This is a genomic window from Streptomyces tardus, from assembly GCF_018101125.2.
GTDB lineage: Bacteria > Actinomycetota > Actinomycetes > Streptomycetales > Streptomycetaceae > Streptomyces > Streptomyces tardus.
Window position 1 is genome coordinate 1 of the sequence record NZ_JAELVF020000004.1, and the last position, 461373, is coordinate 461373.

344 protein-coding genes, 2 tRNA genes and 27 pseudogenes (1 of these 373 only partly in view) are annotated in these 461373 nt (G+C 72.1%); 228 read left to right on the forward strand and 145 right to left on the reverse strand.

Translation table 11 applies throughout. From position 1 onward, the window contains the following. A pseudogene (locus JGS22_RS22700) lies at positions 1 to 1095 on the reverse strand (type I polyketide synthase); the annotation flags it as partial. A gap of 295 nt (positions 1096 to 1390) precedes the next feature. Between JGS22_RS22700 and JGS22_RS22705 the strand changes: the two are divergent. Beyond that, positions 1391 to 3532, forward strand: a pseudogene (locus JGS22_RS22705) (KR domain-containing protein); the annotation flags it as partial. A 13-nt stretch (positions 3533 to 3545) separates the two neighbouring features. After that, a pseudogene (locus tag JGS22_RS22715) lies at positions 3546 to 9150 on the forward strand (SDR family NAD(P)-dependent oxidoreductase); the annotation flags it as partial. A gap of 102 nt (positions 9151 to 9252) precedes the next feature. Here the strand turns inward: JGS22_RS22715 and JGS22_RS27470 are convergent. Both JGS22_RS27470 and JGS22_RS26555 read right to left on the reverse strand, forming a co-directional pair. Beyond that, a pseudogene (locus JGS22_RS27470) lies at positions 9253 to 9324 on the reverse strand (hypothetical protein); the annotation flags it as partial. Further along, on the reverse strand, positions 9291 to 10019 hold the full coding sequence (locus tag JGS22_RS26555) for a polyketide synthase dehydratase domain-containing protein (RefSeq protein ID WP_308405891.1): 729 nt from the start codon (positions 10017 to 10019) through the stop codon (positions 9291 to 9293). The pseudogene JGS22_RS27470 and the gene JGS22_RS26555, both read right to left, overlap by 34 nt. Positions 10020 to 10167: 148 nt before the next feature. Here JGS22_RS26555 and JGS22_RS27570 point away from each other — a divergent pair. Together JGS22_RS27570 and JGS22_RS22725 are read left to right on the forward strand one after the other, a co-directional pair. Further along, positions 10168 to 10479: pseudogene (locus JGS22_RS27570) on the forward strand (hypothetical protein); the annotation flags it as partial. A gap of 32 nt (positions 10480 to 10511) precedes the next feature. Then, positions 10512 to 17255, forward strand: a complete 6744-nt coding sequence (locus JGS22_RS22725; protein ID WP_372454343.1) for an SDR family NAD(P)-dependent oxidoreductase — start codon at positions 10512 to 10514, stop codon at positions 17253 to 17255. A gap of 479 nt (positions 17256 to 17734) precedes the next feature. Here JGS22_RS22725 and JGS22_RS22730 read toward each other — a convergent pair whose 3' ends face one another. The 9 genes from JGS22_RS22730 to JGS22_RS22770 all read right to left on the reverse strand — a co-directional run bounded on the left by JGS22_RS22730 (position 17735) and on the right by JGS22_RS22770 (position 32591). Continuing rightward, positions 17735 to 18574, reverse strand: a complete 840-nt coding sequence (locus tag JGS22_RS22730; protein ID WP_308405856.1) for an ABC transporter permease — start codon at positions 18572 to 18574, stop codon at positions 17735 to 17737. After that, positions 18571 to 19581, reverse strand: a complete 1011-nt coding sequence (locus JGS22_RS22735) for an ABC transporter ATP-binding protein (RefSeq protein WP_211041576.1) — start codon at positions 19579 to 19581, stop codon at positions 18571 to 18573. The genes JGS22_RS22730 and JGS22_RS22735 overlap by 4 nt, the downstream gene beginning before the upstream one ends. Positions 19582 to 19880: 299 nt before the next feature. Beyond that, on the reverse strand, positions 19881 to 25193 hold the full coding sequence (locus tag JGS22_RS22740; protein ID WP_211041575.1) for a type I polyketide synthase: 5313 nt from the start codon (positions 25191 to 25193) through the stop codon (positions 19881 to 19883). A gap of 175 nt (positions 25194 to 25368) precedes the next feature. Further along, entirely contained in the window at positions 25369 to 27495 is a 2127-nt protein-coding gene (gene pabB / locus JGS22_RS22745) for an aminodeoxychorismate synthase component I (protein ID WP_211041574.1), read from the reverse strand. A 205-nt stretch (positions 27496 to 27700) separates the two neighbouring features. After that, on the reverse strand, positions 27701 to 28459 hold the full coding sequence (locus JGS22_RS22750; RefSeq protein ID WP_211041573.1) for a thioesterase II family protein: 759 nt from the start codon (positions 28457 to 28459) through the stop codon (positions 27701 to 27703). 66 nt (positions 28460 to 28525) lie between these two features. Continuing rightward, positions 28526 to 28720, reverse strand: coding sequence for a ferredoxin (locus JGS22_RS22755; RefSeq protein WP_216815120.1), 195 nt, complete (start codon positions 28718 to 28720; stop codon positions 28526 to 28528). 78 nt (positions 28721 to 28798) lie between these two features. Next, complete coding sequence (locus tag JGS22_RS22760) at positions 28799 to 29980, reverse strand: cytochrome P450 (protein WP_216815121.1); 1182 nt, start codon at positions 29978 to 29980, stop codon at positions 28799 to 28801. Positions 29981 to 30096: 116 nt separating this feature from the next. Continuing rightward, positions 30097 to 31155 carry a DegT/DnrJ/EryC1/StrS family aminotransferase gene (locus JGS22_RS22765; RefSeq protein ID WP_211042579.1) on the reverse strand — a complete coding sequence of 353 codons (1059 nt, stop codon included), beginning with the start codon at positions 31153 to 31155 and terminating at the stop codon, positions 30097 to 30099. A gap of 59 nt (positions 31156 to 31214) precedes the next feature. Further along, complete coding sequence (locus JGS22_RS22770; protein ID WP_211042577.1) at positions 31215 to 32591, reverse strand: glycosyltransferase; 1377 nt, start codon at positions 32589 to 32591, stop codon at positions 31215 to 31217. A 328-nt stretch (positions 32592 to 32919) separates the two neighbouring features. On the opposite strand from JGS22_RS22770, the gene JGS22_RS22775 reads away from it, so the two are divergent. The 4 genes from JGS22_RS22775 (at position 32920) to JGS22_RS22790 (ending at position 43027) form a co-directional block, all read left to right on the forward strand. Further along, positions 32920 to 35901, forward strand: coding sequence for an ATP-binding protein (locus JGS22_RS22775; protein WP_211042576.1), 2982 nt, complete (start codon positions 32920 to 32922; stop codon positions 35899 to 35901). A gap of 9 nt (positions 35902 to 35910) precedes the next feature. Further along, positions 35911 to 39045, forward strand: a complete 3135-nt coding sequence (locus JGS22_RS22780; RefSeq protein WP_236074310.1) for an AAA family ATPase — start codon at positions 35911 to 35913, stop codon at positions 39043 to 39045. Then, positions 38930 to 41725, forward strand: coding sequence for an ATP-binding protein (locus JGS22_RS22785; RefSeq protein WP_236074352.1), 2796 nt, complete (start codon positions 38930 to 38932; stop codon positions 41723 to 41725). Before JGS22_RS22780 ends, JGS22_RS22785 begins: the two co-directional genes overlap by 116 nt. 612 nt (positions 41726 to 42337) lie before the next feature. Continuing rightward, on the forward strand, positions 42338 to 43027 hold the full coding sequence (locus JGS22_RS22790) for a PAS domain-containing protein (RefSeq protein ID WP_211042925.1): 690 nt from the start codon (positions 42338 to 42340) through the stop codon (positions 43025 to 43027). 804 nt (positions 43028 to 43831) lie between these two features. On the opposite strand, the gene JGS22_RS22795 is transcribed toward JGS22_RS22790, so the two are convergent. Beyond that, a complete protein-coding gene (locus JGS22_RS22795) occupies positions 43832 to 44590 on the reverse strand; it encodes an SDR family NAD(P)-dependent oxidoreductase (protein WP_211042923.1) in 759 nt (252 codons plus the stop codon). Positions 44591 to 44739: 149 nt separating this feature from the next. Here JGS22_RS22795 and JGS22_RS22800 point away from each other — a divergent pair, with 149 nt between their 5' ends. The 3 genes from JGS22_RS22800 (at position 44740) to JGS22_RS22810 (ending at position 46378) form a co-directional block, all read left to right on the forward strand. Beyond that, a complete protein-coding gene (locus JGS22_RS22800) occupies positions 44740 to 45381 on the forward strand; it encodes a TetR/AcrR family transcriptional regulator (RefSeq protein ID WP_211042921.1) in 642 nt (213 codons plus the stop codon). Positions 45382 to 45494: 113 nt separating this feature from the next. After that, positions 45495 to 45779: a KUP/HAK/KT family potassium transporter gene (locus JGS22_RS26880; protein WP_211042919.1), complete on the forward strand. Its 285-nt coding sequence runs from the start codon at positions 45495 to 45497 to the stop codon at positions 45777 to 45779. Continuing rightward, complete coding sequence (locus JGS22_RS22810; protein ID WP_211042917.1) at positions 45746 to 46378, forward strand: KUP/HAK/KT family potassium transporter; 633 nt, start codon at positions 45746 to 45748, stop codon at positions 46376 to 46378. The genes JGS22_RS26880 and JGS22_RS22810 overlap by 34 nt, the downstream gene beginning before the upstream one ends. Before the next feature lie 64 nt (positions 46379 to 46442). Here the strand turns inward: JGS22_RS22810 and JGS22_RS22815 are convergent, their stop codons facing one another. Beyond that, a complete protein-coding gene (locus JGS22_RS22815; protein ID WP_216815122.1) occupies positions 46443 to 46589 on the reverse strand; it encodes a hypothetical protein in 147 nt (48 codons plus the stop codon). Positions 46590 to 46924: 335 nt separating this feature from the next. Here JGS22_RS22815 and JGS22_RS22820 point away from each other — a divergent pair, with 335 nt between their 5' ends. From JGS22_RS22820 to JGS22_RS22835, 4 genes are all read left to right on the forward strand, one after another. Then, positions 46925 to 47128 carry a cold-shock protein gene (locus JGS22_RS22820; protein WP_211042906.1) on the forward strand — a complete coding sequence of 68 codons (204 nt, stop codon included), beginning with the start codon at positions 46925 to 46927 and terminating at the stop codon, positions 47126 to 47128. Between the two features lie 235 nt (positions 47129 to 47363). Continuing rightward, positions 47364 to 48920, forward strand: coding sequence for a DEAD/DEAH box helicase (locus JGS22_RS22825; RefSeq protein WP_211042904.1), 1557 nt, complete (start codon positions 47364 to 47366; stop codon positions 48918 to 48920). Between the two features lie 194 nt (positions 48921 to 49114). Further along, complete coding sequence (locus tag JGS22_RS22830) at positions 49115 to 49465, forward strand: SCO5918 family protein (RefSeq protein WP_216815123.1); 351 nt, start codon at positions 49115 to 49117, stop codon at positions 49463 to 49465. Between the two features lie 307 nt (positions 49466 to 49772). After that, the gene (locus JGS22_RS22835) at positions 49773 to 50498 is read left to right on the forward strand and encodes a class I SAM-dependent methyltransferase (protein WP_211043504.1); all 726 of its coding nucleotides are present in this window, start codon (positions 49773 to 49775) and stop codon (positions 50496 to 50498) included. Between the two features lie 206 nt (positions 50499 to 50704). Here JGS22_RS22835 and JGS22_RS22840 read toward each other — a convergent pair whose 3' ends face one another. Further along, complete coding sequence (locus tag JGS22_RS22840) at positions 50705 to 51436, reverse strand: GOLPH3/VPS74 family protein (protein ID WP_211043502.1); 732 nt, start codon at positions 51434 to 51436, stop codon at positions 50705 to 50707. A gap of 131 nt (positions 51437 to 51567) precedes the next feature. On the opposite strand from JGS22_RS22840, the gene JGS22_RS22845 reads away from it, so the two are divergent. The 12 genes and pseudogenes from JGS22_RS22845 (at position 51568) to JGS22_RS22900 (ending at position 65144) form a co-directional block, all read left to right on the forward strand. Then, positions 51568 to 51828 (forward strand): ribbon-helix-helix domain-containing protein, encoded by a 261-nt coding sequence (locus tag JGS22_RS22845; RefSeq protein WP_211043500.1) that lies wholly within the window; start codon positions 51568 to 51570, stop codon positions 51826 to 51828. Continuing rightward, positions 51825 to 52268 (forward strand): PIN domain-containing protein, encoded by a 444-nt coding sequence (locus JGS22_RS22850; RefSeq protein ID WP_211043498.1) that lies wholly within the window; start codon positions 51825 to 51827, stop codon positions 52266 to 52268. The genes JGS22_RS22845 and JGS22_RS22850 overlap by 4 nt, the downstream gene beginning before the upstream one ends. A gap of 437 nt (positions 52269 to 52705) precedes the next feature. Continuing rightward, positions 52706 to 53974: an alpha/beta fold hydrolase gene (locus tag JGS22_RS22855; protein ID WP_216815124.1), complete on the forward strand. Its 1269-nt coding sequence runs from the start codon at positions 52706 to 52708 to the stop codon at positions 53972 to 53974. Positions 53975 to 54306: 332 nt separating this feature from the next. Continuing rightward, on the forward strand, positions 54307 to 55341 hold the full coding sequence (locus JGS22_RS22860) for a polyprenyl synthetase family protein (RefSeq protein WP_308405858.1): 1035 nt from the start codon (positions 54307 to 54309) through the stop codon (positions 55339 to 55341). A 392-nt stretch (positions 55342 to 55733) separates the two neighbouring features. Then, positions 55734 to 56966: a P-loop NTPase family protein gene (locus JGS22_RS22865; protein ID WP_211039526.1), complete on the forward strand. Its 1233-nt coding sequence runs from the start codon at positions 55734 to 55736 to the stop codon at positions 56964 to 56966. Next, positions 56963 to 57331, forward strand: a complete 369-nt coding sequence (locus JGS22_RS22870; protein ID WP_211039527.1) for a nucleotide pyrophosphohydrolase — start codon at positions 56963 to 56965, stop codon at positions 57329 to 57331. The genes JGS22_RS22865 and JGS22_RS22870 overlap by 4 nt, the downstream gene beginning before the upstream one ends. A 162-nt stretch (positions 57332 to 57493) precedes the next feature. Further along, positions 57494 to 58432 (forward strand): LLM class F420-dependent oxidoreductase, encoded by a 939-nt coding sequence (locus JGS22_RS22875; RefSeq protein WP_211039528.1) that lies wholly within the window; start codon positions 57494 to 57496, stop codon positions 58430 to 58432. After that, on the forward strand, positions 58429 to 59367 hold the full coding sequence (gene mmuM / locus JGS22_RS22880) for a homocysteine S-methyltransferase (protein ID WP_211039529.1): 939 nt from the start codon (positions 58429 to 58431) through the stop codon (positions 59365 to 59367). Before JGS22_RS22875 ends, mmuM begins: the two co-directional genes overlap by 4 nt. 96 nt (positions 59368 to 59463) lie before the next feature. Continuing rightward, positions 59464 to 60690, forward strand: coding sequence for an arginine deiminase (locus JGS22_RS22885; RefSeq protein WP_211039530.1), 1227 nt, complete (start codon positions 59464 to 59466; stop codon positions 60688 to 60690). Between the two features lie 250 nt (positions 60691 to 60940). After that, positions 60941 to 61939, forward strand: a complete 999-nt coding sequence (argF, locus tag JGS22_RS22890; RefSeq protein ID WP_211039531.1) for an ornithine carbamoyltransferase — start codon at positions 60941 to 60943, stop codon at positions 61937 to 61939. A gap of 106 nt (positions 61940 to 62045) precedes the next feature. Further along, positions 62046 to 62873, forward strand: coding sequence for an enoyl-CoA hydratase family protein (locus tag JGS22_RS22895; protein ID WP_211039532.1), 828 nt, complete (start codon positions 62046 to 62048; stop codon positions 62871 to 62873). A gap of 4 nt (positions 62874 to 62877) precedes the next feature. Further along, positions 62878 to 65144, forward strand: a pseudogene (locus JGS22_RS22900) (bifunctional salicylyl-CoA 5-hydroxylase/oxidoreductase). A 263-nt stretch (positions 65145 to 65407) separates the two neighbouring features. Here the strand turns inward: JGS22_RS22900 and JGS22_RS22905 are convergent. The 10 genes and pseudogenes from JGS22_RS22905 to JGS22_RS22950 all read right to left on the reverse strand — a co-directional run bounded on the left by JGS22_RS22905 (position 65408) and on the right by JGS22_RS22950 (position 75873). After that, positions 65408 to 66070 carry a hypothetical protein gene (locus JGS22_RS22905; protein WP_236074356.1) on the reverse strand — a complete coding sequence of 221 codons (663 nt, stop codon included), beginning with the start codon at positions 66068 to 66070 and terminating at the stop codon, positions 65408 to 65410. Between the two features lie 137 nt (positions 66071 to 66207). Then, positions 66208 to 67035 carry a PaaX family transcriptional regulator gene (locus JGS22_RS22910; protein WP_211039534.1) on the reverse strand — a complete coding sequence of 276 codons (828 nt, stop codon included), beginning with the start codon at positions 67033 to 67035 and terminating at the stop codon, positions 66208 to 66210. Between the two features lie 4 nt (positions 67036 to 67039). Then, positions 67040 to 68276, reverse strand: a pseudogene (locus JGS22_RS22915) (AMP-binding protein); the annotation flags it as partial. A gap of 331 nt (positions 68277 to 68607) precedes the next feature. Then, on the reverse strand, positions 68608 to 70680 hold the full coding sequence (locus tag JGS22_RS22920) for a hypothetical protein (RefSeq protein WP_211039535.1): 2073 nt from the start codon (positions 70678 to 70680) through the stop codon (positions 68608 to 68610). Then, positions 70677 to 71483 carry a nucleic acid/nucleotide deaminase domain-containing protein gene (locus tag JGS22_RS22925; protein WP_211039536.1) on the reverse strand — a complete coding sequence of 269 codons (807 nt, stop codon included), beginning with the start codon at positions 71481 to 71483 and terminating at the stop codon, positions 70677 to 70679. Before JGS22_RS22925 ends, JGS22_RS22920 begins: the two co-directional genes overlap by 4 nt. A gap of 291 nt (positions 71484 to 71774) precedes the next feature. Beyond that, a complete protein-coding gene (locus JGS22_RS22930; protein ID WP_236074311.1) occupies positions 71775 to 72164 on the reverse strand; it encodes an SUKH-4 family immunity protein in 390 nt (129 codons plus the stop codon). Continuing rightward, positions 72148 to 72519: pseudogene (locus tag JGS22_RS27475) on the reverse strand (SUKH-4 family immunity protein); the annotation flags it as partial. The gene JGS22_RS22930 and the pseudogene JGS22_RS27475, both read right to left, overlap by 17 nt. Positions 72520 to 72541: 22 nt before the next feature. After that, positions 72542 to 73177 (reverse strand): SUKH-4 family immunity protein, encoded by a 636-nt coding sequence (locus JGS22_RS22940; protein ID WP_211039538.1) that lies wholly within the window; start codon positions 73175 to 73177, stop codon positions 72542 to 72544. A 1-nt stretch (position 73178) separates the two neighbouring features. Continuing rightward, entirely contained in the window at positions 73179 to 74837 is a 1659-nt protein-coding gene (locus JGS22_RS22945; protein WP_211039539.1) for a nucleic acid/nucleotide deaminase domain-containing protein, read from the reverse strand. A 637-nt stretch (positions 74838 to 75474) separates the two neighbouring features. Continuing rightward, positions 75475 to 75873, reverse strand: a complete 399-nt coding sequence (locus JGS22_RS22950) for a VOC family protein (RefSeq protein ID WP_211039540.1) — start codon at positions 75871 to 75873, stop codon at positions 75475 to 75477. 575 nt (positions 75874 to 76448) lie between these two features. Here JGS22_RS22950 and JGS22_RS22955 point away from each other — a divergent pair. Both JGS22_RS22955 and JGS22_RS22960 read left to right on the forward strand, forming a co-directional pair. Continuing rightward, positions 76449 to 77057, forward strand: coding sequence for a bifunctional 4-hydroxy-2-oxoglutarate aldolase/2-dehydro-3-deoxy-phosphogluconate aldolase (locus JGS22_RS22955; protein WP_308405859.1), 609 nt, complete (start codon positions 76449 to 76451; stop codon positions 77055 to 77057). Then, positions 77054 to 78085 carry a sugar kinase gene (locus JGS22_RS22960; protein WP_211039542.1) on the forward strand — a complete coding sequence of 344 codons (1032 nt, stop codon included), beginning with the start codon at positions 77054 to 77056 and terminating at the stop codon, positions 78083 to 78085. Before JGS22_RS22955 ends, JGS22_RS22960 begins: the two co-directional genes overlap by 4 nt. A 425-nt stretch (positions 78086 to 78510) precedes the next feature. Here the strand turns inward: JGS22_RS22960 and JGS22_RS22965 are convergent, their stop codons facing one another. Next, the gene (locus tag JGS22_RS22965; RefSeq protein WP_211039543.1) at positions 78511 to 79191 is read right to left on the reverse strand and encodes a TetR/AcrR family transcriptional regulator; all 681 of its coding nucleotides are present in this window, start codon (positions 79189 to 79191) and stop codon (positions 78511 to 78513) included. Between the two features lie 412 nt (positions 79192 to 79603). Here JGS22_RS22965 and JGS22_RS22970 point away from each other — a divergent pair, with 412 nt between their 5' ends. The 5 genes from JGS22_RS22970 to JGS22_RS22990 all read left to right on the forward strand — a co-directional run bounded on the left by JGS22_RS22970 (position 79604) and on the right by JGS22_RS22990 (position 85125). Further along, positions 79604 to 79966, forward strand: a complete 363-nt coding sequence (locus tag JGS22_RS22970; RefSeq protein WP_211039544.1) for a WXG100 family type VII secretion target — start codon at positions 79604 to 79606, stop codon at positions 79964 to 79966. A gap of 60 nt (positions 79967 to 80026) precedes the next feature. Beyond that, positions 80027 to 80341 (forward strand): WXG100 family type VII secretion target, encoded by a 315-nt coding sequence (locus JGS22_RS22975; RefSeq protein WP_211039545.1) that lies wholly within the window; start codon positions 80027 to 80029, stop codon positions 80339 to 80341. Positions 80342 to 80380: 39 nt separating this feature from the next. Beyond that, positions 80381 to 81727, forward strand: a complete 1347-nt coding sequence (eccD, locus tag JGS22_RS22980) for a type VII secretion integral membrane protein EccD (RefSeq protein WP_211039546.1) — start codon at positions 80381 to 80383, stop codon at positions 81725 to 81727. Positions 81728 to 81875: 148 nt separating this feature from the next. After that, on the forward strand, positions 81876 to 84662 hold the full coding sequence (locus JGS22_RS22985) for a right-handed parallel beta-helix repeat-containing protein (RefSeq protein ID WP_211039547.1): 2787 nt from the start codon (positions 81876 to 81878) through the stop codon (positions 84660 to 84662). A gap of 136 nt (positions 84663 to 84798) precedes the next feature. Beyond that, positions 84799 to 85125 carry a WXG100 family type VII secretion target gene (locus JGS22_RS22990; RefSeq protein WP_211039548.1) on the forward strand — a complete coding sequence of 109 codons (327 nt, stop codon included), beginning with the start codon at positions 84799 to 84801 and terminating at the stop codon, positions 85123 to 85125. Between the two features lie 355 nt (positions 85126 to 85480). On the opposite strand, the gene JGS22_RS22995 is transcribed toward JGS22_RS22990, so the two are convergent. Beyond that, positions 85481 to 86110 carry a hypothetical protein gene (locus JGS22_RS22995; RefSeq protein WP_211039549.1) on the reverse strand — a complete coding sequence of 210 codons (630 nt, stop codon included), beginning with the start codon at positions 86108 to 86110 and terminating at the stop codon, positions 85481 to 85483. 251 nt (positions 86111 to 86361) lie between these two features. Here JGS22_RS22995 and JGS22_RS23000 point away from each other — a divergent pair, with 251 nt between their 5' ends. The 3 genes from JGS22_RS23000 (at position 86362) to JGS22_RS23010 (ending at position 92023) form a co-directional block, all read left to right on the forward strand. Then, on the forward strand, positions 86362 to 86826 hold the full coding sequence (locus JGS22_RS23000; protein WP_211039550.1) for a WXG100 family type VII secretion target: 465 nt from the start codon (positions 86362 to 86364) through the stop codon (positions 86824 to 86826). Positions 86827 to 86948: 122 nt separating this feature from the next. Further along, positions 86949 to 91097: a type VII secretion protein EccCa gene (eccCa, locus tag JGS22_RS23005; protein WP_211039551.1), complete on the forward strand. Its 4149-nt coding sequence runs from the start codon at positions 86949 to 86951 to the stop codon at positions 91095 to 91097. Positions 91098 to 91306: 209 nt separating this feature from the next. Then, the gene (locus tag JGS22_RS23010) at positions 91307 to 92023 is read left to right on the forward strand and encodes a hypothetical protein (RefSeq protein WP_216815125.1); all 717 of its coding nucleotides are present in this window, start codon (positions 91307 to 91309) and stop codon (positions 92021 to 92023) included. On the opposite strand, the gene JGS22_RS23015 is transcribed toward JGS22_RS23010, so the two are convergent. Further along, positions 91942 to 92226, reverse strand: coding sequence for a hypothetical protein (locus JGS22_RS23015; RefSeq protein WP_216815126.1), 285 nt, complete (start codon positions 92224 to 92226; stop codon positions 91942 to 91944). The two genes, JGS22_RS23010 and JGS22_RS23015, sit on opposite strands and share 82 nt — an antisense overlap. A gap of 2352 nt (positions 92227 to 94578) precedes the next feature. Here JGS22_RS23015 and JGS22_RS23020 point away from each other — a divergent pair. Then, a complete protein-coding gene (locus JGS22_RS23020) occupies positions 94579 to 106281 on the forward strand; it encodes a hypothetical protein (RefSeq protein ID WP_211040783.1) in 11703 nt (3900 codons plus the stop codon). Between the two features lie 197 nt (positions 106282 to 106478). Here the strand turns inward: JGS22_RS23020 and JGS22_RS23025 are convergent, their stop codons facing one another. Continuing rightward, positions 106479 to 107387, reverse strand: coding sequence for an RICIN domain-containing protein (locus tag JGS22_RS23025; RefSeq protein ID WP_211040784.1), 909 nt, complete (start codon positions 107385 to 107387; stop codon positions 106479 to 106481). Between the two features lie 167 nt (positions 107388 to 107554). Continuing rightward, positions 107555 to 109624: an AAA family ATPase gene (locus tag JGS22_RS23030; RefSeq protein WP_211040785.1), complete on the reverse strand. Its 2070-nt coding sequence runs from the start codon at positions 109622 to 109624 to the stop codon at positions 107555 to 107557. Positions 109625 to 111626: 2002 nt separating this feature from the next. Between JGS22_RS23030 and JGS22_RS23035 the strand changes: the two genes are divergently transcribed. The 10 genes from JGS22_RS23035 to JGS22_RS26565 all read left to right on the forward strand — a co-directional run bounded on the left by JGS22_RS23035 (position 111627) and on the right by JGS22_RS26565 (position 126162). Further along, entirely contained in the window at positions 111627 to 112376 is a 750-nt protein-coding gene (locus JGS22_RS23035; RefSeq protein WP_211040786.1) for an AfsR/SARP family transcriptional regulator, read from the forward strand. Between the two features lie 75 nt (positions 112377 to 112451). After that, positions 112452 to 112715 (forward strand): lasso peptide biosynthesis PqqD family chaperone, encoded by a 264-nt coding sequence (locus tag JGS22_RS23040; RefSeq protein ID WP_211040787.1) that lies wholly within the window; start codon positions 112452 to 112454, stop codon positions 112713 to 112715. Between the two features lies 1 nt (position 112716). Beyond that, entirely contained in the window at positions 112717 to 114471 is a 1755-nt protein-coding gene (locus JGS22_RS23045) for an ABC transporter ATP-binding protein (RefSeq protein ID WP_211040788.1), read from the forward strand. Between the two features lie 242 nt (positions 114472 to 114713). After that, complete coding sequence (locus JGS22_RS23050; RefSeq protein WP_211040789.1) at positions 114714 to 114833, forward strand: keywimysin-related RiPP; 120 nt, start codon at positions 114714 to 114716, stop codon at positions 114831 to 114833. Positions 114834 to 114995: 162 nt separating this feature from the next. Beyond that, on the forward strand, positions 114996 to 116843 hold the full coding sequence (locus JGS22_RS23055; protein ID WP_211040790.1) for an asparagine synthase-related protein: 1848 nt from the start codon (positions 114996 to 114998) through the stop codon (positions 116841 to 116843). A gap of 54 nt (positions 116844 to 116897) precedes the next feature. After that, the gene (locus JGS22_RS23060; RefSeq protein WP_211040791.1) at positions 116898 to 117323 is read left to right on the forward strand and encodes a lasso peptide biosynthesis B2 protein; all 426 of its coding nucleotides are present in this window, start codon (positions 116898 to 116900) and stop codon (positions 117321 to 117323) included. Between the two features lie 707 nt (positions 117324 to 118030). Continuing rightward, positions 118031 to 118891: a DUF4132 domain-containing protein gene (locus JGS22_RS23065; protein ID WP_211040792.1), complete on the forward strand. Its 861-nt coding sequence runs from the start codon at positions 118031 to 118033 to the stop codon at positions 118889 to 118891. Next, entirely contained in the window at positions 118888 to 124107 is a 5220-nt protein-coding gene (locus JGS22_RS23070; RefSeq protein ID WP_216815127.1) for a hypothetical protein, read from the forward strand. The genes JGS22_RS23065 and JGS22_RS23070 overlap by 4 nt, the downstream gene beginning before the upstream one ends. After that, a complete protein-coding gene (locus JGS22_RS23075; protein ID WP_216815128.1) occupies positions 124104 to 125324 on the forward strand; it encodes an ATP-binding protein in 1221 nt (406 codons plus the stop codon). The genes JGS22_RS23070 and JGS22_RS23075 overlap by 4 nt, the downstream gene beginning before the upstream one ends. Positions 125325 to 125328: 4 nt before the next feature. Further along, positions 125329 to 126162, forward strand: a complete 834-nt coding sequence (locus tag JGS22_RS26565) for a DUF5682 family protein (RefSeq protein WP_236074312.1) — start codon at positions 125329 to 125331, stop codon at positions 126160 to 126162. Between the two features lie 164 nt (positions 126163 to 126326). Here JGS22_RS26565 and JGS22_RS23085 read toward each other — a convergent pair. Then, positions 126327 to 126692: pseudogene (locus JGS22_RS23085) on the reverse strand (ATP-binding cassette domain-containing protein); the annotation flags it as partial. Here JGS22_RS23085 and JGS22_RS23090 point away from each other — a divergent pair. Further along, positions 126690 to 128948: pseudogene (locus JGS22_RS23090) on the forward strand (DUF5682 family protein); the annotation flags it as partial. The pseudogenes JGS22_RS23085 and JGS22_RS23090 overlap by 3 nt on opposite strands. Before the next feature lie 3 nt (positions 128949 to 128951). On the opposite strand, the pseudogene JGS22_RS27480 reads toward JGS22_RS23090, so the two are convergent. Beyond that, positions 128952 to 129068, reverse strand: a pseudogene (locus JGS22_RS27480) (DUF5682 family protein); the annotation flags it as partial. Positions 129069 to 129339: 271 nt separating this feature from the next. Here JGS22_RS27480 and JGS22_RS23095 point away from each other — a divergent pair. The 4 genes and pseudogenes from JGS22_RS23095 to JGS22_RS26890 form a co-directional block, all read left to right on the forward strand. Continuing rightward, a pseudogene (locus JGS22_RS23095) lies at positions 129340 to 130455 on the forward strand (vWA domain-containing protein); the annotation flags it as partial. Then, positions 130452 to 132192 (forward strand): annotated as a pseudogene (locus JGS22_RS23100) (hypothetical protein). The pseudogenes JGS22_RS23095 and JGS22_RS23100, both read left to right, overlap by 4 nt. Positions 132193 to 132620: 428 nt before the next feature. Next, a complete protein-coding gene (locus tag JGS22_RS26885; RefSeq protein WP_268980986.1) occupies positions 132621 to 132752 on the forward strand; it encodes a hypothetical protein in 132 nt (43 codons plus the stop codon). 118 nt (positions 132753 to 132870) lie between these two features. Continuing rightward, positions 132871 to 132999, forward strand: a complete 129-nt coding sequence (locus JGS22_RS26890; protein ID WP_308405860.1) for an LPFR motif small protein — start codon at positions 132871 to 132873, stop codon at positions 132997 to 132999. Between the two features lie 219 nt (positions 133000 to 133218). On the opposite strand, the gene JGS22_RS23105 is transcribed toward JGS22_RS26890, so the two are convergent. Continuing rightward, entirely contained in the window at positions 133219 to 134748 is a 1530-nt protein-coding gene (locus JGS22_RS23105) for a UDP-N-acetylglucosamine 1-carboxyvinyltransferase (protein ID WP_211043389.1), read from the reverse strand. Positions 134749 to 134886: 138 nt separating this feature from the next. Between JGS22_RS23105 and JGS22_RS23110 the strand changes: the two genes are divergently transcribed. From JGS22_RS23110 to JGS22_RS23165, 12 genes are all read left to right on the forward strand, one after another. Next, a complete protein-coding gene (locus tag JGS22_RS23110; RefSeq protein ID WP_211043387.1) occupies positions 134887 to 135846 on the forward strand; it encodes an SdpI family protein in 960 nt (319 codons plus the stop codon). Between the two features lie 32 nt (positions 135847 to 135878). Beyond that, entirely contained in the window at positions 135879 to 136238 is a 360-nt protein-coding gene (locus JGS22_RS23115; RefSeq protein WP_211043386.1) for a GntR family transcriptional regulator, read from the forward strand. Between the two features lie 439 nt (positions 136239 to 136677). After that, complete coding sequence (gene acnA / locus JGS22_RS23120) at positions 136678 to 139392, forward strand: aconitate hydratase AcnA (protein WP_211040897.1); 2715 nt, start codon at positions 136678 to 136680, stop codon at positions 139390 to 139392. A gap of 329 nt (positions 139393 to 139721) precedes the next feature. After that, on the forward strand, positions 139722 to 141137 hold the full coding sequence (gene ngcE / locus JGS22_RS23125; protein ID WP_211040909.1) for an N-acetylglucosamine/diacetylchitobiose ABC transporter substrate-binding protein: 1416 nt from the start codon (positions 139722 to 139724) through the stop codon (positions 141135 to 141137). Positions 141138 to 141213: 76 nt separating this feature from the next. Beyond that, positions 141214 to 142314, forward strand: a complete 1101-nt coding sequence (locus JGS22_RS23130) for a carbohydrate ABC transporter permease (protein WP_211040898.1) — start codon at positions 141214 to 141216, stop codon at positions 142312 to 142314. A gap of 20 nt (positions 142315 to 142334) precedes the next feature. Beyond that, entirely contained in the window at positions 142335 to 143273 is a 939-nt protein-coding gene (locus JGS22_RS23135; RefSeq protein ID WP_211040910.1) for a carbohydrate ABC transporter permease, read from the forward strand. A gap of 278 nt (positions 143274 to 143551) precedes the next feature. Next, entirely contained in the window at positions 143552 to 144748 is a 1197-nt protein-coding gene (locus tag JGS22_RS23140) for an ROK family transcriptional regulator (RefSeq protein WP_211040899.1), read from the forward strand. A gap of 301 nt (positions 144749 to 145049) precedes the next feature. Further along, entirely contained in the window at positions 145050 to 146153 is a 1104-nt protein-coding gene (locus JGS22_RS23145; RefSeq protein WP_211040900.1) for an ABC transporter substrate-binding protein, read from the forward strand. Positions 146154 to 146390: 237 nt separating this feature from the next. Beyond that, entirely contained in the window at positions 146391 to 147170 is a 780-nt protein-coding gene (locus tag JGS22_RS23150) for an ATP-binding cassette domain-containing protein (RefSeq protein ID WP_211040901.1), read from the forward strand. Further along, positions 147167 to 148471 (forward strand): sugar ABC transporter permease, encoded by a 1305-nt coding sequence (locus tag JGS22_RS23155; RefSeq protein WP_211040902.1) that lies wholly within the window; start codon positions 147167 to 147169, stop codon positions 148469 to 148471. The genes JGS22_RS23150 and JGS22_RS23155 overlap by 4 nt, the downstream gene beginning before the upstream one ends. Before the next feature lie 258 nt (positions 148472 to 148729). Then, a complete protein-coding gene (gene dxs, locus JGS22_RS23160; RefSeq protein ID WP_211040911.1) occupies positions 148730 to 150646 on the forward strand; it encodes a 1-deoxy-D-xylulose-5-phosphate synthase in 1917 nt (638 codons plus the stop codon). Positions 150647 to 150874: 228 nt separating this feature from the next. Further along, positions 150875 to 152596 carry an ArnT family glycosyltransferase gene (locus tag JGS22_RS23165; RefSeq protein ID WP_211040903.1) on the forward strand — a complete coding sequence of 574 codons (1722 nt, stop codon included), beginning with the start codon at positions 150875 to 150877 and terminating at the stop codon, positions 152594 to 152596. Positions 152597 to 152626: 30 nt separating this feature from the next. Here the strand turns inward: JGS22_RS23165 and JGS22_RS23170 are convergent, their stop codons facing one another. From JGS22_RS23170 to JGS22_RS23200, 7 genes are all read right to left on the reverse strand, one after another. Continuing rightward, positions 152627 to 153019 carry a PIN domain-containing protein gene (locus JGS22_RS23170; RefSeq protein WP_211040904.1) on the reverse strand — a complete coding sequence of 131 codons (393 nt, stop codon included), beginning with the start codon at positions 153017 to 153019 and terminating at the stop codon, positions 152627 to 152629. 23 nt (positions 153020 to 153042) lie between these two features. Then, positions 153043 to 154041: a UDP-glucose 4-epimerase GalE gene (gene galE / locus JGS22_RS23175; RefSeq protein ID WP_211040905.1), complete on the reverse strand. Its 999-nt coding sequence runs from the start codon at positions 154039 to 154041 to the stop codon at positions 153043 to 153045. A gap of 188 nt (positions 154042 to 154229) precedes the next feature. Then, a complete protein-coding gene (locus JGS22_RS23180) occupies positions 154230 to 156359 on the reverse strand; it encodes a 3-hydroxyacyl-CoA dehydrogenase NAD-binding domain-containing protein (protein WP_211040906.1) in 2130 nt (709 codons plus the stop codon). Further along, entirely contained in the window at positions 156356 to 157576 is a 1221-nt protein-coding gene (locus JGS22_RS23185; protein WP_211040907.1) for a thiolase family protein, read from the reverse strand. The genes JGS22_RS23180 and JGS22_RS23185 overlap by 4 nt, the downstream gene beginning before the upstream one ends. 172 nt (positions 157577 to 157748) lie before the next feature. After that, positions 157749 to 159023: a ribonuclease D gene (locus tag JGS22_RS23190; protein ID WP_211040908.1), complete on the reverse strand. Its 1275-nt coding sequence runs from the start codon at positions 159021 to 159023 to the stop codon at positions 157749 to 157751. Positions 159024 to 159222: 199 nt separating this feature from the next. After that, a complete protein-coding gene (locus JGS22_RS23195; protein ID WP_216815129.1) occupies positions 159223 to 159885 on the reverse strand; it encodes a helix-turn-helix transcriptional regulator in 663 nt (220 codons plus the stop codon). Positions 159886 to 160383: 498 nt separating this feature from the next. Further along, positions 160384 to 160704 carry a DUF3418 domain-containing protein gene (locus JGS22_RS23200; protein ID WP_216815130.1) on the reverse strand — a complete coding sequence of 107 codons (321 nt, stop codon included), beginning with the start codon at positions 160702 to 160704 and terminating at the stop codon, positions 160384 to 160386. 39 nt (positions 160705 to 160743) lie between these two features. Between JGS22_RS23200 and JGS22_RS23205 the strand changes: the two genes are divergently transcribed. Continuing rightward, positions 160744 to 160818: transfer RNA gene (locus JGS22_RS23205), tRNA-Asp, on the forward strand. A gap of 154 nt (positions 160819 to 160972) precedes the next feature. Continuing rightward, positions 160973 to 161130: pseudogene (locus JGS22_RS27485) on the forward strand (DUF3418 domain-containing protein); the annotation flags it as partial. 65 nt (positions 161131 to 161195) lie between these two features. Here the strand turns inward: JGS22_RS27485 and JGS22_RS23215 are convergent. After that, the gene (locus tag JGS22_RS23215) at positions 161196 to 161843 is read right to left on the reverse strand and encodes a DUF3000 domain-containing protein (protein WP_216815132.1); all 648 of its coding nucleotides are present in this window, start codon (positions 161841 to 161843) and stop codon (positions 161196 to 161198) included. A 91-nt stretch (positions 161844 to 161934) separates the two neighbouring features. Between JGS22_RS23215 and hemE the strand changes: the two genes are divergently transcribed. The 4 genes and pseudogenes from hemE to JGS22_RS23235 form a co-directional block, all read left to right on the forward strand. Then, complete coding sequence (gene hemE, locus JGS22_RS23220; RefSeq protein WP_211043406.1) at positions 161935 to 162999, forward strand: uroporphyrinogen decarboxylase; 1065 nt, start codon at positions 161935 to 161937, stop codon at positions 162997 to 162999. Further along, positions 162980 to 164425, forward strand: a complete 1446-nt coding sequence (hemG, locus tag JGS22_RS23225) for a protoporphyrinogen oxidase (RefSeq protein ID WP_236074314.1) — start codon at positions 162980 to 162982, stop codon at positions 164423 to 164425. The genes hemE and hemG overlap by 20 nt, the downstream gene beginning before the upstream one ends. A gap of 76 nt (positions 164426 to 164501) precedes the next feature. Then, positions 164502 to 165218, forward strand: a complete 717-nt coding sequence (gene hemQ / locus JGS22_RS23230; RefSeq protein WP_211043410.1) for a hydrogen peroxide-dependent heme synthase — start codon at positions 164502 to 164504, stop codon at positions 165216 to 165218. A 106-nt stretch (positions 165219 to 165324) separates the two neighbouring features. Then, positions 165325 to 166236 (forward strand): annotated as a pseudogene (locus JGS22_RS23235) (IS30 family transposase); the annotation flags it as partial. Between the two features lie 116 nt (positions 166237 to 166352). On the opposite strand, the gene zapE reads toward JGS22_RS23235, so the two are convergent. After that, the gene (gene zapE / locus JGS22_RS23240; RefSeq protein WP_308405893.1) at positions 166353 to 167447 is read right to left on the reverse strand and encodes a cell division protein ZapE; all 1095 of its coding nucleotides are present in this window, start codon (positions 167445 to 167447) and stop codon (positions 166353 to 166355) included. 95 nt (positions 167448 to 167542) lie between these two features. On the opposite strand from zapE, the gene JGS22_RS23245 reads away from it, so the two are divergent. From JGS22_RS23245 to msrB, 4 genes are all read left to right on the forward strand, one after another. Continuing rightward, the gene (locus tag JGS22_RS23245; protein ID WP_211042114.1) at positions 167543 to 168427 is read left to right on the forward strand and encodes a pyrimidine reductase family protein; all 885 of its coding nucleotides are present in this window, start codon (positions 167543 to 167545) and stop codon (positions 168425 to 168427) included. Between the two features lie 146 nt (positions 168428 to 168573). Next, entirely contained in the window at positions 168574 to 169041 is a 468-nt protein-coding gene (locus tag JGS22_RS23250) for a putative universal stress family protein (protein WP_211042113.1), read from the forward strand. Positions 169042 to 169178: 137 nt separating this feature from the next. Beyond that, entirely contained in the window at positions 169179 to 170660 is a 1482-nt protein-coding gene (gene murC, locus JGS22_RS23255) for a UDP-N-acetylmuramate--L-alanine ligase (protein WP_211042112.1), read from the forward strand. Then, positions 170660 to 171070 carry a peptide-methionine (R)-S-oxide reductase MsrB gene (gene msrB / locus JGS22_RS23260; RefSeq protein WP_211042111.1) on the forward strand — a complete coding sequence of 137 codons (411 nt, stop codon included), beginning with the start codon at positions 170660 to 170662 and terminating at the stop codon, positions 171068 to 171070. Before murC ends, msrB begins: the two co-directional genes overlap by 1 nt. A 135-nt stretch (positions 171071 to 171205) precedes the next feature. Here msrB and JGS22_RS23265 read toward each other — a convergent pair whose 3' ends face one another. After that, positions 171206 to 171757, reverse strand: coding sequence for an FHA domain-containing protein (locus JGS22_RS23265; RefSeq protein WP_211042110.1), 552 nt, complete (start codon positions 171755 to 171757; stop codon positions 171206 to 171208). A gap of 335 nt (positions 171758 to 172092) precedes the next feature. Here JGS22_RS23265 and JGS22_RS23270 point away from each other — a divergent pair, with 335 nt between their 5' ends. The 3 genes from JGS22_RS23270 to JGS22_RS23280 all read left to right on the forward strand — a co-directional run bounded on the left by JGS22_RS23270 (position 172093) and on the right by JGS22_RS23280 (position 176276). Next, positions 172093 to 172998, forward strand: a complete 906-nt coding sequence (locus JGS22_RS23270; protein WP_211042109.1) for a GNAT family N-acetyltransferase — start codon at positions 172093 to 172095, stop codon at positions 172996 to 172998. A gap of 222 nt (positions 172999 to 173220) precedes the next feature. After that, positions 173221 to 174513: a DUF5919 domain-containing protein gene (locus JGS22_RS23275; protein WP_211042108.1), complete on the forward strand. Its 1293-nt coding sequence runs from the start codon at positions 173221 to 173223 to the stop codon at positions 174511 to 174513. A gap of 539 nt (positions 174514 to 175052) precedes the next feature. Beyond that, a complete protein-coding gene (locus JGS22_RS23280; RefSeq protein WP_211042107.1) occupies positions 175053 to 176276 on the forward strand; it encodes a S8 family peptidase in 1224 nt (407 codons plus the stop codon). 261 nt (positions 176277 to 176537) lie between these two features. Here JGS22_RS23280 and JGS22_RS23285 read toward each other — a convergent pair whose 3' ends face one another. The 3 genes from JGS22_RS23285 to JGS22_RS23295 all read right to left on the reverse strand — a co-directional run bounded on the left by JGS22_RS23285 (position 176538) and on the right by JGS22_RS23295 (position 178694). Further along, the gene (locus JGS22_RS23285; RefSeq protein ID WP_216815133.1) at positions 176538 to 177527 is read right to left on the reverse strand and encodes an NAD-dependent epimerase/dehydratase family protein; all 990 of its coding nucleotides are present in this window, start codon (positions 177525 to 177527) and stop codon (positions 176538 to 176540) included. Positions 177528 to 177711: 184 nt separating this feature from the next. Further along, positions 177712 to 178182 (reverse strand): rhodanese-like domain-containing protein, encoded by a 471-nt coding sequence (locus JGS22_RS23290; protein WP_216815134.1) that lies wholly within the window; start codon positions 178180 to 178182, stop codon positions 177712 to 177714. After that, entirely contained in the window at positions 178179 to 178694 is a 516-nt protein-coding gene (locus tag JGS22_RS23295) for a cysteine dioxygenase (RefSeq protein ID WP_211038358.1), read from the reverse strand. The genes JGS22_RS23290 and JGS22_RS23295 overlap by 4 nt, the downstream gene beginning before the upstream one ends. A gap of 1238 nt (positions 178695 to 179932) precedes the next feature. Between JGS22_RS23295 and JGS22_RS23300 the strand changes: the two genes are divergently transcribed. The 7 genes from JGS22_RS23300 (at position 179933) to JGS22_RS23330 (ending at position 186566) form a co-directional block, all read left to right on the forward strand. Further along, complete coding sequence (locus JGS22_RS23300) at positions 179933 to 180976, forward strand: ABC transporter substrate-binding protein (RefSeq protein WP_236074315.1); 1044 nt, start codon at positions 179933 to 179935, stop codon at positions 180974 to 180976. Between the two features lie 6 nt (positions 180977 to 180982). Next, a complete protein-coding gene (locus tag JGS22_RS23305; RefSeq protein WP_211038361.1) occupies positions 180983 to 181795 on the forward strand; it encodes an ABC transporter ATP-binding protein in 813 nt (270 codons plus the stop codon). Continuing rightward, on the forward strand, positions 181792 to 182661 hold the full coding sequence (locus tag JGS22_RS23310) for an ABC transporter permease (RefSeq protein ID WP_211038363.1): 870 nt from the start codon (positions 181792 to 181794) through the stop codon (positions 182659 to 182661). Before JGS22_RS23305 ends, JGS22_RS23310 begins: the two co-directional genes overlap by 4 nt. A gap of 90 nt (positions 182662 to 182751) precedes the next feature. Further along, a complete protein-coding gene (locus tag JGS22_RS23315) occupies positions 182752 to 183657 on the forward strand; it encodes a TauD/TfdA dioxygenase family protein (RefSeq protein WP_211038365.1) in 906 nt (301 codons plus the stop codon). Positions 183658 to 183810: 153 nt separating this feature from the next. Then, positions 183811 to 184509, forward strand: a complete 699-nt coding sequence (locus tag JGS22_RS23320) for a winged helix-turn-helix domain-containing protein (RefSeq protein ID WP_308405861.1) — start codon at positions 183811 to 183813, stop codon at positions 184507 to 184509. Positions 184510 to 184718: 209 nt separating this feature from the next. Continuing rightward, on the forward strand, positions 184719 to 185348 hold the full coding sequence (ssuE, locus tag JGS22_RS23325; protein ID WP_211038367.1) for an NADPH-dependent FMN reductase: 630 nt from the start codon (positions 184719 to 184721) through the stop codon (positions 185346 to 185348). A 48-nt stretch (positions 185349 to 185396) separates the two neighbouring features. Beyond that, positions 185397 to 186566, forward strand: coding sequence for an LLM class flavin-dependent oxidoreductase (locus tag JGS22_RS23330; protein WP_211038369.1), 1170 nt, complete (start codon positions 185397 to 185399; stop codon positions 186564 to 186566). A gap of 151 nt (positions 186567 to 186717) precedes the next feature. Here JGS22_RS23330 and JGS22_RS23335 read toward each other — a convergent pair whose 3' ends face one another. The 12 genes from JGS22_RS23335 to JGS22_RS23385 all read right to left on the reverse strand — a co-directional run bounded on the left by JGS22_RS23335 (position 186718) and on the right by JGS22_RS23385 (position 197356). Further along, positions 186718 to 187587 (reverse strand): sirohydrochlorin chelatase, encoded by an 870-nt coding sequence (locus JGS22_RS23335; protein WP_211038371.1) that lies wholly within the window; start codon positions 187585 to 187587, stop codon positions 186718 to 186720. 55 nt (positions 187588 to 187642) lie between these two features. Next, complete coding sequence (locus JGS22_RS23340) at positions 187643 to 188641, reverse strand: ABC transporter permease (protein WP_211038373.1); 999 nt, start codon at positions 188639 to 188641, stop codon at positions 187643 to 187645. Next, complete coding sequence (locus JGS22_RS23345; protein WP_211038375.1) at positions 188628 to 189422, reverse strand: ABC transporter ATP-binding protein; 795 nt, start codon at positions 189420 to 189422, stop codon at positions 188628 to 188630. Before JGS22_RS23345 ends, JGS22_RS23340 begins: the two co-directional genes overlap by 14 nt. A 42-nt stretch (positions 189423 to 189464) precedes the next feature. Continuing rightward, positions 189465 to 190586 carry an ABC transporter substrate-binding protein gene (locus JGS22_RS23350; protein WP_211038377.1) on the reverse strand — a complete coding sequence of 374 codons (1122 nt, stop codon included), beginning with the start codon at positions 190584 to 190586 and terminating at the stop codon, positions 189465 to 189467. A 158-nt stretch (positions 190587 to 190744) separates the two neighbouring features. Further along, the gene (locus JGS22_RS23355; RefSeq protein ID WP_211038380.1) at positions 190745 to 192103 is read right to left on the reverse strand and encodes a sulfate adenylyltransferase subunit 1; all 1359 of its coding nucleotides are present in this window, start codon (positions 192101 to 192103) and stop codon (positions 190745 to 190747) included. Further along, positions 192103 to 193038, reverse strand: coding sequence for a sulfate adenylyltransferase subunit CysD (gene cysD, locus JGS22_RS23360; RefSeq protein WP_211038382.1), 936 nt, complete (start codon positions 193036 to 193038; stop codon positions 192103 to 192105). The genes JGS22_RS23355 and cysD overlap by 1 nt, the downstream gene beginning before the upstream one ends. After that, positions 193035 to 193685 carry an adenylyl-sulfate kinase gene (cysC, locus tag JGS22_RS23365; protein ID WP_211038383.1) on the reverse strand — a complete coding sequence of 217 codons (651 nt, stop codon included), beginning with the start codon at positions 193683 to 193685 and terminating at the stop codon, positions 193035 to 193037. The genes cysD and cysC overlap by 4 nt, the downstream gene beginning before the upstream one ends. A 29-nt stretch (positions 193686 to 193714) precedes the next feature. Then, a complete protein-coding gene (locus tag JGS22_RS23370) occupies positions 193715 to 194407 on the reverse strand; it encodes a phosphoadenylyl-sulfate reductase (protein ID WP_211038385.1) in 693 nt (230 codons plus the stop codon). Next, on the reverse strand, positions 194404 to 194619 hold the full coding sequence (locus tag JGS22_RS23375; protein WP_211038387.1) for an eL43 family ribosomal protein: 216 nt from the start codon (positions 194617 to 194619) through the stop codon (positions 194404 to 194406). The genes JGS22_RS23370 and JGS22_RS23375 overlap by 4 nt, the downstream gene beginning before the upstream one ends. After that, on the reverse strand, positions 194616 to 196313 hold the full coding sequence (locus tag JGS22_RS23380; protein ID WP_211038389.1) for a nitrite/sulfite reductase: 1698 nt from the start codon (positions 196311 to 196313) through the stop codon (positions 194616 to 194618). Before JGS22_RS23380 ends, JGS22_RS23375 begins: the two co-directional genes overlap by 4 nt. Before the next feature lie 174 nt (positions 196314 to 196487). Beyond that, complete coding sequence (locus tag JGS22_RS27490; RefSeq protein WP_372454344.1) at positions 196488 to 196643, reverse strand: putative leader peptide; 156 nt, start codon at positions 196641 to 196643, stop codon at positions 196488 to 196490. Between the two features lie 143 nt (positions 196644 to 196786). Further along, positions 196787 to 197356 (reverse strand): GNAT family N-acetyltransferase, encoded by a 570-nt coding sequence (locus JGS22_RS23385; protein ID WP_211038391.1) that lies wholly within the window; start codon positions 197354 to 197356, stop codon positions 196787 to 196789. A 193-nt stretch (positions 197357 to 197549) separates the two neighbouring features. Here JGS22_RS23385 and JGS22_RS23390 point away from each other — a divergent pair, with 193 nt between their 5' ends. From JGS22_RS23390 to JGS22_RS23400, 3 genes are all read left to right on the forward strand, one after another. Further along, on the forward strand, positions 197550 to 198845 hold the full coding sequence (locus JGS22_RS23390) for a YihY/virulence factor BrkB family protein (RefSeq protein WP_236074374.1): 1296 nt from the start codon (positions 197550 to 197552) through the stop codon (positions 198843 to 198845). Between the two features lie 158 nt (positions 198846 to 199003). Next, positions 199004 to 200176 (forward strand): YihY/virulence factor BrkB family protein, encoded by a 1173-nt coding sequence (locus JGS22_RS23395; RefSeq protein ID WP_372454347.1) that lies wholly within the window; start codon positions 199004 to 199006, stop codon positions 200174 to 200176. A gap of 31 nt (positions 200177 to 200207) precedes the next feature. After that, positions 200208 to 202268, forward strand: a complete 2061-nt coding sequence (locus tag JGS22_RS23400; protein ID WP_211038395.1) for a SpoIIE family protein phosphatase — start codon at positions 200208 to 200210, stop codon at positions 202266 to 202268. 34 nt (positions 202269 to 202302) lie between these two features. On the opposite strand, the gene JGS22_RS23405 is transcribed toward JGS22_RS23400, so the two are convergent. Beyond that, on the reverse strand, positions 202303 to 203232 hold the full coding sequence (locus JGS22_RS23405) for a LysR family transcriptional regulator (RefSeq protein ID WP_211038397.1): 930 nt from the start codon (positions 203230 to 203232) through the stop codon (positions 202303 to 202305). 115 nt (positions 203233 to 203347) lie between these two features. Here JGS22_RS23405 and JGS22_RS23410 point away from each other — a divergent pair, with 115 nt between their 5' ends. Next, positions 203348 to 203875, forward strand: a complete 528-nt coding sequence (locus JGS22_RS23410) for a DapH/DapD/GlmU-related protein (protein WP_211038453.1) — start codon at positions 203348 to 203350, stop codon at positions 203873 to 203875. Between the two features lie 269 nt (positions 203876 to 204144). Here JGS22_RS23410 and JGS22_RS23415 read toward each other — a convergent pair whose 3' ends face one another. Then, a complete protein-coding gene (locus JGS22_RS23415; RefSeq protein WP_211038399.1) occupies positions 204145 to 204663 on the reverse strand; it encodes an SRPBCC family protein in 519 nt (172 codons plus the stop codon). 186 nt (positions 204664 to 204849) lie between these two features. Here JGS22_RS23415 and JGS22_RS23420 point away from each other — a divergent pair, with 186 nt between their 5' ends. The 4 genes from JGS22_RS23420 (at position 204850) to JGS22_RS23435 (ending at position 209930) form a co-directional block, all read left to right on the forward strand. After that, positions 204850 to 205779 (forward strand): metallophosphoesterase family protein, encoded by a 930-nt coding sequence (locus JGS22_RS23420; protein ID WP_211038401.1) that lies wholly within the window; start codon positions 204850 to 204852, stop codon positions 205777 to 205779. A gap of 629 nt (positions 205780 to 206408) precedes the next feature. Continuing rightward, positions 206409 to 207542 (forward strand): ribosome small subunit-dependent GTPase A, encoded by a 1134-nt coding sequence (rsgA, locus tag JGS22_RS23425; protein WP_211038454.1) that lies wholly within the window; start codon positions 206409 to 206411, stop codon positions 207540 to 207542. 158 nt (positions 207543 to 207700) lie between these two features. Continuing rightward, positions 207701 to 208222, forward strand: a complete 522-nt coding sequence (locus tag JGS22_RS23430) for a hypothetical protein (RefSeq protein WP_236074376.1) — start codon at positions 207701 to 207703, stop codon at positions 208220 to 208222. A gap of 253 nt (positions 208223 to 208475) precedes the next feature. Then, the gene (locus JGS22_RS23435) at positions 208476 to 209930 is read left to right on the forward strand and encodes an AlkA N-terminal domain-containing protein (protein WP_236074317.1); all 1455 of its coding nucleotides are present in this window, start codon (positions 208476 to 208478) and stop codon (positions 209928 to 209930) included. A 71-nt stretch (positions 209931 to 210001) separates the two neighbouring features. Here JGS22_RS23435 and JGS22_RS23440 read toward each other — a convergent pair whose 3' ends face one another. Continuing rightward, positions 210002 to 210841, reverse strand: coding sequence for a hypothetical protein (locus JGS22_RS23440; RefSeq protein ID WP_211038404.1), 840 nt, complete (start codon positions 210839 to 210841; stop codon positions 210002 to 210004). 312 nt (positions 210842 to 211153) lie between these two features. Here JGS22_RS23440 and JGS22_RS26580 point away from each other — a divergent pair, with 312 nt between their 5' ends. Beyond that, positions 211154 to 212734 carry a protein phosphatase 2C domain-containing protein gene (locus tag JGS22_RS26580; protein WP_236074318.1) on the forward strand — a complete coding sequence of 527 codons (1581 nt, stop codon included), beginning with the start codon at positions 211154 to 211156 and terminating at the stop codon, positions 212732 to 212734. A 92-nt stretch (positions 212735 to 212826) separates the two neighbouring features. Here JGS22_RS26580 and JGS22_RS23450 read toward each other — a convergent pair whose 3' ends face one another. Together JGS22_RS23450 and JGS22_RS23455 are read right to left on the reverse strand one after the other, a co-directional pair. After that, the gene (locus JGS22_RS23450) at positions 212827 to 213972 is read right to left on the reverse strand and encodes a DUF2637 domain-containing protein (RefSeq protein WP_211038405.1); all 1146 of its coding nucleotides are present in this window, start codon (positions 213970 to 213972) and stop codon (positions 212827 to 212829) included. 166 nt (positions 213973 to 214138) lie between these two features. Continuing rightward, positions 214139 to 214999: a (2Fe-2S)-binding protein gene (locus tag JGS22_RS23455; protein WP_211038406.1), complete on the reverse strand. Its 861-nt coding sequence runs from the start codon at positions 214997 to 214999 to the stop codon at positions 214139 to 214141. Positions 215000 to 215110: 111 nt separating this feature from the next. Here JGS22_RS23455 and JGS22_RS23460 point away from each other — a divergent pair, with 111 nt between their 5' ends. Next, positions 215111 to 216043, forward strand: a complete 933-nt coding sequence (locus JGS22_RS23460; RefSeq protein ID WP_308405862.1) for a GntR family transcriptional regulator — start codon at positions 215111 to 215113, stop codon at positions 216041 to 216043. A 237-nt stretch (positions 216044 to 216280) separates the two neighbouring features. On the opposite strand, the gene JGS22_RS23465 is transcribed toward JGS22_RS23460, so the two are convergent. After that, positions 216281 to 217060, reverse strand: coding sequence for a hypothetical protein (locus tag JGS22_RS23465; protein WP_211038407.1), 780 nt, complete (start codon positions 217058 to 217060; stop codon positions 216281 to 216283). 712 nt (positions 217061 to 217772) lie between these two features. Here JGS22_RS23465 and JGS22_RS26585 point away from each other — a divergent pair. Beyond that, positions 217773 to 219049, forward strand: a pseudogene (locus JGS22_RS26585) (glycoside hydrolase family 5 protein); the annotation flags it as partial. A gap of 252 nt (positions 219050 to 219301) precedes the next feature. Here the strand turns inward: JGS22_RS26585 and JGS22_RS23475 are convergent. Then, positions 219302 to 221065, reverse strand: a complete 1764-nt coding sequence (locus tag JGS22_RS23475) for a PucR family transcriptional regulator (protein ID WP_211038462.1) — start codon at positions 221063 to 221065, stop codon at positions 219302 to 219304. A gap of 460 nt (positions 221066 to 221525) precedes the next feature. On the opposite strand from JGS22_RS23475, the gene JGS22_RS23480 reads away from it, so the two are divergent. After that, positions 221526 to 222974: an NCS2 family permease gene (locus tag JGS22_RS23480; protein WP_211038408.1), complete on the forward strand. Its 1449-nt coding sequence runs from the start codon at positions 221526 to 221528 to the stop codon at positions 222972 to 222974. A gap of 239 nt (positions 222975 to 223213) precedes the next feature. Here the strand turns inward: JGS22_RS23480 and JGS22_RS23485 are convergent, their stop codons facing one another. After that, the gene (locus JGS22_RS23485; RefSeq protein WP_211038409.1) at positions 223214 to 224125 is read right to left on the reverse strand and encodes an alpha/beta hydrolase family protein; all 912 of its coding nucleotides are present in this window, start codon (positions 224123 to 224125) and stop codon (positions 223214 to 223216) included. 103 nt (positions 224126 to 224228) lie between these two features. Here JGS22_RS23485 and JGS22_RS23490 point away from each other — a divergent pair, with 103 nt between their 5' ends. Then, complete coding sequence (locus tag JGS22_RS23490; RefSeq protein ID WP_211038411.1) at positions 224229 to 224792, forward strand: TetR/AcrR family transcriptional regulator; 564 nt, start codon at positions 224229 to 224231, stop codon at positions 224790 to 224792. A gap of 444 nt (positions 224793 to 225236) precedes the next feature. On the opposite strand, the gene JGS22_RS23495 is transcribed toward JGS22_RS23490, so the two are convergent. Beyond that, complete coding sequence (locus JGS22_RS23495; RefSeq protein ID WP_211038413.1) at positions 225237 to 226436, reverse strand: MarP family serine protease; 1200 nt, start codon at positions 226434 to 226436, stop codon at positions 225237 to 225239. 685 nt (positions 226437 to 227121) lie between these two features. Between JGS22_RS23495 and JGS22_RS23500 the strand changes: the two genes are divergently transcribed. From JGS22_RS23500 to JGS22_RS23515, 4 genes are all read left to right on the forward strand, one after another. Then, the gene (locus tag JGS22_RS23500) at positions 227122 to 228189 is read left to right on the forward strand and encodes an iron-siderophore ABC transporter substrate-binding protein (RefSeq protein WP_211038415.1); all 1068 of its coding nucleotides are present in this window, start codon (positions 227122 to 227124) and stop codon (positions 228187 to 228189) included. Positions 228190 to 228381: 192 nt separating this feature from the next. After that, entirely contained in the window at positions 228382 to 229428 is a 1047-nt protein-coding gene (locus JGS22_RS23505; RefSeq protein ID WP_211038416.1) for a FecCD family ABC transporter permease, read from the forward strand. A gap of 89 nt (positions 229429 to 229517) precedes the next feature. Continuing rightward, positions 229518 to 230537 (forward strand): FecCD family ABC transporter permease, encoded by a 1020-nt coding sequence (locus JGS22_RS23510; protein WP_308405895.1) that lies wholly within the window; start codon positions 229518 to 229520, stop codon positions 230535 to 230537. Further along, on the forward strand, positions 230534 to 231493 hold the full coding sequence (locus tag JGS22_RS23515; RefSeq protein ID WP_372454350.1) for an ABC transporter ATP-binding protein: 960 nt from the start codon (positions 230534 to 230536) through the stop codon (positions 231491 to 231493). Before JGS22_RS23510 ends, JGS22_RS23515 begins: the two co-directional genes overlap by 4 nt. A 148-nt stretch (positions 231494 to 231641) precedes the next feature. On the opposite strand, the gene JGS22_RS26590 is transcribed toward JGS22_RS23515, so the two are convergent. From JGS22_RS26590 to JGS22_RS23550, 7 genes are all read right to left on the reverse strand, one after another. Beyond that, entirely contained in the window at positions 231642 to 232673 is a 1032-nt protein-coding gene (locus JGS22_RS26590) for an endonuclease/exonuclease/phosphatase family protein (RefSeq protein WP_211038421.1), read from the reverse strand. Positions 232674 to 232813: 140 nt separating this feature from the next. Further along, positions 232814 to 233272: a nuclear transport factor 2 family protein gene (locus JGS22_RS23525; RefSeq protein ID WP_211038422.1), complete on the reverse strand. Its 459-nt coding sequence runs from the start codon at positions 233270 to 233272 to the stop codon at positions 232814 to 232816. A gap of 267 nt (positions 233273 to 233539) precedes the next feature. Next, a complete protein-coding gene (gene gcl / locus JGS22_RS23530) occupies positions 233540 to 235327 on the reverse strand; it encodes a glyoxylate carboligase (RefSeq protein ID WP_211038424.1) in 1788 nt (595 codons plus the stop codon). A 586-nt stretch (positions 235328 to 235913) separates the two neighbouring features. After that, on the reverse strand, positions 235914 to 236774 hold the full coding sequence (locus tag JGS22_RS23535) for a hypothetical protein (protein ID WP_211038426.1): 861 nt from the start codon (positions 236772 to 236774) through the stop codon (positions 235914 to 235916). A 378-nt stretch (positions 236775 to 237152) separates the two neighbouring features. Next, complete coding sequence (locus JGS22_RS23540) at positions 237153 to 238610, reverse strand: catalase (protein WP_211038428.1); 1458 nt, start codon at positions 238608 to 238610, stop codon at positions 237153 to 237155. Between the two features lie 550 nt (positions 238611 to 239160). Further along, entirely contained in the window at positions 239161 to 240060 is a 900-nt protein-coding gene (locus JGS22_RS23545; protein ID WP_211038430.1) for a 2-hydroxy-3-oxopropionate reductase, read from the reverse strand. Positions 240061 to 240296: 236 nt separating this feature from the next. Continuing rightward, complete coding sequence (locus JGS22_RS23550) at positions 240297 to 241136, reverse strand: TIM barrel protein (protein WP_211038432.1); 840 nt, start codon at positions 241134 to 241136, stop codon at positions 240297 to 240299. Positions 241137 to 241281: 145 nt separating this feature from the next. On the opposite strand from JGS22_RS23550, the gene JGS22_RS23555 reads away from it, so the two are divergent. Beyond that, entirely contained in the window at positions 241282 to 241545 is a 264-nt protein-coding gene (locus JGS22_RS23555) for a thiamine-binding protein (protein WP_211038433.1), read from the forward strand. Continuing rightward, positions 241542 to 241913: a helix-turn-helix domain-containing protein gene (locus tag JGS22_RS23560; protein ID WP_211038435.1), complete on the forward strand. Its 372-nt coding sequence runs from the start codon at positions 241542 to 241544 to the stop codon at positions 241911 to 241913. Before JGS22_RS23555 ends, JGS22_RS23560 begins: the two co-directional genes overlap by 4 nt. A 180-nt stretch (positions 241914 to 242093) precedes the next feature. On the opposite strand, the gene JGS22_RS23565 is transcribed toward JGS22_RS23560, so the two are convergent. Both JGS22_RS23565 and JGS22_RS23570 read right to left on the reverse strand, forming a co-directional pair. Continuing rightward, the gene (locus JGS22_RS23565) at positions 242094 to 242690 is read right to left on the reverse strand and encodes a hypothetical protein (protein WP_308405866.1); all 597 of its coding nucleotides are present in this window, start codon (positions 242688 to 242690) and stop codon (positions 242094 to 242096) included. 205 nt (positions 242691 to 242895) lie between these two features. Beyond that, the gene (locus JGS22_RS23570; RefSeq protein WP_211038437.1) at positions 242896 to 244074 is read right to left on the reverse strand and encodes a helix-turn-helix domain-containing protein; all 1179 of its coding nucleotides are present in this window, start codon (positions 244072 to 244074) and stop codon (positions 242896 to 242898) included. A 197-nt stretch (positions 244075 to 244271) separates the two neighbouring features. Here JGS22_RS23570 and JGS22_RS23575 point away from each other — a divergent pair, with 197 nt between their 5' ends. From JGS22_RS23575 to JGS22_RS23600, 6 genes are all read left to right on the forward strand, one after another. After that, positions 244272 to 244502: a hypothetical protein gene (locus JGS22_RS23575; protein ID WP_211038439.1), complete on the forward strand. Its 231-nt coding sequence runs from the start codon at positions 244272 to 244274 to the stop codon at positions 244500 to 244502. Between the two features lie 46 nt (positions 244503 to 244548). Then, positions 244549 to 244788, forward strand: coding sequence for a hypothetical protein (locus JGS22_RS23580; RefSeq protein ID WP_211038441.1), 240 nt, complete (start codon positions 244549 to 244551; stop codon positions 244786 to 244788). Positions 244789 to 245056: 268 nt separating this feature from the next. Then, positions 245057 to 245572: a 2-oxo-4-hydroxy-4-carboxy-5-ureidoimidazoline decarboxylase gene (gene uraD, locus JGS22_RS23585; RefSeq protein WP_211038443.1), complete on the forward strand. Its 516-nt coding sequence runs from the start codon at positions 245057 to 245059 to the stop codon at positions 245570 to 245572. Continuing rightward, positions 245569 to 246039 (forward strand): hydroxyisourate hydrolase, encoded by a 471-nt coding sequence (locus JGS22_RS23590; protein ID WP_211038444.1) that lies wholly within the window; start codon positions 245569 to 245571, stop codon positions 246037 to 246039. The genes uraD and JGS22_RS23590 overlap by 4 nt, the downstream gene beginning before the upstream one ends. Before the next feature lie 8 nt (positions 246040 to 246047). After that, the gene (gene pucL / locus JGS22_RS23595; protein ID WP_211038445.1) at positions 246048 to 247019 is read left to right on the forward strand and encodes a factor-independent urate hydroxylase; all 972 of its coding nucleotides are present in this window, start codon (positions 246048 to 246050) and stop codon (positions 247017 to 247019) included. A gap of 706 nt (positions 247020 to 247725) precedes the next feature. Next, on the forward strand, positions 247726 to 249159 hold the full coding sequence (locus JGS22_RS23600; protein WP_372454351.1) for a nucleobase:cation symporter-2 family protein: 1434 nt from the start codon (positions 247726 to 247728) through the stop codon (positions 249157 to 249159). 411 nt (positions 249160 to 249570) lie between these two features. Here the strand turns inward: JGS22_RS23600 and aceB are convergent, their stop codons facing one another. After that, positions 249571 to 251211, reverse strand: coding sequence for a malate synthase A (gene aceB, locus JGS22_RS23605; RefSeq protein WP_211038446.1), 1641 nt, complete (start codon positions 251209 to 251211; stop codon positions 249571 to 249573). A gap of 265 nt (positions 251212 to 251476) precedes the next feature. Next, positions 251477 to 252088, reverse strand: a complete 612-nt coding sequence (locus tag JGS22_RS23610; RefSeq protein ID WP_211038447.1) for a nucleotidyltransferase family protein — start codon at positions 252086 to 252088, stop codon at positions 251477 to 251479. A 1031-nt stretch (positions 252089 to 253119) separates the two neighbouring features. Here JGS22_RS23610 and JGS22_RS23615 point away from each other — a divergent pair. The 3 genes and pseudogenes from JGS22_RS23615 to JGS22_RS23625 all read left to right on the forward strand — a co-directional run. Then, positions 253120 to 253209: pseudogene (locus JGS22_RS23615) on the forward strand (Tellurite resistance TerB); the annotation flags it as partial. A 470-nt stretch (positions 253210 to 253679) separates the two neighbouring features. Further along, positions 253680 to 254024, forward strand: coding sequence for a DUF5955 family protein (locus JGS22_RS23620; RefSeq protein ID WP_308405867.1), 345 nt, complete (start codon positions 253680 to 253682; stop codon positions 254022 to 254024). A 444-nt stretch (positions 254025 to 254468) separates the two neighbouring features. Then, complete coding sequence (locus JGS22_RS23625; protein WP_211040351.1) at positions 254469 to 255350, forward strand: NAD(P)-dependent oxidoreductase; 882 nt, start codon at positions 254469 to 254471, stop codon at positions 255348 to 255350. 83 nt (positions 255351 to 255433) lie between these two features. On the opposite strand, the gene JGS22_RS23630 is transcribed toward JGS22_RS23625, so the two are convergent. After that, a complete protein-coding gene (locus JGS22_RS23630) occupies positions 255434 to 256231 on the reverse strand; it encodes an IclR family transcriptional regulator (RefSeq protein ID WP_211040352.1) in 798 nt (265 codons plus the stop codon). A gap of 654 nt (positions 256232 to 256885) precedes the next feature. Here JGS22_RS23630 and allB point away from each other — a divergent pair. The 10 genes from allB to JGS22_RS23680 all read left to right on the forward strand — a co-directional run bounded on the left by allB (position 256886) and on the right by JGS22_RS23680 (position 268101). Further along, on the forward strand, positions 256886 to 258211 hold the full coding sequence (allB, locus tag JGS22_RS23635; RefSeq protein WP_236074384.1) for an allantoinase AllB: 1326 nt from the start codon (positions 256886 to 256888) through the stop codon (positions 258209 to 258211). Next, positions 258208 to 259335 carry an allantoicase gene (gene alc / locus JGS22_RS23640; protein ID WP_211040354.1) on the forward strand — a complete coding sequence of 376 codons (1128 nt, stop codon included), beginning with the start codon at positions 258208 to 258210 and terminating at the stop codon, positions 259333 to 259335. Before allB ends, alc begins: the two co-directional genes overlap by 4 nt. Before the next feature lie 584 nt (positions 259336 to 259919). Then, positions 259920 to 260888 (forward strand): sugar ABC transporter substrate-binding protein, encoded by a 969-nt coding sequence (locus JGS22_RS23645; RefSeq protein ID WP_308405896.1) that lies wholly within the window; start codon positions 259920 to 259922, stop codon positions 260886 to 260888. Then, positions 260885 to 261979, forward strand: a complete 1095-nt coding sequence (locus JGS22_RS23650; RefSeq protein WP_211040356.1) for an ABC transporter permease — start codon at positions 260885 to 260887, stop codon at positions 261977 to 261979. Before JGS22_RS23645 ends, JGS22_RS23650 begins: the two co-directional genes overlap by 4 nt. Then, the gene (locus JGS22_RS23655; protein ID WP_211040357.1) at positions 261976 to 262947 is read left to right on the forward strand and encodes an ATP-binding cassette domain-containing protein; all 972 of its coding nucleotides are present in this window, start codon (positions 261976 to 261978) and stop codon (positions 262945 to 262947) included. The genes JGS22_RS23650 and JGS22_RS23655 overlap by 4 nt, the downstream gene beginning before the upstream one ends. Before the next feature lie 15 nt (positions 262948 to 262962). Further along, a complete protein-coding gene (locus JGS22_RS23660) occupies positions 262963 to 264120 on the forward strand; it encodes an ROK family glucokinase (RefSeq protein ID WP_211040358.1) in 1158 nt (385 codons plus the stop codon). Continuing rightward, positions 264117 to 264707 (forward strand): hypothetical protein, encoded by a 591-nt coding sequence (locus JGS22_RS23665; RefSeq protein WP_211040359.1) that lies wholly within the window; start codon positions 264117 to 264119, stop codon positions 264705 to 264707. Before JGS22_RS23660 ends, JGS22_RS23665 begins: the two co-directional genes overlap by 4 nt. A 202-nt stretch (positions 264708 to 264909) precedes the next feature. Further along, a complete protein-coding gene (gene pcaDC / locus JGS22_RS23670) occupies positions 264910 to 266259 on the forward strand; it encodes a bifunctional 3-oxoadipate enol-lactonase/4-carboxymuconolactone decarboxylase PcaDC (protein ID WP_308405897.1) in 1350 nt (449 codons plus the stop codon). 100 nt (positions 266260 to 266359) lie between these two features. Continuing rightward, positions 266360 to 267004, forward strand: a complete 645-nt coding sequence (locus JGS22_RS23675; protein ID WP_211040376.1) for an MBL fold metallo-hydrolase — start codon at positions 266360 to 266362, stop codon at positions 267002 to 267004. A gap of 317 nt (positions 267005 to 267321) precedes the next feature. Continuing rightward, entirely contained in the window at positions 267322 to 268101 is a 780-nt protein-coding gene (locus JGS22_RS23680; RefSeq protein ID WP_211040361.1) for an exodeoxyribonuclease III, read from the forward strand. Positions 268102 to 268130: 29 nt separating this feature from the next. On the opposite strand, the pseudogene JGS22_RS23685 reads toward JGS22_RS23680, so the two are convergent. Next, positions 268131 to 268412 (reverse strand): annotated as a pseudogene (locus JGS22_RS23685) (type II toxin-antitoxin system VapC family toxin); the annotation flags it as partial. A 325-nt stretch (positions 268413 to 268737) separates the two neighbouring features. Between JGS22_RS23685 and eccB the strand changes: the two are divergent. From eccB to JGS22_RS23730, 9 genes are all read left to right on the forward strand, one after another. Then, positions 268738 to 270246 carry a type VII secretion protein EccB gene (eccB, locus tag JGS22_RS23690; RefSeq protein WP_211040362.1) on the forward strand — a complete coding sequence of 503 codons (1509 nt, stop codon included), beginning with the start codon at positions 268738 to 268740 and terminating at the stop codon, positions 270244 to 270246. After that, a complete protein-coding gene (mycP, locus tag JGS22_RS23695; RefSeq protein WP_211040363.1) occupies positions 270246 to 271631 on the forward strand; it encodes a type VII secretion-associated serine protease mycosin in 1386 nt (461 codons plus the stop codon). Before eccB ends, mycP begins: the two co-directional genes overlap by 1 nt. Positions 271632 to 271907: 276 nt before the next feature. After that, positions 271908 to 272378, forward strand: coding sequence for a DUF2563 family protein (locus tag JGS22_RS23700; RefSeq protein ID WP_211040364.1), 471 nt, complete (start codon positions 271908 to 271910; stop codon positions 272376 to 272378). A gap of 1351 nt (positions 272379 to 273729) precedes the next feature. Further along, positions 273730 to 274941, forward strand: a complete 1212-nt coding sequence (locus JGS22_RS23705) for a S8 family serine peptidase (protein WP_211040365.1) — start codon at positions 273730 to 273732, stop codon at positions 274939 to 274941. A 56-nt stretch (positions 274942 to 274997) separates the two neighbouring features. Further along, complete coding sequence (locus JGS22_RS23710; RefSeq protein ID WP_211040366.1) at positions 274998 to 275429, forward strand: hypothetical protein; 432 nt, start codon at positions 274998 to 275000, stop codon at positions 275427 to 275429. A gap of 20 nt (positions 275430 to 275449) precedes the next feature. Beyond that, positions 275450 to 277669, forward strand: coding sequence for a hypothetical protein (locus JGS22_RS23715; RefSeq protein ID WP_211040367.1), 2220 nt, complete (start codon positions 275450 to 275452; stop codon positions 277667 to 277669). A gap of 3 nt (positions 277670 to 277672) precedes the next feature. Then, positions 277673 to 278353, forward strand: a complete 681-nt coding sequence (locus JGS22_RS23720; RefSeq protein WP_211040368.1) for a hypothetical protein — start codon at positions 277673 to 277675, stop codon at positions 278351 to 278353. Positions 278354 to 278555: 202 nt separating this feature from the next. Continuing rightward, positions 278556 to 278957, forward strand: coding sequence for a WXG100 family type VII secretion target (locus JGS22_RS23725; RefSeq protein ID WP_211040369.1), 402 nt, complete (start codon positions 278556 to 278558; stop codon positions 278955 to 278957). A gap of 60 nt (positions 278958 to 279017) precedes the next feature. Then, positions 279018 to 279320 carry a WXG100 family type VII secretion target gene (locus tag JGS22_RS23730; RefSeq protein WP_211040370.1) on the forward strand — a complete coding sequence of 101 codons (303 nt, stop codon included), beginning with the start codon at positions 279018 to 279020 and terminating at the stop codon, positions 279318 to 279320. Between the two features lie 77 nt (positions 279321 to 279397). Here the strand turns inward: JGS22_RS23730 and eccCa (JGS22_RS23735) are convergent, their stop codons facing one another. After that, positions 279398 to 283372, reverse strand: a complete 3975-nt coding sequence (eccCa, locus tag JGS22_RS23735) for a type VII secretion protein EccCa (protein WP_216815135.1) — start codon at positions 283370 to 283372, stop codon at positions 279398 to 279400. Positions 283373 to 283590: 218 nt separating this feature from the next. Here eccCa (JGS22_RS23735) and JGS22_RS23740 point away from each other — a divergent pair, with 218 nt between their 5' ends. Further along, positions 283591 to 283743, forward strand: a complete 153-nt coding sequence (locus tag JGS22_RS23740) for a hypothetical protein (protein WP_216815136.1) — start codon at positions 283591 to 283593, stop codon at positions 283741 to 283743. Next, positions 283740 to 285230 carry a type VII secretion integral membrane protein EccD gene (eccD, locus tag JGS22_RS23745; RefSeq protein ID WP_211040372.1) on the forward strand — a complete coding sequence of 497 codons (1491 nt, stop codon included), beginning with the start codon at positions 283740 to 283742 and terminating at the stop codon, positions 285228 to 285230. Before JGS22_RS23740 ends, eccD (JGS22_RS23745) begins: the two co-directional genes overlap by 4 nt. 317 nt (positions 285231 to 285547) lie before the next feature. On the opposite strand, the gene JGS22_RS27185 is transcribed toward eccD (JGS22_RS23745), so the two are convergent. Further along, entirely contained in the window at positions 285548 to 286690 is a 1143-nt protein-coding gene (locus JGS22_RS27185; RefSeq protein WP_211040373.1) for a PP2C family protein-serine/threonine phosphatase, read from the reverse strand. Between the two features lie 210 nt (positions 286691 to 286900). On the opposite strand from JGS22_RS27185, the gene JGS22_RS23755 reads away from it, so the two are divergent. Further along, positions 286901 to 288028, forward strand: a complete 1128-nt coding sequence (locus JGS22_RS23755; RefSeq protein ID WP_211040378.1) for a P1 family peptidase — start codon at positions 286901 to 286903, stop codon at positions 288026 to 288028. Positions 288029 to 288269: 241 nt separating this feature from the next. On the opposite strand, the gene JGS22_RS23760 is transcribed toward JGS22_RS23755, so the two are convergent. After that, positions 288270 to 290177: a GDSL-type esterase/lipase family protein gene (locus tag JGS22_RS23760; protein WP_211040374.1), complete on the reverse strand. Its 1908-nt coding sequence runs from the start codon at positions 290175 to 290177 to the stop codon at positions 288270 to 288272. Positions 290178 to 290650: 473 nt separating this feature from the next. Here JGS22_RS23760 and JGS22_RS23765 point away from each other — a divergent pair, with 473 nt between their 5' ends. Continuing rightward, a complete protein-coding gene (locus tag JGS22_RS23765) occupies positions 290651 to 291091 on the forward strand; it encodes a DUF6278 family protein (protein ID WP_211040375.1) in 441 nt (146 codons plus the stop codon). A gap of 412 nt (positions 291092 to 291503) precedes the next feature. Here JGS22_RS23765 and JGS22_RS23770 read toward each other — a convergent pair. Together JGS22_RS23770 and JGS22_RS23775 are read right to left on the reverse strand one after the other, a co-directional pair. Beyond that, positions 291504 to 292040, reverse strand: a pseudogene (locus JGS22_RS23770) (amino acid--tRNA ligase-related protein); the annotation flags it as partial. A gap of 278 nt (positions 292041 to 292318) precedes the next feature. Then, entirely contained in the window at positions 292319 to 293089 is a 771-nt protein-coding gene (locus tag JGS22_RS23775) for a hypothetical protein (RefSeq protein WP_216815137.1), read from the reverse strand. A gap of 361 nt (positions 293090 to 293450) precedes the next feature. Here JGS22_RS23775 and JGS22_RS23780 point away from each other — a divergent pair, with 361 nt between their 5' ends. The 6 genes from JGS22_RS23780 (at position 293451) to JGS22_RS23805 (ending at position 301037) form a co-directional block, all read left to right on the forward strand. After that, positions 293451 to 294368, forward strand: coding sequence for a nitrilase-related carbon-nitrogen hydrolase (locus JGS22_RS23780; RefSeq protein WP_216815138.1), 918 nt, complete (start codon positions 293451 to 293453; stop codon positions 294366 to 294368). 104 nt (positions 294369 to 294472) lie between these two features. Then, positions 294473 to 295753 carry an aspartate aminotransferase family protein gene (locus tag JGS22_RS23785; protein WP_236074390.1) on the forward strand — a complete coding sequence of 427 codons (1281 nt, stop codon included), beginning with the start codon at positions 294473 to 294475 and terminating at the stop codon, positions 295751 to 295753. Position 295754: 1 nt separating this feature from the next. Then, the gene (hydA, locus tag JGS22_RS23790) at positions 295755 to 297161 is read left to right on the forward strand and encodes a dihydropyrimidinase (RefSeq protein WP_216815140.1); all 1407 of its coding nucleotides are present in this window, start codon (positions 295755 to 295757) and stop codon (positions 297159 to 297161) included. A 26-nt stretch (positions 297162 to 297187) separates the two neighbouring features. Then, positions 297188 to 298216, forward strand: a complete 1029-nt coding sequence (locus tag JGS22_RS23795) for a TIGR03842 family LLM class F420-dependent oxidoreductase (RefSeq protein WP_211043046.1) — start codon at positions 297188 to 297190, stop codon at positions 298214 to 298216. A 472-nt stretch (positions 298217 to 298688) separates the two neighbouring features. Further along, on the forward strand, positions 298689 to 299513 hold the full coding sequence (locus JGS22_RS23800) for an inositol monophosphatase family protein (RefSeq protein WP_236074321.1): 825 nt from the start codon (positions 298689 to 298691) through the stop codon (positions 299511 to 299513). Between the two features lie 27 nt (positions 299514 to 299540). Continuing rightward, the gene (locus tag JGS22_RS23805; RefSeq protein ID WP_211043050.1) at positions 299541 to 301037 is read left to right on the forward strand and encodes a phytoene desaturase family protein; all 1497 of its coding nucleotides are present in this window, start codon (positions 299541 to 299543) and stop codon (positions 301035 to 301037) included. Here JGS22_RS23805 and JGS22_RS23810 read toward each other — a convergent pair. Beyond that, positions 301034 to 301627 (reverse strand): Clp protease N-terminal domain-containing protein, encoded by a 594-nt coding sequence (locus JGS22_RS23810; RefSeq protein WP_236074322.1) that lies wholly within the window; start codon positions 301625 to 301627, stop codon positions 301034 to 301036. The two genes, JGS22_RS23805 and JGS22_RS23810, sit on opposite strands and share 4 nt — an antisense overlap. A gap of 3 nt (positions 301628 to 301630) precedes the next feature. Then, positions 301631 to 301855 (reverse strand): hypothetical protein, encoded by a 225-nt coding sequence (locus JGS22_RS23815; RefSeq protein WP_211043052.1) that lies wholly within the window; start codon positions 301853 to 301855, stop codon positions 301631 to 301633. 145 nt (positions 301856 to 302000) lie between these two features. On the opposite strand from JGS22_RS23815, the gene JGS22_RS23820 reads away from it, so the two are divergent. Next, on the forward strand, positions 302001 to 303140 hold the full coding sequence (locus JGS22_RS23820) for a glycerate kinase (RefSeq protein WP_211043054.1): 1140 nt from the start codon (positions 302001 to 302003) through the stop codon (positions 303138 to 303140). Positions 303141 to 303303: 163 nt separating this feature from the next. On the opposite strand, the gene pssA is transcribed toward JGS22_RS23820, so the two are convergent. From pssA to JGS22_RS23835, 3 genes are all read right to left on the reverse strand, one after another. Continuing rightward, positions 303304 to 304152, reverse strand: a complete 849-nt coding sequence (gene pssA, locus JGS22_RS23825; RefSeq protein WP_236074323.1) for a CDP-diacylglycerol--serine O-phosphatidyltransferase — start codon at positions 304150 to 304152, stop codon at positions 303304 to 303306. Next, positions 304139 to 304780, reverse strand: a complete 642-nt coding sequence (locus JGS22_RS23830; protein ID WP_211043056.1) for a phosphatidylserine decarboxylase — start codon at positions 304778 to 304780, stop codon at positions 304139 to 304141. Before JGS22_RS23830 ends, pssA begins: the two co-directional genes overlap by 14 nt. Before the next feature lie 347 nt (positions 304781 to 305127). Continuing rightward, positions 305128 to 306108: an HpcH/HpaI aldolase/citrate lyase family protein gene (locus tag JGS22_RS23835; RefSeq protein ID WP_216815141.1), complete on the reverse strand. Its 981-nt coding sequence runs from the start codon at positions 306106 to 306108 to the stop codon at positions 305128 to 305130. A 291-nt stretch (positions 306109 to 306399) separates the two neighbouring features. On the opposite strand from JGS22_RS23835, the gene JGS22_RS23840 reads away from it, so the two are divergent. Beyond that, entirely contained in the window at positions 306400 to 306993 is a 594-nt protein-coding gene (locus JGS22_RS23840) for a GNAT family N-acetyltransferase (protein WP_216815142.1), read from the forward strand. Between the two features lie 186 nt (positions 306994 to 307179). Here the strand turns inward: JGS22_RS23840 and JGS22_RS23845 are convergent. Further along, positions 307180 to 307935, reverse strand: a pseudogene (locus JGS22_RS23845) (TetR family transcriptional regulator); the annotation flags it as partial. A 159-nt stretch (positions 307936 to 308094) separates the two neighbouring features. Between JGS22_RS23845 and JGS22_RS23850 the strand changes: the two are divergent. After that, entirely contained in the window at positions 308095 to 308739 is a 645-nt protein-coding gene (locus JGS22_RS23850) for a HEAT repeat domain-containing protein (RefSeq protein WP_211040588.1), read from the forward strand. Between the two features lie 147 nt (positions 308740 to 308886). On the opposite strand, the gene JGS22_RS23855 is transcribed toward JGS22_RS23850, so the two are convergent. Together JGS22_RS23855 and JGS22_RS23860 are read right to left on the reverse strand one after the other, a co-directional pair. After that, the gene (locus tag JGS22_RS23855; protein WP_211040583.1) at positions 308887 to 309375 is read right to left on the reverse strand and encodes a GNAT family N-acetyltransferase; all 489 of its coding nucleotides are present in this window, start codon (positions 309373 to 309375) and stop codon (positions 308887 to 308889) included. Between the two features lie 21 nt (positions 309376 to 309396). Beyond that, on the reverse strand, positions 309397 to 310461 hold the full coding sequence (locus JGS22_RS23860) for an Rv2578c family radical SAM protein (RefSeq protein ID WP_211040582.1): 1065 nt from the start codon (positions 310459 to 310461) through the stop codon (positions 309397 to 309399). Between the two features lie 171 nt (positions 310462 to 310632). Here JGS22_RS23860 and JGS22_RS23865 point away from each other — a divergent pair, with 171 nt between their 5' ends. The 4 genes from JGS22_RS23865 to JGS22_RS23880 all read left to right on the forward strand — a co-directional run bounded on the left by JGS22_RS23865 (position 310633) and on the right by JGS22_RS23880 (position 315639). Beyond that, positions 310633 to 311085, forward strand: coding sequence for an SRPBCC family protein (locus JGS22_RS23865; protein WP_211040581.1), 453 nt, complete (start codon positions 310633 to 310635; stop codon positions 311083 to 311085). 91 nt (positions 311086 to 311176) lie between these two features. Continuing rightward, the gene (locus JGS22_RS23870; protein WP_211040580.1) at positions 311177 to 312007 is read left to right on the forward strand and encodes a M55 family metallopeptidase; all 831 of its coding nucleotides are present in this window, start codon (positions 311177 to 311179) and stop codon (positions 312005 to 312007) included. Beyond that, complete coding sequence (locus tag JGS22_RS23875; RefSeq protein WP_211040579.1) at positions 312000 to 313340, forward strand: M20/M25/M40 family metallo-hydrolase; 1341 nt, start codon at positions 312000 to 312002, stop codon at positions 313338 to 313340. Before JGS22_RS23870 ends, JGS22_RS23875 begins: the two co-directional genes overlap by 8 nt. Positions 313341 to 313542: 202 nt before the next feature. Next, the gene (locus JGS22_RS23880) at positions 313543 to 315639 is read left to right on the forward strand and encodes a prolyl oligopeptidase family serine peptidase (protein WP_211040578.1); all 2097 of its coding nucleotides are present in this window, start codon (positions 313543 to 313545) and stop codon (positions 315637 to 315639) included. A 237-nt stretch (positions 315640 to 315876) separates the two neighbouring features. On the opposite strand, the gene JGS22_RS23885 is transcribed toward JGS22_RS23880, so the two are convergent. The 4 genes from JGS22_RS23885 to JGS22_RS23900 form a co-directional block, all read right to left on the reverse strand. Further along, complete coding sequence (locus tag JGS22_RS23885; protein ID WP_211040577.1) at positions 315877 to 316293, reverse strand: CBS domain-containing protein; 417 nt, start codon at positions 316291 to 316293, stop codon at positions 315877 to 315879. Between the two features lie 177 nt (positions 316294 to 316470). Beyond that, positions 316471 to 317463, reverse strand: a complete 993-nt coding sequence (locus tag JGS22_RS23890) for an aminoglycoside phosphotransferase family protein (RefSeq protein ID WP_211040576.1) — start codon at positions 317461 to 317463, stop codon at positions 316471 to 316473. Between the two features lie 8 nt (positions 317464 to 317471). After that, positions 317472 to 317822, reverse strand: coding sequence for a VOC family protein (locus JGS22_RS23895; RefSeq protein ID WP_211040575.1), 351 nt, complete (start codon positions 317820 to 317822; stop codon positions 317472 to 317474). A gap of 97 nt (positions 317823 to 317919) precedes the next feature. Beyond that, positions 317920 to 319410 (reverse strand): bifunctional phosphatase PAP2/diacylglycerol kinase family protein, encoded by a 1491-nt coding sequence (locus JGS22_RS23900; RefSeq protein ID WP_211040574.1) that lies wholly within the window; start codon positions 319408 to 319410, stop codon positions 317920 to 317922. Between the two features lie 141 nt (positions 319411 to 319551). Between JGS22_RS23900 and JGS22_RS23905 the strand changes: the two genes are divergently transcribed. Continuing rightward, a complete protein-coding gene (locus JGS22_RS23905) occupies positions 319552 to 320718 on the forward strand; it encodes an aminotransferase class I/II-fold pyridoxal phosphate-dependent enzyme (RefSeq protein WP_211040573.1) in 1167 nt (388 codons plus the stop codon). Next, a complete protein-coding gene (locus JGS22_RS23910) occupies positions 320711 to 321775 on the forward strand; it encodes an MBL fold metallo-hydrolase (RefSeq protein ID WP_211040572.1) in 1065 nt (354 codons plus the stop codon). The genes JGS22_RS23905 and JGS22_RS23910 overlap by 8 nt, the downstream gene beginning before the upstream one ends. A gap of 164 nt (positions 321776 to 321939) precedes the next feature. Here the strand turns inward: JGS22_RS23910 and JGS22_RS23915 are convergent, their stop codons facing one another. The 4 genes from JGS22_RS23915 to JGS22_RS23930 form a co-directional block, all read right to left on the reverse strand. Further along, a complete protein-coding gene (locus JGS22_RS23915) occupies positions 321940 to 323106 on the reverse strand; it encodes a S1 family peptidase (protein ID WP_211040571.1) in 1167 nt (388 codons plus the stop codon). A gap of 115 nt (positions 323107 to 323221) precedes the next feature. Continuing rightward, the gene (locus tag JGS22_RS23920) at positions 323222 to 324181 is read right to left on the reverse strand and encodes a LysR family transcriptional regulator (protein WP_211040570.1); all 960 of its coding nucleotides are present in this window, start codon (positions 324179 to 324181) and stop codon (positions 323222 to 323224) included. Between the two features lie 231 nt (positions 324182 to 324412). After that, a complete protein-coding gene (locus tag JGS22_RS23925) occupies positions 324413 to 325084 on the reverse strand; it encodes a fasciclin domain-containing protein (protein ID WP_211040569.1) in 672 nt (223 codons plus the stop codon). Positions 325085 to 325244: 160 nt separating this feature from the next. Next, complete coding sequence (locus JGS22_RS23930) at positions 325245 to 326909, reverse strand: molybdopterin-dependent oxidoreductase (protein ID WP_211040568.1); 1665 nt, start codon at positions 326907 to 326909, stop codon at positions 325245 to 325247. Between the two features lie 183 nt (positions 326910 to 327092). Here JGS22_RS23930 and JGS22_RS23935 point away from each other — a divergent pair, with 183 nt between their 5' ends. The 5 genes from JGS22_RS23935 to JGS22_RS23955 are packed head-to-tail and all read left to right on the forward strand — an operon-like array spanning position 327093 to position 332692. Next, entirely contained in the window at positions 327093 to 328421 is a 1329-nt protein-coding gene (locus JGS22_RS23935) for an NAD(P)/FAD-dependent oxidoreductase (protein WP_211040567.1), read from the forward strand. A gap of 53 nt (positions 328422 to 328474) precedes the next feature. After that, positions 328475 to 329215 carry a DUF1365 domain-containing protein gene (locus JGS22_RS23940; protein ID WP_236074393.1) on the forward strand — a complete coding sequence of 247 codons (741 nt, stop codon included), beginning with the start codon at positions 328475 to 328477 and terminating at the stop codon, positions 329213 to 329215. Next, the gene (locus JGS22_RS23945) at positions 329212 to 330555 is read left to right on the forward strand and encodes a class I SAM-dependent methyltransferase (protein WP_308405871.1); all 1344 of its coding nucleotides are present in this window, start codon (positions 329212 to 329214) and stop codon (positions 330553 to 330555) included. The genes JGS22_RS23940 and JGS22_RS23945 overlap by 4 nt, the downstream gene beginning before the upstream one ends. Beyond that, entirely contained in the window at positions 330552 to 331892 is a 1341-nt protein-coding gene (locus JGS22_RS23950) for an SAM-dependent methyltransferase (protein ID WP_211040566.1), read from the forward strand. Before JGS22_RS23945 ends, JGS22_RS23950 begins: the two co-directional genes overlap by 4 nt. Continuing rightward, positions 331889 to 332692, forward strand: a complete 804-nt coding sequence (locus tag JGS22_RS23955; protein WP_308405872.1) for a DUF1295 domain-containing protein — start codon at positions 331889 to 331891, stop codon at positions 332690 to 332692. Before JGS22_RS23950 ends, JGS22_RS23955 begins: the two co-directional genes overlap by 4 nt. 161 nt (positions 332693 to 332853) lie before the next feature. On the opposite strand, the gene JGS22_RS23960 is transcribed toward JGS22_RS23955, so the two are convergent. Continuing rightward, positions 332854 to 333591, reverse strand: coding sequence for a MerR family transcriptional regulator (locus JGS22_RS23960; RefSeq protein ID WP_211040565.1), 738 nt, complete (start codon positions 333589 to 333591; stop codon positions 332854 to 332856). A gap of 97 nt (positions 333592 to 333688) precedes the next feature. Here JGS22_RS23960 and JGS22_RS23965 point away from each other — a divergent pair, with 97 nt between their 5' ends. The 3 genes from JGS22_RS23965 to JGS22_RS23975 all read left to right on the forward strand — a co-directional run bounded on the left by JGS22_RS23965 (position 333689) and on the right by JGS22_RS23975 (position 335632). Continuing rightward, positions 333689 to 334381: a putative immunity protein gene (locus JGS22_RS23965; RefSeq protein WP_211040564.1), complete on the forward strand. Its 693-nt coding sequence runs from the start codon at positions 333689 to 333691 to the stop codon at positions 334379 to 334381. Next, positions 334378 to 334887 carry a putative immunity protein gene (locus tag JGS22_RS23970; protein WP_211040563.1) on the forward strand — a complete coding sequence of 170 codons (510 nt, stop codon included), beginning with the start codon at positions 334378 to 334380 and terminating at the stop codon, positions 334885 to 334887. Before JGS22_RS23965 ends, JGS22_RS23970 begins: the two co-directional genes overlap by 4 nt. A 130-nt stretch (positions 334888 to 335017) precedes the next feature. Then, a complete protein-coding gene (locus tag JGS22_RS23975; RefSeq protein ID WP_211040562.1) occupies positions 335018 to 335632 on the forward strand; it encodes a hypothetical protein in 615 nt (204 codons plus the stop codon). Between the two features lie 151 nt (positions 335633 to 335783). Here the strand turns inward: JGS22_RS23975 and JGS22_RS23980 are convergent, their stop codons facing one another. The 4 genes from JGS22_RS23980 to JGS22_RS23995 form a co-directional block, all read right to left on the reverse strand. Next, positions 335784 to 337187, reverse strand: coding sequence for a cryptochrome/photolyase family protein (locus JGS22_RS23980; protein WP_211040561.1), 1404 nt, complete (start codon positions 337185 to 337187; stop codon positions 335784 to 335786). Beyond that, complete coding sequence (locus tag JGS22_RS23985; RefSeq protein ID WP_211040560.1) at positions 337184 to 337942, reverse strand: anti-sigma factor; 759 nt, start codon at positions 337940 to 337942, stop codon at positions 337184 to 337186. The genes JGS22_RS23980 and JGS22_RS23985 overlap by 4 nt, the downstream gene beginning before the upstream one ends. Beyond that, entirely contained in the window at positions 337939 to 338523 is a 585-nt protein-coding gene (locus JGS22_RS23990; protein ID WP_211040559.1) for a sigma-70 family RNA polymerase sigma factor, read from the reverse strand. The genes JGS22_RS23985 and JGS22_RS23990 overlap by 4 nt, the downstream gene beginning before the upstream one ends. Positions 338524 to 338859: 336 nt before the next feature. Beyond that, positions 338860 to 340689: an AMP-dependent synthetase/ligase gene (locus JGS22_RS23995; RefSeq protein ID WP_211040558.1), complete on the reverse strand. Its 1830-nt coding sequence runs from the start codon at positions 340687 to 340689 to the stop codon at positions 338860 to 338862. A 286-nt stretch (positions 340690 to 340975) separates the two neighbouring features. Here JGS22_RS23995 and JGS22_RS24000 point away from each other — a divergent pair, with 286 nt between their 5' ends. Continuing rightward, the gene (locus tag JGS22_RS24000) at positions 340976 to 342127 is read left to right on the forward strand and encodes a bile acid:sodium symporter family protein (protein ID WP_211040557.1); all 1152 of its coding nucleotides are present in this window, start codon (positions 340976 to 340978) and stop codon (positions 342125 to 342127) included. Here JGS22_RS24000 and JGS22_RS24005 read toward each other — a convergent pair. Both JGS22_RS24005 and fdhD read right to left on the reverse strand, forming a co-directional pair. Next, complete coding sequence (locus tag JGS22_RS24005; RefSeq protein ID WP_308405873.1) at positions 342085 to 342684, reverse strand: DsbA family protein; 600 nt, start codon at positions 342682 to 342684, stop codon at positions 342085 to 342087. The two genes, JGS22_RS24000 and JGS22_RS24005, sit on opposite strands and share 43 nt — an antisense overlap. A 14-nt stretch (positions 342685 to 342698) precedes the next feature. Further along, a complete protein-coding gene (gene fdhD / locus JGS22_RS24010; protein WP_211040555.1) occupies positions 342699 to 343613 on the reverse strand; it encodes a formate dehydrogenase accessory sulfurtransferase FdhD in 915 nt (304 codons plus the stop codon). 304 nt (positions 343614 to 343917) lie between these two features. Between fdhD and JGS22_RS24015 the strand changes: the two genes are divergently transcribed. Next, positions 343918 to 344415 (forward strand): phosphatase domain-containing protein, encoded by a 498-nt coding sequence (locus JGS22_RS24015; RefSeq protein ID WP_211040554.1) that lies wholly within the window; start codon positions 343918 to 343920, stop codon positions 344413 to 344415. A 90-nt stretch (positions 344416 to 344505) separates the two neighbouring features. Here the strand turns inward: JGS22_RS24015 and JGS22_RS24020 are convergent, their stop codons facing one another. Further along, complete coding sequence (locus tag JGS22_RS24020) at positions 344506 to 344664, reverse strand: hypothetical protein (protein ID WP_216815144.1); 159 nt, start codon at positions 344662 to 344664, stop codon at positions 344506 to 344508. Between the two features lie 239 nt (positions 344665 to 344903). On the opposite strand from JGS22_RS24020, the pseudogene JGS22_RS27495 reads away from it, so the two are divergent. From JGS22_RS27495 to JGS22_RS24105, 16 genes and pseudogenes are all read left to right on the forward strand, one after another. After that, positions 344904 to 345131 (forward strand): annotated as a pseudogene (locus tag JGS22_RS27495) (hypothetical protein); the annotation flags it as partial. A 215-nt stretch (positions 345132 to 345346) separates the two neighbouring features. After that, positions 345347 to 346528, forward strand: coding sequence for an ROK family transcriptional regulator (locus JGS22_RS24035; protein WP_211041753.1), 1182 nt, complete (start codon positions 345347 to 345349; stop codon positions 346526 to 346528). 366 nt (positions 346529 to 346894) lie between these two features. Beyond that, positions 346895 to 348397 (forward strand): sugar ABC transporter ATP-binding protein, encoded by a 1503-nt coding sequence (locus JGS22_RS24040; RefSeq protein WP_211041759.1) that lies wholly within the window; start codon positions 346895 to 346897, stop codon positions 348395 to 348397. After that, entirely contained in the window at positions 348398 to 349417 is a 1020-nt protein-coding gene (locus tag JGS22_RS24045; protein ID WP_211041754.1) for an ABC transporter permease, read from the forward strand. A 182-nt stretch (positions 349418 to 349599) separates the two neighbouring features. Next, complete coding sequence (locus tag JGS22_RS24050) at positions 349600 to 350664, forward strand: substrate-binding domain-containing protein (RefSeq protein ID WP_211041755.1); 1065 nt, start codon at positions 349600 to 349602, stop codon at positions 350662 to 350664. A 130-nt stretch (positions 350665 to 350794) separates the two neighbouring features. Then, positions 350795 to 351964, forward strand: coding sequence for a Gfo/Idh/MocA family protein (locus JGS22_RS24055; RefSeq protein WP_211041760.1), 1170 nt, complete (start codon positions 350795 to 350797; stop codon positions 351962 to 351964). 13 nt (positions 351965 to 351977) lie between these two features. Beyond that, positions 351978 to 352979 (forward strand): sugar phosphate isomerase/epimerase family protein, encoded by a 1002-nt coding sequence (locus tag JGS22_RS24060; protein WP_211041756.1) that lies wholly within the window; start codon positions 351978 to 351980, stop codon positions 352977 to 352979. A 402-nt stretch (positions 352980 to 353381) separates the two neighbouring features. Next, the gene (locus tag JGS22_RS24065) at positions 353382 to 355856 is read left to right on the forward strand and encodes a PQQ-dependent sugar dehydrogenase (RefSeq protein ID WP_211041757.1); all 2475 of its coding nucleotides are present in this window, start codon (positions 353382 to 353384) and stop codon (positions 355854 to 355856) included. A 22-nt stretch (positions 355857 to 355878) separates the two neighbouring features. Next, entirely contained in the window at positions 355879 to 357288 is a 1410-nt protein-coding gene (locus tag JGS22_RS24070; RefSeq protein WP_211041758.1) for a ThuA domain-containing protein, read from the forward strand. Positions 357289 to 357468: 180 nt separating this feature from the next. Further along, positions 357469 to 358656, forward strand: a complete 1188-nt coding sequence (locus tag JGS22_RS24075) for an inositol-3-phosphate synthase (RefSeq protein ID WP_372454352.1) — start codon at positions 357469 to 357471, stop codon at positions 358654 to 358656. Beyond that, positions 358653 to 359519 (forward strand): SCO3242 family prenyltransferase, encoded by an 867-nt coding sequence (locus JGS22_RS24080; protein WP_216815145.1) that lies wholly within the window; start codon positions 358653 to 358655, stop codon positions 359517 to 359519. The genes JGS22_RS24075 and JGS22_RS24080 overlap by 4 nt, the downstream gene beginning before the upstream one ends. Continuing rightward, positions 359516 to 360358, forward strand: coding sequence for a sugar phosphate isomerase/epimerase family protein (locus JGS22_RS24085; protein WP_216815146.1), 843 nt, complete (start codon positions 359516 to 359518; stop codon positions 360356 to 360358). The genes JGS22_RS24080 and JGS22_RS24085 overlap by 4 nt, the downstream gene beginning before the upstream one ends. Continuing rightward, entirely contained in the window at positions 360355 to 361119 is a 765-nt protein-coding gene (locus JGS22_RS24090; protein WP_216815147.1) for an EboA domain-containing protein, read from the forward strand. The genes JGS22_RS24085 and JGS22_RS24090 overlap by 4 nt, the downstream gene beginning before the upstream one ends. Further along, positions 361119 to 361970, forward strand: coding sequence for a TatD family hydrolase (locus JGS22_RS24095; protein ID WP_211043552.1), 852 nt, complete (start codon positions 361119 to 361121; stop codon positions 361968 to 361970). The genes JGS22_RS24090 and JGS22_RS24095 overlap by 1 nt, the downstream gene beginning before the upstream one ends. Positions 361971 to 361974: 4 nt before the next feature. Continuing rightward, entirely contained in the window at positions 361975 to 363156 is a 1182-nt protein-coding gene (gene eboE / locus JGS22_RS24100; protein ID WP_211043554.1) for a metabolite traffic protein EboE, read from the forward strand. After that, positions 363153 to 364553: pseudogene (locus JGS22_RS24105) on the forward strand (alkaline phosphatase family protein); the annotation flags it as partial. The gene eboE and the pseudogene JGS22_RS24105, both read left to right, overlap by 4 nt. Here JGS22_RS24105 and JGS22_RS26605 read toward each other — a convergent pair. Continuing rightward, a pseudogene (locus tag JGS22_RS26605) lies at positions 364541 to 364681 on the reverse strand (DUF2587 domain-containing protein); the annotation flags it as partial. The pseudogenes JGS22_RS24105 and JGS22_RS26605 sit on opposite strands and share 13 nt — an antisense overlap. Positions 364682 to 365483: 802 nt before the next feature. Here JGS22_RS26605 and JGS22_RS24110 point away from each other — a divergent pair. Beyond that, positions 365484 to 365804, forward strand: a pseudogene (locus tag JGS22_RS24110) (proteasome activator); the annotation flags it as partial. A gap of 258 nt (positions 365805 to 366062) precedes the next feature. Here the strand turns inward: JGS22_RS24110 and JGS22_RS27500 are convergent. After that, positions 366063 to 366278, reverse strand: a pseudogene (locus JGS22_RS27500) (proteasome activator); the annotation flags it as partial. Here JGS22_RS27500 and JGS22_RS24125 point away from each other — a divergent pair. The 3 genes from JGS22_RS24125 to JGS22_RS24135 all read left to right on the forward strand — a co-directional run bounded on the left by JGS22_RS24125 (position 366210) and on the right by JGS22_RS24135 (position 368923). Next, positions 366210 to 367376, forward strand: coding sequence for a sugar phosphate isomerase/epimerase family protein (locus JGS22_RS24125; protein WP_372454358.1), 1167 nt, complete (start codon positions 366210 to 366212; stop codon positions 367374 to 367376). The pseudogene JGS22_RS27500 and the gene JGS22_RS24125 overlap by 69 nt on opposite strands. 308 nt (positions 367377 to 367684) lie before the next feature. Further along, positions 367685 to 367769 (forward strand) — tRNA-Leu (locus tag JGS22_RS24130). 137 nt (positions 367770 to 367906) lie between these two features. Beyond that, on the forward strand, positions 367907 to 368923 hold the full coding sequence (locus tag JGS22_RS24135; protein WP_211043557.1) for a pseudouridine synthase: 1017 nt from the start codon (positions 367907 to 367909) through the stop codon (positions 368921 to 368923). A 184-nt stretch (positions 368924 to 369107) separates the two neighbouring features. On the opposite strand, the gene JGS22_RS24140 is transcribed toward JGS22_RS24135, so the two are convergent. Next, entirely contained in the window at positions 369108 to 369512 is a 405-nt protein-coding gene (locus JGS22_RS24140; protein WP_216815148.1) for an SH3 domain-containing protein, read from the reverse strand. 448 nt (positions 369513 to 369960) lie between these two features. On the opposite strand from JGS22_RS24140, the gene JGS22_RS24145 reads away from it, so the two are divergent. Both JGS22_RS24145 and JGS22_RS24150 read left to right on the forward strand, forming a co-directional pair. Next, a complete protein-coding gene (locus tag JGS22_RS24145) occupies positions 369961 to 370863 on the forward strand; it encodes an SAM-dependent methyltransferase (protein ID WP_211043617.1) in 903 nt (300 codons plus the stop codon). A gap of 2 nt (positions 370864 to 370865) precedes the next feature. Then, on the forward strand, positions 370866 to 371969 hold the full coding sequence (locus JGS22_RS24150; RefSeq protein WP_211043615.1) for a terpene synthase family protein: 1104 nt from the start codon (positions 370866 to 370868) through the stop codon (positions 371967 to 371969). An 85-nt stretch (positions 371970 to 372054) separates the two neighbouring features. Here JGS22_RS24150 and JGS22_RS24155 read toward each other — a convergent pair whose 3' ends face one another. Genes JGS22_RS24155 through JGS22_RS24175 form a run of 5 tightly spaced genes read right to left on the reverse strand, consistent with a single transcriptional unit; the run spans position 372055 to position 376423 of the window. Beyond that, positions 372055 to 373530 (reverse strand): cytochrome P450, encoded by a 1476-nt coding sequence (locus JGS22_RS24155; RefSeq protein WP_308405874.1) that lies wholly within the window; start codon positions 373528 to 373530, stop codon positions 372055 to 372057. Continuing rightward, the gene (locus tag JGS22_RS24160; protein WP_211042688.1) at positions 373527 to 374147 is read right to left on the reverse strand and encodes a GTP-binding protein; all 621 of its coding nucleotides are present in this window, start codon (positions 374145 to 374147) and stop codon (positions 373527 to 373529) included. The genes JGS22_RS24155 and JGS22_RS24160 overlap by 4 nt, the downstream gene beginning before the upstream one ends. Continuing rightward, a complete protein-coding gene (locus tag JGS22_RS24165) occupies positions 374128 to 374487 on the reverse strand; it encodes a DUF742 domain-containing protein (RefSeq protein WP_211042697.1) in 360 nt (119 codons plus the stop codon). Before JGS22_RS24165 ends, JGS22_RS24160 begins: the two co-directional genes overlap by 20 nt. Beyond that, positions 374484 to 374891, reverse strand: coding sequence for a roadblock/LC7 domain-containing protein (locus JGS22_RS24170; RefSeq protein ID WP_211042699.1), 408 nt, complete (start codon positions 374889 to 374891; stop codon positions 374484 to 374486). The genes JGS22_RS24165 and JGS22_RS24170 overlap by 4 nt, the downstream gene beginning before the upstream one ends. Next, positions 374888 to 376423 carry a sensor histidine kinase gene (locus tag JGS22_RS24175; protein ID WP_211042701.1) on the reverse strand — a complete coding sequence of 512 codons (1536 nt, stop codon included), beginning with the start codon at positions 376421 to 376423 and terminating at the stop codon, positions 374888 to 374890. Before JGS22_RS24175 ends, JGS22_RS24170 begins: the two co-directional genes overlap by 4 nt. 515 nt (positions 376424 to 376938) lie before the next feature. On the opposite strand from JGS22_RS24175, the gene JGS22_RS24180 reads away from it, so the two are divergent. Both JGS22_RS24180 and JGS22_RS24185 read left to right on the forward strand, forming a co-directional pair. Then, on the forward strand, positions 376939 to 377838 hold the full coding sequence (locus tag JGS22_RS24180) for a universal stress protein (protein WP_211042703.1): 900 nt from the start codon (positions 376939 to 376941) through the stop codon (positions 377836 to 377838). 218 nt (positions 377839 to 378056) lie between these two features. Beyond that, entirely contained in the window at positions 378057 to 378731 is a 675-nt protein-coding gene (locus tag JGS22_RS24185; RefSeq protein ID WP_211042705.1) for a hypothetical protein, read from the forward strand. Between the two features lie 91 nt (positions 378732 to 378822). On the opposite strand, the gene JGS22_RS24190 is transcribed toward JGS22_RS24185, so the two are convergent. After that, positions 378823 to 379686, reverse strand: coding sequence for an Fpg/Nei family DNA glycosylase (locus JGS22_RS24190; protein WP_211042707.1), 864 nt, complete (start codon positions 379684 to 379686; stop codon positions 378823 to 378825). Between the two features lie 104 nt (positions 379687 to 379790). Further along, a complete protein-coding gene (locus JGS22_RS24195; RefSeq protein ID WP_211042710.1) occupies positions 379791 to 380558 on the reverse strand; it encodes a hypothetical protein in 768 nt (255 codons plus the stop codon). 355 nt (positions 380559 to 380913) lie between these two features. Between JGS22_RS24195 and JGS22_RS24200 the strand changes: the two genes are divergently transcribed. From JGS22_RS24200 to JGS22_RS24215, 4 genes are all read left to right on the forward strand, one after another. Then, positions 380914 to 381717, forward strand: a complete 804-nt coding sequence (locus tag JGS22_RS24200; protein ID WP_211042712.1) for a GNAT family N-acetyltransferase — start codon at positions 380914 to 380916, stop codon at positions 381715 to 381717. Beyond that, positions 381714 to 382676: a lysophospholipid acyltransferase family protein gene (locus tag JGS22_RS24205; protein WP_211042721.1), complete on the forward strand. Its 963-nt coding sequence runs from the start codon at positions 381714 to 381716 to the stop codon at positions 382674 to 382676. Before JGS22_RS24200 ends, JGS22_RS24205 begins: the two co-directional genes overlap by 4 nt. Continuing rightward, positions 382654 to 382974, forward strand: coding sequence for a hypothetical protein (locus JGS22_RS24210; protein WP_211042723.1), 321 nt, complete (start codon positions 382654 to 382656; stop codon positions 382972 to 382974). Before JGS22_RS24205 ends, JGS22_RS24210 begins: the two co-directional genes overlap by 23 nt. 135 nt (positions 382975 to 383109) lie before the next feature. Continuing rightward, a complete protein-coding gene (locus JGS22_RS24215; protein WP_236074324.1) occupies positions 383110 to 383769 on the forward strand; it encodes a DUF1707 SHOCT-like domain-containing protein in 660 nt (219 codons plus the stop codon). Between the two features lie 134 nt (positions 383770 to 383903). On the opposite strand, the gene JGS22_RS24220 is transcribed toward JGS22_RS24215, so the two are convergent. Then, on the reverse strand, positions 383904 to 385358 hold the full coding sequence (locus tag JGS22_RS24220; protein WP_211042725.1) for a CoA transferase: 1455 nt from the start codon (positions 385356 to 385358) through the stop codon (positions 383904 to 383906). A gap of 244 nt (positions 385359 to 385602) precedes the next feature. Between JGS22_RS24220 and JGS22_RS24225 the strand changes: the two genes are divergently transcribed. Then, positions 385603 to 386298, forward strand: coding sequence for an endonuclease V (locus tag JGS22_RS24225; protein WP_216815149.1), 696 nt, complete (start codon positions 385603 to 385605; stop codon positions 386296 to 386298). 73 nt (positions 386299 to 386371) lie between these two features. On the opposite strand, the gene JGS22_RS24230 is transcribed toward JGS22_RS24225, so the two are convergent. Continuing rightward, on the reverse strand, positions 386372 to 387535 hold the full coding sequence (locus tag JGS22_RS24230) for a saccharopine dehydrogenase family protein (protein ID WP_308405875.1): 1164 nt from the start codon (positions 387533 to 387535) through the stop codon (positions 386372 to 386374). 209 nt (positions 387536 to 387744) lie between these two features. Between JGS22_RS24230 and JGS22_RS24235 the strand changes: the two genes are divergently transcribed. Then, the gene (locus tag JGS22_RS24235; protein ID WP_211043476.1) at positions 387745 to 388956 is read left to right on the forward strand and encodes a CaiB/BaiF CoA transferase family protein; all 1212 of its coding nucleotides are present in this window, start codon (positions 387745 to 387747) and stop codon (positions 388954 to 388956) included. Positions 388957 to 388986: 30 nt separating this feature from the next. On the opposite strand, the pseudogene JGS22_RS26615 reads toward JGS22_RS24235, so the two are convergent. Continuing rightward, positions 388987 to 389283, reverse strand: a pseudogene (locus tag JGS22_RS26615) (cytochrome P450); the annotation flags it as partial. 698 nt (positions 389284 to 389981) lie between these two features. On the opposite strand from JGS22_RS26615, the gene JGS22_RS24240 reads away from it, so the two are divergent. The 3 genes from JGS22_RS24240 (at position 389982) to JGS22_RS24250 (ending at position 394719) form a co-directional block, all read left to right on the forward strand. Continuing rightward, positions 389982 to 391124, forward strand: coding sequence for an acyl-CoA dehydrogenase family protein (locus tag JGS22_RS24240; RefSeq protein WP_211043072.1), 1143 nt, complete (start codon positions 389982 to 389984; stop codon positions 391122 to 391124). Between the two features lie 135 nt (positions 391125 to 391259). Further along, the gene (locus JGS22_RS24245; protein ID WP_211043068.1) at positions 391260 to 392474 is read left to right on the forward strand and encodes an acetyl-CoA C-acetyltransferase; all 1215 of its coding nucleotides are present in this window, start codon (positions 391260 to 391262) and stop codon (positions 392472 to 392474) included. 46 nt (positions 392475 to 392520) lie between these two features. After that, the gene (locus JGS22_RS24250; protein ID WP_211043070.1) at positions 392521 to 394719 is read left to right on the forward strand and encodes a 3-hydroxyacyl-CoA dehydrogenase NAD-binding domain-containing protein; all 2199 of its coding nucleotides are present in this window, start codon (positions 392521 to 392523) and stop codon (positions 394717 to 394719) included. A 120-nt stretch (positions 394720 to 394839) separates the two neighbouring features. Here the strand turns inward: JGS22_RS24250 and JGS22_RS24255 are convergent, their stop codons facing one another. Continuing rightward, positions 394840 to 395601, reverse strand: a complete 762-nt coding sequence (locus JGS22_RS24255; protein WP_211041048.1) for a MerR family transcriptional regulator — start codon at positions 395599 to 395601, stop codon at positions 394840 to 394842. 204 nt (positions 395602 to 395805) lie between these two features. Between JGS22_RS24255 and JGS22_RS24260 the strand changes: the two genes are divergently transcribed. From JGS22_RS24260 to JGS22_RS24270, 3 genes are all read left to right on the forward strand, one after another. Next, positions 395806 to 396714: an aminoglycoside phosphotransferase family protein gene (locus JGS22_RS24260; RefSeq protein ID WP_211041047.1), complete on the forward strand. Its 909-nt coding sequence runs from the start codon at positions 395806 to 395808 to the stop codon at positions 396712 to 396714. A gap of 225 nt (positions 396715 to 396939) precedes the next feature. Then, entirely contained in the window at positions 396940 to 397665 is a 726-nt protein-coding gene (locus JGS22_RS24265) for a TetR/AcrR family transcriptional regulator (protein ID WP_211041046.1), read from the forward strand. Between the two features lie 166 nt (positions 397666 to 397831). Further along, positions 397832 to 400048 (forward strand): MMPL family transporter, encoded by a 2217-nt coding sequence (locus JGS22_RS24270; RefSeq protein WP_211041045.1) that lies wholly within the window; start codon positions 397832 to 397834, stop codon positions 400046 to 400048. 85 nt (positions 400049 to 400133) lie between these two features. Here JGS22_RS24270 and sph read toward each other — a convergent pair whose 3' ends face one another. The 4 genes from sph to JGS22_RS24290 form a co-directional block, all read right to left on the reverse strand. Further along, positions 400134 to 401183, reverse strand: a complete 1050-nt coding sequence (gene sph, locus JGS22_RS24275; RefSeq protein WP_211041044.1) for a sphingomyelin phosphodiesterase — start codon at positions 401181 to 401183, stop codon at positions 400134 to 400136. A gap of 233 nt (positions 401184 to 401416) precedes the next feature. Further along, positions 401417 to 403078, reverse strand: a complete 1662-nt coding sequence (locus tag JGS22_RS24280) for an ABC-F family ATP-binding cassette domain-containing protein (protein WP_211041043.1) — start codon at positions 403076 to 403078, stop codon at positions 401417 to 401419. 379 nt (positions 403079 to 403457) lie between these two features. Then, complete coding sequence (locus JGS22_RS24285; RefSeq protein WP_308405876.1) at positions 403458 to 405911, reverse strand: Tex family protein; 2454 nt, start codon at positions 405909 to 405911, stop codon at positions 403458 to 403460. Between the two features lie 59 nt (positions 405912 to 405970). Beyond that, complete coding sequence (locus tag JGS22_RS24290) at positions 405971 to 406831, reverse strand: SCO6745 family protein (protein WP_211041042.1); 861 nt, start codon at positions 406829 to 406831, stop codon at positions 405971 to 405973. 115 nt (positions 406832 to 406946) lie between these two features. Here JGS22_RS24290 and JGS22_RS24295 point away from each other — a divergent pair, with 115 nt between their 5' ends. Both JGS22_RS24295 and JGS22_RS24300 read left to right on the forward strand, forming a co-directional pair. Next, on the forward strand, positions 406947 to 407921 hold the full coding sequence (locus JGS22_RS24295; RefSeq protein WP_211041041.1) for a GlxA family transcriptional regulator: 975 nt from the start codon (positions 406947 to 406949) through the stop codon (positions 407919 to 407921). A 155-nt stretch (positions 407922 to 408076) separates the two neighbouring features. Further along, complete coding sequence (locus JGS22_RS24300) at positions 408077 to 408733, forward strand: DJ-1/PfpI family protein (RefSeq protein ID WP_211041040.1); 657 nt, start codon at positions 408077 to 408079, stop codon at positions 408731 to 408733. A gap of 527 nt (positions 408734 to 409260) precedes the next feature. On the opposite strand, the gene JGS22_RS24305 is transcribed toward JGS22_RS24300, so the two are convergent. Beyond that, positions 409261 to 410007, reverse strand: a complete 747-nt coding sequence (locus JGS22_RS24305) for an enoyl-CoA hydratase/isomerase family protein (protein WP_211041039.1) — start codon at positions 410005 to 410007, stop codon at positions 409261 to 409263. 402 nt (positions 410008 to 410409) lie between these two features. Between JGS22_RS24305 and JGS22_RS24310 the strand changes: the two genes are divergently transcribed. Further along, a complete protein-coding gene (locus JGS22_RS24310) occupies positions 410410 to 410883 on the forward strand; it encodes an ATP-binding protein (protein ID WP_211041038.1) in 474 nt (157 codons plus the stop codon). Between the two features lie 137 nt (positions 410884 to 411020). Here the strand turns inward: JGS22_RS24310 and idi are convergent, their stop codons facing one another. Then, positions 411021 to 411581: an isopentenyl-diphosphate Delta-isomerase gene (gene idi / locus JGS22_RS24315; RefSeq protein ID WP_236074325.1), complete on the reverse strand. Its 561-nt coding sequence runs from the start codon at positions 411579 to 411581 to the stop codon at positions 411021 to 411023. A gap of 52 nt (positions 411582 to 411633) precedes the next feature. Further along, positions 411634 to 412572: a cation diffusion facilitator family transporter gene (locus JGS22_RS24320; RefSeq protein ID WP_211041036.1), complete on the reverse strand. Its 939-nt coding sequence runs from the start codon at positions 412570 to 412572 to the stop codon at positions 411634 to 411636. Positions 412573 to 413011: 439 nt separating this feature from the next. Between JGS22_RS24320 and JGS22_RS24325 the strand changes: the two genes are divergently transcribed. From JGS22_RS24325 to JGS22_RS24360, 8 genes are all read left to right on the forward strand, one after another. Next, the gene (locus JGS22_RS24325) at positions 413012 to 414820 is read left to right on the forward strand and encodes a DUF5941 domain-containing protein (protein WP_211041051.1); all 1809 of its coding nucleotides are present in this window, start codon (positions 413012 to 413014) and stop codon (positions 414818 to 414820) included. Further along, positions 414817 to 415569: a phosphocholine cytidylyltransferase family protein gene (locus JGS22_RS24330; RefSeq protein ID WP_211041035.1), complete on the forward strand. Its 753-nt coding sequence runs from the start codon at positions 414817 to 414819 to the stop codon at positions 415567 to 415569. The genes JGS22_RS24325 and JGS22_RS24330 overlap by 4 nt, the downstream gene beginning before the upstream one ends. Further along, entirely contained in the window at positions 415557 to 416618 is a 1062-nt protein-coding gene (locus tag JGS22_RS24335; protein ID WP_211041034.1) for an iron-containing alcohol dehydrogenase family protein, read from the forward strand. Before JGS22_RS24330 ends, JGS22_RS24335 begins: the two co-directional genes overlap by 13 nt. Beyond that, a complete protein-coding gene (locus JGS22_RS24340) occupies positions 416596 to 417381 on the forward strand; it encodes a CDP-alcohol phosphatidyltransferase family protein (protein WP_211041033.1) in 786 nt (261 codons plus the stop codon). The genes JGS22_RS24335 and JGS22_RS24340 overlap by 23 nt, the downstream gene beginning before the upstream one ends. A 71-nt stretch (positions 417382 to 417452) precedes the next feature. After that, positions 417453 to 418307 (forward strand): glycosyltransferase family 2 protein, encoded by an 855-nt coding sequence (locus JGS22_RS24345; RefSeq protein WP_211041050.1) that lies wholly within the window; start codon positions 417453 to 417455, stop codon positions 418305 to 418307. A 93-nt stretch (positions 418308 to 418400) separates the two neighbouring features. Next, complete coding sequence (locus JGS22_RS24350; protein WP_211041032.1) at positions 418401 to 419336, forward strand: ABC transporter permease; 936 nt, start codon at positions 418401 to 418403, stop codon at positions 419334 to 419336. Next, positions 419323 to 420156 (forward strand): ABC transporter ATP-binding protein, encoded by an 834-nt coding sequence (locus JGS22_RS24355; RefSeq protein WP_211041031.1) that lies wholly within the window; start codon positions 419323 to 419325, stop codon positions 420154 to 420156. Before JGS22_RS24350 ends, JGS22_RS24355 begins: the two co-directional genes overlap by 14 nt. A 368-nt stretch (positions 420157 to 420524) precedes the next feature. Then, complete coding sequence (locus JGS22_RS24360) at positions 420525 to 421595, forward strand: polyprenyl synthetase family protein (RefSeq protein ID WP_211041049.1); 1071 nt, start codon at positions 420525 to 420527, stop codon at positions 421593 to 421595. A 161-nt stretch (positions 421596 to 421756) separates the two neighbouring features. On the opposite strand, the gene JGS22_RS24365 is transcribed toward JGS22_RS24360, so the two are convergent. Next, positions 421757 to 422548 carry a tyrosine-protein phosphatase gene (locus JGS22_RS24365; protein ID WP_211041030.1) on the reverse strand — a complete coding sequence of 264 codons (792 nt, stop codon included), beginning with the start codon at positions 422546 to 422548 and terminating at the stop codon, positions 421757 to 421759. A gap of 128 nt (positions 422549 to 422676) precedes the next feature. Between JGS22_RS24365 and JGS22_RS24370 the strand changes: the two genes are divergently transcribed. The 7 genes and pseudogenes from JGS22_RS24370 to JGS22_RS24400 all read left to right on the forward strand — a co-directional run. After that, positions 422677 to 423345, forward strand: a complete 669-nt coding sequence (locus JGS22_RS24370) for an alpha-ketoglutarate-dependent dioxygenase AlkB family protein (RefSeq protein WP_211041029.1) — start codon at positions 422677 to 422679, stop codon at positions 423343 to 423345. Positions 423346 to 424091: 746 nt separating this feature from the next. Next, positions 424092 to 426083, forward strand: coding sequence for a sensor histidine kinase (locus JGS22_RS26620; protein ID WP_236074327.1), 1992 nt, complete (start codon positions 424092 to 424094; stop codon positions 426081 to 426083). Positions 426084 to 426187: 104 nt separating this feature from the next. Continuing rightward, the gene (locus tag JGS22_RS24380; RefSeq protein WP_216815150.1) at positions 426188 to 426604 is read left to right on the forward strand and encodes a roadblock/LC7 domain-containing protein; all 417 of its coding nucleotides are present in this window, start codon (positions 426188 to 426190) and stop codon (positions 426602 to 426604) included. Positions 426605 to 426609: 5 nt separating this feature from the next. Then, on the forward strand, positions 426610 to 426984 hold the full coding sequence (locus tag JGS22_RS24385) for a DUF742 domain-containing protein (RefSeq protein ID WP_216815151.1): 375 nt from the start codon (positions 426610 to 426612) through the stop codon (positions 426982 to 426984). After that, on the forward strand, positions 426962 to 427582 hold the full coding sequence (locus JGS22_RS24390) for a GTP-binding protein (protein WP_216815152.1): 621 nt from the start codon (positions 426962 to 426964) through the stop codon (positions 427580 to 427582). The genes JGS22_RS24385 and JGS22_RS24390 overlap by 23 nt, the downstream gene beginning before the upstream one ends. Further along, positions 427533 to 428105, forward strand: a complete 573-nt coding sequence (locus JGS22_RS24395; protein ID WP_211043757.1) for a GAF domain-containing protein — start codon at positions 427533 to 427535, stop codon at positions 428103 to 428105. Before JGS22_RS24390 ends, JGS22_RS24395 begins: the two co-directional genes overlap by 50 nt. 479 nt (positions 428106 to 428584) lie before the next feature. Further along, positions 428585 to 429538 (forward strand): annotated as a pseudogene (locus JGS22_RS24400) (alpha/beta fold hydrolase); the annotation flags it as partial. A gap of 388 nt (positions 429539 to 429926) precedes the next feature. On the opposite strand, the gene JGS22_RS24410 reads toward JGS22_RS24400, so the two are convergent. From JGS22_RS24410 to JGS22_RS24425, 4 genes are all read right to left on the reverse strand, one after another. Further along, positions 429927 to 430970, reverse strand: a complete 1044-nt coding sequence (locus JGS22_RS24410; protein ID WP_216815153.1) for a transketolase family protein — start codon at positions 430968 to 430970, stop codon at positions 429927 to 429929. Positions 430971 to 431091: 121 nt separating this feature from the next. Beyond that, on the reverse strand, positions 431092 to 431742 hold the full coding sequence (locus tag JGS22_RS24415) for a thiamine pyrophosphate-binding protein (protein ID WP_236074409.1): 651 nt from the start codon (positions 431740 to 431742) through the stop codon (positions 431092 to 431094). Between the two features lie 218 nt (positions 431743 to 431960). Further along, a complete protein-coding gene (locus tag JGS22_RS24420; protein WP_308405879.1) occupies positions 431961 to 434150 on the reverse strand; it encodes a putative bifunctional diguanylate cyclase/phosphodiesterase in 2190 nt (729 codons plus the stop codon). Then, on the reverse strand, positions 434147 to 434959 hold the full coding sequence (locus JGS22_RS24425) for an SAM-dependent methyltransferase (protein ID WP_211042239.1): 813 nt from the start codon (positions 434957 to 434959) through the stop codon (positions 434147 to 434149). Before JGS22_RS24425 ends, JGS22_RS24420 begins: the two co-directional genes overlap by 4 nt. Positions 434960 to 435358: 399 nt before the next feature. Here JGS22_RS24425 and JGS22_RS24430 point away from each other — a divergent pair, with 399 nt between their 5' ends. Further along, positions 435359 to 435709 carry a DUF6343 family protein gene (locus tag JGS22_RS24430; RefSeq protein ID WP_236074328.1) on the forward strand — a complete coding sequence of 117 codons (351 nt, stop codon included), beginning with the start codon at positions 435359 to 435361 and terminating at the stop codon, positions 435707 to 435709. Positions 435710 to 435761: 52 nt separating this feature from the next. After that, on the forward strand, positions 435762 to 437021 hold the full coding sequence (locus JGS22_RS24435) for an anhydro-N-acetylmuramic acid kinase (protein ID WP_211042238.1): 1260 nt from the start codon (positions 435762 to 435764) through the stop codon (positions 437019 to 437021). Here the strand turns inward: JGS22_RS24435 and JGS22_RS24440 are convergent. From JGS22_RS24440 to JGS22_RS24460, 5 genes are all read right to left on the reverse strand, one after another. Beyond that, the gene (locus tag JGS22_RS24440; protein WP_211042237.1) at positions 437011 to 438462 is read right to left on the reverse strand and encodes a transglycosylase family protein; all 1452 of its coding nucleotides are present in this window, start codon (positions 438460 to 438462) and stop codon (positions 437011 to 437013) included. The two genes, JGS22_RS24435 and JGS22_RS24440, sit on opposite strands and share 11 nt — an antisense overlap. 280 nt (positions 438463 to 438742) lie before the next feature. Further along, the gene (locus JGS22_RS24445) at positions 438743 to 439546 is read right to left on the reverse strand and encodes a DUF6227 family protein (RefSeq protein WP_211042236.1); all 804 of its coding nucleotides are present in this window, start codon (positions 439544 to 439546) and stop codon (positions 438743 to 438745) included. Positions 439547 to 439712: 166 nt separating this feature from the next. After that, on the reverse strand, positions 439713 to 439967 hold the full coding sequence (locus JGS22_RS24450) for a DUF2277 domain-containing protein (RefSeq protein WP_211042235.1): 255 nt from the start codon (positions 439965 to 439967) through the stop codon (positions 439713 to 439715). 52 nt (positions 439968 to 440019) lie between these two features. Continuing rightward, positions 440020 to 440916, reverse strand: coding sequence for a (2Fe-2S)-binding protein (locus JGS22_RS24455; protein ID WP_216815154.1), 897 nt, complete (start codon positions 440914 to 440916; stop codon positions 440020 to 440022). Positions 440917 to 440982: 66 nt separating this feature from the next. Continuing rightward, a complete protein-coding gene (locus tag JGS22_RS24460) occupies positions 440983 to 441201 on the reverse strand; it encodes a hypothetical protein (protein WP_211041971.1) in 219 nt (72 codons plus the stop codon). 167 nt (positions 441202 to 441368) lie between these two features. Between JGS22_RS24460 and JGS22_RS24465 the strand changes: the two genes are divergently transcribed. Continuing rightward, positions 441369 to 441800, forward strand: coding sequence for an HIT family protein (locus JGS22_RS24465; protein ID WP_211041970.1), 432 nt, complete (start codon positions 441369 to 441371; stop codon positions 441798 to 441800). 111 nt (positions 441801 to 441911) lie between these two features. Here JGS22_RS24465 and JGS22_RS24470 read toward each other — a convergent pair whose 3' ends face one another. After that, positions 441912 to 443465: an ATP-dependent DNA ligase gene (locus JGS22_RS24470; protein WP_211041969.1), complete on the reverse strand. Its 1554-nt coding sequence runs from the start codon at positions 443463 to 443465 to the stop codon at positions 441912 to 441914. A 103-nt stretch (positions 443466 to 443568) separates the two neighbouring features. Between JGS22_RS24470 and JGS22_RS24475 the strand changes: the two genes are divergently transcribed. The 6 genes from JGS22_RS24475 (at position 443569) to JGS22_RS24500 (ending at position 450266) form a co-directional block, all read left to right on the forward strand. Next, positions 443569 to 444339, forward strand: a complete 771-nt coding sequence (locus tag JGS22_RS24475) for a TetR/AcrR family transcriptional regulator (protein WP_211041968.1) — start codon at positions 443569 to 443571, stop codon at positions 444337 to 444339. Between the two features lie 34 nt (positions 444340 to 444373). Beyond that, positions 444374 to 444877, forward strand: a complete 504-nt coding sequence (locus tag JGS22_RS24480; protein WP_211041973.1) for a DUF309 domain-containing protein — start codon at positions 444374 to 444376, stop codon at positions 444875 to 444877. A 513-nt stretch (positions 444878 to 445390) separates the two neighbouring features. Further along, complete coding sequence (locus JGS22_RS24485; RefSeq protein ID WP_211041967.1) at positions 445391 to 445888, forward strand: hypothetical protein; 498 nt, start codon at positions 445391 to 445393, stop codon at positions 445886 to 445888. A 48-nt stretch (positions 445889 to 445936) separates the two neighbouring features. Beyond that, positions 445937 to 447508 (forward strand): hydantoinase/oxoprolinase family protein, encoded by a 1572-nt coding sequence (locus tag JGS22_RS24490; protein ID WP_211041966.1) that lies wholly within the window; start codon positions 445937 to 445939, stop codon positions 447506 to 447508. Further along, entirely contained in the window at positions 447505 to 448626 is a 1122-nt protein-coding gene (locus JGS22_RS24495; RefSeq protein WP_211041965.1) for a DUF917 domain-containing protein, read from the forward strand. The genes JGS22_RS24490 and JGS22_RS24495 overlap by 4 nt, the downstream gene beginning before the upstream one ends. Further along, positions 448623 to 450266, forward strand: coding sequence for a PucR family transcriptional regulator (locus JGS22_RS24500; protein WP_211041964.1), 1644 nt, complete (start codon positions 448623 to 448625; stop codon positions 450264 to 450266). Before JGS22_RS24495 ends, JGS22_RS24500 begins: the two co-directional genes overlap by 4 nt. 219 nt (positions 450267 to 450485) lie before the next feature. Here the strand turns inward: JGS22_RS24500 and JGS22_RS24505 are convergent, their stop codons facing one another. The 4 genes from JGS22_RS24505 to JGS22_RS24520 all read right to left on the reverse strand — a co-directional run bounded on the left by JGS22_RS24505 (position 450486) and on the right by JGS22_RS24520 (position 456043). Continuing rightward, entirely contained in the window at positions 450486 to 452246 is a 1761-nt protein-coding gene (locus tag JGS22_RS24505; protein ID WP_308405880.1) for a hydantoinase B/oxoprolinase family protein, read from the reverse strand. After that, positions 452243 to 454297: a hydantoinase/oxoprolinase family protein gene (locus tag JGS22_RS24510; RefSeq protein WP_236074329.1), complete on the reverse strand. Its 2055-nt coding sequence runs from the start codon at positions 454295 to 454297 to the stop codon at positions 452243 to 452245. The genes JGS22_RS24505 and JGS22_RS24510 overlap by 4 nt, the downstream gene beginning before the upstream one ends. A 224-nt stretch (positions 454298 to 454521) precedes the next feature. Then, positions 454522 to 454800 carry a hypothetical protein gene (locus tag JGS22_RS24515; protein ID WP_211041689.1) on the reverse strand — a complete coding sequence of 93 codons (279 nt, stop codon included), beginning with the start codon at positions 454798 to 454800 and terminating at the stop codon, positions 454522 to 454524. A 226-nt stretch (positions 454801 to 455026) separates the two neighbouring features. Continuing rightward, on the reverse strand, positions 455027 to 456043 hold the full coding sequence (locus JGS22_RS24520; RefSeq protein WP_211041688.1) for an ABC transporter substrate-binding protein: 1017 nt from the start codon (positions 456041 to 456043) through the stop codon (positions 455027 to 455029). Between the two features lie 116 nt (positions 456044 to 456159). Between JGS22_RS24520 and JGS22_RS24525 the strand changes: the two genes are divergently transcribed. The 4 genes from JGS22_RS24525 to JGS22_RS24540 form a co-directional block, all read left to right on the forward strand. Next, complete coding sequence (locus JGS22_RS24525; protein ID WP_308405881.1) at positions 456160 to 457179, forward strand: FecCD family ABC transporter permease; 1020 nt, start codon at positions 456160 to 456162, stop codon at positions 457177 to 457179. Beyond that, entirely contained in the window at positions 457176 to 458528 is a 1353-nt protein-coding gene (locus tag JGS22_RS24530; RefSeq protein WP_308405882.1) for a FecCD family ABC transporter permease, read from the forward strand. Before JGS22_RS24525 ends, JGS22_RS24530 begins: the two co-directional genes overlap by 4 nt. A gap of 134 nt (positions 458529 to 458662) precedes the next feature. After that, positions 458663 to 459457 carry an ABC transporter ATP-binding protein gene (locus tag JGS22_RS24535; RefSeq protein ID WP_211041691.1) on the forward strand — a complete coding sequence of 265 codons (795 nt, stop codon included), beginning with the start codon at positions 458663 to 458665 and terminating at the stop codon, positions 459455 to 459457. A gap of 375 nt (positions 459458 to 459832) precedes the next feature. Further along, positions 459833 to 461373, forward strand: the 5' portion of a protein-coding gene (locus tag JGS22_RS24540; RefSeq protein ID WP_372454354.1) for a pyridoxal phosphate-dependent decarboxylase family protein. It continues 118 nt past the right edge of the window; the window shows 1541 of its 1659 coding nt (coding positions 1-1541); it begins with the start codon at positions 459833 to 459835; its stop codon lies beyond the right edge, outside the window.

Sequence of the window (461373 nt, forward strand, 5' to 3'; positions counted from 1 at the left end):
AACCCCACCCGGATAACGGCACGCCATACCGACAATGACGATCGGGTCGTCCGCCACCGAGGGCAGCGCCGACACCGGGATCGCGGTCGCGGCCTCGATGCCGAGGACGCTGTCCAGGAGGTGGCCGGAGAGGAGTTCGGCGGTGGGGTAGTCGAAGACGACGGTCGCGGGCAGCCGCAGGCCCGTCGCCGTACCGAGCCGGTTCCGCAGCTCGACCGCCGTCAGCGAATCGAACCCGAGATCCCGGAACGCGCGGTTCGGGTCGACGATCTGGGCACCCGAGTGACCGAGCACCACGGCGATCTGACCGCGCACGAGGTCGAGCATGGTCTCGCGGCGTTCCGTCTCACCGAGGCCGGCGAGGCGGGCGGCGAGTCCGGTGGCAGTGGCCGCTCCCGCTCCCGCCGCGGCCCGACGGACCGGCGTCCTGATCAGGCCGCTCAGCAGCGGCGGTATCTCGCCCTGTGCCCGGAGGGCGGCGAGGTCGAGGTGGACGGGGAGGACGACCGGCTCGCCCGAAACGAGGGCCGCGTCGAACAGCGCGACACCCTCCTCCGCAGTCACCGCAGGCAGACCCGAACGCGCAATCCGCCGCCGATCCGTCTCCGACAACGCCTCCGTCATCCCCGCATCCTGCGACCACGGACCCCACACCAACGACACACCCGACAAACCAAGACCACGCCGATACGCAACCAACCCATCAAGGAACGCATTCCCCGCCGCATACGCACCCTGACCCGCACTACCAAACGTCCCCGCCACCGACGAGAAGACGACGAAGGCGTCGAGGTCCAGGCCCTCGGTCGCGCGGTGCAGGTTCCAGGCCGCGTCCACCTTCGGGCGCAGGACCTTCGCCAGCCGCTCGGGGGTCAGCGACTCGACCATGCCGTCGTCGAGAACGCCCGCGGTGTGCACGACCGCACGCACCTCGTACCGCGACACCAACTCCGCCGTCAACCCGGCCACACCCTCGGCCGACCGCCCACTGCGGCTCACCAACAACAGATCCCGCACACCGTGTTCAACGACCAGATGCCGAGCCACCACCCGACCCAGACCACCCGTACCACCCGTCACGAGGACGGTCCCGTCAACAGGGAAATCGAGGGACTGAACATCAGCCGGAACACCAGGACGTACGTGCTGGACGGCACGCTGGCCCCGGCTCCCGTGGGCAGCAGCGGCGAGCTCTACCTCGGCCGGCCCGCCCTCACCGCCGAGCGCTTCGTCGCCGACCCCTACGGCCCCGCGGGCTCCCGCCTCTACCGCACCGGCGACCTCGCCGCCCTCCGGCGACACTCAGCTCGCCGCTGCTGCCCACGGGAGCCGGGGCCAGCGTGCCGTCCAGCACGTACGTCCTGGTGTTCCAGACCGGTCGGCCGAGGGTGTGGCCGGGTTGACGGCGGAGTTGGTGTCGCGGTACGAGGTGCGTGCGGTCGTGCACACCGCGGGCGTTCTCGACGACGGCATGGTCGAGTCGCTGACCCCCGAGCGGCTGGCGAAGGTCCTGCGCCCGAAGGTGGACGCGGCCTGGAACCTGCACCGCGCGACCGAGGGCCTGGACCTCGACGCCTTCGTCGTCTTCTCGTCGGTGGCGGGGACGTTTGGTAGTGCGGGTCAGGGTGCGTATGCGGCGGGGAATGCGTTCCTTGATGGGTTGGTTGCGTATCGGCGTGGTCTTGGTTTGTCGGGTGTGTCGTTGGTGTGGGGTCCGTGGTCGCAGGATGCGGGGATGACGGAGGCGTTGTCGGAGACGGATCGGCGGCGGATTGCGCGTTCGGGTCTGCCTGCGGTGACTGCGGAGGAGGGTGTCGCGCTGTTCGACGCGGCCGGGCACCCGTTGCTCGGCGCGGCTGTCGAACTCGCCGACGACGACGGCCTGGTGATGACCGGACGACTGTCGGCGCAGGCCCAGCCGTGGCTCGCCGACCACGTCGTCCGGGGCGCCGTCCTGGTGCCCGGCACGGCGCTGCTGGAGATGGCCGTGCGCGCCGCAGACGAGGTGGGCTGCGCTTCCGTCGAGGAACTCACCCTCTCCGCGCCCCTGGTCCTGTCCGAGCGCGGCGGGGTCCAGATACAGGTACGGGTCGGCACCCCGGACGAGGACGGCCGCCGCACCCTCGGCGTGCACGCCCGGGCCGAGGACGACGACACACACACCTCGTGGACCGTCCACGCCACCGGAATTCTGGCCCCCGAAGCCGTGTCCCCCACGGACTTCGACGCCACCCTGTGGCCGCCGCGCGACGCCACCCCGGTCGACGTCACCGAGTGCTACGACCGCCTCGCCGAGGCCGGGTTCGCCTACGGTCCCGCCTTCCAGGGGCTGCGCGCCGCCTGGCGGCGCGGCGACGCCCTCTTCGCCGAGATCACACTCGACGACGAGTCGGACGCCGCCTCCTTCGGCCTGCACCCGGCCCTGTTCGACGCCGCGCTGCACGCCTTCGCGATCGACGACGACGGCCGGGGCGGAGTCCCGTTCTCGTGGGCGGGCGTCGGCCTCCACGCGTCCGGAGCCACCGCCCTGCGGGTCAGGCTCACCCGGGACGCCGACGGCACCATGGGTCTGGAACTCACCGATCCCGCCGGTGAGCCCGTCGCCTCCGTGCAGGCCCTGACGGTGCGCCCGCTGGCCACGACAGAGCTCAACTCCCCGACTCGCGACGCGCTGTACCGCGTGGACTGGATCCCGGCCACCGCTCCCGCCGACGCGCCTGCGGTGGGGCTCCTGGGTGCGGACCTCCCGGAGCTGCCGGGTGTCCTTTTCGCGGATCTGGATGCGCTTTCCGTCGCTGAGGAGGTGCCGGGGACGGTGCTCGTCGGGGTCGGTGCCGGCGACGGTGCTGGTGCTTCGGGTGGGGTGGTTGGTGAGGTGCATGGGGCTGCTGGGCGTGCTCTTGGTTTGGTGCGTGGGTGGTTGGGCGAGGAGCGGTTTGCCGGTTCTCGGTTGGTGTTGGTGACGTCGGGTGTGGTGGACGGGGCTGATCTGGCTGGTGCGTCGGTGTGGGGTCTGGTGCGTTCGGCGGTGTCCGAACACCCGGGTCGTTTCGCTCTGTTGGATGTGGCGGAGGGCTCGGACCCCGCTCTTGTGCTGTCTGCCGCCGCGAGCGGTGAGCCGGAGACGGCTGTGCGCGACGGCCGCGTGATGGTGCCCCGCCTGGCCCGGGTGGCCGCGGGTGAGACGGAGGGTCCGGACTGGAGTCGTGGGGACGGGGCTGTCCTTGTGACGGGTGGTACGGGTGGTCTGGGTCGGGTGGTGAGCAACAGGCCGCCGCTGTCGGAGAGTTCGACGGCGGCGCTGAGCAACGGGTGCCCCGCGGCCCTGACCGTAGGTGGCCAGCAGCGCCTGCGCCTCGATCGGGTCACCCAGTACGCGGGGACGGTCAGTTCGCCGGCCTCGGTGAGACGGAACGCCGCGAGACCATGCTCGACCTCGTGCGCGGTCAGATCGCCGTGGTGCTCGGTCACTCGGGTGCCCAGATCGTCGACCCGAACCGCGCGTTCCGGGATCTCGGGTTCGATTCGCTGACGGCGAGCCTCACTCCGCGGCCGTCGTCGGTGCCGCCCGTACCGGCGGTACGGCGTTCCTCTTCTCGGGTCAGGGTTCGCAACGTCTGGGTATGGGCCGTGAGTTGTATGTGCGTTTCCCGGTGTTCGCGGAGTCGTTCGATGCGGTGTGTGCGGGTCTTGACGCGCATCTGGAGCGCTCGCTGCGTGAGGTGGTGTGGGGTGAGGACGCCGAGGTCCTGAACTGGACGGAGTTTGCGCAGGCGGGTCTGTTCGCCGTTGAGGTGGCTCTGTTCCGTCTGGTGGAGTCGTGGGGTGTGCGGCCGGAGTTCGTGGCCGGTCACTCGATCGGTGAGGTGGCTGCGGCGCTGCTGCGCGGCGGGCTCCTCCGAACCGCACGGCACCTCCTCGGACCAGCCGGCCACCGAGTGGTGAGCGGCCATCCGGTCGGCCAACTGCCGCACGGCGGCAGACTGTTGCGTGTCGGCGCGCAGCAGTCGCACGGCGAGCGCGTGGCAGTCGGCGCCCGGCACCGGGCCGTTCCCGCCGGGCTGTCCGGCGGTGCGTACGGAGGCGGCCGGTACGCGGGCGGATGCGGCGGCGGGTGCGGTGGTGACGCTGCCGGATTCCGGTGGTGTGGTGCTGACCGGTCGTCTGTCGGTGGAGGCGCAGCCCTGGCTCGCCGATCACGTGGTGCTCGGCCGGGTGCTGCTGCCCGGCGCGGGCCTGGTGGAACTGGCCCTCGCCGCCGCCGACGCGGCGGGCTGCGCAACCCTTGAGGAACTGACCCTCGCCGCCCCTGTGGTGCTGCCCGAGGACGGCGGCCTCCAGGTCCGTGTCGTCGCGGGCCCGCAGCTCGACGAGCGTCGGACGTTCGCGATCTACTCCCGCGCCGAGGGCGAGGCGGACGCGCCGTGGACGACTCATGCGTCCGGTTTCCTGGCGGAGGGTGTGGTTGCTGCGGGGTTCGAGTTGGCGCAGTGGCCTCCGGCGGGTGCGGAGGTGCTGCCGGTGGAGGATGCGTATGAGGTGTTCGGTGACCGTGGTTACGGTTATGGGCCGGTCTTCCAGGGGCTGAAGGCAGCGTGGCTGAGGGGCGGGGAGCTCTTCGCCGAGGTGTCGTTGCCGGAGTCGGAGTCGCAGGAGGCGGGCCGGTTCGGTCTGCACCCCGCGCTCCTGGACGCCGCCATGCACGCCGGCATTCTGAACGATGTCGACGGTGACACCGTCGTCCCGTTCGCCTGGAACAACGTCTCCCTGCACGCCGTCGGCGCCACCGCCGTCCGCGTCCGCGTCGGGAAGCTCGACGGCAACGCGGTCTCTCTCTCCGTCGCCGACGTCACCGGAGCTCCGGTCCTGACCGTCGGCTCCCTCGCGAGTCGACCGGTCTCGGCCGAACAGCTCGGCGCCGCGTCCGGTACCGCGGGTGCGTTGTACGGGATTGAGTGGGTGTCGGTGGCTGCTGGTGTTGCGGGTGTGCCGGTGTGGGCTGAGTGGTCGGAGGTGGTGGAGTCCGGTGGTGTGGTGCCGGGTGTGGTGGTGTTGCGTGTGGTGCCGGGTGTCGGGGTGGATGTGCCGGTGGGTGTGCGTGCGGTGTTGGACGGTGTGCTTGGTGTGGTGCGTTCGTGGCTGGCTGATGAGCGGTTCGCCGCGTCGCGTTTGGTGGTGGTGACGCGTGGTGTGGCGCTTGTTGCGCCTGTTGGTGGTGCGGGTGATGTGGTGCAGGCTCCGGTGTGGGGTGCGCTGCGTGCCGCGTGTGCCGAGAACCCGGGCCGTTTCGCCGTCGTGGATCTGGAAGCTGCTGCGGACGGTTCCGTGGATGGTTTGGATCTGGCTTTGGCGGCTGTGGTGTCGGGTGAGTCGGAGGTTGTGGTGCGTGGGGGAGAGGTGTTGGTGCCGAGGTTGGCGCGTTTGCCCGAGGCCGAGGGTGTTGTTCCTGCGCTGGATGGTGACGGGGCGGTGCTGATCACGGGTGGTACGGGTGGTTTGGGTGCGGTAGTGGCTCGGTATCTGGTTGCCGAGCGAGGCGTACGTGATCTCGTTCTGACCTCCCGCCGGGGCCTGGACGCCCCGGGGGCCCACCAACTGGTCTCTGAGCTGGTCGAGTTGGGTGCCGCGGTGGAGGTGCGGGCCTGTGACGTCTCCGATCGGGACGCTGTGCAGGGTCTGGTGGGCTCACTGGTGGCGGGTCGTGGTCTGCTTGCGGTGGTGCATGCGGCGGGTGTGGGGGACAACGGCCTGATCGGTGACCTGTCGTCTGAGCGTTTTGATGGGGTGTTGGGGCCGAAGGCGGATGCGGCGTGGTGGTTGCACGAGGCGACGGCTGGGCTGGATTTGGCGGCGTTTGTGTTGTTCTCGTCGGCTGGTGGTTTGGTGTTGACGGCGGGGCAGGGCAGTTACGCGGCGGCGAACGTGTTCTTGGATGCGTTGGCTGCGCGTCGTCGTGCTGAGGGTTTGGTGGCGACGTCGATGGCGTTCGGTTTCTGGGATGTGGGTGCGGGGTTGGGTCAGTATTTGTCGGAGGTGGATCGGCGTCGGATGGCTTCGCAGGGTTTGCCGGTGCTGTCCCACGATGCGGGTCTGGCGCTGTTCGCCGCCGGTCTGGACCGGCCAGAGGCCACGGTCGTTCCGTTGCGGGTCGACACCGCTGCCCTGCGCACCCGGGCCGACGAGACCCCGGCCCTGTTGCGGGGTCTGGTTCCGGCACGGCGTGTGTCTGCCGCTCTCGCGTCGGCTTCGGCTGATGGTTCGTCCTCGCCGGGTGCCCGTCTTGCGGGGCTTTCCGGCGCGGAGCGGCATCGTGCGGTGCTGCATCTGGTGCGGTCGCAGGTCGCCGCCGTACTCGGGCACGGTTCCGCGGAGGCGATCGGTGCGGAGCGGGCTTTCCAGGAGCTCGGGTTCGACTCCCTGGCCGCGACCGAGCTGCGCAACCACCTCAACTCCCAGACAGGGCTGCGACTCCCCGCCACCCTCGTCTTCGACCACCCCAACGCCCTCGCCGTCACCGAGCACATCACCTCCCGCCTCGCCGGCGAGACCGTGCGGACGGCTGAACCGGTACGGGTCGGTGCGGGTGACCGCATCGACGACGAGCCCATCGCGATCGTCGGCATGGCGTGCCGCTACCCGGGCGGGGTGACCACCCCCGAGGAGCTGTGGCGGCTGCTCGAGGACGGTGTCGACACCGTCTCCGACCTGCCGGGCGACCGGGGCTGGGACATCGAGAACCTCTACGACCCGGAGCCGGGCAAGGAGGGCAAGAGCTACACGCGGCGCGGAAGCTTCCTGCACGACGCGGCCCAGTTCGACCCCGGGTTCTTCGGCATCTCGCCGCGCGAGGCCCTCTACATGGACCCGCAGCAGCGCATGCTGCTGGAGACCTCGTGGGAGGCGCTGGAGCGGGCCGGCATCGACCCGGCGACCCTCCGGGGCAGCCGGACCGGTGTCTTCGCGGGCGTCATGTACCACGACTACGCGCTGAACGTGTCGCCCTCCGGCACCGCCGGCGGCAGCGTGGTCTCCGGGCGGCTCTCCTACACCTACGGCTGGGAGGGCCCGGCCGTCACCGTGGACACGGCCTGCTCCTCCTCCCTGGTCGCCCTGCACCTCGCGGTGCAGGCCCTGCGTTCGGGGGAGTGCTCTCTCGCGGTAGCCGGTGGCGCCACCGTCATGTCGACGCCCGGCATGTTCGTCGAGTTCAGCCGCCAGCGCGGACTGTCGGTCGACGGCCGCTGCAAGGCGTTCGCGGGCGCGGCGGACGGCGTCGGCTGGTCCGAGGGCGTCGGCGTGCTCCTCGTCGAGCGGCTGTCGGACGCCGTGCGCAACGGGCACCGGGTGCTCGCCGTCGTCAAGGGCACGGCCGTCAACCAGGACGGAGCCTCCAACGGCTTCACCGCACCCAACGGCCCCTCTCAGCAGCGCGTGATCCGCCAGGCCCTCCAGGGCGCCGGGCTCGCCGCCTCCGAGGTGGACGTCGTCGAGGCGCACGGTACGGGTACGACGCTGGGTGATCCGATCGAGGCGCAGGCGCTGCTGGCCACCTACGGCCAGGACCGCCCCGAGGACCGTCCGCTGCTGCTGGGCTCCATCAAGTCCAACATCGGCCACGCGCAGGCCGCCGCCGGTGTCGCGGGCGTCATCAAGATGGTCATGGCGATGGAGCACGGCACCGTGCCGCGCACTCTGCACGTCGACCGCCCGTCGCCGCACGTCGACTGGACCGAGGGCCGCGCCGAACTGGTCACCGAGGAACGGCCGTGGCCGATCACCGGGCAGCCGCGCCGGGCGAGCGTCTCGGCGTTCGGCCTCAGCGGAACCAACGCGCACGTCGTCCTGGAGCAGGGGCCCGCCCCGGCCGCCGAGGAGACGGACGCCCCGACCGGTGACCGCGCTCCCGCCGTACTGCCGTGGACCGTTGCCGGCGCCACCCCCGAGGCCCTCCGCGCCCAGGCCGCCCGCCTGGCCGAGGACCTGGAGCGGCGCCCCGACGCGGACCCGCTGGACATCGCGTACGCGCTGGCCACCTCCCGTACCGCGCTCGAATCCCGGGCGACGGTGCTGGGGGCCGACCGGGCGGAATTGCTCACCGGGCTCCGCGCCCTCGCCAGCGGCGAGGACGCCCCCGGCGTCGTGTCGGGCACCGCGCGGTCCGTCGGCACGACCGCCTTCCTCTTCACCGGGCAGGGCGCGCAGCGTCTCGGCATGGGCCGCGAACTGCACGCCGGACACCCGGTGTTCGCCGAGGCGTTCGACGCGGTGTGCGCGGCGCTCGACGAGCACCTCGACCGTCCGCTGCGCGAGGTCGTCTGGGGCGAGGACGCCGAGACACTGGACCGGACCGTCTACGCGCAGGCCGCCCTGTTCGCCTTCGAGGTGGCCCTCCACCGGCTGCTCGGGGCCTGGGGCGTGACCCCCGACCTCGTTGCCGGGCACTCCATCGGCGAGATCGCCGCGGCGCATGTCGCCGGGGTGTTCTCGCTGGCGGACGCCTGCGCTCTGGTCGCGGCTCGCGGCCGTCTGATGCAGGCGCTCCCGACAGGGGGTTCGATGACGGCGATCGAGGCTACGGAGTCCGAGGTGCTGCCGCACCTGGACTCGGTCGAGGACGTGTCGGTGGCTGCGGTCAACGGGCCTTCGTCCGTGGTGATTTCGGGTGTGGCGGCGTCCGTCGAGGCGGTCGTCGGGCACTTCCGTGAGCAGGGCCGGCGGGTCAGTGCGCTGCGCGTCTCGCACGCCTTCCACTCGTCGTTGATGGACCCGATGCTGGACGAGTTCCGCGAGATCGCGGCACGGCTCTCCTACCGCGAGCCGCGACTGCCCGTCGTCTCCAACGTGACCGGCAGGATCGCCCGCGACGGTGAACTCAGCACCGCCGACTACTGGGTCGACCACGTCCGCGCGGCCGTCCGCTTCGCCGACGGCGTCGGCGCCCTGCGCGACGCGGGCGTGGACCGCTGCGTCGAGATCGGCCCCGAGGCGGTACTGACCGGTATGGCCCGCACCTGCCTCGACGGCGACCGGGACGGCGACGGCGGCACCGAGATGCTGCTGGTAGCGGCCGCCCGCAAGGGCCGCGCCGAGACCGACGCCCTCGACAACCGCGTGGAGTTCGGCGTGTGGGGAGGTATGACCGAGCGGGAACGACGCGCCCTGCTGCGCCGACGTCCGACGGTCACCTCCTGGCGGCGACTCCTGGAGACGGCCCGCGCCGGGCAGCAGCACCCGGCCGAGCACCACGTGATCGGCGAGCCAGGGCTGCGCCTCCACCGACAGACGACCGGTCAGCACCACCACACCCGGCACCACACCAAGCACACCGTCCAACCCCGCACCCAGGCTGCCTTCAGCCCCTGGAAGACCGGCCCATAACCGTAACCACGCTCGCCGAACACCTCATACGCATCCTCCACCGGCAGCACTTCCGCACCCACCGGAGGCCACTGCGCCAACTCGAACCCCGCAGCAACCACACCCTCCGCCAGGAAACCGGACGCATGGATCGTCCAGTCCTGCTCGGTGCCTTCGGGCCGGGAGTAGACGGCGACCGTACGGCGGTCCGCGTCGCGGGGGCCGACGACGACCCGGACCTGGACGCCGCCATGCACGCGGCCATCCTCAACGACAGCAACGCCTCCGACGACGGCGAAACGGCCCGGGTTCTCGGCCGAAGCGGCACGCAGCGCACCCCACACCGGAGCCTGCACCACATCACCCGCACCACCAACAGGCGCAACAAGCGCCACAACACCCGGCACCACACCACCAGGCTCAGCCACCTCCGACCACTCAGCCCACACCGGCACCCCCGCAACACCAGCAGCCACCGACACCCACTCAGTCCCGTACAACGCACCCGATTCCGCTGAGGCGGTGCCGAGTTGGCCGGCGTCGACCGGGCGGCTCACCATCGAACCGACGGTCAGGACCGGGGCTCCGGTGACGTCGGCGACGCGGATGTCCATGCCTCCGTCGTCGGAGGCGTTGCTGTCGTTGAGGATGGCCGCGTGCATGGCGGCGTCCAGGAGCGCGGGGTGCAGACCGAACCGGCCCGCCTCCTGCGACTCCGACTCCGGCAACGACACCTCGGCAAAGAGTTCCCCGCCCCGCACCGGCGGGCCGGCGGGCAAGGACGGGCCGACGCGTACGGATCCGGCGGTGGTGGAGGCGGACGCGGCGGGGCTGTTGCGGCTGCACGCCGAGCGGATGCGGGTGATCGCACGGGAGCGGCGCGCCAGGGACCGCTTCACCGCGCTGCATCCGCAGGTGCCGGTGGCAGAGGTGCCTGCACTGCCCGGCGATGTGCACGACCTGACGGGCCTGCGGAAGGTTTGGATCTGGCGCTTGCGGCTGTGGTGTCGGGTGAGTCGGAGGTTGTGGTGCGTGGGGGAGAGGTGTTGGTGCCGAGGTTGGCACGCCTGCCCGAGGTCGACGGTGTTGTTCCTGCGCTGGATGGTGACGGGGCGGTGCTGATCACGGGTGGTACGGGTGGTTTGGGTGCGGTAGTGGCTCGGTATCTGGTTGCCGAGCGAGGCGTACGTGATCTCGTTCTGACCTCCCGCCGGGGCCTGGACGCCCCGGGCGCCCACCAACTCGTCGCCGAACTGGTTGAGTTGGGGGCAGCCGCCGAGGTGCGGGCCTGCGACGTCTCCGATCGGGACGCCGTGCAGAGCTTGGTCGGCACACTGGTCGCGGATCGTGGCCTGCTCGCGGTGGTGCATGCCGCCGGCGTGGGGGACAACGGCCTGATCGGTGCTCTCACTTCTGAGCGTTTTGATGGGGTGTTGGGGCCGAAGGCGGATGCGGCGTGGTGGTTGCACGAGGCGACGGCTGGGCTGGATTTGGCGGCGTTTGTGTTGTTCTCGTCGGCTGGTGGTTTGGTGTTGACGGCGGGGCAGGGCAGTTACGCGGCGGCGAACGTGTTCTTGGATGCGTTGGCTGCGCGTCGTCGTGCTGAGGGTTTGGTGGCGACGTCGATGGCGTTCGGTTTCTGGGATGTGGGTGCGGGGTTGGGTCAGTATTTGTCGGAGGTGGATCGGCGTCGGATGGCTTCGCAGGGTTTGCCGGTGCTGTCCCACGATGCGGGTCTGGCGCTGTTCGCCGCCGGTCTGGACCGGCCAGAGGCCACGGTCGTTCCGTTGCGGGTCGACACCGCTGCCCTGCGCACCCGGGCCGACGAGACCCCGGCCCTCCTGCGGGGTCTGGTTCCGGCACGGCGTGTGTCTGCCGCTCTCGCGTCGGCTGCGGCGGAGGGCACGTCGCCGGGTGCGCGTCTCGCGGCGCTTCCCGGGGCGGAGCGGCATCGTGCGGTGCTGCATCTGGTGCGGTCGCAGGTCGCCGCCGTACTCGGGCACGGTTCCGCGGAGGCGATCGGTGCGGAGCGGGCTTTCCAGGAGCTCGGGTTCGACTCCCTGGCCGCCACCGAGCTGCGCAACCACCTCAACTCCCAGACAGGGCTGCGACTCCCCGCCACCCTCGTCTTCGACCACCCCAACGCCCTCGCCGTCACCCGGGTCGTCGTGGAGGAACTCGCCGCCGCCCACCCGGTGGCAGGCGAAGGAGCCACGGCGGCAGGGGAGGACGACGGCGTCCGCCGCGCCCTGTCCGCCATCCCCGCCCGGCGCCTGCGGGACGCCGGACTGATGGACACCCTGCTGGAACTCGCCGATGAGGCGGGCGACCTCCGGGACACCGACCGGGACGCACTCCTCGCCACCCTCGACGACGAGGAAGGACCCGACAGCGAGACGGACGACGACACGGCACCCGGCACCGACGCCCTGCGCGCCGAGACCGCCCGGCTGCGTCGCGACAACCGCAGGCTCACCGCGGCCCGGCACGAGCCCATCGCCATCGTCGGCATGGCCTGCCGCTACCCGGGCGGCGTCTCCTCGCCCGAGGACCTGTGGCGCCTGGTGACCACCGGCGACGACGCGATCGTGCCGTTCCCCGAGGACCGCGGCTGGGACCTGTCGATCCTGCGCGACCCCGAGGCCAGGCACCCCGACGGCCTCTACGCGAGGGAGGGCGGCTTCCTCGACGGGGCGGCCGACTTCGACGCCGGGTTCTTCGGGATCTCGCCCCGCGAGGCCCTCGGCATGGACCCGCAGCAGCGTCTCGCCCTGGAGATGTCCTGGGAGGCGCTGGAGCGCGCCGGGATCGACCCGCACACCCTCCGGGGCAGCAGGACCGGCGTCTTCGCCGGCGTGATGTACCACGACTACCCGGGCAGCGACGGCAACGGCAGCGTCGTCACCGGACGCGTCTCCTACAAGCTCGGACTCGAAGGCCCCGCGGTCTCCGTGGACACCGCCTGCTCCTCCTCGCTGGTCGCGCTGCACCTCGCCGTGCAGGCGCTGCGCCAGGGCGAGTGCTCCCTCGCCGTCACCGGCGGAGTCACCGTGCTGTCGACGCCCGCCGTCTTCGCCGAGTTCGGACGCCAGGGCGGCCTCGCCCCCGACGGCCGCTGCAAGTCCTTCGCCGCGGCGGCCGACGGCACGGGCTTCTCCGAGGGCGCGGGCTTCCTCGTCGTCGAACGGCTCTCCGACGCCGTGCGCAACGGCCACGAAGTGCTTGCCGTGGTGCGCGGTTCCGCCGTCAACCAGGACGGTGCCAGCAACGGACTCACCGCGCCCAACGGGCCCTCGCAGCGCCGCGTCATCCGGCAGGCCCTCGCCAACGCCCGGCTCGCCGCCGACCAGGTCGACGCCGTCGAGGCGCACGGCACCGGGACGACCCTCGGCGACCCCATCGAGGCCCAGGCCCTGCTGGCCACCTACGGGCAGGACCGCCCCGAGGACCGGCCCCTGCTGCTCGGCTCGGTGAAGTCCAACATCGGGCACACGCAGGCCGCCGCCGGTGTCGCCGGCGTCATCAAGATGGTGATGGCGCTCCGCAACGACCTGCTGCCCGCCACTCTCAACGTGGACGCGCCGAGCGACCAGGTCGACTGGAGCACCGGCGCGGTGGAACTGCTCACCGAGGCACGCCCGTGGACCGGTGCGGAACGTCCGCGCCGTGCGGGCATCTCCTCGTTCGGCATCAGCGGGACCAACGCCCACATCATCGTCGAGCAGGCGCCCGCCGCGCCCCGCCCGGCCGAGACACCCGACGCCCCCGCGCCCGACGCCCCCGTCGTGCCGTGGCTGCTCTCCGCCCGCGACCAGGACGCCCTGCGCGCCCAAGCCGAGCGGCTGCACACCCGGCTGACGGCCGACGCCGCCGCGCGACCGCTGGACGTCGCCCACGCGCTCGCCACCGGCCGGGCCGCGTTCGAGCACCGGGTCGTCGTCACCGGTTCCGGCCGCGACGAACTGCTCGCCGCGCTCGGCGCCGTCGCCCGGGGCGAGGAACCCGTCACCACGGTGGGCGAGGGGCTCCTCGCGTTCCTCTTCCCCGGACAGGGCTCCCAGCGGCTCGGCATGGGCCGCGATCTGCACGACCGGTTCCCGGTCTTCGCGGAGGCGTTCGACACGGTCTGCGCCGGACTCGACGAGCATCTGGACCGGCCGCTGCGCGAGGTCGTGTGGGGCGACGACCGGGCCGCCCTCGACAACACCGCGTACGCCCAGGCCGCGCTCTTCGCGCTCGGCGTCGCCCTGCACCGGCTCGCCGAGTGCTGGGGCGTCGCCCCCAACCTGGTGGCCGGGCACTCCATCGGCGAGATCACCGCGGCCCACGTCGCCGGGGTGTTCTCCCTCGCCGACGCCTGCGCCCTGGTCGCCGCGCGCGGCCGGCTGATGGCGGCCCTGCCCGAGGGCGGCGCCATGGCCGCGCTCCAGGCCACCGAGGACGAGGTGCTGCCACACCTCACCGACGGGGTCTCCGTCGCCGCCGTCAACGGGCCCGCCTCCGTGGTGGTTTCCGGCGCCGCCGAGGACGTCGAGAAGATCACCGCGATCCTGCGGGAGCAGGGCCGACGCACGACCGCTCTGCGCGTCTCGCACGCCTTCCACTCCCCGCTGATGGAACCGATGTTGGCGGAGTTCCGCGCGGTCGTCGCCGGGCTCTCCCCGCAGCCGCCGGTCCTGCCGGTCGTCTCCAACCTGACCGGTGCCACCGCGAGCGAGGAGGAGCTGCGCTCCGCCGACTACTGGGTGCGGCACGTCCGTGAGGCGGTCCGCTTTGCCGACGGTGTCGCCACCCTCCGCGCGGCGGGCGCCACTCGGTTCCTCGAACTCGGCCCGGACGGCGTCGCCTGCGCGATGGCCCGCGAGACGCTCCCCGAGGAGGCCGTCACGGTCGCCGCGCAGCGCCGCACCGGGCCCGGCGACGAGGCGCTCGTCGACGCGCTGGCCCGGCTGCACGGCCACGGCGTCCGCGTCGACTGGGCGGCGTTCTTCGACGGACTCGGCGCCCGCCGCGCCGAACTGCCCACCTACGCCTTCCAGCGCCGCCGCTACTGGCCGGAGGACCTGATGGCGCGCGGCGCGGGCGCCGAGGCCGCGGGTCTCGGTTCCGCCGACCACCCGCTGCTCGGCGCGGCGGTGGAACTGGCGGGCACCGAGGGGTATCTGTTCACCGGACGGCTCTCCCGGGGCAGCCACTCCTGGATCGCCGACCACCAGGTCATGGGTGCCGTCCTGGTCCCCGGCACCGCCCTGCTGGAAATCGCCGTGCACGCCGGGAACGTCCTCGGCTGCGACCGCGTGGAGGAACTCACCCTCGCCGCGCCGCTGGTCCTCCCGGAGCGCGGCACCGTCCAGATCCAGGTCGGCGTCGGAGCCCCCGACGAGTCGGGCCGCCGCACCCTCGGCGTCCACTCCCGGCCGGCCGACGACCCGTCCGCGCCCTGGACCTCGCACGCCGACGGCACCCTGACAACCGCACCTGCCGACGCGCCGGACACCGGCTTCGACGCGACCGTGTGGCCGCCCGAGGGAGCCGAACCGCTCGACGTCGACGGGCTCTACGAGCGGTTCGAGGACGCCGGGTTCCGCTACGGACCGGTCTTCCAGGGGCTGCGGGCCGCCTGGCGCCGGGACGGCGAGGTGTTCGCCGAGGCCGCCCTGCCCGACGGCACCGACGGCGGCCGGTTCACCCTGCACCCCGCGCTGTTCGACGCCGGACTGCACGCCACCGCCCTCGCCGGGGCAGGCGAAGGTGAGGGCGAGGGGTCGGGCGGCAGCGTCCCGTTCTCCTGGAACGGAGTGGCGGTGCGCGCCGTCGGCGCCTCCACGGTCCGGCTGCGGCTCTCCCGCGCCGACGACGGCACTCTCGCCATCGCCGTCGCGGACCTCGCGGGCGCCCCGGTCGCCGAGGTCGCCTCGCTGGTGACCCGGCCGATCTCCGCCGCCCAGCTCGGCGGAGACGGAGCCCACCGCGACTCCCTGTTCACCGTCGAGTGGGTCACCGCGGAGGAGACGGCGGCGCCGGCCGACGGCCCGTTCACCGTCGTCGGACCCGACGCCGACCTGCTCGGCGCCGACCTCGACGCGCCGACCGTCGCCCGCGCCGCGGACCTCGACGAGCTGTCTCCCGTGGTGCTGCTGCCGGTCACCACCGGCCCGGACGCCACCGGCCCGGACGCCGCGACGGCCGCCCGCACCACGGCCGCCCGGGTCCTGGCGGCGGTTCAGGAGTGGCTGGGCGACGAACGGTTCGCTGCCGCCCGCCTGACCGTCGTCACCCGGGGCGCCGTCGACGGCACCGATCCGGCGGCGGCCGCCGTCTGGGGGCTGGTGCGCGCCGCGCAGGCCGAGCACCCCGACCGGTTCACCCTCCTCGACCTGGAGCCCGGCGCCGACGTCCGGTCGGCCCTGGCCGCCGCGGCGGCCTCCGCCGAACCGCAGCTCGCGGTGCGCGAAGGACGACTCCTCGCGCCACGCCTGGTCCGGGCCACCGTCTCCGGGGCCGGCGAGAAGACCGAAGGGACCGCGGAGACCGTCCCGGTCTGGGACCCGACCGGTACCGTCCTGATCACCGGCGGGACCGGCGGCCTGGGCGCCGCAGTCGCCCGCCATCTGGTCGACGAACACGGCGTCCGCGGGCTGCTGCTGGTCAGCAGGAGCGGTCCGGCCGCCACCGGCGCGGACGAACTCGCCGCCGGCCTGCGGGAGTCGGGCGCCGAGGTCACCGTCGCGGCCTGCGACGTCGGCGAGCGGGACGCCGTCGATGCGCTCCTCGCGACCGTCCCCGCCGACCGTCCGCTGCGCGCCGTGATCCACGCGGCCGGTGTCCTGGACGACGGAGTCGTCGACTCCCTCACTCCGCAGCGCCTTGCGGACGTGCTGCGGCCCAAGGCGGACGCGGCCTGGCACCTGCACGAGGCGACCGAGGGGCTGGGGCTCGACGCGTTCGTCCTCTTCTCCTCCGTGGCAGGAGTCCTCGGCAATGCAGGACAGGCCAACTACGCGGCGGGCAACGCCTTCCTGGACGCGTTGGCCCGCCACCGCCGCGAGCGCGGGCTGCCCGCGGTGTCCCTCGCCTGGGGACCCTGGACCCGGGGCAGCGGCATGACCGGCGATCTCGGCGAGGCGGACATCGCCCGGATGACCCGGGCGGGCATGCCCCCGATGACCCCCGAACAGGGCCTCGCCCTCTTCGACACGGTCACCGGCGGTACGTACGCTCCGGACCTGCTGCCGGTCCGGCTGGACCTGGGCGCCCTGCGCGCCCGGGGCGAGGTGCCGCCGCTGTTCCGGTCGCTGATCCGGGTCAACGGCCGGCGCTCCGCCCCCGCCGGGGGCGCCGCCGCTGCAGCCGACATCGCCGCGCGCCTCGCCGGGCTCACCCCCGCCGAGGGCCGGGAAGTCCTGCTGGACCTGGTGCGCGGCCAGATCGCCACCGTGCTGGGCCACGCCGGACTCGCCGACGTCGAACCGACCCGCGCCTTCCAGGACCTCGGCTTCGACTCGCTGACCTCCGTCGAACTCCGCAACCGGCTCGGCGGCCTGCTCGGGGTCCGGCTCCCGGCCACCCTGCTGTTCGACTACCCGACGCCCAGCGAGCTGGTCGACCACCTGTACGCCAGGGTCGCCCCGGCTCCGGCCGAGGGACTCGGCGCGGTCCTGGGCGAACTGGACCGGCTGGAGAAGGCGTTCGCGGGCGTCGCGGCCGGCCCGGAACTCTTCGAGCAGGTCGCGGGACGGCTGGAGGTGCTGCGCGGCAAGTGGCAGTCCCTGCGCGCCGAGGCACATGCGGCGAGTGGCGGCGGCGCGGCACCGCAGGAGGAGGAGTCCTTCGACTTCGACTCGGCCTCCGACGAGGACATGTTCGACATGCTCGACAACGAGCTGGGTCGCGACTGACCAAACCCCGCCCCCACACGGGCATTGACCAGGAGAGCCCTCGGGGCCCGGTGCCGGAACACGGGCACCGGGCCCCGAGGGCTCCCGGCTGCTTCCCGCCGGCCCTCCGCCCCTCGCAACTGCGCCTGGCCGGAGGCTTCGCCGCTGCGTCGGTCCGGCCGTCGCCGTGGCCACCGGTCCCTGCCCGAACGGATGCCGCCCCGGCCGCCTCGGCGCCTCTTCGGGCGCCCGTTCCCGTGCCTCGCAGCGCCCGCTTTCAAACGTACGGAATCGGACAGCTCTGCCTGCCTGACCGGCCCCTGGCTTGATGTATGCGCCCGCCTTGTCTGTTTGAGCCACTACGGCTGACCGGAAACGGGCACCGCGGAGGAACCGGTTCCGAACATGAGAAGAGGCCCGTGGACGCTGAGGACCAGCGTCCACGGGCCTCTTCCTCCGTGCGCGTGAGGGAGTTCGCGCGGGGGTCGGAGGGGCAGGGGTCAGAGGGGCCTGCGGAAGCCGCGCAGGGCGGCCACCACGCCGACCACGGTGATCACCACGCAGATCGCCACGGCGGGGAAGGCGTGGTCGAGGCCTGGCATGTCGAGGGCGAGCGCGCGGGTCGCGTCGATGGCGTACGTCAGCGGGTTGACGTTCGCGACCACCTGCAGCCACGAGGGCAGGTCCTCGACCGGAACGTAGGCGCTGGACGCGAACATCAGCGGGAAGATGACGATCAGCGCGAGGTTCTGGAGCGGCTCGGCCCGTCGCAGCCAGGCACCGGCCGCGATGAAGGCCCAGCTGAGCGAGAAGCTGATGAACAGCGTCAGACCGGCGGAGAGCGCCAGTTCGGCCATGCCTCCGTGCGGCGAGTAACCGAGCACCGTCATCGCCAGCACCATGATCACCAGCACCTGGACGGCGCTGCGCACCAGGCCCACCAGGCTCCGTGCCGCGAGCAGCGCTCCCGGGTGCACCGGCAGCGAGCGCAGCCGGGCGACCATGCCGTTCTTCTGGTCCTCGACCAGGCCCACCCCGGACTGCATCGCCGACTGCGCCGCGTTGTCCACGAGCACGGCGGGCAGCACGTAGTCGAGGTAACTGACCCCTTCGGGGAAGTGCGGCGGCATCCCCATCTTGCTGAACACCTGCGTCAGCACGAAGAGGATCACGATGGGCTGGATCAGGCCGAACAGCACGATGCCCGGGTCGGTCACCATGGCGCGAAGCGACCGCCCGGTCAGCACACGGATCTGGGCGAAGAGCGAACTCCCGCCGGACACGGGCCGGTCGGCGGCCGCGACCCGGGGCGCCGGCAGCCCCGGACCCGGGGCGCTCACGCCGGGGCCCGGACCGCGGAGCGGTCGGCGAGCGCCAGGTACACGTCGTCGAGGCTGGGCTCGCCGAAGGTCAGCTCGCTCGCCTCGACGCCCGCCCGGTCCAGAGTCCTGATGACGCCCGTGATCTCCCGCGTGGTCTCGGTCGGGACGACGAGGGTGCGCGCCTCGTCCTCCCCGTTGACCGCGGCGAAGCCCGCGGCGCGCAGGGCCGCGCGCGACCTGACCAGGTCCTCGCCGGTGTCCAGGGTGAGGGTGACCGTGCGGCGCCCGACGGTCGCCTTCAGCTCGGCCGCCGTTCCGGCGGCCACCACCCGCCCCTCGGACAGCACCGTGATGGTGTCCGCGAGCCGGTCGGCCTCCTCCAGGTACTGCGTCGTCAGGAGCACGGTGGTGCCCTGCCGGACCAGACCCTCGACGATCTCCCACAGGTTGAGCCTGCTGGTCGGGTCGAGTCCGGTGGTCGGCTCGTCGAGGAACAGCACGTCCGGGGCGCCGACCAGCGACACCGCGAGGTCGAGCCGCCGCCGCAGTCCGCCCGAGTAGCTGCTCGCCCGCCGGTCGGCGACATCGGTCAGGCCGAACAGTTCGAGCAGCTCGTCGGCGCGCGCTGCGGCTGCTCGGCGTCCCGCGCCGAGCAACCGGGCGATGAGCACGATGTTCTTGCGGCCGCTGAGCTGGCCGTCCACCGAGGCGAACTGCCCGGTCAGACCGATTCTGCGGCGGATCTCGACGGGTTTGTCGGCGAGGTCGAAGCCCGCCACGCTGGCCCGCCCCGAGGTGAGCGGCAGAGCCGTGGTGAGGATGTTGACCAGAGTGGTCTTGCCTGCGCCGTTGTGGCCGAGGAGCCCGAGGACCGTGCCGCGCGGGGCGGTGACGCTCACCGAGTCCAGTGCGTGGACCGAGCCGAACGACTTGGTGACGTTCTCCACCTCGATCATCAGGTCTCCGGAACCGGAGCCCGGCGCCGGTCCCGGCCGGGTGACAGGGGGCGTGAGGAGCCCGCTCATGAGATGTACTCCCGCTGGTGGGTGGTGCGGACGGTGGATCACCGGCCGGTTGGGCGACGGGGGCCCGTACGCCGGGCCCCCGCGTGCGAGGGGCCCCGCCCGCGGAGGGCGGGGGGCTGACGATCGTGGCCGGTCACGGCCGGCTCAGGCGCCGGGACCGCGGGCCGCCGCGCCCCGGGCTCCCGGGCGGTGGGGACAGGGGCCCCTGCCCCGCCGGAACGCTGCCGCCGGGTGCGGCCCTCCGCGGGACGGGCCGCACCCGGCCCTGCGGCCGTACGGGGCCGGTCGGCGCGGGGCGGTCACGCCGGGTCGCCGTCCATGAGGCGGAACAGCTCCTCGTCGGACGCGTCGGCCACGTCGACGGTGGCCGTGCCCTGGCCCGTGCCATGGCCCTGGGCGCCGCCCCGGGACGGCCCCCAGCGGCTCGCCAGGGCCCGCAGCCGGGCCGCGGTGTCCGAGTCGACGGTCGCGCCGGATACGAGCAGCGCCTCCAACTCGTCCACCAGGGCGGTCGGGTCACGACGGGGGTGCGGGCCGGTGTCCCGCAGCGCGTCGCACACCAGACGGGCCACCGCGCCGGGGGAGGGGTGGTCGAAGACCAGGGTGGGCGGCAGCCGGACACCGGTGGCGGCGGTCAGCCGGTTGCGCAGCTCCACGGCGGTGACCGAGGTGACCCCCAGCTCGGTGAAGGCCAGATCGGCTCCCGTGTCGGACGGCAGTGCACCGCCGGTCACCGCCGCGAGTTCACCCCGGACCAGCTCCGTGACCAGGCCCTCGGCCTCGGCGTCGGTGAGCCCGGCCAGCCGCTCGGCCAGCTCGGGGCGCGCGCCGGCCGCTCCTGCCCCGGCCGCTCCCGCGCCGGCCGGGAGCGGCCCGGTGGCGACGGCGCCCAGCGGCACCGACGCCAGCCAGTACGCCTCGTGCTGGAAGGCGTACGTGGGCAGCGTCACCGTCCCCGCGCCCGCCGGCGCCGCCCGCCAGTCCACGGGCAGCCCGAGCGCGTGCAGACGGACCGCGCAGGCGAGCGCGGACCCGGCCTCGTCGGTGCCGCCGCGCAGCACCGGCAGGACGGTGGGCGCGGTGTCGGGATCGCGGTCGCCGAGGCACTCGCCGACCATCGGGGTGAGGGCCGCCTCCGGGCCCAACTCGACGTACACGGAGGTGTGTTCGGCGTCGAGGCTCGCCACCGCGTCGGCGAACCTGACGGTGTCCCTGGCGTGCCGCACCCAGTGCTCCGGGTCGACCGCCTCCTGCGCGGTGAGCGGCCTGCCGGTCACACCGGAGACGACCGGCAGCGCGGGCGCCGCGAAGGTGAGCCCGGCGACCGTCGCCCGGAACTCGGCGAGCATCGGATCCATCAGCGGCGAGTGGAAGGCATGGCTGACCACCAGCCGCCGGGTCTTGTGACCGTGCGCTGCGGCCTCGGCGACCAGCGCGGCCACCGCGTCCTCGGCGCCGGACAGCACCACGGAGGACGGACCGTTGACGGCGGCCACCACGACCTCCGGGGCGCACTCCGCGAGGAGCGCGCCCGCCTCCGCCTCGGAGCAGCGCACCGCCACCATCGCGCCGCCCGGCGGCAGCGCCTCCATCAGTCGTCCGCGTGCCGCGACCAGGGCACAGGCGTCGGCGAGCGACAGCACCCCGGCGACCTGCGCGGCAGCGATCTCGCCGACCGAGTGCCCGACCAGCCGGTCGGGGACCACGCCCCAGGACTCCAGGAGCCGGTACAGGGCGACCTCGAAGGCGAACAGGGCAGGCTGTGCGTACGCGGTGCGGTCCAGCAGCGCGGCGTCCGTGCTCTCCGGGGCGGCTCGCAGCACCTCGGTCAACGGCCGCTCCAGGAGCGGGTCGAGGAGCGCGCACACCTCGCGCAGTGCGCTGTCGAAGACCGGGAACGCCGCGGCCAGCCCCTGGCCCATGCCCGGGCGCTGACTGCCCTGCCCGGTGAAGACGAACGCCGTCTCCCGGCTGCCGCCCAGCGGACCGCGTCCGGCGCTCCCCGGCGTCTCGCCGCGCGCGAACGCTTCGGCGGACGCGAGGAGTCCGGCCCGGTCCGAGCCGGTCAGCACGGCCGTGTGGGAGTGGACGGCGCGGGTGGTGAGGAGTGAGTGGGCGATGTCCGCGGCGGAGACCTCCGGATGCGCGGCGGCGTACCCGGCGAGCCGCCTGGCCTGTCCGCGCAGCGCGTCCGGGCCCTTCGCCGACACCAGCCACGGCGCCACGGGACGTCCGCCCGCGTCGCCCGCGGGGGCGCCCTGGGCGGGGTCGGCGGCGGGCGCCTCCTCCAGGACCAGGTGCGCGTTGGTGCCGCTGATGCCGAAGGACGAGACCCCGGCCCGGCGCGGCCGGCCGTCCGTGCGGGGCCAGTCCCGCGCCTCGGACAGCAGCCTTACGGAGCCGGGGCTCCAGTCGACCCGGGTGGTCGGGGTGTCCGCGTGCAGGGTGCGCGGGAGGTGCTCGTGTTCCAGGGCCAGCACCATCTTCATCACGGCGGCGGCGCCCGCGGCGGCCTGCGTGTGGCCCAGATTGGACTTGACGGAGCCGAGGAACAGCGGCCGTCCGTCCGGCCGCTCGCGTCCGTAGGTGGCCAGCAGTGCCTCGGCCTCGATCGGGTCGCCGAGGGTGGTGCCGGTGCCGTGCGCCTCGACGGCGTCGACCTCGGCGGCGCCGACGCCCGCGTCGGCGAGGGCCTGCCGGACAACCCGCTGCTGGGCGGGCCCGTTGGGGGCGGTGAGCCCGTTGGAGGCGCCGTCCTGGTTGACGGCGGAGCCGCGGATCACGGCGAGGACGGGGTGGCCGTTGCGGCGGGCGTCGGAGAGCCGTTCCAGGACGAGCAGCCCGGCCCCTTCCGACCAGGCCGCGCCGTCGGCGCCGTCGCCGAAGGACTTGCAGCGGCCGTCGGGGGACAGGCCCCGCAGCCGGGAGAAGCCGACGAAGGCGGCGGGCGTGGACATCACCGCGACCCCGCCCGCCAGCGCCAGGTCCGACTCACCGGAACGCAGCGAGCGGCACGCCAGGTGCAGGGCGACCAGGGACGAGGAGCAGGCGGTGTCGACGGTGAGGGCGGGGCCGTTCAGCCCGAGGGTGTAGGCGATCCGGCCGGAGAGCGCGCCGCCCGCGGTGCCCACCGGCAGCAGGCTCTCCAGCTCGCCCGACGGGTCGGCGGCGCCCGCCGCGTAGTCGTGGTACATCGCGCCGGTGAACACGCCGGTCCGGCTGTCCCGCAGGGCCGCCGGGTCGAGCCTGGCGCGTTCGACGGCCTCCCAGGCGATCTCCAGGAGCAGCCGCTGCTGCGGGTCGGTGGCGAGCGCCTCGCGCGCCGACATCCCGAAGAACCCGGCGTCGAAGTGGGCGGCGTCGCGCAGGAACCCGCCCTCGCGGGCCACCGAGGTGCCGGGGGCGTCGTCGCCCTCGGGGGTGTCGGCGAAGAGGGCGTCGAGGTCCCAGCCGCGGTCCTCGGGGAAGCCGGTGACGGCGTCGGTGCCGTCCCGCAGCAGCTCCCAGAGCGCCTCGGGCGAGCTGGCGCCGCCGGGCAGCCGGCAGGCCATGGAGACGATCGCGACGGGCTCGTCGGGGGCCGTGGGCCGTGCGGTCTCCGCGGCCTGCGGCCCGTTGAGGCCGGCCAGTTCGCGGGCCAGCGCCTGCGGAGTGGGGAAGTCGAAGGCGAGTCCGGCGGGCAGGGGCAGCCCGGTCGCCTCGGCGAGGGCGTTGCGCAGCCGTACGGAGGCGACCGAGTCCAGGCCGTGGGCGCGGAAGGTGACGTCGGGTCCGATCGGGGCGCCCGGGGCGTCCTCGCCCGGTACGGCGGCCAGCACCTCGGTGACGGCCTCGACGACCAGTCCCAGCGCGTCCCGCAGGGTCGGGCGCGGCGTGTGCTCCCCGCCGACGGCGGGCTGTTCGGCGGTCTGGGCGAGGTGCTGTTCGAGCGACCGACGGTGGACCTTCCCGGCTGGAGTGAGGGGCAGCGCGGGGAGCGCCACGACCTCCAGCGGAATCTTGTACTCGGCGGTCCCGGACGCGCGCAGGAACGCCGTGACGTCCCGGAGCGACACGGTGCCGCGCCCCGAGGTGCCGGACGCTGCCGAAGTGCCGGTCGCCGAAGTGCCGGTCGCCGAAGTGCCGGACGCCGACGTGCCGGACGCCGAGGGCGCGTCGATCGGCGCGGCCCGCTCGGTGACCACCAGGACCGGGTACTCGCCCAGCCGCGGATCGGGTCGGGCGACGACGGCGAGCGGGCCGATGTCCGGCATCTCCGCGAGCAGGGTCTGGATCTCCACCGCGTTGAACTTGCGGCCGCCCACGTTGATCAGCTCCGCCGACCGGCCGTGGAAGGAGACGAGCCCGGTGGCGCCGATCGAGGCGAGGTCGCCGGTGCGCAGCCAGCCGTCCTCGGTCAGCACCGAGCGGGTCAACTCCGGTTCCCCGTAGTAGCCGTGGAACAGGGTGTGCCCGCGGTACTGCAGCTCGCCCGGTTCGCCGGGCGGGCACGGCAGCCCGTCCTCGCCGATGACCCGCATCTCGGAGTCGCGTACGGGCCGGCCCACGCTGCCGGAGGCCACCTCCGGCGGGTCGGCGGCCAGGCTGCTGGTGCCGTTGCCCGCCTCCGACATGCCCCACACCACCAACAGCGTGGTGTCCAGTGTCTGCCGCACCTCGCGCACCAGCGCGGGCGGCAGTGCGGCGCCGGCCGTGAGAATTCGAGCGGGCCGCAGCCCGCCGCTGTCCGGCAGTTGCCTTGCCCGCGTCACGATGTCGTGCAGCTGTGCGGGCACCGCGACGACCATGGTCGGGTTGTGCCGACCGGCCAGCTCCATGAACCGCTCGCCGTCCCAGGTGCGCAGCAGCACGTGCCGCCCGGAGCGGAAGAGCGCCGAGTACACCGACTGGAGTCCGAAGCAGTGGGTCAGCGGGCACGCGGTCAGTACGGTCCCCGCGAACGCCTCCGCCGAATCCTCGGTGGCCGCCCGCGAGTTGGTGAGCAGCGTGTCGTGCGAGTGCAGACAGATCTTGGGTCGCGCCGAGGTGGTGCCGGAGGACGGCAGCAGCACGAACGGCGACTCGGGCCGCACGTCGACGGGTTCGGGTCGCTGTCCGGCCCACCGGGCGAGGAGACCGGTGACGGTCTCCTCGCCCGGCGCGGCCTCGTCCCCGGCGACCAGCACGGCCCGCAGCGAGGGCAGCGCCTCGCGCAGCGCGGTCGCGGAGAGCGGGCCCGCCTCCTCCCGGGGGCGCGGCGGCAGCGCGACGGCGGCGGGCTGGACCCGCTCCAGGAGCGCCCGCACGTCGACGGCGGCGTTGCCCTGGTGGACCGGCATGGTGACGGCGCCGATGGAGGCCGCCGCCAGATGCAGCGTCAGGTACTCCCAGCAGTTGGGCAGATGCAGGGCGAGTACGTCGCCGGGGGCCACTCCGGCGGCCTGGAGGCCGCGTGCGAGCGCGTCCACCTCGGTGCGCCAGGTGTTCCAGGTCAGTGTGCGGTCGTCGGCGAGCAGGGCGACGGAGTCGCCGCTCCGGCGCACGGCTGCGTCGAACACCTCGGGCAGGGTCAGCCCGTCCAGGGCGCGACCGCGGGGATCGATCAGATAGTCGTGGGTGTGGACGGGCACCATCACTCCCGGGGGTCGAGCGTCGCCGTCATGGAGAGAGAACCGCTCCAGACTCTTGCCGCGCGGGCCGTGTTTTCCCTAGAGATGCCCGGGGAAGCGGCGCGGAGCGGCCCGGGCGGGGAACGGGTGCGGGCCGGCGACCGCCTCCGGCCGCCGGCCCGCACCGCGGCAACGGGCCCTAGGGAAGCGCCGGTTCCTGCGCGCGTCCCGGGGGCCGGGCGGTGTCGTCGGGGGCGTCGCGGCCGGGGAACCCGGCGCCCAGCAGCCGCAGCAGCGGGGTCGCCTTGACGGCCGTCTCCTCGAACTCGGCGGCCGGGTCGGAGAGCGCGATGACGGCGCCGCCGACGCCGTAGCGCAGCCGGTTGCCGCTGAGGACCATCGTGCGGATGACGATGGACAGGTCGACCGAGCCGGTCAGCGAGAAGTAGCCGATGGCGCCCGAGTAGACGCCGCGGGGGCCGCCCTCCAGACGGTCGATGATCTGCATGGTGCGGATCTTCGGGGCGCCGGTCATCGACCCGCCGGGGAACGCCGCCCGCACCGCGGCCACCGGGCTGCTGTCGGCGTGCAGCCTGGCCCGCACGGTGCTGACGAGCTGGTGGACGCTCGCGTACGACTCCACCTGGAACACCGGGTCGGCGACGACCGAGCCGACCGCCGCGCACCGGCCCAGGTCGTGCCGGACCAGGTCGACGATCATCAGATTTTCGGCGCGGTCCTTCTCGCACGTGGCGAGGTCGTCGGCGAGCAGCGCGTCGGCCTCCGGGGTGGCGCCGCGCGGCCGGGTGCCCTTGATGGGCTTGGACTCCATGGCGCCGTGCCGGTCGATGCGCAGGAAGCGCTCGGGGGAGCTGCTGAGCACCGCGACCGACTCGAAGTGCAGGAACGCGGCGAACGGTGCCGCGCTCACGCGGCGCAGCGCTCGGTAGGCCTGCCACGGGTCGAGGTCGGTGTCGGTCTCCGCCATGTTGGTGAGGCAGACCTCGTAGGTCTCGCCCGCGGCGATCTCCTGCTGGCAGACGTCGATCAGCTTGAGGTAGGCGTCCCGGTCGTGGCGCAGCTCCACCGGCCCCGTGGTGCACTCCAGGGCCTCGGCGCAGGGGCCGGGCCGCTGTCCCGCGATGCCGTGCAGGGCGTCGGCGGCTTCGGTGAGCCAGGCGCGTGCCGCGTCCTCGTGGCCGTCCTCGGAGAGCGCCAGCAGGTAGCCGGTGTCGCTGTGGTGGTCGACGACCAGGGCTCGGTCGGCGAAGACGAGAGTGGCGTCGGGGTCGGGCGAGCGGTGCGCGGCCTCGCCGTCGCACTCGGCCTTGAGCTCGTAGCCGAGGTAGCCGACCCAGCCGAGGGCGAACTCGAAGGGCAGTGGGGCCACTTCGGTGCGCATTCCGGCGAGGTCCTGCTCCAGCCAGGTCAGGAACGGGCTGTCGACGGTACGGGTGGCGCCGCCTTCGGTGACGGTGACGGTGCCCGCGGTGACGTCGGCCTTGGCGATCCTGGCGAGCGGGCCCGAGGCGTCGCCCAGCACGGAGAGCCGGCCGAGACGGTCGTCGGGGCGGCTGCTGTCGAGCCAGAACGGGTGCTCGCCGCCCCGGAAGAGGGTGTCGAAGGCGACTTCGGGGTCGAAGCGGGCAGGGAGTTGCTCGACGAGGACCCGCAACTCCCGCACCGGTGAGGCCGGTTCGGAGGCGATCGGTCGAGCGGTGGGCGCGGCGGCGCGGCTGCGGGGGCGGCCGTGGCGTTCGGTGAGGCCGCGGAAGTTCTCCAACAGCCGGTGGCCCTCGCGGGTGCCGATCGACTCGGGGTGGAACTGCACGCCCCACAACGGCAGGGTGCGGTGGCGCAGCGCCATCAGCACGCCGTCGGGGGAGAACGCGGTGCCTTCGAGGTCCGGCGGCAGGTCGGTGACGGCCAGGGAGTGGTAGCGGACCACCTCCAGGGGCTGCGGCAGCCCTTCGAAGAGTCCGGTGCCGTCGTGCCGCACCGCGGAGGTCCTGCCGTGCCGGGGTTCCGGTGCGCGGTCCACGCGCGCCCCGTGGGCGAGTGCTATGCCCTGGTGGCCCAGGCAGACGCCGAGCACCGGGAGGCGGCCCTCGCCGGCTATCTCGGCGCAGAGGCCGAAGTCGGCGGGGCGGTGCGGGGTGCCGGGGCCGGGGGAGAGGACGACGTTGTCGAACGAGTCGAGCAGTCCGGGCCGCCAGGCGGGGTCGTCGTTGGCGATGACCTCCGGCTCCCGCCCGTTGACCCGGGACAGGTAGTGGAAGAGGTTGTAGGTGAAGGAGTCGTAGTTGTCCACGAGAAGTGTGCGCATGGTGTCCTTGTCCAGGAGGCGCGTGAGCGGAAAGTGACGTGGGAGGCGACGGACGGGGGTGCCGTCCGGCCGCGGGCGGTTCTCCTGCCGCGCGGCGGCCACGGCCGAGGCGGACGTGCTCGGGCACGGCGCCGGTCGGTGTGCTTCGGTCACGGCTCCAGCGCCTGCCCGGGAGGCGGCCCCGCACCACCCCCGGGCCGGACGCTCAGGAGGCGGGGGCGAGTGCGCGGGCGATCTCGGCCTGGACCGCGGCGAGGTGCTGGACGAGGAAGAAGTGGCCGCCCGCGTAGGTCCGCAGTTGGTACCCGCCCGTGGTGTGGTCCTGCCAGCGCTCGGCCTCCGCGACCGTGGTGAGCGGGTCGGCGTCGCCGGTCAGCACGGTGAGGTCGCACGCCACGCGGCGGTCGGCGGGGCAGGAGTACGTCTCGATGGCGCGGTAGTCGCCGCGCAGCGCGGGCAGCGCCATCCGCAGGATCTCCTCGTCGCCGAGGACACCGGCGGCGGTGCCGTTGAGGCGCTTCATCTCGGCCACGATGCCGTCGTCGTCGCGGAGGTGGACCTCCTCGGCGCGGGTGGTGGACGGGGCACGGCGCCCGGAGGCGAGGACCTCGCGGGGGCCCGCACCCTTCTGCTCCAGCCGCCACGCCGTCTCGAACGCGAGGGCGGCGCCCATGCTGTGCCCGAAGAACACGGTGGGCCGAGTGTCCAGCGCGAGCAGCTGTTCGGTGATCAGGTCGGCGAGCGTGCCGAGGTCCGCCACGCAGGGTTCCTTGCGCCGGTCCTGGCGGCCGGGGTACTGGAGCGAGATCACTTCGGCGGTCGGCGCGAACCGCGCCGAGACCGGGTGGTAGAAGCTGGCGGAACCGCCGGCGTGCGGGAAGCAGACCAGCCGGACCGCGTCGGCGTCGGCCGGGTGGTAGCGCCGCAGCCAGCGGGCCGCGATCTCGTCAACTGCGGTGGTCACGGTGTGTGTCCCTTCAGTGGTACGCGCCGGCGGGGGCCCGCCGGCCGGGGGTCGTGGCGGCGGGTGTCAGTCCTCGTGGACGGTGACCGAGCGGGACGGACACAGGTCTCCCGCGGCGCGGACCGCGTCCCGGTCCTGGACGCCGGGCTCATCCGTCACCAGGACGACGACGCCGTCGTCGTCCTGGTCGAAGACGTCGGGCGCGTTCAGTACGCACTGGCCCGCTCCGACGCACTGGTCCCTGTCGACGGTGACACGCATGATCGTTGGCTCCTCGGGGTCGGGTGGGGGACGTCCGGGTGGGACCGGGACCGTCCGGCCCCACCCGGGTGCCGGTGGTCACCAGCGCACCGGCAGCTCGTGGAGGCCGAACAGAATCCCGTCGTACTTGAACGCCAACTCGTCCATCGGGACGGCCAGTTCCAGGGTCGGAATCCGCTCGAACAGCCTGCGGTAGGCGATCTCCATCTCGACCCGGACCAAGTTCTGCCCCAGGCACTGGTGGACGCCGTAGCCGAACGCGATGTGCCGGCGCTCGGTGCGCTCCGGGTTGAAGGCGTGCGGACAGCCGAAGGCCTCGGTGTCGTGGTTGGCGGCGGCGATCAGCGGCACGATTCCCTCGCCCCTGCGGATCCGCTGCCCGGCGATCTCCACGTCGTCGACGGCGACCCGCAGCGCGACCATGTCGGCCACCGAGTGCAGCCGCAGCAGCTCCTCCACGACCCGGTCGCTGCCGATCCACTCGGGGTTGGACAACAGCGTCACCACCCCGAGGCCGATGTTGTTCGCGGTGGTCTCGTGCCCGGCGATCAGCAGGAGCAGCAGGACGCCGGAGAGTTCCTCGTGGCTGAGCTGGCCGGTCGAGAGCAGCCGGCTGATCAGGTCGTCGCCGCGCCACTTGTCCTTGATGGCGATGAGCCGGTTGATGTAGCGAAGCAACTCGCGGGTGGCGGTGGCGCGCTGCTCGTCGGTGGAGGTGCGGATGGCGACCAGGGTGCGGGTGCGCGACTCGAAGAAGTCGCGGTCGGCGGAGGGCACTCCGAGCAGCGAGGAGATGACCAGGGACGGCACCGGCAGCGCGAAGTCCTCCACCAGGTCCGCGGTGTTGCCGCCGGCCAGCAGGGCGTCGATGCGCTCGTCGACGGTCCGCTCCACGGCGGGCCGCAGGTCGCGGACCCGGCGCACGGTGAACTCGGGGATGAGGACCTTGCGGAACCGGTCGTGCTCGGGGGAGTCGAGTCCCACGAACCAGCCGGGGATCTGGTCCTGCTTGGGAACGCCCATCGTCGCGCCGACGTTGGGGAACCCCTCGTTGTCGGGGTTGGCACTGATCTTGGGGTGGGTGAGCACCGCGCGCACGTCCTCGTGCCGGGTGACCAGCCAGATCGGCATGCCGTTCGGCAGATAGGACCTGACCAGGCCGCTCTGTTCCCGGTGGGAGGCGTACTGGGAAAGCGGCAGCGGTTCCTCGGGCGTGCGCAACGGGAAGTCGACCACCGTGGGGCCGGGGCTGGTCGTCATGTCCGCTCCTTGTTTCTCGTCCCGCGGTCGGCGGGTCTCGTACTGGGGTCGGCGGACCGGGCCCGGTCGGGCCCGGTGGCGGGCGGGTGCGGGGCCCGCCGCGGCGGGCCCAGGGATCAGCTCCCGGTGCAGAACTCCCGGACGGCGCCGGTGATGTACTCCTGGTCGGCTGCGGTCAGTCCGGTGTGCGTGGGCAGGTAGAGGCCGTCCTCGCTGAACCGGTGGGCGTTGAGGGTCGGCCACACCGGGTCGAGGTAGCCGGGCTGGCGGCTCATCGGTTTGAAGAACAGCCGGGTCTCCACACCGCGCGCGTCGAGATGGGCGCGGAGCTCCTCCCGGCGCTCGGCGCGCAGGTCGTACATCCACAGCACGTCGCGGGCCGGCATCAGCGTGATGCCGGGAAGGTCCTTGAGGCCCGCGTCGTAGCGGGCCTCGATCTCCCGGCGGGTGGCGAGGATCTCGTCGAGCCGTTCCACCTGGGCCAGGGCGACGGCGCCCTGCATGGCCGTCATCCGGAAGTTGTAGGCCAGCTTCTTGTGCAGGAAGCTGTGGTCGCGGGTGAAGGCCATCGCCCGCAGATGCGCCATCTGCTGCGCCAGGCGCGGGTCCTCGGTGAGACAGACACCGCCCTCGCCGGCCGTGATGATCTTGTTGGCGAAGAGCGAGAAGCACGCGATGTCGCCCACCGGACGCACCCCGTGCGCCTCCGCCGAATCCTCCACCACCCGCAGGTTGTACTGGTGCGCGAGGTCCATCACCGCGTCCATGTCGCAGCGCCGGCCGTAGACGTGCACCGGCATGATCGCCCGGGTGCGCGGGGTGATCTTCTCCTCGATGCGGGTGACGTCGATGTTCAAATCGTCACCGCAGTCCACGAAGACCGGGGTGGCGCCGGTGTAGGTGACGGCCCACGCGGACGCCACCATCGTGAACTCCGGCACGATCACCTCGTCGCCCGGTCCGATGCCCAGCGCGCGCAGCGCGAGGGTGAGGGCGGAGGTGCCCGAGGAGCAGGCGACGCCGTGGGCGACCCCGTTCCACCGGGCGAAGGCCTCCTCGAACCGCTGGACGTACGGGCCCTGGGAAGAGATCCAGCCGCTGGAGACGGCGTCGGTGACGTACTCCAGTTCGCGGCCGTCCAGACTCGGCCGGGAGACGGGGTGGGTGAAGTCCATGAAGTCCTCGCTGCTGTCGCTGGGCTCACGCGGGATGGGGTCGGGCGGGCGCTGGGTGCTCACGCCGAGGGGAGCAGGCCGAGCACGAGGTCGGCGGCGGTCTTGCGGCCACCGGCCGCCTGCTGGAGGGCGCCGAGCCGCTCGGCCCGCTCGCGGAACGACGGCTCGGCGGTGACGCGGGTCAGCTTGTCGACCACGTCGTCGGGGTCGACGGTGTGCGGCTTGTCCAGGGTCAGACTGATGCCGAAGTCACGGCCTCGGACCGCCTGGTCGAAGCAGTCCACCCACAGCGGACGCACCACCTGGGGCTTACCGAAGTAGACGCCCTCGTGGTAGGCGTTTCCGCCGCCGTGGGAGAAGAACGCGGAGACCTTCGGGTGGGCGAGCACGTCCAGTTGCGAGGGCACCCAGTTCTCCACCCGCAGGTTCGCGGGCAGTGACTCGGCGGCCGGCAGCAGATGCTGCTGCTCGGCGGGGAGCTTCCACAGGAACTGATGGGTGTCCGCCATCCGCCGGGCCACCTCCACCAGGGCCCCGACCTCCTCGCGGGTGAGCCGGGTGATGGTGCCGAACCCCATGTAGACCACCGAGGACTGCCGGTCGAGCCAGCCGGACACCTCGTTGTCGTCCGGTGCCTCCGGCAGCGGCGGCAGCAGGGCCCCCACCAGGTTCACCTTCTCCGGGATCTCGAAGGCGTAGTCCAGCTCCGCGACGGACGAACAGACCACGGCCGCCGCCCTGTCGACACGGGTCATCGCGTTGGGCGGGGCGATGCCGAGCTCCTTGCGGATCGCCGCGTCCTCCCGCAGCACCTTGCCCATGTCCGGGTGGAGGAACATGCCCAGCGTGCGCCACTTGAACAGGGCGTTGTCCAGCTTCTGCCGTGCCGACATCCGCTGCGGCAGCCCGGAGTTCGGGACCGGGAAACTCTTCGGGGTGTACGAGGTGCCGAACGGGTTGTGCGACGTCAGGACGTTGCTGGGGACGAACGGAACGTTCAGCACGTACGGGATGTTTCGGGCCAGTGCCAGGTCGACGGCGAAACCGGCCACGCAGTCGACGACCAGCAGCGCCGGGTCCACCTCGTCCACGACCTTCTCCAACTCCCGGTACTTGCGGGCCTGGAGCGCGGGCTTGTACGACTGCCGGACCACCGCGCGGTGCGCCTTGAACCGGGAGGACTGGGTCACCTCGCGGTACACCTCGTCGTCCCAGGTCACCGCGGACAGCTCGGACACCACTTCGCCCAGCGAGGCGAACGAAACCGGCGACGCGTCGCCGAGCGCCTCCACGTCGCCGCGCCGGTGCTCGTCGGTGGCGAACCACAGGTCGGGGACGCCCCGTCGGGCCAGCTCCCCGGCAAGCACCAGCAACGGGTTGAGCAGCCCGCTCTCGGGAAGGCTGACGAAGAGGATCGGCCGGGCGGCGGAGGTCATTGGAGGGAACGCCCTTTCACGAAGTGACTGCCGTGGGTCGCCGCGGTCCGCCGGTCACCTGGGAACGGGCGCGGAAGTCGTGCGGTGCGCCGGCCGGAGTCGGACACGGGCATTGCCGACCGCACCCTCACTTGATCTCATGTCGGCCACCGGGGAAATCCTTAGACTTCGGCTCCGGCGCCTCCTGCGGGCCCCGGAGTGTGCGTAGATGAGGTTCCGGCAGGGCAAGTGCGTCTGATGGCCGGTGATCACCGCCGGCGGCGGGGCTGCCCGCGCCCCCGGTCACCGGCCGCCGTACCGGGCCGTGTCGAGGCGTGAGGGAGAGCAAGTGAGCGATCGGGCCAGTGCCGTCACCTCCGCACCACCACTGGTCGGACGGGCCCGTCAGATGGAGGCCCTGGCCCGGCACGCCGCCGCCGCGCGCGTGGGTCGGCCCCGGCTGGTGCTCGTGGACGGCCCGGCCGGCGTGGGCAGGACCGCCCTGCTGCGGGCCGCCGCCGACGGCCCCTTCGCCGGAATGACCGTCCTGCACGGCAGCTGCCGCGCCGCCGACGTCGCCACCGGCTACAGCGGGGTCCGCGCACTGTGCGGCCGGCTCGGACTGACCAGCCGCAAGGGCCGCACCTCACCGCTCCTGGACGGCGGCGCCCGGCGCGCGCTGTCCGCCCTCGTCACCGACCCCGGGGACCCCGACCACCCCGGCGCCGCGCCCGACACCTTCTCGCTCCTCCAGGGCCTGTACCGACTCGCCGTCAACCTCATGGCCCAGGGCCCCCTGGTCCTGGTCCTGGACGACGCCCACTGGTGCGACGAACGCTCCCTGCACTGGCTGGACTTCCTGCTGCGCCGGGCCGACGGACTGCCGCTGCTGGTGGTGGCCGCCCACCGTACGGAGGCCGGAGTCGCGGCCCCCGACGCCCTCGCCGACCTGGCTGCCCACCATCTGCCGGAATCGCTGCGCCTGGGCCCGCTGGACGCCTCGGAGGTGGCCGAGCTGACCGCCGGGCACTTTCCCGGGGACCGGCCCGAGCCGGCGTTCGTCGGTCGGCTCGTCTCCGTCACCGGCGGCAGCCCGCTGGCGGTCGTACGGCTGCTGAGCGAACTGCGCTCCGCGGGGCTCGGCCCCGACGAGGAGGGCGCCCGGCGCATCACCGAGGCCGGTGGGAAGGTCGTCGCCGCCTCCGTGCACGGGGTGCTCGCCAACCAGCCCGGCTGGGTTCGCGAGGTGCTGCTCGCACTTGCCGTCCTCGGCGCCGAGGACACCGACCACCTCGCCGCCCTCGCCGGACTCTCCGCCCTGCACGTCGAGGAGGGCGTGGAGATCCTCGGACGGGCGGGGCTGGTCCGGACGGGCCGCCGCGACCCCGTCCACGAGCTGGTGCGCGCCGCTGTGCTCGACTCGCTCGGCGCCGCCGGCGTGGCCCGGCTGCGGCTGCGCGCCGCCCGGCTGCTCAGCGACATCGGGCGTTGCCCCGAGGAAACCGCCGTCCAGCTCCTCGCGGTGCCGGGGCCCGGCGACGCCTGGGCCACCTCCGTACTGAGAGCCGCCGCGACCCGGGCCGAGCAGCGCGGCGCCGCCGAGGCCGCCGCCCGCTACCTGGAACGGGTGCGGGAGGCGGACCCGGACGACCCGGAGGTGCCGGCCCGGCTCGGCAAGGCCCTCGCCGAGACCGATCCGAAGCGCGCAGTCGGTCTGCTGCAGGAGGCGCACGCCCGCACCACCGACGTCCGCGCCCGTGCTGCGACGGCGGTCCGGCTCGCCCTCACCTGTCTCAGCGTCCAGCGGTCCCCGGACGGGGCCCGGGTCCTGACCCGGGCGCTCAACGACCTCGACCGGGAACTGGGAAGCGCCCCCGAGCCGGCCGACCGCGAACTGCGCACCCTCGCGGAGTCCGCCCTGTTGATCGTCGGCGCCGACGAGAAGTCGACCCTCCCCGACGTCCTGCGCCGCACCGCCGGCCTCACCCCGCCGCCCGGCGACACCCCCGCCCAGCGCCAGCAGCTCGCCATGCTCGGTGTGCTCGCGGCAGTGGACGGCCGTCATCCCGCCGCCGAGAGCGTACGCAGGGCGCGCCGTGCGCTGCGCGCGCCCGGCGTCCCGCTGGGCCCGTCGTCGCTGCTGCCCGCCTCGCTCGCCCTCTCGCTCGCGGACGAGAACCGCGCCGCCGACGCCGCGCTGGAGACGGTGCTGCGCGGCAGCCGGGACACCGCCGCGGTGCGGACGTACGGGCTCGCCCTCGCCACCCGCTCGCTGTACCGCCTGGAGAACGGCGCGGTCGCGGACGCGCTGGCGGACGCCCAGAGCTCACTGGAGATACTCGGGGAGGAACGCGGGGACGACAGCGCGGTCAGGCCGTACACCGCGTACGCGGCAGCCCTCGCCGAACGCGGGGAGGCGGCACGGGCCGAGGATTCCCTCACCGCCGTCAGACGGCCCCGGCTGGAGCGCTTCGTCTGGGAGTACCACTGGTACCTGATGGCGCGTGGCCGGGTCCGGGCGGTCGCCGGTGATCCCGAAGGGGCGCTGGCGGCGTACCGCAGCTGCGGCGACTCGCTGGAGGCGGCGGGGCTGCGCAACCCGGTCTTCGCCCCCTGGTGGCTGGAGGCGGCCTGCCTGCTGGCCGGGCTCGGACGGGTCGAGGAGGCCGGCGAAGTCGCCGCCCACGGCGCACCGTTGGCCGAGCAGTGGGGCACTGCGCGCGCACTCGGGTACGCGGCCCTGGCCCGCGGAGCCGCCACGCCGGGCCCGGCCGGAATGGCGCTGCTGCGCGAGGCGGTCGCCCTGCTGGAGGGTTCACCGGCGCGGGCCCAGCACGCGCGGGCGCTGCTGCTGCTCGGGCGGGCGACGCTGGCGGGCGGATCGATGCGGGAGGCGCGCGGTCATCTGCGGGAGGCGGTCGCACTGGCCCGGCGCGGCGGCTGCGTGGCTCTCGCCAGGGAGGCCAGGGAGGACCTGGTCGAGGCGGGCGGCCGGATGCGGGAGATCACCGCGTCACCGCTGGACATGCTGACGGGCACCGAGCGCACGGTGGCCGGTCTGGTCGCCTCCGGAGCCGGCAACCGCGAGGTCGCCGAATCCCTGTTCGTGACCGTTCGTACGGTGGAGCTCCATCTGACCAGTGTCTACCGCAAGTTGGGCGTCGGCCGGCGCCGCGATCTGACGGAGACACTGCGCGCGGGCGGGCCGCCGCCCGTTCTCCCCCGGGTGGGCGTCCGATCCGGAGAACTCCGGAGAACTCCGGAGAACAAGGCGCGTCGGCGAGAAGAAGATCGCGTAGCACGGGGCAACCCCGTTCCCATGCGTAGCTAAGATAATCGAATGTTGCCCCTCGAGTTCCTGCTCCTGGAGCGTGACCGGGAACAGGCTGTGCTCTCGGCCGTGATCGGCGAGCTCCGGTCCGCGCGCCCCGCCGTGGTCACGGTGACCGGAGAGCCAGGGCTCGGCCAGAACGGCTTGCTCCGCTGGGCCGCCGAACAGGCCGGCAACACCGAGCTGAGAGTGCTGACCGCCCGCGCCACCCCCGCCGAGCACCAGCTCCGGTACGGCGTCGTCGCCCAGCTGCTCGCCGGCGAGGACCGCGACATCGCCCCGCGCCTGTTCACCACCCGGGACGGCTCCGGCGGACTGCCCGGCCTCGGCGGGCTCCTCACTGCCGCCCGCGACCGGCCCACCCTGCTCGTGGTGGAGGACGTCCAATGGCTCGACACGGCCTCCCTGCGCTGGCTGGAGGCGCTGGCCCGGCGTCTGCCCCGAGTGCCGATGGCCCTGCTCACCAGCAGCACCGGCGCCGCCATCACCAGGCCGGAGTGGAGCGTGGGCACCTCTCTCACCAGCACCGTCAGCACCGTCGAACTCGCGCTGCCACCCCTGACCACGAGCGGTACCGCCGCCGCCGTCCACGCGGTCTGCGGCACCCCGGGCGACCCCGAGTTCACCGCCGCGGTCGCCGAGGCCACCCGCGGCATCCCTGCCGTCCTCCACGACGTCCTCTCGCGCTTCACCCGGGCCGGGCACCGCCCCGGCGCCGACCACCTGGACCACCTCCGCGCACTCGCCGCCGAAGTGGTCGGCGACCACGCCGCCAAGGCCCTGAGCGAACTGCACGATCCGGCGGCCGTGGACGCCCTGCGCGCCCTCGCCGTCTGCGGCGACCTGCTCGACTTCCCGCTGGTCTGCGGGCTCGCCGGACCGCACGCGGTGCCCGAGGCCAGGCTGCGCGCCACACTCCAGGCCAGCGGCCTGACCACCCTCCGCGACGGCTCCCCGTACGTGCGCAACAGCGTGGTGCGGGCCCGCATACTGGAGGAGATGACGGCCGCCGATCGCGGTGACCTCTACGTCCGCGCCGCCCGGCTCGCCCAGCGGGTCGCCGCCGACGACCAGGGCATCGCCGATCTGCTGCTTCTGGCAGGACCGGTCGGCGACTCCTGGGCCGTCGACACCCTGCGCCGCGGCTTCACCGACGCCCTGCGCGACGGACGCCGGGACCGCGCCGTCGGCTATCTCGCCCGCGCACTGGACGAACCCCTCGACGCCCAAACCCGCCCCCGTATCGAATTCCAGCTCGCCTCGGCCGAGATGGCCACCGTCCCCGCCGCCGCGGAACGACGCCTGCACGGACTGATCCGCGCCCCCGGCACCGGACTGCGCTCCCGCGCCATCGACCTGTGCCTGCTCGGTGGCGACACCCGCTCCCCGCGGCTCGCCCTGGCCGAATCCGGTGAACTCCCCAGGCCGACGGCGGCGCCGGGAGCGCGGCCCGGGCGGGGGAGCGGAACCGCCCTCCCGTATGCCGCCGTCCCGCCGATTCCCCCCAAGTCGCCGGGGACCCATGCCGCGGTCCACTGCCCGAGCCCGGACGACAGCCCGGCACCCGGACCGGGGGCCGAACCCGCGGTGTCCGCCGACCCGCACCCCGGACCCACCGGGCCCGCCGATCCCGAGCCGGCCGAACACCACGAACTCACCGCTCTGCTGCGCATCGCCGACGCGCTGCGCCACGACGCGAACGAACTCGACATCCTTCCGGCGCCCGCCCTGCCCGAGCACTCCCACAGCCCGGCCGTCGCCGGACTGCGCTCCTGGCAGCACGCCTTGGCCGGCGCCCACATCGAAGAGGCCCGCAGGCTCGCCCGCGCCGCCCTCGCCCCGGACCCCGCCGGACGCCCCCCGCTCGTGGTCCCCCGCCTCTTCGCCTGCCGCACCATGCTGCTCACCGACGACGGCGACGAGGCGGAGCCCCACCTCGCCACGATGCTCGCCGAGGCCCACCAGGAACGCTCCGCGATCGCCGTCGCCCACATCCTCGCCGTCCGCGCCGACCTGCACATCCGGCACGGCCGCCCCGACGCCGCCGCTCGGGACCTGGCCGCGGCGGAGGCGGAACTGCCGCCCGCCCGGCGGCACCCGCTCTTCCTCTCGTACTGGACCGCCCTCGGCATCGTCGCGGACATACAGAACGGCCGGCTGGACCGGGCCCGCGAGGCCGCCGCCCGGCCGATGCCCCACCTCGCCCGGGAGTGCGCCACCACCGCCTACATGCTCTTCGCCCAGGGCGTCACAGCGCGCGTGGACGACGACCCCTTCCAAGCTCGGGAGTACTTCCGCGCCGCCGGTCGCTGGCTGCTGCGCTTCGGCTGCGCCAACCCCGCCGAAGTGCCCTGGCGTTCGCTCGCCGCCGAGGCCGCGCACGACCTCGGCTCGGGGGAGGAGGCCCAGCGACTGGCGGACGAGGAGCTGGGTCTCGCCCGGCGCTGGGGCGCCGCCAGCTCCCTGGGCCGGGCCGAACTCGGTCTCGCCATGGTGGCCGACGGAAACCGCGTCGAACACCTGCGCGCCGCCGTCGCCACCCTCAGCGACGCGCCCGCCCGTACCGCCTACACCCGCGCCGTGCTCGAACTGGCCTCCGTGGAACGGGAAGAGGCCGAACGCAGGTCGGTCGTCGCCGTCAGCCCCGGCAGCAGGCCCCGCACCGACGACCTCGCCGCAATGCTGCTCGCGGACGCTGCGAGCCCTGACATGCCGTCCCACCTCGCCAGGGCTCAACGACCCGCGGATCCCGCGCCCTCCGACGTCCGTCGGCGCTCCGGCGCCCGAACTCCCGCCGCGTGGCGGTGCCTCAGCGACGCCGAACACGAGGCCGCGGCGCTCGCCGCCCGTGGCCTCGGCAACCGGGAGATCGCCGCGCTCCTCTCCGTGACCACGCGCACCGTCGAGCTGCGTCTCAGCGGTGTCTACCGCAAGCTCCGCATCCGCGGACGCGAGGAACTGCGGGCACCGTCCCAAGGATCGGAGGGCAGCTTACCCAATGCTGCTGGAGCGCAACATAGAGACAGCACTGGTCGACGCAGCGCTCGGCGCCGCGACCGACGGGCGGTCCTCCCTGATCCTGCTGACCGGACCACTGGGCAGCGGCCGTACGGCCCTGCTTCAGCGGCTGTCCGGACTCGCTGAGGGCCACGACGACATACGGGTGCTGCGCGCCAACGCGGCCCCGATGGAACAGGACTTCGCCTTCGGCGTCGTACGGCAGCTCTTCGAGACGCTGCTGAGCGATACCGACGAGGAGTACCGCGACCGCTGGATGGACGCCCACGCCTCCTTCGCCGGTCACATCCTCGCCGACGACACGGCCCCGCCCGGCGCCGACCAGGCCATCGCCGCCACCGAGGCGGTGCTGCACGGGCTGTTCTCCCTGATCGTCAACGTGAACACCGAGCACCGACTCATGATCCTCGTCGACGACCTCCAGTGGTCCGACGTGCCCTCCCTGCGCTGGCTGACCTATCTGGCCAAGCGGTTGCACGGACTGCGGGCCGTCATCGTCTGCGCCCTGCGCGACGGTGAGCCGCGCACCCACCACACCCTCATCCGCGAGGTGCGCGAGGCCGCCACCCAGACCCTGCGGCCCGCATCCCTCAGCCTGGAGGCCGCCCACACTCTCGTTCACGAACGCTTCGGCGAGTCCGGCGACGAGGAGTTCGTCCGCGCCTGCCACGAAGTCTCCGCGGGCAACCCCCTGTTCCTGAAGGCGGCCCTCATCGGCACCGAGGTCCTCGGACGCCGCCCCCTGGCCGAACACGCCGACGTGGTACGCGGGTTGGCCACGTCCCAGCTGCGCGAACGCATCGCCAGCATCCTGCGCACCCAGCCCGCACCCGTACGCGACCTCGCCGCCGCCATCGCCGTCCTCGGCGAACAGGCCGACCCCCTGGCGCTGGCCCGGCTCGCAGGACTCGACTCCCTCGGCTACACCGGCGCCCTGCGCGCCCTCGGCGCCCTCGGGATGCTCGCCGCCGACGAACCCCGCTTCGTCCACCGCGCCGTGCGCGACGCCGCCGAGTCCACCCTCACCATGACCCAGCGGGAACAGATGCGCGACGAGGCCGCGAACCTCCTGTACACCGCGGGTGCCCCCGCCGAACAGGTCGCCGCCCAGCTCATGGCCGTCGTCACCCGCCACCAGCCGTGGGCCGTCGACGTGCTGCGGGCCGCGGCCGACACCGCCCTGCGCCGCGGCGCCCCCGACGCCGCCGCCCGTTACCTCCAGCGTGCCCTCCTCGACAGCCCGGCCGACGGCGTCGACCGGGCCCGCCTCCTCGTCGAACTCGCCACTGCGGAGAGGGGCTTCGACTCCCTCGCCTGCGAACGGCACATAGCCCAGGCGATGACGCTGCTGCCCGAAGCACGGGACCGCGCCGTCGCCGCGCTGCGCATCTCGCCGACCCCGCTCGGCCCCGCCCTGCCGACCGTCGTCGAGCTGCTGCGCCAGGCGGACGAAGGGCTGGGCCCCGCCCACCTGCTCACCGGCGCCGACCGCGATCTCGCCCTGCGGCTGGAGGCCAGGCTGCGCCACTGCGGCCACGAGGACCCCGCCATGCTGACCGCCGCGGCCGAGCGACTGAAGGAGCTCGGCCCCGAACCGTCCCTGGACACGGCCGCGGAGCGGGAGCTGACCATCGCGCTGCTCGGCGCCGTCACCCTCGGCTGCCGGATGCGCGCGGACAAGGTGGTACGGCTCGCCGGGCGCATCCTCGACCGCGAACCCGCCACCTCCGCCCGCGTCCACTCCACCCTGCCCCTGGTGATCATCACGATGATCGCCGCCGACTCGGTGGAGGCCGTCGACTCCTGGCTCGCCGTCGAACACCGGGCCCAGGCGCGGGGCACCACCCCCGCCAACGCACTGGTCCACATCGAACAGGCCCTGGTCCACCTGGGTCGCGGACGACTCGCTCAGGCCAGGGAACAGTCCGAAACGGCCCTCGGCATGACCGAGACCACCCACGACACCCTCGGCACCGTCGCGACGATGACGCACGCCATCGTTGCCCTGGAGTCCCGCGACCCGGACCTCGCGGAGCGCGTCCTGCGCCGCGCGAGCCGCATCAGCCCCCAGGGACTCACGCTCACCGGCATACTCCGCCTGCTGGAGGCCACCGGCGAGATAGCCGCCGGCGACCACACCGGTGCGCTGGACTCACTGCGCTCCTGCGGGCGCCAACTGGAGGCCGCCGGCTGGCACAATCCGGTTCTCTTCCCCTGGCGCTCCTGGGCCGTCGGCGTCCACCACCGTCTGGGGGACACCCGTAGCGCCCGAGCCCTCGCCGAGGAGGAACTCGCGCGCGCCGAGCAGTGGGGCGCGCCCCTCGGTGTCGGCCGGGCCATGCGGCTGCTCGGCCGGCTGGAGGACGGCGGCAGGGGAGTCGCCCTGCTCCGCGAGGCGGTGACGGTGCTGCGCGGCTCCGCCAACCAACTGGAGCTTGCCCGCGCGCTGTTGTCGCTCTCCGAACGTCTGGGCAGCGGTCCGGAGTCGGAGGCGCTGGCCCGGGAGGCCGCCACCCTGGCGAGCGCCTGCGGTGCGCCCGTCCTCGCGGAGCGCGCCGTGAACGGTACGGGGGACCGGTCCGCACCCGCCGCCTTCCCGCACCATCTGCTCACCCCGACCGAGCGCCGGGTGACCGGTCTGGCCTGCCGGGGGCTGACCAACCAGGAGATCGCCGCGGAACTGCAGGTCAGCTCCCGGGCGGTCGAGAAACACCTCACCCATGTCTACCGGAAAGTGGGTATCCCGGGCCGCCGGGAACTTATCGGGCTGGTGGCCGGCTCGGAAACCGGCGACGTCCTCAAGTAATACAGGACGACGGCATCCAGATTTTATCCCGAGTAATTGAGGGGTGCCGCGGCGACGTGTTTCCGCCTGTGTTTCCGCCCGCGTTTCCGTATGCGTTCGAAGTGTGACCGGGAATCTCCGCAACGGGAATGGCTGAGCCGTCCCCCGCGTACGGGCCCGTGTGTCCCACCATGGTGAGTGCAGGTATTTCCCGCTCGTTGCGATGGGGTGACGCCTTCTCGGGCGGGTGTTGTTCGTGGTGGGGTCACCGTGGCTGTGTCCGTGGCCGTGTCCGTGGCTGTGGTCGCGGCTGCGGGAAGCGGTTCCGGTCGGTGCACCGAACCCCCTGCCGACCCCCTTCGGTAGGGGCTTCGGCGGGAAAGGGGCCGTACACCGAACCCCTCGCCGCCGTACCCCTTCGGTACGGGACCGTACCTACCGAAGGGGAAACCACAGGATTGGCCAAACGGGTGATGGTGACGTTGACCGGCGCTTAGTCACGTTCGTAATATCCGCAACATCTGCACCACTGCAAACGTTTTTTCAGCAAGGCCCCTGCAGGTTCCTGTCCCGCAGTCGGGACTCCTGCCCCAGTCACCGGTATGTGCTAATTGGAGAAGGGTTCCGAGTTCCTTGACCCCCACCCCCCACGCCACACTCATTGATCGTGCGCAAACCGACGGAGCGAGTTCCTCGTCCGTCACAGCTGCCACCGACGGATTCGACAGGCACGACGCCTACGTGGCCTGTCTCGATCCTTCCCTCACCATCCAGCAGGTCAACCAGGAATTCGACCGGCGTTTCGGTCGGCCCACCGCCGACCTCTGCGGGACGCGCTTCTGCGACCTGGTCCACCCCAGCGTCCAGCAGCCCCTGCTGCAGCAGTTCGCCCGCATGCTGGAAGGCAAGCGCCACCGGTTCGCCACCGAGGTCATCGCGGTGGGCAGCGAGGCCAACGCCTCCATGCTGCCGTTGAACGCCATGGCGGTCCGCGGCAGCCACACCCCCGACGTCGCAGCCATCCTCGTGGTGATGTCCGCCGCCGGAGAGAAGACCGAAGAGGTCGCCGCGGTCGCGCCCCGCAAGCGGATCCTCAGCGAGATCGACGCCCGAATACTGGAGGGCATAGCCGCCGGGGTCTCCACCATCCCTCTCGCCTCCCGCCTCTACCTCAGCCGGCAGGGCGTCGAGTACCACGTCACCGGACTGCTCCGTGCGCTGAAGGTCCCCAATCGCGCGGCACTCGTCTCCCGCGCCTACTCGATGGGCGTCCTCAAGGTGGGCACCTGGCCGCCGAAGGTCGTGGAGGACTTCATCAAGTGACCGGCTGCGCGTACCCCGCAGCCCCGGACACTCCGACGGCCGTCCGGCGTTGCCCCGACCACCGGCGGCCCGCACTGGACCGGTCGACTGCCCTCGTCCCCTGACGGGGCTCTTCCTTCCGACGGGGCTCGTCCCTCCGACGGCCTGATCGAGATCGACCCCGCCGTTCCCGGTGACCTGATCGCCCCGGCCCCGCCCAACTGCGGCCGTGCCACCACTCTTTCGACCGAGGACGGCGGGGTGCGCGGTCTCGCCCTCCGTTCGGAGCGGCTGATCCGCGACCCCCGCCTCCTCCACGACCGCGTCTGGGCGAGTGGAACGAGCGGAACGAACGGAACGGAGTACGTGCCGAAGCTCGGAGGGCCAGGCGCCGGTCGCATCCCGGTCGTGTCCCGGTCGCATCCCGGTCGTGTCGAAGTCGCGGCAACTGCCCGCTCCCTTCGGCTGTCTCGGCCGGGCCGTCCCGACGCTCCCGACGAGAACGGCGTTCCTGCGGGAGCGGCCGAGGCCGGGCGGGTGCCACGGTGAGTGGTGATCGGGCCGTTGAACTGCCCTGGAGCGGACCTGGGTTGACGGCCCGGACAGTTTGCCTCGGGGCCCTCTCGTGCCCATGTCGGCCGAGCGGGACGGGAGTTCGTCGGGCGTCGGGGCGAAGCATGGTGCGCCGGGGGGAGTAAGTCGCCGGTGGGCCGCGCGAGTTCGGCCCCAGTGCGGGCGCGCGCCGAGCCCTGCCCGGTCCCCGCTGCCCCCGCCGCCCGGTCCTGCCGGGCGAGGGTCGGGACGCCTCGATGACGGCGGGCGTCGTTACAGGAGGGCGCCGCCGGAGACTTCGATGCGTTGGCCGGTGACCCATCGCAGGTCCTCGGAGGCGAGTGCGGCGATGGCGTCACCGATCTCGTGCGGTTCGCCGACGCGGCCGAGCGCGGTCTGCGCGCCCAGGCCCTCGCGCATCTGCGCGTCGTCCCGCATGGCGCCGCCGTTGAAGTCGGTGGCGGTCGGGCCCGGCGCGACGGCGTTGACGCGGATCCCGCGTGCGCCCAGCTCCACCGCCCACGTCCGGCTGAGCGCCTCGACCGCCGCCTTGGAGGCGGAGTAGACGGAGGTGCCGGCGCTGGTGTGGCGGCTGAGCGAGGAGGAGATGTTGATGATCCGACCGCCGTCGGCCAGCACGGGCGCCAGCGCCTGGACGAGGAAGAAAGCCCCGCGCACGTTGGTGTCCATCATCACGTCGTAGTCGTCGACCGTGACCGCTTCCAAGGGGCCGAACAGACCGATTCCGGCGTTGTTGACGAGAACGTCCAGCCGGCTCGCCTCCCAGCGCTCCAGCTGCGCGGTCAGTTGGGAGACGAAGGCGGGGAAGGAGGCCACATCGCGGATGTCCAGCCGCAGTGCGGCAGCTGAGGCGCCCGTTCTCCGTATGTCTTCGACCGTCTCCTCGGCCCCCTGCGAGTCGCCGCGGTGGGTGGCGATGACGCGCAGTCCGTGCCGGGCCAGCGCTTGAGCCGTGGCCCGACCGAGCCCGCGATTGCCGCCGGTCACCAGTGCGATCCTGCCTGATTCCATGGTGCTTCTCCCTCGAGGAACGGAACGACGGCGGCCGGAGTGCTCCCCGGAAACCGGTGGCGAGACGAGCGACTCGCCTCACTTCACAGAAACATCTCCCCGAAGGCGAGTCAAGTGACTCGTCTCGCACTGGGGCTTACTGTGGGCCGATGAACGCAGGACTCTCCGCCCACCACCAACGGCTCGCCCAGCGCAAGCGCGAGGCGATCACCGCAGCGGCCACGAAGCTGTTCCTGGAGCGGGGCTACGACGGCACGTCGTTGGCGAAGATCGCGCAGGAAGCCGTCGTCTCGAAGTCCACGCTGTTCAAGCAGTTCCCCACCAAGGCGGCGCTCTTCGAGGCCATCGTCATCGAGTACTGGAAGGGCGGGCCGGGCCCGGTTGCGCCCGTACCGCAGTCCGGTGACGAGCTGGGCGCCGGCCTGAGCGCGATCGGCCGCCAGTACGCCGAGCTGATCGGCCGGCCCGCGATGGCGGCCCTCTTCCGCATCGTCATCGCCGAACTGCCGCGGTTCCCGGAGCTGGGACGGGCACAGTTCGAGCTGGGCAAGCTGCCCTACTTCATCTCCGTTCAGCACTATCTGGAGGCCCAGCACGCCGCGGGCACCGCAGTGGTTCCCGACGCGACGAGCGCCACCAACCAGTTCCTCGGCCTGATCGCCAACTACGTCCTGTGGCCGCGGATGCTGCTCCCCGACTGGGATCCCACGCCCGCCGACGTCGACCGCGCCGTCGACGAGGCCGTGACGACGATGCTCGCCCGTTACGCCCGCAGCGCCGACACGCCGTAGCGCTCTCCCGCCGCGGCCACGGTGATCGCTTCCCAGGCGGTGATCACGGGCACCTTCACCGTGGTCCACCACAGGCCGGCCGCCTCCGACTGCTGCCGCCGGCCCACGCCACGGTGCGCGGTCCGCGGACCTACCTCCCGGTCGTCAACTGGCTTCTGCTGCCCGGGGTGGTCGTCCTGGTGGTCGGCTTCGGCAGCTCCGCCGCGCTGGCCTCCGCGTACGGGCTGGCGGTGACCATCACGATCACCGTCACCTCGCTGCTGCTCACCGCGCGGTTGGCGCTGTCGCGCCGCTGGGGTGCGCTGGCCGTCGCCGTGGCGGTGCTGGCCGTCGTCCTCGCGGTGCTCGCCGCCAATGTGCCGAGGTGCGCACCGGCGGCTGGTTGCCGATGGTCGTGACCCTGGCACTGGCGTCGGTGATGTACGCCTGGTGGACCGGGCAGGCCCGCGTCCGCCGGGCGACCCGGCGGCTCGAACCGCCCCTCGCAGAGATCGTCGAACAGGTGCGGGCCCGCGGCGCGGGGCTCGCCCGTCCCCGGGGCACCGCCGTCTTCGTCGGCCAGGACCACGAACGCGCGCCGCTCGCCGTACGGGTGCACCTGGGGAACGAGCACAGCCTGCACGAGCGGGTCGTGGTCCTGTGCTGCCGGACGCTGGACCGTCCTGCGGCCGGCACCGACAGCACGCCCGCGGTCGACGCGGCCGGCGCCGATGTCGGTGTGTGGGTCGTACGGGTCGACATCGGCTACGACGACGTCTTCCGTCCCCGTGCGGTGCTCACGGCGGCGTCGGCTGTCGAGCCGAGCCTGCCCGGCCACGCGGACGCGAGTTGCGTACTGTCGGAGTCACGGGTGGCCCCCCGGCCGCGTGGCCGGGCAGGCTCGCGGGTCCGGTGGCGGATCTACCGGCTGCTCGACCGGTTCACCTCCCACCCGGCGGACCTGCTGGACGTGCCCGACGCGACGACGACGATCGTGGGCCGACGCATCCACGTCTGAGAGGCGGGAACGACGAGCGGGCGGGGCGGGTCGACCCGCCCCGCCCGCTCGTCGTTCCCGCCTCTCAGACGTGGATGCGTCGGCCCACGATCGTCGTCGTCGCGTCGGGCACGTCCAGCAGGTCCGCCGGGTGGGAGGTGAACCGGTCGAGCAGCCGGTAGATCCGCCACCGGACCCGCGAGCCTGCCCGGCCACGCGGCCGGGGGGCCACCCGTGACTCCGACAGTACGCAACTCGCGTCCGCGTGGCCGGGCAGGCTCGGCTCGACAGCCGACGCCGCCGGATCGGTTTCGGGCGCTGCCCGGTATGCTCGCAGTCGGCGAGGCGGTGCCCGGGCTGCGATATGGCTCGGCGACGCATGGTGTAGCCCGTCGTGCTACTGTTCGCCCGGTTGCAGTTGTGGTTCCCAGAACTTCGAGCTCCTGGCGGATTTTCCGCCGGTGAGTCTCTCTGAATTAGCCGGTCGTTTCCGGTTGGGGTAATCATCGCGGCGACACGGAATTCGTACAGTGCGGTTCCGATGTACTGCCCCAGAGGAGATTTGACATGGCCACCGGTACCGTGAAGTGGTTCAACGCGGAAAAGGGTTTCGGATTCATCGAGCAGGATGGTGGCGGCCCCGACGTGTTCGCCCACTACTCGAACATCGCCGCCCAGGGTTTCCGTGAGCTGCACGAGGGCCAGAAGGTGTCCTTCGACATCGGCCAGGGCCAGAAGGGCCCGACCGCCGAGAACATCGTCGTTTCCTGACGCTGACTCAACTTGCAGCTGGGGCCCGGCATCCCTGGGATGCCGGGTTCCGGCTGCTTGCGTTTTCCCGCAGACTTCTGAAAGGCCCGCGGCGCGGCGAATTGACGCGGAGGAATCCGTGGAATCGCCGGACGGTCGCTGGCGTGTTGCATCTTCGGCCCATGCTTGTGATTTTCAGCGCCTCTTCGCGCTGTGGAAATTCCTCGGTGTGTGCCGCTTCGAGGAAGGTTCCTTCATGAACCGCAGACGTACCAACGACGGACGAGCCCACACCCGTGGCCGCGGTGACGGCAGCGAGGCAGGCCGGAACGGCGGAAGCCGTGGCGGCCCGCCGGCACAGCGCCGCTCCGGCGGCGGGGCACGATCCGGCGCCGGAGCCCGCTCCGGCGGTGGTGCTCGCTCCGGCGGCGCCGGCCGTCGACCGGCCCCGGTCAGCGGCGAGTTCGCGCTCCCCAGAACGACCGTCCCCGGGCTCCCCGCAGTCGAGGGCTTCGACGAACTCGACCTGCCCGAGCCGCTGTTCGCCGAGCTCGCCAAGCAGGGCGTGACCGTACCGTTCCCGATCCAGGGCGCCACGCTGCCCAACTCGCTGGCGGGCCGGGACGTTCTGGGCCGCGGGCGCACCGGCTCCGGCAAGACCCTGGCGTTCGGCCTCGCACTGCTGGCCCGTACCGCCGGAAAGCGGGCGGAGCCCCGTCGACCGCTGGCACTGGTCCTCGTGCCCACGCGCGAGCTGGCCCAGCAGGTGACGGACGCGCTCACCCCGTACGCCCGTACCGTCCGGCTCCGGCTGGCGACGGTCGTCGGCGGAATGTCGATCGGCAGGCAGGCCGGTGTGCTGCGCGGTGGCGCGGAGGTGGTCGTCGCCACCCCCGGGCGACTCAAGGACCTCATCGAGCGCGGCGACTGCCGTCTCGACGCAGTGGACATCACGGTGCTGGACGAGGCCGACCAGATGGCGGACATGGGCTTCATGCCGCAGGTCACCGCGCTGCTCGACCAGGTGCGCCCGGAGGGTCAGCGGATGCTGTTCTCCGCCACCCTGGACCGCAACGTCGACCGGCTGGTGCGCCGTTATCTAGCCGACCCGGTCGTGCACTCCGTCGACCCCTCGGCCGGTGCGGTGACGACGATGGAGCACCACATCCTCCACGTCCGCGTTGCCGACAAGCACGCAGCCACCGTCGAGATCGCGGCCCGTGACGGCCGCGTGATCATGTTCCTGGACACCAAGCACGCCGTCGACCGGCTGGCGCGGGACCTGCTCAAGAGCGGGGTCCGGGCCGCCGCGCTGCACGGCGGCAAGTCACAGCCGCAGCGCAACCGGACCCTCGAGCAGTTCAAGACGGGCCATGTCAGCGTGCTGGTGGCGACCAACGTCGCTGCGCGCGGCATCCACGTCGACAACCTCGACCTCGTCGTCAACGTCGATCCGCCGACCGACCACAAGGACTACCTCCACCGAGGCGGCCGGACCGCGCGGGCGGGGGAGTCCGGCCGGGTCGTCACCCTCGTCGTGCCGAACCAGCGCCGAGCCATGGACCGCCTCATGTCGGACGCCGGCATCCGGCCGCGCACCACGCAGGTCCAGTCGGGCGACGAGGCGCTCAGCCAGATCACGGGGGCGCAGGCGCCCTCCGGCGTCCCGGTCGTGGTGACCGCGCCGGTCGTCGAACGGCCCAAGCGCAGCGCCGCTCCCCGCAACCGTCGCCGCGGTGCGGCACCGGCTGCGGCCCGCCGCTCCGGCACGAGGGCCCCCGCTCGGCGCGGGGGTTCGTCGGGACGTTCGTGAACAGGGGCCGCCCCGCCCGCGCGGCAACCGGCGCACAGCACGTACCGCTGCGCCGACGAACGCCGTGCGCAGGGCGGCGCCTCTCGGAACCCGTTGATCCTCGGGCCGGCCGGGCCCACGGGCCCGGCCGCGACTGCACCACATCGAACCTGTTGACCCGCCCATCCGTTCGTTCCTGCTCCCTGTGAGGCCACATGCGTTGCGTCATCGCCCGTTTCCCCTTCGAGCTCACCAAGATCGGCGTGCTGGAGGCGATGAAGGGCATCAAGCCCGAGCCCGGCACCGGTGAGTTCGTCACCATCGGCCGCCGGAACTACCCCGTCATGCAGGTCGGTCAGGTCATCACCAGGCAGGACCGACGCGACTTCAGCGCCGGCGAAGTCACCCGGGCCATGGCCAAGCTCGGCTTCACCTGCCGCACCCTCCCCGAGGCCGCGCCCGTGCAGGTCCAGGAGGACGCGGTGCAGCGCGCCTCCGCCATGCTCGGCGAGCCCGCGGCCCCCGCGGCTCCCGCCCCCTTCACGCCCACACCCCCCACCGCCTGACCCGGATCGGAACGCGACCGGCGGACGCGGCGCAAGCGCGACCGGCGGGCGCGGCGGGAGCCGCCGCGCTGCGCTCATCCGCGCCTTTCGACCGCGCCCGCTCCGCCGGTCGCCGGGACAGCGCCGGCTCCCCCCGAGCCGACAGCCGCACCGCACGCGGCCCGAACGCGATGGTGCCCGGGTCGGGTTTTCACGGTGGCGGAGGGCGCGGACGCCTGGCCGCGGTCGTACGTCCGTCGCAGCGTCACGATCCCCGGAGCCCGGAGCCCGGAGCCCGGAGCCCGTCGACGGGCCTACGCTGTCCGTCATGAGTCGTTGGGAGAAGTTGACCGGCGGGGCGTCCGGGGAGGAGTACGCCGCGCGGTTCGCGGCGCTCGCCGACAGCGGTCGGGACATGGACGGCGAGGCGCGGTTCTGCGCGGCGCTGGTGCCGCCCGGTTCGCGGGTGCTGGACGCCGGGTGCGGTACGGGCCGCGTCATGATCCGGCTGGCCGAGCTGGGGTACGACTGCGTCGGAGTCGATCTCGACGCCTCCATGCTGGCGGTGGCGCGCAGACGGGCGCCCGAACTTCCCTGGGTCCGAGCCGACTTGGCCACCCTGGACCCCGCCGCGCTGAACCCCGCAGCGCTCGACTCGGCCGCGACCGGCCCGGACGACCCCGCCGGGGCCCCTTCCGCTGCCTCCGCTGCGCCCTCCGACCCTTCCGCACCCGCGGCGACGTACGCCCGTGACGGTGCGGGCTTCGACCTGGTGGTCGCAGCCGGCAACATCTTCCCGCTCCTCGCCCCCGGCACCGAGTCCGCGTCGGTGGCCCGCCTCGCCGCGACGCTGCGTCCCGGCTGCCTCCTGGTGGCCGGATTCGGGCTGGACGCGGCACATCTGCCGGTGCCGCCCTCGATCACCCTGCCCGAGTACGACGGCCACTGCGCCGCCGCCGGGCTCACCCTGTCCGACCGGTTCGCGACCTGGGAGGGGCAGCCGTACGAGGGCGGCGGCTATGCCGTGAGCGTGCACCGCCGGCCCGAGGGCTGAACTGCCTCGACTCCTCTCCCTCGCGGGCCGGTTCGCCCCGACGTCGGAGCAGGGTTCACGAGGGCGCGGACCGTCTCGGACGCGGGGAGCACCGGACCGGTGGCGGCGCGGTACGTACCGGGGGTGCCGGACGTACGACGGCGGCAGACGTACGGGGGCGGGCCCACGGCGGCGCCGGACGCGGGCCCGCGGGATGCGGCGGGGCGTCAGACTCCGCGCCACAGGTTGGCGAAGGCCGAGCTCTCGATGGCCCTCCGCTGCCGTACGGATTCCAGCTCCATCACCGCGTCGTGCACGGCGGCCACCACTGCGGTGACGGCCTCGCTCTCGAACCCCGGCTCGGTGGCGACCGGTTCCGCTCCGGAAGCCTCCACGGCGGTCCGTTCCCCGTCGGACAGCTCCCGCTCCGCAGGCCCGACGTCCGCCGGTTCCTCGCCCGTGGGCCCGTCGACAGTCGGCTCCTCGTCGGACTGCTCGCCGATGCCCAACGCCGAGGCGAGGGCGACCAGTACGGGTTCCTCCTCCTGCCAGCGGTCGGCGGCACGGCGGTGCGCGGGCGTGCTGTCGACGGTCTCCATCCGGTCCGGGCCGAAGGGCAGCCGGCCGTCGCGCCGGTGCGTCAGCTCGCCGTCCTCCTCCAGCGCGGACTGGTAAGCGGCCGAGAGCTCGCTGCCCCGGCGCCAGAGCCAGTCCTCGATCCGTTCGTGCGGTGTCTGCCGGGCGATCTCCGCCGCCGCGTCCCGGAGCAGCCGATCGTCCGGCTCCGGCCGCGACGCGGGCACGACGCGGTCGTCCCGCACCTCGACCGTGCCCGCGTCGAGGAGGTCGATCAGCTCCGCGCCCGCCAGGGCGAGCGAGAGATCGCCCTGCCCGACGGCGTGCGCCGGGTCCATCGCGATGATGAACAGGTCCTTCGCCGTGGTGGTGGCGGTGGTCATAACGGCTCCCCTCCGAGGCGTCCGGATCGCGACTCCCGGGTGCCGTCCGGCCCCGGCCCGCGTGTCCCTCCAGCCTGCCAGGTCGCAGCGCGCGACGTACACCGGCCTGGTACATGGGTTAGCTTTGGTACATGTCCATGAAGCGAACCAACGTCTACGCCGATCCCGCGGACCTCGCCATCATCAAGGAGGCCGCCAAGCGGCGCGGTGTCAGCGAGGCCGAGATCATCCGCCAGGGCATCCACCTCGCGGCCATGGCCAACCGCGTGTGGGACGAGCCACTCTTCTCCCGCACCTTCGAGGGCGCGGGCCGTACGCCGGGCAAGCGCCGGGTGCGCGAGACCGTCGCCGACGCCGTACGTCGTGAGAGCGGGACCGGAAACGCCGCGTGATCATCGTCATCGCGGACACGTCCGGGCTGCTGGCCGCGCTCGACTCCCGGCATCCCGAGCACCGGGCGTCCGGCGAGGCGCTCATGGCGGCCGGACTGCTGGTCATGTCACCGCTGCTGCTCGCGGAGATCGACCACGTGGCCACCCGTGAACTCGGCAGGGAGGCGGCGCTGAGCGCCGTCGACGACATCCGGCAGTGGGCACGGCGGGGCCGGATCGTCCTGCCGGAGATCACCGAGGACCACCTGGGCATCGCTCAGTCCGTACGCGCGCGCTACCGCGATCTCGACCTCGATCTCGCCGACGCCGTGAACGTCGCGCTCGCCGCCGACTACGACACCGACGCCGTCCTCACCCTCGACCGCCGCGACTTCCGCGCCGTACGGCCGCTGGGCCGCCACAAGGCGTTCCGCCTCCTCCCCGACGACCTCCCGCTCTGACCCCCGGGCCACGGACCCGTACCCCTCGAGGAGATCGCGGCCTCGAGGCAGTGGACGGCGTGCTCGTCATCAGTGCGGGCAGCGACCTGTGCCCGGCCCGTACGGTCCTCTCGCCGGGTCAACCCGCAGTTGACACTTGTGCCCGGCGTTCCCGCCCGACCGGCGCTCCGGTGAGCTGAAGAAGCCGCTTCCCCCAGCCTTCACGATCAGCGGGACCAAGCTGCGCCGGGTCCCGGCTTCCCGGTGTGGTGGAGGATCCTCGGACCGGCCGGAAGTACGTACGGCCCGAGTCCTGGCGCTGACCGCTGCCCCGGGAAGCCGGCGCTGACTGCTGCACGCAGGATCGACCGCCGTCCCGGACGAAGCACACCGGCCGACGGAGCGGCGGGGGAGGGGTGGTCCAATCGTCGGCAGAGACCGTCCGCGAGGAGTTGCCCGTGCTGCCGAAGTACGCCACGACCGACCACGTCTTCACCGTTCCGCTGGTGCACGGGGACGCCGGAGACTCCCGCACCATCGAGGTCTTCGCCCGGGAGGTGGTCGACCCGGCGAAAGCCGGTGAGCGGCTCCCGTGGCTGCTGTACCTCCAGGGCGGGCCGGGAGGGAAGTCCCCGCGGCCGGTGGCGGGCAGGCCCGGTTGGCTGCCGCACGCGCTGAAGACCCACCGGGTGCTGCTCCTGGACCAGCGGGGCACCGGACGCTCGACCCCGATGACAGCGCGTGCGGCCTCGCGTTTCGCCGGTCCCGCCCAACTGGCCGAGTACCTGGGCCACTTCAGGGCCGACTCCATCGTCGCGGACGCCGAGCACCTCCGCCGCGCGCTCTGCGGGGACCAGCCCTGGGAGACCCTGGGGCAGAGCTACGGCGGGTTCCTCACGCTGGCCTATCTCTCCCGCGCGCCCGAGGGGTTGAAGGCGTGCCACGTGACCGGCGGACTGCCCGGTCTGGAGGCCGGCGCCGACGAGGTGTACGCGCGTACCTTCCCCAGAGTGCGCGACCGGGTGCGGGACTTCTGCGCGCGCTACCCGGCCGACGCCACCGTGCTGCGCCTGCTCGCGGACCGGCTCCGGGAGGAGGACGTACGCCTGCCGGACGGCGACCGGCTCACCGTCCGACGGCTGCGCACTCTCGGCCTGATGCTCGGCATGGGCGACGGATTCGAGCGTCTCCACTGGCTGTTGGACGAGGCGTGCGACGTCGACGGGCTGCCCACCGACACCTTCCTCCAACAGGTCGCGAACCTCACCGGGTTCGTCGACAACCCGCTCTTCGTCGTGATGCAGGAGTCCATCTACGCGACGGGCGGCGCTGCGACGGACTGGGCCGCTTCCCGGGCCCTCTCCCGCCACCCGGAGTTCGACGAGGACGCCGATCCGCTGATGCTCACCGGCGAGATGATGTTTCCCTGGATGTTCTCCGACATCCGCGCGCTGCGACCGTTCGCCGAGGCCGCCCAGCTGATCGCCGAACGCACGGACTGGCCGCCGCTGTACGACCTCGACCGGCTCGCCTCGAACGAGGTACCGCTGGCCGCGATCGTCTACCACGACGACATGTACGTGGACGCCGGACTCTCCCTGGAGACCGCGGGCCGGGTCGGTGCCGCCCGCGCCTGGGTGACCAACGAGTGGGAGCACGACGGGGTGAACGCCTCCGGCGACCGAGTCCTCGCCCGCCTCATGGACATGAACGCCGGCCGCGCCTGACCCACGACCCAGGGTGGCGACTGCGAACGACCGGTCGCCACCCACCGCTGACCCACGACCGGTCGGGACGATTCGGTGTGCCCGGGGCGGCGTGGAGGGCAGTGCGCGATCTCGGGACGCACGCACGTACGCGCGTTGGGTGACGGTGGGTGGTCGTCCCGGTGGTGGCAGGTAGGTGCCAGTACGGGGGTGTGGGTGTGCGGTCGTTCGTGCTGGTCGGGCCGGGGTTTGTCCAGTTGCGGCCAGGCGTCGGGGGGTTTCCTTCTCGGACGGGCGTGCGGTTTCTACGGTGCGTGTGGATTGTTGAGGGGGCGACCCCCGAGGAGGGGTGGATGCCGATGCCGGCACTGACCACGAAGCTGCGACGGCGCTCGATCTTCACCAGGGTGGCCGCGGCCGAGAAGGAACTGGAGCGTCGGCTCTCCGGCAATCTGGAGGTGGTCGAGCAGCGGCTGCTCGACTGCCTCGACGAGGCCAAGGACCCCTGTGTCTCCGAGGTGGTCCGGCATCTGGTCGTCGCGGGCGGAAAGCGTCTGCGTCCCGCGTTGACGCTGCTGGGCGCCGAGTTCGGCGATCCGCAGGCAGACGGCGTGGTCGAGGCGGCGGTCATCTCCGAGCTGGTGCACACCGCCTCTCTGTGCCACGACGACGTGATGGACCGGGCCCTGATGCGCCACGGCGTGCCGAGCGTGAACGCGCGCTGGGGCAACCCCGTCGGTGTGATGGCGGGCAACTGGCTGGTGGCCAAGGCAGCGCAGCTCTCCGCACGGCTGGGCCCCGAGGTGGTGCCGCTCCAGGCCGAGGCGTCCAGCAGACTGGTGAGCGGGCAGCTCAAGGAGATGGTCGGTCCTCGCGACTCGGTCGACCGGCTCACCCACTACTTCGACGTGGTCTCGGACAAGTCCGCCTCGCTGATCGCTCTCTCGTTGCGCTCGGGCGCGCTCCAGGGCGGCGCCCCCGCCGGCACCGAGGACGTACTGCGCACCTACGGCGAGCACTTGGGCGTGGCGTTCCAGATATCCGACGATCTGCTCGACGTCACCTCGCGCTCCTCGCTCTCCGGCAAGGAACAGGGCAAGGACCTGGCGATCGGCGTCGCCAGCCTGCCGGTGCTGCTGGCGCGCGCCGACGAGCGCCCGGGGACGGCCGAGTTGCGGGCTCTGCTGGACCCCTCCGCCGAGTTGGCGGGCCCGGCTCACGAGCGGGCGCTGGCCCTCCTGCGCGAATCGCCGGCGATGGCGGAGGCCGCGGAGATGATGGACCGGCGACTGGCCCTGGCACGCGGTGCGTTGCGCGGGCTGCCGAACACCCCGGCGCTGCGGGTGCTGGACGCCCTCTGCGAGTTCGTGGCGACGCGCCGGGTGTAGCGGCCGGCGCGCGGCCATGCGCGCGCCGCGGCCGGCACCCGGCACCCGGCCGCCACCGCCCGCGCGACGCGGTGCGCGTGATGTCCGAGCCGCCGAGGTACGAGCCGTGTCGACGTACGAGCCGCCGACGTACGAGCCGCGCGTGACTCGGCGCGTGTGACGCACGCGACGTGCGTGACGCACGGGGTGCGGCGGCCCGGTCCGCCGGAGCTGAACTCCGAGCCGCGGCGGGGGCGGTGGTGCGACGCGCGGCGAGGCCGTCGCGGAGGGCGGCCGAGGGCCGCGACGCGCCGAAAACGTCCACCCCACCGCCAGACGCCGTCATCCGTTAGTGGGAAGGGCCAAGGGGTGTAACGGTTCATCCGGTGCCGAACGAGTTAGCTTCCCTGGTCATGAGCCTCGTAACCGCCAGTGGTCCCGAATCCTCCAGCAGCGTGCTGCCGCAGGTCACCGAGCTCCGACTGTCCGCCTTCCGGGGCGCGCGGCGTGTGCGGGTGCCCATGAGCGGGCTGACCCTCGTCACCGGCCCCGCCGGTAGCGGCCGTTCGACCGTCGTCGAGGCATACGAGGCGCTGTCCCGCCTCGCTGCCGGTGAGAGCCTTCGGCAGGTCTTCGGCACGGCCGAGGGCGGCCCCAGCTCCTACGTTCCGCGCTCCGCCGGGCCCGACGAGCTCGGCCGGCGCGGCTTCCGCATCGGCGTCACCGTGACCGGCCCCGTCGGGGATGTGCGCCTCGACCTCGCCGTGCAGGCGGAGCCCTCGTTGCGGGTGGTCGGGGAGCGGCTCTCCGACCACTCCCGCGTCCTGCTCTCCACCGCGCTGCGCGATCCGCGCCGTCCGGTCGTCCAGGCCGAGTGGCACACGGCCGGCGTCAAGGCCGTCACCAGCGGTCCGCTGCCCGACGACCGGCTGGCAACTCCCGTGCTGCCCCTGCGTGTCGCCGGCTCCACCCAGGGGCAGCGGCAGGTTCTCGCCGCGGCGGAGCAGACGGTGCGTGCGTTGCGCGCGGCCTTCGCCTGTTCGCCGCGTCCGTCGCTGATGCGCACCGCCGCGCCGGTCGGCGAGAGTCGCCTGCGGAGCAGCTGCGAGAACATCGCCGCCGTACTGCGCCGCACTCGTGGAGAGTGCGAGTCCCACACCGAGCTCGCCGCGATGCTGAGCGAGATCTGCACCGGACCCCGGGTCGAGGATCTGGTCACCGAGCTGAGCGCGGGCCCGACGACGGAGGCGGAGCCCGGGCTGGTGCGCGCCGTGCTGGAGCGCGGCGCGGCCGGCCGTACGCCGTTGGACGCGCTCTCCGACGCCGAACTGCGCTGCGTCGCGCAGGCGTTCGTGCTGCTGACGGGTTCGAGGGCGCTGTTGGACGATTCGGCGCGCTCCGGCCGGTCGGTGCGCGAGGCGGCGCAGCAGCCGCTGGTGGTGCTCGCCGACGACCTCGACCTCGGACTGGAGCCCCACCACACGCGCGAATTGCTCGCGCTGGCGCGGAGGATGGGCGAGGAGGGGGGCCACGTACGGCTGCTGGCCACCATGGAGGACGCGGCGCTCGCGGAGACCATGGACGGTGCGAGCGTGGTGAAGCTGGGCGGTGTGCCGGTGCCCGCGGGTGGTACACCTGGGGGATGAGCAGCTCCTCCTCACCAACCGCCTCCCGCACCGCCGCCGGCCGGCCGCCTGCCGCCGAACTCGCCGCGCTCCAGCGGCGGCTCGCCGATTTCGCCGTCGCCAGGGACTGGGGCCAGTACCACACCCCGAAGAACCTGGCGGCGGCGCTGAGCGTGGAGGCGTCCGAGCTGCTGGAGATCTTCCAGTGGCTGACCCCCGAGCAGTCGCAGCGCATCATGACCGAGCCGGACCAGGCCGCTCGGGTGGAGGACGAGGTCGCCGACGTGCTGGCCTATCTGCTCCAGTTCTGCCAGGTGCTGGGCGTCGACGCGTCGGCCGCGCTGAGTGCGAAGATCGACCGCAACGAAGGGCGTTTCCCGGTCTGACCGGCCCGCCACCGCCCGTCCGCCCCGCCACCGCCGGCCGGGCGCGGACGGACGGATCCCGCCGCCGCACCGCACACCGCCGCACGCCCCGCCGTACCGCACGCCCCGCCGTACCGCACGCCTGTCGCGGCGTCGGCGGGGCCGCGTAGGACCATGGTGGCCATGGACCTACGCATCTTCACCGAGCCCCAGCAGGGTGCCGGCTACGACACCTTGCTCACCGTCGCCAAGGCGACCGAGGACCTGGGCTTCGACGCCTTCTTCCGCTCCGACCACTATCTGGCGATGGGCGATTCGACGGGACTGCCCGGCCCCACTGATGCCTGGATCACCCTGGCCGGCCTCGCCCGGGAGACGAGTCGGATCCGTCTGGGCACTCTGATGACGGCCGGTACCTTCCGGTTGCCGGGGGTGCTCGCCATCCAGGTCGCGCAGGTGGACGCGATGTCCGGCGGGCGCGTCGAACTGGGTCTGGGAGCGGGCTGGTTCGAGGCCGAGCACGCGGCGTACGGCATCCCCTTCCCGAAGGAGAAGTTCGCCAGGCTGGAGGAGCAGCTGGCGATCGTGACCGGGTTGTGGGGGACGCCGGTGGGCCAGACGTTCAGCCACGACGGCATCCACTACCGCCTCCAGGACTCGCCCGCGCTGCCCAAACCGGCGCAGGACCGGATCCCGGTGCTGGTCGGCGGCCACGGGGCCAAGCGCACACCCCGCCTCGCGGCGCGATTCGCCGACGAGTTCAACATCCCCTTCGCCTCGGTCGAGGACAGCCGCCGCCAGTTCGGCCGGGTGCGGGCCGCCGCAGAGGAACAGGGCCGCGGACCCGAGGAGTTGGTGTACTCCAACGCGCTGGTCGTCTGCGCCGGCCGGGACGACGCCGAGGTCGCCAGACGTGCGGCGGTCATCGGCAGGGACCCGGCGGAGCTGCGGGAGAACGGGCTGGCCGGCTCGCCCGCCGAGATCGTCGACAAGCTCGGCCGGTACGCGGAGGTCGGCTCCTCCCGCGTCTACCTCCAGGTCCTGGATCTGGAGGACCTGGACCATCTGGAGCTGATCTCCGCGCAGGTGCAGTCCCAACTCGCGCCGTCGCCCGCCCGGTGACGCCGCCGCCCCCGCTCGCGCAGGCGCTCGCGGCCGGAACCCCGGTGCTGGACGGCGGGTTGGCGGACCGGCTGGCCGACCAGGGCTGCGACCTCTCCGGCGAGCTGTGGTCCGCCCGTCTTCTGGCGGACGACCCGCAGTCCGTGTACGAGGCGCATCTGGCGTATGTGCGGGCGGGGGCAAGGGTGTTGATCACCGGCAGCTACCAGGCGTCGGCGCAGGGCTTCGCCCGGGCCGGGGTGGCGTCGGCGGAGGTCGACGAACTCTTCGCCCGCAGCGTCCGGTTGGCGCGGGCGGCCGGGCGACAGACCCGGGAGCCGGTCTGGGTGGCCGCCTCGGTCGGCCCGTACGGCGCGGTGTGCGCGGACGGCGGCGAGTACCGGGGCCGGTACGGGTTGAGCGTGCGAGAGTTGACGCGCTTTCACCGGCCCCGGATCGAGGCGCTGGCGGCGGCGGGGCCCGATGTGCTGGCGCTGGAGACCGTGCCGGACGTGGTGGAGGCGGAGGCGATGCTGGCCGCCGCGCAGGGCTGCGGAGTGCCGCTGTGGCTGAGCTACACCGTCGAGGGCGGGCTCACCCGCGCCGGCCAACCGCTCGCGGACGCCTTCGCGCTCGCCGCCGGCAATGCGCAGCTGATCGCGGTGGGCGTCAACTGCTGCGCCCCGCGCGAGGTGTCGGAGGCGGTGGAGCTGGCCGCCTCGACGACGCGCAAGCCGGTGGTCGTCTACCCCAACAGCGGTGAGAGCTTCGAGCACGGCCGCTGGCAGGGGCCGGCCGCCTTCGACCCGGTGGCCGCGCTCGGCTGGCGTGCCGCGGGCGCCCGGCTCATCGGCGGCTGCTGTCGGGTGGGACCGGACCGGATCGCCGCTCTGGCCCGCACGCTGGCCGGGGAGCAACCGCCCGTATCCGGTGGGGAGTCCGGCTCCGCGCGGTGATCGTACGGGCACGAGAGGGCCCGTACCCGGGCACGGCGGCGGAACCGTCATCTCGCAGAGCTGGGTTTTCCGGGGAGGTCCGGTCAGGATGGGCGCATGGGATTCCATGTCGATTCTGAGGCCGGGCGCCTGCGCAGAGTGATCCTGCACCGCCCCGATCTTGAGCTGAAGCGGCTCACCCCCACGAACAAGGACGATCTCCTGTTCGACGACGTGCTCTGGGTGCGCCGCGCGCGCCAGGAGCACGACATGTTCGCCGACATACTCCGTGATCGCGGTGTGGAGGTGCACCTCTTCGGCGATCTGCTCGCGCAGTCGCTCCGGGTGCCGGCCGCCCGCCATCTGATACTGGACCGGGTGTTCTCCGAGAAGGAGTACGGGCCGCTCGCGGTCGACCACCTCCGGGCCGCGTACGACGAGTTGGACTCGGTAGAACTGGCGAAGGTGCTGATCGGGGGTGAGACCAAGCGCGAGTACCTGGAGCGTCAGCCGGAGCCCACCTCGGTGGCCTTCCACGTGATGCAGATGGACGACTTCCTGCTCAATCCGTTGCCCAACCACCTCTTCACCAGGGACACCTCTGCCTGGATCTACGACGGGGTGGCGATCAACGCCATGCGGTGGCCGGCGCGTCAGCGCGAGACCGTCCACTTCGAGGCGATCTACCACCACCACCCGATGTTCACCGGCGGTGGGTTCCGGGTGTGGTCGCGCGGCGAGAGCGCGCACCCCTCGACGATCGAGGGCGGCGACGTACTGGTCATCGGCGAGGGCGCGGTGCTGGTCGGGATGAGCGAGCGGACCACTCCGCAGGCGGTCGAGACGCTCGCCCGGGCGCTCTTCGCGGCGGGTTCGGCGCGCACCATCGTGGCGCTGGAGATGCCCAAGCGGCGCTCGTTCATGCATCTGGACACCGTGATGACGATGCTCGACGGCAACACCTTCACCCAGTACGCGGGGCTCGGGATGCTGCGCTCGTACACGATCGAACCGGGCGGCAGCCCGGAGGAGTTGAAGGTCACCGACCACCCGCCGGAGCAGATGCACCACGCCATCGCGGCGGCGCTGGGCGTCGGCGGCATCCGGGTGCTGACCGCGACCCAGGACGTCCACGCGGCCGAGCGCGAGCAGTGGGACGACGGCTGCAACGTGCTGGCGGTGGAGCCGGGCGTGGTGATCGCCTACGAGCGGAACGTCACCACCAACACCCATCTGCGCCGGCAGGGCATCGAGGTGCTGGAGATCCCGGGCAGCGAGCTCGGCCGCGGACGCGGCGGTCCGCGCTGCATGAGCTGTCCGATCGAGCGGGACCCGATCACCTGACTCCGACGCGCCACCGGCGGCCCGCACCGGCCTCGCCCCCTCCGGCGGACCGCTCGTCCGGCGGTCGGCTCCTCCGGGCCGGCCGAGTGTCGGCGCCCCTGAGACCGCTCCGCCGTCCCTCCCGCCGACCGCGGGCGGAACGGCGGAGCGGGTGAGAGGCGAGTCACCCCACGGCGCTGCATAGCAATGCGTCGGTGCGTATAGACTTGCGAGTGATGGTTTTTTCCGTGAACGGGCGAGGGGTGCCGTCATGACGACAGACTTCAAGGGCCGGCACTTCCTCAAGGAGCTCGACTTCAGCGCCGGTGAGTTCCGCGAACTGGTCACGCTGGCCGCCGAGTTGAAGGCGGCGAAGAGGCTCGGCACCGAGCAGCAGCGACTGCGCGGAAAGAACCTCGTGCTGGTCTTCGAGAAGGCCTCGACCAGGACCCGGTGCGCCTTCGAGGTGGCGGCGGCCGACCAGGGGGCGAGCACCACCTGCCTCGATCCGGCCGGCTCCCAGATGGGCCGGAAGGAGTCGGTGAAGGACACCGCCCGAGTCCTGGGCCGGATGTTCGACGCGATCGAGTACCGGGGCAGTGCGCAGAGCGCGGTGGAGGAGCTGGCCGAGTACGCGGGCGTCCCCGTCTACAACGGCCTCACCGACGAGTGGCACCCCACTCAGATGCTCGCCGACGTGCTGACGATGACCGAGCACTGCGCCAAGCCGCTGGAGCGCATCGCGTACGCCTATCTCGGCGACGCCCGCAACAACATGGGCAACTCCTACCTGATCACAGGTGCGCTGCTCGGCATGGATGTGCGCATCGCGGCCCCCCGTGCGCTCTGGCCCGCCGACGAGGTGGTGGAGCGGGCGAGGACGCTGGCCGCCGACAGCGGTGCCCGTCTGACCCTCACCGAGCAGGTCGAGGAGGGCGTGCGCGGCGCGGACTTCGTCGCGACCGATGTGTGGGTCTCGATGGGCGAGCCCGCCGAGGTGTGGGACGAACGCATCAAGCTGCTCGCCCCGTACGCCGTCACCGCCGGGACGCTGGCGGCCAGCGGAAACCCGGAGGTCAAGTTCCTGCACTGCCTGCCCGCCTTCCACGATCTGGGCACCCAGGTGGGGCAGGACATCCACGAGCGCTACGGGCTGGAGTCGCTGGAGGTCACCGACGAGGTCTTCGAGTCCGAGCGCTCGCTGGTCTTCGACGAGGCGGAGAACCGGATGCACACCATCAAGGCGGTGTTGGTGGCGACGCTCGGCTGAGTCGCGCCCGGGTCGTGATGTGTGCGGTCGCGGGGCGGGTGCGGCGCTCCCGCAGAGTTGTCGCGCAGTCGTGACGACGGTCACGTTCCAGTGATACGTTCCGTCCATGAGCCCGTTCACCGGTTCCGCATCCCGCACCGACGAATGGCAGCACCTGAGGGTCGAGCGCGCCGACGGCGTCGTGACGGTCACCCTGGACCGGCCCGAGAAGCTCAACGCCCTGACCTTCGGCGCCTACGCCGACCTGCGCGACCTGCTCGCCGAGCTCTCCAGGGAGCGGTCCGCGCGCGCACTGGTGCTGGCGGGCGAGGGCCGCGGCTTCTGTTCCGGGGGCGACGTCGAGGAGATCATCGGCGCCACACTCGAGCTGGACACCGCCGAGCTGCTGGACTTCAACCGGATGACCGGGCAGGTCGTACGGGCCGTCCGGGAGGCACCGTTCCCCGTCGTCGCCGCGGTGCACGGCGCGGCGGCGGGCGCGGGCGCCGTCCTCGCACTGGCCGCGGACTTCCGGGTCGCCGACCCCAGCGCGCGCTTCTCCTACCTCTTCACCCGAGTCGGCCTCTCCGGCGGGGACATGGGCGCGGCCTATCTGCTGCCGCGGGTCGTGGGGCTCGGCCACGCCACCCGCATCCTCATGCTGGGCAGCGCGGTCGAGGCCGCGGAAGCCGAACGCATCGGTCTGATCAGCCAGTTGACGGCGCCGGGAGAGGCCGACAGCGCAGCCGGCCTCCTCGCCCGCAGGCTGGCCGACGGGCCGGCCCTCGCCCACGCCCAGACCAAGGCGCTGCTCACCGCGGAGCTCGGCATGCCCCTGCCGGCCGCCCTCGAACTCGACGCCTCCACCCAGGCGTTGCTGATGAACAGCGCTGACTACGCCGAGTTCCACGCCTCGTTCACCGAGAAGCGCAGGCCCCGCTGGCAGGGACGCTAGCGCCGTGCGCATCGCGGTGGTCGGCGGCGGACCCGGCGGGCTGTACGCGGCGGCGCTGCTCAAACGCCTGGACCCGGACCGCGAGGTCACCCTCCACGAACGTCGGGGCCCGGACGAGACGTTCGGCTTCGGCATCGTCCTCTCCGACGAGACGCTGGGCGGGATCGAGCACGCCGACGCGGAGGTGTACGCCGCCCTGCGCACCGAGTTCGTGCGGTGGGACGACATCGAGATCCTGCACCGCGGACGCACCCTCACCTCCGGCGGCCACGGCTTCGCCGCCCTCGAACGGCGTCGGCTGCTCGCGGTGCTGCACGAGCGCTGCCGCGCACTCGGTGTCGATCTGCGCTTCGGTGAGCCCGCGCCGCCCCCGGACGAACTGGCCGCCGCCCACGATCTGGTGGTCGCCGCCGACGGGGTGCGCAGTGCCACCCGGGCCGCCCACGCGCAGGTGTTCGCGCCGCGCATCACCGCCCACCGCTGCCGCTACATCTGGCTGGCCACCGACTTCGCCCTGGCCGCCTTCCGCTTCGAGATCGCCGAGACCCCGTACGGCGTGATGCAGCTGCACGCCTACCCGTACGCCGCCGACGCCTCCACCGTCGTCGTCGAGATGCGCGAGGAGGTCTGGGCGCGCCGCGGGGCTGGACCGGTGCGGGGAGGCGGAGTCGGCCGAGCGGTGCGCCCGGTGGTTCCAGCGCACGCTGCTCGGTCGTCCGCTGCGGGGCAACGACTCCCGCTGGACGGCGTTCGAGACGGTCGTCACCGAACGCTGGTCGCACGGGCACACCGTACTGATCGGCGACGCCGCCCGCACCGCGCACTTCTCCATCGGCTCCGGCACCAAACTCGCCGTCGAGGACGCGCTCGCCCTCGCCGCCTGCCTGCGCGAACAGCCCGACACCCCGGCGGCGTTGGCCGCCTACGAGGCGGAGCGGCGCCCCGTCGTCACCTCCACCCAGCGGGCCGCGCACGCCAGCCTCCGGTGGTTCGAGGAGCCGGCCCGGTACGTCGACCAGCCGCCGTACCGATTCGCCTTCAACCTCCTCACCCGCAGCCGCCGTGTCACCCACGCCAACCTGCGGCTGCGGGACCCGGAGTTCGTCGCGGAGGTCGAACGCGAGGCCGGGGTGCCCGAGGGGACACCGGCGATGTTCACCCCCTTCGACCTCGGCCCGCTGACCCTGCGCAACCGCGTGGTCGTCTCGCCGATGGACATGTGCCGGGCGGTCGACGGAGTGCCCGGCGACTCCCATCTGGTGCACCTGGGCGGCCGGGCGCTCGGCGGCGCGGGCCTGGTGATGACCGAGATGGTCTGCGTCAGCGCGCTCGGCCGCATCACCCCCGGCTGCACCGGGCTGTGGAACGAGCAGCAGGAGGCCGGTTGGCGCCGGATCGTCGACTTCGTCCACCATCAGTCGCCGGGCACCGCTCTCGGCGTCCAGCTCGGCCACGCCGGGCGCAAGGGCTTCACCAGGCTGATGTGGGAAGGCATCGACCAGCCGCTGCAGAACGGCAACTGGCCGCTCGTCGCTCCCTCACCGCTGCCCTGTCTGCCGGGCGTCAGCCAGAGCCCGTGCGAGCTGGACCGGCGCGGCCTCACCGAGATCCGCGACCAGTTCACCGCCGCCGCGCGCCGAGCCGCCCGCGCGGAGTTCGATCTGCTGGAGCTGCACTGTGCGCACGGCTACCTCCTGTCCGGCTTCCTCTCCGCGCTCACCAACCTGCGCACCGACGCCTACGGCGGAGACCTGACGAGCCGCCTGCGCTACCCGCTGGAGGTCTTCGACGCGGTGCGCGAGGTCTGGCCGTCGACGCGTCCGCTGACCGTACGGATCTCCGCCACCGACTGGGCGCCCGGCGGCACCACCGCGGCGGACGCGGTCCGCATCGCCTCCGCCTTCGCCGAGCACGGCGCGGACGCGGTGGACGTCTCCACCGGCCAGGTCCTCGCCGACGAGCAGCCGGACTTCGGACGCTCGTACCAGGCGCCGTACGCCGACCGCATCCGGAACGAGGCCGGCGTGCCGGTCATCGCGGTGGGCGCGATCTCCTCCTGGGACGACGTGAACTCGCTGATCCTCGCCGGCCGCGCCGACCTCTGCGCCCTCGCGCGACCGCACCTCTACGATCCCCGCTGTACCCCTGCACGCCGCCGCCGAGCAGGGGTACAGCGGACCCGGCGCCCCCTGGCCGCTCCCGTACGCCGCGGGAAGCCGCCGACCGCCGACCGGCCGCACCGAGGGCCCCAAACCGCGGTTGAGCCTGTAGCCGGTGCGCCTGAGGCGGAGGGCTCCCGTCGACGGGACGCACCCGGTGCGGGACACTGCGTCGGGGCGCGGGAGGCGCGTGCGGGGCGAGGCGTGCCGGGCGAGGTGTGCCGCGCGAGGTGTCCAAGGCCGAGTGGTGCGCCTGAGGCGGGACGTGCCCCGGCCTCACGGGTCTTGGGCCGCACGGGAGAGTCCGTTGCTCGAGGCGGTCCGGGTGTCCAGGGCGTACGGGAAGCGTCCCGGACGCTGGAGTCGCTGCGCCGCTCAGTCGCCCCGGCGGAAGCGTTCGCCGTTGTAGCCGCGCAGCTCCTCCTCCCACAGCAGCTCGTCGAGCGTCGGTTCCTGAGCGGACCGGGACGGTGGCTCCGCCGCCCACCCGCCCGACGGGTGCTGCCGGGACGGGTGGCCCGGTGGGCGGTTGCCGACCGGGGGCCGTCCGCGGTCGGGCGGTTGAGTTCCGGACGCGCCCTGCTGCGTTCCGGACGGGCCGGTGCGGGACGGGCCCGAGCCGGGCGGCTGCGCCTCCGGCGGGTACCGGCCGGAGGCGTCCGGCGGACGGGGGTGGCGGCTCGGCGGCTGCGGATCGTGCGGCGGGGGCTCGGGCGGCAGCAGACCGCTGGGTGGCCGGTCGACCGGGCCTCCACCGTGTGGAGAGGAACCGCCGTGCGGGCCCGGCCGCGCGGTGCCGTCGCCGTCCGGCCCGCTGTCGGGGCCGCCGTCCGGCCCGCTGCCGCCCGAGGCCCCGTCGCGTCCGCTTCCCGGGCCGGGCTCGTCCCACCAGTGGTCGTCCTCGTCCCAGCGATTGGCGGAGATGGCGGCGACCGGCGGAATGACCGCCGCCACCACGCACATCGCCACCGCGAGCGGGACGGAGAAGAGACGCACGAAGGCTGAGGCGCTGACGAACAACGTCAAGCTGACCGTCATCAGCGCGAAGTACCGCCGACGCCGCCGTGAATACACGATTTCAGCGTAACTCCGGCACCCGGCACCCGGCAGCGCGAGCCCGGACGCCGGGGGCGCGGCCGGTCACGGGCCGTTTCCCCGGGGCGTGTTCGGCCTGTTCAGTTCGGTGCGAGACGGGACGCGGCATACTGCGCGCCCAGCTCGTGGAGCTGCTTGTGGAGCTCGCCGAAGACCTGCTCGGAACGGGTGCCGGGCCAGTGGGGCGGCAGGACCGCGTCGGGCAGGCCGGGGTCCGCGTACCGCAGCTGCCGCCAGGCGTCGAGCGCCCGGAGGTGGGCGGCGTATCCGCTTTCGGGCGTCGGGCCTCCGCCGGACTCCAGCGCGGCCAGTACGGGCTCGTGCACGGTCAGGAAGTCGCGGTGCCGCGCGGCGATCGACTCCAGGTCCCACCAGCGGGCGGCGGTCTCCGCGCTCGGCCGGAAGCCCTCGTGGGTGCCGAGGAAGAGGTCGACGTACTCCGCGAGCTCCAGGCGGCGCAGGGTGTGCCGGGTCTCCTCGGCGAGGTGGGAGGGCGCGACCCAGACGCCCGGAGCGGCGTTGCCGAATCCGAGCCTGCCCAGTCGGGAGCGGAGCAGATGGCGCCGGTCGCGTTCGCTCTCCGGCACCGAGAAGACGGCCACCAGCCACCGGCCGTCCGGCACCGGACGCTGATAGATCCGCCGGTCGCTGTCGGCGAGGAGTTGGGCGGCGGCGGGGGAGAGGGCGTAGCCCGCGCCGGCGCGGGCGCCTTCGCGCGCGCCCGCTTCCAGCAGCCCGCGGCGTTTGAGCCGGGAGACCGCCGAGCGCACGGCAGGAGCGTCCACTCCGACGGCGCCGAGCAGCCGGATGAGCGCCGCGATCGGCAACCGCCCCGAGGGCGTGAGCTCGCGCCCGTACGCGCCGAAGAAGGTCAGAACGAGTGAACCCGGAGTGTGCTGGTCTGCCACGCGGTCACTCTAGAGCGGTGCCGGACGCGGGAGTTCGGCGGAGTCGGAAGCGCTGAAGCTTGCCGGTCGGCGTGCGCGGCAGTGACTCGGCGAACTCCAGCTGTCGCGGGCACCTGTACGGCGCCAGCTCGGCCCTGGCGAACTCCGTCAGCTCGCGCGCGGCCGCCTCGCCCGGCTCCACGCCCTCGCGCAGCACCACATGTGCGACGACCCGCTGCCCGCGCTTCTCGTCCGGCTCGCCGACCACCGCGACCTCCAGCACATCGGGATGGCGCAGCAGCGCCTCCTCGACCTCGGGGCCGGCGATGTTGTGGCCGGAGGAAATGATCATGTCGTCGGCGCGGGCCACGTAGCGGAACCAGCCGTCCGGCTCGCGCACATAGGTGTCGCCGGTGAGGTTCCAGCCGTTGCGCACGTAGTCGCGCTGGCGCTCGTCCGCGAGATAGCGGGCAGCCGAGGGGGCCGCGTACAGCCAGCAGCCCCGCCTCGCCGTCCGGCAACGGGCGCCCCGCCGCGTCCTGCACCTGCGCGGTGAAGCCGGGGACGGGCAGACCGGTGCGACCGGGCCGGGCGTCCTCGTCCGCGGCGGCGACGAAGATGTGCAGCATCTCGGTGGCGCCGATTCCGTTGATCAACCGCAGCCCGGTGCGGGCGTACCAGTCCTCCCAGGTGGCGGCGGGCAGGTTCTCACCGGCCGAGACGCAGCGGCGCAGCGAGGAGACGTCGCCCGAGTCCAGCCCGGCGAGCAGCGCCCGGTAGGCGGTCGGTGCGGTGAACAGCACCGACACCCGGTGCCGTGCGATCGCCTCCAGCATCCTGTCCGGCCCGCTCCACTGCTCCAGCACCGCGCAGGCCCCCGCGCGCAGCGGGAACACCACGAGCCCGCCGAGTCCGAAGGTGAACCCGAGCGGCGGGCTGCCGGCGAAGACGTCGTCCTCGGTGGGCCGCAGTACGTGCGCGGAGAAGGTGTCCGCGATGGCCAGGACATCGCGGTGGAAGTGCATACACCCCTTGGGGCGGCCGGTGGTTCCGGAGGTGAAGGCGATCAGCGCCACATCGTCGGCGGCGGTCGGCACTGCTTCGTACCGGTCCGGCCGGGCCGCGGCCAGCCGCTCCAGCTCGCCGGGGCTCTCGTCCGCCGCCCCGCCGTCGGTGCCCCAGGTGAGGGTGCGCAGACCCGGCACCTGCGCCGCGGCAAGCTCCTCGACCGACTCCGCCGCACACAACGCGCGTGCCGCTTCGACGGGACCGGACGCAGCCGGTGCGTCTCGACGGGACCGTATGCAGCGTCGTGACCGGGACGGAGGCTGTGGGGCGCGCGGAGCGGGGCCGTCGCGCCCGGGGTCGGGGCCGGGCCGTCGTTTGAGGGCTGGTGGCCGACGGGTGTTCGGCTGCACGGTGTGACCGGTCCGGAGTGCTGCCGCCGAGCGCGTTCGGGGTCCGGTGTGTTCGGAGGTTCGGGGTACGTCGGAGGTTCGGGTGTGTCCACGCCGACGGCACGGTCCGGACCGCGGCACGGTTCGGGTCCTCGATGCGTTCGGGCCTGCGGTGCCTTCGGGGCAGGGAGGTTTCTCAGGGCCAGAGGGCGTCGAGGTCGAGGCGAAGTCCCCACAGGCCGGCGGTACTTGTGAGTACGAGGTGGCCGGTCCCGTCCAGTGCCATGGCATCCGCCTCGGCGAGCAGCGGAAGCCGTCGCAGCGCACCGTCCTCGATCCGCCACAGACTCAACGACAGATCGCTCCACGCCACCGCCAGCACCGGCCCGTACCGCGTACGGCTCGCGGCCAGTGCGGTGGCGAACACGGGTCGCTGTTCCACCGGTTCGTCCATCGGCGGCGAACCGGGCGCCCACATCCGCACCGCCCCGTCCATGCCTGCGCTGAAGACGAGCCCGACGCCGCCGTCCAGCGTGAGCGGCGCCACGGCGAGCACCGGCGCGCGGTGCACCGACTGCGTCACCGGCAGCGGCCGGTACTCGTCGATCTGCCACACATGGACGTTTCCGTCGCGGTCGCCCAGCACGGTGCTGCCCGAGACCGGGCACTGGGCCAGCGCCGTCACCGCCGCCTCCGGCCGACGCAGCGCCGCGTACCCGTGGTGGGCGGTGATGCCGTCGAGTACGGTCGCCGACGTCCCCTCGTCCTCCCCGGTGAGCGCGCGCAGACCGCCGCCCCCGTCGAGCAGCAGCATCGCCCCGTCCCTGCGGACTGCGACGCCGCGCACCCCGGCACGTTCGTGCGTCAGCGGCAGCGCCCCGGCGAACTCGCCGGTCGCCCGGTCCAACTGCCGTACGGCGCCGGTCGGTTCGACCGCCAGCAGAGTGCCCTCCGCCTCCGGCGCGTCTGCCGTGCTCGTGGCGCCCGTGGCCTCCGTGGCGGTCCTGGCGTCCGTGGCGTCTGCGGCGGTGCTGGCGTTCGGGGCGTTTGCGCGTCCGCCGAGGGCGGTCACCGGCGTGTCCGTACGGCACCAGCGGGCGTGCCAGCAGTGGCGTCGCGCGAGCGGGAGCAGGTAGCGGGCGAGTGAGGGGGCGTGGGCGGTGGCGGCTGCGTGCAGCAGAGCCGCCCGCTCCTCGGCCCCGTACGCCGTGTCGGTCAGCTGCGGTGCGGCAAGGCGCCAGGTCTCCCGCAGCCCGGGCGGGGCGGGCAGCCGTTCGTCCGCCAGGCACGCGTCGATCGCCACCGCCGAGCCGTACAGCAGGAAACCGGGGTCGCTCAGCAGCGCCCCCACGGCAGCGGCGTCACCCGAGGCGCAGGCGTCGTCCAACGCGTCCTCCCGCGCCGCCGCGGACGCCAGATCCCACCTGGGCCTGCCGTCCGCGGAGCGCGGCACGCCCTGTGCGCCGGCGGTCGGCGCCTCCGTCGACAACTCGCCCGGCCCGCTCGGCCCGACGTCGCCGAGGTCGATCACCGTGCACCCCGGCGAGTGGGACGAGGCCGCGGATGGCTGCGACTCCGGTTGTCCGTACGGCTGTTGGCCCGGTTGGTCGTGGTGCTCCTCCGCGGGCCGTTGCGGAGGCACCTGCGGGAGCGACGTCGTCGGCACCGGAACCGGCAGATCCGCAGGCACCTCCCCACCACCGACCTCGGCCAGCAACCGCACCCGTGGCCGCGCCAGCAGCGGCAGCAGCACCCTCCGCCACACCGTCTCCGGCAGCGCCTCGGGGCGGTCGGCCGGGCCGCGCCCCGCCCGATGCAGATCGGCGACGACCAGCAGCAGCGGTCGTTCGTCCAGGTCGATCCGGGCGAGAAGCCGCTCCACCGACACCGGCCCGTACCCCAGCTGTCTGCCCAACTCCCGTGCCACCGCGTCCGCATGAAGCCCGGCGGCCGGTGCCATCGCATGTGCGGCGGTCCGCGGCGAACTCGCGGAACCCGCCAGGAACCAGGCGAGCAGCCCGCTCTTCCCGCTCCCTCGCGCACCCCTGATCAGGCACAGACGGGTCCCGGAGGCCTCGTCGGCCGTCACCCACTCCAGCAGCGCGGGACCGTGCTCCGCTGCCGCCCCCTCGGCCGGGGGCCAGGCGGAGAGGTCCGGCCTGCAACCGGTCGCTGGCCCGTCGCCAGGCGTCCCGCCGTGCTGCGTTCCGCCGTTCGACGCCGCGTCGTTGTGCGTTCCGCTGCCGGGGTTCGCGCCGTTCCCTGTCACGAGCCGGCTTCCTCGGCCATCCGCCGCAGCCCCGCCGCCCGCGACTCCGCGCTCTCGCCGTACGGGAAGCTGTGCGTCATCCCGGCCTCGGGAAACACCTGGGCCAGCCACATCGAGCAGTAGTGACCAGGCATGAAGCAGGGTTGGAGATCGGTGTGGACGCGCAGCACCTGCTCCGCCTCCAGACCCGCGGACCGCAGCGAGTCCCACAGCCGCTCCTCGGGGTGGAGCGAGACGGCCGACCCCTGGGTGACGATCTGCTTCTGCCCCGAGTGGTCGAGATACTCGAACGCCGCGTACCACTGTGCGTTGGCGGTGTCGCGGATGTCGTCGAGCACCAGCGGCCACCAGCTCTCCCGCTCCTCGAACGCCTGCGGGTCGGTCTCCCGCAGCCGCTGCGACAGTGAGTCGTAGGCCGTGGATGCTGCCTGCGGATCGTCCGTACCCAGGATCACGCCCAGCGCCCGGCGCAGATCCAGCAGGCCGGTGGCGAACGCCTCGGGCGAGGAGTTCACAAAGCGGTGGTCCTCCTGGTAATCCAGCAGTACGGCGCGCACCACCCCCTCGCCGTCCGCGCAGAGCTCGAAGCCGCGGTCGGTCCCGAACCGGGCCCAGCCCGCGCAGCGCTCCTGTCGCACCTGCCTTCCGGCAGCCGCCGCGAACTCCCCGAGCACCACGGGCTCCTGAGCGCTCGTCCGAAAGTACGGACCGACCTGCAACGGCACCCGCAACGCGGCCACTCGCCGCGCCGCCGCGGACACATTGAACGGATCGGCGCCCTCGGGGAGGGCGAACTCACGCATTGCTCCGCTGTCAGCCACCGTCAACTCTCATTCGTTTCAGCTGCGTTGACACAGATCCTAGGGCGCCGCAGACACCCGGCGCCGAGGCCCGCACTCCCGAGCAGACACCTCCGGACACCACTGCGAGTCAGTACCGCTTCAGACGGATTTCGTCCCTCTCCCGGGCGTGTGATCTCGCCCGCGCGGAAAACCTCCAGAAGGTCGTCGTGGGTGAGAGGCATCGGATCCGTCCACTCTTTCGGGTCCCGTCGCTGTTGCGTCCGAGACGTGTGCGCCTGTGTCGTGAGTGCGTCAACCTTGTTCGGGGCCCTGGTCGTTGGTGCAGGAACTGATCAGGGATTCTTCGAAGAAGGGATAGGGAAAATCGACTGCGGATGAACCGTGGTAGGCCTCGGGGAAGTGCATGACCAGGAGCAGCTCGTACCAGAGTGACGAACGAAACCCCAGAGCGCAGGGGTCGATTTCCTTCCACTGCTCCTGCATGCGGTGCCGCACGGCCTCGGTGTCCAGGTCGAAGAAATCTTCGAAGTCTTTGTCGGGGTCCATGGGCGCCTCCCTCTTCAGGCTGAGGAGGAAGCGGGTATAGGAATCGAGATCCGTGTTTGTGCGGAACTCGTCCGTCCCGTGCCGCACCTGGTGGACTCCGCCGCCCCCGCGGGTCGAGCAGGAGGTGGTCCACAAAGGGAAAATAGGTGGCCAACACCAACCAGTCGCCGGCGTCAGGGGGTAGGAGGTGCGAATCTCCCTCGAGGTACTGGTTCAGGTTCTCCCAGTCCCGCACGAGATGGGGGCCTTCGGTCGGAGTGGCAGAGAAATCGAAACCGATTACGGGCCACGAGGGCAGCCCCGTGCTGCGCAGTATGCTCCTAGCAGTCCGGTCCGTTACGTGCTCGATCAACTCGTCCGGATACCTGATCGGTTGATCTTCGGTGAAGTGCTGGAGCAACTCGTCTCGGGTGATGAGGTTGTCCGTCTGGGCCTCCGTTCCGGAGGAGCGTGTTCGGCCGTGGTGGGGCAAGCCGCCCTCTTGAGTCATGCGCCCGTGTCAGCCTCGCAGTTCACCTGTTCTCGCCCGCGTGGGTGCGAATGAGGTCTTCTTCGAAGTGTGGGTATGGATATGTCACCGCGTCCGAATGGTGGTGAGCCTCAGGGTCGACGAAGTCCAGAAGAACCCTGTACCAGGCGGATTCACGGATCCCGAGTGCCGCAGGATCCACTTCGCGCCACAGGTGCTGGATTTGCTGCCTCGCGGCCTCCGAATCCTGTGCGTCGAGGTCCCACTCCCCGTCCTTCTCCCTCGGCAATGCGTGTTGGTGGAGGATGAGCGTGAAGTGAATGTAGTTCTCCAGCGACGTGTTGAGCTGATAGATCGAACCTCCGCTCGGTACGCAATAGACCTTTCCGTCCGCCGGGTCCAGTACGATCGTGTCATAGGGGATCTCGGCGATGCACAGAAGAGCGGAGGATGTAATTCCTCCAGACTGCCGAGTGGGTTCGTCGATCTCAATAACCGTCTCGGAGGATCCCAGGTCCTCGACGTATTCGAACCAGGGGCTCGGGGGCGTGGGAACGCCGATGTTCTGGAGCGCGTGGAGGGTGGACGGGTCCACTGTGTCCACGCCTTCGATCCGGTCGCGTCGGGAAATTTCCTCCTCGTTGAACACTTGGAGCAGGTCTTCGTGTGTGATTCCCATATCACCGATGCTCTCTGTTTGCTCTCAGGGTGCTGAGATAGTCTTGCATTACTTCTTTGCTGCGTTGTCTCGATTGCTCGGAGGCGCCGTACTCCACGCTGTGTGTGATGTCGGCGTGAGGGAACTTCTCCTTGATCCATGCGCTGCACTGTGCACCGGTGGTGCATGGCTCTCGCTCCGAATACATCGCCGTTAACCGATCCGCCTGTCCTTCCCTGATGAAAGGCATCACCATGCGCTCGGAGTGTCGATATCCGTTGCTGCGCGTCACGAATATGAAGTCACTGGAATCTCCGGCGCCGGTGATTCGGGATGCGGCGTAGTTGTTGCTGCGGAAGTCTTTTCCTTCCTTGTTGTTGCCGTAGGACTCCTGCGAATGCCTGGCGAGTTGTGTCGCTCTGGAGAGATCCGTGCTGCCGAATGGAACTTCGGTGGATTGTACGCTTGGTCGGTTGCCCGGCGTTCCCTGGCTTAATCTGGCCTCATCCTCTCCGGGTCTGGGTCTGCCGATGTTCTCCGGTGACAGCCCGATGCGGGCTTTGTCGTCGGGGGTGAGGTCGGCGGTGCTGCCGTCGGGGCGCAGGCGGCGGATGCTGCCGTCGTCGCCCATGAGGTACATGGGAGTGCCGTTGTCGGTGCGCTTGCCGAGGGCGTCGAGGGAGAGGGCGGCGTCCTTATCGTTGTCGCGGTGGTTGCGCGACATCTTCTTGAGGCCGTCGGGGACGACCTTCTCCATGTGTTTGCCGAGCTTCTTCGCGCCGGTCTCGATGCCGTCGACGGCCTTGCTCAGGCCTTCGTTGGCGGCGTCGGCGAGTTCGTCCTTGCCTCGGGTTCTGCTCTGGCGCCGTTTCGCCCGGCCGAGTTTCGAGTTGCTGTCGGCCGTGATGTTCTCGCCCAACTTGGCAAGTTTCGGGCCGAGTTCGTCCAGGTCGTCCAGGTTGTACTGCATCGGGCGTTTGGAGCCTGTCGCGGGCCCGCCGCCCGCGCTGTTGAGCTCCATGACCGTGTCGCCGCCGTCGAGTCCGGCGCGCAGGCCGTCCTTGCCCGCCTGGCCGGTCTGCTGGAGGTCGATGCCGTCCTGCGCGCCGAGTGCGGTGGCCGCGCCCTGGATGGCGAGGTCGCCCGCCATCGAGCCGAGCGCCTCGAACGCCGGGCCGAGCGCCATGGCGGCGACCTGTTCGACGATGGCCCGCAGCGCCTCCTTGAGCAGCTGTTTGACGACCATCCGGGTGGCTTGGACGGCTGCTGCTCCACCGAGCGAGGAGAGTCCGAGTGTGAACGGCGCGGCTGCTGCGGCAGCGATCAACTGGGCGGCGAGTATCGCGAGTTGGACCAGGGCCGCGATCTTCGCCGCGGTGATCAGATAGGCGGCGATCTCGGCGGCCGTTGCGGCGAGCTGGGTGGCTTGTGCGAGGTTGGCCAGATGCTGGCCGTTGATTTTGTTCCAGTGAGTGCCGAAGGCGTCGATCGCCGGACTGCTGCTGGATTCGAGAAAGGCGTTGACCGCCTGCTGTGCTTCTGCGCCCCCGGTCTCCAGTGCGGTGGCGAACTCCCGCATGGCAGTGGCCATTTCACGGAAGTCGTCTTCGTCAACGTTCGGCCAGGCGATTCCGATGAGGTCGAGGACCTCGTCCGCCCACTCCGGCAGTACCACACCCATAGAGCCCCCCCAGGCAGATGTGCAGGGTGAAGCTAACCGAGGTCAGGACGGAGGGGCGGAGTCCGCTGCTGTATACGGCCACGCGGCAGCGGGCCCGCCCGGTCGCGGTGAGTAGCGAACTTCGGGGCTGTACACGGCTTATGAGGTGAAGTGTCAGGGCCGGCGCGTGCCGACAGTGGGGGAAGCGCACGCTACACCGGCGAACTGGCGGGCGCCATTATGGCCGGATGTGGCGGCTCTCTCGTGCCCGCTGTCGCGGTTCGTCCGGCGCGGGTGTCCGGTGGCCCACCTCACAGGAACGCTGTTGCCGCGGCGGGAAGTCAGAGGCGTGACCCACGTGGAATCAGAGGAATCAGAGGAGCCGGGCAGCGGCGGTTCGCCGCCCGGTGGCACGTCGGAGGAGCACGCTGCTGCGACTGCGACTGCGACTGCGACTGCGACTGCACCGGCGACCCGACCGCCGGTCGGCAGTCGCGCGAGTTGAGCCGCGTACCCGCACCGGGCGGCGCTGTACCCGCACCGGACGTGCTCCGTGCGGATGGGGCGGCTGTGGTGGCGACCCGCCCCCCGTACGGGTCGCCGCCACAGCCGTCCGGGACCGGCCCGTCCGGGGTCGGTCCTGCGGGTGCGCCCCGAATCAGCCGGCGCTCATGTCCATGTACATGACCTCCCAGTGGTGGCCGTCCGGGTCCTGGAAGGCGCGGCCGTACATCGCCTCGGCCTCCTGGGTCTCGCCGATCGGCTTGCCGCCGGAATCCAGCGCGATCTCGACGAGCCGGTCGACCTCCTCGCGGCTGTCGGCGCTCAGACAGAGGATCGTCTCGCCGGAGGTGGCGGTGTCGGTGATGTCCTTGGGGGTGAAGGTCCGGTAGAGCGTCTCGGTCAGCAGCATCACGTGGATGGTGTCGCTGATGACGACACAGCCCGCGTTCTCGTCGCTGAAGTCCGGGTTGATGCTGAAGCCGAGCTTCTCGAAGAACTCCTTGGCCACCGGGAGGTCCTTGACGGGGAGGTTGACGAAGATCTTGCGTGCCATGACGTGTTCCGATCCCTGAGCTGTCCGACGCGGTGTGCGGCGGGGCGGTTGTTCTCGGAGGGACAGACGGACGGGGTCGGCGGAACTCATCGCTCCTCCTCCAAGAAATGTCTCGCACCCGGGCGAGAAGGGTCCTGGCAGGCCAACCGCCCTCCAAACGAGGTCAGTTGGCGGCGCCCGGAGGCGGAGGCGGAGGCGGAGGTCGGGGTCGGCGGCCGAGCGAACCGAACCGCACCGCAGTGGCGCCGGGCGCCGCCGGCCGGGCACCATTGGCCCGGGGCCGACCCTTGCCCCGCGTCCGGGTGCGGCGGGCGCAGAAGTGTACGGCCGGCACAGTCGCCGGCCCCGGAGCCGCGCGGTCGCGCGGCGGAGAGCCGCGCACACTCCAGGGCGCGGCGGCCAGAGAGTGGATGGAGCAGATGCGCCCAGACCAGGACCGGACCCCTTCGGGTGCCGCGAGCCCGACAGCGTCCAGCCCGAACGCGACGCCGGGGCACCCCGGGCCGCTTACTCCCGCCGGCGCGGTGCCGCCGACGAGCGGGGAGGACCCTCCGCGTCATGACGGGCAGCTGCAGGTGGCGCTGTCCGCAGCACCCGCGATCGCCATCCTGCGCTCCTCGACCGCCTCGCGCTTCGCCGAGGTGACCCGGACCCTGCACGAAAGCGGTGTGGGAGTCGTCGAGTTGACGCTCACCACGCCCGGTGCGCTGGACGCCCTGCGCGAGATGGCGACGGACGCCCCGGACACCCTCCACCTCGGCATCGGCTCCGTGACGACCGCGGTGGAGGTCGAGCTGTCGGTGGAGGCGGGGGCACGGTACGTCGTCTCACCGGCGGTGGTGCCCGAGGTCGTTGCCGAGGCGCGCAGGCTCGAAGTGGCCGTGTTGCCGGGGGCGTTCACCCCCACCGAGGTGCTGACCGCCTGGCGGCTGGGCGCGAGCATGGTCAAGCTCTTCCCCGCCGGCAGCGGTGGCCCGTCCCATCTGAGCGCGGTACGGGCGCCGCTGCCGCAGGTGCCATTGGTGCCGACCGGTGGAGTGGGGATCGAGGAGGCCGCCGCCTATCTGCGCGCCGGCGCGGTCGCGGTGGGCCTCGGTACGCCGCTCCTCGGCGACGCCTGCGAGGGCGGCGGCCTCGCAGCTCTGCGAGAGCGGGCCGAGCGGCTTCTCGGAGCGCTCGGATGAACGCCGCGCAGCCCGAACTGGTCACGATCGGCGAGGTGATGGGCCTGCTCGGCGCCCGGGGGACGGGACCGTTGCGCGAGGGCAGCACCCTGCGGCTCGGGCTGGCCGGTGCCGAGGCCACCGTCGCGATCGGGGTGACCAGGCTCGGCCACCGTGCGGCGTGGGTGGGGCGGGTCGGTGCGGACGCGGTCGGAACCGTGCTGCTGGACACGTTGCGCGGAGAGGGCGTGGACGTCTCCGCCGCGCGTCTCGACCCGGACCGGCCGACGGGGCTGATGCTGCGCGAAAGCCGTACGGCCGACCGGGTGCGGATCAGCTACTACCGCGAGGGGCTGGCCGGCTCGCGGCTCGGTCCGGACGATGTGGACCCGCGGCTCGTCGGCGGCGCACGCGTGCTGCATCTGACCGGCATCACCCCCGCGCTCGGCGCGAGCGCGCTGGAGGCGGTACGGCTCGCGGCCCGTACCGCCCGGGCCTCCGGCACCCTGGTCTCGTTCGATCTCAACTACCGCTCGCTGCTGTGGTCGCAGGACCGTGCCGCAGAGGTCTTCACCGAGCTGCTGGCCGAGACGGACGTGGTCTTCGCCGGCCTCGAGGAGGCCGCGCTGGTCACCCCGGTCCCCGCGCCCGAACTCCCGGCCGACGCGCCCGAACTCCGGACTTCGGGGGCCTCGGGCCCGGAGCGGGACGGGGCCGGGGACGAGGCGGCGTGCGCCGCGCGGGCGCTCCGGGCGCTCGGACCCGCCGAGGCGGTCGTCAAGCTCGGCCCGGACGGCGCCTGCGTTCTGTCGGCGGACGGTGAGCACCGGCAGCCCGCGCTGCCGGTGACCTCCGTCGACCCGGTCGGCGCGGGCGATGCGTTCGTGGCCGGCTATCTCTCCGCGTTGTTGGACGGCGAGGACGTGCCGGGCCGGTTGCGCCGGGGCGCGGTGTGCGGGGCCTTCTCGGTCAGCTCCGAGGGGGAGTGGCGCGGACTGCCGCGGCACGAGGAGCTTGGGCTCCTGGGCTCCGGGGACATCTCCCGCTGAGCCGCGGCCCTCGTGGGTGAGCCGCGCGTACGAAGGTGTGCGTTCCTCGGCGCCCGCACCTCCGTACGCGCGGCGCGGGTACGAACCGGCCGGTCCGGCCGACCACCGTGCCCGTCCACCCCGAGGCGGTCGGAGCGAGTGAGCCGCCTTCGCCGAGCCTCTCGCCCGCTCCGCGACTTCCGGGACCGGAGTCCCGGTGTCCGTCGCGCGGCCCCGACAACCCCGGCTCGGACCGCCTCAACCTGCCCTCCCCGTACGGGCGTTGCAGCCAACGACCAGAGCCCCGGGCCGCGTGCAGGCCCAACGAGCGCCCGCCGAGCCGTGCCCCGACCCGTGCCCCGACCCGTACGTCCGCCCCACGGTGCGTCGCCCCGGCACGTCGTCCTCACCAGTGCGCCGGCCGCCTCGCCCACCGCTCGGTCCGCTCAGCCGACCCCGTCGCGGGCGCCGCTCGGCCCTGCGGGGCCGGGGCCGGAGCCGGGGCCCGGCTGGACCGGGTCGCCGACCGCGCCCGCCGTCGCCCGACGGACCGCCCGTGCGATCCGCGCCGGGCTGTCGGCGAACTCCCGGGGATCGGCACCGTCCAGCAGGGCAGCGCCGATGTACTCGTTGATCACCCGCAGCGAGGCCGAGGCCGCCGCGGCGTGCAGACGTACCTCCAGATCGTCGGCGGTCGACCGCAGTCGGGTCGCGATGATCTCCGCCATCTCGCGCTCCAGTTGGTCGCACGCCATCAACCAGGCCGTGCGGATGGCCGGTTCGCTGTCGCCGAGGCGGATCATGCGCACGCCCAGGCCGATGTCGGCCGCCGCCGAGGCGTCGGCCTCGCGGGCGAAGCGGCGAGAACGCTCCTCGAAGTGCTCCTCCAGCGAGAGGTGAGCCGGCCATTCGCGCAGCGTGGTCATCTCCCAGTCCACACTCTGCGTCACGATGGGCTCGGCGCAGCTCTCCTTGCTGCGGAAGTGGCGCCAGATCGTCCGGGTGGAGAGGCCGACCGCGTCGGCGATCTGATCGCCGCTGGTGCCGTCCACACCGTGGGCCCAGAACAGGCGCGCGGCCTCGCGGGAGATCTCCAGACGCAGCCGGTGGCGCCGCTGTTCGCTCATGCCACCCCGCCCGCGACCGGGCGACGCCACCCCGGCCATCCGTCGCTCCTCGTCCGCCGCGCTACATCGAGTGCCATAGTGACATTAAGTGACGCCTGCTGCCAGTGTGTTGAGGGGCTGCCCAATCCGGGTCCCCGACGCCTCCGCGGGCGTGCGGCGACGCCTCTTGCCGCGCCCGTGCCCCGTGCCCGAACTGGGGCAACGACCGTCGCGGGTACGCCGGTTCCGTGCCCCGCACAGTACCGTCCGCCGCCTTCGCAGCCCCGGTGATGCTCGCGGGTACGGGCTTTTCGTCATGAGTTGCGCTCAGAACGTGCTCAGCCTCTGCTCAGTGGGGTTCGTGGCGTTCCGGCCTGATCCACGACGGTGCTTGACTGCATCCCGAACCAGGCGAGAGGGGCGGATTCCACTTATGGCTGACCAGCCTTCCGTGAACGTCGGCGGTGTCACGTACCGGGTCACTCCGGAGTACCTGGCCAACGCCGTCACCAGCACGAACGCGACAGCGACCGAGATCTCCGGTCAGCTGGCCGAGTTGAAGACCTACGTGACCAGTCTGGGAGCGAGCTGGCAGGGCATGGCCCACGGCCAGTTCCAGACCCTCATGCAGGAGTACGACATCTACGCGCGGATGCTCCACGACGCGCTGGAGGGCATCTCCAAGGGCCTCCAGGGCACGTACGTGAACTACAAGGAGTCCGAGGAGCGCAACCTCGGCAACCTCACCGCACTGGGTGCGGACGTGCCGAAGCCGCCGTCCACGAACTTCAACTGATCCCACACCGAGCCACCCGCCCCTCGGTCCGCGGATCGGGGCGACTTCGAGGAGCTAGGCATGGCCAACATCGAGGGCACGCAGATCTACGTCGGCGAGGGGCTCGCCGCAGCGGGCACCACGCTGAACACCCGGGCCGGCGAGATCTCCGGCGAACTCCAGGCGCTGAAGTCCAAGTTGGCGCCCCTCTCGGAGGCGTGGCGGGAAAGTGAAGCCGCCACGTACTACCAGGACATGCAGAACAACTGGGACATGGCCGCCAACGGCCTCTTCGGTCCCGACGGCGTGCTCGGGCGCATCGCCCACGCCATGAACGTCAACTGGAACAACTACAGCGAAGCCGAGTGGTCCAACATCTCCACCTGGCGCAGCTGACCCGCAGCGGCCACCGCCGCCGGACAACAAGGAAAACCCGTGCCCGATGAACGCTGCCGGGTCACCGTGGTCGGCGAACGCAGACGTGTGGACCTCGCGCTTCCGGCGCGAGCCCCGATCGCCGAGTACGCACCCAGGCTCGCCACGCTGTGCGGCCAGTCCGAACCCGAGGCCAAACCGCCCGTATGGTCCCTGGCCGAACCGGGGGCGGAGCCGCTGGCGCCAGGCGAATCCCTCGCCGAGGCGGGCATCCTCGACGGTGCCACCCTCTATCTGCACGACCATCGGGCCGGTGAACTCGGCGAGTTGACCGTCACCGACCTGGACGACCAGGTCGCCGACGCCCGCGACGACAAGACGCTGTGGGACGGCCGGCGCCGTGCCCAGAGCGTGCTGGGTGCCGGGCTGCTGGTCATGGTCGTTTCCGCGGCATGGCTCGGCGCGCACCGGCTCGCGGCGCTCGCCGCGGTGCTGTTCGCGCTCGCCGCGCTGACCGTGCCGCTGCTGGCCTGGTACGCCCAGCGCAAGAACTGGCCACTGCCTTCCGCGGTGCGCCAGCTGCTCGCGCTCGCAGCCGGCCCGCTGATGGCCTGTGTCGGACTCTGTTCGCCGATCCAGGGTCCGACCGCCACACCAGTACTGGTCGCGGTCACCGCAGTGGTGGGCGCGCTGCTCGGACTGGTCGCACTGCCCGCCCCGTCCACCGCGGTCCTGCTGGCGCTCACCGCGCTCGCGGCGCTGTTCGTCCTGCCGCTGACCGTGTTCGGCGCGGGAACGACCGGCGCCGCCGCCGTGGTCGCGATGGTGCTCTTCCTGCTCGCCACGCTGCTGCCGCGCGTCACCAGCCAGATCGCGGTGCTGGTGCCCTCCGGACCGGACACCGGGGCGCCGCTGATCGACAACGACGACGTTGCCGCGGTCGTACGCCGGGGCAACGGGCTGCTCACCCTGCTGAGCGTCGTGACCGGTACGGCCCTCGCGGTCTCGCTGGTCGTGCTCTCCTCGTCCCGCGGCGGGGCGGGGCTGGCGCTCGCCGCGGTCGTGAGCATCGGGCTGCTGCTCCAGGCCGGCACTGTACGGGTGCTGACCGCCGTGGTGCCCCAACTGGCTGCCGGTGTGGTGGGTTTGCTGGCGCTGGTGATACGTGTGCCGGAGTACCTCTTCGGCTCGCCGGCCTTCGGGCCGCTTGCCGCCTTCGGGGGCGGCGCGGTGCTGGTCGTCTGCGGGCTGTTCCTGGCCTTCAGCGCGGCGCTGCGCCCGATCGAACCGGAGCGCCCGACCTGGCCCGGCGCGGTCACCACCCTGCTCACGGTGGCGAGTCTGCCGCTGACCGCAGCGGTGTTCGGCCTCTTCGGCTGGCTGGCCAACCTCGGGGGCGGGCTGTGACCGGCGGGCGCCCGCCTGCCGCGGGGGCGTCGGTGCACGCCGTTCCCGCGACGGCGCCTCACGCCGGCCCCGGGGCCCCGGTCCAGGCGGTCCCCGCGACGGCGCCCCGCTTTCCGGGCCGCTGCGGGAAAGCGTGGGAGCGCGGCCGGTGAAGGCGGTCGGACAGCGGGTCGCCCCCGGCAGTTGGGGCGGTCACCGCACAGTGGGCGCGGCGGTCAGGGCCGCCGCGCCCGGCGCCGTCATCACCGTGCAGGCCGGCACCTACACCGAGAGCCTGGTGTTGGACAAGGACGTCACTCTGGTCGCCAAGGGCGAGGTGCGGCTGGTCGCCTCCCGTGGCCCCGCCGTCACCGTGCACGGCGGCCGGGTCGAGCTCCGCGGTTTCCACCTTTCCGCCGGGACCCCCAGGGAGCCCGCGGTGCTGCTGCGCGACGGTGAACCGGCGCTGCACGACTGCGAGATCACCGGAGGCCGCCTGGAGGTCACCGGCGGTGCGGCGCCGCTGCTGCGCGACTGCGCAGTGCGCCGCGCCGAAGGCTTCGCAGTGCGCCTCACCGGCGCCAGCCGCACCACACTGGAGAACCTGACCGTCTCGGACTGCACCGGGGACGGCGTCTTCGTCGAGGACGAGGCGCGGGTCGAACTGACCGAAGGGCTGGTCGACGGCGCCACCGGCTGCGGTGTGCGCGCCACAGCCGGTGCGCACACCACCCTCACCCGCTGCGAGATACGCGCCAGCGGGACCGTCGCCGTACTGGTGGAGGACCACGCCACCGCCAACCTCCGCGACTGCCGACTGCACGGATCCGGCGGGCCCGGCCTGTGGACCCGTGGCCGGGCGGGACGCCTGCCCGGCGGCGACGAGCACCGCGAGCAGGCCGGGCAGGCGGCACTGCAGGCCGCGTCCGCGTCCAGAACGGGCGGTTCGGGCTCCGCCTCCGCCCGGGCGGAGCAGGGCGTACGGCTGCGCAACTGCGAGATCCTGCGCACCACCGGCGCCGGAGCGCTGGTCGACGGGACCAGCGCGGTGCTGCTGGACGGCTGCCACATCCACCACACCGAGGGCGCCGCGGTACTGGCCACCGCGCAGGCAACCGCCGAACTGGTCTCGGTGCGGGCCGTGGACTGCCAGGACACCGCACTGGTCGTGAGCGAGACCGCGCGCGTCACCGCGACCGGCTGCACCTTCGCCCGCACCGGCGCCAACGGCCTGTACGCGGTGGGGGAGTCGGAGGTCTCGCTCACCGACTGCACCGTCCGGGAGAGCACCTACACCGCCGTCCACCTCGGTGGTGCGGCCCGCACTCGGCTGCGCGACTGCACTGTCGGCGCGACTCCCGAACACGGCGTACGTGTCACCGGCCGGGCCGCGCTGCTGGCCGAGCGCTGCGAGGTGAGCGACGCGGAGCTGAGCGGCGTCTGTGTGGAGGACGGCGACGCCGAACTGCGCGACTGCCGTGTCCGCGGCGGACGCGAAGGCGTACGGCTGCGCACCGACCACCGCCCGCTGCTGACGGAGTGCGAGATCACCGGCAGCACCGACAGCGGGGTACGGGTGGGCCGTGCCACCGGAGCGCTGCTGGAGGACCTGACCATCGCACCCGGCAGCGGCTCGGGGCTGCTGCTGGAGGAGGACAGCACCCCGGTCGTCGAGGGCGGAACCATCCGCGGCGCGGGCGGCAGCGGTGTCGTCGTGCGCGCGGGGGCGCGTCCGCGTGTGCGCGGGCTGACGATCGCCAACGCCGCGAAGAACGCGCTCTTCGTCGAGGAGGGCGGCGAAGGCCGGTACGAGGACTGCCTCTTCACCGGCAGCCGCTTCCCGGCCGTCTACGCGGGCGCACGCGCCAGACTGCTGCTGCGCCGGTGCGCCGTCGAGGGCTCCGAGTCCGATCTGCTGAGCGACGACGAGGCGGAGATCCGAGCGGAGGACTGCCGGGTCGAGGGCGTTGCCGAGCCCCGGCTGACCGTCGTCCGCGACGGTGCGGCAACCGGCGGGGTCACCGTGGTCGCCGTCCCGGGACGCACCGGCGGCGGCGACGCGGACGCGAAGTCCTCGGAGACCGACGACCGGAACTCCGAGGAGGAGGAGAGCGCGGAGGCCAGACTTGCTGTGCTGCACCGCGAACTCGACCGCCTGGTCGGCCTGGACGGCGTCAAGCGGGATGTGGTGACGCTGACCAATCTGATGCAGATGGTCAAGGTCCGCGAGACCGCCGGGCTCGCACCGCCGCCGCTCTCCAGGCACCTGGTCTTCGCGGGCAACCCCGGCACCGGCAAGACCACCGTGGCCCGCCTCTACGGCGGGTTCCTCGCCGCGCTCGGCCTGTTGGAGCGCGGGCACCTGGTGGAGGCCGACCGCGGCCAGCTGGTCGGCGAGTACGTCGGCCACACCGCGCCCCGCACCGCCGCCGTCTTCCGGCGCGCACTCGGCGGCGTGCTCTTCATCGACGAGGCGTACTCCCTGGTGCCGCAGGGGCAGATGACCGATTTCGGCGCCGAGGCCGTGTCGACGCTGGTCAAGCTGATGGAGGACCACCGGGACGAGGTGGTGGTCATCGTGGCCGGCTACCCGGGCGACATGGACCGGCTGCTGGAGTCCAACGCCGGACTTGCCTCACGGTTCACCCGCACCCTGCACTTCGACGACTACACCTCGCCCGAGCTGGTGCGCATCGTCGAGCACCAGGCGGCCGACCACCAGTACACGCTCGCGCCGGAGACCGCCGCGGCGCTGCACGACCACTTCGAGGCAATCCCCAGGGGCGACCAGTTCGGCAACGGGCGCAGCGCGCGGCAGGTCTTCCAGCGGATGACCGAGCGGCACGCGCAGCGGGTGTCGGAGCTGGACCTCGCCGCGCTCGACCTCGCCGACGCGGACGCGGCGGTGCTCACCACCCTGCTGCCCGACGACCTGCCGTCGGGAGGGGTGCGGTGAGCCCCCGCGAACGCCGCGGGTGGTCGGGAGGAACGCACGGCCCTGCGGAGCACTCTGAGTATCCGGAGCCCTCTGAGCTTCCGCAGCACACGGCAGGCAGAGCACAACCGATGGACGAGAGGCGGGTGTTGGGCTGATGGCGCAGGAAGTGTCGATCGAGGAGTGGCGTGCCCACCTGGCGGACCTGAAGTCCGCGACCGAGGTGGTCCGCAAGCAGTCCAAGTCGATCTCCGAGACGATGGCGTCGATCGACAGCAAGATGAACGAGATCGCCGACGACTGGTCGAGCCCGGCGCACGGCAGTTTCGACGATGTGAAGAAGTGGTTCCACACCGTCGAGCACGAGTTGGAGACGCTGCTGGACGACATCGTCAACCGGATGGACACCAGCCACCGCAACTACCTCGACGCGGAGAGCACCAACCTGAACAACCTGGGCGACGGGAACCCCACGGGTGTCTGACGCGCCCTCACGCCGCCCGGCGCCGCATGCCGCACGCCCCGCCCCGGGCGCCGCCGGCCGCCGTCCCGGGCCGGGCCGCGCTGCCCCGGGGCCGGCCCGCCGCATGCCGAACTCCGGCCGCCGGTACCGGAGTTCCCGCGCCGCCGTGCGACCCCCGTACACACCCGCGCCGGGCCCGTACGTCGCCCTTCCGGCCGCGCGCCGCACCGCGCCGGCCGCGTACGCCCCCGCGCCGGCCGCGTACGTCGTCCGGTCGAACTCCCGCCGGGATGCTCCCCGTTGGGCCCGCGCACGCCTCGCGTGCTCCGGGCCGGCGGCCGGCCGCGGCCCGGAGCACGCGAGGCGGTGCGCCCGCTCAGGTGGTGGGCGGCGGGTCGGGGAAGTGCGACTGGCGGTCGGCCTGCGCGTAGACCTGGCCGGAGTGGTTGAGCCGGGCTATGTACTCGCCCAGCTTGTTCAGCGAGCTGGCGACCTGGAGCAGGGCGCGCTCCTGCGCGGGGTTCATCTCGGCGCCGAAGGCCTCACCGGCCTCGGCGAAGGGGTTCTTGGTCTCCTTGTCGGCCGAGGGGTTGTAGCCCGCCGACAGGCTGGTGTGGCCGCTGCCCCCGTCGCCCTTGGACGTGGCGCCCTGCCCGAAGACGGTGTCCTTGACGGAGGCGACCAGCGCACGCACCTCCTCGTACTTGTCGACGGCGCCGTTGGCCTCGGCGAGTATCGACGTCTCGGCGGTGCGCAGGGTCGAGAGGTCCATCTTGAAGTCGGCGGAGGGGTCGCTGTTCTCGTCCTGGTCGCCGTCACCGGAGTCCTCGGAGAGGTCCGAGGGGTCGTCGTTGAACGACGGCAGCTCGTCCCAGGCGACCTCGGTCTCCGGGACCATGTACGCCAGGTCCCGGCCGTTGTCCTCGGTCGTCTCCTCCTCGCCCTCCCCCTCCTCGGGCTCCGCCAACGGTGTTTCGTCGTACTCGGACTCGATCGGCTCGGTCACGGCGTCTCCCTGGTCTCTCGCGCGGCTCCTCGGGCGGCGCTCGGTGGCGGCGGCACCCGGTCTGCGGGCTGCCGGCGGACAGCCCCGAGGAACCCGCGCCAGGTTTATCACTTGTATGGCTATTTGTCAGCGTGCGGGTGGCGTCGGGCAGTTGACGACCCGCAGCTCTGGGCGCCGTCCACCAGCACTTCAGCGAGCGAAGAGACCGAAGCGAACGAAGCGACCGTCAGAGACCGAAGGAGAGGCACCGCATGAGTGACAGCGAGACCGACTACAACACCTCCACCATCAACGTCTCTCCCATCGGCATGAGCGCCACCGCCAAGACCCTGAACACCCTGTCCCAGAACGTCGCGGACAGCCTCGGCACCATCAACACCGAGCTGAGCGCACTGCGGGTGGCCTGGCAGGGGCAGGCGGCGACGGACGCCGAAGCGGTCAACAAGCAGTGGATGCACGTCATGACCCGGCTGTTCGGCACCGAGGACGAGCCGGGCAAGGGCGTCCTGTCCGCTCTCTCCGGCGGCCTCGACCGGGCAGCCGCCAACTTCAGCAAGGCCGAGAGGGGAGTGACCTCCATCTTCACGGACTTCCACGACGGCCTCCAGCCGGAGGAGGACGGCGACGGCGGGTCGAAGGAGGAGTACCCGACCGACAAGCCCGAGAACGAGACGAACACCAACAACACCGCCGTCACCCTGACCTTCCCGAAGTGACGTCCCCGGTGGGCCGCTCACCCGGCCCGCCGCCGCGCGCAGCCGCGGCCGAGCACTCCCGCACCGCAGCACCTCCGCAGCACGTGCCCCAGCACCCCCGACCGTCCCGCTAGGCAGCCACCGTGAGTCGAATACCCTTCCACCGCCCCGTCCGTATGACGCCCCCGCCGACGCCGGAGGGCGGCACCAAACTCGCAGGTGCGCCCCAGCGCCCGCAGCCGCAGGGCGCGGCGACCTGGCTGATGATCCTGCTTCCGCTGCTCTCCAGCGTGAGCATGGCCGCGTACATGGTGGCCTTCGGCCGGCCGTGGATGATCCTGCTGGGCATCGCCTTCGTCGTGGTGTCCGTCGGTATCACCATCGGCGTGCGCATGCAGATGCGCGGCAGCCGCCGACGCAACCAGTTCCGCCAGCGCGAGCGGTACATGGAGTACCTCGCCGGAATCCGCAAGCAGGCCCTGCGGACCAAGGCCGCCCAGCGCACCGCCGACGCCTGGCGCCATCCGCACCCCGAGCGGCTGTGGGCCGTCGCCTCGCGCCGACGCCGCATCTGGGAACGACGCCCGGGCGACAGCGACTTCCTCCATCTGCGGCTGGGCACCGGCACCGCGCCGCTCTCCCACACCCTCACCACCTCCGAGCCGAGCGACCCGACGGTCGAGATCGACATCTCCTGCGAGCACGCCGCCGCCGAACTGGTCCGCACCCACAGCACCGTCGACGGCCAGGCGGCCTGGCTGGACATGAGCGGCTCCGGCGTGGTGAGCCTGCTCGGTCCGCGTGCGCGCACCCGTGAACTGGCCCAGAACCTGCTGGTGCAACTCGCCGTGCTGCACGCCCCCGACGACGTACGCGTCGCGGTGGTCACCGGCGGCCACTCGGGCTGGGACTGGGCGAAGTGGCTGCCGCACACCCAGCAGCCCGACAGCGACGAGGAACGTCGCGAGCAGGAGATCGTCCCGCTGCTCGCCGACGACTTCACCGGGATAAGGGACCATCTCCAGACCGCCTACGACCAGGCCGCCGCCGCTCGCGCCGAGCGTTCCAGCCGGCTGATCGTGCACCGCGACAGTGCCCCGCGCCGCCGCCTGGTGGTCTTCCTCGACGAGTACGACCCCAAGGCACACTGGGCCCGCTCCTCGCTGCTGGCCGACCTCATCACCGAAGCGGGCCCCGACCTCGGCGTCCACGTGGTCTGCCTGGTCGAGGAGGAGGGCTCGGAGCCCGGCCGTGTGGACGTGCGCGCGCGTACGGACGCGCGCGGCGCGCTGCTCCTGGAGGGACGCTCCTCCCAGCTGTACGCCACCGTGGACAAGGCCACCGTGGACACCGTCGCGCCCGGGGTGCTGGCGGCCACCGCCCGTTCGCTGGCGCCGCTGAGGCTGTCCGGAGAACGCGAGCAGGTCCTCTCCGAGCACGTCTCGCTCTCCGGCATGCTCGGCTTCTCCGACATCGCCGCCTTCGACCCGGCCGCGGGCCGGCGCGCTCCGGACGACCGGAAGCTGCTCAGCGTCCCGATCGGGGTCACCGGCACCGGCGAGCCGCTGAACATCGACCTCAAGGAGTCGGCACAGGGCGGCATCGGGCCGCACGGACTGGTCGTGGGCGCCACCGGATCCGGCAAGAGCGAACTGCTGCGCACCCTGGTCACCGGCCTGGCGCTGGTGCACGCACCCGAGCATCTGGCCTTCGTGCTCGTCGACTTCAAGGGCGGCGCCACCTTCGCGGGCGTCACCGAACTGCCGCACGTCTCCGGCCTGATCACCAACCTCGCCGACGACACGGCCCTGGTCGACCGGATGCGCAAGGCGCTCCAGGGCGAACAGCAGCGGCGCCAGCAGATGCTGCGCCAGGCCGGCAACGTCGACTCGGTGCGCGAGTACCAGGTGCGCCACGCCTCCGGTGCCACCGATGTCGACGGCAAACCGCTGGAACCGCTGCCCTACCTCCTGATCATCGTCGACGAGTTCGGCGAACTCCTCTCCCAGCAGCCGGACTTCATCGACCTGTTCGTCCAGATCGGCCGGGTCGGCCGGTCCCTCGGCATGCATCTGCTGCTGTCGACGCAGCGGTTGGAGGAGGGCCGGCTGCGCGGACTGGAGTCGCACCTGTCCTACCGGATGTGTCTGCGCACCTTCAGCGCCGCGGAGTCCCGCGCCGTCATCGGCACCTCCGATGCCTACACGCTCCCCGCACTGCCCGGCTCCGCGTACCTCAAGGTCGACGAGTCGATCTACGAGCGCTTCCGTGTCGCGCACGTCTCCGCGTCCTATCGCGACCAGGAGGCCGAGGCCGCCCCGGGAGCGGCCCTGCCGGTGGCGTACGAGGTGTACGGCGACCTGCCGCCGATCGTCGCCGACGAGGAGGAGACACCGGGCTGGGAGTGGGACCCCGAGGGCGGCGCCACCGAACTGCAGATCGCCGTCGACCGTCTGGTCAACGAGGACGCGCCCGGCCACCAGGTGTGGCTGCCGCCGCTGCCCGCGCACGTGCCCCTCGACCCGCTGCTCGGCGACGCCGAGCCCGACCCGGAGCTCGGGCTGCGCTGTCCCCAGTGGCCGTACGCCGGGCGGCTGAAGTTCCCCGTCGGCGTACTGGACGTACCCGCGCGACAGGAGCAGCGTCCGCTGGTCATGGACCTGGAGGGACGGCAGGGCCACCTCGCCCTGGTCGGTGCGCCGCAGAGCGGCAAGTCGACCTTCCTGCGGACCGCGTTGCTCAGCGCCATGCTCACCCACACCCCCGACGAGCTGCAGTTCTACGCCATCGACATGGGCGGCGGCGGCCTGCACGGACTCGCCGACGCCCCGCACATGGCCGGAGTGGCCGGCCGCCGGGACGAGGAGCGCATCCGGCGCACGCTCGCCGAGGTGAGCCGGCTGGTCACCGCCCGCGAGCAGATGTTCCACGATCTGCGCATCCAGTCCGCTGTGGAGCTGCGCGAGCGCCGCGCAGCGGGCGAACTGCCCGAGGGCGTACGGTCCGCCGACATCGTGCTGGTGGTCGACAACTGGGCCGCCCTGCACGCCGCCGACGAGGACGCCGTGGTCACCCTGACCGAGATCGCCGCCCGCGGCCTGGGCGTCGGCGTCCACCTGTGGCTGACCGCCAACCGCTGGGCGGAGATCCGCGTCAGCCTGCGCGACAACATCCCGGGCCGGATGGAGATGCGGCTCAACGATCCGACCGAGTCCGAGATCAGCCGGCCGACCGCCAGGGCGCTGGGCCGGGGCGTACCGGGACGCGGACTGGTCTCCGCCGGACTGATCCACCAGATCGCGCTGCCCCGCCTGGACGGAGTGGACTCCACGGACGAACTCGCTGCCGCCGAACGGCGTTTGGTCGCCCGGCTCGCGGAGAGCTGGTCGAAGGCCGCCGCTCCGGCACTGCGCGTACTGCCGGACCGGATCACCGTCCGGGAGCTGACTGCCATCGGAGCCCCCGACCCCGCGGAGCGCTGGGAGGGGCACGGTCGCGGCCTGGGCGACGGCGAGGTGGCCGTCGGTCTGCGCGAGTCCGATCTGCGTCCGGTCGGTCTCGATCTGACGGACGGCTCCTCGCACTTCGTCATCTTCGGCGACTCGGGGGCGGGCAAGACCACCTTCCTGCGGAACTGGATGCGCGGTCTCGCCGCCCAGCGCAGCGCGCGCGAACTGCGCTTCATGGTGGTCGACTACCGGCACAGCCTCCTGGACACGGTGCCCGAGGAGTACCTCGGCGCACGCGGCGGCAACGCCGAGCTCGTCGCCGCCCAGGCGCAGGCGCTCGCCGAGACCCTCCGCGGCCGGATGCCCCCGGCCGACGTCACCGCGGCCCAACTCGCCGCGCGCGACTGGTGGGAGGGACCGGAGCTGTACGTGGTCGCCGACGACTACGACCTCGCCGGCGGGAGCATGGGCAGCGGCCCGCTGGCGCCGCTGGCCCAGTTCGTGCCGCAGGCCGAGGAGTTGGGCTTCCACCTCGTGCTGGCGCGGCGGGTCGGCGGCGCAGCCCGCTCGCTGCTCTCCGACCCCGTGATGAGCAAGCTCAAGGAGGTCGGGACCGACGGGCTGCTGCTCTCCGGAGACCACCGCGAGGGTGTGCTCATCGGCGAACAGCGCGCCAGGCGCACCCGGCCCGGCCGCGGCACGCTGGTGCGCCGCAGTCAGGAACCGGTGCTCATGCAGGTCGCGGTGGACGAGCAGAGCGAGCAGGGGGAGCAGCGGAAGAAGGGTGCCCGCGGCGACGGTTCCGCGGGTGCGTCCCCGCCCGCAGCCGAACTGAGCAGCTGAGGCGTCGCAGCCGGTTCCCCGGGGGGCGACCTCGACCTGCGGGGGACCACCACCGCCCGCGCTGCCGGGTGAGCCCGCACCGGCCACCCGGGCCCGCACAGCACCACCGCTGAGCACGGCCCGCACAGCACCACCCGCACCACAGCACCACTCACACGGCAACACCCGCAGCGCAACAGGCAGTACGCCCAGGGAGAGCGGTACCCACCATGGCAGCAGACGCGGACTCCGTACTCGACACGATCAAGCTCGACGAGATGTACGCCCTGGGCAACGCCTGGATCAGTCTCGGGGACGAGCTGCACGAGCGTCGGGTCGCCGTGGACGGCCACGTCGAGAGCCTCGGCATGACCGGCTCGGCCGGCAACGCCGCGAGGCTCGCCTGGACCGGGGCGCTGGCCGGCAACATCGACGCCGCCGCCGAGACCGCGTGGACCGTCGGCCAGACGATCCACCGCTACGCAGACCAGCTGAAGGAGGCCGCCGACGAGTACGCGAAGAAGCTGAACGCGGCCATGTGGGCGGACATCCTGGGCGCCATCCTCAGCGCCATCTTCTTCTACCTCGGCCCGATGATCGGCAACCTGCTGTCGCTGGTCACCAGGATCATCGCCACGCTGCTCCCGGTGATCGCGAGGGTCGCCTCCGCGATGGGCCCGATCACCACCACCATCGCCGGGATGAGCGGCGGCGCGGTGATCGGCGCGGCCGCCGGCATCGGCGGCAACATCGGGCTGGGCGCGATCGGTTCGGGCATCGCCGGCACCGATTACCAGGTCGACTGGGAGTCCGTGGCCTGGAGCGCGGGCATCGGCGGATTCGTCGGCGGCATCGCGGGCGGCCTCTACTCCAGCCCGCCCGCGATGCCGCCGACGAATCCGCCGATGCCCGCGCTCCAGGCCACGGACTCCCAGTCGACCTGGTAATCGGTGCCGGCGATGCCCGAACCGATCGCGCCCAGCCCGATGTTGCCGCCGATGCCGGCGGCCGCGCCGATCACCGCGCCGCCGCTCATCCCGGCGATGGTTGTGGTGATCGGCGCGGCCGCCGGCATCGGCGGCAACGTCTCCGCGCACGACTCGCGCGCCACCAGCAGCGGGCCCGCGGGCGGCGAGCGCGGGGGAGACATCGGCGCTCCGCAGAGCGGCCGTCCGGGCAACTCCCAGGCAGCGCCGCCGCCGGCCCCGATGCCCGCACCGGGCCGAGGGCCCGGCCAGGGCACCCCCACGCCGGTCGCCGCCAGGCCCGACGGGGGAGGCACACCTGCGGGCGGCGTTCCCGCGGGCGGCAACGGCCGCCCCGGCGGCGGGTTGGGGCCGGACTCCGTCTCGCGCCCCGGCAACGGCGGCGGCGTCACGCCCGGCCCCGGTTCGCGCCCGGGCCCCGACGGAGTGGCGCCCGGCCCGGTCTCGCGCCCCGGCTCCGACGGGGCTGCGCCCGGTCCGGGTTCGCGTTCGGGTTCTGACGGAGTGACACCCGGTCCGGTGTCGCGCCCTGGTTCGGACGGTGTCCCGCCGGGTACGGGCGGGCGCCCGGGTCCGACGCCCACCGGACGCGGCCACGACTACCCGGCCACCCACGACAACCGCTCCTCCGGCGGCTCGGACTCCATGCCCGGACCCGGCCGACGGCTGGGCGGTTCGCAGGAGAACCCGTACGGCACTCCGGTCGGCCCGCCGAGCCGGGACGGCGAGTCGCGGGGCGGCGGGGGTTCGGATCCGATGGGGGGTCCGGGTCGTCGGTTGGGTGGTTCGCAGGAGAATCCGTACGGTACGCCGACGCCGGGGGCGCCGGATCGTGGTGGTGATTCGAGGAGTGGTGGTTCGGGGGGTTCGGATCCGATGGCGGGTCCGGGGCGCCGGTTGGGCGGACCGCAGGACAACCCGCACGGCACACCGGTCCCCGCGCCGCCGACCCGTGACGGCGGTGCGAAGCAGGGCGGCTCCCTCGGTTCGGACCCCTTCCAGAACGAGGGCAGGCGGCTCGGCGGAGATCAGAAGGACCCGTACGGCACCACCGGTCCGCGCCCGGAGCGCGGCCCGAACCGTACGGGCGACGGCCAGGGTGCGCCCCCTGCCCGCCCCTCCGGCCCCGGTCACGACCGGCCCGCGACGATGGGCGACCTGAAGGACGGCAACTCCACCGGAGGACCGGGCGGCGGCGGTTCGGACCGTCCCGGCGGCGGACTCCGCTCCAACCAGGGCGACGGCACCACCACTTACGTGGAGACGCCGACGTCGGACGGTGGCCGCGGTCCCGGCGGACGCCCCGACGGTCATGCGGGCACGGACACCAACAGGCCGTCCGCGCCCGGTGGTTCACCGCACGGCCAGGGCGGATCGGAGCACCGCGCACCCGACCCCGGCAGCAGCACCGCCGCACCGCCCGGCACCGGGCCGTCGAAGAACCCGCCGCCCGCCCCGGGCAGGCCGCCGCAGACCAAGGCCCCGGCCGCGCCCCCGGCTTCGGGTCCGGACGAGTCGCGCGGCGGCGGAGGCACGACGCAGCCCACCAGGGACACCACCAGCGGCCCGGACCGGGCCCACGACAGCACGCAGGGACGCGGCGGCGACCGACAGACGTCCAGTGGAGAGAACCTGCCGAACACGGGCGGCACCAGGCCCGAGGGGTCGGCCACACCCGTGGTCGGACCCGGCATGTCCGACGGGCCGGGGCGCACCACCGGCCCCGACTCGGGCCAGGCACCGCAGTCCGGCCAGTCCGGCCAGTCCGGCCAGTCCGGGCCGGCGGGTTCCGGCCGGGGCGGCGCGTCGACTCCGGTGACGGACCGGACGGACGGCGCGTCCGGCCGGCAGCAGGACGGCTCGGCACACGCTGCAGTACATGGCGGTGTTCCGCCCGTAACGCCGCTGCAGCCGGCTGCAGCGGCGTTACGGGCGGAACACCGCCATGTACTGCAGCGTGTGCCGAGCCGTCCTGCTGCCGGCCGGACGCGCCGTCCGTCCGGTCCGTCACCGGAGTCGACGCGCCGCCCCGGCCGGAACCCGCCGGCCCGGACTGGCCGGACTGCGGTGCCTGGCCCGAGTCGGGGCCGGTGGTGCGCCCCGGCCCGTCGGACATGCCGGGTCCGACCACGGGTGTGGCCGACCCCTCGGGCCTGGTGCCGCCCGTGTTCGGCAGGTTCTCTCCACTGGACGTCTGTCGGTCGCCGCCGCGTCCCTGCGTGCTGTCGTGGGCCCGGTCGGGGGCGCGACCGGCGTGGTGGGCTGCGTGGTCGGCTGCGCCGCGGGCGGGTTGGCGGGCGGCGCGGCGGAGCCGGGGCCCGCCGGGCCGGGCGTGGCCGGCGGGCCCCGGCTCCGCCGCGCCGCCCGCCAACCCGCCCGCGGCGCAGCCGACCACGCAGCCCACCACGCCCACCGCCCCTACGGGCACCGGCACCGGTTCGGGCACGGGCAGCGGCACGGGCCAGGGCAGCGGCACGGGCACCAGCACCGCCGGTTCGGGCGGTCGCGGTCGTGAGATGGAGATCGAAGGCCCCTCGTCGCGTCCGACGCCGGTCGCCGCCGACCTCGACGGGCTGTCCCAGGGCTTCCTCCTCGACGCGGTCAACAACGAACTGAACCGTCTGCACCAGCCGCCGATCGGTCTCGAGGAGGCACTCGAGCGCTACGACCAGCTGCCCGGCTGGGTGCGGCGCACGACGCCGTTGCGCGCGCAGGGCGAGGCGATGGCCCAGACCATTACCGGCGGGAAGCGGGCCACTCTCCCGGGCGGCAGCCCCACCTACACCACCGAGATGGAGGTGGAGACCGAGGCCGGGCCCTCAACTCCCCAGGGCCGCCCCGGGATCACTGCGCCGCCGCGCTCCGATGACGGTATGGACGTGGACACCCCGCCTCGGGCCGCGTCTCCGGTCGACGGGCCCGAGGCGGGTCGGGGGACTTCGGCGCCGCCGCGTGCGGTGGACGGTATGGACGTCGACACCCCGGAGCGTTCCACGACTCCGGTGGCTCGGCCGGAGCCGGGTGCGGGGACCTCGGCGCCGCCCCGTTCCCAGGACGGTATGGAGGTGGACACTCCGTCTCGGGCTGCGACTCCGGTCGGTGGGCCCGAGGCAGGGCAGGGGACTTCGGCGCCGCCGCGCTCCGTGGACGGTATGGAGGTGGACTCGCCCGAGAGGGCCACGACTCCGATCGACCGTCAGGACACGGAGATGCAGCTCGACGCGCCCGTACAGCCCCCGGTGACAGGGGAGTCGGCAGCCGCCGCGGGCGGTGGCCGCACGGTCTGGCGCGGACTGGAGCAGAGCTCCATGGACGTGGACCAGAGCGTCTTCAACGACGTTCCGCGCCTCGCTCCCCAGATCCAGGAGCGGCTCTTCGACGTCGGCCGCGAGGCCATCGCCGAGACCCAGCAGCGGATCAGCAACGGTCCGGCGAACCAGGTCGAAACGCTCTCGCGCGGCGGGCTCGGCATGCTTGTCGCGCTCAACCGCGCACGCGGCACGGCGCCGCTCCAGCCTCCGCGCACCCACCAGGAGAGGCTGGGGCAGATGGCGGCGACGGCCGACATCCGCTGCGTGGGCAACTGCGACGAGCACGCGTCGATGGTCTTCGCCCTGCTGAACCGGCGGACCGACCTGCCCGAAGGGGTGTCCTTCTGGAACGTGCGCCTCGCTCGGCAGGAGAACGAGACCGGACCGGTCGCCCAGGCACCGCACACCGACCACGTCTTCCTCGCGATCGGCTACCCCGAGTACCCGCGCGACATCGTCGTGCTCGACCCCTGGCAGCGCAATCCCCGCCCGGCGACGGCGGTGGAGTTCAACTTCCCGTTCCTGCTGAACGAGCGTGCTCAGCCGTTCGATCCCAGGACCGACGAGCACGCCGTGATCACGCCGCGTTCGGTGCACATGCCGCACGACGGCGTCGACTACCTCGAGTTCGGCCACCGGACGGTCGATGCCGAGCAGCTCAGGGGCCAGGGGGAGTTGCGAAGTGAACCGCTGAACCCGGACTCGGTGCGCAACGAGCCGGGGATGTACGACCTGCGGTTCGAACCCCGGTTCGGCGGCGGTTCCGCGGACCACGGGGTGAACCCGTTGGAGGCCCAGTGGCCGGTGGGTCGTGGAGTGACGCTGATGGAACCGAGATTCGGGGGCGTCGCGCTGCCGGGCCTGGAGGCGGGTCCCGCGCCTGCGGTGCAATCCACGGACGAACCGGTCGGTGAGTGGACTCGGGTGGTGTTGCCGGTTCCGGATTCGGTGGAGTCCTCGTCCTCGCGGCTGCCGGGTTACGAGGTGAACGACGGTGGTTGGGTGCGGCTGCCGGACGGTGCGGAGCTGTCGCCGGAGGGTTGGCGCAGTTTCGGTGACGATTTCATCCACGAGCCGACGGGCGCGTATCTGCGGGGCGACAACGGCTGGATCGGCCATGTCGCCAACCTGGACGCGGTCGAGGACGCCTGGTCCCTGCTCGACCCGCACACCAGCGGTTTCACCGCTCTGCCCGACGGCCAGGGCCTGCGGATGGTGCCGACCGCGGAAGACCGTGAATCGGTCCAGGTCCCCTTCACCCGCCTCACCCCGGAGGGCACCGCGATACCGGTGACCGGTCGCGGCACCGTGCCCGCGGCAGCCCCGACGGCCGGCACCCCGGCGGCCGGCGCCCCGACGGAGCGGCCGGGCGTCGGTACCGCGACGGGCGGCGCGGGTCGTACGGGCGAGATGGAGATCGAGGGCCCCTCGCGTCTCCCCACTCCGGTGGCGGCCGAACTCGATCCGCTGTCGCGCGGGTTCCTGCTGGATGCGGTCAACGGTGAGTTGGATCGTCTGGGTGCGCAGCCGGTGGGTGTGGAGCGGGCGTTGGAGGAGTACGACGCTCTGCCGGGTTGGATTCGGCGGACGAGGCCGTTGAACGCGCGTGGTGAGGCGCTCGCGCAGTCAATCGTGACCGGTGGGCCGTTGGGGCTGCGCGGCGGGATGCCTCGTGAGTACGACTACTACGGCGGCAGTTACTCCGGAAGCCGCTACTCCGGTGTCGGTGGTTACGCGGGAGGTTCGCACTCCGGGGGCTCGCGTTCCGGCGGTTCGCGTTCCGGCGGTCATCGCACGAGCAGTTCGCGTTCCGGGAGCGGCTACGCGTCCGGTTCGCGCTCCGGCGGCTCCCGCTCGGGCGGCGGTTACGCCAGCGGTTCGCGTTCCGGTGGTTCGCGCTCCGGCGGCGGTTACGCGAGCGGCAGTTACGCCAGTGGTGGGTACGCGTCGGGTTCGCGTTCCGGTGGTTCGCGTTCGAGCGGTGGTTACTCCACCTATTCCGGTGGCGGCTACTCGGGCTACGCGTCGGGTTCGCGTTCCGGTGGTGGTTCGGGCAGTCGCACCTATGTGTACACGTATCCCGAGGAGATGGAGGTGGAGCCGACTTCGCGCAGGTCTCGTCGTGAGGAGCGCATGGAGGTCGATACGCCGCGTTCGTCGCGGGCTCCGTCGTCTTCGCCGTATGTGGGTGGGCGTGATGCGATGGAGGTGGACACGTCTCCGCGTCCGGCTCCTGCGGCCCCGGCGCCGTTGACGACGCAGCAGCGGCTTGCGTTGATCGGGCAGGAGGTGATCGCCGAGACGCGGCAGCGGATCAGTTACGGCGCGGCCAACCAGGCGGCGTCGGTTGCGGCGCACGGTGTCGGGATGATGGAGATGCTCCATCGGGCGCGCAACACGGCGCCGCTTCAGGATCCCCGCACGATGCAGGAGCAGTTGGGGCAGAGTGCGGCCAGGGCCGACATCCGTTGTCTCGGCAACTGCGGCGAGCACGCGGCGATGGTGTTCTCGCTGCTCAACCGCCGCACCGATCTTCCGCCGGGCGTCTCCATCTGGCACGTGGGTCTCAACCGCGTTCCGGGGGAGCCGTTTCCGCGATCCGCGGCCCCGTACACCGACCATGTCTTCGTGGCGATCGGGTTCCCGGACCGGCCGCGCGAGATCGTGGTGCTGGACGCCTGGCAGGGCGACGCACGTCCGGCGACCGCGGTGGAGTTCAACTTCCCGTTCCTGCTCAACGAGCGGCTGCAACCCTTCGATCCGTCCCGGGACCGGCAGGCGCTCATCACGCCTCGTGCCGACCAGTTCCGGCCCGACGGGCTGGACTATCTCGACTTCGGTTATCGGACCGTGGACGCCGATGAGCTCCGCAACCAGATGGACCAGACCGGTGGCCAGGCCGACCGGAGGTTCCTGGGGCAGCAGCGCGGTATGTACGACATGCGCTTCGAGCCGCGCCACGGCGGCGGTGGTTCGCCCGACCACGGGGTGGATCCGCTGGAGGCCCAGTGGCCGGTGGGTCGTGAAGTGACGCTGATGGAACCGAGGTTGGGCGGCGTCGCCGTTCCCGACGCGGAGGCGGGCCCCGCGCCTGCCGTTCGGCTGACCGACGAACCGGTCGGCGAGTGGACCCGGGTGGTGTTGCCGGTTCCGGATTCGGTCGAGTCCTCGTCCTCGCGGCTGCCGGGTTACGAGGTGAACGACGGTGGTTGGGTGCGGCTGCCGGACGGTGCGGAGCTGTCGCCGGAGGGTTGGCGCAGTTTCGGTGACGATTTCATCCACGAGCCGACCGGCGCGTACCTGCGGGGCGACAACGGCTGGATCGGCCACGTCGCCAACCTGGACGCGGTCGAGGAGACCTGGTCCCGACTCGACCCGCTCGGCGATCCGTTCACCGCCGTACCGGACCCGCGGGGCCTGCGCATGGTCCCCGCCGTGCCGGACCGACCGTCCGTGCAGATCCCCCTCACCCGGCTGGACGCCGACGGCGTTCCGGTCCGGAACTGGGAGCAGACGCAGGACCGGGCACCGGCCCCGGAGCAGGACCCGGCCGCGGCACAACGGACCGCCCCGGCTGCATCGACGCCGGCTGCATCGACGCCGCCTGCATCGACGCCGCCTGCATCGACGCCGTCCGAGTCGACGTCCACCGTTCCTGTGCACGAGCCGTCGGACAGCTCCGCGTCGACGGCTCCACCGGCGGTGGCGCCCCCGACGTCCCGCGGCGCGAACGAACCCCGGGCCGGGGCCCGTCCCGTGCCGCCCATCGGTGCCTCCACCCCGCCCGCCCCGGCGGCCGGGGGCACCTCGCCCGCGGCCCCGACGGAAACCGACACCTTCGTCACCGAGCCCTCGGCGATCGAACTCTCCGTCCTGCCGCCGGCTGAGCAATCGGTCAACTCGCCGGCGTCCGGGCCCCGTTCGGTGGAAACCGAGCTTGCCGAACGCGAGCTCTCAACGGTGTACGTCCTCGACCAGGGAGACCCGGCAGCGCACGCGCTCATCGCGGTGGCGCCGCGCGAGAGCGGCCAGTTGGTCGGCCACCGCTGGCCCGCCTCGCCGGAGGAGCTGCGGACGGCCGTGGCCGACGCGCTCGCCAACGACCTCCAACGGCCGTCGACCGAACGCCGGTTGTGGTCGGAGCTCGACGCCCTGACCGACCCGGGCGGTGCCCGGTCGCTCACAGCCCCGGGGGAACAGGAGCAGTCGGTACGGGGCGTCCGCACCGGCATCGGCGGTTCCGACGGGCTGCTGCTCGCCGCCGCCGCACCACTGCTCGGCGTGCGGCTGACCGTGTTGGCCACGGGCAACGTGCCCTGGACCGTCGGCCCGCAGGACGGCCGTCCGGTCGCACTGATCCACGACACCAACCCGGGCCCGTACACCGGAGCATGGTCGGCGACCGAGCCGGCCGAGACCGCGCGAACGGCCCGACCGCTCGACGTGGACACCCCCACCGAGCAGACCGGGTTCACCTGGAGCGGCAACTCGACGGCCGGCACGGCACGTCCGTCCGCTCCGTCCGGCCCCGCGCGTTCGGCTTCCGCCACCTCGGGGCCGGCCGCACCCGCTCCCGCGCGACCGAGTGCGGTACGGCCTGCGTCGGCTGCGGCCGAGAAGTCGCAGCCGCAGGTCTTCTTCGGACTCGATCCGAGGCCGGCGAACGAGCAGCCCCGGCCCGCCACACCCGCAACGCCTCCCGTCACCGAGCCGGTCGCGCCCGCGGTGACGGAGCCGGTGGCGCCTCCCGTCACCGAACGCGACACCACGTCGGTGCCGCAGACCACGGAGACGCCGGCAGCCACCTCGGAGACCTCGACCCCGGCTCCGGCGATCTCGGGGGCTTCGACCCCGGCGCCGATCGTCACAGAGCCCCCGGCACCGGTCCCGTCCGTCACCCACACCCCGTCCGTCACCCACACCACCCCGGCTCCCGCCGGGACCGCGGTCACCGGTGCGGTGGTGGGTACGGAGCCGTCGGCAGCCGGGACGGCCGCCACGCGTGAACTCTCCCCGTACGCACGCCGGTACGGCGCCCAGCACGACGGCAGCGTCGGGCTGGTGCTGGTCGAACCGCCCGGCTCGGACGTGCTGGACGGGCTGTACCGGCAGATCCGCGAACGCCTCGGTGTCACTCCGGGCAGCGAGCACGAGCAGCGGGTCGACGCCCAGCTGCGCGATCTGCTGAGCGTCTCGGAGATCGCCCTCCATCTGCCCTATCTGCGTTCGTCCGGCGGTCACCGGATCACCGTGACCGTGGGCGACCGCGAGCACACCGTCGACATCCGGCTGCGGTTGACCGACGCTTCGCCCGCCGCCCGGGACGAGAGCCTCGCCGAGATTGTGCGCGCGACACGGGTGGAGCGTCAGGCCGAGGGCAGCCAGGCCGAGTCGGGCAGCGAGAGCTCGGGGACCCTGCGCACGGTGCCGGTCTCCTGGCCTGCGATCTACCTCGGCCCCGCCGGGCCGCTGCGCTGGTTCGACGGCGCGCTCAGCCTCAACCTGACCCACCACCAGCTCAACCAGTCGGTCGCAGTCAGCGAGGACCTGTCGACCCGTACGGTGCAGCGGGTCGACGACCTGACGCACCCGGTGGACTACACCGGTCAGTGGCAGCTGCGGATCGACGAGGATCCGTCCCCGAACGCCTGGGGCGCGGAGTCCCGGCACGGGCCGGTGACGGTCTGGTTCCCCGAGCACCGCGCGTTCGGCGACGGCACCGCCTCTCCGGGGGCGGTCCTGCCACAGCCGGCCGGGCTGGACGATTCGCTGCTGTGGGGCGTGGAGGACGTGCTCGAACCGGGCCGACTCCTCGGCGAGTTGCGGGCGGACGACGAGTTCGTGGCGCTGCGCGGGCTCGGCACCGAGTCCCGGCGGGCGCTGGAGGAGTTCCTCTCCGAGCGAACGCTGCGCGGCACCGCGCCGATGCAGCGCGACGGCGGTGTCTTCTCACCCGTGCTGTACGACGGCGACGGCCTCGCCGTGGGTGTGCTGCGGCTGACGGCGCAGGTGCGCCCGGGGGCGGCCACCTCGCAGACGCCGGACGGCGGTTCGGGGTTGGAGTCCTGGCTCAGCCACGGGTCCGCCGTCGACCGTTCGGCACGACTGACCAGCGGCGTCGGGCTGGACGGGAGCGGCGGGCCGCAGTTCACGCCCGACACCGCGGCCGGCCATCCGAACGCGGCCACCCGGGTCGGCGGCGGACTCATCGGCAAGGCCGGCGCGTCCTTCCAGACGAGCGACGCGCTGAACACCTCCAGCCGGGCGTCGCTGATGCACGCGCTGGCCACCGGCCGCTCCCATCTGGTGGCCCCCGCGGATGTCACCTACACGCTGACGCTGCACCGGGCGGGCGGCGGCGAGACCCGGGGCACGTACGGGCCCTACCGCGAGGGTCTGCGGCTTCGGCTGCCGCAGCGCTCCACCGTGCTCGGCGAGGAGCCCGCGCCGGGTGAACGCCGGCAGCTGCCCGGGCAGTTGGAGAACCTGCAGAGCATCGGCGTTTCGGCCGTGCCCGTCGCGGTGCGCGGCACCGAGCAGATGTTCCGGGACGCCGGGGAGTGGCTCCGCGCGGAGGGCTTCCTGCCCGCCGCCGAGACCTCCCGGGCTCCGTTCGACGAGGCGCGGGTACGCGCTCAACTGACGAACCTGCGCCGCTTCGAGCAGGCGCGCTCCGCACTCGGCCAGGCCGCCGCGATGCCGGATGCGGTCGAGGGCGGCAGGTCGGTCTGGTTCCAGCTGCCGGGCCCGACCGCCGGAACCCGGCGCGTGGAGCTGCGCCTGGGCGCGACCCGCGACCGCACCGCGCCGCCCGGCAGTGCCGGCGCGCCGCCTTCGGTGCACGAGCGCCGCCTCGCCGACGTGGACGGGGTGACCTTCAGCTCCCACGAGGCGCGCGGCGGACGTCTGCACAGCCACCAGCTCGGCGTGACCGCGGGCGGCGGCGGCGGCCCCCGCTGGCCGCTGGAGAACGGCAGTTGGGCGCTGGACACCACAGCGGACCGGGTCTGGGGCCGCAGGCAGATCCGCAGCGTCAGCGCCGGATCGGCCGCGGGGACCGACCAGTTCAACAGCACCCAGGGCGGCACCGAACGCTTTTCGGTGCCGGCGCGGTTCACCCTCGACCTCTTCGAGGGCGGCGCGCCCGATCCGGCCGTACGCTTCGGCGGCGCCGCAGGCGCGGGCCTGCCCGGTACGAGCCTGCCGGGGACACGTCTCCCCGGTACGAGCGGGTCCACCCCCGGGCACGTCACCCTGATCGTGGCGCACGACCGGACCGTGCCGCCGGGCGAGCAGATCACCCCGTCCCCGGCGCGCGACACCCTGCGCGTGCCGCGCACCGACGGCAGCGCGCTCGACGACCACCTGCGACTGCGGCTCACCGACGACCGGGGCCGGCCCCGGCCCGGGCTGGTCCGGCTGCCCGACGACGCGAACGTGGACTTCTTCCGCGCCTCCGCGGCGATCCGCGAGGCGTTCCGGGCACTGGCCGCGGGCACCCACCCCGGCCGCCCCGACCCCGGGACCTTCGGCCAACTGGCCGCCCGCGCGGGCGAGTACGTACCGGGGCCGGTGGCCGCGGCGGGCAGCGGAGCGGCGGCGTACCTCGCCGGCTCCGACGCCACGGACCGCAGCGCCTTCGCGACCGAGGCGATGGACCACCAGACCCGGGTGGCCGACCTGATCGGGCGGGCGCACCAGATCTTCAACGGCGGACACGTCATCGAGGGACTGGTCTTCCCCGGCCTCGGGGCGGACCAGGAGCTGTCGGCGGAGATCCAGGGCTACCTGCACCACCCCGTGCACCGGGGAACCTTCCGCGGATACGGCGAGTCCGACCAGACCGCCGCGGACTTCGCCGCGCACACGCACACCGTGGCGGCCACCCGCGACACCGGCGTCTCGGTCGGCGCGCTCCAGGCGCCGCCCGAGACGCCGCAGGCCAACCCCGGCGGGCGCCTCGCCGCCAACCGGCGCGTGGACGACACCGCGGAGCAGTCGGCGAGCACCTCGGTCACCCGGGTGCCGGTGGAGACCGGCCCCCACCACCTGATCACCGCCGACGCCACCCTGCTGGTGACCTTCCGGCAGGGCACTCGCAACGTCGTCGGCGAGCTGTTCGGTCTCGGCTCCCACGGCGAGGTCACCGTCGCGATCGACCTGCCGAGGTCAGTGCAGTTCCGGCTGTACGAGAGCCAACTCGCCCGGTACGCCCCGTGGTTCGCCGGAGTGCCGGGCATTCCCCGGCCGATGCTGCCGGAGGCCGCCGTGCCGCTGCCGGACAGCTTCGCGCGCACCGGCAGCCTCGGTTTCGGCAGCGCCAGGTCCGTCACCCAGCTCGACGATCCGATCCGGCGCAGGGAGAGCCGGGACCGGATGCGCGGCGAGCTGCTCTCGCTGGTGGAGCGGGAGGCACCCGGGGCCACCCGGCCCGGCCACCCCTCGTACCTCGCAGGCGTCGCCACCCGCATCGCCGATCTGGCCTCGCCCGGCCAGCTGCGTGCACTGCCGGGCCGGGGCACCGTCAGCCTGTACTTCCGGCACCACACCCGGCACGGGGCACGTCTGGTGGAGGTGGCGCTGAGCGCGGCGCCGCAGGCCCAGACCCCGGCGCTGCGCCGGCTGCGGGGCCGCCCCGCCGGTGACGGGACGGGACTGGAACAGGTCGGCGCGCACAGCCCCAGAACCCGCGCCTCCGCTCAACAGACCTCCCGCGGCGTGCAGTTCACGGCGAACCTGATCACCCGCTACCCCCGGCCCGGGCACCCCGCGCGCACCGACCGGACCGGCCCGGTGCTCTCCGCCTCGGCCACGCGCTCGGGCGCCGCGAGGAACCAGGTCTCCGCGGACGACCGCTACTGGACCCGCACCCGCGCCGCCGCCGACTTCGACGACGTCCCCTATGTGCTCACCGCCACCGTGCGCTCCGAGCTGATCTGGGAGTGGCCGCCGGACCTGGTCGGCGGGCTGCTGGAGGAGGGCTGGATCACCCTCACCGGACGCGACGGCGGACCGCTCGCCGAGCGGCTGGGCAGGCTGCTGCACGGCAGGCCCACCCGTACGGTCGAGGTGCCCGCTTCGGTCGGGCTGCGCTTCGCCGGCTCGGAGACCGGCGCGCCGCACCACCACGAACCGGCCACCGCACCGCGCGTGAGCGAGACCGACCCGCGCGAACCGGTGCGCGCCCCCCGTCCGCCCGGCGTGCGACCGACCGACGCACGGCCCTTCGTCGACCGCTCGCGGCTGACGCCCACCGGAGACCTACCCGTACAGGGCTTCAACGCTTTCCACGAACTCGCCGACGCGCTGCGGCAGGTGGCGCCCGACACCGACGGGATCCTGAGCCTGCCGGTCGACGCGCCGCCGGAGGCGATCGCGGTGCGGCTGGGCGAGTTGGTGCGTGCCGGAGACATCAGCGTCGGCACTCCGCGCACGGCTGCCGGGCTCACCCCGTCGATGCCCGGCGCGTGGGTGGAGGACGAGGCGGACGCCGGGCCGCGACTGGAGGTCACCCTGCACAACCCGCGGCCCGTCACCAGCGCGGACGACATCGCCGTCGACCGGCTGCGCACCGTCTCGCGCTCCGCGAGCGGCTCCTCCTCGGCGGGGTCGGCGGCGGGCGTGAGCTACTCGTCCACCTTCAGCGGCAACGACGTGAACCTCCAACTGCTCGGCGTCACCGTTCCGTTCCTCGCCCGGCAGCAGGTCACCCGGGGCGAGGGAACCTCCGCCGCCGGGGGCGGTTGGGACCGTGCCAAGCACGGCGACACGGCCGCACCCGCGTCCGGCGAACCGACCAGCAACCACGAGGTCCTGGTGGACACGGTGGTACGGGTGAGCGGCCCGAACGGCACCCGGTACGTACTGGGCAGCGCCCTGACCCGGGCCTTCGACCGCGATCTGCTCGGCCACGGCGTCATCGGCCCGCGCAGCGCCTCGCGCGTCTACGATCTGCCGGCGCTGCTGCGCGACCAGCCCGAGGCCGGAACGCGGGACTGGGCCACCCACCCGGTCAGCGAACTCCCCGGCGTCCTCGCACACGCCCTGGACGGGGGGCGCGAGGGCGTCCAGCTCTGGCTCGACCTCGGTCAGGACCCGGAGGGGACGCGGCTGGCCCGCGCCCTCCACATCGGTGTGCGCACGGCGCAGGCGGCGGGACGACCGGTTGAGCTGGTCACCCGGGGGACAACCGGCCTGAGGTTCTGGCCGTTCACCGCGGAGGGGATGCTCGCCGACCACACACCCGCCACGGTGGACACCTGGCACCGGATGCGCGCCGCGATGGACACCGTCACCCGGACCGCCACCGCCGAGGCGGACGCCACGGCCCGGGAAACCCGGCTGGAGCCGCTCCGCATCCGGACGGAGGCCGAACTGGCCGCCTCCCGCGGCGCGTTCACCGAGGCCGCCACCGCGCACACCGGCGCGCAGGCGGACCGCACCGCGGCCGTGGGCGATCTGGACCGGCTCACCGAGCAGCTGGCCGCCGCCGAGACCGTACGGGCCGACGCGGAGCGCATCGCCGCCGCCCTGCCCGTCGACGGCACCGACGCAGCCACCAGCGCCCCGGCGGAGCCGGCGGGCGAAGCGGTACGACGGGCGGTCGCGGAGGCGGACCGGCTGGCGGACGAGGTCACCGCCGCTCGGGAACGGGTGGAGGAGACCGCGCGGCGGGAAGCCGTCACGGCCGAGGCGCTGACCAGGGCGACACAGCAGCGAGACCGGCTCGACCGCGAACACCGGGCGGTCCGGGAGGAGTTGGAGCAGGCCAGGCACGAGCAGCAGGACCAGCGTGCGGCCGGCGAACGCGCCTGGTCGGCGATGCCCGGCATGGCCGGCGTACTGGGGGCCGACCGCTGCCGCGAAGGCGTCGGCGGGTCCCGCTACCCGCTGGACTCCCTGGCCTGACGCACGGCGCCTGACGCCTGACGCCTGACGCACCGCGGACCCCGGCCACCGCCTCGCGGCGGCCGGGGTCCGCGACGGTGTGCCGACGGGCGGCTCGTGCGCCGAACCCGGCGGCGGCTGCCAACAGCACGGCCCCGCAGGGCTGTTGGGCCGTGCGGGGCCGTGACCGCAGGTGCGGTGGGGTCAGCGCGGTGGGGTCAGCGCTGGATGCGCCAGGCGCTTTCCGGGCCGGTGGTGCAGCGCTCCAGGATCAACCGCCGGTCGTGGTGCCCCTCGGCGGCCTTGCCGACGCGCAGGCACTGGTGGTTGCTGGCGAAGTTCCGGATCTTGAAGGTGCCGTTCCCGGCGTCCTCGAACCACCAGAGCTGGTTGTCCTCTTCGATCCCGGGGTGGCAGAACGCCTGGCCGAGCGGCGTGCCGGGCGGCTGAGGACCGCGTGTCGGCACGTCGAAGCAGAGGTCGTCCTTGGTGTTGGCGATGATCGCCAGCGGCGCCCCGCCGGGGCCCCGGTCCTCGTACTGGATACGGATGTCCCAGAGCTGGTTGTCCTTGGATGTGCCGTTGCAGCGGTGCTGGTTGATGGACTTGCCGGTCTTGCCGGGCCCGTAGCCGGGCACATCGGCGCACAGGCCGGTCTCGACGTTCTTCAGCAGCACCTTGGACCGCAGCTGCGGTCCCTCGGCCCGGTTGTCGCGCAGCATCTCCGCCGCGCTCTCCTTCTCCGGGGTGGGCGTGGGCGCCGGCGGCGCCGGCTTCGCGGCCTCCGCGGCGGCCTTCTTCTTCTCTTCGTCCTCCTTCTTCTTGCGCTCCTCCTCGCGCTTCTCCCGCTCCCGCTGTTCGGCGGCGTGGGACTCGGTGAGCTTCTTCTCCTCAGCCGCCTGCTCGGCGGCCACCTGCTGCTTCTTCTCCTCCTCGGCGTTCTGGTACGTGCGCCAGGCGCCGAGGCCCAGGGTGGCGCCGGCCGCGAGTGCCATGACGGCCACCGCGCCCGCGATCCTGGTGCCTACACGGGACCGCTCGCCCGGCTGCTGGGCGCTTGTCGCCAGCGCGTCGACGAACCGCGCCCGACGGCGCCGCTTCTCGTCGTCCTGCTCCGTCTCAGCCAACGTCCGTTTCCCAACTCGCAGGTGTTCGACAGTGGTTGCGCGGACCTCTCCGGACATTCCACACCCGGGCAGTCAACCATCGTGCATCCGTGCCGTGCCGCCCGCGCGGGCGCGATGAGCGCGGAATGAGCACAAGGTGAGCAGCGTTCGCAGGACTGCTTCCGTGCTCATCTGGGCATCGGACCGTAGAGCTCGCGCTCGCGCAGCAGCTCCGCAGCCCTGGCCAGTGCCGAGGACAGCCGTCGGCGGTAGGTGCCGAAGGAGAGCCCCGCCCGGCTCGCGGCGGCCTGCTGGCTGCGCGGCCCGCTCAGATAGGTGATCTCCAGGACGTCGCCGAGCTGGCGCCGTCCGGGATGCGAGCGCAGCTGCGCCACCGTCTCGACGAGCGCCTCGCGCAGCTCCGAGGAGTCCCCGCCGGGCGACACCAGCCGGGTCGCCAGCAGCGGGCTCTCGGCGAGCTGGCGCGGATCCAGCGCGCTGCGGTAGGCGTGCTTGACCGCGTCGGCGAACTCCGGCCAGGGCATGACGGGTTCGGTTCCGGCCTCGGGGGCGCGGGCGGCCGAGGGTTCGTCGGCAAGCAGCCGGGTGCGCAGCGTCGCGGCCCAGCGGTCGAACGGCGTGCCGCGCCAGTCCTGTACGAACGGCAGCACGCGCTCGCTGTCCGGACCGTGCATCGTGCCCGCCCGCCGATGGCCGTAGAGGGTGAGCATCGGCGCGAGCCCGCGCGGTCCCTCGCGGGTGCAGGTCCAGCTCATCGCCAGCCCCGGGGCGGTCGCCCACAGGGTGGTCAGCACCGAGCACGCCGCCGCCGTGCTGCCCGTGATCCAGCGGGCCAGCAGCAGGCGTTCGGCTCGACGCAGCGGTGAGCGGTCGGCGGTGTGCGCGAGCGCCGCGTGGGCGACGGGGTCGTCCGGGATCCTGGTCGAGCCCGCCTCGAGGCTCGGGGCGATCACCGCGCCGACGATCTGCCCGAGGCCGTCCTCGGCGACGGTGAAGGCGGTCGGCTGGTGCTGCCACCACCGCAGGGCCAGCCGGCCGGCGGCGACTCCGTGCTCCTTCTCGACGCCCGCCAGTACCTCTTCCAGGTCGTCGGGACCGGCGGGGCGCAGCCGCTGCCGATCGGCGTCGCGCCAGTCGACGGCGTCCCAGGCGATCCTGTGGGTGCGCCCCAGGTGCGCCAGCCCGGCCCCGAACACCCAGCGCGAGCCGGTGCGTTGGCGTACGCGCTCGACCTGGTAGCCGTACAGGCGGCGGAAGAGGCGCTCGTACTTCTCCGGGCCGCGCCAGCGCAGGTCGGTCAGGAGCGCGTCGCGCGCCAGGGGGTGCGGCACCAGGCCCTCGGCCGTGTTCTGGACGAACGAGAGCCCGCGCAGCCAGTCGCACAGCTCCCTGCCCTCGGCCGCCGAGACCTCCAGGGCGTACCGCACCAGCTCCTCGCTGGTGACGCGGGCGAGCGAGAGCACGTGCAGCGCGTCCGTCTGCGGCAGTGTCGGCGACTCGCGCAGCAGCAACCGCAGCAGTTCGCCGACGAGTTCGGGGGAGCCTTGCAGTCCGGTGACGTGCCGCGGCCCGGCTGCGGAGCCGTGGTCGTCCTGGGGGCCAGCCGGGTACATGCCCTGGTCGCCGGGGTCGGCGAGGAGCACGAGAGCGAGCGGAAGACCGTGGGCGGCTCGGACCAGAGCGGCGGTCGCGTGCTCCGACACCCCCCGGTTGCGCAGGAGTTGAGCGGCCTCGACGTCGTTCATGCCGCCGAGGCGCACGCTGCGCAGCACGTGCCACCACTGCGCGTCGGTGCGCCACTCGACCGAGGGAGGCCGTCTCCCCGCGACGACCACCAGAAGGTGGGAGGGCATCCGCGGCAGGAAGACGTCCCGCAACCAGCTCTCGACCGGGCCCAAGAGCTCACCCGAGTCGACGACCAGCACATGGGCGTCCTCGGTGGGGCCCTGCGCAGCCAACGCGGCCTCGAACGCCTCGGGTTCGGCCTTCACATGGCGCATGTCGACGGTACGGGCGACCCGTTCGTGCGTCTGCGCCTCGTCCGCGAACCGTCGCAGCAGCGCGGTCTTGCCGACGCCGCCCATCCCGTGCAGCCACACCACCGAGCAACCCTGCCGCTCGCCGAGCAACAGCTCGCGCAGCAGACGCAGTTCGGCCGATCTGCCGGTGAACATCTTGTTCCGTAAGGCGGCGAGCATCTCCGCGTACGAACGCTCGGGTATGTGGCCGGAGGACATCGCCTTCACCACTTCGCCGCAGGTGTCCCGGGCGCCGCCTCGGAGGCCGGACGGCCGGGCTCCTGCGGGGGCGTGGGCCGGGCTGCACCGAGGAAGAGCTGCGCGGTGTGCGGCCCGGTCCGGCTCCGGGGGAGGGCCGCCGGTCCTCGTCGGCCGCGGAGGGCGGTCGGCCCCGCCGTACGCGCCGCTCGGGCGTTCTGCACCCCTCATCACCTCGGCCACTACTTCCGTGTCATCGTGTCATTGAACGCCACTGTGTCGCTCGGTGACAAAAGTATCAACCCGTGTGGTGTGAAACCTGCGGCAGTTGTGACATCGGGGACGAGCCGGGAGGACTACCGAGACCGTACAACCAGCGCCGCCGCGTGGGGAGTCGAGCGCTCCACCGGCGGCTGTCCGTACGGCGTCGGGTCCGTGCGTGCGGAAGTCCCGTCGGCCCCGGCGCCGCCGCCTGCGCAGCCCGCGGTCACGGCTCCGGCAGGGGCGTGCATTCTGTGGTGGGAGTGGCGGACGTACGACGCCGACCACTCGTGTCTGACATGTGCGTCTCCTTGCAAAGGTGTCCTGTACATGGCGTTACCTGCTCGGACTTCCCCGACCCAAACCCGGAGTCCGCTATTGCCCGGCGAGGATCCCTTCCTCGCAGCTCAAGAGGGTGCTCAGCGCTCGCTGTTGCCGACAATGCCCGCGCCCGCGATGTCTCCCACGCGCTCCCGGCCCCTCCCCGACCCCACACGATCCAGCCACCAGCCCCGTGCACCCACCGCGGGCGCAGGCAGTCAGTGCTGCCGAAGCTTCGTGCCGGCCGTCCTGCCGCCCTGCGGCCCTGCCGTCGTGGTGAACGTCGTCGCCCGGTGGCTGCAAGTCGCCGGCGCCCGGAAGCAACCTCCAAGTGGGCGGCGTGAGTTCGTGAGCGGGCGTGCGGGGCGGGGAGCGGAAGTCTCACGGTCCCCGTTCCGCCGACGTTCCGGCAGAACGGGCGGCGAACCGTCCCGAACGGGGGCGGTGGGAGCCGCGGGCTGCACCGCACTGCTGCACACCGGGCTGTGCGAGGGCGTTCTCCGGCGGCCCGCGGGAAGACCGGACTCCGTTCGGGCGAAGAGAGCTTCCGCCTCTCGTGCCGATAACGAATCCACCCAGCCGCGTTTGCTTCACGGACCACGGGAACCCGGTGGGCGGTCGCGGCGGGCAGGTTCCGGCTGCGCGTTGGGCGCGGTCGAGAAGAGGGGCCACGGTGGTGTGGTGAGGAACTGGAGGGGCGGCGCCGAAAATCTCCCCATGGCGAAATCGACTCCGCTTCTGCTTCGCCGTCTCCGAGACATTTCCTGACGGCAATGGAATGCGAACGGGGCGGGGGTCGGACCCGATACGGCCGACGTGGCCGAAACCGCGCCGCCGAGGAGCGGGAGTCGCAACTCCTGTGGAACGGGCATTGAACGGGCCCGACCGCAGCGCTTTCCCGTACAACCGGGCTTGCGGGCGGACGTCGGGCCGGGCCGAATCCTGCTGCCCGTCGACGAGTTGCGCGGTGCGGCACCGACTGCGGGAGGCGGGTTCACAGCCTGCTCACGGGTGTCTGACGCATACACCGTCCGGGCGGGCCCAGACTGCGGGCGGCGGCCGAAAGCAGCGGCCGTCGCAGGTCGTTGCTCGACCGTCGGGTCACCGCAGCGTCTTTCGGCGACGGCCCGGCGCTTCCGCTCCGGCGCAAGCCGCGGTGACGAGATCTGGCCGATACGCGCCTGCGAGAATGTCTTATTCCGGGCTTTCGTCGCTCTTCGCTCCCGTACAGCGTTAAGTCGTCAGCTTCTTCCGGAGTTTCACCGAAGAGCTCAGTGTCCGCTCAACCCGTACTGTGACCGGAAAATCCTGTCGGCCATTGCCGCCGTGCCACCACCGAGCTGTCACAGGCCGTTCTCAGGATTTCAATCCGAACACCGAAAGGGACGCGCTGCTCAAGAGCTTCGAGAGGTGCCGGATGTCCAAGGGGGAGACGTCAGGGATGCTGGAAGTCAGAATACTGGGCGGTATCGAGGCCTTGAGGAGCGGTTCCGTCCTCGCACTGGGCCCGGATCAACGGCGGGCGGTACTGGGCGTTCTCGCCCTGGAGGCGAACCGTCCGGTCAGTCTGCAGAAGATCACGCGCATGCTCTGGGGCGGCGACTCGCCCGAGGGGGCCAAGGGAAGCATCCAAGCGCACATAAGCCGGCTGCGTTCCGTCCTCTTCGCCGGGGGCGAGCACAGGGAAGCAATCGAAACGGTGCCCGGCGGCTACCGGTTGGTGCTCGAGTCGGGCCGAGTGGACATCGTCAGGTTCGACGAGTTGGTCGCGCGGGCCCGCCGTGCCGGGGACAGCGAGGCGAGGGCTCTCTACAGCGAGGCACTGCGGCTGTGGCGCGGCCGGCCGATGGCGACCGCGCGTTACCTCGAGTCGCTCTCCTGCGCACTGCAGGAGAAATGCCTGCTCGTCTACGAGGACAGCGTGGAGACTCGTCTGCGGCTCGGCGAAGCCGCGCAACTCGTTCCCGAGCTCACGGCCATGGCCCACGAACACCTGCACCGACCACGACTCACCGGTGCCCTGATGAAGGCGCTCCAGAGCTCGGGCAGAACCGCCGAAGCCCTGCACCACTACGACCTGGTCCGGCGCAATCTGGTGGAGCAGGCCGGCCTCGAACCCGGCGTCGAGCTGCGTCGATTGCAGGCGGCCGTGCTGCGCGAGGAGGACTCGCGGCAGAAAGCACATCTGTGACAAGCGAGCGGCAAGAGCCCGCCCATAGCGTCGGGCGAAGCTTCGAATCCTCCGTTCCATCTTGAAAGGTGTGCCATGCCCGCACTTCGCGATTGGCTGGCGATCACGGAAACCGACTACGGCTCCGTGCTGCTCGACATGAACAGCGGGAGCTACTGGAACCTCAACCACACCGGCGCGATCGTGGTGGACACGCTGCGCCGGGGAGGGAGTGCGGCGGATGCCGTGACAGCCGTTCGCCGGCACTACGACATCGGCCCGGACGAGGCGGAGCGCGATGTCGCCGATCTGCTCGACCAGCTCCGACAGGCGGGCATCCTTGACGAAAAAACCAAGTGACATGCCGCAGTCGGCGAATCCGCGCGTGGGCTACCGGCACGTTCTGGGGCTGGTCCGGGGAAACGTGCGGTGGGTCGCGCTCGCGGTGGTCCTGACGCTGTTCGCCTCGCTGCTCGGCATCGTCCAACCACTCGTGGTGCGCGAGGTCATCGATTCGGCGGGCACGACGAACGTCGCCTGGACGACTGTCGCTGTGCTGGTCCTGCTCTTCGTCGGGCAGGCCGCGGTGCGGGCGGTGGGCCAGTTCGTGCTGCACCGCACCAGCGAGATGGTGGTGCTGGGCATCCGGCAGCGCCTGATCGGCAGGCTGCTGCGGCTCCGGATGGAGGCGTACCACCAGAACCGGGTCGGCGATCTGATGTCCCGGACCAGCGCGGACGCCACGGCGGTACGCAGGGTGATCAGCGAGGGCGTCACCGATCTGATCACCGGCGTGGTCGGACTGGTCGGCACCGTGGCACTGATGATCTGGCTGGACTGGCTGCTCTTCCTCATCGTGGTCGGCATGGTGGCGCTGGCTGCCGCGGTCGTCGGCACCCTGCTGGCGGGCATCAGGTCCGCCTCGCTCGCCACGCAGAACGCGCTGGGCTCGATGTCCGCGGACCTGGAGCGCGCACTGAGCGCGATTCGCACCGTCCGGGCGAGCCGGGCGGAGCAGCGCGAGGACGCCAGGATCGGCGAAGCGGCGCACGAGGTGTACGCCGCCAGCGTCCGGATGGCCAAGCTGCGGTCGCTGACCAGTCCGGCGATGGAACTGGCGGTCAACGGGTCGCTGATGGTGGTGCTGCTGGTCGGCGGACTCCGGGTGGCCGGCGGTCAGAGCTCGCTCGCCGACCTGGTGGCGTTCCTGATGTACCTCACGTACCTGGCCATGCCCATCGGCTCGGTCTTCGAAGCCGTGGTGGTGGTGCAGGAGGGCAGCGGTGCGCTGTCGAGGATCGCGGCCACCGAGCGGCTGCCGCAGGAGCAGACCGGCCGCTCGCTCGAGCCCGCCGCACCGCGAGTCCGCCCGAAATCCCGCCCGGGCTCGAACGAACCGATTCTCGAATTCCGCAACGTGCATTTCGGATACGACCGGGAAGCGGTACTGTGCGGCACTTCTTTCGTCGTTCCCCGGCAGGGTTTCGTGGCGCTCACGGGATCTTCGGGGGCCGGAAAGTCGACGATCTTCAATCTTGTCGAGCGGTTCTACCACACGCACTCCGGCACGATCCTCTTCGACGGCGAGGACATCGCGCAGCAGGAGCTCGGCTCCTACCGGTCCCGCATAGCGCTGGTCGAGCAGGAATCGCCGATACTCCACGGTTCCCTCCGCGACAACCTCCTCTACGCGGCACCCGGCGCGGACAGCGAGGCAGTGCGCCGCGTGCTAGGCATGGTCAATCTCGACGGTCTCGTCGCCAGGCTTCCACACGGTCTCGACACGGCGGTGGGCGAACACGGCAGCCGACTCTCCGGCGGCGAGCGGCAACGGGTGGCGATCGCCCGCGCGTTGCTCACCGAACCCGATCTGCTGTTGCTGGACGAACCGACCTCTCATCTCGACGCCGAGAACGAGGCGGCCTTCGTCTCCGTGCTGCGTGCGGTGGCGCAGGAGTGCGCTCTGCTGGTGATCGCGCACCGCTTCACCACCATCAGGGCCGCGGGCCGCGTCGTGGTTCTGCAGGACGGAGTCGTATCGGCCACCGGCGACCACGAGGAGCTGCTGGCGGACAGCAGTTTCTACCGGGTCATAGCGGGGGTCGAATCGAACTGAGAAGAATCCCCGAACTCCCCGGCGCTCCCGTGCGCCGGGGAGTTTCTTCGTGATTGACGAGCATCTTCGAGACGCTTGTTTCTCGCTGCCGCTCTCTGCTTTCTTGCGACAAGCGACGAACAAGTGGTCGGCAAGCCGACTCCGATAGATTTGCACTTGTCCGGGTCACCCGGGTGCCGGAAAGAACGGCAGGATTGTTCGTTCCGGAAAAGGGACACACTCGAAAAGATTGGGGTACGGCCATGGCCAAGGTTTATGCACGTCCGACGCTGCGCAAGGCGGGTTCCTTCAAGAAGGACACCGGTTTCGCCGGCTACTTCAAGAACGACGCTGTCGGCCCGTGGCGCCTCTGGCGCAAGTGAGCTCCGACTGACCGGCGCCGGCGGCACCGAAGACTGAGCCGCCGGGGTCTGCCGTCCTGAGTCTCCGCCCGGTGGCCGGGTTCAACCGGCCACCGGGCGGAGCCGGATCAGTTCAGCCGGCCGCCGGAGCAGCCCGGTGCGCCATCACCGATGGGAACTGCCATGTCTACGCATGCTGAGCAGACGAAGCGCATGCCGTGGTTCGTCGTGTTTCCGGACCACACCTCCGGCTCGGCCGCGCTCGCCCGGCTGACGCATCCGGCGCCGAACCGGATCGACCACCCCAGCGGTCGGCCCTGGATCGTCGGACAGTGGCTGCCCGAGGAACTGTCCGTCGGCACCGCCGGCTCGTCGAAAGTGGTGCTGCTCGGCCTGCACGGTGTGACCGGAGAACGACTGGAGCGGGTGGCGCACAACGCCGGCTGCCCGGGAGACCTGGACGCCTTCGCCGCCACCGTCGACGGAAGCTGGCACCTGCTGGCGTCGATCGACGGTACCTGCCGGGTGCAGGGCAGCATCACCAAACTCCGCCGCGTCTTCCACACCGTCGCCGGCCGGGACCGGCTCGCCGGCAACCGGGCCAACGTTCTCGCGGAGCTGATCGGGGACGAGCCCGACCCGGCCCGCCTCGCATTGCACCTGCTCGCGCCGACGATCCCGCACCCGCTCGGCGACCTGCCGGTGTGGCCACGGCTCGCGGAGCTCGCCGGTACGCACTACCTCAGCCTTCCGCCGACCGGCCGGGCCGAGGAGGTGCGGTGGTGGTCCCCGCCGGAACCCGTACTCCCCATGCGCCAGGGAGCGACCGGGCTGCGCACCGCCCTCCAGACGGCGATCGAGGTGCGCACCGTCCCGGGCGGCCTCGTCGCCGCAGAACTCGGCGGCGTCGACTCGACCGGGCTGTGCAGCCTGCTCTCCGCTGCCGGCCAGGACGTGCGCGCATGCACGATGGCCGGCCTGGACCCGTACGACGACGACCTCGTCCACGCGCGGAGGACCGTGGCCGGTCTGGGCAATGTCACCCACGAGGTGTTGAGCGCGGAGAGCTTTCCGCTGTACCTCGACAATCTGCCCGGCATCGTCGCCGACCCCGACGAGCCCGACCCCCTGGCCGCCGCGGGGAACAGCAGGCAGGGCGTGCTCCTGGCCTGGTCCGCGGCACAGGGGGCACGAAACCACTACGGCGGCTACGGCGGTGACGAGGTGCTCAGCGGAGGAAACTCCTGGCTGATGCACTACTACCGCACCAGCCCCGCCCTGGCCCTGCGCAACCTGCGGGCCTCCCGGGCGAACGGCCGGTGGAGCTGGAAGCAGACCACCGCGATGCTCCTGGACCGCACGCCGTACTCGGGCTGGCTGCGGCGACAGGCCCGAGCCCTGACCGAACCGGTCGTCAGCGACCGCACACCCGACCTGGGTTGGGGTTACTTCTCCGTCATGGCCGGGTGGGCCACCCCGGAGGCCGTCGACGCGGTGCGCGGGCTCGTCCTGCAGCACGCGGAGGGCGCCGAACCGCTCTCGCCCATCCACGGGATGCACGAAGACCTGTCCTACATGAAGGCGGGTTCGCGCTACACCGGGCAGCTGGCGAGGGCGGCCGACCGGCACGGGCTGACGCTGCACGCCCCCTACTACGACAACCGCGTGATCGAAGCAGCCCTGTCGATCCGTCCGGAGGACCGGGTCTCGCGCTGGGCCTACAAGCCGATCATGGCCGAGGCGATGCGTGGCATCGTCCCGATGCCCGCGCTGCGCCGGGACACCAAGGGCGAGGGCTCGGCGGCCGAGGACAAGGGCATCGAAGCCCACCGCGCGGAGATCGTCGACTTCCTCGCCGAGTCACGGGTGGCCGAGCTCGGCCTGGTCGACCAGGACCATCTGCTGCGCGAGTGCGCGCACCCCAGCGGCTCCCCGAACGAGCTGGGCCGCGACCTCTACCCGCTGATCGCCGCCGAAGTCTGGCTGCGCAGCGCCACATCCGCCAGGGCCCGGACCGCGCCCACACCCTGACGTCCCCTCTCCTCCCACCGGACACCACCAGCGGATCGCCCAGGAGCCGACACCATGACCACACCGGAGACCATCCCGTACCGGCCGAACCGCGTCCCCTTCGTGCAGCGCTGGGGCATCCGTGCCACGGCACTCCTCGCCGGGCTGCTGGCACGCCGCTCGCCCCAGCAGATCCACAGGGTGCTCACCGTGGTGCGTCGGGGCGCCCGCCCGGCCACCCTCGAAGAGGTCACCCGGGTCCGTGCGGCCGTGGTGGCCGCCAGCCTGGGGTGCGCGGGCCGGGAGGCGTGCCTGCGCCGGTCGTTGACGGTGACGCTGTTCTGCCGCCTGCGGGGCACCTGGGCCACCTGGTGCGTCGGCCCGCGCACCGTCCCGCCGTTCGCCGCGCACGCCTGGGTCGAGGCCGAAGGCGTTCCGGTCGGCGAGAACGTGCCGGAGGGCTACTTCCAGAAGCTGATCTCGGTCGGCCCGCCACGATGAGCCGAGATCGTCCGCGGCGGGCGGGTCGTGCCACCCGTCGCGAGACGCGGAGTCCGGTCCGTCGCCCGTGTGCGGCGGGCCGGGCGCGGTGAGAGGTGCCGCCCGACCGGCCGCAGCGTCTCTCTCGTCACCCGCCGTGAGGCGCAGCCGGTGCGCCGGGCCGCGTCCTCTGCGCACACGACCTCGACCGGCGCCGTGTGCGAGGTTGCGACGCGCCAACTCGCCGCCCCACGTTGGTGGTTGGTATGTCTGCCGAGGATGCCTGCGGCGGTCCGGGGTGCGGCGGCCCGGTGATGCGTTGCCCGGCTGACCCCGAACCCGGCTGGAGCGGGCCGGATAACGGCATGTGACGGGGCGTCTCCACCCGGGCGCTGCCCCGTGCCCGGGCGCAGCCGGCCGTCCGGATCTCGTCCGGCTGCCGTCCGGCGGTGGACTGCGCTGCGGCCGTGTTCGTACGTGTGCCCCGCCCGCATCTCGGCTTCGCGGTCGGCACCGGCGGCAAGGGGCGCCGCGGCCGACGGAAGGGCCGGGCCGTACCGGGCGGTGGGGCGTCCGGGACGGGCGTGCCGGAGGGTGAACGTGCCTGGTCGCGTTGTCAGTCGGTGGGCCTAGAGTCTCTGCTACTCGCCGCGGTGTGCATCCGTCGGCGGGTCTCATCAGCGTGCCGCCGTCCGGCGGCGCAGCGGGGCACACGGGGAGCACAGCGCATGGGGTGGGTATCCGCGGGCGACTACGAAGTCGCCCTGGAGGCCGGCAGGTTGGTCTGCCGCAACGGGAAGGGTCGGCGGCTGAAATCCGTACCGGCCAAGCTGAAGGATGATCCGGCGGTCGTCGGGCTCCGGCAGCTGGGCGAGTGGTTGGAGCGGCACGAAGCCCGTTGCCTGACCGACGTCGAGCAGTGGATGGTGCGTTCGCTGCCCGTCCCGACCACCGTGCTCGCCCGGGTCTGGCCCGACCCGGCCTGGCGTGCGGCGCTGAGGGACATGGTCGTCACCGGCGCGGACGGCGGTGTGGCCGGGTTCCTGCGCGATGTGGACCCCGAGCGCGGTCTCGGCCTCGTCGACCTGGACGGCGACACCGTCCGCATCACCCCCGACGTGGTGCGCGTCCCGCACCCCGTGCTCCTCGAAGACCTCGACGAGCTGCGGGAGTTCGCGGTCGAGCTGGAGATGAACCAGCGGGTGGAGCAGCTGTTCCGCGAGGTGTGGCACCGTCCGCCCGGCCCGGCACCGGAGACCGTCTCGGTGGACACCTACGCGGGCGGGGTCTTCAAGGAGCTGCGGTTCCTGCACAGCCGCACCACCCAGCTCGGCTACCGCTCGCGCGGCGGGTACGCCGTCTGCCCGGTCGTGGAGGACGGCGTCACCGTCGAGGCCCGCATCTGGATCGGCGAGCACGACGGATACGACTCGTACGGCACCGAGACGGGCCCGCTGGGCTGGACCGACACCTCGGGGCGCACGCTGACGGCGGCCGAGATCGGCCCCGTCGCGTGGTCGGACGGCATGCGGATGGCGGCGGCGCTCTACGCGGGCCGTGATGTGGAAGACGAGGAGCAGGCGGCATGAGCACCACCACGACACACACACCCGCGGACGCGGACACCCGCCCGGGCACGGCCGCGATCCCCGGCCAGTCCACCGGCCGTACCGGCGGTGAGACCGGGGCCCGCGTCGCAGCCCTGCTGGATGCGGACGCCGTCCTCCCCGCCGGCACCACCGGCCGGGACGACGCCGACACACTGACCGCCCGCACCTACACGCACCCCGCCCTCGGCGACCGCCCCGTCGTCCGCCTGGTGCCCGGCACCCTCGGCGAGGCCGAGGACCTGGCGCTGGAGTTCCTCGGGCTGTCGCGGACCGAGGAAGCCCCCGTCGTGGGCCAGGTCCGCCGCGTGACGCTGGGCTTCCCCGCCTGGGCCCTGGTCAACGACCCGGCCAACGGCCACCACGCCCTGGCGCTGGTCAAGGACATCGAGCGGCTCGGCCGCCAGGCCAGGAGCCGTGCCGGCGCCGCCAAGGAGGGCTTCGACGAGCTCGGCACCCGGCTGGGCCGCGCCGTGCCGCACTTCCTGCCCACCTACTACGAGCAGGTCGCCCGCCTCTTCCTCCAGGCGGAGAACACCACCTACGCGGCCACGTTCTTCGGCAAGGCCCGCGAGGCGGAGCGCGTGCACGGACTCGTCGTGGACGAGGACCGACAGCGGGCCGTCTTCCTGGAGTTCGCCTTCGCCGGTGCGCTGACCGTCAAGGCCCTGCGCCAGTATGTGCGGGACCTCGCCGACCGGCTCTCCCCGGCGGAAGCCTGGGCGCAGTTCCGCAGGTTGCTGGTCGAGCGCTGCTCCGCCGGTGTGCCGCCCTACGCGGCGCTGCCGCAGGACGTGCGCGTCCTGCTCAAGGCCACCGGGCTGGACCGCGGCGCGGCCGAACGCGAGCTGGTCGCGGACCTGATCGGCTCGCCGGGAGTGGTACGCGCCCCCGCGTCGTTCTGGACGGCCTACCGCTCCGCCGTCGTCGCACTCGGCCGGCAGGACCCGGCCGTGCGCGCCCGGCTCACCGGCTTCTTCCCGGAGACCTTCACCGAGAAGAGCGACCGGTCCGCGGACGGCGAGCACGGCTGGCTCACCCTGCTGGCCGAGGCCGGCGCCGAGGACCTGCTCACCGAACTCCCGGCCGCCGCCGGCGAGTCGGGCACGGCGCAGGAGGTGCCTTCCGTCTCGTCGGCGGACTGGCTCGCCCGCTGGGAGGCGTACCGCCGGCGCGACCGGTCCTGCTCGGGCCGCAGCCCGCAGACCCTCGCGCTCCTCGACCGCATGGCGGACCGCCTGCGCGCCGACGGGCGGCCCGTCCAGCTCTTTCACGGCCGCTGGCACTGCACGGCCGATCTCGACGTCCTCGACCACTGCCTGGCCGAGGGGATACCCGTTGCTCAGCCGGAGAAGCAGGACCAGGGCCACAGGCGGCCACCGGGCTTCGCCCTCGACCGCTGGCTCACCGACACCGCGCCCGGCGCGCGCGATCTCGTCGCCGTCGCTCAGAGCCCGGAGTTCCGTGCCCGGCTCAGCCACTCCGTCGGCGAGATCGGTGGCAGCGGACGCAACCGCAGAGCGGCCGAATCGGTCCTCGACGCCCTGGCCGCGCACCCGGTGCTCTCCGGTGTGCTGCGCGACTGGCTGACCGCCCGCGCCGAGGAGTACACCGCCGCCCGCGGAATCCCCGGGCTGCGGTCCGCGCTCGACAGGCTGGCCGGTTTCGGGCCGGTGGCCGAGAAGGTCGCGCCGGAGGCGGTGCGCCTCGTCGAGGCACACTCGGTGGTGCCCGTGCTCGCCGACAGCCTGCGCGCCGGTGTCCTGGACGAGCTGGGCTGGCCCGCGCTGGACGAGGCGTATGCGGAGCTGGCCGCGGAGGCGGCGGCCGTGCCGCGGGCTCGCAACCACCGCGCGTCCGAGGTCGCGGTCACCGGCGCCTGGCCCGCCCTGATCCTGAGCACCCGCGAGCGTGCCGTCGTCGTCGGCCCCGAGGGCGTTCTGCTCCGGCACACCCTGCGGCTGCCCGCAGGCGTCGATCAGTGGCGATCGCTCGGATTCCGGTACGTCGACGGCGAGTTGCTCGTCGTCTGGTGGGAGGACGGCAAGCAGCACGGCTACTGGTCGAACCGACCCACCGAGGTGTTCGTTCCCGGCGGTGAGCAGATCGCGGGCTGGGGCGGTGGCGGCGTATCCGAGAACGTCTGCCTGCCGCTGCCCGGAGGTGGCCGCGCCACCGGCGGCAAGGCGCTGCACGCGGGCGACACCGACCTCCCGCCGCGCCGCGCCGTCCTCTCCGACGGCACCGGCCACTGGCGTGCGGGGCACCAGGGCACGCAGCACGCGTGGCTGGAGTACGACCCGGCCACCGGCGCCCACGGCCGCGCCTCGCTGCCGCCCTTCCTGCGCTCCGGCGTACGGGACGGCACCCGGCTGCTCGCCGAGCACTGCCAGGTTCTGCCGCTCCAACCCGGCCTGGAGGCCACCCCGTTCGGCACGGACGGCGCCGTCCTCGGCCGCTGGGTCCGCCGTACGGCCGCCGATCCCGGCGGTACCGCGCCCGCGGACGGCCACCGTGCCGTCGCGGGCAGCCCCGACGGCACGACCGTGACCCTGCCGGGCCCGCTGGGCGCCGACGGCTCTGCGGTGCCGCTCGGAGCTCTCGCCCTGCCCGGCGGATCCCGTCCCGTCCTGGTCCGGCGACACGGAGCCGTGGAGGCACACCCGGCGGACACCGACGGCACCGGCGGCAGCCTGTGGTCCGTCACCCCCGACAACTCCGGTGCCGGCCGCATCGCGGCGGGCACCCCGTATGTGCCGCCCGTCGTCTACTGGCACGCCCTGCGTCCGCGGGACGAGGCGGGCTCCGCCGCGCTGCGGACTCTGACCCAGGACCGGGCGGAGCAGCTGCTCGACGAGGTCGCCGCCGCCATCGCCAAGCATCTGGAGGCGTTCCGAAGCGTCGAGAAGTACACCGGGCCCTCCTCGCGGGAGATGAGCGAGGAGGCCGTCGCGCTGGTCCTGCCCGAGGTGACCGATGCGCGGCTGCGCGCCGGAGTCAGCGCCACGGTCGACGTCGCGGTGCGGCACGCCGTCGCGGTCGCCCGGTTCCTGAGTCCGCCCGAGCCCGCGCAGTCGGAGCGGCCCACGAGGACCGCGCGCACCGAGGGCATGTTCTTCGATTGCGCGCCCGAGCACGGTGACGACCGGACCCTGCGGCAGGCCACCGCCTGGGGCTCCGAGCGCATCCGCGGCTCCTGGTGGCGGGGCGGCCGGGAGTGGACCGCAATCCGGGCGATCCTCGCCGTCAACCATGTGCTCGGCGGTGCGCCCGCGTTCGGCCCGCCGGTGCCGCCGAAGGCGCCGTTCACCCCGGTCGACGGCTGGCAGCGGGACGAGTACACGGTGCCCGGGGACAGCGCGCGCTGGACCTCCCTCCTCGACAAGCTCCCCGAGCTCGCCTACCGGGCCGCGTCGCCGGCCGTCACCGTCGAGCAGCGCGAGGGGCTCCTCGTCCTGCTCGACGCCCTCGCCGCGGGTCCGCTCGCCGATCCGGCCGGCACTCTGCGGCGGGTGCATCTCGTCGAGCCGTACGCAGGCACGCCCGGGCAGCGCGACCACCAGCCGGTTCCCCGGCTCGGCCAGGTGCTGCGCAAGGGCCCCCGCACCGTGGTGCTCCTCGACGACTGCCACCGATACGGCGACGAGGCGGCTCGCTGGCTTGCCCTGGACCACGACCCGACCGGAGCCTTCGGGGCCGTGCCGGGCTTCACCCTGGAGAGGGAACGTGTGCACCGGCACGGCATCGCCGCCGACCGGCTCACCCGACTCACCGCGCTGGTGCGGAGGGAGGGTCCCGCGCCCTGGCGCCCGGAGGCGGCCGAGGCGTTCCACACGGCCACCGGCATCGGGCCGCTCCAGGCCGTCGCCCTGCTGTCGGCCGCCACCGAGGAGCCGGAGGCCGAGGCGCTCGCCCTGCTCGGCGCCAAGACCCGCGCCTTCGAGGCGGCCCAGGCCAGGCTGCAGGCCCTGCCGCGCGACGACAGGCACGCGCTGGTCCGCGCGCTGCTGCCGGCGGACCCGGCCGCCCTCTGGTCCACCGGACCGGACGTCCCGGCCGCCACCGAGGTCTGGCGCCGGCGCCTGGGCTCCCTCGTCCGCGTCCCCGAAGAGCTGGACCTCGATCTGTCGGGGGCCACGCTCGACGCGATCGACCTGGTGCTCAACGCGGGCTCCCGCGGCTGGCTCGCCCACGGGACCGCCGCCTCCGACGGGAGGGGGCGGACCGGTCTGCTGCGGGCCGGTGCCCGCGGCGCGATCGACGGCGCCCTGGCCGGGCTGCGCGTCCTCGCCTACGACCTGCCGTACCGGCATCCGCTGCGGTCCCATCTGCCCACCGGGCTCGCGGCCCTGCGCGCCCGCCTCGCCGACCCCGAGCTGCTGCTCGACCTCGGCCTGGCCTGGACGGAGGAGGGCGGGCCGATCGGTGCCCCCATCCGTGCCGCCTTCGGGCTCCCCGAGTCCGAGGGTGCCGACGCCGTCGGGCTGGTACGAGCCGGCGAGGCGCTGTTGCTGACGCCCGACCGCCGCAGGGGCTACGAGCGGCTGCTCGTCCGTCCGGCCGGTCTGACGGGCTCCGAGGACCCGGTCCTCGGCCTCGTCGAGGGCATGATCGACTCCCATGCCGGCCTCGACCTGCGCGCGCTGCGCGCCCTGCTCGACGGGGAGAGCGACGCCCTGGTCGCGGCCGGTCTGCCCGCCGGCGGCACCGGTGACCCGGGCTCCGGGCCGGTTGTGCACCACCCGGCGCAGGACCCGTCCCGCACCGTGCCCGAGCTGGTGGCGGAGGCCGCCGGGGAGCTCGGCCTGAGCGCGGACGCCGCCACTCTGTACCTGATGCTGCTCGCCCTGCCCGACCCCACGGACCGCAACTGCGTCCGCTGGACCCAGTGGAAGCCCGCGCGGATCAAGAAGGCCCGCGCCGAGCTCGCCGCCGGCAGCCTGGTCACCGAGGCCAAGCGGGCCCGGGCGGGGCGCTCCCTCTTCCTGCCCTGCGGCTGGCGGGAGCGCCGGTCGCCCGCGCTGCCGCTGGAGACCTGGAAGGAAGGCCTCTACCCGGTGGTCGGCGACATCCGCACCGTGCCCGACCTGCCCGTGGCCGCGCTGTTCGCGGCGGCCTGGGCACGGGTCCGCGACGGTGACGCCCCCGCCTTCGAAGAACTGGACACCCGCGCACCCCGGAAGGGCCGCCGCCGATGACGACCACCAGCCCCGACCCCACCACCGGCCAGGGCGCCGCTGCCCGGGAACGGGCGGCGACGTCCGGCGACCGGCACCGGCAGGTCACCCCGCCCGAGGACCGGTACGCCACCGAGCTGGCCTTCCTCGCCGCGCACGACACCGGCCCCCGTCCACCCGGCTGGCGACTCACCCCGCGTGCCGTCGTCGTGTTCGTGACGGGCAGTGCGGGGGAGGCGCTGAGCCTGCCCAAGGGCGCCGTGCCGGATGCCGGGCTGCCGAGCCGCCTGGTGATCGAGCAGAAGTTCGTCGGTGAACGCGCCCTGGTCGAACGCTGTGTGGTCACCCTCGCCGGCGAGCGCGGGCTCCTCCTCGTGGGCGAGCCCGGCACCGCCAAGTCGATGCTCTCCGAGCTGCTGTCGGCGGCGGTCTGCGGCACCAGCGCGCTCACCGTGCAGGGCACCGCGGGCACCACCGAGGACCAGCTCAAGTACGGCTGGAACTACGCGCTCCTGCTCGCCCAGGGCCCCACCGAGGAGGCGCTGGTTCCCTCGCCGGTGCTCACGGCCATGACCCGAGGGGCGGTCGCCCGCGTCGAGGAGGTGACCCGCTGCCTGCCCGAGGTGCAGGACGCCCTGGTCTCGCTGCTGTCCGAACGCCGTATCGCTGTCCCCGAACTGGCGGGCAGCGAGAGCGCGTTGGCACACGCGGCACCCGGTTTCACCCTCATCGCCACTGCCAACCTGCGGGACAAGGGCGTCTCGGAGATGTCCGCCGCGCTGAAGCGGCGCTTCAACTTCGAGACGGTAGGCCCCATCGGGGACGTGGACGCGGAGGCCGCACTCGTACGCCGCCAGTCCCGGGCCGCGGTGGAGCGCGCGGGCGCGGCCTACGAGGTCGACGACGCCGTGCTGGAGGCGCTGGTCACCGCCTTCCGGGACCTGCGCGAGGGGCGTTCCGCCGAGGGCTGGGAGGTCGAACGGCCCTCCACGGTGATGAGTACGGCGGAGGCGGTCTCCGTCGCGGGCTCCCTCGGCCTGGCCGCCGCGTACTTCCCCGGCGACCGGGACGTGCTCTCCCTGCTGCCCGGCCATCTGCTCGGCGTCGTGCGCAAGGACGACCCGGCCGATGCGGCGCGGCTGCTCGGGTACTGGGACGGAGCGGTGCGCAGACGCGCGGAGCAGGGCTCGTCGACCTGGCGCGCCCTGTGGGACCTGCGCGCGGTGCTGGAGAACTGAGCCGATGGACCAACCGACCACCCCCGAGCCGCAGATGGGCGCCGGGGCGGCAGCGCCTGCCGCCTCCGAGACCGCAGAGGCTACCCGTGCTTCCGGGGCTACCCGCGCTTCCGGGGCTTCCCGTGCTTCCGGGGCTTCCGACGCGCGGAACGCCGCCCCGTCCCGGGGCTCGTACCCCGCCGCCGCATCCCCCGGCCCGGGCCCTGCCGATCCGGACGCCGCGGTGGCGGCGCTCGCGGCGGACGGGACCGGGCAGCCGTTCCTCATCGGAGTGCGCCACCATGCGCCCTCCCTCGCGGCGGCCGTACCGGCCCTGCTGGACGCGGCGGCGCCCGATGTGCTCCTGGTCGAACTGCCCGCCGAGTTCCAGCCGTGGCTGGGCTGGCTGGCCCACGAGGACACCCGCGCACCGGTGGCCCTGGCCGCCGTGCTGCCCGGCGGCGTGGACGGCGGGGTCCCGGACGCTCAACAGGTGCCCGCCTTCTACCCGTTCGCGGATTTCTCGCCCGAGCTGGCTGCTCTGCGCTGGGCGGCACGCAACGGCGTCCCGGCGGTCGCCTGCGACCTGCCCCTCGCCGACCGCGCGAACTCCCACTCCGCGCCGGCTACCGACCGCGCCACCGCGCCGGGCACGGCCGAGGCGCCCGCTCCAAACGCTGAAGTCACCTCTGCGCAGGGGGAGTCCGCCGCCGTAGCGGCGGCGGACTCCCCCTGCGCAGAGGTGACTTCAGCGTTTGGAGCGGGCGCCTCGGCCGTGCCCGGCGCGCCGGCTACCGACCGCGCCACCGCGGCGTCCGGATTGGCAGTGCCCGGGCCGGGGGATGCGGCGGCGCGGTAGCCACCGCCCCGGACGGGACGCGGGTCGCTCAGCCCTGCGGGCGGGCGGCGGCACCGGCACGGGCGTCGGCGCCGGTGCCGTCGCCCGTTCCCGCGCCGTCGCCCGTGCCGGTGCCGCCGCCCGCCCGCAGGGCTGAGCGACCCGCGTCCCGTCCGGGGCGGTGGCTACCGCGCCGCCGTCCCGGCCCCGGACGCCGCCCCGGCCGCCCGTGTCGTCGAGAGGCTGCCGTCGCGCACCTCCACCACCTCGTCGGCGTCGGCGAGTTGGGACCGGTCGTGGGTGACGAGCACCGTCGCCGTACCGCGTTCACGGGTGAGCCGGGTCAGCAGCCCGACGACCGCCGCGCCGCGTTCGTGGTCCAGCGCGCTGGTCGGCTCGTCGACCAGCAGCACGTCCGGCGCGTTCATCAACGCCCTGGCGATGTTGACCCGTTGGCGCTGCCCGCCGGACAACTGGTGCGGTCTGCGGTCCGCCTGCGCGGTGAGGTCCACCGCCTCCAGCAGCCCCGCCGCGCGCTCGCGCACCCCGCGCCCGGTTCCTCACCGGAAGCGGTGCGGCGTGCCGCGCTGCTCGTCGGTTGGGCGCTGCGGTACGAGGCGGAGGCGCGGCGCAGCGTGGACCGTACCGACCCGGCGCGCGAGGCGTGCATGCGCGGGCACATAGCCGAAGCCCTGGCGAACGGGCGGCGTCCCGCCGTCGTGGTGGGCGCTTTCCACACGCCCGCGCTGCTGCCGTCCGTCGCCGGGGCGACCACGGCCCCCGCGGCAGGCGCACCGCACGCCGTCGCACCCCGTTCCCCGAACGTGCCCACCGTGCCCGGACCCGCGCCGCACCCCGCGCCGGACTCGGCCCCCAACCCCGCGTCGGACCCGAACGCGGGCCGAGGGGTGGGTCGAGCGGCGGACCCGGCAGCGGACCCGGACGCCACGGCGGAGGGCAGCACCGTCTCGCTGATCCCGTACACCTACCCCCTGCTCGACTCCCGCTCCGGCTATCCGGCCGGTATCCGCGACCCGGAGTGGCAGCACATCGTGCTCGACGCCGCCGGGGACCCCGACGACCTGTACGAGGCGCTGATCAGGACCGCGGTCCGCCTCTGCGCCGCGTTGCGGGAGGAGGGCCACCCCTGCGGTCCGGCGGACGGCCGGGAGATCGTGCGCGTCGCCGGGGACCTGGCCCGGCTGCGCAACCTGCCCGCCCCCGGCCGGGGCGAGCTCCTGGAAGCCGTACAGACGGTGCTCGGCCGGGGCGAGACGTACGGTACCGGCCGTGCCGTCGCCCACGCGCTGGAACGCGTACTCGTCGGCACCCGCTCCGGGCGCCCCGCTCCGGGCGCCCCGCGCAGTGGTCTCGGCCCCGCGGTGGAGGCCGAGACCGAGGCGTTGTCCCTCCCCGGCCCGTCGGACGCGCACGAGAGGACACCGCGGGACCTGCGGCTCGACCCGGCCCGTTCCGCCCTCGACGGGCGCCGCGAACTGCTGCTCCGCCGGCTGACCGCATGCGGCATCCCGTACGGGCAGGAGCAGGCGGTGACCGGCGCGGCGGGTTCGGAGGGGCTCACCACCCGCTGGCAGGTGCGCTGGACCCCGGCCACTGCCGCGATGCTCACGGCCGCCGGAGTACGCGGTGTCACGTCCGCGCAGGCTGCCGAGGGCGTGCTGCGGGGGCGGCACTCCGCCGAGCTGGCGGAGGGCGGTCCGACCGCCGCGCAGGTCGTGCGCGGTCTCACGGACGCGGCGCAGTGCGGGCTCCCGGCCCTCGCCGAGACCCGTCTGACGGAGCTGGCCGCGGTGCTCCCCGCGAGCGGGACCCTGCCCGAACTCCTCGGCGGGCTGGACCTCCTGGACCGCATCGCAGCGGGGCACCTGCCCGGCCCGGAGGTGCCCCGCGTCGGCAATGCCAGAGAACTTCTGACCGCGGCGGCGGTGCGCCAGGTCGACGGGCTCACCGGCTCGGAGAAGGCGGAGGATGCCCGGGCGCTCCTCGAACTCGCCCACCGTGCCGACCGGTTGGGCGGCATCCGGCTGGCCGACGCGCTCGCCCGGCTGGCCGCCGACGGTGCCCCGCTGATCGCAGCCGCCGCCGGAGCCGTCCGGGTGCTCACGGGACAGGAGCACGCAGACGCCTTCGGAACACGCGTCGCCTCCTGGGTGGACTCGGCAGTGGACAGCGCCTCCAGAGCCGCGCTCACCGCCCGACTCGCCGGTGTTCTGACCGTGGCGGGCCCGCTTCTGACCGTCGGCTCCACGGCCCTGGACGCGCTGCTGCACCGGGTCGTCGCGCTGGCCGACGCCGCGTTCCTGGCCCGACTCCCCGCGCTGCGCGGCGGCTTCGACACCCTGAGCCCGGCCGCCCGCGACCGGCTGCTGGAAACCGTCGAAGAGCGCCTGGGCACCCGGATCGACCTCGCCGCCGCCGACGATCCGGCCGAGCTGGCCCGCCGTACGGGCCGGGGCGGGGACGCCCGTACGGCGGCGCGAGGCCCGTACGGGGAAGCCGCCGGGCCCACCCCGTGCGTGCGCACGGGCCCGCTCGCCCGCCCGCACGCACGGCCGCGTTCAGCTGTGCGCGTCCTCGTCCGCCCAGCCCAGCCCGGCGTCTGCCAGGCGTTCCAACGCCTCGGTGACCACGCTCTGCTGGGGCCCGAGGAAGAGCCGTACGAAGCCCTGCGGGTCGCGGGCCCGCTTCTGACCGTCGGCTCCACGGCCCTGGACGCGCTGCTGCACCGGGTCGTCGCGCTGGCCGACGCCGCGTTCCTGGCCCGACTCCCCGCGCTGCGCGGCGGCGAGGTCGATCCGGGTGCCCAGGCGCTCTTCGACGGTTTCCAGCAGCCGGTCGCGGGCGGCCGGGCTCAGGGTGTCGAAGCCGCCGCGCAGCGCGGGGAGTCGGGCCAGGAACGCGGCGTCGGCCCCCGCGCCACCGCCGCCCGCCACCGTGCCGCCGCACGGCAACTCGACGGGCCCCGGCACCCCCGGAGCCGGAACCGGGGCCACCGCCGGGACCGAGTCCGAGCCCGAGACCGGAACCGCGAACGTCCCCGGGACCGGGACCACCGTCCCCGGGACCGGGACCACCGTCCCCGAGACCGTCTCCCTCCCGGAAACCGCCTCCGAAGCTGTGCCCGCCCAAGGCCACACCGCCACGACCACCCCCGAGTACACCGCCACGAACACCCCCGCCCCGGCACTCGCGCCCGCCGACCGGTGGCGCCTCGTGCTGGGACGGCGGACGGACCAACTGCCGCCCACGGCAGCCCGGTTGGCGACGGCACTGGACGAGCTGTACGGCGCCGGGCGCGGTGAGGGCTCACGCGGGGACCTGCCGCCGCCCACCCGCAGCCGTGGCGGCCGGGAGGCGTCGTTCCCCGGCGTCCGCGACTGGTCCGAGGAACTCGCCGCCCTCTTCGGGCCCGGCGTTCGGGAGGAGGTGCTCGCCGCCGCAGCCGCGACGGGCCGGCAGGACGTACTCACCGAGCTCGATCCGGCCGCCGCCACGCCCTCCGTGGAACTGCTCCGCACGGTTCTGCGCTACGCGGGTGGCCTCCCCGAGGCGCGTCTCGCGGCGCTCCGCCCGCTGGTCGCCCGCCTGGTGGAGGAGTTGACCAGGCAGCTCGCCACACGTCTGCGGCCCGCTCTGACCGGCGCCACCCTGGCGCGTCCCACCCGTCGTCCGGGCGGACGGCTCGACCTGCCGCGCACCCTGCGCGCCAATCTGGCGACCGCCCGCCGGGCCGAGGACGGCAGCGTCCGGGTCGTTCCCGAGAAGCCGGTGTTCCGCAGCAGCGCCCGCCGGTCCGCGGACTGGCACCTGATCCTGGTCACCGACGTCTCCGGGTCCATGGAGGCGTCGACGATCTGGTCGGCGCTGACCGCCTCCGTGCTGGCCGGGGTTCCGGCTCTGAGCACCCACTTCCTGGCCTTCTCCACGGAGGTGCTCGACCTCACCGGCCATGTCCACGACCCGCTCTCCCTCCTGCTGGAGGTGAGCGTGGGCGGGGGCACGCACATCGCCGCCGGACTGCGGCACGCGCGCAGCCTGATCACAGTGCCCAGCCGCACTCTCGTCGTCCTCATCAGCGACTTCGAGGAGGGCGCCCCGCTCGGCGGCCTGCTGTCGGAGGTACGAGCTCTGGTCGCCACCGGCTGCCACGTGCTGGGGTGCGCCAGCCTCGACGATGCGGGCCGCCCCTGCTACTCGACGGGAGTGGCCGGGCAGGTCGTCGCCGCCGGGATGCCCGTGGCGGCGCTCAGCCCACTCGAACTCGCCCGCTGGGTAGGGGAGAAGATCACATGACCACTGTCCCGCTGCCGCCCGTCGCGCCGGAGGTCGCGGCCATCCTGGTGGAGGAGCTCTCGGCCCGGCTGCGCAAGCGGCTGGACGCGGCGGTCACCAAGCTCACCACCCGCCCGACGCACCGCGACGGGGACACGGTCACCATCGCGGTCGACGACGACACCGAACTCCGGTTGTACGCCCCGGGCGGCCTCCTTGGCCTCGCGGATGGCGGCCTCGGCCTCCTCCTGCGCGGCAGCTGCCGGAGGCGGGCGGTGTGCGCGGCGCGCAGCAGCGCGGCCTGCGCGACGGCGCCGGCCCCGTCCACTCCGGCCTCCAGCACTGCGGCGGCGGCAGCGGCGGTGGCAACCGCCCGTTCCGTGGCGGCTTCCGCGGCGGCGACCGCGGCGGGGACCGTGGGGGCAACCGCGGCTCGTACGAACGCCGTGACGGCGTTCGTACGAGCCGCGGTTGCCCCCACGGTCCCCGCCGCGGTCGCCGCCGCGGAAGCCGCCACGGAACTCGCGGTCGCGACGGAAGCCCTCGCGTCCACCGCGGAAGCCGCCGCCCTCTGGTCGGCCGCCGCCGCAGTGCTGGAGGCCGGAGTGGACGGGGCCGGCGCCGTCGCGCAGGCCGCGCTGCTGCGCGCCGCGCACACCGCCCGCCTCCGGCAGCTGCCGCGCGGAGCGTCCGCCGCGCTCTCCGTCGTGACGCTGCTGCGCTCCGCACGCGCCGGGGACGCCTCGTACCGCACCGTCGACCTCGTCACCGCCCTCGCCGAACTGCTGGGCACCGCGCACCGCGTGGGCACCGCCTCCGGCGCGGAGCTGGAGACCGTACGGGGCCGTGCACGCCGCCCGTACAGCCCGGACGGCTCCCTGCGCCTCTACGGCCTCTTCACCGAACCGGTGGTCACCGACTCCGGCCACGCCGGCGCCCGCACCTGGACCGCCGCGCCCGACGGGCGGCTGTACACGGTCGGCGACGTGGCGCCCGGTGGGGCGTCCCGCGCCACGGGCGTGGCCAACCGCGCCGTACGGCTCGGCGACAGCGCCCTGACCCACCGGGAGTTGGGCCGGGCCGGGCTCATGGTCTCCGGGGCGACGGTCTCCCCGGACGGCAGACTGGGCGCGGGCAAGGGCGTCAGAGCCGTCACGGCCGGGGGCGCGGCCTGGACGGAGCCACCGCTCGCCGCCCTCTGGGAGGCCCCGCCCGCCGAACAGGTCGTACGTGCCCTGCGATCCGTCGCCCACTACGCCGAACCGGACGCCGCAGGCAGCGATCTGCTCTTCCTCGACGTCGAACTCCGCGGCGCCGTACGGGAGTCCGGTGGCATGTGTCTGCTCGCCCGGTGCGACGGCGGGGTCTCCGTACGCCTCACTGTCGCCGACGACGACCCCGCGCTGCCCCACCGCGACAACCTCACGCTCCTCGCCACCGCTCCGGGGACGCGGCTGCGGATCATCGGCCGCCTGATCTCCGCCCCGCACCCCCGGCTCGCGCTGCTCGCCTGTGCCCACCCCACCGGGGAGGGCACGGTCGACCTCGGCTTCGACCGTCTGCGCCGCCGCCGGTCTGCTCACCGCGCTTCGCACCACGGCGGCCCAACGCTCACGCGACCACTTCGGCCGCCTCCTCCCCGCCGACACCGACGGCTTCGCCCTCCACTGGCTCGCCGCCGCCCGTTACACCGACGCCGTCACCAACTCCCTCTGCGCCACCGCCTGGCAACCAACCCCCACCACCCCCGCACCCTGACCCTTCACACCAACCGACCCCACCCGCCGAACGGTGACGCAGAGCCACAGCGCCCCGGTGTGGCCCGCCCGGCGCCCACCCGGGCGCAGGGCGGGCCCGCTGCGAGACCGTCACCCGGCGCCGCTCCGGCAGGGCTGCGGGGCCGAGAGGGACGAGGCCTCGTACCGCGCGGAACGCGTCGGGACGCCCAGGGCGAGGGCCGGGGCCGCACGGCGCTGTCGGTGATGAGCCCGTGCGCCCACAGCACCACCTGTGCACGGCCCAGGCCGAGCGCTGCTGGAGCTCGTGCGTGACCAGCAGGAGGAGGGCGGGCGAAGCCTTCCCCGACGTCCGCGCTGTGCCCGCCTGCGCCCCGCCGTCCAGGCGCCGAGAGCCGGGAGGTCACGCCCACGACGTCTCCCGACGTCCTCGATTCGGCCGTTGAGCCGATGCCCGCCCTGTACGGGCTGTCTGCCGCCGCCCGCGCGGTCGAGGCGGCGGAGACGGTGCTCAAGAGAGGTGAACGCGGCTGCCAGCCGTGGGACGACAGCCTGGAAGCGGCGGCTCCCGGGCCCGGTTGACGACGTGACGCCGACTCCCGGCTGTGTTTCCTCAGTCGTTCGCCGGGCACGCGTCCGAGGACCGGCCGTGCAGGCAAGCCATATCTGGCGCAGTTGCGTTGGAGAACGGAGGTTCAACGTGTTGAAGGCAATCGCAGATGTTCTCCGGTCCATCGGAGGGGCGATCGCCACGGTCGTCACGCTGCCGTTCCGGGCGGTGGCCCGCCTGTTCAGCGGGGCCTCCAGCTCCGCCCGCGGACGCCACTGACCTGAGAGCGCGAGGAACCGTTGTCACTGGGCACACGGTTCCCTTCCACTGCAGGAAGGCCCCTTGACATCACCGAAATTCCCCTCACCCGTGCTGCGGGTGAGGGGAATTCGTCGGCCGCAGCACCTTTGCGCGAGCCCAGCCCCGGAGACGCCTCCGCACCCCGCGCTCTGACCTGCTGCAACAGCAGGTCGGACGGGGCGCGGCGGTGCTCGCAGCTCAGATGTCCCGGAAGATCTCGATCTGGGCGCCCACGGAGTTGAGGCGCTCGGCGAGCTCCTCGTAGCCGCGGTTGATGACGTAGACGTTGCGCAGCACGGAGGTGCCCTCGGCGCCCATCATCGCCAGCAGTACGACCACGGCGGGACGCAGTGCGGGCGGGCACATCATCTCGGCGGCGCGCCAGCGCGTCGGGCCCTCCACCAGTACGCGGTGGGGGTCGAGCAACTGGAGCCTGCCGCCGAGGCGGTTGAGGTCGGTGAGGTAGATGGCGCGGTTGTCGTAGACCCAGTCGTGGATCAGCGTCGAACCGTGCGCCGAGGCCGCGATGGCGGCGAAGAACGGCACGTTGTCGATGTTGAGCCCGGGGAACGGCAACGGGTGGATCTTGTCGATCGGCGCCTCCAGTTTGGAGGGCCGCACGGTCAGGTCCACCAGCCGCGTACGGCCGTTGTCGGCGGGGTACTCGGCCGTGCGGTCGTGGTCCAGGCCCATGGCCTCCAGCACCGCGAGCTCCACCTCCAGGAACTCCACCGGGACGCGGCGCACGGTCAGTTCGGACTCGGTGACCACGGCGGCGGTCAGCAGGCTCATCGCCTCGACCGGGTCCTCGGAGGGGGAGTAGTCGACGTCCACGTCGATCTGGGCGCGGCCGTGCACGGTCAGGGTCGTGGAGCCGACGCCCTCGACCCGGACGCCCAGCTCCTCCAGGAAGAAGCACAGGTCCTGGACCATGTAGTTGGAGGAGGCGTTGCGGATGATCGTCACGCCCTCGCTCCTGGCCGCCGCCAGCAGGGCGTTCTCGGTGACGGTGTCGCCGCGCTCGGTCAGGACGATCGGGCGGTCCGGTTTGACTGAGCGGTCCACCACGGCGTGGTACATCCCGTCGGTCGCGGTGACCTCCAGGCCGAAGCGGCGCAGCGCCTGCATGTGCGGCTCGACGGTGCGGGTGCCCAGATCGCAGCCGCCGGCGTAGGGGATGCGGAAGCGGTCGACGCGGTGCAGCAGCGGACCCATGAACATGATGATCGAGCGGGTTCGGCGTGCGGCGTCCGCGTCCATGCCGGCCAGGTCGACCTCGGCGGGTGGGAGGATCTCCAGGTCTGCGCCGTCGTTGATCCAACGGGTGCGCACGCCGATGGAGTTGAGCACCTCCAGAAGTCGGTAGACCTCCTCGATCCGGGCGGCGCGGCGCAGCACGGTGCGCCCCTTGTTCAGCAGGGAGGCGCACAGCAGGGCGACGCAGGCGTTCTTGCTCGTCTTGACGTCGATCGAGCCGGACAGCCGCCTGCGCCCCACGACCCTCAGGTGCATCGGGCCGGAGTAGCCCAGAGAGACGATCTCGCTGTCGAGGGCTTCACCGATTCGGGCGATCATCTCAAGGCTGATGTTTTGATTGCCGCGTTCGATGCGATTCACCGCGCTCTGGCTGGTGTTCAACGCTTCCGCGAGATGGCTCTGTGTCCAACCCCGGTGCTGGCGGGCATCCCTGATGAGTCGTCCGATACGTGCCAGGTAGTCATCGCTCATGCGTGCGACTTTATCTCAGATATGAGATGACGACGACTCGAGCACGGCCGTACGGGGGATGAGTCGCCCCTCTGGCTGCACCTTTACTGTGCGTCTATTGTTCTAGTAGAGTACGAACAACTAACGGGGAGGTGCACCATGGATCACGACACTCGGCTGCGGCGCGCGGCCGTGCTCGTGCTGCCCTATGCGGCCATCGCGCTCGTGTACGGCACGCTGTTCGCGATGTGGAGCGGGAGGCTGCCCGAGGAGGTGGCCATCCATTTCAGCGGCTTGACGGCCGACGGGTACAGCTCGCAGGCGGGGATGGTCTGGCCGGCCCTGGGTGTCCTGCTGGGAATGGGGGCGCTGTTCGGTGCGGCGCAGTACTTCGGTCGCATGCCGCTGGAGGCCCGGCGTCTGATCTATCCGGTGTCCTACGGCTGTGCGGCACTCATGGGCTATCTGTTCATCGGCACCTTCATGCTCCAGCTCGACCTGGAGAGCGCCCGCGGGGTTGCGCTGTCGGGTCGGCACATGCTGGCCGGTTCGGTGGTGGTCCTGCTCTCCGGTTACATCGGTTTCCGTCTCGCGGCCCTCGGGCCGCAGGATCCCGCGCCCGAGCCCGGCGGGGCGGGGGTCGCGCCGCGGCTGCCGATGAGCCCCGGCCAGCAGGCGAGTTGGACACGCGCGGTCGGCACCACGGGCCTCGGGCTGCTGGTCGTCGGCTCGGTGCTGCTCGCTGCTGTGCTGGCCGCTGCGCTCGGTGCCTGGATGGCCGCGCTGCCCTCGCTGCTGTTCGGGCTGGTGCCGCTGGCCTTCCTGTCGGTGCGGGTCACCGTCGACCGGCGGGGTGTGCGCATCGGCTCCGGGCTGCTGGCGCGGTTCGGGAAGACAATCCCGCTGGAGCGGATCGCGGGCGCGCGCAGTCAGCAGATCTCGCCGATGAAGGACTTCCAGGGCTGGGGTTACCGGGTCCGGCCGGGGCGAAGCGGCCTGGTCACGCGGACGGGGGAGGCGCTCACCGTGGAGCTGGTGGGCGGCCGGGAGTTCGTGGTCACGGTCGACGATTCGAAGACCGCGGCCGCACTGCTCAACACACTCGTCGACGGCAAGTAACCGGACGTCGAGGAGTATCGGACAATACCGACGTGCTCTTCCGAATCGATCCCTCCGCGACGCAGCCGCTCAGCGACCAGATCGCCTCCTGTGTGCGCGGAGCCATCGCCGACGGCGGCGTCGCGCGAGGTGAACGGCTCCCCGCGGCCAGGGAGTTGGCCGAATCGCTCGGCGTCAACATGCACACCGTGCTGCGCGGCTACCAGCGGCTGCGTGAAGAAGGGTTGATCGAGCTGCGCCGGGGGCGGGGTGCGGTTGTCAGCGGTGGGACCGACCCGGCGGCCCAGGCCCATCTGGTACGTACCGTGCAGCAACTGGTCGAGGAGGCAAGGGTGTTGGGCCTGAGCGACCAGCAGGTCCTGGACCTCGTCCGCACCGGACTTGCGCACTGAGCCGCCCGCCGCGGGCTCGGGGCCCGAGTGCGCAGCCGGGGGTCATGCGTCGATCCCGGGCTGTGCGCCGACAGGTGTACCGGCGCGTCCGGCCGGGGCGCGCGCTCGCCCGGCCGCGACGGCTGGCGTGCGTGCTGGCGTGCGTGTTGGCGTGCGTGTCGGCGGACGCGCCGGCGAGCCGGTCGCGTTGCGGCGTGAGTTGGGTGCACACGCGCGACGCCCCGCGGGTGGGCGATGCGCATGATCCGCGGGGGTGCGGCATGACCATGGGGCGGCGATGTACTAGAATTATCTCGACATCGAGATAACTGCCGGAGGGCGTACCGCCGCCACGATTACTAAGGTGACCCTAACTTAGGTGCACCTTAACGCAAGAGCAAGGTCCTGTGACGGCAGGATCGTGGCAGTACGCGCGAATCATGCACTGAAGGAGACTGTCGTGTCGGCGAACAGCTTCGACGCTCGTAGCACACTGCAGGTGGGCGACGACTCGTACGAGATCTTCAAGCTGGACAAGGTGGAGGGCGCCGCCCGGCTGCCGTACAGCCTCAAGGTCCTGTTGGAGAACCTGCTCCGCACCGAGGACGGCGCCAACATCACCGCCGACCACATCCGGGCCGTCGGCGGTTGGGACTCCCAGGCCCAGCCCAGCCACGAGATCCAGTTCACGCCGGCCCGCGTGATCATGCAGGACTTCACCGGTGTGCCCTGTGTCGTGGACCTGGCCACCATGCGCGAGGCCGTCAAGGAGCTGGGCGGCGACCCGGCCCGCATCAACCCGTTGGCGCCGGCCGAGCTGGTCATCGACCACTCCGTCATCGCGGACAAGTTCGGCACCCCCGAGGCGTTCGCGCAGAACGTCGAGCTGGAGTACGGCCGCAACCGCGAGCGCTACCAGTTCCTGCGCTGGGGCCAGACCGCCTTCGACGAGTTCAAGGTCGTCCCGCCGGGCACCGGCATCGTGCACCAGGTGAACATCGAGCACCTGGCCCGCACCGTGATGGTCCGCAACGGCCAGGCGTACCCGGACACCCTCGTCGGCACCGACTCCCACACCACCATGGTCAACGGCCTCGGTGTGCTCGGCTGGGGCGTCGGCGGCATCGAGGCCGAGGCCGCGATGCTCGGCCAGCCGGTCTCCATGCTGATCCCGCGCGTCGTCGGCTTCAAGCTGACCGGCCAGCTCAGCCCCGGCACCACCGCCACCGACCTGGTGCTCACCATCACCGAGATGCTGCGCAAGCACGGAGTGGTCGGCAAGTTCGTGGAGTTCTACGGCGAGGGCGTCGCCCAGACCTCGCTCGCCAACCGCGCCACCATCGGCAACATGTCGCCGGAGTTCGGTTCGACCGCCGCGGTCTTCCCGATCGACGACGAGACGATCAACTACCTGAGGCTCACCGGCCGCAGCCCCCAGCAGCTCGCGCTGGTGGAGGCGTACGCCAAGGAGCAGGGCCTGTGGCTGGACCCGAGCGCCGAGCCGGACTTCTCCGAGAAGCTGGAGCTCGACCTCGCCACGGTCGTCCCCTCCATCGCCGGCCCGAAGCGCCCGCAGGACCGCATCGTCCTCGCCAACGCCTCGCAGCAGTTCGCCCAGGACGTCCGCAACTACGTCTCGGACGACGAGGAGGCGGGCAAGGAGTCCTTCCCGGCCTCCGACTCGCCGGCCGCTCCGGGCGGTGTGCCCTCGCGGCCCACCGCGGTGACCGCGCCCGACGGTTCCAGCTACGAGATCGACCACGGCGCCGTCACCGTTGCCGCGATCACCTCGTGCACCAACACCTCCAACCCGTACGTCATGGTCGGCGCCGCGCTGGTCGCCAAGAAGGCCGTGGAGCGCGGGCTGACCCGCAAGCCGTGGGTCAAGACCACCCTCGCGCCGGGTTCGAAGGTCGTCACCGACTACTTCGACAAGGCCAACCTCACGCCGTACCTGGACAAGCTGGGCTTCAACCTGGTCGGCTACGGCTGCACCACCTGCATCGGCAACTCCGGGCCGCTGGACGAAGAGGTCTCCAAGGCCATCAACGAGAACGACCTGGCCGTCACCGCGGTGCTCTCCGGCAACCGCAACTTCGAGGGCCGGATCAACCCCGACGTCAAGATGAACTACCTGGCCTCCCCGCCGCTGGTCGTCGCCTACGCCATCGCGGGCTCCATGAAGGTGGACATCACCAGGGACCCGATCGGCACCGACACCGACGGCAAGCCGGTCTACCTCACCGACATCTGGCCCTCCGAGCAGGAGGTCAACGAGGTCGTGGCCTCGGCCATCGGTGAGGACATGTTCAACAAGTCCTACGAGGACGTCTTCGCGGGCGACGCCCAGTGGCAGGCGCTGCCGATCCCGACCGGCAACACCTTCGAGTGGGACGCCGAGTCCACCTACGTCCGCAAGCCCCCGTACTTCGAGGGCATGACGATGGAGCCGAGCCCGGTCGGTGACATCTCCGGCGCCCGGGTGCTCGCCAAGCTCGGCGACTCGGTCACCACCGACCACATCTCCCCGGCCGGTGCGATCAAGGCCGACACCCCTGCCGGCCAGTACCTGACCGAGCACGGTGTGACCCGTCGCGACTTCAACAGCTACGGCTCCCGCCGCGGCAACCACGAGGTCATGATCCGCGGCACCTTCGCCAACATCCGCCTGCGCAACCAGATCGCGCCGGGCACCGAGGGCGGCTACACCCGCGACTTCACCGTCGACGGTGCGCCGGTCGCCTTCATCTACGACGCCTCGCAGAACTACCAGGCCGCCGGCATCCCGCTGGTCGTCCTCGCGGGCAAGGAGTACGGTTCCGGCTCCTCGCGCGACTGGGCCGCCAAGGGCACCGCGCTGCTCGGCGTCAAGGCCGTGATCGCCGAGTCCTACGAGCGCATCCACCGCTCGAACCTGATCGGCATGGGCGTGCTGCCGCTCCAGTTCCCCGAGGGCGCCTCCGCGGAGTCGCTGGGCCTGACCGGCGAGGAGTCCTTCTCCTTCAGCGGCGTCACCGCGCTCAACGACGGCGGTATCCCGGAGACGGTGAAGGTCACCACGGACAGCGGCGTGGAGTTCGACGCCAAGGTCCGTATCGACACCCCGGGCGAGGCCGACTACTACCGCAACGGCGGCATCATGCAGTACGTGCTGCGCTCGCTGATCTCCAAGTAGGCGCCTTGCGGGGGCGGTTGTCGAGGCTTCCCCCGATAGCACAGCTCAGGGCCGTATTCCGCACTTCGCGGGATACGGCCCTGACTCGTCTCTCCGCAGGTCTCAACTCGGGAAAGATGCCCGCTCGAGTGCCCATTCGATCTTGCCCAGTACAGTCGAGTGGACTATACCTATCGGAACTCGGAACGCCGTGTGTGCCGAGCAGGCGGCCCCCGACGTAAACGATCCGAGCTTCAACCGACAGCGGTGTCGGACCCCTTCGCCATTTCTTGGCGCCGACGGGCGACCGCAGCACCGCCAGAGTCCTGTGAGAAGGCGAGGACTTGAGCATGGGAACCGAGGTCAACCGTCGCGACCTGATCAAGCGGTCAGCTGCCGCCGGTGCGCTCGCGCTGCCGGCGATGGGAGCGCTGTCGTCCTGTGCCACGGGCGGTGGCAACGACAGCGAGAAGGTCGAAAAGGGCGAGAAGAGCGCCAAGAACCCGCTTGAGGTCAATGAGAAGGCCGGTCTCTCGGTCGTCATCTTCAACGGCGGTTACGGCGACGAGTACGCCACCGACGCGCACAAGGTCTACGAGCGCAGCTTCGGCAAGGTCAAGCACGAGCGGACGCAGAAGATCCGCACCAGGATGCAGCCCCTGCTGGTGAAGGGGAATCCGCCGGACGTCATCAACAACTCCGGTGCGGAGCAGATGGACGTCGCGAGCCTCATCTCCAAGGACCAGGTCGCCGACCTGACTCCGCTCCTGGACGCTCCCTCGCTGGACGACCCGGACAAGAAGGTACGCGACACCCTGCTGCCGGGGACCATTGAGAAGGGCCAGTTCGGCGGCGAGGAGGTGTACCACTTCAACTACTCGTACACCGTCTACGGCACCTGGTACTCCAAGCCGGCGCTGGAGAAGCTCGAGGTCGAGTACCCCAAGACGTGGGACGAGATGCTCGCGGTCTGCGCCAAGGCCAAGAAGGAGGGGATCGCGGGCTGGACGTACGCCGGCAAGCACCCCTACTACTTCGCCTTCACGCTCTACCCGTTCATCGCCAAGATCGGCGGCCCCGACGTCATCAAGGCGATCGACAACCTGGAGCCGAACGCCTGGCGGCACGACGCCGTCAAGAAGGCGTTCGAGGCGTACCACGAGCTGTACGCCAAGGGCTACGTACTCAAGGGCACCCCGGGCATCGACCACATCCAGTCGCAGACCCAGTGGAACAAGGGCCGCGCGCTGTTCCTCCCGAACGGCTCCTGGGTGGAGAACGAGACGAAGAAGACCACGCCGAAGGAGTTCGGCATGGCCGTCGCCCCTTCGACCGGTCTCGACAAGTCCGACGCCATGCCCTTCGAGACGATCTGGGCCGAGGCCAGTGAGCCGTTCATGGTTCCGGCGCAGGCGAAGAACGTTCAGGGCGGCATGGAGTGGCTGCGGGTGATGCTCGGCAAGGAGTCCGCGCAGAACTTCACCAAGCTCGTCTCGGCGCTCACCTGCGTCAAGGGCGCGGCGGACGGGATGGACCTGATGCCGGGTCTGACCGCCGCCAACGGTATGCACAAGGCGGCCGGCGAGAACATCATCGTTCCGCGCCTGCCCGACTGGCACATCGAGCTGCACAAGGACCGTATCGGCGGCGCCATCGCCACCATGATGGCGGGCGACATCTCGCCGGCCGAGGCCGTGAAGCAGTGTCAGCAGCACGCCGACCGGGCGGCCAAGGCAGACGGTGCCGACAAGTACAAGCACGCCTGATTCCGCGCCGTTCGGCGCGTGAGGAATCGGACGGAAAAGTGATCCGCGCAGTGGTGAAGTGATGAAGCGGGGCGGCATGAAGAACGACGTCCGCACAGTGGACGAGAGGTCCACCGGCGGGACATCCGAGCGAAGTGGTGCAAAGGGCGGGGCACGCAGACCCGATCCTCTGCCGATCTCCCAGTGGCCGCTCTTCGCGAGCGCCTTCCTGCTCCCGCCCCGCTTCACGCCACCGCGGGTGAAGAACGACCGGCGCTACCGGAACCTCGACAAGTACCGGTTCGTCTTCTGGTTCCTGTCGATCCCGCTGGTGCTGTACGCGATCTTCGTCATCTCGCCGTTCTTCCAGGCGTTCTACTACTCCTTGACGGACTGGACCGGCTTCAGCTCGGACTTCTCCTTCGTCGGCCTGGACAACTACAGCCGGCTGATGGACGATCCGACGTTCTGGCAGTCGATGCGCAACAGCCTCTTCCTGCTGGTGGTGGCGCCGCTCGCGACCCTCGCCATGGGCCTGTTCTTCGCGTTCATGCTCCAGGCCGGCGGCCGGGGCAAGAAGAACGAAGCGGTCTCCGGCGTGACCGGGGCGAAGTTCTACAAGATCGTGTACTTCTTCCCCCAGGTCATCTCGGTGGCGATCATCGGCGTGGTCTGGGCGGCGATGTTCGACCCGATCACCGGCCCGCTCAACGAGGTTCTGCGGGTCGCCGGTCTCGACTCGCTGACCCAGAACTGGCTGGCCGACCCGAACATCGCGCTGTGGTGCGTGCTGTTCGTGCTGTGCTGGATGTTCGTGGGCTTCTACGTCGTGCTGTTCTCCGCCGCGATGGGCGCCATCCCCAAGGAGATCTACGAGGCGGCGCTGCTGGACGGCGCCCGCCGGCCCACGACGTTCTTCCGGGTGACGCTGCCGCTGATCCGCGACACCGTGCACACCGGCTGGATCTACATGGGCATCCAGGCGCTGGACGCGTTCGCCATCGTGCACATCATGACCATCAACAAGGGCGGCCCGGGCGACTCGACGCTCGTCACCCCGGTCTACCTGTACAAGAAGGCGTTCGACTCCGGCGAGGCCGGCTACGCCACTGCGATCGGGGTGCTGCTGCTCCTGGTCACGATGGCCTTCTCGGTCGTGATGATGCTGTTCAGCCGTCGCGAGCGGATCGAGTACTGATGAGCGGGGAGAAGCACACCATGGCGGCCACCGAGACGACCGAACCGGACACGCCTGAGCAGGCCGACGCGCAGGAAGCGCCGACCGCGGACCCGAAGGGGGCCGGGCGCGAGCAGCGCGGCCAGGAGCGCGAGGGCGGGGTGCTCAACGCCTTCTCCGGCGGCATCCTCGTCGTCTGGGCGATCATGGCTGCCGGCCCGCTGGTCTGGGTCATGGTCAACTCGCTGCGCGACTCCGGCGACATCCAGGGCAACCCGTTCGGCTGGCCCACGTCGCTGAGCCTGGAGAACTTCGTCAACGCCTGGTCCGAGGCGAACATCGGCCAGTACACCCTCAACTCGGTGCTGATCCTGGCCGGTTCGCTGCCCGGCACCATGCTGCTCGGCTCGATGGCGGCGTACGTGATCGCCCGCTACACCTTTCCGGGCAACAAGTTCGTCTATCTGCTGTTCGCCGGCGGAATGATGTTCCCGATCATCCTCGCGGTGGTCCCGCTCTTCTTCGTGCTGGACAACCTGGCGCTGCTGGACACCAGGCCCGGACTGATCCTGGTCTACATCGCCTACTCGCTGCCGTTCACCACGTTCTTCATGACCTCGTTCTTCCGCACCCTGCCCAGCGGTGTCGCCGAGGCCGCGACGATCGACGGCGCCTCGCACACCAGGACGTTCTTCCAGATCATGCTGCCGATGGCCAAGCCCGGCCTGATCAGCATCGGGATCTTCAACTTCCTGGGCCAGTGGAACCAGTACTTCCTGCCACTGGCGCTGAACGCCGAGGACCCCGATCGCGCGGTGCTCACCCAGGGACTGGCCGAACTCTCGGTCGCCCAGGGATACGAGGGGGACTGGGGCGCGCTGTTCGCCGGGCTCTCCATCGCCATGGTGCCGATCCTGGCCGTCTACATGATCTTCCAGCGCCAGGTCCAGCAGGGCCTGACCGCGGGCGCGGTCAAGTAGCGCCCGTACGGGCGTCGTACGGGCGTCTGGCGGTCAACAGTCGTACACAGGGCGGGCATTGAAGAGCCCGCGGACAACGGCGATGAGCGGCACTCCGGTGTCGCTCATCGCCTTTTCGACGTGCCCATCTGAGCGGCTGCGGTCTTCAAGGGGTTGACGGAGGGTACGCCGCCGGGGTCCCCTTGGAGTTCATGTGTTGGACACAGCCGTACCCAGCCGAGCTGGCGCGGCGGGCGGGTGGCCGGCGTGCCGCACGCCCAGGCGGGAGTGGAGCAGTAGTGGAGACACCGGGGTCGCAGTCCTCTCTGCACCGGGCCAACCTGGAGCGCGTCGTACGGGCCGTGCGGATGGCGGGCTCGCTCACCCAGGCGGAGATCGCGAGGTCGACGGGATTGTCGGCCGCGACCGTCTCCAACATCGTTCGTGAGTTGAAGGACAGCGGTACGGTCGACGTCACCCCGACCTCCGCCGGCGGCCGTCGGGCCCGCAGCGTCTCGCTGTCGGGCGACGCGGGCATCGTGGTGGGCATCGACTTCGGGCACGCCCATCTGCGGGTGGCGCTCGGCAACCTGGCGCACAAGGTGCTCGCCGAGCAGGCCGAACCCATCGACGTGGACGCCTCCGCCTCCCAGGGCTTCGACCGCGCCGAGCAGTTGGTCAAGGAGCTGCTGGATTCCGCGGGCATCGACCGCAGGAAGATCATCGGCGTCGGCCTCGGTGTGCCCGGACCGATCGACGTGGAGACCGGCACGCTCGGCTCCACTGCCATCCTCCCGGGCTGGGCGGGCACCAATCCCAGGGACGAGCTGGAGACCCGCCTGGGTACGCCGGTGCACGTGGACAACGACGCCAACCTCGGGGCGCTGGGGGAGCTGGTCTGGGGCAGCGGTCGCGGGGTCGCGGACCTGGCGTACATCAAGGTCGCCAGCGGCGTGGGCGCGGGACTGGTGATGGGCGGCCAGGTCTACCGGGGTCCCGGCGGCACCGCCGGGGAGATCGGCCACATCACGCTGGACGAGTCCGGCCCGGTCTGCCGCTGCGGCAACCGCGGCTGCCTGGAGACCTTCACCGCCGCGCGGTACGTGCTGCCGCTGCTCGCGCCGGGCTACGGCTCCGAGCTCACCATGCCCCAGGTCGTCACCCTGGCCAGGGACGGCGATCCGGGCTGCCAGCGGATGGTCGCGGACGTCGGCCGGCACGTCGGGCGGGGCGTGGCCAACCTCTGCAACCTGCTCAACCCCAGCCGGCTGGTGCTCGGCGGCGATCTCGCCGAAGCCGGCGACCTGGTACTGGACCCGGTGCGGGACTCGGTGGCGCGCTACGCGATCCCCAGCGCAGCCCGTCAGCTGTCCGTCGTGTCCGGGGCGCTCGGTTCGCGCGCCGAGGTGCTGGGCGCACTCGCACTGGTGCTGAACGAGATGGGCGACGCGCCCCTGCTCTCCGCACCGCCCGAGGTGGTGGCCGCCTCGCGCTGACCGGCCGACGAAGAACGCCTTCCACCCCGTACGGGCCGCTCCGAACGGCGCCGCCGCGAGCCCTCCCGTACGCCGCCACCCCGCCGGCCGGTCCGCGGGGCGGTTGTTGCTGCCCCGGGGCCCGCACCTGCCGACGCTCTCTGCGGCGAACTCCTCGCGCACTGCTGCGCGTTCACTCTGCATACGAATGGCATCGTTGCCATCTCGTTAAGGATTTACTTCTTGACGTCACCTTGGGGTGGGGGTTGACTTCACGCCACCTCGGCCGCAGGGACGCGGCCCTGTCAGGGAGGTAACCCACATGAACGCGACCGTGCGTCGTACCGCCGTCGCTCTGGCCGTCACCGCGCTCTCCGTGTCGCTCGCCGCGTGCGGCAGCGCCAAGGAAGCCGACGGAGGCAGCGACTCCGGCGAGAAGAAGAAGGACGGTCCGCTCAACATCGGGCTGCTGCTGCCCGAGGACCAGACCGCGCGCTACGAGAACTTCGATCGCCCGCTGATCGAGAAGAAGATCAAGGAACTCTGCGGCGACTGCAAGGTCACCTACGTCAACGCCAAGCAGGACGCCTCGGTCCAGCAGCAGCAGATGGACTCGATGATCACCAAGAAGGTCGACGTGATCATCCTGGACGCGGTGGACTCCAAGTCCATCGCCGGTTCGGTGAAGAAGGCCGACGGAGCGAACATCCCCGTCGTCGCCTACGACCGGCTCGCCGAGGGCCCGATCTCCGCCTACACCTCCTTCGACAACGAGGAGGTCGGCAAGGTCCAGGGCAACGCGCTGCTGGAGGAGCTGGGCGACAAGGCCGAGGACGGCCAGATCGTCATGATGAACGGCTCGCCCACCGACCCCAACGCGGGTTCGTACAAGAAGGGCGCCAAGTCCGTACTGGACGGCAAGGTCAAGATCGGCAAGTCCTACGACACCACCGAGTGGAAGCCGAGCGAGGCCAACAAGAACATGAACGGCGCCCTCGCGGCGATCGGCAAGGACAAGATCGTCGGCGTCTACTCCGCCAACGACGGCATGGCCGGCGGCATCATCACCGCGCTCAAGAGCGCGGGTTACGACAAGCTGCCGCCCGTCACCGGCCAGGACGCCGAGGTCGCCGCGGTCCAGCGGATCATCGCCGGCGAGCAGCACATGAGCGTCTACAAGCCGTACAAGCCCGAGGCCGACGCCGCCGCCGAGATGGCGATCGCGCTGGGCAGGGGCGAGGACGTCAAGGCGGAGACCACAGTGGACAGCCCGACCACCAAGGACGTGCCGGCCACCCTCATCAGCCCGATCTCGCTGACCGTCGACAACATCAACGAGACGGTCATCAAGGACGGCCTGTACAAGGTGAGCGACCTGTGCACCGCCAAGTACAAGTCCGCCTGCGACAAGGCCGGGATCAAGTAACGCCCGCCGGGCGGTGGGCGCCGCGGCCACGTGCCGCAACGGCCCCGCCGCCCGTCCGCGTTCCGCCTGTCCCGCCCGTCCTTCCCGTCCTGCCCGTCCCTCCCACTCCGCCCGGCCCCGGCTCGGTGCAGTCCCCGCTCTCCGAGCCGGGCCGGGCGGGCAAGCCCAGGTACGTCCCACGTGCGCCCCTTGCGTCCGCGCCCCGCGGACGGCGTACGTTCTCAAGGAGTTGATCCCATGTCCGCTACGCCAGTGCTGGCGTTGCGCGGAGTGTCGAAGCGATTCGGCGCGGTCCAGGCCCTCACCGATGTGGACCTGGAGGTGAACGCCGGCGAGGTCGTCGCTCTCGTCGGCGACAACGGTGCCGGCAAGTCCACGCTGGTGAAGGCGATCGCCGGCGTCGGGCCCGCCGACGAAGGCGAGCTGCTGTGGAAGGGCGGGGCCGTACAGGTCCAACGCCCCCACGACGCCCAGGACCTGGGCATCGCGACCGTCTACCAGGACCTCGCGCTCTGCGACAACCTCGACGTCGTCGGCAACCTCTTCCTCGGCCGCGAGATCCGCCGCGCCGGCGTGCTCGACGAGGTGGAGATGGAGCGCCGCAGCCGCGAGCTGCTGAACCAGCTCTCCATCCGCATCCCCAGCGTCCGCATCCCGGTCGCCTCGCTCTCCGGCGGTCAGCGGCAGACCGTCGCCATCGCCCGTTCCATGCTCGGCGAGCCCGGCCTGGTGATCCTCGACGAGCCCACCGCAGCGCTCGGCGTCGAGCAGACCGCCCAGGTCCTCGACCTCGTCGAGCGGCTCCGTGAGCGCGGTCTCGCCGTCATCCTCATCAGCCACAACATGGCCGATGTGAAGGCCGTCGCCAACCGGGTCGCGGTACTTCGACTCGGCCGCAACAACGGGGTGTTCGATGTGGCGACCACCTCCCAGGAAGAGATCATCTCCGCCATCACCGGCGCCACGGAAAACGCCGTGACCCGCCGTACGGCGCGTATCGCGGAGGACCAGAAGTGAGCACCGACGTGTCCAAGTCCCCCGAGCCGGAAGGCGGGGTCGGCAGCGGGCCCGCAGCCGAGCCGCCGGCAGCTGCCGCCGTCACCGCAGTCGACCCCCGGCTGCTCGTGCGCGAGCAGGGATTCCGCGGCTACGCGAACGAGTTCCTCCGCCGGATGCGCAGCGGTGAACTGGGCTCGGTGCCGGTCGTCGTCGGGCTGATCGTCATCTGGGCGATCTTCCAGTCACTGGACAGCAGCTTCCTGTCGGCGCAGAACCTCAGCAACCTCTCCATCTACATAGTCGGCACCGGCCTGATCTCGGTCGGCATCGTCTTCGTCCTGCTGCTGGGCGAGATCGACCTCTCGGTCGGCTCCGTCAGCGGACTCGCGGGCGCGGTCTTCGCCGTCATGGCGGTGAACAACGGGGCACCCGAGTGGCTCGCGCTGCTGGCGGCGCTCGCCACCGGCGCCGCCGCCGGAGCCGTGCACGGCTTCTTCTTCGCCAGGATCGGCGTACCCGCCTTCGTCGTCACCCTCGCCGGACTCCTGGCGTGGAACGGCCTGATGCTCCAGGTGCTGGACCGCAGCGGCACGATCAACCTCGACGACGAGGGCCTGGTCGCCAAGCTCACCAGCCACTACTTCGACGATGTCGCCGCCGCCTACGGTCTCGCTGCGGTCGCTGTGCTGGTCTTCGGCCTGGCGCAGTACCTGGACGCCAGGCGCCGCGACGCTGCCGGAGTGCCCTCGCGTCCGATGGTCGAGATCGCCGTGCGCACCGGGGTGTTGGCGGTCTTCGCCTTCGCCGCGGCGTACATGCTCAACCAGTACCGCGGCCTGCCGCTGGCGCTGCTGATCTTCCTGGTGGTGCTGGTCGTCTTCGACTTCGTGCTGCGCCGCACCACCTACGGGCGGAAGGTGTTCGCCCTCGGCGGCAACACCGAGGCGGCACGTCGTGCGGGCATCAACGTGGTGGCGATACGCATCTCCGTGTTCTCCCTCGCCGGCACCATGGCGGCGTTCGGCGGACTGATGATCGCCTCCCGCATCGCCGCCGCCAACCAGGGCGCCGGCTCCGGCAACCTGCTGATGGAGGCCATCGCCGCCGCGGTCATCGGCGGCACCAGCCTCTTCGGCGGGCGCGGCAAGGTCTGGTCGGCTCTGCTCGGCATGCTGGTGATCGGTTCGATCGCCAGCGGCCTCGCGCTGCTCGGCAGCCCGGCGCACGTCCAGTACATGATCACCGGTGGCGTGCTGCTCGCCGCGGTCGTGATCGACTCGGTCTCCCGGCGCACCCAAAAGACCGCCGGCCGCACCTGAGCCGAAATCCCGTTCCGCACCCGCCTTTCGGCGTCCTCCCGCGGTCGCGCACCTTCTCGGTGCGTGACCGCGGGAGTTGCTTCTGGTGACCTGTCTGACAGTGCTGAGTACACCCGCACGCCCATGCGCGCGCCCCGCGGACATTAGACTTCCCGGATCGGTTGAATCCGAGCCGGTGTGATCAAGCGAGGAGGCTCAGTGCCAAAGGTGCCGCGTGACGTGAGTCGAGCCGAGACTGTAACGGACGGGCCCAACAGACTGTTGGCGCGGATCACGGAGCCCCGTGATCTGGACAGACTGAGCAACGAGGAGCTGAACCGGCTCGCCGGCGAGATCAGAGAGTTTCTCATCGAGTCGGTCTCCAAGACCGGCGGACACCTCGGGCCCAATCTCGGGGTCGTGGAACTGACCATCGCGCTCCACCGGGTCTTCGACTCCCCGCGCGACAAGGTGCTCTTCGACACCGGGCACCAGTCCTACGTCCACAAACTGCTCACCGGACGCCAGGACTTCAGCCGGCTGCGCAAGAAGGACGGCCTGTCGGGCTATCCTTCGCGCGCCGAGTCGCCGCACGACTTCATCGAGAACAGCCACGCCTCGACGGTGCTCGGCTGGGCCGACGGCATCGCCAAGGCGCACCAGGTCCGTGGCCTGGACGACCACGTCGTGGCCGTCATCGGCGACGGCGCGCTCACCGGAGGCATGGCCTGGGAGGCGCTGAACAACATCGCCGCCGCCAAGGACCGTCCGCTGGTCATCGTCGTCAACGACAACGAGCGCTCCTACGGCCCGACCATCGGCGGCCTCGCCAACCACCTGGCCACCCTGCGCACCACCGACGGCTACGAGCGCTTCCTCGCCCGCGGCAAGGAGATGCTCAGCCGCACCCCGGTCGTGGGCAAGCCGCTCTACGAGACGCTGCACGGTGCGAAGAAGGGCCTCAAGGACCTCGTCGCCCCGCAGGGCCTCTTCGAGGACCTGGGCCTGAAGTACGTCGGCCCCATCGACGGTCACGACATCGCCGCGGTGGAGTCCGCGCTCCAGCGCGCCCGTCGCTTCGGCGGGCCGGTGATCGTCCACTGCCTCACGGAGAAGGGCCGCGGCTACCGTCCCGCCCGGCAGGACGAGGCCGACCAGTTCCACGCCGTCGGCGTCATCCACCCCGACAGCGGGCTGCCGGTCTCCACCTCCTCCGCCCCCGACTGGACCTCCGTCTTCTCCGACGAGATGGTCCACCTCGGCCGCGAGCGCAAGGACATCGTCGCCATCACGGCCGCCATGCTGCGGCCGGTCGGACTGCACGACTTCGCCGAGGCCTTCCCGGACCGCGTGTACGACGTCGGCATCGCCGAGCAGCACGGCGCGGTCTCCGCGGCCGGCCTGGCGACCGGCGGGGTGCACCCGGTCTTCGCGGTCTACGCGACGTTCCTCAACCGCGCCTTCGACCAGGTCCTGATGGACGTGGCGCTGCACCGCTGCGGTGTCACCTTCGTACTGGACCGGGCCGGTGTCACCGGCACCGACGGCGCCTCGCACAACGGCATGTGGGACATGTCTATCCTCCAGGTCGTTCCCGGCCTGCGGCTGGCCGCGCCGCGCGACGCCGCGCAGCTCCGGCTCCAGCTGCGCGAGGCCGTCACCGTCGAGGACGCGCCCACCGTGGTGCGCTACTCCAAGGGCGCCGTCGGTCCCGCCGTACCGGCTGTCGGCACGGTGGGCGGGATGGACGTGCTGCGTGATCCGGGCACCGAGAGCCCGGACGTCCTGGTCGTCTCCGTCGGGGCGCTGGCACCGATGTGTCTGGAGCTCGCCGAACTGCTGGAGCGCGAGGGCATCAGCTCCACGGTGGTCGACCCGCGCTGGGTCAAGCCGGTCGACGAGGCGCTGCCGCCGCTCGCCGCCCAGCACCGGGTGGTCGTCACCGTCGAGGACAACAGCCGCGCGGGCGGCGTCGGCAGCTCCGTCTCGCAGGCTCTGCGGGACGCCGGGGTCGACCTGCCCTTCCGCGACTACGGCATTCCGCCGCGCTTCCTCGACCACGCCTCGCGGGACCAGGTGCTGGCCGAGATCGGGCTGACCGCTCCGGACCTGGCACGGCGCATCACCGGTCTGGTGCGCCGGGAGGACGACGGCTTCGCCCCCGCCGGGGCGGGCGAGCAGAGCATCAGCGACTGAGCCGGCCGCCGGGCGGGCCTCTTCCCAGCGCGGGGAGGGGTCCGCCCGGCGCCGTGCGAACCGGTACGGAGTGGCCGGTGCCGCGGTGCCTTCGCCGACGCTGCCCCGCGCGCCCGCGAACTCCGTCGACGATGATCCGGATTGTCGCTCCCCGCGACGAATGTCCCAGGTCGCGGCCCGAACGAGGTCGCTTGCGCACGTGCGCACCGCCCCGGATAGATTGGAACCATGCCGACCGCCGAGCCATCGGGCAGCATCTCCGCCGAGGCCACTGCCCCCGCCGATCCGGCGGTCGAGCGGCCGGTGCGCCCGGGCCGGAGCGTTGCCGAGCGGGCGCGCAGCGTGGGCGATTCGGCCCTCGGCGTTCTGCGCACCCAGTTCACCCGCTGGGACTCGCGCCGGTACTGGCTGCGGCTGCTGCCGGTGGTGCTGCTGCTCACCGCCCTGACCCGGCTGCCCTCCTTCTTCCAGCCCATCTGGAACCCGGACGAGGGCTTCCTCGCCACCCAGGCCAGGATGCTGGCCGCGGGCGGAGTGATGTACGAGACGGTGGTGGACCGCAAACCGCCACTGGCTCCGCTGCTCTACCGGGGCGCGTTCGCGCTCTTCGGCGACCAGTCGCTGTGGCCGCTGAGGGTGCTCGCGGTCCTCGCGGTCGCCGCCACCGCGCTCCTGGTCGCCTCGATCGCACGGCGGCGCTGGGGCAACCGGGCCGGCGCCACCGCGGCGGTGCTGTGCGTACTCGCCTCGGTGGGACTGAACCCGGAGGACGCCCAGGCCGCGAACTTCGAGATCTTCATGCTGCCCTTCACCGCCGCCGCGATGTGGTGTGCGGACCGGGGCCGGTGGACCTCGGCGGGGGTGGCGGTGGCCGGCGCGTTCCTGGTCAAGCAGACCGGTGGCGCGGTGCTGATCCCCGTGCTCTTCCTGCTTTGGCGGGGCACCCCGCGCGGTGGGGCCCGGCATCGCGCACTGCTGACCGTCTTCGCCGGCTTCGCCGTTCCGCTGGTGGCCACCGGGCTGCTCCTGGGCGTGCGGCAGAGCCTGTTCTGGACGGTGACGGGATCCGGCTCGTACGCCTCGTTCACCGGCTCCGAGCTGCACGTGCTCGGTCGCGGCCTGGTCAACACGCTGATCTTCACGGTCGGTTGCCTCGGCCTGGTGATTCCGCTGGTCACGGTCGTACGGCGGAAGCTGGCGCACCGCAGCGTGCTCACCCCGGACCTGTGGGTGTGGCTCGGCGCCTCCGGGCTCGCGGTCGTCACCGGCTTCCACTTCTTCGGCCACTACTACCTTCAACTGCTGCCGCCGCTCGCGCTGCTGGGAGCGGGCGCGCTCCAGCTGCTGGCCGTCGACTGGCTGCGTCTGGCGGTGACCTGCTCCGCGGTCACCGCCACGGTCTTCGTCGGCTGGGCCGCGAACACCACCCACCCCGGCGTCGAGCACTCCCAGCGCCTGGCGAAGGCCGTGCAGACCCGTACCGAGCCCGGAGACCGGGTGCTGTTCTGGGGCATGCACCCCGAGCACTACTGGCTTGCCGACCGACCGCCCGCCTCCCGCTACCTCACCGCCGGACTGCTGACCAACTTCAGCGGCGGCCGGGACGGCCCGACGGTGGGGGAGCGGTACGGCATGGACGGTTCCTGGCCCACGCTCCTGGCCGAGATGCGGGAGGACCCGCCGCGGGTCATCGTGGACGACTCGCGAGGCCAGCCGTACGAGCCCGCCCGCATGCCCCGGCTCAAGCGCATCCTCGCCGGGGAGTACGAGCGCATGGCGGTGGTGAGCGGTGCGGTGGTCTACGTCCGCACCGATGTCGAGGACCGCACCGACGCCGAGGACCGCAGCGAAGGTCGGGCGGATCCTGCGGAGCGCGCCGACCGCGAGGAGCCGCGGGAGCCCGCCGGGCGGCCCGAGTCCGCCGAACGCGGACTCGCCCCACCGCGCTGAGGCGCCCCGCTCAACTGGCCCGTCGGACGGTCAGCCCTCCCGCACGGCACGCGGCCCTGCGGTCTCCGCCCCCAATTCCCGTACGCGATCGCGCAGTTCGCGATCGGCGGTGACGACCAGCACGGCCCGCCCCGGCCCCGTCGCGGCCACCAGCTCGACGATCCGGTCGTCACCGCTGCCTGCCGCGGCCACCACCCGAACCGCCGCCGTCGATGCCACTCTGCGGGCGGCGCCCTCCACCACCAGCACCAGCTCCACCGGCGGCCCGAACCCCGCCACGCCCGGCGCCGCACGATCGGCCAGGGTGTCGCGCAACCGCTCGGTCGCCCCGTGCCGGTCGCGCCACCAGCCGTCCGGCACCGAACCGACGACGTTCGCCGCGTCCACCAGCACCAGGGGCGGCGGACCGTGCTCCCCGCTCACGGCTCCCTCCCCGCCCGCCGGGCTCAGCGGTCGCCCGCCGCCCGCGGGTGGCTCAGCAACCAGCCCGCCCAGGCCGACTCGACCATGGACCGTACGTCGTGACGGGCCTTCCAGCCGAGCTCGGCCGCGATCCGCTCGGCGGAGGCGACCACCTTCGGCGGGTCGCCCGCGCGCCGCTCCGTCACGTCGATCGCCAGGTCGGGGCGGCCGGTGACCTCCGCGACGAGGTCGACCATCTCGCGCACCGAAACACCCTCGCCACGACCGATGTTGACGGTCAGATCGCGCGAAGTACCTTCGCGGGCCCACTCGGTGAGGCGGCGCGCCGCGGCCAGATGCGCGTCGGCGAGGTCCTCGACGTGGATGTAGTCGCGTACGCAGGTTCCGTCGGGTGTGGGGTAGTCGGCCCCGAAGATCCGGGCCGGTTCGCCGTCGGTCAGCCTCTCGAAGACCATCGGGACCAGGTTGAACACACCGGTGTCCGAGAGCTCCGGGGACGCCGCCCCGGCGACGTTGAAGTACCGCAGACAGGCGGTGGACATCCCGTGGGCCCGGCCCACCGCGCGCACCAGCCACTCGCCCGCGAGCTTCGTCTCGCCGTACGGGCTCATCGGCACGCACGGGGTGTTCTCGGTGACCAGGTCGACCTCGGGGGAGCCGTAGACGGCGGCGGAGGAGGAGAACACGAACTCCCGCACCCCGGCGGCCACCGCGGCCTCCAGCAGGGTGCGCAGTCCACCGACGTTCTCGTCGTAGTAGCGGAGCGGCTGCTCGACCGACTCGCCGACCTGCTTCTTCGCCGCCAGGTGGACGACGCCGCGGATGTCGTGCTCGGCGAACACCCGTGCCAGCGCCGCTCGTTCGAGAGTGGAACCGTGCACGAACGGCACCTCGGCCGGCACCCGCTCCCGTACGCCGCTGGAGAGGTCGTCCAGCACGACGACCGGCTCGCCCGCCTGTGCCATCGCCCGGACCACATGTGCGCCGATGTAGCCGGCGCCGCCCGTAATGAGGTAGGTCATCCCGGCAGTGTAGCCAGCGGGGCCCCGGTCCCGGCGGCCCGGTGACGAGCGCGGGGCGGGCCGCCGCGGGGCCGCCGCGCGGTGCGCCGAGCCCCGGCACGCCCGCGGGCCCCGCCCGTACCGGAGGGTACGAACGAGGCCCGCGGTTCGGTCCCGACCCGCCCCGCAGGGCCGGTGGGAGCAGCGCCCTACGCCGGGACGCTGGCGACGCCCGGTGCGTGGAACTTCCGGCCCCGCACCCGCTCGCTGACGCCCGCGCGGTCCAGGTACGGCGTGATGCCGCCCAGGTGGAACGGCCAGCCGGCGCCGGTGATGAGGCACAGGTCGATGTCCTGCGGCTCGGCCACGACGCCCTCGTCGAGCATCAGGAAGATCTCTTCGGCGATGGCGTCCAGCGCGCGGTCGCGCACCTGCTCCTCGGTCAGGACGGTGTCGCCGACCTGGAAGAGCTCCGCGACCTCGGCGTCGAGCTCCGGCGCGCCGGAGTCGTAGCGGTAGAGGTTGCGCTTGCCGGCCTCGACCACGCGGCCGAGGTTCTCCGAGACGCCGAAGCGCTCGGGGAAGGCGGCGTTGAGGGTGCCGGCGACGTGGTGCGCGACGGCCGGGCCGACCAGGTCGAGCAGCACGACCGGAGACATCGGCAGGCCCAGCGGTGCCAGTGCGCGGTCCGCGACCTCCACCGGGGTGCCCTCGTCGATGGCGCCGAGGACCGAGCCCATGAAGCGGGTGAGGATGCGGTTGACCACGAACGCGGGGGCGTCCTTGACCAGCACCGAGGTCTTGCGGAGCTTGCGGGCGACGGCGAACGCCGTGGCCAGCGAGGCGTCGTCGGTCTTCTCGGCCCGGATGATCTCCAGCAGCGGGAGGATCGCGACCGGGTTGAAGAAGTGGAAGCCCACGACCCGCTCGGGGTTCTTCAGCTGCGAGGCCATCTCGGTGATCGAGAGCGAGGAGGTGTTGGTGGCCAGGATGGCGTGCTCGGGCACGACCGCCTCGACCTCGGCGAACACCTTCTGCTTGATGCCCATCTCCTCGAAGACGGCCTCGATCACGAAGTCCGCGTCGGCGAAGGCGGTGGCCTTGTCCAACGAACCGGTGACCAGCGCCTTCAGACGGTTGGAACCGTCCTGGTTGACGCGGCCCTTGAGGTGCAGCTTGTCGATCTCCTCGTGGACGTAGCCCACGCCCTTGTCGACCCGCTCCTGGTCGATGTCGGTCAGCACGACCGGCACCTCGAGACGGCGGGCGAAGAGCAGCGCGAGCTGCGAGGCCATCAGACCGGCGCCGACGATCCCGACCTTGGAGACCGGCCGGGCCAGGTTCTTGTCCGGCGCGCCCGCGGGCCGCTTGGCCCGCTTCTGCACCAGGTTGAACGAGTAGATGCCGCTGCGCAGTTCGCCGCCCATGATGAGGTCGGCCAGCGCCTTGTCCTCGGCGTCGAACCCGGCGCGCAGGTCGCCGTTCTTCGCCGCGGCGATGATGTCCAGGGCGCGGTAGGCGGCCGGGGCCGCGCCGTGCACCTTGCTGTCCGCGAAGGCCTTACCCTGCGCGACGGCGTTGTCCCACGCCTCGCCGCGGTCGATGTTCGCGCGCTCGACCTCGATGTCGCCCTTGAGGACGGAGGCCGTCCACTTCAGCGACTCCTCCAGGAAGTCCGCGCCCTCGAACAGCGCGTCGGCGATGCCGAGTTCGAAGACCTGCGGGCCCTTGAGCTGACGGTTCTGGTTGAGCGAGTTCTCGATGATGACCTTGACAGCGCTTTCCGGACCGATGAGGTTCGGCAGCAGCGCGCAGCCGCCCCAGCCCGGCACCAGACCGAGGAAGACCTCGGGCAGACCGAAGGCGGGAACGGCCTTGGAGACGGTGCGGTAGGTGCAGTGCAGCCCTACCTCGACACCGCCGCCCATCGCGGCACCGTTGTAGTACGCGAAGGTCGGTACGGCCAGCCCGGACAGGCGCTTGAAGACGTCGTGGCCGCCCTTGCCGATGGCCAGGGCCTCCTCGTGCTTCTTCAGCAGCTCGACGCCCTTGAGGTCGGCGCCCACGGCGAAGATGAACGGCTTGCCGGTAAGGCCGACGGCGACGATCTCACCGCTCGCGGCCTCCTTCTCCACCTGGTCGACGGCGGTGTTGAGGTTCGCCAGCGAGGCCGGACCGAAGGTGGTCGGCTTGGAGTGGTCGAAGCCGTTGTCCAGCGTGATCAGCGCGAACCGGCCGGCGCCCTGCGGGAGGTCGAGGTGGCGTACGTGCGCCTGGGTCACGACCTCGTCGGGGAAGAGCTCGGCCGCGCCCTTCAACAGCTCTGCGGTGGTGGTCACTTGCCTGCCCCTTCGAAGTGCGGGTTCTCCCAGATCACGGTGCCGCCCATGCCGAAGCCGACGCACATCGTCGTCAGGCCGTAGCGGACGTGCGGCTGCTCCTCGAACTGCCTGGCCAGCTGCGTCATCAGCCGGACACCGGAGGAGGCGAGCGGGTGGCCGTAGGCGATCGCGCCGCCGTACTGGTTCACACGCGGGTCGTCGTCGGCGATGCCGTAGTGGTCGAGCAGGGCCAGCACCTGGACGGCGAAGGCCTCGTTGACCTCGAAGAGGCCGATGTCGTCGATCGCCAGGCCTGCCTGGGCGAGGGCCTTCTCGGTGGAGGGGACCGGGCCGATGCCCATGACCTCGGGCTCCACACCGGCGAAGGCGTAGGAGACCAGGCGCATCCGGACCGGCAGCCCGAGCTCGCGGGCCACGTCCTCGGCGGCGATCAGCGAGGCGGTGGCGCCGTCGTTGAGGCCGGCGGCGTTGCCCGGGGTGACCCGGCCGTGTGCCCGGAAGGGGGTCTTGAGCCCGGCCAGGCTCTCCAGCGTGGTGCCCGGGCGCATCGGCTCGTCGGCGGTGGCGAGGCCCCAACCGGTCTCGCCACCCTCGGGGTTGGTGCGGCGGATCGACACCGGCACCAGGTCCTGCTGGATCGTGCCGTTGGCGTACGCCTTGGCCGCCTTCTCCTGGCTGGCCACCGCGTAGGCGTCGGCGCGCGCCTTGGTCAGGTGCGGGAAGCGGTCGTGCAGGTTCTCCGCCGTCATGCCCATGAACATGGCCGACTGGTCGACCAGCTTCTCGGAGACGAACCGGGGGTTGGGGTCCACGCCCTCGCCCATCGGGTGGCGGCCCATGTGCTCGACACCGCCGGCCACGACCACGTCGTAGGCACCGAAGGCGACCGAACCGGCGGTGGCGGTCACCGCGGTCATGGCGCCGGCGCACATGCGGTCGATGCTGAAGCCGGGAACGGTCTGCGGCAGCCCGGCGAGGATGCCCGCCGTACGCCCCAGGGTCAGGCCCTGGTCGCCGATCTGGGTGGTCGCCGCGAGCGCGACCTCGTCGATGCGCTCCGGCGGCAGGTCGGGGTTGCGACGCAGCAGCTCACGGATGCACTTGACGACCAGATCGTCGGCGCGGGTCTCGTGGTAGATGCCCTTGGGGCCCGCCTTGCCGAACGGGGTGCGGACGCCGTCGACAAAGACGACGTCCCTTGCGGTACGAGGCACGTTGGCTCTCCTCCTACAGAGTGCGGCCGGGGTTCCGGGGTTTCCGCCCGGGAGACTGCGGGCCGCCTCGCGGCACGCTTCCTGCCCCCATGCTACTTGCCAGTAACTGCTAGGCAAGGCCAGGGCCCGGCGAAGCCGTGCGGTCCGTGTCACATGCGACGGCCCGGAAGTCTCAGGACTGTGTGGTGAGCGCGCCGACGAGCAGCGGGAGAGTCTGCTCGATCTGCCAGGGGCGGGCCCCGAAGCTGCGCAGGACCTCGGCGATGCTCTCCGGCGACGGGTCCGTCGGCGGCTCCCAGCAGAGCCGCCGCACCGTGTCGGGCGTGATCAGGTTCTCCTGGGGCATCCGCAGACGCTCCGCGTGCGAGCTGATCGCGGACCGCGCGGCCGACAGCCGGGCCGCGGCGGCCGGGTCCTTGTCCGCCCAGGAGCGGGGCGGCGGCGGGCCGCTGGGCTGCTTCACCTGGACCGGCAGCTCCTGCTCGGTCAGGGCCAGCGCGCGGTCGACCGCCTCCTGCCACTGCCCCAGCTGGCGGCGCCCGGAGCGGTTGCCGAAGCCGGGCAGCGCGGCCATCGCCCGTACGTCCGCAGGCGGGTTCAGCGCGCACTCCACGATCGCCGCGTCAGAGAGGACCTTGCCCGGGGAGATGTCCCGCCGCCTCGCCACCTCGTCGCGAGCGGTCCACAGCTCCCGCACGACGGCGAGCTGTCGGCGCCGCCTGACCTTGTGCATTCCCGAGGTGCGCCGCCAAGGGTCCTTGCGGGGCGGCGGCGGGGGAGCGGAGGCGATCGCCTCGAACTCCTGGTGGGCCCACTCCAGCTTGCCCTGCTCGCGGAGCTCCGTCTCCAGCGCGTCGCGCAGGTCGGTGAGCAGCTCCACGTCGAGTGCGGCGTACCGAAGCCAGGGGTCGGGCAGTGGGCGGGTGGACCAGTCGGCCGCGGAGTGGCCCTTCTCCAGGCTGTATCCGAGGACGTTCTCCACCATCGCGCCGAGGCCCACCCTGGCGAAGCCGGCCAGGCGGCCCGCGAGCTCGGTGTCGAAGAGGAGGCTGGGGACCATGCCGGTCTCGCGCAGGCACGGCAGGTCCTGCGTTGCGGCGTGCAGAACCCACTCGGTGTCCGCCAGCGCCTCGTGCAGCGAAGTCAGATCGGGGCAGGCGATCGGGTCGATCAGCACCGTCCCCGCGCCCTCGCGGCGCAGCTGCACGAGATAGGCGCGCTGGCCGTAGCGGTAGCCGGAAGCCCGCTCGGCGTCCACGGCCACGGGGCCCTCGGCCGCGGCGAACGCTCGTACGACCTCGGCGAGGGCGTCGGCGGACGCGGTGACCTCCGGGGTGCCCTCCCGGGGCGCGAGCAGGGGTACCGGCGCCGGGCCCTCGGCCGCGGGACCGTCCTGTGCGGTGGCTGCTGTCGTCTTCTCTCGCGCGGTCTCATGGGCTTCGGTCACCAGGCAAGGGTAGCCGGGCCCGTGAAGAGCGAAGCACCTGCCGGCGGAACGGTCCGTCGGCAGGTGCTCGGGGGTGCGGTGGGTGTTGCCGGCAAGGGGGCCGGTCAGTCGGTCGGGTGGTGCGGAGGCCCGGCCGGCGATGCCGGGAGAGCGGCCGGACCTGGGTGGTCGGTCGGTTCCGGGCGGCCGGTCGGCCTCCTCAGTGGATGATGCCTGTGCGCAGTGCGACGGCGACCATTCCCGCGCGGTCACCGGTGCCGAGCTTCCTGGCGATGCGTGCCAGGTGGCTCTTGACGGTGAGCGCGGACAGGCCCATCGACACACCGATCGCCTTGTTGGACTGGCCTTCGGCGACCAGGCGCAGCACCTCCACCTCGCGGCCGGAGAGCTCGCGGTGGCCTCCGGGGTGGCCCGGAGCGCCGTGCGGACGTCGGTGCATCCGCGCGGCGGCCATGCCGATCTGGGCGGCGCCGGGGCGGTGGCCCACGGCGAGGTTGTTGCGGGTGCCGGTGACGACGTAGCCCTTGACGCCGCCGGCCAGGGCGTGGCGCACGGCGCCGATGTCGTCGGCGGCGGAGAGTGCGAGGCCGTTGGGCCAGCCTGCCGCGCGGGTCTCGGACAGCAGGGTGAGGCCGGACCCGTCGGGGAGGTGGACCTCGGCGACGCAGATGTCTCGTGGGTTGCCTACTCGTGGACGCGCCTCCGCGACCGACGACGCCTCGATCACGTCCCGTACACCCAGTGCCCACAGATGGCGGGTGACGGTGGAACGGACTCGTGGGTCAGCCATGACGACCATGGCCGTCGGCTTGTTCGGGCGGTAGGCGACCAGGCTTGTGGGGTGCTCGAGGAGAACAGACACCGGGCCTCCTGGGAGAGGAGATTGGGGACGGCCGGCTCGGGGGTGAAGCCGGGGACGATCCCTCGTGGAAGGGTCAACCAAACCTTCGGCAGCTCTCCCGGGCTGCTTTAGGGGAAGATCACGAACGAGTGAGTACAAATTTCGCAAATCGGACAGAAAGTCGAGTCGGCGCCCGATCCGTTCCCTTCGGCCGTCCGAATGCGCGCACGCGCTCCCGACGCCTCCGACGCGCTCGGGTCTCGGAAAATCCGTGTCGAGAACGGCGTGAATCCATCGGAACTGCGGCTGAAAATCGCTCACTTGCCCAGATCGTCGCACGCCTTGTCGGACACCGGATACGCCGTGCCGAGCGCGTCGGAGGCGTCGGGAGCGCGTGCGCGCATTCGGACGGCCCCCGAACCCTCAACTGCGCGGTGTACGGACCGGGTTGGTCCGCTTCGTCCGTACGAGAGCTTCCACCCGCAGTCTTGACTCGGCTACGCAGCGCGAGTACCTCTGCTACCAGGAGGTGTCAGCATGGCGACAGCCCGGGGGCCCCGGCAGCACCGGCGGCACAGCACGAAGGCCCTGCTCCGCGCGCACCGCGTCGAACAGCTTGCGGAACGCGGCCTCGTCCCACGCCGGGCCGCCGTGCACCGCCACCAGACGGTCGACCGAGGCGGACACACAGTCGGCGAAGAGCGCCTGGACGCTGCCGTGCGGAGTGCTGGAGACCAACGGCGGCGATTTCATGCGGCGTTCGCAGGACTGCCAGGCGGCCAGCACCTCCCGCACCTGGGCGACGGCGCCCAGGGTGGCGAGCACTCCAAGCTGCTCCACAGGACCAGGTTTCGCGCCAAGGAAAGCGGCGCGAAACCTGGTCCTGTGGAGCAGCTTGGAGTGCTCGCCACCCTGTCAAGGTGGAGGCCGCGGGTTCAAATCCCGTCAGGACCGCATTACTGAGGGGCGCCTCGCGAACGAGACGCCCCTCAGGCGTGTACGGGCAGCCGCGCAGTTGAGGGTTCGGGGGCCGTCCGACACCCCTGGGTGCGGCCTGTGCGGGGCGCCCGTTCGAGCGGGCCTCCCGAGCGGGGTCCGTTCCGGTCACCGGGCGGCCGGGGAGATCCGCTGGATGATCGAGGAGCTGCGGGTGAGCTACTTCGCGCACGCGCTCCCGACGCCTCCGACGCGCTCGGCACGGCGTATCCGGTGTCCGACAAGCGGATCGTGAAGGCCGTGGACGCCGCCGTCCCGGCCGCCCGGTGACCGCGCGGGAATGGTCGCCGTCGCACTGCGCACAGGCATCATCCACTGAGGAGGCCGGAGACGGGTCAGCCCGGCTGCGGTCCGCGCCGCTGCGGGAGCTGCACGACCCCCGCCTCGGGGCTGCTCTCCGGCGGCAGCCCGGCGCACTGTGCCAGCAGCTCGCACCACGCCATCAGATGTGCGCCCGCGTCCAGCTGACCGGTGAGCGATGAGCCGTGCCCCGCCGGGGACCAGGAGGCGCGGATCTCGATCTCGGCCTGCGCCTCGCGCTCCGCCAGCCCGCCGAAGTAGTGCGAGGAGGCACGGGTGACGGTGCCGCTGGAGGCCCCGTACGGGACCCGGCGGGCCTGGAGCGCGCCCGTCAGCCACGACCAGGTCACCTCGGGCAGCAGCGGGTCGGCGGCCATCTCCGGCTCCAGCTCGGCGCGGGCCATCGTCACCACGCGGAACGTGCCGTGCCAGGCGTCCTGGCCCTGCGGGTCGTGCAGCAGCACGAAGCGTCCGTCGGCGAGCTCCTCGTCGTCGACGCCGAGCGACGCCTCCAGGGCGAATGCGTAGGGGGCCAGACGTTTGGGGGCGGGGAGCGGGTCGAGCCGGATCTCCGTGCGGGGCGTGATCTCCTCCAGAGTCGCCACGGCGTTCCGGAACGCCGTCGGAACGGCCTCCCCGTCGTCGTTCATACCCTCCGCCGCCTGTGCTCGTGCCGCTGCCATGGGCCGAAGGGTAAGGGCTACGGACCGTGTGCGACGGTAGGAACACCCGGCGCGTGCTCGGCATGTCGGAGCCCGTGGGAGACTCGGACGCGTGACTGCCGATGACCGCCCGAAGGGCCCGCCGAGCGCGACCGCAGACTCCGCCTTCCTGAAGGCCTGCCGCCGAGAACCGGTGCCGCACACCCCCGTCTGGTTCATGCGGCAGGCCGGCCGATCGCTGCCGGAGTACCGCAAGCTGCGTGAGGGCATCGCCATGCTCGACTCCTGCATGCGGCCCGACCTGGTCACCGAGATCACGCTCCAGCCCGTGCGCCGCCATGACGTGGACGCGGCCATCTACTTCAGCGACATCGTGGTGCCGCTCAAGGCCATCGGCATCGATCTGGACATCAAGCCGGGCGTCGGCCCCGTCGTCGCGCAGCCGATCCGTACCCGCGCCGACCTGCAGCGGCTGCGTCCGCTCGGTCCGGACGACGTGCCGTACGTGACCGAGGCGATCGGGATGCTGACCCGGGAGCTCGGCGGGACCCCGCTCATCGGCTTCGCCGGCGCACCGTTCACCCTCGCCAGCTATCTCGTGGAGGGCGGCCCGTCCCGCAACCACGAGCACACCAAGGCGATGATGTACGGCGACCCGGAGCTGTGGGCGGAGTTGCTCGACCGGCTCGCCGGGATCACCGCCTCCTTCCTCTCGGTGCAGATCGAGGCGGGCGCGAGCGCGGTGCAACTCTTCGACTCCTGGGTGGGAGCGCTCGCCCCCGAGGACTACCGGCAGCGGGTCATGCCGGCCTCGGTCAAGGTTTTCGACGCGGTGGCCGACTACGGCGTGCCGCGCATCCACTTCGGCGTCGGCACCGGCGAGCTGCTGGGTCTGATGGGAGAGGCGGGCGCGGACGTCGTCGGCGTCGACTGGCGCGTTCCGCTGGACGAGGCGGCTCGCAGGGTCGGCCCCGGCCGCGCGCTGCAGGGCAACATCGACCCGGCGGTGCTCTTCGCCCCGCACACTGCCGTCGCCGAGCAGGCGGACCGGGTGCTCCGGGCCGCCGAAGGGTTGGAGGGGCACATCTTCAACCTCGGCCACGGCGTACTGCCCGACACCGACCCCGAAGCGCTGACCCGTCTCGTCGCCCATGTCCATGAGCGCACCGCGCGCTGAGACCGCGCCGCCGCACGCGCTGGTCGTCGGCGGCGGCATCGCCGGCCTCGCGGCGGCCCACGAACTGCTGGGCCGCGGTTTCACCGTGACGCTGGTGGAGGCCGGCGACCGGCTCGGCGGCAAGCTGCGCCGCGGCGAGGTCGCCGGAGTCACCGTCGACCTCGGCGCGGAGGCGATGCTCGCCCGTCGTCCGGAGGCCGTCCGGCTCGCCCGCGAGGTCGGACTCGGCGAGGCGCTCCGCCCGCCGAACGTCGCGGGCGGAGCGATCTGGACCAGGGGCGAGATCCGGCCCATGCCCCAGGGGCATGTGATGGGGGTTCCGGGCACGGCGGAGAGCGTGCGCGGAGTGGTCTCCGCCGAGGGGCTGGCCCGTATTGCCGAGGACGCCACCATGCCGCCCTGCGACCCCGGCGAGGACGTCGCCGTCGGCGAGTACGTCGCGGCGCGGCTGGGGCGAGAGGTGGTCGACCGGCTCGTGGAGCCGCTGCTCGGCGGTGTGTACGCGGGCGACGCGTACCGGATCTCGCTGCGCGCGGCGGTTCCTCAGCTCTACACGGCCGCCACCGAGGAACGCACCCTGATGGACGCGGTGCGCTCGGTGCAGTCCGTGACCCGCGAGGCGGCGCGGGCGAGGGAGGCGGCCGGCGAGGTCGCACCGCCGGTCTTCCTGGGCATCGAGGGCGGCGTGGGCCGGCTGCCCGAGGCAGTGGCGAGTGCCGTGCGCGCGGCCGGCGGCACGGTGCTGACCGGCGTCGGGGCGCGGGCTCTGCGGCGTACCGCCGTGGGGTGGGAGCTGGAGTGCACCGACACGGTGCGGCGCGCGGACGCCGTCGTCGTGGCGCTGCCCGCAGGGCAGGCGTCGAAGCTGTTGCGCGCCGAAGTCCCGTACGCGGCAGCTGAGTTGGACACCGTGGAGTACGCCGCCACGGCGCTCTGCTCGTACGCGTTCCGCCGCTCCGACCTGTCCGGGCTGCCGGGCGGGAGCGGCTTCCTCGTCCCGCCGGTGGACGGACGCACGATCAAGGCGGCCACGCTGGTGGGCAACAAGTGGGACTGGGTCTCGGCGAGCGACCCGGAGCTGTTCGCGGTCCGCACCTCCGTGGGGCGGCACGGCGAGCGCGGCGTGTACGAGCGGGACGACGAGGAGCTGCTGCGGCTCTCGCTCGCTGATCTGCGCGAGGCGACCGGCATCGACGTCCGACCGGTGGGGCAGCGCGTGACCCGTTGGGAGCAGGGGCTGCCGCAGTACCCGGTCGGGCAGTTGGCGCGGGTGGCGCGGATCCGGGCGGCCGTGGCGGCGAAGCCGGCCCTGGCGGTCTGCGGAGCCGCGTACGACGGCGTCGGTATCCCGGCGTGCGTGGCGTCGGCGAGCCGCGCGGTCGACGAGGTCGTGACCTCGGTCGGGGCCCGTACGCACTCGGCCTGACCTGCGCCTGCCGCAGGCGCAGGCGTATGCGGGAGGCCGGTGCGGAGCGCTCGCGGCGGCGCGCGAGAATGGGGCCATGACTGCTGCTTCGGAGAAATCACCCCACGCCGGCAAGAAGGCGAAGGACCTCAACGAGACCATCCGGTACACCCTGTGGTCCGTGTTCCGGCTGCGGGACGTGCTGCCCGAGGACCGTTCCGGCTGGGCCGAGGAGGTCGAGGAGCTCTTCGCGCGGCTCGACGCCGAGGACGTCACGGTGCGCGGCACCTACGACGTATCCGGGCTGCGCGCGGACGCGGACGTGATGATCTGGTGGCACTCCGAGACCTCCGACGCACTCCAGAACGCGTACAACCTCTTCCGCCGCACGAAGCTGGGCCGCGCGCTGGAGCCGGTCTGGTCGAACATGGCGCTGCACCGGCCCGCCGAGTTCAACAAGTCGCACATCCCGGCGTTCCTGGCCGACGAGCACGCCCGCGACTACATCAGCGTCTACCCCTTCGTCCGCAGCTACGACTGGTACCTGCTGCCGGACGAGGACCGTCGCCGGATGCTGGCCGACCACGGCAAGATGGCGCGCGGCTACCCCGACGTGCGTGCCAACACGGTGGCGTCCTTCTCGCTGGGCGACTACGAGTGGATCCTCGCCTTCGAGGCCGACGAGCTGCACCGCATCGTGGACCTGATGCGTCATCTGCGCGCCTCCGAGGCCCGGATGCACGTGCGCGAGGAGGTGCCGTTCTACACCGGGCGCCGCAAGGAGGTCGGCGACCTGATCGCCGGGCTCGCCTGACCTCAGCCGGGCCGCCGCACCACCGCTCGGTGGTGCGGCCCCGTGCGGCGCCGGCTGCGTGCAGCTGTCGGACGCCGGCGCGCCCGGACACTGGTGAGGCCCTGCCATCGGACGGGCCCTGGGGCGCCCGGCAAGCACGATCTCGCGCGAGCTGAAGGCCAACGCGGGACTCACCGGCTACTTCCCCTACGCGGCGCAGAGAGCCTCCGCCGCGCGTCGACCCCGGCCGAAGGAGCGCAAGCTACTACGCGAGAGCCCGCTGCGGAACTTCGTCCAGGACGGCCTGCGCAGACGATGGTCCCCGGAACAGATCTGCCACGCTCTGACCAAGAGCCATCCCGACGATCAGGACATGCGGGTGAGCGTGGAAACGATCTACCAGGCACTGTACTTCCAAGCCCGGGGCGGTCTGAGGCGGGAAGTTCAGGCCGCCATCCGCACCGGTCGCACGCACCGCAAGCCGCGACGCGACCCGGCCCGCCGCACTCCACGGTTCACCGAGCCGATGGTCATGATCAGTAATCGTCCAGCCGAAGTTGAGGACCGAGCAGTGCCCGGCCACTGGGAAGGGGACCTCATCGTCGGAGCAGGCGGCCGCTCCGCTATCGCCACCCTGGTCGAGCGGACCACCCGCTACACCATGCTGGTCCACCTGCCCGCCAGCTCTCACGACGCCCTGGCCGTCCGTGACGGTCTGGTCCGCACCATCCAGACCCTCCCCCGTCATCTGCGTGGCTCTCTCACCTGGGACCAGGGGGCCGAGATGGCACGACACGGGCAGTTCACCATGGCCACCGGGATGCCGGTCTACTTCTGTGACCCGGCCTCGCCCTGGCAGCGCGGCTCGAACGAAAACACCAACGGCTTGTTGCGGCAGTACTTCCCCAAGGGCACCGACTTGAGCCTGCACAGCCCCGAGGATCTCGAACACGTCGCGCAGGAACTCAACGGCCGCCCACGCAAGACGCTCGACTGGGATACACCAGCCGAGCGTCTACGTGATCTACTCGCTGCCTGAGCCAGTGTTGCGATGATCGCTAGAACTCAAGGGGCGGGGAGCTGCAGGGCCTCACGCGTAGAACGTCGTGCCGAGACGGGGAGTTCCCTCCCGGCGCCGGCGGGCGGCGCGGGGTCTCAGCGGGAGGTGTCCAGGAGTCGCCCGGCGTCCCGGGCGAGCGCGGTCAGCCGCGAGATCGCCCTGAAGTACTTCTTCCGGTAGCCGCCGCGCAGCATCTCCTCGCTGAACAGCTCGTCGAACGGCCGCCCGGAGGCCAGCACCGGCACCTCGCGGTCGTAGAGGCGGTCGGCCAGCACCACCAGACGCAGCGCTGTCGACTGGTCGGGCACCGGCTCGACCCCGGTGACGCAGACGGCGTCCACGCCGTCGCACAGCGCGCCGTAACGGCTGGGGTGCACGCGGGAGAGGTGGTTCAGCAGGCTCGGGAAGTCGTCGAGGCTGGCGGCGGGCGTACGGTACGCGGCCCGGGTCACCGTGTCCTCGTCGTGGGGCTTCGGCGCCTCGGGCAGGCCGCGGTGGCGGTAGTCCTCGCCGTCGATGCGCAGCGGCCTGAAGTGCGCGGCCAGCCCCTGGATCTCGCGGAGGAAGTCCGCGGAGGCGAACCGGCCCTCGCCGAGCTTGCCGGGCAGGGTGTTGGAGGTCGCGGCGAGCGCGACCCCCTCCTCGACCAGCCGGCTGAGCAGGCTGGATACGAGCACGGTGTCGCCCGGGTCGTCCAGCTCGAACTCGTCGATGCACAGCAGCCGATGGTCGCTGAGCGTGCGGACGGTCTGCTGGAATCCGAGCGCGCCCACCAGGTTGGTCAGCTCCACGAAGGTGCCGAACGCCTTGCGCGAGGGGTCGGCCGGGGTGGCGTGCCACAGCGAGGCCAGCAGATGGGTCTTGCCGACGCCGTATCCGCCGTCGAGGTAGACCCCGCGCGGCCCGTTCCCGGAGGGCTTGGGCTCGCGACGGAACCAGCGGCGCCTGCCGCTCCCGGTCGCCGACGCTCCGTCCAGCCCGCGGGCGAAGTCGTCGAGCACCCGTACCGCTTCGGTCTGGCTCGGCTGCTGCGGGTCCGGTATGTAGGTGTCGAAGCGCACCTCGCCGAAGCGCGGCGGGGGCACCATCTCGGCGACCAGCCGCTCCGCGGGCACGTGCGGCTCCCGCTCGCACAGCGAGAGCGGTGTCTCCTCCGGCGACGCGGGGCGGCCGGCTGTCGGACCGGAGATTTCTGCGGATTCAGGCGCGGCACTTGACACTCTCCTCACTCTACGGTGCTCGGGGCCGCCCGCCCGGCCATGGTGTCCCGTGCCACACTGCCGCCATGCGACGTCTGTTCCCCCTCGCCGGTCCCGTTCCCGAGCAGCCCGCAGCACGCGAGCCGTCCGCCGGAGCGGCGCCGGGCCCCACGGCGTCGGTACGGCCCGCGGGCCCCGTCACCGCGCCCGAGGCAGCGGATGCGTCGGCGGCCGACCGGCAGTGGAGCCTGACGGAGATCGCCGACGGGTACGCCTATCCGCCGCTGGAGCAGGGGCAGTTCTGGCTGCGCGGCAACATGGTGGCCTCGTTGGACGGTGCCGCACATCACGACGGCCGCTCCCAACCCCTCTCCTGCGCGGCCGACATGCGGATCTTCGGCGTGCTCCGGGCGCTGGCGGACGTCGTCGTGGTGGGAGCGCAGACCGTACGGCAGGAGGGGTACGGGGGCGCCCGGCCGCGGGAGGCGTTTGCGCAGCGGCGGGCGGCGGCGGGCCAGGCCCCGGCGGCGGCGATCGCCGTGGTCACCTCCGGGCTCGATCTGGACTTCGACTCCCCGCTGTTCACCTCGCCCGCGGCTCCGACGCTGCTGGTCACGGGTGCGGGGGCGCCCCCGCACCGGCTGGCCGCGGCCCGCGGGGCCGGGGCCGAGGTGGTGCTCGCAGGGGAGGGCGCGGCAGTGGAGGTGGACCGCGTACCCGCGCTGCTGGCCGCGCGCGGGCTGAGGCGGCAGCTCACCGAGGGCGGCCCGGCGCTGCTCGGCCAGTTCGCCGCCGCCGACGTGCTGGACGAGCTGTGTCTGACCGTGGCGCCCCGGCTGGTGGCCGGCGGCGCTCCGCGGATCGCGCACGGCCCGGATCTGGCGCTTCCCTCGGACTTCGTACTGGACTCGCTGCTTGAGGAGGCCGGTTTCCTGTTCACGCGCTACCGCAGGGTGCGGCAATCGCCGTAATCGCCGTAATCGCCGTAATGAGGCATTCCGCTTAGCTTGGACGGACAGCGGCAAACGGACAGCGACACCTCGGAAGACCCGCGCGGGCGAGGGGAGAGCGGACTCCGCCCCGGCTCCGAGTCGACCGCGAGCAGAAGGGCGCCACCGTGTTCACGACCGTACTGATGATCGAGAAGCCCCTGGTGCCCACCGATGTGGAGATGGTCGGCACCCTCCACGGGGAGGAGGACGTCGCCTTCTTCGTGCTGATGCAGCCGCGCGGCCACCAGGACCGGCTGCTGCGCGCGCTGGACGATGTGGCGCTCGGCGAGTTGGAGGACGCGGTGCGCGAGGCCGACGAGCCGGAGGGCGACGAGGCCGGGCAGCCCGCCCGGGTGGCGCTGGAGCACTCGGTGCGCTCCCTGCGCGACCTCGGGTTCCGGGCCGAGGGCCGGGTGGTGGACAGCCACCCGCTGGACGCGCTGACCACGGTCGTCGAGGAGGTCGGTGCGGACGAGGTGATCGTGTTGACCGCCCCGCACTTCGTGGAGGAGTTCTTCCACCGCGACTGGGCGTCCAGAGCCCGGCACCGGGTGGGCGTGCCCGTGCTCAAGCTCTTCGCGCACTCGGAGTGAGGTCGATCCGGCGCGGGGCCGCGGGGCGGGTGTGACGTGTTCGGCCGGTGGGCAGCCTGCGCCGGGCCGCGGGGCCGATGACGGGCGTCCGGGTGCGACAATCGGAGCCGACAGCGACGACCAGGGAGACTGAATCTATGGCACCGGCGATCCCGCCCTCGATGGAACGGCCGCACTTCATCGGCATCGGCGGAGCCGGGATGTCGGGCATCGCGAAGATCCTCGCCCAGCGCGGCGCTCGGGTCGCCGGCAGCGACGCCAAGGGTTCGCCGGTCACCGAAGCACTGGAGTCGCTCGGTGCCACCGTCCGGATCGGCCACGCCGCCGATCATCTGGCAGCCGACGCCACCAGCGTCGTCGTCTCCTCCGCAATCCGTGAGGACAACCCCGAGCTCGTCGCCGCCGCCGAGCGCGGTGTTCCGGTCGTCCACCGCTCGGACGCGCTCGCCGCGCTGATGGACGGCGCCCGCGCGCTCGCGATCGCCGGCACCCACGGCAAGACGACCACGACCTCGATGCTCGCCGTCGGCCTGCGCACCCTCGGGCTCGACCCCTCCTACGCCATCGGCGGCGACCTCGACGAGCCGGGCAGCAACGCCCACCAGGGCGCGGGCGACCTCTTCGTCGCCGAGGCGGACGAGAGCGACCGCAGCTTCCACCGGTACGCGCCCCGGGTCGCTGTCGTCCTCAACGCGGAGCTGGACCACCACGCCAACTACGCCTCGATGGAGGAGATCCACGAGTCCTTCGAGATCTTCGTCGACCGGATCGAGCCCGGCGGGACCCTGGTCGTCAACGCCGACCAGGACGGTGCGCGCGAGCTGACCGCCAGGGTGCGCGCGCGCTCGGACGTCGCCGTCCTCACCTACGGAGAGTCGGAGCGGGCGGACGTCCGGGTGCTCTCGGTACGGCCGCGCGGACTCACCAGCGAAGTGGTCGTGCGCTTCGGCGGCGCCGCGGCCGACCTCGCCGACGGTGACGTCCACCTGGCCGTCTCCGTCCCCGGTCGGCACTACGCGCACAACGCCGTCGCCGCTCTCACGGTGGCCGCTGCCGCGGGTGTGCCGGTGGCCGAGCTCGCCCCGGCGCTGGCGTCCTACACCGGGGTCAAGCGGCGCCTCCAGCTCAAGGGCGAGGCGGCCGGGGTCCAGGTGATCGACTCCTACGCCCACCACCCCACCGAGATGACCGCCGATCTGGAGGCGATCCGCGGCGCGCTCGGCGCCGACGGCGCGGACAGCGCTGCCGGTGCCGGCGGTGCTGCCGGTGAGAAGGGCCGGGTGCTGGTCGTCTTCCAGCCCCATCTCTTCAGCCGCACGCAGGAGTTGGGCACCGAGATGGGCGCGGCGCTGGCGCTGGCGGACGCCTCGCTGGTGCTGGAGATCTACCCCGCGCGGGAGGACCCGATCCCCGGTGTCACCAGCGAGCTGATCATCGACGCGGCCCGGGAGGCGGGCGCGGACGTCCAGGCTGTGCACGGAGCGGAGCAGATTCCGCAGGTGCTGGCGGGAATGGTCAAGCCCGGCGATCTCGTTCTCACCATGGGAGCCGGGGACGTCACCGACCTCGGTCCCCGCATCCTGGCCCGGCTGGCCGCGTCCGACGAGGGAGAGCGCTGATGGCCTACGAGATCGAGAAGCCCGACGAGCAGTGGCGGGCGGAGCTCACCCCGCAGGAGTACCGCGTGCTGCGCCAGGCCGGCACCGAGCCGGCGTTCACCGGCGAGTACACCGACAGCAAGGCGGAGGGGGTGTACGAGTGCCGCGCCTGCGGCGCCGAGCTCTTCCGCTCACGCACCAAGTTCGACTCGCACTGCGGGTGGCCGAGCTTCTACGACCCGTCGAGCAGCGACGCCGTGGAGCTGCTCAGCGACACCTCCATGGGCATGGCCCGCACCGAGGTCCGCTGCGCGCGCTGCGGGTCCCACCTCGGGCATGTCTTCGAGGGCGAGGGCTACCCGACGCCGACCGATCAGCGCTACTGCATCAACAGCGTCTCGCTGCGGCTGACTCCGACGTCCGACAGCTGAACTCCCCTCGCTCCGGGGCTCGTTCAGTGGCCCCGGAGCCCGACCGGCCCGGCGGGGCGCAGTGGTCGGGCCCCGCGGTCGGAGCGCGGCGGGCACCGGTGAACCGCCCCCGGGCGCAGGCGAGTTGAAGGCGGGTCAGGGGGCGGTGAGCCGGAAGCCCACCCGCCCGAAGCGCACCCGGTCGCCGGGCCGTACGGTGACGGCGCCGGTGATGCGCCGTTCGTTGACCCAGGTGCCGTTGGAGGAGCCGAGGTCGCGCAGAGTCCAGCCCTGCCCGGTGTAGCGCACCTGCGCGTGCGCCCGCGAGACCGTGTGGTCGGTCAGGCGCAGGATCGATCCCGGAGCGCGACCGATGGAGAGCGCGTACGGCCCGGAGGCGGGCAGCAGCAGCTCGGGCAGGTCCTCGGCCGTCCATGCCCGGCGGAGCCTGCCGCGCAGGGAGGCCATCCGCGAGACCGCGCGGACCATCGGGCCCTCGGCAGGCAGGAGTTGGGGGCGCCCGAGGTCGTGCAACACCTTGTGCAGCTCGTCGGCGCTCTGCGCCTGGAGGATCAGCTCCACCCGGCTCGCGAACGTGTCCTGGGAGACCTGACCCCGCACCGCGCTCTCCCGCAGCAGGCTCAGCGCCCGGTCCCGCTCCGCATCCGACAGACGCGGCGGGACGGCACGGAATTCGAGCGAGGTCATGGACAGGCATTCTTCCGGTCGGTTCGGTCACTGTCCAGACGAGTTCGGGGGTCCGCAGCCGCCGAATTCGGGCCTGTACGCCGCCGCGTGTCACGGACGTGCCGAAGGGGGCGCCGCTCCGGAAGGTTCCGGCTCGCGCGCAGCCCACCCGAAAAGCAGATGCGGAGCGCGCACGGCACGGCGTACCGTCACGGCGACGCTCGCAGTCGCACGACCGAGGAAGAGGAAGGGGGCGAGCCCGATGCCGATCCACCGCATTTCGCGCTCCCGTCCGTCGCACCGGGCGTCACGGATCTGACCGGGGGCGCAATTCCGCCCTTCCGGAAGGAAACCCCGTGACCGCTCTGGTCGTTCGCACGCTCGCCGAGTCCGAGGCGCGTGCCGTCTTCACCTCCCTGCCCGACGCCGGCCTGGTGGGCAGGCCACTGCTGGGCCGCCCCTACCGCACGCTTGCCGAGGGCGGCGAGTACCGCCCCGACTGGACGTGGGTCGCCGAGCGCGACGGCGTCGTGGTCGCCCGGGCCGCCTGGTGGGCGGCCCCGGAGGACCGGGAGCCCCTGGTGCTGGACTGGTTCGACTGCCCCGACCAGGAGGCCGGTGTCGAGCTGCTGCGCGCGATGCCGCGCCACCCCGAGTACGAACTGATCCTGCCCGCCGGCTGGCGCAATGGCCCGCGGGTGTACGCCGAGGCCAACAGTCGTATCGAGGCGGCGCGTTCGGCCGGCTACCGCGAGCTGGTCGAGCGCTTCACCTACCGCTGGACGCCCGCCGACGGGCTGCCCGAGTGCGGAGATCGGCTGGTCTTCCGCCCGGAGCCGGACGACGGGGTCGTACTGGAACTGCTGACACGTATCCAGCAGGGCAGCCTGGACGCGCACGAGCAGGCCGCAGGCGACCCGGCGCGGGCGGCGCGCGAGGAGCTGGAGTTCCTCAACTGGTGCCCCTCGCCCAGGGATTGGTGGCGGGTGGCCTGCACACCGGACGGCGAGGTGGTCGGCTTCCAGGCGCCCGCCCGCAACCCGCACCGGCCGATCGTCGGGTTCGTCGGCGTCCTGCCGGAGCACCGCGGCCGGGGGTACTCCTACGACCTGCTGGTCGAGTGCACCCGTCAACTGGCGGAGGCGGGTGCGCAGGAGATCGCCGCCTCCACGGATCTGGGCAACCATCCGATGGCCGCCGCGTTCGCCCGCGCCGGCTACCCGGTCGACCGGCACCGCTACTGCATGGTCCACCCGGGCTGACCGCACCCGGACGGCCGCCCGCGGGAGTCGCGCACTCCGGTGGGCGGCCGGCCCACGTTCGGTGTGCGGTACGGACCGTCCGCGCCGCGGGCCGGAAGGCGGCTGAGTGCTGCGCGGATCATCAGCAGTACCAAGGGAGTTGATGGGCGATACTGCTGTGACGCACGGCAGGGGAGAAGTAGGCTTCCGTGTCCGGGAGTGGGGCGGAAGGCAGGTGTGCAGGTGAGTTCGGGAGGGCTTCAGCTCCCGTCAGGTGACAGTGGTGCCCCCGAGGGCCGCGGTGCCGGCGATTCCGCGAACGGCTCGGTGGCGGCGGGCGTACAGCCCGAGACCGTGCCGCTGGCCAGGCCCATGGACATCGGCGTCGACCTCGACTGGGACGCGGCCTCCTGGGCCGAGGTCCGGGTGCGCGCCGAGCGCGCGGGGCGGGCGTACATCTGGCTCAACCTCGTCGAGCAGCGGCTGCGTGCGGTGGTCGCCGGAGTGCTGCTACCCATCTACGAGCCGGTCCACGGCGACGAGTGGGTTGTCGCCGCTGCCGGGCCCACCGGCCAGGAGTGGGTGCAGCGGGCGGTGGCCGTGCGCGAGGTGAGCCGCCGCAAGGGGTACGTCCTCGACCCCGCCGACGACAATCTGCTCTCCTTCCTCACGCTGCCGCAGCTGCGCGAACTGATGGTGCAGCACTGGCCCTGTTACGAGCAGTACTTCGACCAGCGGCGCGAGCTCGAACTGGCCCTGGACGAACTGGAGGTGGCCCGCAGCGCGGTTTCGCGCAACCGCGCGCTGCCCGCCACCGTGCTGGCCCACGCGGAACGCACCTCCGCACGGCTGCTGGAGCTGCTCGGCCCCGCGGACAGCTGCGCGCCCTCGGCCGGACGGCTGCCGGTGGACGCGATGGAGCAGCTGGTGGGCGACCGGTTCGCGGACGTGGTGGGTGTTCACCGCGACCGGGTGCGGTTGCAGCGGCAGTTGCCGGCCGAGGACCTGTTCGGCGGGGCGCGCCGGATCGACGCCATGGGGATAGGCCTCAACCTGCTCGTGCAGAACTACTCGGGGCGCCGGCTGGTGCGACTGGCCGAGTCCGGCTGCCGGATGCGGCTGCTCTTCCTGAACCCGGCCAGCAGCGCGGTGCGTCGACGTGAGCGTGAACTCGGCCTCAAGCGCGGCGAGTTGAGCCGCGCCGTGGAGATGAACATCCTGCACATGCGGCGGGTGCGCTCCCGGGTGCGGGACAGCGGCGCCGTGGACATCCAGGTCTCGGACGAGACTCCGCGCTTCACCGCGTACATGGTGGACGGCGACGGCCCGGACGGCCTGGCCGTGGTGCAGTCCTATCTGCGCCGCTCGCGCGGCATGGAGGCGCCGGTGCTGGTGCTGCGCGGCGGAGGCCGAGCGCCGCTCCGGCACGACAGCGACAGCCGCCCGGGCGGGTACCGGAGCGAGGACGACGGCCTGTTCGGCACGTACTGGGACGAGTTCGAGGCGGCCTGGAAGGACGCCCGCTCGGTGTCCTGACCCCGCGGAGCACGCTCGGGCGTGTCCGTACGGGCGCGAGCCCGCTCGGGCGTGTCCGTACGGCGAGCGTCGACCCGGGTGCCTGTGAACGTCGGCCGGTGCGACGGGCGGAGCACGTGGGGCAAAGGTGCGTCAAAGTCGGGGCAAAGCCAGGGCAATGGGTGCGGCGACGGCTCGGCTGCTGTCCGAATCCGGACGGAGCCAACGGCAACTCCCGCTCGAACCCCACGGGTTGGTCGAGCATCCGGATTGGTGTCGGCTCGTCTGCCAGGGTGCTGGAATCGCCCAGGGTGTCGCTTTTCAACTTCCTTATGCTGCTATGAAGTTACGCAAGGATGTTGTGTATGTCACACGTGCGGCGAATGGTTGAGCGAGGGGCCTCTTTCGGACAGAGTTGCGAACCAACCGAACGGGGTGAGGTCGGGATCTCCCAACTGAGGGCGACCCCAACTGCCTTGCCGGTTCGACTGCTGCGTGACGACGACCACGTCCGTGGCGCAGCGACCGCCCCCCACAGAATTACGAGGAGGACCCTCGTCATGGCTCAGCACAAGAGCTCCAAGCGCCGTATGTCCCTGGCCATCGGTGCAGCAGTCGCCGTTGCCGCCGGTGCCACCCTGATGGCCCTGCCCGCCGGTGCCTCCCAGGCCGAGGGCACCGTCTTCGGCGCCAACGCCAAGGGCGCCATCGACGGCAGCTACGTCGTTCTGCTGAAGGACGGCCAGGTCGGCGCGGCCAAGGCCGGCAAGGACCTGGTGTCCGAGTACGGCGGCAAGGTCAGCAAGACCTACGGTTCCACCATCAACGGCTTCTCGGCCAAGGGCCTGTCGGAGGCCGAGGCCAAGCGCCTCGCCGCCGACTCGTCGGTCGACAAGGTCGTGCAGAACAAGAAGTTCTCCATCAACGCGACGCAGGACAACCCGCCGTCGTGGGGTCTGGACCGTATCGACCAGGCCGAGACCGCCGGTGACGACGCCTACAACTACCCGGACAGCGCGGGTGAGGGCGTCACCGCCTACGTCATCGACACCGGTGTGAACATCGAGCACTCCGACTTCGAGGGCCGTGCGACCCACGGCTTCGACGCGGTCGACGGTGACGAGGACGCGGACGACGGCAACGGCCACGGCACCCACGTCGCCGGCACCATCGCCGGTGCCGCGCACGGTGTGGCCAAGAAGGCCGACGTCGTCGCGGTCCGCGTGCTGGACGACGCGGGCTCGGGCACCACCGAGGGCGTCATCGCCGGCATCGACTGGGTCACCGAGAACGCTTCGGGCCCGGCCGTCGCCAACATGTCGCTCGGTGGCGGCGCGGACGAGGCGCTGGACGCCGCCGTCCAGAAGTCCATCGACGCGGGCATCACCTACACCCTCGCCGCGGGCAACGAGTCCAGCGACGCCGGTCAGGGTTCGCCGGCCCGTGTGGAGGACGGCATCACCGTCGCCTCCAGCACGGACGCCGACGAGCAGTCCAGCTTCTCCAACTACGGTTCGGTCGTGGACATCTACGCGCCGGGCTCGGACATCACCGCTCCCTGGATCGGTGGTCCGGACGAGGTCGAGACCATCTCGGGCACCTCGATGGCCGCCCCGCACGTGGCCGGCGCCGCGGCGCTGTACCTCGGTGAGAACGGCGAGGCCGCCCCGGCCGACGTCGAGGCCGCGCTCGTCGAGGCCGGCACCAAGGACGCCATCACCAACCCGGGTGCGGACACCGACAACGTGCTGCTGAACGTCGGCACCGGTGAGGCCGCCAAGTGAGCATCGCTCACCACGGCTGACCCCCGCTCAGGGGTCGAGTGACAACGAGCCGCCCGCCACCTCCTTCGGGAAGTGGCGGGCGGCTCTGCGTGTTCACGAGGCACCCGGGGCCGCGAGCGGCGCCCCGACGACCGGCCCGGGGCGCGTCCGGTCTGCGGCGTCCGGGGCGAGGTGTCCGGGTCCGCGGTGTCCGGGTCCGCGGTGACGACCCGACCGCGGCGGGAGCGGCGCCCGGGTGCCGGGTGCGTCGCCCGCGGTGGTTCAACTCCCCGGTCCGGCCAGTGCGTCGGCCTCCTCCCGGGCGGTGAGGCCGGCGGCCCTTCGGGGGTGGGTGAACTCGACCGGCGGGCCGGCGGAGAGCCACTCCCAGGTGTCGGCGACTGTCTCCCGCAGCGGTCGGCAGCGCAGTCCGGCCGCCAGCGCGCGGCTCACGTCGGCGCGGTGCATGGTGTCGTGGAGCTCGCCCGGCGGGATCCAGACGGGCAGCTGGTTCCACGGCTCCAGGCCGGCCGCCTCGATCTCCTCGGGCGTGCGCCACACCAACTCCGCGTCCGAACCGGTGAGTTGGACACAGGTGGTGAGCAGCTCGTCCATGGTGGCGTGTCCCGACGGGGAGACGGTGTTGAAGGCGCCGCCGACGCCCGCGTCCACGGCCCGCAACGTCCAGCGCGCCAGGTCCTGGGCGTCGATGTACTGGAGCGGCAGATCGCGGGGGCCCGGCGCCAGAACCCGCCCGCCCCGCGCGATCCGTCGCAGCCACCACGGGAGTCGGCCCACGTTCTCGTAGCGGCCGAGGACCAGCCCGGCGCGCAGCAGCAGGGAGCGGTCACCGAAGAACTCCCGCACCGCCAGTTCACCGCCGCGCTTGTTGGTGGGGTAGTCGACGAACCCGGCGTCGGCGAAGGCGTCCACCAGGGGCGCGTCCTCGTCCGCGCCGGCCGGTGTCGGCTGGGCGTACACGGACCGGGTGGAGACATAGGCGTAGTGGGCGACCCGGTCCGCGAGCAGCGCGGCCGAGCGGCGCACCACCCGGGGAGCGCCGGTCCAGGTGTCGTAGACGGCGTCCCATTCGCCGCCGTCGAGAGCGTCGAGCCCGTCGTCCGTCTCGCGGTCGCCGACGAGCGCGCGTACGCCCTGCGGTGCGGGTCTGGTGCCGCGGCTCAGTACGGTGACCTCGTGACCTGCGGCGACGGCCTCCTCGGCCATCACCCGGCCGACGAAGTCCGTTCCGCCAAGAATCAGTAGTCGCATGCCGTCATGGTGCGCTCGGCGGGCGAGAGTTGGCGGCGGGTCGGCTCCCGGCGTAATCGCCCAGGGCGAACGGTCGTGTTCGCGTGCGCGGTGCGGGCGCCGGGACGTGTGGCGTACGCGCCCGGCTGTGAACCGCGGGCAGGCCGCGGGTGCTCGGCGGTCTCGCCGCCGACCAGCGCGCCGGCTATCGCGCCCTCGGTGCGTCGCCGGTCGGCGGGAGGACGGGCAGGCCCGCCCGGCGCCAGGCGCGGAAACCGCCGTCCAGATCTGTGGCGCGGGTGAGCCCGATGTGCCGCAGGGAGGCGGCGGCCAGGGTCGAGGCGTACCCCTCGTCGCAGAAGACGATCCAGTGGATGCCGAGGTCCGTGGCCTGCGGCAGCGCGCCCTCGTTGTACGGGTCCAGTCGCCACTCCAGATGGTTGCGCTCGACGACCAGCGCGCCGGCTATCGCGCCCTCGGTGCGTCGCCGGTCGGCGGGCCGGGTGTCGACCAGTACGGCGCCCTCCGCCACGGCGGCGAGCGCCGCGGCCGGGCCCGGACGCTCTAAGGTGGCCCGGAGCGCGGCCAGATGTGCGTCGATGCCACCGGCCTCCGCTTCCTGCGCGGGGTGGTCGGGCGCGTGCTCGACGGCGGTGCGGGACGGGTCGGCGGTCAACGGTCGACTCCTTCGGTGCGTACCAACTCCACGCTGCCGTCGTCGAGTTGACGGTAGTAGGACATCGCGGCGAGCGCGGGGGAGTAGGCGTGGATGCTCACCGCCGGCTCGGCGGAGAGGTTGGTGACCCGGTGCGTGTGGCGCGGGCCGAAGGCGCGGATGGACCCGGTCGGCAGCTCCCACGGCGTGGGGTGCACGGGGTGCGGCGACCGCGGGAAGGTGCGTTCGGTGAGTGCGCCGCGCACGACGGTGAAGGCGCCACTGGCCCCGCCGTGGTCGTGGATCTCGGTGCCCTGGCCGGGCAGCCAGGTCAGCAGCCACACCTCGTGGGCGTCGGTCACCTCCAGCCGAGTGTAGAACCGCTCCGGCGTGGTGAACTCCGCCTGCGCGGCCCAGAGTTCGGGCCGTGCAGCGAACGAGCGCACCGTTTCGGAGAGCGCCGTGGGAGTGAGGAGGCTGCTGCCCTGCGCGGGTTCGGAGGTGGGGCCGGCGGGCTGGAGCGTGGTGGACATCGTGTTCCCCGGAGGCTGTGGTGAGCGGACGCGGCGGTGGCGCACGCTGCACCGGACGGAAGCGGTGCGAAGAGACGCAGCTGCGCGGAGCAGATGCGTACGCGTCGTAGAGCCCGAAGCGGGCGGGTGCGGGACGACGCAGGGCGGAGGAAGCCGCGCCCGTGGGAACGGGGCTGCTCGCTGCGGATCAGGGTCGCGCGGCTGTCAGCGTCCGTCGCGGGGACACAGCGCGCTCGCCACGCGGACGAAGTCCACGTGGTGGCGGGCGAAGAGGCGCGTGCCGATCAGCATGGCCCCACAGTGGCAGGGATACCGCACCCGGTCAATCGGCCCCCGCTTCCGACCGCCCCAGGGCGGGGAGCACCGCGCAGAATCGGAGGGGCCTCGGCAGCATGCGGTCGGACATCGCCGCGCGGAAGGCGAACCGAGGAGGAACGGCGAAGGTGGGGAGAATTCTCCCCGCTGTGGAAAGGGCCTCCACAGGCTCTTCCGTCGCCGCTGCGGAACGCCTCCATCGAGGCGACGGACCTCGGTATTCCCGCATGGCGAGATTCTTCGGGAAAGCGTTGACGACCGACCGGAGTTGATGGCAGGGTCATCGATTGTGAGTCAAGCTGAAGTTCTCGTATCGCGTCGCCACGTCGACCTTCGACGTCACGCAAGCGCACTCTGTGCCGCTTGCCGCTGAACCGCGCCCAGCTGACCCCACCCCCTCCCCACCTGCCGCGGAACGAACTCCGGGTCGCTTCCGAGGCCGTGACGACGCCGATTCCGTCGGCTCCGTGATTCCGCCGCCGCTCTCCGCCCGCAGGCGCTGAGCGGCTCGCCCCACTTTGGTGCCTGCTCTGCGGCGCACCGCGGAGGCGGCAGGCGCACACCGCGGAACCGGCGGAAAGCGGCGGCGGTCGCGGAGGGAAACCACTCCCGTTCGACCGGGCTTTTCTCGCGTGCCTCTTCTGTAAATGTCCCGGTGTTCTCCGAGATTCTTCGCTCGGTGTCAGCGGGCTGTCTCCGTGTGCCTTTCACACGCCTTTTCCGTTCTCGTTCCCCGCCTTCTTCGTGCTGCCCCTGGATTGTTTCGCGCCCTGCCCGGACCGATGTGGACGGTGCTTTCCGCACTGTTTCGCACCGAGTCCGGCACCCACCGCCGTGTGCACTGCGCCGTGTGCCCTGTGCCGCCTCCGGTGGGCGCGTCACCTCTCCCGTCCTGCCGCACCCGTCCGACAGGAAGTTCTCCCTTGTCTCCCGTACTCGCGACCCGACGCGCGTTCCTGACTCTCACCGGTGCCGCCGCGGTGGCCGTCGGCTGCGGCCGGGCCACCGGCGGGGGCTCCGGCGGCTCCACCGACACCCTGCGCTACCAGGGCTGGGCCGGCCAGGTCACCCCCGCCGAACTGGCCGAGGAACTCGGCTACTTGGAGGGCGTCAAGCTCAAATGGGTCGGCAACACCATCTCCGGACCGCAGGACATCCAGTCCGCCGCCTCCGGCGAGGTCGACTTCGGCGGCGCCTTCAACGGAGCGGTGATCAAGCTCGCCGCAGCCAAGGCGCCGGTCACCGCGGTGATCAGCTACTACGGCTCGGACCGGGACGCTTACCACGGCTTCACCACCCTGGACGACGGATCGGTGCGCACCGCCCGCGACCTCATCGGCAAGAAGGTCGGGATGAACACACTCGGCGCGCACGCCGAGGCGATGCTGGACATCTACCTCCAACGCGAGGGCCTCAGCGAGAAAGAGGCCGAACGCGTCGAGCGGCTGGTCGTACCGCCCGTCAACATCGAGCAGACCCTGCGCAAACAGCAGATACATCTCGGAGCCCTCGACGGCGTACTGCGCGAGAAGGCGTTGGAACGCGGCGGTGTGCGCGTCCTCTTCAGCGACCACGCGATCCTCGGCGACTCCAGCGCCGGCACCTACGTCATCGCCGACCGTTTCATCGACCGCAACCCGGAGACCGTGCGCGCCTTCGTCACCGGAGTGGGTCGGGCCATCGAGTGGGCCCGCGCCGCACCGCGTGCGGAGGTTGTCGAGCTGAAGAAGAAGGTCATCAGGGACCGCGGACGCAACGAGGACACCGCGGCGCTTGCGCACTGGCGCTCCTACGGCGTGGCCGGCACCGGCGGCCGTATCGCCCCGAAGGAGCTGAACCTCTGGCTGGACTGGCTGCGCAAGCGCGGCGACATCAAAGCCGGCCAGGTGAAGGTCTCGGACATCTACACCAACGAGTTCAACGACTCCCCGAAGACCGCGGAGCCGCGGAACGAGAAGAGGGACTGAGCGCGTATGACAGCGAAGATCAACCTGCGCGCGGTGAGCAAGGCCTTTCCCGCGCGCGGCGGCAGAGAGTCCGTCCTCGCCCTGGACGGCCTCGAACTCGACATCGGGGCAGGGGAGTTCACCGTCGTCGTTGGCCCCAGCGGCTGCGGAAAGTCCACGCTTCTGGACCTCCTCGGCGGACTCGACCGGCCCACCTCCGGCGAGATCCTGCTGGACGGCGCTCCCGTCACCGGCCCCGGGCTGGACCGGGGGATCGTCTTCCAGCAGTACGCGCTGCTGCCCTGGCGTACAGCCGCCGGAAACGTCGAGTTCGGGCTGGAGGCCACCGGCACACCTCGCCGCGAACGGGCCGCGCTGGCCCGCGAGCACCTGGAGCTGGTCGGTCTCGGCGGCTTCGAGGACCGGCACCCGCACGAGCTGTCCGGCGGTATGCGCCAGCGCGTCGCGATCGCCCGCAGCCTGGCCTACGACCCCGGGGTCCTGCTGATGGACGAACCGTTCGCCGCGCTGGACGCGCAGACCAGGGAGTCACTCCAGGACGAGCTGCTGCGCATCTGGGAGCGCACCGGGAAGACGATCGTCTTCATCACCCACGGCATCGACGAGGCCGTCTACCTCGGCGGACGGGTCGCGGTGCTCACTTCCCGACCCGGCCGGATCAAGGACGTCGTCCCCGTCGAGCTCGGCGAGGCCCGTGCCGCACACGCCGATCTGCGGTCCTCTCCCGAATTCGCCCTGCACAGGCGTCAGGTGTGGCAGCTGCTGCACGAAGAGGTTGACCGCGCACAGGAGCTGGAGAGGGAGGCGGTCGCGCGATGACCATCGTGCTGGAGAAACCCGCGCCGGCGCGCAGCGGCCCCGGGGCCCCACCGCCGCACGACGACACCCCGGCCCGCGGCGCCCGCGCGCTGCGCGCCCTGGGCCGGCTGAGCCGGCTGACGTTGACCCGCAGTGTGGTGGTGCTGGCGCTGTTCGCGCTCTGGGAGCTCGCCCCGCGGTGGGAGCTCGCGGACCGTACGTTCCTTCCCCCGTTCACCGAAGTGGCCGCCGCCTGGTGGGAGTTGGCTCTCGACGGGCGGCTCTGGGAGAACACCGAGGCCAGTCTGGTCCGTTCGGGGCTGGGTTTCGGTCTCGCGGTGCTCTGCGCCGTGCCGCTGGGTCTGCTGATCGGCTGGTACCGGCCGCTCGCGGACCTGCTGAACCCGCTCCTGGAACTCTTCCGCAACACCGCGGCGCTCGCGCTGCTTCCGGTCTTCATCCTGCTGCTCGGGATCGGCGAGACCTCGAAGGTCGCCATCGTGCTCTTCGCCTGCACCTGGCCGATCCTGCTCAACACCGTCAGCGCCGTGCGCACCGTGGACCCCACGCTGATCCGGCTCGCCCGGTCCATGGACCTGTCGGCACCGAGGCTGTTGCAGAAGGTCGTCCTGCCCGCGGCGCTGCCGACCGTCTTCACCGGGATCCGGCTCGCCGGCGGCACCGCGATCCTCGTGCTCGTCGCGGCGGAGATGGTCGGCGCCAAAGCCGGCCTCGGCTTCCTCATCAACTCCTCGCAGTACAACTTCGCGATCCCGCAGATGTACGCCGGGATCATCACCATCTCCGCCCTGGGGCTGCTGCTCAACCAGCTGCTGCTGTGGGCGGAGCGCCGACTCACCTCCTGGCGACCCCAACCCCGGGGGTGACCTCGGACCGGCCGCACCTGAAACCCCGATCCGGCCGACCCGAAACCGCCCAACCCGACGACGAACCCGGAACGAAAGGCAACAATCCTCATGACCACCACCGCATTCGACATACGCCGCATCGGAGGTCGCATCGGCGCCGAACTGGTCGGCGTCGACCTCTCCCAGCCGCTGGAGCCGGCGCTGGCCGCCGAGATCAACGCCGCCCTCCTGGAGCACAAGGCACTGGTCTTCCGGGGCCAACACCTCGACGACGAGAGGCAGTTGCGCTTCGCCGCGCTCTTCGGGGAACTGACCGGCGCACACCCGACGGTGGACTCCGTCGACGGACGCCCCAACATCCTTCCCGTCGACGGCGGCGAGGGCATCCGCGCGAACCACTGGCACACCGACGTCACCTTCGTACGCACCCCGCCCAAGGCGTCGACCCTGCGCAGCCTCGTTGTGCCGCCCTACGGCGGAAACACCCTGATCGCCAACTCCCAGACCGCGTACCAGGATCTGCCCGAGGCGCTGCGCGAGCTGGCGGACCGGCTGTGGGCCGTCCACACCAACGACTACGACTACGCCACCCACTCCAGGCCGTCGAGCGACGCGGCGTCCGAGCACCGGGCGAAGTTCGTCTCGACCAAGTACCGCACCGCGCACCCGGTGGTGCGCGTCCACCCCGAATCGGGTGAACGCGGGCTGTTCATCGGCGGGTTCGCGCAGAGCCTGGTGGGCCTGAACTCCTCGGAGTCCAGGGATCTGCTGCGCATCCTCCAGTCCTACGTCACCCGCCCGGAGAACCTGCTCCGGGTCGTCTGGGAGCCGGGGGACGTCGTGCTTTTCGACAACCGCAGCACCCAGCACTACGCCCCGGACGACTACGGCGAGCTGCCCCGCCGGCTGCACCGGATCACCGTCGCCGGTGATGTGCCCGTCGGCGTCGACGGCCGGCACAGCTACATCCTCGAGGGCGACGAAGCCGCCCACTACACGCCGGCCGCAGCCTGACCAGCGGGTGGGGCGGGCTCATGTGCCCGCCCCACCCCGCCACCCGGCATCGCCCGGCGCCACCCGGCACCGCCCCGCATCGCCCGGCGCCGCGCCGCACCACTCGGCGCCTTCCCGAATCCCCCTCCACGCACCGCACTCCAGGAGTCTCCCGTGTCGCAGCCCGCCCTGACCTCCGCCCCTGCCCCCGCTCTCTCCGTCGTGTCGGCCGGCAGCCGCCACCTGCGCGTCGTCGACCCGCGTCGCACGAAGGACGTGCCGCTGGTCGGCTATCTGGTGCTCGCCCCGGAGGGCACCTCGCCGGCCGAACTCTTCGCCTCGACGGTGACGGTGCGCCGCGTCGATCCCCGGCTGCCCACGTCCGGGCCGCCGCCACTGGCCGCCGGCGCCGCGACCCAGCCGCGTACGGCGCTGCCCTCCGCCCCACCCGGACCCGCGGCGACAAGCCGGGCCGCCGCCGGAGCACCGCTGACCGAAGCGCCCGCGACCGTGGCGGAGGTGACGCAGAGCGGGGAGCAGGCCGCGCAGCAGCCGCCCGTCGTGGAGGCACCCGAGTCGGGTCCGGCCGCCGTGGTCATCGACCACGAGCGTTATGTGGCACTGCTGGACGGGACCGAACTCGACCTGACCTACCTGGAGTTCGAGCTGCTCGCCCATCTCGTGGGCCACCCGCACCGGGTGCACTCGCGGACCTCGCTGGTCTCCACCGTCTGGGGCTACGACTATCCGGGCGACGGCCGCACCGTCGACGTGCACATCGCCCGGCTGCGTCGAAAGCTCGGCGTCGAGCGGCGGGACAGCATCGTCACCGTGCGGCGGGTCGGCTACAAGTACGTGCCCGACCGGACCTGAGCGCGGCGACGCTCGCGCCGCGCGCGTTCCATCCAGCGCCCGGCTGGGGCGGGGCTGCACCCCTGCCCGCCGCCCCGCCCCAGCCGGGCGCGCCGCCCCTGTCGCCGAACGCACCCGCGCCGCACATCCGCAGCGCGCATCCGACCACACTCGCGCACCGCCCCCGCCCACATCCGCACCCGCACCGCACCACCGAGAAGGAGCCAGCGATGGCGCATGTACTCGCCCTCACCGGAAGCCCCTCGCCCACCTCACGCACCAACGCCCTGGTCCGCCACGTCGGTTCGCGGCTGAGCGCCACCGGACACACCGTCGACCATCTGGACGTGCGCGATCTGCCGCCCGTCGCGCTGCTCGCCGCCGACGCCTCCCACCCCGCCATCGCCGCCGCGCTGGCGGCCGTCGCCGAGGCGGACGCGGTCGTCATCGGCACCCCGGTCTACAAGGCCGCCTACAGCGGGCTGCTGAAGACGCTGCTCGACCTGCTGCCGCAGTCCGCGCTGGCCGGCAAGACGGTGCTGCCGCTTGCCACGGGCGGCACCCCGGCCCACGTACTGGCCATCGACTACGGGCTGAGACCCGTTCTCACCTCGCTCGGCACCGACAGTGTGCTGCGCGGCTGGTTCGTGACCGACCGTGAACTGTCGCTCGACGCGGACGGCGGGCTGACGCTGGGCCGAGAGGCCGCCGAGGGCGTCGAGGCGGCGGTCGAACGCCTCACCACGGCCCTCGCCGCCCGCGACGCCCTCGCTCCCCGCGACGCTCCAACTGCTCACGCCGCCCGCGGCCGGCACGACGCCCGCGGCCCCGGTGACGCCCGGGTCTCCGTCGCAGCCTGACCAGACCTTCTCCCACCCCTACGCCTTCCACTCCCGGAGCAGACACAGATGAGCCTGACCTTCCACTGGTTCCTGCCCACCAGCGGCGACAGCCGCCATGTGGTGGGCGGCGGGCACGGTACGCCCACCACCGCCTCGGGCGGCGACCGGCCGCCCTCCGTCGGCTATCTCAGCCAGATCGCTCGCGCCGCCGAACAGGTCGGCTTCACCGGCGCGTTGACGCCCACCGGCACCTGGTGCGAGGACGCCTGGCTGACCACCGCGCTGGTCAGCGAGAACACCGAACACCTCAAGTTCCTGGTCGCCTTCCGGCCCGGCCTGATCTCGCCCACGCTCGCCGCCCAGATGGCGTCCACCTACCAGCGGCAGACCGGTGGGCGGCTGCTGCTGAACGTCGTCACCGGCGGGGAGAGCGAGGAGCAGCGCGCCTTCGGCGACTTCCTCGACAAGGACGGGCGGTACGCCCGCACCGGCGAGTTCCTGGAGGTCGTACGGGGACTGTGGGCCGGTCGCAGCGTCAGCCTCGACGGCGCTCATCTGCGGGTGGAGCGCGCCGAGTTGACGCGGCTCCCCGATCCGGTGCCGCCGATCTACTTCGGCGGATCCTCGCCCGCAGCGGTGGCGGTCGCCGGTCGGCACAGCGATGTCTACCTCACCTGGGGAGAGCCGCCCGCGCAGGTCGCGCAGAAGCTGGACCGGGTGCGCGCGTCGGCGGCCGAGGAGGGGCGGACGGTGCGTTTCGGCATTCGTCTGCACGTCATCTCCCGCGACACCTCGGCCGAGGCGTGGGCCCAGGCGCAGCGGCTGCTGGACGGCTTCGACCCGGAGACGGTCGCCGCCGTACAACGAGGTCTGCACCGAAGCGAGTCCGAAGGGCAGCGGCGGATGCTCGAACTCCACGGCGGCGACCGGAGGTCGGGCGACAGCCGCGCGCTGGAGATCCACCCCGGGCTGTGGGCCGGAGTGGGGCTGGTGCGCGGCGGCGCGGGCACGGCGCTCGTCGGCAGCCATGTCGAGGTCGCCGAACTCATCAAGGAGTACCGGGAGTTGGGCATCGAGGAGTTCGTCCTCTCGGGGTACCCGCATCTGGAGGAGGCGTACTGGTTCGGCGAGGGAGTGCTCCCTCTCCTGGAACGCGAAGGGCTCTGGCACCACCCGCACCGTTCCGCACCGCTCGGGCCGCGACAGCACGAAGCGCCGCTGGCCACCGCATCCTGAAGCGCGCGCCGGGCCCGCGGGCCCGGCGCCGTTCCACACCCGCGCCGACCGGCGCCGTTCCGTCCCCGCGCCGGGCGCGCGGACGGAACGGGACCACCACGGGAGTCGCGCAGGTCGGGCCGTGCACTGCCCTCCGCTCGCAGGAGCGGGCTCAGGCGGCCTGCGCCGCGTCCGTCCCCGCCCGCGGGCTCGCCGCCCTGTGGACGGAACCGCCGCTGCGTACGGCCGCGGTCGTGTGCAGCTGCTCCCGCGCCCGGCGCAGCAGCAGTTGCGCGAGTTCCGGGGCGTCGCCCAGCACGGGTGCGCAGAGATCCGCGCCGCCGTCGAGCGCACCCGCCGCGATCCGGTCGGGCAGCCGCCCGGGGGCGATCACGTACGGCGCGACGGCGATGCGTCGTATCCCCTCGGCCCGCAGCGCGCGTACCGCGTCCTCGGTGCGGGGGCCGGAGGCGGAGGCGAACGCAGGACGCACAGCGCACCAGCCGGTGGTGCGCCGCCACTCCCGCGCGACGTCGGCAATCACTGCGATCGCCTCCGGATCGGAGGAGCCCGCCGCGGCCAGTACGACCCCGGTCGAGCCGATGTCGCCGGGCCGGAGCCCGGCTTCGCGCAGCCGCCGCTCCAGCGCGGCGACCAGCAGAGCGTCGGGGCCGAGCACCTCTGCCCGGGTGACCGACAGCCGGGGCAGCGCAAGGGCGGACTCCCGCAGCACGGCGGGGATGTCGGTCCTGGCGTGGAAGGCGCGGGTGAGGAGCAGCGGCAGCGCCACCACCTCGCACACCTCCCTGCCCTCGGTCACCGCCTCGGCGTGCAGCCGCTCCAGAACCTGCGGCACGCTCGGCGCGTTGAAGTCCAGATGGGCCGCTTCGACCCGGGCCCCGGGCGCCAGCAGGCGCAGCCGTGCGCACAGCCGGGCGACGGTCGCGGCGTGCCGCGGGTCGCGGCTGCCGTGCGCGACGACCAGCAGGGTCGGCCGGGGCCCGGGGTCGGGCCGTGGCAGTGCGTGGGGGAAGCGGTTCATGCGGCTTTCTCTCGGTGCGGGTAGGACGGAACGGACACGCTCGCCGGAGGCGGTGTCAGCGGCTCACCAGCAGACCGCGGCTGCGCAGCACCCGTCGTTCCAGCGGGGCGAAGACCAGCAGGTCGATGGCGATGCCGACGATCAGGATCAGCAGGATCGCGCTCAGGACCATCGCCATGTCCTGGTTGCCGCGCCCGTTCTCCAGCAACTGTCCCAGCCCGGCCCCGAGATCCGGGGAGCGCGCGATGATCTCCGCCGCCATCAGCGAACGCCAGGCGAACGCCCAGCCCTGCTTGAGGCCGGCGAGGTAGCCCGGGAGGGAGGCGGGCAGCAGCACATGCCGTACGCCGGCCAGCCCCGTCGCTCCGATGACCCGCCCCGCGCGCCGGTAGAGCGGCGGAACCTGGTCGAGGCCGGAGACCAGCCCGTTGGCGATCGAGGGCACCGCACCCAGCAGGATGACGGTGTAGATCATCGCGTCGGAGAGCCCGAACCAGATGATCGCCGCGGGCACCCAGGCCACCGAGGGCAGCGACTGGAGTCCGGTCAGGATCGGTCCGATGGCCGCCCGTACGAACCACACCTTGCCCACCAGCAGACCCAGCGGGGTGCCGATGACGATGGCGATGCCGAAGCCCAGGAGCCCGCGCGAGACGCTGGTCCAGATGACCTCCAGCAGGGTGCCCTTCAGCCACAGGTCGCCGATCGCGCTGCCCACCTGGAGCGGGCTGGGCAGCTGGTAGTCCTCCTTGAGCTCCAGCGCGAACGCCAGCTGCCACAGCAGCAGCACCAGCGCGATCGCCACCACGGGCGGGAGGACCTTGGTCAGCAGCACCCGGCCCAGCGAGGTGCGGGCGGCCGACTTGCTGTCCAGCGCGTCCAGCCCGGCCTCGAGACCGGCGAGGTCGGAGGCGGCCTGTCCGTTGCCGTCCGAGCCGCCGTTGCCGCCGGGGCCGCCCGGCCCGTTCACCGGGCCCGGCGCGCCGCTGTCGGCGGTGTCCCGGCCGGTCCGGTGCCGTTCACGGGCCGAGCCCGTTGTCTCAGTGTTGGCCATGACGACGGATCTCTCCCCGCAGCTCTTCGGTGATCTCGACGGACAGCTGCGCGACGGCGGCGTCCTCGATACGGCGCGGCTGGGGGATGTCCACCCGCCACTCGCGGGCGATCCGGCCGGGCCGGGAGGAGAGCAGCACCACCCGTTGGGCCAGCCGTACGGCCTCGCGCACGTTGTGCGTCACGAACAGCACCGAGACGTCCGTCTCGCGCCAGATGCGGGTCAGCTCCTCGTGCAGCACGTCCCGGGTGATGGCGTCGAGCGCGGCGAACGGCTCGTCCATCAGCAGGAGTTGACTGTCTTGGGCCAGCGCCCGCGCCAGCGCCACTCGCTGCCGCATACCGCCGGAGAGCTCGTGCACCCGCTTGCCGTGCGCGCCCTGGAGCCGTACCAGCTCCAGCAGCCGCTCCGCCTCGGCGCGGCGTTCGCCCTTGGGCAGTCCGCGCATCTTCAGCGCGAGCTCGATGTTCTTCCCCGCGGTCAGCCAGGGGAACAGCGCGTGCTCCTGGAACATCAGCGCCGCCCGTCCGCCGGGTACGTGGATCGAACCGGCGGACGGCCGGTCCAGCCCGGCCACCAGATTGAGCAGGGTGGACTTTCCGCAGCCGGACGCGCCGAGCAGGGTGACGAACTCGCCGGGTGCGACGTCCAGCGAGATGTCGTCCAGCACGAGCTGCTGCTCGCCCTGCCGGCCGAAGGACTTCGAGACGTGGTCGATACGCGCCGCGTAGCCGTGCTCGGTCTGCTCGTCGACCGGCGCCTTGAGAAGTGCGGTTGCCATCGCGGGCCACCTCCTACTGGGGTGATGGGTGGGCGGTCACGGTCACTTGGCGCCGAGTCCGGCGTCCTCGACGGCCGGCCGGCCCTCGGCCTCGAGCACCTTGTTGAGGATCGAGAGGTCGTAGATCCCCTTGATCTCGGCCTTGTCCAGGAGCCCGGAGTCGACGGCGTTCCTCGCCTGCTCGTCGAGGGTGGAGGCCAGCGGGTCGTCGGTGACCTCGATGTTCCGGAACGCCGGGTCGATCACGGACTTGGGGAGCTTCTTGCCGCCGTGCTTCTCCAGCCCGGCGTTGACCTGTTCGCGCGCCTTGCCGGGGTTGTCGTTGATCCAGGCGTTGGTCTTCACGGAGCCGCGGACGACCGCCTCGACGACTTCCGGGTGCTTCTCGAGGAACTTCTGCGAGACGATCAGATGGGTGGTGACGAACTTCCCGTCGTCCCACAGGTCGCGCTCGTCGATCAGCACCTTGCCGCCCTTGTCGAGGACGTTGGAGGCGGTCGGCTCGGGCACCCAGGCACCGTCCAGATCGCCCTGCTGGAAGGTGGTCGGAATCTCCTTGTTGTCCTGCCGGAGGACGGAGACGTCGCCCTTGCCGGTCTCGGGGTCGACCTTGTGGCCCTTCTCGTTCAGGTAGTTGAGCAGCGCCACGTCCTGGGTGTTGCCGGGCTGCGGGGTGGCGATCCGCTTGCCCTTCAGATCCGCCTCGCTCTTGATCTTCTCGGGGTCGACGACCAGCGAGGCGCCGCCCGAGGTGGCTCCGGCGACCACCCGCAGGTTCTTGCCCGCGGCCTTGGTGTACCCGTTGATGGCCGGCGAGGGACCGATCCAGGTCATGTCGACGGAGCCGGAGTTGAGCGCCTCGATCGCGGACGGGCCGGCGTTGAAGAGGTACGGCTTGGCCTGCGTGCCGCCGAGCTCCTTCTGGATGAGCCCCTCCCCGCCGAAGCCGACCAGCGGGGTGGCGTGGGTGACGTTGGCGAAGAAACCGACCTTCACCTCGTCCAGGCCGCCCACCTTCTTGCCCTCCGCCTTGGGCGCCCCGGCCTCGTCGGACGCCTCGGACCCGTAGCCGCACGCGGTCAGCAGCAGGGGGAACACGGCCGCGCCGGCCAGCGCGGCGAGGGTGCGGCGGCGGGACCCGGAACGGGCGGTGGGTGCAGACATGGGGCAAGTCCCTTCGAGACTCAGGCAGTCGGTGGCGGGGCTGGGGCGGTTCGGCATCGCATACATCGGTCGATGCCGCCGTGCCCGCTCCCCACCACGCCGTCGCCTATCCGGCCGCCGCGCTGGTCGAAGGTGGTGAAAACCGAGTCGATCATCTGTCAGAAGTCCCAGCCGTCGTCGTCGCGCTCGGCCGTGTGCAGCTCGTCGGCCTTCTCCGCGAACGCGTCGCCGGCCATGCCCGCCGTGAGCGTGGTGCCGTCGGCCGGGTCGATCAGCAGGAAGGAGCCGGTGCGCCGGGAGGTGGCGTACGCGTCGAGCGCCAGCGGTTCGGCGGTGCGCAGCACCACCCTGCCGATCTCGTTGGCCACCAGCTCGCCGGGCTCGGGGTGCTGGGAGAGGTCGTCCAGAGTCAGCCGGGAGGGAAGCTCCCTGACGATCGCCTTGACCGTGCGGGTGGTGTGCTTGAGCAGCACCCTCGCGCCCGGACGCAGCGGGCGGTCGTGCAGATGGCAGACGGTCGCGGTGAGGTCCTGGCTCGGCTCGGGACGGTCGTCGACGGGCACCAGCAGATCGCCGCGGGATATGTCGAGGTCGTCGGTCAGCCGCAGCGTCACCGACTGCGGGGCCCAGGCGACGTCGACCTGCTCACCGAGCGCGTCGATGGCCTCGACGGTGCTGGCGCGGCCCGAGGGCAGTACCGCGACCCGCTGGCCGACGCGCAGGATGCCGGAGGCGATCTGGCCCGCGTAGCCGCGGTAGTCCGGGAGTTCGGCGGTCTGCGGACGGATGACGTACTGCACGGGGAAGCGCGCCACGTCCTCGGACGGGTCGTGGCCGACCGGCACCGTCTCCAGGTGCTCCAGGACGGTGGGCCCGCCGTACCAGGGCATCCGCGCGGAGGCGGTCACCACGTTGTCGCCTGCCAGCGCCGAGATGGGGATGGCGGTGACCTCGGGCACGCCCAGCTCCGCGGCGTACCGGGTGAACTCCCGCGCGATGTCCGCGAAGTCGGGCTCCGCGTAGTCGACCAGGTCCATCTTGTTGACCGCGAGCACCACGTGCGGCACGCGCAGCAGCGCGGCCACCGCGGCGTGCCTGCGGGTCTGCTCGACCACTCCGTGCCGGGCGTCGACCAGGATGATCGCCAGCTCGGCGGTGGAGGCTCCGGTGACCATGTTCCGGGTGTACTGCACGTGCCCGGGGGTGTCGGCCAGGATGAACCGGCGCCGAGGAGTGGCGAAGTAGCGGTAAGCGACGTCGATGGTGATGCCCTGCTCGCGCTCCGCGCGCAGCCCGTCGGTCAGCAGCGCCAGGTCCGGCGTCTCCTGGCCGCGGTTGCGAGAGGCGTGCTCGACGGCCTCCAACTGGTCGCTCAGCACCGACTTGGAGTCGTGCAGCAGCCTGCCCACCAGGGTGGACTTGCCGTCGTCGACCGAGCCCGCGGTGGCGAAGCGCAGCAGCGCGGTCGCCGCGGTCGCCGTCGGATCGGCCTCGAAGGCCGTCTGTTCGGTGGTCATCAGAAGTACCCCTCGCGCTTGCGGTCTTCCATCGCGGCCTCGGAGAGCTTGTCGTCCGCCCGGGTGGCACCGCGTTCGGTGAGCCGGGAGGCCGCGATCTCGGTGATGACCTTCTCGATCGTGTCGGCGTCGGAGTCGACCGCGCCGGTGCAGGACATGTCGCCGACGGTGCGGTAGCGCACCCGACGGCGCTCCAGCGACTCGCCCCGGCCGGGCCCGCCCCACTCGCCGGGAGCCAGCCACATGCCGCTGCGCGCGAACACCTCGCGCTCGTGCGCGTAGTAGATGGCGGGCAGTTCGATCTTCTCGCGCAGGATGTACTGCCAGACGTCCAGCTCGGTCCAGTTCGACAGCGGGAAGACGCGTACGTGCTCGCCGGGGGAGTGGCGCCCGTTGTAGAGCTGCCACAGCTCGGGGCGCTGGCGGCGCGGGTCCCAGCCGCCGAACTCGTCCCGCAGCGAGAACACCCGCTCCTTGGCGCGGGCCTTCTCCTCGTCGCGGCGGCCACCGCCGAACACGGCGTCGAAGCGGCCCGCCTCGATCTCCCGGAGCAGCGGCACCGTCTGGAGGGGGTTGCGGGTGCCGTCCGGGCGCTCGCGCAACTCGCCGCGGTCGATCAGCTCCTGGACCGAGCCGACGTGCAGCCGCAGCCCGTGCTGCGCGACCGTGCGGTCCCGGTACTCCAGCACCTCGGGGAAGTTGTGGCCGGTGTCCACGTGCAGCAGCGCGAACGGCACCGGTGCCGGCGCGAACGCCTTCAGCGCCAGATGCAGCATCACGATGGAGTCCTTGCCGCCGGAGAAGAGGATCACCGGCCGCTCGAACTCGCCCGCCACCTCCCGGAAGATGTGCACGGCCTCCGACTCCAGCGCGTCCAGGTGGCTGAGCGCGTACGGGCTGTCCTTCTCCTCAGTGGCGGTGGTCGTGACACTCACGCCGATCCCCTCTCCCTCAGCAGCGACTCGAGCGCCGCGGCGGACTCCGAGACGCTCTGCTCGTGTGCGGCGATCCGCAGGTCCGGATCGACCGGAGCCTCGTACGGGTCGTCCACGCCGGTCAGGCCGGTGATCTCACCGCCGGCCTGCTTGGCGTACAGGCCCTTCACGTCGCGGACCGAGCAGACCTCCACCGGCGTCGCCACGTGCACCTCCAGGTACGAGGTGCCCGCGGCCCGGTGCCGTTCGCGCACGGCTTCGCGGGACTCGGCGTACGGCGCGATCACCGGCACCAGCACGGTCACCCCGTGCGAGGCCAGCAACTGGGCGACGAAGCCGATGCGTTGGACGTTGGTGTGGCGGTCCTCGCGGGAGAAGCCGAGCCCCGCGGAGAGGAACTCGCGGATCTCGTCGCCGTCCAGCACCTCCACCCGGCGGCCCGCGGCGCGCAGCCGGGGCGCCAACTCCCGCGCCAGCGTGCTCTTTCCGGCGCTCGGCAGCCCGGTCAGCCACACCGTCACGCCACCGCTGTCCGCGTCCGTGGGCGTGGCCGAGTGCCCGCCCGTGTCGGTGGCCGTGTCGGGGCTCGTGATGCCGGTGCCGACGTCGGTCGGCGGCCCGGTCGTTGCGGTGCCCGCAGTCGTCATCTCCCGCTCCCTGCTCGTCGTCGGGGCCATCAGCCGTGCAGTCCGCACTCGGTCTTGGTGTTGCCCGACCAGCGGCCGGCCCTGGCGTCCTCGCCGGCGGCGACCCGGCGGGTGCACGGGGCGCAGCCGATGGAGGCGTAACCGTCGGTCAGCAGCGGGTTGGTGAGCACGCCGTGCGCGCCGACGTACTCCTCCACATCGGCAGCGGTCCAGCGCGCGATCGGGGAGACCTTGACCTTCCGGCGACGCTCGTCCCAACCGACCACCGGAGTGTTCGCCCTGGTCGGCGACTCCTCCCGGCGCAGCCCGGTCGCCCACGCGGCGTAGCCGGCCAGGCCCTCCTCCAGCGGTTGGACCTTCCGCAGCGAGCAGCACAGGTCCGGGTCGCGGTCGTGGAGCCTCGGCCCGTACCGGGCGTCCTGCTGCGCGACGCTCTGACGGGGCGTCAGGGTCGTGACGTTGACGTCCATCACCTGGGCGACGGCGTCACGGGTGCCGATGGTCTCGGGGAAGTGGTAGCCGGTGTCCAGGAAGACCACGTCGACGCCGGGCCGCACCCGCGAGGCGAGATGGGCGACGACCGCGTCCTCCATCGAGGAGGTCACACAGAAGCGAGCGCCGAAGGTTTCCGTCGCCCAGCGCAGGATCTCCGACGCGGTGGCGTCCTCCAGCCGACGCCCCGCCTCCTCGGCGAGCTCGCGCAGCTCCGCGTCCGTGCTCATCGGTGCTCCTCCTCGCTCCGGTCGTGCGTCGGGGACGTGTCCGCGGGAGCGGAAGCTCCGCCGCGGAAGCCCGCGGCAAGCAGCCCGAGGAACTTCACCGCGAACGCCCGGTTGCAGTCCGCGCACTCCCAGGCGCCCGGCCCTTCCTCGGACGGCCGCAGGTCCTCCTCGCCGCAGTACGGGCAGTAGTACGGCGCCGCTCGCTCGCTCACTTGAGGTCGCCCTCCTCGGCCCGGGCCGCCCACTGGGCGAAACGTTCGCCGTCGGTGCGCTGCTGCTGGAAGTTGTGCAGGACGCGCTCGACGTAGTCGGGCAGCGCGGCGGCGGTGACCTTGAGGCCGCGCACCTTGCGGCCGAAGCCCGGTTCGAGGCCGAGCGAGCCGCCGAGGTGCACCTGGTAGCCCTCGACCTGTTCGCCGTTCTCGTCCAGCATCAGCTGGCCCTTGAGCCCGATGTCGGCGACCTGGATGCGGGCGCAGGAGTTGGGGCAGCCGTTGATGTTGATGGTGACGGGCTGGTCGAAGTCGGGCATCCGACGTTCCAGCTCCTCGATCAGCGACTGGCCCCGGCCCTTGGTCTCCACGATCGCGAGCTTGCAGAACTCGATGCCGGTGCAGGCCATCGTGCCCCGACGGAAGGGCGAGGGGGTCGTGGTGAGCCCCAGCGCGCCCAACTCCTCGCTGAGCGAGGCGACCTGCTCCTCGGGAACGTCGAGCACGATCATCTTCTGCTCGGCGGTGGTGCGCACCCGGCCCGAGCCGTGTGCCTCGGCGAGATCGGCGATCTTCGTCAGCGTGGCGCCGTCGACCCGGCCGACGCGCGGTGCGAAGCCGACGTAGTAGCGGCCGTCCTTCTGCCGGTGCACGCCGACGTGGTCGCGCCACTGCTGGACGGGCGCCTCGGGTGCGGGCCCGTCGGCCAACTTCCGTCCCAGGTACTCCTCTTCGAGCACCTCCCGGAACCGCTCGGCGCCCCAGTCCGCGACCAGGAACTTGATCCTGGCCCGGGTGCGCAGCCGCCGGTATCCGTAGTCGCGGAAGATTCCGATGACGCCCTCGAAGACGTCGGGCACCTCGTCGACACCGACCCAGGCGCCCAGCCGTACACCGATCTTGGGGTTGGTGGAGAGGCCACCGCCCACCCAGACGTCGAAGCCGGGCCCGTGTTCGGGGTGGTCGACGCCCACGAAGGCGACGTCGTTGATCTCGTGCGCCACGTCGAGCAGCGGCGAACCGGAGATCGCGGACTTGAACTTCCTGGGCAGGTTGGAGAAGGCGGGGTTGCCGACCACCCTGCGGTGGATCTCGTCGATCGCCGGCGTCCCGTCGACGATCTCGTCCTCGGCGATGCCGGCCACCGGAGAGCCGAGGATCACCCGCGGGGTGTCGCCGCACGCCTCGGTGGTCGAGAGCCCGACCTCCTCCAGCCGGCGCCAGATCTCCGGCATGTCCTCGATCCGGATCCAGTGGTACTGGACGTTCTGCCGGTCGGTGATGTCGGCGGTGCCCCGGCCGAACTCCTCGGAGATCTCGCCCACCACACGCAGCTGACGGGTGGTCAGCCGCCCGCCGTCGATCCGGACCCGGAGCATGAAGTACTTGTCGTCCAGCTCCTCCGGCTCCAGCACCGCCGTCTTGCCGCCGTCGATGCCGGGCTTGCGCTGGGTGTACAGACCCCACCAGCGCATGCGTCCGCGCAGGTCGGCCCCGTCGATCGAGTCGAACCCCTGCCGGGAGTAGATCGTCTCGATGCGTGTCCGGACGTTGAGACCGTCATCGTCCTTCTTGGTCTGCTCGTTGGGGTTCAGCGGGGTGAGATGTCCCTTGGCCCACTGCCCCTCGCCGCGGTGGCGGCCCGTCTTGCGGCGGGCTGGGGCGGCAGCGGTCGGCTTGGCGTTGTCGGCCATGGCGGAAACGTCCTTCGGGCTGACGGGGTGTGGCGGCTCGGGTCAAGAAGGCTCGGACCTGCGGAAACGGGGCACGCGCCGGCGCCCCGCGGCAGAGGGGGAGAGCTGGGAGAGGGGGAACGCCCGCGACGGTGGGGGCGGTTCGATGCTGCTGTGCTGGGACTGTCAGCCCGCTCAACACATGGCGCTGGACATGCGGCCGAGGTCGACGTGACGTCGACTCACCAAGGCGGTTCCAGCTCCGGACATGACGGAAGACTTGCACGGTGATTTGGATCCAGTCCAGCTTCGTCCGCGATGCGGACAACTCGGTCCTACTCTGTGAGACATGTGGGCTCGCTCACATCATTGCAGGTCAGGGGTGTCGTACGGCGCCTGTGGTCGGGTTCGGCCGGGGCGGTTGTGCAGCGTGGGGGAGCGGTGGTCGGTGAGGCGCGCGACCGCGGCCGGATGTCGGCGGACGACGCCGGGCGTCACGCTCCCGGCCAGGGGCCCGGAGCGGCGACCGCCGGCTCCTCCTCGGTCCTGGTGTCGAACACCCGGAACCCGCGACGCCGGTAGTTGGCCAGTGCGTACGGCCCGTCCTTGCTGCACGTGTGCAGCCAGACCCGCTCGGTCCGGCGGCGGTCGGGCAGTCGGTCGGCCAGGTCCCAGGCGCGAGCCGTGCCTTCGCTCAGCAGCAGCGCACCGATGCCCCTGCCGCGGAAGGCGGGCAGCAGGCCGAAGTAGCCGATCTCCACGACGCCCTCGTCCTGTGCGTCCAGCTCCACGAAACCGGCCGGGGTGTCCCGGTCGTACGCCACCCAGGTCTCCACTCCCGGCCGTTCGAGCAAGGTGCGCCACTGCTCGTACCTCCAGCCGAGGCGATCCGTCCAGGTCACGTCCGCACCCACCGAGGTGTAGAGAAACCGGCTGAACTCCGGGCTCGGCACCGCCGCCCGGACGATCCGTATCCCGGACAGGTCGTCCGAGTGCTGGACAGCAAGGAGGTCCCGGGGCGAGGTCTGCTCCAGCGACCAGGTGGTGACGGTGCGCGTTTCCATGCGTCGATCCCATCACGGTCGCCCCGCGCCTCGTGCCGAAGGGCCGCTGAAGCGTGCCTTCTCCCCGCGGCTGCGAGGGGGCGAGCGTGTCACCGGTGCGTGCGCACCCTCCGCGTACGGCTACGTTGAGGGCGTGTGCGCAGCGAGAACGACCGAGGACGAGCAGCCGGAACCCAAGCCGGGAACGGCCCGTCTGTACCGAAACATCCCCAAGCGGCGCCTCAGCTGGCTGCTGCTCAAGGACACGGTCAACTCCTGCATCGAGTACCGGGTCCTCGGCCTGGCCGCGGAGGCGGCGTTCTTCACCCTGCTCTCCCTGCCGCCCCTGCTGCTGGGACTCATCGGCCTGCTCGGGTACATGGATGCCTGGATCGGCACCGACACTATCGAGAACGTCCGGGCCAACATCCTCGAGGCGTCCTCCAAGGTGCTCTCGGACCGGGGCGTCGAGGACATCGCCACGCCCCTGATCGACGACGTCATCAAGGACGGGCGGCCCGACATCGTCTCGTTCGGCTTCGCGCTGGCGCTGTGGTCCGGCTCGCGCGCCGTCAACGTCTTCATCGACACCATCACCGTGATGTACGGGCTGGACGGCCACCGCGGAATCGTCAGAACCCGGCTGCTGGCCTTCCTGCTCTACGTCGTCGCCATCCTCCTGGGAGCCGTCGCGCTGCCGCTGATGGTGGTCGGGCCCGAGGTGGTGGTGGGCTGGGTGCCCCAACTGGAGTGGCTGGTCAGGTTCTTCTACTGGCCGGTCATCCTGCTGCTGTCGATCGTCTTCCTGACCACGCTCTTCCACGTCTCGGTCCCCGTCCGGTCCCCGTGGCGGGAGGACATCCCCGGTGCGCTGGTGGCGCTGATCATGTGGGTCGGCGGCAGCTTCCTGCTGCGGGTCTACCTCACCAGCACCGTCGAGGGGCCCACCATCTACGGCTCGCTGGCCGCCCCCGTCGCCGTACTCCTGTGGATCTTCGTCTCCGCCTTCGCCGTGCTGGTGGGGGCCGCGGTCAACGCGGCGATCGACCGCGTCTGGCCCTCCGTGGCCACCGCCGCGGCCCGGCGGGCCAGGGAACAGCTCAAGGAGGACCAGGCCGCGGCCCTGGTCGCAGCCGTCGCGGCCCGCAAGGGCCGGCAGCACGAAGCATCCGCCGAGGGCGACGACCCCGACAACGACCCCGACGGCGACGACGATCACCACGACCCCGATCACGGCAACTCCGATCACGGCGACCGTGACCGTGGCGACGAGGCGGAGAGCGAGGCGGGCCCCGACGGTGCAGCGGACCGGCGGGGTGCCACCCCTTCCGGCCCGGGGCCCTGCGCCGGTGCGCGATCCGCCACCGGCGCAGGTACTGAGCGCGCCGGTGAATCGGGCTCCGGGCAGGGTCCGACGGGTGAGCAGCCGGCCGAGTTCCCCGAGCGCTGGGCCCGCTTCCACCCGCCGGAGGACCTGCGCTCGCGCCTGCGCGGCCCGCACCGGGAGTAGCGGCGGCGGACGCCCCGACGCCCGCACCCCGGCGCGCGCCGCGCGCCCCGATCCGGCCGACCTCGCCCCGCCGCCGTCCCGCGCCGGCCGACCCGCCGGAACGTGGCGGAGGCCGGGCGCCCTCCTGCCGTGTGCACCCGCCCGTTATCTTGACCTCCGTGGGACTAGCGACGGGGGAATCTGCGGATGGGTCCGGAACAGCGGCGAAGACGACGGTCTCGATGCGGGCGATCTACCGGAACGTCCCCAAGCGCAAGCTCTGCTACCTGCTCCTGAAGGACACCTACCGCTCCTGCGCGGAGTACCGGGTGATGGGGATGGCCGCAGAGGCCGCGTTCTTCACGATGCTCTCGCTGCCCGCGCTGCTCCTCGGGCTGCTCGGACTGCTGAGCGGCGTGGACTCCCTGGCGGGCACGAGCATCCTTCAGCACGTGCGCGACCAGCTGGTCGACGCCTCCTCGGCGATGCTCTCCGAACGCGGCGTCGCCGAGCTGGTCGTCCCCCTGCTCGACGATCTGGTCAACAGCGCGCGGCCCGGGCTGCTCTCCTTCGGCTTCGTCTTCGCCCTGTGGTCCGGCTCGCGGGCGATGAACGTCTTCATCGGAACCATCACCGTGATGTACGGCCTGGACGGCTACCGCAACGCGGTCGCCACCCGGCTTCTCGCTTTCGGCCTGTACGTGGTCGGCCTGGTCGTCGGTGCCGTGATCGTCCCGATGACGCTGATCGGGCCCCGCGCGGCGGTCCAGTGGTGGCCGGTGCTTCAGGGCTTCGTGCAGTACCTGTACTGGCCGGCGGTGCTGCTGCTCGCGGTCTCCTTCCTGGCGACGCTCTACCACGTCTCCGTGCCCGTGCGTTCGCCCTGGCGGGAGGATCTGCCGGGGGCGCTGGTCGGGCTGCTGCTGTGGGTGCTGTGCGCGGTCGGTCTGCGCACGTATCTGCGCAGCGCCGTCGAGGGGCAGAGCATCTACGGTTCGCTGGCGGCCCCGGTGGCGCTGCTGCTCTGGCTCGGGATGTCGGCGTTCGCCGTGCTCGTGGGCGCCGCGGTGAACGCAGCTGTCGACCGGGTCTGGCCGGCCGCCACCACGGCTGCCGCCCGCGCCGCCAAGGACCGAAGGCGGGAGGCGGCGATGGCGGCGATGGTCCAGGCAGTGGTGGCCCGCCGAACCCGCGCGGAACTCGACGCCGAGCAGGGCGGTTCGCGGACCGACCCGGACAGCGACGAGGAGATGCGTGCCTGGCAGCGGTTGCTGCGTTCGACCGAAGTCAGGGAGCAGCTGGACAGGCTCCGGGACACCAGTCGAAGAATCGGACGAAGGATGACAGAGTAGGTGTGATCGCCGTGCCAGCACGGGAGTGCCGATGGACACTCAAGGAGCGATGTCCGGGGCGACGCCGCCGCACGAGAACCGGCCGACCAGCGTGGAGACCATCCTCGCTCTGAACCGGATGGGCGTCTTCGACTGGGACCTCGACCAGAACCTGCTGCACTTGGACAGTGCCGCGCGAGACGTACTGGAGCTGCCCCCCGACGAGTACGAGATGCGCCCGCAGAGTCTCCATGCGTACTTTCCCCCTGCCGAGGTCAGCCGCCTCGACCTGCTGACCTCCCAGGCGATCAAGGAAGGCAGGAACAGCTTCGGCGCGTACTTCCGGGTCCGCACCACCGAGGGCGGAACGCGCTGGAGCCATGTCCAGGCGTACATCCGGCGGATCGAGGACGGCCGCCCGCACCGCATCGTCGGCATTCTGCGCGACGCCACGGACGAGCTGCAGCACTCCACCGATCGGCTCAGCCTGGAGGCGACCGAGAGCGGCGTCAGCGCCGTCCTCGGCGACACCACCGCCGCGCTGGCGACCGCTCGCTCGGTGCGCGACGTGCTGGACGTGCTGGAGAGCCCGGGCGTGCTCAGCCGGCTCGACGCGACCAGCCTCGGCCTCGGCCTGGTCGAGGGCGACCACCTGAGGATCATCGCCGAGCGCCGGGACGCCGACCAGCCCTCGGACGCGAGCCTGACCAAGCTGGACGCCGATCTGCCGATGAGCGAAGTGGTCCGCACCATGCAGCCGGTCTACATCGGCTCCGGCGAGGAGTTCGCGGAGCGCTATCCGCGGCTGTGGCCGTACGTCGAGCCGGAGGGCGTCGACTCGGCGGTCTGTCTGCCCCTTGTTGCCCATGCCCGGGTCATCGGGGCGCTCGGGCTGCTCTACCGCGGGCGCCACGACTTCGACGCCCATGAGCGCACCCTGCTCAACGCCATGTCCAGCAGCGTCGCGCAGAGCCTCCAGCGCGCCACCCTCTTCGACCAGGGGCGCAAGCTGGCCGAGGACCTCCAGCGGTTCATGCTGCCGCACTCCATCCCCCGCCTGGCAGGGGTGCGCACGGCCGTCAGCTACCGCCCCGCGCGACAGCTCGGCGAGATCGGCGGCGACTGGTACGACGTGATCCCGCTGCCCGGCGGCCGGGTCGCGATCGTCATCGGCGACGTGCAGGGCCACGACACCCACGCCGCCGCAGTCATGGGCCAGCTGCGGATCGTGCTGCGCGCGTACGCGGCGGAGGGCCACCCGGCGACCACCGTGATGGCCCGGGCTTCGGCCTTCCTCGCGGACCTCGACACCGAGCGGTTCGCCACCTGTCTCTACGCGGAGATCGATCCGTCCACCGGCTGGCTGCGGCTGGTGCGGGCGGGTCATCTGGACCCGCTGCTGATGCGCGGCGACGGCGAGTGCCGGCCGCTGCCGGTCGCCGGCTCGCTCCCGCTCGGGCTGCTCCATCTGGGCCCGCTCGACTACCGGGAGACGGCGTTGGAACTGGCGGTGGGGGAGACGGTGCTCCTCTACACCGACGGGCTGGTGGAACGGCCCGGCGGCGACATCGAGGAAGGGGTGCAGGCCCTCGCGGACTCCGTACCGCTCGGGCCCTCGGACCTGGACCGGCTCGCGGACTGGCTGGTGGAGTCCCCGCGGGTGACCTCCGGCGAGGACGACATCGCCGTGCTGCTGCTGCGGCGCGAGCCCCCGGTCAACCCGCAGGTGGGGCGGCGGCTCCACCAGTACATCGCGCCCGGCGACATGGAGGCGCTGAGCGGGGTGCGACACATGGTCAGGGACGCCACCAGGGCCTGGCGCGCGGACCAGTTCACCGAGGAAATCGTGCTGACCACCCACGAGTTGGCGACCAACGCGCTGCTCCACACCGAGGAGGGCGTCACCGTGACCGTACGGCTGCTCGGTGGCGCGGACCGGCGGCTGCGCATCGAGGTCGCGGACCGCTCCACCCGCCAGCCCAAGCTGCTGGAGGCCGAGGAGTGGCACCGCACCGGGCGCGGGATGCTGCTGGTCGACCGGCTGGCGGACCGCTGGGGAGTGGAGTCGCGGGGCGCCGGCAAATGCGTCTGGTGCGAGTTCGACAGCCCATAGGGCGGGGAGGCGTCCGCCGGTTCCGGCCGAGCGCTCAGCCCGCCACCCACTCCGGCATCCACACCTCCTGCGGGGCTTGCGGGGCAGCCGTGCGCAGATGGTCGCGCAGCGCGGTCAGCACGGGGTGCCGGTCCCCACTGCGGAACAGCAGCAGGTGCGGGTAGACCGGCGTCGGATCGTGCAGGGGAATGCGCCGCAGATCGTGGGTCTGCGGCCACAGGTACCGGTCGCCGCCGCCGACCAGGGTGGCCAGCGAGGCTGATTCGGCCAGTGCGTCCATCAGGGCCTCGTCGCCGAAATGGGGGCCGAGTGCGTCGATGCTCAGACCGAAGGTCTCGGCCAGCGACCGGTGGAACGAAGCCCACTCCGTGCCCGGTGCGATCCCCGGGATCCAGATCCGGTGACCGACCAGGTCCGTGGGGGTGACCCCGGGAGAGCCGGCCAGCGGGTGGCCGGGCCCGACGAGCAGCTCCAGGGGTGCGTCCAGAAGGCGTTCGATGCTGAGCCCGGCCGGTACGCGGTCCGCCGGCAGGGCGCGGAAGGACGCGTCGACGGTCCCGTCGAGCACCGCACGGGCGGCCTGGCCGGCGTTCGCCTCGCTCAGGGTGACGGCGTCGAGCTCCGTTCCGGGGCGGGAGCGGTAGAAGCGGTGGACGGCCTGCGCCGGCAGGATGCGCCGGTTGAGGACGTCGATCCGCAGCGGGCGGCTTCCGGGGCGTACGGACTGCTCGGCCCGTTCGACGGCCGCCACCGCCGCCCTGGCGTGCGGCAGGAGGACCTGCCCGTCCGGGCTGAGCCGCGAGCCCCTGGGCGTGCGCACCACGAGCACGACCTCCAGGCGGCGCTCCAGGGCGGCGATCCGCTTGGAGACCGCCTGCTGACTCACCCCCAACTCGTCGGCCGCGGCCTGGAAATGGCCGGTACCGGCGACGGTCACGAACGTCCGCAGCGCTTCGACATCCACATCTCCCACCGTAGCTGCACAACCGAGGGTTGTGTCCGGAGCGCTTTCGGGTTGTTTGATCGTGCGCGCTGCGCGGTGGTGGGATCGGCGCATGTCCTCCCGCACTGAGCAGATCATGCATGTCCGCACACCCGAGTTTGCACGTCACGCGGAGCGGGTCGTCGAGGTGACCGATGCGACCTCCCGGCTGAACGTGCTTCCTTTCAGCGACAGCGAAGGTCGCGCCGAACTACTGTCGGTTGTGTTCGGCGGTCCGTTGCCCGAGTCGGTGGTGATCTACCCGCCGTTCTTCACCGAGTACGGGCTGAACACGACGTTCGGGGAGAGGGTCTTCGTCAACCAGGGGTGCACCTTCATGGACCGGGGAGGCATCCGCATCGGCGACGGCGTCATGATCGCCCCCAGGGTCAGCCTCATCACCGGAGGCCATCCGCTGCCCCTGGCCGAACGCCGCGAGCACCTCTGCTTCGCACCGATCGTCGTCGAGGACGAGGTGTGGATCGGAACCTCCGCCGTGATCACTCAGGGGGTGACCGTCGGCGCCGGAGCGGTGGTCGCTGCCGGCGCGGTGGTCACTCGTGACGTCCCTGCGGGCACCGTGGTCGGGGGAGTGCCCGCACGGGTGATCGGAACGATCGACTGAGCCCGGTCGCGGTCGGCGACGCCTCGGCCCTCGGAGCGCGCGACGCCAGTGCCGCTGTGCACTGACGTGCTGTCACCTGCGGTCCGGTGGCGGAGAGTTGGTGGGCCGCCGTCCCTCGGCTGCCGCCGGGCGAGGGGCGCGTGCGGTGGTGGCGCCGTCGGCCGGAAGTCCGCGCTCGTCGCGCGGTGCTCGTGGTGCGGTAGCAGTCGCGCCGCTCGGCCGCGCGCTCGGTGTCGTACGGGCGGGGGCCCGCGGCCGACGGCGGCGCCTCAGTGCCTGGCGTCCCCGTCGGCGGGTGTCTCCAGTGCCTTCTTGAGGTTGTCCAGAGTGCGGCGGATGTTGCCTCGTTGGAAGTCGGCGAAGGTCTGGCCGCGGGTGGCGATCCGGTCGAAGATCCCGGCCGCGAAGTCGGGCCAGGACCGGTCGTCGATCCACGTCTCGGTCACCCTCGTGCCGACGGGGGTCGGCTCGAACCGGTACTCCCAGGTCGCGATCGGGGCGCGCAGCCGGGGGCGGCGGACGCCGATGGCCCGCACCCTGAAGGCGAACCGCTCCCCGGAATCGGCGGCGACCACCTCGCAACGGGTGGTCCAGCGGAAGGCACCGCGTTTGTTGCGCCCGTCGAAGACCATGCCGACGAACGCGCCGCCGTCCCGGTCCTGAACGGTCGCCCCGAGGTTCTCCGGGCTCCAGCGGCCCATTTTCGTCGGGTCGCTCACCTGCTCGTACGCGATGGACGGGCTGACGGCGATCTCGATGCTGTCCGAAACCTGCAGCGTGCGCGCCATGGAACTCCTCCGATCCTCTCCGGCGACCCTACCGCCCGGTAGCAAGCAGTGCTCCGCCCGTCCCGTCCTCCGTGTGGAGCTCGGACCGGTCGGCCCGCCATCTCCCGCACTGGGTGCGGCTGTTCATCGGCGGTGGCCTGCGCCTACGCTCGGGGCGAGATCAACCGGTCCGCGAGAGGGAGCAGGATGCCTACGACGCCGTACGAAGTGCGCGGCACGGTGGAACCGACCGGTGCCGCCGAGCCCGGCGCCGCACCGGAGCCGGAGGCGCAGGGCCGGGCGGCGAAGCTGGTGGCGATCAGCGATCTCCACATCCGCTACCAGGAGAACCGCGAGATCACCGACGCCATCCAGCCGGAGTCGCCGCAGGACTGGCTGGTGATCGCCGGCGACATCGGTGAGACGGTCGCGGACATCGAGTGGACGCTGCGGATCATGACCGAGCGGTTCGCGCGGGTGATCTGGGTCCCGGGCAACCACGAGCTGTGGACCGCGCCCGGCGATCCGGTGCAGCTGCGCGGGGAGGCCAAGTACCGCCATCTCGTGGAGCTGGCACGGTCGTTGGGCGTGGTCACCCCCGAGGACCCGTTCCCCGTCTTCGAGGGGATCGGCGGCCCGGTCGTGGTCGCGCCGCTCTTCCTGCTCTACGACTACAGCTTCCGGATGCCCGGGGTGGCGACCAAGGAAGAGGCACTGCGTCGGGCGACCGAGGCCGGGGTGGTGTGCACCGACGAGCACCTGCTCCACCCCGATCCGTACCCGACGCTGGACGCCTGGTGCCGCGCCCGGCTGGAGTACAGCGAGAAGCGGCTGGTCGAGCTCTCGGGCGAGCTGCCCACCGTGCTGATCAACCACTGGCCGGTGGTGCGGGAGCCGACCGACGTGCTCTGGTACCCGGAGTTCGCGCTGTGGTGTGGGACCGAGGCCACCGCCGACTGGCCGACCCGCTTCGGCGCCGCGACCGTCGTCTACGGGCATCTGCACATTCCGCGGCTGATGCGGATCGACGGCGTACCGCACCAGGAGGTCTCGCTCGGTTATCCCCGCGAGTGGCGTCGCCACGGACGCTCCCCGGGGCGGCCGGTGCAGATCCTCCCGCCCCCGGCCGCCGGCTGAGGCGGGCCCGGCGGGCCCGCCGGGTACCGGCGAACGGGCGTACGGGGCGGGCCGGTTGGGTCCGCGGGCCCGGTCGGGGCGGCGGGGTTGTGGGCCTGCGGAGCCGTGGGCCGGGAACGGGTGGGGCGCCAAGTCCCGCCGGAGGCAGGCGGGTTGCGCCCCGCGGGTGGTGAACGGGCGCCGTCCCGAGGCCGGTTGCCGCACGGGGGCCGGTGTGTGCCGTGCTCAGCCAGTGCGGTGCGGTGCGGTGCGGTGCAGCGCGAGGCGCTCGCCGGGGGGACGTGCCCGGGGCGGCCGTCGCCGGAAAACCGTTGGCGCCCGAAGTGGCGTGCCGCTAGCGTCGAGCACGTACCGCGCGCCCCGCCGGTGCCGCACGCCGCCGGTCCCGCGACCGGCAGGGAAGAGCAGGAGGTGAGTGCTGATGACTGTCCTGGCAGAGGGCTTCGCCCGCACCGCGACCGTCCACCACTCCAAGTGCGGCCCGAGATCGGCGCCCGTCGGCTGACGTTCCGCTCGCGCGGACCCGCCCGGCGTTCCGCCCCGCCCGTCGTCACGGGTTCTCGGGGCCGCCCTTCGGTTCGAAGGGTTTTCCGTTGTCTTCATCTGTCACTCCGGCAGCACGCGACGCCGTGTCCTCGTGCGGCACCGCGTCTCCGTTCCGCACCGCGCATCCGCTCGCCCGCTACGGCTGGGACGAGGGGTTCGCCGAGAGTTTCACCCCGTACCGCGACGGCGGCCTGGTGCCGGGCCGCGTGGTGCGGGTCGACCGCGGCCGTCTCGACGTGGTCGTCGCCGACGGCGAGGGGGTCACCACGATCCTCGCCGACACCGGGCTCGTCGCCACCGGCGATCCGGCCCGGGTGCCCTGCACCGGGGACTGGGCGGTGGTCGAACCCGACCACCGGCAGGGCGCGTTCGTCCGTGCGCTGCTGCCCCGGCGCACTGCCTTCTGGCGTTCGGCGTCCTCCAAGCGGTCGGACGGGCAGGTCCTGGCCGCCAACATCGACCACAGCGTCATCTGCGTCTCCCTCGTCGGCCCGTTGGACCAGGGCAGGTTGGAGCGCTTCGTCGCGCTGGCCTGGTCCAGCGGCGCAGCGCCTGTGGTGGTTCTGACCAAGGCCGACCTCGCGCCGGACCTGGAACATGCGCTCGCCGACGCGGCTGCCGTCGCTCCCGGGGTCCCCGTGGTTCCCGTCAGCGCTGCTTCGGGAGAGGGCGTGGCCGAGCTCTCCGCGCTGCTCGGCTGCGGCACCAGCGTGCTGCTCGGCGTCTCCGGCGCGGGCAAGTCCACGCTGACCAACGCCCTGCTCGGCGAGGAGGTGATGTACGTGGCCTCCGTGCGCGACCGGGACGGCAAGGGCCGGCACACCACCACCACGCGCGAGCTGTACGCAACCGACTCCGGCCGGGTGTTCATCGACACCCCGGGGCTGCGCGGGGTCGGTCTCTGGGACGCGGGCGAGGGCCTGGGCCGGGCGTTCGGAGAGATCGAGGGCCTCGCGCGGCGGTGCCGGTTCGGCGACTGCGGTCACCGCTCCGAGCCGGGCTGCGCAGTACAGGACGCCGTGGCGGACGGCGAGTTGGCGCTCCGTCGGCTGGAGAGCTACCGCAGGCTGCGCCGGGAGGACGAGCGGCTCGCCGCGCGTACCGACGCACGTCTGCGGGCCGAGCAGCGAAAGGAGTACAAGCGCCGGGACGCCGACGGCCGGGCGCGCGGCGAGCACAAGCGCGGCGGGCACCGGTACGACGGCCGGCGGTCGTAGCCTGGCCGCGTGTGGAAGCTGAGCCGGAGTGAACGCGACATCCGCCGCATTCGTGGCGCGGAGGGTGCCGTGTACGCGCCCGACTCCCCTCGCAGCGAGGGGAGTCGGGCGTGAACGCGTTCGACGAGACTGACCTCCAGTTGGTGCTGCTGCGGCGGATGGCCGACTTCCAGCCCGATCTTGTCAACGACGCCCTGCGGGAGTTGGGCGTCGACCGGGCCAGGATGCGGGAGGCCAACCGGCGTTGGCAGGCGATGGTGCGCGCGCCGCGCGGCCGGGGCGCGCTGGGCCGCTACCGCGCGGCGCTCGGCGAACCGGAGTCGGTCGGCCGTCGCGCCGTCGGTGATCTGGAGTTCCGGGCGTTCCTGTGGCCGCTTCCGCTCTGGCCGGATCTGCGACTGGAGGTTCTGGCGGTGCCGGGCGGCCCCGTGTGGAACGAGTGGCTGGTACGTGCGCCCTCCGCGCCGGGCCCGGACCTGCACACGGTGGCGGACCTGCGGCCCTGGTCGTGCACGGTGGACGAGGTTGCCCGCGCCTTCCCGCCCGCGATCCCGCTGGAGGGGTCGGCGCCGACCCGTTGGCGGCTGCGTTTCGAGGCGCCCGGTGCGCAGGACGGTGAACCCCGGCCGGTGCTCGCCGAGTTCACCTGGGGCCTGCTCCAGCGCCTCCCCGAGCGCTGAACGGTCCCGGCCGGGCTCTGGCCGAGCCTGCCTGAGCTCTGGCCGAGCCTGCCAGGCTCGGAGAGACCGCTGCCCCGCAGCGGGTCGCCGCGTCCGCTCTGCTGCCCGTTCCGTCGGTGTCGTCGCGGCCACGGCGGTGGTGTACCGCCGCGAGGCGCGGCCCATGCGTGCCCCGACGGCCGGGGGACGGCCGTCGGCGGTGTCCGAATTCCGCCAGTGCGTACGCCGCGCGCGGGCCCACACTGGAGTGGTGATGGACGACGAGAGCAGGTACGAGGCGGTGCGCAGCCGCGACGCGCGTTTCGACGGGGTGTTCTTCACCGCCGTCACCACCACCCGCATCTACTGCCGCCCCAGCTGTCCCGCCCGGACGCCGTTGCGCGCCAACGTGGCCTTTCACGCCTCCGCCGCAGCCGCCCAGGCTGCCGGCTTCCGCGCCTGCAAACGTTGCCGGCCGGACGCCGTGCCCGGCTCGGCGGAGTGGAACATCCGGGCGGACTCGGTCGGCCGGGCCATGCGGCTGATCAACGACGGAGTCGTCGACCGGGAGGGCGTCGGCGGGCTCGCCCGGCGGCTGGGCTACAGCACCCGTCAGGTGCAGCGGCAGCTCACCGAGGAGCTGGGAGCCGGCCCGGTCGCCCTCGCCCGGGCCGGCCGGGCGCACAGCGCGCGGGTGCTTCTGCAGACCACCGCACTGCCCGTCACCGAGATCGCGTTCGCCGCGGGCTTCGCCAGCGTCCGGCAGTTCAACGACACCGTCAGGCAGATCTACGACAGCACCCCCACCGCCCTGCGCGGCGCCGCCAGACCGTCCGCCGGGGGCGACGGCATCAGACTGCGCCTGGCCCACCGCGGCCCCTTCGCAAGTCGGCAGCTCTTCGATTTCCTCGGCCGCCGTGTGGTGCCCGGCATCGAGGCAATGGACGGGACCCCCGGCAGCCGCAGCTACCGGCGGACGCTCGCACTGCCGTACGGGCACGCGGTCGCGGAGGTGGGGGAGAAGGGCGGCCCGGGATGGCTGGAGTGCCGACTGCGGCTGAGCGACGTGCGGGACCTCACCGCCGCCGTCCAGCGGCTGCGCAGACTCTTCGACCTCGACGCCGACCCGCACGCAGTGCTGGAGAGCCTCGGCGCGGACTCGCGCATCGGCGCCCTGGCGGGGGCAACTCCGGGGCTGCGCTCGCCGGGCGCTGCCGACGCCTCGGAGCTCGCAGCGCGTGCGGTGCTGGGCCAGCAGGTGACCGTCGGCGCGGCGCGCGGCCTGGCCGGCCGGCTGGTCGCCGCGTACGGCAAACCGCTGCCCGAGCCCGTCGGCCCCCTCACCCATCTCTTTCCCGCGCCCGAAGCCCTCGCGCAGGCGGAGCTGGGCGAGTTGGGCATGCCCGAGGCGCGCCGGGCCGCGCTGCGCACGCTGATGGCCGCGCTGACCGACGGCCGGATCGCGCTCGACCCGGGCGCCGACCGGGACGAGGCGGAGCGCTCGCTGCTCGCCCTGCGCGGCATCGGCCCGTGGACGGCCGGCTATCTGCGGATGCGCGCGCTCGCCGACCCGGACGTCTTCCTCGCCTCGGACGTGGGCGTACGGCAGGGCCTGGAGCGGCTCGGCGCGGCGCCCGCGGACGCGGAACGCTGGCGGCCGTGGCGCTCGTACGCCCTGCACCACCTGTGGAACTCCCTCACACCGCAGGGGAGTTCGCCATTGCCGTGACGAGAGGGCGGCCGGGCGCGGGGGCGGCCGTGACGACGGTGCGGCCCGGGAGGAGGTCGGCCGCGCCGGGGTCAGCCCGCGGTGAAGGTCATCCACACCGGGCGGTGGTCGGAGTGCAGCCGCTTCATGCACCCCTGCTGCTGGAGCCGGTACCGGGCGGCGGCGTAGGCGAACCCGTCGATCCGCCCGCCGCGTGCGCTGCTGCCGCTCTTGCAGGCGGTGCCCTGCTGCCAGTTGGTGGTCATGGAGAGCTTCTTGTTGACCTGCACCGGGCCCCAGGGCTCGCGCGGCACGTCGAGCGGGTTGTTCCAGTCGCCGCCCGCCACCGGATGGCGCCCCTGCTTCTTCAGATCGCCCACCAGCGCACGGTAGTTGGCGTTCATGGTGCGGTAGAGCTCGCGCATCTTCGGGTCCTTGGACGCGTTCGGCGGGTAGTGCAGGCCGATGACCGTGTACTGCTGCCCGCCGCTGCGTTCGCGGAGCGTGACCCAGAGCAGATGGCGGGAGTAGTCCGGGCCGCGAAAGGCGAGGCGCGACCCCTTGTCGACGGCGGCGAAGCGCTCCTTGTCCCACGCCACCGCGGATGCTCCGGCGGCCCCGGCGGGCTGGTGCACGGCCCACTTCCCCGGCGAGGTCTCCCGGTCGAGGACGCGTCCCACCTTGCGGGTGCGCACCTCCTGAAAGGTCGCCACATGCGCCCCTGAGGTGGCCACATGACGGAGCTGGGCGCGTGCCTTCGCACCGGCGAGGGTGAACGGCACGTTAGCGGTCACCAGGCGCACCGGCTCGGCCGCGGTGGCCGCCTCCGGGGGCGCAGCGGCGGACGCTCCGTGCTGGAGGCCGGCGGGCGCCGCGAGCAGAGCCGCGGCCAGCAGACCCGTCGCGGCCCTGGTGCCACCTGACTTCGCCATCACGCTGCTCCCGTCCGCCGTCCCACACGCTCCGCAAAGCCGCGAGCGTAGCAATGCCCGACCCGGTCGGCCATCGCAAACGGAAGCTGCGTGACACACCGAAGTGCTCCCGAGGCAGGGCGAGTTGACCGGACCCCGGCGCAGCCGCTCCCGGCCCGGCCGTGTGCCCGGACGGATCGGTGGCACGAGCCCGGCGCGGCGCGGTGGCCGGGCCCGGTTGCGGGCCAGGCGGCGAGGGCCAATATCGGCCTGTTGGAAGCTTCTTGAAGAAGAAGAGGTGGCCGGGGCCGAATCTGCGGGGACAATAAGGGCATGAATCGGCAGGGGGACGGGGCCGGAGCGCCCGACTGGTGGAGCGAGCTCTACGAGGACGGGCAGCTCGACGCGGGCAGCGACGCGGAGGCCCGCAGGGGGAACGACGACGCGGGCGAGACCACCGCGGGGGACACGATCGACGAACGCTTCCGCTCGGCCGCCCGTACGGTCGGCTCCGGCGGCGGCGTACGGCGTCCGCGACCGGATGCAGGCCCGAAACGAACGGACGAGGCGTCCGCAGGGGCGCCGCCGACACGGGACGAGGGCCCGGCACCCGGCAGGGCCGACCGGCCCACCGACCCGCGCGCCGGCGACCTCCGCGGCCCGGATTCCGGGGACGCGGGGACTCGTGACGCGGATGTGCGTGACGCGGACCCCGGCGCCGGACCGGCCAACACCGGCCCGCGCGCGGCAGTTTCGGGCGGCGAAGGCCCGGAGCCTCGTCGGGTCGGTGCCCCGCGCGACGCGGTCCCGCCGGACACCGGCGGCCCTCGCACCGGGGCAGGGAGCAGGGCGGCGTTCGGACGGGCCGTCGATCCGCCCGCGCACCGCACCGCCGAGCCGCGCAGTCCGAGCCGCGTCGGCCCGCAGGGTGGCGCTTCGTTCGCCAGGCGCAGGACCGCGCTGCCGTCGCCCCGGCCCGCACCGGTCGCCGGTCCGGCGATGCTTCCCGCAGCCGATCCCGACCGGTTGCACGCGCTGACCCCCGACACGGTGCTCGACGGAGCCCATCACGGTCCGCTGACGGTCAGGGCGGTCTCCACCCGCGGCGACCGGGCCCGCCACCAGGGGCAGCCCCGCTACGACGCGCTCCTCACCGCCCGTTTCGGCAGCGGTGATTCGGCCCTATTGCTCCTGGTGCTGGCGACAGGAGCCAGCCGCCACGCGGAGGGCCATCTCGCCGCCAGGGAGGCGTGCGAGGAGATCACGGCGGCGGTGGGACGCAGCCGGCACCGCCTCTCGGAGGACCTGCGCCGCGAGCGCCGTGCCTCGCTCAAGTCCGGGCTCGGCAGGTTGACCGCCCGCACTCTGGGGCGGCTGCGCGCCAGCGCCGTCGATCAGGGACTCGACCCGACCCAGTACACGGCGGTGCTGAGGTGCCTGGTACTGCCCGCCGATCCGCGGTGCCGCATCCGGTTGTTCTTCGGAGTGGGGGCGGGCGGCCTGTTCAGGCTGCGCGGAGGGCAGTGGCAGGACCTGGAGCCGGTCCACCCGCCGGCCCGGCCGGCCATGGTCATCGGCGACGGGAACGGCTCCGGCGGGGCGCTCCCCTCGAGCGCCGCGAGCGCGCTGGCCCGGGTGCCGGTCGATCCGCAGGACCTGCTCGCACCGCGTACGCCGCCGTTCCTCTTCCGTACTTCGGTGGCGGAGCCCGGGGACGCGCTAATGCTGTGCAGCGAGGGGATGGCGGAGCCGCTGCGCACCCAGGAGGCGTTCGGGGAGGAGCTGGGCACCCGGTGGAACGCCGCGGCCCCACCGAATCTGACCGAGTTCCTCGGGGATGCGCAGCTGCCGTCCAAGGGCCACACGGAGGACCGCACGGTCATCGGTGTCTGGGAGCCGGCCGTCGGCCGCTGAGGGGCGGGCACGCGGTGGGGCTGCGAGGATCGGCGCGCACGCCGTCCCCGCAGCCCCACCGCCCCTCCGACATCGGCCGGATGCCCGGTCGGCTAGCCGAACTGCCGCTCGATCGCGGCGAGTTTCTCCTCCAGCGAGTCCAGGCGCGGCCCCGCGGAGCCGTCCTCCTCGTACCCGTCGGTGCGCTGCTCGCCGTCGTACCGACGGCTGTCGTGGCTCGGCCCGCGCCCTGCCTTCCCGGTTTTCCCGCGATCGTCCTCCAGCCCACCGTGCAGCGCCGGACGGGTACGTACGGGCAGTTGGCCCGCCTCGACCTCGCCCTGCTGCTGCGCGGGGATCGACTTGGCGGTGGTGCCGGCCCCGGAGCTGGCCTCGGACCCGCCCGTGGGAGCGACCTCCAGCTGCACCTGGGTGGCACCGCCACCGCCGCGGCGCCAGCCGCGATGCTGCCTGCCCAGCGCCTTGATCCTGGCTCGTTCGAGCTTGTGCTGCTCCTTGCGCCGCACGCCCTCCTCGTACTTGTTCCGCCGGTCCTCTCGGACCTCGTCGACCGCCTCGTCCAGCGTCCGCACGCCCTCCAGCAGCATCAGCGACCAGGCGCGGAACGTTTCTCTGGGCGCGCGGATCCAGCGCACGGCGCGGATCTGCGGCAGCGGGCGCGGCACCAGGCCCTGCTCGCGCAGTGCCGCCTTGCGGGTCTGCTTGAGCGCGCGGTCGAAGAGGATCGCGGCGGAGAGCGACATGCCGGCGAAGAAGTGCGGGGCGCCCGCGTGGCCCGAACCGCGCGGGGCGTGCACCCAGTTGAACCAGGCGGCAGCTCCCGCGAAGGCCCACACCAGCATGCGCGAGGCCACCGAGGCGTCGCCGTGGCTGGCCTCGCGCACCGCGATCACCGCACAGAACATGGCGGCGCCGTCGAGCCCGAAGGGCACGAGGTACTCCCAGCCGCCCGAGAGGTTGAGATTCTGCCGGCCGAAGCCGACGAGCCCGTGGAAGGAGAGCGCCGCGGCAACTCCCGCGCAGCAGAAGAGCAGCAGGTAGGAGGCGGTGGCATACACCGTCTCCTTGCGTCGGCGCCGTTCCTCCATCCGTTCCCAGGAGTCGGCCGCTGCGGAGGTGTCCTCGTCGTCCTTGCGGCCACGCGCGATGAGCGCGATGGCACCGAGGAAGCCGAGGAGCAACACCGCACCCGCCAGCACCCAGTTCGAGGAGACGTCCGCCAGTGCCGCAAGTGTCATTTCCCTGCCCCTAGTTCGGCCCTTTCGGCCGTGGCTACGCTTTCGCGTGGTTTTGCTTTCGCGCCGCATACTGGCCGAAAGTCCGTGGGGCACACGGCGATTCGGCTCAATTGGACGCCAAAGAGCCCTCGGGGAGGGTGAATTGCGAACGAAATATTCGAACCGCTCAGCCGTGCCCGGCCATGCGCTCGACTCTTTCGGCGTCGCAGGTGCGCGGGCAGGTCACACAGGTGTCCTTGGGGCGGAGCGTGTAGAAGAGACAGCAGTTCGCCCGGGTCCGGGTGGGGAAGGCGTCGCCCTCGGGTGTGAGCAGCTCGCGGAAGCCCGCCCCGACGGGGTAGGGCGCGGTGGCGCCGGGGAGCAGTTGTTCGGCGGCCTCGATGCCGGCGCGCTCCTGGCCGAGCAGCCGGCCGACGTACCACAGGCCCTCGGTGATCTCGTCCGAGGCGACACCCCACAGGGCGCGCGGGCGGCGGCGCATGAGCGGCCCGAAGGCGGAGAGCACCGGTGCCAGATGCTCGGCGACGGCCTGGCGCACCTCGTCGCAGAGCGCCGCCTCGTCCCTCACCACCCTGGCGCCGGGCAGGCACGCCGCGGGGTCGTCGGGCAGGCAGGCGAACTCGCCCAGGCGCAGAGCCATCCGGCCCGACCGGCGGTCGAAGGCAACGGTGTGCGCGGGCAGGCGGGGCACCCGGCGGGCCATGAACCACGGGAAGGTGATCATGAGCGTGGCCGGCCAGGCGTAGCGGTGGAGTCCGAAGGTGGCGACCACATCGCGGCGCGCCCGGCGCCCGTAGTCGCGCAGCAGCTGGTCGGTGTCCCAGCCGAGGAAGTCCTCGAGCGCCGGCCCGCCGAGCGCCAACTCGTCGGTGGTGACCCAGCCCTGTCCCTGCGGGAGATCCTCGCCGCTGCCCAGCTCGAGCACGCGCAGTCCCGGCAGCACCTCGGCGAGGCGCGCGTAGGCGGCGGTGAAGGGCGAGTCCCCGGCCGGCGCGGCGGGGTGTGGAGTGAGGACCGTCAGAGCCATCGGCGTTCCCGGTGTAGCGATCACTTGCAGGTAAGCCTTACCTTACCCGATGCCATCCGTGTTTGATCTCTCGCACTGGCGGCCTATGGTGCTCTTCGGACAATTGGTGGAGTGCAAGACGAGAGGCAGGAGGTGCGGATGAACGAGCGTGCGACGCGCGCGGCCGTTCCCGGCCAGGTCAACGCCCCGTCCGAGCCCGCCGTACGGCCTGCCGTTCCGTCGCCGGCCACCGCCCCCGCGGCGGAGACCGACGGCGACGGCGGCCCGATACCGGCGCCCGACCCCGCGCGAAGGCCGGCGGACGGTCCTGGCGCGCCCCCGATCCGTACGGGCTCCACCGCGGTGTGTGCCGAGCCTTCGCCGTTGCGCGAGGGCGCCGCGGGCTCTTCGCGGGCCGAAGCCGCGCGGGGTGAGCACGTCCACAGCGAGCCGGCGCCGCCGCGCACGCCCCAGCGGCACTCGGTGCGCGGGCAGGTGCTCGCGGCGTTGCGAGAAGCGTTGCTCAGAGGGGAACTGGTACCCGGCGAGGTCTACTCCGCACCGCTGCTCGGCGCGCGTTTCGGCGTGTCGGCGACACCGGTCCGCGAGGCGATGCAGCAGCTCGCCGCGGAGGGTGCGGTGGAGACCGTGCCCAACCGCGGGTTCCGGGTCGCCAGGCGCACGCCGGACGAGCTGGCGGAGCTGGCGGAGCTGCGCACGCTGCTGGAGGTCCCCACCGTGCTGGCGCTCGCGCGCAGCCGGCCGCCGCTGACCTGGCAGGCGCTGCGACCGCTCGCGGAGGCCGCGCACCGCTGCGCCGCACGCGGTGACACCGCCGGTTACGTGGTCGCGGACCAGTCCTTCCACCGCGCCCTGGTCGAACCGGGCGGGAACCGTCAACTGGCCGCGTTGGTCGAGGAGTTGTGTCGACGGGCCTGGCGGGCACCGGCGACCCCGGAGCGGTTGCGGGCCCGCGGCCGACTGCACGGCGCGCTGCTCGACGCACTCGGCGCCGGAGAGACGGAGCAGGCGGAGACGCTGCTGCGCGAGCAGCTGAGCGTCTGAGCGCCACGCTCGGGGGCGCTGCCGCTCCCGGTGCGCACGGGCCGGCCGCGTCGTACCGCTCCGGGTGCGCTCGTACGGGCCGCACACGGGCGCGTGGGCGGCGACGACCGTGTGGGCCGCACGTGAACGCCGCGCACGCCCCGTGCCCGCGGCGCCGCGGGCACGGAGCGGCGTCCCGTCGGTGCGCGTACGTGCCACGTGCGACGGCGGGTGCCCGCCCGGCGCCGGGCGGGGAGATCAGGCCGCGGCGAGCTGTCCTTCGAGCCAGGTGGGCACGCCGCCCAGCAGCCGGAAGAGGCGCTGCGCCTCGGCGCGGAGTCGGCCGGCCTCCGGTTCCGCCTCCACCCCGGCGAGCGAGGCCAGCGCGGGCGCCATGCCGACCAGGTAGCCCAGCTCCTCCCGCAGCCTCAGCGACTCCGCGAAGCCGTGTCTCGCCTCGGTCAGGTCCCCGCTGCGCTGTGCGAGGCCGGCCAGATGGCGCCAGGTGAAGGAGGAGAGCAGGGTGTGCCGGTTGGCGGTGGCGCCCGCGTGCGCCCGGCGGTAGGCCGCGCGGGCCGACTCGGGGTTGTCGGCCAGGTGCTCGGCCAGAAGCCCCCGGCGGAAGTCCACCAGGGCCCGTTCGGGGGCGGAGGGCGGGATCAGCGCGGCGGCGCGTCCGAGGGCGGCACGGGCCTCGTCGGAACGGTCCCGGTTGCCCACCACCGTCGCCGCGTAGGCGAGTTGGCCGCGTTCGCAGGCGGCGGTCCCGCGGGCCACGGGGTCGACGGCGAGGGCTTCCGCGGCACGTACCGCGTCCTCGGCCTCGGCCCAGCCGACCGCGGTGAAGAGGCAGCCCTCCACCAGCAGGGCGGCACGGTGGACGGCGAACCCGGCGTCCTGCTCGGCCCGCGGGGCGAGGAGTGCCGCTGCGTCTCCCCAGCAGCCGCGGGAGCGCAGACGCCAGACCGCTCGTTCCAGCGGGTCATCTCCCTCCCCGTAACCCGGCTGTACCGAACCAGACATGGCGGGTTCCGCCACAGTGCCCTCCCAAGCGCGCCATTGAGCTCGATTGCCAGATCCGCGAGATGTGGGACGAATCTCAGCATGGATCAAGGGGTGTGGCCAAGGGTCTGGTGTGAATCAGTTCACAAACTTCCGTTCGGGGGTACTCGCTCGCAGGTGCAACCGTGTCGCCAACTGCCGTGGTGGGGCACGGGGTTGCGTGGAGAACCGGCCAAATGACTTTGGTGTGACCGGGTTTCAACTGCGCGATCCGGCGACTGCGCCGGGCGGCTCCGGTGCGCCGCGCCGCCCGCGCGGGCGGCTCCGCGGCCCGAGCGACGGCCTCGAAGCCGCCCGGTGCAATGGCCGGAACTCGTCTGGCGCTCCCCGGTGAGGCGCACAGCATTCCGGGATCAGGTGCCCAAGTGACCGCACATGCGGTACAAAGGAGTTGTGCCTGCCCGGTGTGCATCCCCCGTCGCACCGGGCAGGTGCTTTGCGTGCCCGGGCGATCGCGCTGCGTCGCGGCCCGGCAGGGCCTCCTGAGGATCCCGCCGCCCGCCCACCGGGACCGGCCACCACTCCTCTCGCATCCCCGGCCACCCTCCGGCGGCTTCCCGGCTTCCCGGCTTCCCGGCTTCGCTGCGGGCGGCAGTCGAACACCCCGCCGCCCGCAGCGCGTCGACCGGATCTCAGCGTTCGCCCGGATCGGCCGTACGCAGCTGATCGCGGGCGATGCGTCGGCCCTCGTACCGCTGGCGCCGACCTCTACAACGAGGTGCGCCGCGACGTATGGGACGACCCCAACTGGGGCTGGGGCAACAACCACGACTGGTTCGCCGCCGCCCAGCGCGCGGGCGACCGCATCCTGACGGAGGCCGACCCCGACCTGCTGATCGTGATCGAGGGCATCAACTGGACGGGCCTGCCGGTCGACGGACTGCCGCACGAGCGGCCCACGCTGGAGCCGGTGCGCGAGCTGTCGCACACCCTCGTCGACTCCGGCAAGCTCGTCTACTCCGCCCACTTCTACGGCTACACCGGGCCACGGCACAGCGGCGCCACGGGCATCGGCGAGACCAGCGACCCCCGTTACCGCGACCTCTCCCCGGCGGAGCTGATCGAGGTCCTGGACCGCCAGGCGTTCTACGTCTCGGGCGAGGAGGGGCAGCACTTCACCGCGCCGGTGTGGATCAGCGAGTTCGGCGTCGGCGGTCGGGAGGACACCGACCCGAAGAACCGCGCCTGGTTCGAGAACTTCGTCGACCACCTCGTGCGCACCGACGCCGACTTCGCCTATTGGCCGATCGTCGGCTGGCACCGCGACGGCCAGGGCAACGGCTGGGGCCTGCTGCACTGGGACGCCGAGGGCGAGCGGATGGGCCTCTACGACGGCGACGACTGGCGGGCCGACGCGTGGACCCGGCTGATCGAGTCCGACAGCCGCACCGGCCCGGTGCCGCAGCCCGCACACTGGTCCCAACTCAGTCCCGACCACGGCGACTTCGTGCAGTCGCGGCGGATGCGCGCGCTGCCGGACTTCGACTCCGGCGCTCGCAAGGCTGTCTGTCCGGACGGAGAGCGGCTCCTCGGGATCAGCCACACCGGCAACCGCGGCCTGTGCGGTGACGCCTCCGGGGAGGGCCTGTGGCAGGCCGACGGCGAGCCGCGGGCCGTCACCGACGAGCGGCACGTCGAGTCGGGCCGCGACTGGGCGCCCGGCTACACCAAACTCCAGTGCCCGCAGGGGCACGCGGCCACCGGCTACGGCGTCCGCGGCGCGCGGATGTCCTCGGTGCTCTGCGCGCCCGCCACTCCCGCGCGGCTCGGTGCGGACGGTCGCACCGTCCGGTTCGACAAGGGCGACGACCGCGGCGAGCGCCCCGGCGGCGGGGACTTCGCCCGAGGACGCCACAAGGGGCAGTGCGCGGCCGACGAGTACCTGGCCGGGATCGCCCACACCAACCGGCTCGGCTCGGCTCGGCCGGCACCCCCGACGCGCTCCTCTGCCGCCGCCTCGGCTGACCGGCCCGTACGCCTCCGGCAGCCAGGGGCGACGGGCCCCCAACGCCCGTACTGCGGGCGGCCGTTGGGGGCGGCAGTTCGCATCACCCGTACGGCGGCTGCCCGCGCGGGCGGGCGTGCGCCTGCGCGGGCCGCGGCTCCCCGCGGTGGTCGCGTCCCGTCGCCCGGGCCGTACTCGCGCCCCCGTCTGCGCGAGTCCCGCGAGGCCCGGAGCGGGCTGGAGCGCCCCGCGCGGGAGGCTCGCGCAGGTGCTCAGCTCATCCGCAGGGCGAGGAAGAAGTCGAGCTTGTCCTCCAGCCGCGAGAGGTCCCGGCCGGTGAGCTGCTCGATCCGCCCGACGCGGTAGCGCAGCGTGTTCACGTGCAGGTGCAGCCGGGAGGCGCAGCGCGTCCAGGAGCCGTCGCACTCCAGGAAGGCCCGAAGGGTCGGCACCAGCTCCGCGCGGTGCTTCTCGTCGTAGTCGCGCAGCGGGTCGAGCAGCCGAGCGGTGAAAGCCCGCCGTACGTCGTCGGGCACGAAGGGCAGCAGCAGCACGTGGGAGGCCAGCTCCTCGTGGCCCGAGGCGCACACCGGGCCGGGGCGCGCCGCCGCGACCCGCCGCGCGTGCCTGGCCTCCTCCAGTGCGCCGCGCAGCCCCTCGGCGGAGGTGACCGCCGCGCTCACGCCGAAGGTGACCCGGCCGTCCTCGCCGAGCCCCCGCGTCAGCGGCCGGCGTACGGCGCCCAGCAACCCGCCCGCGTCCAGCGGCCGGCCCGCGGCGGGAACCGCGCAACCGGCGGCCCCGACGTGCTCGCCGACCGCGACTGCGCTGTCGTTGCGGTGCTCCGGATCGGACAGCAGCGGCACCAGCGCCACCGCCTCCTCGCCGCTGTGCGCCACCGCGATCCGGTCGCCGCCGCCCTGCTCGCCGGCCGCCGGGCCGACCAGCAGCTCCTCCAGCAGCGCCTGTGCCACCGGGCCCGGCGGGAAGTCCGCGCCCTTCCACTCCACGGCGGCCACCACCACCTGCCAGTGCGGCGAGGCGTCGAGCCCCGGCAGCAGTACGGGAGTGGCCACCCGCAGCCGTGCGGCGATCTCGGCGGGTGCGGCGCCGCCCTGGATCAGCTCCAGCACCTCGTGTGCCAGTCGTCGCCGCACGGTGCGGGCGGCGTCCCGCTGGGCCCGTTCCGCGGCGATCAGCTGGGTGACACCGTGCACCAGCTCCATCCGCTCGGCCGGCCAGTCGCCGGCGTCGGCCTCGACGGCCAACAGCCAGTCGGAGAGGAGTGATTCACGCACGTCGGGAGTGCGCGGCGCCGCCTCGGCCGGGGCGCTCACCGGGAAGAGGGAGTACGTGGTGGACGCCGGTGCGCAGCCGGGCTCGGTGGGCGCGGTGACCGTCGTACGGTGCGGCCCGATGCGGCCCGAGCGCATCGCGGCCAAGTGGGCGCCGGCCAGGTCCTGGTGGACCTCGGCCACCGGTTCGCCGGAGACCGCGGCCGGTCCCGCGCCCGCGACCCGGCGTCCGGTGGGCGAGAGCACCCAGGCGCGCAGGTCCAGGTCGGCGGCGAGCAGGTCGAGCACCACCTCGGGGCCGCCGCCCGCGGGCCCGGACGTCATCATCCGCCGGTGCCGGTCCACCACCGCCGCCAGATCGCCCGCCCGCTCGCCGGACACCTGGCGCACGACGTGCTCGGTGATGGTGGCGAAGGCGACCTGCTCGTCCACGGTGAACAGCGGCATGCGGTGCTTCGCGCACGCCGCCACCAAGTCCTCCGGCACGCCGCCCACCTCGGCCTCGCCGGCTGCCAGCCCGGCAACCTGGGCGCCGGCCAGGGTCCGGACGAAAGGTTCGGCGTCGGCTGGGTCGTGCAACCAGGCCAGACCGGTGAGAACCAGCTCGCCACCGGACAGATACCGGCTCGGGTCCCTCAGGTCGGTGGTCATCACGCCACGGACCGAGCGGTCCAGCTCGTCCTCGCCGCCGACCAGTCGCAGGCCCAGGGACTCCGTCTCCAGCAGAGCGCGCAGCCGCATCTTCTCGCTCACCGTTTCTGTTGTGTGGTGCTGTGGCGGCACCGGAGTTTTCCGCCACCCAGAGATTCGTTCGAATCTACAAGACCGGCGGTGCCACCAGCCAACCGCTTCATGCGTTTGGTGACTGCACCCGCTGTCGTCGCCCCTGTCTACTGGGCCCACACAGCAGATGAACGCCGTATGAAGCCGTACGCCTCCCGGCCCACCCGCGCCGGCCGGCACCCGTCCGCGCCGCACCGGCGCATCCACGGGCGGCAGAGAGGAACACAGCGACAGACCGGCCACGCACACCGGCGGCACCGGTGTTCGCCGCGAGTCGCCCGTCAGGTCCGACGGCCCGTACCACCTTGCCCATCCACTCAGTCCCACGTTCTCGGGCCGTCCCCCGCGTCGTGCATCCCAAACCCCGCGTACGCCGTACGTCTCGCGGGCGCCCCTATGAACCTTGGGAGTTCGCACAATGTCTCAGTCGAAGGTAGAGCCGACGTCCTCACCGGAGGACGCGGGCGAGGGCACCCGCCCGCCCGCCGGAAGAGGTTGGCTCGACCGCTACTTCCACATCTCCCAGCGCGGTTCGACGGTCGGGCGGGAGGTGCGCGGCGGAGTCACGACCTTCATGGCGATGGCCTACATCCTGCTGCTCAACCCCCTGCTGCTGAGCGTCGAGGACGTCAACGGCGACACCCTCTCGGCGACCGCCGTGGTCACTGCCACCGCGCTCGCGGCAGGCGTCACCACCCTGCTGATGGGCATCGTCGGCAAGGTGCCGCTGGCGCTCGCGGCCGGGCTCAGCGTCTCCGGCGTGCTGGCGACCCAGGTCGTACCGAGCATGACCTGGCCCCAGGCGATGGGGATGTGCGTCATCTACGGCGTGGTCATCATGCTGCTGGTGATCACCGGTCTGCGCGAGAAGATCATGAACGCGATCCCGATGGGCCTCAAGCACGCCATCACCATCGGCATCGGCCTGTTCGTCGCCATGATCGGGCTGGAGAAGGCCGGCTTCGTCGGCCCGGGCGCCGAGGGCGGCCCGCCGGTCACCCTGGGCGTGGGCAACCAGCTTGTCGGCTGGCCGGTGTTCGCCTTCTGCATCACCCTGCTCGCGATGTTCATGCTGCTGGCCAGGAACATCCCGGGCGCGATCCTCATCGGTATCGGCGTGGGCACGGTCTTCTCCCTCGCGGTCACCCAGATCTACGACCTGAGCGACAAGGACTGGGGACTGGCCTCGCCCGAGATCCCCTCCGCGCTCGTCTCCTCCCCGGACTTCAGCCTCTTCGGCCAGATCGAGTTCGGCGGCTACGCGGCGCTGGGCGCGACCACCGTGACCATGATCGTCTTCACGCTGGTGCTGGCCGGCTTCTTCGACGCGATGGCGACCATCATCGCCGTCGGCCAGGAGGCAAAGCTCGCCGACTCCAAGGGCCGGATGCCGGGGCTGAACAAGGCCCTGCTCATCGACGGCGCCGGCGGTGCGATCGGCGGCGCGACCAGCGCCTCCGGCCAGACCGTCTTCATCGAGTCCGCCAGCGGCGTGGGGGAGGGGGCCAGAACGGGGCTCTCGGCCACCGTTACCGGACTCATCTTCACCGCGATGCTGCTCTTCACCCCGCTCGCGCAGGTGGTGCCCGGGGAGGTCGCCGCCGCCGCGCTGGTCGTCATCGGCGCGATGATGATGCAGAACGCGCGCCACGTGGACTGGCAGGACCGCTCGGTGGCGATCCCGGTCTTCCTCACGGCCGTGCTGATGCCGTTCACCTTCTCCATCGTCAACGGCGTCGCGGCGGGCGTCATCGCCTACACCGCGATCAAGCTCGCCCAGGGCAAATGGCGCGAACCCGGCCTCTTCATGTGGCTGCTGACCGCGCTCTTCATCTTCAACTTCGCCTTCAACGACGTCGGCCACTGACGCCCTGCCCGGCCCCCGTGCGCACACCGCGCGGGGGCCGGGCGACCGATCCGATCGCGTCCGCGCGGACGGGGCCGCTCGCCGCGGCCGGCCGTCCGTGTTTTCGTGCATCCGGCAGGCGGGTCCGGTCCGGCTCGGCGAGCCCGCCCCGTACGCCCTCGGGCTCGGCCGGGGGAACGCCCCCGGGGGGCCGGGTGAGGCGCCCCGGGTGGGAGCCCAGGAGGGGCGGCGCGCGAGGGCTACTTGCGGACGAGGCTCCACGCGTCGTCCGCAGCCGCAGCGCCGTCGCCGAAGGCGGTCCACGCGGCACTGTCGATCTTCAAGGTGTCGTGGAGCCAGGCGGAGGTCGCGTCGGCGACGAGGGCAACGCGGGCCGGGTTCTCGTCGGTGGTCTCGGCGACCGCCTCGCCGGCGAGACCGCCCAGCGTGTGCTCGCCCTCGGTGAGAGTGAGCAGGCTCTTCGGGGACGGGCTGAGGTGGTAGGCGTCGGTGAACCAGTCCGGCCCGCGGGTGGAGAGCCGGGACTGGTCCCGGCCACCCGCGACGACCAGAGCAGGGGCGGTCATGCCGGAGTAGTCCGGCCTCATGAACGGGAGGTGTTCGGCTGCGAACGGGGTGAGCGTGTCGCCGGTTCCGGTCGCGGCGATCAGCACGCCCGCAGATGCCGAGGGGTGGGAGAAGTCCTCTCCGGGGACGCCGTCGGCGTCGAACACGCGCGCGCCGAGGATCGCGCCGGCGGTCTGCGCGCCCCAGGAGTGGCCGACGACTGCTATGCGCTCGTGGTCGACGCGGGCATCCGTGCCGACTGTCTGGAGGAGGATGTCGTCCAGACGGTCGAGGACCGCGTGCAGGTCGGCGATCCGAACCCGCCAGACGGTGGCGAAGCGCGGATCCTCCCACCCGATGCCGTTGCGGCGGGAGTCCAGGTGGGTGGGCTGCACGACGATGAATCCCGCCGCCGCCCATCGGTCGACGAGGGGCGCGTACCCGTCCAGGGACCAGGCGTTGCCGTGGCTGAAGACGATGACGGGCAGGTCCCGGTCGGAAACCGGAGCCGTGACCTTCACCTGGAGGTCGAGGCTTCGGCCCGGCGCGGGGACAGTGAGGGGCTTGACCGCGACGATCCGCGGGTCGGGGCGGGTGGAGAGCATGAGAGGCCTGCGCTTTCCGCGTGAAAGCGCTCTGCCATACTTTGGCGGAGCGTCGTTCCGTCAAAATAGCGGAACATTGTTCCGCAAGCAAAGGGAGGTCTCCGTGCCCGAAGGGACCGGAGTGCGTCGAGCACAGGCACAGCGCACCCGCAACGGTGTGCTGGCGGCTGCCTCGGCAGCCTTCGTGGACCAGGGTGTCCAGGCCCCGATCCGGGACATCGCCGAACGCGCGGGTGTCGGCGTCGGCACGATCTACCGGCACTTCCCGACACGGGCGGACCTGGTCACCGCCGTCTACCGGCACCAGATCGACACCTGCGCCGCGCTCGCCCCCCGGCTCCTGGAGGAGTCGGCCTCCCCCTTCTCCGCCCTGTCGCAGTGGTCGAACGCGTTCGTTGACTTTCTGGTGACCAAACACGGCCTCGGCGCCGCGCTGGGTTCGGGCGACCCCGGGCTGGAAAACCTCCACGCCCTCATGCTCGACACCCTGGTTCCGGCCTGTGCGACGCTGCTCGACGCCTGTGTCGCCGCCGACGAGGTCGACCCGGAGATCACCGCCTACACGCTCATGCGCGCCATCGGGAACCTCTGCATCACCGGTCCCGACTACGACCGGGTCGACGCCGGGCGCATGGTCGCCGTCCTCCTCGCCGGCTGCCGTCGCTAGGCCCGTCGGCCGGGTTCTGGCGGATCGGGGAGCGGTGTCCGGCGCGGTCAGCCGCAGGGCGAGGAAAGAGTTGCGCGGAGCGGCGGCGAGTGCCGACGACGCGGCTGATGCGCGGGCAAGGCGTCGCGAGCCCGGTGAAGATCCGGACGACAGTCCTGGGCGCCGGCCGGGACCGGCGCGAGCCGTTCTGGCCCGGCGTTCCGTCCGAGCGTACGGCTGCCGGACGTCCGGCTCCGCGCCCGGCGAGTGTGCCGTCGAACGGGTGCCGGGAGGGCTGACCGTGCGCCGCCGCGCCTGCTCGCCCGCTCGCCTCCCCCGCAACCGCGGTTGCGGGGGAGGCTGTTGGCGCCGGCGGCGGGCCCGCGGTGCGGGCCGCGGTCTCCCGGCGCCGTCGCCGACGGGGCCGGTCGTCCGGCGTCTGCGTACCGGGGTGCGGCGCGCGGCCTACAGCGCGCTGCGGGAGCCGGTGTCCACGGGCTCGGTCGCCGCGTCTCCGCGGGAGGCGGCGGAACGCACCTGGTCGGCGGTGAGCGCGTACCCGGTCTCCGGGTTGCTCACCGATCTGGCGAAGATCACGCCGTACACCTTGCCGCCCGGAGTCAGCAGCGGGCCGCCCGAGTTGCCCGGTCGCACGTTGCCGCGCAGCGGGTGGATGTCCCTGGTGACGACGCTGGAGCCGTAGATGTCCTGGCCGCGCGCCTGGGTGCGGCCGGCGACGGTGGCCGCGCGCAGGTCCAGCCCGCCGTTCTCCGGGTACCCGGCGACCACGGCGCCATCGCCGCGGCTCGCGTCGTCGGCGAACCGCAGTACAGGGGCGCTCAGCTCGGGCACCCGCAGCACCGCCACGTCGACGTCGGCGTCGAAGTGGACGACCTGTGCCTCGTACCGGCGGCCGACGCCGCCGATCTGCACGGTCGGATCACTGACCCCGGCGACCACGTGGGCGTTGGTCATCACGCGCTTGTCCGCGTAGACGAACCCGCTGCCCTCCTGGCCCTGCCGGCGGCCGTCGACCTCGGCGACGCCCTCGACCTTCACGGTGCTGCGCTGCGCCGCGGTGCGCGCCGCGGCGGTGACGTTGTCGCCCGAGGGCTTGGGCACCTCGGCGACCGACTCGCGCTCGAAGGGGTTGAAGACCTGGGGGAAACCGGCCGTGGCGAGTGCGCCGGTCGCGCGGCTGAACCAGGTGGGCGCCTGCTCGGGCAGTCGGTCGTCCACGGCGCCGAGCACCGAGGAACCGCGGATCGCCTGGTTCAGCTCGGGGGCGGGGGAGGAGACCAGCGCGCTCGCAGCCACCCAGGCGACGATCAGGGCTGCCAGCGCGTTCGCCAGCGCACCGCCGACGCCGTCGAGCCAGCGCGCGGGGGCGACCCAGTGCAGGGACTCCCGGAGCTTCCAGCCCAGGCGGGCGGCCAACCCCTGGCCGAGCGCGGCGGGCACCAGGACCGTGGCGAGCGCGACGACGAGCGCCAAACCGGTGCCCCGCTCCACGAGTTCGAGGGTGTGGGGCAGCAGCCAGACACCGATCACCACGCCGCCGACGAAGCCCGCCAACGACACGGCGCCCGCGACCAGCCCCCGGCGGTAGCCGGAGACGGCGGAGGCCAAGACGGCCAGCAGCAGTACGACGTCGAGCAGATTCAACCCGGGGCCCTTCCTCGGCTGGTGCGCCCGCCCGGCCCGGACGATCCGGGTCCGCGCATCGAGCGGGACCGGGGCGGAACGGCGGAAAATCCGCCGCCGACGCCCGAAGGGCCCGCGCGTGGGCGCTGCTTGTGTAGAACGTGACCGGGATCCGTGCGGTTCCCACCCGTGGGTGGGCTCATACGCCCCGATCGGTACGGGACGCGCGGCGCCCGCGAGACCTGCGGGCGTCGCGGCCGGGTGCCGGATCCCGACGGCCGACCGTACGCGACGTGACCTCGGCCTGCACCGCCCGCCCCCGCCGCCCCCGCGCCAGGACGCACACCGCACCCGGATCGGGCCGCACGCCGCCCCGCACGGTGATGCACGCCGCCACACGTCGATGTGCACGTCGTGCCGTCGCGTCCCGCTCGGCACGGTGCCGCAACCGCCGCACCCCGACACCCCGCAACCGCCGGGGCGCCGGACGGCGGCAACGAGCGGGAGGGCAGGGGGTGGTGGACACCGGCCAATCCGATAAGGGTATGTTTACTTAGGCTTGCCTAAGGTCGGTTGGTGTTCGCGCCGTTTCCGGCCGGTGTGCGTGCTCGACGACTCACCGCCGTGCCCGTCCCGGTGCCCGCGGCACCACTCGATCCGATGAACATCCACCGCCCAGAGCGGTCCACGACTCCACGAGGTCACCATGCTCACCTGGTTCTCCGGCGCGCGCCGCGGATCGCTTCTCGCTGTCACAGCAGCGTCCGCCCTCCTGCTCAGCGCCTGCTCCTCGGCCGATGACGACGACAAGGGCGGTTCGAGCGTGAGTAACGGCTCGTTCCCGGTCTCGATCAAGAGCGCGCTCGGCACCGCGAAGATCGAGGAGCAACCCGAGCGCGTGGTCACACTGGGCCAGGGCTCGGCCGAGACGGCGATCGCACTCGGCCACACCCCGGTCGGCGTCGAGGAGTACCCGTGGGGCAGCGACAAGAGCGGTTATCTGCCGTGGATCCACGAGGCCGTCACCGAGAAGGGCGACGAACTGCCCAAGCAGTTCAAGGGCGGTGAGGACATCGACATGGACGCCATCCTCGAACTCGAACCGGACGTGATCCTCGCGCCCTGGTCCGGCATCACCCAGGACCAGTACGACCTGCTCTCCGATCTCGCCCCGACCGTCGCGTATCCGGGCCTGCCCTGGAGCACCAACTGGGACGAGCAGATCGAGCTGATCTCCAAGGCGCTCGGCAAGCCCGAGAAGGCCGAGAAGCTGGTCGACACCATCGAGGGCCGGCTCGCGGACGCGGCGAAGAAGCGTCCGGAGTACGAGGACGTCAGCTTCTCGTACGTCTACACCAACGGCCCCGGCAGCCTGGGAGTGTTCCAGGAGGAGGAGCAGCGGGTGGAGATGGTCTCCTCGCTGGGCCTGAAGGTCGACCCCGTGGTCAACACCTTCAAGGAGACCAAGGGCACCGACTCGGCCCTCATCGGTCTGGAGAACGCCGAGAAGCTCAACAAGAGCGACCTCGTCTTCACCTTCTACAGCGACAAGAAGTCGCGCAGGGAGGTGGAGGCGCAGAAGCTGTACGCCGCCATCCCCGCGGTCGAGCGCGGCACGGTCGTCGCCAGCGAGAACAACGCTTTCGTCACCGCCTCCTCGATCATCAACCCGCTGACCGTCCCCTGGGTCGTCGACCGCTATCTGCCGCTGATCGACAAGGCCGTCGAGAAGCTCGACAAGTCCGGCGACGGCGAGAGCGGCGGCAAGGACTGACCCTCGGGCGCCGGCCGGAGCGGTCAACTGCCGTACGGCCCGCGCCGGTTCGGTCCGGAGCCGGCAACAGCCCGGGTCGAACCGGCCGGCCCCGCCCGCCGCGTGAGGCAGCCCCGTCGCTCGCCGCGGGGCCGGGGCACACCGCCGGGCGCGAGCCCGCAGAAGAGAAGACGAAGGTACGTCGTACTCCCCATGACCACCCTCACCAAGGCGCCCGCCGGAACCGGCGACCGCTGCACCCGTCGCGGTGCCGGCGTCGTCCGGAACCTCCTGCTGCTCTCGGCCGGACTCGTGCTGCTGGTGCTCGTGATACTCGCGAGCGTGATGTTCGGCAGCCGGGCCACCAGCGTCGCGGAGGTGCTGGACGTGCTGTCCGGGTCCGCCGACCCGTACGTCGCGACCGTCGTCGAGAGCCGCTACCCGCGCACCGTCCTCGGTGTGCTCGCCGGGCTCTGCCTGGCGGTCGCGGGCGCCCTGATGCAGGGAGTCTCGCGCAATCCGCTCGCCGAGCCCGGACTGCTCGGCATCAACACCGGCGCCGCGGCCGGAGTGGTCACCGCAACCGCGTTCCTCGGCGCGACCAGTGCCACCGAGGCCGTGTGGTGGGCCCTGCCCGGCGCCCTGCTCGCCGGACTGCTGGTCCACCTCATCGGGTCCGCCGGCGGCGGTACGAGCCTGGTGCGGCTGGTGCTGGCCGGCGCGGTACTCAGCGCGGTGCTGACGGCCTTCATCCAGGCCGTCACCCTCAGCAGACCGCAGGTATTCGACAGCTACCGGTACTGGGTCGTCGGCGCACTCGGCGGACGCGACTTCGACGTCTTCACGGCGGTGCTGCCCTTCGCGCTGGCGGGCCTCGCGGTCGCCGCCCTCCTCGCCTCCGGTCTCAACGCGCTGGCGCTCGGTGACGAGTCGGCCACCTCCCTCGGGGCCAACCCGGCGCTGCTGCGGGGCGGCGGGCTGCTCGCGGCGACGCTCCTGGCCGCCGCCGCGACCGCCGCGGTCGGGCCGATCGCCTTCGTGGGACTGGCGGTTCCGCACGTCGTACGGGCCCTGGTCGGCGTCGACTTCCGGCTCCAGTTCGCCTTCTGCGCGATCGCCGGCCCGATCCTGCTGCTGCTCGCGGACATCGTCGGCCGCGTACTGCTGCGCCCGCAGGAGCTGATGGTCGGAGTGGTCACCGCCTTCCTCGGCGCGCCCGCGCTGCTGCTCGCCGTACGCCGCATGAAGGGAGCCTCGTGAACGCCGGCCCCGGAGGGGACGCCCTCCCGCCGATCCGCCCGCCCGCGACGGAGGCCGCCGCCAGGAGTCGGACCGCGCCGCCCGCGGGGGTGGTCGCCTTCGGCTCGGGGTTCGCGCTGCCGGTCCGCCGCGCCGCGGTGCTGACGGCTGTCGGTGTTCTGCTGCTGACGGTCGCGGCCTCCTTCGCCACCTTCACCATGGGCCGGGTCGGTATCGCCCCGGCGGATCTCCCGGCCGCACTGACCGGTGGCGCGAGCGGGGCCGACGCCTTCGTGGTGGAGCGGTTGCGCGGACCCAGGCTGGTGGTGGCGCTCGCGACGGGTGCCGCGCTCGGCCTGTCCGGCGCGCTCTTCCAGTCCGTCACCCGCAATCCGCTGGGCAGCCCCGACGTCATCGGCCTGGCCGCCGGAGCGGGCGCCGGAGCGGCGGCTGTCGCGCTGCTGCTGCCGGGGCAAGTCCCGGTCTCGCTGGGGGCGTTGGGCGGCGCGCTGGCCGCGATGGCTTTGGTGTACGTCTCCACCGGCACCGGCTTCCGCAATCCGGCCCGTCTGGTGGTCGCGGGAATCGGGGTCGCCGCGATGTCCACCGCTCTGACCCAGTACGTCGTCTATGCGGTCGAGCGCGACAAGGCGGCGGCGCTGACCTCCTACGTCAACGGCTCACTGGCCGCGAAGGACTGGAGCGACGCCACCGTCATCTGGGCCGTCCTGCTCCTGGCCGCGCCGCTGACCGCGCTGATCGCCCGGCAGCTGGAGATCGGCGAGATGGGCGATGAACTGGCGGGCGGGCTCGGCGCCGACCCCGCCCGTACGAAGACCTGGGCCGTGCTGCTCGCCGTGGCGCTCTCCGCGGGCGCGGTGACCGTGGCGGGGCCGATCGCCTTCATCGCGCTGACCGCGCCGCAGATCGCCAAGCGGCTCAGCCGCGGCACCGGACCGCACCTCTTCCTGGCCGCCCTCGTCGGGGCTCTGCTGCTGGTGCTGGCCGACCTGTGCGCCCAGCAGCTGCCGCTGTTCGACAACCTGCCAGTGGGCATCTACACCATGGCGGTCGGCGGCTCCTACCTCGGCTATCTGCTGACCCGCGAATGGCGAAAGGGAATCCTGTGACCGCCGACCAGCCGCCCCCGGCCGACCGCCGCACCGCCACGGACCTCCGCGCACCCTCCCGCGAACCGGCACCCTCCCGCGAACCCGCCGGTCGGGCGCGGGGGTTGAGCGCTCACGGCGTCACGCTCTCCTACGGCGGCCAACCCGTCGTGCGCGACGTCAGCCTCGACATCCCGCACGGCAGCCTGACCGCGGTGATCGGCCCCAACGGCTGCGGAAAGTCCACGCTGCTCAAGGCGTTCGCCCGGCTGCTGAAGCCGGACAGCGGCAGCGTCAGCCTGCACGGCACCGATCTGCACTCCTACCGGAGCAAGGAGGCCGCCCGGCACCTGGCGCTGCTGCCGCAGAGCCCGATCGCCCCCGAGGGCATCACCGTGCGAGGCCTGGTCAGCCGTGGCCGCTTTCCGCACCACACCCTGTTCAGGCAGTGGTCGCCGGACGACGAGTCGGCCATCGCCTTCGCGCTGGAGCGCACCGATCTGACGGGCATCGCCGACCTCCAGGTCGGCGAGCTCTCCGGTGGGCAGCGCCAGCGGGCCTGGATCGCCATGGTCCTCGCCCAGCAGACCGATCTGCTGCTGCTCGACGAGCCCACCACCTTTCTGGACATCGCCCATCAGTACGAAGTCCTGGAGCTGTGTGCCGAGTTGAACCGCGAGGGCGCCACGGTCGTGGCCGTGCTGCACGATCTGAACCAGGCCGCGAGATTCGCCGACCACCTGGTGGTGATGCGCGCCGGTACGGTGCACGCGCAGGGCCCGCCGGGGGAGGTGCTCACCTCGGAGCTGGTCGAGGAGGTCTTCGGCCTGCCCTGCGACATCGTTCCCGATCCGCGCGCCGGAACCCCGATGGTGGTCCCGCACGCCAAAGCCCGCACGGCGCTGGGCCCGCCGGGTGGCGGCGGCGGCCGGGGCGAGCCCGGACCCGGCACCGTTCGCGAGTCCGCCGAGCCGTAGGGGCGCGTCGGGCCCGGTGAGCGTCGGCTCGGGAGGCCGTGGGAAGCCGTAGGAGGTCGTGGGAGGTCGTACGCGCCGGCGGTGTCGTACGGGCCGCGAGCGTCGCACAAGCCCGGTGGGCCGTACGAGCCGGTGGACGTACGCCGGGTCAGTACAGGCGTACGTCCACCAGGAGCGCCTGGTGGTCGCTGCCGGACAGCTCGAAGAACTGCGCGTCCACCGGGGTCAGCCCCTCGCTCACCAGCACATGGTCGATCTGCGCGCCGAGCGGCGGCGAGAACGGCACCGGCCAGGTCGGGGTGCGTGAACGTCCCAGCAGCCGGGCGCTGTCGCGCATTCCGGTGTCGACGATGGCACGGAACGCCGCATGGTCCTGGGAGGCGTTGAAGTCGCCCGCCATGATGGTCGAGGTCTCTCCCCGCCCGCTCGCCATCGCGCGCAGCGCCCCCAGCTCACGACGCCAGGAGTCCATGGAGTCCGGCATCGGCGGCATCGGATGCGCGACCTGGAACCTCACGTCGATGCCCGCCACATCGGCGACGGCGCTCGGCATCGACAGCTCGCCCGGTACCCGCGCCCCCGCGGCGAGCGGGTAGACGCTCAACACCGCGGAGCCCTCGGCCGGTTCGTTCCCGGTGATGACCTGGTGCGGGTAGGTGCGGCGCACCTCCGCGCTGCGCAGCGTCCGCGCGCAGCCGCTGTCGCACTCCTGGACCGAGACCAGATGTGGCCGGTGGCTGCGCAGCGCCTCCAGGAAGGCGTCCATCGCCTCGCCGAAGCGGAGGTTCGCGGTCAGGACCCGGATCTGCGCGCTCGGCTCCCGGGAGGGTACGGTCTGGCCGCTTCCGTAGGGCTGGAGGAACCAGGCGGTCGTACCGAGCAGCGCGAGGGACCAGGCAACCAGCAGAAAACGCCTGGCCACCACGGCGGCCAGCAGCGCCAGCCAGCCGGGGGCGAGGAACCAGGGCAGAAACGCGAGCAGTTGGGGCACCGGCGTCGGGCCGTCGACGTCCATGGCCCGTGCCACCGCGGGCACCGTGCCGGGGATCAGCAGGAGCACCGCGAGCCAGGCGGCGAAGCTCCGCCGTCCTCGGCGCGACCGGGCGGCGGGCCGCGCGGGGCTCGGCGCGACCCGGTCGGGCGCGTAGCGGCTGCGGTGTTGGCTCTCCCCCGTGTACACCCCTCGATACTGCCCTATGCGGCAGCGGGACAGCTCCATGCGGCACGAGTCCCGGCCCGTCTCTGTCCCGAGCCTCTCGTGGATTCGTCCCGGGCGGCCGGTGCCGTCTGCGTGCCGGTCCCGGCCGCCCGAGCTAGGAGTTACGCCGCGCCCTGCGCCATCATCTCGCCCCAGCCCGACTGGACCATCGTCTGGAACCGCCAGCCCTCCGGGGTGCGGACGAGGATGTCGGCGTAGTCGAGCTGGTACGACACACCGGCCGCGGTCATGGTGGAGCGGGTGAAGACCACGGCGAGCGAGCCGCCGAGGAAGAAGGGGGTGCGGGTCGCTTCGAAGGCCACGTCGTCACCGCCGCCCATCACCTCGCCCATCACGCTCAGGTACTGCTCGCGGCTCCACTGGCCGCACCAGGGAGTGCCGGAGGAGTCGTCGGTCACCAGGTTCAGCGGGAAGTGCGCCAACTCGGCCAGCTTGGCTGTCTCGCCCCGGGCGGCGCAGGCGTCGTAGTGCGTGAACCACTCGCGCAGAGTGCACAGCTCCTCCTCGGTCGGGGCGTGGCCGGTGACGGACTCGGTGGGGATGTCGGTACGGAAGGTCATGCAGTCGCCGCTCCTTCGGCCGGGTCTGCGCGGGCAGTGTCGAAAGTAAGCCTCGCGGAGCGTTTAGTCAAATTTGATTAGTGAAGGGTGGCGCCGCCCCGCCCCGGGCCGCGCGGGTGGTGCGCGGTGTCCGGGGCCGGGGCGGCGCGGTCGGTGTCCGGCGGCGCGGACGGCCGTACGTGCCCGGCGGCGTGCGTACGGGCGCGCACGGGCGCCGCGGTTGCGGAGCCCGAAGTCCCGCCGCTGCGGCGGGACTTCGGTGCGGCCTCAGGACTTCAGCGGCGCGATGGCGGTCGGCGCGTGCGCCGCCTCGGTCGCCAGCTCCTCGAACTCGCTGATGTCGCTGATGTCCGCGGTCCTGCTCATCGCGATGTTGGTGACCCGCTCCAGGATCGCCTCCACCACGACCGGAACGCGGTGCTCCCGGGCCAGCTCGGCCGCCTCCTCGAAGGCGCGGCCCAGCTCGGCGGGGTCGGTGACCCGGATCGCCTTGCACCCCAGGCCTTCGACCACGCGGACGTGGTCGACGCCGTAGACGCCGAGCTCGGGGGCGTTGATGTTCTCGAACTCCAGGTTCACCTGGAAGTTGATGTCCAGTCCGATCTGCGCCTGGCGGATCAGTCCGAGGTAGGAGTTGTTCACCAGCACGTGCACGTACGGGATGCGGTGCTGGGCGCCGACCGCCAGCTCCTCGATCATGAACTGGAAGTCGTAGTCCCCGGACAGGGCGACGACCGGGCTGTCCGGATCGGCCACCGCCACGCCGAGGGCGGCCGGGACCGTCCAGCCGAGCGGGCCGGCCTGGCCGCAGTTGATCCAGTGCCGGGGCCGGTAGACGTGCAGCATCTGGGCGCCGGCGATCTGGGAGAGGCCGATCGTGGAGACGTAGCGCGTCTGCGGGCCGAACGCCCGGTTCATCTCCTCGTAGACCCGCTGCGGCTTGATCGGGATGTCGTCGAAGTGCGTACGGCGCTGCAGCTCCGCCCTGCGGCGCTGGGTCGCGGCCGACCACTGCGTGCGGTCCGGGAGTTCACCCGCCGCCTTCAGCTCGCGCGCCACCTCGACGAAGAGCTCCAGCGCGGCTCCCGCGTCCGAGGTGATGCCGAAGTCGGGGGCGAAGATCTTGCCGATCTGGGTCGGCTCGATGTCGACGTGCACGAACTTCCGGCCGCGGGTGTACACGTCCAGCTTGTAGCCGGTGTGCCGGTTCGCCCAGCGGTTGCCGATGCCGAGCACGAAGTCGGAGTCGAGGAAGTTCGCGTTGCCGTAGCGGTGCGCGGTCTGGATGCCGACCATGCCCGCGTTCAGCTCGTGGTCGTCCGGAATCGTGCCCCAGCCCATCAGGGTCGGGATCACCGGAGTGCCGGTCAACTCCGCGAACTCCACGAGCAGTTCGCTCGCGTCCGCGTTCACCACGCCGCCGCCGGCGACGATCACCGGGCGCTCGGACGCGGCCAGCATCCGCACGGCCTTCTCTGCCTGGGCGCGGGTGGCGGAGGGGCGGTACGGCGTCAGCGGCTCGTACAGCTCCGGATCGAACTCGATCTCGGTGAGCTGGACGTCGATCGGCAGGTCGACCAGCACCGGCCCGGGGCGACCGGAGCGCATCAGGTGGAACGCCTCCTGGAAGACGCCCGGCACCTGAGCCGCCTCCAGCACCGTGGTCGCCTTCTTCGTCACCGGTGCGGCGATGGAGGCGATGTCGACGGCCTGGAAGTCCTCCTTGTGGAGCACGTGGGTCGGTGCCTGGCCGGTGATGCACAGGATCGGGATCGAGTCGCCGATGGCGGAGTACAGCCCGGTGATCATGTCGGTGCCGGCCGGACCGGAAGTGCCGATGCAGACACCGATGTTGCCCGGCGCGGTACGGGTGTAGCCCTCCGCCATGTGGGAGGCCCCCTCGACGTGCCGGGCCAGGGTGTGGCGGATTCCGCCGCCCTCCTGGAGCGCCTTGTAGAAGGGGTTGATCGCGGCGCCCGGAACGCCGAAGGCGTCGCTGACACCCTCGCGCTTGAGGATCTCGACTGCCGCGCGGGCAGCGGTCATACGAGGCATGAGTGCTCCTGTCTCAACTGCTCGGACCCGCGCCGCCGGACTCCGGGGGAGTCGGGGCAGGGCGGAATCACTGGTGAGGGATCGCTACTCGCTCCGCTGGCGGGGACGGTCACCGCATGAGCTTGACTTTCGCAATGCGAAATTAGCGTTCTGCTATATGGAAACAATGTAGGAGCGTGGTGGCGGGGGAGTCAAGGGCTCTTGGGCGGCTTCGGGCCACCGCGACCGATCACGGAGCCGGTCGGACGCACCCGGACGCGCGAGATCGCACCTGCGGCACAGCGCCGGTGCGGGACGGGGCCCGGCGGCGGGGAGGAACGGACGCGCAGGCGTACCGCGTTGACGCCCTGTCCGACGTGCGAGGGGGCCGGGCGCGGGCAGCGCCCCGCGGGTAACGGGTAGTCGGCGGCGGGTAGTCGGCGGAGGCAGAGGCGGGCAGGCCCGCGCGAGGGGAGGACGCGCCGAACCCAGCGCGGGCAGCGTGATGGTCGAGCCGTGAGCCGTGAGCCGCGCGCTGTGAGCCGTCGAGCGCTTGAGCGCTCGCGTCGTTCGGGCCGCCGGCCGGGAGCCGGGTCCCTGGGGCTCCTCAGTCCTGTTCGGCGATCAGCTCGTCGGCGGCGGTGTTGACCGGCTGCGGGGCGCCGGTGAGGTCCAGGACGAAGAGCGGCATGTCCAGGGAGTCCGCGCGCGCCCTGGCGTCGCGCGCGTACCCCGCGAGGGAGAAGCAGATCGGTAGGGCCGACTCGTTGAGCCCGTTCAGCCACAGCGTCTCGACGGCGCGCAGGCTGGTCGGCGTGGTGGTCGGGTCGACCCGGGCGACTATGCCGGGGCCGCGCAGGTCAACTCCGGAGGCGGGCCTGGTCTCCGAGGTGCGCACGTCCTCGAAGCCGAGCCAACGCACATAGCGTCCCGCCGTGACCACGGCGTCCCTGGCGGTACGGATCGTCACCGGGCGGAAAGCGGGTCGGCCCACCACCGGTCCCGGCTCCTCGGTGCCCGCCCCGGGCTGCGCCCGGCTGAACTCCTGGTCCCGCCAGGGCTCCTGCGGCTGCTCCCGGCCCTGTGCCGTGCGCCGCTCCGCGGCCTTGCCGCGGGGCTCGCCGCGGCCTCCCTCGGGCCGGTGGGCGGACTGCTCGGTGCAGGCGTCGGGTGTCCCGGCGGGGGAGTCCGGGGTGCGCGAGGGCTCCTCGGAGCGGAGCGGGAGGCGGAGCAACGTACCGCAGGAGCAGCCCAGTTCGGGTGCCGGCCAGTCCTGCTGGCGCCCGCACTCCACGCAGCGCACCCGCACCCAGGAGTCCGACCAGGTGCGGCGACGGATCGGCTTGGGTTCGGCCTCGGCGTGGATGTCAAGGCCGACGGGTGCTCCGCAGGCGCAGGGGTAGTGCGGAGGTGCGTAGGCGTGCTCCCGGCGGCAGTCCGGGCAACGTACCGGCACGTTCTCCGTCATCTCGGTCTTCCCTCCAGGGTCCCGGCGGCCGATGTGACGCGCGGGAACGGCGAGCCGGGGCTTGTGCGCGTCCTCGCGGGCGCGGGCGGCCCCGTGCCGCGGGCGAGTCGGCCTCATCGAGTGATGTTCACCCGGAGCCGGTCACCGAAACCAGATGACTGATGCGCGTTCGGTGACACGGCAGGCCCCGTCCCCCGTGAACCACGGGACGAACGGGGCCTGCCGGGAGGGAAGTGGTCGCCCGGCGGGGCGAGCTGGGCGCGACAGGACGTTCGCACCGCCGGGCAGCTTGTGAGGGTGTTCCCGTATCGCCGGTCACCCCTCCACCGGATGTGTACGACCGGCGATACGGGAATCGCGTGCGAGCCGACCTCCCAATCAGCTCTCACGCAGCTCGCGCACCGCTTCCTCGACGCGGCGGCCGTACTCGGGGTCGGCGGCGCGGAAGTGGGCGAGGTTCTTCTCCACGACGTCGTCGCGGGTCACCTGGGACAGGCCGCCGGCGATGTTCGCGACCAGGCGCTGCTGCTCGTCCTCGGACATCAACCGGTAGAGCTCACCGGCCTGGTGGAAGTCGTCGTCCTTGGTGTGGGCGACCGGCGCGTGGTTGCCCGTGTGGCCGACAAGGGCGTACGGGGCGGACAGCGGCTGGTCGCTCTGCACGGGACCCTGGTGGGAGTTGGGCTCGTAGTTCTTGGCGTACCGGCCCTGCGGGTTGGTGGCCATCAGGCCGTCGCGGCCGTGGTTCTCGGCGGTGGTGGCCCTGGGCGCGTTGACCGGGAGCTGGGTGTGGTTGACGCCCAGCCGGTAGCGGTGCGCGTCGGCGTAGGCGAAGAGCCGGCCCTGGAGCATCTTGTCCGGCGAGGGGCCGATGCCGGGGACGAAGTTGTTCGGCGAGAAGGCCGACTGCTCGACCTCGGCGAAGACGTTGTCCGGGTTGCGGTCCAGCACCAGGCGGCCGACGCGCTGGAGCGGGTAGTCCGCGTGCGGCCACACCTTGGTGAGGTCGAACGGGTTGAAACGGTAGTCCGCGGCCTCGGCGGCGGGCATGACCTGCACGTACAGCGTCCAGGACGGGTGCACACCGCGTTCGATCGCCTGGAGCAGATCGGTCTGGTGGCTGTTGGCGTCCTTGCCGACCTGCTCGGCCGCCTGCTCGCTGCTCAGGCTGCGGACACCCTGGTTGGTCTTGAAGTGGTACTTGACGAAGAACGCCTCGCCGGCCTCGTTCGTCCACTGGTACGTGTGTGAGCCGTAGCCGTTCATGTGGCGGTAGGAGGCCGGGATGCCGCGGTCGCCCATCAGCCAGGTGACCTGGTGGGTCGCCTCCGGGGCGTGTGCCCAGAAGTCCCAGACGTTGTCCGGCTCCTGGCGGCCGGTGAACGGGTCGCGCTTCTGCGAGTGGATGAAGTCCGGGAACTTCAGCGGGTCCTTGATGAAGAACACCGGGGTGTTGTTGCCGACCAGATCGTAGTTGCCCTGCTCGGTGTAGAACTTCAGCGCGAAGCCGCGCGGGTCGCGTACGGCGTCGGCGCCGCCGAGGCTGTCGGCCACGGTCGAGAAGCGCAGGAACACCTCGGTGCGCTTGCCGATGGTGTCCAGGAAGGCGGCGCGGGTGAACTCCGTGACGTCGTCGGTCACTTCGAAGTGGCCGTAGGCACCCGAGCCGCGGGCGTGCACGACGCGCTCCGGGATGCGCTCGCGGTTGAAGCGGGCGAGCTTCTCCAGCAGGTGCTGGTCCTGGAGGAGCAGCGGGCCGCCTGCGCCGGCGGAGGCGGAGTTCTGGTTGTCCGCGACCGGTGCGCCGGACTCGGTCGTCAGGGTTCGTTGCGCCATGTTCTCGGGTTTGACCTTCCGTGCGGGGCTGCGGAAGTCAGCTTCCGCGGATTGGGAGCGTATGGACGGCTGCCGCGATGCGTCAACAGTTTGTTGAAATTCCGGATGGCGGCGCCTTGGGCGCGACAGGACAGTTGTCGGCGCCGCCATCCGGAGATCGGGGGCGGAATCCGCGCAGCGGGCAGTGCCGGCGCGGGGCGTCGGTTGCGCTGTGCGGCACCGCAGGGCCTCGGGCCGAGCGGTGCGGACACGCACGTGGAGGGCGCGTCGCGTACGGGCGGCTCAGTGCGGACGCTCTCGTCGCGGGCGACATCTCGCGGGCGATCTCAACGTCCGTACGGGCGAGGCGGTCGGGCCCCTGCCGGGCGCGGCGGCGCGGCGGAGGTGGTGCGGATCGGGAGGTGGCAGTGGCCTGCCAGGAGCTGCGTGCGGTGCCGGAACCCCTGGGGGTACGGGCGCTCCCGGCGGTGCGGGAGCTACGGCCGCTCCGAGCGGTACGGGCGGCGCTTCCAGTGCTTCGAGGGCTACCGGCCGCGCGGGCTCGTGCGGCTCAGACGGCGTCGCCGGAGAGCCGCTCCACCGAGCGCAGCAGCGCCGAGTGGTCGAGCCCGCCGTCGCCCTGCGCGCGCAGCGAGGCCACCAGCTGGGCGACGACGGCGCCGACCGGCAGCGAGGCCCCCACGCTGCGGGCGGCGTCGGTGACGATGCCCATGTCCTTGTGGTGCAGGTCGATGCGGAAGCCGGGCTTGAAGTCCCGCTTCTTGAAGTTCTCCTTCTTGCGCTCCAGCACCGTCGAGCCGGCGAGGCCGCCCGCCAGTACGTCCAGCGCCGCGTCCAGGTCCACCCCGGACTTCTCCAGGAAGACCACGGCCTCCGCACACGCCTGGATGTTGACCGCCACGATCAGCTGGTTGGCGGCCTTGACCGTCTGGCCGCTGCCGTGCGGGCCGCAGAGGATGACCGTCCTGCCCAGCGCGTCGAAGATCGGCTTCACCCGGTCGAAGTCGGCCCGTTCGCCGCCGACCATGATGGAGAGCACGGCCTCGACCGCACCGGCCTCGCCGCCGGAGACCGGGGCGTCCAGCACCGACAGTCCCTTGTCCGCCCGGGCGGCGGCCTCGGCGACGGCGATCGAGGTCTGCGGGGTGATCGAGGACATGTCGATGATCGTGGCGCCGTGACGGGCGTGCGCGAGAACGCCGTCCTCGCCCAGGATCACGGTCTTCACCTGCGGGTCCGCGGGAACCATGGTGATCACCACGTCCGCATCCGCCACTGCTTCGGCGATCGAGGAGGCCGGGGTGCCGCCGCTGGCGGAGAGCCGGTCGAGCTTCTCCTTCTCCAGGGTGAAGCCGGTGACCGGGTAGCCGGCCTTGAGCAGGTTCTCTGCCATGGGGGAGCCCATGATGCCCAGGCCTATCCAGGCGATCCGGGGAAGTTCGTTGCTCATGTGTGCCGTTGCCTTTCGTGTGGTGCCGCCCGGGTCCCCCGGACGCGCGGCCGTCCCGCCGCGCGCCCGGAAGTCGCCCCCGGGCAGGGGGAGTTCGGGGTTGACGCCCCTCCCGGAACGACACCGCTCGCCGAGCGAGCCCTGTTCGCGGGTTCTCTGGGCGAGTCCTCTTCGTGAGTCCTCTGCGCGGTTCCCGGCGGGCGTCCTGCGGGGGAGGTGCCGATCTCGGTGAGACGTCAGCGAGCGGCGCGCAGCGGGGCCGGGAGCCAGGCGAAGGAGCCGGCGCTCGGAGCGTCGCCCGGCTTGTACTCCAGGCCGACCCAGCCCTCGTAGCCCGCCTGCCGCAACTGCCGCAGCAGATCGGCGAAGTCCAGGTCACCGGTGCCGGGTGCGCCGCGCCCGGGGCAGTCGGCGATCTGCACATGGCCGGTGACGGCGGTGTGCCGGTCGATGACCTCGGCGAGGTTCTCGCCGTTCATCGCCAGGTGGTAGAGGTCCATCAGGAACTTGGCGTTGCCCAGTCCGGTGGCGGCGTTCACCTGCTCGACGAGGTCGACCGCGGCCTTGGAGCTGACCAGCGGGCAGTGCGGCGACTCGGTCTCGTTGAGCGCCTCGATCAGGAGAACGGCACCGATCCGGTCCGCCGCGCGGGCGGCCAGCGTCAGGTTCTCCAGCGCCAGTGCGTCCTGCTCGGCGGGGTCCGCGTCCGGTGTGCGGTTGCCGTAGAGCGCGTTGAGCGCCCGGCAGCCGACGGAGGCGGCGAAGTCGGCGACGACGTCCACGTTCTTCCGGAACTTCTCCGACTCCTCGCCGGGGAGCGAGAGTGCGCCCCGGTCGGGGCCGGGGAGCTGTCCGGCGTAGAAGTTCAGGCCCGTCAGCTGGACCTCTGCGTCTTCCAACGCCTCGCGCAGCGCGTCGAGTTCGGCCCGGTCGGGCGTGGGGTTGTCCGGCCACGGCCACCACAGCTCGACCGCGGTGAAGCCGGCCGCGCGTGCAGCAGCGGGACGCTCCAGCAGGGGGAGCTCGGTGAAGAGGATCGAGAGGTTGACCGTGAAGCGGGTATCCGTGAAGCCCATGAGGTCGAACGCTCCTTCCGTATGGCGGAAGTGTTTTTCTATGTGGTGGAAGATTGCAGCGAGGTCGAGTGTGCTGTCAAGGGGTCCGTCTGGATTGTCCGTTCTGGGTGGTGGCGGCGCCGGGGGCGCGCGGTACCTTGAGCGCGTGCGATTGAAAGTGGAGTTCACGACCGAGCCGTTCGATCTGGACGAGGCGCCCCGGCACGCCGTGGTGGCCCGCGAGATCGCGCAGAACGCCGATCTGGACGCCGTCGACGTCGGCCCCTTCGGCAACACGGCCGAGGGCGGGGCGGACGAGGTGCTGGCGGTGGTTCAGTCGCTGCTGCGCAGGAGCCTGGACGCGGGTGCGGACCGCATCTCCCTCCAGGTCACCGTGGTGGACTCGGAGCAAGGAGAGCGTGAGGCATGAGCGGGGCGGGGGAGCACCCGTTCGCCGCGGCCGTCAAGCCGCTGGTGGACGCCATGGGCGGCGAGATAGTCGGCCCGCAGGAGGCGAGCGGCGACGATGTCGTGCTGAGCTGGGAGGGCGAGGAGGTGCTCGCCGTACGGCTGCCGCACCTCTCGGACTCGCTGGACCATCTGCTGGTCGACCTGGAGCGGCGGCACGGCATGCCGCTCAAGGACCTGGACCGCAAGACCAAGCAGTCCGTGGTGCGCATCCTGGAGACCCGGGGCGCTTTCACCGTGCGCCACGGCGTCGAGACGGTCGCCACCGCACTCGGCGTCAGCCGGTTCACCGTCTACAACTACATCAACCGCGACAACGGCTCCAAGTAGCCCCACCCGCCCGGCAGTTGGTCCGCGCCGGTGCGGCTTCGGCTTCGACCGGCGCGAGCGCGGTACGTCCCAGTGTGGGCCCCGGCGCGCGGGTGAGGGACTCGCCTCGAAGTCATCCCATCGGTCGTGAAGACGCCTCCGGATTCTGCAACCGGCCGGAACCCGGGGGCGGTTGGGGCGTCACCAGACGGGTCTGTCGGAACGCTCCCACAGGGCCGTCACGTGGCCGGCGAACCGATCGAAGAGGCCGTCCTCCGTGAGTCGTCGCAGATGGAGCGTCGGGCTCTCGTGTCCCAGCAGCGAGGAAAGGTGCGGTGTCACCAGCATCTGGTCGTCGAACCGGAACACCGAGAGAGCCACGTGTTGGTCGCTGAACCGCGCCTGCACACAGGGCAGTTCTCTGAGTGCTTCCAGTGCGCCGAGAGTGATCCGGATGCGCGTCGTCAGTGTCAGGGGTACGTTCTCCACGGCTTCCCGGTCCCGGGTGACCCGACTGTCCGGGTCTCCGATCAGGAACCGCACCTCGCAGCCGGACTCTGCCTTCTCGCGGAGGCGTTCCGTCAATCGCGGTTGCTCCTGCCAGATGAAGTAGTTCGTGTATCCGGCGTACTCGATGACGTTCTCCGCCTGGTCCACAAGGCTTGTCCAGACCGACGTGGGGCACGCGTTCCGGTACGGGTACGTAGCCACCACCTCGCGATCCGAGCCGCTCTTCGCTGCCTGCCTCACCCTGGACGGCCACAACACGGCAGCGCTCACCCCCACGACGGTTGCCACGGCCTCTCTCGTTCGCGGGTGTGGTACCCGGAACCTCGCAGTCTTCAACAGCTCGCGATATCGAGTGATTGTGCGGGGAGGTCGGTGGCCGTTCCCGGTGGTGGTGCTCGGAGCTTCGGCGCGCTCGCGCTCACCAGGCCCTCCGCAGCCGCTCTCGGGCCGGCACGCCTGCTCAGAAGTCGGCGTGGCGGCTGACTCGCTTCGGTCAGCGGAGTCCGGACTTCCTGGCCATGGCGGACAGGCCCGGCCTCGCTCGTTGGTGCGCGATCAGCATGACCCGGAGCACCTCGCGTGCCATGGGGTGCAGTCGTGTCATCTCGGGGGCCACTCCGAAGGCGGCGCCGAGCGATTCCTCGGCGCCACCGTAGTCGCCGAGGGCGAGACGGGCCCTGGCCGCGTCAATGTGCAGGCGGCCCAGGCGGTTCGGTCGAAGTCCTTTGGGCGGCTGGGCGGAGAACGGTTCCGCCATCTCCCACGCCCGGTCCGGCTGGCCGAGCTCCACGCGCGCCGCGAGCTCGTACAGCGCGGTGTTCCCCGGGCCGAAGGTCAGGTTGTGGAGCAGGCGGTCCTCGGGCAGTTGCTCGGCCAAGCCCTTGGCCACGTTCAGGTGGGATTCCGTGGCCGCGCGGTCGCGGTGTCGCGAGGCCAGCACCACGCCTCGCAGATGCAGCGAGCCGAGGATGATCACCGATGCGCTGCCGCGGGTGGAGGCGCCTTCGAAGGCGGTGATGGCCCGGTCGACTATCGCCAGTCCGTCCGCGTAGTCTCCGGCGCTTTGGTGAACTCCCGCCTCGTTCCAAGCGGTTGCCGCCTCTGCCGCGGGGTTCCAGGTGCGGGAGGAGGCCCATGACTGCCGGGACACGATGGTCTCGGCCAGGTCCGCCTGGCCAAGCCGGTGGGCCACGGCGAAGGCGCACCCGTACACGTCCGCCACGCGGGCCCAGGCCTTCGCGTCCCCACTCGCGGTGAACGCGGAGGCCGTCACCTGGCCGAGGAGGGTCGGAAGCAGTTCGAGCAGTTCGCCGTAGCGGGTGTCGGACCGCAGGGCGGAGGCTTTCGCCAGGTTGCCTGCCAGCACCTCCGGTTCAGGAGCGTCCTCCCGGGGGAGGGTGTGCCGCCTGACGGCGCCTCGCAGGGCGTTGAGCTGTGTCTCCAGCTCTTCGGGTTCCGTGTACGGGCTTCCGTTGAGGCGTCCGGTGCTGACACCCAGGGCCCTGGCAATCGCCGCGACGACCGGTGGTGTCGCGGCCCGGTCTCCTCGTTCGATCTTCCGGAGCAGCGACACCGATACGCCGGCTCTGGCCGCCAGGGTCTCCTGGCCGATTCCGCGCGCTCTGCGCAGGACGGCGATGTTGTCGCCCGCCGCAGGCTTCGTGCGATCCATCACTCCACTGTGCCAGGCATCCCCGGTCGAGGGGAGGCGGCAACCGCGCCTGGCGCCGGTGCAGTTGAGAGTGTGTCAGCCGAGTGTCAACTGATCTTGAAGATCGGTCGTTGAGTGTGGTGTCGAGATGAGAACGAAGACCCCGCGACTGCGCGAACAGTCCGGGGCGTGGCCAACTACCTGACTGGGGTGTTGACATGGCCGATCGTATCGAACGGTTGGTGGGGCGGCTGGTGCCGCTTGTGGACGGGTGTGTGCCGGGTTCGGCGGTGGAGGTGGCCGTGGGCGGGTCGGTGTACGACCTGCGGGCGGAGCGGGTGGGGGTGGTGCAGCAGGAGGAATGCGGTCTCGTGTGGTTGCGTCCGCCCGGCGGTGGCCGCGAGTGGGAGACGCGGCGCGAGGACCTGTGCGCGGTGGTGGAGCGGTGATTGCCGAGGGGCATCGCGCGAGTGCGCGGTGTGCGGCGGAGCGGCTGTGCGGGCTCCTCGGGCAGGCGCGGGGATCGTTTCGCCGGGGCTGGCGGTCGAGCCGTCTGTCTGGGAACTGCCGGGCGAGGGGGCGGTGCGGGTGGTGGAGTTGGGCCAGGTGCTGCCGGAGGTGGCGCATCTGATCGCCGATCTGCTGGAGGACGGGTTGCAGGCGCGCAGGGCGCCGCTGCGACACCGCCTGTACGAGGTGAACACCCGTACCCGGCGGCGGGGTGAGCTGCTGTGACGGGTGCTGGCGGCGCGCCGGCGAAGGACCCGGTGCCGCCGGTGACCCGCGGACGGGCGGACGGGCGGGTTCGGCGGCTCTGACCTGCGCGGATGCTTGGGGCGAGGCGTTGCGGTGCGGCGGTGGTGGCGGTCTCCGGCCGGTCGGTGGGGCGGAGAAACCCCGAGACGAACTTTCAACAAAGTGTTGACGTCCGGTTGTCGTGGGGTTTAGCTGTTCCCCAGCCCGAACGGGACCACCACGGCACCGCCGAGAAACTGGAGCCCCCGTGACTCCGAGTCCGACACCGGGGCTGACCCGGTTCAACGCCGCCGACGAGGCCGCCGCCCGCGCGGATCTCTTGGAGGTGTGTGCCTCGACCTCCTGGGCGGCCAAGCTGCTTGCCCGCCGCCCGTACGGCGACGCCGCAGGTCTCTTCGCAGCCAGCGACTCCGCCACGGCCGAGCTGACCGCGGCGGACCTGGCCGAGGCCATGGCCGGCCACCCGCCGATCGGCCGCCCCAAGCCGGGCGACCCGACCTCCGCCCGCGAGCAGGGCGGAATGGCGGGAGCCTCCGAGGAGCTGCGCGGCGAACTGCTGGAACTCAACCTGGCCTACCAGGACAGGTTCGGGCACGTCTTCCTGATCTGCGCCACCGGGCTCACCGGTGAGCAGATGCGCGACGCGCTCCGCGGCCGTATCGACAACACGCCGGAGCGGGAGCGGGAGAACGTCCGCACCGAGCTGGTGAAGATCAACCGCATCCGGCTGACCCGCCTCGCAGAAGGAGACGCGCACTCATGAGCACGGAGACCACCGCCTCGGTGTCCACGCACATTCTGGACACCAGCCTCGGACGCCCTGCGGCGGGGGTCGCCGTCCAGCTGTCCGCACGAAGCGGATCGCGGGAGGAGTGGAACGCGCTCGGGGCGTCGAGCACCGACGCCGACGGGCGCTGCAAGGACCTTCCGGCACTGCCGGAGGGCACCGCCCACGTGCGGCTGGTCTTCGAGGTCGAGCCGTACTTCACCTCCCGCAACGCCGGAACCACCGACAACGAGGGCGCCAATGCCGCATCCGGCGCCCAACCGCCCACCCACAACGACGACTTCACCAGGCAAGCCGAGGAACAGCAGGACGCCCCCCGCGCAAGGGACAGCGGTGTCTTCTTCCCCGAGGTCACGATCGTCTTCGCGGTCGTCCCGGGCGAGCACTACCACGTACCGCTGCTGCTCAACCCGTTCGGCTACTCCGTGTACCGAGGGAGCTGACGACCGAGATGACTGCTACTTCTCGCACCAACCCGAGCCACCGCGGCCGGCCGACCATGCTGGGCCAGAACCAGTACGGCAAGGCCGAGAACCGCGTCGTCAAGATCACCCGTGACGGCGACACCCACCACATCAAGGACCTGAACGTCTCCGTAGCCCTCTCCGGCGACATGGAGGACGTGCACTACTCCGGCTCCAACGCCAACGTGCTGCCGACCGACACCACCAAGAACACGGTGTACGCCTTCGCCAAGAAGTACGGCATCGAGTCCGCGGAGCAGTTCGGCATCCACCTCGCCCGTCACTTCGTCGACTCCCAGGAGCCCATCCACCGGGCGCGCATCCGGATCGAGGAGTACGCCTGGGAGCGGATCGAGAACTCCGACTCCGGCTCGCAGTTCATCGGCGCCGACGAGGTCAAGCACTCCTTCGTGCGACAGGGTCAGGAGACCCGCACCGCGCAGATCACCTACGACGGTGAGCGCTGGGAGGTCTTCTCGGGGCTGAAGGACCTCACGGTCATGAACTCCACCAACTCGGAGTTCTGGGGCTATGTGAAGGACCGGTACACCACCCTCAAGGAGGCGTACGACCGCATCCTGGCCACCGAGGTCACCGGGGTCTGGCGGCACAACTGGACCAGCGACGAGGACCGGATGCCCAACTGGGAGCGCTCCTACGAGCAGTCCAGGAAGCACATGCTGGACGCCTTCGCCGAGACCTACTCCCTCTCGCTCCAGCAGACGCTCTACCAGATGGGCGCACGCGTCATCAACAGCCGCAGCGAGATCGACGAGATCCGCTTCTCGCTGCCCAACAAGCACCACTTCCTGGTGGACCTGGAGCCGTTCGGCATGGAGAACGAGACCGCCGACGGCGCGGTCTACTTCGCCGCCGACCGCCCGTACGGGCTGATCGAGGCCACCATCCTCCGCGACGGCGCCGAAGCGCTGATCCCGGTGGACCTGACGAATCTCTAGCAACGGAACCCCGCACTGCGCCTCTGTTCGCAACCGGTGCGCACGCCCCCGCAGTTCGGGGCGTGCGCGACCGGGCGGCGGCGAAGTCCGGGGGAGGACGGGGCGGTGTTCGCGCGGCCCACCACCGTGTACGCCCGCGACGCTCCCGCTCCACGCCCCGCAGCCGCAGGCCCCGCGCGGGCAGAGCCCTGCACCCGCGGCTCCGTACTGGCAGGCCGCGGACCTGGAGACCTGCGGACACCGCGCACGGGGCGTCCGCGCACCGCCCGTCGGACCACGCCCGGAGACGGTGGCCCGCCCGGCGGCAGCGGCCCGCCCGCGCAGGCGCGGCGTCCGGGCCGCCACAACCGAATGTCCGCACAGGACGACCGACGCTTCCCACGGCAACCGCCGTGTGCGCGGACCGCGGCGCTCGTACCCACGAGCCCGCCGCGTTCCGCCGAATCAGGACTCCGGCCGGGAGGGACGGCTCCCGGCCGGTGGTTCAGGACCCGAGCGGGGTCCTGAACACGCTGCCGGGACGGTGTACGTACGCCGCAGTGGCACCACGTACCCGTTCCGGCAGCGCCCCACCCAACGCGCGGTCCACCCCTCCCGCGATGTGCTCCCACCCCGAGCACCCGGGGTGCCGGCCCAACAACTCGCACCACCTCCCTGAAACCCTCGCACCGCCGGCGCGGCGCAGTTCAACGACAGGAGGTCCGCAGTGGCCGCAGAGCCCGGGATCCATCAGGACCGCACACCCGACCCGGACCGCACACCCGACCCGGCCGAGGCCGGTACCGCCGAGGAGGGCGGCGGCCGGCATCCGGTCGACGAGATCCTCTCGCCGTGGAAGATGCTCACCAGCGGACTCCAGCACGTCGCCGCGATGTACGCCGGCGTCGTCGCCGTCCCGCTGGTCATCGGAGCGGCGGCCGGCCTCGACACCGGTGACACCACGCTGCTGATGGCGGCCAGCCTCTTCACCGCCGGCATCGCCACGCTGCTCCAGACGCTCGGCGTGTGGAAGATCGGCGCCCGGCTGCCGTTCGTCAACGGCGTCTCCTTCTGCGGCGTCGCGGCGATGACCGCGATCATCGCGGCCGAGGGCGGTGCGGCGGGACTGCCGGTGATCTTCGGCGCGGTGATCGTCGCGGGGCTGCTGGGCTTTCTCATCAGCCCGTTCTTCTGCCGCCTCGTACGGTTCTTCCCACCCGTGGTCACCGGCAGCGTGATCGCACTGATCGGTCTCTCGCTGCTGCCGGTGGCGCTCGGCTGGGTCACCGACGACGGCGCGGAGGGCGAGGGCGCCTCGGGCAAGGGTGTCGCGCTCGCCGCGATCACTCTCGCGGTGACGATCGGGCTCAACCGCTTCGGACGCGGCTTCGTCAAGTCCGTGTCGATCCTGCTCGGTCTGGTCGTCGGCACCCTGGTCGCGATACCCATGGGGATGACCGAGTTCACCGGGCTCGGCGACGCGGACCTGATCGGCTTCCCCACCCCGTTCCACTTCGGGGCACCGCAGTTCTCGCTGCCCGCGATCGTCTCCATGTGCATCGTGATGCTGGTGATCATGACCGAGTCCACCGCGGACGTGATCGCCCTCGGGCGCATCGTCGGCCGGCCCGCGGACGAGAAGACGATCGCCGCCGGACTCCGTGCCGACACCCTCGGCAGCGCGATCGCCCCGTTCTTCAACGGCTTCGCCGCCAGCGCCTTCGCCCAGAACATCGGACTGGTCGCCATGACCAAGGTGCGCAGCCGCTTCGTGGTCGCGGTCGCCGGCGCGTTCATGGTCGTCCTCGGGCTCTGCCCGCTCGCCGCAGCGCTGATCTCCGCCGTACCGCTGCCGGTCCTCGGCGGGGTCGGCATCGTGCTCTTCAGCACCATCGCGGTCAGCGGTGTCCAGACGCTCGCGCAGGCAGACCTCGGCAAGACCTCCAACAGCCTGATCGCGGCGGTGACCCTGGGCGTCGGCCTGGTGCCGGAGATGTCGCACGGCTTCTACTCGCAGTTCCCCGACGAGCTGACGATCATCCTCGACTCCGGCATCAGCACCGGCTGCGTACTGGCCGTGCTGCTCAACCTGCTCTTCCACCACGTCGGCAGGCGCACCCCGCAGGAGGAGGAAGCGCCCGAACCGGCCGTCACCCACTGACAGTTGGCCTCTCGGCTACGCCGAAGGGCCCGGATCCCGCACGGGGCGATCCGGGCCCTTCGGCGCGCCGGCGCGCGACGCGTCCCTCCGGCGCCCCGCAGCGGCGGGCGGGGTGCCCCCATTCGTCGGGGCAGCGCTCGGTACGGGCCCGGGAGTTCGAGGCCGGCGAGGCTCCGGCGAGCGCGCTCCCGGTACGGCCCGGCGGCGCGTACGGGGCGGGCGTGCGCGTACGAAGCGAGACGGTGACGTCGGCCCTGAGCCGGGAGACGGACCCGGGAGCCGGCCCGGTTCGGGGCTGGGCGGGGAGACGGACCGACGCGAACGAGCGGGTGCGGTACGGGAGTTCCGTACCGCACCCGCTCGTCATCGGTGGCGCGTCGGCCGCGGAACGAACCGCGGCGCCTCAGCGGCTCAGTCGAGCAGCTCGTACGCCGGCAGCGTCAGGAACTCGACGTAGTCGGTGTTGAGCGAGACCTCGAGCAGCAGGTCGTGCGCCTGCTGCCACTTGCCCGCGGCGAACGCCTCGTCGCCGATCTCCGCGCGGATCGCGGCCAGTTCCTCGGCGGCGATCTCGCGGACGACCGCGGCGGTCGCCTTGTCCCGGCCCTGCGGCGCGTCGTCGAAGACGACGCCGGCGTCGACCCACTGCCAGATCTGCGAGCGGGAGATCTCGGCCGTGGCCGCGTCCTCCATCAGTCCGAAGATCGCGACCGCGCCCAGACCGCGCAGCCACGCCTCGATGTAGCGGGTGCCGACCTGGATGGCGGCGCGCAGGCCCTCGTAGGTGGGCTTGGCCTCCAGCGAGTCGATGGCGATCAGATCGGCGGCGCCGACCTGCACGTCCTCGCGCAGCCGCTCCTTCTGGTTGGGCTTGTCGCCGAGCACCTCGTCGAAGGACTTCTTGGCGACCGGCACCAGGTCGGGGTGGGCGACCCAGGAGCCGTCGAAGCCGTCGCCGGCCTCGCGGTCCTTGTCCGCCTTGACCTTGTCCAGCGCCTTGGCGTTGGCCTCGGGGTCGCGGCGGTTGGGGATGAACGCGGCCATGCCGCCGATGGCGTGCGCGCCGCGCTTGTGGCAGGTGCGCACCAGCAGTTCGGTGTAGGCGCGCATGAACGGGGCCGTCATCGTCACGGCGTTGCGGTCCGGCAGGACGAACTTCTCGCCGCCGTCCCGGAAGTTCTTGACGATGGAGAAGAGGTAGTCCCAGCGGCCGGCGTTCAGGCCCGAGGCGTGGTCGCGCAGCTCGTAGAGGATCTCGTCCATCTCGTACGCCGCGGTGATCGTCTCGATCAGCACGGTGGCGCGGACGGTGCCCTGCGGAATGCCGAGGTAGTCCTGCGCGAAGACGAAGATCTCGTTCCACAGACGGGCCTCGAGGTAGGACTCCGTCTTCGGCAGGTAGAAGTACGGGCCCTTGCCGAGGTCCAGCAGCAGCTGGGCGTTGCGGAAGAAGTAGAGGCCGAAGTCGACCAGGGCGCCGGGCACGGCCTTGCCGTCCGCGTCGCGCAGGTGGCGCTCCTCCAGGTGCCAGCCGCGCGGGCGCATGACCACGGTGGCCAGCTCGTCGGCGGGCCGCAGGGCGTAGCTCTTGCCGCTCTTCTCGTCGGTGAAGTCGACCTGCCTGCGGTAGGCGTCGGTCATGTTGAGCTGGCCGCCGATGACGTTCTCCCAGGTGGGAGCGGAGGCGTCCTCGAAGTCGGCGAGCCAGACCCTGGCGCCCGAGTTGAGGGCGTTGATGGTCATCTTCCGGTCGGTGGGACCGGTGATCTCCACCCGGCGGTCGTTCAGCGCGGCGGGGGCCTCGGCGACCTTCCAGTCACCGGCGCGCACCTCGGCGGTCTCGGGCAGGAAGTCGAGGGTGCTGGTCCTGGCGATCTCGGCACGGCGCTCGCCGCGGCGGGCGAGGAGCTCGTCGCGGCGTGGGGTGAACCGCTCGTGCAACGCGGCGACAAAGGCCAGTGCCGCTTCGGTCAGCACCTCGTCCTGACGGGCGGGTGCCTGGCTCGGGTCGACATCGACGATGGCCAGCGGTGACGGCGCTGGTGCGGACATGGGCTGTCACTCCTTAGCGGGCGGTGCTGCCTGGTGCTCCCCGTGGGGCGCCACCAAGATCACAAGCGCGTGTACGGGTGCCTGACACTGCGTGCCAGCGACCCTCTGCAAATTGGAGAATAGTTTCCTTATCGCGGAATCTCAACGCTCTGTTGACATCGAGATCGTTGATGTCGAGATATTTTTTCGGCCAAGCCGACGGTGTGTCTTCGCGCGTGTACGGCCTGTCGCGGAATGTGCCCCGGGGCTGTGGGTCGCAGGCGGCTCAGTCGAGCCGGACGAGGTCCTCGGGGGTGTCGATGTCCGCCGGATCGGCGACGTCCGCGCACTCGACGAGCGTGATCCTGCCGCTGTGCTCGCGCAGGTAGCGACGAGCGCCCTGGTCTCCGGCGGCGGTCGCCGCCACGCCCTTCCAGTGCTCCGAGCCGATCAGTACGGGGTGGTCGCGGCGCCCGTCGTAGGAGGCCATCACCAATGAGGCCGGGGAGTTGAACGCCTGCAGCACCCGGGTCACCGCTTCCGGTCCGATGCCCGGTTGGTCGGTCAGCGCCACCAGCAGCCCGTCCGGCGGTGATTCGAGCGCCGCCGCCGCGCGCAGGCCCGCGCGGAGTGAACACCCCATGCCCTGCTGCCAGTCCGGGTTGACGACCAACGGGCAGCCACCCAGGTCGGCCGTTTCCTGTACGGCGTCGGCCTGTGCGCCGAGCACCACCAGTACCGGTCCGCATCCGCCCTCGCGCAGGGTGCGGACGGCGTGCTCGACGAGCGGGCGCCCTCGATGGGAGAGCAGCGCCTTGGGGTGTCCGCCAAGTCGCCGCCCGCCGCCTGCCGCGAGAAGCAGGCCGGCGATTCGTGCGGGATACAAGGACTCAGCCATATGCCGAGCGTACGCCGAAGGCGACCCAGAGTGTTGTAGTGACCACCGGAGTCGGCGTGAAGTCCCCCTGAAGAGTGCGGCGTTGACTGTTTGCGACAGCTCCTGGGGCTCTCGTGTCCGCCTCTGTGGCGCTGGCACACAGTGCCGGTCCGGGAGTGTGTGCGGGTGCATTTCGCGGGGCGGCGCGCGGCGAGGAAGCGGGTTCGACGGCCGCCGGGGAGCGCGGTGTTGAGTGCGGAGCCGCGTGCCGGTCGGGCACCGCACCGGGGTCGTCCTTACCGCCACTGACCAGGGACGACGCCGCTCTGCGGGGCCAGGGGAAGCGGCCTACGCTGGGAGAGGCGCCGAAGCGCCCGAACCGGTCGCCGCCGCACCCGCCGGAGGACGTGATGGATGTACTCGTACTGATCGGACGGCTTCTCCTCGTCCCGCTCTTCCTGGGAGCGGCCGTCGAACCCGCTTCCTCGCCGCGCGCCCGTACGCGCCCGCCCCCGCGTCAACCTCGCGCCGCACCAGCGCCCTGTCGCGTCAACGCCGTGCCCGACCGGCACGCGGCTCCGGCGTACGGGCGCGCGGGCCCGGAGCACAGGTGGCGGGCGCGGAAGCGCGGGCGGCGGGCGGACGCGGAACACGGGGGTGTTCGCGTCCGCCCGCCGCCCGCCCGGCGACCCGGATCAGCCGAAGAAGTGCTTGTCCCCGGCGTTGTTCACCGCGAAGTGGTACGCGGCTGCTGCCGAGTTGCACAGCTTGAGCGGGTTGCCCTTCTTGTACTTGGTCTTGCAGGCACGGCGCATCTCCGCCTTGAAGCGGGCGTCGATCCAGTTCTTCGCCGTCCTGGTGGGGTCGAGCTCGACCCCACCAGGACGGCGAGCCTCGGGGCGGGTACGCCCTTGGACGCGGCGTACTGCGCCATGCCCTTGCTCTTCGTCAGATGCCCGACGGCCCCTCCCAGGAAGAGCGGGACGAGGAGAAGCCGTCCGATCAGTACGAGTACATCCATCACGTCCTCCGGCGGGTGCGGCGGCATCGGGCTGGTGGCGGCTGCCGACGGTTCGATCGACCCGGCTGAGCGTCAGCGGGTCTCCGCGCTGATCGCGAGCAACGACGTGCTCCGCAACTTCGGCTCCGCCGCCGGCAGTGAGCTGTTGAACGCGGAGTGTGACGATCCCCACAGGGTGCGCCCGCGGTGTCGTGCGGCGCCGCACGACACCGCGGGCGCACCCTGTGGGGATCGTCACACTCCGCGTTCAACAGCTCACTGCCGGCGGCGGAGGTGACAGTAAACGCCACTCTCCGCGCAACAGTCCATACAGAAGGCTGAATTCAGCCTTCTGTATGGACTGTTGCGCGGAGAGTGGCGTTTACTGTCACCTCCGCCGCCGGCAGTGAGCTGTTGAACGCGGAGTGTGACGATCCCCACAGGGACACAGCAAGAGCACTTCTGCACAGAGCGGTTCGGCGCGCCCCACAGGGTGCGCCCGCGGTGTCGAGCGGCGCCGCACGGTCCGGTGACACACACCACGGCGTCAGGGGCAAGGTGACTGGGTGGGGGACTACCGCCGTGGGCGGTGAGCCGACAGAGGAATTGACGGTGCGGCAGCCAAGCGCGCCGACGCCGGCGCAAGCTGCGTCCGACCGGCCGCCGACGCCCGCGGAACCGGCGTCCGGCCGGCCGCCGACGCTCGCGGAAGCGGTCTTGGCTCTGCGGCTGGCGCTGGCAGGGCACCAGGCGGATCTGCCGGACCGTGAAGCCGCGGAGGAGCAGCTCGCCGCGCTGGACATCATGGCCGCGTCGGAGGTCCTGGACCCCGACCAGCTGCGCCAGGCGCTGCTGCTGGTGCTGGCGGCGCTGGGCTCGGTGAGCGCACTCGCCGATCCGCTCGCCGAACTGCGCGACGTGATCGCCGGGTTCGTCGACTTCACGGACGCCCGCTGACGGAAGCGGGGCAGGTCGGGTCGTCGGGGACATGGGATCCGGTGCACGGTCCCGGGAGAAGAAGGACCAGGTCCGCATCCGCAGGAAAGTGCGGCTCCCCCAGAGGGCGGCCACCGAAGGTCGACAAGAACGACGACACCGGCCGCTTCCAGATCCTGCGGGTGAGTAGGCCGGCACCTTCTCGGTGTCCCCCGGGAGCAGCCGACGCGGCTCGCTGAAGCGACGGCAGGGATGCTCGTGGAGCGCCCAAAGGATCAGCGCCTTCCGCCCGCCGTCGATCGTCTCCGTCGCGGCGTCGATCCCGCAGACGTGTCCGTCCGGTGCGCCAGGCCGGTTCGGCGTGGTCGTGCCCCACCCTTTCGACGTGCTCGCTCACCCCGGGGTAACCACCCACTGTCAAGTGCGTACTTGATCATCACCGGCCCAGTGGCCAGCCTGATCGGCATGGCAGAAAACACTTTGAAGAAGACTCCCGTCACGCTGCTGGGCCTCGGCGCGATGGGCGCCGCGCTGGCTCGCACCTGGCTTGCCGCCGGCCACCCGCTCACTGTCTGGAACCGCACCCCGGCCCGTGCCGCGGCGCTTGCCGCCGACGGTGCAAGGCCGGCGGAGACCGCCGCCGAGGCAGTCGCAGCGAACACCCTGATCATCGTCTGCCTGTTGGACGACACCTCGGTCGACGAGGTGCTGTCCGGCATCGACCTGGCCGGCAAGGACCTGGTGAACCTGACCACAAGCACCCCTGCCCAGGCCCGCGCACGCGCGAAGTGGGCCCGCGAGCGCGGGGCCCGCTACCTGGACGGCGGAATCATGGCCGTCCCTCCGATGATCGGTGTCCCCGAAGCCGGCGGCTACGTCTTCTACAGCGGCTCGCAGGAGTTGTTCGAGCGGCACCGGGAGACCCTCGCGGTCCCGGTGGGCACCACCTGCGTCGGTGAGGACGCGGGCTTCGCGGCCCTGTACGACGTGGCCCTGCTCAGCGCGATGTACGGGATGTTCGCCGGTGCCGCGCACTCTTTCGCGCTGATCCGCAAGGAGGACATCGACCCTGCGGCGCTCGCCCCGCTGCTCGCCGACTGGCTCATCGCGATGGCCCCGGCCGTTCACCAGACCGCCGACCAGCTGCGGAGCGGCGACTACGCCAAGGGCGTCGTCTCCAACCTCGCCATGCAGGTGGCCGGCACGCCGACCTTCCTGAGCACCGCCGAGCAGCAGGGAGTCAGCCCGGAACTGCTCAACCCCTACTTCGAGTTGATGCGCCGTCGTCTGGCCGAGGGCAGCGGTGAGGAGGATCTGACGGGCGTGATCGACCTGCTGGTGCGCTGACCGGCCACTTGCCGCCATCGAAACGACGGTGCTGGTGCACGGCCTCAACGAGACGATGTGCACCAGCACTCTCGCCGGACGCCCTAACCGGTGGGTGAGCCGTTGCTGGCCAGTGCCACGGACAGTTCGCGGGCGACGTCCTGGAGCAGCGGCACGATCTTCTCGGTGGCCGGGTCGGTCACGCGCCCGGCGGGCCCGGAGACCGAAATCGCCGCCGCGGTGGGGGAGTCGGGGATCGGCACCGCGATGCAGCGCACGCCGATCTCCTGTTCGTTGTCGTCCAGGGCGAAGCCGCGGTCGCGGGTGATCTCCAGTGCGCCGAGGAAGCCCTCGGGGGTGGTGAGGGTGCGGTCGGTGGCTGCCGGCATGCCGGTGCGGGCGAGCAGGGCGCGTACCTCCACGTCGGGCATGTGCGCCATCAGCGCCTTGCCGACGCCGGTCGAGTGCGGCAGTACGCGCCGCCCGACCTCGGTGAACATGCGCATCGAGTGCCGCGAGGGGACCTGTGCGACGTAGACGACCTCGTCGCCGTCCAGCAGCGCCATGTTGGCGGTCTCGCCGGTCTCCTCGACCAGTCTGGCCAGGTAGGGGCGCGCCCAGGTGCCCAGCAGCCGGGAGGCGCTCTCGCCGAGCCGGATCAGACGCGGGCCGAGCGCGTAGCGGCGGTTGGGCTGCTGGCGCACGTAGCCGCAGGCGACCAGGGTGCGCATCAGCCGGTGGATGGTGGGCAGCGGCAGGCCGCTGCTGCTGGAGAGCTCGCTGAGGCCGACCTCACCGCCGGCGTCCGCCATGCGCTCCAGGAGGTCGAATGCGCGCTCCAGGGACTGGACGCCGCCGCTCGCGGCGGGAGTGCTGGTGGTCTTGCGCTCGGACGGCGGCACGTGGCGCTTTCCCTTCGGTTCCGGTCGAGGCGGCTGCGCGCATCGTACCGGGCGGCCCGGTCGGGCGGCCGGTGTGCCGCCTCGGGTTCTCGCCGGTCAGACCCCGCGCCGGCCGTGTTCTTCCGGGTGGTCGGCCGGGTGGACGGGGAGCGGTCGGCAAGTCCTCCATTCTGCGGTACGGAACATCCATTTCGGTTGGTGAAAACCTACAAACTCCGGATCGTGGAAGTCGGGGAGGGGAGCCCACCCCTTGACGGAAGACCTACCGAGGGGGGATTCTTCAACAGAACGTTGAATTTCCGTACTGTGGAACTCGCCAGTGCTGCGGTGGCGCCCGTGCGGCCCGCTCCGTCAGCTGCACGTTCTCGAACCGCCGCCGCATCGCCCGCGCAACCGCCGGCCCGCCGGCGCACCATGTCCGTCACGTTCGCAACATCTACGGACGTTCGCGATGTTCGCGATGTTCGCGATGTTCGCGACGTTCGCGATATTCACCGTGTTCACCGTGTTCATGGCGTTCAATGCGTTTCATCCGTGTTCGTGGCGTTTTCGCCCCAACGTATCTGGAGGAGGGTCGGGTTGTCCGCAGAGCCACCGCGGCACGCACAGTCCCCGCGACACCCGCAGAAGTCCGCCGACCCCGGTGAGGCGGAACTGCTGTTCCGCTCCCGCCGGGTCGTCACCCCCGAGGGCATCCGCCCGGCGGTCGTCGCCGTGCGGGAGGGACGCATCGACGCCGTACTGCCGTACGACACCCCGCACCCGGACGGTCCGCAGCTGGTCGACTGCGGCGAGGACGCCCTGCTGCCCGGCCTCGTCGACACCCACGTCCATGTGAACGACCCGGGCAGGACCGAGTGGGAGGGGTTCTGGACGGCCACCAGGGCAGCAGCCGCGGGCGGCATCACCACGCTGCTCGACATGCCCCTCAACAGCCTGCCGCCGACCACCACTTCGGAACATCTGGACGTCAAACGTGCGGTGGCGGAGGACAAGGCCCATGTGGACACCGGGTTCTGGGGCGGCGCGATCCCCGGCAACGTCGGGGAGCTGCGCGCCCTGCACGAGGCCGGGGTGTTCGGCTTCAAGTGCTTCCTCTCGCCGTCCGGCGTGGAGGAGTTCCCCGAGCTCGACGCCGCACAACTGCGCGCGGCGCTCACCGAGATCGCGGGCTTCGACGGCCTGCTGATCGTGCACGCCGAGGACCCGCACCACCTCGCCGAGGCGCCCGCGGCGAGCGGCGGCGCGTACGCCGGCTTCCTCGCCTCCCGCCCCCGCGCCGCGGAGAACGAGGCCATCGCCCGACTCGTCGACCTCGCCCGCGAATTGGACGCCCGCGTCCACGTGCTGCACCTCTCCTCCTCGGACGCGCTGCCGCTGCTGGCCGAGGCCCGCCGCGAGGGCGTGCGGATCACGGTCGAGACGTGCCCGCACTTCCTGACCCTCACCGCGGAGGAAGTCCCCGACGGGGCGACCGAGTTCAAGTGCTGCCCGCCCATCCGCGAGCAGGCCAACCAGGACGCCCTGTGGGCCGCGCTCGCCGACGGCACCGTCGACTGCGTCGTCTCCGACCACTCACCCTGCACGGCCGAGCTCAAGACCGCCGACTTCGGTCAGGCGTGGGGAGGGATCTCCTCCCTCCAGCTCGGCCTGCCCGTCGTCTGGACCGCGGCGCGCGACCGCGGCCACGACCTGGCGGACGTCGTCCGCTGGATGTCCACCGCCCCCGCGGCCCTCGCCGGGCTCACGGCCAAGGGAGCCATCGCCCCCGGCATGGATGCCGACTTCGCCGTACTCGCCCCGGAGGAGACGTTCACCGTCGACCCGGAGCAGCTCCACCACCGCAACCGCGTCACCGCCTACGCGGGCCGCACCCTGCACGGAGTCGTACGGTCCAGCTGGCTGCGCGGACAGCGGATCACCGACCACGGCCGCGCCATCGGGCGAAGCGGCCGACTCATCGAAAGGAACTCCGCATGACCGCGGCAAGCCCCGCACCCACCCGCTTCACCGGCGACGCCAACCCCTACGGAGGCGGCGACCCGTACGCCGACTACCGCAGCGAGGAGTTCGCCTTCGCCCACCACGTCGACCTTGCCGACCGCAGGCTCGGCGGCGGGGTGATCGCCGCCAACGACGAGTTCTTCGCCCAGCGGGAGAATCTGCTGCTGCCCGGCCGGGCCGTCTTCGACCCCAGCCTGTTCGGGCACAAGGGCAAGATCATGGACGGCTGGGAGACCCGCCGCCGGCGCGGCACCGGCGCCGAGACCCCGCACCCCGTCGACGAGGACCACGACTGGGCGCTGGTGCGCCTGGGCACACCGGGTGTCATCCACGGCATCGTCGTCGACACGGCGCACTTCCGCGGCAACTACCCGCAGGCCGTCTCCGTCGAGGCCACCAGCGCCCCGCTCTCCGCCTCCCCGGAGGACCTGCTCGACGAGCGGGTCGAGTGGACAACTCTCGTACCCCGTACGGCAGTCGGCGGCCACGCGGCGAACGGTTTCGCGGTCGACGCACCGCGGCGCTTCACCCACCTGCGGCTCAAGCAGCATCCTGACGGCGGCATCGCCCGGCTGCGGGTCCACGGCGAGGTCGTCCCCGACCCGTCCTGGCTCGCCGCGCTCGGCGCCTTCGACACCGTGGCACTGGAGAACGGCGGCGCGGTCCTGGACGCCTCGGACCGCTTCTACTCCCCGGCCGACCACACCATCCAGCCCGGCCGGTCGCAGAAGATGGACGACGGCTGGGAGACCCGCCGCCGCCGCGACAAGGGCAACGACTGGATCCACTACGCGCTCACCGGGCAGAGCGACATCCGCGCGGTGGAGATCGACACCGCCTACCTCAAGGGCAACTCCGCCGGCTGGGCGGCGCTCGTCGGCCGGGACGGCGAGGACGGCCAGTGGCACGAACTGCTGCCGCGCACCCGCCTCCAGCCGGACACCGTGCACCGCTTCGTCCTCTCGGACGTGCCCGCGGTGACGCAGATACGGATCGACATCTTTCCCGACGGCGGCATCTCCCGACTGCGGCTCTTCGGCTCGCTGACCGAGCAGGGCGCCGCGGCACTCGCCGCCCGCCACCGGGAACTCGGCGGCTGACCGGCCCACCCGAACCGGCCGACGGCTCGTGCAGCCCGGCCGACCGGCTCGCCGGGCCGACCGATCGGCCCACGTGACGTCCCTGCCGTCCGCGGCACGCGACCGGCACGCGACCGGCGCGCGCCGACGCGCCCCGCCGACGCGGGACCGCCCGCGCCGATGCGACCGACGAGACCGGCCCGCGCCCGACGGCGTGGGCCGGTTTCGCGCGCCCGTGTCGCGTCCGCATCCGCGCCGACCGCCGCACGCCGCCCCTTCCGTGGCGGTGCGGCGGTCGTCGCAGAAAGCCGCGAACGGTACCAACCGCGCGCGCGGTGCGTGGGTTTGGTGAAGGGGAGGGCCCCGGCCGCGCCCGCCCCCTTCACCCAGGTGTCACCCTCCCGGCACAGTGGCGGATACTTGTCCGGCCGGCCCCGCGGTGGAGTCCGCAGGTGAGGCGACACGATCAGTACGAGGGGCAGGAGCCAGTGGCCAGCGTGAAGACGTTTCGCAGTCGTGGGCCGGTGCGTTCGAACGCATCCGGCCGGGCGTACGGAGAAGGAGCCGCGACCCGGACGGGGCGCGGCAGGGCCGCGGTACTCGCCGTGGGCGTGGTGCTCTCCCTCGCCCTGACCTCGTGCAGCAGCACCGGTGGCAAGCGCGCCGAGGAGGAGCGGGCCAAGGGTGCGGGCGGCAAGTCCGCGGTGGACACACCGCGCTGGAAGGTCGCCATGATCACCCACTCCGGCGACGGCGACACCTTCTGGGACATCGTGCAGAGCGGCGCCGAACAGGCGGCGGTCAAGGACAACATCGAGTTCCTCTACTCGCACGACAAGGAGGCCGGCAAGCAGGCCCAGCTCGTCCAGGCCGCCATCGACCAGGAAGTCGACGGCATCGTCGTCTCCCTCGCGAAGCCGGCCGCGATGAAGACCGTGGTCGCCAAGGCGGTGAAGTCCGGAATCCCGGTCCTCACCATCAACTCCGGTCAGGACAAGTCCAAGAGCTTCGGCGCGCTCGCGCACATCGGCCAGGACGAGGTCACCGCGGGGGAGGCGGTCGGCGAGGAGCTGAACGAGCGCGACCGCAAGAAGGCGGTCTGCGTTCTGCACGAGCAGGGCAACGTCGGGCACGAGGAGCGGTGCGACGGCGTCCGCGAGAAGTTCGACGGCAAGATCGAGAACCTCTACGTCGAGGGCACCAACATGCCCTCCGTCGAGTCCTCGCTGGAGTCCAAGCTCCAGTCCGACCCCGACATCGACTCCGTGGTCACCCTCGGCGCGCCCTTCGCCGGCACCGCGGCCAAGGCGGCGGACCAGGCCGGCAGCGACGCCCAGATCAGCACCTTCGACCTCAACGAGAAGGTCGTCAGCGGGCTCCAGGACGAGTCGATCACCTTCGCCGTCGACCAGCAGCCCTACCTCCAGGGGTACCAGGCCGTCGACCTGCTCTGGCTCTACCTCTACAACTCCACGATGCTCGGCGGCGGCCAGCCGGTGCTCACCGGCCCGCAGGTGCTGACCGGCGAAGACGCCGACGCGCTGGAGGAGTACACCGGCAGGGGCACCCGATGAGCCACAGCCCAGCCGCCCCCGAGAGCTCAGCCGCCACCGGTTCCGCCGCCACCGCCGAGGAGGACCCGGCGGCCGGCGCCGAGCCGCCGCACGTACGCTCCCTGCCCCGGCGCCTGCTCAGCCGCCCCGAGCTGGGATCCCTGGTCGGCGCGGTCGCGGTCTTCGTCTTCTTCGCCGTGGCCGCGGACACCTTCCTCAAGGCGAGCAGCCTCTCGACGGTGCTCTACGCCTCCTCCACGATCGGCATCGTGGCGGTCGCCGTGGCGCTGCTGATGATCGGGGGCGAGTTCGACCTCTCGGCCGGTGTGCTGGTCACCACCTCGGCGCTGGTCTCGTCGATGTTCAGCTACCAGATGACCGCCAACGTGTGGGTCGGCATCGGCATGTCGCTGCTGGTCACGCTGGCCGTCGGCGTCTTCAACGGCTGGATGCTCACCCGTACCGGGCTGCCGAGCTTCATCATCACCCTCGGCACCTTCCTGATGCTGACCGGACTCAACCTCGGCCTCACCAAGCTGATCTCGGGCACCGTCTCCACCAAGTCCATCGGCGACATGGAGGGCTTCCCGGAGGCCGAGAAGGTGTTCGCCTCCTCCTTCCAGATCGGCGGCTTCAATCTGCGGGTCACCGTGCTGTGGTGGCTCGGACTGGTCGCCGTCGCCACCTGGGTCCTGCTGCGCACCCGCGCCGGAAACTGGATCTTCGCGGCCGGCGGCAACTCCGAGGCGGCCAGGGCGGTGGGCGTTCCGGTCAGGGCGACCAAGATCGGCCTGTACGCCGGTGTCGCCTTCTGCGCCTGGGTGCTCGGCCAGCACCTGCTCTTCAGCTACGACGTCGTCCAGTCCGGCGAAGGCGTGGGCAACGAGCTGATCTACATCGCCGCTGCCGTCATCGGCGGCTGCCTGCTCACCGGCGGCTACGGGTCCGCCGCCGGTGCCGCGATCGGCGCGCTGATCTTCGGTATCGCCAGCAAGGGCATCGTGTACGCCCAGTGGGACCCGGACTGGTTCAAGTTCTTCCTGGGCGCCATGCTGCTGCTCGCGGCGCTGCTCAACGCCTGGATTCGCAAGCGCGCGGAGGCCACCCGATGACCGACGAACAGCCCGAGAGCGCCCGTCCCGAACAGGGCGCCCACCCGGCCGAGGACGCCGGGACCGCCACCGGAGCCGACACCGGGACCGCCACCGGAGCCGACACCGGGGCCGACACAGGGACTGCGACCGAAACCGACGCCGCCGCCGAGCAGTCGGCCGCCGACGCCCCGCTGCTCCGGCTGGAGCAGGTCACCAAGTCCTACGGCAACGTCGCCGCGCTCAGCGAGGTGTCGCTGGACGTGCACGCCGGCTCCGTCAGCTGCGTGCTGGGCGACAACGGCGCCGGCAAGTCCACCCTCATCAAGATCATCGCCGGACTCCACCCCCACGACTCCGGCACCTACACCATCGACGGCGAACCGGCCCGCCTCGGCTCCCCGCGCGAAGCCCTCGACCGCGGCATCGCCACCGTCTACCAGGACCTCGCCGTCGTCCCGCTGATGCCGGTCTGGCGGAACTTCTTCCTCGGCTCCGAACCCCGCGTCGGCCGCGGCCCGCTGCGCCGCCTGGACGTGGCCGAGATGCGCCGCACCACCCGCCGCGCACTGCTGCGCATGGGCATCGACCTGCGGGACGTGGACCAGCCGATCGGCACGCTCTCCGGCGGCGAGCGCCAGTGCGTGGCCATCGCCCGCGCCGTGCACTTCGGCGCCCGCGTCCTGGTGCTGGACGAGCCGACCGCGGCGCTCGGCGTCAAACAGTCCGGGGTCGTGCTCAAGTACGTCGCCGCCGCCCGGGACGAGGGCATCGGCGTCGTGCTGATCACCCACAACCCGCACCACGCCTACCTGGTCGGCGACCGTTTCGTACTGCTCAAGCGCGGCGAGATGGCCGGTTCACACGCCAAGGAGTCGATCACCCTCGACCGGCTCACCCGGGAGATGGCCGGCGGCAGCGAGCTGGACGAGCTCAGTCACGAGCTGGAACGGTCTCCGGCTCCGCCGCCCCCGGGCAGCGCCGCGTAAGGCACAATCGAGTCGATGAGTACGCACCGTGATCGCAGCTCCGAGCCGGCTGCCCGCGCCACCGTGCTGCGCACCGTCTCCACCAGGGAGCGGCGCTCACATCTGTCCGCGCCCCGTGTCCCGACCGTCGGTATCGACATCGGCGGGACCAAGGTGATGGCGGGCGTCGTGGACGCGGACGGCACCATCCTGGAGAAGCTCCGGGCCGAGACGCCGGACAAGTCCAAGAGCCCCAAGGTCGTCGAGGACACCATCACCGAGCTGGTGCTCGACCTCTCCGACCGGCACGACGTGCACGCGGTCGGCATCGGGGCCGCGGGCTGGGTGGACGCCGAGCGCTCCCGCATCCTGTTCGCACCGCACCTGTCCTGGCGCGACGAGCCGCTGCGCGAGTCGCTCCAGGCCAGACTCGCCGTTCCCGTCCTGATCGACAACGACGCCAACGCCGCCGCCTGGGGCGAGTGGCGCTTCGGCGCCGGCAAGGACGAGGACCACCTCGTGATGATCACGCTGGGCACCGGCATCGGCGGCGCGATCCTGGAGGACGGCAAGGTCAAGCGCGGCAAGTACGGGGTCGCCGGCGAGTTCGGGCACATGCAGGTGGTGCCCGGCGGCCACCGCTGCCCCTGCGGCAACCGCGGCTGCTGGGAGCAGTACAGCTCCGGCAACGCCCTGGTCCGCGAGGCCCGCGAGCTGGCCGCCGCGGACTCCCCGGTCGCGTACAACATCATCGACCGCGTCGGCGGCACCGTCTCCGACATCACCGGCCCGCTCATCACCGAGCTGGCCCGCGAGGGCGACGCGATGTGCGTCGAGCTCCTCCAGGACATCGGACAGTGGCTCGGCATCGGCATCGCCAATCTCGCCGCCGCCCTCGACCCGTCCTGCTTCGTCATCGGCGGTGGCGTCAGCGCCGCCGACGACCTGCTGATCGGCCCCGCCACCGAGGCGTACCGCCGCCACCTCACCGGCCGCGGCTACCGCCCCGAGGCCCGCGTCGTACGCGCCCAACTCGGTCCGGAGGCAGGCATGGTGGGCGCCGCCGACCTCGCCCGGCTCGTAGCCCGCCGCTTCCGCCGCGCCAACCGCCGCCGGCTGGAGCGCTACGAGCGGTACGAGCGCGCCGCCGCCCAGCTCGGCCTGGCGCCCCGCACCCGGATGGTGAGCAGGTGACGACCGGCACCACCGACGAGGTCGAGCCGCCGCCCACCGGCAAGCAGCCCGACCCCGAGGCCTCGGGGCGGCCCCGGCTCACCTTCCGCCGGGCCGTCACCGCCGTGATCGCGGTCCTGCTGGTCGCCGTGCCGGCGGGCTATCTCGTCCTTTCGGGGTTCCAGAGCCGGGACAGCGGCAAGGACAAGGAACAGGTCGCCTCGGCGACCAGCCTGGTGTGGGAGTGGCCGAGCAAGGTCACCCGCCGCATCTACGAGGTGCCGATCCCCAGCCGCTCCACCTACGTCGCGTACTTCGAGACCAACAGCTGGCAGAAGAGCTCCCTGTACACGCAGTTCCGCACCTCGCCCCAGAAGCTGAACGCCTTCCTCGCCGCCCACGGCTCCGGCCGCGGGGAGCTGACCGAGGGGTCGGCGGTCAGCCACGGGCAGGCGGACGTGGTGGGTTGGGACCTGCGTCAGTCCGGTACGGAGTTCCTCGGCACCACCGTCCGCAACCCCGGCAACCGGCCCGATCTCAGGATCACCGTCGACCTCTCCCGGCCCGAGCGCCCACAGGTGTACGTCGTCTCCACCGCCGAGTTCTGATCCGCGGCATCCGCCCGAAGCCGCCTCTCACGTCGTGCTTCGCCGTCCGTCGGCACCCGTTCCGCCGGAGCGTACCGGCGCCGGAGGCGTTCTCCGGGGCCGCCCGGGTTCTGTACCGGCGGTAGCACTGGGTAGCGTGTCCCACGTGAGTGAGAGCAGCGAGAGCGCGAACCCGTCGGCGGCAAGGGCGGTGAGCCGCCCGGTGCCCCAGCAGCGGACCGAGCAGCCGGCGACGGCGACGGCCAGAGCACTGCAGTACCGCATCGACGGCCCGGCAGGAGCGCCGCTGCTGGTCCTCGGGCCCGCGCTCGGTGCGACCTGGCACATGTGGGACCGCCAAATACCGGAGCTGACGCGGGAGTGGCGCGTACTGCGCTTCGACCTCCCCGGCCACGGGGGAGCCCCCGCACACCCCGCCGCCTCCGTCGCGGACCTCGCCGAACGCCTGCTGGTCACCCTGGACAACGCGGGGGAGGGCCGCTTCGGGTACGCGGGCTGCGGCATCGGCGGAGCCATCGGCGCGCAGCTCGCCCTCACCCAGCCGCAACGGCTGACCACCCTCGCGCTCATCTCCTCCTCACCGCGCCAGGGCACCGCCGACGAATGGCGCCAGCGCGGCGTCGTCATCCGCACCAACGGGCTCGACCCCGTCGCCCGGACCACCCCCGACCGCTGGTTCACCGGCGACTTCATCGGCGCGCAGAACGCCATCGCCGAGTGGTCCGTGCAGATGGTGCGCACCACCGACCCCGGCTGCTACATCGCCGCCTGCGAGGCCAACGCCGCCTTCGACGTACGCGATGTGCTGCCGCGCATCGGCATCCCGACGCTCGTGGTGTGCGGCGCCGAGGACCAGCTCGCACCGCCCGCCGACGCCCGCGCGCTGGTCGCCGGCATCCCCGACGCCCGACTGGCGATGATCCCCGGCGCCGCGCACCTCACCCCGGTCGAACGCCCGGGCGAGGTCACCGAGTTGCTCATCCAGCACTTCGAGACCGCCTGGCAGGACCAGCCGGACGGCGGCCAGCAGACCGGCTCCCAGAGCGTGCTGCCGACGAGGCCCAACCATGTGCCCGCGCCGGCTGCCGTCGCGCCGATCGCCGAACCCGTCTCCTCACCGCTCGGATGGGCCGTCGGCGAGCTCACCGCGGGCACCGGGACCGCGGGCCGCGCCGACGCGGTGGAGGCCGGCACCAGACTGCGCCGCGAGGTGCTCGGCGACGGCCACGTGGACCGCATCGCCGCCGAGACCGACGACTTCACCGCCGACTTCCAGAGCTTCCTGACCCGCGTCGAGTGGGGCGAGGCCTGGTCGCGGACCGGCATCGACCGCCGTACCCGCTCGGTCGCCACGCTCGGCATCCTCACCGCGACCGGGCAGCTGGACGCCCTCGCCGACCAGGTGCGCGGCGCACTGCGCAACGGCCTCACCCCCGCCGAGATCCGCGAAGTGCTGCTGCACACCGCGGTCTACTGCGGGCTGCCGGCCGCCGACGCCGCCTTCCGCGTCGCCCAGCGCGTCGTGCGGGAGGAGACGACCCCGGAGGAGTAGCACAATGGCGGACATGGCCAGCTCCCCACCGTCCGCCTCCGTGCCCCCGGCGACGTCCGCCGCCGCGTCCTCCTCCCGCTCCGCCGCCGACCGTCCGCCGCTGAGGCTCACCAAACAGGGCCACTCCAGCGTCCGGCTGGAGCGGGACGGCCGCGCCCTGGTCATCGACCCGGGCGGGTTCAGCGAGGACGACGCGGCGCAGGGCGCCACCGCACTGCTCGTCACCCACGAGCACCCCGACCACTTCGACGAGGGCCGGCTGCGCGCGGCGCTGGAGGCGGACCGCTCCGTCGAGCTGTGGACGCTGCGCAGCGTCGCCACGCAGCTCGCGCCCGCCTTCCCCGGCCGGGTCCACACCGTCGGCCACGGCGACACCTTCGAAGCGGCCGGCTTCCGCGTCGCGGTCCACGGCGAACTGCACGCCGTCATCCACCCCGACATCCCGCGCGTCACCAACGTCGGCTATCTGATCGACGAGAGCGTCTTCCACCCCGGCGACGCACTCACCGTGCCGGACGCCCCGGTGGAGACACTGCTGCTGCCGCTCCAGGCGCCCTGGAGCAAGTTCTCCGAAATCGTCGACTACGTACGGGAGTTGGCGCCGCGCCGCGCGTACGACATCCACGACGGCCTGCTCGCCGACAACGCCTTCCCGATCTACGAGCGGATGCTCGGCCCCACCGGCCCCGGCCTCGGCGGCGCCGACCACGCCCGGCTGCTGCCCGGCGAGTCCACGACGCTCTGAGCCCTGCGGGCCCGCTCCCCGGCGCCGCGCCTCCCGCGCGCGTGTCCGCGCCGGGCACGACGGGCGCCGCGTACGGACCGTACGCGAGCGCTCCGTACGACACGCGCTCCGTACGACTGGCGCCGGGCACGACGGGCGCCGCGTACGACATGCGCTCCGTACGACCGGCGTCGGCTCGGTGTACGCGCCCGCCTCCGTCCCGCCCGCGTCGCACCGTCGTCCCGCCCGAGCGCCCCCGCTCTGTCCGCGACGCCCGCGCGCGTGGACCCGCGTGGGACCGGCGGCGGAGTGTCAGAGGTGGGCGATAGGTTCTCCCCATGCGAATCGCCACCTGGAACGTCAACGGCATCAACACGCGACTCGAGCGGCTGCTGGACTGGCTGAAGTCCAGCGGGACGGACGTCCTGTGCCTTCAGGAGCTCAAGTGCACCGCCGAGCAGTTCCCCGCCCAGGCGCTCGCGGACGCCGGTTACGAGGCCGCGTTCACCGCGACCGGCCGCTGGAACGGCGTCGCCGTCCTCTCCCGCGTCGGTCTCACCGACCCCGTCACCGCGCTGCCGGACGCCCCGGAGTTCGAGGGCGTTCTGGAGCCCCGTGCGGTCGCCGCCACCTGCGGCGGCGTGCGCGTCTGGTCGGTCTACGTGCCCAACGGCCGCGACCCGGAGCACGCCCACTACCAGTACAAGCTGCGGTGGTTGGCCGCCCTGCGCGACACCGCAGCCCGCGATGCCGGCGGCGACACCCCGTACGCGATCCTCGGCGACTTCAACGTCGCGCCGAAGGACGAGGACGTCTGGGACATCTCCCTCTTCGAGAACTCCACACACGTCACCGGGCCCGAGCGCGACGCCCTGACCGCGCTGGCCGCCACCGGCTTGACCGAGCTGAGCCCCAGAGCGTTGAAGTACGACGTCGCCTTCACCTTCTGGGACTACCGCCAGCTCAACTTCCCCAAGAACCGCGGTATGCGCATCGACCACATCTACGCCAACCCCGCCTTCGCCGCAGCCGTCACCGACTCCTTCGTCGACCGCGAGGCCCGCAAGGGCAAATCCCCCTCCGACCACGCCCCGGTCGTCGCCGATCTGGAGCTGTAGGGCACGAGCACCGCCGGAGCGAGGGCGACTCAGACGGGCAGGACCCGTACGTCGTACTGCGGGATGTACTTGTCGCGTGTCACCAGGGTCATGCCCTCGATCTGTGCCTGAGCGACCAGCAGGCGGTCGAACGGGCCCCGGTGGTGCGCGGGCAGCCGCCCGGCCCGAACCCCGTGGCCGGCGGTCGCCGGCAGCGGGCTGAACCGGCTGTCCCGCACCCTCTCGGCCAGGTCCTCGGGCTCGCCGAGCTTGCCCAAGGACTGCTTGATCGCGATCTCCCAGAGGGACACCGCGCTCACGTACACGGCCGGACCAACTCCTGGACCAAGTCTGCTCCTGCAGAGGTGGCGCAGCCGGACTGTTCGTCCTCGGACGGTGCCACGTCCTCGCCGCCACCTTCCGTGCCGTTCCACGCCCGCGCGGCCGTGCCAGGCGGGCGCGGAAGTCCCGCTGCGCGGCACGCTGCCCGCCAACGACCCTGCGGGCGCGACGGGTTGGGGACACCCGAGTGTGTTGCTCCGGTAGCCGAGAGGCACAATGTCCGGCGGGGAATTCGTACACCTGCCCGTCGTGCGCAGGTGAGGACCGTGGACCGGGCACCGGACACCGGGCAGCCCAGGGGGAGCAGACCAGCCGATGGCATCCAGGCGCGATGAGCTGAACGCGTACACCTTCGAGAAGAAGCGCACCGTCGCCGCGTTCCTGCAACCCTCGCCCTCCGGGAGCGACGAGGGCGCACCGAAGCCGATCCGCGGGTTTCTGCCCGGGCTGATCGTCGGTGCGCTGCTGCTGGTCGGCTTCGGCGCCTGGGGAATGTTCAAACCGCTGGCGCCCAAGGACTGGGACACACCCAAGAAGAACGTCATCATCGGCAGCGACTCCACCACCCGGTACGTCGTCCTGGAGACCGACGGCAAGGTGCAACTGCACCCCGTGCTCAACCTCGCCTCCGCCAAACTGCTGCTGACCTCCGACTCCTTCGAGATCGTCAAGGTCGCGGAGAAGGAGCTCGACAGCGGTCGAATACCGCACGGGCCGACCGTCGGCATCCCGTACGCACCGGACCGGCTGCCGGACGAGAAGGAGGCCGGCCGCGCCATGCGCTGGGCCGTGTGCGAGAAGCCCGGCGGCGTGGGACGCACTCCCGGACAGGCCGCCTTCGTGCTCGGCGACCACGAGCACGACGCGGTGGAGGGGAAGAACCGGCTGCGCGGCGGCGACGTCATGTACGTGCGCGAGCGCGGCAGCCGCGCCGAGTACCTTGTCGACCCCAAGGGCAAGAAGTACCAACTCAAGGACCGCCAGCGGGAGTTGCTCAACCGCGCGGTGACCAACGGCACCCCGCAGCCGGTCGACAGGAATTGGCTGGCCACGTTGCCGACCGGCGACCCGCTGGTCTTCCCCGAACTGCGCGGCCCCATCGGCGCACCGGCAGGCGTCGAGGGCCTGGACGAGAGCGCCAACCGGATCGGCATGGTCCTGCGCGCCCGTACCGCGGACGGCTACGAGCACTACCTCGTCGAGCAGGGCCGGGTCGTACCGGTCACGGACTTCTCCGCGTTCATGGTCCTGTACCACCCCGCCACGGCCGAACTCCGCCAGCGGGCCAAGCCGTACGAAGTGAACCCGCAGTCGATCACACCCGTCTCCCGGACGCTCAGCCCGACCGCCGACAAGGACTGGCCGGTCCACCGAACCGAGCAGATCAACCGCGGAGAGCGGCAGACGCTGTGCAGCGTGCTGCGCGACGTCGACGGCTCCAAGGGCACCACGACCCGTTCCACCTGGGCCGCCAAGGACTATCCGCGCACCATCTCCGACCGCTCCACCAGCGCCTACGTCACACCCGGCGCCGGCATGCTCTTCCGTCAGTTCCAGGGCAGCGACACCGGCACCGGCGGCACCTTCCTGCTGACCGACACCGGTCTGCGGTACGCCGTCCAGTCCAACAACGACAGCAGCACGGACGGCGATCCGGACGGTTCCAAGAAGGACGGCAAGGAGCAGGAGCAGGTCAACGAGGCCCAGATGCGGCTGGGTTACCAGAACGTCAAGCCGCTCCCGGTGCCGATCGAGTGGGCCCAGTTCCTGCCGACCGGACCGCGGCTGGACGTCAGCGGCGCCCGACTGCCCCAGGGCTCCTGATGCGCAGGCGAACCTGCGCGCCGCTGGCCCTGGCCGGCCTCGTACTGGCCGTCCCCGCCGCCGCACCGGCAACCCCCGCAGCCGCTGCCCACGCCACCTCCGGGCACCAGCAGCCCGCCCTGTCCAGCGGGCCCGACGCCGCCGCGGGGCACGACGCCGTCCCGCCCGGGCACGCCGCCGTCCCGCCCGGGTACGACGCCGCCGGAGAACGCACTGGCGGCCCGCACCCGGCGCCGCTGGCGCTCAGCGACGCGGGGGAGTGCCGCTTCGGCGGCAAGCCGTTTCCCGGCCGCCCCTGGCCGCTGCAACGCGTCCAACTCGACCGTCTCTGGCAGGAATCCAGAGGGAAGGGCATTCGGGTCGCGGTCATCGACAGCGGCGTGGACGCCAAGAACCCGCAACTGGCCGGAGCGGTCGACCGCAAAGCGGGCAAGGACCTGCTCAAGCCCAGGAAGAACGAGCCGAAGGGCACGCCCCGCGGTCCCACCGTCGACAACGTCGGTCACGGCACCAAGGTCGCGGGCATCATCGCCGCCCGCCCGCGCGCCAAGACGGGCTTCGCCGGCCTCGCACCGGAAGCCACTGTCGTCCCGATCCGCCAGAACGACGGGCAGGGCGAGGGCGACGTCGATTCCCTGGTGCGAGCCATCGATCACGCGATCGCTGCCGGGGCCCACGTCATCAACATCAGCCAGGACGCCAAGGGGCCGTTGCACGAGGACTCGCAGCTGCCCGGCGCCGTCCAACGGGCACTGGACCGGGACATCGTGGTCATCGCCTCGGCAGGCAACGACGGAGCCTCGGGCAAGTCCGTCAACACCTATCCCGCCGCGCTGCCGGGTGTCCTCGCCGTCGCCGCCTCCGACCGCAACAACGAGCGCGCGTACTTCTCCCAGCGCGGCGACTTCGTCGGAGTCGCCGCACCCGGCGTCGACGTCGTCTCCACCGTGCCCCTCGGCGGCCACTGCGTCGACAACGGAACGAGCTTCGCCGCACCGTTCGTCGCCGGCGTCGCCGCCCTCATCCGCGAGAAGCACCCGACCTGGACGCACCAACAGGTCGTCGCCCAGATCCAGCAGACCGCCGAACGCGCCGTCAGCGGCCGCGACCGGCACATCGGTTGGGGAGTCGTCGACCCCGTACGGGCCCTGACCGAGGACAGCAGCCCCGTCGACCGCCCCGTGGCGCGCGAGGGCGTGCGGCAGGCCGAGAAGCCGGAGGCAGCGGCGCTCAACCTCCACGAGACGTACGCCGAACGCAACGAACGCCTGGCCACGTACGTCCTGCTCGCCGTACTCGTCCTCGTCGGCCTCATCGCCACCGCCGCCCGCATCCTCCGCGACCGCGCCGGCAGCAGCGCCACCGGCCGAACACCAAACAACTGACGCACCACGAGACCCGCCCGGGGCGAGGAACGACTCGGTGCGCCATCACTGATGGCGCCCCGTCTGTGACGGTGCCCCATCTGTCAGGACAGAAGCGGATATCCCGTCACGCGTGCTTCTGCCGGCCTGTCAACTGCCGTGCCCACCTGGGGTTTTGGTGTGGTGCAGACCACAGAGCACATGGCTGTAATCATCTGCTCACTGCTTCACCTGTCATGTACGTAGTGAGTAAACTTGTACGGACCGTAGTGGCCAAATCTGTGGGGGGATTGAGCCGTGGCGCTCGACCATGTCGGAGGCACGAACGGCAGCGGGGAATTGCCGCAAGCTGATGGGGGCTTGGTTCTCGACTCGGAGACCCTGACGCGGCTGCGTAAGCAAGTCGACCTTGTTGCCAGCGAGTTGCGTGATTCGTCCGCTTCGGCGGCGAAGGTCCGTCAGCAGATCGTGGCCCGCGACGCGTACGGCAGCGCCAACCTCGCGCACGCTGACGACCTGTCGAAGGCGTACGACAAGGCGCGTGTCGAACTGGAGCGCTATGTGCGCATTTTCGGTGAACAGCTGGAGTCGCTGAGCCTGGTCGTCGAGATGTCCAAGAAGGGCTTCGACAACGCCGAGGAAGAGCAGATCGCCCGCTTCCACAAGCTCCAGGAGAACGCCCGGGAGAACTACCGGACCCCGGAGCCCCGCCCGGACACCCGCGACGAGCGCGCGACCGGCACGGGCACCGAAGCCGAAAACTACTGAGACCCGCGAAAGAGGGCCACACCTTGCCAGCAGACAACTCAGAGGGCCTCAGCCACAAGGAGTTGCACGCTCTCGTCTCCGGCGCCAGGCCGAACGATCTCTCGACCCGCAGCGACGCCGTGAGCGTCGCGGCACGGAAGATCTACTCGATCGTCCAGGACCTCGAGCGTCTGGTGAAGAAGGCGGAGTGGGAGGGCGAGTCCGGTGAGGCACTGCGCACCTGGACGAAGAATTTCGCCAAAGAGGGCCGCGCTCTCGGGGATTACGCCACTCTTGTCGGGTCCGCGCTTTTCTTCGCCAGCGACGGGCTGAGTTACGCCAAGAAGACGATGCCCGAAGTGAAGGACGGCAGCCAGTCCGAGAAGGACCGTCAGGACGCGCTGCGGGTCATCACTCGACTCAACTCCTACTACAGCGAAGCCGCCAAGGACGTAGCCTCCCCCACCCGCCCGAACTTCCCCTTGCTCGTCGTCGAAGATTTGCCTGCACCATCCCCTGAGACACCCCGCAAGCCCATTCCGGGCGGCGTGGACCGAACTTCAGACCAGGCGGGGCGCAACCTCTCCAACAATTTCGGCATCACCGAGCCGGAGGACGGAAGTGAGAGGAGTAATTCCCGTGGTGGTCCGGCAGATTCTCAGGTGCAGACAGAACTGGATTCGGCGGGTGTAGTGACGGATCCGCGCTCCGCGTCGCCGTCCCATGCACCCACCGGAACCACGGGCGCATCTCCCGGGCCTGTCGCGGGAACCGGGCCAGTGGGACCAGTCGGCGGTGCGCCCGGCCTTGGAGCGGGGCGGAACACCGCGCCTGGGGCAATTGGTGGCCCGGGCGCTGCCGGAGTTCCGCGTCAGCCTGCTGTCGCCGTGGCTCGGCCGGGCGTGCTGCCGGCCGGCTCCAATGGCACTGGTATTCACGGTGGTACCGCGAGACCTGTGAGTGCCGGCCCCAGCCCAGCAGGTATGCCTCGAGGAACAGTCATTGGCGGTCAGGCTCCGACAACTGCAGGCAATGCGCCGACTCGTGGGCCTGTCAATGGGCTGATGGGAGGGCCCGCCGGCCGCTCACCGCAGGCGGCAGGGAGAGCACCTGGGGCGAGCGGCGCCGCCGTGGGCATCGGGAGAGGCAGTGCTGCACCTCGTGGTTCAGCGGGTATGGGAGCGCCACCATCGCAGGTCGCTCACGGAACGAGGCAGACGAACAGATCCACGAGGCGTGTTCGTGACGAGAGTGAGCCGCGTCCTGATTACCTAACGGAAGAAGAAGAGACCTGGTACGCAGGGAGACGGCGCACGGTACCTCCGGTTATTGACAACTAGCCCTTCCCTGACACGAATTCGGGTATCTCGGCATGCTGAAAAATCCTCGTGAGCCACGCTTCACAGCACGCGACCTGTTCGGTGCACTATTGGCTGCTCTGGTCGCTGTGGGTCTAATCGCGCCTTCTGCGTATGCGCAGGAAGCGAAGGATCTTCAGTGGTATCTGGAGTCCATGAAAGCTGAGGAAATGTGGAAAACAGCCAGAGGAGACGGAGTCACCGTCGCTGTTATAGACTCTGGGGTTGACCGAACCGTACCCGAACTCCGAGGCCAAGTAGCGGGCGGGAAGAGCTTCCTTGGTACCGGTAGTCCGTATCGCGATCCGGGAAGTCACGGCACGACGATTGCCGCGTTGATCAGCGGAACCGGCAAGGAATCCGGCATTCATGGGCTGGCGCCAGAATCCAAGATCCTTGCCTTGAAGACGACAGACGAGTTCGGCATTCCTGGAGATATGGCTGCAGCGATCAATCATGCCATTGATGTGGGAGCGAAGATTATTAACGTCTCTCTCGGTGCTTCTCAAAGCGGAAGAGGAGCCAAAGTACAGAAGGCGATTGACAGGGCCAACAAAGAGGGGGTCCTGATATTTGCGTCGTCCGGCAATGCTGGCGACGATACAGCGAATTACCCGGCGGCTCTTCCGGGCGTGGTTGCGGTCGCCGCGACCGACAAGCAGGTCCAACGGCTTAGCAGTTCGCAGTACGGGCAGCACGTCTCGCTGAGCGCCCCAGGCGGTGACCTGGCAGTCAGATGCAAGAAAAACACGGACATCTGCAAGAACAGCGGCACTAGCGCGGCATCGGCCCTGGCGTCCGCATCAGCTGCTTTGATCTGGTCAAAGTACCCGGATTGGACCGCGAATCAGGTGCTGCGAGTCTTGATTGAAACGGCTGGGAAACCGGTTGCCGGCAAGATTCCGAGTAAATACATCGGGTACGGCGCTGTCCGTCCCCGTATTGCGCTTGCTGACGACAGTATTGACCCCGGGGATCCGGACAAGAACCCTCTCTTCTCCAAGTACTACGCGAAGCAGGAGGAGAAGTCTGACTCGTCGGAAGAGCCTGACGACGGCAAGAGCGGCAGCGACATAAGCGAAGAAGACCAGCAGGCCCAGGGCGACGCGTCGGAGAAGGACAGCAATTCATTCCTGGTGCCGGCCGTCGCCGTCGGCGCTGTCGCAGTTCTCGGCGCAGCCCTAGCCGCAGTATTCCTGCGCCGACGCACACGGGTATCGCGGTGACTGCAGCGTGAGGATATGTCGGAACTGATCTTCTGGAGCAATGAGGGAAGCTAGCGATGTCTTTTCGAGGTGAATGGAATTCCATCAAGGCGGAGGTTGAGCAAGACAAAGCAAAGATGAGCTTGGCCGGCTTGGCGCCCGAGTACGACGGTAATGGAAAAGAAATACCGGGACCCGGCCCTGACTTCGGTGCTGTGGTGATAACACCGGCACTGCTCAGGAAGAAAGCGAAAGAGGCAGACGCGACCAGGGCGAACCTGAAGAAGGCAGACAACTCTGCGGTGGATGCGATCAAGAAGGCATCGCCCGGGCTCAAGGGTTTTGAGTGCCAGAAAGGTATACGGACGTTCGAGGAGCGCTGGGAGAGGCAGGTCGACCACTTGGACAGGCTCATTGAGAACGGAGTGGCGGGCGGTCTCAATTCAGCGGCCGCCGAGATGGATTTGCAGGACACGAACCAGGCAACAAAGTTCAAGTCGAAGAACTGAACTCGGTGGGAGAAGGTTAGATGCCGCTCAGCTATGAGACAGTCGTGGGCGCTGACCTATCAGGTCTCACGAAGGCTGCCAGCAGGTGGAGAGTGTTGCCGGATGAGCTTGTCGGGATCGCAAACTCCTTTCGGCCGACTGTCACACGAAAACTTTCACGTCGTGATTGGGACGGGAAAGCAGCGGAGGCCGGGCGACGGAATTTTACAAAGGTCTATGACCAGCTAGAAGACGCATCCAAGGAATCCAAAGCTGTATACGGCCTCATCCGCAGCGCTGTCGAGGAACTGGAGAGGGTACAGAAGAAGCTTAAAGGGATCGCCTCAGAGGTGGCTGAGAGCACCCACCTGTCACTGAACAAGACGACTGGGAAAGTGCTATTCGATTCACCCGAGGAGGACTTCAAACAGAGGCAGACGATTCAGAGACACCTCAGCGAGACCATCAACGAATACAACACGGAAATTAATACGCTAGTGAACCGGGCGACCGAGGCAGATCGGGCGCTCAACTGGGCGCTCATGCAGGATCGAAACGGATCAAAACCTGGATTCAACGCAGGCACCGTAGACAGTATCAAGGCTGCATCGAAATCGATGGAGGAGGCAGTAAAGCAGGCAAAAGAAGCCGAGGAAATTCTTGGCAAGGGCGAAAAGGCCAGCGACCGCGAGATGACTCGCCTGAACTCGATACTCACGAATCGGCAAGGCGACCCGTATTTCACCGAGAAGTTCACTGCAGGTGTCGGAGCAAAGAAGCTTTTTGTCCAGTGGAACGACATGGTGAACGATCCGGGAGTTTCGGACGGCCGCGCGAAGATCATCGAGAAGTTGCAGAAGTCCTTGGGGACCACCTTGGCCACCGCGACACACTCTGACAGCGACGCGATGAAGAAATGGAAGAACGATGTCCTAGATCTGGGGCCTGACAGGATCGAGCTTGAGCGGAAGACCCCGGAACCAGGTCGTCCACCATACAACTTTCAGGTAATGAGTGCCCTTATGAGGGAGGGGGACTACGATTCGCGCTTCCTGATTAATTACGGCGAGAAACTGATCGACTTTGACAAGAAGATGGACTCCGAAGATTGGAAGCAGCAACCGGACAATATTCGTCTCAACTTTGGAGGCGACGACCACGGAGCAGATCCAATGCGCGGCTACATGCACGCATTGGGTAACAACCCAGATGCGGCCAAGGAGGCTTTGAATAACCCCCATGATCTCCGCTACCTGATCAAAGAACGCGACTGGGTGGCTGACCAGACTAGCGTCACAGTCAAGCCCGAGTATCAGCACCGTGACCTTGGAAGAGCACTACAGTCCGCTTCTCTTGGAGTCCCTTGGGACGAAACAGGTATTAACAGAGACGCGGAGACAGCAAAAATCGCACGCGAAGTCATGAAAATAATGGGCGAAGATGTCAGGAGCAAAGAGAATCAACTACTACATAACACTCCCGGTCTAGTGGAAAGTGCTGCTCGAATCGGATCCGGATATATTGACGAACTTACAAAGGCAACCGCTATGCGTGGCGGATTTAATAATGCGGAACTCATTGAGAGCGGTATCTATGACTCCCAGGACAACGGTATCGGTGACATACCCATTGATACGGCTAGAGATTTCATGATCGAAGTCGCCAAACATTCGAGTGCGTATGAAGCTATGGCAACCGCGCAGCACATATATACTGCAAGCGTCATGGAAGACAATGCTGGTGATAGGTACCGAGTTCAGAGCGCTCTCGATTCCGGAGCTTACAATCAAGGCATTATGGCATCGGCCCGAAATGAGTACCTCGATTCCTTGGAGAAAGATGAGAGAGAATCGGCTGACAAAGATTCAGAGGAGTCGGGATCATGGACTACGTGGAGCCTGGCGGAGGGTACTTCTGTCGTGAATAGCGCAGGAGGTGCTGCAGCCGGAGCAGCAATTGGCGGCGCAATTGCTGGCCCTCCTGGGGCTGCGGTTGGGATGGTCGCTTTCCCGATCGTTGGGGACCTCGCAATTTCCGCATTTGAGCACTACATGGGATTTGATGACGATGACGACAAAAGTGAGAGTAAACAGGGGGCTCATTCGGGTGATCTGAGGGATCAAATTTCACTGAGGCTGACAGAGATGGAGTCGTCGTACACCAGTAATCACGACGGTGGCAGAGGTTTGTCCAGTGCTGCCTCCGATAAACAGTCGAGTGGCTGGTCGTATACAGAAGGAATTCTCAAGTCGCTAAGGTAGAAAATGCGCACTGATCGAATCACTGTGCTCTGCGCGGTCTCCATCATGTTCATGGGGGGCTGCACGGGAGCGCCGCCAGCTCCTTCCCCTGAAATTAATTGGAACAGTGTTTGTGGTGGATCTTTTGAGGGGTATGAAGATGTAGCGGACGTGCCGGAGAGGCACCCCGGTCGTTTCGATGAGATCGCCAAAGAAGAGAAAGTGGAAATTGTTGAGGAGTCAAAGAATCTTCAGGGCGTAGGTGAAAAGCTACTGTCCTCGCCTCGTTCACATATTGAGACCTGTGTACTTGAGTCGGGACTTGAGAAGGGGAATGATCTTGTCGCTGGTTTTGAGTGGGTTAAAGTGCAAGGGTTGACTTCTCTGAATCAACCGGAAGAGAAGCCTGGGGAGGACGTGCGGCTGATCGGCGACTACGCGGAGATCAGATTCGCTTCCGGCGGAATTCAGCATTTGAACTTGTACGCGAGATGTGATCGAAGTGAAGTCGGTTCACGTCATGGATACAATGCCCTGCACGGTGAACTGCGTGACAATTTGCTCTACACTCTTGCGGTGGAGCATCGCATGAAGATCCTGATTCAGATGGCTCGATCCGTTGTTTCAGGAATGAATTGTGAGAATGACGTGCAACTCCGTAATCCGTTTGGAGAGGGGACCGAATGGGCGCACGGGCCAAGATGAGTAGAGTCGGCAAGCAGAATTGCGTTTATTCTCGCGTTCCGAGGACGAGGTTGCCGGTAAAATTGGCGCGTCTGGTGTCTCTTGGCTGCTAGCTTCAGAGGTGCCGAAGTGGGTGCGTAGGCTGCTTGCCTTAACGCCTTGTGCTGCGGCTGGCGAGGGTTCGGTTCGTTGTTCACTGACCGTATGTTGAGAGGGGAATGAGATGGCTGGTGCGCAGAAGGTCAATGGGGTTGACCTGAAGAATTTGGAGAACAACCTCGGCTCGGTGCTTGAGTCGATGGACAAGCAGGTGCGGGGCCTGCAGACGGCGATCGATGAACTGGCCGGGCGTTGGTCCGGAATCGGTGCTGCGGAGTTCAAGAGTCAGCAGGGTCGCATCAACCAGGATCATGTGGCGTTGCAGAAGATCCTGAGTGGTATCAGGACGGCGATCGGTGAGACCCGGCGCGACAGTGGTTCGAACGATGAGAACGTGCTGCAGAGCATGCGTGGCATCGAGGGGAACGGTGTGCCGCTGTCGAGTGTTCCGCAGGGGACGACGATGGGGTCCATGCAGGACACCGGGGTCGGTTCGCAGAAGTACTCGGGGTTCGACAAGTTCTAGACGGGGGTCATCGTTTCGACGGTGACCGAGTGGATCTGACCAACTGCTTGGAGGCGTGAAATGGCGAGTGACCCGAGCCAGCTCGTAGTGAACTACGGCTCGTTGGAGAAGGCCGCGGCCGACATCGAGTCGGCGGCGAAGCGGCTGCGCGGTGATCTGGAGCGCGTGCAGCAGGAAGTGAAGAAGGTCGCCCAGACGTGGGAGGGCGAGGCGCAGAGCGCCTATATGCGTGTGCACGTGACGTGGGATCAGCGGGCGGACAGCATGGAGCGGACGCTGATGCAGATAGCTTCGAAGGTCCGGCAGGCCAGCGGTGAGTACCAGGCGAGCGACCGCAAGGCCGCGGGGCGCTTCGACATCTGAGGCGCCGTTCGGCGCGAGTCCTGTCATGTGTGTGGGGGCGTTACCCGGCCGGGTAACGCCCCCACACCGTTGTTCGCTCAGTGTTCGTCGGGGAGCCAGCCGATCTGGAGGATGGGGTTGCCGCGTTTGCGGGAGGCGAAGAAGGCGCGGCCCGGTGGGAGGGGTTGGGGTCGTATGTTGCCGATGACCTCGCCTTCCATGGGGTCGCCGGACAGGACCAGGCCCTGGGCGCCGAGTTCGCGGACGCGTTGCATGAACGGGTCGTAGGTGGAGCGTGCGGCGCCGGCTGAGCTGCGCGCGACGATGAAGCGGATGCCCACGTCGCGGGCGTAGGGCAGGTTGTCGACGAGAGTGGCGAGGGGGTTGCTGCTGGAGGTCGACACCAGCTCGTGGTCGTCGATGACGATGAAGAACCGTGGGCCGTCCCACCAGCTGCGGTCGCGCAACTGCTGTGGAGTGATGTCCGGTTGAGGCGCTCGTCGGACCATCAGGCTGTTGAGTGACTCGATGTGCGTCTCCATGGCGTTGGACATGGCGGCGTACTCGAGCAGGTGCTCATCGGGCACGTATCCGAGCAGGGAGCGGCGGTAGTCGCCGAGCATGATGAGGGCTTCGTCGGGGGTGTAGCGCTCGGTGATCTGTTTGATGAGCAGTCGCAGCAGTGAGGTCTTGCCCGATTCGCTGTCGCCGAAGATCAGGAGGAAGGGGTCCCGTTCGAAGTCGATGAAGACGGGCTGGAGGCTGTTCTCGTCGAGCGCGAAGGCGACGCCCTCTTCCGGCCTCTCGTGCCCGGCGGGGAGCTGGTGTGCGGGGAAGGTGCGCGGCAGCAGGCGTACGGGCGGAGCCAGGGGCCCCTGCCAGGCGGTGGCGACCGCCTTGACCAGCTCGTTGCCGGCCTCGGCGAGGTCTTCGACCGAGTGTCGCGAGTCGATGCGAGGCAGGGCGCCGATGAAGTGGAGCTTCTCGGGCACCTGGCCCCGGCCGGGCACGTTGGCCGGGACGTTGCTCGCGACGCGGCGGTCGAACTCGGAGTCCAACGGGTCGCCGAGCCGCAGTTCCAGCCGGTTGAGGATCTGGTCCTTGAGCGCGGCACGCACTTCCATGTGCCGCGAGGCGGTCAGTACGACATGGATGCCGTAGCCCAGTCCGCGTGCGGCCAGGTCGGTGACGACCTCCTCCAGGACTTCGTACTCCTGGCGCAGGTTCGCCCAGCCGTCGACCAGCAGGAAGACGTCCCCCCAGAGCTGGTCCGGGAGTTCACCTGCGGCGCGGCGCCTGCGGAAGGTGGCGATGGAGTCGATGGAGTGGGTGCGGAAGTACTCCTCGCGCTCGTTGAGGATGCCGATGACTTCGGCGGTGGTGCGGCGGACTTTTTCGGGGTCGAGGCGGGAGGCGATGCCGCCGACGTGGGGGAGGTCCTGGAGGGCGGAGAGGCCGCCGCCGCCGAAGTCCAGGCCGTAGAACTGGACTTCGGCCGGGGTGTGGGTGAGGGCGAAGGCGGAGACCAGGGTGCGCAGCAGGGTGGATTTGCCGGACTGCGGTCCGCCGACGACGAGCATGTGGCCGGCGGCGCCGGAGAAGTCGCGGGTGAGCAGCTCGCGGCGTTGCTCGAAGGGTTTGTCGACGATTCCGAACGGGACGGCGAGACGGCCGAGTCGCGGGTTGTCGGACTGGGTGAGGCCGCGGCCCTCGACGACGGTGAGTCCGGGCAGGAGCTGGTCGAGTGCGGGAGCGGAGTCCAGTGGGGGCAGCCACACCTGGTGGGCGGGCGGGCCCTGGCCCTCCAGCCGCCGCACGATGACGTCCAGGACGGTGTCGGCCAGCGCGTCGTCCTCGCGGCGGGCGGCGGCGAGGGCGGCGGCGAGCTGTTCGGGGTCGGGCTCGGAGAGGGTGACGGGCACCGGGGCGGCGGTGAAGAGCGCGGCGCGGCGTTCGACGGGGCGGGGGCCGAGGCCGGTGGGACGGTCGTCGTTCTGGCGGTAGACGCCGGAGACGTACGCGGCCTTGAAGCGGTCCATCTCCTCGGTGCCGTGCTTGAGGTAGCCCGAGCCGGGGACGGACGGCAGGTGGTAGGCGTCCGGTACGCCGAGCGCGGTGCGGGACTCCGAGGCGGAGAAGGTGCGCAGGCCGATGCGGTAGGAGAGGTAGGTCTCCAGTCCGCGCAGCTTGCCCTCCTCCAGGCGCTGCGAGGCGAGCAGCAGGTGGACGCCGAGCGAGCGGCCGATGCGTCCGATCTGGATGAACATCTCGATGAAGTCGGGCATCGCGGTGAGGAGTTCGGAGAACTCGTCGATGACGATGACCAGCGAGGCGATCGGGTCGAGCGCGGCGCCGGCGGCGCGGGCCTTCTCGTAGTCGTGGATGTTGGCGTAGTTGCCGGCCGAACGCAGCAGTTCCTGGCGGCGGTTGAGTTCGCCGCGGATCGAGTCGCCCATGCGGTCGACGAGGGTGAGGTCGTCGGCGAGGTTGGTGATGACGGCGGAGACGTGCGGCAGCGCCGACATGCCGGTGAAGGTGGCGCCGCCCTTGAAGTCGGCGAGGACGAAGTTCAGGGTCTCGGAGCTGTGGGTGACGGCCAGTCCCAGTACGAGGGTGCGCAGCAGTTCCGACTTGCCGGAGCCGGTGGCGCCGACGCACAGACCGTGCGGGCCCATGCCGTCCTGGGCCGCTTCCTTGAGGTCCAGCATGATCGGCTGGCCCTCCTCGCCGACGCCGATCGGTACGCGCAGCCGGTCGGCCTGTGAGCGGGGCCGCCAGGTGCGGGAGGTGTCCACGGAGTCGGCGTCGCCGAGGTTGAGGAGGTCGGTGAACTCCAGGTTGGCGAGCAGGGGCGCGTCGTCGTCACCGCCGCTGCCCATCCGGATGGGGGCGAGCAGGCGGGCCAGTGCCTCGGCGGCCTCGGGGCCGAGCACATCGGGGGTGCCCTCGTAGACCATGCCCTGGGCGGAGGTGAGCCGGAGCGTGTCCGGATGGGCGACGATGGCCAACGCGCCGCGGGGCTCGCGCAGTTCGCCCGCGATGACCTCGATCACGGTGACGCCCTGGATGCCCTCGGGGGCGGCGAAGGCGGAGCCGGGCGGCACCGAGGAGCCGTCCAGCAGGACGACCAGGTGGGCGCGGTCGGGGGGCGCAGCCTCGCCGGTGAAGCGGGAGCGGCCCTCCAGCCGTACGCGCAGCCGGTCCTCCAGCTCGATGAGGTCGTCGGTGATCAGCCGTCCGCTGCCCGCTCCGTCGGCCTCGCCCGGCTGCTGCGCGTGCGGCAGCCACTTGGCCCACTCCCAGCGTGCAGCGGCCTCCGCGCCGCTCGCGGCGACGGCGATCACCAGATCGTCGGGGGAGTGCAGGGCGGCGAGTTGGGCGAGCAGCGCGCGGGCGGTGCCGTGTGCGCTCTCCGGGCGGCCGGAGACGGTGACGTGGTAGAAGGACCGCATCGAGACCGCGACGGGCAGGTCGTCCAGCGAGCTGTGGGTGGCGATGAAGCGCTGCATCGCGCCCGCGGTGAGCGGCTCCAGCTCGTCGACCGGCGCGGTGTCGGGCGCCACCAGCGGAGTGTTGAGCTGCTGGGTGCCGAGACCGACGCGTATCTGTGCGAAGTCGGGGTCGGCGGGGCGGCGTTCCCAGACGCGGTCGCCGGCCTCGACCAGTGACCAGAGCTGGTCGGCGGGCGGGTGAAGGTAGAGCTGTGCGTCGCGCTGGCTGCGTGCGGTTCTGCGGACCGTACGGCGGGTCTGGGCGAGGTACTTGAGATAGTCGCGCCGGCTCTGGGCCATCTCGCCCAGCGTGCCGCGGCGGAACCGTACGAACATCGCGACGATCATGCCGACCATCGAGACGAGCATGATCAGGCCCATGATCCGCATGAAGGAATTCGTCTGGTTGGGGTTGAAGAAGAAGACCATCGAGCCGCCCATGCCGAGCATGGGCAGGATCTGCATCCACACCCCCTCCTGCTGGCCGCGGGGGAGTTCTGGCGGCGACTCCAGAGTGAGCGGTTCGGCGGGTACGTCGGCGGGCAGCACCCGGCTTCGGCGCTTGATGACGATCTGGCTCACGCGTACCCAATCCCTCTGGTTCCGCGCGGAGTTCACCCGTCGTCGCCCCCTTGGCGGCGGTCCCCATCCGCGCGGGACGATCCTACTGACAGGGGCACGGCAGGTGGGCGGTAGGGTGTCGCTCAAGGTCCCGGATCGACTACCGGCCGTGTTTCGGGGGGTTGTTGCCGCTTCGCGGCGAGCAGACCGAGTTCCGTGCCGCGGGTGAAGCGGGCGCCGTGCGTGAGCAACGCGGCCCGCACCGCCGGGCGGACAGCGTGCGAGATCTGCGCGCCGACCGGGACCGTACGACCCACTGCACGATCCACCCGTACGACCCACCAGCGAGGCGCGGCACCGCGCACACCGTGAACGAGGGGGCCCAGAAGTGACGACGCCGCCGTCCACCGCGACGACGTTCTCACGATCATCCGCGACGACCGGCTACTGCCGCGTCACCGTGGTGGCGACCGGCAGCCGTATCGATGTGGCGCTGCCCGAGGACGTACCGGTAGCCGATCTGTACCCGGAGGTGCAGCGGCTGACCGGGCAGGCGCCCGGCGAGGGCGAGCTGGTCGGCCACCATCTGGTGCGGCGCGACGGCAGCGTGCTGGACAGCGCGCGAACCCTGTTGGGCCTGAGAGTGACGGACGGCGAGGTGCTGACGCTGCGTCCCTTCGCCCGTTCGCTGCCGCCGGTGGTCTTCGACGATGTCTCCGACGCGGTGGCCACCGCGGTGACGCGCGACCGCACGCTGTGGAACGACCGCTATCTGCGGACCTCCGGGCTTGTCGGCGCGGTGGCGCTGATGTCGTTGATGGCGCTGGTGCTCTGGTTCGCCGACGCCGCCGGCCGGGACATGCACGGCCTGCCCGGAGTCGTCGCCGCCGTGACGGCAGTGCTGCTGCTGGTGCTGGCGCCGGTGCGGGCACGCTTCTACGACGACACCGGCTCGGCCACCGCACTCGGCCTGGCGGCGCTGCCGCACGCGGCGCTCGCGGGTTCGGCGCTGCTGTCCCTCCAGGACGGCCACGGCGTCGGCAGGTTGCAGTTCCTGCTGGCGTGCGCGGCCGTGCTGGTCGCCGCCGTGGTGATGATCTCCGCGATGCCGGGCAACGACGCGTTCTTCGTCGGCGCCGCGGTGCTCGGCACGACGGGTGTGCTGGCGACGTTCGGGGCGATCCTCGGCGACGGCAGCGCCCTTGCCGCGGCGTCGGTCTGCGCACCGGTCGCCATCGGCGTACTGGCCTTCCTGCCCGGGATGTCGGCGCGGTTCGCCAGGCTCCCCATCGGGTACGCGGCGCCGCGTTCGGGATACGACGGCTCGGACAACAGCGAGGAGGACCCGTTCGCCCCGGCCGACCCCGGGCCGATCGACGCCGAGCGCATCGCGGCGCAGGCGCGGCGCGGCCACGAGGTGCTGATCGGCCTCGTCGGCGGTTTCTCGGCGGTCGTGGTGGGCAGCGCCGCGGTGCTCGGCTTCTCCGGAAACCTCTGGGCCCAACTGCTCGCCCTGGCCTCCGGACTCGCGCTTTTGATGCGCGCACGACTCTTCCGCTACTCGGCGCAGGTGGCCTGCGCGATGGTCGCCGGCGCGACGGCGCTCACGCTGCTGGTCGTGGGGCTGGTGCTCAACTCCACGGAGCTGCTGGGCGGTTCACAGGGCAGCGGACTGCGGACGCTGTGGCTCTCGGCGGCCCTGGCGGCGGGCGCACTGCTGCTGATGGCGATCGCGCTGATCGTGCCGCGATCGGGCCTGACCCCGTTCTGGGGACGCCTGTTGGACATCGTCGAGATCACGGTGCTGCTCTCGCTGACACCGCTGTGCCTGGCGGTGCTGGACGTGTACACCTCGGCACGCTCGCTGACCAGCGGCTAGCTGTCGTGGCCACCGGCCCGCCGGTCGGTCGACGCGGCCTCGGGGCCGGTGCGTGACGGTGCGCGGGGGCGCGTGGTGGGCGTGGGTGGGCGGAGTGGCGACTCCGGCCGAGCGGGCAGCAGCCTCTCAGGGCGGGGTGCCTGACACGAACGGCGGGCCAGGGCCGTCCGGCGGCGGGCGTACGGGCGGTGGCCCCGTCGAGGGGCGGGCTCGTGCGGACACCCCGGCCGGCGGACCCGGAGCGCCCCGCGTGTGCGGGAGTGCACGCGGGGCGCGGGGCGCTCCGGGCCCCGGGGTGTACGGGGCCCGGCGGGCTGTCAGGGGCGGCGGAGGCAGAGCCAGGCGATGTCGTCGCGGGGAGTGCCGTCGATGAAGGCGTGGAGATCGTTGCGGAGCGCCTCGGTGAGTTGGTCCGGCGGGTCTCCGGCCCAGGCGCGCAGCCGCTCCTCGAGCGGGTAGAAGTCGCCGTCGGCGCTTCTGGACTCGGTGACGCCGTCCGTGCAGACGAAGAGGGTGGCGTCACGGGGCAGTGTGAACTCCTTGAGGGAGCGCGGGCCCGGCGCCAACTCGCCCATGCCCAGGGGCAGTCCGGGGTCCGGAAACTCGATCGGCAGCACCTCGCGCGCGGTGTGCCGCACCAGGTGGGGGCTGACGTGGCCGCAGTCGACGACGCTGACCCGCCCCTCGTCGTCGAAGCTCAGCAGCAGCGCGGTGACGAACCGCTCGGGCTCGCCGCGCGCCGCGCTGCGGGCGTTGTGGCGGTGCACCGCGTCCTCCAACGCGTCGGCCACCCGAGGGAGTTCGGCGACGTGGTGGGCCGCCTCGCGGAAGGCGGCGAGCAGCGCCATGGTGGTGCCGACGGTCTGGAGCCCCTTGCCCTGGACGTCGGCGATCAACACCCGGGTGCCGTACGGGGAGGTCTCCAGGTCGTACAGGTCGCCGCCCATCAGGCTGTCGACCTCGACGGGCTGGTACAGGCCGTCGGCGGACAGCTGCCCGGTCGTCACCGGCAGCGGCTGGAGCAACTGGCGCTGGAGGGCGGCGACCAGCGACCGCAACCGCGTCACCTCCTCCGTCCGGTGGATGCGCAGATGACAGACGATCACACAGAGCGCGCCGATTCCGGCGACCACCAGCGCCGGGGTCGGTTCACCGATCCGGTCGTCGTCGTAGAGCGCCACCAGGACGACCAGGAAGCCGGCGCCCGCCGCGACGGCGGTCTGCCGCACCGTGCCGACACCGGCGACGAAGGCCGGCAGAAAACAGAACGCCACGGTGAGACTGGAGCCCAGGCTCACCCCCAGCACCAGGCCGAGCGCGACCAGCAGCGCGAGCATCGCCACGAACACCTTCGGCGCCAGCAGCGGCCGCGGGCCCTCGTACCCGGCCAGCGCCTTGGTCGCCCGCGTGGGGACGAACTCCCCGTCACCGAACATCACTCGACCCCGTTCACTTCTCACGTCCGTTCCGCGCCGCGTCGGTTCCGCGCCCGCTCCGCGGCCGGTCACGCGTGCCCCGCACGACCGGCCCGCGACCGCGCCGGTCGCTTCCAGCACGGTACGGGCGCGCACCGGCGGCGGGGCGCGCCACACGCTCCGGGCCACGCGCGCGACGATCTGTAGGGTCGAACGGTCCACGGGTCCGATGAGTGCCGGGAGTGCCGAGTGGGGATGCAGGGACGTACGGGAAACACGGGGCGCCCGCGCGCCGCGGAGTGGGGCCTGTCGGTCGGCGGGTTCCCCAGCGGCGCCCACAACGCGCTGACCGATGTCCCCGGAGTGCGCGTCGGGCACACCACGGTGCGCCGCTCGCCGGACATCCACAGCGGGGTGACCGCCATCCTGCCCGGCGAGCGGGTGAGCCCACAACGGCCGGTGGCCGCAGGGGTGTTCACCGGAAACGGTTACGGCAAGCTCATCGGTTCCACCCAGCTCGCCGAGCTGGGCGAGCTGGAGACTCCCGTGCTGCTCACCTCCACGCTTTCGGCGTTCCGGGTCGCCGACGCCCTCGTCGGCTGGATGCTGGAGCGTCCCGAGTGCGCGGAGGCCGTCAGCCTCAACCCCGTGGTGGGGGAGTGCAACGACGGCTATCTCTCCGACATCCGCGCCCGGCCGGTGCGCGAGGAGCACGTCCGCGCGGCCCTGGACGGCGCCTCCGCGGGGCCCGTCGAGGAGGGCTGCGTCGGCGCCGGCACGGGCACCGGGGCGCTCGGCTTCAAGGCCGGCATCGGTACGGCCTCGCGAGTGGTCGAGCTTCCCGGCGAGGGGGCCCGCTACACGCTCGGTGCGCTGGTGCAGGCGAACTTCGGCGGCACCCTGCGGATCGGCGGCGAACTCCTCACCCCCGGCGGGCTCGGCCTGCGTCCGGAGGCGCCGCCGCCGGAGAAGGGCTCCTGCATGATCGTGGTCGGCACCGACGCGCCGCTGGACGCCCGGCAGTTGGGGCGGCTGGCGCGGCGTGCAGTGTTCGCGCTGGCCCGGGTCGGCGCCGCGTACGGCCACGGCAGCGGCGACTACGCGATCGCCTTCTCCACCTCCGGAGCCACCCGGCGGGCTTCGGAGGCCCGGTACTCCGAGCGGTCCGCGCCGGTCGGAGAGAGGCCGCGGCCCGCTCCTGCGGACTCCGCGCTGAACCCGCTCTTCGAGGCCGCGCTGGACACGGTGGAGGAGTCGGTGCTCAACTCGCTGCTCGCCGCCGTCACCACCACCGGGCACCGGGGCCGTACGCTGCCCGCGCTGCCGGTGGAGGCCCTGCGCCGCCGGCCGCCGGGCCCCGGGCCCGGCCCGCACGGCGGCTGACGCCACCCGGGACGCCCGCGCTCCGGCCCGCACTCCCGACGCCCGTACGCCCCGACGCGCGTACGCACTCGGGCCCGTACGCCCCCACGCCCGTGCGCGCACCGGTGCGTGTGCCCGCCGCTCCCAGGGCCCGGCCCGCACGCCTCCGGTCCGTGTTCACCGGCGAGCGTCGGCCCGGCGGCAGATGTCGGGGTACGGCCGAGCAGGCTGCGCTCGGCCGTACCCCGACACGGCGTGCGGCTCAGCGGCTCCGCGGCACCAGCGTGCGCAGGTCCACCGAGTCGGCGAGTGCGCGCAGCCCCTCGTCGCCCGGGTGGAGGTGGTCGCCGCTGTCGTACTTCGGCAGCATCCGCGCCGGGCGGGCCGGGTCGCGGACCACGGCGTCGAAGTCGAGCACCGCGTCGAACCCGCTGCGCCCGCCGCGCAGTTGGTCGTTGATGTGGGTGCGCTTGGCCTCCACCTCGGGCGAGCAGTCGTGGTAGCCCTCGCAGGGGGTGAGGGTGGCTGCGATGACCCGCAGCCCGCGTGCCCGGGCCCGGTCGGCGACGGCGCGCAGTCCGGTGAGCACCTCTTCGGAGTCGGCGCCCCAGCGGATGTCGTTGATTCCGGCGAAGACGACCAGGGTGCGGGCGCCGGTCTGCGCGAACACGTCGCGCTCCAGCCGGTTCTGGATGCTGACGCCGGCCGTGTCGGGGTCGCTGCCGTCGCCGTCGTAGCGGTCGGAGGCGACGCGGTTGGCGGAGATCCCGTGGTTGAGCACGCCGTAGGCGGGGACGTCGGAGCTGCCGCGCTCCTCCAGGAGGCGGCGCGAGAGCACGTCCGGCCAGCGGCGGTTGGCGCCCTCGGTGGAGGTGACCCCGTCGGTGATGGAGTCGCCGAGCGCGACGACCGAGCCGGGTCCGCCGGAGACGTCGATCCCGGTGAGGAACGGCCAGAAGGCCAACTCCGGTTCGTAGCCCCGCCCGTCGCGGCGTCCGGTCAGATCGCCCGCGCCGTCGGCGGAGGCGTAGGAGCGCTGGATCGCCTGGGCGTGGATCGGGGCGGCGGTCACCGTACCGGGGAGGTACATGCTGACCAGCAGCGTCGTGTCGGCGGGCACCTGCATTCGCAGCGGATCGCTGACGGCCTCGGCGCCGGCCGGTACCCGGTGTGCCTGCCGGCCCCCGAAGGTCACCGCGAGCGGCTCGGCCGTGGTGGCGGCGTCCTCGTCCTGCACGGCGACGGTGACGCGCCCGATGTCCAGCGGCTTCCCGGCGAAGGTGTTCGCCAGCCGTACCCGCGCGGACTCGCCGCCGCCGCTGGTGCGCACGACCAGGCGCAGCGTCCGGTCGCGCCACGGGCCGACCTCGGTGTACCCGCCGGTGCTCGCGGCCCAACTCCCCGTCCAGCCAGGGCTGCCCGAGCGGACGGCGACATCGAAGACGTGCAGGTCCGCGGCGGGTCCGGGGTCCTTGGGCAGGGTGATCGAGGCGATCCGTCTGCCCCGGTCCACGGGAACGGTCGCGGCGTAGAGCCGGGCGCTCTCCGCGCGTACGCCGGAGGGGGTGTTGATGCGCGGCAGGGCGAGCGCCTTGGTGGTGAGCGGGCCGGCGCGCCAGTCGTGCGCGGTGAGGGTGTACGGGGCCCGGCCGCCGTCGGCGTAGTGGACGGTGCCGGTGCCGGTCACCGCGCTGCCGGGGCGGTCCGGGGCGGTGGCGGCGACCAGGAAGGACAGTGCGTCGCCGGTGTTGTTGCTGTTCCCGTCGCCCCCGTTGCCGCCATCGCCGTCGCCGTTGCCGTTGCCGCCCAGCTCGATGTGCTGGCCGTCGCTGAGGACATTGTCGGGGCGGCCGGGCGCACGGTCGGGCCGTCGCAGCTCGGCGGCGTCCAGCCGCAGCCGCGTACCCGGACGCCAGCCGGCGGCGTCGAGGTCGGCCGAGGTCAGGGAGTTTCCGGCGCCGTCGAAGTCGGCCCGGTCCGGGCGTCCTTCGTCGCTGACGGCGCGGTTGTCGTAGTGGCGCTCCAACGGCAGCGGACGCTCGTCGGCGGGAGCGGCGTACGCACCCGGCGCGGCGGGTGCGGCGCTCGATGCGGCGCTGAGCGCCGGGAGTCCGGAGAAGAGTACGGCCAGCCCTGTGGCGGCGGCGGTGGTGCGCAAGCGGGTACGCATCGGTGTCCCTTCGTCGGTCGGGCCCGCGGCACACCCGGAGTTCGGGTGCGGCTGCCGCACGGGTACGGCGCGGGTGGGTGCGTGGGCGTGCGTCCGGCCGGTGGCGGGCGCGGCGGTGGCAGGCGCCGATGCGGGTGGCAGGCGCACGGGCGGCAGGCAGCGGAGGTGCGGGAGGTGTGGCGTGCGGTGGAGACGGAGGTGCGGGAGGTGTGGCGGTGCGGTGCGGTGCGGGGGACGGAGGTGCGGCGGTCCGCGGGGTGGTGTGGTGCCGGTGGCGCGGCGTACCGGCGGAACGGTCAGCGCCGGGACGATCCGACCAGGGCAGGACCACCGACGGGAGACCTCACGGCGGCGTCAAGGTGTCGATCAGGCCAAGGGGACGGCGAGTTGGGGCCTCGTGCGCTGTGCGCCGGGCGAACCCGGGGCAGCGCGCCGGTGGCCCGGTGGCCGGAGCGGATGCGACCCTGAGAGGTATGAACATCCCGTTCCTGGACAACTGGCGCAAGAAGCACGGAACCTCGCGCGCAGCCGGCGTGATGAGCCGGGGCGAGGTGAGTGAGCAGGGGCTCGGGGAGCTGCTGGCCGAGTGCGAGGTGCTGCGTGCGCAGGCGACCGAGCACGGGGTCGAACTCGACGACTCCGTCGGCTCGTTGGAGTCCTTGGATCAACTGCTGCCGCGCTGGCGGGACGACCCCGAGGTGCTGCTCCGGCTGGGCAGCGACGCGGGCCTCTATCTGGGCACGGTCCTGGTGCGGCGCGTACCCGGTGCTCACTGGGAGGTGCTGGAGGACGGCCGCCCGGTCGTGCGGCTGGCCGCCGGGCGGGTGCTGGACGTGGTCGAGGCGGGCCACGCCTGGGCGGTGGACGGCACGCCCGAGCTCTCGCAGAGCTACGCGGAGGCCGCGGAGGTCTGACCGGCCGTCGCAGGACACAGGGAACGCCCCTCTCCGTACCCCGCCCGCCGCGGCGCGCCGCGCTCCGGTTCGGAGGCCGCGCCGGGGGCGGGTACCCCGGGCAGTCTGGCAACCCGGCGCCGCGTCCGGCCCCGACGACTGCCCCGCTGCCGCCGGCTGCCCGTACGGCTGTGGGTGTGGCTCGCTGTCCACCGGCCGGCGGCAGCGGGGCAGTCCTCGGAGCCGGACGCGGCGCGGCGGGAGCACATCGGCGCGGGCAGCCGCTGACCGCACCCACGCCGACACCGGGACCGCACCGGGCCCGGCCGCACCGGAACGGTCCCGCAATCGGGACCGGCCCGGAACGGTCCCGCAATCGGGACCGGCCCGGGCCGGTGGAGCGAGGGCCGCCGAACGCGGCGGGCCCCGGCCGCTACTTGTTCGCCGGCGGCGGCTTGCGCAGCGAGAGGTGCAGCTCGCGCAGACGGGCGTCGTCGACCTCGGAGGGCGCGCCCATCAGGAGGTCCTGCGCGTTGCCGTTGAGCGGGAAGGCGATGGTCTCGCGAATGTTCGGCTCGTCCGCGAGCAGCATCACGATCCGGTCGATGCCGGGGGCGATGCCGCCGTGCGGCGGGGCGCCGAACTTGAAGGCGCGCAGCATGCCGCCGAACTCCTCCTCCACCGCGTCCTTGTCGTACCCGGCGATCTCGAACGCCTTGTACATGACCTCCGGTTCGTGGTTCCGGATCGCGCCGGAGGAGAGCTCCACACCGTTGCAGACGATGTCGTACTGCCAGGCCAGGATGTCCAGCGGGTCCTTGCCCTCCAGCGCCTCCAGGCCGCCCTGCGGCATCGAGAAGGGGTTGTGCGAGAACTCGATCTTCCCGGTGTCCTCGTCCTTCTCGTACATCGGGAAGTCGACGATCCAGCAGAAGCGGAAGACGTTCTCCTCGAAGTGACCGGTGCGGCGGAAGCACCGGCAGGACCGAGGTCGCGCCGACGGGCGGGGGCTCACGCGTCGTCAGCCGCGCGTGAGCCGCTTGCGGACGGTGCCCTCCTCGGCCGGCTCGGCCGGGGTGCGCGGCGCCGCGCACCCCGGCCGAGCCGGCCGAGGAGGGCACCGTCCGCAAGCGGCTCACGCGCGGCTGACGACGCGTGAGCCCCCGGCACGCGCGCGGGGCGCGGTGACCGGTGCTTCCGCCGCACCGGTCACCGCGCCCCGCGCGCGTGCCGGGGGCTCACGCGTCGTCAGCCGCGCGTGAGCCGCTTGCGGACGGTGCCCTCCTCGGCCGGCTCGGCCGGGGTGCGCGGCGCCGCGCAGGCCGCGCGGGTGACGTCGGCGACGAGCTCGACGACGTCCGGCCCGTACGCATGGGAGTTGACCACCTTCAGCAGGAGGCAGAAGGTGCCCTCCGGGCCGTGTCTGCGGCTCAGCCGACGGTGCTGCCGCGCCAGATAGCGGGTCGCGGCCTGGAGGGTGACGGGGCGCTGGCCGCAGGCGAGGAAGACCGGCCGGGTGTGTTCGCCCGCGGTGAGGCGGGCGAGGAGCACGTACTCCACCGCGCCCGGGTCCAGCTTGTAGTGCTCGGAGCCGATGACGAAGGTGCCGCGGTCCTGGCCCGACTCGGGGTCGGTGCTGACCACGACGCCCGGCAGCAGCGACCGCAGATGCGCGGCCATCCGCCGGTTGGAGACCGGCGGGCCGAGGCAGAACTCCGTGCGTTCACCGAAGCCCTGGTGGGCGGAGTCCGCCCAGACCACGCCCGCCTGAGCCCCGCACTCCTTTATCAGTGCGGACAGCTCCAGCAGCGCGAAGACCTCGGGCCGGGCCACCGCGCCGTCGCTGCCGGCGTCGCGCCCGACCACCAGGGCCGTCTCGCTGTGGTCCGGCAGCCCGAAGAAGCGCTGCTTGCGCCGCCGAGCCCGGCGCAGGGCGGCGTTGCGGAGCAGCCAGCCGAGCAGGACGCCGAGCACGGCGGCGACGGCGAGGTGGGCGGGGTCGCGCAGCGAGTCGCTCATGGTGCGCGAGCCTAGAGCAGGACGCCCGACGGTTCGATACCCCGGAACGCGCTGTCTGCCGCACCACCGCACCCGCGCCCGCCGGGCGGCGTCGCCGCCAACGCCAGCCGGACGAAAGGGACTTGCCGCCGCCCGCGCACCGGCGATCCGAGCACGCGGGTACGCGCTCGCCGCCCCGCCGCCGCCGCGGCCATGGCCAATTCGGTGACGTTGTGCCGAACTGCTTGCGACGTAACGTGACGAGGCATACCGTCTCTTCCTCGCGCCGATCTACCCGCGTCTGGCAGGGGTGACGTCTTGGCGCCCGGGCGCGTGCGCCCCGGCGGGAGGCAGGGCTGACGCCCCGGCAAAGGAGCAGCTCATGACAGCAGTTGGCTCGGACCAGGACCCCACCGCCGGTCGTACGGGACCGGGAGCGGCAGGGGAGAGCGGCGGCGGTCCCGCCGCCGTACGTGCCGCCCTCGTCCAGGCGACCTGGACCGGCGGCACCGAATCGATGATCGCCAAGCACGAGGAGCACACCCGTGAGGCGGCCCGGCAGGGCGCCCGGGTGATGGGCTTCCAGGAGGTCTTCAACGCCCCGTACTTCTGCCAGGTGCAGGATCCCGAGCACTACCGCTGGGCCGAGCCGGTGCCCCACGGGCCGACCGTCACCCGGATGTGCGCGCTCGCGCGCGAGACCTCGATGGTGCTGGTGGTGCCGGTCTTCGAGGTCGCGGACTCGGGCTTCTACTACAACACCGCCGTGGTGATCGACGCCGACGGCACCGTACTGGGCAGCTACCGCAAGCACCACATCCCTCAGCTCAAGGGATTCTGGGAGAAGTTCTACTTCCGTCCCGGGAACCTCGGTTGGCCGGTTTTCGACACGGCTGTCGGTCGGATCGGCGTCTACATCTGCTACGACCGGCACTTCCCCGAGGGCTGGCGCGCACTGGGTCTGGCCGGGGCCCAGCTCGTCTACAACCCCTCGGCGACCTCCCGCGGACTCTCCTCCCACCTGTGGCAGCTGGAACAGCCGGCAGCCGCGGTCGCCAACGAGTACTTCGTCGCCGCGATCAACCGGGTCGGCGTCGAGGAGTACGGCGACAACGACTTCTACGGCACCAGCTACTTCGTCGACCCGCGCGGCCGGTTCGTGGGCGACGTCGCCGACGACCGGTCCGAGCAACTCCTCGTGCGCGACCTGGACTTCGGCCTGATCGACCGGGTCCGGCAGGAGTGGGCCTTCTACCGCGACCGCCGTCCCGACGCCTACGGAAACCTGGTGCAGCCATGACCGACACCACCCCCGCCCACGCCGGCCCCGCGGGCGTCGCCGACCCCGGCGCCGCCCCCGCGTACGACACCCACCCCGGGCTGCACGACCGGCACCGTGCGGTGATGCCCGAGTGGCTCTCCCTCTACTACGACCGCCCGATCGAGCTGGTCCACGGTGAGGGGCGGCACGTCTGGGACTCCGAGGGACGTCGGTATCTGGACTTCTTCGGCGGCATCCTGACCACCATGACCGCCCACGCCCTGCCGGAGGTCACCAAGGCGGTCAGCGAGCAGGCCGGCCGGCTCATCCACAGCTCGACCCTCTATCTCAACCGTTCCATGGTGGAACTGGCCGAACGCGTCTCGGCGCTCTCCGGCATCCCCGACGCCCGCGTCTTCTTCACCACCTCCGGCACCGAGGCGAACGACGCGGCGCTGCTGCTCGCCACCACGTTCCGCGGGTCCAACCAGATCCTCGCGATGCGCAACAGCTACCACGGGCGTTCCTTCTCCACCGTGGGCATCACCGGCAACCGCTCCTGGTCGCCGACGAGCCTGTCGCCGCTCCAGACGCTCTACGTGCACGGCGGCGTACGCGGCAGCGGTCCCTTCGCGGAGCTGAGCGACGCCGCGTTCATCGAGGCGTGCGTCGAGGACCTGCGGGACATGCTCGGCCAGGGCGCCCGCGGCCCGGCCGCGCTGATCGCCGAACCGGTGCAGGGCGTCGGCGGCTTCACCGCGCCGCCGGACGGGCTGTACGCCGCGTTCCGCGAAGTCCTCGCCGAGCACGGGGTGCTGTGGATCAGCGACGAGGTGCAGACCGGCTGGGGACGCACCGGCGAGCACTTCTGGGGCTGGCAGGCGCACGCGGCGGCCGGGCCGCCCGACATGCTCACCTTCGCCAAGGGCATCGGCAACGGCATGTCCATCGGCGGTGTCGTCGCCCGCGCGGAGGTCATGAACTGCCTGGACGGCAACTCCATCTCCACTTTCGGCGGCAGCCCGATCACCATGGCCGCGGGCAACGCCAACCTCGCGTACCTCCTGGAGCACGACCTCCAGGGCAACGCCCGCCGGGTCGGCGGACTGCTCATCGAAAGGCTGCGCGCGGCTTCGGCCGGCCTGGACGTCGTCGTGGAGGTGCGCGGCCGGGGACTGATGATCGGTATCGAGCTGGACGGCCCCCGCGCCGCCGCCCGGGTGCTCGAACTCGCCCGTGAGGAGGGCCTGTTGATCGGCAAGGGCGGCCTGACCGGCTCCGCGCTGCGCATCGCCCCGCCGCTCTCCCTCACCGTCGCCGAGGCCGAGGAGGGCGCGGCCGTACTGGAACGCGCCCTGCGCCGCGCCGAGTCCGAACACGGCGGCACTGAACGCGGCGCGTCCGAGCACGGCGGAAGGGGCTGACATGAGTCGTACGGTCATCAGCGGCGGACTGGTCATCACCGCCAACGAGGAGCTGGAGGCGGAGGTACTGATCGAGGGCGAGCGGGTCGTCGCGCTCGCCGCCCGGGGCAGCGAGGTGGCCGGCGGCTGGCGCGAGGGCGCGGCGCGGGTCATCGACGCCACCGACCGCTACGTCCTGCCGGGCGGCGTGGACGGCCACACCCACCTCGACTTCCCCTTCGGCGGCACCTTCTCCGCCGACACCTTCGAGACCGGCACCAGGGCCGCGGCCTGGGGCGGCACCACCACCATCGTCGACTTCGCCGTGCAGTCCCGCGGGCACGCGCTGCGCGAGGGCCTGGACGCCTGGCACGCCAAGGCCGAGGGCAACTGCGCCGTCGACTACGGCTTCCACATGATCCTCTCCGAGGTCACCGACGGCACCCTCAAGGAGATGGACGGGCTGGTGGAGGAGGGAGTGACCTCCTTCAAGCTGTTCATGGCCTACCCGGGCGTCTTCTACAGCGACGACGGCCAGATCCTGCGGGCGATGCAACGCGGCGCCGACAACGGCGGATTGATCATGATGCACGCCGAGAACGGCATCGCGATCGACGTGCTCGCCGAGCAGGCCGTCGCCGCGGGCCGCACCGACCCCCGGTACCACGGGGAGGTGCGCAGGGTACTGCTGGAGGCCGAGGCCACCCACCGCGCCATCCAGCTCTCCCGGGTCGCCGGCTGTCCGCTGTACGTCGTGCACGTCTCCGCCGCCGAGGCCGTCGCCGAGCTTGCGGCGGCGCGCGATCTGGGGCTGCCGGTCTTCGGCGAGACCTGTCCGCAGTACCTCTTCCTGTCCCTGGACAACCTGGCGGAACCCGATTTCGGCGGCGCCAAGTACGTCTGCTCCACACCGCTGCGGCCCAGCGAGCACCAGGCCTCGCTCTGGCGCGGACTGCGCACCAACGACCTCCAGGTCGTCTCCACCGACCACTGCCCGTTCTGCTTCACCGGCCAGAAGGAGCTGGGGCGCGGCGACTTCAGGAAGATTCCCAACGGGATGCCGGGCATCGAGCACCGGATGGACCTGCTGCACCAGGCGGTGGTCGAGGGCCACATCTCGCGGCGCCGATGGGTCGATCTGGCCTGCGCGACCCCGGCCCGGATGTTCGGCCTCGCGGGTCGCAAGGGCACCCTCGCTCCGGGCGCCGACGCCGACGTGGTGATCTACGACCCGCGCGCCGAGCAGGTGCTCTCGGCCGACACCCACCACATGAACGTCGACTACTCCGCCTACGAGGGCAAGCGGATCACCGGCGCGGTGCGCACCGTGCTCTCCCGAGGCCGCGTGATCATCGACGACGGCCGCTACACGGGCTCCGCCGGCGACGGCCGCTATCTGCCCCGCGCGACCTGCCAGTACCTCGACTGAACCCGCCAGGACGACAGGAGCAACAGATGGACTTCGGACTCGTGCTCCAGACCGACCCGCCCGGTTCGGCGACGGTCTCGCTGATGCGCCGCGCCGAGCGCAACGGCTTCACCCACGGCTGGACCTTCGACTCCGCGGTGCTGTGGCAGGAACCCTTCGTCATCCACAGCCGCATCCTGGACCACACCGACCGTCTGAAGGTCGGCCCGATGGTCACCAACCCCGGCACCCGCAGCTGGGAGGTGACCGCCTCCACCTTCGCCACCCTCAACGAGATGTACGGCAACCGCACCGTCTGCGGCATCGGCCGCGGCGACTCCGCGATGCGGGTCGCCGGCCGCAGCCCGAACAACCTCCGCTCGCTCGGTGAGGCGATCACCGCCATCCGCGAACTGGCCGAGGGTCGCGAGGCGCTGGTCGACGGCCGACCGCTGACCATCCCCTGGGTCCGGAACGGCAGCCTCCCGGTCTGGATGGCCGCGTACGGCCCGAAGGCGCTCGCGCTCGCCGGACAGAAGGCGGACGGCTTCATCCTCCAGCTCGCCGACCCCTACCTCACCGAGTGGATGGTCCGCTCGGTGCGCGAAGCCGCAGCCGACGCGGGCCGCGACCCGGACGCCATCACCGTCTGCGTCGCCGCTCCCGCCTACCTCGGGGACGATCTGGCCCACGCCCGCGAGCAGTGCCGCTGGTTCGGCGGCATGGTCGGCAACCACGTCGCCGACCTCGTCGCCCGCTACGGCGAGCACTCCTCGATGGTGCCCGAGGAGCTGACCGACTACATCAAGCAGCGCAAGGGCTACGACTACAGCCACCACGGACGCGCCGGGAACCCGGACACCGCCTTCGTGCCGGACGAGATCATCGACCGCTTCTGCCTGCTCGGACCCGCAGAGGCGCACATCGAGAAACTGCAACGGCTGCGCGAACTGGGCGTGGACCAGTTCGCGCTGTACGCGATGCACGACGCCCGGGAGGAGGTCATCGACGGCTACGGGCGCGACATCATCCCCGCGCTCGACCCGCAGAGCGCGGCGCCCGGTACGGCAGGGTGAACCCGTACGCGCGAGCCCACCCGGGGACGGTCTGACCCGGCAGCCCACGCACCACAGCCGTTCTCCCAGAGCCCTGCGGCCCGCGGCAGTTGACCGCGGGCCGCCGAAGGGCCGCGCCGGGCACGGCGGTTCGCGAGGCCCGCCGCATCCGGTGCGGCAGACACCGGGCCCGTGCGACGCCCCCAGGCCCGCGCCGGAACGCGCGCAACCAGACCACCGCCGTCCGCGCCGGGAGACGATCCGGCGGGCCCCGGGAACCTCGCGCTCGTGGCACGGACTCACTGCCATCGGTCGGGCGGGAGCAGCACCGCCCGTGTGTCACGAAGAACTTGGGCCGGAGGCCGTGCCACACAGCGCCGTCACCGTGCCACACGGTGCCGTCACCGGCCGTCGGGGCATGTGCCCCGAGCAGATCCGCCGCCCTTGCCGCCCGCCCGAGGGCGTGTCGGCGGGACGTGTTTGTATGGGGCACATGATCGATGAGGAGCTTGTCGTCGCAGTGGAGAAGGCCGTGCGCGAGGTTGCCGCCGCGGAGATCGTGCCGCGCTGGCGCCGGCTCGCCGCCCACGAGGTGATCGAGAAGAACGGCCCGCATGATCTGGTCACCGTTGCCGACCGGGAGGCGGAGATTCGGCTGACCGAGGCGCTGACGGCGCTGCTGCCGGGCTCCGTCGTCGTCGGCGAGGAGGCCGTCCACGCGGACCCGGCAAGCTACGCCGCCCTCGCCGGTGACGCCCCGGTGTGGATCGTCGACCCGGTCGACGGGACCCGGCAGTTCGTACGGGGCGAGGACGGCTTCTGCACCCTGGTGGCGCTGGCGCACCGCGGGCGGCTCCTGGGCTCGTGGACGTACGCCCCCGCGCGCGAGCAGTTCGCCACAGCGCGTCTGGGGCACGGCGCCCGGCTCAACGGCCGTGTGCTCACGGCCGGTTCGCCGCCGCCCGGTGCCGCGCTGCGGGTCGCGGTCTCCCACCCGGACTTCACCGACGACCGCCAGAAGCGCGCACTGCTCGGGCTCTGGACGGAGGGCGTCGCGCCGCGCGCCTGCGGGTCGGCGGGGCTGGAGTATCTGGCGATCGCCACCGGCGAGTTGGAGGCGACGGTGTTCTCCTGGGACAAGGCGTGGGACCACGCCGCCGGACTGCTGCTGGTGACCGAGGCGGGCGGCGTGCAGCGGACCGTCGCGGGGGAGCCGTACCGCGTCGACTCGGACGCCAACGCGCTGCCGTTCAGTGCGGCCGGGGACGAGCGAACACTGGAGCGTATTCTCTCCCTGCTGGCAGGTGCTGCCGGCTGAACCTCCGTTCCCGAGGGGAGATCCACAGTGCCGTGGACGCGTGACGTCGTCGTGGTCGGAGCAGGTCCCAACGGCCTCACCGCAGCGGTGGAGTTGGCCCGACGAGGCCTCAGCGTCGAGCTCTTCGAGGCGCTCGGGTCGATCGGCGGAGGAGCGCGCACCGAGGAGCTGACGCTCCCCGGGTACCGGCACGACCCCTGCTCGGCGGTCCACCCGCTGGCGATCGGCTCGCCCGCCTTCGACACGATGCCGCTGGCCCGCCACGGACTGCACTGGCTGCACCCCGAACTGCCGATGGCCCACCCCTTCCCGGACGGCAGCGCGGCCGTCCTCTCGCGTTCCCTCGGGGAGACAGCGGCCTCGCTCGGCCCGCGCGACGCGGGTGCGTACCGCAGACTGATCGGCCCGTACGTCGGCCGCTGGGAGACGGTGGCGGCGGACTTCATGAAGGTGCCCTGGGACGGGCTGCCCCGCGATCCGCTCACCGTCGCGCGCTTCGGCCTCGACGCGGTGCAGCCCGCCGCGTGGCTAGGCCGGCGCTTTCGCGACGAGAAGGCGCGCGCCCTGCTCAGCGGCCTGGCCGCGCACGCCATCACCCCGACCACCACCAACGCCACCGGCGGTATCGCGATGCTCTTCGCGCTCGCCGCCCACGAGCGGGGCTGGCCGATTCCGCGCGGCGGCTCGCAGTCGATCGTGGACGCACTCGCCGGCCACCTGCGGGAGTTGGGGGGCTCCATCCACACCGGAGTGGAGGTCCGGCGGCTGGACGAGCTGCCGCCGGCGAAGGCGTACGTGTTCGACACCTCGCCCACCGCGCTGGCGCGCATCGCCGGTCTCGGCAGGGCGTACGCCGGTTTCCGCTACGGTCCGTCCGCGTTCAAGATCGACTATGCGATGGACGGCCCGATGCCCTGGACGTCCCGCGACGCCCGGCGCGCCGGAACGGTGCACATCGGACCTACCGACGGGGAGATCAGCGCCGCGCTGCGGGCGGTCAGCACCCACGGCAAGGCTCCGGAAACACCGTTCCTCATCACCTCCCAACCCACCCTGATCGACAGCACCAGGGCACCCGAGGGCAAGCACACGTTCTGGGCGTACGGCCACGCGCCGAGCGGCTGGGAGGGCGACCTCACCGAGGCGATCGAGCGCCAACTGGAGCGCTTCGCCCCGGGGTTCCGCGATCTGGTGCTCGCCCGTGCCACCGCGGGACCTCCCCAACTCGCCGCGCGCAACGCCAACTATGTGGGCGGCGACATCGCCTGCGGTGCCTACTCCGGCCTCCAGACCCTGCTGCGGCCCCGGCTCGCCCGGGTCCCGTACGCCACCGCGCACCCGGCCGTCTTCCTCTGCTCGTCGGCGACCTGGCCGGGGCCCGGGGTGCACGGCATGTCCGGCCACAACGCTGCCAAGGCGGTGTGGCGCGCACTGCGCCGCCGCGGCGCCCTGGACGCCGCGGGGCGGGGCCGCGCGCCGGGTACGGGCGGTGACGGGGCCGGTGGCGCGGCCACAGGCGGCTAGTCCGCCTTCGCGGCCAGATCCTCGAGGATCTCCGCCCGCAGCGTCGCCGGGTCGGTGCCGAACCGGCCGAGCAGCGCCGCCGTCCTGCGGTCCGCCTCGTCGAGCAGGCCGAGCAGCAGGTGCTCGGTCCCGATCGACCGGTCGCCGCGGCGCACCGCCTCCCGCAGCGAGAGCTCCAGTGCCTGCTTGGCGGGCCGGGTGAACGGGAGGTGCCCGGCGCCCGGCCGTCGCCCGCGGCGCAGCAGACCCAGACGTCCGCGCCGAGGGACCGGCTCCTCCAACGCGCCCGCGCCGAGGCTCTGTTCGGCCCGGCGACGCACCTCCTCGACGTCGATGCCGAGCGAGGCCGGCGCCGCGGCGTCCTCCTGGGCCAGCGGACCGCCGGGGGAGTCGAGGAGCGTCACCTCCCGTCGGGCCGCCTGCTCGGTGATGCCGAGTCGACGAAGTGTGGCCGGACCGGGCAGCGTCGGGTCCTCGAGGAGGGCGAGCAGCAGATGCTCCGTCCGGATCTCCTCCTGTCGCAGCTGCCGGGCGTGTTCCTGCGCTCGGACGACGGCCTCCCTGGCCGCCGGGGTGAAGCGTTCGAACATGGGTTACCTCCTGGAGTGCTTCTTGTGGACCGCCTGCCTGCTGACGCCGAGCGCCGATCCGACCCGGTCCCAGGACCAGCCCTGGCGGCGGGCGTTGTCCACCTGGAGCGCTTCGAGGCGCTCGACCAGCCGTCGCAGCGAGGCGACGGCGTGCAGTCCGATCCGTGGGTCCTGGTGCAGGGCGGCTCCGGCGGCGTCGACCGCGTCCCGTGCTTCTGAGTCGGCCATGGATGTCAATGTAGGTTGACGGCCGTCGACTGTCAACGATGGTTGACGGAACGTGATTGCGGACGGGACTCATGGCACTCCCCGGGGCGGTGCGGATAAGGTCGCAGACGGCGCGACGCACGTTGACAAGCAAGGGACGACCTCTATGACGCAGATCGAGCGCGTGCTGATCGCCGCCGACAAGTTCAAGGGATCGCTGACCGCGGTGCAGGTCGCCGAGCATGTGACGGCGGGTCTGCACGGCATCCGCCCCGACCTCGTGGTCGAGGCGCTGCCCGTCGCGGACGGAGGAGACGGCACCGTGGCCGCCGCGGTGGCCGGAGGCTTCGAGCGGCGGGAGGCCCGGGTCACCGATCCGCTCGGCGCTCCGGTGAACGCCTCCTGGGCGCTGCGCGGTGAGACCGCCATCGTCGAGATGGCCGAGGCGTCCGGCCTTCAGCTGCTGCCTCGCGGGACCTTCGCCCCGCTCACCGCGACCACCCGCGGCACCGGCGAACTGCTGCTCGCGGCGCTCGAAGCGGGCGCCCGTACGATCGTGCTCGGAGTGGGCGGATCGGCCACCAACGACGGCGGCGCAGGCATGCTCCAGGCGCTCGGCGCCGACCTGCTGGACGCCGACGGCGAGCCGGTCGGCCCCGGCGGCGGCCCGCTCGCCGGACTGGCACGGGCCGACCTCTCCGGACTCGACCCCCGGCTGGCGGGCGTGGAGATCATCCTCGCCTGCGACGTCGACAACCCGCTCACCGGTCCGCACGGCGCCGCGGCCGTCTACGGCCCGCAGAAGGGCGCCACCGCCGCCGACGTGGCGACGCTGGACGCCGCGCTCGACCGGTTCGCGCAGGTGCTCGCCGAGGCGGTCGGTCCCCGCGCCCGGGAGTGCGCCTCCGCGCCCGGCGCGGGCGCCGCGGGCGGTATCGGCTACGCCGCCCTGGTCGGGCTGAAGGCCGCGTTCCGGCCCGGTATCGAGGTGCTCCTGGACGTGCTGGACTTCGACGCCGCGCTGGCCCGGGCCGATCTGGTCATCACCGGCGAGGGCTCGATGGACGCCCAGACCCTGCACGGCAAGGCGCCCGCAGGTGTCGCCGCCGCCGCCCGCGCGGCGAACAAGCGCGTGGTCGCGGTCTGCGGGCGGCTGGCGATCGAGGAGGAGGCGGTGCGCGCGGCGGGAATCGAGGCGGTGTACGCGCTCTCCGAGCTGGAGCCCGACCCGGCCAGATCCATGGCACAGGCCGGCCCGCTGCTGGAACGCGCGGCAGCCGCTCTGGCCGCCGAGCAGCTCGGCTGACACCGCCGCCGGACCGGCGGGGGCCGCGCGGTCCCCGGTCGGGACGGCGTACGGCGGGGTCGGCGCCCGGTGCACGGGTCCGAAGCGCCGGAGAGCCGCACACGAAGAAGGGGCCCGGAACGATGCTCTCGTTCCGGGCCCCTTCGTCAGTCGGCGAAGCCGGTCAGCCGCGCGCAGCCAGCCGCGCTTCGCGGCGGTTGTCGCGGAAGGTGTTCACCCGGCGGGCCGTGGCGAACAGCGGGATCACCGCGCCGAGCACGACCTGGAGCGCACAGCCGGTCTGCAGCAGCAGCTCGCCGCCGGGAGCGTCGAACGCCCACGCGGCCAGCATCCCCATCGCCGTCACGATCCAGGCCAGCATCGCCACTGCGAGCAGTCCGCGCGGCTTGGGGTACTCGACCCGGCTGACCATCAGCCACGCGGTGCCCACGATCGCCATCAGGGTCGGGATGAACGGCAGCTCGAGCAGGACGATCGAGACGATCGTCAGCGCCCCGAAGGGGCTCGGCATGCCCTGGAAGATGCCCTCCCGCAGTGTCACGCAGGAGAATCTCGCAAGCCGCAGCACCACCGCCAGCAGCACCACGATCGCGGCCAGCGCCGAGACGTGCTGGTGCGCGTCGCTGGCGACCATGCCCCAGACCAGCACGAAGTACGCGGGCGCGAGACCGAAGCTGATCAGGTCCGAGAGGTTGTCCAGCTCGGCGCCCATCGCGGAGCTGCGCAGCTTTCGCGCGACGATGCCGTCGAAGAGGTCGAAGATGGAGGCCAGCAGCATCAGCATCACGGCGGTCGCCGCGCTGTGCCGGGCCATTCCGCCGTCGTCGTGGCCCGTCAGGTGCGGGATGAGAACGCCGGTGGTGGTGAAGTACACGGCCATGAAGCCGCAGGTGGCGTTGCCAAGGGTGAGGGTGTCCGCTATCGACAGGCGCGTCGAGAGCGGCATCTCGTCGTCGTCGAGGTCGTCGTCGACCTCCCACGACGAGGGTGGGTCACTGTCAATCGCGGTCAATGCGAGTCACCCCAGCGGTAGTGGTCTGACCGACCTCCACGGCGGGCTCGATCCCCTCGGGAAGGTAGATGTCCACGCGGGAGCCGAAGCGGATGAGGCCGATCCGCTCGCCCTGCTCGACCTTGGTGCCCTGCGGGACGTAAGGAATGATCCGGCGCGCGACCGTGCCGGCGATCTGGATCATCTCGATGTCGCCGAGCTCGGTGTCGAAGTGCCACACCACGCGCTCGTTGTGCTCGCTCTCCTTGTTGAACGCCGGGACGAAACCGCCGGGCACGTGCTCGACGGAGGTCACGGTGCCGGCCAGCGGCGCACGGTTGACATGGACGTTCAACGGGCTCATGAAGATCGCCACGCGAGTCCGGCCGTCCGCCCACGGCATGATGCTCTGCACCACGCCGTCGGCCGGGGAGATGACCCGGCCCTGGGTGATCTCCCGCTCGGGATCGCGGAAGAACCACAGCATGCCCGCTGCGAGCGCGGTCGTCGGTACGGCGAGCGCCGCCGCCTTCTTCGACCGGCGGGCGCAGACGAGGCTGACGGCGGCAGTGGCGACGGTGGGAAGCAGCCAGGGGGAGCTGCCACGAGCCAGACGAACGCCACCGGTGGACGGTGAGCTGTGGGGCATGGAAGACCTTCGTAGCGGAGGGTGCCGCGCAGAGCGTTGAGACCACGGCTTTAACGCGATGGTATCCGCTCAACACGCCAACCGGGTAAGTCGGCTGCGCCCGCTCATGGTTACCGATGGGTCGTATTCCGGCGCCGGATGCGAGGGAAATCACGCGGACCGGCACATTTGTCCCTCGGGACCGGGTACGTCCGGTGCCGGAACTCCGACGATCTTGCGCAGAATCTCGTCCGGACTTTCACCTGAGATCGGGTTTCGGCCGCGAAAACCAGCCGCCGCAAGGTCGCCGAGCCGGCTTCCGGGGGTGTGAGCCACCCTGCACGGCAGGGTGGTATCCCGGGACGGTCTCAGCCGGTCGGCGGCTCGAAGACCGAGGTGCGCCGCAGCCCGGCCGCGCGCCCCTTCCCGGAGATCACCAGCGCCATCTTGCGACTCGCCTCGTCGATCATCTCCTCGCCCAGCATGGCGGAGCCCTTCGTACCGCCCGCGGCGGAGGTGTACCAGTCGTACGCGTCCAGGATCAGCTCCGCGTGGTCGTAGTCCTCCTGGCTCGGCGAGAAGATCGCGTTGCCGGCTTCGATCTGGCCGGGGTGCAGCACCCACTTGCCGTCGAAGCCGAGCGCCGCCGAGCGGCCGGCGACCTCGGCGAAGCCGTCGGGATTGCGGATCTGGAGATAGGGCCCGTCGATTGCCTGGAGGTCGTGCGCGCGGGCGGCCATCAGCAGGCGCATCAGGATGTAGTGGTAGGCGTCCGCGGGGTAGCCCGGCGGCTGCTCGCCCACCACCAGCGACTTCATGTTGATCGACGCCATGAAGTCCGCGGGACCGAAGACGATCGTCTCCATCCGGGGCGAGGCCGCGGCGATCTCGTCCACGGCGATCAGCCCGCGCGCGTTCTCGATCTGGGCCTCGATGCCGATACGGCCGACCTCCAGGCCCATCGTCCGCTCGATCTGGGTGAGCAGCAGGTCCAGTGCGTGGATCTGGCCCGCGTCCTGGACCTTGGGCAGCATCAGGCAGTCCAGCCGGTCGCCGGCCCCTTCCACCACGGTCACCACGTCGCGGTAGGTCCACTGCGTGGTCCAGTCGTTGACCCGGACCACGCGGGTCTTGCCGCTCCAGTCACCGGAGTTGAGCGCTTCGACGATGGTGTGCCTGGCGCCCTCCTTGGCCAGCGGGGCGCAGGCGTCCTCCAGATCCAGGAAGACCTGGTCGGCCGGCAGGCCCTGCGCCTTCTCCAGGAAGCGCGGGTTGCTGCCGGGGACTGCCAGGCAGGTGCGGCGCGGTCGGAGCCGGTTGACCGGCGACGGGGACGTCGGGGACGTCATGGAAACCTCCGGGGCGGGCCTGTGGTGACCTGGGCTGACGCCTCGAAACGATACGCGGCGCCCCTCGCGCGCACGTACGCCGCCTCGGGCCGTGCCCCGCCGCCGGGGCGGCCGTCCGACGCCTGACCGGAGGTGCCCGTGGGGCGCGTCGGCAGCCGGGGCGCGATCGCGGTGATGGTGTGCGGGCCGCGGGGCCGGCCACAGGCGGCGGAGGCGGGCCCAACCGCCGTGCGCCGTCCGGCCGTTGGGCTCGCGGGAGCGGCGGGGGCGTGCGCGGGGCAGGATGGGGCGATGCCGTTGCTGATCTCTCCGCTGCTGGACCCCGCTCGACTCGCTCAGGGCGCACAGCCCTCGCTGGGCGCGGAGGGCGGTCTGGTGCTGCGCCCGTGGCGCACCGAGGACGCCGAGGCGCTGGTGGAGGTGTTCGCGGACCCTGTGACCAGGCGTTGGCACAACCGGCGGCTGGACGACGCCGAGGAGGCGCGGCGCTGGATCGGGGGGTGGCGGGACGCCTGGACGGCCGGTGGGGGTGCGCACTGGGCGGTGGCGGACGGCCGGAGCGACGAGGTGCGAGGGCGGCTGTCGCTGGCGAGGTTCGTCGCGATGAGCGGCCAGGCGGAGGTGACGTACTGGACGGCTCCGCGGGCGCGCGGCGCGGGAGTGGCGACGTGCGCCGTACGGGCGGCCGGCGAGTGGGCGCTGGCGGAACCGCGTTTCCACCGGCTCGAATTGACGCACTCGGTGCACAACGAGGCGTCCTGCCGGGTGGCGCACCGATGCGGTTATGCGCTGGAGGGCACCCGGCGCCGTGCGCTGCTGCACTGCGACGGACTCCACGACGCCCATCTGCACGCCCGGCTGCGCGCGAGCGAACCGGAGCGCTGACGCCCCTCAGCCGGTCGCGGACTCCTCGCCGACCGGCTGCTCGCCGACGACCCCCTCGCCGACGACCCCCTCGCCGACGGGCTTCTCGTCGACCGGCTCCTTGCCCGCGCTCTGTCCCTCGGAGCTCGGTGCGCCGCCGGTGAACTGTGCGCCCGCGGCCCGCTGTTCGGCGCTGCCCGCACGGTGGCTGTGCAGGGCCGACTCGATGGTGCGCATGATCTGCGGCAGCGGGGTGTCGGTGTGGGTCACCGCCACCAGCACCTCGCCGCGCGCGGTGGCCGCGGGCGCCGCGCCCGGCGTCTCGCGGTGGTGACTGAAGCCGGTGCCGAAGGTCCGCCGCACAATGACGAACGCCCCGTCGAGCTGGGTCATCACATCGCCCTGGGCACCCGCGCGCAGCCAGCGCCGCAGCACGTGGTTGTGTGCGGTGACCACTGCGGAGGCGGCCACCTCGGCGAGCAGCGGGTCGTCGTCGCCGTCCCGGTGGGCCGACTCGGGAAAGTGGCCCAGGAGGTAGCGGGTGAACAGCCGCTCGTAACGGGCCACCGAGGCGATCTCCCGCTCGCGCAGCGCGGGCACCTGTCGAGTCAGCTTGTAGCGCTCGACGCTGCCGGCCGGGGAGGCCGCGTACATCTTCATGACCTCTTTGATGCCCCGGCACACGGTGTCCAGCGGGTTCTCGTGCGCGGGAGCGGCGTCCAGCACGGCCCGGGCCCGCTCCAGAGTGTCGTCGTGGTCGGGGAAGATCGCCTCTTCCTTGGAGCGGAAGTGGCGGAAGAAGGTGCGTCGGGCGACGCCCGCGGTGGCCGCGATCTCGTCGACCGTCGTCGCCTCGTACCCCTTGGTGGCGAAGAGGTTCATGGCGGCAGCAGCCAGCTCCCGGCGCATCTTCAGTCGCTGGGACGGGGCGGTGGCACGGGTGGATTTGACTGGCTGCGGCATGCGCCGAACGTTACACGTGACCCGCGTCGACCGGCCGCTTCCGTGGTGACTGGTGAGTAACTGGAATACCCGGGGCATGAGTTGGCCAGGATGTGTGGCACGGGCATGACGGACCGACGGTCCTCGCCGCCCGTCGAACCCGAGGGGGGACGCGAGGGCATGGACGACTGGCTCAGCGCACTGCTGCACCGCGCCCGTGCCGAGGCCTCGCGGGGTGCGGCCACCGGCGACCCGGAGCGCTCGGGGCCGCGGGCCTACGAGCGGCTGGCGACCTGGTCCGTACGGGCCGCGGCCAGGGAACCGCGTACCGCGAAGCCGGCCAGGGACGCGCTGGCGCGGGTGCTGACCGAGCAGGGGCACCCGGTGTGGGCGCAGGAGGTGGCCGCCTGCGCGCTGGCCGGCGCCGGCGACCGCCGGGCCTTCGAGACCCTGGTCTTCCTGCTCAACTACCGGGAGCCGGTACGGGCTTCGGCCGCCGCCGAGGCGCTGGCGCGGCTGGGCGACCCCCGTACCGCCCGCGCCGCCGCCGCACTGGCGGGCAACGAGTTGCGCACCGCCTACGCGCTGGAGTCGGTACGGCTGCTGGCGAGGCTGGGTGCGCCGGAGTCGGTGCCCGTGCTCGTCGCCACGCTGCGCAGACTGCTCGCGGGCCCGGGCCACTACTGGCCGATCGCCCGGGCGTGCGTGGAGGGGCTGGGGGTGCTGCGGGACGTCAGGGCGCGGCCGGTGCTGACCGCCGCCACCGGATTCCCGCAGCTGCGGGAGACGGCCACGACCGCGCTCGCCCGACTGCCCCGTCCCTGACCTCCGTCGGCCCGCACCCGCCGCGCCGGTGGCCGGGCCGCGGCGGGCGGAACCGTAAGCGCGGGTCGGCGCGGAATGCGGTCGGCGCGCCCACCGGATCCGACCGCAGCCCCCGCCGGTCCCGGTGGGGGCTGCGCGACCGCCGCCTCAGAGCCGGCGGTACATGATGTGCAGCCCGACGAAGCCCTGGGTCGGGTGTCGGAACCCCTCGGGGAGAGTGGTCATGATCTCGAAGCCGAGCGACTGCCAGAGCGCCACCGCACGGGAGTTGGTCTCCACCACCGCGTTGAACTGGATCGCCCGGTAGCCCTGCTCGCGCGCCCAGTCGATCACATGCTCGCCGAGGGCGCGCCCGGTTCCGCGACCGCCGTGCGCGGCGTCGACCATGAAGCTGGCGCTCGCGATGTGGGAGGCGCCGCCCATGTGGTTGGGGTTCATCTTGGCGGTGCCGAGGACGGTGCCGTCCTCCTCGACCGCGACGACCGTGCGGCCCGGGGAGGGCAGCATCCACATCGACCTGGCGTCCTCCTCGGAGAGGTCACGCTCGTAGGTGTAGGTCTCGCCGGCCCGCACGATCTCCCTCAGGAAGGGCCAGATCGACGGCCAGTCGGCCTCGCTCGCTGCTCTGATCTGCATCGACGCAGCATTGCACGCCCCTCACAGCAGCGTCATCTGGGTGTACGCGGACTCCTCGGGGCTCGCCTCGCACCCGACCGGCACCCGCTCGGACGGCCGATCGGCGGTGCTCTCGCGCGCCGGGGTCGAGCGGCGGGCGACGCCGGGCGCGGCGGGTGCGAGGCCGTACTCGGCGGCCAACTCGTGCACCTGGCCGGTGATGCGCCGCTGGTACCAGGTCGGTGCGTAGGCGCCCCCGGCGTACAGCGCCTCGTAGTGACGCACCAGCCCCGGGTGGTGCTGCGCCACCCAGGCCATGAACCACTCGCGGGCCCCGGGCCGCAGGTGCAGCGTCAGCGGGGTCACCGAACTGGCGCCCGCCGCGGCCACCGCCCGCACGGTCTCGCGAAGTTGGGCCGGTGAGTCGCCGAGGAAGGGTATGACGGGGGCCATCAGGGCCCCGCAGGGTATGCCGTGCTCGGCGAGGGTGCGCACGACGTCCAGGCGCCGCTGAGGCGCGGGGGTGCCCGGCTCCACGGTGCGCCACAACTGCTGGTCCAGGAAGCCGACGGAGACCGAGACGCCGACCTCGGTGATGGCCGCCGCCGAGCGCAGCAGCTCCAGATCGCGCAGCACCAGTGTGCCCTTGGTCAGGATGGAGAACGGGTTCGCGCAGTCCCGCAGCGCGGTCAGGATGCGGGGCATCAACGCATACTTCCCCTCCGCTCTTTGGTAGCAGTCGACGTTGGTGCCCATGGCGATGTGCTCGCCCTGCCAGCGCGGGGCGGCGAGCTCGCGGCGCAGCAGCTCGGGGGCGTTGACCTTCACCACGATCTGGGAGTCGAATCCGAGGCCGGTGTCGAGGTCGAGGTAGCTGTGGGTCTTGCGTGCGAAGCAGTAGACGCATGCGTGGCTGCAGCCGCGGTACGGGTTCACCGTCCAGGCGAACGGCACCTTCGACGCCCCGGGCACCCGGTTCACGATCGAGCGGGCCCTGACCTCGTGGAACGTGATCCCGCGAAACTCCGGGGTGTCGAACGTGCGGGTGACCCGGTCCGTCCCGAAGAGGGCTTCCGGTCCTTCGCTTCGCAGGTTGTCCCAGCGCATGCTGCCTCCTTGGTTCGCTATCAATAGAACACCTGTTCGCATCCGGGCTGTCAAGCCGGATTTGGGCGGCCGGGCTCGGGGTGATGGGATGGCTGCCGTCATCCCGCCGTGACCGCTGAGCCGGTCGAGGCCGAGGGCCGGCGGGTCGCTCAGAGGCACAGGAGGAGCCACATGGCACAGGTCGAGGCAACGACGCAGCGGGAGATCGCCGCCGACCCCGACGATGTCTTCGACGCCCTCGCGGACTACCGCGAGGTCCGAGGCAAGGTGCTCCCCGGCCAGTACAGCGAGTACGAGGTGCGCGAGGGCGGCGACGGGGAGGGCACCCTCGTGCACTGGAAGCTCCAGGCGACCAGCAAGCGCGTGCGCGACTGCCTGCTGGAGGTCACCGAGCCGCGCGACGGCCAGCTGGTCGAGAAGGACCGCAACTCCTCGATGGTGACGACCTGGACCGTCAGCCCGGCCGGCACCGGCAGGGCGCGGGTCGTCGTCAAGACCGTCTGGGACGGCGCGGGCGGCATCGGCGGATTCTTCGAGCGGACGTTCGCGCCCAAGGGTCTGGCTCGAATCCACGACGAACTTCTGGCCAACCTCGCGGCCGAGGTGGAGAAGGCCTCCGCCTGACCGAGCCGCCGACCGGCCGTTTCGACCCGGTCCCGGCCGCGCCCGGGACCGGGCTTCTCAGCCCACCGCACGGCGGCTAACGTTGCCCGGTATGAAGATCCTCATCAGCGCGGACATGGAAGGTGCCACCGGCGTCACCTGGCCTGCCGACGTGCTGCCCGGCACCCCGCAGTGGCAGCGGTGCCGTTCGATGTTCACCAGTGACGTGAACGCGGCAGCCCTCGGCTTCCTGGCCGGAGGCGCGGACGAGGTGCTGGTCAACGAGGCCCACTGGACCATGCGCAACCTGCTCCTCGAAGAGCTCGACGAGCGGGTCCAGATGCTCACCGGCCGGCACAAGGCGCTGTCCATGGTGGAGGGCGTGCAGCACGGCGACGTGGACGGCATCGCCTTCATCGGCTACCACACCGGCGCCGGCGACGAGGGCGTGCTCGCCCACACCTACCTCGCCAACTCCCTGACCGGGGTGTGGGTCGACGGGGTGCGCGCCAGCGAGGGCCTCCTGAACTCTCTGGTCGTCGCCGAGTACGGGGTCCCCGTCGTCCTGGTCACCGGTGACGACCGTGCCTGCGAGGACTCCCGGGGCTACGCGCCCGAGGCCGAGACCGTGGCCGTCAAGGACTACGTCTCGCGCTACGCGGCCGTCTGCCGCACACCCGCCCGCACCGCAGCCGACATCCGCGCCGCGGCTGCGGCCGCCGTCCGGCTGGCCGTTCGCACCGAGCCGGTCAGCGGGCCGCACGAGATGGAGATGGAGTTCGACGCCGAGCACCTGGCGGGCGCCGCCACGGTGGTGCCCGGCGTGCGGCAGACCGGCGAGCGCCGCGTCGCCTACCGCTCCCCGAACATGTACGAGGGCATCCGCTGCTTCAAAGCGGTCACCACCGTCGTCTCGAACGCCGTGGAGGAGACCTATGGCTGACCACCGGCCCGTCGGCTGCGACGAGCAGGCGCTGGAGGAGGTGGTCGCCTACACCAGCGACCTCATCCGGATCGACACCACCAACCACGGGAAGGGCGAGGGGCTGGAGCGCCCCGCCGCCGAGTACGTGGCCGCCCGGCTCGACGAAGTCGGCATCCGGGCACAGCTGTTGGAGAAGGCCAGCGGGCGGACCAACGTGGTCGCCAGGATCGAGGGCACCGACCCCGGCGCCGACGCGCTGCTCCTCCACGGCCATCTGGACGTCGTCCCGGCCGACGCGAGCGAGTGGAGCGTGCACCCCTTCTCCGGCGAGATCAGGGACGGGGTGGTGTGGGGCCGGGGCGCCATCGACATGAAGAACATGGACGCGATGATCCTGGCCATGGTCCGCTCCTGGGCGCGCAGCGGCGTTCGGCCCCGGCGGGACGTGGTCCTGGCGTTCACCGCGGACGAGGAGGACAGCGCCGAGTTCGGTTCCGGCTTCCTCGCCGACCAGCACGCCGAGCTGTTCGAGGGGTGCACCGAAGGGCTCAGCGAATCCGGCGCGTTCACCTTCCACACCGGCGACGGCACCCGGCTCTACCCGGTCGGCGCCGGCGAGCGCGGTACGGCCTGGATGACGCTGACCGCGAGGGGCCGGGCCGGCCACGGCTCGAAGGTCAACGAAGAGAACGCCGTCGGCCGCCTCGCCGCCGCCGTGCACCGGATCGACGCGTACCCCTGGCCGCTGCGCCTGACCGCGACCGTGCGCGCCGCGCTGCTGGAGCTGGCGCGGGTGCGGGGCCTGCCCGAGCCCCGCCTGGACGACCCGGACTGGGACGTCGACGCCTTCCTCGACGCGATCGGCCCCGCCCGCGCCGTCGTCGAGTCGACCGTGCGCAACAGCACCAACCCCACGATGCTGGACGCCGGTTACAAGATGAACGTGATCCCGGGCGTCGCCACCGCGGGCATCGACGGACGGATGCTGTCCGGCACCGAGGCGGAGTTCGAGGCGACCATCGAGGAGCTGACCGGTCCCGACGTGGACTGGTCCTTCTACCACCGCGAGCAGCCGCTCCAGGCCCCTGTCGACTCGCGCACGTACGCGGTGCTGCGCGAGGCGCTGGAGCACCACGACCCGGACGCCCATGTGATCCCGTACTGCATGTCGGGCGGCACGGACGCCAAGCAGTTCTCCCAGCTCGGCATCGAGGGCTACGGCTACTCGCCGCTGCGACTGCCGCCGGGGTACGACTACGCCGCGATGTTCCACGGCGTGGACGAGCGGGTCCCGGTGGACGCCCTGCACTTCGGCGTCCGCACCCTGGACCGCGCCGTACTGGGCCTGTGACCCCGCCGCCGCGCCGCGCACCCCGTCGGCGCGGCGGCAGGCCACCGAGCCGCCCCGCGCCGCTCATGCGGCCAACGCCCGTTCCGCCCGTTCCGCCCGTTCCGCACAGCCGGCCGCGGGCACAGCGCACCCGGCGTTCCGCCGACCCGGTACCCCCGACTGCCCACAGCAGGATGTGGGCTGACCCCAGGAGGCCCACCCGATGGTGAACCACGAGGCTCCGTACGGCAGTTGGCCCTCGCCGATCGACGCCGGACTGGTCGCGGCGCACGACGGACGACCGGAATTCCTGACCGCGATCGGCGACGAGCTCTGGTGGACCGCACCCCGGCCGGCCGAGGGCGGACGGCGGACACTGATGAGGCTGCGCCCGGGCGACGGCACCGGTGCGCCCGTCGCCGAGTCCGTGCTGCCGGCCCCCTGGAACGTGCGCAGCCGGGTCATCGAGTACGGCGGCCAGCCCTTCGCCGGCGCCCCGCGCGAGAGGGGCGGGCCGTTGGTGGTCTTCTCCCACTTCGCCGACCAGCGGCTCTACGTCCTCACTCCCGACACGGCGAGCGCCCCCGACGCGGCGAGCGCTGTTGACGCGGCGAGCGCTCCCGGCGGGGGCGAGCCGGTGCCGTTGACGCCGCTGGGCACAGTGGGCGGCGGGCTGCGGTTCGTCGACCCGCTGGTGCTGCCCGACCGGGGCGAAGTCTGGTGCGTGCTGGAGGAGTTCACCGGGGAGGGGCCGACCGAGGTGCGCCGCGTGCTGGTGGCGGTGCCGCTGGACGGCTCGGCGGCCGAGGACCGCGGTGCGCTGCGCGAACTCACCGACGACGCCCACGACTTCCTCACCGGCCCCCGGCTCTCGCCCGACGGGCGGCAGCTGGCCTGGCTGGTCTGGGACCATCCGGCGATGCCGTGGGACGGCACCGAACTGCGTCTGGCCGAGGTCACCGCCGACGGCCGGTTGGAAGCGGCGCGCACCGTGCTGGGCGGACCGCAGGAGTCCGTCGTACAGGCCGACTGGGCCGCCGACGGGAGCCTGCTGGCCGCCACGGACCGGACCGGCTGGTGGAACCTGCACCGGGTCGACCCCGGTGGCGGCACACCGGTCAACCTCTGCCCGCGGGAGGAGGAGTTCGCCGACGCGCTCTGGAAGCTCGGCCACCGCTGGTTCGCGCCGCTGGAGAACGGACTCGTGGCCGTACTGCACGGCCGAGGCAGTGCGCAACTGGCGATACTGGACACCGAGTCCGGCGAACTGGCCGACGCACCGGGGCCGTGGAGCGAGTGGAGCGCCGCGCTCGCGGTGCGCGGCAGCCGGGTGGCGGGAATCGCGGCCGGCCCCCACAGCGCCTACGAGATCGTTGAACTCGACACCTGCACCGGGCACTTGAGCGTGCTGGCCGCGCACCACACCGACGCCGTCGACCCCGCGTTCTACCCGCGGCCCGAGCGGCGCACCTTCACCGGCCCGGACGGCCGTCCCGTGCACGCCCACGTCTATCCGCCGCACCACCCCGACCACCGCGGCCCGCAGGACCAGGCGCCGCCGTACGTCATCTGGGCGCACGGCGGGCCCACCGGCCGGGCGCCGCTCGTACTCGATCTGGAGCTCGCCTACTTCACCTCGCGCGGTATCGGGGTAGCCGAGGTCAACTACGGCGGCTCCACCGGCCACGGGCGCGTCTACCGCAACCGGCTGCGTGAGCAGTGGGGAGTGGTGGACGTCGAGGACTGCGCCACCGTCGCCCGCGAGCTGGCCCGGGAGGGCACCGCCGACGGCACGCGGCTGGCCGTGCGGGGTGGCAGCGCGGGCGGCTGGACGTCCGCCTCCTCGCTGGTCGCGCCCTCCGTGGAGGGCCTGTACGCGACCGCGGCGATCAGCTACCCCATCCTGGACCCGGCGGCCTGGGCCGACGGGGAGACCCACGACTTCGAGTCCCGTTACACCGAGTCCCTGATCGGACGGCTCGAGGAGGTGCCCGACCGGTACCGGGAACGCTCGCCGGTGCTGCTCGCCGACCGGGTGTCCGTCCCGTTCCTGCTGCTCCAGGGGCTCGACGACGTGATCTGCCCGTCCGAGCAGTGCGACCGCTTCCTCGCCGAGATCGGGGAGCGGGTCCCGTACACCTATCTCGCCTTCGAGGGCGAGGGGCACGGATTCCGCCGGGCCGAGACGATCATCCGCGCGGTGGAGGAGGAACTCGCCCTCTACCAGCGGGTTTTCGCGGACGGCCCGCGAAGTGCGGACGGCCCGCGGGGGGCCGCCGGCGGGAGCACCGAGGGTGACGGGAGCGCTGAAGGGCGCTGAGGAGCGCGGGGTCGACCGCTTGCTCCGCGCTCGGCTGCCGGCTGGGCCGAAAAGACCGGTGCACGAGTCGAACGTGGACAGGAGTGGGCCCGCCGACCGGTGTCATATCGTTCGCGATGCGGTCGGCGGGCCCGGGCGGGGCACGAGTGCCCCGGTCCTGGGTGCGGCGGTCGCCGCACGCTCGGCGGTGCCGGCAGTGGGCGGGACCCTCCTGGGGCGGACGGGCCCGGCCTGCTGTCAGTGAGCGTAGACGCGTTCCACGAAGGCCGCGATCTGCTCCTCGGAGAGATGCTGTGCGAGGTCGGCCTCGCTGATCATGCCGACCAGGCGCTTGTCCTTGATGACGGGCAGCCGCCTGATCTGGTGGTCCTGCATCTCTTCCAGCACCTCACCGACGTCCGCGTCCGAGCCGACCCAGCGCGGGGTGCCGAGCGAGAGGTCACCGCAGGTGATCCTCGAGGGGTCGAGACCCTGCGCGACGCACTCCACGACGATGTCGCGGTCGGTGATGATGCCGCACATCCGCTCGTTCTGGTCGCTGACGGGCAGCGCCCCCACGTCCAGCTCACGCATCAGCTGAGCGGCGCGGTCAAGCGTCTCGTGTGTGGGAATCCACTGCACACCGGGGTGCATGATGTCTTCGGCCGTGGCCATGAGTACCTCCGGATCGCGCCGCCGACGACAGTTGCGGCGCGTCTCCCATGGTCCGTCCGGGTGAGTGCGGCAGCAACCGCGGACGTGCGCCCGGCAGGGACGTGGCGGGGCGGGGATCTGTGCGACCCGTACGTGTGCGGCTGCGACGTGGCGGGCCGCAGCGGGGCTCGCAGCGGGTCAGGCCTGCGCCAGGTCGGCGAGTTCGGCGGTGCCGTCAAGTGCGGCGCGGGCGTCCGCCGCAGCGCCCCGGTGCGCCGCCCACAGCGCGCACTCGACGGTTCGGGCGAGGCCCCAGGCGGCGAGCCGCCCCGCCGGCTGCGCGGTGCGCTCCTGGGCGAGCAACAGCCTCGCGCGCAGGGGGAGTCGGGCGGGCAGCTGGTCGAGCAGCGGCCACGGGTCGTACGCCGGATCGCCCACCATCGGCTTGGGATCGATGGCCAGGAGGGAGCGGCGCCGTGCGGCGAGTACGATCCCCGGGTTGAAGTCCCCGTGCAGCAGCACCCTGTCCGGAGCCCGGCGCGGCAGTTCCCGCAGCAGCGCCGCCCCGCGGCGTACCGGCCCGGGGTCCGCTCCCAGCACCCCGCCCATGCGTGCGAAGCGCTCCTCGACCGAGTCAGCCCAGCCGGCGCACACCTCGGCCAACTCCGGTGGCGCGGCGTCGGGTCCGGGGAGTTCCCGCAGAGCCGTCCAGAGCTCCCGCAGCAGATCCAGGCCCGCGGTCAGGCGCTCGACGGGGGTGGTGGACGGTTCGGAGGACAGCAGGTTCGTGCCGGGCTCGCAGCGTTCGAGCAGCAGCGCGTACCGCTCTTCGTCCCAGGCGTACGGGCGTACGGCCGCCGGATTCTCCTCGGCCGCCCAGCGGCGCAGCGCCGCCGCCTCGCAGGCCGCCTCGGGGTGCGGCCAACTCAGCTTGAGCACGGCGGGCGTACCGTCGGCGCGCCGAACAGGTGCGGCCCAGGAGCAGCTGCCGCCGGGGTACGGCGGGCCGGCGCGCAGGTCCCAGCGGGCGGTGAACTCCTCGACGAGCCGCGGGAGTCGGCGGAGCCAGGCCGCCCCGTCCGGATCGCCGCCGAGGTTGCGCACGACCGCCGGCGTCGGCGCTGCGAGCCGGTTCGGCGGTGCGGTTTCGTCCGGCGGTGTGGGCGGATCGTCCGGCGGGTGCGCGGGCACGGCCGTCCTCAGTCGTCCGGCTGGTCGACGTACTCGAAGATGGTGCCGTCGGGGAGGCGGGCGACCAGGCTGCGTCCGGCCGAGGTCTGGCGCGGACCCACCAGGATGTCCGCACCCACTTCCCGCAGCGCCTCGGCCGCCGCCATGACGTCGTCCACCGACAGGGTCGCGCTGATCCGCCGCAGGATGTCCAGCTCGTCGGGCGGCCCGCTCATCACCAGGAACGGCCCGACCGCCGCGACGCTCACCGCCCCGAGCTCGAAGTGCGCCGCCGGCGTTCCCGCCAGGCGCTCGTAGACGGGTACGGCGGCCTCCAGATCGTCGACGCAGATCCGCAGGGACGTTCCCAGAATGCGCATGTGTCTTCCTCCGTCGTTCTTCGGCGGGTGAGGCGGTGCTGGTGCCGGTGTGGTCCGGGGCGGGCCGGGCGGTGCGCCCCGGCGGGGCCGGCCCGCGTCAGATCGCGACGGGGCCGGTGAGGTCGGGGGCGGTCTGCGGGCAGTACACGGTCAGCCCGCCCGCGGCCTTCGAGAGCGTCAGGGCCCGGGGCGCGTCGGTGACCTCGCCGTCGTGCGCCAGCTGGGTGCCCGGCTCGATCCAGTCGATGCGCAACCGGCGCAGCAGAGCGGCGCCGTGCACCGGCGAGCTCTGGAGGGTCCCGGCGAGGGCGCCCGCCAGCAGACGGGTGCGGGCCCAGTGGTCGGCGTAGGCGACCCGTACGTCCAGCAGGCCGTCGGCGAGGTTGGAGCGGTTCTGCGGGGCGAGACCGAGACCGTCGTAGCGGCAGTTGCCGGCGAAGAGCAGCCACACGCGGTGCCGGGAGCCGTTGATGTGCACCTCGGCCGGCGCGTACTCGCGCAGCACCTGCCAGGCGGCCACCACCCCGGCGGGCCAGCTGCCGATCCTGGGCGACCAGCGCTCCCGCACGCGCACCAGCTCGGGATAGACGCCGAGGGCGAAGGTGTTGACGAAGGTGCCGTGCTCGCCGAAGCGGGCGAGGTCCACCTCGACCGCCTCGCCGGCCGCGAGCGCCTCGCGCAGTTCGTCGACCTCGGAGATTCCCAGGTCGTGGGCGAAGTGGTTCAGGGTGCCCCCGGGCAGCACGGCCAGCGGCAACCCCTCCTCCAGCGCCGCGCCGGCCGCGGCGCCGACGGTGCCGTCACCGCCGAACACCCCCAGCGCGCCGCCGAGTTGGGTCGCACGCTTGGCTGCCCTGGACAGCACGGCGGGCAGGTCCTCGTCGCCGTCCCGGCCGAAGATCATGACCTCCGCCTCGGGCAGCGCCGCGCCTATGACCTCCTCCGGCGGATCGTCCGTCGGGCCGGAGCCGGAGTTGGCGACGACGACCAGGCCCGCGCCGTCCGGCAGCCGCGGGGCGCGCACCGAGGCGCGCACCGGCGGCGGGACCAGCTGCCTGGACGGCAGCAGCCGGCGTACGAGCAGTGCGGCGCCCGCGCCGATGGCGATGCCGGCGGCCACGTCGGTGGGGTAGTGCACCCCTGTGTAGACGCGGGAGAACGCCACTGCCGCGGCCACCGGGGCCACCACCGCGCCCAGGCCCGGGGACTCCATCGCCACCCCGGTGGCGAACGCAGCGGCCGAGGCGGCGTGTCCGGAGGGGAAGGAGGTGGTGCGCGGCTGCCGCTTGAGGTGGCGGATCGAGGGCACCGGGTTGAGCAGCGGGCGGTCGCGCCGGACGGTGCGCTTGGCGAGCGTGTTGGTCACCAGCGAGGCCAGGGCCAGCGAGGCGGTGCCGCGCAGCGCGGCGCGCCTGGCCGTGCCCCGGTCGCCGCCGAGGGTGGCGATCGCCGCAGCGGTACCGAACCACAGCAGGCCGTGGTTGGCGCTGCGGCTCAGCCGCGGCAGCACCCGGTCGGCCCCGGGCAGCCTGCCACCGGCGACCTTCCGGAACAGTACGTTGTCGACCCTGCTCACTCTGCTCGTCACCCCGGGAACGCTACCCTGCCCCGCGTTATCCACCCGTGGCGGTCCGCGCCCCGCTGAGCGGCGGCCGGACGCGGGTTCTGCGAGTGTGGAACGCGGTGCTGCTCCCGCCCGAGCGCGGGCGCCCGGCGAGCGGAGGTGGGTATGGCGGGAGGCGAGGTCGCGGCCGGCGCCCCGACGGCTGCCGCAGCCGGCTACTGGCAGCGGCGCGGCCTGCACACCGAGCCCGGGCGGGTCCTGCTCGCTCCCGGCGGCCCGGTGCTGCTTCTGGCGCTGCTGGCCGCCGCGGGGCCGGGTGCGGTCGTGCTCTCCCGGCCCTGCGCCGAGTGGTACGAGCCGCAGGCGAGGCTGCTGGGACGTCCCGTCCACCATGTGCCGGTGCCCGCCGAGTGCGGGGGTGTGCCGGACCCCTTCGCGCTGCTGGAGACGGTGCGCAGGGCACGGGCCGCCGGCGCCGACCCCCGGGTGCTGGTGCTCTCGGTCGCGGACGATCCGACCGGCACCTGCGCCCCGCCCGAGCTGCTGCACGAGGTGTGCGAAGCAGCGGCCTCCCAGGGGATGTTGATCATCAGTGACGAGAGCGGACGGGACACCTCCTTCGATCCGCACGAGACGGTGATCGTCTCGCCGGCGGAGATGCTGGAAGTGCCGGGAGGACTGCCGGTGGCGGGCACCGCCGTCGTACTGGTGGACCTGCGGCAGGCGCTGCTGCCCGACGGACCGCCCGCCGCGGCGGCCAGGTTCCCGCACACCCGGCGCGGGGCGGAGCTGGCCCGCGCGGTGGAGCGGGTGCTGCTCGACCTCGGCGTCGGCCTCGCCGAGGAGGCGCGGGGCCCGGTGGCGGTGGCGCTGGAGGAGCCGGAGGCGCTGCGCACCGAGCACCGCGCACGGGTACGGGCCCGCGGGGCGTACGGTGCGACGCTCCACCGGGCGCTGGTGGAGGCCGGCGCGGTGTGCCGCCCGCCGCGACTGGGCGGTGCGCTCTACGCGGACCTGTCGCGGTTCGGGCCGGAGCTGCGGTGCCGCGGGGTGACGGGATCGGCGTCCCTGGAAGCCGAGTTGACGCTTGCGCTCGGCGGAACGTGGGTGCGCGGCGGACACCGCTTCGGCGAGCCGCCCCAAGACCTGCGGGCGCGCTTCGACACACATCTGCTCGCCCCCGCGCAGCCCTTCCCGGACCGGGCGGTGGCCCGGGATCCGGAAGCGGCGGCGGGCCGGGCGGCACGGGAACCACGGGCGTCGCGGCGGCTGCGGCGCCTGCTCACCGCACTGACCGGGACCCCGCAGGGAATGAGGGACAGCGATGACTGAGCAGACCGAGCAGGCCGGTTCTGGGGACGAACTGCCTGGCGGTGGCGAGGAGTTCACCGCTCCGGAGCTTTCCGCGGCACGTCGCAGGGGAGAGCGCCGCGACTGGCCGCGCAGCTTCTCCGACCGGCTCACCAGCCCGCTGCCCGGTTTCCGCACCCTGCTCAGGGCCGCCCGTACCGGCTCGCTGCGGCCCTCCGAGAGCGCTCGCGCGCAGCTGGACCGACTCCCGTACGCTCCGGGGCCGTTGCCCGAGCCGGCGACCGGTCGGCTCTCGGTCACCTGGGCGGGGCACGCGAGCTGGGTGGTCCGGATCGGCGGGCTGACGGTGCTCACCGACCCGGTCTGGTCCCGCAAGATCATGGGCACCCCGGAGCGGGTGACACCGGTCGGAGTGGACTGGGAGGCGCTGCCGCCGGTCGATGCCGTGGTGATCTCGCACAATCACTACGACCATCTGGACGCCCCCACGCTGGCCCGACTGCCGCGCAGCACACCGCTGTTCGTGCCCGCGGGGCTGGCCGGCTGGTGCCGCAGGCGGAAGTTCACCGACGTCACCGAGCTGGACTGGTGGGAGGCGGTGGAGCTGGCCTCGCCCGAGGGCGGCGTCGTCCGCTTCGACTTCGTCCCCTCCCACCACTGGTCCCGGCGCACTCTCACCGACACCTGCCGTTCGCTGTGGGGCGGTTGGGTGCTCAGCCGCGAGGGCGGCCACCGGCTCTACTTCGCCGGAGACACCGGCTACGGGCACTGGTTCACCGAGATCGGCCGCCGCTGCCCGGGCATCGATCTGGCGCTTCTGCCGATCGGGGCGTACGACCCGTCCTGGATGCTGCGTCCGGTGCACACCGACCCCGAGGAGGCGGTACGGGCCCACGCCGACCTCGGTGCGCGGTGCATGGCGCCGATGCACTGGGCGACCTTCCTGCTCTCCGGCGAACCGCCGCTGGAGCCGGGCGAGCGGCTGCTGCGGGCCTGGGCCGCCGCCGGCAACCGCGCGGAGGACCTGTGGAACCTCCCGGTCGGCGGCTCCCGCACGATGGACCGCCCCCCGGCGTAGCTGCCGGTCGCACGGCGGCGCGGACGCGCGCGCGTCCGCACACGCCGACGGCCCGCCGGATCGGGTGATCCGGCGGGCCGCGGTGCGCTGTGGTGCTCAGCGCTGCGAGCCGTGCTCGGTACTGCTCTCCCGGCGGTGCCGGGGCTCCCTCAGCGGGACGATCGTCAGCCGGTGACCAGGGTCAGGTTCCAGGCGCTGAGGATCGGGTTGATGGGCTGGTGGTAGGTGGTTCCACCGGAGCTGCAGTTGCCGGAGCCGCCGGAGGTCACACCCTGGGCCTGGGAACCGGAGATGTAGGAGCCGCCGGAGTCACCGGGCTCGGCGCAGACCGAGGTGCGGGTGACACCGCTGATGGTGCCCTGCGGGTAGGTCACGCTGGTGCCGTGCTGCTGGATCGTGCCGCAGTGCCAGCCGGTGGTGGAACCCGAGCGGCAGATGCTGGAGCCGACCGGGGCCTGCTGGGAGCCGGCGACCCGCGAACCGGAGCCGTTGACCGTGGGGGTCGGGGTCCAGTTGCTGTTCACCGCGACCCAGGCGCGGTCACTGCCCGGGAAGACCGATCCCCGGAAGGTGCCCTGGGAGACCTGGTTGTAGCCGGAGGTGGAGGTGCCGACCGTGCCGCAGTGGCCGGCGGTGGCGAAGCCGGGGGTGCTGCCCTGGCGCACGGAGAAGCCGACCGAGCAGCGGCCGCCGCCCATGTAGTAGGCGTCGCCGCCCACCAGGTTGTACATCGGCTGCGGTGCCTCGTCGGACTTGACGACCTGCACGGAGCCGGCGTCCACGCCGCTGGCCGCGACGAGCTTCTTCGCCTCGGCCGGCTTCGCGGACAGGACGACGACCTTGTTGGTCTTCACGTCGAGGTAGCGCACCGGCGCGACCGTGCCGGCCGACTTCTCGGCGGCCGTGTCGAGCTTCTTGAGCGCCTTCTCGAGGGACTTGACGTTGTGGTCGACCAGCTTGGCGGTGGCGCCCGCTTTCTCGATCGAGGCCAGCTGCGACTTGTCGGTGGTGGCGACGACGAGGTCGGCGCTCTTCTGCGTCACCCAGGAGCCGGCGAACGCGGCACCCAGGTCCTTGCGCACGGTCGGCTCGAGCTTGAGCGCCTCGGCCTCGTTGGTGATGCGGACCTTGGCCTGGTCGGCGGTGAGGCCGAGGTCGCGCTCCATGGCCTTCAGCAGGCCGGAGCTGACGCCCTCGGTCGCCTTCTCGACCGCGGCGGTCCTGTCGGGGGTGGCCTGCTGCGCGCCGGCGACGCTGGGCAGGGTGGTGACGCCGAGTGCCGCAACCGCGACGGCGGCGGCGGCGATCGCGGTACGTCTGCTACGGAGCATGGGGGTTCTCCTCGCTGCTCTATGTGGGGTCGGTCACAAAGTAGCCAGTCGATTGCGCGACGTGTACCTGTCAGAGTGGCCCTCTTGCCGTGTGATGTAACCGCATATCGGACTGTCAGCGAGCAGTACCGAACAGCTCGTTGGTGGCGAGCCAGTCCACGTAGCGGGGGTTGCGGCGGGCGGCTTCGGAGTGCGCCTGGCGGGCGTGCAGCAGTACGGAGGCGGCGGTGCCCGCGGCGGTCGACTCCGGGTCGTACCCGATGATGTGGCGCCAGCTCAGCGGCGTACCGGCGAGCGGGACCGTCACCACGCCGGGAGTGGGCGGGAAGGTGGCGCGGCACAGGCCCACCGCCCTGCCGAGCTGGACGAGTTCGACGCAGGCCGAGGCGTCGGTCTCGAAGAAGGAGATCGGGGTGAAGCCCGCACGGGCGCACGCGGCGGTGAAGCAGTCCCGGAAGCAGCCTTCGCCGGGGGCCTTCGCCCACCGCTGCTCGGCCAGCTTGCTCAGCTCCAACTGCGGTTCCACGGCGAGCGGATGGTCCTCGCCGAGCATCACGAAGACCGGATCGCGGCCCACCGTGCGCCAGTCCAGGGCGTCCGAGCGCGGGGGAGCGCTCTGCCCGCAGACGCCGGTCAGCACGAAGTCCAGTCGGCCATCGACCAGCAGTTCGCACAGCTCGGTGGTGGACCAGGAGGTGTGCGTCGACAGCAGCGCTTCCGGGTGGGTCATGGAGATGCGGTCGATCAGCGCTCCCAACAGCGGCCCGTGTGAACTTCCGACCCGGAAGCGCGGCGAGTCCTGCCAGGAGCTGGCGAATCTTCGTGCGTCGTCCTGGAGTTGACGCATGGCGGGGACCAGGACTCTGGCTCTGGTGAGAACCAGCTCGCCGAGCGGGGTGGGACGTGCGCCGGCGCGGTCGCGTTCGAACAGCGGCCCGCCCAGGGTGCGTTCGATGCGCTTCAGCTGGCCGCTGAGCGCCGACTGCGCCAGCCCGAGAGTGGTGGCTGCCCTGGTCAGGCTGCCTTCCTGACCGATCGCCCGAATGACCTTCAGATGCCGCAGCTCGAGTTCCATGGGGGTGAAGTTATGGCCACCGGTGGGGTACGGCAAGAGCTTCCGTTTCCGCTCATACCCGCACTCTTCGGAAGCGGTGTCCGCGGCGTCCCGTCACAGCCCACCAGGGGCGGGGCCACCGAGGCTTGACGGCGGCCCCGCCCCCGGCGGATTCCGCTTCCGGTCGGGCCCGGACCGCGCGGGCCCGACCGGAAGGTCCTCACCGCCCGCCGAAGAGGCGGGCGGGGTGCGTCACTTGGCCGGCATCAGCACGGTGTCGACGATGTAGACGGTGGCGTTGGAGGTCTGGACGTTGCCGCAGACGACCTTCGAGTCGTCGTTGACCTCGTACTTCTCGCCAGAACCGGCGACCGTCAGCTTCTCCTTGGCCAGCGTCGCGTACTCACCGTCCTCCAGGTCCTTCGGCGCCAGGCGCTCGTCGACGACGTGGTGGGTGAGGACCTTGCTCAGGGCGTCCTTGTCCTTGAGGAGGGCGTCCAGGTCGGCCTTCGGGATCTTGTCGAAGGCGTCGTTGGTGGGCGCGAACACCGTGATGTCCTCGGCCGAGTTGAGCGTGTCGCCCAGGTCCGCGGCACCGACGGCCTTCACCAGGGTGGAGAGCGCGGGGTTGTTGCCGGCGGCGGTCGCCACCGGGTCCTTGGCCATGCCGTCGAAGCTGCCGTCACCGCTCTCCGGGACGGCCTCGCAGCCCGGGCCGAAGGGCTCGGACGCGGTCTCCTTCTCGTCGCCCTCCTCGGACTTGTCGCTGTCGTCCTGGCCCGGCGTCTCCTCGCCTGCCGCGGTGCTGTCGTCGCTGCTGCTGTCGCTGTCGTCGCTGCCGCAGGCCATGACCGAGAAGGGCAGAACGAGGGCGGCGACGGCGGCGATGGTGCTGCGACGGATACGGGCGTTCATCTGATTCATCTCCAGGGGTTGCGAGGTGTGGCGAGGCTCCGAACGGAGCTCTCTTACAGGGGAGTCGGTGCACCACGGGGGTGTGGGCCACCGGGTCGGTCTCCCGCCGGGGTGGGCGGGTCCGGCCGGTCCTGCGTCCGCGTGGCGGGCGGGACGTACGGCCGGCGGGTCAGTCCACGTTGACCACCACCGAATGCCGGCCGGTCGCGCCGTCGGGGACGGTCCCGACGCGCTCACCGGTCTGGAGTTCGCCGTTGCCGTCGGTGGCGCGGACCTCCAACCGGTGACGTCCCGGGCGGGCGGGCCACTCGAAGACCCATTGCCGCCAGGTGTCCTTGGTGTGCTCGGCCGCGAGCCCGGCCTCCTGCCAGGGACCCTCGTCGACCCGCACCTCGACCCGGTCGATACCGCGGTGCTGTGCCCAGGCGACACCGGCCACCCGTACCGTGCCGGGCTTGAGGGAGGCAAGCGGCTCGGGCACGTCGATGCGGGACTGGGTCTTGACCGGCGCCCGCTGCGCCCAGTCCCGCTTGACCCAGTACACGTCCGTGTCCTCGAAGGTGGTGAGCTCCAGCTCCTCCAGCCACTTGCAGGCCGAGACGTAGCCGTACAGGCCGGGAACGAGCATCCGCACCGGGAAGCCGTTGACGAACGGGAGCGGTTCGCCGTTCATGCCGACCGCGAGCATCGCGTCCCGGCCGTCCATCACGGTCTCCACCGGAGTGCCGATCGTCATCCCGTCCACGGACCTGGAGACCAGCTGGTCGGCCGGCCCGCCCTTGGAGGGGGGACGCACGCCTGCCTCGCGCAGCAGCTCGGCCAGCGGCACGCCCAGCCATCGGGCGCTGCTCACATACGGTCCGCCGACCTGGTTGGAGACACAGCACATCGTGATGTCGCGCTCGACCAGATCGCGTTCGAGCAGGTCTCGGAAGTCCAGCTCCAACTCCCGCCGCACGCCCTGGCCGTGAATGCGAAGGCGCCAGGTGTCGGCGTTGACCTTCGGCACCACCAGCGCGGTGTCGACGCGGTAGAAGTCGCGGTTGGGGGTGGTGAAGGGCGCCACGCCGCGCACCGCCAGCTCGGCGCCGCGCGGGATTGCCGGAGCGGCCGAACGGGGCGCGGGCAGCCGTACCGCCTCCCGCGAGGCCGCGGCCTCGGCGCCCGTGTTGGCGTTGAGATGCCTGCCGAGCAGGCCCGCGCCCGCCGACACGGCGGCCGTCGCTGTTGCCACCGCAACGAATCCGCGCCGGTCGAAAGCCGTTCCGTTCCGGTCACGGGGCGTGCCGCCGGGGGGAGCGGTGTCGGCGTCGGGGAGGTCGGACCCCACGTCGTCGTGCGGCGTGCGGTGTTCGTCCGGGGCGAGCCAGGGGGCGCGGCGAAGGGCTTCGATCAGCAGATGGAGCGCCACCGCTCCGACCAGAGCGCCGGCCAGCGAAGGCAGCGCGTCCGCCGTTCCGCCGTCCGGCCTGGTGAGTGCGGCTCCCGCGCCCACCACCCCGAACACCAGCACCCCGCCGGTGCCCAACCAGCGGAACCGCAGCGCCAGTACGCCCGCAACCAGCGCGAACACCGTGAGTACGGCGACGATGCCGAGCTGGAGAACCAGCTTGTCGTCCTCCCCGAAGGTGCGAATCGCCCAGTCCTTGACCGGAGTCGGTGCCTGGTCGATCGCTGCCGAGCCGACCGCGGTGACCGGAGAGGCCTCCGGTCGCACCGCGGCGGAAGCGAGCTCGGCGAAGGCGAGCGCGGCCAGGGCCGCCAGCACTCCGCTGAACGCGGCGAGTGCGTTGCGTGTCGCTTTCCGTGCTCTGTTTCCCGTCACACCCCGCATTCGGCGCTGCTGCGGAGGCGGATTGGTCGTTCACTCAAACAAATGAAAAATCGGCTCCGAGCTCGGCTTTCGTGCCGCCGGACCAATCCGTTCCGCCCTCGGCACCGAATCATCCGCGACAGGCGCGTCGCGAGAGCGCGCACCCCGCGCTCCCCCGCGCACCGAAATCTCAGGAGGACCGACATGGCGGCAGACCGGCGCCGAATCGCCGTGGTGGGCAGCGGAGTCGCGGGCCTGAGCGCGGCACATGTGCTGCATCGCGGCGGCGTCGAGGTGTCGCTCTACGAGGCGGACGAGCGGCTGGGCGGTCACGCCCACACCCACGACCTCGCCACCCCGGACGGCCGGGTCCATCACGTCGACTCCGGCTTCATCGTCCACAACGAGCGGACCTACCCCCGTCTTCTGCGGCTGTTCGCCGAACTCGGCGTCGCCACGCAGGAGTCGGAGATGAGCATGTCGGTGCGGTGCGAGGGCTGCGGCCTGGAGTACGCGGGAGCCCGCGGCCCGGCCGGCCTGTTCGCCAAGCCGAGCCGGGCACTTCGTCCCCGCACCCTGCGGATGTACGCGGAGGTGCCGCGCTTCCACCGTGCCGCGAGGACGCTGCTGCACCGGGCCGACGCCCGGCCCGGTGCCCCGACGGAGGCCGGCGGGGGAGCGGACCGGGAGGACGGGCCGGCGGCCGGCGTCACGCTCGGCGACTTCCTGCGCCGCTCCCGCTTCTCGCCGTACTTCGTCAGCCACTTCGCCATTCCGCTGGTGTCCGCGGTCTGGTCCTGCCCGGCGGAGACCGCGCTGCGCTACCCCGCGCTCTACCTCTTCCGCTTCCTGGACCACCACGGGATGCTCTCGGTCGGCGGCTCTCCCACCTGGCGCACCGTCACCGGTGGGTCCCGCAGCTACGTCGACCGGATCGCCGAGCAGCTGACCGCCGTACACCTCGCCTCCCCCGTGCGCTCGGTCCGCCGGACCGCCGGCGGCGTGCGGCTGGCGACCGCCGGCGGCGCCGTCGAGGAGGCCGACGGTGTGGTCATCGCCGTCCACCCCGACCAGGCGCTCGCGCTCCTCGACGACCCCACCCCGGACGAGCGCGAGGTCCTCGGCGCCTTCCGGTACTCGCGCAACACCGCACTGCTGCACACCGACACCTCCGTACTGCCGCGCAGCTCCGGCGCCCGCGCCTCGTGGAACTACCTGATGCCGCACTGCGAGACCGGTGCCGACGACGTACGCGTCAGCTACGACATGAACCGGCTCCAACGGCTGGACGCCGACCGGGAGTACGTCGTCACCCTGGGCGGCGGCGACCGGATCGACCCGGACCTGGTGCTCGCCGAGATGGTCTACGAGCACCCCGTCTTCACTCACGGCACCAGGGCGGCGCAGCTGCGGCTGCCCGAGCTGGCCGGGCCCGTCACCGCCTACGCGGGCGCCTACCACGGCTGGGGCTTCCACGAGGACGGCTGTCGCTCGGGGGTCGACGCCGCGGCGGCGCTGGGGGTGCGCTGGTGAACGCGGCGAACGACCCCCGGGCGGACACGGCGCACCACGCGCAGGAGAGCGCGCTGCCGGACCCGCCGGTGGCCGCTGCCCTCTACCGCTGCCGGGTCACCCACGTGCGCACGGCACCCAAGCGGCACCTGGTGCGCCACCGCACGTACATGTGGCTGATCGACCTCGCCCGGCCGCCCCGACTCCCGCGTCTGCTGCGGCCGTTGGCACGCTTCCGCTCCGCCGACCACTTCGCCGGGACCGCGCCCACCATCCGCGAGGGGCTGGAGCGCTTCCTGGCCGCGCGGGGCGTCGACCTGGCCGGCGGCCGGGTACTGATGCTGGCCAACGCACGCGTCCTCGGCCACGTCTTCAACCCGCTCTCGCTCTACTGGTGCCACGACCCGCAGGGGCGGCTGCGCTGTGTCGTCGCCGAGGTCCACAACACCTACGGCGAGCGGCACTGCTACCTGCTGCGCACCGACGAGCGCGGACGCGCCGAGACGGCCAAGGAGTTCCACGTCTCGCCGTTCCTGCCCGTCGAGGGCGGCTACCGGATGCGGTTGCCGCTGCCGGACCGCGCCCTGGACCTCGCCGTCCACTGGGAGCACGCGGGCTCCCGTCCGTTCACCGCGACCGTGCGCGGCGAACGCCAACAGCCGGGCACCGCCGCCCTGCTGCGCGCGGCCGTCCGGCACCCCTGGCCGACGCTCGCCGTCAGCGCCGCCATCAGGGCGCACGGAGTGCTGCTCTGGCTGCGCGGCCTGCCCGTGCGTCCCCGTCCCCGTCACCAGTCCCAGGAAGGTGTGGAGTGAGTACGACCCTCTCCCCGAGCCCCAGCGCGATCGATCCCGAACGCTGGCCCGACGTTGCCTCGGTGCCGTCGGCCTCGGCCGCCCGCAGGTGGGCCACCGAGCGGCTGCTGCGCCGAGCGGTGGCACAGCTGCCCCTGTGGGTGCGCCTGCCCGACGGCGAACTCCTCGGTCGGGGCGGCCCGTTGATGGAGATCCGTGATCCGCGCGCCTTCCACGCCAGGCTCGGCCGCACCGGACTGATCGGCTTCGGCGAGTCCTACCTCGCGGGCGAGTGGGACGCCCCGGACCTCGTCGCGGTCCTCACCGTGCTCGCCTCCGAGATGGCCACCCTGGTACCGGCCCCGCTGCAACGGCTGCGCGGAGTCTGGGCGGCGCGCCAGCCGGGCGCCCAGCGCAACACCCCGAGCGGTTCGAAGCGCAACATCAGCCGCCACTACGACCTGTCCAACGACCTCTTCGCGCTCTTCCTCGACAGCACTCTGTCCTACTCCTCGGGCATCTTCCGCTCGCTGCCCGCCACGCCCGACCGGCTGACCGACGCGCAGCACCGCAAGATCGACCGGCTGCTCGACCTCGCGGAGGTCGGACCGGGCACTCGCGTGCTCGAAATCGGCACGGGCTGGGGCGAGTTGGCGATCCGGGCCGCTGCGCGCGGTGCACGGGTGACCAGCGTGACCCTCTCCGAGGAGCAGCGGGCCCTCGCCCTCAGCCGCATCGCCGCGGCCGGCCACCGGGACGCGGCCACCGTCGAGCTCTGCGACTACCGGGAGGTGACCGGCGAGTACGACGCGGTCGTCAGTGTCGAGATGATCGAGGCGGTGGGCGTGGAGTACTGGCCCACCTACTTCGCCAAGCTGGCCGATGTGCTCGCACCCGGCGGCCGGGTGGCGCTCCAGGCCATCACCATGCCGCACGAGCGGATGCTCGCCAGTCGCCGCACCCACACCTGGATCCAGAAGTACATCTTCCCCGGCGGGATGCTGCCCTCCACCGAGGCGGTGGCCGAACAGGCGGCACCGCGCCTGGAGATCACCCGGCGCGCCGGGTTCGGTCCGCACTACGCCGAGACGCTCCGACTGTGGCGGGAGGCGTTCGCCGCCCGCGCCGAGGAGGTCGGGGAGCTGGGCTTCGACGAGACGTTCCGCCGTATGTGGACCTTCTACCTCGCCTACTCCGAGGCAGGGTTCCGCTCCGGCTACCTCGACGTCCAGCAGTTCCTGCTCACCGCGCCCGGCACACCCGACGCGCCCGCCACACCCGACGCGCCCGGCACACCCGACGCGCCCGCCACACCGGCCGGGCAGGCCCGGTCCGACAGCACAGAGGAGCCCACCCCATGAGCGGAGCCGCCCCCCAGATCACCCGCCTCGTCGGTGAACTCCTCGGTGGCCCGCTACCGGTACGGCTGCGCGCCTGGGACGGCAGCGAGAGCGGGCCCGCCGACGCCCCGGTGCTGGTGCTGCGTCACCGCCGGGCGCTGCGCCACCTGGTCTGGCAGCCCGACGAACTCGGCCTGGCCCGCGCGTACATCAGCGGCGACCTCGCGGTGGAGGGAGACCTCGCCGAGGGGCTGCGCGCCGTCTGGGGCGCGGTGCGCGAGGGCGGTCTGCGCCCGCCGACCGCCAGGAGCCTGGTGCGCGACCGCACCGGCATCCGGGCGGCGAGGACCGCACTTCGGCTGGGCGCGCTGGGTCCGCGCCCGCCGCGTCCGCGCACCGAGGCCCGGCCCGAGGGCGCACTGCACAGCAAGTCCCGCGACGAGGCCGTCATCGCGCACCACTACGACCTGTCCAACGACTTCTACGGCCTGCTGCTGGATCCGACGATGGCCTACTCCTGCGCCCACTGGGCCCGGGAGCCCGGGTCCCGCGCGGTGCGGGAGGACGGCACGGCCGGCGCCTACGGTCTGCACGACGCCCAGCGGGCCAAGCTCGACCTGATCTGCCGCAGACTCGCGCTCGCCCCCGGGATGCGGCTCCTGGACGTCGGCTGCGGCTGGGGCTCGCTGACGCTGTACGCCGCCGAGTGCTACGGGGTGCGGGTCACCGCCGTCACCCTCGCGGCGGAGCAGGCCGCGCACGTGCGCCGGCAGGCCGCCGAGCGCGGTCTGGAGGAACTGGTGGAGGTGCGCCGCCTGGACTATCGCGACCTGACCGGCGACGGTTCGTACGACGCGGTGGCCACTGTGGAGATGGGCGAGCACGTCGGCGACGCCGAGTACCCGGCGTTCGCCGCGCTCCTGCACCGGATGCTGCGCCCGCGCGGACGGCTCCTCGTCCAGCAGATGTCCCGGGGGTCGGTGGCACCCGGCGGCGGCGCGTTCATCGAGGCGTACATCGCCCCCGACATGCACATGCGCCCGGTGGGGGACACCGTCACCCTGTTGGAGAACGCGGGACTGGAGGTGCGGGAGGTGCAGTCGATGCGGGAGGACTACGTCCACACCGTGCGGGCCTGGTACCGCACGCTCCAGGAGCGGTGGTCCGAGGTGGTGGACCTGGTCGGCGAGGAGACGGCCAGAGTGTGGCAGCTCTACCTCGTCGGAGGTGCGCTGGCCTTCGAGGAACGCCGCATGGGCGTCGACCAGTTGCTGGCGGTGCGGCCCACCGCCGGTGGCGAGAGCGGCTTCGCCGAGTCCGCGGCGGACCGGTTCGGCGCTCAGCGGGTGGCGGCGTGAACGACTATCCCTGGGCGGACTTCGCCACCAACCTGCTGTACTCCGCGCTCGCCGCTCTCGCGGTCATGTGCGTCACCTTCCTGCTGGCGCGCTCCCGCGGCATGCACCGAATCGTCGACAGCGCCTGGGGCGCTGCCTTCGCCGCGGTGGCCCTGGTCTCGTACCTGCTCTCGGCCGGCCAGGGCCACGGCGGGCTGCGGCTGCTGACCCTGGTCCTGACCGCCGGCTGGGGCCTGCGGCTGGCGGTGCACATCGCCCGGCGCGGCGCCGGCCACGGGGAGGACCCGCGCTACGACCGGATGCTGAGCAAGGCCCCCGGCAGCAGGGACGCCTACGCCTTCCGCAAGGTCTATCTGCTCCAGGGCGCGCTCGTCTGGCTGATCTCGCTGCCGGTGCAGGCCGCCTGCTACCTCCCCGAACCGGTGCCCGCGGTAGTGGTGGCGGGTGTTCTGCTGTGGTGCGTCGGGATCTTCTTCGAGGCGGTCGGAGACCACCAACTCGCCCGCTTCAAGGCCGATCCGGCCCACCGCGGGCTGATCATGGACCGCGGACTGTGGCAGTACACCCGGCACCCCAACTACTTCGGCGACTTCGCCGTCTGGTGGGGTCTGTTCCTGCTGGCCGCCTCCGACCCGGCGGTCGCGGCGGCGGTGTTGGTCTCCCCGGTGGTGATGAGCCTGCTGCTGACCGTCGGCAGCGGAAAGCGGCTGCTGGAGAAGAGCATGGCCGACCGCCCGGGCTTCGCCGAGTACGCCGCCCGCACCAGCGGGTTCTTCCCGCTCCCGCCGAAGCGCGGCTGAACGCGCCAACCGCCGTACGCCCGGCGGCGGCCCGTGCCGGGCACGGCGGTCCGGGCGTAGGGCGGTCGGGTCGTGCGGCGGTCGGGTCGTACGGCGGTCTGGGCGGGCGTGCGGTCTGGGCGGTGGAGGCCGTCCGTACGGTGTCGGTGCCGGCGTCGCTGTCAGGACGGCGGTTTCCCGTCCGCCGGGCCCGAACGTTCCTCCCGGAGCGCCAGATAGCCGGCGAGAGCGGCCGAGGCGGACAGGAGCGCGCGGGCGTCCCGGTCGATCGTGCGGGCCCGCTCCTCGACCGCCGCCCGCGCGCGGGCGGCGTCCCCGCGCAGACGGATCTCGCCCAGCACCGAGGCGATCTCCGCGAGCCCGTGGCCGGACCGCCGCAGCAGCGCCGCCAGTTCGGCGTCGCGCACGTCCTCGCGGCCGTAGCGGCGATGTCCGGTGGGTCCACGCGGCGGCGAGAGGGCCCCCGCGCGCTCCCAGCCCCGCAGCGCGGTCGTGGTGACCCCGACCCTGCGGGCCAGCTCTCCCGCCCCGAGCGGCTGTTCACCGGAGTTGCTCCCGCGCCCGCAGGCGGCCGACCGCCCGTCGGCGGTCCTCAGCGCCGCGTCGAGGAGGCGTACGGTGCGCCGGTCGGCCAGCGCACGGGCGTGCACCGCGTCCAACGTCTCCCAGGCGCGGGCCGGTTCACCGGCGTGGAAGGCCGCCATGATCCCGCGCGCCGGCCCGTGGCCGGCAGCGCCCACCAGCGCGACGAAGGCTTTGAGCGCCGCCAGGTGCAGCGGCCCGTAACGCCGGTACCCGTTGGGCATCCGCGCAGCGGGCGGCAGTACGCCCCACTCCTCGTAGTTGCGCACCGCCTGCGGTGAGAGGGCCACCGCCCGCGCCAGATCGATCGGTCGCATCCCACTCCCTTGAAGGTTCGACGGTTCGGAGCCCCGCAGCATCGCGGCACAGATCGGCCAACCCTCCACCGAAGGTTCAAAGTTACGATCGTGAAGCATGGACCACCAGCCGGGCCCCTCGCGCAGAAAGCCCCCGCGCACCCCAGACCACCTCCTGACGACGGACGAGATCAGAGCCGTCACCGCCTTTGCACTCGCCTGCGCCGAGCAGGTGCTGCCGGTCTTCGAGACAGCGCATCCGCACGACGACAGGCCCCGGGCGGCCCTGCTGTCGGCAGCCGCATTCGCTGCCGGCCAACCCCGGTCCCGGGCCCAGCGCGTGACGGCCCCCGCGGCGCACCGGGCGGGCCGGGAGTGCTCCTCGCCGGCCGCCTTCCACGCGGCGACGGCTGCGGGCGACGCGGCGGCCTCGGCCTACCTCCATCCGCTGGCCGACGCCGCCCAGGTCAACCACATCCTGCGCGCCGCGGCGCACACCGTACGGGTCTTCGAGCTGTGTCCCGAACTGCGCCCCGGACAGGACCCGATGGGCTGCGTACTCCACCGCGCCACCCCGTCGCTCACGGCTGTCCTCCACCGCTATCCGCGGGTCCCGGCCGGTCGCACTCCGGTCGCACGTCTGGTGCACACCCTCGACCGGCAGCTGCGGAGCACCTCGACGGCTCCGGCGCGCCCCGTTCCGGATCGGCCCTCCGAGGAGCCGTCAGCCGGCGAGCCGTCCGCAGCGGCGTCGTGCGCCGGGGAACCGGCAGACCGGGAGCCGGGCGAGGCGCCGCGGAGGCGGCCGTGATCCTGCCCCGGGAACGCGACCCGCGCATGATCACGATCCGTCGTGGCGGCACGCTGACCGATGTCGACCACCGGCTGCTCGCCCTGTGGGCGGCACAGTGCGCGGAACACGTACTGCACCTCTTCGAGCGGGCGGAACCGGCCGACGCGCGTCCCCGCGAGGCCGTTGCCGCCGCCCGCGCCTGGGCCGCGGGAGAGCTGCCGATGATGCGGGCGCGTGCGATCGGCGGCCACGCGATGGGCGCCGCGCGCCCACTGACCGGCGCCGCCCGCTTCGCGGCCTTTGCGGCGGGACAGGCCGCCTGTGTGGGCCATGTCGCCGAACACGACCTCGGCGCCGCGGCGTACGCGGTCAAGGCGGTGCGCAGCGCCCGTCCGGACGACCCCGGGGCGGGCCGGGAGGAACGGGACCGGCAGCGCGACCGGCTCCCCGGCCGCATCCGCGAGCTCGTCCTCCGGGACCAGCAATGCCGCGACAGCATCTGCTGGTTCGCGTTCTCGGACTGACGGGCGTGCCCACCCGCGCTCCCGCCGGCGACTGCCGACGCCCGCCGACAACGGCGTCACCCGAGGGGACACGGAGAGCGGTGGGTCGGTCGGGGCCGGTGTTGTCAGAGGTGGTGGATAGCCTTCGGCCATGAGCAACACGACGTGGGACGGCCTGGTGGCGACGCCCCTCCCGGAAGTACGGCGCAGGGCCGCCGTCATGGACGAGCTGGCGGGCGTCGAGCCGGTGGAGGTGGCCGGCGCACGCCGCCTGGCCTGGAACGACGGCGGCGGCCAGTCCGCGGTCTGGTACTTCGCGGAGGACGGCCGAGTGCTCCTGCTGACCTTCGACCACGAGGCCTCGCTGAACCTGTACGCCGAGGGCGACTTCGCCCTCCAGGAGTCCCTGTACGACGGCGTTCCCGAGCCCCTTGTCGCCCTGGTCCGCGACCGCCCCGAGAACTACGAGTCGCTGAACCTCACGGACTCCGGGGGCCGGGCCATCCACTACGCGGGCGGCGTCTTCTGGTACGACGGCGAGAGCTGGCACGTCTCCGACGGGCTGGAGGAGTACTGCCGCCGCGAGGAGGTCGACCTCTTCGGCGAGTCCGGCTTCGACTACTGCCTGCGCGGCTACGGCTTCGGCCGCCCCTTCACTCCGGAAGCCCTCGTGGAGCGGCGGGAGGAGGGCGGCCGTTACCAGGACGAGTCGGAGAAGGAGGCCGACCTCGCCGGCCTCCGCGAGGTCTTCGCCCGCCACACCTGACACGCCCCAACCGACACACCACTCCTGCGCTCTCCACACCTGACGCACGTCGACCCGGCTGCGCCCGCGCCGCCCGGCCCGCTCGGGCGAGCGCGGACCGGCACTCGTCCGCATCGGTGGAACCGGTATGCCACCGGGCGCAGCCCGAGGGTCAGCCGGGCCGGTCCAGGCCGCGGGCGCGGCGCATACGGTCCGCCCCGGCGCCCAACTCCACCAGCGGTTCCGGGTAGTCCAGCTCTGCGCGCCGCTCGGGAGGCAGCTTCCACGGCTCGTGCACCGCGCGTCCCGCCACCCCGGCGAGCTCCGGCACCCAGAGCCGTACGTACGCGCCCTCCGGGTCGAACCTCCTGGCCTGCGCCAGGGGGTTGAGGACCCGGTTGGGCCGGGTGTCGGTACCGGTGCCGGCCACCCACTGCCAGTTCAGCTGGTTGTTCGCCACGTCGCCGTCGACCAGCAGCTCCAGGAAGTGTGCGGCGCCCACTCGCCAGTCGAGATACAGCGTCTTGGTGAGGAAGCTCGCCGCCAGCAGTCTGGCGCGGTTGTGCATCCATCCCTCCGCGCTCAGCTGCCGCATCGCCGCGTCGACCACCGGGTAACCGGTACGGCCCTCGCGCCACGACTGCGCGTCCCGCTCGGCCGCGGCGCCGCTCCGCCAGCGGTCGCCGCGCGGACGGTAGTCGGCGTGCGCCGCGGCGGGACGTGCCGCGAGCACCTGGTGGTGGAAGTCGCGCCACGCCAGCTGCCGCACGAAGGCCTCCGCCCCGACGCCGCCGTGGCGCTGCGCGCGGTCGGCGAGTTCGACGGGGGAGAGGCAGCCGAAGTGCAGATAGGGCGAGAGCCGCGAGGTGGCGTCGCCGGGAAGGTCGTCGTGCCGCTCCTCGTAGGCGTCGACACCGCTGGCCGAACGCGCCAACCAGCGCCGTACCCGCTCCCTGCCCTCCCGCTCCCCGCCGGGCTCCAGCTGGGGCGAGACGCCGGCCACCTCACGCGGGGGAAGCGCCGCCGAGGCCACCCGCGGCACCTCCACCCGACGCGGCGCGGCGAGCACCGAGCGGTGCGAACTGCCCGACCAGCGGCGGAAGTACGGCGTGAAGACCGCGAAGTGGTCCTTGCCCGTCGGGGTCACCTCGCCCGGCGGCAGCACGGTGCACACCGCGTCGTGAACGTGCAGTGCGGCCCCCGTGCCCTCCAGCGCCGTGCGCAGCGCTTCCTCGCGTCGCGCGGCGTAGCCGCTCACATCGGCCGCGAGGTGCACCTCCTGCGCGCCGACCTCCTCGACGACCGCGCGCACCTGCTCGGCCACCGCGCCCTCGCGCACCACCAACCGCCCGCCCCTGGCGCGGAGTTCCTCGTCCAGCGACTCCAGCGCACGAGCAAGGAACGCCGCCCGGTTGGGGGCGTCGAACCCCGCGGCCCGCACCCCGCTGTCCCGCACGAAGAGCGGAACGACGGCGTCGGCACGCCGCACCGCGGTGTGCAGCGGCGGATGGTCGTGCACGCGCAGGTCGGCGGTGAACAGCACCACCGCCACCCTGCGTTCGGGATCCGGACTCATCCGGGGAACTCCATCTCCGCCAACGGTTCGGACGTCGGCCGGTCGGAACCGCCGGCGGGCTCCACGGTGATGCCCATCCCCGAGGCCCGGTCCAGGTCACCGGCCATGACGGTCGCGGGGCGTGCGGACTGCGCGTCCATCAGGCCCGCCGAACGCATGGTGCCACCGTCGTTGAACCAGAGCTGGTACACCTTGCCGCGCGGCGGTGTCGGCATGTCGGAGGCGAGGAACGCCGCCTGGTTCCGCTCGCGGCTGACCACCACCGTGCCGGTGGCGCCGCCCGGGAGTTCACTGGTCTCGACGCTGGCGTCGGGGGCGGTGAGCAGGGCGCTGATGTCGGTGGACCGCTGCTGGGCCTGCTCGGCGCGCTGCCGGGCGTCCTCGGCCTGCTGGTACTGCCACACCGCGATACCGCCGAACGCCGCCACCCCGGCCAGGCAGGCCGCCAGCACCATCCTCGGCAGCGCACGGGCCGTACGGGCGCCGCCCGCGCGTCCCCCGCGCCCACGGGCGGACACCTTCGGCGGCTCCTGCCGCACGGTGGCGATCTGGTCCAGCACCCGCTGCCGCATCTCCGGCGGCGGGGTGTCGCTCACGGCCTGGCCCAGCCGCGCGGCGGTGGCGCTCAGCTCGGAGATCTCCTCCGCGCACGGGCGGCAGGCAGCCAAGTGCCGTTCGAACGCCGCGCGTTCTTCCTCGGAGAGCGCGTGCACCGCGTACGCGCCGGTCAGTGTGTGCAGGTCGGCGGAGCTCATCCGGTCACCCCCAGGCAGTCACGAAGTCGGATCAGACCGTCCCGCAGCCGGGTCTTGACGGTTCCCAGCGGGACGGAGAGCAGCTCGGACACCTCCCGGTAGGTCAGCCCGCGGTAGTAGGCCAGCGTCACCGACTGGTTCTGCAACTCGGTCAGCGTGCGAAGACACCGCCGTACCTGCTCGGCCTCCAGCCGGGCCTCCACCTGTTCGGTGACCTCGTCGAACGCGGGCGTGCGGTCCAGCAGCGCAGCCTTCTCCTCGCGGTCGGTCGCCGCCTGCGCGGAACGCACCCGGTCCACCGCCCGGCGGTGCGCCAGGGTCATGATCCACCCCATGGCGGTGCCTCGGTCGGGCTGGAAGTGCGCCGCGCGCCTCCAGACCTCGACCATCACTTCCTGGGCGACCTCCTCGGCCTGCGCGGGATCCCTCAACACGCTGCGCACCAGGCCGAACACCGGACCCGACACCCGGTCGTACACCGCGGCGAAGGCGTCCGTCTCGCCGCGCGCGACATGGTTCAACAGCTCCCGGAGATCGGGCCCCGGATCGGTGACACCGGAAATGTGGACGGCCTCCTTCATAGGACCGCACCGTGTTCGGTCACCGGGCCGACGGGCCGGAGACGGACTGCTGGGCGCTCAGACCCCATGTGTGTTCCTCCCATACGCGGCTTCACCTGCGGTTCGTAGCCGAGGCGCGGCCGGATTGGTCGGGGGCCGAATTCGCCCCCGCGGGCCCGGTCCGCGCACGATGCCACGAGGGTGCTCGCGCGGCACCGAGGCGCGCGCGGGAGCGTACACGGGGCCCACGGGCCGCGACACAACGGGCCGCGACGCAACGGGGCCGGGCGTACGGGAGCGCGGGTGGCGCCGGGAGGAACGGGGGCGCCGCCGTGTGCCGGAGTACCGGCCGGTCGCTCAGGCCGCGCGGTACAGGGCGTCTATCTCGTGCTCGTACGCCTTCTCGATCGCACGGCGCCTGAGCTTGAGCGAAGGGGTCAGCAGCCCCTGCTCCTCGGTGAACCGGTGGCCCAGTATCCGGAAGGTGCGGATCGACTCGGCTCTGGACACCTGGGTGTTGGCCCCGACCACGGCTCGGCGGATCTCGCGCTCCAGCTCGGCGTCGTTGACCAGGTCCGTGGGCGAGGGGGCCTGGCGCTCGTGCATCGCCAGCCAGTGTGCGACCGCGTCGGGGTCCAGAGTGACCAGCGCGGCGACGAAGGGGCGGTCGTTGCCGACGACCACGCACTGGGCGACCAGCGGATGGCTGCGCACCCGGTCCTCGAGCACCGTCGGGGAGAGGGACTTCCCGCCGGAGGTGACGAGGACGTCCTTCTTCCGGCCGGTCAGCGTGAGGTAGCCGTCCTCGCTGAGCTCGCCCAGGTCGCCGGTGGCCAGCCAGCCGTCCCGCAGCGCCTGTGCGGTGGCGGCCGGGTCGCGCAGATAGCCGGCGAAGACCTGCCCACCGCGCACCAGGATCTCGCCGTCGTCGGCTATGCGGACCGTCGTGCCCGGGATCGGCCGGCCCACGGTGCCGAAGCGTGTCTGCTCGGGTGGGTTGGTCGTGACCGTGGACGTGGTCTCGGTCAGCCCGTAGCCCTCGAAGATCCGCACCCCCGCGGCGTCGTAGAAGAGCGCGAGACGGCGGTCCATCGACGAGCCCCCGGACACCGCGTACCGCAGCCGGCCGCCGAGCGCCTCCCGCAGCCTGGCGTAGACCAGGCGGTCCATCAGCTGGTGCTGCATACGCAGCTTCGCCCCCGGCCCAGGGCCCTCTCCGAAGGCCCTGCGCTCCACCGCCTCGGCGTACCGCACCGCCACGTCCACGGCCTTGCCGAACGCGTCGGCCTGGCCCTCCAGTTCGGCAGCGCGGCGGCTGCCGTCGAAGATCCGCTCGAAGAGGTGGGGTACGGCGAGGACGTACGTCGGTCGGAACGTGCGCAGATCGGGCAGCAGCGCCTCGGCGTTCAGCTCAGGCTGGTGGCCGAGGCGGACCCCGGCGCGCAGCGCGGCGACCTGGACCATCCGCCCGTAGACATGAGTGAGGGGGAGGAAGAGCAGTGTGGAGGGGGGACGTTTGAGGCCCGAGCTGAAGAGCGGGCGGCAGAAGGCGCTCACGTTGTCGCACTCGGACATGAAGTGGGAGTGGGTCAGCACGCAGCCCTTGGGACGGCCGTCGGTGCCCGAGGTGTAGGTGATGGTCGCCACGGTGTCCGGGGTGAGTGCCATCCGGTGGCGGTGGACCACCTCGCTGTCGATGCGCTCCCCGGCGGCCCGCAGCTGCTCCTCGGCGCCGGCGTCCAACTGCCACAGCCGCTTGAGCAGCGGGAGTTGACCGATCGCGGCGCCGACGGTCATGGCGTGGTCCTCCGACTCCACCACCGCGGCGGTGACGTCCGCGTCGGAGAACATCCACACCACCTGCTCCGAGGAGGCGGTGGGATGGACCGGCACCGACTGGGCGCCGACGGTCCACAGCGCGTAGTCGAAGAGCGTCCACTCGTAACGCGTCCTGGACATGATCGCCACCCGGTCGCCGAACCGGACGCCCTCGGCCAACAGCCCCTTCGCGACGGCGAGGACCTCGTCGCGGAACCGTGCCGCGGTCACGTCCCGCCAGACGCCGTCGCTGTCCTTGCGTGCGAGGGCCACTTGTCCGGGGTCCTTCTCGGCACGCTCGAAGACCGAGTCGGCCAGGCCCCCCGCCTGCGGGACGGTCGTCAGCGGCGGGGCGGTGAACTCACGCACGGTTGCTCTCTCCCTCACAACGCTGTGCTGTGGTGCACGCACAGCCTGCTGACGTTAACCGATCAAGCCGGAGTCGGGGAAGGCGGTCGCCGGGCAACGACCGTTGCGGGGCCCGGGATTCGGGGCGGCGGGCCGCCCCCTTCGCGTGATCTCCACATACGGGCCCGGTGGTTCCGCCCCGGCCCGGCGGGTGCCCGGCCCCCTGCACAGCATGCCCCGGGTACGTGCCGGAGATAACACCGCGGAGAGCGGCGGCGGCGGGACACCCCGTGATTCAGTGTTCCTCATGCGCCGCCTGGTACGACTGCTCGACCCCTTCCTCGTTCTACTCCTCGCCACGGTCGTACTGGCGGCCCTGCTCCCGGTCGGCGGATCCGCCGAGGAGGCCGCCGGGCTCGCCGCGAAGATCGCGATCGGACTGCTGTTCTTCCTTTACGGCGCCCGGCTGTCCACCCGGGAGGCGGTGGACGGGCTGCGGCACTGGCGGCTCCATCTGGCCGTGGTCTGCGCGACGTTCGTCCTCTTCCCGCTGCTCGGCCTCGCCGCCAGGGGCCTGGTGCCCCATGTGCTGACCGAGGAACTGTGGATGGGGCTCCTCTTCCTGTGCATCGTGCCCTCCACCGTGCAGTCCTCCATCGCCTTCACCTCGCTCGCGCGCGGCAACGTGCCCGGCGCCATCTGCGCCGCGACGTACTCCAGCATGTTGGGCATCCTCCTGACCCCGCTGCTCGCGGCGCTGCTGATCCGCACCGAGGTGGCGGGGTTCTCCGCCGACGTCATGCTGGGCATCGGCGCCCAACTGCTGGCCCCCTTCGTCTCCGGGCAGCTGCTGCGGCGCTGGATCGGGGACTTCCTCGCCCGGCACCGCAGTGTGCTCTCCCGCGCCGACCGCGGATCGATCCTGCTGGTGGTGTACGTCGCGTTCAGCCAGGGGATGAACGAGGGCGTCTGGAGCGCGGTCTCCCCGTGGCGGCTGGTCGGGCTCTTCGGCGCGGAGACCGTACTGCTGGCGCTGATGCTGACCTTCCTCTGGTACGCCGGCCGGAAGGTCGGCTTCGCCACCGAGGACCGCATCACCCTGCTCTTCGCCGGCTCCAAGAAGTCACTGGCCGCCGGGCTGCCGATGGCCGCGGTGCTGTTCGGCGCACAGGCATCGCTGGCCGTGCTCCCGCTGATGCTCTTCCACCAGCTCCAGCTGATGGTCTGCGCGGTGATCGCCCGGCGGTTCGGCCGCCGGGCAGAGCGGGCGGAGGCGGTCGACGCGACACAGCCGGAGACCGCCCCGGGCGCGCTGGGCGCGCTGGCCGGCCCGGACGCTCAGGGCTCACAGGGCGCCGGCGCTGCGGACTCGCAGGGCGCCCCGGAAGCGACGGACCCGCCGTCCGGTCGGGACGATCAGAGCGGCGGCTCGCCGGGGGCGGGCCTGCGGAACTCGTAGAAGTTCGGGGTCGCCGAGAGCGCGCGCACGCCGTCCCACAACCGCCCGGCCGCCTCCCCGCGAGGCGCCGGGGCCACCACGGGGCCGAAGAGGGCGTGCCGCTCCCCGTCGTCCTCCGTGATCGCCAGCACGGGCGTTCCGACGCGGGTTCCGACCAGGGCCACGGCCTGCGCGTGCGAAGCGCGCAGCGGCTCCTCGTACGCGGTCGTCCACGCAGTCTCGGCGAGACCCGTCGGGAGACCGGCGGCGGCCAGCGGAGCCTCGAACCCGAGCCACTGGCCCCGTACCCGAGTCTGCTCGCCGTACGCCGTGTAGAAGCGGCCGAGCGCCTGCTCGCCGTGGAGCTCGGCGATGGCCGCGCAGAGCCGGGCGGGGCCCCACAGATACCCCTCGGTGTCGCCCTCGGGGTCCTCGTCGAGGCGTTCGTTGAGGACCGACAGGCTCATCACGTGCCAGTGCAGCTCCAACTCCCGCACCCCGGCCGCTTCCAGCAGCCAGCGGGAGGCGGTCCAGCTGTAGGGGCACGAGGGGTCGAACCAGAAATCGGCGATCGGCACGGGCTGCTCCTCGGTCACTTCGGGGCGGGGTCGGGAGCGGAGGGGGAAGCGGAACCGGACCGGGACGCCGATGCGGGCGCCTCGGCGGGGGAGGGGAGCGCGAACCGGTCCTCGCCGGCGTAGAGGTTCATCGAGCTGCCGCGCACGAATCCGGCGAGCCCGAGCCCGGTCTCCTCGGCGAGCTCCACGGCCAGCGCCGACGGCGCGGAGACCGCCGCCAGTACCGGAATCCCGGCCATCACGGCCTTCTGCGCCAGCTCGAAGGAGGCCCGGCCGGAGACCATCAGCACGGTGTGCGCGAGGGGCAGCCGGTCCTCCTGGAGGGCGCGACCCACCAGCTTGTCGACGGCGTTGTGGCGTCCCACGTCCTCGGCCGCGTCCACCAGCTCGCCGTCGAAGCGGAAGAGCGCGGCGGCGTGCAGCCCGCCGGTGCGGTCGAACACCCGCTGTCGGGAACGGAGTCGGTCCGGAAGCTCGGCGAGGGTGTCGGTGGAGAGCCGGTCCTCGCCGGCGGGCGGCAGCGGCCAGCGGCTGCGGGTGCGCACCGCGTCCAGCGACGCCTTGCCGCACAGCCCGCAGGAGGAGGTGGTGTAGACGTTGCGCTCCAGGCTCACGTCGGGCAGCGGGACTTCGGGCGCCAGCCGTACGTCCACGGTGTTGTACGTGTTGTACGGGACGTCCCCGTCCATGGCGGTGCCGGCGCAGTAGGCGACACCGCTCAGCTCGGAGTGCTGCGCCAGTACGCCCTCGCTCACCAGGAAGCCGACCGCGAGCGCGAAGTCCTCGCCCGGCGTGCGCATGGTGATGGCGAGCGGCCGACCGCCCAGCCGGATCTCCATCGGCTCCTCGGCGACGAGCGTGTCGGGGCGTCGGCTGACCGAGCCCTCGCGGATCCGGGTGACCGGGCGCCGTACGGTGACGCGTCCCATGTGGACTCCTGCAACTGGTCGGGGAGAGGTGCCCGCCCATTGTCCCGCCGCAACGCCCTCCGGCGCCCGCTCCGACTCCGTCCACCGACGGGCGCGACGACGGGCGGCACCCGAACGACAGACCCTGTGGCCCGTCGGCCGGCTCCTCGCCGGGCTCGCGGCGCCCTGCCACGCGCAGCCGAATCTGCCGCGCTGTCGTCAGTCGCCGCTGCTCCGCAGGGCCGCCGTCCTCCGCCGTGCAGCTGCACGTACCGGGCGCCCCCCGATCCGACAGGACCCGAACGGCAGACTCTAGGCTGCCGATATGAGCGATGCGGCCGGCAGTGACCCGGCGCCCCTGGCGGTCTTCGACCTGGACGGCACCCTCTGCGACACCCGGCACCGGCTCCACTTCCTGGAGTCGCGGCCGAAGGACTGGGCGGCCTTCTTCCGAGCCGCCCGGCAGGACCCGCCGCTGCCCGAGGGGGTGCGGCTCGCGCGCGAGTGGGCCGGAAAGTGCGAGCTGGGGTACGTCACCGGACGCCCCGAACGCTGTCGCCGTGACACGAAGCGCTGGCTGGCGGCACAGGGCCTGCCGGCGGGCGAGCTCTGGATGCGGGAGGACCGGGACTTCCGCCCCGCGCGGGTGGCCAAGCTCGTTCTGCTGCGGTCACTGGCCGAACGGCGCCGCGTGCAGGTGGTGGTCGACGACGACGTGCGGGTCTGCGAGGCGTACGAGGGGGCCGGCTTCACCGTCGTGCGGGCGGACTGGATGGGTGCGGCCGAGGAGTTGGGCGAGGCGCAGGAGCAGGGACGCACCTGACGGACACCGGCGGCGCGGGTCCGACAGCGGCCCTCCCGACGCGGATCCGCGTCGGGAGGGCCGCTGTCGGACCCGCGCCGCCGGTGTCCGTCAGGTGCGTCCCTGCTCCTGCGCCTCGCCCAACTCCTCGGCCGCACCCATCCAGTCCGCCCGCACGACGGTGAAGCCGGCCCCGAGCAACTGCCTGGACATGATCAGCTCCTGGATCGTCCCGTCCTCCAACTGACGCGTGCGCACTGTGGTGACCATGCACGCCATTCTTGCAGGTCGCCGGTCGCCGGCACTCGTCCGTCGCGACCGCCGGGACGGCACAGGGCACGGGTTCCCCACTTCGGGCCGGGGAAGGAGGGCAGGGTGAGACGTATGACGGCACGACCTGCCAACCCCCACCAGGCAAGACTGCTGCGGCTGGCCGCTCTCGCGGAGGCGCCGTACGCCTTCGGTACGACGCTCGCCCAGTGGCAGGGCGAGGGCGATCGGCCCGACCGCTGGCGCGCCCGTCTGGCGACGCCGGGCTCGCGCCGGCCGACGTACCCGCGCAGCCCCGCAGCCGCTGTAGCCGCGTCGAAGACGTTCACGCCGGCTCCGGCTCCCGCTCCAAGCTGGCCGTCGAAGTGGACCGCCTGCTGGAGACCGGACTGATCGTCGCCGACGGACTGGCCGCCTCCCGCGGCGGACGCCGCTCGCACAACGTACGGATCGCGCCGGGGCTGCGCGGGTACGTCGGCCGGCGCGAGCCCGGGGCTCGGGCGCCTTGCCCCGGGCGGCGGCCAGCACCCGCCGTGGTCGGCGATCGCCGACCACGGCGGGACGTTGAGCATCGCCACGGTCGTAGCGGCCGGTCGCCGGCACTCGTCCGTCGCGACCGCCGGGACGGCACAGGGCACGGGTTCCCCACTTCGGGCCGGGGAAGGAGGGCAGGGTGAGACGTATGACGGCACGACCTGCCAACCCCCACCAGGCAAGACTGCTGCGGCTGTTGCGCGACGGCGGGCCCAGCTCCCGGGCACAGCTGGGGGACCGGGTCGAGCTCTCCCGCTCCAAGCTGGCCGTCGAAGTGGACCGCCTGCTGGAGACCGGACTGATCGTCGCCGACGGACTGGCCGCCTCCCGCGGCGGACGCCGCTCGCACAACGTACGGATCGCGCCGGGGCTGCGCTTCCTGGCCATCGACATCGGTGCCACCTCGATCGATGTCGCGGTGACCAACGCGGAGTTGGAGATCCTCGGCCACCTCAACCAGTCCATGGACGTGCGCGAGGGGCCGGTCGCGGTCTTCGAGCAGGCGCTCGCCATGGCCAGAAAGCTCCAGGACGACGGCCTGGCGGGGCAGTTCGACGGCGCCGGGGTCGGTGTTCCCGGCCCGGTCCGCTACCCCGAGGGCGTTCCGGTCGCGCCGCCGATCATGCCCGGCTGGGACGGGTTCCCGGTGCGCGAGGCGCTGAGCCAGGAGCTCGGCTGCCCGGTCATGGTCGACAACGACGTGAACCTGATGGCCATGGGGGAGCAGCAGGCCGGAGTCGCCCGCAGCGTCCGCGACTTCATCTGCGTCAAGATCGGTACCGGTATCGGCTGCGGCATCGTGGTCGGCGGCCAGGTCTACCGGGGCACCACCGGCAGCGCCGGCGACATCGGCCACATCCGGGCCGAGCCGGACGGCAGGCCGTGCGCCTGCGGCAACACCGGCTGCCTGGAGGCGTACTTCAGCGGTGCGGCCCTGGCCAGGGACGCGGAGATCGCGGCCACCGAGGGCGGTTCGCCGGAGCTCGCCAGTCGACTGGCCGCGGCCGGCACTCTGACCTCGGTCGACGTCGCCGCGGCTGCGGCGGCCGGTGATGCCGCCAGCCTGGAGCTCATCCGGGCCGGCGGTGCGCGCACCGGACAGGTGCTGGCCGGGCTCGTCAGCTTCTTCAACCCGGGTCTGGTGATCATCGGCGGCGGGGTGACGGGCCTCGGCCACAACCTCCTCGCCAGCATCCGTACCCAGGTCTACCGCCAGTCGCTGCCGCTGGCGACCGGCAACCTGCCCATCGTGCTCGGGGAATTGGGCGCCGCGGCCGGGGTGACCGGCGCGGCGCGGCTGATCAGCGATCACGTCTTCTCCTCCGCCTGACCTCTCCGCGACAGCACCTCCGTCCCGCACAGCCGCAGCACAGGCGCCACCCACCCGCACCACCGCATCCGCACCACCTGCACCCGCAAGGCCCGTATCCAGCCCGCAACATCCTGATATTTCGTCAACTCGTCCCGGTCCCCGAGCGGTTGACACGCACAGCCGCTTCCGCGTACCCGCGCCCGCACCGCGATCAGTCCTGCCCGCACACCGGCGCACACACTGCCCAGGAGGCCAGCCATGGCTCCCCCGCCCAAGGATTCACCCCCCGAGTCACCGCCCGTCGAGGAGCCGCCCTCCGCACCGCCACCGGACGACTCCGGCCGGCAGGGCGAGCGGCCCTCCCGGGTGCCGCCGGTGCTCACCATGACCGGCATCACCAAGTCCTTCCCCGGTGTACGCGCGCTGGCCGGCGTCGACCTGGAGGTCGCGCCCGGCGAGGTGCACTGCCTGCTGGGACAGAACGGCGCGGGCAAGTCCACGCTGATCAAGGTCCTGGCCGGCGCCCACCAGCCGGACGACGGAGAGATCACCTGGCAGGGCCACCCGGTCACGCTCAGCTCCCCGAGCGCCGCCACGGCCAAGGGGATCGCCACCATCTACCAGGAACTCGACCTGGTGCCCCATCTGTCGGTGGCGGAGAACGTCCACCTGGGTCACGAACTGGCGACCGCGGGCTTCATCCGGGCGCGCGAGGCCGAGCGGGCCACCCGTTCGCTGCTGAGCCGGCTCGGCCACCCGGAGATCAGCCCGCGCGCTCTGGTGGGCGAACTCTCCGCCGCCGGGCAGCAGATCGTCTCCATGGCCCGGGCCCTCTCCCACGAGGTGCGGCTGATCGTGATGGACGAGCCCTCCGCGGTGCTCGACCCGGACGAGGTGGAGAACCTCTTCCGGATCGTCGCCGAGCTGACCGCGGACGGCGTCGCCGTCATCTACATCTCCCACCGCCTGGAGGAGATCCGCCGCATCGGTGACCGCGTCACCGTGCTGAAGGACGGTCGCGCGGTCGCGGGCGGCCTGCCCGCGCAGTCCACCGCCACCCGGGACATCGTCGCGCTGATGACCGGCCGCGACGTCGAGTACTCCTTCCCGCGCCGCACCGAGCCGCTCGACGAGAGCGCCGAACCGGTGCTGCGGGTCGAAGGGCTCGCCCGGCGCGGCGAGTTCGAGCCGGTGGACCTGGTGGTGCGGCCCGGCGAGATCGTGGGCCTGGCCGGACTGGTCGGCTCCGGCCGGTCGGAGATCCTGGAGACGGTATACGGCGCTCGCAAGCCGACCGCCGGACGGGTCGTGCTGGACGGGAAGCCGCTGCGCACCGGCAGCGTGGTGGCGGCCGTGAAAGCCGGCCTGGGGCTGGCGCCCGAGGAGCGCAAGGCCCAGGGCCTGCTGATGATGGAGTCGGTCACCCGCAACGTCACGCTCTCCTCGCTGCCCCGCTTCTCCACCGGCGGCTGGCTGGACCGCGAGGGCGAACGCACGGCCGCCCGCGCGCGCACCGGGGAGCTGGCGCTCCACCCCAACGACCCCGAGCGCGCCGTACGCACCTTCTCCGGCGGCAACCAGCAGAAGGCCGTACTGGCCCGCTGGCTGCTGCGCGGCTGCCGGGTGCTGCTGCTCGACGAGCCCACCAGGGGCGTCGACGTCGGTGCGCGTTCCGAGCTGTACGCGCTCATCCGTCAGCTGGCCGACCAGGGCGTCGCCGTCCTGCTCGTCTCCAGCGAACTGCCCGAGGTGCTCGGGCTCGCCGACCGGGTGCTCGTCCTGCGCGAGGGCCGCGTCGTCCACACCGCACCCGCGGAGCAACTCGACGAGTCCAGGGTGCTCGATCTCGTCATGGAAGGCTCGCCAGAGCCGGAAGGCAGGCCCTAAGTGTTGAACTCCCCGCCCTCTCTCAGCAAGACAGACCCAGCGGGGCCGCCGACGAGCAGTGCGGCCCGGCCCGCGCTCCCCGGCTGGGTGGACCTGCGCACGCTCGCGCTGCTGGGCGTGCTCGCGATCCTCGTACTGGTCGGCGCGCTCACCAAGCCCGACCAGTTCCTGAGCACCGGCAACCTCCAACTGATCCTGACCCAGGCGTCGGTGATCGGCGTGGTGACGGTCGGCATCACCTTCGTGATCATCGGTGGCGGCATCGATCTGTCCGTCGGAGCGATGGTGGCGCTCGCCTCGGTCTGGGCGACCACACTGGCCACCCAGGACTTCGGCTTCGGCGGCATGCTGATGTGCGCCGTCCTGGTCGGCCTGGGCGCCGGACTGATCAACGGTGTGCTCATCGCCTACGGGCCGATGGTCCCCTTCATCGCCACCCTCGCCATGATGGCCTCCGCCCGCGGACTCTCGCTCCAGCTCAGCGAGGGCAAGACCCAGATGGTGACCGTCGACTCGGTCCTCAGCCTCGGTGAGCGGGACGCCTACGTCCTCGGCATACCCCCGCTGGTGCTGGTCTTCGCGGTGGTGACGGTGCTCGGCTGGCTGCTGCTCAACCGTACGACCTTCGGCCGGCGCACCGTCGCCATCGGCGGCAACGCCGAGGCGGCCCGGCTCGCCGGCATCGCCGTCAAGCGCCAGCGCCTGATGCTCTACCTGCTGTCCGGACTGTGCTGCGGCATCGCGGCGTTCATGCTGATCATCCTCACCGGCTCCGGCCAGAACACCAACGGCAACCTGTACGAGCTGGACGCCATCGCCGCGGCGATCATCGGCGGCACGCTGCTCTCCGGCGGTCGCGGCACCATCGTCGGCTCGGTGCTGGGTGTACTGATCTTCACCACGATCACCAACCTCTTCGCGCTGAACAACCTCCAGAGCGCGCCGCAGCAGATCGCCAAGGGCGCGATCATCGTGGCCGCCGTACTGCTCCAGCGCAGGCTGAACCGCACCGACAACTAGCGCCGCACCACCGGCCGTTGCGCCGAGCGCCACCACCGGCGCGACGGCCGGCGGGCGCGGCCCGAGAGCTGCCCCACCACCACCCGTGCCAACCGCACCACCCCGCGCACCACCCGCGCCACACAGCCCCACCCAGAGGTTTCACCCGTTCGAAGCGGCAACCAGTGAAGGGTCGAAATGCCATGAAGTCGCTCAACTCAGCAGCGCAGGCGGTCAGTACGAGCCGCAGAAGACTCCTGTTCGGTGCCGCGGCGGCGTCCGCCGGCGCGATGCTGGTCGGCTGTACCAGCAACGAGAGCAACGACAGCAAGAGCGAGGACACGGCCGCCCAGGTGGCCGACGACAAGCCCGGCAAGAAGGTCACCATCGGCTACGCCGGTCCGCAGGCCGACCACGGCTGGCTGAACGCGGTCAACGAGCAGGCGAAGGGCCGGGCGGAGAAGTACGAGGACGTCACTCTGGAGATGACGGAGGGCTCCAACGACAACGCGCAGCAGATCGGCCAGATCGAGACGCTGATCAACAAGAAGGTCGACGTACTGGTCATCCTGCCCTCGGACGGCAAGGCGCTGACCCAGGTGGGCCTGCGGGCGATGCGCGCCGGAATCCCGGTCGTCAACCTCGACCGCGTCTTCGACAACCCGCAGGCGTACCGCTGCTACGTCGGCGGCGACAACTACGGCATGGGCCTCAACGCCGGCCGCTACATCGGCGAGCAGCTCAAGAAGAAGAAGAACGCCAAGGTCGTCGAGCTGGCCGGCGTCGACAACCTGGAGCTGACCCAGGACCGCACCAGGGGCTTCGACGACGCCCTGAAGAACTACCCGAACATCGAGAAGGTGGCCCGTCAGGCCGCCGAGTTCACGGTGGAGTCCGGGCAGTCGAAGATGGCCCAACTGCTGCGCGCCCAGCCGCAGTTCGACGCCCTGTGGAACCACGACGACGACCAGGGCGTGGGCGCCGAGCGCGCCATCGAGCAGGCCGGCCGGGACGAGTTCCTGATGGTCGGCGGCGCCGGTTCCAAGCACGCCATGGACGCCATCAAGGCGGGCAAGGGCGTACTGAAGGCCACCGTGCTCTACCCGCCGACCATGGCCGCCTCCGCCATCGACCTGGCACGCGCCCTGGCCCAGGGCAAGGGCATCGGCGGGCTGGCGGAGTTCGAGATCCCGGCCTCGCTGACCCTCTACTCGGCTGTCGTGACCAAGGACAACGTCGACGAGTACATGCCGACCGGCTTCAACTGACAGGGGGACATCCGTGTCGACCACTTCGGGCGCTGTGACCACCAGCGCCGAGACCGACCGTGCCGCCGTCCAGCCCGGGCAGGGGGACGGCGAACCGCAGCCGTCCGAACTCCCGGTGCTGGGGGTCGGCATGGTCGGCTACTCCTTCATGGGCGCCGCTCACTCACAGGGGTGGCGCACCGCGGGACGGGTCTTCGACTTGCCCCGCACGCCGTACATGGCCGCCCTCTGCGGCCGGGATTCGGTCGCCGTGCGGCAGGCCGCCTCCCGGCTCGGCTGGGCCGCCACCGAGACCGACTGGCGCAAACTGATCACCCGTGACGACGTCTCGCTCGTCGACATCTGCACCCCCGGCAACAGCCACGCGGAGATCGCCATCGCCGCGCTGGAGGCGGGCAAGCACGTGCTGTGCGAGAAGCCGCTGGCCAACACGGTCGAGGAGGCGGAGGCGATGGTGGCCGCCGCCGAAGCCGCCCGTGCCCGTGGACAGTTGGCGATGGTCGGCTTCAACTACCGGAGGGTGCCCGCGCTGGCACTGGCCCGGCAGATGGTCGCCGAGGGGCGCATCGGCACACTGCGCCATCTGCGGGTGACCTACCTCCAGGACTGGCTGGTCGATCCCGAGTTCCCGCTGGCCTGGCGGCTGCGCAAGGAGGCTGCCGGTTCGGGTGCGCTGGGCGATCTCGGCGCGCACATCGTCGACCTGGGCCAGCACCTGGCCGGCGAGCTGCTCGCCGGGGTCTCGGCGCAGATCGCGACGTTCGTGACCGAGCGCCCGCTGCCCGAGGACCCCACCGCCCGAGGAGCGGTCACGGTCGACGACGCCGCGGTGTTCACCGGCCGGTTCGCCTCGGGCGCGCTGGCCTCCTTCGAGGCGAGCCGGATGGCCGCGGGCCGCAAGAACTCGCTGCGCATCGAGCTGAACGGCGACCGGGGCTCCCTCGCCTTCGACCTGGAGCGGCTGAACGAGCTCCAGTTCCACGACCAGACGGAACCGGCCGCCCACTCCGGCTTCCGGCGGATCCTGGTCACCGAGGAGCAGCACCCCTACCTCTCCGCCTGGTGGCCGCCGGGCCACGGCTTGGGGTACGAGCACACCTTCGTCCACCAGGCGTCGGACCTGGTGCGTGCCATCGCCGAGGAACGGCAGCCGCAGCCGTCCTTCGCCGACGGTCTCCAGGTCCAGCGGGTGCTGGCCGCGGTGGAGGAGAGTGCGCACAGCGACTGCGTCTACACCCCTCTCGTCCACGAGCCCACCCAGTCCAGCCAGTCCACCGAGCCCACAGCCGCCGCCGGCTAGTCACGGAGGTCCCATGCCCAGGTCATTCACCCTGTTCACCGGCCAGTGGGCCGACCTGCCCCTGGAGGAGGTCTGCGCGCACGCGCGCGACTTCGGCTACGACGGTCTCGAACTCGCCTGCTGGGGCGACCACTTCGAGGTCGACCGCGCACTGAACGAGCCCGGCTACATCCAGGGCAGGCACGACCTGCTGGAGAAGTACGGACTCAAGTGCTGGGCGATCTCCAACCATCTGGTGGGCCAGGCCGTCAGCGACGCGATCATCGACGAGCGCCACCGCCTCATCCTGCCCTCGCGCATCTGGGGCGACGGCGAGCCCGAGGGCGTGCGGCAGCGGGCGGCGGCCGAGATGGCCGACACCGCACGGGCGGCGGCGGCCTTCGGCGTGCGTACGGTGATCGGCTTCACCGGGTCGCCGATCTGGCATCTGGTGGCGATGTTCCCGCCGGTGCCACCGAAGATGATCGAGGACGGCTACCAGGACTTCGCGGACCGCTGGAACCCGATCCTGGACGTCTTCGACGCCGAGGGCGTGCGGTTCGCCCACGAGGTCCACCCCGGCGAGATCGCGTACGACTACTGGACCACCCACCGCACCCTGGAGGCGGTCGGCCACCGCAGCGCGTTCGGTCTGAACTTCGACCCCAGCCACTTCGTCTGGCAGGACCTGGACCCCAGCGGCTTCCTCTGGGACTTCCGGGACCGCATCCTGCACGTCGACTGCAAGGAGGCGCGCAGGCGTCTGGACGGCCGCAACGGCCGCCTCGGCTCCCACCTGCCCTGGGGCGACCCGCGCCGGGGCTGGGACTTCGTCTCCGCCGGCCACGGGGACGTCGCCTGGGAGGACGTCTTCCGCATGCTGCGCGCCATCGACTACCAGGGCCCGATCTCGGTGGAGTGGGAGGACGCCGGAATGGACCGGCTCGCCGGCGCACCCGAGGCGCTGGCGAAGCTCAAGGCGTACGACTACGAGCCTCCGAGCGCCAGCTTCGACGCGGCCTTCGGGAGCGACTGACCCCGGGCTCTTCGTCAACAACCCGCAGCTGAGGGGGTGTTGACGGGCCGATGCGCGGCCGGTGAAAGCCCGGCAGACGTGATCTCCACGGTCTGCCGGGCTCGTTCCCATGCCCGAATCCCGCTTTGTCCTGATCAAGGATGAAGTCAACTTCCCATTTGTCAAAGGTCTTTCCGAACCAGACGATCACGGTTACGGTCCCATGGTGTGTACAGGAGCCGAGCGCCCCCTCACGCAACTCCCCCTGCTCGGCCCCTCTTTCCGGCACCGATCCGACCCCTCACCCCACCCCCGCCGGCCCGGCTCGCGAGCCCGGCCAGGAGCTGGAGCAACAGCCCGGCGCGACGGCGCGCGCCTGTGTCAACCGCACCTCATGACCGCACAACCTCATGGAGGACACGCGTGCACAGGACACCCAAGAGGTTCCGCACCACGCTCGCGGCGTGCGCGAGCGCACTGCTGATCGGCGGTGCCCTCGGCGCCGCCGGCCCGGCCGCCGCGCACCAGCCGTCCGACGGGCCCGACGCCCCGGACAACCCGGCCGCCGCCGAGTTCCAGCAGGTCACCCTCGCCAAGGGCGAGCCCGAAATGGGCGAGCCGATGACGATGGCCGTGACCCCCGACAGCTCGGTGGTCCACACCTCGCGCGACGGCGCCGTACGCATCACCGACTCCGGCGGCACCACCAGCCTGGCCGGCCGCGTCGAGGTCTACGACCACGACGAGGAGGGCCTTCAGGGCATCGGTGTGGACCCGCAGTTCGAGGAGAACCGGGCCATCTACCTCTACTACGCGCCGCCGCTCGACACCCCCTCGGGCGACGCTCCGGAGACCGGTGACGCCGCGGACTTCGAACCCTTCGACGGGGTGAACCGCCTCTCCCGCTTCACCCTCGACGAGAACAACAAGCTCGAACTCGACAGCGAGCAGACCGTTCTGGACGTTCCGGCCAACCGCGGCATCTGCTGCCACGTCGGCGGCGACATCGCCTTCGACGGCGACGGCAACCTGCTGCTCTCCACCGGCGACGACTCCAACCCCTTCCAGTCCGACGGCTACACCCCGATCGACGAGCGGGCCGACCGCAACCCCTCGTTCGACGCACAGCGCTCCTCGGCCAACACCAACGACCTGCGCGGCAAGGTCCTGCGCATCAAGGTGGGCGAGGACGGCAGCTACGACATCCCGGAGGGCAACCTCTTCGCGGAGGGCACCGACAAGACCCGCCCCGAGATCTACGCCATGGGCTTTCGCAACCCCTTCCGGATGAGCGTCGACAAGCCCACCGGCACCGTCTACCTCGGTGACTACGGGCCCGACGCCGGCTCCGCGAGCGACTCCCGCGGACCCTCCGGCCAGGTCGAGTTCAACCGGATCACCGAGGCCGGCAACTACGGCTGGCCCTACTGCCACGGCGACAACGACGCCTACGTCGACTACGACTTCGCCGACCAGTCCTCGGGCGAGAAGTTCGACTGCGCCAACCCGGTCAACGACTCCCCGCACAACACCGGCCTGACCGAGCTGCCCGAGGCCAAGCCCGGCTGGATCAACTACGACGGCAACTCCGTGCCCGAGTTCGGCGACGGCTCCGAGTCCCCGATGGGCGGCCCGGTCTACCGCCACGACCCGGACAGCGGCTCCGACATCGCGCTGCCCGAGGAGTACGACGGCGACTTCTTCGCCGGCGAGTTCGGCCGCCAGTGGATCAAGCGCATCTCCCAGGACGACCAGGGCCAGGTCGAGTCCATCAACGACTTCCTCTGGGAAGGCACCCAGGTGATGGACATGGAGTTCGGCCCCGACGGCGCGCTCTACGTACTGGACTACGGCACCGGCTACTTCAACGGCGACGAGAACTCGGCGCTCTACCGCATCGAGAACGCCACCGACGGACACGCCCCGGTCGCCCGCGCCTCCGCCGATGTGACCAGCGGGCAGGGCCCGCTGGAGGTCGCCTTCTCCACCGAGGGAAGCGACGACGCCGACGGTGACGAGCTCACCTTCAGCTGGGACTTCGGCGACGGCGGCACCTCGGACGAGGCGAACCCCACGCACACCTACACCGAGGACGGCACGTACGTCGCCACGGTGACCGCCGAGGACACCACCGGCAAGACCGGCAGCGCCAGCGTCCACATCACGGTCGGCAACACCGCGCCCACCGTCCAGCTCAAGCTCCCCGCCGACGGTTCGCTCTTCAGCTTCGGCGACGAGATCCCCTTCGAGGTCGAGGTGACCGACCCCGAGGACGGCGAGATCGACTGCGAGAAGGTCAAGGTCACCTACGTCCTCGGCCACGACAGCCACGGCCACCCCATCACCTCGGCCAACGGCTGCTCGGGCACGATCAAGACCTCGGCCGACGGCGAGCACGACCCCAACGCCAACATCTTCGGGGTCTTCGACGCCGAGTACACCGACCGGGGCGCCGGTGAGCTGCCGCCGCTGACCACCCACGACCAGAACAAGCTCCAGCCCAAGCACCGCCAGGCCGAGCACTTCGACAGCTCGGAGGGCGCCTCCGTCGTGGAGAACGACGCGGCGGCCGGAGGCAAGGCCGCGGGCTCGATCGGTGACGGCGACTGGATCTCCTTCGCCCCCTACCACCTGGAGGGCGTCAGCGAGTTCGGCGCCAAGGTGGCCGCCGAGAGCGACGGCGGGGCGATCGAGATCAGGCTCGGCGGCGCCGACGGCGAACTGCTCGGCACCGTCGACGTACCGGCGACCGGTGGCAGCGGCACCTTCGAGGAAGTGAGCACCGCGATCACCGCACCCGGGGACCCGTCGGCGGAGGACACCCTCTACCTGGTCTTCACCGGGGGCGAGGGCGACGACCTCTTCCAGGTCGACGACTTCACCCTGACCACCGACTGACGCACGGGAAGCAGGAGCAGCCATGGTGAAGAGCACCCGCCTGGCCGCGGCAGCGGCCGTCCTCGCACTGGGGACGGCCGCCCTGCCCGCGCAGGCCCAACCGAACGATTCGACCGGCACCACCGGCAAGGAGCGGGCCGAGTCGACAGTCCTGGTCTTCTCCAAGACCGCGGGCTTCCGCCACGACTCCATTCCCGACGGCATCGCCGCGATCCAGGAACTCGGCGCCGAGCACGGCTTCGCGGTCGAGGACACCGAGGACGCGGCGGACTTCACCGCCGACAACCTCGCCCGGTACCAGGCCGTGGTCTTCCTCTCCACGACCGGCGACGTGCTGAACGAGGAGCAGCAGAACGCCTTCGAGGGCTACGTCGAGGACGGCGGCGGCTACGTCGGCGTCCACGCAGCGGCCGACACCGAGTACGACTGGCCGTTCTACGGCGGCCTGGTCGGCGCGTACTTCGACTCCCACCCGCACATCCAGTCCGCGCAGATCAACGTCGAGGACCACGACCACCCCGCCACCGCCCATCTCGACCCCACCTGGGAGCGGACGGACGAGTGGTACAACTACGGCACCAACCCCCGGGACCGTGCCAAGGTGCTGGCGACTCTCGACGAGAGCTCGTACGAGGGCGGGAACATGGGTGAGGACCATCCCATCGCCTGGTGCCGGCCCTACGAGGGCGGTCGCGCCTTCTACACCGGCGGCGGCCACACCAAGGAGTCCTTCACCGAGCCGGCCTTCCGGCAGCACCTCCTCGGCGGCATCCGGTACGCCACCGGCGAGAAGGAGGCCGACTGCTCCCCGGACGGCGCCGAGCAGGAGTGGAAGCAGCTCTTCGACGGCACCGGCACCGACGGCTGGAAGCAGGCGGGGCCCGGCTCGTTCGTCCTGGACGAGGAGGAGAAGACCCTCACCTCCGTGGGCGGCATGGGGCTGCTCTGGTACGAGGCCGAGGAGTTCGGCGCGTACTCCCTCAAGCTCGACTGGCGGATGGCCGGAGACGACAACTCCGGTGTCTTCGTGGGCTTCCCCGCGAGTGACGACCCGACGGACGCGGTCAACCAGGGCTACGAGATCCAGATCGACGCCACGGACGCCGAGGACCGCACCACCGGTGCGATCTACGGTTTCCAGTCGGCCGACATCGAAGCCCGCGACGCCGCACTGAACCCGCCGGGGGAGTGGAACAGCTACGAGATCCGGGTAGAGGAGGACCGGATCCAGATTTGGCTCAACGACATCAGGATCAACGACTTCACCAGCACCGACCCCGACCGTGACCTGACGCGCGGACACGTCGGCATCCAGAACCACGGCGACGAGGACGAGGTCGCCTTCCGTGACATCCGCATCCAGGACCTCGGCGATCCGACGGACCCCACCGACTCCACCGACCGTGAACCCCGCGCCGGCCGGGGCGACTGAGCAGGCAACCGTCGAGGACGTACGACGGCTGCCACGACCGGTCACCCGCAGGCCCGAGGGGGGCCGCGGCTGACCACCGCGGCGGGGAGGAGATCGCCGACTCCTCCCCGCCGCTCCACCCGTCCCACCCCGCACCACCCAGAGCAACCAGCGGCCCGTACGACCCCCTTGGAGACCCACGTGAGTGAGCAAAACCACGACGTGACAGCGCACGACGCCCCGCAGCACGACAGCGGTCGCGACAGCGGCGGGCGGTCGCCGGGCGACCGACCACGCACCGGGGTGTGGCTGATCGGAGCCAGGGGCTCGGTCGCCACCACCACGATCGTGGGCTGCGCCGCCCTCGCCGCCGGTCTCCAGCCGCCGACCGGTCTCCTCACCGAGACGCAGGTGTTCGCCGACAGCGCCCTGCCGCCGCTGGCCGACCTCGTCTTCGGTGGTCACGACACCGCCTGCACCCCGCTGCCCAAACGCGCCGAGGAGCTGGTCGGCGCCGGCGTACTCGCCCACGGGTTGCCCGCCGCGGTCGGCGCCGAACTGGCCGTCGTCGAACGCCGAATACGCCCGGGCGGTCCCGAGCGCGGCGACACCCGCACCACCGAGGAACTCGTTGAGTGCTTCGCCGCCGACCTGACCGACTTCACCCGCGACAACGGCCTGGAGCGGACCGTCGTCGTCAATGTGGCCAGCACCGAACCAGCCGCCGCCGAGGGGCAGTTGCCGCCCAGCTCCCTGTACGCCGCGGCGGCCCTGCGCGCCGGCTGCGGGTACGTCAACTTCACCCCGTCCACCGGGTTGCACCACCCCGACCTGCGGGACACCGCCGGCGCTGCCCAGGTGCCGTACGCCGGCCGCGACGGCAAGACCGGCCAGACGCTGCTTCGTTCGGTGCTGGCGCCGATGTTCCGCAGTCGTGCACTGACCGTGCGCGCCTGGTCCGGCACCAACCTGCTGGGCGGTGGCGACGGCGCCGCGCTCGCTGATCCGGCCGCCGCCGCGGCCAAGAACGCCGGCAAGGAACGGGTACTTGCCGAGAACCTCCCCGAGGTACCCGAGGGCGAGGTGCACATCGACGACGTGCCCGCGCTCGGCGACTGGAAGACCGCCTGGGACCACATCGCCTTCGACGGCTTCCTCGGCTCCCGGATGATCCTCCAGACCATCTGGCAGGGCTGCGACTCCGCGCTCGCCGCGCCGCTCGTACTGGACCTCGCGCGCATCCTCGCCCGCGCCGACGCCCTCGGCCTGCGCGGCCCCGTTGACGGGCTCGGCTTCTACTTCAAGGACCCGGACAGCGGGCCCGCCGATCTCGCGGGCCAGGAACGGGAGTTGGCGCAGCTGGCCGAGCGTCTGGCGGACCGCGCATGAGCGCCCGCGACTGGGCGGCGCTGCTGCGCGTATCGGCGGTTTTCAGCGTCCCCGGCGATGCGCTGGTCGGCGCCACCGCCACCGGCGGCCCGCCGCGCGCCCGTACGGCGCTGGCCGCCGCGGCCTCGCTCTGCCTCTACGAGGCGGGTATGACCCTCAACGACTGGGCGGACCGCAGGATCGACGCGGTCGAGCGCCCTGACCGCCCGATCCCGGCCGGCCGCATCAGCCCCGCCGCGGCGCTGGGCGCCTCGGTCGCTCTGACCGCGGCCGGCCTCGGCTTCGCCGCGGCGGCCGGCCGGCCCGCGCTGCGCACCGCGAGCGCGCTGGCGGCGAGTGTCTGGGCGTACGACCTGTGGCTGAAGAACACCCCCGCCGGGCCCGCCGCGATGGCCTCCGCGCGCACGCTGGACGTCCTGCTCGGTGCCGCCGCCACCCGCCCCGCGGAGATGGCCAGAGCACTCCCGGCGGCCGGAGTGCTCGGCGCGCACACCCTCGCCGTGACCACGGTCTCGCGCGAGGAGGTGGAGGGCGGCTCCTCGCTCGCGCCGCTGACGGCGCTGGCGACCACCGCCGCCGTCGCCGGCCACCTCACCGGCCTGCGCCCGCCGCGCACCGCCACCGAGGCGACCGCCGCGGGAGGCGCCGCGCTCTACGCGACGACCTGCGGACGCGGCTACACCCACGCCGTCCTCAACCCCTCGCCGCCGCTGCTGCAACGAGCCGTCGGCGGCGGCATCCGCGCGATGATCCCGCTCCAGGCGTCCCTGGCCGCACGCGCCGGCGCCGTGACCACCGCCCTGCCGCTGCTGGCCCTGCTGCCGCTGGCCCGCCGCGTCTCCCGAAAGGTCAGCCCCACATGAGCACTCTCAGACTGGCCTACGGCACCAACGGCCTCACCGACCTCAGGCTCGGCGATCTCGTCGTCATGCTCTCCGACCTCGGCTACGACGGGGTGGCGCTGACGCTGGACCACATGCACTTCGACCCGCTCGCGCCCGGACTGGCCTTCCGCACCCGGCAGTTGGCGGACACCCTGGACCGCTACGGCCTCGGCGTCACGGTCGAGACCGGCGCCCGCTACCTGCTCGACCCGCGCCGCAAACACCACCCCACGCTCGTCGAGGCCGACCCGCTGGCGCGCGCCACCCGGGTCGCGCTCCTGGAGACCGCCGTACAGATCGCCTCCGACCTCGGCGCGCACGCCGTGCACTGCTTCAGCGGCGTGCTGCCCGAGGACTCCACCGAGGAGGAGGGCTGGAAACGGCTCCGGCACAGCTTCGAGCAGATCCTGGAGAGCGCCCGGCGGCGCGGCACACCCCTGGCCGTGGAGCCCGAGCCCGGCCATCTCCTCGGCGACCTGGCCGGATTCCACCGGCTGCGCGAGGAGTTGGGCGATCCGGCCGAGCTGGGACTGACCCTGGACATCGGCCACTGCCAGTGCCTGGAGCCCCTCCCGCCCGAGGAGTGCGTAGAGCAGAGCGCGCCCTGGCTGCGGCACGTCCAGATCGAGGACATGCGACGTGGCGTGCACGAGCATCTTCCCTTCGGACAGGGCGAGATCGACTTCCCGCCGGTGCTCGCCGCGCTGGCCGCCGCCGACTACCGCGGCCTGGTCTCGGTCGAGCTGCCCAGGGACTCCCACGCCGGACCGGCGCTCGCGGAGCGGTCCCTCAACTTCCTCAGGGAGGCCCAGCGGTGACCGCGGCCGACCGCGACCGGCTCGGCGCGCTCCGGTCCGAGCTCGACGAACGCGCCCAGGACTGGCTGAAGCGCGCGCTGGCCGAGCCGGACCGACTGGAGATCTCCTTCGCCGCGGCGAAACGGGCCTGCGGCGCGCCGCACGCCGTACGGGTGCGGGTGGCGCTGCTCGCCGAGCACCGCCCGCCGGCCGCGCGGCTCGCCGAGCTCTACCGGCGCGGCAACGCCGCCGAACGCCTCGCCGTACTGGAGGCCCTGCCCGAACTGGCCCCGGACACCGACGGTTCGGAGCTGGTGCACGACGCGCTGCGCACCAACGACCCGCGGCTGGTCGCCGCCGCGCTGGGCCCGTACGGCGCCTGCTGCCTCGCCCCGCACGACTGGCGGCAGGCCGTCCTCAAGTGCCTCTTCGTCGGCATCCCGCTCGCCGAGGTGCACGACCTCGCCCCTCGCGCCGCCGGAGACGACGAACTGGCCCGGATGCTCCGGGACTTCGCCGCCGAGCGCACCGCCGCGGGCCGCACCGTGCCCGAGGACCTGCACCACCTGCTGGAGCTCACCTCCCGCCCCGCTCCGGCCCGCCCCGCTCCCGACCGCTCGGCCCTCGACCATCCCGCGACCGGCCGCCCCGTGGCCGACCATCCGGTCACCGATCACCCCGTCACCGGCCGCCCCTCGACGGTCCCGTCCCCCGTCGACGGCCCCGCGGCCCCCCGCCCGACAGCCCCCGGCGAGCAGCGCCCCACCGGCCAGGAGATCTGATGCGCATCTTCGACCCGCACATCCACATGACCTCCCGCACCACCGACGACTACCGGGCGATGTACGACGCCGGGGTGCGCGCCGTGGTCGAACCCTCCTTCTGGCTCGGCCAACCGCGCACCCACCCCGCCAGCTTCTACGACTACTTCGACGCACTCCTCGGCTGGGAACCCTTCCGCGCGGCGCAGTACGGCATCGCCCACCACTGCACCATCGCGCTCAACCCCAAGGAGGCCGGCGACCCCCGCTGCCTCCCGGTGCTGGAGGAGCTGCCGCGCTATCTGGCCAAGGACGGGGTCGTCGCCGTCGGAGAGATCGGCTACGACTCCATGACGCCGGCCGAGGACCGGGCGCTCGCCGCCCAGCTGCAGATGGCCGTCGACCACGAGCTGCCCGCCATGGTCCACACCCCGCACCGCGACAAGGCTGCCGGACTCACCCGCACCCTGGACGTCGTACGGGAGTCCGACCTGCCCATCGAGCACGTACTGATCGACCATCTGAACGAGACCACCGTCGCCGCCGCCACCGACTCGGGCTGCTGGCGCGGCTTCTCCATCTACCCCGACACCAAGATGGACCCCGACCGCATGGTGGCGCTGCTGCGCTCCCACGGCACCGAGTGCGTTCTGGTCAACTCCGCCGCGGACTGGGGCAACAGCGACCCGCTCACCCCGCGGCGGGTCGGCGAGGCGATGCTCGCGGCCGGCTTCACCGAGGACGACGTGGACCTCGTCCTGTGGCGCAACCCGGTGGAGTTCTACGGACTCAGCGGCCGTCTGGACCTCGACGCGGCCGAGCCCGCCTCGCCCACCCACGAGGGCAACTCCGTGCTGCGCGGCGGGGAGTGAGCCCGTGCGCTTCCGCCACCCGGACGGCTCGACCGTCCACCTCGCGTACTGCACCAACGTCCATCCGGCCGAAACGCTGGACGGTGTGATCGCCCAGCTCCGCGACCACGCCGAGCCGGTCCGCCGCAGACTCGGCCGGGACCGACTCGGCATCGGGCTGTGGCTCGCCCACCCGGCCGCCGAGGCGCTCGTCGCCGACCGGCGGCGGCTGGACCGGCTGCGCGGCGAACTCGACAGGCGCGGGCTGGAGGTCGTCACGCTCAACGGCTTCCCCTACCAGGGTTTCGGAGACGAACGCGTCAAGTACCGGGTGTACCGGCCGGACTGGACCGAACCCGAGCGCCTGCGGCACACCGTCCGCCTCGCCGAACTGCTGGCGGAGCTGCTGCCCGAGGACGTCACCGAGGGCACCATCTCCACTCTGCCACTCGCCTGGCGCACCGACTTCGACGCCGAGCGCCTGGCCGTCGCTCATGAACAACTCCACGTTCTGGCAAGGGAGTTGGACGCGCTGGAGGCCCGTACCGGCCGCCGGATCCGGATCGGGCTGGAACCCGAACCGGGCTGCACCGTGGAGACCACCGCCCAGGCGGTGGCAGCGCTGCGGGCACCGGGCGCGCCGCCGGTCGACCGGATCGGGATGTGTCTGGACACCTGTCATCTGGCCACCGCCTTCGAGGACCCCGGGACCGCCGTCGCCCTTCTGGACGAGGCACGGGTGCCGGTCCACAAGGTGCAGCTCTCCGCGGCCCTCCACTCCGCCCGGCCGCACGATCCGCAGGAGCGCGCGGCGCTGGAGCGCTTCGTCGAACCGCGCTTCCTGCACCAGACCCGCGTCGCCGCGCCGGGGGGCGTGCGCGGCGCAGACGACCTCGACCTGGCACTGGCCGGCGAGCACGCGCTGGCGACCGACGGACCGTGGCGGGTCCACCTCCACGTGCCGCTGCACGCGGAGCTGGAGCCGCCGCTCACCTCCACCCTCCAGGTGCTGCGCGAAACGCTCGGCCACCTCCTCGGCGGCCCGCGCGCCCGTACCCACCACCTGGAGGTGGAGACCTACACCTGGCAGGCGCTTCCGGAGGGCCTGCGCCCCACCGACGCCGACGAGCTTGCCGACGGCATCGCCGCCGAACTCGTCGTCGCCCGCGACCTGTTGACCGACCTCGGACTCAAGGAGCAGTCGTGACCACACCCCGAGTCCAGCCACTGCTGGTCCTCGACGTCGTCGGGCTCACCCCGGCGCTGCTGACCCACATGCCGCGTCTGCGGGCCCTCGCCTCCGGCGGCACCTCGGCGCCGCTGCGCACCATCCTCCCCGCGGTCACCTGCGCCGCCCAGTCCACCTTCCTGACCGGAAAACTCCCGGCCGACCACGGCATCGTCGGCAACGGCTGGTACTTCCGCGAACTCGGCGACGTACTGCTGTGGCGCCAGTACAACGCGCTCGTGGGCGGCGACAAGATCTGGCACACCGCCCGCGAACGCCGTCCCGGCTACACCGTCGCCAACGTCTGCTGGTGGTACGCGATGGGCGCCGACACCGACTGGACCGTCACCCCGCGCCCCATCTACTACGCCGACGGGCGCAAGGAGCCCGACTGCTACACCCGCCCGCCCGAGCTGCACGACGAACTGGTCGACAAGCTCGGCGAGTTCCCGCTCTTCACCTTCTGGGGACCGCGGGCCGGACTGACCTCCTCGCAGTGGATCATCGACGCCACCCGCCATCTGCTGCACACGCGCAGGCCCGACCTGACCCTGGCCTACGTACCGCACCTGGACTACGACCTCCAGCGCTTCGGCCCCGACGACCCCCGCTCGCACGCCGCCGCGCGCGAGATCGACACCGCGCTCGGCCCGCTGCTCGACGACGCCCGCGAGCTGGGCCGCCGGGTCGTGGTGCTGTCGGAGTACGGCATCACCGCCGTCGACCGCCCGGTCGACATCAACCGGGCGCTGCGCCGTGCCGGACTCGTCGAGGTGCACACCCAGGACGGCATGGAGTACCTGGACCCCGCCACCTCGCGGGCGTTCGCCGTCGCGGACCACCAGCTGGCGCACGTCTACGTACGCGACCCCGCCGACCGGGCCACCGTCCGCGAGGTGCTCGAAGAGCTCCCCGGCGTCGCCGAACTCCTCGACGAGACCGGCAAGAAGGACCACGGCCTGGACCATCCGCGCGCGGGCGAGTTCGTCGCCGTCGCCGAACCCCGCTCCTGGTTCACCTACTACTACTGGCTCGACGACGAACGGGCCCCGGACTTCGCCCAGTTGGTGGAGATCCACCGCAAGCCCGGCTACGACCCGGTCGAACTCTTCATGGACCCGCAGGACCCCTGGGTCAAGGTGCGGGCGGCCACTGCGCTGGCCCGCAAGAAGGTCGGGATGCGCTACCGGATGGCCGTCGTGCCGCTCGACCCCTCACCGATCCGCGGCAGCCACGGCCGCCTGCCGGACCGGGAGGAGGACGGACCGATGCTCATCTGCTCCGAACCCGAGGCGCTGGACGGCGTCCTCGATGCGGGCGGCGGAGTCCCCGCGACCTCGGTGAAGGACCTGCTGCTCGACCTCTCCGCCACGGGCACCTCACGGGGCTCGTCCTCCTCGGAGCCCTCGCTCCCGGCGGAGGCGCTGCCGAGAGCCATTCCGTCCGGGCCGACCACCAGGACCTGGGGGTTCTCCTGCGACCGTTCATGCATCGGCTGTGTCATACCCCCATTCTGCACCTTGGCGTCCACGGCTGTTCCCGGATGGTCCCGCAGCAGGGGCCGGCGCCGAAGGCGGCGCCGCCCGGACCCATGGGCACGCGCGCGCCGGGGCCCGTCAGGCATCGGTCGCACGTCGCGGATGCCGGGCAGACGCACCGGGTGGCGGTCAGGCGTTGCGGCGCAGGCGGTAGCCGAGCGCGGCCAGGCCGAGCCCCAGCGAGGCGAGACCGGCGCCCAGGGGCAGCACGGGCAGCAGCGGTTCGCCGCCGCGCATCGCCAGGCTCTCTTCCGCGCGGGTGTCCTCCGCGCCGTCGTCCGGGCCCTCGGCGACGGACGGTGCTCCTGCCGTGCTCGGCGCCTCGGGCACGTTCAGTGCGCCCTGCGGCGGTCCGTTGCCCGCGTCCTCCGGCTGCCCGGAGCGGGGGCGGAGCTCGGACGGCTCAGGGGTCGCGCCGGTCGTCGGCGGCTCGTCGCCGGAGGAGGGCGGCGGCGTGCACGTCGTCGCGGGTGACGACGCCGTCGACGCCCTCGTGGCCCTCGGCCGCGCCCGGCGGCAGTGCGCGGCGCATCTGCTCCAGCTGGGTGCGGGCCGCCCGTACGGCGTTGTCGAAGGCCGGCGCGCTCCCCCGGTGGCGCGGGTCCGCTCATGCGTCGGGCCGGGGCCGGCCCCGGCCCGACGCATGAGCGGACCCGCGCCACCGGGGGAGCGCGCCGGCCTTCGACAACGCCGTACGGGCGGCCCGCAGCGATCCTGCTGCGGGACCATCCGGGAACAGCCGTGGACGCCAAGGTGCAGAATGGGGGTATGACACAGCCGATGCATGAACGGTCGCAGGAGAACCCCCAGGTCCTGGTGGTCGGCCCGGACGGAATGGCTCTCGGCAGCGCCTCCGCCGGGAGCGAGGGCTCCGAGGAGGACGAGCCCCGTGAGGTGCCCGTGACGGAGATGGTCGAGCAGCCCGCGAAGGTCATGCGAATCGGCAGCATGATCAAGCAGTTGCTGGACGAGGCGAGCCGGGCGAGGCTGAAGGAGATCCACGCCAGCTCGGTCAAGGAGCTCGAGGACGGACTCGCGCCGGAGCTGATCGGCGAGCTGGAGCGCATCTCGCTGCCGTTCACCGACGAGGTCGAGTTCGCCGGCTACACCCACGGCACCGGTGACATCTCGATCCGGCAGCTCAAGCGGCTGCTCCGCGAGAACGGTCTGCGCGCCGCACTGGACCGCCGCTCCTTCCTCGGCGTCGCGGCGGGCGCCGGCGCCCGCCGCGACGCCGAGGAAGGAGCGGCGGTCCAGTGCGGCGCGCAGACCGTTCTCGCGGAGCAGCCGCTTGAGCTGCCGGATCGAGATGTCACCGGTGCCGTGGGTGTAGCCGGCGAACTCGACCTCGTCGGTGAACGGCAGCGAGATGCGCTCCAGCTCGCCGATCAGCTCCGGCGCGAGTCCGTCCTCGAGCTCCTTGACCGAGCTGGCGTGGATCTGGCGCTGATCGTGCCGAACATCAAGGACGCGCACACCAAGACGCTGCCGGAGCTGTCCACCGCCCTGAGCGACCTGGTCTCCACCGCCCGCGAGGGCAAGACCTCCCCGGCGGACATGCAGGCCGGGACGGTGACCATCACCAACGTCGGCGTCTTCGGCGTCGACTCCGCCATGCACCGATCCTCCGACCGCTACGACAGTCTGCGCGCCGCACTGGACCGCCGCTCCTTCCTCGGCGTCGCGGCGGGCGCCGGCGCCGCCGCGCTGCTGGCCGGCGCGGCAAGCCCCGCGCAGGCGAGCGGGTTCGGCAGACAGCGCCTGCTCCCCAAGGGGCGTCTGGGCATCCAGCTCTACACGCTGCGGGACCAGGTCCAGGAACTGGGCTTCGGCCCGGTCTTCGAGGAACTCGCCCGCCACGGGTACGACGAGGTCGAGTTCGCCGGCTACACCCACGGCACCGGTGACATCTCGATCCGGCAGCTCAAGCGGCTGCTCCGCGAGAACGGTCTGCGCGCCATCGGCAGTCACGTCGGCTACCACGCCGACGGCGGCGACCCGAACGCGTACACCTTCGCCACCCAGCTGGAGAAGGTGCTGGACGACGCCGCCGAACTGGGCGTTCCCTACATCGGCACACCCAACAACCCCAACCGCTACGGCGACACCGTCGACGGCTGGAAGCGCGCCGCCGAGGAGTTCAATGTCTACGGCGCCGCTGCCCGAAAGCGGGGCCTCGCCTTCTACCAGCACAACCACAGCGAGGAGTTCAGCTTCGCCCTGGACGCACCCGACGTCCGCCTCTACGACCTGCTGATGGCCGAGACCGACCCGAAGCTGGTCAAGCTGGAGCTGGACATCTACTGGGCGTTCGTCGCGCAGCACCGCTTCAGCAAGCGTCCCGACGGGACCCCGGACCCGCTGGACCCGCTGAAGTACGTGCTGGCCGACCCCGACCGCTTCCCCCTCTTCCACGTCAAGGACGGCGAGCACGACGAGGCGCTGCCCGAGGGGTATGTGCAGACGGACGTCGGTTACGGCGACCTCGACTACGTCGACTTCATCTCGGCCGTCGCCAGGGGCCGTCGCCGCCGCTACCACCACTGGCTCGTCGAGCGCGACGACGCTCCCGACCCGAACTCCAACCCTGCCGGCTCCCTGAGCACCGCCCGACGTTCGGCCGAGTACCTGCGCTCCCTGCGCTGCCGTCCCGGCCACTGATCCGGCCACCGGCCCGCGAGAGCCGCTGACGGACACCGCACCCGAGCGGCGGGGCACCCCTGTGGGAAGCCAGTCGCTCGGGTGCGGTGCGACCGCGCTTCCGCGACCCGCCCCTGCCGCCGCTGTGCAGATCGGCGCGGTGAAGAGCGGGGGAGGCGGCCCGACGACGGAACGGTGAGCCGGCCCGTCCGGAAATTCGGGCAAATCGGAAACCAGTGATCGAATCGTCCGGCAATCGGGGTGAGAAGCACTCCGGGGGCTTGGTATTGTTGTCCTCGTCGCCGCGGCCCAGGTCGCGACGCTCACCGGTCCGGGTGGCGGAATGGCAGACGCGCTAGCTTGAGGTGCTAGTGCCCTTTATCGGGCGTGGGGGTTCAAGTCCCCCCTCGGACACAGCGAAGGACCTCCACCTCGGTGGAGGTCCTGTTTCGTTGTGTGGCCGGCCGGCCGGTCGGCCGCGTTACGTTCGTGCGCGGCCCGTCCGCCACGCCGCGCCCGCCACCGGGCGCACCAGGGGAGTGGTCACCGCCATGAGACGCCGCCGTCGCAGTGCGCCCCCGCCCGCGCCGCTGGAGCAGCGGTACGGCATCGACCCGGTGAGGCTGAGGCTGCCGCCCGATCCCGAACACCGCTGGCCGACGGTGGTGGACCATCTGCGCGAGCGGTACGGCGAGTTCGCCGGCGCCGCCGAGTTCGACCTGATGGTCGAGGGGGGCAGGTTCGTCACCGCGGGCGGGCCGGTCGACGACCGCACCCGGTACGAACCGGGTCTGTACGTCTGGTTCCACCGGGACTTCGCACCGGAGGAACCGGTGCCGTTCCCGGTCGGCGTGGTCCATCGAGACGAGCGGATCGTCGTCGCCGACAAGCCGCACTTCCTCGCCACCACGCCCCGGGGCAGCCACATCACCGAAACCGCCCTGGCCCGGCTGCGCCGCGAACTCTCGCTGCCCGAACTCCAGCCCGCCCACCGCCTCGACCGGCTCACCGCGGGCCTGGTGCTCTTCGTCGTCCGCCCTGCGGACCGGGGCGCCTACCAGTCGCTCTTCCAGCACCGCAGGGTCCGCAAGGAGTACGTGGCCGTCGCCCGCCACGACTCTGCGCTGACGTTCCCGAGGACCGTCCGCAACCGCATCGAGAAGGTTCCGGGCAGGCTCGCCGCTGTGGAGGTGCCGGGCGAGCCCAACAGTGAAAGCCGTATCGAACTCCTCGGCCGCCGTGACGGGTTGGCCGGCTACCGGCTGCTGCCCACCACCGGCCGAACCCATCAGCTGCGGCTGCACATGAGCGGCCTCGGTCTGCCCCTGCTGCACGACCCGCTCTTCCCCGATCGTCGTCCCCGTCCCGACCGGCTCCGTCCCGCCCTGAGCCGTCCCGACCCGTCCACCGCGCCACCAGGCCCCGACGCGGTGCGCCACGGTGTCGACGACTGGGACCGTCCGCTCCAACTCCTCGCCCGCACACTGGAGTTCACCGACCCCGTGACCGGTGAGGAGGTCCGGTGCACCAGCCGGCTCCGTCTCGCCCGCTGGCCCCTGGCCGACTGACCCGTGCTCCGCGACCCCACGGCACGGACAACCCCCACGCGCCCCACGCGCCGCCCGCCGTACGTCACGCGCCGCACGAGCCGCCCGCGTCGTACGTCGGCCTGCTGTGCGTGCCGCACGCCGAGCGGCCCCGGACTCGGTGGGAGTCCGGGGCCGCTCGGAAACGTCGGCAGAGCGGTGAGCCCTACTTGCCTTCCGGCATCTCGCCCTTCTTCATCATGGTCGGGACGCAGGTCGGCAGCGGAGCGTCGTTCTGCACCCAGCGCGCGGCGACCCAGCCGGAGCGGTTGGCGAGCTTGAACCACAGGCGGTTGTCCTGGACGTTCTCACTGGCGGCCTGGCAGCGGAGCTGGACGCGCGCGCCGTAGGCGTAGGAGCCGAGCTTGGCGGACTGTGTGGTCGGGTAGGCCCGGATGATCACGCCGGTACGGGCGATCACGGTCCCCCCGACGGCCCGGACCTGCTCGGCCTGCGGCGCGGGGGCCTTGTCGGCACCGTGGGTGTTGGCCACGGCCGGCACAGAACCCATCAGGCCCGCGGCGAGCGCACCTGCGGCCAGTCCGGCGGCGATCTTCCGATTGAGCTGCATAGCCCTGTCTCCTTGTCGAGCGTGCGAAGGAACGACGATCGGGAGCCGCCGCCGACGCGGCGAGGCGCGTCTCCCGCAGACGACAATGCGGCCCCGGCCCCCGCGTCCGCCCCGCACCCGCCCTGCATCCGCTCGCTCGTGCTCTGCCGTCCGGTCTCGCACGGAGTGGTCGCGTACGTGGCGCGGCTGGATCGCGCGCCGTGCAGGGCCGATGCGGGACGGTCGAACCGACGCCTCGCTCCGCGCACATCATGACGCAACCTCAGATGACGCCGTATCAGGTCTGTGAGCATGTCTGTTGCGGCGTCAGATGGGTTCAAATGCCCGTGTAATGCACGCAGTTGGCGATGAGGAGTGTCACGTTCCGATCACTGTGAGATTGTGAGTGTTCATCATGGGCAATGTTTGATCGCTTGGCCCCGCAGCTTGATCACTCTGGAGATCCCGCATGGAGAACGACCTCGTCATGAACGACGCCTCAGGTCCGGCGTTCGACGAGACACAGGTTCCGCTGTACTACTCACGCAAGACCAAGGACATCCTCCACAAGTACGGCCCCGGCCCCCGCGTCCACTTCCATCTGGGTCTCTTCGGCAAGGACGAGGCGCCGAACACCACCGTCGCGCAGGACGTGCTGCGACGCCGTATCACCGACTCGCAGGAGAGAGTGCTGACGCACGCCGCGCAGCAGTGGCGCGTCGACCACCGGCCGAGCGCCGAGATCCTGGACATCGGCTGCGGGCTGGGCGGGGGGTCGATCTTCTGGGCGCAGAAGCACGGCGCCTCCGTGCAGGGGCTGACAGTGGCCGAGGATCACATACCCGTCATCGAGGACCTCGCTCGTCGGGCGGGAGTCTCCGACCGGGTGCGGGCGCGCGCCCAGGACGTGCACGAACTGGACGAGGAGTCCCGCTACGACGGCGCCGTCGCCATCGAGAGCTCCGGCTACATGGACCGCGAGCGGTTGTTCGCGGTGGCTGCGAAGGCGCTGCGTCCGGGCGGGTGGTTCGGCATCCAGGAGCACTTCATCTGCCGTCCCGAGTGGACCGAGTTCATCGACGCGTACTACAAGACGCGGCTCGGCACCCTCACCGAGTACATCCGGTCCGCCCGCCAGGCCGGTCTCGAGCTGGAGCAGGACGAGGACATCACCGACGGCGTAGCCGAGTTCTGGGTCCAGTCGATGGCGTGGAGCACCGCCGAGCTGGAGCGGGCGGAGCGCACCGGCGAGCCCTCGCCGATCAAGCGCGAGCGGCTGACGGAGTCCGCGCTCACCCACGGCAAGCTCTTCCGGATCTGGCGCGACCACGCGGTGGAGACCCGGCTGCTGCTCTTCCGCAAGGGGAGCTGAACATGCCTGCGCCCACCGGCCGTGAACCGGCCATCGGCTGGCGACTGCCGCCGTTCTACTGTCCCGACGAGCGCGGCGAACTGCTGCACCCCGAAGTGGAGAAGATCGAGCAGCGGGCGCTGGCCTGGGTCGACGAGTTCGACGTCTACCCGAACGCCACCGAACGCGCCTGGGGTCTGGCCTGCAACGCGGTCGACTACAGCTGCCGGATGGCGCCGCGGGGCGACCAGGACATCCTGCTCCTGTTCATCCTCTGGAACTACTGGGCCACCGCCCTCGACGACTGGCACGACAGCGGCGACGAGGGCACCGGCGCGGCCGACATCACCGACCACAGCGCCCGGTTGATCCGCGCCATCGAAGCCCCGGGCTCCTCGATGCTGCCGCAGTCGCGGCTGACCGCCTCCCTGGACGACCTGGTGCGGCGCAGCAGGGAGCTGCTCTCGCCGTACCAGCTGAGGAGATTCGGCGAGGGTGCCAGGGACTGGCTGCTGGGGGCGTCCTGGCAGACGGCCAACACCGAGCGCGGTGTGATGCCCGCCCTCAACGACTTCGCGGGCATGCGTGGTTCGGTCAACGGCACGCGCTTCACGATGACGTTCGTCGAGGCGGCGGAGGGTATCCACCTTCCGCCGGACGTGCTGTACTCGGCGCCGGTGCAGGCACTCACCGACGCCGCGGGTTTCGTCGTGAGCTGTGACAACGACCTGTTCTCGTTCGCCAAGGAGGACCATCTCGAGGTCCCCGACCAGAATCTGGTCAACGTGCTCATACACGCGCACGGAGGCACCGCGGCGGACGTACTGCCGGAGGCCGTGGCGCTGCGCGACCGGGCGATGTCGCTCTTCCTGCGACTGCGCGCACGACTGAACGAGGAAGGTGACGCCGAACTCCGGCGCTACACCAGCGCGTTGGGCTACTACATCACCGGCTTCATCGAGGGTGAGCGCACCGCACCGCGGTATGCCAGCCCCCGCAACCGGCACCCCCTGCCGGTGCCGGGAGCGGCGTTCGAGATCAGCTACCGGGACACCCCGAGCGACCCGGACCCCGGGCCGCCGCCGATCCCCTCGATCGCCTGGTGGTGGGAGCAGCTGCGCGACTGACCGGAGGCCGCGCACGCCGCACAACGGAGCAGCGGCCGACCGTTCACCGGTCGACCGCTGCTCCGTGCAGAACCTCGTCAGCGCCTCACTTGCCGCCGAACAGCCGCAGCCACAGCGGGCGTTGCTCCTTGCGCCGGTCCGGCTGCTCGGGGGCGGGCCCCGCGGCGGGGTTGGGCGGCGGCAGGGGGACGGAGGACGTCGGCTGCTGCGGCGTCCTGGCGGTGCGGTCCGCCTGGGCGGCGGGTGCCGGCGCGGGAGTGCTCGGCTCCGGCGCGGGTGCCGAGGCGGCCGGCTTGCCGCGACGGTCCTGCGCCGGAGTGAACCGCACCGGCAGGAACCGCAAATGACGTGACATCAGCGACGAGTCCCAGACCAGCTCGGTCTCGTTCACCCCCAGGCCCAGATCGGGCAGTCGGGCGAGCAGCACGTCGATGCCGGTGTCCGCGATCGCCCGGCCGATGTCCTGGCCGGGGCACTCGTGCGGCCCGCTGCTGAAGGCCAGGTGGGAGCGGTTGCCGTGCACCGGCTGCGAGAGATCCGGCCGGATCTCCGGGTCGGTGTTGCCGGCGGCGAGCCCCAGCAGCAGCAGGTCACCGGTCTTGATCTGCTGACCGCCGAGCGTGGTGTCGCCGGTGGCCCAGCGACCGAGCACGGTCGACAGCGGCGGTGCGTCCCACAGCACCTGCTCCAGAGCGTCCGGCAGCGTCATGTGACCGCCCGACAGGCTGGCCCGGAAGCGCCGGTCGGTGAGGACCATGAGCAGCGTGTTGACGATCAGGTTGGCGGTCGTCTCGTACGCCGCGATCAGGACGAGCCGCAGGTGCTCGGTGACCTCGTCCGTGCTGAGCGCCGACTCGTGCTCGATCAGCCAGGTGGCGAAGTCGTGGCCCGGCTCGGCCTGCTTGCGCTCCACCAGCTGCCGCAGCGCGGCGGTGACGTAGTCGTTGCTCTCCACCGCCGTGTCGGTGCCCTTTATGAGGTCGCGGGCCGCCTGCACCAGCCGCGGGCCGTACTCCTCGGGCATGCCCATGAGCTGGGTCATCACCAGCATCGGCAGATGCTCGGCGAACTCGGCGACCAGATCCGACTCACCGGCGTCCACGAAGCGGTCCACCAACTGGTGGGCGAAGCGCGTGACATAGCGCCGCACCCCCCGGCGGTCGAACCGGGCCAGCGAACCGGTGACGGCCGCGCGCAGCCGCTCGTGCTGGGAGCCGTCGACGAAGTGGCACACGGGCTGCCACGCCGTCATCGGCGTCAGCGGGTGGTCCGGCGGCACCATGCCCTCCTGGGCGGCCCGCCAGTGGCGGGAGTCCCGGGAGAAGCGCGAGGGCGTACGGGCGGCGTCGAGGTTCTCCCGGTGGCCGAGCACCAGCCAGGCCGGCAGGTCGCCGTGGACGAGGACGGGCGCGACCTGGCCGTGCTCGGCGCGCAACTCGTCGTAGAGGGCGCTCGGGTCGCCCTCCGCTTCCGGGCCGTAGAGCCTGCGCAGCTGCCCCGGGCCCAGATGGTGGGCGGGGCAGCCCGGCGGCGGAGCGGAGTCATGCGAAGGAATGCTCACGAGACCTCCCGGGTGGCGGCGAGTGAGTGGAGGTAGCGCATCAGGGAGATGAGCACGTCACGGCTGGAGGCCCGGTCCCGCGCGTCGCAGGCGACGATCGGGACGCTGCCGGGCAGGTCCAGCGCGGCGCGCAGCTCGTCCAGTGGGTAGCCGGGCGCGTCGGGGAAGGAGTTGACCGCCACAAGGAACGGGACGCCCCGCTCCTCGAGCCGGCCGATGACGTCGAAGCTCACCTCCAGGCGGCGGGTGTCGATCAGCACGACGGCGCCGAGGGCGCCGTCGAACAGTCCGTTCCACAGGAACCAGAACCGCTGCTGACCGGGGGTGCCGAAGAGGTAGAGGACCAACTCCTCGTTGAGCGATATTCGACCGAAGTCCATCGCGACGGTGGTGGAGGTCTTGCGCTCCACCCCCACGGTGTCGTCGACGCCGACCCCGGCCTGGGTCATCGTCTCTTCCGTCGTCAGCGGACGGATCTCACTGACCGAGCCGACCAGGGTGGTCTTGCCCACGCCGAAGCCGCCCACCACCACCACTTTGACCGCAGCGGTGGCCGTCTCCGGCAGTGCGTCCTCGCTCCGCGGCCCGGCGACCGTCTCAGAGCCTTTGAAGTCCATGGATCACTGCCTCAATCAGTGCGGTGTCGGGGAGTTGAGCCGCGGCCACCGGCGCGCGCGAACGCATCTTGCCGGAGGCGAGGAGGTCGTCGACCAGTACGGTGACGACGCTCATCGGCAGTTCGAGATAGGCGGAGACCTCCGCCACCGACAGTGGCGAGTGGCACATCCGCAGGATGGACGCCGCTTCCGGCTGCATGCCGGCTGTCGGTCCGGACCTGGCCACGATCAGGGTGACCAGGTCGAGCGAGCTGTCCGCGGTGGAGGCGCTACGCCCTCCGGTGATGACGTAAAGCCTCTCGGGCGATCCCTCGTCCCATTCCTGGTCACCCTCTCTCATTCGACCGGTCCGTCATTGCGTGGGGGAGTGCTGAGGTGTTGACCGATCCTGGCGACGAGGTCCCGCATCCGGGCTCCGATCAGCCCGGCGTCCACACCCTCGTCGGCGAGTACAGCGAGGTAGGCGCCCGAGCCCGCGGCCATCAGATAGAAGAAGCCGCCGTCCAGCTCGATGACGACCATGCGCATCTGTCCGTCGCTGCGCGGGAGTTCGGCCGCCACCGCGCCCGCCAGGCTCTGCAGCCCGGCGCAGGCCGCGGCGAGGCGGTCGGCGGTGTCGTCGTCCGAGCCGTGCGCGCCCATCCGCAGTCCGTCGGCCGAAAGCACGACCACATGTCGGGTCTGCGGCACACTGTCGGCGAGGTCCTTGAGCATCCAGTCCAGGTTGGGCCGCTGCTGAATCATGGCTGCTCACTCTTTTCCGAAGACGCTTCACGGTTACTTGTGGCGGGGGAGGACTGGCCGGCACCTTCGCCGGTCACGCCGCTCTGGAACGCGGCCATCCACATACCGGGCTCCACGGGCGGCTGCTCGCTCTTCGCCTCGTCCGGGGCCGGTTCGTGGTGCGCCGGGGTCGTCACGCGGTTGCGGCGCCTGCGCTGCGGTAGCCCGCTGAGCGTGCGGTCGGTGACTTCGGGGATGCTCTCGGGGCCGCTGGGTCGGTCCAGCGGGGTGACGGCGCGGAGCGTGGGCTCGGCCGCGGGTTGTTCGGTCACAGCGGATTTCTCCGGGACCCTGCGGGGACTGGTCGGGCGTGGCCCGGACGAGGCGCCGATACCGTGCGCCCTGCCGGTGGCCGGCGCGGTGGTGATCAGCTCCTGCGGGACGATCAGCACCGCGCGCACGCCGCCGTAGGCGGAGGTGCGCAGCGAGACCTGGAACCCGTACGCCTGGGCCAGACGACCGACCACCGCGAGGCCGAGTCGGGGGGTCTCGCCGAGGTCGTTGACGTCCAGACCGGCCTGGGCCTGCTGGAGCATCCGCTCGGCGCGGGCACGGGCCTCCTCACTGAGGCTGACACCGCCGTCCTCGATCTCGATGGCGATGCCGGACTGGACGTCCACCGCGGTCAGATGGACCTGGGTCTGCGGGGGCGAGTAACGCGTGGCGTTGTCCAGCAGCTCGGCGAGCGCGTGGATCAGCGGCTCCACCGCGGGGCCGACGACGGCGACCTCGGAGACCGAGTGCAGCTCGACCCGCTGGTAGTCGATGATCCGCGACATGCCACCGCGCAGCACGCTGAACAGCGGCACGGGACGGCTCCACTGACGTCCCGGACGGGCACCGCCGAGCACGGCGATGCTGTCCGCCAGACGTCCGATCAGCGCGGTGCCGTGGTCCAGTCGCAGCAGGTCGCCGAAGACCGCCGGGCTCTGGCCGTGCCGGTCCTCCATGCCGCGCAGCTCACTGGCCTGCTGGTGGACGATGGCCTGGACGCGGCGGGAGATGTTCACGAAGGCGCGCTGGGCCGAGTCGCGCAGGTCCTCCTCGGCCGACACCGCGTCCACGACGGTATGCAGCACCGACTGGTGCGCGGCTCTGAACTCCGGGGTGAGCCCGGCGGGAGAGTCGGCGGAGAGGTCTTTGAGCACGTCCTCGGGGAAGTCGCCCTGGCGGAGCCTGCGGACGACGCCCGGCAGCTGCTGCTGCGCCAGACGTGCGGTCTCGGCCTCCTGCCTGGTGAGAGCGGCGTTCCGCTCCTGGACCTCCGCACGCAGCGCCGTGGCCAAACGGCCCCGGCGCGCGGCTTCGGCAGCGGTCACCGCCACGGAGACGGTGGCCGCAAGGCCAATCCAGGCAATCGGCACTCGTGCGTCCGAGGCGACCAGGAAGGTCGCCGCGAGCGCGGCGACCGCGGTCACCGCGGTGGGTAGTACCCAGACGAGAGCCGAGGCGGGCCGGGAACCTCCGGGAGGCGATCCAGCACGACGAGTCATCAGCAGCCTCAACCAACAGAGAAATGTGGGACGACAGGCGAAAGGACAGCATCCGGGCACACCAAACGGACTGGCCGTGAACGCAACCCCCGATGCTGAACCGGAAGCAGCATAACTATGACGACACGTTTATTTACACCGGCTACCTGATCCGACGTCAGTTGATCTTGATCCTGACGTCCACTCAAGTGGCTTGCAAACCAGGCCAATTGGCTAGGAAGTTGATCATGTCGCGTGCCGGAAACGGGTAGTTGGCGTGGTCGGCGCCCCGTCGGTCGTACGCTCTGGTTCATCCCTTCGGGTACGACCGGCACGGGGCCCCGGGGTGCTGCGCACCGACCGAACCCCGGGTGACACCCAGTGACATTCGAGGTCGGTCGGAAGGCCGCGCGGAGGACGGGTGAGGCCCCACGGCCGGACCTCAGCTGTCGCGCCGCCCGGGCGGCAGGCGCACCCTGGGGTCCACGGACAACTCCGTGGACCCCGCCCCTCGGTGCCGAGAGGACTGATTCGAGATGACCGCCCTCCCCGTAATCGCCGCGGTGGACGGCTCCGGGCACAGCCTGCGCGCCCTGGACTGGGCGCTCGCGGCAGCCCTGCAGCGCGGTGTGGAAGTGCTGATCGTGCACGTGTGGTCCTGGCCGCCCAACGCCCACAGCCTCCCGCGCACCGAGCCCATGGCGCCGCCCGCAGGTCAGGACCCCGTTCTGGACTGGGTGCGGGAGCGACTTGCCGAGCGCAAAGCTTTGCCGGAGGTGCGCTACACGACGTTGAGCGGCGCGCCTGCCGCCGCGCTGCCCGACATGAGCAGCCACGGCCAGCTCCTGGTGCTGGGCTCGCGCGGCCGGGGCGGCTTCACCAGCCTGCTGCTGGGCTCCAACGGGCGCGCCACCGCGGCCAGGGCGACCTGCCCGGTCGTCGTCGTCCCGCACCGCGAACGCGCCGGTGAGGCGGGCGCGGAACCCCACGGACGCATGGTGCTGGGCCTCGAACCGGGGGAGACCTCGACGGAGGTGGTGGAGTTCGCGCTGTCAGAGGCCCAGCGGAACGAGGCGCTGCTCCAGGTCGTCACCACCCACGCCGTTCCGTTCTCCACCCTGGCCCTGCTCGGCAACTACCCGGACCCCGGCGAGGGGGAGGGGCCGGCCATCGCGAAGATCGCCGAGGACGCGCAGCGGGAGCGGTTGAGGCCGTTCCTCCAGGGCCGCTTCAAGGACGTCCAGGTCGAGCACATCGTCGCCCCCGGCGATGCCGCCGGCAGGCTGGTGGCGGCATCGGAGTCGGCCGATCTGGTCGTCGTGGGCAAGCACCGCCACCGGTTGCGTCCGCCGTCCTTCTCGCTGGGCTCCGTCGCCAACGCGGTTCTGCTGCACGCCCGTTGCCCGATCGCCGTCGTTCCGGCCGGGAGTCACTGAGTGCCACCTCGCCGTCACTGCCGCGCCGCGGAGGCCGGTTCGCCGAGCGCTCCGGGGTCGGCCCCGGGCGACCGGAGCGGCTTGATCGCGCCGCTCACCGGGTTGGTCGTACGGCGCGTGCGGGACTTCGGCCCGAAACCTAGCGTGGTGCCACACGGCGTGACCGGAATGTCGCACAGGGCGTCCGGGTCGAAGCGCCGAGGAGACGGAGAGGCATCATGCGCCCTGTTCCCCAGCTGCTGTCCGCCCTCGGCGGCGCCGGTTGTCTGCTCGCCCTGGCGGCGGGGCCCGCGACGGCCGCGGACGCGGACGCCAGCCCGCGTCTGGTGGACCCCGGCAGCACGGTGACGGTGCTGGTCAGCTGCGACCGGGTCGAGGGCGACGTGCCGCGGCGCATCGAGGCCCGCTCATCGGCCTTCACCGGGCAGAGCGCACGGCTTGGGCGCGTCACGCCCGAGGAGGAGGACCCCGAGGGCGGGCCGTCCTACCGCGGCCGGGCCAGGATCTCGCAGAAGGCGGAGTTCGACGACTCGCGCCCCGGCGGCCGTACGTCCGAGTGGGACGTGCACGGTGTGTGCCCCGGCGGCGAACAGTGGGCGGCGGCCTTCCGGATCGACGAGACGCCGCCCGCCGCCGAGGACCGAGCCGGCGGGAGCGGGGCGAGTACCGCCGCGGCCGGACGCGAGCGCGACGCCCCGCAGGGCCGTCAGGGCCGGGCCGCGGACGCAACCGGGCCCGTCCGCAACGCCGTTGCCGACGACGGGGGCCAGCGGCAGGTCAGCACCGCGGCGGTCGCGGGCGGTTCCGCGGTGCTGACCGTCGCGGTCGTCGCCGCCGTCTGCTGGCGCCGGCGGTCGGTCGTGGGCCCGCGCTCGGACGCCGACCACCGGTGACTGCCGGCCTGCTCGGCGGCCGGCTGGGAGGCCGGCCGGCGCTGACGGGTTCCGACGGGTTCTGACCTGCGGGAGACGGTGTCGGCCCGGTCTACTTCAGCAGTCGGGACATCCGGCGGTCGGCCAGGGTGCGGCCGTCGGTCTGGCAGGTGGGGCAGTACTGGAGCGACGAATCGCGGAAGGAGACCTCCCGCACCGTGTCGCCGCACACCGGGCACGGCAGCCCCGCCCGGCCGTGCACCCGCATACTGCTCTTCTTCTCGGACTTGAGGTTCTGCGCCGCGAGCCCCCGGGCGCGTTCCACCGCCTCCAGCAGTGTGCCGCGCATCGCCGCGTACAGCGTCTCGATCTCCGAGCCGTCGAGATCGGACGCGAGTCGGTAGGGCGACATCCGGGCCGCGTGCAGGATCTCGTCGGAGTACGCGTTGCCGATGCCGGCGATGACGCTCTGGTCGCGCAGCACGCCCTTGATCCGGTGCCGTCTGCCCCTCAGCAGCTCGGCGAAGGCGGCGACGTCGAAGGTGTCCGAGAGCGGCTCGGGGCCCAGCCGTGCGATACCCGGCACGTCCTCGGGGCTGCGCACGCAGTACACCGCCAGCCGCTTCTGGGTACCGGCCTCGGTGAGGTCGAAGCCGCCGCGTCCGTCCGCGAGCCGCAGCCGCAGTGCGAGCGGCCCCCGTCCGGGCCCGGCGCGGGCGGGCTCCTCGGCGCGCCATCGCAGCCAGCCGGCACGGGCCAGATGGACGACCAGATGCGGTCCGTTCTCCGTGCACAGGTCCAGAAACTTCCCGTGGCGCTCGACCCGGGTGCACACCCGGCCCACCAGCTCCTCCAGCGGCGGGTCCCAGGTCTTGAGCACGTTCACCGCGACAGGCGTCACCGAGGCGATGCGGCACTCCGTCACCGCGTCCGTCAGGTACTGGCGCAACGCCTCGACCTCTGGCAGTTCCGGCATGTCGCCAGTGTCGCGCAGCCCACCGCACCCGGCACCCCGGGCCGCTGAGCCGCGCCCGGCCTCCGGATACGGGCGGTGGCGCGGTGTGCGCGGAGCGGCGCGGGTCAGCCTTCCGCGCGGTATTTGGTGAACTGGTGGATCGCGGCCTGAGCGTGGACGATGCGGTGGTCGGCCAGCGAATCGTCCCAGGCGTAGCGGGAGCTCATGTAGCGGAAGGTGATCGCGGCCCGTGCGGTGCCGGGTCGGCGCCAGGCGGTGCGGCGCGGGCAGCTCCAGACGATGAGTTCGGTCGTGTTGCCCAGCGTCACCAGGGTGATCAGCAGGGACACCGCGAAGAAGAGCAGCCACAGCGGCGTCAGCAGGGCGAAGCCGAGCCAGCCGGCCACGGTGCCCTTGTAGCCGATCAGCGGCGGTTCGCCGCCCGGCTGGTCGATCCGCCAGTACGCTCTGCGGCTGCGCGTGGAGCGCCCGCGCGAGATGTGGCACAGCTGCTCGCCGTGGTCGTCGTAGACCGAGAACTGCTGCGGCTCGCCCTTGGCCAGCGGGTCGGGGTGCACCGAGCAGACCAGCTGCTTGTCGGGGTCGTGCAGGACGAGTACGGGGTGTTCCTCGTCCTGTCGGGCCAGCCTGGCCGTACGGGTCTCCACCTCGGTGACGGTGGTCGGGCCGCCGGCCGGTTCGGGAGAGCTGGTGAAGACCGCTTCGTCCGGGCTCAGCGGGCCGCCGGCCTTCACCAGCCCGACGCGCGCCAGGGCGTTCTCCGCGCGGTGTTCGCCCTCGGGGAGCAGCATGAAGATCTCACCCTCGGGCCAGAGCCCGGCGTGCGATCCGGAGGTGCCGCTCACCTCGACGGTGAAGTTCGACCGGGTCAACGTCCGCTCCCGTCAGTCGGTGCCTCGGGCAGATGCCGCGCCGGGTGGCGACGCCCGTCATGCGCAGATTCTGCCAACTGCCCCCGCCCGCGCAGTAGTCGGGGCGGGCAGAAATCTTCCGAACGGCTGCGGCCGGGTGCGCGCGCAGGCCCGCCTCGCAACCCCCGCGGCGCCTGCTGGGCCACGGCACGTCACCCGTGCGTCGGTTCACCGGGCAGAGCCGCAGACCCTTCAACCGGCGCACATCGGCCCGACGTCGGCCGGCCACCGCACATCCAGCGCGTACGGGGAGGAAGGAGGTCGCGGCAAGTTTTCCGTCCACGAAGCCGTCCAGGCCACAGCCCAGGAGCGCGCCATGACCGCACCCACCGTCCTCTTCCGCCGAACCCCAGTCTTCGACGCCGCCTCGCAGGGCGGCTACACCGTCGCCCTCGCAGCCGGTGACGGTGAGGTGCGCGCCGCGCAGCGACTGCGGTACGAAGTGTTCAGCGCAGAGTTCGGCGCTCGGCTGCCGGGAGCGCAGAACGGTCTGGACAGCGACCGGTTCGACTCCCACTGCGACCATCTGCTCGTCACCGAGAACGCCACCGGCGCCGTCGTCGGCACCTACCGGCTGCTCCCGCCGCACGGCGCCCGCGCGGCCGAAGGGCGTTACGCGGACGCGGAGTTCGACCTCGCCCCGCACGCGCCCCTGCACAACGACCTGGTGGAGGTGGGGCGTTCGTGCGTCCACCCCGACCATCGGGACGGTGCGGTGATCGCGCTGATGTGGGCCGGCATCGCCCGCTATCTGACCGGCAGCGGGCACAACTGGCTCGCCGGCTGCTGCTCCGTACCGCTGGGCGACGGCGGTGCGGTGGCCGCGGAGGTGCTCCGGCGCACCTCCGCCGGGCGCTGGGCGGCGCCCGTCGAGCACCGGCTGCGCCCGCACCGCCCCTGGTTGCCGCCGGTCCCCGACCTCGCGGGGGTTCGGGCCGGGTTCACCGACCCGCCGCCGCTGCCCGCGCTGCTGCGCGGTTATCTGCGGCTGGGCGCCCGAGTCTGTGGGGAGCCCGCCCACGACCCGGAGTTCGACGCCGCCGACTTCTACGTACTGCTCTCGCTCCGCGACACCAACCCCCGCTATCTGCGGCACTTCCTGGGGCTCGCCCCGCGATGATGAATCACCACGGCGGGGCGGCCGGCCCCTGGCTGCCGTCCGCGACCTGCACCGTCGACCACTGTCTGCCGGCGGCCCCACGCACGGCGGGCGCCGCCCGTGTCGCACTGCGGGCCGCCGGTGCCGCGGCGGTGCTGTGTGTCGGGGCGCTCTGCGCGCCACTGTGCGCCTGCGCCGGCCGGCGGGCGCGGTACGCGCTGGTACGGCTGTGGTCCCGGACGCTGCTGCGCGCGCTGGGCGTACGGCTGCGGGTGCGGGGACACCGCGGATCGGGGCCGGCGCTGGTCGTGGCCAACCACATCTCCTGGCTGGACGTGGTGGTGCTGGCGGCGGTGTCCCCGGGGCGGATGCTCGCCAAGGCGGAGGTCGGCCGCTATCCGGTGATCGGGGCTCTGGCCCGCGCCGCAGGCACGGTGTTCATCGAGCGGCAGCGGCTCAAGGAACTGCCGGCAGCGGTGGACCGGGTGGCGCGAGCGCTGTGGGAGGGGGCGACGGTGGTGGCGTTCCCCCAGGGCACCACCTGGTGCGGACAGCGGCAAGGGCCGTTCCGGGCCGCGGTCTTCGACGCCGCCGTCCGCACCGCGGTCCCGGTGCGGCCGGTGGCGCTGAGCTACCGCCAGCCGGGGTTCGCGCCGTCGACGGTGGCGGCATTCGTCGGGGACGACGCGCTGCCGCGCTCGCTGCGGCGCGTGATCGGTGCGGTCGAACTCTCCGTGCGGGCCGAGCTGTTGCCCCCGGTTCGGCCGTCGGCCCACCCGTCCGCAGGGAACCACCCGTCCGCCGGACTCGACTCGTCCGCGGTGCAGGGCGCTGGGGCGTGCGGGCCGGAGGTCGGGAACGAGCGCTGTGGTCGCAGGGCCGCGCGCCGCAGCCTGGCGCAGCTGACCACGGACCTGGTGGTGACCCCGCGTGGGGAGACCGATTACGCTCGTGAACATGACCGCGCTCCGTCAGGGTGACCAGTCCGCAGCCGCCTCCGTCCTTCCGCGCCGAGGGCGGCTGACGCCACGTCAGGCGCGCCTGGTGCGGGCGGTGACCGCCGCGGTGGTGATGGTCGTGGTCGCCGTGGGGATGGTGGTGCGCTTCGCGGCCCAACCCTCGCTGGTGACGCTGGGGTTGTACGGCGTCGCGCTGATCTGCTCCGGCACCGCGATCGTGCTCAGCCGCTGGGGTCGGACCAGGGTCGCCGGAGCGGTGCTGGTTGCCGGAATCGCCGTCGTCGTGGTGATCGAACCGCTGGTGCGGGCCGGCTCCTGACGGTCGGTGCACCGACCGTCGTGCCGACGGCGCTCGGGAGGGGTGCGCCGGGGCGTGCACCGGGCGCGAACGGGCCGCCCCCGCCCGGCGCACTCCGGCCTCGCTCGGCCGCAACTCCCTGCGTAGGCTGCCGGTATGACCAAGGACCTCCCCGAGATGCGCGCCTCCGACGCGGACCGCGACGCCATCGCCGAACGGCTTCGAGACGGATATGCCGAAGGACGGCTGACCACGGAGGAGTTCGAGGAGCGCCTGGAAGCCGCGTACGCCTCCCGCACCCGCGGCGAACTGGTGCCGCTGGTGCGGGACCTGCCGCAGCCCGGCTCCGACACGGCGCTCGGTGCCGCCGACGGGACTCAGTCCGCCGGAGCCTCCGTCCAGCGCTGGCGCGACCGTTACGGCGCGACCCCGACCTCCCGCACCGGAATCGCGGTGATGGGCGGGTTCGTGCGCAAGGGCAGTTGGATCATGCCGCGGCTCTTCCGCTGCTTCACCCTCTGGGGCGGCGGCCAGATCGATCTGCGGCAGGCCCGGTTCGAGGACCGGGACGTGGAGATCAAGGCGTTCGCGATCATGGGCGGGATCGACATCATCGTTCCGCACGACGCCGAGGTGGAGGTCACCGGCATCGGGATCATGGGCGGGTTCGAGCAGGGCGCCACCGGCACCGGCACCGCGGGCGCACCGCGCGTCACGGTCAGCGGGCTCGCCCTCTGGGGCGGCGTCGACGTGCGTCGCAAGAAGCCGCGGAAGGGAGAGCGGGGCGAGGACCGGGAGCTGTCGGACGGTTCCTAGACCCGTACTCCGGTGGCCACGGGGGCCGGCACCGGCCCGGCCTCTCCACGCTCGCGCACGCCTGCCCGGTGCGCCTGCCCGGGGGTACGGCTGACGGATGCGCCGGGGCGCGGGCGACGGTGTCGGACCTGCTGTCAGCGGGGCTCCCACTGCGGGAAGTCGGTGCCGGGAACGCCCGGCGGTCGGGACCAGTCGTCCGGGCCGCCGTCGTGGAGCAGGGGCGGGGCGACGTACCGCAGTCTGCCCAGGGGGCTGTCCCGCTCCCGGAACACGGGATCGGTGTCCGGCGCCCCCGGCCCGCTGCCGGCCGGCGAGTGCCCGGGCTCCGCGCCGGGCGTGCCGGAGGCGTCGGGTGCCGGCCAGTGCAGCAGGGCGTGCGCGGTACGGGCGAGCACCGCCCGTACCAGTACGCTGCCGGGCTCGCCCGCGCGCTGTGCGCTCAGCGCCCGCAGCAGCGCGGCGGCCAGCAGATAGCCGCTGCCGTGGTCCAGCGCCTGGGCCGGCAGCGCCCCGGGGCGTTCGTCCCCTCTCTCCTCTCCCTCGACGAGCGCGATGCCGGAGGCGGCCTGGACCAGGCTGTCGAAACCGCGGCGTCCGGCCCACGGCCCCTCGTCGCCCCACGCGTTGAGCGTGCCGATCACCAGGCCCGGCCTGCGCTCGGCCAGTGCGGCGGGGGAGAGCCCGAACCGGTCGAGTGCGCCGGGCCGGTAGCCGGTGACGACCACATGGGCCTCGGCGAGCAGCTCCCGGAAGGTGCGAAGGTCCGCGGTGTTCGCCAGATCGAGCCGGGTCGTGCGCTTGCCGATGCCGACATCGGCGTGGGTCTCCGGGGCTTCCGGCAGCCCCTGCGGGTCCACTCTCAGCACGTCCGCGCCGAGCAGCGCGAGCGTACGGGTGGCGACCGGCCCGGCGAGCACCCGCGTCAGGTCCAACACCCGCAGCCGCGACGGCCGTTGCGGGGCGATCGGGGCGGCGCCGTCCAGCCGCACGGTCTCCAGCAGCGGTCCGGCGGCGGCGACGGCGCCCTGCGGATGCGCGCGCCACTGAGTGTGCGTGCGTACGGCCACCGCGAGGCCACCGGCGGCGAAGACGGCCCGCTCCACCTGCTCGGCGTCGCGTTCGGCGAGCGTCCGCGCGACCCGTTCGACCAACTGCTCGCTGTCCGCGCCCGGGTCCGGCAGGGAGAGGGCGGCGAGCAGACGGGCCCGGTGGTGCGGGTAGTTGGCGTGGGTGCGCACCCACCCGTCGGCGGTGCGCCAGAAACGGGACAGCGGCGCGAAACCGTTCACCGCCCGGCCGTCGACGCGCAGCAGCCGCTCGCTGCGGAAGGCCGCAACCACCCGGGCGTCCGCCAGCGCCACCCGCGCGCCGGGGTTCGCGTACTCGGCCGCGGCCAGCGCGCACACACCGGTGGTGGCGCGTGCGAGGTCCAGCACCGGCAGCCGCGCCACGAGCCCGTGCCCGGAAAGGTGCCGCAGCCGCCGCAGATCGGCGGGGTCACCCCCCAGCCGCGACCAGATCCGACCACCGGCCTCGCGCCAACCGGCGTCCCCGGACGGGCGGTCGTGCGGGCTCTCGCAACGCGTCATGAACGCCACGCTAGACCAGCGCCCGACCCGCCGGGCGGGCCCGGCGACCCGGCAGCCGCCCCTCCGCGGTCCCGTCCGGCGTCCGTCCTCCCGCCCGTCGCCGTCCGTCCTCCCGGCCGTCCGGCGGCGACTGCCAGTCCGTCAGTGCCGGTGCGGTACGGGCGGCTCCGCCGGTCCTCCGCGCTGCGGCCCGGTGCCGTCCGCCGGGGCGGGGCGGGGCGAACAGGGGCGTAGCGTGGGGCGGATGAGGACCACGGACGAGCACCGCACTCCGGTCGACGACGAGGAGGCGGTGGCGAAGCAGCTGAGGCTGCGCGGTCGGGTCGACCTCGTCGACTCCTCCCCGGCACCCGGCGCGCCGGGCACGCTGGTCGCCGGCGTGGATGTGGCGTACGACGACGTGAGCGGCCGACTCGCGGCGGCGGCAGTGCTGTTGGACGCGGCCGACCTGCGCGTGGTGCACAGCGCGACGGCCCGGGGCCCCGTTCCGTACCCCTACCGCCCCGGACTGCTGGCGTTCCGGGAGCTGCCGGCGGTGCTGGAGGCGCTGTCCCGGCTGGAGTCCCGACCCGACCTGGTGGTCTGCGACGGGTACGGGCTGGCGCACCCGCGTCGCTTCGGACTGGCGAGCCACCTGGGCGTGGTCACCGGGCTGCCCTGCCTGGGCGTCGCCAAGAACCCGTTCGGCTTCCACCACGGCGAGTTGGGCGCCGCGCGCGGTGCGCGGGCACCGCTGCTGGACCCGGAGACCGGCGAGGAGGTCGGCGCCGCCCTGCGCACTCGAAGCGGCGTCAAGCCCGTGTACGTGTCGGCGGGCCACCGGGTCTCGGCGGACGCGGCGTGTGCGCACGTCCTGTCGCTGGCCCGGGAGTACCGCCAGCCGCAGACCACCCGCCTCGCCGACCGGCTCTGTCGCGAGGCACTCGCCGCACCCGGCTGACCCGGCCCGACCCGCACCGAGCCCGGCCCTCGCCGGGATGCGGACGGGGATCGGGGGCGGGCCGCGCCGTGCCTCAGGCCACCCGGAAGACGATGCCGGCCGCGCGCAGCCGTTCGATGAGCGGCTCGCCCATGGCGACGGCCGTGGTCACCTGCCCGCTGGTGCGCGGCAGTTCGTCGAAGGCCAGGCAGAGTGCCGACTCGGCGAGCATCTTCGCCGTCTCGCCGTAGCCGGGATCCCCGCCGCTGACCTCGGTGCGCACGGTCTGACCGCCTCCGGTCGCGGTGAAGCGCACCGAGAACCAGCTCTTGGCCCGACGGCTCTCGCTCGGTCCCTCACCGGGCGCCAGCTTTGCCCCCAACTTCCGCCTCGCGGGCGGGATCTGGGCTGCCAGGGCGATGCCGGCGACGCCCAGCACACCGCCGGCCACCACCGGAAGCCGGCGGACCGCCGCGGCGTGTCGGTACTCGAAGTCAGGCCCGTACCGCTCCAGTTCGGCGGCGGAGCGGCCCACGATCTGCGGATCGATGGTCGGCAGCGGAACGGCCCAGGCCGGCATCCCCTTGGCACGGCGGATCCGGCCGACCGGGGTGGAGATGCGCCGGTCGCGCGGGCGGGGCTCGATCTCGCGGCGGGCCCTGGCGGTGGTGGCCATGGTCTGCCAGCGGGCGAAGGACTCCAGCGCCGAGGCGAAGGTGCCGCCGGACATGCCGGCCTTGGCGCGCACATAGCCCTCCACGCGCAGCGGGACGCCCTGCGGCATCCGGAGCACGGTGAACAGCACTCCGAGGTCGTGCGGTACGGAGTCGAAGCCGCAGGCGTGCACCAGGCGGGCGCCGGTCTCCCGGGCGCGGGCGTGGTGGTTGACGTACACGGTGTCGACGAACTGGGGTTCGCCGGTGAGGTCGAGGTAGTCGGTGCCCGCGTCCGCGCAGGCGGCGACCAGCGGTTCGCCGTACTGCAGATACGGGCCGACCGTCGTCGCCAGCACCCGCGTGGAGCCGGCCAGCTCGCGCAGCGAGTCCGGGTCGCCGGAGTCGGCGCGCAGCAGCGGCAGTTCCGCCAGCTCGGGGAAGCGGGCGGCCAACTCGGCGCGCAGCGCGGTGAGTTTGGCCGTGTCGCGGCCCGCCAGCGCCCAACGGCACTTGTCGGGCGCGTTCTCGGCCAGGTACTCGGCGGTGAGCCGGCCGACGAACCCGGTGGCACCGAAGAGAACGACGTCGTACTTCCTTGGCACGTCTGCTCCTTGTCCTGGGGTGTTCCCGACCGTACGGCGTGGCGCGGCGGGCACCCCGAGGGGGGCCGCGGAGCCGGGCTCCGGCCCACCGGGGCCGTGTGCCGCCGGGGAACGTGCGCCGTGCGCCCGAGGGGGCTTGTGCAAAGTGGAACACGTTCTTAGCATCACCGGTGTTACATCATTGGTGTCACACGCGGTGAAGAGGTGCGATGACAGCGCAGTCGCAGCAGCACGGGCCGCTCGCCGGGGTGCGGGTCGTGGAGCTGGCCGGGATCGGTCCCGGACCGTTCGCCGGAATGCTCCTGGCCGATCTGGGCGCGGACGTGGTGCGGGTGGACCGCCCCGGCGGGGCGGCCCTCGGCATCGACCCCGCACGCGACCTCACCGGTCGCAACAAGCGCTCCGTCGTGGTGGACCTGAAGTCCGACGGCCCCGGCGCCGTACTCGAACTCGCCGAGCGCGCCGACGTGTTGATCGAGGGCTACCGGCCCGGCGTCGCCGAGCGCTTGGGCGTCGGCCCCGAGGCGTGTACGGCGCGCAACCCCCGCCTGGTGTACGGCCGGATGACCGGCTGGGGCCAGGACGGCCCGCTCGCACCGCGCGCCGGCCACGACATCGGCTACATCGCCGTCACCGGCGCACTCGGCATGATCGGGCCGGCCGACGGCGCTCCCGTACCGCCGATCAACCTGCTCGGCGACTACGCCGGCGGCTCGCTCTACCTGGTCACCGGCGTGCTCGCGGCGCTGCACCACGTACGGGCCGGCGGCGGGGGACAGGTGGTGGACGCCGCCATCGTCGACGGCACCAGCCATCTGACCGCGATGCTGCACGGGATGCTCGCCGCGGGGGCCTGGCAGGACCGCAGGGGCGTCAATCTGCTCGACGGCAGCTGCCCCTTCTACGGCGTGTACGAGACCGCCTGTGGCGGACACCTGGCCGTCGGCGCACTGGAGCCGCAGTTCTACGCGGAGTTCCTGGCTCTCCTCGGGCTGTCCGGGGACGGCGCGGGGCCGACGGTGGTGGACAGCGAACGGCTGCCGCCGCGCGAGGACTTCACCCGCTGGGGCGAGCTGCGCGAGATCATCGCCGCCCGGGTGCGCACCCGCAGCCGGGACGAGTGGGCGCGGATCTTCGCCGACAGCGACGCCTGCGCGGCGCCGGTGCTCTCGATGACCGAGGCGCCCCACCACCCGCACCTGGCCGCACGCGGCACGTACGTCGAACGGCACGGGCTGACCCAGCCGGCGCCCGCGCCGCGCTTCTCCGCCACCCCCACCACGGTGCGCACCGCCCCCGCGCCGATCGGCGGGCACACCGCCGAGGTGGCCGAGGACTGGGACGTACCCGCCCTCGCCCGGCCGGAGGACTCCACCGGCTCGGACAGCCCCGCCCCCGGGAGGCCGCAGCCGCCCGACTGACCCCCCTGCCGCCCGCACCCTGTCCAGGTCGCGCTGGTGCCCCTCGCCGACGGTGTAGTAGATCGACGGCTGGCGGTTGCCGATCATCGGCAGCAGCGGCCAGTCCTCGGGCAGGTTCGGCCACTGGTTCCAGAGCCCGGGGTCGCGCGGGAAGAGCGCGGGATCGCCGGTGACCTGGTACATCTCGCGGTAGCCGATGACCAGCCAGGCGGGCACCTCGCCGGGCAGCAACACCGGTACCACCGGCCCGTGTTCACGCCGGATGTCCCGGTACATCGCGCCGGGGTCGGTGTGGAAGCGGGGGCCGAGGAGCGGCACCGCGTTCACCCCGGCGTGCGCGGGGCAGCCGGGCGGCGGTGCCTGCGGTGCCGCTCCTCGGCCCCCGCTTCCACACCGACCCCGGCGCGATGTACCGGGACATCCGGCGTGAACACGGGCCGGTGGTACCGGTGTTGCTGCCCGGCGAGGTGCCCGCCTGGCTGGTCATCGGCTACCGCGAGATGTACCAGGTCACCGGCGATCCCGCGCTCTTCCCGCGCGACCCCGGGCTCTGGAACCAGTGGCCGAACCTGCCCGAGGACTGGCCGCTGCTGCCGATGATCGGCAACCGCCAGCCGTCGATCTACTACACCGTCGGCGAGGGGCACCAGCGCGACCTGGACAGGGTGCGGGCGGCAGGGGGGTCAGTCGGGCGGCTGCGGCCTCCCGGGGGCGGGGCTGTCCGAGCCGGTGGAGTCCTCCGGCCGGGCGAGGGCGGGTACGTCCCAGTCCTCGGCCACCTCGGCGGTGTGCCCGCCGATCGGCGCGGGGGCGGTGCGCACCGCCCCCGCGCCGGGTCGCGCCCGCTCCCCGCGCGGCAACCCGTACGGGCCGTACAGCCGTTACCGCCCGTACGGCCCGTACGGGTTGCCGCGCGGGGAGCGGGCGCGACCCGGCGCGGGAGCGCCGCGGTGCGAGCCGGCTGCGGGCGGACCGCCGCCCGGCCCTCTGCCGCGGCCCGACGAGAGGCAGCAGCCATGACGCCCATGCCGCGCCAGATCTTCACCGAGGACCACGACGCCTTCCGCGAGTCGGTCAGGACCTTCCTGGCCAAGGAGGTGCTGCCGCACCACGACCAGTGGGAGAAGGACGGCATCGTCAGCCGCGACGCCTGGTTGGCCGCGGGCCGCCAGGGGCTGCTGGGGATGGCGATGCCGCAGGAGTACGGCGGCGGGGGTGAGCCGGACTACCGCTACAGCGCCGTACTGGTCGAGGAGTTCGCGACGGCCGGCGCCTCCGGGCTCTTCCTCAGCCTGCACAACGACATCATCGGCCCCTATCTCCTCTCGCTCGCCACCGAGGAGCAGAAGCGCCGCTGGCTGCCCGGCTTCTGCTCGGGCGAGACGATCACCGCCATCGCGATGACCGAGCCCGGTGCCGGCTCGGACCTCCAGGCGATCCGCACCACAGCGGAGGACCGGGGCGACCACTGGGTGCTCAACGGCGCGAAGACGTTCATCTCCAACGGGATCCTGGCCGATCTGGTCGTGGTGGTGGCCAGGACAAGCCCCGAGGGTGGCGCCAAGGGGCTCAGCCTGCTGGTCGTCGAACGCGGCGCAGAGGGCTTCGAACGCGGCCGCAACCTGGACAAGATCGGCCAGAAGGCCCAGGACACCGCCGAGTTGTTCTTCGACGACGTGGTGGTTCCGAAGGAGAATCTGCTCGGCGAGCTGAACGGCGCCTTCCTCCACCTGATGACGCACCTGGCCCAGGAGCGCATCGGGATCGCCGTCGCCGCCGTCGCCACCGCCGAGCACCTGCTGGAGATCACCAAGAAGTACGTGAAGGAACGGGAGGCGTTCGGGCGTCCGCTGGCCAAGTTGCAGCACATCCGGTTCGAGATCGCCGAGATGGCGACCGAGATCGCCGTCACCCGCAGCTTCATGGACCGCTGCATCGCCGAGCACTCCGCCGGCGGGCTCGACGCCGTGCACGCCTCGATGGCCAAGTGGTGGGCGACCGAGCTGCAGAAGCGGGTCACCGACCGCTGCCTCCAACTCCACGGCGGATACGGCTACATGGCCGAGTTCCCGGTCGCCAAGGCGTTCGTCGACGGCCGTATCCAGACGATCTACGGCGGCACCACGGAGATCATGAAGGAGATCATCGGCCGCTCGCTGCTCGCCTGACCGTCCCGCACCCGTCCGCGCTCCCCACCGCACCCGTATGCACCCTCAGTCGCACCCGTCCGCTCTCGCCGCAGCGCCCGTCCCCGTTGCATTCGCCACCACCGCTGAACTCCCGCAAGTGAAAGGCCGCAGACCGTGACAACCGAAGCGTTCGTCTACGACGCCGTCCGCACCCCCAGGGGGCGCGGCAAAGCCAACGGCTCGCTCCACGGCACCAAGCCCATCGACCTGGTCGTCGGACTGATCCATGAGGTCCGGCGCCGTTTCCCCGACCTGGATCCGGCGGCGATCGACGACGTCGTGCTGGGCGTCGTCAGCCCGCACAGCGACCAGGGTTCGGACATCGCCAAGATCGCCGCCATCGCGGCCGGCCTGCCGGACACCGTCGCCGGCTTCCAGGAGAACCGCTTCTGTGCCTCGGGTCTGGAGGCGGTCAACCTGGCCGCGGCCAAGGTCCGTTCGGGATGGGAGGACCTGATCCTGGCGGGCGGTGTGGAGTCCATGTCGCGCGTACCGCTGGGCAGTGACGGCGGCGCCTGGGCGATGGACCCGATGACGAGTTTCGAGACCAACTTCGTGCCCCAGGGCATCGGTGCCGACCTCATCGCCACCGTCGAGGGCTTCAGCCGTCGCGACGTCGACGAGTACGCGGAGCTGTCCCAGGAGCGCGCCGCCCAGGCATGGAAGGAAGGGCGGTTCGACCGCTCCGTGGTACCGGTCCTCGACCGCTCCGGGCTGACCGTGCTGGACCGCGACGAGCACCTGCGGCCCGGCACGACCGCCGACTCCCTCGCCAAGCTCAAGCCCTCCTTCGCTGGTATCGGCGAGATGGGCGGCTTCGACGCGGTGGCGCTGCAGAAGTACCACTGGGTCGAGCGGATCGACCACGTCCACCACGCGGGCAACTCCTCCGGCATCGTCGACGGCGCCTCGCTGGTGGCCATCGGCAACGCCGAGGTCGGCGAGCGGTACGGGCTCACCCCCCGCGCCCGCATCGTCTCCGCCGCCGTCTCCGGCGACGACCCGACGATCATGCTCACCGGCCCCGCCCCCGCCTCCCGCAAGGCGCTCGCCAAGGCCGGTCTGACGATCGAGGACATCGACCTCGTGGAGATCAACGAGGCGTTCGCGGCCGTCGTGCTGCGCTTCGCGCGCGACATGGGCCTGTCCCTGGACAAGGTCAACGTCAACGGCGGCGCGATCGCCCTCGGCCACCCGCTCGGCGCCACCGGCGCGATGATCCTCGGCACCCTCGTCGACGAGCTGGAGCGCCGCGACCAGCGGTACGGCCTGGCCACGCTGTGTGTCGGCGGCGGTATGGGAATCGCCACCGTCGTCGAGCGTCTCTGACGTCCGCCCCGTCCTCAACCGCCCGATCCGCCAGGAGACCTCACACATGTCCGAGCCCACCACCATCCGCTGGGAGCGGGGCGTCGAAGGCCACGAAGGCACCGCAGCCGAGGGCATCGTCACCCTCGTGCTGGACGACCCCGACCAGTCCGCCAACACCATGAACGAGGGGTTCATCACCTCGCTCACCACCGTCGTCGACCGGCTGGAGGCGGAGGGGGACGCGCTGCGCGGCGTCGTCGTCACCTCCGCGAAGAAGACCTTCTTCGCCGGCGGCGACCTCAACCTCCTCATCCGAGCCACCCCCGAGACGGCCCCGCAGGTCTTCGAGCGGGGCCTCGGCGTCAAGCGCGATCTGCGCCGGCTGGAGACGCTCGGCGTCCCGGTAGTCGCCGCGGTCAACGGCGCGGCGCTCGGCGGCGGTCTGGAGATCGCCCTGGCCTGCCACCACAGAGTGGCGCTGGACGCACCCGGCTCCAAGATCGGCCTGCCCGAGGTGACCCTCGGCCTGCTGCCCGGCGGCGGCGGAGTGGTGCGCACGGTGCGGCTGCTCGGCATCGCCGACGCACTGCTGAACGTCCTGCTCCAGGGGCAGCAGTACCACCCGGCCAGAGCGATGGAGAAGGGCCTGGTGCACGAAGTCGTCGCCACCCGCGAGGAGATGCTCGCCTCCGCGCTCGCCCACATCCGTGCCAACCCGCAGGCACGCCAGCCCTGGGACGCCGACGGCCACCGCATCCCCGGCGGCACCCCGGCCCACCCGAAGTTCGCGGCCAACCTGCCCGCCTTCCCGGCCAACCTCACCAAGCAGACCGCCGGCGCGCCCTACCCGGCCCAGCGCAACATCATGGCCGCCGCGGTCGAGGGCTCCCAGGTCGACTTCGAGACCGCGCAGACCATCGAGAGCCGGTACTTCACGGAGCTCGTCGTCGGCCAGACCTCCAAGAACATGACCCAGGCGTTCTTCTTCGACCTCCAGGCGGTCAACTCGGGTGCCAGCCGCCCCTCGGGCGTCGAACCCCGTACGGTCCGCCGGGCTGCGGTGCTCGGCGCCGGGATGATGGGCGCGGGGATCGCCTACAGCTGTGCCAGGGCCGGTATCGAGGTGGTGCTCAAGGACGTCACCGCCGAGGCGGCGGAGACGGGCAAGGAGTACTCGCGCGCCCTGGTGGAGAAGGCCCTCTCGCGCGGCCGTACCACCCGGGAGAAGGCCGATGCGCTGCTCGCCCGCATCACGCCGACCGCCGAGGTCCAGGACCTCGCCGGCTGCGACGCGGTGATCGAGGCGGTCTTCGAGAACACCGAGCTCAAGCACAAGGTGTTCCAGGAGATCCAGCAGGTCGTCGAGCCGGACGCGCTGCTGTGCTCCAACACCTCCACGCTGCCCATCACCGAGCTGGCCACCGGCGTCGAACGCGAAGCGGACTTCATCGGGCTGCACTTCTTCTCGCCGGTCGACAAGATGCCGCTGGTGGAGATCATCCGCGGCGCGAAGTCCGGCGACGAGGCGCTCGCCCGCGCCTTCGACCTGGTGCGTCAGATCAAGAAGACCCCGATCGTGGTCAACGACAGCCGGGGCTTCTTCACCTCGCGGGTGATCGGCCAGTTCATCAACGAGGGCGTCGCGCTGGTCGGCGAGGGCGTGGAGCCGGCCTCCGTCGAGCAGGCCGCGGCCCAGGCCGGCTACCCGGCCAAGGTCCTGTCCCTGATGGACGAGCTGACGCTGACGCTGCCGCGCAAGATCCGCGACGAGAGCCGAAAGGCCCTGCTGGCACGGGGAGTCGAGCTGCCGGTCCACCCGGCGGAGGCCGTGATCGACCGCATGGTCGACGAGTTCGAGCGGCCCGGCCGCAGCGGCGGCGCGGGTTTCTACGAGTACGAGGACGGCAGGCGCACCCGGCTCTGGCCCGGTCTGCGCGAGCACTTCACCAAGGAGCCCGCGCCCGACATCCCGTTCGCGGACATGAAGGAGCGGATGCTCTTCGCCGAGGCGCTGGACACCGTCCGCTGCCTGGAGGAGAACGTCCTGACCTCGGTCGCCGACGCCAACATCGGCTCCATCATGGGCATCGGCTTCCCGCCGTGGACCGGTGGCGCGATCCAGTACATCAACGGCTACGAAGGCGGCCTGCCCGGCTTCGTCGAGCGCTCCCGCGAGCTGCAGCAGCGCTACGGCGACCGCTTCGCCCCGCCGGAGCTGCTGCTGGCGAAGGCGGCGGCGGGGGAGACCTTCCGCGACAGCTGACCGCGCCCCGGGGCCGGGTTGCCCCGGCCCCGGCCCGGCCCGCACCGCTCTGCGGCGCGGGCCGGGCCGTTCAGCGAGTCGGGTAGTTCGGTGCGCCGGGTCCTCCGGTGAGTCGGGTGTTCAGCGCGGACCGAGCTGCGGGGCGCGTTCCTCGGGGAACGTGCCCCGCAACTCCTCGCGCAGCGAACGCTGGAAAGCCGTCAGCAGGGCCTGCACCACGAGCGGTTGCATATGGGCGGAGAGGGTCTTCATCCGCTCCACCTCTTCCTCGTCGGGCTCCTGCGAGCGGTACGGGTCCCAGACCTCCTCGCGGAACAACTTGCTCAGCTCGCCCGCCAGTTGGCGCGCGTGGTCCAGCATCAGCTGCCGCGATCTGACCACCGCCTCCTGGGAGATCGGCAGCTCCAGCAGCCGCACCCCCAGCGGCAGCAGACCGGCGTCCACCTCGAACACCGACGGATCCTGGCCGCGTACCAGTACGTTCATCGCCTCCAGCCGCTCGATGTCGGCGTCGGCGAGAGGACGGCCGGCCCGGCGTTCCAGCTGCTCGCGGGTCACCTCGTCGGCGCTGTCCGGCATCCAGGAGGCGACCAGCGCACGGTGAATCGCCAGGTCCTGGGCGGTGATCTCCTCGGGCAGCCGCTGGAGATAGCGCTCGATCGCCGAGAGCGTCATGCCCTGGCTCTGCAACTCCTCTATCAGGGCCAGCCGCGCCAGATGCCCGTGGTCGTACCGGCCGACCCTGCGCGGCCCGATCCGCGGCGGCGGGAGGAGGCCGCGGGTGCTGTAGAAGCGGATGGTGCGCACCGTCACCCCCGCACGGGCCGCCAGCTCGTCGACGGTCAGGGCGGCCGGGCCGGTGTCCTCGGTCTGCTCGGTCATCCGCTCTGCCCTTCTCGCGCTCAGTCCCTCGGTGGTGCCACGGCCCGCGCCCTGCCCGGGCGACCGTGTTGTGCAGTATCGCTGTCTCAGCGAAGTTGTGAAACCCGCCCGGAGCAACAGCCGTTCACCCGCCGCGTGCCGCGGCGGTTCGCGGGCGCGAGTAATTCGGTGGCCCCGAGGGCGTCCGTTCGCGAGAGTGCCGACGTGGCACTTCACGAGAACGAGGTCGGTGCGGACGAGAGCGTCGTGCGGGCGCTGCTGCGCGAGCAGGTCCCGCAGTGGCAGGGCCTGTCCGTCTCGCCGGCGGGCGCCGGAACGGACAACACGATGTACCGACTGGGCGACCGGCTGCTCGTACGGCTGCCGCGCACCGCGGACAACGCCGGGGCGGTGCGCAAGGAGCAGGAGTGGCTGCCACGGCTGGCGCCGCATCTGCCCTGCCGCGTCCCCGAGCCGGTGCACGCGGGTGTGCCCAGTCCGGTGTTCCCGCTCGTCTGGTCGGTGCACCGCTGGATCGAGGGTGAGGAGGCCGGCACCGGCACGGTGGCCGACTGGTCCGCCTTCGGCGCGGATCTGGCCGAGGTCGTGCGGAGGCTGCACGCCGCACCTCTGCTGGGTGCCGAACGCCGCGGCGAACTCGGCGGCTACCGGGGCGGGGGTCTGCGCGCGTGTGCGAGCGGGTTCGGCGAGTCCTTCGACGCCTGCGGTGCGATCCGCGGGCTCGATCTGGACGTCGCGCGGCTGCGAGAGCTGTGGGAGTCCGGGCTCGCGCTGCCCGAGCCGTCCGGCCCGCAGGTCTGGCTGCACGGCGACCTCAAACCCTCCAACCTGCTGGTCCGGAAGGGGAAGTTGCGGGCGGTCATCGACTTCGGCTGCCTCACGGTGGGCTTCCCCGACGCCGAGCACGCGCCCGTGTGGGACCTTCCGTCCGAGGCCCGGCAGGCGTACTGGGACGCCGTGGGTCTGGACGACGCGACCTGGTCGCGGGCCCGTGCATGGGCCGTCGCGGTGGCGGTGAGCGGTGTGTCGTACTACTGGACCACCTTTCCCGCCTTCGTCGCCGAGTGCCTGTCGCGTCTGCGCGCGATCCTGGAGTCCGCCGACGACCGGTGAGGCGTGCGGACGGATGCGCGGCGGGTTCCGGTTGTGTGCGTCCGCGCCGCGTCCGCTCTTCCGCACGGCCCGGACTGCCGGCCGGCGAGCCGTGCGGCGTACGGCGTGTGATGCGAAACTCAGGCGTATCGATCCGCTTGCGTTTCGCATCACCGCTCCCTACGCTTCTGGAGTACGGAACCGTTTCGATGGCGGTTCCACCGAGCACGTCGAGGAGTGCCGGGCATGTCGATCCGATGCAGCCGCAGCCCGCTCTCGGGGCGGAGCAAGCTCACCCCCGAGCGGGAGCGCGAGCTCTACGACGCGGTGCTGGACCTGCTGCGCGAAGTGGGATACGAGGCGCTGACGATGGACGCCGTCGCCAGTCGCACCCGTTCCAGCAAGGCCACCCTCTACCGCCAGTGGGGGAACAAGTCGCGGCTGGTCGTCTCCGCGATCGAGCTGTGCGGTGCGCCGCCGCCCCCGATGGAGTGGCTCGGCCGCAACAGCCTGGTGGAGGATCTGCGCGAGCTGGCCAGATGGGCCGGGCGCGACGCCGCCAGGGACGTACCGCTGATGCGCGCGCTCGGCTCCGCCATGCAGGCGGACGGTGAACTGCTGCGTGTCATGCGCGAGACCATCATCGAGCCCGAACTCGTCGCGTTCCAGCGGCTGTTGGACGCCGCGGTCGAGCGGGGCGAGATCGCCGAGGTGCCGCCCGCGGTGAAGTACGTGCCGCATCTGCTCTTCGGCGCGCTGTTCTCGCGAGTCTTCATCGACGGCCTGGAGCCGGACGAGGAGTACGTCGTCACGCTGGTCGACGAGGTCGTACTGCCGATGTTCGGCCTGGGGGCGTCCGTCGAGGGCGACTCCGGGAAGCCCGCGCCCGTACCGCCCGCCGCTCCGGGTTCGGCCGGCCCGTCGCCGGACGCCGGCCAGACCGACGAGCCGAACGGAGCCCCGGGGGACTGACCCCGCCCGCCGCCGATCCGGGGCCGGACCGGCCCGAGCGCCGTGCCCACGGCGACCGAGCCGACCGGAGCCCACCGCACCACCAACCACCCACCGCCCGGGGCCGAGACCGGCCCCGAGGCGCGCCAGACCCTGCCCACCGTACGAACCGACGGGAGCTACCCCCGTGGCAACACTTCTCTCCGCACTAGGCCGGTTCTCATTCCGGCGCCGCGGCATCGTCGCGCTGATCTGGCTGGCGCTGCTGGCCGGCATCGGGTTCAGCGCCGCGACCGCCGCCAGCACACCCGGTATGTCCGTCGCCATGCCGGGCACCGAGGCCCAACGCGCTTTCGACCTGCTCGAAGAACGCTTTCCCGAGGCCAACGCCGACGGCGCCACCGCACGCATGGTCTTCCGCGCCGAGGACGGCGCACGCCTGACCGGCGGCGAGGCGAAGGGCACCGTCGACCGGGCGGTGGCCGGCCTCGGCAAGGACAAGGACGTCGTCGGCGTCGTCGACCCCTACGAGGCCAAGGCGATCAGCAAGGACCAGCAGACGGTCTACGCGACGGTCCTCTACGACGCGCCGATGGGCGAGGTCACCGAGGAGTCGCGCGAGGCGTTGGAGAAGGTCGCGGAGTCCGCGCGCGACGCCGGCCTGGTGGTGGAGACCGGTGGTACCGCGCTGGAGACCGAGCCGGAGACCGGAACCGGTGAGGTCATCGGTGTGCTGGTCGCCGCGATCGTCCTGGTGATCACCTTCGGTTCGCTGGTCGCGGCCGGTATGCCGCTGATCACCGCATTGGTCGGGGTGGGTATCGGTGTCGGCGGCGTGATCGCGCTCGCACCGCTGATGGACATGTCGGCGGTGACCTCCATCCTGGCCGCCATGATCGGCCTGGCGGTCGGCATCGACTACGCGCTGTTCATCGTCTCCCGCTACCGCTCCGAACGCGCCGAGGGGTACGACGCCGACACCGCGGCGGGACGCGCCGTGGGCACCGCAGGCTCGGCCGTGGTGTTCGCCGGCCTCACCGTGCTGATCGCCCTCGCGGGCCTGGCAGTGGTGGGCGTACCGCTGCTCACCAAGATGGGTCTGGCCGCAGCGGCCACCGTCGCCATCGCCGTACTGGTCGCGCTCACCCTGGTCCCCGCGGTGCTCGGCTTCGCCGGCGACCGGGTGCTCGGCCGGCGCACCCGCAAGACCCTCGACGAGGGGGAGGGCGGCGCCCACCCGGCGACGCCCAAGGAGTCGCTCGGCACTCGCTGGGCGAAGCTGGTGCTGCGCCGCCCGGTGGCGGTGCTGCTGACCGCGGTGCTGGGACTCGGCGTCATCGCGCTTCCGGTCACCCAGCTCGAACTCGGTATGCCCGACGACTCCTCGCGCTCCGAGGAGTCCACCCAGCGCAAGGCGTACGACCTCATCGCCGAGAGCTTCGGCCCCGGCGCCAACGGCCCGCTGATGGTGGTCGTCGACACGGACGAGGTGGACGGCAACCCGAAGTCCGCGGTGCAGGGAGTGGCGAAGCAGCTGGGCTCGCTGGACGGCGTGCTGGCCGTCACTCCGCCGGAGTTCAACCGCGCGGGCGACGCTGCCATGCTGAACGTCGTCCCGGAGACCGGCCCGACCGCGATCGAGACCCAGGACCTCGTCCACGAGATCCGCGACACCGCGGGCGACACCCGGTCCGAGACCGGCGCCGAGGTGATGGTCACCGGTTCGACCGCGATGAACATCGACTTCTCCGAGAAGCTCAACAACGCGCTCGTTCCCTACCTCGCACTGGTCGTCGGACTCGCGTTCGTGCTGCTCATGCTGGTCTTCCGCTCGGTGCTGGTCCCGCTCAAGGCGGCGCTCGGCTTCCTGCTCTCGGTGCTGGCCGCGCTCGGCGCCGTCGTGGCGGTCTTCCAGTGGGGCTGGCTCGCCGACCTGCTCGGTGTCGCCCAGACCGGTCCGATCGTCTCGATGGCGCCGATCTTCCTGGTGGGTGTCGTCTTCGGGCTGGCCATGGACTACGAGGTGTTCCTGGTGACGCGGATGCGCGAGGCGTACGTGCACGGGCAGAGCCCGCACGAGGCCGTCGTCACCGGCTTCACCCACGGCGCCCGGGTCGTCGCCGCGGCGGCCGTCATCATGATCAGTGTCTTCGCCGGATTCATCGCCTCGGACGAGCCGATGATCAAGATGATGGGCTTCGGACTGGCGATCGCGGTCTTCTTCGACGCCTTCGTGGTCCGGATGGCCCTGGTACCGGCCGTACTGGCTCTGCTCGGCCGCTCCGCCTGGTGGCTGCCGAAGTGGCTGGACCGCGCGCTGCCGTCGGTCGACGTGGAGGGCGAGAAGCTGTCCACGCAGAAATCGGCGACCGAGGAGAAGGAGTCGGTGGGCGTGGGGAGTTGATCGCCCGCCGGCGCTGATCCCGCGGCTGGGCCCGGTCTGTTCGACAGACCGGGCCCAGCCGCATGGGGTGTGCGGGAGCGTACGCTCAGCCGCCGACGACGGGGTAGTGGTCGGACAAGTTCGTGTAGGTGTACTCCTTGCCCCAACTGCGCACCGTCCACGGCACGGAGCGCTCCGCGACGACCTCGTTGTCCCAGGACTGCGGGCGCGCGTGGCCCTCGCGGTGCAGCACGTGGTCCAGGTTCTCGCGCGGGTCGTCCGGGTAGCGGTCGGCGGCCACGGAGTTGTCCTCGGTGTCGAAGGAGTACGGCAGTCCGCTGCGGCTGTCGACGTCCGCCAACCCCGCGTCGGCCAGCATCCGCGGGTACTCATCGCTGCGGGAGTCGACGTTGAAGTCCCCGGCTACCAGGACCTGTTCGTCGGCCGGGATCTCCTTGCGGTCCAGGAACGCGCTCAACTCGCGGAACTGCGCGCTGCGCACCTCGGCCGGCCGCCCCTGCGCACAACCGGGATCGGTCGACTGCGTGTGCGTGCCGACGAGGTGGACGTTGCTGCCGGCCACGTCCAGCACCGTGTAGACGAAGCCCTTCTGGGACAGCGCCTCGATGCCGCAGCCCTCCTCGTAGACGTACTGCTCGCTGCGCACGATCGGCCACTTGCTGAGCACTGCGACCCCGCCGTCCTCCACGGAGGCGCCGGAGTACGCGCCGTGGGTGGCGTCCCAGCCGTCGCGGGAGCGGCCGAGCACCGGCGTACGGTGCGGGTACCGGTCCGCCGCGTTCTCCAGCAGCGCGTCCGAGGAAGAGTTGTCGAAGGCCTCCTGGAGCACCACCGCGTCGTTGCCGTGGAACCAGTCCTGCCGCGGGATCTGCGCGGCACGGTGGTCCTGGCCCCAGTTGGGGTGGAGCAGCTTGCTGAAGAGAAAGACGTTGTGGCTGAGCACCCGCAGCCCCGGGCCCGCGGATTCGGACGGCGCGGACTGCGCGTGCGCGTGACCGGAGCGTGTGCGCTCGGGCTGGGCGTGTGCGGTGGGTACGGCCGCGGCTGCGCACACGGCGGTGAGCGCGGTCGTCAGCGCGGCGAGACGCACCCCGCTGAACTGCCTGTACTTCCGTCGATTCGTGCGGTGGGACACCTGTCGCTCCTGGGGAAGAGGTGGGGCTGACGCGCCGGCTTGTCTATTCAAGCAGCGCCCCTACGCCTGAGTAACCCTGCGCGGGTGAACGTTTCGATGGGCCGGAGTTGCTGCCGCATCAGCCCTCTCGCCAGGAGTCGGTCCTGCGACCCGACCGCTCGGCCGTGCGACCCGACCGCGGGAGGCTGCCGACCCGCCCGGCCGCTTCCCCGCCCCTGCCCGCCGGGCAACCGCTACAGCGGATCGATCTCCGTCAGCTCCTCGTCGAGGGCAAGCCACCGGTCCACGCCGATCGACCGCAGAAAGCCCGGATCGTGACTGACCACGAGCAGCGCGCCCCGATAGGACTCCAGAGCGGTGACCAACTGCCGCATGCTCGCTGTGTCGAGACTGTTCGTCGGCTCGTCGAGCATCAGCAGCTGCGGTGCCGGTTCGGCCAGCAGCAGCGCGGCGAGGCTCGCGCGGAAGCGTTCACCGCCGGAGAGCCCGCCCGCGAGCCGGTCTGCCGCGGCGCCCCGGAAGAGGAACCGGGCGAGCTGCGCCCGGATCCGATTGTCACCGGCCCGAGGGGCGAAGCGGGCGACGTTCTGCGCGACCGACAACCCGTCGTCCAGCAGATCGAGCCGCTGCGGCAGGAAGCGCATCGGCACATGGAGCGTCAACCCGCCCTCATCCGCCGGCAGTTCACCCGCCACGGTCCGCAGCATCGTGGTCTTCCCCGAGCCGTTGGCGCCGGTCAGCGCCACACGCTCGGGGCCGTGCAGATCGAGGGTGACCCGGCTGCCGGTGCGCAGCACCAGCTCGCGCGCGCTCAGCACCTGACGGGCCGAAGGGACCTCGGTGCTGGGCAGATCGACTCGGATCTCCCGGTCGTCGCGGACCAGTTCGGACGCCTCCTCCAGCCGCTCGCCCGCCTGCGCGAGCTTCTGCTCGTGCATGATGCGGTGCTTGCCCGCGGAGACCTGGGCCTCGCGCTTGCGCGCGTTCATCACGATCTTCGGCTCTCGCTTGTTGGCGTGCATCTTGTTGCCGTAGCGCACCCGCTTGGACAACTTCTCCTGCGCGTCGGAGAGTTCGCGCTTCTGCCGCTTCAGATCGCCCTCCGCGACGCGCACCGCGCGCTCCGCCGCGGCCTGTTCGGTGGCGACGGCCTCCTCGTACGCCGTGTAGTTGCCGCCGAAGAAGCGGATCCGGCCCTCGCGCAACTCGGCGATCCGGTCGACGCGTTCGAGCAGTTCCCGGTCGTGGCTGACCACCAGCAGCACGCCGCGCCAGCCCTCCACCGCCTCGTACAGCCGCCTGCGTGCCCGAAGATCGAGGTTGTTGGTCGGCTCGTCGAGCACCAGGATCTCGGGGCGGCGCAGCAGCAGCGCGGCCAGGCGCAGCAGTACGCCCTCACCGCCCGAGACCTCGCCGACGGTGCGGTCCAGCCCGATGTGCGCCAGGCCGAGGCCCGCCAGGGTCGCCGAGGCACGCTCCTCCACGTCCCAGTCGTCGCCGAGCGCGGTGAAGTTCTCCTCTGAGGCGTCACCGGCCTCGATCGCGTGCAGCGCACGACGTCGATCGGCGATCTCCAGCACCTCATCGACCCTGCGGCCGGTGTGCAGTCCGAGGTCCTGCGGCAGTCGGCCGAGCTCGCCGGAGGCCCGTACGGTGCCGGCGCTCGGCGTCAACTCGCCCGTGAGCAGGCGCAGCAGCGTCGACTTGCCGGTGCCGTTGTCGCCGACGAGCCCGGTGCGGCCGGACCCGAAGCTGACGCTGAGGTCCTCGAAGACCGGAGTGCCGTCCGGCCAGGCGAAGCAGAGCCCGTCGGCGAGCACGGACCAGGCAGCGCCGGAGCCGCCGCTGTCGACCGGACGCGAGGGAGGAAGATCGGAGGATGACGCGAATGACATGAGGCCTCCTGCGGCCGTCGGGAGAAAAGGAGCAGCACAGGAGACACCCGGCCCTTGGGGGGCGAGTACGGATGGGGCCGGGAGACGGCTCGCAGTCCGAGGTCACACACGTGGAGTCCGCCGCAGGAAGCAGCAACGCTTCTCGGCGGGAAGGGGCCGAACCGGCGCACGGAATGTGCACGTGCACGGTCGCCACCAGGGGCGCACGGTGTCTCATGACCTCAGATGCGCAACGGCCTCTCCTCACCTCGACAACAGGGCCACGGACGACCGTAGGGCGCCCGCCGAGGCGAGTCAACGGAATAAATGCCGACGCGCGGCACGTCCGGTACGGCTGCCCGGCAGCAGTGCCGGGCAGCCGTACCGCCTCGAAACCGGCTCAGCCGCGGCCGTCCAGCAGCCCGGCCTTGCGCAGGGCGTCGGCCATCGCCCCGCTCGGCGCAGCCTCACGCCGACCCGCGCCGCCGCTCTTCGCACCGCCGCTCTTGGCGCCGCCGCCGCCGCGGCCCGCGCCTGCCTGCCGCCTGCCGCCGCCGTCCTCGCGGCCCGCGCCGGAACGGCCTCGGCCGCCACCGCCGCCCTCCTGGCCGCCGCGCCGGCCGGAGGCTTCGCCCCTGCCCCGGGGCCGCTCGCCCGCCGCCGGCACCTCGTCGTCCAGCCGCAGGGTCAGCGAGATGCGCTTGCGCTCCACGTCGACCGAGAGCACCTTCACCCGGACGATATCGCCGGGCCCCGCCACCTCCCTGGGCTCCTTCACGAAGTTCTTCGACATCGCCGAGACGTGCACCAGCCCGTCCTGGTGCACACCGATGTCCACGAACGCCCCGAAGGCGGCGACGTTGGTCACCACCCCCTCCAGGACCATGCCCTCGGCGAGGTCACCGATCTTCTCGACGCCCTCCTTGAAGGTCGCGGTCCGGAAGGCCGGCCGCGGGTCGCGACCCGGCTTCTCCAGCTCCCGCAGGATGTCCGTCACGGTGGGCAGCCCGAAGGTCTCGTCCACGAACTGATCCGGCCTCAACGAGCGCAGCACTGCGGTGTTGCCCACCAGCTCGCCCACCGCGCCGCCCGTCCCACCGGCCATTCTGCGCACCACCGGATAGGACTCCGGGTGCACGCTGGAGGCGTCCAACGGGTCCGCGCCGCCGCGGATGCGCAGGAAGCCCGCGCACTGCTCGAACGCCTTGGGGCCCAGCCTGGCAACGGACTTGAGCTCCTTGCGGCTGTGGAAGGGGCCGTTGGCGTCCCGGTGGGAGACGATGTTCTCGGCGAGGGTCGAGCTGATGCCCGAGACCCTGGAGAGCAGTGGCGCCGAGGCGGTGTTGACGTCCACGCCGACGCCGTTCACGCAGTCCTCGACGACCGCGTCCAGCGACCGCGAGAGCTTGGTCTCGGCGAGGTCGTGCTGGTACTGGCCGACACCGATCGACTTGGGGTCGATCTTGACCAGCTCCGCCAGCGGGTCCTGGAGCCGGCGGGCGATGGAGACGGCGCCGCGCAGCGACACGTCCAGCTCCGGAAGCTCGCGCGAGGCGTACTCGGAGGCCGAGTACACGGAGGCACCGGCCTCGGAGACCATCACCTTGGTGAGGTTCAGCTCCGGGTGGCGGCTGATGAGCTCGCCGGCGAGGCGGTCCGTCTCCCGCGAGGCGGTGCCGTTGCCGATCGCCACGAGGTCGACGGAGTGCTCCTTCGCCAGCACCGCCAGCGCGGCGAGTGAGGCGTCCCACTTGTTCGCCGGGGCGTGCGGGTAGATCGTGCTGGTGGCCGACACCTTGCCGGTCGAGTCCACCACGGCGACCTTCACGCCCGTCCGCAGCCCCGGGTCCAGCCCCATCGTGGAGCGGGTGCCGGCCGGCGCGGCGAGCAGCAGATCGCGGAGGTTCGAGGCGAAGACGCCGACCGCGTCGTCCTCGGCCGACTGCCGCAGCCGCAGCCGAAGATCGATACCCAGATGCACCAGCACCCTGGTGCGCCAGGCCCAGCGCACCGTCTCGCGCAGCCACTTGTCCGCCGGGCGCCCCCGGTCGTGGATGCCGAAGCGGTCCGCGATCGCCACCTCGTACGGGGTCGGGCCCGCCTGCTCGGCCTCCCCCGGGGCCAGCGGATCGAGGCCGAGATCGAGGACGTCCTCCTTCTCGCCCCGCAGCATCGCCAGCACCCGGTGGCTGGGCATCTCGGTGAACGGCTCGGCGAAGTCGAAGTAGTCGGCGAACTTCGCGCCCTGCTGCTCCTTGCCCTCCCGCACCGAGGCCGTCAACCGCCCCTGCCGCCACATCCGTTCGCGCAGCTCGCCGATCAGGTCGGCGTCCTCGCCGAAGCGCTCGGTGAGGATCGACCTCGCGCCCTCCAGGGCCGCGGCCGGGTCGGCCACTCCCCGCTCGGCATCCACGTAGGCCTGTGCCGACTCCGCCGGCTCGGTGCTCGGATCCGCCAGCAGCGCGTCGGCGAGGGGCTCCAGGCCGGCCTCGCGGGCGATCTGCGCCTTCGTCCGGCGCTTGGGCTTGTAGGGGAGGTAGATGTCCTCCAGCCTGGCCTTGGACTCGGCCGCCCGGATGCGGGCCTCCAACGCCTCGTCCAACTTGCCCTGGCCCCGCACCGATTCGAGGATCGCCGTCCTGCGCTCCTCCAACTCCCGCAGGTACCGCAGCCGTTCCTCGAGCGCGCGCAGCTGCGCGTCGTCGAGCATCTCGGTTGCTTCCTTGCGGTACCGGGCGATGAAGGGCACGGTCGAGCCGCCGTCGAGCAGCTCGACGGCGGCCCGGACCTGCCGCTCCCGTACTTCCAGCTCGTCGGCGATCCTGGCTTCGATGGACACTGTTGATGCGCTCACGCCCCGCATTGTGGCAGGCGGCACCGACAGTGGCGGCCTCCCTCGGCCGCCGCGCCCTGCTACTTGCCGATCAGGTCCTGCGGGAACGCCCCCGACTCGGCGGCTTTCAGGGTGAGTTGGCCGGCCAGCTCGGTCAGCCGGGCCACGCCGGTGGCGCCCAGGTGCTCGTACGGCGCGCGGTCCAGCTCGTCGGTGCGGCGTTCGATCTCCTTGCGCAGCCCGAGCCCCTCCTCCGTCAACTCGTGGTCGGCGGTGAGCAGTCCGCGAGCGGTCAGGCCCTCCAGGGTCTGCTCCCACTCCTTCCGGGTGAAGCCGCGGGTGCGCAGCACCCAGCCGGTACTCATGCCCCGACCGCTGGCCGTGTGGGTGGCCTGGGCATCCAGACCGCTGAGCCCGGCGCCCGCGAGTACGGCGAGGTGGCCGTCGCCGCGGTGCTCCCGCAACAGGGTGCAGGCGTGCCACAGCGCCAGGTGCGGCGCCTCGGGCACCGGCAGATCGGCGTTGCCCGCGTACAGCGGACGTGCTTCCCTGCCGCACGCCTCGGACGCGCGCAGCGCCAGCTCCGCGGCCTCGGAGACCTCCTCGGAGGCGACGCCGTCCTCGCCCCAGAGTCGCCGCAGAAGTGCGTCCACCGCTTCCAATCGGGTCTCCAGGGCCTGCTGGGGGGTGATCGTCTCCCACAGTTGCGGCACCCGCTCGGCGATGACCCGGTGGCCGAAGGAGTAGAAGGTCGCGGTGACCGTGCCCGCGCCCACGGCGCCCATCGGAGCCGCCCGGGCGGCCAGATAGGCGGAGAGGGGGTCGCTCACACCGGCGGCGGCGTAGTGCTCGTTGATCTCTTTGGAGAAGTAGATCGCCGAGTGGATCGGGTTGACCACGCTGTGGCAGCGGCGGCCGGCGCGCTCGTCTTGGAGAGTCATGGTGCGGATGTTACGCAGCGGTCGCTTAGTGCGGCAGAGGTGGCCCTCGTCGATGGCTGAAAAGGTGGGGAACGCGTCCTTGCCGCCAACAGGGCCGCGCCCCAAGGATGTCCGTATGCGCTCCCGCACCGTGCTGTGCACCCTCTTCGACCGGGTGCAGAGCCTCGACGTCATCGGCCCTCTGGAGGTCTTCGCCGCGGCGAGCGACTTCGCGGTGGCCGAGGGGCGGCCCGGGTACACCGTCCGCACCGCCTCGCCGGACGGCCGTGCGGTCACCAGCACCTGCGGGGTGCGCCTGGAGCCGGACGGGGCGCTGCCGTCGGCCCGTACACCGCACACCCTGATCGTCCCCGGAGGTCCGGGCACCAGGGGCGGGCAGCCGGAGATCGCCGACTGGGTGCGCCGTCGGGCGGCCAGGATCGAACGGCTCGCCTCGGTCTGCACCGGCGCCTTCGTCCTTGCCCGGGCAGGGCTGCTCGACGGTCGGCGCGCCACCACGCACTGGGCCCACTGCGAGAGCCTGGCGCGGGCGAACCCGGCGATCGACGTCCAACCGGACGCGATCTTCGTACGCGACGGCCGGGTGTCGACCTCGGCCGGAGTGACCAGCGGAATCGACCTGGCGCTCGCCCTCGTGGAGGAGGACCTCGGGCGGCGGATCGCGCTGACCGTCGCGCGGATGCTCGTCGTCTTCCTGCGACGGCCGGGAAACCAGGCCCAGTTCAGCGCGCAGCTGGCCGCTCAGACAGCTGCGCGCGAGCCGTTGCGGGAGGTCCAGTCGTGGATCTCCGAGCACCCCGAGGCGGATCTGAGCGTGCCCGCTCTGGCGGAGCGCGCCGCCCTCTCCCCGCGCCACTTCGCCCGCGCCTTCCGCGAGGAGGTGGGCGTCCCTCCCGCGCGCTACGTCGCCGGGGTGCGACTCGAACTCGCCAGGCAGCGGCTGGAGGACACCGGCGACGGGGTCGAGGAGATCGCCCGTTCCTGCGGCTACGGGACCCCGGAGGCCATGAGGCGCGCCTTCCTCGCTGCACTCGGGCTGCCGCCCGCCGAGTACCGCCGTCGCTTCGACAGCCAGGCAGCCGGCCCCTGACCCGTGCACGGCACCGCGGCGCCCGCTGCCGTCGCCGCGCCGCAGAGCACACGGGCCCACCGGCCCCGGCCCGCCCGAACCGTCCGACCAATCGTCAACAGCCCTGCCGCGCCGAGCGGTTGGGGTGTCACCCTCCGTGAAGAAAGGATCACCCCATGACGTTCGCCGAGCTCCCCGCGGAGCCCACCGTCGCCATCGTGCTCTACCCCGGCTTCACTTCGCTGGACGCCGTCGGCCCCTACGAGACGCTGAGCAATCTGCCCGGCGCCCGTACCGTATTCGTCGCCGCGCGCCCCGGACCGGTCACCAACGACGGCGGGGCGCTGACCCTGGTCGCCGGTGCCGGGTTCGAGGAGGTTCCGCGCCCCGACGTCGTCGTGGTGCCGGGCGGCCCGCCGGAGAACGTCGCCGCGGCCCGTGAGGACGTCGTGCCCTGGCTGCGCGCCGTCGACCCGTACACCACCGTGACCGCCTCGGTGTGCACCGGTTCGCTGCTGCTCGCCGACGCGGGGCTGCTGGAGGGGAGGCGCGCCACCACCCACTGGCTCGTGCTGGAGCATCTGGCCACGCTCGGCTGCTTCCCGGTCTCCGAACGGGTGGTCACCGACGGGAAGTACGTGACGGCGGCTGGTGTCTCGGCCGGTATCGACATGGGGCTCGGCCTCGCCGCCGAACTCGCCGGCGAGCGCGTCGCCCAGCGCATCCAGCTGATGATCGAGTACGATCCGGCGCCACCGTTTCGCGCCGGTTCGCCGGCCACCGCTCCGGCGGAGATCGTCCAGGAGCTGCGCGAGGTCGGCCTCGGCCTCTGAGCGCGGGGCGCGTCGCCCGAGCGGCGGGGCGCGTCAACAGCCCGGTGGGCAGCGGGTTCGGGCCCGGCGCGGCCTGACCGCGGCGCACCGGCCGGACCTGGCGGGCGTCGTCCGTCCCCGCCGGCATCGTCCCGGTAGTCGAACGCGGGGCGCGGCGCGGTCGCTTGAGCACGCGTGCCCGTTCGAGGCCGACCGCCTCCTCGACCCTCGCCGGGAGGTTGAGCGCGGCGGTCCGCGGCCCGTACCCCCTCCTGCACCGGGGCGTCCTCGCACAGCCGCCCGCGCAGGATCCCGCCGGACCCGGTTCGGGATATCTGACCGGAGACGAAGAGGAGTTCCCCCATCGAGTAGTCGCCGCGTACGCGTAGCGGGGTGCGCCGAGGACCGGCAGCTCGATCCCGAGGGCGGTCAAGCGGTCCCGGGTCCCCTTCCGCGGCCCGCTCACAGCTGCTCCCCCAATGCGGGAAACAGGGGTGGCCGGGCGCTGTCGTGCTTCGGGCGGGCGCTCACCGCATGCTCGACAGGTTCTAGGGCGACCAGGGGAAACGAGCCGGGCGGCGCTCCAGGAACGCCGCGGCGCCTTCCGCCAACTCGCCGCTCTCGCGGGCGACATGCTCCCAGTGCCGCTGCCGTTCCGGGTCCGGCGGTCCGTCGACGTACTCCTTGGCGGTGAACTGGGTCAGCCGCGAGCGCGAGACGAGCAGCGCGGTGAACTCCGCGACCCTGGCCTCCAGTGCGCCCGCCGGAAGGACCTCGTCGGCCAGTCCGATCCGCAGCGCGCGGGCTGCGCCGATCAACTCCGCGGAGTACAGCAGGTGCTTGGTCGCCGAGGGGCCCGCGAGGCGCACCAGCCGCTGGGTCGAGGAGGCGGCGTACACCACTCCGAGCCGGGCCGGGGTGACGCCGAACCGGGCGTCCTCGTCGGCGAACCGCAGATCACAGGCGACCGCGAGCTGAGCCCCGCCGCCGACGCAGTGGCCGCGCACGACGGCCAAAGTGGGGCCGGGGAAGCCGGCCAGCGCCTCCTCGGCGCGCACCGCGAGGTCCTGCACATCGACGTCCGGGCTGAAGCTGCCGATGTCGGCACCTGCGCAGAAGGTGGCGCCGTACCCGGTGAGCACCACCGCGTGCACCTGCGACGTGGCGGCCAACTCCGCGAGCAGTGGCGGGAGTTCGCGCCACATCGACGGGGTCATGGCATTGCGCTTGGCGGGGTTGCGCAGGGTGATGGTGGCGATGCCGTCAGCCGTCGAACACTCCAGACCTGGCTCCATGGACGCCTATGTTACTGGCGCGTCGGGTGGCCTGAAGCAGCCGCCGGGTCGATGTGCCACCGCGGGATTGCGCGTCTACTGCCAGTAGACGCGCAATCGGCGTTCCGGTGCGGCCGGTACGGGTGGACCGAGCGTGCCGAAACGGGGCGACCGGGGCGAATGGAACGAGGTGGTGAGCCCGGGATGTGGCGCCCGGCGATCGGGAGCAGCCATTGACGCGTCAGGAACGATCGCGATCAAACAAAAAAAGCGCAAAACCGCGCCAGTTGCGGTCAGTACCCCCGGCGGGCGAGCCATCAGCCAACACTCGAAGTCAGACAGAGCTCGCGACGCCGCACTGCCGAGGTGCGCGGCCGGGCGCCAGTCCCTGGACAACCGCGTAGAGGGTGGGTGCCGGAAACGATGGAGAGCGGAATTCCGCTGTCACAGACCTCAGCTCCGCCTCCGGCACCGTACGAAGGTGCCTGGCGCTTCACCGCGCCGGCGACGGACTCGTCGGTGCCGCGGGCGCGGCGCGCCGTGCGGGAGCTGATCGAGCGCCAGCAAGCACCGGTGACGGACGACCAACTGCACGGACTGATGCTGATCGTCTCGGAGTTGGTGACCAACGCGGTGCGGCACGCGGCCCTGCTGTCGCCCGAACTCGGCGTGGAGGTCGCGCTGAGCCGCGGGTGGGTGAAGGTCGCCGTCGAGGACAGCCACCCTTATCGCCCCAAGGCGCTGGCCGCCGACCCCGACCAGCAGCACACCGGCGGGCGCGGGCTGCTGCTGGTCAAGAGCGTGGTGGACGAGTCCGGAGGAGTCTGCGACATCGAACAGACGGCGGCCGGCGGCAAGATCATCTGGGCGGCTCTGCCGCTTCCCCTGACGCTCTGACCCTCCGGCGCGCGGCGGTCGGCGTCGCGGCCCGCAGGTCGCCGCCCGCACCTCACGGCCGGCCCGTACATCTGCCGACTGCCGTCCGCCGCGCGTGAATTGGGCGCGGAGCCCCCGTGCTCGCCGCGCCCTGACCGCTACCAGCCCGCGTCGGACGGGGTGACCTCGCGGATGCCCGGCCGCGCGGCGTCCAGCACCGTCATGAACCAGGCCGAGAAGGTGTCGCGGTCGTGGCGCTCCTTGAGCTCCTGGGGTGTGACGAAGGCGAGGTCCGCGATCTCCTCGGGTGCGGGCTCGGTGGGTGCGGTCACCCGGCCGACGAAGAGGTGGTTGTACTCCTGCTCCACCAGTCCGGAGGCCGGGTCCGGATGGTTGTAGCGGACGGTGCCCGCCTCCTGGAGCAGCGCGGGTGCGATCCCCAGCTCCTCGCCCACGCGCCGGGCCGCCGCCACGAACGGCGGTTCGCCCGGATACGGGTGTCCGCAGCAGGAGTTGGACCACACGCCGGGGGAGTGGTACTTGCCGAGGGCGCGCTGCTGGAGCAGCAGCCGCCCCCGCTCGTCGAAGAGGAAGACGGAGAAGGCGCGGTGCAGCTGCCCCGGGGCCTGATGAGCGGCGAGCTTCTCGGCCGTACCGGTCGTGGTGCCGCTCTCGTCGACCAGTTCGAGCATGATCGGAGCCGCGGGCTGTAGTGCCATCTGTCTACCTTCGTCCTTGTCCTGGTGGGCTGACGCGGACGTCCTACCCAGCTCAGTGGCAAACTCTTCTCTCGTGCCTGGCATGGCCGTGCGGCTCCAACTGGAACGTGCAGTGCTCGACGTCGAAGTGCGAACCGAGGCAGTCCTGCAACTCGTGCAGGACCCGCTCGTTTCCCTTGTCGTTGAGCGTCTCGCGGCTGACGACCACGTGGGCGGAGAGCACCGGCATGCCCGAGGTGATCGTCCACACGTGCAGATCGTGCAGCTCCTCCACCCCCGGCATGGCGAGGATGTGCGTTCGAAGCTCGTCCAGGTCGACGTTCCTGGGCGCGGCCTCCAGCAGTACGTCGACCGCCTCGCGTGCCAGCTTCAGCGTACGCGGGATGATCATAAGCGCGATCAGCAGCGAGGCGACCGGGTCGGCCTGGGCCCAGCCCGTGGTGATGATGACGAGCGCCGCGACCACGACCGCCAGTGAGCCGAGTGCGTCCGCCAGCACCTCCAGGAAGGCGCCGCGGATGTTGAGGCTCTCCTTCTGTCCGCGCATGAGCAGGGTGAGGGAGACGAGGTTGAGGGCGAGACCGACCACACCGAAGACGATCGTCAGTCCGCCGGGGACCTCGACGGGGTTGCGGAAGCGTTCGATGGACTCGACGAGGATGTAGCCGCCGACCCCGAGCAGCAGCAGGCAGTTGAGCAGTGCGGCGAGGATTTCGACGCGTGCGAAGCCGAAGGTGCGGCGGGCCTCGGTCGGCCGGTTGGCGAAGTGGATCGCGAGCAGTGCCATACCGACACCCACGGCGTCGGTGGCCACGTGACCGGCGTCCGCCAGCAGCGCGAGCGAGCCGGTCAGCCAGGCTCCCACCGCCTGGGCGACCAGCAGTGCCAGTGCGATGCCCAGTGCGATCCGCAGCCGGCCGCGGTACGCGGCGGCGGCCGTACCGGTGGTGCCGTGCGGTCGCGGTCCGCCGTGGTCGTGTCCCGCACCCATGAGGAGCGCCTCCCTGCTGCCGGTTCGGCTGCGTCGGTTCCCGGCCTGTTTATCGGCCGACTGCCCGGGCCTGTCCGCTGCCCGGTGTGCGCCCCAGTGAACTACGGGTGGGGGGTATCTGCAACGCGACGCTGAACACCGTTGTCATCTGCTCTGACCTGCAGGTTTGTCGTGCAGGTCAGAGCACGGACGCGCACTCGGGAGGTCGACTGCGGCCCGCACCTCCGACGGCCCGCACGGCTTGTTCGTGGCCTGACAAGGAGGGTGGAGTGAACCTGCGGTGAATGGACTCCTGCGCTGATCGGATAGCCTCTGCCGACATGTCCCGCGCCCTCCGAGGGTGCCGGTGACCGGCCGCCGCGCGCCGACCCGGTCAACGGGCCTCCCGGCGCCGCAGCCGCGGCCCGTGTCCGATCCAGCAGCCAAGGAGTGAGTTCGACTGTCGACCGCCATTCTCACCGGTCCGCCGGTGGCCGGGTCGTCACTGGCGGACGACCTGCGCTCGCTGGGTTTCACGGTGCACGTCGCGAACGCGCCCGCCGAGGTGCCCGCCCTGGTGGCCGACATCCCTCTGGCCGACCGCATCGCGCTGGTGGACGCCCGTTTCATCGGCCACCGGCACAGTCTCCGGCTGGCCCTCACCGACCCGCGCTTCCCGGCCGCCGCGGCGCCCGGCCTGCTCACCGTCACGACCAAGGCGCGCGGGGCCCTCTCGACCGCGCTGCGGAGCGTGGACACCGCCGTCTCCGACGATCCCACCGGTGACCTGGCGACTGCCCTGGAGCGCGAGCAACTGGCCGTGCACCGACCCGAGTTCGGCACTCTGGTCGCCACGGCCCCCACCGACAGCCAGGAGCGGTTGGACGCGCTGCACGCCGTCGACGCCGTCGACGACGAAGCGGTACGGCTGCGTTCCTCGGTGAAGTCGCGGGACGGCTTCTTCACCACCCACTGCATCAGCCCGTACTCCCGCTACGTCGCCCGCTGGTGCGCCCGCCGCGGGCTCACCCCGAACCAGGTCACCACCGCCTCCCTGCTCACCGCGCTGGTCGCGGCAGGCTGCGCGGCCACCGGGACCCGGCCCGGCTTCGTGGCGGCCGGCCTCCTGCTGCTCGCCTCCTTCGTACTGGACTGCGCGGACGGGCAGTTGGCCCGCTACTCGCTCCAGTACTCCACGCTCGGCGCCTGGTTGGACGCCACCTTCGACCGCGCCAAGGAGTACGCGTACCTCGCCGGTCTCGCGCTCGGCGCCGCGCGCGGCGGGGAGGACGTGTGGGGGCTGGCGCTGGGTGCGATGGTTCTCCAGACCGTTCGCCATGTCATCGACTTCGCCTTCAACGAGGCCAACCACGACGCCACCGCGAACACCAGTCCCACCGCCTCGCTCTCCGACCGACTGGACGGTGTCGGCTGGACCGTCTGGGCCCGCCGCATGGTCATCCTGCCGATCGGCGAACGCTGGGCGCTGATAGCCCTGCTCACCGCCCTCACCACGCCCCGCATCACCCTCACCGTGCTGATCGTCGCGGGTGCGTTGGCCGGCTGCTACACCCTGGCCGGCCGCGTGCTGCGCTCGGTCAACCGCCGTGCGATCCGCACCGATCGGGCCGCCCGGGCGCTGCGGGAGCTGAGCGGCGAGGGGCCGCTCGCGGAGGCGGCGGGCAGCTTCGGCTTCCGCCCCGGCCCCGCGTCCGCCCTCGCCGGTGCCGGTACGGCCGCGCTGCTGGCCACGGCGCTGTTCGCGCCGCTGGGCGGTTGGCAACTCCCGCTGGTGGCCCTCGGGTACGCCGTACTGGCCGGCCTTGCTGCGGCCCGCCCGCTCAAGGACAGACTGGACTGGCTGCTGCCGCCGCTCTTCCGTGCCGCCGAGTACCTCACGATCCTGGTGCTGGCACTCCGCTTCGCCCACGCCGACGATCCGGTGAACGGCGCTTTGCCTGCCGCTTTCGGCCTGGTGTCGGCTCTCGCCTACCATCACTACGACACGGTGTACCGCATCCGCGGCGGCACCGGCGCGCCGCCGCGCGGGCTGGTGCGCGCCACCGGGGGGCACGAGGGACGTACCGTGCTGATCGCGGTCGTCGCGGCAGCGACCTTCGGTACCGACTGGCTCGACGGACAAGGTTTCCCGCTGGTGATCTCGGCCCTGGCCGTGGCGCTGGCACTCATCGTGCTGGTGGAATCCATCCGCTTCTGGATGTCCTCCACAGCACCCGCAGTACACGACGAAACAGGAGAACCCGCATGATCGGCCTCGTGCTGGCCGCCGGCGCCGGACGGCGTCTGCGTCCCTACACCGACACTCTGCCCAAGGCCCTGGTGCCGGTCGGCCCCGAGGGCCAGGAGGAGTCGCTGACCGTCCTGGACCTCACGCTCGGCAACTTCGCCGAGGTCGGCATCACCGAGGTGGCGATCGTCGTCGGCTACCGCAAGGAGGCCGTGTACGAGCGCAAGGAGGCGCTGGAGGCCAAGTACGGCGTCACCCTCACGCTCATCGACAACGACAAGGCCGAGGAGTGGAACAACGCCTACTCCCTGTGGTGCGCCCGTGACGCCATCAAGCACAGCGTCATCCTCGCCAACGGCGACACCGTGCACCCGGTCTCGGTCGAGAAGACCCTCCTTGCCGCGCGCGGCAAGGGCCAGAAGATCATCCTCGCGCTGGACACCGTGAAGGACCTGGCCGACGAGGAGATGAAGGTCGTCGTCGACCCGGCCACCGGTGTCAGCAGGATCACCAAGCTGATGGACCCCTCCGAGGCCACCGGGGAGTACATCGGCGTCACCCTCATCGAGGGCGAGGCGGCCGACGAGCTCGCGGACGCGCTGAAGACCACCTTCGAGCGCGACCCGGACCTCTACTACGAGGACGGCTACCAGGAGCTGGTCAACCGCGGCTTCCGCATCGACATCGAGCCGATCGGCGATGTCCGGTGGGTCGAGATCGACAACCACGAGGACCTCGCCAAGGGCAGGGAGATCGCGTGCCAGTACTGACGAGGCTCATCCCCTCGCCGGTCGTCGTCGACATCCGTCCGGGCGCGCTGAACGACCTGGCGAGTGTCCTCGCCGACCAGCGAATCTCCGCCTCCGGCAAGCTGGCTGTCGCGATCAGCGGCGGCTCCGGGGCCCGGCTGCGCGAGCGGCTGGCCCCGGCGCTGCCCGGCGCCAGCTGGTACGAGGTCAGCGGCGGAACCCTGGACGACGCGATCCAGCTCGCCGAAGCGATGAAGTCCGGCCGCTACGACGCGGTCGTCGGACTCGGCGGCGGCAAGATCATCGACTGTGCGAAGTTCGCCGCCGCCCGGATCGGCCTGCCGCTCGTCGCGGTGGCGACCAACCTCTCGCACGACGGCCTGTGTTCACCGGTCGCCACCCTCGACAACGACGCCGGGCGCGGCTCGTACGGGGTGCCGAACCCGATCGCCGTCGTCATCGACCTGGACGTCATCCGCGAGGCCCCCGCACGCTTCGTGCGCTCGGGCATCGGCGACGCGCTCTCCAACATCTCCGCCGTGGCGGACTGGGAGCTGTCCGCCCGCGAGACCGGCGAGCAGATCGACGGACTGGCCGCGGCCATGGCGCGCCAGGCGGGCGAGGCGGTGCTGCGCCACCCCGGCGGGGTGGGCGACGACGCCTTCCTCCAGGTGCTCGCCGAGGGCCTGGTGCTGACCGGCATCTCGATGTCGGTTGCCGGTGACAGCCGTCCGGCCTCCGGCGCCTGTCACGAGATCAACCACGCCTTCGACCTCACGTTCCCCAAGCGGGCCGCGAGCCACGGCGAACAGTGCGGTCTGGGCGCGGCGTTTGCGATGCACCTGCGCGGTGACCGGGAGGCATGCGCGCAGATGGCCGACGTGCTGCGAAGGCACCGGCTGCCCGTGCTGCCGGCCGACATCGGCTTCTCCGTCGAGGAGTTCGTCCAGGTCGTCGAGTTCGCACCCAAGACCCGTCCGGGCCGCTACACGATCCTGGAGCACCTGGACCTGACCACCGAACAGATCAGGGACGCGTACGCCGACTATGCAAAAGCCATCGGTAGCTGAACTCCGACCGGTCGTCCACCCCGAAGGGGTCAAGGACCGCCGCAGCGGTGAGCACTGGGCAGGCCGCCTGTACATGCGCGAGATTTCGCTGCGCTGTGACAGGTACCTGGTGAACACCCGGATCACTCCGAACCAGCTCACGTACCTGATGGTCGTCGCCGGTGTGCTGGCGGGCGCGGCGCTGCTGGTGCCGGGCCTGACCGGCGCGCTGGTCGCCGCCCTGCTCATCCAGCTCTACCTGCTGTTGGACTGCGTGGACGGCGAGTTGGCCCGCTGGCGCAAGCAGACCTCGGTGACCGGCGTCTACCTGGACCGGGTCGGCCACTATCTGGCCGAGGCCGCGCTGCTCGTCGGCTTCGGACTGCGGGGCGCCGACCTCCTCGCCCGCGAGGGCGCCTCGGCCAACTGGATGTGGGCCTTCCTCGGCGCCGTCGCGGCGCTCGGCGCGATCCTCATCAAGGCCGAGACGGACCTCGTGGACGTCGCACGGGCACGCAGCGGACTGGAGACGGCCAAGGACGAGGCGGCCACGCCCCGTTCCTCCGGGCTGGCGCTCGCCCGACGGGCGGCGGCGGCGCTGAAGTTCCACCGGCTGGTCGGCGGAGTCGAGGCGTCACTGCTGATCCTGGCGCTGGCGATCGTCGACACGGTCGCGGGCGGGATCTTCTGGACCCGCTTCGGCATCGCGCTGCTGGCCGGTATCGCGGTCCTCCAGACCGTGCTCCACCTGGTGTCCATCCTCGCCTCCCGGAGGCTGAAGTGAGCACCGGGGCCGACGGGGAGACCGCATCGCGGGCGGCGGAGTCCTTCCGCCTCGCCGCGGTCGTCATCACCATGGGCAACCGGCCGGCGGAGCTCGCAGAGCTGCTGGAGTCGGTCGCCAAGCAGGAGGGGCCGCCGGTCGAGGTGGTGGTGGTCGGCAACGGCGCGCCGCTGCCCGACCTCCCCGAGGTGCCCGGCGGGCTGCGCACCGTCGAACTGCCGGAGAACCTCGGCATCCCCGGTGGCCGCAACGCCGGTGTCGAGGCGTTCGGAGCCGACGGCCGGGAGGTCGACGCCGTCCTCTTCCTGGACGACGACGGCCTGCTGCCCGGCACCGACACCGCCCGGCTTTGCCGCGAGGCGTTCACCGCCGATCAGGAGCTGGGCATCATCAGCTTCCGGATCGCCGACCCGGAGACCGGCGAGACCCAGCGCAGACACGTTCCCCGGCTGCGCGCCGCCGACCCGATGCGCTCCTCGCGCGTGACGACCTTCCTCGGCGGCGCCAGCGCCGTGCGCACCAAGGTCCTGGCGCAGGTCGGCGGGTTGCCGGGCGACTTCTTCTACGCCCACGAGGAGACCGACCTGGCCTGGCGGGCGCTGGACGGCGGGTGGGGCATCGAGTACCGGGCCGACATGGTGCTGCACCACCCCACCACCTCGCCCTCCCGGCACGCGGTCTACCACCGGATGGTGGCCCGCAACCGCGTCTGGCTCGCCCGGCGCAACCTCCCGCTGCCGCTGATCCCGGTCTACCTCGGGGTGTGGGTGCTGCTCACGCTGGCCCGTCGTCCCTCCGGACAGGCGCTGAAGGCGTGGCTGGGCGGTTTCAAGGAGGGCTGGACCACTTCCAGCGGCCCCAGGCGGGCCATGAGGTGGCGTACCGTGTGGCGGATGGCCCGTCTGGGCCGACCGCCGGTCATCTGACAGGCTCGGATCTGAGAACATCGGGTCCCACCCCATCTCACGGTGGATCTCAGCTTTTGTGAGCCCTTGCAGAGTGAGGACGAAAGTTTCAACGTGAGCGAGTCAACGCACGACGGTGCGATCGCTGTCAGTCCCCGCCCCGGAAGCGACGAAGGCCTGTCCCCGGCCGAACTCGCGGCCAAGTACGGGCTGTCGCAGTCAGGAGCAAGGCCGTCACTGGGCGGCTACGTCAAGCAGCTGTGGGGGCGGCGCCACTTCATCCTGACGTTCTCCCGGGCGAAGCTGCACGCCCAGTACAGCCAGGCCAAGCTCGGCCAGCTGTGGCAGGTGATGACCCCGCTGCTGAACGCGGGCGTCTACTTCCTGATCTTCGGCCTGATCCTGAAGGCCGGCCGGGGCATGGACATCAGGGACTACATCCCGTTCCTGATCATCGGGGTGTTCGTCTTCACCTTCACCCAGAGCTCCGCGCTCGCCGGTGTGCGCGCGATCTCCGGCAACCTGGGGCTGGTGCGGGCGCTGCACTTCCCCCGCGCCTCGCTGCCGATCTCCTTCTCGCTCCAGCAGCTCCAGCAGCTGCTGTACTCGATGGTGATCGTCTTCGTCTTCGTGCTGTCCTTCGGCAACTGGCCGCGCTGGTCCTGGCTGCTGATCATCCCGGTGCTGGTGCTCCAGTTCGTCTTCAACACCGGACTGGCGCTGATCCTCGCCCGGATGGGCAGCAAGACCCCCGACCTCGCGCAGCTGATGCCCTTCGTCCTGCGCACCTGGATGTACGCCTCGGGCGTGCTCTTCAGCATCCCGCTGATGCTTCAGGACCGGGACGTTCCCACCTGGATCGTTGACGTGCTCCAGTGGAACCCGGCGGCGATCTACATGGACCTCATCCGCTGCGCCCTCATCGACGGGTACAGCACGGAGAACCTCCCGCCGCTGGTCTGGCCGGCCGCGATCGGCTGGGCCCTGCTGATGGCGGCCGTCGGATTTGTGTACTTCTGGAAGGCGGAGGAGCGTTATGGCCGTGGCTGAGCGAACCGAAGCGGACTCCAACCCCGCTGACTCACCGAACGCCCCGAGTGCCGCGACCGGCGGCATCCCGACGGTGATCGCCGACGAGGTGCACATCGTCTACCGGGTCTACGGCGGCACCAAGGGCAAGGGCAGCGCGACCGCGGCGCTCAACCGGATAGTGCGGCGCGGCAAGGCCGGCCGCGCGGTGCGCGAGGTGCACGCGGTGCGCGGCGTCAGCTTCACCGCCTACCGCGGCGAGGCCATCGGCCTGATCGGCTCCAACGGCTCGGGCAAGTCCACGCTGCTGCGGGCCATCGCCGGACTGCTGCCGCCCGAGCGCGGCACCGTCTACACCGACGGCCAGCCCTCGCTGCTGGGCGTCAACGCCGCGCTGATGAACGACCTCACCGGCGAGCGCAACGTCGTCCTCGGCGGACTGGCCATGGGAATGAGCCGGGATCAGGTCCAGGAGCGCTACCAGCACATCGTCGACTTCTCCGGGATCAACGAGAAGGGCGACTTCATCACGCTGCCCATGCGCACGTACTCCTCGGGCATGGCCGCGCGGCTGCGGTTCTCCATCGCGGCGGCCAAGGACCACGACGTCCTGATGATCGACGAGGCGCTGGCGACCGGCGACAAGAAGTTCCAGAAGCGCTCCGAGGCCCGTATCCGGGAGCTGCGCAAGGAGGCCGGCACGGTCTTCCTGGTGAGCCACAACAACAAGTCGATCAGGGACACCTGCGAGCGGGTGCTGTGGCTCGAGCACGGCGAGCTGCGGATGGACGGGCCCACGGCCGACGTCCTCAAGGAGTACGAGAAGTTCACCGGCAAGTGAGCCCGGTGTGCCCGGACGAGCTCCCGCGCTGCCCGTTTCGGTACCGCGGGTGTTTGCCCGTGCACTCGTTGTAGATCACTCGGCATCGGGGCGAGTGCGCCTGTGCGCCGGGTGAGTGTGCCCCGGGCGCGTGCGACTTCAGGAGTCGGCGGGTGACCATGGGGGCACGGTAGGCGAAGGCCCGACCACCGCGCGGGCCGCCGGAACGAGTTCCGGCGGTTGGTGACGGCACCCGCCAAGTGCCTTTGCGCTACCGCCACTTGAGACGCAGAGGAGACCTAGTGAACCCGGTTCGACCGGCTAACGTCGGCGTCGACGCAGCAGAAGTGCTTCCGTTGCTGGAACGCGGACGCAGCCTCGCTGAACCCATGCTGCGCGAGGCCGTGGCCCGCCTGGCGCCCCCCATGGACACCGTCGCCGCCTACCACTTCGGCTGGATAGACGCCGCTGGGGAGCCGGCCGACGGTGACGGGGGCAAGGCCGTGCGCCCGGCGCTCGCGATGCTGTCCGCAGCCGCGGCGGGCGCCCCGCCGGAGACGGGCATCCCGGGAGCGGTGGCGGTCGAGCTCGTCCACAACTTCTCGCTGCTGCACGACGATCTGATGGACGGCGACGAGCAGCGCCGCCACCGTGACACCGTGTGGAAGGTGCACGGGCCGGCCCAGGCGATCCTGGTGGGCGACGCCCTCTTCGCGTTGGCGAACGAGGTGTTGCTGGAGCTCGGGACCGTTGAAGCCGCCAGAGCAGCCGCCAGGCTGACCGCGGCGACTCGCAAGCTGATCGACGGGCAGGCCCAGGACATCACCTTCGAGACCCGCGACCGGGTGACCGTCGCGGAGTGCCTGGAGATGGAGGGCAACAAGACCGGCGCTCTCCTGGCCTGCGCCGTCTCCATCGGTGCCGTGCTCGGTGGCGCGGACGACCGTACGGCCGGTGCGCTGGAGGCGTTCGGCCACCATCTCGGTCTCGCCTACCAGGCCGTGGACGATCTGCTCGGGATCTGGGGCGACCCGGAGTCGACCGGCAAGCAGACCTGGTCGGACCTGCGGCAGCGCAAGAAGTCGCTGCCGGTCGCAGCGGCCCTGGAGGCGGGCGGCGAGGCTGCAAAGCAGCTCGGCGAGCTGCTCGCCACCGACGCCCATCTGCGGGTCGGCAGCGAGGTCTCCGGCCCCGGGGAGCAGTACGGGCGGCTGGCCGCCGAACATGCCGCGGCCCGCGAGACGGACCCCGCCTCCGATCTGATGGCCGACTTCGACGAGGCGGAGTTCGCCCTCCGGGCCTCGCTGATCGAGCAGGCCGGCGGGCGGGAGTGGACCGCGCAGGAGGCGCGTCGCCAGCACCAGCTCGCGCTGGACGCGCTGGAGAGCGTCGAGCTGCCGCAGGAAGTGCGCGACCAGCTCGCCGCACTTGCGAAGTTCGTCATCGAGCGGCGGCGTTGAGCCCGGCGGTCGTGCGCGGGCGCCGACTCGGTGCCCGCGCACGACCGCCGCGTGTTCCCGGACCGGCCGGCTGCGGAGGACCGCGGCCGGGCGGCTTCGCGTGGTGAGAGCCGGTGCGGTCGGGCGAGCGCCGGCCGGGCCGGCGACGGCCCTACCGTGGCTCAGATCAACATCTGCTCGCGCAGCCGGTCCCGGGTGGCTTCGGACAGCCCCAGCCCGTCGTGCAGATAGCTGTCCACTCCGCCCCAGGTCTCCTCGATCGCCGTGTACGCCGCGCTCAGATAGCTCACCCGTGCGTCGAACAGCGGTGAGAGCAGCTCCGCGATCTCCGGGTCGATCCCCGGCTGCGTCGGGTCGCCCCGGTGGACCTTGTAGCGTCTGCGCGGGTCTCCGGAGAGCAGGTAGTCGGTCTCGATCGCGTCCCGCTCGACCCCGACGGCGAGCAGGGTGACGGCGACGCTCAGGCCCGCCCGGTCCTTGCCGGCCGCGCAGTGCATCAGCGCGGGCACACCGCCCTCGGCCATGCTGTGCAGCACCCGGCTGTGGTCGGCGGTGCGCTCGGTGACGATCGTCCGGTACGTCGCCATCATGTTGGCGGCGGCCTGCCCGTCGCCGAGCGCGGCACGCAGCTCGGGCAGCGCGCCGTCGCGCACCAGCTGCCAGAAGTCGGCGCCGTGCGCGGGGTCGGTGAGCGGTATGTTCACGTTCCGCACGCCCGGCAGCTCGACGTCCGGGCCCTCCAGGGCCTGGTCGGCTGCGTTGCGGAAGTCGAAGACCGTGTGCAGCCCGAGGCCGGTGAGGAACGCCGTGTCCTCGGCGGTGGCGTGTGCCAGATGGCCGCTGCGGAACAGCACGCCCTCGCGGACCCGCCGACCGTCGGTCGTCGGGAGCCCGCCGACGTCACGGAAGTTGCGCACGCCGGTCAGACTGGGCTCGACGGCTTCGGACGTCACATGAACTCCTCGTGTTCGACGGTGCGGCGTCCCCGACGATACGACAACGATGCCTCCGGCAACCATGGGCCGGGGGTGCTCGCGGGCAGCCCCGGGGCGCTGTCGCACCCGGCTCCTACCCTGGAGCGATGACCGAGGAACTCTTTCCGGCCGAGCCGCGGGAGGTGGCACCGGGAGCGGTGCATCTGCCGGGCCGGCTCGGTCGCGAGGAGCAGCGCGAGCTGCTGGCCGCCTGCCGCCGGTGGGCGCTGCCGCCGGCGGGGCTGCGCACGGTGACGATGCCCCGGGGCGGCCGGATGTCGGTGCGCCAGGTCTGCCTCGGCCGGCACTGGTACCCCTACGGCTACGCCCGCACCGTGGTCGACGGCGACGGTGCGCCGGTGAAGGAGTTCCCGGCCTGGCTGGGGGAGTGGGCGCGCGGTGCGGTGGCCGCGGCGTATGACGCGCATCCGCTGCCGGGCGGGCAGCCGGAGCGTCTCGCGTACGACATCGCTCTGGTGAACTTCTACGACGACCGAGCCCGGATGGGGATGCACCGCGACAGCGACGAGCAGTCGTCCGCCCCGGTCGTCTCCTTCAGCCTCGGCGACACCTGCGTCTTCCGCTTCGGCGACGCCGAGGACCGGGGATCGCCGTATGCGGACACCGAGTTGGCCGGCGGCGACGCCTTCGTCTTCGGCGGGCCGGCGCGGCTCGCGTACCACGGCGTCCCGCGCACCCGGCCCGGTACGGCCCCCGCCTGGCTGGGGCTGCGCGGTCGACTCAGCGTCACCGTCCGGCAGTTCGAGCCCTCCTGACCCACACGGCCCGACCGGCCCCGCCGCGGACGGTCCCGGCTCCCGGGCTCGACTGCCCCCACGGGCCACGGGCCACGGGCCACGGGCCACGGGCCACGGGCCACCGGACCCGCCGGGGCCGGTTCGACCGGCCACCGGCTCCACCGGCTTCCGGACGGGGCGGACTGGGCTGCGCAGTGTCCCGGGCTGCCGTACGCCGGAGGTGCCCGTCCGGTGATGCCTGCCCGGGGCCGCCGCCGGCGCCCGGGCGCCGGGACGCACCCGTCGCGGCGGCCGTCCCGCCCCGCGTCCCGCGTCCCGTGCGCCGGGTGCGGGCGGCGCACGGCCCGACTCCCGTACCGGCGTACGGAGTTGGGGGAGCGAACGCGGGCGCGCGCCGGGGGAGTGCGGTACCCGGCGGTGCTCCCGCCGAGAGGCCGGACGCGTGAGATTCACCCGTAGGGAGCTGGCGCGGGGTGGCGAATGAACGGAGTGCACCCTGCCGCCCCGAAGTGCGCCGCTAGCGTGAAACCAACCCCGGCGTCGACGTGCGCTGAACCGTTTCCCCGCGTGCCCAGGCGGGGTTGATCCGACCTCCGAGGACTGCGATGCCTGAATCTGAGAGCTGTGCGGTGCGCAACGGAAGAGGGAAATCCGCTTCCGCGCCTGCCACCGCACCGGTCGGTTCCGTCTCCTCCGGCGCACCTCCCCGGAGCGAGCCCGCAACCGGCGCCCGCAGGCGCGGGCGAACCCCGGGGCGTACGCCGTTGGGGGAGGGCCGTCGACGGGCCCGTCCGGCCGTCCGGCTGACCGCGACCGAGGGCGCCTCGCGGCGTTCGCTGGTACGCCTCGCGGTGGCTCCCGCCGCCGCTGTCACGGTGGTGGCGCTCTGCGCACTGGTCTATGTGCTGGCAGCCGGACCCGGCTCCGCCGACATCGGCGCGGACGGTTGGCTGGTGCTCGTTCTCGCGGTGCTGCTGTGTGCGGCGGCGATCGCGGGAGCGGTCGTTCAGGCCGTCGCGGCGGCGCGCGCCACCGTGGACGGCTACACCGCGCTGCGCCGCACCACCGCGCGGCACCAGGCCGAACTCCAGGCGCTGATCCAGCGGTTGGAGGACGGCGAGCGGCCCCCGCGCCCTGCCCACGGTCCGCTTCCCGAGGCCGCCGCGGACGACGCCTTCGCGCTGCTCAACCGCGAGGTCGTGGCGGCTGCGAGGAGCGCCGAGACCGCGATCGTGGACTCGACGGTGTTCGACCGGCCCACCGGCGGCGGCAACGAGGAGCGGGTCGAGGTCTTCGTCAACCTCTCCCGCCGCCTCCAGTCCCTCGTCCACCGCGAGATCGAGCTGCTGGACGAGCTGGAGAACCAGGTCGAGGACCCCGACCTCCTCAAGGGCCTCTTCCACGTCGACCACCTGGCGACGCGCATCCGCCGCCACGCCGAGAACCTCGCGGTGCTCGGCGGCGCGGTCTCACGACGCCAGTGGGCGCGGCCGGTCACCATGACCGAGGTGCTCCGTTCGGCGATCGCGGAGGTCGAGCACTATCCGCGGATCAAGCTCGTACCGCCCATCGAGGGCAACCTCCACGGCCACGCCGTCGCGGACGTGATCCATCTGCTGGCCGAACTCATCGAGAACGCCTCGGTGTTCTCCGCGCCGCAGACCCAAGTGCTGCTCAGGGCCCAGCATGTGACGGCAGGTCTGGCCGTCGAGGTCGAGGACCGAGGGCTGGGCATGACCGCCGGAGAGCAGAGCAGGATGAACTCCCTGCTCTCCGACCCCGAGCACGTCAACGTCCAGGATCTGCTGCGGGACGGCCGCATCGGCCTGTTCGTCGTCTCGCAGCTCGCCCGCCGGCACGGGATCGTCGTACAGCTGCAGAGCAACATCTACGGCGGCATCCAGGCGGTGCTGATCCTGCCGCGGTCGGTGCTCGGGGAAGATCCGGGAGACACCGGGGCGCAGCCCGTCATCATGCGGCGGGAGCAGGGCTCCGGGAACGGGGCCACGCCTCCGAGGCCCGCCCGTACACCGATCCCGGCCCAGCAGACCGACACCGCGACCGCGAAGCACGGCGCCGCGGACCGGACCGCGAACCCGGGAGCCCGTTCGGGGGCCACCGATCCGGCGGCAGCCCCGGGCCGTTCGGAGGCCGTCGATCCGCTGGACCTGTCCGTACCGTTGGACGGCTTCGGAGCACACCCGGGAGTGGTCCCCTCCTCCCTGGAGGCCGCAGCGGGAACGGAGTTCGGGAGCGGCGGGTTCCTGGACGCCGACCTTCCGGCCACCAGCGGTCCGGTCGTCTCCGCGGAGAGCGCGGGCGCGGTCGACCCGGGAGCCGGGGGGACAGCCAGAGCGGGGGCCGACGCGCCCAGCGGCTCCCACCCGTACGGCGACTCGCTCGGTGGAGCGCGCCCGTACCCGCCCGAGGCCGACCACGACCGTCCGATGCTGCCGCGCCGGCGCAAGCAGGAGCACCTGGTGCCCGAGCTGCGCGAGCTGCCGCCGAACCGGGACGCCTCCGGCGAGTTCGACTTCCACGACCCGGATCTGATGGCGGCGTTCCGACGGGGCACCAGCCTGGCCGACGGCACCCGCAGCACGGACACCCTCGGTGGCCGCGAGCGCCTCCTCGGTCTCGACGAGCCGAGCGGGCCCGTGCACTTCGGCGGCCCGACCTCCGACAGCAGCTCCGGCTCGGCTCCGTTTCCCGGCTCCGGCGCCAACTCCGGGCCCGACGAAGGCGGCCGGCTCTGACCCCCGCCCCGGGCCCGGAAGTCGCCCGACCGCACCCGTACGGCACGTACGCGGAACCCTCGTGGAACGTGTCCGGCCCCACCCATCAAGGAGCGAAAACCATCATGGTGAGCGAAGCCCCCGTCGGACACAGCACCGACCTCTCGTGGCTGCTGACCGGACTTGTCCAGCGAGTGCCGCACTCCCGCAGTGCCCTGCTGCTGTCCTCGGACGGACTGGTCAAGGCGGCCCACGGCCTGGACACCGACACCGCCGACCATCTGGCCGCGCTCTCCTCGGGCCTGTACTCGCTGGCTCGCAGCGCGGGTGTGCGCTTCGGCGACGGGGGCGAGGTGCGGCAGGTGGTGGTCGAACTCAACACCGCGCTGCTGTTCGTCTCCACCGCGGGGCAGGGCGCCTGTCTGGCGGTGCTCGCCGGGCGTGAGGCGGACGCGGCGGTGCTCGGCTATGAGATGGCGATGCTGGTCAAGAGTGTCCGGCCCTATCTGGGCACGCCGGCGCGTCTGCCGGCGGGGCGCTGACCCCGGTGGCGGCAACCTCGGGCGGCCCGTGGCTGGACGGGGACGCCGGCCGGCTGATCCGTCCGTACACCGTGAGTGGCGGACGGACCCGGCCGACGGTCAGCTTCGACCTGCTGACCCTGGTGCGGGCGACGGGCAGCCGCCCGCACAGCCAACTCGGCCCCGACCATGCGCAGGTGCTCGGCCTGTGCGGACGCCCGACCTCGGTGGCGGAGATTGCCGCGCACATCCGGCAGCCTGCCGTGGTGACCAAGGTGCTGCTGTCCGATCTGCTCGACTGCGGCGCGGTGGCCACCAGGGAACCCACGCTGCTCGGCCCCGACTCTCCCGACCTCGCCCTTCTGGAGGCGGTGTTGCATGGACTTCGCGCACGACTGTGACCCCTTTCCCGCTGCCGTGAAGGTACTGATCGCGGGTGGGTTCGGGGTGGGCAAGACGACCTTCGTCGGCGCGGTGAGCGAGATCGAGCCGCTGAGCACCGAGGAGTTGCTCACCCAGATCAGCCGGGCGACCGACAGCCTGGAGGGTGTCGAGGGCAAGGCGACCACCACGGTCGCCATGGACTTCGGCCGGATCACCCTCGGCGCGCGCCACGTCCTGTACCTGTTCGGGACCCCGGGCCAGGAGCGCTTCTGGTTCATGTGGGACGAGCTGTGCGAGGGGGCGCTCGGCGCGGTCGTGCTCGCCGACACCCGGCGCCTGGACCAGTGCTTCGCCGCGGTCGACTTCTTCGAGCGGCGCGGCCTCGGATTCATCGTGGCCGTCAACGAGTTCGAGGGCGCGCACCGCTACACCCACGAGGAGGTGCGTGCCGCGGTGGACCTCGGAGCGGACGTACCCCTGGTGATGTGCGACGCGCGGCACGCCAGTTCGACGACCGAAGTCCTGGTGAACCTGGTCCGGCATCTTATCGAAACGAGGAACGAGCATGCCCCCGAAGTCGTACGACCCCACGAGCCATCTGCTCCTCACCCCTGAGGACAGCGAGGCGCCCCTCCGGGTCGTGCGGCTGCGCGAACTGGGCATCGGCGGCGTGCCGGTCGCGGAGTTCGACGAGTTCGCCCGCGAACTCGCGAGGCTCACCGGAGCGCCCTGGGCGATGGTCAACTTCATCGACGAGCGTCGCCAGTTCTTCGCCGGTCTCCACGCTCCGACAGCCCCCGGCAACGAGCCGGGCACCGCACCGGGGCGGAGCATCCCCGGCCGGGTGATGGCCCGGGACCACGGCTACTGCCCGCACGTCATCGCACGACGCAGGGCGCTGGTGCTGGAGGACGTCTGCGACTACCCCCGGTTCGCCGGGAACCCGATGGTCGACGAGATCGGCGTCCGCTCCTACCTCGGAGCGCCGCTGATGGACCGTACGGGGTTGGCGCTCGGAACCGTCTGCGTGGTCGCCCAGGAACCGCGGCCGTGGGGGTTGCAGGGGCTGCAGACCATCAAGGCGAAGGCCGCGGAGCTGGTCGCCGGAATTCTGCGGAGGGAACAGCGGCTGCCCTGAGCCGAATCGGCGGACGAACTTCCCCCGTCCCCGCCGGCTTCGGGGCCGCCGCGCCTCCGGGGTGGTCGGCCCGGAACGACGGCCGGGCAGCAGCACGCGGCGCCCGTCGCGTCCGACCCACCCGTACCGGTCGCGGAACCGAAGCGCGCGGGCGCGTACCGAGGGCGCCCATGGAGGACGCGCACCGAGCGCGCGCACCGGCGCCCGCGCGCCTGCCGCAGCACCATGGCCGAAAATGGTGCACGGCGGCCGAAGCCGCGCGCGACGGGGAAATCAGGCGGTACCGGGAGGCTTCACCGGTACCGTGACCGGGCAGTGTTGGCTGACCGTCGGGCTCGACCTGTCCCGATGGCCGACCACGCGAAGCGACCGACCGCGAACCGGCGGTGAAACCGACGATCCGTCAACAGTGGTGGTGTGCGGGGGAAGTGGGGATACTCCCGTCGAGGTCGACCGTCCCGGCATCGTGCCTCCGCTCGATGCCCGTGCACCCCGCCCGAGGAGGACCTGTGCAGGAAGCCGCAGGAGTAGCCGAGGAGTTCACGCAGGCGTCGGACGGGGTGCCGGTGGCCACCCACAGCTGGCGTCCACGCGGCGGCACCCCGAGGGCGCTGATCCAGATCGCCCACGGGGCGGCCGAACACGCCCTGCGCTACGACGGCTTCGCCCGTGAGCTGACCGCACACGGCTACGCCGTCGTCGCCTCCGACCACCGCGGCCACGGCGCCACCGCCCAGTACACCGGTGGGTTGGGCGCGGCGGGCGACGACGCCTGGCAGGCGGTGGTGCGCGATCTGCACACCGTCGGTGAACGCGCGCGGGCCGAGTTCTCCGGCGTCCCCCTGGTGCTGCTCGGCCACAGCATGGGCTCCCAGCTCGCCCGCGACTACGCCCAGGAGTACGGCAACCAGCTGGCCGGGCTGATCCTCTCCGGCACCTTCCGCTCGTTGCCGGGCTGCGAGTCGGAGTCGGTGGTTCGCGCCCTCGGCACGGAGATCGAGAAGAACGGCCGGGACGCGCCCTCCGATTTCGTGCCGCAGCTCTTCGGCGCCTTCAACGACCCCTACGAGCGCCGCACCGGCTTCGAATGGCTCTCCCGCGATCCCGAGCAGGTCGACCTGTACGCCGGTGATCCCCGTTGCGGCTTCCCGTTCAGCGCGGGCCTGTCGATGGACTGGGTGCTCGGCTCGCGCAAGATCAACGACCCGGCCCATTTCGGCCGTATCCCGCGCACCCTCCCGGTGCATGTCGCCGTCGGCGACCAGGACCCCTGCCACCAGGGGATGACGCTGGTGTACGAGCTGCTGGAGGACTTCCGCTACCTCGGCACCCGCGATCTGACCTGGCGTGCGTACGAAGGCGCCCGGCACGAGATCCTCAACGAGACGAACCGCCAGGAGGTCTACGGCGACCTCCTGGCCTGGCTCGACCAACGCTTCGTTGAGGATCTCGTGCCGGGCGCCTTCGTACGCACGCCAGGTCAGATCGCGGGTGCCGAGGTAGCGGAAGTCCTCCAGCAGCTCGTACACCAGCGTCATCCCCTGGTGGCAGGGGTCCTGGTCGCCGACGGCGACATGCACCGGGAGGGTGCGCGGGATACGGCCGAAATGGGCCGGGTCGTTGATCTTGCGCGAGCCGAGCACCCAGTCCATCGACAGGCCCGCGCTGAACGGGAAGCCGCAACGGGGATCACCGGCGTACAGGTCGACCTGTACGCCGGTGATCCCCGTTGCGGCTTCCCGTTCAGCCCGCACGGCGGGACCGACGCGACGAGTACCGGACCTCGTGACAGTGCCGTGGCGGCCGGCACCTGTCCGGCCGTCACGGCACTGTCACGAGGTCCGGTACTCGTCGCGTCGGTCCCGCCGTGCGGGCTGAACAGGCCGCGTCGATCAGCCCGCGCCGAACAGTGGTGCTCCGGCAACGGTGCACCCCGCGTGCCTGACGGCGCGTGCCGAGCGGTGCGCGCAGAGTGGTGCGCGGCCCGAAGAGCCCGTGGGCCGCGACGTGCTCCTCCCACTCGCCGTAGCGCCGCAGTTCCTCGGGCGCGGTGCCCAGCGCCAGCAGCCGGTGGGGCACGGTTTCCAGGGCCTCGGCCACTCGTGCGGCGGAGGTGCCGCGCAGATACGGTTCCACCAGCACCACGTCGGCGCTCGCGCGCCCTTCGACCGCCCGCCGCAGTGCCCGGTGGTCGAAGGGACGTACGGTCGCGGCGTAGAGCACGGTGGCGTCCGTGTCCTCCAGCGCGGCGAGGGTGGCGTCCAGCATCGGCCCCACGGCGACCACGACGGGGGCCCCTGCGCTCCCGGTGCGCAGCGTGAGGAACCCGCCGGGCGTGCCGTCCCGGGACGAACCGACCTTCTGCGGCACGGAGTTGGTCTGGTTCGACAGGCGCAGATAGACCCTGCCTCCGCCGAGCGCCGCCTCCCGCAGCAGCACCTCGGCCTCGTCGGGGTGGCCGGGCACATGGACGGTCCAGCCCTCCAGGGTGTCCAGCAGCGCGACGTCGCCGGGTGCCATGTGGGTGTAGCCGCCGGCGGGCCAGTCGTAGGAGCCGTTGGCGCTCACCAGCACCGCTTCAGCGCCCTGGTGGCCCAGATCCAGCTTGAGCTGCTCGAAGGGCCGCTCGACGAGGAAGCTGGCGAAGGTGTGCAGGATCGGCCGCATTCCGCTGAGCGCCAGGCCGCCTCCGACTCCGACGAGCAGCTGCTCCCTGATGCCGACGTTGACGACTCGTTCCGGGTGGCGCCGGGCGGCTTCGGTGAAGCCGTCCGCGCCGATCTCGGCCAGTACCACGGCCAACCGGGTCTGCCCGTCCAGGAGTTGGGAGGTGATGGTGGTGAAGCGTTCGCGCATGGTGTCCATTTGGGGGTTCTCCTTCGTGGAATGAACGGGGAGCGGGCGAGCGGTTCGCGTCACGGGCCGAGACGTCGCGTTGCGGGACGGGACGGGACGTCGCGTGGCGGGCGCGGCTCGGACGCGCGGGTCAGCCGTTCTTGGGCTCGACGCGGGCCACCACGGCGAGCGGACGGCCGGGGTGGGGTGCGGTGAACGCCTCGCACAGGGCGTCGTGATCGCGCCCGTCCACGGTGCGCACCGCCCAGTCCGCGGCCCGGAAGCGCTCCGGGATCCCATTCGAACTGCGGTGCGTGGCGGAGGAGTTGTCGATCACGACGGTGTGCAGCGAGCCCAGGCCCGTGGCGCCGGCGAAGTCGATCGCCTCGTGGTTGCTGCCCTCGTCCAGCTCGGCGTCCCCGACCAGCACCCAGACGGCCGGGTCCGTGAGCCGCTGGGCCCGCAGGCCGAGAGCGGTGCCGACGGCCAGCGGCAGTCCGTGGCCCAGCGACCCGCTGCTGATCTCCACGCCCGGCACGAGCGTGCGGTCGGGATGGTGCCCGAGCGGCGAGTCGTAGCCGCCGAAGCCGGCGAGCCATTCCACCGGGAAGAAGCCCTTGGCGGCGAGGGTGGCGTAGTAGGCCATCGGGCCGTGGCCCTTGGAGAGCAGGAAGCGGTCCCGCTCGGGGTGGTTCGCGGTGTCGGGGGAGAGTCGCAACACGCGGTCGTGGAGCACCCACACCGCGTCCGCGGTGGAGGTCGCCGCGGGGCTGTGCTTCTCCGCGCCCGTCATCAGGCTCATCAGTCGCGGGAGGTCCTGGAAGCCGAGCGGAGCGTCCTGGTGGGGAGCGGGGGAGTTCGGTCGCCCGGCGTGCGCGGTGGTCGGTGGGTGCCCGCTGGCCCTGGTGCGCGGTGTCGTCGTCATGACGGCAGCGTGCTACTTGAAGTTGGGTTGAGGTCAAGCGTCCGCGGACGCGTCGCGCGCGGGGGCACCTGCGGCGGTCGAAGTCCGCCGCCGCCTCAGCTGCCCGAGGCGAGCGCCATATCGGTGGAGAAGCGCTCCGGCGGACCCGGCCTGGCGTAGTACCAGCCCTGCGCCGAATCGCAGCCGAGCGAACGCAACTGGTCGGCCTGCGAGGCGGTTTCGACGCCTTCGACGGTCACCGAGAGCTCCAGCGCGTGCGCCAGCGAGACGATGCCCTCCACCACCCGCAGATCCACCGGATCGACAGGGTGCTGCTGAAGGCCCTGGGTGAACGAGCGGTCCAGCTTCAGCGTGTTGGCCGGCAGCCTGCGCAGCGAGGCCAGGTTGGAGTACCCGGTGCCGAAGTCGTCCAGGGCTATGCCCACGCCGAGGTCGGCCAGCTGCCGCAGCGGCTTGAGCTCGTCGTCGTCCGCCCGGATCAGCGCGGACTCGGTGACCTCCAGGCAGAGCGACTCCGGTGGCAGACCCGCGTTGCGCAGCACCGCGACGGTGTCGGAGACCAGATGGGGGTGGTGCAGCTGACGCGGCGAGAGGTTGACGTTGACCCGCAGCTGGCGGGTGCCGCCGATGCCCCGGACCTGCCACTCGCACGCCTGCCGGACGGCCTCCTCCAGCACCCAGCGGCCCAGCGGGACGATCAGCCCGGTGTGCTCCGCCAGCGGGATGAAGCGGTCGGGGCCCAGCACACCGTGCCGGGGATGGTCCCAGCGCACCAGCGCCTCCGCTCCCTCCACGCAGCTGTCGGCCATGCGCACCAGCGGCTGGTACTCGATGAAGAACTCCGAGCTCTCCAGCGCTGTGGGCAGGCGGTTGGTGAGGCTGTGCCTGCTGATCGCGCGGGCGTCCAGATCGGGGTCGGCGAGCTCGTACCTGTTGCCGCCCTGCGCCTTGGCGCGGTACATGGTGATGTCGGCGCTGCGCAGCACCTCGGCGGCCGTGAGGGTGCCGATCGGGCCCTCGACGATGCCGATGCTGGTGCGCACCGACAGCTCCTTGCCGTCCACCAGCACGGGCGTGGACAGCGACTCCAGCGCCCTGGCCGCAAGATCGGTGACCTCGGTGCGGCTGCTCGGGTCGCTCACCAGCGCCACGAACTCGTCACCGCCGATACGGGCGACCAGCTGACCCTGGCCCGTCACGCAGCTCTGCAACCGCTCGGCGACCGCCACCAGGAGCTGGTCGCCGACGGAGTGGCCGAGGCTGTCGTTGACCGTCTTGAAGCCGTCCAGGTCCAGGTAGCACAGGCCGAAGCGGGCGTCCTCGGCGGAGCGGGCCAGGGTGTGCTCCAGGCGCTCGAAGAAGAGCGTGCGGTTCGGCAGATCGGTGAGCGCGTCGTGGGTGGCCTCGTAGCGCAGTCGCAGATGCAGCAGCCGGCGCTCGGTGATGTCCTCCATGAGCGCGAGCATGTAGCGGGCGGAGCCCTCCGCGTCCCGCAGCAGCGAGACCGTGAGGTTGGTCCACAGCACCGTGCCGTCGGCGCGATGGTAGGCCTTCTCGGCGTGGAAGTGCTCGCGCTCGCCGCGCACCAGCTCGTTGTACTTGCGCCAGACGCCGGGGGCGTCGTCGGGATGCACCCAGGCGGTGACGTTCCTGCTGAGCAGCAGCGCCTCGTTCCCGCCGAACATCCTGGTGAGGGCGGCGTTCACATCGATGACCTCGCCGTCCATGGTGGCGATGCCGATGCCGAACGTGGCTTCCTCGAAGATTGTGCGGAAGCGGGTCTGGCTGTCGTACAGGGCGCGCTCGATCTCGTTCTGCGCCGCCAGCGCCGCTCGGGAGAGGGACTCCTGCTCGGCCAGGGTGCGCTCCTGCAGCGCCCGGGCGAAACCGGCCGCGATGCCGTGCTGCAGCCGTGCGCAGCGTGCCCTGCCCTCCTCGGTGGGCAGCTCCTCCGGGTGCGAGCAGTAGAGCAGCAGATAGGCGTCCACCACGCCGAGGATCTGCGGCAGGGCCTCGGGCGAGGTGCAGTGCGCGGCGACCAGTGCCATACCGACCTCGCGCGCCGGGCCGGGGTCGAACGGGCGCTCGTGGAGCGCGGCGCAGAGCTTCTCGGTGAGCGGGACCAGGTGCTGCTCGAACTCCTGGCGCGTCATGGAGGTCGCGGTCGTCGGATAGACGGCTCTGGACCAGATCGTCGCGAAGCGCTGCACACCGTCGCGCTGCCGTCCGGAACCGGCCGGGTCGGAGTCCCCCGACCCGGCCGAACCCTGTGCCGGTAGGTTCACGCCTTGCGTCCCACTCCTGCGAAGCCGGTGAAGATCACCGGATCGTCATTGTCGACCGGCCCGTCCGGGCGCCAGTTGGGCATGGCCACGATCCCCGGCTCCTCGACGGTGAAGCCGCCGAACAGCGCCTCCACCTCGGAGCGCGAGCGCATCACCAGCTGCGAGCTGGCGTTGCGGTAGACGTCCTGGATCCGCGCGCCCTCCTCGGAGGTGCGCGGTCCGCCGTCGGTGGAGGCATGGGTGAGGACGAGGAAACTTCCCGAGGGCAGCGCCTGGTGGAAGGCCTCGATCGTCTTGGCCGGTTCCTCGCTGTTCTGGATGAAGTGCAGCAGTGCCACCAGCAGCAGGGCGACCGGCTTGTCCAGGTCGAGCTGCTTGCGCACCTCCGGGCTGTTCAGAATGTCCTGCGGCGCACGGAAATCCGCCGCGAGCACCGCCGCGTTCGTGTTCCCCTCGAGTACCGCGCGGCTGTGGGCCACGGCGACCGGATCGTTGTCGACGTAGACGACCCTGCTGTCCGGATCGGCCTCCTGGGCCACCTCGTGGACGTTGCCGAAGGTCGGGATGCCCGAACCTATGTCAAGGAACTGTGTGACGCCCTGACTTGCCGCATGGCGCACGGCGCGCCGCATGAAAGCGCGGTTCGCCTGCATGATCTTGGGAAGCCCGGGGAACGCCACGATCGCCTTGCGGCCGGCCTCGCGATCGACCTCGAAGTTGTGAGAGCCGCCCAGATAGAAGTCGTAGATGCGCGACACACTCGGCCGGGACAGGTCGATGCCTTGCGGGGCCCAATCGGGACGTTCCATCTCGTACTCCTCATCGCGATCGCCGACGCATTGACGTTCGAGGGATGAGGCTACTTACCTGAAGCGGGTGGGAGTAAGGAAAAGAAGACTCAACCTCCCGGTACTGTCCTACTGTTGAGCTATATGCCCGGTTCGTGGAGACGGAATCCTCGAAGCGACCGACGGGTTTCAGCCCCATCCTGCGATCGGCCCGCACGGAATCGCTGACGGTCCGTGAGATGCGCTGACGGTCCGTGAGAACGCGTCGCGTCGAAGGCCCCGCCCGCAGGCTCGGGAGAGCCGCCGCGCCCCGCGGCGGGAAGCCGGACCGAGGAGCGCGGGCGGCCCGGGTTGCGAGCCGGCGGCGGGGCGCGGAGGCTCGAAGGGGAGTACCTGCGCACGGCGTACCGGAGGTGGCCGATGGCGGAGCGAGCGGGCGGCGGCGGCCGGGCCCCGGACCCCGACCGGGAAGGAATCCTCGGCCGCATCCTGCCGCGCACCGGCACCGAACCGCTGACCGCGCGCAGCGCGCTCAAGCTGCGTCTGATCCTCTCGCTGCTCTTCACCCCGCTCTTCGTGGCCGGGGCCGTGATCTTCTGGATCTGGTCCGGCCGGGCGGCGCCCGACGACGTACCCAGCGCGGATTCCCTGCGCACGCTGGCCTGGATCAGTACGGGGCTGGCGGTGTTCGCGGTGCTCGACCTGGCTGTGGTGCTGTGGCGGATCTCCCGTGCCCGCCGGGCGGGAGACGCCACCGTGCGGCAGCGGTGAGGTACGGCGACGGATCGGTGCCCTGTCGGCGCCGAGGGCGCACAATGTGGTGATGCGGATCATCGGGATGCTCAGCGGCACCTCGCACGACGCGGCCGACGCGGTGGTGGCGGACCTGTGGTGGACGGCACCGGGCGAAGTGGCGCTGCACAGCCGGGGGATGGTGAGCGTGCCCTTCCCGGAGGGGCTGCGCGCGGACCTCGCGGACCGGCTCCCGCCCGCGCACACAAATTTGGCCGAGATGTGTCAACTGGACACCGGGCTCGGGCAGTTCTTCGGGTCTGTGGCGGCCCGCGCGCGGGACGAGTTGGGGGACGGCAGGGCGGAGTGGGTCGTCTCCCACGGCCAGACCGTCTACCACTGGGTGCGTGACGGACAGGCACTCGGCACCCTCCAGCTGGGTGCCGCCGCCTGGATCGCCGAGGCAGCGGGACTGCCCGTGGTGAGCGATCTGCGCACGGCCGACATCGCGCGCGGCGGTCAGGGTGCGCCGCTGGTCGCCCTGTTGGACGCTCTGCTACTGCCCGACGACTCCTGGGGCGCGCTGAATCTGGGAGGCATCGCCAACCTGACGGTGCGTCGCCCCTCTGCCCGGGCCGGCGCCTCCGCCCGGGCCGACCCGTTCGAGGTGACCGGGCCGGCCGGTCCGGCCGCCGGGGTGACCGCGTACGACCTGGGGCCCGCCTGTGCGCTGATCGACGAGAGCGCGCGCTGGGCGAGCGAGGGCGTGCAGCGGATGGACGTCGACGGAGTGCGGGCCGCCCGTGGGCGAGTCGACCGGGCCTTGCTGGAGCGGCTGCTCGCCGACCCCTACTACCGGCTGCCGCCGCCGAAGAGCACCGGCAAGGAGCACTTCCACGCGGCGTATCTGCGCGAGCAGTTGGCCGCCGGTATGTGCCCGGCGCCGGACGATCTGGTCGCCACCGTCACCGAGCTCACCGCCCGACTCGTTGCCGACGCCTGCCACGCGCACGGGCTGGCGGAGCTCGCGGTCTCGGGCGGCGGCGTGCGCAATCCGCAACTGATGGCGCGCATCGGCGCGTTGGCGGACGGCGTACGGGTGCGGGACAGCGAGGTGCTCGCAGTGGCGCCGCAGGAGAAGGAGGCGTGCCTCTTCGCGCTGCTCGGCTTTCTGAGCGTGCACGGCGTGCCGGCGAACGTGCCGTCGGCGACCGGGGCGCGCGCGCCGGCCGTCCTCGGTTCGCTGACGCCCGGCTCGGCACCGCTGATTCTGCCCGCGCCGGTCACCGAGCCGCTGCGGCGGCTGCGGATCGAGCGCACCCCGCCGAGCGAGCAGCAGCTCAGACGGTGACGCCCTTGCCACGCAGATAGGCCAGCGGATCGACGTCGCTGCCGTACCCGGGGCCGGTGCGGATCTCGAAGTGCAGGTGCGGGCCGCTGCTGTTGCCGGTGTTGCCCGAACGCCCCAGCGTCTGGCCGCTGTTGACCTGCTGGCCGCTGCGTACAGAGATCGCCGAGAGGTGCGCGTACTGGCTGAAGCGGCCGTCGTGGTGACGGACCAGCACCTGGTAGCCGTAGGAGCCGGCCCAGCCTGCGGACACCACGGTGCCGGAGGTGACCGAGCGTACGGCGGTGCCGGTGGGCACGGCGAAGTCCACCCCGGTGTGGTAGCCGGAGGCCCAGGAAGAGCCCGAGGCGCGGTAGGAGGTGGTGGGGGAGTAGCCCTTGACCGGCGTCAGATAGCCGGGTGCCTTCGCTGCCGCCTGGCGCTTGCGTTCCGCCTCGCGTGCCTTGGCGGCCTTCGCCTCCGCGGCCTTCTTCTCCGCCGCCCTGGCCGCCGACGCCTTCTTCTCCTGGGCAGCCTTGACCTGTGCGGCCTTGACCTGCGCCGCCTTCGCCTCCGTTGCCTTGCGCTCCCGCTCGGCCGCGGCCTGCTTCTCGGCCTTCTCGGCTTCCTGCGCCTTCTCGGCCGCTGCTGCCTTTGCCGCCGCTTCCTCGGCGCTCTTCTTCTCGGCCGCGTGCTTCTCGGCGTCCTCGGCCTTCTCGGCGCCGTCGGAGGCGGAGGTGCCGCCGGAACTCTTCTTCGCTCCCGGGCCGCCTGCGTCGAGCGACAGCCGCTGGCCGGGGATGATCAGGTCGGGATCGCCGCCGACGACCTCGCTGTTGCGCTCGTACAGGCGCTGCCAACCCCCGTCCACGCCCTGGTCGGTGGCGATCGCGAACAGGCTGTCGCCGCGCTCCACCTCGTAGGTGCTCGCCCCGCGGGCGGACTCCTGCCCGACCCGCTTCTTCTCGCCTCGCTCGGCGGAGCGCTCCGCCGCGGTGTCGGTCGTCGTGCGCGACGCTGCCGGTCTCGGCGCGGGCTGGGCGGGAATGGTGGCGCGCTGGGGGCTGGTGTTGGCCATGTCGCCGGTGAGCCCGGCGCGCACGGAGCAGCTCGGCCAGGCACCCGGGCCCTGCTTGCCGAGGACCTTCTCGGCGACGGCTATCTGCTGCTCCTTGGTCGCCAGATCGGCGCGGGGCGCGTACGAGGTGCCGCCGAACGCCTGCCAGGTGGTCTGCTTGAACTGCAGCCCGCCGTAGTATCCGTTGCCGGTGTTGATCTGCCAGCGGCTGGTGCTCTCGCAGGCCGCGACCTTGTCCCAGATGTCGACCGGGGCCGCCTGCACATGGCTCACCCCCACCAGCGGCAGCGCGATGCCGGCACCGCCCGCTGTGACGGTGAGCGAAGCGCGGGAGACGCGGGCGATGGGTGAGGGCTTGATGCGGCGGTGACGTCCACGAGGAGCCATGAGGGTCGTGTCCTCCTCTTGAGAGCCCGCGCGAGCGGTGCGCGGATACGATCCCGTTCCTTGGCCTCGTGGAGCACGGCCGGATTGGGCAGCCGGATCCAAGGTAGAGGCGGTCACTCGGCAGCGGCAACCGGTTCCGGGTATTCCGGTGGTGCCGGTCGCCCGGCACCACCGGGCGGGGAGGCTTTCCGAACCGCCTTCGACAGGCGGCCGGTTGACTGGTCGTCAGCTTGCCGCCCGCATCTGCACGGCAGGTGCGGGCGGCTGCCGTGTCGGTCGGTCAGCCCTGCCGTATGTCCGCGTGCCGCAGATGTCCGTGACGCTCCGCCGCGTCGGCGGCCGAGTCCTCGTCGGCGTACAGCTCGCAGATCAACTGGCCGTCCTCGGTGTAGTCGTGCTCCAGCTCGAACAGGCTGACCTCGCGGTTGTCGGGCAGCAGGAAGGTGTGTTCGTAGACGGAGCAGAAGGAGTGCTGACCCAGGTCGGAGAAGCGGCGGGCGACCTGGGCGATGGTGTGCCGGTAGGCGGTGCGCAGCTCCTCCAGCACGTCCGGGTCGGGTTCCCCGGGTTGGCCGGTGTTGCGTGCGCGGCGGAGCAGTCGGCGGACGTGGTCGGCGGAGTCTCGTTCGGTGAACTGGCGCTGATGCGGCATCTCCACTGTCCCTGCCAGGAGTTCGGGAGTGAGTCCTGTGACGTTGGCGGCGATCACCACCCCGTGCGGATCGTCGGGCACGTCGCCCATGCGGCGGTGGACGCGCTGCTCGGCGTGGCGCAGCGCGGTCAGATCCGGGTAGACCTCCGAGACCAGCTTGCTGCCGCCGTCCGCGTCGTGCTGGAGCTCCCACAGAGTCAGCTCGATGTCGTCGGGCAGTACGAAGGTGTGCCGGTAGCTGCGGCAACGCAGCGCGGGCGCCGGTGAGTTGCGCTGGCGCCAGGACCGCAGGCGGACCCGGCACAGCCGGGCGCACTCCAGCCTCGTCAGAAGTGCGTCACTCACCTCGAAGGGATTGCGTGCGTCACCGAGAAGCCGCGCCAGGTGCTCGCTGGGCGCGGCGTAGTCCCTGATCCGCGGCAGCTTGCTCATTGGCGCGCCTCCAGCCGGGTATTCGCCGTCCACCGTTGAATACCCTCTGTAGCGCTTCTTGCCCCTCGTGGCGGAATATTGGCTGACTTTCTACGGTGTATACATCGCTGGCCTGGTTATTCTCCGATATGGCCAGAACCTTGCGATGCGAAATGACTACCGTGAGTCACTTTCTGTGATGGCTCTCCTCGGTGGTGCCGCCCGGCTGAGGGTTACTGCCGCGTACCGTCAGCGAGTCGAGCAACTCGACGGTGGCGGCCGTCACCTGCTCCACCGCGCGGTCGAAGGCCGCGGCGTTGTGGGCGGCGGGGTGGTGGAATCCCGAGACCTTGCGCACGTACTGCAGCGCAGCCGCTCGCATGTCCTCCTCGGTGACCGAGTCGGCATACGGCGGGCGCAGCGTCTTGATGCTTCTGCACATACCGAAAACGCTACGCCCGGCCACTGACAGGCGCCTCCGCCCGCGCCTCGGCTCAGCCGGGACGCGCGGATCGTACGGCGCGCGGTGGCCGCGGCCCTTCCTCGCCGCGGAAGACGCAGTCCCCGCACAGTCCGCCACCCGCCCGGTAGTACAGGCAGCAGGTGCTTCTGCGGAACTCCGTACCGCTCAGCGTGCCCGTCCCGCGGAACACCCGGTGCCCGAGTACGTCGTCGACCAGCGCGCGGGCGAGCGCCGCGTCCCCGGGGCGGTCCCGCTCCTCGCACCAGGCACTGAGCTGCTGAAGCGAACCGACCAGTGCGGAGGCCGAGTTGCCCCACAGCAGCCGTTCGGAGACAGGGGTGACCGAACGCACCGCGGCGGCCAGTGGCACCAGATGCCGCTCGGCGACGAGGGAGAACAGGCCCGCCGCCATCTCCTCGTGCGACGGATCCCGGGATACGGCACGGGTCGCGCCGACGCCGTGGGCGGCACGGGCTGCGGCCCGAGTTGGGGCTGCGGGGTGGGACCGGGGGGCGGCCGGAGCCGGCGGCGCGGGGGCGAGCCACAGGTCGTCCGGGGTGCTCCCGGCCGAGTCCCAGTGCAGGCGGACGGGATCGAACTCCTCGGGCAGCCGGCGTTCGACCACCGTGACGGCCAGCGCGAGCGACCACAGCCGTGCCGCCAGCCCCAGCTGTGCGATGGAGGCGGCGACCCGCGGCTCCCGCGCCTCCAGGCGGGCGGCGACCCGCGCGATGCGAGCGGCGAGCGGGGCGGCGTTCCCCGCGTACAGCTCAGCGAGCGGCACAGCGTTCTCGGGGGCCTGGCCGTCGGTGCGCAACGCGAAGAACCCGCCCAGGTCCGCGGCGGGCGAAGGCCCGCGCCCGAGGGCGGGCGCGGGCTCGGAGGGCAGGGGTGCGCCGGAGCGCGGTGGATCGTCTCGCCGGGGCATCGCGCCACACTGTAGAGCCCCGTCCAGGCCACCGGCACCCCGTGCCTGTCGGCCGGCGCGTGCCGCTCAGGGCACCTCGCGCAGATAGACCGCGCCGCAGCTGTGGCAGAAGGGATCGGTGGTACGGCCCCACAGGTCCTCGGACTGGGTCGCGGCCCGGTCGCCCAGACTCCGCCCGCACATTGCGGTGGTCGTCTCGCCGCGCACCATGTGCCAGATCTTGACCGGGGCGCCCGCGGTGGACTCCGCGCCCGGCGCGTACTCGGCCCGCATCTCGTGTCTCATGAGCGCCACCTCCGGCCAACAGCATGCGCCGCTCCTCCCGCGCCCGCCACCGCGCCGTTGCGTGGCGGGCGCGGGGAGCTGAAGCTGCGGCCCGGGGGAGGACCGGGAGAGGCGTCCGGGCCGCTGCGGGCTGGGCGAACAGCCGGGCGGCGTAGTTCACTTGCGGGATGAGGTGTGTGTTCTGCGCGATCATCGCGGGCGAGGGGCCGGCGCACTGGGTGCTGCGGGAGGACGAAACCGTCGCCTTCCTGGACAGCCGGCCGCTCTTCCCCGGACATGTCCTGGTGGTGCCCGTACGCCACGTCCCCACCCTCACCGACCTCGCTCCGCAGGAGATCGGCCCGTACTACTCGACGGTTCGCCGGGTCACCGAGGCGGTGGAGCGCGCGACGCCGGCCCAGGGGAGCTTCGTCGCCTCCAACAACCGGGTCAGTCAGTCGGTGCCGCATCTGCACACCCACGTGGTGCCGCGCAACAGAGGCGACGGGCTCCGCGGGTTCTTCTGGCCGCGCCGCGGATACCGGGACCGGTCGGAGGCGGGGGAGACGGCCGCACGGCTGCGCACGGCGCTGGAGGAGACGGCACCGGGCCGACCGTAGCGTCGCTTCCGGCGTTCGCGGCGGGCCGTACGGGGCCCACGCGTCCGCCGGGACCACGCGTCCGCCGTGCCCACGCCGCGTACGGGTCGGGCTGCGGGGGGACAGCCGCCGTCAGCGGAGGAGTCGGCGGACAGCTTCCACCGGGTCGGTCTCGGCCGCCTGCTTGTCCCTGCGGTAGCGCAGCACCCGCGCGAACCGCAGCGTCACCCCCGCCGGGTAGCGGGTCGAGCGCTGGACCCCGTCGAAGGCCACCTCGACCACCAGCTCGGGACGTACCACCACGCCCCAGTCGTGTCGCTCGACGGCAAGCCCACCGAGCAGTCGGGTCTGCTCGCCGAGCATGGCGTCGGTCATCCCCTTGAACGTCTTGCCGAGCATGGTGAACGTGCCGTCCTCGGCCCGCGCGCCCAGATGCAGATTGGACAGCAGGCCGGTGCGGCGCCCGTGCCCCCACTCGGCGGCCAGCACCACCAGATCCAGCGTGTGCACGGGCTTGACCTTGAGCCATGAGCGCCCGCGCCGGCCCGCCCGGTACGACGCGTCCAACGCCTTGACCACCACTCCCTCCCGACCGTGCGCCAGCATCCGCGCGGCGAACGCCTCGGCCGCGTCCGCCGCGCTCCGGCCGTCCGGGCCGTCCGCTGCGCGCGGATCCGGCACCAGCAGCCTGCGCACCAGCAACTCCCGCGGCACGAAGGACTCCAGTGCCTGCCGCCGCTCGGCGAGCGGTCTGTCCAGCAGGTCCTCGTCGTCCAGCGCCAGCAGATCGAAGAAGACGGGCAGCACCGGCAGCGCCGCGCTCGCCGCGGGCACGTCGAGCCGGGAACCGACCCTGCCGGCCAGCTCCTGGAAGGCGACCGGAACGCCCTGCGGGTCGAGGGATACCACCTCCGCGTCGAGCACCGCTGTGCGCCGGGGCAGTCGGCGCACCAGGCGTACGACCTCGGGCAGTCGGTCGGTGATGTCGTCCAGGCTGCGGGTGTAGACCGCGACCTCGTCGCCGTCCCGGTGGACCTGGGCGCGGATTCCGTCGAGCTTCTCCTCGACCGCGCACGGTCCCAGCTGCTCCAGGGCCTCGGTGACGCTCTGTGCCGAGTGCGCCAGCATCGGCTGCACCGGGCGCCCGACCGTCAGCCCGAACTCGCCGAGCGCGCGCGGCCCTTCGTCCAGTGCGCGCCGCGCCACCGCGCCGAGGGAACCGCCCAGCATCACCGCGCGCCGCACCTCCTGCGGGTCTGCCCCGAGCGCCTTGGCAAGCCCTTCCACGGCGAGCGCCTCCAGCGCGCCCTGGCGCAGCTCGCCCGCGATCAGCGCGACGAGGAACCGCTGCTCCTGCTCGGTGGCAGCGCCCAGCAGCTCTCGGAGCAGATCCAGGCGTGCACGCTGCGCGCCCTTGCCGGCCCTCGTCGCGATCTGCTCCAGCGCCCGGTCCACTTCCAGCACGGTCAGCGTGGGCTCGGCCGCGGGCGGTACGTGCGCGGAGAGCGAGCGGGGACCGAGGCCGGTGCGGCGCTGGACGAGCCGACCGGCGAGCCAGGTGACGGCGAGGGGCGCCTCGGCCGGGTCGAGGGTGCGGAAGAGAGCCGCGAGCAGGGCCACTTTCGCCGACCGCCGCGAAGTGGTCGAGATCTCCCGCGAGGTGCGGGCGAGTTCGGCCAGGAGCATGCCCTCATGGTCCCCCCTGCGGGGCTTTTCCGCAGGACCCGGGCGGATCGGGGGCGGTGCCCGGCCCGCGTACCGGCCGTACTGCGTCTGTTATACACAGGGCATGGCGCAACACGAGGAGAGCAGTCTTCCGGCCGGCCTGCCGCCGGGTGTCGCAGTGGCCTGGGGGCTCGGGAGCCCGCCGTCGAAAGGCCCCAAGCGCGGACTGAGCACCGAGCGCATCGTGGCCGCCGCGATCGACTGCGCGGTGCGGGAGGGCGTGGAGGGCCTGTCGATGAGCCGGGTGGCCGCCGCGCTGGACGTCTCCACGATGGCCCTCTACCGCTACGTCTCGGCCAAGAGTGATCTGCTGGTGCTGATGACGGACACCGCGATCGGCCGACCGCCCGAGGATGTCGGCCGGCAGGAGGGCTGGCGCCCTGCGCTGGAGTCCTGGGCCCGGGCGCAGTTGGAGGTCTTCCAACGGAATGTGTGGATGCTCGGCATCCCCATCGGTTCGCCGCCGGTGACCCCCAACTCCCTCGCCTGGATGGAGCGCGGGCTGCACTGCCTGCGCGACACCGGGCTCGAGACCGAGGTGAAGCTGAGCGTGATGACGCTGCTCTCGTCCTACATCCGCGGCGAGGCGCGGCTCCTGGCCGACCTCGAACACAGCGCGCGCACCAACGGCACCACCGTCGCCGCCGCCACGGTCGACTACGGGGTGCTGCTGCACCGGCTGACCAACCCCGACGACTTCCCGGAGGTCACCGCGCTGCTGTCGGCTCGCGCCTTCGACCAGCCGGGGGAGTTGCAGGACAGCTTCACCCTCGGACTGGACGTGGTGCTCGCGGGAACGGCGGCACTGGTGGAGGAGGCGGCCGATCGTGGCTGAAGAACGAGGGCCGGCAGCAGAGGACCGATCAGGGGTGGGCGGGCGTTCGCGTCGACCCGCGCGCGGCGGCCGGGACCGCGACGAGGAGGGTCGCGCCCGCAACGCGAGGCCCCGGGACGGTCTCGGACGCCCGCTGCCGTACGGATCGCCGGGCGTGGAGCGCCAGCCCGAGGGTGTGGTGCGCGCCCCGCTGGACTCGGTCGCCGAGGCGCAGCGCCTGCTGGACGGGGGAAAGCCCTTCCACGCCCACGAGGTCTTCGAGGACGCGTGGAAGAGCGGGCCGCCCGAGGAGGAGCCGCTGTGGCGGGCGCTGGCCCAGCTCGCGGTGGGCGTGACGCACACGGCGCGCGGCAACGTCACCGGTGCGCGCACCCTGCTGCGCCGCGGCGCAGCAGGACTGGCGCCGCTGTGCGAACAACCGCCGTACGGGCTCGACATCGGCGGGCTGGTGTCCTGGGCGGAGCACCTGGCGGGCACGCTCGCGGACGGGCAGCAGCCGCCGTCCGCGGCTTCTCTCGCTCCCCGACTGCGGGGCTGAGGACGCGAACCCGCGCGCCGCGCGTGCGTGCCCGGGGGCGAGCGGGGTCGTGTGCACAGCCGCCGCACGCGGTCAACCGGCGTGCGACCGACGGGAGTCGGGCGGAACGGCGAGCGTCCGGTGTGCCCTGCGCACACCGGGGACAGTCACGGACAGTCTCCGTACCTGATCTATCCGTACCGTGCGCGGCTCGCGGTCCTGAGCTGCGGCGTTGCGGTGCGGGGGTGGCGCGGGGGCGTCTCGTCTGTGCGGTGTGCACAGTGCGCCGATTCTCAACTGTGCGCTCTGCACACCGAGTCGGATCGCTTTCCCGCTACTGTCCAGTCGACTGATCGGACCGTTCGACTCGTCGAGGAACCGTCCGACAAGCAGTGCCAGCGAACTCCGCGGCATTCACAGGAGCGCCCAGAGCGCCACCGTTGAGCAATCAACCTACAACTGTGCAGGCTGAGTCGGAAGGGGGAGCGGAAGGGCGACTGCGAGGCGACCGTCGTCCTCTCCGAAACGCAGACCATGACCCACTCCGCCGAGTTGCCCTGGCTCGTCCGCTGCGGCGAGGAGCCCCCCGCGGGCCTGGCCGGATACGCGGGCAGCGTGGTTCAGGCCCCGCGCCCCACCGCCATGGACGCCCTCACGGAGATGCGCTACGGCGGTCACGCCGTCGGTCCGGCCCTCGTCTGCCTCTCACACGACCTGCTCCAGGTGCCCATCGGGCCCGACGACGGAGCCTGGCGATGGCCGCCGACCCGTACGCTGTGCCGGCCCCGTTCCACCCGCTGCTCGTCGGCCGACGGGAACGGGGTGGGATACCGTCCGTGCCCCGGCCGCTTCTGGCTGCTCCCGCACGAGAGCAACGAGTTGGTCACTGACGGTGCCGCGCTGTACGACGTGCTGTGTACAGTCCGTTCACAGCGGCGCCTGGGCGGTACGAGCCCCGGGGCCCGGCATCGGCGGCGCCCTGCCGCGGCCGGGGAAGTGCCGGACGGGCTGTACGAGGGCTGGCTTGCGTGACGGGTGGCGCGGAGGCCGCCGTTGTCATGAGTCACTCAGGGAGAGTGCATGCGGATCGGCGTCCGGCTGGACACCTGCGGGGTGTACGGCGCGCTGCTCGACCGGGGAAGGGTGCTCCGCGCCCGCAGCACCCGGGCGTTAGGGGACCACACCGCCGACCGGCTGCCCGGCCCGCGCGGTGACCGGGACCCGCTCCCCGAACGGCCCCACCCCGCCGCGCCGCACTCCGCGCCGCATCCCCGCGACCGCGCCTCGCCCGAACTCGCCCTGCTCCGCGAGCTGTTGACGGCCGCTCCGGTCTCCGCGCACCGGACGGCTTCCACCGCCCCGGCCGCCCGGACGAAGCCGGTGACCTCGGTGACCTGGGACATCTCCGGGATCCTGGAGTCCGCGCTGACCGCACCGCACGGCAGCCGGTACCGCGCGCAGCGGGTCGCGGCCGTACGGGTGCTGCCCCGCGTCCCGGTGGCGCCCGCGGGCGGCGGCCACCACGCGCCGATCATCACCTCGCTGGTCTCCCGACGGGCCGTCGTGGCCGGCGGACACGACCTGTTCGGCACCGAACTGGTAGCGCTGGAAGCGGAGTCGGTGAGCGCCGCGGTGGACGAGCTGCTGGCCGGGGGAGCCCGCGCTGTCGCGGTCACCGGCACGGGCGCCGCCGCCTGCTCCGACCACGAGGTCGCCGTCGCCGCCGAACTCCTGCGCCGCCGACCGGACGTCAGGGTCTGCCTCTCCCACGAGGCGGGCGGGCTCGGGCTGTTGGAGCGCGAGGCGGCAACCGTGCTCAACGCCGCGCTGCTGGAGGTCGCGGACCGACTGATCAGCCAGTGCGAGGAGGCCACCGAGGCGCTGGCCGGCTCACCGTCCTGCTGGTTCGTCACCGGTGACGGCGGGCGGGTCACCGGCCGCAGACTGCGCTGGTCGCCGGTGACCGGGCTGGCCGCGGGGATCGCCGCGGCGCTGATCGGCGCGGCCCGGCTCGCCCGGGTCGCGGACGCGGTCGTCGCCCTGGCCGACGACCGGGCGCTGACCATCGGGCAGGTGCGCGACGGACTGCCGCACATCGAGGCCGATCTGGTCGGCAGCAACGGAATCCGCACCTCGGTCCCGCAGTCCGTCACCACGCGCATCCCCGTCCACCGCACCTCCGCCGCCGCCCAGTTGGCGACCCGCAGCAGGCACACCTCGGACGTGGTCGCGGCGCTGCGCCCCGAGGGCGCCGAGCTGGCCGAGGCACTGCCGAGGCACGCGGAGGGCGGACCGCGTCAGGTACGACCGGATGCGGACATCACCGCGGTGGGCGCCGCGATGACCGAACCGAGCGCCTGGATCGACCTGTTGGTGCCCGCCGACACCCCGGAGGGCCTCGACCGCCACCAGGCCGAGGCCGAGCAGCGCGCCCTCGGACTGGTCGCCGCGTACGGCGCCCACCCCGGCAGCGCCCACCTGGTGCGCTCCACCGCCACTGCGGTGGGCTACCTGCGGATCTACCGGCTCCAGGTGCGGGCCGGCAGCCACGGCGGCCCGGACACCGGCCGTCCGGCGCAGGGCGGTGCCGCGGCGCCGGAGCCGGCCGCCGGGCAGGCCCGCGGCCGGAGCACAGCGGGAGAGGCGCAATGAACGGCGCACCCGCTCCGAGTCCGGCGACCGGCGTGGTCCACCGCATCACCGCCGACGATCTGCCCGCCGTCGTCGCCGGGCACGCGCTGCTCAGCTCCGGCGGCGGCGGAATCGACGGCCTGACGCTGAGCGTCGCCGAACTGCTGCGCCGGCACGGGCCGGTGGAGCTGGTACCGCTGGACGCACTCCCGCCGGAGACCCACTGCGCGGCCGTCGGCCTCGCCGGCGGCTTCGCCCCGCTGCTCGAACTCCCACCCGGCGGCGACGAGTCGGTGCTCGCGGTGCGCGCGCTGGAGGAGCGTACGGGCAACCGGCTGGGCGCTGTCGTCGCGCTCAACTCCGCCGGACCCAACGCGCTCTTCCCCATCGCCGCGGCGGCCTCGCTCGGTCTGCCGCTGGTGGACTGCGACGGGATGGGCCGCATCCTGCCGCTGATCAACATGACCACGTACGCGCTCGGCGGGCTCTCCGCCACCCCGTTGGCCGCCGTCAGCCAGACCGGGGAGACCGCGGTGCTGGACTGTTCCACCGCCCGCTCGGACCGGCTGCTGCGCGGCATCGTCGAGGCGTCCGGCGGGGCGATGCTCTGCGCCCTCTATCCCACCACCGTCGGCCGGTTGCGCGGTGTCGCGATCGAGGGGGCGACCAGCCGGGTGATGCGCGTCGGCGAGCTGCTCACCGGGGAGAACCGGCACGCCGGGCTGCTCGCGGGGCTCGCGCGCACCGTCGGCGCCCGGGTGCTGGCCAGCGGGCAGGTCACCGCACTCGACCTGCCGACCCCCTCGGCCGGCGCGCGGCACTTCCCCTCGGTGCCCACCAGCATCGTGGTCAGCGACCCGTCCGGCGACGGCCCGGTGGTCCGGCTGGAGGCGCAGAACGAGATACTGCTCGCGCTGATCGACGGCGCGGTCACCGCCGCCGTACCCGATGTGCTCTGCCTGCTGGACCGGCAGCGGCTCCAGCCGGTCAGCCTGGAGAACGTGGCGCTCGCCGACCACGTCGATGTGCTCGTCGTCCCCGCCGCACCGATGTGGCACACCCCGCAGGGCCTGGCCATGGCCGGGCCGCGGGCGTTCGGCTTTCCGGTCCGGCACCCCGCGGAAGAGGTGTCGCGATGAGCGCGCAGCGCGTCACCGGCCAGCTGACCGTGGCCCAGCTCATCCGCTTCGGCCCGCTCGGCAGCGCGCGCTGCTACTCCGAGGCGCACCTCGAGCGGCTGGTCACCGGGGTCACCCTGGTCTCCGACCTCGACGAAGCCCGGCAGTGCGAGCCGAAGACGGCGATGGTGGTGCACCCGGTCGCGGCCCACGGTGTCTGGGCGCTGGAAGCCGCGCTGCGCTGCGCCTGGGAGCGCAACGCCGCCTGCGTGGTCGCCCCGGACAGCGTCATGGTGCGGGCCTCCACCACACAGCTCGCCGAACGGCTGCGGCTGCCGCTGCTGACCGTCGCCGACCCGGCGCGCATCGCGCTGGACATGGCGGTCGCCATCGCCGACACCGAGGCCGCGCGCGCCCGGCTGATAAGCCGCTGTGCGGTGCTCTTCGGCGAACGCTTCAGCCTCCGCGGCATCGTCGGAGTGATCAATGCCGAAGTGCCCGGTGTGATCGCCGCGTTGGTGACCAAGGACGGCCATCTGCTCGCCGGCCGAGCAGCCGCGGACACCTTCCCGCCCGACGGGCCGAACGCCCCGGGCGAGGATGCTGCGACGGGCGGCGCGTCCGCGTTCGCCGAGGATGCGGCCGAGGAGCACCGCCTCGCCGTGGCCGTGCCCTCGGCGGACGGCCGTGCCTGGGCCACGCTCGTCGCACGGGTGAGCGCACCGGGGCCGAGCTGGACGGAGACCGTCGAGACGATCCTGCGCCTGGCCCGGGCGCCGCTGGCCTCCGCAGGAGCGGGCAGCAGGCTCTCCCTCGCCCACCAGGGCAGCAGGGACCGGCTGCTGATGGAGACGCTGCTCGGCGAGGGGCCCACAGTGCAGGGCCGGCGCCTGCTGCCGTCACCCCGGGCGGGTGCGTCGCACGGAGCCGAATCCGCGGTGGGAGCGGAGGAGTTGGCACGGGACGCGGGCTGGCCCATCGACGGCCGTCTGGTGGCGGTCCACCTGCGGCCTCTCCAACCTGACCGCGACCTGGAGGCGGCGAGCCCGGCGATCACCGCCGCCTGGCGCGAGGACCTGGCCGAGGCCCCGCTCGTACCCCTGGCGAACGGCTGGGCCACCTGGTACACCGGCGAGGACGCGCACCCGCGGGCGGTGGAGCGCAACGTACGCCGGCGCCTCGCGTCCAGCCGCATCCCCCTGCCGCTCTGCGCGGGCGTAGGCACCGAGGGCGAGGGCATGGCCGGACTCCGGCGCTCCCTGCGGGAGGCGGAGCTGGCGGCGGGATCGGCGGGCGGTCAGGGAGACCAACGAGTCGAGTGCTACGGCGAGTTGGGGCCGCGTGCCGTGCTCGCCGCGCTGCCGGTGGCCGAACGCGCCGTCGCAGCACGGACGTTGCTCGCCGCTCTGCTCGCCGACCCCAAGGCCGAGGTGCTGCTGCGGACGCTGACCGCGCTGCTGGACTGCGCCGGCTCCACCGGCCAGACGGCCACCAGGCTCGGCGTGCACCGCAACACCGTGCTGGGGCGGGTCGAACGCATCCGGGCCAAGGGCATCGACCTGGACAGTCCCGACCAGCGACTGGCCCTGCACGTCGCCTGCCACGCCCTGCTCGCCACCGGCGAGGCCCGGGACAGCGGTCGACCCGCCCGCCCGCGCTGACCGAGAGCGCGGGCGGGCGCGCCCGGGCAGCGCTGCTCGCGCCGTGCTGCTCGCCCGCGCCGCGTCGTACTGCCCTGCTCGCCCGCGCCGTGCCTGGTGTCGCGCCGCCTCGGGCCGCCGCGAACGGCTCGGGGCGCGGGCAGGGCTGCCGTGGAGCGGCAGGGTGCTCAACTGGCTTGTCGTGACCCGTCGTTCACCTCTGCCGCCCCGTGGTGGGCGTCAGCCGGCGGGGCTGCCGTACGAGGCCCGCGCGACTTCCGGGGTGATGTGCCCGTCCCGCAGATCGGCGGCGACCGCGGCCCGCTCGCGCCGCTCGACCGGGCCGAAGCCCCCGCCGCCGCCGGTGGCGCACCGCACCACGTCGCCCGCGCGCAGCGCCAGGCCGTTGCACTTCAGCAGCCGGCGTTCGTCCTCGCGCCCGGGGTTGACGATCACCTCCGGCGGCGTGGCGTCCCGGCCGTCGAAGAGCCCCCAGGCCGGGGTGAGCGAACGCTCGAACCAGAGCGAGACGGTGCAGTCGGCGAGCGCCTCGTACTCGCGGACCACGCCGTTGCCGCCGCGCCACTGACCGGCTCCGCCGGAGTCGGGCCGGATGCCGTACTCCCGGACGCGCAGCGGGAATCGGCTCTCCAGAACCTCGACGGGGATGTCCTTGAGCGAGCCGTTGACGTTGTTGATCAGCGCGTCCTGGCCGTCCGAGCCCTCCCAGGCGCCCCAGCCGCCGAGGGTGGCCTCCAGGCTGACGTACGGCCTGGTGTTGCGCGGATCGACTCCGGCGAACATGACGATCATCGAGTCGCCGTGGCTGGCCGCGGCGACCCGGTCGGGGAGCACGGGGGCGAGCGCCTTGGCGACCAGGTCGATGAGCAGGCCCAGGTGGGAGAAGTACCACTGGCAGGCCGCGGGCGGCAGCGCGCCGAAGACCGAGCCCTCCCGGACCCGTACGGACAGCGGTCGGAACGAGCCGCCGTTGCCGGGGACGTCCGGGCTGACCAGCAGCTTGTAGCCGACTCGGCAGGCCGAAACGGCCTGTGCGGCACCGCAGTTGATCGGCCCCACCGTCTGGTCGGCGGATTCGGTGATGTCGAACTCCAGCCGGTCGCCGCTGACGGTGATGCGCAGCCGCACCGCTACCGTGGTGTCCAGGTCGATGCCGTCGTTGTCGAGCACCCCCTCGGCGGTGTACACGCCGTCCGGAATGGCGCGCACGACCTCCCGCTCCAACTCCTCGGTCTGGCGGAAGATTTCGTCCCGGGCCGCGCGCAGGCGTGCGGTTCCGAAGCGGTCGACCAGCTCGGCGAGCCGGGTCTGGCCCATCCGAATGGTGGCGATCATGGCGTTCATGTCGCCTGTGGTCGGGTACGGGAAGCGCACGTTGGTGGCGATGGTGTCGATGACGGCCTTGACCTCCTCGCCGCCCTCGACCAGCTTCTGCGGCCCCATCCGCAGGCCCTCCTGGAAGATGTTCACCGAGTCCATTGACCCGCCGGGGTCCTTGGAGCCGACGTCGATCCAGTGCGCACGCGTCGCGGTGAAGCCGACCAGCTCCTCGCCGGTGAAGACGGGGCCGAAGATGGTCACGTCGTTGAGGTGGGTGCCGCCCAGGTAGCTGTCGTTGAGGATCCAGACGTCGCCGGGCTGCCACACCTCCCGCCCGAAGCGCTCCTCGGTGGCACGGGTGCAACTCTCCAGATTGCCGAGGAAGATGGGCAGTCCGGCGGACTGGCCGAGTACCTGGTGCTCGTCGTCCAGCAGCGCCACCACGCAGTCCCCGCACTCGTAGATGATCGGGGTGTACGCCGAGCGCATCAGGGTGGCGTTCATGTCGTCGGCCGCGGAGATGACGGCGTTGCGGATGATCTCCACCGTGACCGGGTCCACCGTGACCGGACCGGTCCCGGCCGGGTCGGCTTGGCCCGGGAGCGCTTCGGCGGTGCCTGCGGGGTCGGCGGCGTGGGTACGGGGGTCCGGGGCGGTCACTTCTTCTCCTCGCGTATGACGAGCGAACCGTGCGCGTCCAGGCGCAGCCGGTGTCCGGGCGGTACGACGGTCGTTGCGGTGGGCTCCAGCACGAGTGCGGGGCCGCTCAACTCGTGTCCGGGCGAGAGCACTTCGCGGTCCACCACGACGGTCTCCAGGCGCCGGCCGTCGAAGACCACCGGACGTGTCCGGTGCACGAACTCCTCGGAGGCGGCTGCGGGCAGCAGTTCGGGCGGCGCGGCGTCGAGCGCGCCGAGCGCGGTGGTGCGCAGCGCGACGAACTCCAGCGGGGCGCCGAGGTTGGCGTGGCCGTACCGCTCCTGGTGGAGGTCGGCGAAGCGCGCGGCGATCCTGGCCGGGAAGTCCTCGCGCAGCGGCTCGCGCGGATCGGCCAGCGGCACCGTGAGGGTGTACTCCTGCGCCTGGTACCGGATGTCGGCGGCGCACTCGGTGCGGCGGCGTTCGGCGGGCACTCCCTCGCTGTCCAGCGAGCCGAGGGCTTCCGCCGCGGTCTTCTCCAGCAGTTCGGCCATCTCGGCGCGGTCGAGGTCCTCCTCCGGCCGGAAGAACGGCTCCGCGAAGTCCCTGCGGATCTCCGTCTCCAGCATCCCCCAGGCAGAGAAGGCCCCGGGAAAGCGTGGAACGACCACTTCGGGGATGCCCAACTCCCGTGCCAGGGCGACCGCGTGCATCGGCCCCGCCCCGCCGAAGGCGACCAGTGAGAAGTCCCGCGGCTCGATGCCCCGGGAGACGGTGATGGTCCGGACGGCCTGCGCCATCTTGGCGCCGGCGACCTCGCAGACGCCCTCGGCCATCGCGACCGCGTCCAGCCCCAGCCGCTCGCCGAGCGCCCCGACCGCTTGCCGGGCGAGTTCGGAGCGCGGTGCGAACTCCCCGCCGGCGAAGGTGGCTTCGTCGATCCTGCCGAGGACCAGGTCCGCGTCGGTGACGGTCGGTTCGGTCCCGCCGCGCGCGTAGCAGGCCGGGCCGGGCGAGGCGCCTGCCGACCGCGGCCCCACCCGCAGCCCGCCCGCCTCCTGCCAGGCGACGCTGCCGCCGCCGGCGCCGATGGTGTGGATGTCCACCACGCTCATCAGTATCGGCAGCCCCTCCAGCCGCGCCTCGGAAGTGACATCCGGCCGGCCGTCCACGACCAGTGAGACGTCGAAGGAAGTGCCGCCCATGTCCATGCAGATGAGGTGGGGCCGCTCCAGTGTCCGGGAGAGCGCGACGCCGCCCATGGTGCCGCCGACCGGGCCGGAGAGCAGCGTCTGCAACGGGCGGTGACGGGCGGAATCGGCGGTGTTGACGCCGCCGGAGGACTGCATGACATGCAGCGGCACCGCCAGGCCGCGCTGCTTCAGGGTCGCGCCCAGCGTGGTCAGATAGCGCTGAACCACCGGCCCGATGTACGCCTCCAGCACGGCCGAGGAGGTGCGCTCGTACTCCCGCCACTCGTTGGCGGCCTCGTGCGAGAGCGAGACGGTGACGCTCTCGCCCAGCTCCTCGCGCAGGAGCTCGCGGGTGCGCAGCTCGTGCGCGGGGTTCGCGTGGCTGAAGAGGTAGGCCACGGCGACCGCTTCGAAGCCCTCGTCCCCGAAGCGGCGGGCGGCGCGGCGCACCGCGTCCTCGTCCAGCGCCGTCAACTCGGCGCCGTCGGCGGCGAGTCGGCCGCCGATCGGCTCGATGTCGCCGCGCGGCACCAGTGGTTCGGGCTTGCGGTAGTGCAGGTCGTACAGCCTGGTCCGCGGCCCCCGGGCGATGTGGTACGTGTCCGAGGCGCCTTCGCTCGCGAGCAGCAGGACGCGGGTGCCGCGGCGCTGCAGGAAGGCGTTGAGGCCCTGGGTGGTGCCGTGGACGAGGAAGGAGATGTCTGCCGGACCCGCTTCCCCGGGCGGTAACACCGTGGACAGGGCGGCGATGACGCCCTCGGTCAGGTCGTGCGGAGTGGTTGACGCCTTGCCGGCGCGATAGCGGCCGGTCCTCTCGTCGTAGGCCACGACATCGGTGAAGGTGCCCCCGATGTCCATGGACACACGCAACCCGCTCATCTTCGAGCCCTCGCTTTGTGCTCTCGGTGGCATGAACGCGCTCAGGCTAGGTGAATCGCGACAACTTCGTGAGGGGTCAAGCGGGTTGTCGGCCATGACTGCGACCGGAAAGGTGCAGGTGGGGGAGGCGGGCGCAGTGAGAAGGGCCGGGGCTGCGGTGAACGAGGGTGGCAGGGGTGTCGTACGGGGCGAGTGCTGCGTACGTTGCGGCGCAGGGTCCGGTGCTACTGGCGCGGTACGCGGGGCTGGCGGTGTCGCCAGGCGGCGTAGTCCACCAGCGTGGTCCACTCCTGGTCGAAGTCGCCGGGGACGGTGCGGTGTTCGGCGCTCCACTGGCGTGCCAGAGCGGCGTAGATGGGGGTCGGGGCGGTCTGCTGAACCGTTTCGGCTGCTGCGGACCCGGAGGCCTGCCGCTCGCCCGCAAGGGGGGCGTCGGCCCTTCGCTCCTCGGGTCGTTCGCTCCGCCAGCGAGTCGCGGTCTGTGGGGTACTGGTGGAAGTCACGTTTCTTCAACGCCCCACCGGGGCCCGGGGTCACGCGCCCGGCTCACCGGGACGCGCAGCGCTCGCGCACCTCGCGCGTCCCCGCCGCCCGCGCCTCGCCCGCGCTCCGGCGCACGCCCGCGTACGGCTGCGCCCGCACACGGCCGCGCCCGCGCACGTCTGCGGGCGCGCGCGAGGGCCGGGAACCGGCGGTCCGGTCCCGGCCCTCGCACGCGCTGCTGCGGCGTCAGCCGCGTGCGGCGTCCACCTTGTACGTCTTGGCGATGTCGTCGAGCACCGAGTCGGCGCCGTAGAGACCGACCGCCAGCATCCACGTGATGTCGCTCATCTCGTGGACCTCGCCCTTGAGTTGCTTCCACAGCGGATTCGCCTGGAACTTGTCCTGGGACTTCTGCGAGGCGCCCTCGGGGTCGGGGAAGGCGGTGACGAAAATGTCGTCCGCGTCGATCCGCTTGATCTCCTCCTCGGAGATGTCCGCGTTGAAGCCCGTGCCCCGGGCGTCCTCGGGCAGGTCGAAACCGAGGTCGCCCAGGATGACGCCGGTGTAGGTGTCCTCCTTGTACAGCCGGGTCGGACCGTCGACGAACCGCACCACGGAGACCGTCGGGTTGCCGTCCTCGGACTTGCGGACCGCGTCGCCGATCGTCTTCGCCCGCTTCTCGAAGCCTTCGATGCGGTCCTGGGCCAGGTCCTCCTTGCCGAGGGTCTCGCCCACCAGCTCCAGGTTCTCCTTCCAAGTGGCCCCGGTGGTCTCGGTGAAGACCGTCGGGGCGATCTTGGAGAGCTGCTTGTAGATCTTCTCGTGGCGGACCTTCGCGGAGAGGATCAGATCCGGCTTGAGCTTGATGATCTCCTCCAGCTTGACCTCCTCGAGCAGCCCGACCGGCTTGGCGTCCTTGCCGTACTTGCGGGCGTCGTCGCCGAAGTAGTCCGGCAGCGGCTCGTCGGGGGCGGCGAAGGTGGTGTAGCCGACGACGTCCGTCTTGAGGGCCAGCGTCGCGTCGACGAACGTCATGTCGAGGGCGACCACGCGCTCGGGGACCTTCTTGACCTCCGTCTCACCCATGGCGTGCTCGACGGTTCGGGGGAAGGCACTGCCGGAGGAGCCGGAGGACCCGCTCTTGGCCTCGTCCGTATCCTTGTCCGAGTCCGAGCTGCCACACGCGGCGGTGGCGAGCAGTCCGGCAGTGATGGCGACGGCGCCGACGGTACGGCCGAAGCGACTGAGCCAACGGGCTCTCATCAGGGGTCCCCTCTCTCATGGGATTGCGCGACCTAAAGATAGGCTCGCCTAACTTAATGCACGGCGCCGCGGAGGGAATCGTGATAAAAGCGCTATCTGCGCCGCCCGCAGAACGGGTGACGTCGCAGGTCGCGACGGGGCAGCGGAGCAAACGGTGGCTCGGGCTGCTGGTGCTGGCGGTGCTGGTCGTGGTGGCGGTGCTGCTGAGCGTCGCCTACGGAGCCAACTCGCTGACGCTCGGGCAGGTCTGGCACGGGCTGTGGTCGCCGAGCGGCACCGAGGGCGACATCGTGGTCCGCCGACTCCGGCTGCCGCGCACGGCGTTGGCGCTCGTCGCGGGACTCGCGCTCGGCGTCGCCGGCGCGCTGATGCAGGGCCACACCAGGAACCCGATCGCCGACCCGGTGGTGCTCGGCATCAGCGCGGGGGCGGGGATGTGCGTGGTCGCCTCTATCTCGCTGCTCGGGATCGGCGGTCTCTACGGCTACATCTGGTTCGGCTTCATCGGTGCGGCGGTGGCCAGCGCCATCGTCTACCTCGTCGGCACCCTCGCACGCGGCGGCGCCACCCCCATCACCCTCGCCCTGGCCGGGGCCGCGGTGCACGCGCTCTTCACCGCGCTCACCGCGGGCATGGTCATCATGGACCGCGCGGCGCTGGACACCTACCGCTTCTGGACCGTCGGCAGCGTCAGCGGGCGGCCGATCGAGACGACCGTCCAACTGCTGCCGTTCATCGCGATCGGCCTGCTGCTCGCCGCCGCCAACGCGCCCGGACTGAACGCGCTGTCGCTCGGCGAGGACGTCGCCCGCTCGCTGGGCGTACGGGTCGGCGCGACACGGGCGACCGGGATGGCCGCGATCACGCTGCTCACCGGCGCGGCGGTCGCGGTCTGCGGGCCCATCGGATTCGTCGGTCTGGTGGCGACGCATGTGGCGCGCCACTTCACCGGCCCCGACTACCGGTGGATCGTCGCGTACTCCGGGCTGCTCGGTGCCGCCCTCATGGTCGCAGCCGACACACTCGGCCGACTGGTGGCGCGACCCGGGGAGTTGGAGGTGGGCATCATGCTCGCGCTCCTCGGAGGGCCGGTCTTCGTCTATCTGGTGCGCCGTGTGAAGCCGGTGAGGCTGTGAACGAGGACAACACCGGTACGGCCGGGCGAGCCGCCGTACCCGTCGACGACGGAGCAGGCGTGACGACGGAGAAGACCGTGAGCGGAGCCGAGCGCGGAACCGGCGGCGACACCGAGCGCCGGAGCACCGGGCCTGCGGGCCCGACGCCCCCGACCACATCGCCGACCATCGAGCTCTCGGCCATTGAGCTGCCGACCGCCGAACCCCCGGCCCCCGCGCCCCCGGCAGGCGAGTCCCCGGGCGGGCCGAGCTGCGGGCCGAAGGGCCTGCGCGCACGCGGCGCTGTCGCCGTACCCGGGCGGAGGCCGGTGCGGCTGGGGCCCGTGTCCACCGTCTGGCGCCCCCGCGCGGTGCTGCTGCCGATGGTCGTCGCGGCGCTGCTGTGCGCGGCGGTGGTGATGAACGTCGGACGCGGCGACATCTCCGTGCCGGTGCCGAACGTCATCGCCGTCCTGCTCGGCGGCGGCGAGGACATCGACCGGCTGGTGGTCCACGAACTCCGGCTGCCGCGCTCCCTGGTGGGGGCGCTGGTCGGCGCCTCGCTCGGTCTGGCCGGCGCCATCTTCCAGAGCATCGCCCGCAATCCACTCGCCAGCCCGGACATTCTCGGCATCACCTCGGGCGCCGGCGTCGGTGCGGTCGCGGTGATCGTGATCGGCGGCGCCAACGGGGGAGTGGGCGGCGTCCTGGCCGAGGTGGGCGTACCGCTGGCGGCGGTCGCGGGCGGCCTTGCCGCGGCGCTGGTGGTCGCGGCGCTGTCCCTGCGGCACGGACTCAGCGGTTACCGCGTGCTGCTGATCGGCGTCGGCGTCAACGCCGTGCTGACCAGCGTGCTCTCGTGGCTGCTGCTCAAGGCCGACATCGTGGACGTCGGGCGCGCGCTGATCTGGCTCAACGGCAGTCTCAACGGAGCGGGTTGGGACACCGCCAGACCCGCGGCGCTGGCACTGGCCGTACTGCTGCCGCTCGGCGCGGTGCTCACTTTCCAGCTCGGCGCGCTCGCCTTCGACGACGACACCGCGACCGCGCTCGGTGTACGGCTGGCCCTCGCCCGCGGCGCGCTGCTGATCACCGCGGTGCTGCTGACGGCCACCGCGACGGCCACCGCGGGGCCGATCGCCTTCGTGGCACTGGCCTGCCCCCAACTCGCTCTGCGGCTGCTGCGGTCCGGTACACCGCCGCTGCTGACCTCCGCGCTGCTCGGCGCGGCGGTGACGGTGTGGGCCGACGTGTTCGCGCGCACCGCGTTCGGCGGTGTGGAGCTTCCGGTCGGTGTGCTGACCGCAGCTCTCGGGGCGCCCTACCTGCTGTACTTGCTCATCCGGAGCGGAAAGGCCCGTACGTCGTGACCGACATCCTCAAGGACCGCGGCACCCCGGGGGACCGTGGCGCGCAGAAGAGCGGCCGTGCCCCGAACGGCAGCCCGCGCGAACGCCGTTCGCCGGACGAGGGGGCGGCGCCCCGCACCGCGGACGGCCGCGCGGTGCGGCTGCGCGCCGACCGGCTGACGCTCGGCTACGGCGGCAGGGCCGTCGTCCACGAGCTGGATCTGGACATCCCCGACGGCTCGGTGACCGCGATCATCGGCCCCAACGGCTGCGGGAAGTCGACACTGCTGCGCGCCTTCGGACGGCTGATGAAGCCGATGGGCGGCCGGGCGCTGCTGGACGGAGCGCCGATCCATCGCTTGCCGACCCGTCAGGTCGCCGAGACGGTCGGCCTGCTGCCGCAGACCCCGCTCGCGCCCGAGGGGCTGACCGTCGCCGACCTCGTCGCCCGCGGCCGGCATCCGCACCAGACGTGGTACCGCCGCTGGGACGCCGACGACGAGGAGGCGGTCGCCCGGGCGCTGCGCCGCACCGGCACGTACGAGCTGGCCACGCGCACCCTGGACGAGCTCTCCGGCGGCCAGCGCCAACGCGCCTGGATCGCGATGGCGCTGGCCCAGGAGACCGAGCTGCTGCTGCTGGACGAGCCCACCAACCACCTGGACCTCGCGCACCAGGTCGAGGTGCTGGACCTGGTGGGGGAGCTGCACCGGGAGACGGGGCGCACGGTGCTGCTGGTGCTGCACGACCTCTCGCTGGCCGCCCGCTGCGCGGACACGCTGGTGGTGATGAAGGACGGCCGGATCGTCGCGCAGGGGGCGCCCGCCGACGTCCTGACCGAGGAACTGCTCGCCGACGCCTTCGGCCTCCGGGCGCGGGTGCGTCACGACGAGGAGACCGGCGTACCGCTGGTCATACCGCTCAGCAGGCAGGCGGTGAAGGGCGACTGACGGGGCGTGGGCCCGCCGCAGGACGCGGTTCGAGTGTGACCACCGCCATGGAGTTCCGAGATCCACGACCGAATTCGGTTAGGGTAACCTAAGTCCGTGCGTCGGTCGGTTGTCACGCCCGAGTCAAGGCACCGATACGCCCGTGGTCGATCCGTACCGCGGCAGTCACGGCAGCCGGGGCACCGCACAGAAGCGGTGCCCCGCCACATCGCCCACCTCATCGAAGGGTTCGCTCATGCTGCGTTCTCCCTCCTCGGCGTGCCGGAAACCGTGCGTCCGCGCCGTTTCCCGCTCCGGCTCCACCGCCCACGGCGGCAGAACCGGGACACCCGAGGTGTCCGAGGCCGTCGTACCCATGGATCAGGAGCTTGCCGCGTGAGCGAGTACGCAGACGGGGCCGAGCGCCCCGCAACCGACGCCGAACCCGTACAGGGTGCCGAGCCCGTGCACCGCACCGGGCTCGCGCACCGCACCGCGACCGAGGATGCCACCGCCCACGCCACCGCCGACGCCACCGCCGTCGCGGCGGGCGCCGGGGACCCCGCGGCGCTGCGCGCCCTGACCGCCGTCGCGCTCGAAGCGCTCGCCGACGGCGCCGCCCGACGGGGCGGTCCGCTGCCCGCCGGGGGCCCCGAGGAAGTCGCCCGGCGCACCCGGGCGTTGATCACGCCGCTCCTTCCCGAGGAGGGCGTCGGCGCCGAGGACGCGCTGTACGACGTCGTACGGGCCGCCGCCGAGGGCGCCGCCGACCCGGCCGACCCCTACTGCGTCGCGCATCTGCACTGCCCGCCGCTTGCCGTGGCGGCTGCGGCGGACCTCGCGGCCTCCGCGCTCAACCCCTCGATGGACTCCTGGGACCAGGCGCCCGGCGCCGCGGTCATCGAGGAGGAAGTCACCGCGGAACTGGCCTCGTTGGTCTATCCCCGGGAGCCCGCACCGGACGCGGTGATCACCAGCGGCGGCACCGAGTCCAATCTGGTGGCGCTGCTGCTGGCCAGGGAGCGCGCCCAGGCGCGCGGGGAGCGCACCGTGCAGGTGCTGGTCGGGGAGAACGCCCACCACAGCGTCCGCCGGGCCGCGTGGATGCTGGGTCTGCCCGTACCGGTGACGGTGGAGTGCGAAGAGGGGCGGATGGTGCCGGCCGCCCTGGACCGGGCGCTCGCCTCGCTCGGCGGCGGCCCCGTGCTGGTGGTGGCGACCGCCGGCACCACCGACGAGGGCCTCATCGACCCACTCGCCGAACTGGCCCGTGTCTGCCGGGCGTTCGGCGCCGAGATGCACGTGGACGCCGCGTACGGCGGACCGCTGTTGTTCAGCCCGGAGCTGGCGCCCCGGCTGCACGGCATCGAGGAGGCCGTCTCGGTCACCTACGACCTGCACAAGCTCGGTTGGCAGCCGGTCGCCGCGGGTGTGCTGGCGGTCTCCGAGGCCGACAGCCTGAGGTACCTCTCGCTGAGCGCCGACTACCTCAACGCCGACGACGACACCGAAGCCGGCCTGCCCGACCTGCTCGGCCGCTCCATCAAGACCTCCCGGCGCCCGGACGTGCTGAAGATCGCCGCCACCCTGCGCGCACTCGGCCGCGGCGGCCTCGGCCGCACCGTCGAGCACTGCGTACGCACGGCGACCCGCTTCGGCCAGGACATCGACCGGCACGAGGCGCTGCGTCGCCGGACGGGAGCGGAGGGCATCTCCACGGTGCTCTTCCGTCCCGTCGCGGCCGATCGACTGCCCGACGAGGCCGGTGACGCGCTGGTCGCGGCGATCCGGCGACAGCTGCTCTCCGAGGGCCTGGCGGTACTGGGCCGGGCGACCGTACCGGACTCCGACGGAGCCAGGAGGGTCTGGCTGAAGGCGACGCTGCTGCACCCGCGCACCACCGCCGGCGACCTGACCGGACTGCTGCAACTCGTCGT

What these genes read in the sequence shown, in the direction of transcription:
- JGS22_RS24450 (WP_211042235.1), bottom strand. Translation starts at nt 439,967, where the DNA reads ATGTGCAGAAGCATCAAGACGCTGCGCCCGCCGTATGCCGACTCGGTC.
- JGS22_RS23065 (WP_211040792.1), top strand. Translation starts at nt 118,031, where the DNA reads ATGGGGTGGGTATCCGCGGGCGACTACGAAGTCGCCCTGGAGGCCGGC.
- JGS22_RS23440 (WP_211038404.1), bottom strand. Translation starts at nt 210,841, where the DNA reads ATGGCGAAGTCAGGTGGCACCAGGGCCGCGACGGGTCTGCTGGCCGCG.
- idi (WP_236074325.1), bottom strand. Translation starts at nt 411,581, where the DNA reads ATGGCACTACAGCCCGCGGCTCCGATCATGCTCGAACTGGTCGACGAG.
- JGS22_RS23920 (WP_211040570.1), bottom strand. Translation starts at nt 324,181, where the DNA reads ATGGAACTCGAGCTGCGGCATCTGAAGGTCATTCGGGCGATCGGTCAG.
- JGS22_RS23165 (WP_211040903.1), top strand. Translation starts at nt 150,875, where the DNA reads ATGCCGACCGCCGAGCCATCGGGCAGCATCTCCGCCGAGGCCACTGCC.
- JGS22_RS22780 (WP_236074310.1), top strand. Translation starts at nt 35,911, where the DNA reads ATGTTGCCCCTCGAGTTCCTGCTCCTGGAGCGTGACCGGGAACAGGCT.
- JGS22_RS24150 (WP_211043615.1), top strand. Translation starts at nt 370,866, where the DNA reads ATGCCTGCGCCCACCGGCCGTGAACCGGCCATCGGCTGGCGACTGCCG.
- JGS22_RS24300 (WP_211041040.1), top strand. Translation starts at nt 408,077, where the DNA reads ATGACGTTCGCCGAGCTCCCCGCGGAGCCCACCGTCGCCATCGTGCTC.
- JGS22_RS23130 (WP_211040898.1), top strand. Translation starts at nt 141,214, where the DNA reads ATGAAGAACGACGTCCGCACAGTGGACGAGAGGTCCACCGGCGGGACA.
- JGS22_RS24305 (WP_211041039.1), bottom strand. Translation starts at nt 410,007, where the DNA reads ATGGAGCCAGGTCTGGAGTGTTCGACGGCTGACGGCATCGCCACCATC.
- JGS22_RS23060 (WP_211040791.1), top strand. Translation starts at nt 116,898, where the DNA reads ATGACCACACCGGAGACCATCCCGTACCGGCCGAACCGCGTCCCCTTC.
- JGS22_RS23855 (WP_211040583.1), bottom strand. Translation starts at nt 309,375, where the DNA reads ATGCAGATCAGAGCAGCGAGCGAGGCCGACTGGCCGTCGATCTGGCCC.
- argF (WP_211039531.1), top strand. Translation starts at nt 60,941, where the DNA reads ATGACGACAGACTTCAAGGGCCGGCACTTCCTCAAGGAGCTCGACTTC.
- JGS22_RS24370 (WP_211041029.1), top strand. Translation starts at nt 422,677, where the DNA reads ATGACCGAGGAACTCTTTCCGGCCGAGCCGCGGGAGGTGGCACCGGGA.
- JGS22_RS23415 (WP_211038399.1), bottom strand. Translation starts at nt 204,663, where the DNA reads ATGGCGCGCACGCTGCAGGTTTCGGACAGCATCGAGATCGCCGTCAGC.
- JGS22_RS24060 (WP_211041756.1), top strand. Translation starts at nt 351,978, where the DNA reads ATGCCCAGGTCATTCACCCTGTTCACCGGCCAGTGGGCCGACCTGCCC.
- JGS22_RS24280 (WP_211041043.1), bottom strand. Translation starts at nt 403,078, where the DNA reads ATGTCATTCGCGTCATCCTCCGATCTTCCTCCCTCGCGTCCGGTCGAC.
- JGS22_RS23000 (WP_211039550.1), top strand. Translation starts at nt 86,362, where the DNA reads ATGAGTGACAGCGAGACCGACTACAACACCTCCACCATCAACGTCTCT.
- JGS22_RS24255 (WP_211041048.1), bottom strand. Translation starts at nt 395,601, where the DNA reads ATGACCGAGCAGACCGAGGACACCGGCCCGGCCGCCCTGACCGTCGAC.
- JGS22_RS23850 (WP_211040588.1), top strand. Translation starts at nt 308,095, where the DNA reads ATGGACGACTGGCTCAGCGCACTGCTGCACCGCGCCCGTGCCGAGGCC.
- JGS22_RS23315 (WP_211038365.1), top strand. Translation starts at nt 182,752, where the DNA reads ATGACCACCACCGCATTCGACATACGCCGCATCGGAGGTCGCATCGGC.
- JGS22_RS24240 (WP_211043072.1), top strand. Translation starts at nt 389,982, where the DNA reads ATGCCGCGCCAGATCTTCACCGAGGACCACGACGCCTTCCGCGAGTCG.
- JGS22_RS23810 (WP_236074322.1), bottom strand. Translation starts at nt 301,627, where the DNA reads ATGTTCGAACGCTTCACCCCGGCGGCCAGGGAGGCCGTCGTCCGAGCG.
- JGS22_RS23930 (WP_211040568.1), bottom strand. Translation starts at nt 326,909, where the DNA reads ATGCGGGGTGTGACGGGAAACAGAGCACGGAAAGCGACACGCAACGCA.
- JGS22_RS23035 (WP_211040786.1), top strand. Translation starts at nt 111,627, where the DNA reads ATGCTGGAAGTCAGAATACTGGGCGGTATCGAGGCCTTGAGGAGCGGT.
- JGS22_RS24455 (WP_216815154.1), bottom strand. Translation starts at nt 440,916, where the DNA reads ATGCCCCGGCGAGACGATCCACCGCGCTCCGGCGCACCCCTGCCCTCC.
- JGS22_RS24340 (WP_211041033.1), top strand. Translation starts at nt 416,596, where the DNA reads ATGCAAAAGCCATCGGTAGCTGAACTCCGACCGGTCGTCCACCCCGAA.
- JGS22_RS24235 (WP_211043476.1), top strand. Translation starts at nt 387,745, where the DNA reads ATGACAGCGCAGTCGCAGCAGCACGGGCCGCTCGCCGGGGTGCGGGTC.
- JGS22_RS23330 (WP_211038369.1), top strand. Translation starts at nt 185,397, where the DNA reads ATGAGCCTGACCTTCCACTGGTTCCTGCCCACCAGCGGCGACAGCCGC.
- JGS22_RS22755 (WP_216815120.1), bottom strand. Translation starts at nt 28,720, where the DNA reads ATGCGTGTCACCGTCGACAGGGACCAGTGCGTCGGAGCGGGCCAGTGC.
- JGS22_RS23245 (WP_211042114.1), top strand. Translation starts at nt 167,543, where the DNA reads ATGCGACGTCTGTTCCCCCTCGCCGGTCCCGTTCCCGAGCAGCCCGCA.
- JGS22_RS23480 (WP_211038408.1), top strand. Translation starts at nt 221,526, where the DNA reads ATGTCTCAGTCGAAGGTAGAGCCGACGTCCTCACCGGAGGACGCGGGC.
- JGS22_RS23915 (WP_211040571.1), bottom strand. Translation starts at nt 323,106, where the DNA reads ATGCTCCGTAGCAGACGTACCGCGATCGCCGCCGCCGCCGTCGCGGTT.
- JGS22_RS26565 (WP_236074312.1), top strand. Translation starts at nt 125,329, where the DNA reads ATGGACCAACCGACCACCCCCGAGCCGCAGATGGGCGCCGGGGCGGCA.
- JGS22_RS23730 (WP_211040370.1), top strand. Translation starts at nt 279,018, where the DNA reads ATGGCGAGTGACCCGAGCCAGCTCGTAGTGAACTACGGCTCGTTGGAG.
- JGS22_RS23715 (WP_211040367.1), top strand. Translation starts at nt 275,450, where the DNA reads ATGCCGCTCAGCTATGAGACAGTCGTGGGCGCTGACCTATCAGGTCTC.
- JGS22_RS24200 (WP_211042712.1), top strand. Translation starts at nt 380,914, where the DNA reads ATGACCGCACCCACCGTCCTCTTCCGCCGAACCCCAGTCTTCGACGCC.
- JGS22_RS23990 (WP_211040559.1), bottom strand. Translation starts at nt 338,523, where the DNA reads ATGAAGGAGGCCGTCCACATTTCCGGTGTCACCGATCCGGGGCCCGAT.
- fdhD (WP_211040555.1), bottom strand. Translation starts at nt 343,613, where the DNA reads ATGGGACGCGTCACCGTACGGCGCCCGGTCACCCGGATCCGCGAGGGC.
- JGS22_RS23895 (WP_211040575.1), bottom strand. Translation starts at nt 317,822, where the DNA reads ATGCGCATTCTGGGAACGTCCCTGCGGATCTGCGTCGACGATCTGGAG.
- JGS22_RS23860 (WP_211040582.1), bottom strand. Translation starts at nt 310,461, where the DNA reads ATGCGCTGGGACAACCTGCGAAGCGAAGGACCGGAAGCCCTCTTCGGG.
- JGS22_RS23045 (WP_211040788.1), top strand. Translation starts at nt 112,717, where the DNA reads ATGCCGCAGTCGGCGAATCCGCGCGTGGGCTACCGGCACGTTCTGGGG.
- JGS22_RS23910 (WP_211040572.1), top strand. Translation starts at nt 320,711, where the DNA reads ATGACTGAGCAGACCGAGCAGGCCGGTTCTGGGGACGAACTGCCTGGC.
- JGS22_RS23385 (WP_211038391.1), bottom strand. Translation starts at nt 197,356, where the DNA reads ATGGAAACGCGCACCGTCACCACCTGGTCGCTGGAGCAGACCTCGCCC.
- JGS22_RS23820 (WP_211043054.1), top strand. Translation starts at nt 302,001, where the DNA reads ATGACGCAGATCGAGCGCGTGCTGATCGCCGCCGACAAGTTCAAGGGA.
- hemQ (WP_211043410.1), top strand. Translation starts at nt 164,502, where the DNA reads ATGACTGCTGCTTCGGAGAAATCACCCCACGCCGGCAAGAAGGCGAAG.
- JGS22_RS23985 (WP_211040560.1), bottom strand. Translation starts at nt 337,942, where the DNA reads ATGAGCTCCGCCGACCTGCACACACTGACCGGCGCGTACGCGGTGCAC.
- JGS22_RS23380 (WP_211038389.1), bottom strand. Translation starts at nt 196,313, where the DNA reads ATGGCCGACAACGCCAAGCCGACCGCTGCCGCCCCAGCCCGCCGCAAG.
- JGS22_RS24500 (WP_211041964.1), top strand. Translation starts at nt 448,623, where the DNA reads ATGAGCGCGCAGCGCGTCACCGGCCAGCTGACCGTGGCCCAGCTCATC.
- murC (WP_211042112.1), top strand. Translation starts at nt 169,179, where the DNA reads ATGGCACCGGCGATCCCGCCCTCGATGGAACGGCCGCACTTCATCGGC.
- JGS22_RS23505 (WP_211038416.1), top strand. Translation starts at nt 228,382, where the DNA reads ATGACCACCCTCACCAAGGCGCCCGCCGGAACCGGCGACCGCTGCACC.
- JGS22_RS24410 (WP_216815153.1), bottom strand. Translation starts at nt 430,970, where the DNA reads ATGGACACCATGCGCGAACGCTTCACCACCATCACCTCCCAACTCCTG.
- JGS22_RS23830 (WP_211043056.1), bottom strand. Translation starts at nt 304,780, where the DNA reads ATGCCCCACAGCTCACCGTCCACCGGTGGCGTTCGTCTGGCTCGTGGC.
- JGS22_RS24175 (WP_211042701.1), bottom strand. Translation starts at nt 376,423, where the DNA reads ATGACTCGTCGTGCTGGATCGCCTCCCGGAGGTTCCCGGCCCGCCTCG.
- JGS22_RS24490 (WP_211041966.1), top strand. Translation starts at nt 445,937, where the DNA reads ATGCGGATCGGCGTCCGGCTGGACACCTGCGGGGTGTACGGCGCGCTG.
- JGS22_RS23015 (WP_216815126.1), bottom strand. Translation starts at nt 92,226, where the DNA reads ATGTCTCCCCCGCGCTCGCCGCCCGCGGGCCCGCTGCTGGTGGCGCGC.
- JGS22_RS23435 (WP_236074317.1), top strand. Translation starts at nt 208,476, where the DNA reads ATGGACGACGAGAGCAGGTACGAGGCGGTGCGCAGCCGCGACGCGCGT.
- JGS22_RS23135 (WP_211040910.1), top strand. Translation starts at nt 142,335, where the DNA reads ATGGCGGCCACCGAGACGACCGAACCGGACACGCCTGAGCAGGCCGAC.
- JGS22_RS24425 (WP_211042239.1), bottom strand. Translation starts at nt 434,959, where the DNA reads ATGGAACGTCCCGATTGGGCCCCGCAAGGCATCGACCTGTCCCGGCCG.
- pabB (WP_211041574.1), bottom strand. Translation starts at nt 27,495, where the DNA reads ATGCGCACACTTCTCGTGGACAACTACGACTCCTTCACCTACAACCTC.
- JGS22_RS24070 (WP_211041758.1), top strand. Translation starts at nt 355,879, where the DNA reads ATGGTGAAGAGCACCCGCCTGGCCGCGGCAGCGGCCGTCCTCGCACTG.
- JGS22_RS23030 (WP_211040785.1), bottom strand. Translation starts at nt 109,624, where the DNA reads ATGTCCTCCGGCCACATACCCGAGCGTTCGTACGCGGAGATGCTCGCC.
- JGS22_RS24485 (WP_211041967.1), top strand. Translation starts at nt 445,391, where the DNA reads ATGACCCACTCCGCCGAGTTGCCCTGGCTCGTCCGCTGCGGCGAGGAG.
- JGS22_RS24295 (WP_211041041.1), top strand. Translation starts at nt 406,947, where the DNA reads ATGCGCTCCCGCACCGTGCTGTGCACCCTCTTCGACCGGGTGCAGAGC.
- JGS22_RS23870 (WP_211040580.1), top strand. Translation starts at nt 311,177, where the DNA reads ATGAAGATCCTCATCAGCGCGGACATGGAAGGTGCCACCGGCGTCACC.
- msrB (WP_211042111.1), top strand. Translation starts at nt 170,660, where the DNA reads ATGGCCTACGAGATCGAGAAGCCCGACGAGCAGTGGCGGGCGGAGCTC.
- JGS22_RS23840 (WP_216815142.1), top strand. Translation starts at nt 306,400, where the DNA reads ATGCCGTTGCTGATCTCTCCGCTGCTGGACCCCGCTCGACTCGCTCAG.
- JGS22_RS24085 (WP_216815146.1), top strand. Translation starts at nt 359,516, where the DNA reads ATGAGCACTCTCAGACTGGCCTACGGCACCAACGGCCTCACCGACCTC.
- JGS22_RS23525 (WP_211038422.1), bottom strand. Translation starts at nt 233,272, where the DNA reads ATGACCTTCCGTACCGACATCCCCACCGAGTCCGTCACCGGCCACGCC.
- JGS22_RS23795 (WP_211043046.1), top strand. Translation starts at nt 297,188, where the DNA reads ATGGACTTCGGACTCGTGCTCCAGACCGACCCGCCCGGTTCGGCGACG.
- JGS22_RS24210 (WP_211042723.1), top strand. Translation starts at nt 382,654, where the DNA reads ATGACCGCGCTCCGTCAGGGTGACCAGTCCGCAGCCGCCTCCGTCCTT.
- JGS22_RS23500 (WP_211038415.1), top strand. Translation starts at nt 227,122, where the DNA reads ATGCTCACCTGGTTCTCCGGCGCGCGCCGCGGATCGCTTCTCGCTGTC.
- JGS22_RS23935 (WP_211040567.1), top strand. Translation starts at nt 327,093, where the DNA reads ATGGCGGCAGACCGGCGCCGAATCGCCGTGGTGGGCAGCGGAGTCGCG.
- JGS22_RS24145 (WP_211043617.1), top strand. Translation starts at nt 369,961, where the DNA reads ATGGAGAACGACCTCGTCATGAACGACGCCTCAGGTCCGGCGTTCGAC.
- JGS22_RS22875 (WP_211039528.1), top strand. Translation starts at nt 57,494, where the DNA reads ATGGACCTACGCATCTTCACCGAGCCCCAGCAGGGTGCCGGCTACGAC.
- JGS22_RS24440 (WP_211042237.1), bottom strand. Translation starts at nt 438,462, where the DNA reads ATGGCTCCTCGTGGACGTCACCGCCGCATCAAGCCCTCACCCATCGCC.
- JGS22_RS23680 (WP_211040361.1), top strand. Translation starts at nt 267,322, where the DNA reads ATGCGAATCGCCACCTGGAACGTCAACGGCATCAACACGCGACTCGAG.
- ssuE (WP_211038367.1), top strand. Translation starts at nt 184,719, where the DNA reads ATGGCGCATGTACTCGCCCTCACCGGAAGCCCCTCGCCCACCTCACGC.
- JGS22_RS23575 (WP_211038439.1), top strand. Translation starts at nt 244,272, where the DNA reads ATGGCCGATCGTATCGAACGGTTGGTGGGGCGGCTGGTGCCGCTTGTG.
- JGS22_RS23350 (WP_211038377.1), bottom strand. Translation starts at nt 190,586, where the DNA reads ATGTCTGCACCCACCGCCCGTTCCGGGTCCCGCCGCCGCACCCTCGCC.
- JGS22_RS24435 (WP_211042238.1), top strand. Translation starts at nt 435,762, where the DNA reads ATGCGGATCATCGGGATGCTCAGCGGCACCTCGCACGACGCGGCCGAC.
- JGS22_RS24205 (WP_211042721.1), top strand. Translation starts at nt 381,714, where the DNA reads ATGATGAATCACCACGGCGGGGCGGCCGGCCCCTGGCTGCCGTCCGCG.
- JGS22_RS24495 (WP_211041965.1), top strand. Translation starts at nt 447,505, where the DNA reads ATGAACGGCGCACCCGCTCCGAGTCCGGCGACCGGCGTGGTCCACCGC.
- JGS22_RS26580 (WP_236074318.1), top strand. Translation starts at nt 211,154, where the DNA reads ATGAATCGGCAGGGGGACGGGGCCGGAGCGCCCGACTGGTGGAGCGAG.
- JGS22_RS22845 (WP_211043500.1), top strand. Translation starts at nt 51,568, where the DNA reads ATGTCCATGAAGCGAACCAACGTCTACGCCGATCCCGCGGACCTCGCC.
- JGS22_RS22975 (WP_211039545.1), top strand. Translation starts at nt 80,027, where the DNA reads ATGGCCAACATCGAGGGCACGCAGATCTACGTCGGCGAGGGGCTCGCC.
- JGS22_RS23040 (WP_211040787.1), top strand. Translation starts at nt 112,452, where the DNA reads ATGCCCGCACTTCGCGATTGGCTGGCGATCACGGAAACCGACTACGGC.
- JGS22_RS23265 (WP_211042110.1), bottom strand. Translation starts at nt 171,757, where the DNA reads ATGACCTCGCTCGAATTCCGTGCCGTCCCGCCGCGTCTGTCGGATGCG.
- JGS22_RS23610 (WP_211038447.1), bottom strand. Translation starts at nt 252,088, where the DNA reads ATGGCTGAGTCCTTGTATCCCGCACGAATCGCCGGCCTGCTTCTCGCG.
- JGS22_RS23540 (WP_211038428.1), bottom strand. Translation starts at nt 238,610, where the DNA reads ATGGCGCAACGAACCCTGACGACCGAGTCCGGCGCACCGGTCGCGGAC.
- JGS22_RS23485 (WP_211038409.1), bottom strand. Translation starts at nt 224,125, where the DNA reads ATGCTCTCCACCCGCCCCGACCCGCGGATCGTCGCGGTCAAGCCCCTC.
- JGS22_RS23660 (WP_211040358.1), top strand. Translation starts at nt 262,963, where the DNA reads ATGAGTACGCACCGTGATCGCAGCTCCGAGCCGGCTGCCCGCGCCACC.
- JGS22_RS23355 (WP_211038380.1), bottom strand. Translation starts at nt 192,103, where the DNA reads ATGACCACCGAACAGACGGCCTTCGAGGCCGATCCGACGGCGACCGCG.
- JGS22_RS23800 (WP_236074321.1), top strand. Translation starts at nt 298,689, where the DNA reads ATGATCGATGAGGAGCTTGTCGTCGCAGTGGAGAAGGCCGTGCGCGAG.
- JGS22_RS23370 (WP_211038385.1), bottom strand. Translation starts at nt 194,407, where the DNA reads ATGAGCACGGACGCGGAGCTGCGCGAGCTCGCCGAGGAGGCGGGGCGT.
- JGS22_RS23070 (WP_216815127.1), top strand. Translation starts at nt 118,888, where the DNA reads ATGAGCACCACCACGACACACACACCCGCGGACGCGGACACCCGCCCG.
- JGS22_RS24080 (WP_216815145.1), top strand. Translation starts at nt 358,653, where the DNA reads ATGAGCGCCCGCGACTGGGCGGCGCTGCTGCGCGTATCGGCGGTTTTC.
- JGS22_RS24095 (WP_211043552.1), top strand. Translation starts at nt 361,119, where the DNA reads ATGCGCATCTTCGACCCGCACATCCACATGACCTCCCGCACCACCGAC.
- JGS22_RS23345 (WP_211038375.1), bottom strand. Translation starts at nt 189,422, where the DNA reads ATGGCAACCGCACTTCTCAAGGCGCCGGTCGACGAGCAGACCGAGCAC.
- JGS22_RS22870 (WP_211039527.1), top strand. Translation starts at nt 56,963, where the DNA reads ATGAGCAGCTCCTCCTCACCAACCGCCTCCCGCACCGCCGCCGGCCGG.
- JGS22_RS23965 (WP_211040564.1), top strand. Translation starts at nt 333,689, where the DNA reads ATGGACCACCAGCCGGGCCCCTCGCGCAGAAAGCCCCCGCGCACCCCA.
- JGS22_RS24250 (WP_211043070.1), top strand. Translation starts at nt 392,521, where the DNA reads ATGTCCGAGCCCACCACCATCCGCTGGGAGCGGGGCGTCGAAGGCCAC.
- alc (WP_211040354.1), top strand. Translation starts at nt 258,208, where the DNA reads ATGACCGCGGCAAGCCCCGCACCCACCCGCTTCACCGGCGACGCCAAC.
- JGS22_RS23145 (WP_211040900.1), top strand. Translation starts at nt 145,050, where the DNA reads ATGAACGCGACCGTGCGTCGTACCGCCGTCGCTCTGGCCGTCACCGCG.
- JGS22_RS23455 (WP_211038406.1), bottom strand. Translation starts at nt 214,999, where the DNA reads ATGGCTCTGACGGTCCTCACTCCACACCCCGCCGCGCCGGCCGGGGAC.
- JGS22_RS23310 (WP_211038363.1), top strand. Translation starts at nt 181,792, where the DNA reads ATGACCATCGTGCTGGAGAAACCCGCGCCGGCGCGCAGCGGCCCCGGG.
- JGS22_RS23050 (WP_211040789.1), top strand. Translation starts at nt 114,714, where the DNA reads ATGGCCAAGGTTTATGCACGTCCGACGCTGCGCAAGGCGGGTTCCTTC.
- JGS22_RS24475 (WP_211041968.1), top strand. Translation starts at nt 443,569, where the DNA reads ATGGCGCAACACGAGGAGAGCAGTCTTCCGGCCGGCCTGCCGCCGGGT.
- JGS22_RS23400 (WP_211038395.1), top strand. Translation starts at nt 200,208, where the DNA reads ATGGACACTCAAGGAGCGATGTCCGGGGCGACGCCGCCGCACGAGAAC.
- JGS22_RS23960 (WP_211040565.1), bottom strand. Translation starts at nt 333,591, where the DNA reads ATGCGACCGATCGATCTGGCGCGGGCGGTGGCCCTCTCACCGCAGGCG.
- JGS22_RS24445 (WP_211042236.1), bottom strand. Translation starts at nt 439,546, where the DNA reads ATGAGCAAGCTGCCGCGGATCAGGGACTACGCCGCGCCCAGCGAGCAC.
- JGS22_RS24215 (WP_236074324.1), top strand. Translation starts at nt 383,110, where the DNA reads ATGACCAAGGACCTCCCCGAGATGCGCGCCTCCGACGCGGACCGCGAC.
- JGS22_RS24000 (WP_211040557.1), top strand. Translation starts at nt 340,976, where the DNA reads ATGCGCCGCCTGGTACGACTGCTCGACCCCTTCCTCGTTCTACTCCTC.
- JGS22_RS23775 (WP_216815137.1), bottom strand. Translation starts at nt 293,089, where the DNA reads ATGAGCGACTCGCTGCGCGACCCCGCCCACCTCGCCGTCGCCGCCGTG.
- JGS22_RS24165 (WP_211042697.1), bottom strand. Translation starts at nt 374,487, where the DNA reads ATGAGAGAGGGTGACCAGGAATGGGACGAGGGATCGCCCGAGAGGCTT.
- JGS22_RS22795 (WP_211042923.1), bottom strand. Translation starts at nt 44,590, where the DNA reads ATGGAATCAGGCAGGATCGCACTGGTGACCGGCGGCAATCGCGGGCTC.
- JGS22_RS22835 (WP_211043504.1), top strand. Translation starts at nt 49,773, where the DNA reads ATGAGTCGTTGGGAGAAGTTGACCGGCGGGGCGTCCGGGGAGGAGTAC.
- JGS22_RS24170 (WP_211042699.1), bottom strand. Translation starts at nt 374,891, where the DNA reads ATGATTCAGCAGCGGCCCAACCTGGACTGGATGCTCAAGGACCTCGCC.
- JGS22_RS26555 (WP_308405891.1), bottom strand. Translation starts at nt 10,019, where the DNA reads ATGCACGCGGCCATCCTCAACGACAGCAACGCCTCCGACGACGGAGGC.
- JGS22_RS24460 (WP_211041971.1), bottom strand. Translation starts at nt 441,201, where the DNA reads ATGAGACACGAGATGCGGGCCGAGTACGCGCCGGGCGCGGAGTCCACC.
- JGS22_RS23280 (WP_211042107.1), top strand. Translation starts at nt 175,053, where the DNA reads ATGGCTCAGCACAAGAGCTCCAAGCGCCGTATGTCCCTGGCCATCGGT.
- eccB (WP_211040362.1), top strand. Translation starts at nt 268,738, where the DNA reads ATGGCATCCAGGCGCGATGAGCTGAACGCGTACACCTTCGAGAAGAAG.
- JGS22_RS23020 (WP_211040783.1), top strand. Translation starts at nt 94,579, where the DNA reads ATGGAGATCGAAGGCCCCTCGTCGCGTCCGACGCCGGTCGCCGCCGAC.
- JGS22_RS23055 (WP_211040790.1), top strand. Translation starts at nt 114,996, where the DNA reads ATGTCTACGCATGCTGAGCAGACGAAGCGCATGCCGTGGTTCGTCGTG.
- JGS22_RS24160 (WP_211042688.1), bottom strand. Translation starts at nt 374,147, where the DNA reads ATGGACTTCAAAGGCTCTGAGACGGTCGCCGGGCCGCGGAGCGAGGAC.
- JGS22_RS22960 (WP_211039542.1), top strand. Translation starts at nt 77,054, where the DNA reads ATGAACGCCGCGCAGCCCGAACTGGTCACGATCGGCGAGGTGATGGGC.
- JGS22_RS24015 (WP_211040554.1), top strand. Translation starts at nt 343,918, where the DNA reads ATGAGCGATGCGGCCGGCAGTGACCCGGCGCCCCTGGCGGTCTTCGAC.
- JGS22_RS22895 (WP_211039532.1), top strand. Translation starts at nt 62,046, where the DNA reads ATGAGCCCGTTCACCGGTTCCGCATCCCGCACCGACGAATGGCAGCAC.
- JGS22_RS24390 (WP_216815152.1), top strand. Translation starts at nt 426,962, where the DNA reads ATGGACTTCGCGCACGACTGTGACCCCTTTCCCGCTGCCGTGAAGGTA.
- JGS22_RS23765 (WP_211040375.1), top strand. Translation starts at nt 290,651, where the DNA reads ATGAACATCCCGTTCCTGGACAACTGGCGCAAGAAGCACGGAACCTCG.
- JGS22_RS22970 (WP_211039544.1), top strand. Translation starts at nt 79,604, where the DNA reads ATGGCTGACCAGCCTTCCGTGAACGTCGGCGGTGTCACGTACCGGGTC.
- JGS22_RS24185 (WP_211042705.1), top strand. Translation starts at nt 378,057, where the DNA reads ATGCGCCCTGTTCCCCAGCTGCTGTCCGCCCTCGGCGGCGCCGGTTGT.
- JGS22_RS24520 (WP_211041688.1), bottom strand. Translation starts at nt 456,043, where the DNA reads ATGAGAGCCCGTTGGCTCAGTCGCTTCGGCCGTACCGTCGGCGCCGTC.
- JGS22_RS23780 (WP_216815138.1), top strand. Translation starts at nt 293,451, where the DNA reads ATGACAGCAGTTGGCTCGGACCAGGACCCCACCGCCGGTCGTACGGGA.
- JGS22_RS23865 (WP_211040581.1), top strand. Translation starts at nt 310,633, where the DNA reads ATGGCACAGGTCGAGGCAACGACGCAGCGGGAGATCGCCGCCGACCCC.
- JGS22_RS23550 (WP_211038432.1), bottom strand. Translation starts at nt 241,136, where the DNA reads ATGGGCTTCACGGATACCCGCTTCACGGTCAACCTCTCGATCCTCTTC.
- JGS22_RS22840 (WP_211043502.1), bottom strand. Translation starts at nt 51,436, where the DNA reads ATGACCACCGCCACCACCACGGCGAAGGACCTGTTCATCATCGCGATG.
- JGS22_RS23570 (WP_211038437.1), bottom strand. Translation starts at nt 244,074, where the DNA reads ATGGATCGCACGAAGCCTGCGGCGGGCGACAACATCGCCGTCCTGCGC.
- JGS22_RS22965 (WP_211039543.1), bottom strand. Translation starts at nt 79,191, where the DNA reads ATGAGCGAACAGCGGCGCCACCGGCTGCGTCTGGAGATCTCCCGCGAG.
- hemG (WP_236074314.1), top strand. Translation starts at nt 162,980, where the DNA reads ATGAGCGCACCGCGCGCTGAGACCGCGCCGCCGCACGCGCTGGTCGTC.
- JGS22_RS23410 (WP_211038453.1), top strand. Translation starts at nt 203,348, where the DNA reads ATGCATGTCCGCACACCCGAGTTTGCACGTCACGCGGAGCGGGTCGTC.
- JGS22_RS23305 (WP_211038361.1), top strand. Translation starts at nt 180,983, where the DNA reads ATGACAGCGAAGATCAACCTGCGCGCGGTGAGCAAGGCCTTTCCCGCG.
- JGS22_RS27490 (WP_372454344.1), bottom strand. Translation starts at nt 196,643, where the DNA reads ATGTCTCACAGAGTAGGACCGAGTTGTCCGCATCGCGGACGAAGCTGG.
- JGS22_RS23980 (WP_211040561.1), bottom strand. Translation starts at nt 337,187, where the DNA reads ATGAGTCCGGATCCCGAACGCAGGGTGGCGGTGGTGCTGTTCACCGCC.
- JGS22_RS24380 (WP_216815150.1), top strand. Translation starts at nt 426,188, where the DNA reads ATGGTGAGCGAAGCCCCCGTCGGACACAGCACCGACCTCTCGTGGCTG.
- JGS22_RS22885 (WP_211039530.1), top strand. Translation starts at nt 59,464, where the DNA reads ATGGGATTCCATGTCGATTCTGAGGCCGGGCGCCTGCGCAGAGTGATC.
- JGS22_RS22905 (WP_236074356.1), bottom strand. Translation starts at nt 66,070, where the DNA reads ATGACGGTCAGCTTGACGTTGTTCGTCAGCGCCTCAGCCTTCGTGCGT.
- JGS22_RS23475 (WP_211038462.1), bottom strand. Translation starts at nt 221,065, where the DNA reads ATGCGGCTGCGCGCTCTGCTGGAGACGGAGTCCCTGGGCCTGCGACTG.
- JGS22_RS24225 (WP_216815149.1), top strand. Translation starts at nt 385,603, where the DNA reads ATGAGGACCACGGACGAGCACCGCACTCCGGTCGACGACGAGGAGGCG.
- JGS22_RS22865 (WP_211039526.1), top strand. Translation starts at nt 55,734, where the DNA reads ATGAGCCTCGTAACCGCCAGTGGTCCCGAATCCTCCAGCAGCGTGCTG.
- JGS22_RS24050 (WP_211041755.1), top strand. Translation starts at nt 349,600, where the DNA reads ATGAAGTCGCTCAACTCAGCAGCGCAGGCGGTCAGTACGAGCCGCAGA.
- JGS22_RS23625 (WP_211040351.1), top strand. Translation starts at nt 254,469, where the DNA reads ATGGCAGAAAACACTTTGAAGAAGACTCCCGTCACGCTGCTGGGCCTC.
- JGS22_RS23925 (WP_211040569.1), bottom strand. Translation starts at nt 325,084, where the DNA reads ATGAATCAGATGAACGCCCGTATCCGTCGCAGCACCATCGCCGCCGTC.
- JGS22_RS24510 (WP_236074329.1), bottom strand. Translation starts at nt 454,297, where the DNA reads ATGAGCGGGTTGCGTGTGTCCATGGACATCGGGGGCACCTTCACCGAT.
- JGS22_RS24035 (WP_211041753.1), top strand. Translation starts at nt 345,347, where the DNA reads ATGACGGCACGACCTGCCAACCCCCACCAGGCAAGACTGCTGCGGCTG.
- JGS22_RS24330 (WP_211041035.1), top strand. Translation starts at nt 414,817, where the DNA reads ATGATCGGCCTCGTGCTGGCCGCCGGCGCCGGACGGCGTCTGCGTCCC.
- JGS22_RS23215 (WP_216815132.1), bottom strand. Translation starts at nt 161,843, where the DNA reads ATGGCAGCGGCACGAGCACAGGCGGCGGAGGGTATGAACGACGACGGG.
- JGS22_RS23545 (WP_211038430.1), bottom strand. Translation starts at nt 240,060, where the DNA reads ATGAGCAACGAACTTCCCCGGATCGCCTGGATAGGCCTGGGCATCATG.
- JGS22_RS22800 (WP_211042921.1), top strand. Translation starts at nt 44,740, where the DNA reads ATGAACGCAGGACTCTCCGCCCACCACCAACGGCTCGCCCAGCGCAAG.
- JGS22_RS24190 (WP_211042707.1), bottom strand. Translation starts at nt 379,686, where the DNA reads ATGCCGGAACTGCCAGAGGTCGAGGCGTTGCGCCAGTACCTGACGGAC.
- JGS22_RS24055 (WP_211041760.1), top strand. Translation starts at nt 350,795, where the DNA reads ATGGTCGGCTACTCCTTCATGGGCGCCGCTCACTCACAGGGGTGGCGC.
- JGS22_RS22760 (WP_216815121.1), bottom strand. Translation starts at nt 29,980, where the DNA reads ATGACGACCAGCCCCGGCCCCACGGTGGTCGACTTCCCGTTGCGCACG.
- mycP (WP_211040363.1), top strand. Translation starts at nt 270,246, where the DNA reads ATGCGCAGGCGAACCTGCGCGCCGCTGGCCCTGGCCGGCCTCGTACTG.
- JGS22_RS22945 (WP_211039539.1), bottom strand. Translation starts at nt 74,837, where the DNA reads ATGGGTGTGGTACTGCCGGAGTGGGCGGACGAGGTCCTCGACCTCATC.
- JGS22_RS24465 (WP_211041970.1), top strand. Translation starts at nt 441,369, where the DNA reads ATGAGGTGTGTGTTCTGCGCGATCATCGCGGGCGAGGGGCCGGCGCAC.
- JGS22_RS22765 (WP_211042579.1), bottom strand. Translation starts at nt 31,155, where the DNA reads ATGGACTTCACCCACCCCGTCTCCCGGCCGAGTCTGGACGGCCGCGAA.
- JGS22_RS24180 (WP_211042703.1), top strand. Translation starts at nt 376,939, where the DNA reads ATGACCGCCCTCCCCGTAATCGCCGCGGTGGACGGCTCCGGGCACAGC.
- JGS22_RS23880 (WP_211040578.1), top strand. Translation starts at nt 313,543, where the DNA reads ATGGTGAACCACGAGGCTCCGTACGGCAGTTGGCCCTCGCCGATCGAC.
- JGS22_RS23760 (WP_211040374.1), bottom strand. Translation starts at nt 290,177, where the DNA reads ATGCGTACCCGCTTGCGCACCACCGCCGCCGCCACAGGGCTGGCCGTA.
- JGS22_RS24310 (WP_211041038.1), top strand. Translation starts at nt 410,410, where the DNA reads ATGGAGAGCGGAATTCCGCTGTCACAGACCTCAGCTCCGCCTCCGGCA.
- JGS22_RS23150 (WP_211040901.1), top strand. Translation starts at nt 146,391, where the DNA reads ATGTCCGCTACGCCAGTGCTGGCGTTGCGCGGAGTGTCGAAGCGATTC.
- JGS22_RS24395 (WP_211043757.1), top strand. Translation starts at nt 427,533, where the DNA reads ATGCCCCCGAAGTCGTACGACCCCACGAGCCATCTGCTCCTCACCCCT.
- JGS22_RS22990 (WP_211039548.1), top strand. Translation starts at nt 84,799, where the DNA reads ATGGCGCAGGAAGTGTCGATCGAGGAGTGGCGTGCCCACCTGGCGGAC.
- JGS22_RS23650 (WP_211040356.1), top strand. Translation starts at nt 260,885, where the DNA reads ATGAGCCACAGCCCAGCCGCCCCCGAGAGCTCAGCCGCCACCGGTTCC.
- JGS22_RS22820 (WP_211042906.1), top strand. Translation starts at nt 46,925, where the DNA reads ATGGCCACCGGTACCGTGAAGTGGTTCAACGCGGAAAAGGGTTTCGGA.
- JGS22_RS22950 (WP_211039540.1), bottom strand. Translation starts at nt 75,873, where the DNA reads ATGGCACGCAAGATCTTCGTCAACCTCCCCGTCAAGGACCTCCCGGTG.
- JGS22_RS22770 (WP_211042577.1), bottom strand. Translation starts at nt 32,591, where the DNA reads ATGACCTCCGCCGCCCGGCCGATCCTCTTCGTCAGCCTTCCCGAGAGC.
- JGS22_RS23450 (WP_211038405.1), bottom strand. Translation starts at nt 213,972, where the DNA reads ATGACACTTGCGGCACTGGCGGACGTCTCCTCGAACTGGGTGCTGGCG.
- JGS22_RS22740 (WP_211041575.1), bottom strand. Translation starts at nt 25,193, where the DNA reads ATGGTGCCCGTCCACACCCACGACTATCTGATCGATCCCCGCGGTCGC.
- JGS22_RS23340 (WP_211038373.1), bottom strand. Translation starts at nt 188,641, where the DNA reads ATGGCCAACACTGAGACAACGGGCTCGGCCCGTGAACGGCACCGGACC.
- JGS22_RS23720 (WP_211040368.1), top strand. Translation starts at nt 277,673, where the DNA reads ATGCGCACTGATCGAATCACTGTGCTCTGCGCGGTCTCCATCATGTTC.
- JGS22_RS23655 (WP_211040357.1), top strand. Translation starts at nt 261,976, where the DNA reads ATGACCGACGAACAGCCCGAGAGCGCCCGTCCCGAACAGGGCGCCCAC.
- JGS22_RS24040 (WP_211041759.1), top strand. Translation starts at nt 346,895, where the DNA reads ATGACCGGCATCACCAAGTCCTTCCCCGGTGTACGCGCGCTGGCCGGC.
- JGS22_RS23295 (WP_211038358.1), bottom strand. Translation starts at nt 178,694, where the DNA reads ATGTCCACCACGCTCCAGCCCGCCGGCCCCACCTCCGAACCCGCGCAG.
- JGS22_RS24265 (WP_211041046.1), top strand. Translation starts at nt 396,940, where the DNA reads ATGTCGATCCGATGCAGCCGCAGCCCGCTCTCGGGGCGGAGCAAGCTC.
- ngcE (WP_211040909.1), top strand. Translation starts at nt 139,722, where the DNA reads ATGGGAACCGAGGTCAACCGTCGCGACCTGATCAAGCGGTCAGCTGCC.
- JGS22_RS24360 (WP_211041049.1), top strand. Translation starts at nt 420,525, where the DNA reads ATGCTGCGCGAGGCCGTGGCCCGCCTGGCGCCCCCCATGGACACCGTC.
- JGS22_RS23335 (WP_211038371.1), bottom strand. Translation starts at nt 187,587, where the DNA reads ATGAACCGCTTCCCCCACGCACTGCCACGGCCCGACCCCGGGCCCCGG.
- JGS22_RS26885 (WP_268980986.1), top strand. Translation starts at nt 132,621, where the DNA reads ATGCCCGCCCTGTACGGGCTGTCTGCCGCCGCCCGCGCGGTCGAGGCG.
- JGS22_RS23420 (WP_211038401.1), top strand. Translation starts at nt 204,850, where the DNA reads ATGCCTACGACGCCGTACGAAGTGCGCGGCACGGTGGAACCGACCGGT.
- JGS22_RS23905 (WP_211040573.1), top strand. Translation starts at nt 319,552, where the DNA reads ATGGCGGGAGGCGAGGTCGCGGCCGGCGCCCCGACGGCTGCCGCAGCC.
- JGS22_RS23010 (WP_216815125.1), top strand. Translation starts at nt 91,307, where the DNA reads ATGGCAGCAGACGCGGACTCCGTACTCGACACGATCAAGCTCGACGAG.
- JGS22_RS23785 (WP_236074390.1), top strand. Translation starts at nt 294,473, where the DNA reads ATGCCCGAGTGGCTCTCCCTCTACTACGACCGCCCGATCGAGCTGGTC.
- JGS22_RS24430 (WP_236074328.1), top strand. Translation starts at nt 435,359, where the DNA reads ATGGCGGAGCGAGCGGGCGGCGGCGGCCGGGCCCCGGACCCCGACCGG.
- cysC (WP_211038383.1), bottom strand. Translation starts at nt 193,685, where the DNA reads ATGACGACTGCGGGCACCGCAACGACCGGGCCGCCGACCGACGTCGGC.
- JGS22_RS23590 (WP_211038444.1), top strand. Translation starts at nt 245,569, where the DNA reads ATGAGCACGGAGACCACCGCCTCGGTGTCCACGCACATTCTGGACACC.
- JGS22_RS24020 (WP_216815144.1), bottom strand. Translation starts at nt 344,664, where the DNA reads ATGGTCACCACAGTGCGCACGCGTCAGTTGGAGGACGGGACGATCCAG.
- gcl (WP_211038424.1), bottom strand. Translation starts at nt 235,327, where the DNA reads ATGCCTCGTATGACCGCTGCCCGCGCGGCAGTCGAGATCCTCAAGCGC.
- JGS22_RS23430 (WP_236074376.1), top strand. Translation starts at nt 207,701, where the DNA reads ATGGCCGACTTCCAGCCCGATCTTGTCAACGACGCCCTGCGGGAGTTG.
- JGS22_RS22825 (WP_211042904.1), top strand. Translation starts at nt 47,364, where the DNA reads ATGAACCGCAGACGTACCAACGACGGACGAGCCCACACCCGTGGCCGC.
- JGS22_RS23110 (WP_211043387.1), top strand. Translation starts at nt 134,887, where the DNA reads ATGGATCACGACACTCGGCTGCGGCGCGCGGCCGTGCTCGTGCTGCCC.
- JGS22_RS24290 (WP_211041042.1), bottom strand. Translation starts at nt 406,831, where the DNA reads ATGACTCTCCAAGACGAGCGCGCCGGCCGCCGCTGCCACAGCGTGGTC.
- JGS22_RS23885 (WP_211040577.1), bottom strand. Translation starts at nt 316,293, where the DNA reads ATGGCCACGGCCGAAGACATCATGCACCCCGGTGTGCAGTGGATTCCC.
- JGS22_RS23875 (WP_211040579.1), top strand. Translation starts at nt 312,000, where the DNA reads ATGGCTGACCACCGGCCCGTCGGCTGCGACGAGCAGGCGCTGGAGGAG.
- JGS22_RS23075 (WP_216815128.1), top strand. Translation starts at nt 124,104, where the DNA reads ATGACGACCACCAGCCCCGACCCCACCACCGGCCAGGGCGCCGCTGCC.
- JGS22_RS24320 (WP_211041036.1), bottom strand. Translation starts at nt 412,572, where the DNA reads ATGGGTGCGGGACACGACCACGGCGGACCGCGACCGCACGGCACCACC.
- JGS22_RS23285 (WP_216815133.1), bottom strand. Translation starts at nt 177,527, where the DNA reads ATGCGACTACTGATTCTTGGCGGAACGGACTTCGTCGGCCGGGTGATG.
- JGS22_RS22830 (WP_216815123.1), top strand. Translation starts at nt 49,115, where the DNA reads ATGCGTTGCGTCATCGCCCGTTTCCCCTTCGAGCTCACCAAGATCGGC.
- JGS22_RS24220 (WP_211042725.1), bottom strand. Translation starts at nt 385,358, where the DNA reads ATGACGCGTTGCGAGAGCCCGCACGACCGCCCGTCCGGGGACGCCGGT.
- JGS22_RS24345 (WP_211041050.1), top strand. Translation starts at nt 417,453, where the DNA reads ATGGGCAACCGGCCGGCGGAGCTCGCAGAGCTGCTGGAGTCGGTCGCC.
- JGS22_RS24355 (WP_211041031.1), top strand. Translation starts at nt 419,323, where the DNA reads ATGGCCGTGGCTGAGCGAACCGAAGCGGACTCCAACCCCGCTGACTCA.
- galE (WP_211040905.1), bottom strand. Translation starts at nt 154,041, where the DNA reads ATGACCTACCTCATTACGGGCGGCGCCGGCTACATCGGCGCACATGTG.
- JGS22_RS24140 (WP_216815148.1), bottom strand. Translation starts at nt 369,512, where the DNA reads ATGCAGCTCAATCGGAAGATCGCCGCCGGACTGGCCGCAGGTGCGCTC.
- hydA (WP_216815140.1), top strand. Translation starts at nt 295,755, where the DNA reads ATGAGTCGTACGGTCATCAGCGGCGGACTGGTCATCACCGCCAACGAG.
- JGS22_RS23535 (WP_211038426.1), bottom strand. Translation starts at nt 236,774, where the DNA reads ATGACGGAGAACGTGCCGGTACGTTGCCCGGACTGCCGCCGGGAGCAC.
- JGS22_RS22925 (WP_211039536.1), bottom strand. Translation starts at nt 71,483, where the DNA reads ATGCGTGAGTTCGCCCTCCCCGAGGGCGCCGATCCGTTCAATGTGTCC.
- pucL (WP_211038445.1), top strand. Translation starts at nt 246,048, where the DNA reads ATGACTGCTACTTCTCGCACCAACCCGAGCCACCGCGGCCGGCCGACC.
- JGS22_RS23950 (WP_211040566.1), top strand. Translation starts at nt 330,552, where the DNA reads ATGAGCGGAGCCGCCCCCCAGATCACCCGCCTCGTCGGTGAACTCCTC.
- JGS22_RS22860 (WP_308405858.1), top strand. Translation starts at nt 54,307, where the DNA reads ATGCCGATGCCGGCACTGACCACGAAGCTGCGACGGCGCTCGATCTTC.
- JGS22_RS23560 (WP_211038435.1), top strand. Translation starts at nt 241,542, where the DNA reads ATGAGCGGGGCGGGGGAGCACCCGTTCGCCGCGGCCGTCAAGCCGCTG.
- JGS22_RS24470 (WP_211041969.1), bottom strand. Translation starts at nt 443,465, where the DNA reads ATGCTCCTGGCCGAACTCGCCCGCACCTCGCGGGAGATCTCGACCACT.
- JGS22_RS24135 (WP_211043557.1), top strand. Translation starts at nt 367,907, where the DNA reads ATGAGACGCCGCCGTCGCAGTGCGCCCCCGCCCGCGCCGCTGGAGCAG.
- JGS22_RS22940 (WP_211039538.1), bottom strand. Translation starts at nt 73,177, where the DNA reads ATGGGAATCACACACGAAGACCTGCTCCAAGTGTTCAACGAGGAGGAA.
- JGS22_RS23975 (WP_211040562.1), top strand. Translation starts at nt 335,018, where the DNA reads ATGAGCAACACGACGTGGGACGGCCTGGTGGCGACGCCCCTCCCGGAA.
- JGS22_RS23725 (WP_211040369.1), top strand. Translation starts at nt 278,556, where the DNA reads ATGGCTGGTGCGCAGAAGGTCAATGGGGTTGACCTGAAGAATTTGGAG.
- JGS22_RS23815 (WP_211043052.1), bottom strand. Translation starts at nt 301,855, where the DNA reads ATGGCCGACTCAGAAGCACGGGACGCGGTCGACGCCGCCGGAGCCGCC.
- JGS22_RS23710 (WP_211040366.1), top strand. Translation starts at nt 274,998, where the DNA reads ATGTCTTTTCGAGGTGAATGGAATTCCATCAAGGCGGAGGTTGAGCAA.
- JGS22_RS23705 (WP_211040365.1), top strand. Translation starts at nt 273,730, where the DNA reads ATGCTGAAAAATCCTCGTGAGCCACGCTTCACAGCACGCGACCTGTTC.
- aceB (WP_211038446.1), bottom strand. Translation starts at nt 251,211, where the DNA reads ATGTCCGCACCAGCGCCGTCACCGCTGGCCATCGTCGATGTCGACCCG.
- JGS22_RS23835 (WP_216815141.1), bottom strand. Translation starts at nt 306,108, where the DNA reads ATGACGTCCCCGACGTCCCCGTCGCCGGTCAACCGGCTCCGACCGCGC.
- JGS22_RS23105 (WP_211043389.1), bottom strand. Translation starts at nt 134,748, where the DNA reads ATGAGCGATGACTACCTGGCACGTATCGGACGACTCATCAGGGATGCC.
- JGS22_RS23755 (WP_211040378.1), top strand. Translation starts at nt 286,901, where the DNA reads ATGCAGGGACGTACGGGAAACACGGGGCGCCCGCGCGCCGCGGAGTGG.
- JGS22_RS24415 (WP_236074409.1), bottom strand. Translation starts at nt 431,742, where the DNA reads ATGAGCCTGATGACGGGCGCGGAGAAGCACAGCCCCGCGGCGACCTCC.
- JGS22_RS22735 (WP_211041576.1), bottom strand. Translation starts at nt 19,581, where the DNA reads ATGAGCGGGCTCCTCACGCCCCCTGTCACCCGGCCGGGACCGGCGCCG.